Consider the following 458897-nt stretch of genomic DNA (forward strand, 5'->3'; position numbering starts at 1 on the left):
TGCGGCCCCTGCTTGTGGCAGGAGGTACAGGTGACGCCGACCGTCTTGTGCATGGAGCGGTCGTAGCCCGAGAAGATCGAATCGCTGTGGCAGGCCTCGCAGTAGTACCCCCCCACCGGCCCCGCGCTGGGGAGCTGGTTCACGAAGGTGCTGGAGTTGACGCTCGAGGTGTTGACCGGGGTCGGCATCGCCCCGGTGGTGTGGCAGGAAACGCAGGAGACGCCCAGCTCCTTGTGGTTCGAGGAGGACCACAGGGTGAACGCCAGCGGGGTCGGGTAGACCCCCGAGGCGGAGTGGCAGCCGTTGCAGTCGGTTCTCATGGAGCTGATCAGCGACTCGACCACCCTCACCTGCACGGTGGAGGTCGCCACCGCCACGCCGCTTAAGTACTGGGTGAGCCGGAACACGTAGGTGCCAAGTTGCATCGGCACGAAGCTCGGGTTGAGCGTGTTGATGTCCTGCAGGGTGACCACCGGGCCGCTATCCTGGCTCCAGGTGAAGGTGCCGCTCCCCTGCATGGAGCCCCTCAGGGTCGCCTTGGTGATGATCATGCCGGTCTGGTCCTCGCCGGCGTTGACGCCGACCGTGGCGAAGGAGGCCGAGACGCCGGTCGGGGCGGTCACGTTGCTGACGGTGATGGTGACCGGGCTCGTGTAGGGGTAGCTGACCGCGCCGCCGGAAGCGTTGGTGACCGTGCCGCCGGTGACGCCGGTCAAGACCGCGCCGGTGCTCGGGCTCGCGGTGAACACGGCGGTGCCGCCGTAGGCCACCTGGGTACTGGCCGGGGTGATGATGCCCGGGCCGTAGACGACGCCGGTGACGGTGTATTTCTGCGCGGTGAAGCCCGCCACCAGGGACTGCGTCGAGCCGTCAACCTTCCTGAAGGTGGTGGAGTAGTGAGTCGTGTAGTTGCCGATCACCTGGGCCACGCCGGTCTTGGTCAGGCTGGTGATCTTGTAGCCGGGGTTGGCGGTCACCTTCACCGGAACCGGGTCGGCCGTGGTGAAGTTGCTGTAGACGACCGTGCCGGCCACTGTCTGGACGGGGTTGTTGCGAACCTGCAGGCTGCCGCCGGCACTGCTCAGCTTCGTTTGCAGCTGAAACGATGTCGCGGCCCATGACCAGAGCGCTCCCGATATGATGGCCGTAGCAGCCAGAACAGCCAGTGTTTTTTTCAGCATAGCCTTCCCCTGTCCCTGATCCTCACGTGCGGTAATGGACGATGTAGAGGTACGAAATAGTCCTACAGGCGCGCCAGGACGCAAGAAATGTGCCCCTTGCATCCCGGCAAAGACAGCCGCGTCCCCGTGAAGCAAAGTTAAAGAATGTAAAACCGGGATGTTGAAGATTTGTTTTTTTTTGTAAAGGAATGTAGATTAGAGATTTGGGACCGTTGCCCGAGGAGCAAAAGTACGTTACTTCGCGAGGAAATGAGGTGGTTTCCCGTGAAAACACCGGCCTTTACCCGGCCTTTACCCGGCACGTCCCACAACGAAAAGCGACGAAAAGCAGCGATCTGGTAACGATTGAATTAAAAATCGCGTCGAGCGGGGGAGTAAATTCTCTCCGCTGCGTGTTTTCCTCCCTTGACGTGGGACTTACAGACCCTTCATGAACTATGAGTGGGGATCCGGGAAATCCGCGATTACGTCAAATAGCCGGTCGTTGGTGCTCGCGGGGTCGGTGCTCGCGCCGCGCAACTCCACCCGCGGTGGAGGCCCTGGGAACTCTAAAATGACATTGACTGAGGTGGGAATTTACGGTAAAAGGTTAACCTCGCTAACAGATAGGCCGGAGTAACTCAGTTGGTAGAGTAGCTGATTCGTAATCAGCAAGTCGGCGGTTCGAGTCCGCTCTTCGGCTCCAAAAAGCAAAAGGGTCACAGACGAAAGTCTACGACCCTTTTTAATTGTTGGCGGCCACATCGTTTCGTGAGCCGGTACAGTGAAAAGGCCCGCCTTGATGGCGGGCCTTCTTTGTTGCGTCTACTTGGGTACCCTTTTCAAGGGTGGTTGCCAGTGCCCGTGGGCACCGGGAGGCTACAGCTTCAGGTTGTGAGATTCCGAATCGGTGGAGTTTCTTTGATGCTGATTACCTCCTTTTTTCCGAGATCCCTCTTAGCTAGCTAGCTGAGTCAAACATAGCATCGCCCAACCGAAAGAAACAGTCTGTCAAAAACTTTTTTTTCCAGTTATACTGTTCGAGTTGCCTCCTGATAAGTGTGAAACACTTAACGTTGCCATCCCTCTTTCCACCTCTGAGTATCAGCCCCCCTACTTGTAGACAGCCGCCACCTGCCGACCGAGATTGAACGCGCCGGAACCGGAGCTGGTCACCTGCACGCCGTCCCTGCCGCGCATCGCCTGGAACCGGGTCACGTTGTCCCCCTCCCGCAGCGCCGCGACCGAGTTGCCGCTCTTCACGTTCCAGTCGATGGTGAGGGTGTCGACATAGGTATCACCATGGTAACGGTTGAAGGTGTAGCGCAGGATGTCGCCGCTCTTCTTTGCGTGGACCTTGAAGGTGTCGCCGTTTTCGCTGTACTGGAACTCCTTCTCCCCTTGGGCCACGGGGTTATGCCCGCTCCAGAACTCGATGGTGTTGAACAGCACGAAGTCGACCAGTGCCGCAATGCCATAGACCGGAACGATGATGAATACCCAGGTCACCAGGCTGCGCAGGAATTTGTCCCCTACCTCGCCGTTCACCTGGTAGACCTTTCTCGTGAGCGCCATCTTGCCGTAGCAACCTTGCAGGGAAACCATGGCCATCACCATGGCAAGCAGTGCCGCTGTTATCCTCTTCATAGCTATTCCTCCTTTGGTATGGATGAAATGCGGGAATTACGCTATCCCGATTCCCCTAATATAGCAGAAGACGCATGCAACTTGCTTATATTCTTTCAGCTGTGCCAGTACGGTGACCAACTGTGACTGTGACAATAAAAAAGAGGCCCGCTGTCGCTACGCAAGGCCTCTTTTATTTACTCGATCCCCTCGTTACAGGAGTCATTCCGATGCTTTGGGCATCGGAGCTGGTACAGCTGCCTGGTAATTAGAATCCTCTTCAGTGGAGTTTACCTCGATACCGCTACCTCCTTTTCCGAGACATTCTGTTACAGCTAGCTAGCTGATATTCAATATACCACCTGTCTGATTTTTTTACAGAGAGCTACAATATTTTTTAGTGACGGTCATCGCACCTGTGCCAGTCCCCTGCCCCGCCCAGGCTGGACTTCGAGGGGGTGGGTGCTAAAATCCGATGGTGCCTTAACCCGGATTAACTATGCTCGACAGCACGGGCGCCGGAACGGGGGGAACGTCCTCCGCCGTGCCCGCCGCTGGGAGGAGAGCCATGAAAACGACAGCTGTGGCGGCCATCCTGATCATCCTGCTTCTTCTCGGCCTCGGTGTGTATTACTTTCTTGACACTTCGGGCCCCGCCCTGTCGCTCTCCCGGCAAAACGGCCCTATATCGTCGAAGCTCGACGTGGCGCTGCGGCTGCGCGACAAGTCGGGGCTCAAGTCGTTGAGCGTCAACCTGGTGCAGGGGCAGAAGAGCTTTCCCGTCCTCGCCAGGGATTATCCCGCGGGCACCACGCAGGCGACCGAGACCTTCAGGCTTCCCGCGCAGCCTGGGCTCAAGGAAGGGCCGGTCCGGCTGGAGGTCCGGGCAGCGGACCGCTCCATATACGGGTTCGGCTCCGGCAACCGCACCGAGCAGTCGTTCACCTTCGATTACCAGAACAAGCCTCCCGCGGTAGCCATCCTCAGCACCGCCCACAACGTCTCCCGGGGCGGCGCCGGATTGGTGCTCTACACGGTGAACCGGGAGGTGGCCAGGACCGGCGTCGTCTTCGCCGACCGCTTCTACCCCGCCTATCTCCAGCCCGGCGGCTTCTACGCCTGCCTGTTCCCCTTCCCCAGCGACCTGCCGCAGGAGCGCTTTGTCCCCAAGGTGCTGGCCGTGGACCGGGCCGGCAACGAGCGGCTCACCGGCATCTACTACCACGTGCTGGAAAAATCCTTCCCGAGGGACCGGATCGAACTGACCGACTCCTTCCTGGAGAAGGTCTCAGGCGAATTCAAGGACCGCTACCCGAAGGCGGCCTCGCCGCTGGAGATCTTTCTCAAGGTGAACGGCGAGGGGCGCCAGGCCGACCGGAAAACCCTGTACCAGGTGGGGCTCAAGACCTCCCCCACTCCGCTTTGGCAGGGCGAGTTCCTGCGCCTCCCCAACTCGGCGCCGCGGGGCAGCTTCAGCCAACTGCGCAGCTACTTCTACAAGGGGAAACAGGTGGACGAGCAGTACCACCTGGGGATCGACCTCGCCTCCCTGGCGCACTCGAAGGTCCCGGCCGCCAACGCCGGGCGCGTGGTATGGGCCGACGACCTCGGCATCTACGGCCAGTGCGTCATCATCGACCACGGCATGGGGCTGCAGACGCTCTACGGTCATTTGAGCCGGATCGGCGTGAAGGAAGGGGACCAGGTGAAAAAGGGGGACATCATCGGCGACACCGGCGACACCGGGCTTGCCGGCGGCGACCACCTCCACTTCGGCGTGGCCATTTCGGGGCAGGAAGTGAACCCGATCGAGTGGTGGGACCCGTCCTGGATCAAGAACAACGTCACCGACAAGCTGGAAGAGGCGAAACAGGCGACGGGCGCCAAGTAGCGCCGCGGCGGGTTGCAAAGGAGGCGGGCTCATGCAGCAACTGGTACTGATTCGACATGGAGAGAGCGTCTGGAACAGGGAAAACCTGTTCACCGGCTGGACCGACGTGGAGCTTTCCCCACAGGGCGAGGAGGAGAGCAGGAGCGCGGGGCGTCTCTTGAAGGAGAAGGGATTCGTCTTCGACGTCGCCTTCACCTCGGTGCTGCGCCGGGCCATCGAGACGCTCTGGATGATCCTGCGCGAGATGGACCTGGTGTGGATCGAGGAACACAAGGACTGGCGTTTGAACGAGCGGCATTACGGCGCTTTGCAGGGGCTGAACAAGGCGCAGACGGCGGAGAAGTACGGAGAGGAGCAGGTGCAGCTGTGGCGGCGCAGCTACCACGTCCGCCCCCCCGCGCTCGCCGAGGGCGACCAGCGCTATCCCGGCCGCGACCCGCGCTACGCCTTTCTGCCGCGGCACCTGATCCCGAGGACCGAGTGCCTGCAGGACACGGTGGAGCGGGTGCTCCCCTGCTGGCAGCAGGTGATCGCCCCGGCCCTGCGCGAGTGCCGTCGGCCGCTCATCGTCGCCCACGGCAACAGCCTGCGAGCCCTCATCAAGTACCTGGACCGGGTCTCGGACTCGGACATCGTCCACCTGGAGATCCCGACCGGGACGCCGCTGGTGTACGAGTTGGACGACGACCTCAAACCGATCCGCCACTACTACGCCACCGAAACCGGCGGCCCCGCCTAGCGCAGTACGTCCCCCTCGCGACCGGCAGCGCCGTCGGCGCCTTCATCCCCACCCTCCTCGGCAGGTTCCTTGGCCGGAGTCCCTTCCCCCGGAGCGGTGACGCCCGGCTGTCCCGGCTGTCCCGGCTGTCCCGCCTGTCCCGGCTGTCCCGGCTGCGCCGGCGGCATGGCGTCGCCGCCGTGCCTGGAGCAGTACGTGGTCGGCTCGGTCCCGGCGATGAAGTCCTCATCCTTGGTGGTCGGGCACTCCGGCGTGGCGAGCTGGCCGGTGCTGGGGTCGATGTTGACGGTGACCACGCCTTCGGGCTTCGCGAAGTCGACCGCCGGCTTGCCGGCGCTGGCGACCCGCATGAATTTCTCCCAGATCGGCGCGGAAACCGCGCCGCCGGTGAAGCCCCTGCCACCCGGCTTGGGCTTGTCGTATCCCACCCAGACGCCGGTGATCAGCTGCGGGGTGTACCCCACGAACCAGGCGTCGCGGTAGTCGTCGGTGGTGCCGGTCTTGCCGGCGGCGGGGCGCTGGCGGGTGAAGTTCCTGAGCCCCTTGGCGGTCCCGTAGGTCAGGACGTCCTTCATCATCGAGGTGGTGACGAAGGCGGTGGCCGGAGAGAGCACCGGCGCCACCTGGGACGGGTTCTCGTTCCAGCTCTTGCGGTTGCGGTCATAGACCCGGATGATGGTGCGCCCCTCGCTGCGCATGCCGCCGTTGGCCAGCGGCGAGTAGGCCGAGACCAGGTCGTTCAGGGTCACCTCGTCGGTGCCCAGGGCGAGCGATAGGTCGTTGGGGGTGCGCAGGGTGAGGCCCAGGCGCCCGGCGAAGGTGACGAAGTTGTTCACCCCGAGCGATTCGAGCAGCTTCACCGTGATCACGTTGTTGGAGTGGGCGAGCGCCTGCCTAAGCGACAGATCCCCGTAGCTCTTCTTCTCGTAGTTCTGCGGTTTCCACACCTGCCCATTGCCCTTGTTGTAGCTGGCCGGCTTGTCGTCCAGGATGCTCGCCGGCGTGTACCCCTGCTCCAGAGCGGCGGCGAAGATGAGCGGCTTGATGGAAGAGCCGGGCTGGCGCTTGGCCGAGAACGCGCGGTTGAAGCCCCCCTTGCCGTTGTCCACCCCACCCACCGCGGCCAGCACGTCGCCGGTCTTCAGGTCCATGCAGATGAGCGCCCCCTGCAGGTTCGGGTTCACCTTCTTCACCCCGTCGCGCAGCACCTGTTCCGCCTGTTTCTGCAGGTTCACGTCCATGGCCGAGATCACGTCCAGCCCGCCCTGCTCCACGATATGCGCCCCGTAACGCTCCACGAGCTGTTTGCGCACCAGGTCGAGGTACCCCTGCGCCTGCCCCGGCTTGATCACCGTGGCCGGGTGCGCCTCGATGGCCCTCTTCTGCTGCGGCGTGATCATCTTGACCGCGACCATGCGGGAGAGCACCACGCTGCGGCGCGCGCTCACCTTGCCCTGGTCTCCCAGCGGGTTGTAGCGGCCGGGATTCTTGGGCACCCCGGCCAGAAGGGAGCACTCCGCCTCGGTCAACTCCTCCGGGTTCTTGTCGAAGTACTGTCGCGCCGCCTGCGCGATGCCCCAGGCGCCGTTGCCGAAGTAGATCTCGTTGAAGTACATCTCCAGGATCTGGTCCTTGGTGTACTTCTTCTCGAAATCCATGGCGAGCTGCACTTCCTTCACCTTGCGGTCGAGCGACTTCTCGCCGGTCAGGAACTTGTTCTTGATCAGCTGCTGGGTGATGGTGGAGCCACCCTCGGCGAGCCTTCCCTTGACCACGTCCTTCACGAGGGCCCGGGCGATGCCGCGCACGTCGATGCCGCCGTGCTCGTAGAAGCGGGAGTCCTCGGTGGCGACCAGGGCCTTGCGCAGGAAAACCGGGATCCTGTCGATGGAGACCCAGTAGCGCTGGGTAGGGAGGATGCGCCCGACGTAACGCTGCTGCCCGTCGAAGACCCGGATCGAGGTGTAGCCGGTCGGGAGTTCCGGATAGGTCGCGATGGAGGCGTGGGCGGAAACGGCGCAGGTGAGCGCCAGGAGGATGACGAGAAAAACGGGGGAGAAGAGCTTCTTGAGTGAAGCGTACCGACGGGAAAGCAAGGTTGCTACTCCTTTTGTTGACGACGGCGATGCTGCGGCTTTCGTGGTGGCTACCAACAGTAGGTGAGGCGAGAGCGCTGGGCGAATGATTATTCGCCCCTACAGCGGGAATGTCTCGTCCGGGTGCCAGTGCTTAATGGCATCAGGCAATGATGCCGATGGTGAGTAGCTGATTCGTAATCAGCAAGTCCTGTAGGGGCGAATAATCATTCGCCCGCCTGTGTCCATCGCGATCGAGGCTACCTGACCGGCCTACCTGATCCCCTCGAGGTACCTGGTCACCTGCGCCGCCAGCTCCGGCGCGTCCAGCAGCACCGACAGCTCCCGGTTCCGGGTCAGCGCCGCGTGGGAGAGGTTGTGGCTCCCGATCAACACGTACCGGTCGTCGATGACCACGGCCTTGGCGTGCGTGGTGCGCCTGCCGGGCGGAAAGATAACCCGCACCCCCTTGCGCGCCAGGTACGCGGCCGCGGCGCGGTTGTCGCGTCCTACCGAATCGCCCGGTTCCAGGATCACGGTGACATCCACCCCGCGCCCCCTGGCCTGGGCCAAGTCCTGCGCGATCTGTGCCGGGAGATTCCCCCTGCGCCCGCTGGCCTTGAAAAGGTAAAAGGCACAGATGATGCGCCTTTTCGCCCCGCGGATGCGTTCCCTGACCGCGCCGGAGTAGGCGCCGTCAGCCAGCAGCGTCGCCTGGGCGGGGGCACTCAGGGCCGGCACGGGACGGGCGGCGAGCAAAAGAACCGCCAGAAAACCGACCACGCACCGGGTGAGCGTTTTTGTCACGTGAGGATGTCCATGACCTTGGCGAAGAAGTTCTTGCGCATCGGGTTTACATCCTCGCCGCTGATGCGCGCCAGCTCCTCCAGGAGCTCGCGCTGCTGCTTGTTGAGGTTGGTCGGGGTCTCCACCTTGGCGATGACCAGGTGGTCGCCGCGCCCGTACCCCTGCAGCGCCGGAACCCCCTTGCCGCGCATCCTGAAGATGGCGCCGGACTGGGTCCCTTCCGGGATCTTCATGTTCACCTTGCCGTCCAGGGTGGGCACCTCGATCTCGCAGCCGAGCGCCGCCTGGGTGAAGCTGATCGGGATCTCGCACAGGACGTCGTTGTCCTCGCGCCGGAAGATGGAGTGCTCGCGCACCGTGAGCGCCACGTAAAGGTCGCCGTTGCCCCCCCCCTTGATCCCCTGCCCACCCTCGCCGGAGAGCTTCAAGCGGATGCCGGTCTCGACGCCGGCGGGAACCTTCACCGAGATGGTCTTCTTGTCCCGCACCGTGCCGGTACCGCGGCAGCTCGGGCAGGGATGCTCCACCACGCGCCCTTCGCCGTTGCAGTGCGAGCAGGTCTTGGAAACGCTGAAGAAGCCCTGCTGGAAGCGCATCTGCCCGGCACCCTGGCAGGTGGGGCAGGTCTTGGGCTGGGTGCCGGCCTTGGCGCCGGAACCGCCGCACGTCTCGCAACGCTTGGCGTAGGGGATGTCGATCTTCTTCTCGACCCCGAAGGCCGCCTCCTCGAAGGTGATCTCCAGGTTGTACTGCAGATCGTCGCCGCGCTTGCCGCGCGAACTCTTCTGGCGGCCGCCGAACACCTCCCCGAAGATGTCCCCGAAGATGTCCCCGAACGGGGAGCCGCTGAAACCGCCGAAGGGGGAGCCGTTGAAGCCGCCGCCCCCCATGCCGGCGTGGCCGAACTGGTCGTAGCGGGCACGCTTCTCGGGGTCGGAAAGCACCTCGTAGGCCTCGGAGATCTCCTTGAACTTGTCCTCGGCGCTCTTGTCGCCGGGGTTCTTGTCCGGGTGGTACTTGATGGCCAGACGCCGGTACGCCTTCTTGATCTCGGTCTCGGAGGCGTTCTTGTTCACCTCGAGCAGTTCGTAGTAATCCTGTTTGTCACCGTTTGCCAATGTAAGCCCTCGTAACACAAAGAGCAGCGTCCCATCTCATGAGACGCTGCCCGTTGCGGTTGTCATTTCTAAGATGCAGCGCCATCTTCCACTAAAGCGGCACCGGTTTGCAACCTTTTACTTACTTCTTGTCGTCCTTCACTTCCTCGAAGTCGGCGTCGACGACCTTCTCGCCCTTGGCGGCTCCGCCGGCTTCCGGCTCGGCGTGCGCCTCGGCACCCTCGGCGCCGGCGGCCTGTGCCTTGGCGTAGACCGCCTCGGCCAGCTTGTGGGACGCCTGCATCAGGGTCTCGCTCGCCTTCTTGATCTCATCGGCGTCGCTCCCCTCCAGGGCCTTCTTGAGGGCCGCGATCCCTTCCTCGATCTTCTGCTTCTCGGAGGCGTCGATCTTGTCGCCGAACTCGCTCAGCGACTTCTCGGTGGAGTAGATCAGGTTGTCGCCCTGGTTCTTGGCCTCGATCAGCTCGCGCTTCTTCTTGTCCTCGGCGGCATGCGCCTCGGCGTCGCGCACCATCTTCTCGACTTCCTCCTTGGAGAGGCCGGAGGAGGCGGTGATGCGGATGGACTGCTCCTTGCCGGTACCGAGGTCCTTCGCGGAGACGTGAACGATGCCGTTGGCGTCGATGTCGAAGGTGACCTCGATCTGCGGCACGCCGCGCGGCGCGGCCGGGATGCCGGAGAGCTCGAAGTTGCCCAGGGTCTTGTTGTCGGACGCCATCTCGCGCTCGCCCTGCAGGACGTGGATGGAAACCGCCGGCTGGTTGTCGGCCGCGGTGGAGAACACCTGGCTCTTCCGGCACGGGATGGTGGAGTTCTTGTCGATCAGCTTGGTCATGACGCCGCCCAGGGTCTCGATGCCCAGGGAGAGCGGGGTGACGTCGAGCAGCAGCACGTCCTTCACGTCGCCGCGCAGAACGCCCCCCTGGATGGCCGCGCCGATGGCGACCACCTCGTCCGGGTTGACGCCGCGGTTGGGGACCTTGCCGAAGATGTCCTGCACCTTCTTCTGCACGATCGGCATGCGGGTCATGCCGCCCACGAGGATCACCTCGTCGATGTCGGAAGCGGAGAGGCCGGCGTCCTTGAGCGCGGTGCGGCAGGGGCCTTCCAGCTTGGCGATCAGGTCGGCGCAGATGGACTCCAGCTTGGCGCGGGAGAGCTTCATGGTCAGGTGCTTGGGACCGGAAGCGTCGGCGGTGATGAACGGAAGGTTGATGTCGGTCTCCAGCGAGGTGGAGAGTTCGCACTTCGCCTTCTCGCCCGCCTCTTTGAGCCTCTGCAGCGCCATCTTGTCGCCCCTGAGGTCGATCCCCTGGTCCTTCTTGAACTCGTCGGCGATGTAGTCGATGATCTTCTGGTCGAAGTCCTCGCCCCCCAGGAAGGTGTCGCCGTTGGTGGACTTCACCTCGAAGACCCCTTCGCCCAGTTCCAGGATGGAGACGTCGAAGGTGCCGCCGCCCAGGTCGAACACGGCGATCTTCTCGTCCTTCTTCTTGTCCAGGCCGTAGGCGAGCGCCGCCGCGGTCGGCTCGTTGATGATGCGCAGGACGTTGAGGCCCGCGATCTTGCCGGCGTCCTTGGTGGCCTGGCGCTGGGAGTCGTCGAAGTACGCCGGGACGGTGATGACCGCGTCGGTGACGGTCTCACCGAGGTAGTCCTCGGCGGTCTTCTTCATCTTCATCAGCACCATCGCCGAAATCTCCGGCGGAGAATACTTCTGACCGCGCACCTCGACCCACGCGTCGGCGTTGTCGGCCTTGACGATCTTGAACGGGGAGATGGCGATGTCCTTCTTGACCGCCTCGGTATCGTACTTGCGCCCGATCAGGCGCTTGATGGCGTACAGGGTGTTCTCGGGGTTGGTGACCGCCTGGCGCTTGGCCTGCTGGCCCACCAGCCGCTCGCCGTTCTCAGCGAAAGCGATCATGGAAGGGGTGGTGCGGCTTCCCTCTGCGTTCGCTATGACAACCGGCTCCCCACCTTCCATCACTGCCACGCAGGAGTTGGTGGTCCCGAGGTCTATTCCTATTACTCTACTCATGTGATTGCCTCCTCATATGGTAACTGTCACTCAGCAAGCTAGTCATGCCCCCGGTAAAAAACAAGGGGCGGGGTAAAAAAAACTGCGGGGCTGGGGGCTGGGGGCTAGGGGCTGGCAAACCCAAGGTTTTTACTCGCCCTAGTCCGTAGTCCCCAGTCCCTGCGGTTAAGGTTTTACGGCGACCGTGACCATGGCGGGGCGGAGCAGTCGCTCGTTCAGCATGTACCCCTTCTGGAACACGTTGACGACGGTGTTGGGCTCCTGGTCCGCGCTCGGTACCTGGGTCATGGCCTGGTGGAAGGCGGGATCGAACGGGGTCCCGGCCGGGGTCTCCAGCGGGGTGACGCCGAACTTCTTCAGGGTGGAAAGGAGCATGTTCAGGGTGAGCTTCACCCCCTCGACGATGGGGTCGTCCTCGCTGGCGTGGTCGATGGCACGCTCCAGGTTGTCCACCGAGGGAAGGAGCTCCATGATGATCTGCTCGTTGCCGTACTTAAGGATCTCCTCCTTCTCCTTCTGCACCCGCTTCCGGTAGTTCTCAAGGTCGGCGCGCTCGCGCAGGTACTTGTCCCAGTTGCTCGCCGACTCAAGCCCCTTGGCGGCCAGGGCCTCTTCGAGTTCCTTGATCCGATCCGCATCCGACAGCGGCTGCGCCAGTTCGACGTGGTCCTGCGACGCCGCCTCCGCTTTCTTGTCGTGCTGGTGCGCATCGTGTTTTTTCTTGTCCATCCCTTTGTACTCTCCTTTTCTCTCGCCCTACTCGCTCTCGAGCAGGCGGCTTATCAATTTGGCCGTATAGTCGACGATCGGTATCACCCGGCCGTAACCCATCCGGGTCGGGCCGATGACCCCCAGCACCCCGACCGTGTCCTTCCCGGTGAGGTAGGTGGAGGTGACCAGGCTCATCCCCTCCATCTTGAGCAGGGGCGATTCCGACCCGATGAAGATCTGGACCCCCTCGGCCTGCATGGAGCGGTCCAGCAGGTCCAAAAGGAGGCTCTTCTTCTCGAATGCCCTGAAGATCTCCCGCATCTTGGCGGCGTCGGCGAATTCCGGCTGGTCCAGGATGTTCGCCTGCCCCTCGAGGAAGATCTCGGTGCTGTCGGTCCTGATGGTCTGCTCGGAAAGCGCCAGCGCCCTGGCCATCAGCGAGTCGTAACGGACCTTCTCGCTCTGCATCTCGGCCAGAAGCCGTTCACGCACCTGCGCTATGGTCAACCCCTGCAGCATCCCGTTCAGGTAGTTGGCCATGCGGACCAGGTCCTCCTGCGGGATCTCCTCCTCGGTCTCCAAAAGCCGGTTCTGCACCGTGCCGTTTTGCGAGACCAGGATGGCCAGGATGCGGTGGCTGGAGAGCTTGACGAATTCCATCTGGTGGAAGACGTTGGCGGCCATGCGCGGCGCCATCACCACCCCCATGTAGCTCGAGGTGGTTGAGAGAAGCCGGCTCGCTTCCTTGAGCATCTCGGCCGGGTCCTTGCCCGCCATGCGACAGCGCCTGCGGATCTCGTCGCGCTTGCCCGGCATGAGGTTCTGCTTCGCCTCCAGGATCGAATTGACGTAGAGACGGTAAGCCTTGTCGGTGGGGATGCGGCCGGCGGAGGTATGCGGCGAGGCGAGCAGCCCCATCTCCTCCAGGTCGGCCATGACATTTCGTACCGTGGCCGGTGACAGCGCCAGCGCGTGGCTGCGGGTGATGGTCCTGCTCCCCACCGGTTCTGCGGTCGCTATGTAGTCCTCGATGACCGCTTCGAGGATCCGTTTGCCGCGTTCAGAAAGTTGCTCTTCCATAGCCTTGACCCTCAAAAGCGTTTAGCACTCAAAAAGTTCGAGTGCTAAACGAGCTTCAAGTTAGCAACGCACCTGTGCTTTGTCAAGGGGTTCTCTGGCAGGATAATGGCGGATTTACAGAAAGCGGGAAAAGATGCTGTTGGCGATGATTACCGAGCTGTCGGCAAGACGGATGCGCTCCCCCTCGGCGACCAGCAGACCGGCCCGCAGCAGCCCCCGCACCTCCGCCAGCTGGCCCGCCAGCGCCTGCTCGCCGAAGCGCGCCTTGAGGGGGGCGAGGTCCATCCCGGTCAACACCCTGAGGCCGAGAAAAAAGCTCTCGGCCACCGCGTCCTCGAGGGAGAGCCGCACCTCGTCCCGCTCGGGAAGAAGCCGGGCGCCGATGGCGGCGCGGTAGCCGTCGAGGTCGGCGGCGTTGTTCCAGCGGCGCCCCAGCCCGTCGGGGTTCCAGAAGGAATGGGCGCCGGAGCCGAAACCGAGGTAGCTCTGCCGGCTCCAGTACGATTGGTTGTGGCGGGAAAAGCGGCCGGGGAGGCCGAAGTTGGAGATCTCGTAATGGAGGTAGCCGGCGCCGGTGAGCATCTCGGCGGTGGTCTCGAACATGCGCGCGGCCTCTTCCTCAGCCGGCAACTGGAGTTCCCCACGCTGGTACAACCCTTCGAAGGGGGTCCCCTCCTCGATGGAGAGCGCGTAGGCGGAGACGTGTTCGGGAGCGAGCGCGATACCCCGCGCCAGCGCGGCGCGCCAGTCGTCCAGGGTCTGCCCGGGGAGGGAGTGCATGAGGTCGATGCTCACGTTGTCGAAGCCGGCGCGGCGCGCCTGCTCGAAGGCCGCCAGCGCCTCATCCACCGTATGCACCCGCCCGAGACGCTCGAGGAGGCGTTCTTCGAAAGACTGGATGCCGAGCGACAGGCGGTTCACCCCCGCCGCCCGGTAGCCGGCCAGCCGCTCCGGGGTGAGCGTGCCCGGGTTCGCCTCCAGGGTGACCTCCGCCCCCTGTTCCAGGCCAAACCGGAGCGCCGCCTGATCGATCAGGCGCCCCACCAGTTCCGGCGCGATGAGCGACGGCGTGCCGCCGCCAAGGTACAGGGTCGACGCCTGCACCGTTTCCGGGAGTACCTTCTGGCGCAGCTCCATCTCGCAAAGCAACAGCTCGACGTAGCCGTCCAATTCGTCGCCGGACCAGGCGGTGGAGTTGAAGTCGCAGTACAGGCATTTTTTGAGGCAGAAGGGGAAATGAATATAGAGACCGGCTCTCATGGCTCTCGCGCTCCTTTACACGCCAGCTATGGTTCTAGCAGATCCCCCCTCTCCTTGTCACGCGAAAGCGCCGCAACTGCACGAAGACGCTTGAAATTGGCGGGGAGTAATATTACACTCCGAGCGCCGTCGGATCGCCTGCCCGTGATGGCAAGGTTTCGGGCGGCGCTCCCGAAGGGGAGGGCGAATTACTATCCACCCCGACAGGCACAGGGCCGACATGTCCACCAAAGGCACCAGGCTGTCCACGGTAGGGGCAAATACTATTTGCCCAGCCGTCGGGGCCTTGTGCGCCGATGATGGCCAAAGAGGCAAAGACGCGACAGAGGCGGGCGAATGATTATGCGCCCCCACAGATTTTTGTGCCACGTGGTCAATGAGGAGGGAACATGCAGAAGAGCATCAAAGCCGCCGCGTTGCAGTTCAACATAGCGCTGGGAGACATCGACAAGAACCTCGCCTACGTGACCGACAAGCTGCGCCAGCTCGCCCAGGACGGCGTGGAGCTCGTGGTGCTGCCGGAATTGTGGAGCTGCGGCTTCGACTACCGTCAGCTGAACCAGCTGGCCCTGCGAACCCCGGCCCTGGTGGAGCGGATACTGGCGCTTTCGGGGGAACTCGGCATGACCATCGTCGGCAGCCTCCCCGAACCGCACGGCGAGAAGGTCTACAACACGGCCTACGTCGCCGACCGCGGCAAGCTGGCCGGGAGCTACCGGAAGATGCACCTCTTCGGCCTGATGCACGAGGACCGGCACCTGGACCGCGGCGACGCCGTCTGCCTGCTCGACACCAGCGTCGGCAGGATCGGCGTCATCATCTGCTACGACCTGCGTTTTCCCGAGCTCACCCGCAGGCTCGCCGTGGACGGCGCCGAGATCATCATCGTCTCCGGCGAGTGGCCCAAGCCGCGCGAGGAGCACTGGCGCACCCTGATCCGCGCCCGCGCCATCGAGAACCAGCTCTTCGTGGTCGCCACCAACACCTGCGGCATGATCGGCAAGCTCGACTTCTTCGGCTCCTCGATGATCGTCAACCCCAAGGGGGAACTTTTGGCCGAAGGGGGTTACGAGAACTGCGAGCCGACCGCGCTCCTCGACCCCGCCGAGATCACCTCCTGGCGCGCGAGCATCGGCTGTTTTCAAGACAGACGGCCGGAGTGCTACTAGGGAAACCCGAAAGGCCTAACGCAAAGGCGCAAAGGCGCCAAGCCGCGAAGAAAAGACTTTGACAAAAGACTCTAGGTTTTAAGTGCTTAAAGTCTTGGCGCCTTCGCGGCTCCGCGTCTTTGCGTTGAGGCTTTTGGATGTGCCTTGCCCGAGCGCCGCGCGGCACGTGTTTCCTGTTGACTTCCCAATGGGTTCAGCATATTTTTCCAGTTTGGTTTCCATCTAACCGCGGAGGGTTGCTACGTGGGCATGCTTGCTTCGACCGGCCTGGTCGTAAAACTGGTACTTTTACTGTTGCTCTATTTCTCGGTGGTCTCCTGGGGCATCATCTTCTACAAGCTGCTGCAGGTGTACCGCGCCAACGGCGCCTCCGAGCGTTTCCTGGAATTCTTCTGGAAAGCCAAGCGCTTCGACGCCATCAACTCGCAACTGGACCGTTTCGAGCACTCCCCCCTCACCGTCCTGTTCCAGGAGGGGTACGGCGAGCTGAGGAAACTGCAGGAGAAGGTCGAGGAGAAGGCTGACCCGAACATCGTCAGCACCGACCTCGGCGGGGTCGACAACATCGCCCGTGCCCTGCGCCGCGCCACCACCATCGAGATCACCCGGCTGGAGAAATACCTGACCTTCCTCGCCACCACCGGCGCCACCGCGCCGTTTGTCGGCCTCTTCGGCACCGTCTGGGGCATCATGACCGCCTTCGAGAAGATCGGCCAGAGCGGCTCCGCTTCCCTGGCGGTCGTCGCCCCGGGCATCGCCGAGGCGCTCATCGCCACCGCGATCGGCCTGGTCGCCGCGATCCCGGCGGTCATGGGCTACAACCACTTCCAGCACAAAATCAAGGTGCTCATCTCGGAGATGGACAGCTTCTCCACCGAATTTCTCAACATCGTGCAGCGCAACTTCGCGGGGAGATAAGCCATGGAGTTCGGCAACAGGGATAACGGCGATCGCGGCACCATGTCGCAGATAAACGTCACGCCTCTGGTCGACGTCATGCTGGTGCTCTTGATCATCTTCATGGTCACCGCGCCGATGATGCAGCAGGGGGTCCAGGTCAACCTTCCCAAGGCGGACACCAAGTCGCTGGCGCCCAAGGAAGACACCCTGGTGGTCTCCGTCGAGCAGTCCGGCAAGACCTTCATCAATTCCACCGAGGTCGCGGGCGACCAGCTGAAGGACAAGCTGACCACGATGCTGGCCGGCCGCGAGAAGCGCGAGGTGTTCCTCAAGGCTGACCAGGCCGTTCCCTACGGCGACGTGGTGCGGGTCATGGCCCAGATCAAGGGGGCCGGCGTGGAGCGCCTGGGCATGGTGACGGAGTCCCCGCAACGCCGATGAAAACCGCGTTCACGCGCAACTACCCGGGGCCGGGGGGGATGCTGGCGGTCTCCCTCGTCTGCCACCTGGTCGTGTTCCTGATCATCGCCAACTGGCACGCCCTCCCTGAGTTCCGCAGGGACGAAACCCCGGTCACCTACGTCGACATGGTCACGCTACCGGTCGCTTCGCCGCAAAGCGGCATGCCCGCCGCGCCTGCTCCGGCCGAAGCCAAGGCTCCCGCTGCGCCGCCCCCACCCCCCGCGGCGCCCAAGCCGGCCATGGCCCTGCCGACCAAGCCCGCGCCGAAGGCGCCCGCGAAACCCCAGGCCAAAACCGAACAGCAGCAAAAGGAGGCCGAGGACAAGGCCTTCAACGAACGGATGGCCAAGCTGCAGCAAAAGGCCGAGGACCGCCGCCAGGCCGCGGTGCTGGATGCCCTGAAGAAACGAGGGAGCAGCCGCATCGGCATGCCGGGAGCAACCGGGAACCAGGCGGGGAGCGACTACTCTTCGTACCTGCAGTCCCGGCTCAGGGACGCCCTCAAGCAGGTCATCGCCACCCAGACCAGGGCGCCGCAGGTGATCGCCACCATCACGGTCTCTCCCGACGGCAGCATCGATTACCGCGTGGAAAAGGGATCGGGCGACCCCTTCTTCGACGACGCCGTGCAACGCGCGGTGGCGCTGGCCGGCAAGACGCTGGTGCCCCCGCCCAACCACACACAATACAAACGCGTGTTCCGCTTCATGCCTGAAGGGGTGAAATAGAAATGATGAGAATTCTTCTGCTACTGCTGTTACTGGTTCTGGGGCCGCAGGGCTTCGCGGCGGAGAGTTACCTCGACGTCACCGCCCCGACCTCCGGGAAGATGAAGCTGGCCATCGCCCCCACCACGGCGCTCTCCGGCACGCTTCCCGCCGAGGCGGCGCGCGAGCTCCCCGAACTGTTCGGCTTCGACCTCGGCATCGCCGGCCCCTTCGAGATCTCCCCCGCTGCGGAAGGGAGCGCGCTCCTCTTGAAGAGCGCCTACGGGGTCCAGGGTGACACCGCCATCATCGAGTGCCGCCTCGTCGACCAGGTGCTGAACCGGGAGGTGGTCGCCAAGCGCTACAGCGGCAGGCTGAAGGACCTGCGCCGCATGGGACACGCCTTCTCCGACGAGGTGCTGCGCGTGCTGACCGGCTCGAAGGGCCCCTTCACCGGCAAGATAGCCTACGTCTCCAAGATCTCCGGCAACAAGGAGATCTTCATCATGGATTACGACGGCCGCAACCCGCAGCGGCTCACCAACAACGGCTCGATCAACCTCTACCCCGACTTCGCCCCCTCCGGCAAGGAGCTCATCTACACCTCCTACAAGAAGGGGAACCCCGACCTGTACCGGCGCGAGCTCTTCACCGGCCAGGAGGCGCGCGTCTCGTCCAGAAGCGGCTTGAACGCCATGGGGGTGTTCTCCCCGGACGGGAACAAGATCGCCCTGGTCCTCTCCAAGGACGGCAACTCCGAGATCTACCAGATCGGCCGGGACGGCAAGGAACTGGCGCGGCTCACCAACAACCACGCCATCGACGTCTCCCCCGCCTGGTCTCCCGACGGCGCCCGGATCGCCTTCGTCTCCGACCGTCTGGGCAAGCCGCAGCTCTTCGTGATGGACGCCAACGGCGGCAACGTGAAACGTCTCACCAGCAACGGCGCCTACAACGTGACGCCGCGCTGGTCCCCCAAGGGCGACCGCATCGTCTACGCGCGCAAGGAAGGGGGCTTCCAGATCTACGCCATCAACCCGGACGGCTCCGGGAACACCCAGCTGACCAGCGTGGGGAGCAACGAGCACCCGCGCTACTCTCCGGACGGCCGTTTCATCGTCTTCAGCTCCACCCGCGACGGCGGCGAGGGGCTGTACCTGATGCGCGCCGACGGCAGCGGCCAGACCAGGATCTCGCCCGACCGGGCGCTGAACACGCATCCGACCTGGTCGGTGAACTGGTAGCGCGAACAAATCATGACCGTTGCTTAACCTCGAAAACGTGGGTATACTTTCAGTCGTTTTTTTCAAGGGCATCGGCAGCCACGATGTCAATATTCCATAGATCAAAAGGAGTGGGGAATGCGCAAGAATATCGCCGGATGCCTTGTTGTTCTTTGCATGGGAGCTTTGGTAGCGGGAGGCTGCGCCAAAAAGGATCTGGTCAAGCCCGAGGAGACGGCTCCGTCGGTCACGGCCCCCGCCCCCGAAACAGCCAAACCGGCCCAGGAGGCCAGGCCGCAGACGAAGGCCCCGGTCACCGAGCCGACCCCGGTGCGCGAGCCGGTGGTGGCGCAGGAGCCGACCCGTGAGGCCTCCAAGGCGCCGGCAGGTGACCTGCAGGGGCAGTTGCAGAAGATCTACTTCAACTTCGACTCTTCCGACCTTTCCGAGGACTCCCGCAACATCCTCACCAGGAACGCCGAGTACCTGAGCCGTCAGGCGTCGGTCAAGATCCGCATCGAGGGGAATTGCGACGAGCGCGGCTCCGACGACTACAACATGGCCCTGGGCGAAAGAAGGGCCAAGGCCGCCAAGGATTACCTGGTGAACCTGGGCATCGCCTCGGAGCGCATCGCCACCATCAGCTACGGCGAAGAGAAACCGGTCGACGCCGGCCACGACGAGGCGGCCTGGGCCAAGAACAGAAGGGACGAATTCGTCGTCGTCAAGTGACGCTCGCCACGCAGCCCAAAGGAGCCTTCGGGCTCCTTTTTTTATCGACCGGCCTTAAAGGAGGTTTTGTCATGACGTTTACGAGGGGGGCGCTGGGAGCGCTGGTTCTTCTTACCATTTTCGGCTGCGCCAGCCAGAGCGATCTGGAATCGGTGCGCCGGGACAACGACGAGATCAAGAACCGCCTCTTCACGCTGGACCGGGGACTCAACGAGGTCCGCGGCGAGGTGAAGGAAGGGGTGGAGAAGTCACTGGCCGGTTACCGGCAGAGCCTCGAGGCGCTGCAGGCCGACATGGCGGGGTACCAGAAGGAAATGGCCTCCATCCGCAAGGGTGGGGCCGACCTGCAGGCGACCCTGGAGAGCGCCAGGGTGGACATGCAGCTTCTGACCGGCAAGGTGGACGACGTGCGCATCCTGGCGCAGAAACCTGCCGACGACATCGCGCTTTTGAAGGAAGACCTGAACAAGAGGCTGACCGCGCTCGAGGCGCGCATGACCAAGCTGGAGAAGGGGATCGAGGAGCAGCAGGCCAAGGCGCAGGCGGCGCTCAAGTCCCCAGAGTTGCTCTACCAGCAGGGGCAGGACGCCCTCAAGGCGGGCCAGGGGGCCAAGGCCCGCGAGTACTTCGCGAGCTTCCTGGTGCAGTACCCAAAGCACAACCTGGCCGCCAACGCCCAGTACTGGATCGGCGAGAGCTACTACCAGGAGAAGAACTACGAGCAGGCGGTGCTGGAGTTCCAGGAAGTGATCAAGAACTACCCGGACAAGGAGAAGGCCCCGGCCGCCATGCTGAAGCAGGGAATGGCATTCAGGGAGTTGGGGGACAGCAAGAGCGCGGCCTACATCCTGAAGAAGCTGGTGGATGAGCACCCGAAATCGGAAGAGGCGAAGATCGCCAGGGACAAGTTCAAGATCAAGTAGCTATAAACCAGACACTGACTACCGAAAGGCCCTCCTGCCAGAGCGGGAGGGCCTTCCCGTTTGCGGCCGCGGCCGCCACGGAAAAAGGAGATACCATGTTCCTCGCCAGAGACAAGAACAACGACCTGTACCTTTTCGACAAGCTCCCGGTGAAGGGGAACGAATGCTGGTGGGCTGAGACGGGGGTGGACGGCACCTACCTGAAGCTGGACAAGTCCCTCTACCCGGAGATCACCTGGGAGAGCGAGCCGGTCCCGGCCGAACTCGTGGTGCAGGGGCGCAGGGGCGAATAACCATCCGCCCGACCCTTGCCTACATCGGGCGAAAATCCGGCTTGATGTTTTCGGGGGTGTAGCTCTGTGCCACGGCCCACCCCTTCCCCGGCACCAGCCTCGGTTCCAGCCGGCAGGCGATGTAGCCGATCAGGTTGGCAGGCTCGGGGAGGTCCGAGGCGATGGTGACCACCCGGAAGCCGACGAACTCCCCCTCTTCCGGGTATCCCGGCGCGCCCTTCAAGGTGCAGCTCCAGAGCTGCAACGGCCGTTCGGGGGCGGCCAGGCTGACCAGGAAGGTGCGCTCGCCGTCGCGGTTCAAGCCTCCCGACTCCTCGACCAGCGCCGGGACCAACCCGCCGATGAGCGGGGTGTAGCCGATGGAGCAGGCGTGCGCGAAGGCGGCGGCGCTGTCGGGAAACTGCTGTTCCTCTTTCTTTTTCCTGAACCAGTTGAACATGGCGTCACCTGTGCCCGCCCCGCGACGGGTGCCGGATCATAGCGGCTGAGCATAAGAAAAAAGGCGGGGATGTCCCCGCCTTTTTCGCGTACTGATGTTTGGGCGGCCCCTAGGCCTTCTTCTCCGTTTCCACGGCGGCCGCGGCGGCCGGTGCCGGCTCGGCGGCAACGGTCCCCTCGACCTTCGCCTTGAGTTCCTCCGCCTCGCGCACCTTCTCCTCCTCGGCCTTCTTCTTGGCCTCGGCGAGCTTCGCCAGGTGCTCCTTCTCCTCTTCGGTCCTGCTGTCGGCCTCGATGGTCTGCTTGAAGTCGTCGGTGGCCTTCTTGAACTCGGCCAGCCCCTTCCCCAGCGACTTGGCCAGGTCCGGCAGCTTCTGGGGACCGATGACGATGAGTGCTATGACCAAAATGATGACCAGTTCAGGCATCCCGATTCCGAACATACTATTTACCTCGCTTGGTATGCGTCAAACGCGCGTTTGTCATACAAAAAGTCCAAAAAATAATAGAGGTTTTACCGACGGGTGTCAAGCTTGCAAAGGTAGGACCTTAATTGGTTTGACATGATCCCGAACATTGTCTAAGATCGGTCCTGTTTACCATATATTTCAAATGAGAAAGACAGATTTTGGTGGTGACAAACATGACGCAGGATTCTTTAAAAGCCGATATTAAGGCGCTGCTCAAGGAGCGCAAAGCCGTGCTCCTGGCGCACAACTACATGCGCGACGAAGTGCAGGAGATCGCTGACATAACCGGGGACTCGCTGGCCCTTTCCATGGAGGCGGCCAAGACCGACGCCGAGGTGATCGTCTTCTGCGGCGTCCATTTCATGGCCGAATCGGCCTCCATCCTGGCTCCGGAAAAGACGGTACTGCTCCCCCGCCTGGACGCCGGCTGCCCCATGGCCGACATGGTGTCCGCCGAGGAGCTGAAAAAACTCAAGGCGAAGCTCCCCGGCGTGCCGGTGGTGACCTACGTTAACTCCTCCGCCGCGGTCAAGGCCGAGAGCGACATCTGCTGCACCTCCGCCAACGCCCTGAAAGTGGTCCAGTCCATGAGCGAGCAGGAGATCATTTTCGCGCCGGACAAGAACCTGGGGAGCTACGTGGCGCGCTTCACCGACAAGAAGTTCCACCTCTGGGAGGGGTACTGTCCCACCCACGAGCGGCTTCGCCCCGAAGTGGTCAAGGAGTTGAAGCAACAGAATCCCGGTGCGCCCTTCGTCTGTCACCCTGAGTGCAATCCGGCGGTGGTGGCGCTCGCCGACCACGTCTGCTCGACCACGGGGATGTACGACTACTGCAAGAAAAGCGACGCCAAGCGCTTCATCATCGGCACCGAGGCGGGCATCCTCTGGAGGCTCAAGCGCGAGAACCCGGACAAGGAGTTCATCCTCGCCTCCCCGGCCCTCATCTGCCCCAACATGAAACTCACCTCCCTGGAGGACGTGCACGAGGCGCTGGTCAGCATGAGCCCCGTGGTCAAGGTCCCCGAGGAGGTCCGTGTCCCCGCCAAGCGCGCCCTGGACCGGATGCTGGCCATCCCGAGGGACTAAGGCGGACTCCCCTCGCCCTGCGGGAGAGTGGCTTGGGGTAAGGGCGGCGCCAGGCACCCAAAAGCAACAACATGAAAAGACTCCCTCACCCCACCCCTCCTCCGGGGGGAAAGGGAGAGTGGACGTCCCCCCGCTCACAGAGAAGGGAGCGGACGAACCACAGGAGAAGACACATGATCCGATCCTTCAAAGGGATGCATCCCAAGATCGACCCGTCCGCCTTCATCGCGGAGGGGGCGGTGGTCATCGGCGAGGTGACCATCGGCAAGGAAGCGAGCATCTGGTACAACTGCGTGGTGCGCGGTGACGTGAACTCGATCAGCATCGGGGACCGCACCAACATCCAGGACCTCTCCATGCTGCACGTGACCCACAAGAAACACGCCGAAGACCCCGGCGCCCCGCTGGTCATCGGCAACGACGTCACCGTTGGGCACAGCGTCACCCTGCACGGCTGCACCATCGAGGACGGCGCCTTCATCGGCATGCAGGCCATGATCATGGACAAGGCCGTGGTCGGCAAGGGGGCCCTGGTCGGCGCCCGCGCCCTGGTCACGGAGGGGACCGTGATCCCCCCCGGCACCCTCTGGGTCGGGGCTCCCGCCAAGTACAAGAGGGACCTCACCGAAAACGAGATCGCCTGGCTCGGACGCTCCGCCGGGAACTACGTCAGGTACTCCAGGGAATTCCTCGAAGACGCCGCCGAACAGGCGCGCAGCCTCAGCGACGCTCCGGAAAACCGCGGCGACCTGGCGAAGTAACCACAGCGACGCCTTTGGCAGCCGTAACGACACCCCCAGCGCCCCCGGCGACGTACATCAACGTCGCCCCTGGCGACCGCGCCACTTGACGGGGCCGGCTCATCGAGCCGGCCTTTTGTTTTGCCCTCGGCGGCGCGGGAGCACGGCGACGGGCTAAATGGCGGAGATCGCTACGCCATTTGACAAGTTTCAGGAAAAACCTCTCACGTCTCTCCCGCGTCGCTCATCCCCGCAGACCCGCCCATCGGACGTTTACGCAAAAGCTCGCCATTCCCGCGCCGCTCGCACAGTATTTGCATAATTTCATTGGGTATTTTTGCCCCCAAACGCCTAACCCTATACGGAAAAGTTCACAGTTCATTCCACTGCGAGGTCTGTACTCATGAAGATGAACCGATGCCTGCTGCTCCTGCTCTCCTTGCTCATGCTGCTGCTCCTCCCCTGCGGGGTCCAGGCGGCTCCCGGCTCCCCCGGCGAAAGCCACGCGGGAATCAACCCGGCCCCGAAACAGCGCGACGATGCCATCATCGTCAAGTTCAAGCAGGGCGTAACCGCACATGCCAAGGAGAAGCTGCACCAACGCCACGGCACCGCCGCCGGCAAGGACTTCCCCCGCCTGAACATGCAGCAGGTCAAGGTGAAAAAGGGGATGACCGTCGAGGAGACCCTGGCCGCGATCAAGGCGGATCCGGACGTCGAGTACGCCGAGCCCGACTACGCCGTCGAGGCGAGCGCCGTTCCCAACGACGAGTACTGGCGCAGCGGCCACCTATGGGGGCTCGACCGGATCAACGCCCCCGCCGCCTGGGACATCACGACCGGCTCCAGCGAGACCGTGGTCGCCGTCATAGACACCGGCATCGACTACAACCATCCCGACCTCGCCGACAACGTCTGGACCAACCCCGGCATCGACACCGGCTACGTCGGCGACGTGCACGGCATCGACACCTACAACCACGACTCCGACCCCTTCGACGACAATTACCACGGCACCCACATCGCCGGCACCATCGGCGCACTGGGCAACAACAACGTCGGGGTGGTTGGGCTCAACTGGAACGTGAAGCTCCTGGCTTGCAAGTGCCTGGGCACCACCACTCCCAGTTCCCCTCCCGTCCTCATGCCGTTGGCCACCACCGACACCGCCACCGGGTACATCTCCTCCGCGATCGAATGTCTCAACTACGTCAAGACCTTGAAGGACAAGGGCGTGAACGTCGTCGCCACCAACAACAGCTGGGGGACCCGGACCTACTCGCAGGCGCTCTACGATGCCATCGCCGCCCAGCCCGACATACTGTTCGTCGGCGCGGCGGGGAACTACGGCGCTGACAACGACAAGTCCCCCTTCTACCCCGCGAGCTACCCCCTCACCAACGTCATCGCGGTGGCGGCTTCCGGACAGAACCCGAACTCCCCGTTCGAGGAGACCCGTCCTTCCTGGACCAACTACAGCCGCAACACGATCCACATCGCCGCCCCCGGCGACAACATCCTGAGCACGGTCCCCTACTTCTCCAATTACAACATCGGCTACCAGAGCGGTTACGGAATGCAGAGCGGCACCTCGATGGCCGCCCCGCACGTCACCGGCCTGGCCGCCCTTTTGCGTTCGACCGGCAAGGACTGGAAACAGACCAGGAACCTGATCCTCTCCGGCGGCGATGCCGTCCCCGCCCTGGCCGATGTCAGCATCACCGGCAGAAGGCTCAACGCCTACAACTCGCTCGCCTGCACCGACCGGCCGCTGTTCGCGCCGCTGTACCAGTCGCGGACCTTGACCGCCGGGGTGCCGGTAACCCTGAGCGTCCTCAGCATCAACTGCGGTTCCGCGGTGGGCCCGGTCATCGCCACCCTGCCGGGAGGCGCCACCATCGAGTTGCTGGATAACGGCGTCGCCCCCGACCAGACCGCCGGCGACGGCATTTTCACCGCCACCTGGACCCCCAATACCGACAGCGGCACGGTGAATTTCAGCTACCCCGGCGGCAGCATGTCGGTTGGGTATCCCCAGGTCTCCCTGCTCGATGCGACCTCGGTCGATCTTCCGGCCAGCTACATAGGCCACATCGTCTCCGCGAAACTTCCGCTCAGGTTCGCGATGCGCCTGGGTGCCGTGGGCGGCCTCCCCCCCTACACCTGGTCCATCGCCTCCGGCACCCTCCCCGCCGGCCTCAGCATGAACCCCGCCACCGGCGAGATCTCCGGGATCCCGACGGAGACCGGCAACCCGCAAATCACCGTCCGCGTCACCGACAGCGCCGGCTACTACGACACCGCGACCTGGCAGATCATGCTGACCAAGGACGAGATGTCCGCGTGGCCCTTCGTCTACAGCAATCCCCCGGCCGGCGCCGACGGCAATTCATCGCCGGTATTCGCCGACGTCAACGGTGACGGCAAGCAGGAGCTGATCGTCAGCATGTGGAATTCGCTCCTGGTCCTCAAATCGGATAACACCGTCTACGCCCGCTACGACTTCCCCGCCGGCACCACGATCTCCACCCCGGCCGTGAGCGATCTCTTCCGGAACGGCTCCAACAAGATCATCGTCAGCGTGAACACCCCCGGCCAGCCCGGCGGGATCGTGGTTTTCACCGGGGGGCTGCAGACCGTGTCCAACTCCACGACGGGCATTTCCGGATCCTGCGGTGCCCCGGTCATCGCCGACCTCAACAGCGACGGCAACAAAACCATCACGGTGGAGTGCTCGCCGGACAGCCCCGCCGATCCCAATTTCGGTAAATCCATCCTGGCCACCGTGACTGCGCAAGGGACGATGCTCCCGGGCTGGCCGGTGCTGAACGGCCCCGCCGTGGGCTCCAGGGCCACCAGCGAGCAGATGCCGGTGGTGGGAGACCTCCTCGGCGACGGCAGGAAGGAAGTGGTGTCCATCACCAGCGACGGCGTGCTGCATGCCTACGCCAAGGAAGGAAACGAGGTCAAGCAGTGGCAGGCGGCGACCAACCTGGGCGACTGGAACAACGCCAAGACCAGGATCTGGACCCCGGTCCTCGCCGACGTGAACGGCGACAACGCCCTCGAGGTACTGGTCAAGCAGAACTACTTCGCCGACGCCACCACCCAGGCGCACCGCATCTCGGTCTTCGACAAAAACGGCACGCAGCTGCCGGGGTGGCCGCTGCAGTTCCCGGTCCCCGTCGCGGAAGGGGGCATCATCGCCGCCGACCTGACCAAGGACGCCATTCCGGAAATCATCACCAACATCAGCTCCACGCCGTCCAGCTACCAGTGGCGCGCCTTCAAGGGGGACGGCTCGGTGCATCCCGGCTGGACCCTGTTCAACGAGAGCCAGGCCGTCCAGAAGAAGGCCCTCCCCATCGTTGGAGGCTACGGCGGCAACACGCTCCCCGACATCTTCTTCGCCAGCAGCGATACCGACGCCTACCTCCAGGGGTACAACGCCTCCGGTGTCACCCTCGCCTCCTACCCGGAACGCGTCGCGCTCAACACCTACGCCGCCAGCTCTCCCGCCATGGGCGACTTTGACGGTGACGGCAAGCTCGAACTTGCGCTGAAGACCGCGGACGGCAACGTTCACGTCTGGAAGTCCGGACAGTACCTCTCCCCGTTCAGCCACCAATGGACCGTGTTCGCCCACGACCTCGAGCACACCGGCACGCTGCCGGTCCTCGATCCTTCGCAGCTCCCGGGCAGCGACCTCGTGGTGAGCGCGGTGAGCGGCAGCGTGGCGGCCGGAAAGCTCAGCTACTCGGTCACCGTCACCAACAGCGGAACCATCACCGCCGGCTCCTCCAGCACCGACATCTACCTCTCCACCGACAATGTCATCTCCAGCTCGGACGTCAGGATGATACGGCTGGCCACACCGTCGATCGCCGCCGGCGCCAGCGTCACCCTGGTCAGCAGCATCGCCCTCCCCACCTCGCTTGCCAACGGCAGCTACTTCGTCGGCGCCATCGCCGACGCCACGGGAATCGTCGTCGAGCGGGACGAGAGCAACAACGCGGCCACCGGCGACCAGTTCACGGTGCACAACGATCTCACCGTCAGCGACCTCTCCGGCACCCTCTCCGCCGGAGTACTCACCTACACGGTGACCTTGAACAATACCGGCAACGGCAACGCCAACGCCCCGGTCGCCCTTTACTTCTCGGACGACGCCAGCGCCGCGACCACCGACCGCCTCATCACGACCCTGAGCGCCACCGCCATCCCCGGCGGAACCAGCAAGACCTTGACCGGGATGGCCAGCATCCCGGGCACGATGCCCGCCGGCACCTTCTACCTGGCGGCCCTCGCCGACCCGGCCAACATCGTCGCCGAGGACAGCGAGACCAACAACGGAACCTCCGCCGAGCAGTTCACCGTCGGCAACGACCTGCAAATCACCGCCGTCTCCGGGAGCATCTCCGGCGGCAAGCTCGACTACTCGATCACCGTGCTCAATACCGGCAACATCGCCGCGGCCGCGAGCAGCACCGGCCTGTACCTGAGCCGCGACACGTTCGCGGCACCGGGCGACTACCAGGTCGGCAAGATCAGCACTCCGGTGCTCGCGCCGGGTGCGCAGGTCGTCCTCACCGGCAGCGTGACACTCTCCGCCTCGGCCCCGACCGGCTCCTTCAACCTCACCGCCAGGGCGGATGTGGCGGAGCAGCTCACTGAAACCGACGAGGGGAACAACAGCGCCCTGGGCAACCCGGTCGTTTTGAACAACGACCTCACCGTCACCGCGGTCTCCGCCACCCTCTCCGGCGGCGTGCTCACCTATTCCGTCACCGTTGAAAACAACGGCAACGGCAACCCCAACGTGCCGGCGAGCCTCTACTTCTCCACCGACCCGACCGTCACCACCGCCGATTACCTGGTAACCGCGCTCTACACGAGCGTGGTCCCCGGCGGTTCCAGCAAGACCTTCAACGGCAGCGTCACCGTGCCCGGCACCATCCCCAGCGGCACCTTCTACCTCGGCGCCTTGGCCGACCCGGCCAACATCGTCTCCGAGGACAACGAGAACAACAACGGTGCCACCGGCCCGCAGTTCGCCATCGGCAGCGACCTCAGGGTGACCGCCGTCTCCGGCGCCATCGCCGGCGGCATGCTCACCTACTCGGTCACCGTCAAAAACGACGGCAACATCACCTCGGGGGGGTCCAGCACCGGCATCTACCTCTCCACCGACGCCACCGCCACGACGGCGGACTTCCTGGTGACCAAGGTCGCCACCGCCCAGATCCCGGCCGGCGCCGACCTCACCCTCACCGGCAGCGTCCCCCTGGCCGCGCCGACCCCGATCGGCACCTTCTACCTGGCCGCCGTGGCCGACATGGCCGGCATAGTGGCCGAGGCCAACGAGGACAACAACGGGGCCGTCGGCAACCAGGTCCAGGTGAAGAACGACCTCACCGTGAGCTCCGTCTCGGGGAACCTCTCGGCCGGGGTGCTCAACTACTCCGTCACCGTGTCCAACAGCGGCAACGGCAACCCCAACGTCCCGGTCGCCCTCTACTTCTCCGCTGACAACAGCGTGACCACCTCCGATTACCTCATCACGCAGATCCCCGGCTCCCCGCTGCCGGGTGGCTCCAGCAAGACCATCAGCGGCACCGTGACCATCCCGTCCACGGTCCCCGCCGGCACCTTCTACCTCGCCGCGCTGGCCGATCCCAACGGCATCGTCGCCGAGGATGCCAAGAGCAACAACGGCTCCACCGGCACCCAGTTCACCATCGGCAGCGACCTCAGGGTCACCGCCGTCTCCGGCAGCGTCTCCGGCGGCATGCTCACCTACTCGGTCACCGTCAGAAACGACGGCAACACCACCTCCGGCGTATCCAACACCGGCATCTACCTCTCAACCGACGCCATCGCCTCGACGAGCGACTACCTGGTGCTCAAGGCGAGCACCCCGCCGCTGCAGCCCGGCACCGAGGTGGTGCTGACCGGCAGCTTCTCGCTCCTGGCCGCCGCCCCCTCCGGGAGCTACCAACTGGCAGCCATCACCGACGTGGCGGGTGTGGTGACCGAAAGCGACGAGACCAACAACGGCGCCATCGGCAACGCGGTCACCGTCAACAACGACCTCACCGTGAGCGCCGTCTCCGGCACCATCGTCAACGGCGTCCTCACCTACTCCGTCACCGTCAACAACAGCGGCAACGCCAACCCGACGGTGCCGGTCAACCTCTACTTCTCCGCCGACACCAGCGTGACCACCACCGATTACCTGGTCACCCAGATTCCCGGCTTCCCGCTGCCGGGCGGCACCAGCAAGACCATCACCGGCACCGTGACCATCCCGTCCACGGTCCCCGCCGGCACCTTCTACCTCGGCGCCCTGGCGGATCCCAACAACATCGTCACCGAGGACGACAACGGCAACAACGGCGCGGTCGGGGCGCAGGTCACCATCGGCAGCGACCTCAAGGTGACCGCCGTCAGCGGCAGCATCGCCGGCGGCATGCTCACCTACTCGGTCACCGTCAGAAACGACGGCAGCATCACCTCCGGGGTCTCCAACACCGGCATCTACCTCTCAACCGACGCCATCGCCTCGACGAGCGACTACCTGGTGCTGAAGGCGAGCACCCAGCCGCTGGCACCGGGCACCGAGGTGGTGCTCACGGGGAGCTACCAGCTCGTGGCCACCACCCCCTCCGGGAACTACCAGCTGGCGTCCATCGCCGACGTGGCGGGCGTCATCACCGAAAGCGACGAGACCAACAACGGCGCCGTCGGCAACGCGGTCACCGTCAACAACGACCTCACCGTGAGCGCCGTCTCCGGCACCATCGTTAACGGCGTCCTCACCTACTCCGTCACCGTCAACAACAGCGGCAACGCCAACCCGACGGTCCCGGTCAACCTCTACTTCTCCGCCGACACCAGCGTGACCACCACCGATTACCTGGTCACCCAGATCCCCGGCTTCCCGCTGCCGGGCGGCACCAGCAAGACCATCACCGGCACCGTGACCATCCCCTCCACGGTCCCCGCCGGCACCTTCTCCCTGGGGGCACTGGCGGATCCCAACAACATCGTCACCGAGGACGACAACGCCAACAACGGCGCCGTCGGGGCGCAGGTCACCATCGGCAGCGACCTCAGGGTGACCGCCGTCACCGGCAGCATCGCCGGCGGCATGCTCACCTACTCGGTCACCGTCAGAAACGACGGCAGCATCACCTCCGGGGTCTCCAACACCGGCATCTACCTCTCCACGGACGCCGTCGCCGCGACGACCGATTACCTGGTGCTGAAGGTCAGCACACAGCCGCTGCAGGCAGGCGGCGAGGTGGTCCTGACCGGCAGCTACCTGCTCCTCGCCACCACCCCCTCCGGGAGCTACCAGCTGGCCGCCATCGCCGACGTGGCGGGGGTGGTCACCGAAAGCGACGAGACCAACAACGGCGCCGTCGGCAACGCCGTCACGGTCAACAACGACCTCACCGTGAGCGCCGTCTCCGGCACCATCGTTAACGGCGTCCTCACCTACTCCGTCACCGTCAACAACAGCGGCAACGCCAACCCCACGGTCCCGGTCACCCTCTACTTCTCCGCCGACACCAGCGTGACCACCTCGGATTACCTGGTCACCCAGATCCCCGGCTTCCCGCTGCCGGGCGGCACCAGCAAGACCATCACCGGCACCGTGACCATCCCGTCCACGGTCCCCGCCGGCACCTTCTACCTCGGCGCACTGGCGGATCCCAACAACATCGTCACCGAGGACGACAACGCCAACAACGGCGCGGTCGGGGCGCAGTTCGCCATGGGGAGCGACCTCCAGGTCAGCGCCGTCACCGGCAGCATCTCCGGCGGCGTGCTCACCTACTCGTTGACCGTGAAGAACGCTGGCAGCACCGCGGCGGCCTACTCCAACACCGGCCTGTACCTCTCCACCGACACCACCGCCTCCAGCGCGGACTACCTGGTGGTCAAGGTCGCCACCCCGCCGCTGGCGGCCGGCGCCGCGACGGTCCTCACCGGCAGCGTCGTCCTCACCTCGTCCACCCCGGTCGGGAGCTTCTACCTGGCCGCTCTCGCCGACGTGATGGGCGTGGTCACCGAGAGCGACGAGAGCAACAACGGCACCATCGGCAGCCCGGTGCAGGTGAGAAACGATCTCACCGTCACCGCCGTCTCTGGAACCCTCGCCAACGGCGTACTCAGCTACTCGGTCACCGTCAACAACAGCGGCAACGGCAACCCCAACGTGCCGGTCACCCTCTACTTCTCGGCCGACGCCACCGCGTCCACCTCCGACTACGTCATCACCATCGCCACACCGTCCAGCGTCGCCGGCGGCACCAGCAAGACCTTCACCGGCACGGTGAACGTCCCCTCCTCCATCCCCGCCGGGACCTACTACCTGGCCGCCCTGGCCGACCCCGCCAACGTGGTCGCCGAGGACAACGACGCCAACAACGGCGCCGTGGGGGCACCGTTCGGCGTCGGCAGCGACCTCCAGGTCACCGCGGTCACCGGGAGCGTCTCGGCCGGAAAACTCACCTACTCGGTGACGGTCAAGAACATCGGCAGCACCTACTCCGGCCTTTCCTACACCGGCGTCTACCTGAGCCGGCTCACCTTCACCGGAACCGGCGAGTACCTGGTCACCAAGGTCAGCACCGCCCAGCTCGCGCCGGGAGCCCAGACCGTCCTGACCGGCACCGTCACCATCCCGACCACCGTCCCGACCGGGACCTACATGGTCTCCGGCATCGCCGACACCAACGCCCAGTTGGCGGAGAGCGACGAGGGGAACAACGCGTTGTTCGGCAACCAGGTGGTGCGCTAACCAGGAAGCTCTGGACAGGGAGGGCGCAATGCTGCTACCGTAGCTAGTCGGCCGCCGGCGAGGGAATTCCCCCCGCCGGCGGCACTCCCCGGCCCGGAGAAGAGAAGTTGGCAGCAAAGGAACGGCGAACCCGCCTGCTGGAAATATACGACGCGCTGTACCAACGCTACGGCGCCCTCAACTGGTGGCCCGCGGACACCCCCTTCGAGGTCTGCGTCGGGGCCATCCTCACCCAGAACACCAACTGGCTCAACGTAGAAAAAGCGATAGCGAACCTGAAACGGGAGGGGCTCCTCTCGGCGGAGGCGATCCGGGAGGTACACCTGGAGCGGCTCGCCGAGTCGATACGCCCCTCCGGTTTTTTCAACGTGAAGAGTGTGCGGCTGAAGGGGTTCGTGCGCTGGCTTTTCGAGCGGCACGGGAGCCTGGAGGCGATGTTCGCCGGAGCGTGGCAGCCGCTGCGCGACGAGCTGATCGCGGTCCCCGGCATCGGCCCGGAGACCTGCGACTCCATCCTCCTCTACGCCGGCGGCAAGCCCTCCTTCGTGGTCGACGCCTACACCCGGCGCCTGTTTTCCCGGCTGGGCCTGGTCAGCGAGAAAGACGACTACCACCGGGTACGCTCCCTGTTCATGGAACACCTGCCGCACGAGGTCCCGCTCTTCAACGAGTACCACGCCCTGATCGTCGAGCAGTGCAAGCGCCACTGCCGCAAGAAACCTTCCTGCGACGGCTGCCCGCTCGGGCCCGCCTGCTGCCACGCCACCCATACTCCCGGGAAACCATGAGAAACCTCGCCAACGTCTTCCTGATCCTGTTCTTCGCCGACGGCTTCCTTTCCGTGCTGGACGAGCTCTCCTCGCTGGTCGCCCCGGTGGCGCCGCTCGCCATGTTCAGGTTCCAGGTCGCCAACTCGGTCCTGCTCCTCGCCATCCCCCTCTACCTCTGCCTGGGGATCGACCGGCGGCTCCCCAAGAAGCTCTTCATCCCGCTGATCGCGTTCCTGTTCGTTTCTCCCCTGGCGGCCTGGGCGTTCCCGGTGCTGAGCGACTCCAGGCTCTACGCCGTCGCCATGTCGCTCGTACAACTATGCGTCCCGCCGCTTATGATCGCGCGCTACCGCGATGCCAAGGACCCGGGGCTGACGCTGCCGGACTGGCGCTTCGAAGGCCCCTACTTCGGTGTCAGAAACACGCTGGTCTTCGCCGGTGTCAACCTGGTGTTCCTTCCCGTGCTGCTGGCGACGCTGACCCTGTTCCTGGCCGACGGCTGGGCGCAGGGCAACACGGCCGGCTTCATCAGGGTGACGCCGCGCGGGCTCTACCTGGCCGAGCGGGTGTACCGCCGCGGCGACCAGACTCTGCGGCTCACCGGCATGGTGCATGTTGGGGAGAAGGGGTATTACGAGGACGTGGCACGGGTACCGGCCCAGGGGCGGACTGTGGTGCTGGCGGAAGGGGTGACCGACAAGAAGGGGGCGCTGCAGCACCACTTCGATTACCGCGGCGTTGCGAGCTTCCTCGGGCTCGCCTCGCAGCAGAAGCTGTTGTTTCCGGGGAGGGTGATCGACGAGAAGGGGCTGCGGACGCCGGCCAAACCGGCCGACAACCAGCCCGACATCCTGGTGGCGGACACCGACCTGAGCGCCTTTCGACCCGAGACGCTGCGCTTTCTGGACCAGGTCGGGAAGGAACTGGGGAGGACTCCCTCCTTCGCCGAGGCGGCCCTCAACCTGAACCGCTGGGCGGAGCGAAACGTCACCCCGGAAATGCAGGAGGTGATCATGGACGACATCCTGACCCGCCGCAACGAGGTGCTGCTCGGCTACCTCGACGAGGGGCTCAAGAAGTACGACACCATCCTGATTCCGTGGGGTGCACTGCACATGAAAGGGATCGAGGCGGGGGTGCTGAAACGGGGCTTCGTGCTGCAAAAGGAGCAGAGGCGTCTGGCCATCGACCTGAAAAGAATGCTACTCGAGCAGGCGCGCTAAAACTGCTCCGACTCCTCGCCCGCCTGCTCCACCCCCCAGAACACGTCCAGGAAGTTCTTCAGGATGCGGGCGGTCAGCCCCCAGATCTCGTCGTCGCCGTAGAGGTAGAAGTACATCGGATAGTTCTTGAACCCCTTGTGGTCCCAGTACTCGACCCGGTAGACGCCGGGCCTGGAGAAGTGCGCCAGCGGCACCTCGATGAGCCGTTCGATCTCCGCGTCGTTGACGGTGAGGACGTAGTTTTCGGGAAAGATGCCGACCACGGGGGTGACCAGGTAGTTGTGGATGGAGTGGCAGTCGTCCAGCTCGCCGAGGATCTCGACGTCGGCGGGATCGATGCCGACCTCCTCCCAGGCCTCGCGGGTCGCGGTGTCGGCGCTGTCGCGGTCGCTTTCTTCGCAGCGCCCGCCGGGGAAGGAGATCTCGCCGCTGTGGTGGGTGAGGTGGGTGGTCCGCTTGGTGAAGAGGATGTGGTATTCGCCGTTTTTCAGGAACAGGGGAAGCAGGACGGCGGCGGGGATCGGCCCCGCCTCCATGGGAACGCGGCGACGGGCGGCAAGAGAGGCCTTCAGCCGCTCCCTGATCGCGGCCGGAGCCCCCGGCCGTTCCTGTCCGTCTTTCGCTATCAGAGCACCGGCTCCTTGGCCCGCCGCTTCAGCTCGGCGATGGTGGCCGCGTAGTCGGGCGAGTTGAAGACGGCGCTGCCGGCCACGAAGACGTCGGCGCCGGCGTGGGCGATGCGGGCGATGTTGTCGGTTTTCACCCCGCCGTCCACCTCGAGCTCCGCCTCCACCCCCCTGCGGTCCATGGTGGCGCGCAGCGCCTGGATCTTGGGGATGCAGGCCTCGATGAAGGACTGGCCGCCGAAGCCCGGGTTTACCGTCATCAGGAGGATCAGGTCCAGCTCCTCCATGACGTAGTCGAGCACGTTGAGCGGGGTGGCCGGGTTCAGCGAGACGCCCGCCTTCTTGCCGAAGGACTTGATCAGCTGGACGGTGCGATGCAGGTGGTTGGTCGCCTCGGCGTGCACCACGATGATGTCGCTCCCCGCCTTGGCGAAGTCCGGGATGTAGCGGTCCGGGTCCACGATCATCAGGTGCACGTCGAGCGGCAGCGTGGTCACGCGGCGCGCGGCCTCGACGATGAGCGGGCCGATGGTGATGTTGGGGACGAACTGGCCGTCCATCACGTCGATGTGGACGTAGTCGGCGCCCGCGGTCTCGATGGCCTTGATCTCCTCGCCCAGACGTGCGAAGTCGGCGGACAGTATGGAAGGTGCGATCTTTTTCATGGCTTCTCCTACTTGATTTTCTTGAGGCGGGCGGCGAAGAAGCCGTCCATGCCGTCGCGGTGCGGCCAGCTCCTGAAGAAGCCGCGCTCGGTGAAGAGCGGCGCGAACTCGGGGAAGAGCGTGCGCAGGTCCTCGGCGACGAATTCGGGGTGCTCGCGCAGGAAGGTGTCGATGACGTACTCGTTCTCCTGCACGCTGGTGGAGCAGGTGGCGTAGAGGAGTATCCCCTCCTTCTCCAGGTACTTGCAGAGGTTCTCCAGGATGGTGCCCTGGGTGCGCGCCTGCGGCAGGAGGTCATCCGGCGACTTGCTCCACTTCCCCTCCGGGTTGCGCCGGATCACGCCGAGCCCCGAGCAGGGGGCATCGACCAGGATGCGCTGGAAGGTGACCTCCTTGATGGCCGGGGAGGGCGCCATGGCGTCCATGGTGAAGGTGCGCACCGAGGTGATGCCGAGGCGGTCGCAGGTCTCCTTGATCAGCCGGAGCTTTTTGTGGTTGACGTCGCAGGCGTAGATCTCGCCGGTGTTGCCCATGAGCTGCGCGATCTGGGTGGTCTTTCCCCCGGGGGCCGCGCAGGCGTCGAGCACCCGGTCCCCCTTCTCCGGCGCGAGGAACAGGGGCGCCAGTTGCGACGACTCGTCCTGCACGGTGAAGAGGCCGTCGCGGAACGAGGGGAGCCGCGAGATGAGCCCGGACTGGTTCAGCCTGACGCCGTCGGGGGACCAGCGGGTCTCGCTGCAGTTGACCCCCTCCTCGGCCAGGCGGGCCATGAGCGACTCCCGGGAGGCGCGCAGGGTGTTGACCCGGATGGTGAAGGGAGGCGGCTCCGACATGGCGGCGGCCAGTTCCTCGGCCCCGTCCACCCCCAGCTGGTCGCACCACTGCCTGGTGAGCCAGGCGGGGTGGGAGTAGCGCACCGCCAGGTAGGCGGCCGGGTTCTCGGCGCGGTCGGGATAGCTGATGTTGTCGCGGTTGCGGTCGGCGTTCCTCAGGATGGCGTTGATGAAGCCCGACGCCCGCGGCGCGAGCTCCTTGGCGAGCTTCACCGTCTCGTTCACCGCCGCCGAGACCGGGACGCGGTCCAGGAAGAAGCACTGGTACAGCCCGAGGCGTAACAAGAGCAGCACGTAGAGCTCGAGCTTGTCGGTTCTCTGCTTGGAGAACTGCCCGATGATGTGGTCCAGGGTCCCCTGCCGACGCAAGACGCCGTACACCAGTTCGGTGAGAAGGCCGCGGTCGGCCCCCTTGATCATGTCCTTGGACAGTTCATGGTCTATCAGGATGTCTGCGAAGGACTTCTCTTTTTCGATGCGAAGCAGGATCTCAAAGGCGGCGCGGCGCGGGTTTTTGCTGGACAAAATACTTCCTTTCAGGCGTGAGTGTCTGGGCTGGGCCGGATTCATTATATGCATTTCGCCCAAAACTGCAAGCGGTTAGGGGACTTGACACAGGAAATCCAAGGGCTACCCTTTAGCGTGGGTTTAATGATAACCGGGAGGAGGGTTTACCATGCTACCTTGGGAAACGGACATGGGGAAAGCGCTGGCTCGGGCGAAGGCTGAACAGAAGACCGTTCTGCTTGAATTCTTCAGCCCGCAATGTATCGGCTGCAAGCAGATGGAAGAGGTCACCTTCGCCGACGAGGACGTGGTGAACTTCATCGCGGACCGCGTCATCCCGGTCAGGATCCCGGTTTCCGCCACCACCCAGACCGGCGACTTCCGCATCTCCTGGACCCCGACCCTGATCACCCTCGACCTGTACGGGCGCGAGCACCAGCGCACGGTTGGCTTCCTCCCTCCCGAGGAGATGATCGGCTCGGTGCTCTTGGGGATGGGGAAGGCGAGCCTTGATAACGGCCAGTTCAACGAGGCGGTGATCCAGTTCACCACCCTCTTGAACGGCTGCCCCGACTGCGCCGCGGCGCCCGAGGCGGTGTACCTGCGCGGCGTGGCCCGGTTCAGTTCGAGCCACGATCCCGCCGCGCTCAAGGAAATCCACCAGCAGCTCTCCAAAGAGTATCCCGAGAGCGACTGGACCAAGCGGGCCCAGCCGTTCACGCTGCTTTGAGCTCCGCTTCACGCCGCAGTTGCCAATTTCACCGGAGGGCGGCAGCCATGCCGCCCTTTTTTTAACTGCTATGACGGCCCCGCGCCAGATGCTTCACTGACAACAGGCTCATCCTTATGGCACACGTGCTGGACCACATCTTCACCACGCTCCTCCTGGTCTCCCTGATCTCGCTCGCCATCCTTTCGGCCGGGCACGCGCTGATCAACAAGCGCGACCCCCGCTCGGCGCTCGGGTGGATCATCACCTGCCTCGCCATCCCGTTCTTCGGCCCCATCTTCTACTGGGGCATGGGGGTGAACCGGATCTACAGCCGCGCCAAGCGCTGGCACCGCGAAGCGGGCCCCGCGCCCATCCTCCCGCAGGCCCCGGCCGACCTCCCCCCCACCAAGCTCCCCGGCGAGCTCTCCTACCTGAGGGAGTTGCGCAACCTCTCCGAGCGCGTGGTGAGCACGCGGCTTTTGCCGGGGAACCACCTGGTCCCGCTGGAAAACGGCGAGGAAGCCTACCCCGCCATGCTCGCCGCCATCGACGCGGCGCAATCCTCGGTGCACCTCTCCACCTACATCTTCGACGGGGACGAGACCGGGAAGCGCTTCATCAGGTCCTTGACGCGGGCGGCCAACCGGGGCGTGGAAGTGCGGGTCATCGTGGACAGCCTGGGGGAGAAATACTCGGTTCCCACGGCGGGGGAACTCCTGAAGGGTTCCAAGGTGGAGTTCAGGAGGTTCCTCCCCCTGAGGCCCGGGGGATACCTGAACCTGCGCAACCACCGCAAGATCATCGTGGTGGACGGGGCGATCGGCTTCACCGGCGGGATGAACATCGGCAGCAGGCACATGGTGACGGGCCCGTCCCCGGTGGTCAAGGACCTGCACTTCCAGGTGACCGGACCGGTGGTCGCCGACCTGCAGCGCACCTTCCTCGAGGATTGGCATTTCGCCAAGGGAAAACAGCTGACCGACCCGCGCTACTTCCCCGACCTCCAGGAGACCGGGACGGCCCTGGTGCGGGCGGTAAGCGACGGGCCGGACAAGGAGTTCAGGAAGCTCAACTGGATCATCCTGGGGGCGCTCTCCTGCGCCAGGCGCACGGTCACCATCGTGACCCCCTACTTCATCCCGGACCGGGCGCTGATCTCGGCCCTGATCACGGCGGCCCTGCGCGGCGTCGAGATCACCCTGGTGCTCCCCGAGTTCAACAACCTCCCCTACCTGCAGTGGGCCAGCAACTCCTACCTGTGGGAGCTCTTGCAGCAGGGGGTGCGCATCTACGCCCAGCCAGCCCCCTTCGTGCATACCAAGTTCATGGTGGTGGACCGGAGCTGGAGCCTGATCGGCAGCGCCAACCTCGACCCGAGAAGCCTGAGGCTCAACTTCGAGTTCAACCTCGAGGTCTACGACCTCAACTTCGCCGCGCAGCTCGAGGACCGCTGCCTGGCCACCCTGCTCCTATCCCGGGAGATCACCCTTGCCGAGATGGACGCCCGCCCGCTTCCCGTCAAGCTGCGGGACGCGGCCGCGAAGCTGTTCTCCCCGTACCTGTAGCTTCTCCCGCTCCTCCCCCGGTCCCCGCTCCGATTCCGCCAACGAAACCCGGTTCTTCCCCAGCCGCTTGCTGCGGTACATGGCCAGGTCCGCCTGCTTCACCACGCTCTTCAAGTCGTCCCCGTCCCACGGGAACGAGGCGATGCCCGCCGAGAGGGTGCATTCCATGAGGTTGCCGTCATAGCTGAACGGGCAGCTGCTCATGGCGCGCACGATCCTCTCCACCGCCGGGCGGATCTGCTCCTTGTCGTGGTCGGGGTACATGATGATGAACTCGTCCCCGCCAAAGCGCGCCGCGATGTCGCTCTCCCGGATGTTCGACCTGATCACCCGGGCCGTCCACTTGATCAGTTCCGTCCCCGCCAGGTGGCCGTAGCGGTCGTTGATCTGCTTTAGGTTGTCGGCGTCCAGCATGCAGATCGCGTAGGGTGACTGGTAGCGGCGGGAAACCTTCTCCTGCTGCAGGGCGAGGGCCTCGAAGCTGCGCATGTTGTTCAGCTCGGTGAGGTCGTCGGTAAGCGAGAGGCGCTCCACCTCGGAGCGGGCCGCCTCGGTCTCGCCGGCGAGGATGGCGCCCACGTGCGCGATCAGGATGAACGGGAAGACGCGGATCAGGTAGCCGGGCAGCTGGCTCCACAGCGGAGGGGAGTCGCCGGCGGCCAAAAGCGAGTAGGAGGCGACGGCGAGCCCCGCCATCAGGTAGGTGATGCGCCTCCCCAGCGTGAGCGAGGTGGCCATCAGGACCAGGTAGATGGCCGAGATGAAAGGGCTGTCGGTCCTGCCGGTGAACCAGCAGACGGCAAGGAGGTAGAGGAGGAGGAGCACCAGTTCCAGCGAGGCCTTGAGCTGGCCGTTGCGGAGAAGGCGCCGCGTGAGGAGCAGGGATACCACCAGGGCGAGGGACGCGAGCGCCGCGCGCACGGCACAGGAAGGCGGCAGGGGGACCAGGTAGATGTCGAGCAGCACCAGCCCGACCAGGAGCGACGCGATCACCCCCAGCACCCGGTTGTGGCCGGCGTACCTCTCGCCAGCCTGCGCAGTTACCCATCCCTTTGCCTCTATCATCCCAGCCGCCTCGTCAGTTCCGGCGCAATGCCCGCCAATTGAGCTTATCGGCGGCCCTGCTGGAAAGTTAACCGGGCGGGAAAAAAATTGCGGCTAGGGATGGCGCAGCAGGGTGCGGGCGGCAAAGGCGCAGAGAAAGACGGCGAAGTTGATCAGCACGATGGTGGCGCCGGTGGGGAGGTTCATGACGAAGGAGAAGGAGATGCCGCAGATGACGGTGACGACGCCGATGGCCGCCGCCGAAACGATGGCGGTCTTGAACCCCTTGGCGATCTGCAGGGCGGAAACGGCGGGGAGGATGAGGAGCGCCGAGATCAGCATGATCCCCACCACCTTCATGGCAAGCACCACGGTCAGCGCGGTCAACAGCACCAGGACCATGTTGATGCGGTCGGTGTCGAGCCCGGAACTCTTGGCCAGTTCCTCGTCGAAGGTGCTGGCGAAGAGCTCGTTGTAGAACATGACCACGCCCGCGATAACGATGACGAAGAGCGCCGCCGCGATGGCGAGCTCGCTTGAGCTGATGGAAAGGATGTTGCCGAACAGGTAGCTGAAGAGGTCGACATTGAAGCCGCCTGCGACGCTGGCGAGGAGCACGCCGGTCGCGATGCCGATGGCGGAGACCATGCCGATGGCGGCGTCGCCGTAGATCCTCGCCTTCTGGGCGAGCTTCAGTATCCCCAGGGCCGAGGCGAGCACCACCGGGATGATGGAGAGGGTCATGTAGACCGAGTGCAGCCGGAAAAAAAGTGCGAGCGCCACGCTGCCGAAGGTTACGTGGGCCAAACCGTCGCCGATCAGCGAGAGCCGGCGCAGCACGAGGAACACCCCGAGCACCGAGCAGAGGATGGCGATCAGCGACCCGCCGATAAGCGCCCGCTGCATGAAGCCGTAGCTGAGCATCTCGTTCAGATTCATTTCAAAACCTCGAAAGGCGGGCAATGATGCTTCGCCCCTACAGGAAACAGTCATTTGTGCACGTAGGGGCGAAGAATCATTCGCCCAGCGCTGCCGGCATCAGGACGCAGCGGCCTAATGCCTATGACAAACCAGGTGCTGTCCGTGCTCGCCGAAGAAACCGGTCATTTCCGCGGAGTTGCAGAAGTCGTCGAAGCTGCCGTAGAAGACCACCTTCTTGTCCAGGTACAAAAGGTGCGAGGCGTACTTGCCGATGGTTGCCGTGTCGTGGGTGACGAGGAGCACGGTGCACTGCTTCTCCCGGTTCATCTCGAAGATGAGCTTGTAGAAGCTCTCCCTGGTTTCCGGGTCGAGCGCCGTGGTCGGCTCGTCCATGACCAGCAGCGCCGGGTCGTTCACCAGCGCCCGGGCCAGGAGCACCCGCTGCCTAAGCCCCCCCGACAGCTCGCCGATCATGGCGCCCCTGATGTGGGAGATCCCCATCCATTCCATGGTCCGGTCCACGGCGAAGGCGTCATCGCGGTTGAAGCGCTTCGGGAATTTCTTCGCCGAGAGCCGACCCAGGCGGATCACCTCGTCCACCGTCGCGGGGAAGTGCGGGTTGAAGAACTGCAGCCCCTGCGGCAGGTAGCCGATCCGGTGCCAGTCGCGGAAGGAAGCCTGCGGGGTCCCCAAAACGGATACCTCGCCCGAGGTCGGCGCCAGGAGTTGCAGGATGATCTTGATCAGGGTGCTCTTGCCCGACCCGTTGGGACCGCAGATCCCGACGTAGTCACCGGCGTTCACGCTGAAGCTGATGTCCTGCAGCACCTCGCTGCCGTGATAGCCGGCGCAGAGGTTGCGCACGCTGAGAGCCTTGTCGTTCATTGCAGTCCCGTCCTCAGGTTTCGGAGATTTTCTTCCATGAGGGAGACGAAGGTGACGCCGCGCTGCAGGTCGTCCCTGGTGACGTTGTGCCCGGCGCGCAGCATGAGCACCTTGGCACCGGTCTCGCGGGCGATGGTCTCGGCGATCCGGGGGCTCAGGAGCTCCTCGGTGTAGACGTAGCTCAGGTGCTCGCGGCGCATCACCTGCACCAGTTCGGCCAGCTTCGTCGGGGTGGGCTCGGCATCCGCGTTCACCGCGGAGGCGGAGATGTATTTCAGGCCGTAACGCCTGGCGAGATACCCGAAAGCGTAGTGGCCGCCATGCAGCAGCACCTTCTTCGGGCACTGGGCCAGGGTCTGCTTGAAACGCTGGTCCAGCGCGGCCAGTTGCTGGTCCAGCTTGGCCGCGTTTTGCTCGTAGAACGCCTTGTTGGCCGGGTCACGGGCCACGTAGGCTGCCAGGATGTTCTTCGCGATGGCGCGGGCGTTGTCGAAGTCGAGCCAGATGTGGGGATCCACCCCCGTCCCTTGGTGGACGTCGTGCTCTCCGCGGTGCTGGTCCGACACCGGCCCCTGCATCAGCGGGATCCCCTTCCCCCCCTCGACCACCTCGACCTTGCCACGGTCCAGTCCGGAGATGATGTTGGCGCCCCACGGCTCCATGGCCGCGTTGGTATAGATGAAGAGGTCGGCTCGGTTCACCCGGACCACGTCCTCCGGGCGCGGCTCGAAAGAGTGCGGCTCGACGCCCGGCGGGAGCAGCAGGCTCACCTTGGCGCGATCACCGCCGATGGTCTTGGCGAAATCGTAGAGCGGGAACAGGGTGGTCACCACCTGGAGCTTGCCGTCGCTTTGCCGCTCTTCCCTGCTGCACCCCGGCGCCACCAGGAGCAGCGCCAGAAGTAAGGCCATCAGCCATTTCATCGTATTTCCCCGTTGTCAGCACAGCCGCCGCACAGCCCGTTCAGCTGCAGGATATGCGAGAGCACCTTGCCGCCGTTACGCCTGGTCACCTCCTGCTCCAACGCCTCGATGCCGCACGCGGGGATATCCTCGACCTTGCGGCAGGAGAGGCAGACGAAGTGGTGATGGTGCTCGCGGTTGCTGCAAAAGTAGTAGTAAAGTTGGCGGTTAGGGTGGATCACCTTGGAGAGGACGCCGCTTGCGGAGAGTTCCTCCAGGTTGCGGTACACCGTGGGCAGGCCCAGCCGGTCGAAACGATCCTTCAACCTCTTCCAGAGCTCCTCGGGGCTCGCGTACCCAGGTTCGGCCTCGAGCATCTCGAGGATGGCCAGCCTCTTCGGCGTCGCCTTCATGCCGGCGGCCTTCAAGGCCGTTGCGTGACACTGCTCCATACCACCCTCTAAATAGAAATGATTTCGTTTTAGAATAGCCAGCACGCGGTTGTTGTCAAGAAAAATATTGTAATAAAAAGACACTTTGCGTTAAGATTCCAGCGCTTCCGGTCATATGGCCCAACGTTTACGGTCTTTGGCGGACACCGCCGCTGCAGGATTAAAAGTCCTGAAGCCGGTACCCCAGTGAGATCAGCGAGTTGACTCCCCCGGCAGTACCGGGGACACGGTTGGCGTCTGTATTGCAGTACCTAACCAGCTGTAGCTATTTGTTATTTAATTTCGGTGGGCGGCGTCATGCAAAACGGGACCTACAACTATAAGGACTACTTCCAACCCGGACAGAAAGCCCGGGTCGAGGTGGCGTTATCCGGGGATACGATTTTCAATGATGGCGCGGTGGTCACCGAGATCAACGACGCCGAGGTCCGCCTGAGGCTGTCCCGGGAGAAACTCCCCGAAGGGGTACTGCTGCGGCGTGAAGCTCCGCTGGTGGTCCGGGTCGGCATGGGGGGCAACAGCTACCGCTGCAAGGGCGTCGTCGTGGACGACCATGGCGACGAGGACCTGCGGGTCGCTTTCACCGACCGGGTCACCCCCGAGGACCAGAGGGAATATTTCCGCCTTGCCACCGACATACCGGTGATCCTGTTCAACGTGACCGCGGGCACCGCCGAGGAGAGCGGCACCGCCGGATTGCGAGTGGCGACGCAGAGCAGCCTCCCCAGGATCGTCAACATCAGCGGCGGCGGGTTGCGCACCGAGACCGAGATGGAGATGACGCGGGACGACATCGTCTACGCCACCTTCCATCTGCCGCTGCCCGAGCCGAAAGTGGTACCGGTGGTCGCCCAGGTGATGCACAGTGAGAAGATCACCAGTGGTGACGCGGTGGTCCACAGCGCCGGGCTTCGCTTCATGCACATCAACGAGAGGGATCGCGACGCCATAGTCCGCTACGTCTGCAACGAGGAGATCAAGCGTATCAGGCTGTGCCGCAAGGACTTCTACTCCATGCCCAACAGTTAGAGACGGCCGTAGCAAGGCCGACCGGCACCATACTGCAATGCAATAGCCAGAGCCAACCGGACACCCGGTTGGCCTCTTTTTTGTTCTCTACGGGATTCCGGCGATGGCAGCCCGCGCATCAACCATGTGCAGCCCCGCATCATCCGTGTGCCACGCGCAACGCTTCACATGTGCCACAAAGCGTTGCGCGCGCCCCACGTCCTCCCCTTTGCCAAGGGGAGACAGCAGGGGATTTGCCTTTCCATGCCCACCCGCCCTTATGCCTAGGCCAGTGCCGCCGCCAGTGCTCGCACCAGCAGATCGTTTTCCTCCTCGAGTCGCACCGCCACCCTGAAGAAGCCCGCGTCCAGTCCCTGGAAGTTACTGCAATCCCTGATCAGTATCCCCTTCGGGAGCAACGCCTCGCGCAAATGCCCCGCCGTCACCTCCTGGCGCAGTATCCGCACCAGCAGGTAATTGGCCCGTCCCGGGAACACCTGCAATCCGGGGATGCCCGCAAGGGCGCTGGCGAGCCTTGCGCGCTGCTCGTCGACGTAACTCCTGGTGCGTTGGCAGTAACCATCATCCGCCAGCGAGGCGACGCCGGCGATCTGCGCCGCGGTGTTCACGTTCCAGGGATCCTGTTGCGCGACGATTTCCGCTACCGTCTCCGCCGCCGCGACGGCGTAGCCCAGGCGCAAACCGGGAATACCGAAGAATTTGGTCATGGAGCGGAGCAGCACCGCGCGCGGGTTGCCGAGTACCAGCAGCTTAGCCGACTCCCCCTCGCAGAAATCGATGAACGCCTCGTCGAGGACCAGGAAGGTGCCGCTTTCCCGGCACAGGTCGATGACCCCGGCGATCTCCCGCCGCGGCAGGAGAGTGCCGGCCGGGTTGCCGGGGTTGCAGAGAAAGAGCATGTCGTAACCGGCGCCCAGGCTTCGCGCGAGATCCGGCAGAGACAGGGCGAAGTCGGCGGTGGGAGAGAGGGTGAAATAGTCGATCTGCCACTCCGCCCGCTCCAGGGCCAGGGCGTACTCGGCGAAGGCGGGCGCCACGATCAGCGCCTTGCGCCCGGGGAAGGTGCGCGGCAACAGGTGGATCAGCTCGGTCGAGCCGTTGGCGACCGCGATCTCGGCCGGTTCGACCCCGTGGTAGGCGGCCAGGGCCTGCTTCAGCTCGGCAGCCCCCTTGTCCGGGTAATGGAGCAGGCGGTCCAGGCTCGCCGTCAGCGCCTCGCGCACCCCCGGCGCCATCCCCAGCGGATTGATGCTGGCGGAGAAGTCGATGATCCGCTCCGGCGCGAGCCCGAGGTTCCTGGCCACGGCGAAGACGTTGCCGCCATGTTCATGTGGGATTGCCATACATCACCTTTCCGCCTCAAGCGGTACTCCAAGAGAACCTACGGCTGTCGACGCGACCAGTTGGAACCGCGTCCGACCGTAGGGGCAAATTATCATTTGCCCAGCCGCGCGTGCCCAATTTTCTGCAGCGGCATGAGGAGCGCGAACCCTGCCTGCTGAAAATCAGGGCAATGATTATTCGCCCCTACAGGTGAAACGGCGCAACCAGCACGCCCCATCCAACCACCAGCAACGCCTCGCTGCCGTACATAAGCCGCACCACCCCTGCGTAACTCTCCTGGGAAAGCGGCAGCAGCGGGTCGCCGATGGTCGGCTTCTCCACGATCTTGCCGAAGTAGCGGTTCGCCCCGCCCAGCCTGACACCGAGCGCTCCTGCTGCCGCCGCCTCGGGAAAGCCGCTGTTCGGGGAGGAATGGTTCCTGCCGTCCCGGCGCAGGATCCGCCAGGCGCCGCCGCCGTTCAGACCGCACAGCGGGGCCACCAGCACCATGAGCACGCCGGTCAACCGCGCCGGAAGGTAGTTGGCCACGTCGTCGAAGCGGGCCGACGCCCAGCCGAACTCGAGGTAGCGTTCATTCTTGTAACCGACCATCGAATCCAGCGTGTTGACCGCCTTGTAGGCGATGGCCAGCGCGGGGCCGCCCAGCACGAGGTAGAAAAGCGGCGCGATCACGCCGTCGCCGGTGTTCTCGGCCACGGTCTCCACCGCTCCCCGGATGATCTCCGGCTCGTCCAGCTCAGCGGTCTCGCGCCCCACGATGTACGACAAGGCCACCCTCGCGGCGGGAAGGTCGCCTTCTTGCAGCGCCCGCACCACCCTGGCGGATTCCAGGTGCAGCGAGCGCGCAGCCAGCGACACCCAGGCGAGGTACAGGGATACGAGCAAGCCCGCCGCCGGAGCGAGCAGGTACGCCGCATAGATGAGCGACGCGGCCAAGGCATAACTGGCGCCAACGGTGATAACCAGCAGCAGAATACCAGCCGCCCGCGCGTTGGGGATCAGGCGGCGCAGCGGTCCTTCCAGCGACGAGATCAGCTCGCCGATGCCGACCACCGGGTGAGGCAAGGCGCGCGGATCGCCCAGGACCAGGTCCAGCAGCACCGCGCCGAGCACGACCGCGATGGGTGACTCGGCGATCGTCATCTGCCGGGAGAAATGCCGCAGATCTGGAAGATCCGCTCCAGGTCAAGGTGCTTTTCCATGTGCGCGGCGAGCTCATCGAACGGGTCGGGCGCAAGCGCCGCTTCCGCCCGCTCCGGGATTCCCTTCTGGCGCCTGATGCGGTTGAGGAAGGCGGTCCGGAAACCATGGTTGTCGAAGATCCCGTGCAGGTAGGTGCCGAAAACCCTGCCGTCCGCAGAGACCGCGCCCTCCTCCAAATCGGTGCCCCCCCCGGAACGGCTGCTGATCCGCGCGAACGGGCTCGCGCCGCTGCCGAGCACGCTTTCGCCCATGTGGATCTCGTAGCCGGCGATGGCGGGGTTGCATCCCGGCGCCACCCCCTGCCCTGCCGGCAGTAACTCTCCCTCGGCCTGGTGGGTTTGCTTATCCTTGAGCATGGTGGTCACCACGTCCAGAAGCCCCAACCCTTCCGTCCCTTCCAGGCTGGATTCCACCCGGTCAGGATCGTTCACCGCGGCGCCGAGCATCTGGTAGCCGCCGCAGATGCCGACCACCGGTCCCTGGTAGCGGCGCAGGGCATCGGCGATCCCCTGCTCCCTGATGGCGACGAGGTCGGCGATGGTCGACTTGGTCCCCGGGACGATCACGAGGTCCATGGTCTCGACCAGCCACGGGGAATGGATGTAGTACAGGTCGACATCCGGCTCGGCCTCGAGGATGGAGAAATCGGTGTAGTTGGAGATGCGCGGCAGCCTCACCACGCCCACGCGCAGCTTCTCACCCGACGGCAGCTCTTTGGGGGGCGCCGGTTTCCTCTGCAGGGCGACGCTGTCCTCTTCGGGGATGGCAAGCCCCTTGAACCAGGGGAGCACCCCCAGCACCGGTACGCCGGTCCTTTTTTCCACGTACTCGATCCCCGAGGTGAGCAGCGAAGCGTCGCCCCGGAACTTGTTGATGATGACCCCCTGCACCAGCGCCTTCTCCTCCGGCGTGAGCAGTTCCAAGGTCCCCACTATCTGGGCGAAGACGCCGCCGCGGTCGATGTCCGCGACCAGGATCACAGGCGCACCCGCCATGGCGGCTACCTTGAGGTTGGCGATGTCGTGCTCGCGCAGGTTGATCTCCGCGATGCTCCCCGCCCCTTCCATGACGATGAAGGAGTAACGCTCGCGCAGGCGCTGGAAGCTCTCCCGCACCTTCAGGAAGGCCTCTGGCTTATAGGCGTTGTACTCCTTGACGCCCATGTTGCGCACCACCTTGCCCTGAACGATCACCTGGCTGCCGGTGTCGGAGTTGGGCTTCAAGAGGATCGGGTTCATGTCGGTATGGGGCGGGATGCCGCACGCTTCGGCCTGCACGCCCTGGGCGCGGCCGATCTCGCCCCCCTCGGGGGTCACCGCCGAATTGAGCGCCATGTTCTGGGATTTGAAGGGAGCGACCGAGAGCCCGTGACGCTTGAGGATGCGGCAGAAGCCGGCGGTCAGCACGGACTTGCCCACGTCCGAGCCGGTGCCGCAGAACATGAGCGCGTGCGGATCGGCGTTGGGGGCATTCGTGGCCGCTGCGGCGCTGCGCTTCCTGCGGTTGGGATTCTGGCTGTCGCCGCGCGTGGCGTAACCGCGCGGGGTGACGATCCTGCCGTCGCCGCAGAGGCGGGTCGAGGCGTTGCCGATGATGACGATGGAAAACATGTCGATGGGGTGGTCCAGCATCTCCCCCAGCGTGGTGATGATGCGCTCCTCACCGTCCCGGCAGGCGTTACGGACGATGCCGACCGGCACCTGCGGGCCGCGCGCGGCGATGAGGATGGCCGCGGCCTCCTCGATCTGGGTGGTGCGCCCCTTGCTGCGCGGGTTGTACAGTGCGACCACGAAATCCGCCTCGGCGGCGGCCTTCAGCCGTTGGCGGATCTTGTCCAGCGGGGTCAGCAGGTCGGAGAGGGAGATGACGGCGAAATCGTGCATGAGCGGCGCACCGAGCACCGACGCGGCGGCCTGCACCGCCGACACGCCGGGAACCACCACGACCTCGACATCCCGGTACGGCGCGTCCGGTTCGTCCGCAAGCTCCAGGGCGAGTCCCGCCATGCCGTAGATACCCGCGTCACCGCTGGAAACCAGGGCCACGGTCTTGCCCGATGCGGCGATGGTGAGAGCCTGCGAACAACGCTCCACCTCGCGCATCATCCCGGAGGAGTAAAGGATCTTGCCGGCAAGAAGCGGCTGGATGAAATCAAGATAGGCCTGGTAGCCGACGATGACGTCGGCATTCTCGATCGCCTGGCGTGCCTCGAAGGTCATGTGGTTCAGCCCGCCGGGGCCGATGCCTACTACGTAAAGCTTGGACATTAAGCAGGAACCTCTGGTGATTCGATTTTGTAGGGGCGAATAATCATTCGCCCGCCTGCGCGACGGCGAGGGTGACGTTGCCATCCTTCACCTTGTGCAGCAGCAGTTTGCCTCCCGCCGCGGCCAGAAGCGCGGCCGGCTCGGCGACCCCGCGCGCCCCGATGGCGGCGAAGGCATGCTCGGACGGCGGCGAGGGAACACTGACGCCGTTCAACTCGGCGCTGCTGAAGAAAACCAGTGGGATACCCTTCTGTCCCGCGTAGTTCAAAAGCCCCTCTTCGTCAGCCTTCGCCTCGGCGCTCGCCAGGCACTTGATGCTCCCCTCGGAGAGGGAGAGCCGGGCCAGGTGCCGGGAGATGACCGACTCTATCTCGTCGGCGCCAGTGCCCCGGTTGCAGCCGATGCCGAGGCAGAGGTCGACGGGGCGCAACACCAGCGTCCTTGCCAGGTCGACTCCCGGCGGCAGCAGCCCGCTGGTCACCAGCACCACGCCGTCCGCGCCGCTTTCCGCCGCCTGCTCCATGTCGTCCACGAAGAGAAGGTTCCCCTTGCCTGCGCAGTACCGCGCCACCCGCCCGGTCGGGTCGACCACCGCGATCTCCTTCCCCTCGAGGAGCAGCGCGTTCAGCACCTTGACCCGGGACAGGTCCTCGATGCGCCAGCCGTTGTCCTGGGCCAGCATGTCGAAGGAAGGGAGGTTGTTGACGTCGGTCGCCGTGGTGATCACGGGCGTCGCGCCGGCAAGGTCGGCGCATCGCGCGGCAAGCTCGTTGGCGCCCCCAAGATGGCCGGAGAGGAGGGAGATGGCGAAGCGGCCGGCATCGTCCATGACCACGACGGCCGGGTCACGTTCTTTGCCCTGCAACAGCGGCGCGAAAGAGCGGACCACGATGCCGGTGGCCATGATGCAGACGAAGCCGTCGAAATCCGGCCAAAGGCGCGCCAGCAGTGCCGGCACCCGTTCCGAGAACGCCACCGCGTCGGCCGCCGCGTGCTTCTCGAGGACGAAGAGCGTGCCCTGCGGCAGGTCACGCTTGAGCGTCGCCCCCAGCTTGGCGCCGTTGGCGGTTATGGCGATGATGGCGACACGCATAAAGTTCTTGTTGTCCCCGTGGAGGGGACGTCATTTTCCTGTAGGGGCGAATAATTATTCGCCCAGCCGCGGTCGGCGGCACCAATGCCGCAGCGCGAAGCCCGGATTCCGTGGGGGCACCTGTGCAGGGCGAATGATTATTCGCCCCTACAGATGCTGTCGAATCAAGGTTTTAACGTAGAACCTAGAACGTCTTCTAGGTGACGATTCCTTCCCTGCACCCGTGGCTGAATCCCTTGTCGTAGAGCAGGGACTTGGCCTTCATCCCCTCGCTGCGTGCCCGCAGCACGTCCCCCACCACGATGAGCGCCTGCTTGGCGATACCCGCGTCCCGCACCTTGGCGGCGATATCCGCCAGCGTCCCGGTCAGCACCTGCTCGTCCGCCCAGGAAGCCTTGGCCACCACGGCGACCGGCGTGTCCTCCCGGTAGGCGCCGGAGAGGAGTTCCTCCACCACCTTCTCGATCATGGAGACGGAGAGGTAGATCACCAGGGTGGCGCCGATCTGCGCGATGTTGCCCAGCTGTTCCCGCTCCGGCACCGGCGTCCTTCCCGCCAGCCGCGTGATCACCACGGTCTGCGACACCTCGGGAAGGGTCAATTCCTGCTTGAGGGTGGCCGCCGCAGCGAAGGCGCTGGTGACACCGGGAACGACCTCGTAGCCGATACCGAGCCGGTCCAACTCCTCCATCTGCTCCTGGATGGCGCCGTAGATGGATGGATCGCCGGTATGCAGGCGCACCACCCGTTCACCCGCGAATACCGCCTCGGCGAGGACCTTGGTGGTCTGCTCCAGGTCCATGCCGGCGGAATCGTAGACCCGCGCATCCGGCGCATAGGTGAGCACCACTTCGCGGTCGACGAGGCTGCCGGCATACACCACCACATCCGCCTCGCCCAAAAGGCGCGCCCCCTTCACCGTGATCAGCTCGACGTCGCCGGGCCCGGCACCGACAAAATGGACTATGTTCTCATGGGACATGAATCAACCTTTCACAGGCTTAAAAGCATTAACGCAAAGACGCCAAGCCGCGGAGACGCCAAGAAAAACGGAAACGGGGAAAGGCAAAGAAACCCTGACGCTTTACCCTTACGCCTCTGCGCCTTTGCGCCTTTGCGTTGAGGTTTAAGGGCCTTAGCCTATCAGATTTACAGCGGGTTCTTCCTCACGATCAGCATGGAGAGGTAATCGAGCTTTTGGCCCACCAGGGACTCCAGGTCGTGATGCACCTCTTCTTCGGAGGAACCGACCCGGCGCACGAAGACGCCCCCCTTGTCCCGCCCCAGTTCCTTGAGCGCGGCATAGACGGAGTCGAAGACCCGGTTCACCTTCATGAGCACCACGGTGTCGAACTCCTCCAGTGTGCGCTTCAGCTCGTCCTTTTCGTAGGTGGCGGGGAGGATCGCGATGCGCTCGGCCCCGAGGCCAAGCGGCAGTCCGGAGACTGCGGAGGAGGCGAGAATGCTGGAGATGCCCGGCACCACTTCTATCTTGATTTCGGGATACTTGGCGAGGAAGATCCTGTGGATGTAGAGGTAGGTGGAATAGAGAAACGGGTCGCCGATGGTGACGAAGGCGACGTCCTTGCCGGCGGCGATCCGCTGCGCCACCTGGTCGGCGGCTTCCTCCCAGAACGGGTCCAGCCCCTGCTGGTCTTTCACCATGGGGAACAGCTGGATCAGCACTTCCTGGCGGCTGCGGTCGATGAATTCCTCGACGATGGAAAGGGCGTAGCTCCCCCCTTCGGCCGCACCGGTGGGGGCGCAGATGACATCCACGCTCCGCAAGATCCGCTCCGCCTTCCTGGTCAACAGTTCCGGATCGCCCGGCCCCACACCTACCGCGTAGACAACCGCCACTACTCCTCCCCTTTCCAGGCGGCGATCACGTACACCGGGTTGTGAGCGGCGAACATCTTGTAGTCGGTGAGGCTGCGGGTCTTGGAGATGTTGACGCAGGTGACCTCGACGGTATAGCCGTGATCCTCCAGGAATTCCACCGACTTGGTCAGGGTATCCAGGGTAACCGCGTTGAGGACGATGAAGCCGTCGGGTTTGAGGCGCTTGTCCACCGCCTCGATGATCTCCTCCAGCATCCCGCCGGAACCGCCGATGAAGACGCGGTCCGGATCGGGCAGATCCTCCAGCCCTTCGGGAGCGAAGGTCTCGGCCACGGTGACATTGCGGGCCACGAACTTCTTGAGGTTTTCCTTGAGGTAGGTGAGGTACTGGGGATTCTTCTCCAGGGCGAAGATGCGGCCGTTGGGCATCAGGTTCCCGGCCTCGATGGAAACGGAACCGCTGCCGGCGCCGATATCCCACATCACCAGGTCATCCTGCAGTTGCAGCTTGCCCAGGGTGATGGCGCGCACCTCCTCCTTGGTGATCAGCTTCTTGACCGTGGCGAATTCCTCGTCGCGGATGCCGATCACCGGGTAGTTCTCCAGGTTCGGCTCCCAGGTCTTGATCAGGATCAGGATGTTGAGCGGCGAGCACGTGACGTCGACCAGGCCGCGGATGTCGGTCTTGGTGAATTTCTCGGTGGGAAGACCGAGGTCCTCACAGACCCAGGCCTCGTACCCCTCGGCGCCACGGTGGATCAACTCCCGGGCCAAGACCGCTGGGGTGTTGACGCTATCGGTGAGGATGGCGATCTTCTCGGCGGCGATGATACGGTCCAGCGCGGGCTTGATTCCCCTGCCGTGCACGGAGACGAAGGTGGCGTCGTCCCACGGCTCCTTGATCCGGGCGAAGGCATACTGCACGCTGGTGACGTTGGGGTAGATCTCGATGCGCTCTTTAGGGAGGTTCCTGAGCAGGAACCGGGCGACACCGAAGAAGTTGGGATCGCCGGAACCGAGGACCACCGTTTTCTTCTCGGTGTTCTTCAGGTGTTCCAGCATGATGGAGAGGTCCTCGAGGAGGCGTTTCTCTCCCTTGAAGTCGGGGAAGATGTCCAGCAGACGTTTGTGGCCGATCAGGACCTCGGCGCTGTCGATCACCTCGAGTGCCTGTTTGCCGAAGCCTTCCCAACCCTCGATACCCGCGCCGACGAGGTAAATCTTTTGTTCCGCCATGACCCCCTCCTTTCCATCAAAACATGATCAACTGTTATCTCCCTCCCCCTCTCCCTCCGGGAGAGGGCTGGGGTGAGGGTGCGCTACCTGTCGAAGTAAAGCGTCTCCCCCTGGTACCCGGCCAGGAACACCCGCACCTTCAGATAGGGCGCAAGTTCAGCGCAGGCCTCGGCCACCTTGCCGCAAACCAGCTTGATCAGCGCCTTGTCGAAGCCGGACTCCTCCAGCAGTTGGCGCGCCGTGTTGGCTTCCCGCGCCAGCTTTGCCAGGTGCGCCGTCGCCGGGTTCTCCCCGAGCCAGGATGCAACCGTCACCAGGTCCAACTCCGACGAGGCGACGTGGGTCTGCTCGTGGCCGCAGGCGATCTTCACCAGCTTGGCGAACTGCCCCGCCACTACCACCTCGGGAACGCCCTTCCTGGCGCAGCTCTGCAGGGAGTAGCCGAAGTGGTCCCCCATCATGACGAAGGATTCCTCGGTCAGCTTGAGGACCCGCTGCACCGCCAGCTCCGAACTGCGCCCCGTGGAGAGGACCACGGTTCGGGAGCCGCAGGCGAGCGCGACATCGACGGCGGTGTCCACGGTATCGGTCCAGGCCCTGGTCGATATCGGCTTCACGATCCCGGTGGTCCCCAGGATGGAGAGCCCGCCGATGATCCCCAGCCGCTCGTTCAGCGTTTTCTTGGCCAGCTCCTCGCCGTTGGGGATGCTGATGGTGAAGGTGAGGGTGGCCGGCACGCACCGGACCGCGAAAACTTCCTTCACCACCTCGAGGATCATGCTGCGCGGCACCGGGTTGATGGCCCATTCGCCAACGGGAACCGCCAGCCCCGGCTTGGTCACCTTGCCGATGCCGACGCCCCCCTGGATCACGATGCGGTTCTTGGTGAACATGTCGACCTGGGCGGTGACGTGGATCTGGGCGCCGTTGGTCACGTCCGGGTCGTCACCGGCGTCCTTGACCACGTAGCAGGAAGCCGTGTTATCGCGCAGTACGCCACCCTCGATGCGGAACCTGGCCCCCTTGCCGCAGGGGAGCGTCAGTTGCACCTCGTCGACCAGAACCTGGTCCCGCAGCATCTGGGCGGCGCCTTTAACGGCGGCAGCGGCACAGGCTCCGGTGGTAAAGCCGTATCTGAGTTCTTTCCCGCTCATACTTCATCCCATGTGAAGAACGAAACTTCAAAAATTACATGATAAATAGAAGCCGGTGATGGGTTCCCGGCCTTAAAAACGGATTGGTCCTCTACTGGGCCCCGACAGCCTGGATGAGTATCGCATTCATCACCGCGGCCGCAACGTTTGAGCCCCCCTTGCGCCCGATATTGGTGACAAACTGCAGTTCCGGGTATTCCCGCGCCAGTTCCCGGAGGGCATCCTTGCTCTCGGCGGCGCCGACGAAACCGACCGGCAGCGCCACGATGAGCCTGGGGCGCACCCCTTCCTCGCGAATCAGCCTGATCAATTCAAAAAGGGCGGTGGGCGCGTTGCCGATGACGAAGATGCCGTTAGCCGCGTCCCGTGCCGCTTTACGCATGGCCAGGATGGAGCGGGTCACCCCCTGTTCCTTGGCCTCCCTGGCCACCTGCGGGTCCGCGACGAAACAGGAGAGCTGGGCCCCGAACCCGTTGAGCCGCTCCTTGTTCATGCCGGAGATGATCATGGTGGTGTCGGTCACGACACCCAATCCGGCCCGGAGCGCCTCGATGCCGCCGGCCACCGCGTGCTGCGTGATCACCATGCTGCGGGCGTAATCGAAGTCGGCGCTGGTGTGGATGGCGCGGCGGACCAGCGGCCACTGTTGCGCGTTCCAGTCATGCGGCCCCAGTTCCTCCTCGATGATGCGGAACGACTCCGCCTCGATCTCCTCGGGGCGCAGGTGCACCGACATCAGTGCCACCTCTGCTCGGTGAGGCTTTCGGCGACGCGCTCCACCACGACCTCGGCCAGCTTGTCGTGCACGCCCAGGTGTTTGCCGAGCACCATCTCCACGCCCGGGTGGCGTTTCCTCGCCTCCTCCAGTTCCTCCGGGAGGTCCTCAAGGACGTGCGCCCCCATGTAGAGGAAGTAAGGGACCAGTAGGATGCGCTCCGCCCCCTGTGCCACGCAGGCGTCCACCCCCTGCTGGATATTGGGAAGGTGCTGTTCGCGGAAGGAGACCTCGACGATCTCGAACTGCGTCATTTTCTGCACCCGTTTAGCGATCTCGTGCACCGCGTCATTTGCCTCGGCGATCCTGCTGCCGTGGGCCATCAAGAGTAATGCTGTTTTCATATCAAAACCTTTCGTTCTATGTTCTACGTTCTATGTTCTACGTTAAAAGCAGAGGGAGCCTGCGGTCGCTACGCTCGGGGTTCAACGTAGAACGTAGAACTTAGAACGTAGAACTTGTTTCAGCTCCACCCCTTCTGGTATTCGCGCACCAGCTTCTCCACCGCGCGCCTGGCGGGCGCCTTCCAGGGGCCTACCGCGGCGATGACCAGGTTCTTCGGGGCAAACAGGGCGTGCGCCATGTGCTTCAGCTCTTCGGCGCCGACCGCGGCCGCCTCGACCCGGTCCTCGTCGATAGTCCTCACCAGGGACATCAACTCGCCCCAGCCGTAACGGACCTGCATCTCGTAGGTGGAATCGGCGCTGTACTCGAGATCGTAGAAGTACCCTTCCTTGACCCGCGCCAGCTCCGCCTCGCCGACCTCCTCGAAGGCCAGACTCTTCACCTCGCGCAGCACCTCGGACACGGCCAGCACCAGATTCTCCGGCGCAGTGGAGAGCTCGATGGCGAAGGCACCGGTCTCCTCGTAGGCCGACAGGGACGCATCAACGGAGTAGACGATACCGAGCTTCTCCCGCAGCGACAGGTGCAGTCTCGAGCTGCCGCCGCCGGAAAGGATGCGCCGCATCAGCCGCAGCCCCATGAGACGCTTGTCCTGACGGGCGAAACCGCGGAAGGCGATCTGTAGGTTCACCTGGCTGTCCGAGTCCTTCACGAAGAGGGCGCGGGGTTCCTGCTGGACCTGGTTGGCCGGGATGGGCGGAATGGCGCTGCCGCCCTTCCAGTCGGCGAAGAACTGCTCGCAGGCCGCGAAGAACTGGGCCGAGTCATGCCTTCCCGCGGCGACGATGAGCGCATTGCCGGGAACGTAGTGATCGGCGAGATAGCAGCGCAGGTCCTCCTCGGTGATCCCCTTGATGCTGTCCAGGTAACCGATGGTGGGCGTGCCAAGGGGGTGGTCCGGCCACAGGAGCTTGCTGCAGAGGTTACTGGTGTTGGTCTCCTCGCCGCGCTCGTTGATGTCCTCCAGCGCCTCCTCGGTGATGATCCGTTTCTCTATCTCCAAACCTTCCAGGGTCGGGGACAACAGCATCGAGGAGAAAAGACGGATCCCCTCGCCGATCTGGTCCGGATGGACGCGGGAGAAGTAGCAGGTGGTCTCCTCGTCGGTGGCCGCGTTGACGCTGCCGCCGATGGCCTCGAAGGCGATCTCAAGTTCCAGGTTGGAAGCGAATTCGCTGGAGCCTCGGAAGAGCATGTGCTCCAGGAAATGGGAGATGCCGGCCTTGCCGGGGGTATCGTTGCGGCCTCCCGCCTTTATGTAGATGGCAATCTCCGCGCTGTGCAGGTGCGGCATCTCGACCGAAACGAGGCGCAGTCCGTTGGGGAGAACCTTCTTGGTACAACTGAGCATCAAACCTCCGTACTTCAGAGTGCCGCCCCCTTCACGGTGAGCCAGGCCACCGCCGCGTAACGCGCCAGCTTGCCGGTCAGGACCAGAAGGGAAAAGCGGATGAAACCGACCTGCAGCACGCCGCCGACCAGGCAGAGCGGGTCGCCGATCACTGGCAGGAAGCTGAACAGAAGCGACAGCGATCCGAAGCGCTCATAGAACCGCTCCGCCTTCCGCGTCGTCTCCTCGTCCATGCGCAGCACCCGGCGCCGTAAAAAATCGCCTCCGTAGAGGCCGATCCAGTAGGTGCTGAGCGCTCCCAGGTAGTTGCCGGCGGTGGCGACGAGGACCACGGCGACAGCGTTTTGCCCCCCGATCAACAGCGCCACGACCAGCCACTCCGAGCCGAGCGGCAGCAGGGTGGCGGCCAGGAAACTCAGCAGAAACAGGGAGTAAAACCCGTAATTGACCAGCCACTCGTGCATTCCGGTCAAATTAGCGGAAAGGGTGCTGATTGTCAAACAACATTGAATTAAATCGGGGCTAAGTAGCGTCCATGGAAACGGGATGTCGCGGGGAATCAGCAGGCGAGGTTTTTTTTGTTGACATTAGAGCCTTCGAGTGGCATTAACGCTGTCATGATCAACACCGGCTACTTTACCTTTACTAACTTTTACTTTTGGTACGGCTTTTATTTTAGGCCGTCGCCCCGGGTAGAGGTGTAATTTAGGTAGCAGGTACTAAATTCCGAACCGAAGCCGGGGTGGCAGGATTCTCCTCCCCCTTACGGTTCGGATAGCAGATTACCAGAACATCATACTAAGGGCCGGGGGAGCAATCCTCCGGCCCTTTCGCTTTGGGGACCAACAAGGAGCGTGAGTATGATCGTGGTAATGAAGGCAGGAGCGGCAAAGAAGGAACGGGACGCAGTCACCAAGAGGATCAAGGAACTCGGCTACACCCCGCACATCATCCGCGGCACCACCCGCGACGTCATCGGCGCGGTCGGCGACGAGCGGGGCAAGAGCGTGCTGCAGACGCTCGAGTCGATGCAGGGCGTGGAGAGCGTGGTTCCCATCCTGCAACCGTACAAGCTGGCCTCCAAGGAAGTGAAGAAAGAGCCGAGTGTCGTGCGCATCTCGGACACCCTCGCCATCGGCGGCAAGGAACTGGTGGTCATGGCCGGCCCCTGTTCGGTGGAGAACGAGGAGCAGATCATCGAATCGGCCAGGGCCGTCAAGGCGGCGGGCGCCCAGATGCTCAGGGGGGGCGCCTTCAAACCCCGCACCTCCCCCTACTCCTTCCAGGGCCTTGAAGAAGAAGGCCTGAAACTCCTCGCCAAGGCCCGCGACCTGACCGGCCTCCCCTTCGTCACCGAGGTCATCGATCCTGAATCCGTCGACCTGGTCGCCTCGTACTCCGACATGCTCCAGATCGGGGCCCGCAACGCGCAGAACTTCGCCCTGTTGAAGAAAGTTGGCCAGATCAACAAGCCGATCCTGTTGAAGCGCGGCATGTCCATGACCATCCAGGAATTCCTGATGAGCGCCGAGTACATCATGAGCGAGGGGAACCAGTCGGTGATCCTGTGCGAGCGCGGCATCAGGACCTTCGAGACCGCCACCAGGAACACCCTCGACCTCTCCGCGATTCCGGTCTTGAAGAACAAGACCCACCTCCCCATCGTCATCGATCCCTCCCACGGCACCGGCAACTACCATTACATCGCGCCGATGTCCTACGCCGCGGTTGCCGCAGGCGCGGATGGCCTGATCATCGAGGTCCATCCCGATCCCGAGAAGGCCTCCTCCGACGGTCCGCAGTCGCTCAAGCCGAAGAAGTTCCAGGCACTGATGGACCGCCTGAAGCTGTTCGCGGAAGCGGCGGAGAAGACGCTGTAAAGGCAGGAGCAAAGGCAGGGGCTAGGGACTGGGGGCTAGGGGATGGCAAATCCTCTCGCCCACGGTTCCCCGCCACCTGTGGGGGCGAATGATTATTCGCCCGGCGCTCTTGCCCCACGGACGCTGCACGTCTACAGGGCGATGGCGGAATAACGGCAGGGGCTAGGGGCTGGAGGCTGGCAAAAATCGCTCTCGCCCGCGTTCCCCGCCACCTGTAGGGGCGAATAATCATTCGCCCGGCGCTCTTGCCTCACGGACGCTGCACATCCACAGGGCGATGGCGGAATAACGGCAGGGGCTAGGGGCTAGAGGCTGGCAAAACACCTCTCGCCCGCGTTCCCCGCCACCTGTAGGGGCGAATAATTATTTGCCCCGACGCTCTTGCCTCACGGACGCTGCACGTCTACAGGGCGATGGCGGAATAACGGCAGGTGCTGGGGGCTGGCAAAATCCTCTCGCCCGCGTTCCCCGCCACCTGTAGGGGCGAATAATTATTCGCCCAACGCTGTTGCCTCACGGAGGCGGCACGTCTACAGGGCGATGGCGGAATCAGGGCGAATGATTATTCGCCCCTACAGTGGACGGATGCCTCCGCGAGGCGACCGAACCTCCCTCCACTGGCGCCACAGCCGTTTTAAGATATCCTCTCCGGGTACCCGCATCTGAGGAGGTGCCCCATGTCCGTCCTGCGCCACGTGCTGATCCTGACGTTCGTCTTTGCCATCGCCGCCCCCTCCGCAGGTGCCCGGCGCGGCGGCCCCGCGCACGCCACCACCTCCGCCAGCGAACAGGAGGTGCTCAAGGACTTCGAATCCATCCTCGACCTCTGGCGCGACGGCAGGTATGAGGATCTCTACCTGCACACCAGCGGCGGCAAGGACGGCAAAGAGAAATTCGCCAGCCGGCTCGCCTCCGCGCCGCGCAAGCCCGCCTGCTGCTGGGAGAAGATGCAGGAGGCCAGGGTATCGCTGAAGAGCGGCACGAGCGCGGTGGTGCAGGCGCGGCTCGGCTTCGAGGCCAGCACCCCCGGTACCGAATTCGTCACCAAGACGATTCACCTGAAGAAGGAAGGGGCGACCTGGACTGTCTCGCAGTCGGACCTTTACTCACTGGCCGACCTTTCCTCCCACAAACGCAGGTACAAGTACCTCCCCATCCAGCCCAAGAAGTAGCAGCCCCCCCCGATCCACATCACCCCCTATTCATAGATAGCGCCCTCTCCCCCTGGGCGAGGGCAGGGGTGAGGGCGCTGCAACCGGCAAATCCCGTCTTCGTGGCGCGCCCCTCACCCGGCCTTCGCCCCCCCCTCCGGGAGAGCGAGGGATTAGCCCGGCGTTACGTTCTCCCCCGGAGGGCGAGGGCAGCATGGATCGACCTTGCCGCTTGACCCGTGTCACCCCTTCCGGTACTCTAGGCGAATGTCATTAAAACTAAACGGTACTGTCACCAATAAACCCGAATTGCTGTCCCCCGCCGGTTCGCTGGAAGCCTTTTTCGCCGCCATGGAGAAAGGCGCCGACGCGGTCTACGCCGGCTTGCGCGATTTCTCAGCCCGCGCCAAGGCCAAGAACTTCACCCTCTCCCAAATGGAGCGCATGACCGGCTACGCCCATGCCCACGGCAAGAAGGTCTACGTCACCCTCAACACGCTGGTGAAGGAAAACGAACTGCCGCTGCTGATCGACAACCTTGCCGCCCTGGAAGCGATGCGGGTGGACGGCGTGATCCTGCAGGACATGGCCGTGGCGCGCCTGGCGCGGGAGTTCTTTCCTGGCATCCCGCTGCACGCTTCCACGCAGATGACCATCCACAACTCGCTGGGCGTGCGCCAGCTCGAGGAGCTCGGCTTCGAGCGCGTGGTGCTGGCCCGCGAACTGCACATCGACGAGATCAAGACCATCGTGGCGGCGAGCCGCGCCGAGATCGAGTGCTTCATCCACGGCGCCCTCTGCTTCTCCATCTCCGGCCAGTGCTTCTTTTCCTCGTTCCTAGGGGGGCACAGCGGCAACCGCGGACGCTGCGCGCAGCCCTGCCGCCGCCAGTACAAGCACAAGGGGAAGGAAGGGTACTACCTCTCCACCAACGACTTCTCCAGCATCGAGATGATCCCGCAGCTCATCGAGGCGGGGGTCCATTCCCTCAAGATCGAGGGAAGGATGAAATCCGCGGAGTACGTGGCCAGCGTCATCGGCGCCTACCGCATGGTGCTGGACGCCGCACCTGGGCAGCACGCGGCCAAGGTGGCCGAGGCCAAGGAGCTCTTGAAGCTTTCCTTCGGGCGGGTGCCGACCAAAGGCTTCCTTGCCTCGCACAACCCGACCGACATCGCCACCCCCTCCATAAAAGGAGCGACGGGACGCTACCTCGGCGACATCAGGGAGATCCGCGGCAACCGGATCAGCTTCGACACCAAGGACGCACTGCACGTCGGCGACCGCATCCGCGTCCAGCCCAAGAGCGACATGGCCGGCCGCGCCTTCACCATCAAGGAGCTTTACCTGGGCGGCAAGAAGGTGATGAACGCCAAGGAAAACACCCTGGTCTCGACGCCGTCCCCCTTCCCGTTCAAGCTGGGCGACTCGGTCTTCAAGGTCTCCTCCGAGACCGCCTTCACCATGAGCGAGAACGCCTGCCTCAGGCGGCTGGAAGGGGTGAAGGGGGGGAGCATCCCCTGCCGGCTCACCCTCTCCTACCAGGACCAGAAGCTGAAGATCGACGCCAAGGTGCTCGGCAGCGACCTGTGCACCGAGTTCGAGCTGGGCGAACTGGAACCTTCCCGCACCAGCGACATGGAAGGGGTGCTGCGCGCTCAGTTCGCCAAGAGCGGCGACACCCAGTTTACCCTGGCCTCGCTTTCAGCCCCCGGTTTTCCGGCGCTGATGATCCCTCCCCCCGTCCTCAAGGACATCCGGCGCCGCTTCTACGCCTGGTTATCCGAGCAGTCGCTGGGCGCGCTCAAGGACAGGAGCGCGCAGAACCGGGAAAAGGCGCTGGCTAGCCTGGTCGGTAAGCGGCCGGTGCCGGCTCGCGGCAAGGAAGAGCTGGCGGTAAAACTTGAGCATGTCAAGGAGTGGCACGAGCTGCACCGCGATCTGGTCGACACGGTGGTGCTGCCGGTCTCCAAGGCGAACCTGCACCAGTTCGGCCCCTTCGCCCGTAAGTTGAAGGGAAGCGAGCACAAGGTGATCTGGCAGCTCCCCTTCATCATCTTCGAGGCGGACCTCCCCTTCTACCTGGACGCTGTCCAGGGTATCCTGCGTGCCGGCTTCAAGCGTTTCGAGCTCACCAACCTGTCCCACTTCCAGTTCTTCAAGGGAACCGACGCGGAGCTGAACACCGACTACCGGCTCTTCTCGCTGAACAGCCAGGCGCTCCTCTGCTGGCAGGAGCTGGGAGTGTCGCGCGCCACGCTCTACATCGAGGACGACCGCGCCAACCTGGCGCAACTCCTCTCCTGCGACCTGAAGATCAACCGCGGCGTGCTTCTCTTCGCGCCGGTCCCGGTGATCACCTCGAAGATCGCCATCAAGGATATGAAGGGGGACGCGCCGCTCGCCTCCGACCGCGGCGATCTCTACTCGGTCAAGGTGAAGGACCACCTCACCGTGGTGAGCGCGCAGACGCCGTTCGCCCTGACCCAGTACCGAAACGACCTGCGTGGGCTCGGCTGCGGCAGGTTCCTGCTCGACCTCTCCGCGCTGCAGCAGCAGGAACGCGAGCGGGTGCTGGAGGCGTACCGCAAGGGGGTCGCCGTACCGGGCGCATCCGAATTCAACTTCAACACCGGACTGGTGTAAGCAATGGGGATCATCGACACGATCAAGGGGAGGATCCAGGATCGGCTCAACGATCCCGCCTTCATGGGGCTGGTGCAGGAGCAGAGCCTCAAGGATCTCCTGCTGCGCCGGGAATTCCGCATCACGCAGGAATACCTGCAGCGCGAGTTCCTGGACAAGGCGCTGGACGACGAGCTGGTGGAATTCAGGCTCGGCATCGAAAACGGTTACTGCGAGCTGTCCGGGAGACTGAAGAAGCGGCTGGTTCCCTTCGCCATCCCCTTTTCCGCCAGCTTCACCATAGAGGGGATCGAGTTCAGCGCCGCGCGCAAGTGCGTGTTCCTGAAGCTCGGGCCGGTCTCGCCGCTTGACCTAGACTGGCTCACCAGGAAGGTGGTGCAGAGGATACCGTCATTGAGCATGATGGGAGAGCTGCTGGTGTGCGACCTGAACCAGGTGCCGCGCCTGGCCGAGCTGTTCGCCCACCGGGTGAAGGGGATCAGCATCTGGGATTACATTACGTTGAAAGAGCTCTGGCTTAAGCGGGGCGAACTAGGAGGAAGGGTGGGGGTGGTTCTATGACAGATTATCTGGTGCGCGCGATTGCCAAGTCCGGGGCGGTGAGGGCCCTCACCTGCGTCACCACCGGCACGGTCAGCGAAGTCTGCCGGCGCCACGGCACGCTCCCAACGGCTACCGCCGCGCTGGGACGCTCCCTTACCGCCGGGGCCCTGATGGGGGCCATGCTGAAGACCGGCCAGCGGGTCGCGCTGCGCTTCGAGGGGAACGGTCCGCTGAAGAAGATCGTCATCGAGGCCGACAGCGACGGTAGCGTGCGCGGCTACGTGGGCGATACCAAGGTGCACCTGCTTCGTCCCGACGGCGCCCTCGACGTCCCCAACGCCCTGGGGCGCGCTGGCTTTCTCACCGTCGCCAAGGACCTTGGACTGAAGGAACCGTACCGCGGCACCGTCCAGCTTTACACCAGCGGCATCGCCGAGGATCTCGCGCTGTACCTGGTGGAGTCCGAGCAGATCCCTTCCGCCGTCGGCATCGCCGAGTTCATCGAGCAGGACGGCGCGGTCGGCGCGTGCGGCGGTTTCATGATCCAGGCCATACCGCCGATCGATCCCCTGGTGATCGAAGAGCTGATGGACCACATCGAGAAGCTCCCCCCCTTGAGCGAGTTGCTGCGCGGCGGCAAGACGCCCGAGGAGATCATGGAGATGCTCCTGTCCGGCATGGAGTACAACATCCTGGAGAAGCGCGCCATCGGGTTCGCCTGCAGTTGCGGCAGGGAGCGTATCGAGCGGGTGCTCTTGTCGATGGGGAAGAAGGAACTCACCTCCATGCTCAACGAGCAGCACGGCGCCGAGGTCACCTGCGAGTTCTGCGGCGAGCGCTACCACTTCAGCGCAGCCGACCTCGAGCGGCTGATAGCGGAAGTAGAGCCGGCCTAAGGCCCACCCCTCAAATGCATTAACGCAAAGGCGCCAAGACGCTAAGCAGCAAAGGGAAAACACATAATACTTTGTAGGTTCTCTTGGCGCCTTTGCGGCTCTGCGCCTTTGCGTTAAGCCGTTTCTTTCATCTGCGTTATACTTGCCGGTGCCGCTTTCACATTAAGCCGGAGGTATCCTATGAGAATCCACGATATCAGCGTCGCGCTGTCACCCGATCTCCCCTCCTACCCGGGGGACCCCTCCGTTACCGTCGAGCCCTGGCACCGCATCGCCAAGGGGGACTCCGCGAACCTTTCCCGCATCACGCTCGGCACCCACTCCGGCACTCACATAGATCCCCCTCGCCATTTCAACGACGCGGGCATCACCGTTGACGAGATCCCGCTCGACCTCCTCATCGGCCAGGCACGGGTCGTGGAGATCCCCAACGCCAAAAAGATCGGCCGCGACCAACTGGAACCGCTCGAGTTGAAGGGAGTGGAAAGGCTGCTGATCAAGACCGGCAACTCGGAGTTTTGGGGCGAGAAGGAGTTTCGCAGCGACTTCGCCGCGCTGACAGTGGAGGGGGCGCACTACCTGCACCACCTGAAGGTGAAACTGGTCGCCGTCGACTACCTGTCGGTGGAACCGATGGACGGGGACGGCGAAGTGCACCGCATTCTTTTGAATGGTGGCATCCCCGTCATCGAGGGGATCAACCTGGCCGGCGTTCCGGCCGGATATTACCAGTTGATCTGCCTGCCGTTGAAACTGAAGGACGGCGACGGCGCGCCGGTCCGGGCGCTTTTAGTCGAGAGTGCCGATGCTGCCGCGCAGCAACCTTTCGATCCGCACACAAGCAGATGGCCGCTTTCGTAACAGGTCACCGTCAGCGATAAAAAAAGGGAGCGGTTCCTCAGGAGCCACTCCCCTTTTTTCGTTAAGGCCGGCGGGTCCCGAACGATTTACAGAGCCTTCTTCTTGCAGCACTCTTTCTGGACCGGCTGGTCCGCGGGCGCCTGGTCCTGCTGCAGCTTCGCGCACTTGGCGCACCCCGCAACCGGAGCAGCCTGCGCACCTTTCATCTTCTGGCACTTGTCACATGCAGGCTGCGCGGCGGCACCGGCTGCGCCCTTCGCGCACTTGTCACAAGCCGGCTGAGCAGCGCCCCCCTGCTTTGGGCAATTGGCGCAAGGAGCGGCACCCTTTTCGGCGGCAGCCGCTTTCGGGCAGTTGGCGCACGGGGCGGCACCCTGCTCGATGGCAGCCGCCTTCGGGCAGTTGGCGCACGGCGCCTGCTGCTGGACCTGCTGGGCCTGCTGCATCTTGGCGCAGTTGCCGCAGCCGGGTTTAACCGCTTGCTGCTCGTCACCCCACACCGCCAGGGCTCCCGCCACCAGCAATACCACCGGAAACAGCGCAATCAACAACGTCTTCTTCATAAAACCCTCCCTTGTATAAATCCCTGCCCTCATGTGGGGCTGTTGTTGCAACGCATGACCTTCCTGTAGGGGCGAATAATTATTCGCCCGCCTCTGTCGCACCGGAACCTCTCTCGCAACGTCCATCGGTTGGGCACCGACGGCTGGGCAAATGATTATTTGCCCCTACAGCACGAGCCGGTCAAAACTGCCACGTTATTCCGCCGGCTGCTCCTGCTGCTCGAACGCCCCAACTTTCGGCGCTGCCTCCAGGAACTCCGCGTCGGGCGCCGCCACCGCCTCGATGATCTTGCCGCGCGGGCCTGTGAAGCGCATGGCCCGGCAATGCAACATCATCCTGCTGGCGGGAATCCCCCCGTAGCTCTCGTCGCCGATGATGGGGAACCCGGAATGGGCCAGGTGCACGCGGATCTGGTGAGTACGCCCGGTGAGCGGCTTCGCCTCGATGGCGGTCACGCCGCCCCCCTCGCCCATGACATTGAACACGGTGCGTGCCGGTTTTCCCCTCATCGACACGCCGTAGCGGAACTTGCTGACCTTGTCCAGCGGCGCATCCACCTTCCAGCTCTGCTGGTCCGGCGAACCCGACACCAGCGCCCAGTAAGTCTTCTGGACCTTCCCCTCCTTGAGGAGGTTGGAGATCAGGGTCGCGGCCTGCTTGTGCTTCGGAAAGAACATCACGCCGCTGGTGCCGCGGTCCAGCCGGTGCACCACGCGGGAGGGATCCCGCAGCCCGATGCTCTTCATGTAGCACTCGACCGCGTACTCGACCGTCCCCTTCAGCTGGTACGGGGTGCGCTGGCTGTTCACGCCAACCGCCTTGTACACGGCCAGGAAATCCTTGTCCTCGTACAGGAGCTCGTGTTTCTGGTACACCAGGTCGATGCAGCGCTCCGCTTCCATCAGCCCCAGAGCGACCTCGTCACCCTCCTTCACCTGGCGCGACGCCACCCGGACCAGCACCTGGTTGATGTTGCACCCCCCCCAGTCGATGACCCGGCGGATCTCCCCCTTGGAGAGCTGGGGAAACAGCAGCTTCGCCGCATCGTCCAGCCTGAGTCCCGCCTGTTCCGCGTCTATCCGTGCCGTGAGTATCATGCCAGGTGCCTCCGGGCGCGCAACAGCGCAACGATGGTCTTGCCATCGGTGATGCCGCCGTCCACCGCCATCGCCAGCGCCTGCTCGAACGGTATCTTCTGGCAGGAGATTTCCTCGTATGCTTCCGGTGCCGCCTCTCCCTGGGAAAGGCCGGTGGCGAGGTAGAGATGCACCACCTCGTCGAATACCCCGGGGGAGGGATGAACGACGCCAAGGGAAACGATGCTCCGAGCGATCAGTCCGGTTTCCTCCATCAACTCGCGTGATGCGCACAGTTGCGGATCTTCACCCGGCGCGAGCCGCCCGGCCGGGATTTCCAGCAGGAAGTCCTCCACCGCTGGACGCAGTTGCCGGATCAGCGTCACACAGCCGTCGTCGTGCAGCGCGAGCACCCCGGCGCCGCCGGGATGACGGACCACCTGGTAGGTGTACCACCCCTGGTCGCCGATGAGCACATCCATCTGCTCGATGCCGACCACGAGGCCGTTGAAAAGCGTTGCCCTGTTCTTCGTCTCCATTAATCCCCCAAGGCTAGATACATACCATTTCCGTGATGGATTTGACAAAAGATAAATTCCATGGCAACCAAAGCAGCCGAAACGGCAAGGCGTGAGGGTCCCCGGCAGAACTCAGAAGCAATTAAACGGTGGATTAAGTTGCGGTCATCTGGTACCCTCTGAAGCTTATGTTCAAAATAATGCGAGGTGAACAAAAATGGCACAAGCTAAAGACGGGGACCGCGTAAAGGTTCATTATACAGGGAGACTGGACGACGGCACCGTGTTCGACTCCTCCGAGTGCGGCGAGGATGATTGCGGTTGCGGCCACGGTCCGTTGGAATTCATCATCGGCTCCGGTCAGGTCATTCCGGGTTTTGATGCGGGGGTCAAAGGGCTTTCCGTCGGCGAATCCAAGACCATCCACATTCCCGTGGACGAGGCCTATGGCGAGCGGATGGACGAGATGGTGGCGGTTGTACCCCGCGGCGACCTCCCCCCGGAGATGAACCCGGAAATCGGGCAGCAGCTGGAAGTGACCCAGGAAGACGGGCAGGTGTTCAACGTGATGGTGACCGAGGTGACCGACGCAACCATCACCATCGACGCCAACCACCCGCTGGCCGGCCAGGCGCTCAACTTCGACCTCAAACTGGTCGAGATCCTTTAAAAGCCGCCGAACCCAATAGCAGCAGAAGCAATAAAAAATCCCCTCCCGGAAAGGAGGGGATTTTTTGTATCCCGGTGCGGCTTGAAGCGGCCGGACCTAGTTCTCGGTCATGAAGTGCTGCTCGTACAGGTCTTCCAGTTCCTGGAGGTGCCGGGACTCGTCCGCCAGCATCTTTTTGAAGAGGACCGCCATGGGCGCGCCCTCGCAGCCGCGGGACATCCGGTCGTAGAAGTCGATGGAACCCTTCTCGAGGTGGATGGCGTAGGCCATGGCGTCGCGTGCCGTGGAGTCCGGGCGGAGTTCCTTCTTCGGCAGGACGTAGTCGAGGTTCATGGTCGGCACCGGCCGGTGCAGTCCCTCGCCTCCCTTCATCTCCCCTTCAACCAGCGCCTTCTCCAACTGGTGCTTGTGCTCCAGCTCGTCGAACGCGGCCTCCTTGATGATCTGACGGGCAGCCTTGTCCTTAACGATGCGAAGCGCGGCAAGATAGGCGCGGAATCCCTCGTTCTCCATCTGGGCGGCCATTTCGATCGCAGCTTCAAATGTGTAACAGACATCACCTTGCTCAGCCATGGCGGGTCTCCTCTAGTCTTTGTTGTGAAAGGCTTTTTAACACAAGAAACGCCTGAGCACAAGATTTTGTATACACCTTGTGACCTAAATGGAGATTCCCATAACACCTGCTACACTATCGGCTGTTGTTATGAGTTCTGGGAACTGGTACTAGAGGGGACGGAGGCGAGCATGTTGATCTTTTTGGCTGGCGGCACGGGTTTTGTGGGAGGACATGTAAGAGAGGCGCTGCTGGCGCGTGGGCACAGCTTGAGGCTGCTCGTGCACCGCAGAAGCCTCGGCACCAGGGAACCCGACGTCGAGGAAATCGTGGGCGACGTCACCAAGCCGGAAACGTTCGAGGAAGCCGTGCGCGGCTGCGATGCCACCATCAACCTGGTGGGGATCATCAGGGAGTTTTCCGGGCGCGGGATCACCTTCCAGCGTCTGCACGTCGAGGCCACCGGGAGCATCCTGGCCGCCGCCAAGAAGAGCAACGTGCGGCGCCACCTGCAGATGTCCGCGCTGGGCACCCGCCCCGACAGCACCGCCCGCTACTTCAAAAGCAAGTACCAGGCGGAAGAACTGGTGCGCCAATCGGGACTCGATTACACCATCTTCCGCCCCTCCATCATCTTCGGACCCAAGGATGAGTTCATCAACCTGCTGGCGGGCTACATGCGCACCTTCCCGGCCATGCCCGTGATCGGCGATGGGGAGTACCAGCTGCAGCCGATTTCCGCCGACGACGTCGCCCGCTGCTTTGCCGATTCCCTGGAGAAACCCGAAACCATAGGGGAACAGTACGAGCTGTGTGGGCCCGACCGTTACAGCTACAACGAACTCCTCGACACCATCGGCCGTGTTATCGGCAAGAGCCACGTCACCAAGATAAAGAATCCGCTGTCACTCATGCGGCTGGTCGTGCCCTTGTTCGAGGGCTTCTCCTTCTTCCCCATCACATCCGATCAGATAGCCATGCTGGTGCAAGGCAATGCCTGCGACGGCAGTTGGCGCAAGACCTTCCATTTTGAGCCGGTCAACTTCGAGCCCGGCATCCGCAGCTACCTCAAATAAGTCAAAGGCCGCTTTCACGCAAAGCCGCAAAGGCGCAAGGACTAGATACCACGCAAGGTCTTGGCGTCTTCGCGGCTTTGCGTCTTTGCGTTCAGGTTTTGAAGCCCGCCTTGCCTCTCTGCTCCAATTCACGTATAGTAAGGCACTTTTTTGAAGGAGGGTCATGCATGGGCGAGACAGTGAGATTCGGCATTTCCATGGACGACCAGTTGCTGGAGAGCTTCGACCGGCTCATCGAACAGAAAGGGTACGCCAACCGTTCCGAGGCGATCCGGGACCTGATCCGTGCCGCCCAGGTCGAACTCGACTGGGAGGAAGGAGAAAAGGAAGGCGTCGGCACGGTGACCCTGGTCTACAACCACCACGTGCGCGACCTCTCCGACAAGCTCACCGAGCACCAGCACGCCCACCACGACCAGATCATCTCCGCGCTGCACGTCCATCTCGATGCCCACAACTGCCTCGAGGTCCTGGTGGTGCGTGGCAAGGCCCGCGACGTTCGCCGCATCGCCGATGAACTGATCGGCGTGAAAGGTGTCAAGCACGGCAAACTCGTCATGACCACCACCGGCGAAGGACTGCATTAACCGCGCGTTCTACGTTCTACGTTCTAGGTTCTACGATCAGCCCCCGTCGCCGTCCCCCTTTTATGTCGGTACCGCGTCCCCGCCCCCGGAGGGGGAGGGTCAGGGAGGGGGAAACAAGGTCACCATTTAGAGAAGAAGACCGCATGACAAAAGACGACCACTACTGGATGGGCAAGGCCATCGACCAGGCCAGAAAGGCCGAAGCCATCGGCGAGGTGCCGATCGGTGCCGTGATAGTCAAAGACGGCGCCGTGATCGCGCGGGGGTATAACCTGCGCGAGAGCAAACAGGACCCCTCTGCTCACGCCGAGATGATCGCCATACGCAAGGCGGCGAGGAAACTCGCCAGTTGGCGCCTCACCGGCGCCACCCTTTACGTCACCCTCGAACCCTGCACCATGTGCATGGGAGCCATCATCCTCTCGCGCCTGGACCGGGTGGTCTTCGGAAGCTACGACCCCAAAGGGGGCGCGGCCGGTTCCCTGTACGACTTCTCCGACGACAAAAGGCTCAACCACAGCGTCGTTCTCACCCCCGGCGTGCGCGGTGAGGAAACCTCCAGCATGCTCTCCGCTTTCTTCGTGAAGTTGCGCGCCCAGAAGAAGCGGGAACGGTTGTCCTCCAATAGCTGAAAAAAAAGAGAAAAAAGCCCTAAACCTTTTTCGCCCCCAAGCCGAAAGTTTAAGACATCCAATCTCTTTTTCGGCTTTGAGAGGGGCCTATGCAAATAGAAGAAATCACCCCCAATTCCATCATGGCCACGCACCATGAGATAACCCGGCTGGCGGCCTACACCGAGGAGCTGCTGCAGGGGACCATAGCGTCGGAAGATCATTCGCGTCACAAGCTCACCGCCGTGCTCAGGGTTTTCAGCGAGCTTGGGCTGATCTGGCGCGTTCTCTCGGAGATAGACACCCGCGGCGTCCTGACCAAGACGCAGCGGCAATTTTTGCAGGATTTCTATGCCGGGCTCACCTACTGAAGTGGCGGTGCCACAACAGGGTTGAATTTCTCTCTGGAATGAGGTATATCTTTCTGCTCTGAGGAGTCTGCTTCCTCTGACAACAGCAAATCCGGAGAGATGTCCGAGTGGTCGATGGTGCCTGACTCGAAATCAGGTGTACCGAAAGGTACCTAGGGTTCGAATCCCTATCTCTCCGCCAGTAAAAACAAGAGGTTACAGATTTTATCTGTAACCTCTTGTCCATTGCGGATAGTTTATGTGGTCTCTGGTGTGGCCTCTGATGGCTCGGCTAGACGTCAAAAACGATTCAATTTCACTTTTTAAAAATGTAGGGTCTTTTCAAACCTCAATCCCATCCCCGTGCTCGTCAACCTAACCACCTTCGCATTTATGCCGACGGTGGGAGTGTCGTTGATTGTAAGTGCCACCATGTCGTTTATGTGCATCTTGGTAGCCGCCGACACAAAGGCACCATCAACGCTGACATTCTCCACTTGCCCCTCGATGTCGTGATTATTCCAACGAATGTATGCCTTCGCACGAAAGTCAAGTCTGGCAGAAGTTCTTTTCTCCATGTGGCGGCCTCCTTCATTTGAGAGGTACCCTGTCTCGCAATGGGTGAACAATGTCAAGAACGATTCGGCTGATATGGTCATGTTAATCGAAAGGCAGGGGATCATGACTCTCCGCCCCCCCTGCCTTCAAACCTGAATGTTAATCTCCTGCGGTTTATGAGGTTGGGGTGTTCATTGAATTCACTAGCACCAACTGTGCTGGCATGGGGGCAGGGAACCCGGCTGTAGCAAGGCTTTCACGGATGGTTCGGTTGCCGTCGAAATAAACCTGCCAGTAGTTATCGTTATGACAGAATGGACGAACAGCCAACACAGGTCCAACCAGCGTGAATTCCAGAATTTCTACCTCCACTGGCGGTTGGGATAACACGTTGGGTACGGTTGCCAGTTTGCCCCGTAGTAGTTCCATCGCAGCAACATGATCGGCACTACCGGCCAGTTGGCATTTCAATTCAACCCTCCTAAATGGATTCGCAGTGTAGTTCTGGATATTGTCGCTGAAAACCTTGCCGTTACCAACCATTGTTAATACATTGTCTGGGGTGTTTATTGAGGTGACGAAGAGCCCGATTTCTCTAACAGTGCCGGTCACCCCACCTACTGTCACGAAATCACCGACCTTAAAAGGATGCAGCACTACGAGAAAGATCCCTGCTGCAAGATTCGAGAGCAGCCCACCCCAAGCAGCGCCGATGGCAATACCTATACCAGCCACCAACGCAGCAAAGGTGGTGGTTTGGATTCCGCAGTAACCAAGTATGGCGACGACTAAAATTATGTTCAGCGTGACGGCTACGAAATTTCCGATGTAGCGCATCAGAGTGGCGTCGACTTTTTGCTTTTCCAAAACACCTTGAAGCATGCGCCCCACCAGTCCAATCAACCAGCGCCCCACCAACCAGAAAATAATTACTGCAATGATCTTGGTCCCGAATTCTGTGGCGTAAGTGACCGCAAGCTGTTGGTACTGACCCATGCTTTCCATAAGGACCTCCGTTAGGTGATGTTCGTGTGCCGTCAATAGGTTGCCAGTTCCTCAACCTGAGCTAACACAAAGTCTCACAAGCTGCGATTTAACGCAGGTAAGTGTACGGCGGGGAAGAAATTTTACAAGGTTCCATCATTGTGACCATTTGCGCTGCCAGTCCAGTCGGGCAAGTGACTCTACTTTAATAGCCCCAGCGGATTGAGGGATGTGCATTATGAGACAATTTCAATCTCTACTCGTTTTCTGATAGTTTCTCACGATATGTTTCATGCAGAAGTGGTCTGCGATGAACCTGATCCTTGTTGTTGCACTTGTTGTCCTTTTAGTGGGCTTCTTAGCGGTACTGAAGGCTAAGTCGCCTCCAGGTGACTGGGCAATTAGCAGCGCAGTCGTACAGGAGTTCTAGCAAGTATGGAAGAAGGCCAGACCGAAAAATCAGTAAGGGAGCAGGGGGAAAGAATGGAAGGGGCAGGATAGGTTAGCTTTGGTTGGCTTGATTGCTATCACTCGTTTCTAGCGTAACCTGAGACAACAGGATGCCGCAGTGCTTTAGGACCTCACTGTACAGCTCTTGGGAGTGGCAGTCTACGGCAAGACCATGTATTAGGCACTTGTCCTTGAGGTTCTCTGTGCACAAGTTTCAACTGAGTCAAGTCATGTAGCACTACTCATTTAACCTAAATCCGAAGCGTTGTTTTGGTATAATGAAGGAAGCTGTGCCAGTGCGAAACCTTGTGCGTGAGACGAGTAGAGAGGGAGTCTCGCAACGCCCCCAAGAGAGGAGAGAACGATGAAACGGAAAATAGCAGCTGCTGTAGCCGTAATCCTCGCCTGCATGTGGACCCTGACCGGGTGCCACACGGTCAAAGGCTTTGGCGAGGACCTTCAGAGCGGTGGTAGAGCAATTGAGAAGTCCTCAGGGAGATGATCCCCAAAGGCCGGTCCATATGACCGGCCTTTCTTTGCGACCTTCCCTGCCCAAACCGTCAACCCCGTCTCGCACTTTAGCGGGTCCCCCCTTCCCACTCTCCATTGCGCATCAACTGTTCAAGCCTTGCCCCCGTGTTCAAAATTAGATTTTTTAAATTTTTTAGCTATTTACCCGCGGCGTGGGGTGGAGGCGTGTGCACGCGGAGTACATCCAAAGATGAAAACAACGTTCAAAAGACCAGACCGCACAACGAAGATGAACAGTTAAAATCAATAAATTGGCATTCATTCACAGAAAAGCCCCGAACTTGGCACGACGGGTGAAATGATCTCGTACAGGAGTTCAACCACACCAAGACACGGAGGTAAGCCATGGACGAGTACATTTTCAAATCAACCGGTCCGGATGCCACCTACATGGCAAATGTCAACATCTTCTTCCCCGTCCTGTTCAACCTGGACATCTTCAAGAGCGCATGGCCCGAGCACAAGTTCGGTTCGCAGAGCGTGCTGCTAAACGAAATGGACTGGTACCGGCAGATGTTCGAGGGCGGGCGCACAGGGAACCGGCTGCACATAGCGGCTCGGAAGTCCGCGCGTGAGAACCTCAGTGGGCGCATCCAAAAAATCTTGCGGTACGCATCGGTTATGGCAGATGAAAACGATTTGAATGCGCTGCTCAATTCGGGCGTCGTCATCTACAAGACCAGAAAGAAAGCCCGCAGAACTGCAAAGCCGGTTCAATCGTAAACGTCCAGGAGGTTGTGCAGTCGCTTCAGCCCCGACCGCCGCTCTAACATCCTTTATTGCTCCAAACCACCCCGACGGAACCCGGGCCTATTTCAGGTCGGCATTCCCGTCGGGGTCTTTTCGTTCCTAGCCCGGCCTCCAATGCTCATCCAGACCTTCTCGCCTCTCTCAAGCCATCGAAAAAACCGACAACTGCTGCTTTTACTAATGTAAGGGTGCGTTCAAAATAAAGGAGGTCTGTTGCCTCTAATGTAAGAGTGTTATCAAATTAAAGCAGGTCTGTTATTTCCAACGTAAGACGTGATCAAATAAAGCAGGCCCGCGGATGCCAAACGCGAAGGTATAAATCATCAAGACGCCCCGTCACCCACACCTTCCTATCGCCGCCGAAAATGATATTCCCACCTGCAAATCTCTCATCTACCCGAATTTTTCTTGAAATGGGTCCTGGCGTAGTCCATGACACACGCGTACAGGCTAGTGAGCAGGGATAGCCGTTAATGAGATGCTTCGCTCAAATCAACCAGGACCATGTTTAAATTCCTAACGACCTGCTTTATTTCAACGACGGTCTTACGTATCTTAGCTGCCACCTCGTTCATTTGGCCGCTGACTACCATCCGTCCCTCACGAGGTCGCCTCCCGTATAACCGCACGGCTATCGGGGTGACAACACCCTCGACTATTTTTACGGGAAGGACTTCCGCAGTAGACTCTCTCGATAAAATTTAACCGTGCGATCGTGTGCAGTTACCTGCGCAGGCGCTAAATTTGCGATCTTTGCGCGGCCGTGATAACATTAACTGTCACCAATCCAGCTACGGTTACTTCTGCTAAAACAGAAAGGAGGCGGACATCATGAAACGCAAAATTGCTACTGCAGTCATGCTTACTCTGACCAGCATCTGGGCTCTCGCCGGGTGCCACACCGTCAAGGGGGTCGGCCAGGACATGCAAAGCGGTGGGAAGGCCATCGAGAATTCCTCCGGCCGATAGTTTCGTCGCGCGCCGAAACGAAAAGGCCAGTCTCTTGGGACTGGCCTTTTTCTATTGGTGTGCCGCTGTTCGCTGCAGGGTTACTTTTGCACCGCACGCGCCACTCGCCCGCGTATGGCAAAGGCGAGCCGGGCCAGACGGCGGTGCGGGTAACTCGGATCGATAATCGGTATCCCTTCCCGGCAGGTAACCAGCCCCTCCGCCTGCGCCCTCTCGAAACAGTCGTGTGCCGCATTCCTGAGCGTGTCGAAAAAGAAGATCGCGGAGATCATGGCGTTGTAACAGGTGACGCCGAGCACCTCGTGGGACATGAGGCCGCCCAAGTATCCCCCCAGCGCCACCAGGGCGACATAGGGCGCACTCACCAACGCCGTGTAGAAGAGCAGCGTCGCCCGCGCCCGGATTGCTTCCTTGGTGAGCCGCACTCCTTCCCAGGGATCTTCTTCTTCGAAGGTATAGTACTCTCGTTCGCGCACAACGTCCTCCTGCGGCTCCGGAAACGGGTAAGTCCGCCCCGGTAGGTTTACGAATTATCTCCAAAGTAAAATCCCCTGTCAATGGGTGTCGAGTAACCAGCGTTGGGCGCGGTTATCCCCAGAAAACCGATTGTTACAATCTCGACAAGCCTCTTCCTTGCCCGCCGCCAGCATCCCAATTCCCTCGCCGGAGAGCCCCACCAGTTCCCTATTCACAGGCCGGGTGCCCAATCCACGCGCCGCGTCCGCGCCATCAGGCATGTTACGCCTGGGTAACGAATCCACAGCGACATCCACGTTATCAACAGGTGAAAACGACACCCCGCAGACCTCTGTTTCTTCAGGTGGATTTTCACCTGTCTGCAACACGACTGCAACATCGGCGCGCTAGCATGGGCGCACTAAAAAAGAGAGAAGAAAAGGAGAATGACCATGGAACTTTTGGCGGTAGGAGACAGCTATATCTGGTACTGCGACTGGTGCGACACCAAGAACGTGACCCCTTGGGTAAGAGCCAAGGGAAATGAAGTCTGCTGTGCCGCGTGTCACAAAAATTACGCGGCCGACGGGAAGGAAAGGCCGACGCGGGGGCTGTAAGTTCTGCCGTGGTGACCTTGACCATTTGTGAATTCACAGATATAGTCGCAGCCGTGAAAAATGAAGTTGCAGGAGAAGCCACATGCCTAAAAAGAAGATCCTGTTCCTTTGCACCCACAACTCCTGCCGCTCCCAGATGGCGGAGGGACTGGCCAACCACCTCCTGGGCGACCGGTTCGAAGCCCGCTCGGCGGGAACCGAGGCGACCCGCGTCAACCCCTTGGCCATCAAGGTCCTGGCCGAAATCGGGATCGACATCTCCGGGCACCGATCCAAGACCCTGGATGAGTTCGACGGCGAGAGCTTCGACTACGTGGTGACCTTGTGCGGGGACGCCAACGACAAATGCCCACTGTACATCGGCGGCACGCAACGCGACCACCGCGGCTTCGACGATCCCTCGCGCTGCGTCGGCAGCGAGCAAGAGGTGCTGTCGGAGTTCCGCCGCGTGCGCGATGAAATCAAATCATGGATCCTGGAATACTTCGGAGGAGGCTCATGAGCGAACATCTTTCCCGCAAACTGTCCTTCCTGGACCGCTGGCTGACCCTCTGGATCTTCACAGCCATGGCCGTCGGCGTCGCCATCGGCTACTTCGTCCCCGGGGTGGAATCCTTCATCAACCGCTTCCAGGTCGGCACCACCAACATCCCCATCGCCTGCGGCCTGATCCTCATGATGTACCCTCCCTTCGCCAAGGTTCGCTACGAGGAGATGCCCGAGGTATTCAAGAACAAGAAGGTGCTCGGCCTCTCCCTGGTACAGAACTGGGTCATCGGGCCGGTACTGATGTTCGTGCTCGCCATCGTCTTTCTCCCGGACAAGCCGGAGTACCTGGTCGGACTCATCATGATCGGCCTCGCGCGCTGCATCGCCATGGTGATCGTTTGGAACGAATTGGCCAAGGGGAACACGGAGTACGCGGCGGGGCTGGTGGCGTTCAACAGCATCTTCCAGGTTCTCTTTTACAGCGTCTATGCCTGGTTTTTCATTACCGTCCTCCCCCCTTATTTCGGCCTCGCCGGCAGCACGGTCGAGGTCAGCATCAGGCAGATCGCCGAGAGCGTCTTCATCTACCTCGGCATTCCCTGCATCGCCGGCGCGGTCACCAGGCTGATCGGCGTCAAGGCTCTTGGGGTGGAGCGCTACCACCGGGAAGTCGTGCCGCGCATCGGCCCGATCACCCTGGTCGCACTTCTTTTCACCATCGTGGTGATGTTCAGCTTGAAAGGAAGCCTGATCGTACAGCTCCCCCTCGACGTGGTCCGGATCGCCATCCCCATGCTGATCTACTTCGTGGTCATGTTCCTGGTCTCGTTCTACCTCGGCAAGAAGCTGGGGGCCGACTACTCCAAGACCACCACGCTCGCCTTCACCGCCGCCAGCAACAACTTCGAACTGGCCATCGCGGTGGCCGTGGCGGTCTTCGGCCTCAATTCCGGCGCGGCCTTCGCGGCGGTGATCGGGCCGCTGGTCGAGGTGCCGGTGATGATCGCTCTGGTCAACGTAGCCTTCTGGCTCCAGCGGCGGCATTTTGCAGACGAGGCACAGGTTAGCTGAGGCAAATCCAACAAGGAGGAGAAGCGGCATGGAACAGTGTCAGATGAAACAGGAAAGTTGTGGGGCGGTCGAAGCGCGGGTACTGGAACTGGTTGCCATAGGAGCCTCCATCGGCTCCGGCTGCGACGAGTGACTGGACTACCATCTTAAAGCCGCCCGTGAGGCAGGCGCCACAACTGCGGAGATAAGCAGCGCGATAAAGATGGCCCAAAAGGTGCGCCAGGTGCAGGTCCGCAGCGCCGAGAAGTTCAACCGGAGGATCGACGGTTTGGTAGCGGAACTGTCCGGCACGTAGGGATTCCCGGGACAGCAGGGAGTGTACGATCCGCTAGCATTGTGCAATTCTACCGGTGGCTCCGTAAAGACCGAACACACTTTAACAGGAGTGGTAATGAAGAGAGTGACATGGGCGCTCATCGCCATAATACTCGTGTGTGGTAGTTACTCGGCGTGGGACAAATACGAAACGTCTATCGCTGTTGATTTTTACCAAATGTGGGGGATTGGCAGTGCTATGAAAGCAAGCGACCACTCCTTGCCCGCCCCTTATTTTGCAAAAAGCCAGTACGGAAAGATTCTTGATGCAATAAGCGAAGCAACTCCCGACGAACGGCTGCAGGTTGCCAATAAAACAAATCACCAACTTTACGACTATGGGTTGGAACCGACGGCCACACCGCTACTCTTTACGCTTTTCGCCCTTTTCCCGCAAAATTATTCCCAGTCCTACGGTACATTTCTGGCTTGCGACCTTTCTTTGTTTGCTTTTTCCATAGTCCTTTTATTCAAGCGGTTTGATTCGTTGTCGACGTTTTTGGTCCTGCTATTTGCCATTATTCTATATGAGCCTTTTCGCTCCGACTTAAACCTTGGCAACCTCAACCTGTTTCAGTTTAGTGCTGTTTCCATCGGGCTTTACTACTTCGAAAAGGTCAGATCTCATGAGGCGAGTTTTGCATCCCGTTGCATTTTCCTGGCTTTAATCGCATTTGGCACACTCATCAAGCCGAACCTCGCACTGATTGCCACTACCTTTGCGGCACCCCTTTTATTACTCAACCGACGAGAGGAAATCATCAGATTACTGGCCACACTCGTCACTTCAGTTATTTTATTGTTGGCAATACCCTGTATCTATTTTAAATCCTTTACCGTATGGAGCCAATGGCTGCAATACATCACAACTGCAGGTAAGCTTAACTTCGGTTTATTCAGCGGCAATTTGTCCACTACTGCAGTTATCGCTTTCGTTTCAGGGCAACCCTCCGACAGCATTAAAATTGTTGTCCTGGTGCTGTGTGCGATATTCGGCATTGTTGCAATGTTTTGCTCCACACGCCGGTCACTCAGGTGTCTGCTGGGCGGTTCCGATTCGAGCATCGCAGTTGCGATGATAGTGACGTTAGCTATCTCGCCTCTGGTCTGGTGGCATTATTACCTGATACTGTTGGTCCCGATCATTTGGCTCGTTAACGTCAGGCCAAGATTCTCAGTACACTCCGCTTTGGCTGTACTGTCGCTGCTGCTGGCTTCTAACATGGTATCGCTCTTCGACAGGAACCTGTACTTGTACAACGTCTACATAGTCCCTAGCTGCTGGATCCCCCTAATCATCGGCGTACTTCTGACATGTCGAGCACAAGCTCGAGGCATATAATCTCCGGCCTCCCGGAATTTCCTGATGAACCAGTAAAAAAGGGGGCATCCGGTGGGATGCCCCCTCTCTGCTCTGCCAGAAGAGAGCCTATTTGCCGCCCAGCGCCGTCTTCACCTTCTTCAGGGTGTCGATGTTCTTCTGCAGGCCGCTTACGTTTTTCTCCATTTCGGTGATGGTGGTGCCCAACTGGGCCACGCTGCCGATCACGCCCCCGCTGCCGGCCGCGCGCTGCAGCAGTTCGCTCCCCAAGTCTCCCATCTGGGCGCTGGCCCGGTGCTCGGTGATCGAGCCGCTGAGATACCCTGCCACAAAGACCACGGCGAAGGCCGCGACCCGCAAGCTGTAGACGACGCTTTTCTCTTTCATGTCGGTTCCTCCCCTATGGCCCAGTCACTGCCCGTTGTCGGCTACTTTTTCTTCTCTTTCTTCTCCGGCTTGGCTGCACCGTCCTTGGCCTCGATGCTGGCGGCTTTCATGGTGTACATGATGGTTACCTTGCTGCCGACTTTCACATCGCCGGTCACCTTGGTGTCCTTGTCCTTCGCGATCTGCCACTTTTCGCTTCCCTTCTGAACTACGATCATGTCGTCCTTGACTTCGAGTACCGGACCGGTCACCTGGTAGCTCTTGGGAGCGGCATAGACGGTGCTGGCGGCAAGCAGAGTGATTCCCGTTAAGGCTGCGATGAGTTTCATCAGTGGTTCCTCCTTGAGTGTTGTGACTATGCAAACGGTAAATTGATAGCACCTTGGCGACGCAAGTCAAACGCCGGCAAGGACATCGCGCCCGTGCTGCCGACCCAGCCCTCTCTTAGGATTTCACCTCATTTGCGGTACCGAGAGCAGCAAATCAGGTACGTTATGGTGCACCGCGCTGAGTCACCAAGTCACGTCACCTAATCAAATCAAGTTGTTACATAATTTTTCAAAACTGGCACGACTGATGCTATAAGAGGGAAGAAGTTCAACTCATCCTTTTAGGAGATTCTCAAATGAAAAAGATCGTATCTTCCGTAGTTGCTGCTCTCGTTGCTGTTGCTTTCGCTGGTGTTGTTTTCGCTGCTGACGCTGCTCCGGCTGCTGCCCCGGCTGCAGAAGTGAAGAAAGAAGAAAAAGCTCCGGTTAAGAAAGCTGCCAAGAAGAAAAAAGCAAAGAAAGCTGCTAAGAAAGCCGAGAAGAAAGAAGCTGCTCCGGCTGCTGCTCCGGCTGCTGCCCCGGCTGCGAAGTAATTCAGGTTTCACCTGTAGCATCAAAAAGCCGCCCGTTGATCGACATCGGGCGGCTTTTTTAGTATCACACCGTAGAGCAGCGACTTGGCCCCACATCGGGGGCGACTCAGGGGTGTAGCATGCGCAAGGTCCTCAATGCCGGGCAGGGATGGGTAACTGCGGGATATGTGCTGGTCGCGGTGCTCGGGTATGTCGACTACCTGACCGGCGACTACTCTCTGCTGATCTTTTACCTCGCCCCGGTGTCCCTGGTCGCCTGGCAGGGAGGGAGGCGCGGGGCGATCCTGGTTTCGCTGCTCGCCGGCCTGGCGCGCTACATCTCCGACTACTACAGCCACTCCGCCTTGACCTTCAAACCGTGGCAGTCGCTGGAGGACACCGCGCTCATCGTCGCGGTTGCCTTCCTGGTGCTGGTGATGAAGAAGCTGATGACCGAGAGCCGCGCCTGATCAGCCGGTGATGAGAATGGCCCTGAAATCGTTCACGTTGGTGAGCGTGGGGCCGGTCACCAACGTCTCGCCCAGCGCCTCGAAGAAGCCGTGACCATCGTTGTCGTCGAGGCTTCGCTTGGGGTTGATCCCCATCTCCCACGCCCGCCGCAGCAACTCCGGCCCCACAAAGGCACCAGCCACCTCTTCCTGGCCGTCCACCCCGTCGGTATCCCCCGAGAACGCGTAGATTCCCTGTTCACCCTCGAGCGCGAGCGCGAGCGCCAGCAGAAATTCCACATTGCGTCCGCCGCGCCCACCGCCGCGCACGGTCACCGTGGTCTCCCCTCCCGACAACAGGACGCAGGGTGGGCCGAACGGTTGCCGGCGCCGCGCCACCTGCAGCGCCACGGCGGCAAGCGCCTTGGCCACCTCCCTTGCTTCCCCTTCGATCCGATCACTCAGGATGTGCGGCGTGACACCCCGCCCGTGCGCGACACGCGCCGCGGCTTCCAGGGCGGCCTGCGGCGTGGCGATCAGCCGGAACTGCGCGCCCCGCAGGCGCGGGTCATCCGGCTTTACCGACTCCCCGGCTCCCGAGGCGAGGCAGTCGCGCAACGGTTCGGGCAAGGAGATGCGGTAACGCTCCAGTATGGCGAGCGCGTCGTGGCAGGTGGTGGCGTCGCCTACCGTGGGGCCGGAGGCGATGTCGGCGGGATTGTCGCCGGGAACGTCGGAGATGGCGAGGGTTAGGACGCGCGCGGGGTGACAGGCGGCGGCGAGCCTCCCCCCCTTGATGGCCGACAGGTGACGCCGAACGCAGTTGATCTCGGAGATGGTGGCCCCGCACCTTAAAAGTTCCCGGCTGAGCGCCTGCTTTTGCTCCAGGGTCACTCCCGGCAGAGGAAGGGGCGTCAGCGCGGAGCCGCCGCCGGAAATCAGGCAGAGAACCAGGTCGTCGCCGCCAAGCCCCCGCACCAGTTCGAGCATCCGCGCCGCCGCCGCACAACCCGCCTGGTCGGGGACGGGATGGGCCGCGCTCACCACCTCGATGCGGCGGCAGGGGACCTCGTAACCGTAGCGCGTCACCACGAGCCCGGCATGGATCTCGCCGCCCCAGGCATCTTCGAAGGCGCGCGCCATGGCGGCCGACGCCTTCCCCGCCCCGATTACCACCAGCTTTCCTTTCGGGGGCTCCGGAAGGTGGCACGGCACGCAGCACTCGGGACGCGCCGACTGGACGGCGGCTTCAAACATCTGCTGCAACAGTTCGCGCGGCTCCATCATTCCTCCGTTGGGCGTCAAGTTCCTCGATAGATACAACATCGCGGCGCGCGACGCAACGACAACCCTTGGAAACGACGAGGGCCCGCGGGATATCCCGCGGGCCCTCGCGCCGTGTCACGCTTGGGTTCCTAATACTGCTCTCTCTTGATCCAGCCGTACTTCTCCCCGGCGTAGAAATGTCCGTGGCAGGAATACGGTCCGCTGTTGTAGATGTCCACGACCAGCACCTCGCCGCACACCGGGCAGGGAGGGGTCGTTGTCTCCCTGTTCTTCGCCTCCTCCCTGAGATCCTCGAGCTGGCTTTCCAGCATCTCGATGCGGGCGACCAACTCACGGTCCAACAGGTGCTCCAGGCAGCCCTGCACGCCGCAGCGCTCCTCCCTGCCGTCCACCAGCACCGGGTGCTGGCACTCGGTACAGCTGCAGTCCACCTGGAAATTGCCACAAAGGGCGCAGCGGTTCTCCTTGATCTCCGGCAACGCGAAGCACCCCGGAGGGTAAATGTAGCTCAAAATCGACCTGGCCATGACTCCTCCTCCCCCTCGGCGGCCATCCGCCGCGATAACTGCTTGTCCCCAGGAAACGGCAACGACACAATGATTAAAATCCTGCCATAAAAAATTCACAATGCAAAATTCGTCACCCCGGCGTCTCCCACCGCCGACGTGACGGGGCATTCCCGACACGGGCGACAGGGGGGGGGGAATCGAAGGAGCCCCTTCGAAATGACTGATTTGGCAGCGGGAAAGGGATCCGAAGAGGGACGGTATCGACCTGATACCCACGAGGAGGACCAGGATGCTGTCAAGACTCAAGGTTGGAACCAAAATGCTTTCCGCTTTTCTGTTGGTCGCGGTGATAAGTGCGGTGGTCGGCGGCATAGGTGTGCTGAAGATCCACCAGATCGACGACGCCGACACCCGTCTCTACGAGGGGATCACCGCCCCGTTGGCGGATGTCGCCCAGATGTCCATCTCTTTCCAGCGAGTCCGCATCAACCTGCGCGATTTCGTGGAGGCGAAGGAGGAGGGCGGCCGGCAGGAAGCGCTCGCCATGGTCAACAAGCTGCGCAAGGAGATCGGGGATCGGTCAGCTGTTTTCGAGAAAGCCCTCGATACCGTCGAGGAGCGCCAGCGCTTCGCCGAGTTCAAGGAATCCCGCAAGATCTATGGCGGCTACATCGACCAGGTCACCGGGCTCGTGCACGCGGGCAAGGTCGAGGAGGCTATGGCTCTCATGCACGGGGACGCCAAGAAGGCCGCCCTGCACGAACAGGAACAGCTCAACAAGCTGATGGAGCTGATGGAAAAGCAAGGCAAAATCGCGTCCGATGACAACACGAGGACCGCCAACGCCGCCGTCCTGGTCATGTATATCCTGGTGATCGCCGCCATGGTGGTGGCCGTCGCGTGCGGCCTCGTCATCACCAGGATGATCACGCGGCCGCTGCATGCCGCCGTGGCCGCGGCCAGCGCCATCGGTGCCGGCGACCTCACCGTCTCCATCGAGGCGACCTCGGCCGACGAGACGGGGCAGCTCATGGACGCGCTGAAGGCGATGGCGGAGAACCTGCGCCACACCATCGGCAAGGTCGCCGACACCTCAGCCCAGGTCGCCTCGGCCTCGACCCAGTTGCACGCGACCTCCGAGCAGATCGCCACCGGCGCCGAGGAGGTGGCGGCCCAGGCCGGCACCGTGGCCACGGCGGGGGAGCAGATGTCGGCAACCTCCTCGGACATCGCCAGCAACTGCCAGATGGCTGCCGAGGGGGCGAAACGCGCCTCGCGGACCGCCCAAAACGGTGCGGAGGTGGTCGAAAGAACGGTCACCGTGATGGGCCAGATCGCCGCCAAGGTGCGAGACACCTCCAAGACCGTCGAGAGCCTCGGCGAGCGCAGCGACCAGATCGGGGCCATCATCGGCACCATCGAGGACATAGCGGACCAGACCAACCTGCTGGCCCTCAACGCTGCCATAGAAGCGGCGCGCGCCGGCGAACAGGGGCGTGGTTTCGCCGTGGTCGCCGACGAGGTGCGCGCCCTGGCCGAAAGGACCACGAGGGCCACCAGGGAAATCGGCGAGATGATCAAGGCGATCCAGAACGAGACCAAGGGGGCCGTCATCGCCATGGAGGAGGGTGTGCACCAGGTCGAGGCCGGCACAACCGAGGCGGCCAGGTCCGGCGGCGCGCTGAAGGAGATCCTGGAGCAGATCAACGACGTGGCCATGCAGATCCACCAGGTGGCGACCGCGGCCGAGGAGCAGACCGCCACCACCAGCGAGATTTCCAGCAACATCGTGCAGATAACCCAGGTCGTGCAGCAGACCTCGCAGGGGGCGCAGGAATCGGCCACGGCCGCCGCGCGGTTGCACACCAACTCCGAGGAACTGCAGCAGTTGGTGAAGCAGTTCCGGCTTTAGCACGCGAAAAGAGGAGCCGGGGAATTCTCCGGCTCCTCTTTTCGCTTTCAACGGAGACCGCACCGTCTCAGTAAAGATCATTTCCCGATCACAGTCCCTCCCCCTTCTCCCTTCTTTTAGTTTTCAAGTTTTCATAGTCAATGTCGAATAGACAACATGCCTCCGCTGAGAGGAGGGGTAACCCGTTTCTGTTTCCATACAACAAGCAGGAGGAACAACTATGAGAGTGATGCGCGTCGCGGCAGCCATTGTCGTGTCTTTGCTGGCAGGTCTCACCGCCCATGCCGGCGCCGAGGAGCTTAAAATCGGGGCGGGGGGCGCTCCCACCGAGAACATCCTCAAACCGATCCGTACCGCGTTCGAGACGGCGACCGGGCTGAAGCTCTACATCGTCGCCTCGGGGCCGAAAAACGCCTTCGCGGACCTGCAAAAGGGAGAGGTCGACGCCGCCGCGGCGGGCCTCAGCTACCAGGACTGGTTGGCGCTCATGAAGAAGGAGGGGGCCGAGGTGAGCCAGCCTGCCGCCTTCGTCCCGACCCTGATCGGCAAGGACAAGGTCAAGGTGCTGGTGCACAAGGAGAACAAGGTGAACCAGCTGAGCGCCGAGCAGTTGCGGGGAATCTTCTCCGGCGAGATCTCCTCCTGGAAGGAGGTCGGCGGAGACGATGCGCCGATCCTGGTGGTGCTCGGCAAGCTGACGCCCGGCACCAACAGCATGTTCTTCAAGAAGTTCCTGGGGGACAAGCCTGTCGCCAAGGACGTGATCGACGCCACCACCGCCGAGGACGTGAGGCTGAACGTCGCCTCGAACCCGTCCGCCGTCGGCTTCGGCCCGCTCTCCCTGATCGACGACTCCGTCAAGGCGGTGCTGACACCGGAACTGGCGCGCGACATCACCCTGCTCACCAAGGGGAAGCCCTCGGCCAAGGTGCAAAAGCTCCTCGATTTCATCAACGGCGAGGGGAAAAAGTACATCAAGCAGTAACGACGCCGGTCGCATGGAAGCGCATATTCCAGTCTCGCCAAAGAGACCTACCAAACCAGGAGGGGACGTACGTATGAAAAGAGGGATGATCTGTCTGGCACTTGTCGCATCGATGGTTCTCGGTGGCACCGCCATGGGTGAAGAGATCAAGGCGGGGGGCGGCGGCGCTCCCATCGATGGCTATCTGAAACCGGTGAAGGAGCCCTTCGAAAAAAGCACCGGCATCACCCTGAACCTCAACTTCAGCAGCGCCACCCTCGCCTTCAAGCAACTGGTGGCGGGCGAACTCGACCTCTCCACCGCCGGGCTGGCCTACGCCGACCTTTTGAAGACCGCCAAGAAAGAGAACATCGAGGTCGCCGACCCGTCCACCTACGTCGCCACCGAGATCGGCGCCAGCAAGATCTACACGGTGACCCACAAGGACAACCCGGTCTCCGCGCTCACCCTGGACCAGTTGAAGGGGATCTTCACCGGCAAGATCACCAACTGGAAAGAGGTGGGAGGCAACGACGCCCCGATCCTGATCGTGCTTTCCTCGATCAACCCCGCGACCAACGCCGCTTTCAAGAAGCTCGCCCTTGGCGACGCCCCGTTCGCCGCCGACGTGGTCGACGCGGGACGGTTCGAGGACGTGCGCGAGAAAGTCGCCGCCAACCCGGAGGCCATCGCCTTCGGCCCGGTGACCATGCTCGACGCCACCATCAAGACCGTGAAGACCCCGGACGTCGCGCGGCCGGTCATCGTGATCACCAAGGGGGCTCCCTCTCCCAAGGTGCAGAAGCTGATCTCCTTCATCAAGGGAGAGGGGCAACACTACATCAGGCAGTAAACCGACCGCCGTTTTCCCAGCGCCCACAGATCGGAGCAATCGCATGACCATCAAGACCAAGCTGACCCTGAACGTTGTCACCGTCATCCTGATCGTCGCCGGAGTCGCCATCGCCAGCATCGTCGGCATGCGCTTTGTCGACAGCAAGCTCCAGGACCTCACCCAGCGCAGCACCCCCTTCCAGATGAGGACGGTGGAGTTCCAACGTCAGATCCAGGAGGCGACGGCCGACCTGATCAAGGCGAGCGCATCCCGAAACCGCAACGAGTTCGAGGCGAGCAGGACCGAGGCCGAAAAGTCGCTCGCCCTGGTCGAGAAGGGCCAGGGGGCGCTGCAGGCGCTCTCGGGCGACATGAAGCTCGAGGCGCACCAGGCGCTGACCGGCATAGCGGGCGAGATCTTCACGGTCACCAGGGGCAAGCTCAAGGCCGAGGAGGACGCGGCGGCGGCCAACAAGGCCATCACCGACCGGATGCGGGAGGCCACGGCGCGACTGAAGGAGCTTGACGGCAAGATCAAGGGGCTGCAGTCGACCAGCTCCACCTCCTACAGCCGATCGGTGGTCGAAACCAAGGGGGTGTCGGACCGGGTGCGCAACGTGGAGGCGCTCAAGCTGACCCTGAAGGACTTCCACCTGGGGCTCATGGAGGTGAGCAAGGCGCAGAGCAAGAAGGGCGTCCTCATCTCGCAGGCCAAGTGCAACTCGGCCATGAACAAGGCGATGCAAAACGAGCTGGCTAAAAGCTCCGGCAGCATCCTGGCCGACCTCAAGTACCTAAACGGCAAGATAGCCCCCTTCGTCAAGGCGCAAGGGGCCGCGGTCGAGCCCGGCGCCACCGACATCTCGGCGCGCGACCAGCTCTTCTCGGAAATCACCCAGAAGATGAACGCGGTGAACCTCGTGCTGGAGCAGGAGGCCGCCATGGCGGCGGACACCCTCTCCTCGGAAAGCCGCAAGCAATCCACCTACTTCAGCAATTCCACCGTGGCCACCGGGGTCATGGCCAGCAATTCCGAGCTCCTTTCGCTCGGGCTCAAGGTGGACGGGCTAGCCTCGCGCCTCTTCACCGCGGGGAGCGCGAAGGACGTCGACGCCGTCGAAGCGGAGTTGAACGGGATCTTCGCACGCATAGGCCAGGTGGACGCGCAGCTTGCCAAGTCCCTGACCAAGCTCAACGCGCGCGGCGAAACGGCCCTGCTGCGCCAGGCGGAGGGGGGGCTCGCCACCATCAGGGGGCTCCTCTTCGTCAAGGACGGGGTGCTCTCCAAGATACGCAACCGGCTCGACATGGAGGCCAAGGCGGCCACGGCCATGGGCAAGCTGCGCGAGATCGTCAAGCAGCAGGCCGAGAGTGGGGAGAAAACCGTGAGCGTCGCCCAGGTTGACCAGGAAAAGGCGATCACCACGGTGAACCGGATGGTCCGCTTCTCAACCCTGCTGATCGGCGCCATCAGCCTCGCCGCCGTCCTGTTCGGCATCATCTTCGGCATCTGGGTGTACCGCTCCATCTCCCGCCCGCTGGCCCAACTGCTCTCCGTATCGCAGGCGGTGGCCAAGGGGGACCTCGGGGTCAACATCGAGAACAACAACGCCGACGAGGTCGGCAAGGTACAGTCGGCCATGGCCGAGATGGTGGACAACCTCAGGGGGATGGTGGGCAAGATCAAGGACGCCACCCAGAGCCTCGCCAGCAGTTCCGAGGAGCTCTCTGCGACGGCGGTCGCGCTGGAGAAAGGGGCCGAGGAGCAGACGGCGCGCATCGACCAGTCGGCCACCGCCATGACCGAGATGACCCAGACCACCATGGAGGTGGCCCGAAATTCCAGCGACACCTCGGACGCCGCCACCCAGATGAAGGGGATCGCGGAGCGGGGCAAGCAGGCGATGCAGGAAACCGCCCAGGAACTGGACCGCTTCGCCGATTCCGTGAAACAGGCGGCCGAGAAGGTGGAGTCGCTTGGGAAACAATCCGAGGAGATCAGCGACGTGGTCACCCTGATCAACGACATCGCCAACCAGACCAACCTGCTGGCGCTGAACGCGGCCATCGAGGCGGCGCGCGCCGGCGAGCAGGGGCGCGGCTTCGCGGTCGTCGCCGACAACGTGCGGGAGCTTGCCGAGCGCACCAGCACCGCGACCCAGGAGATCTCCCAGACCGTCAAGACCATGCAAAGCAGCGTCAGGTCCTCGGTGGACTACATGCACGAGGAGCGGGAATCGGTGCAGAAGGTCCAGGGGCAGGTGCAGCAGACCCTGGTGGCGATCGGCGAGATCGTGACTTACGTCGAGCGGGTGGCGGACATGGTGCAGAGGATCGCCGTCGCCGCCGAGGAGCAGTCCTCAACCAGCGAGGAGGTATCCACGAACATGGAGGGGGTGCACGAGATCGCCAAGGAGCTCAGGAGTTCCTTCACCGACATCAGGCACTCCTCCGGGGGGCTGTCGCAGCTGGCCACGGAGCTCAACGGCATGGTCGGGTGGTTCAGGGTGTAGGCGCTCTTTTTTATTATAGTTATCGCGTCCCGCACTCTGATGATATATACTCGTCCGGGTAATTCATGAGGGGACCGGAGTCGGATGCGCATCCTGATCATCGAAGACGAGCAAAAGGCCGCCAATTACCTGAAGAAGGGGCTCACGGAAAACGGGTTCAGTGTCGACATCGCCAACGACGGCGAGGACGGCCTGCACCTGGCCATGACCGAGCGCTACGACCTGATCATCCTGGACGTGATGCTCCCGGTGAAGGGCGGCTGGGCCATCATCCAGGAACTGCGGGAGGGGGGCAACGACGTCCCGGTCATCTTCCTGTCGGCGCGCGACGCGGTGCACGACCGGGTGCACGGCCTGGAACTGGGCGCCGACGACTACCTGGTGAAGCCCTACGCCTTCTCGGAGCTCTTGGCCCGGATCAGGATCATCCTGCGCCGCCACCCCCTGCAGCAGTCCGAGGTCATGAAGCTTGCCGACCTGGAGCTGGACCTGGTCCGGCACAAGGCCCGACGCGGCGGACAATCCCTCGACCTCACCGTGAAGGAGTTCCAGCTGCTGGCCCTCATGCTCAGGCGCCGCGGCGAGGTCCTCTCCCGCACCACCATCTCCGAGCAGGTCTGGGGCATCAATTTCGACAGCGACACCAACGTGGTCGACGTGGCCATCAGGAGGTTGAGAAAGAAGGTGGACGACCCCTTCCCCTTGAAGCTCATCCACACCATCAGGGGGGTCGGCTATGTCCTCGACGAGACGGCCTGACCTCCCGCGTTCCACCTCCATCACGGCCCGCCTGCTCGGCTTCTACCTGGTCACCACCCTGCTGATCCTTCTGTGCACCAACTGGTTCCAGTTCAAGGCCCTTTCCAAGGACCTCGACTTCGAGGACAACGACTTCCTGGTGGAGCGCATCGTGACGCTGCGCGCCATCGTCGCCCGCCACCCGGACGCCCTGAGGGACCAGATCCCGGTGAACCGGCCGGGGCAGCCGAAACGGCACCTGGTGCGGGTCCAGGACGCCGAGGGGCGCACCCTGATGCAGTCCCCGGAGATGGCGGGGCTGGCGGTGGAGCTGTTTCCCCCCGCGGTGACCAGCGCCGAGAAGGTCGGGCGCGGGCGCAAGTACCGTGCGCCGGACCGCAAGCGCTACCTCCTGAACGCCGGCTGGGCCGGGCGCGGCGACGATCCGCACCACCGCCTGATCCAGGTCGCCCTGGACATCACCGACGAGGACGCGCTGATGTCCAAGTACCTGGTGCGGACCGGCCTGTCCGTGGTGACCGGGCTGTTCCTGGCGGCGCTTCTGGGGGTGACCATAACCCGGCGGGGCCTGCGCCCCCTGCAGGAGATGGCGGACAAGGTGGCGCAGATCACCGAGGCCGACCTGCACCAGCGCATCCGGACGGCGAACTGGCCGCGCGAACTGGACCAGCTCACCGTGGCGCTGGACGCCATGCTCGGGAGGCTCGAGGAATCCTTCGCCCGCCTCTCCGAGTTCTCCGCCAACCTGGCCCACGAGCTGCGCACCCCGATCAACAACCTGCGCGGCGAGGCCGAGGTGGCGCTGTCGCGGGCCCGCTCCGAGGACGAGTACCGCCGCATCATCGAGTCGGCCATCGAGGAGTACGAGCGGCTCTCCCGCATGGTGGGAGACATCCTGTTCCTGGCGCGGCCGGACCGGGCCTACCAGCCGGTCCTCGTCGACGCGCGGATCGAGGTGGAGCGGCTGGCGGAGTACTACGGCAACCTGGCCGACGAGCAGCACACCGCGATCGTGGTCGAGGGGGACGGGAAGGTGAGCGTCGACCCCAACCTGTTCCAGCGCGCCGTGGGCAACCTGATCTCCAACGCCCTGCACTACGGTTCGCAATTCGGCCGGATCACGGTGAAGCTGCGCCAGACCGAGGAGGGGGGGCTGAACCTCGCCGTCGAGGACAGCGGCATGGGGGTTGACCCCGCCGAACTCCCCCGCGTCTTCGACCGGTTCTACCGCTCGCCGCAGGCGCGCCAGATCTACAACCAGGGGAGCGGCCTCGGCCTGGCGATCGTGCGATCCATCATGAACCTGCACGGCGGCAGCGCCTCGGTGGCGAGCCAACCCGGCGAGGGGACCGTGGTTACGTTGCGTTTCCCGCCACCCGCGCGGGGGGAGACAGGAGCATCCGTTGTCCAAAGCTGAGAAAACGACATCGCGGGACATCCCGCCGGAGGTAAACCGCCCCGACGCGCAGCCGTTCAGGATCCAGGCCGCGCGCATCGTGGCCATCTACGCGCTGTTCGGCCTGGCCTGGATCTACGGCTCGGACCTGGTCATCGACCTGCTCATCGACGACAAGGCGACCCTGGTGCGGATCGCGGTGGCCAAGGGCTTCGCCTTCATCATCTGCACGGCGACCCTGCTCTACTTCCTGATCAACCGCCTGCTGGGCCAGCTCGCCGCCGTGGACGCCAAACGCCTGGAGAGCCTGGCGGGCCTCGAACAGAAAAACGCCCACCTGAGACTGTTCTTCGAGGCGGCGCCGGCATCGCTGGCCATGTTCGACCGCGACATGCGCTATCTCCAGGTGAGCCGCCGCTGGCTCTCCATGTACGGCCTGGGCGAGCGCGACCTGGTGGGGCTGTCGCACTACGAGGTCTTCCCCGAGGTCCCCGAGCGCTGGAAAGAGTTCCACCGCCGCGGCCTCGCCGGTGAGACCTTGCGGGAAGAGGCGGATCTCTTCGTGCGCGCCGACGGCTCGCAGCAGTACGTCAGGTGGGAGATCCGCCCCTGGTATGACGCCGCCGGCGCGGTGGGCGGCATCGTCATCTTCACCGAGGACATCACCGAGCGGATGATGTTCGAAAGCGCGCTGAGCGCCAACGAACGCTTCCTGCGCCTGTTGACCGACGAATTGCCGGGCCTGGTCGGCTACTGGAACAGCGACCTCACCTGCGGCTTCGCCAACAGGACCTACCGGGAGTGGTTCGGAAAGAACTCCGAGGAGATCATCGGGACGGGGATGCGCGAACTGCTGGGGGAACAGCTCTTCACCCAGAACGAGGCGCAGGTGCTCGGGGCCCTGGCGGGAGAGCCGCAGCATTTCCAGAGGACCCTGGTGAAAAGGGACGGCGAGGTGGCCCACGTCTGGTCCCACTACATACCCGACGTGGTGGACGGGCACACCCGCGGCTTCTACGTCCTGGTCTCCGACGTCACGGAACTGAAGCGGGGCGAGGAGCAACGGCAGCGCCTGGAGAACCAGCTGCAGCAGGCCCAGAAGATGGAATCGGTGGGGAGGCTCGCCGGGGGCGTCGCGCACGACTTCAACAACCTGCTCACCGTCATCCTCGGGCTGGCGCAACTTGCCATGCGGGAACTGGGACCCGGGCACCCAACCCTGGTGAGGCTGGAGGGGATCCGGCAGGCGGCGGAGAAATCGGCGGCGCTGACCAGCCAGCTGCTCGGCTTCGCCAGGAAGCAGACCATCGCCCCGAAGGTCCTGGACCTCAACTCATGCGTCGAGGAGATGCTGAAGATGCTGAAGCGACTGGTGGGAGAGGATATCGATCTCGCCTGGAGCCCGGGACGTGAGCTTTGGAAGGTGCGCATGGATCCCTCGCAGCTGGACCAGATCCTGGCCAACCTCTGCGTCAACGCCCGCGACGCCATCGCCGACGTCGGCAAGATCACCATCGAGACCGGCAACGTCAGCTTCGACGCCCGGTATTGCAACGCGCACTTCGACTTCGTCCCCGGCGACTACGTCCTCTTGGCGGTGAGCGACGACGGCTGCGGCATGGACCAGGAGACCCTGGCCCAGATCTTCGAGCCGTTCTTCTCCACCAAGGAGGTGGGGAGGGGCACCGGGCTGGGGCTCGCCACCATCTACGGCATCGTGAAGCAGAACAACGGCTTCATCAACACCTACAGCGAGCCCGGCGAAGGGAGCACCTTCAAGATCTACCTGCCACGGCACGCCGAGGAGGGGGTGCGGGCGCTGCCCGAGCCGGTCGCGGCGCCGGTTCAAGGGGGGAGCGAGACCATCCTGCTGGTCGAGGACGAGCCGAGTATCCTCAGCGTCGCGGTGTCGCTTTTGACCCTGCAGGGCTACCACGTGCTGCCGGCTTCCAAGCCGGCGGACGCGCTGGACATCGCGCGGCGGCACCGCGACCGGATCGACCTGGTGGTGACCGACGTGGTGATGCCGGAGATGAACGGCAGGGACCTGGTGCGCCGGCTGCTCCCCTTCTGCCCGAAGGTGAAGTGCCTCTACATGTCGGGCTACACCGCCAACGTCATCGCCCACCACGGCGTGCTGGACCAGGGGGTCAACTTCATCTCCAAACCCTTCACCATGAACGACCTGGCGGCGAAGGTGCGCTCGGTGCTGGACTCCGGGGAAGCGGGGCTGGCCGCCGCTCCCCCCCCGCTTCCGGAAGCGTAGTGTTTCCGCCGCGCGGAGATGACAAAAATGTCATCTTCCTGCAATGCAACCGCAAGGGGCGCCGCTGTAGTATGGTGGGCGCTTTACCATCAGAACGTTAAGAGGTTTGTCTATGCCGCAACGCCGACTGGGCCTGGTTGCCTTCGTCTCCTGTACCTTCCTCGCAGTTTCCACAGCCGTCCGCTTCATGCTGATGGCCATGACTCCCAAAGGAGCCGGACTCAAGCTCTCGCTGATCCTGAAGGCGGCCGCGACCGGGTTCTACTTCGACCTGGCCACGCTCGCCTACGCCATCGTGCCGCTGGCGCTCTACCTGATCCTGGTCCCGCGCCGGATGGCCACGCACCGCTGGCACCTGTGGCTGGTGCGGATCCTCTTCGCCCTGTTGGTCGCAGTGCTCATCTTCGACGTCTGCGCTGAGTTCATCTTCTTCGACGAGTTCGGCACCCGCTTCAACTTCATCGCCATCGACTACCTGGTCTACACCCAGGAGGTGGTGGGCAACATCCGCGAGTCGTACCCGCTGACGGCGATCTTCTCCGGCATCGGCGCGGTCGCCGCCGCGATTTCCTGGGCGCTCAGAAAACCGCTGGCCCGCGGGGCGGAGCTGACCTTCAACGGCGCCTACCACCGCACCGGGTTCCTGCTCCTGCTGCCGGTCGTGCTCTCCTACGGCGTGGTCAACATCTCCCAGTCCGCCATCTCGAAGAACAACTACGCCAACGAGATCGCCGGCAACGGGGTCTACAACCTGTTCGCCGCCTTCATCAACAACGAGCTCCCCTTCACCAGGTTCTACCGCACGCTGCCGCAGAACCAGGTCAACGCGCGACTGCGGACCCTGGTCGCCGAGAGGAACAACAGCTTCGTCGATCCCAAGTCCGAGCGCTTCACCCGCACCATCCACGGCGAGGGGCCGGAAAAGCACCTGAACGTGGTGGTGGTGATCGAGGAGAGCCTTTCGGCCGAGTACCTGGGCGCCTTCGGCAACACCAAGGGGCTGACCCCGAACCTGGACCGCCTGGCCTCCCAGTCGTTGTTCTTCACCAACCTCTACGCCAACGGCACCCGTACCGTGCGCGGCCTCGAGGCGCTCACCCTCTCGGTCCCCCCGCTCCCCGGCACCTCCATCGTGAAGCGCCCGAACAACGGCGGCTTCCGCTCCTGGGGCGAGATCATGAACGCGAAGGGGTACCAGTCCAAGTACATCTACGCCGGGCACGGCTACTTCGACAACATGAACGCCTTCTTCTCGGCCAACGGCTACTCCATCGTGGACCGCACCGACTTCACCAAGGACGAGATCTCCTTCGCCAACGTCTGGGGGGTGTGCGACGAGGACCTGTTCCGCAAGGTGATCAAGGAGGGGACCAAGTCCTACGAGGCTGGCAAGCCCTTCTTCTCCATGGTGATGACCACCTCCAACCACCGCCCCTTCACCTATCCCGCCGGAAGGATCGACATCCCGGCCAAGAAGGGTCGTAACGGCGGGGTGAAATACGCCGACTACGCCATCGGGCGGCTGATCGCCGAGTCGAGCGGCAAGCCGTGGTTCAAGGACACCATCTTCGTCATCGTCGCCGACCACTGCGCCGGCAGCGCCGGCAAGGCCGACATCCCGATCAAGAAGTACGAGATCCCGCTGCTGGTCTACTCCCCGGCGCACATCAAGCCGGCCCGGATCGACAGGATGATGAGCCAGATCGACGTCGCCCCCACCGTGCTCGGCCTGATGAACATGAGCTACCAGAGCGACTTCCTGGGGCGCGACGCCCTCAAGGATTCCGGCCAGCCGCCGCGCGCGTTCATCTCGACCTACCAGAAACTGGGCTACCTGACCGAGAACGAGCTCCTGGTCCTGGGGCCGCGCCAATACGCGGCACAGTACAAGGTGGACCGCAAGACCGGCGACGCCAAGAACGAGCCCGTCAGCGACGGGATGCTGGCCGACATGCTGGCCTACTACCAGGGTGCGGACTACCTGTACCAGCACAGGCTGAACCGGATCCGCTAGGACCGGGACGGCAACAGCCGGAACAACAGTACTCCGGAACAACAAACGGGACGCAGCCACATCGGCCGCGTCCCGTTTTGTTTATGGGGGTGTCCGTCCCAATTCCCTCTCCGGAGGGAGAGGGAAAAACCATGGCTAGTCCTCGTAGATCATCTTCCTGGTCATGCCGCCGTCGACCACGAAATTCTGGCCGGTGATGAACCCGGCGCGCGGCGACGCGAGATAGAGCACCATCTCGGCGACGTCCTCGGCGCGGCCGACCCGTCCCGCGGGGTGTTGCCGGTGGTCCGCCGGGCGCAGTTCGGCCTCGTCGCCGTTGTGGATCCACCCGGGGCTCACGCAGTTGACCCGGATCTCGGGCCCGAGGCTCATGGCGAGGGCGTGGGTGAGGGCCACGACGCCCCCCTTGCTGGCGGAGTAGGCCTCGGTGTCGGGCTCTGACTGGAGCGCGCGGGTGGAGGCGATGTTGACGATGCTGCCGCGGCTCTGTTTTAGATGCGGGACCGCGTGCTTGCCGCAGAGAAAGACGCCGGTCAGGTTGGTGCCGATGACGCGGTTCCACGCTGAGAGCGAAAGCTCGTGTACGGGCGCGGCGTGGGCCCGGGCCAGCGCCGCGTTGTTCACCAGCAGGTCCAGCCGCCCGAAGCGCGCCAGCACCCGGGCAATCATCTGCTGTACCGAGGGCTCGTCCGCGACATCCGCCTCAAGCGCCAGGACCGCGTCCGGGGCGCCGAGCGCTGTCGCCGCTTCGGCAACCGCCGCGCCGTCTATGTCCGCCAGCGCCACCGCATACCCTTCCGCCAGCAGCCGCTGCGCGATCCCCCTGCCGATCCCCCGCGCCGCACCCGTCACCAGCGCCACCAGCCTCTGCTCAGCCTGTGCCATGTCGATCTCCATCCAAAGTTCCTGCAACAGGCTCAGAATTTACAACAGCGCTGGCATCTTAGCAAAGGGAAACAAGGTATAATCAGCGCTATTACCCGCGCAGCCGACTTGACCGTGCATTGGTAAAGGATATCAGACGAGGGCGAACAGGATCCTGCGTTCCGTGATGGAAGCACAGCGCAAGAGGGGAAACAGCACCGTAGCCGCCCCTAAGGGATCCGGGACACACTAACTTCCCTTAAAGGCCTCCGTCCCCGGAGGCTTTTCCTTTCTACGTCAGCACCTTGCGCCCCAGAGACACAATAGCTGCGCCCTTCTCTCAGAAAATTCCCAGCTCCTGCCAAAAAACGTTTTTTTTAGCAGCGAATCCGAAGTTTGTATGTTAGCCTTAATCGCATTTTCCAACCTCCGGAGGCAGCTTCACATTCATGCAAAACAACGAAATTGAAAAAGTTCTCCAGGAAGTGAGCCAGGGGGCGCTCGACGTCTCCCAGGCGCTGGAGAAATTGAAGCACCTCCCCTTCGAGGACGTCGGCTGCGCCACCGTGGACCACCACCGCACACTGCGCCAGGGTTTCCCGGAAGTCATCTTCGGGCAGGGCAAGAGCGTCGCCCAGATGCGCACCATCATCACCGCGCTCCTGGAGAAAGGGGGCAACGTCCTGGCGACGCGGGTGAACCGCGCCAAGGGGGCGAAGCTCAGGGAGTTTTTCCCGCAGGCGATCTACCATGCCGACGCCCGCGCGCTCACCATCGAACAGCATCCGGTGCAATTGCGCGGCCGGGGCAAGGTCCTGGTGGTCTGCGCCGGCACCTCGGACATCCCGGTGGCGGCCGAGGCGGTCCTCACCGCGCAGATGATGGGCAACGAGGTGGAGAAGGTCTACGACGTGGGAGTAGCGGGATTGCACCGCCTGCTGGCGCGGCGCGGGACCCTCGCGGAAGCATCGGTGATCATCGTCGTGGCCGGGATGGAGGGGGCGCTCCCTTCGGTCGTCGGCGGCCTGGTGGACAAGCCGGTGATCGCGGTGCCGACCTCGGTGGGGTACGGTGCCTCCTTCGGCGGCGTGGCGGCCCTCCTGGGGATGCTCAACTCATGCGCCGCCGGGGTAACGGTGGTGAACATCGACAACGGCTTCGGGGCGGCCTACGCGGCGAGCCTCATGAACAGGATTCACGGATGAAGGTACTGTATTTCGACTGTTTCGCCGGGATCGCAGGCGACATGACCGTGGCCGCCCTGATCGAACTCGGGCTCCCGCTGGAGACGCTGCAACAGGAACTTTCCTCGCTCCCCTTGTGCGGCTACACGCTGGCAAGCGGCAAGGTCGAGCGCCACGGCGTCTCCGGCACCTCCTTCAAGGTCGCCTTGACCGAAGAGGACCAGCCGCACCGCCACTACTCCGGCATCTCCGCCATGATCGAGAAGTCGGCTCTCAAGCCGCGCGTCAAGGAGCTCGCCCAGCGCATCTTCTTGAAGCTGGCGCAGGCCGAGGCGAGCGTGCACGGCGTGCCGCTGGAGCGGGTGCACTTCCACGAGGTGGGCGCCGTCGACTCCATCGTCGACATCGTCGGCACCGCGATCGGCCTCGACCACCTGGGCATCGACCGGGTCTGCGCCTCCGGCCTTCCCTACGGCCACGGCTTCGTGAAAACCGCCCACGGCCTCCTTCCCGTCCCGGCGCCCGCCACTGCGAAGCTCATGGAGGGGATCCCCCTTTCAGCCGACATCGGCCCCGGCGAACGGGTCACCCCGACCGGCGCCGCCATCGTCGCCGCACTCGCGGAGAGCTTCGGCCCCCCTCCGGTCATGACCGTGACGGGTACGGGCTACGGCGCCGGCGAGAAGGACTTCCCGGAACTCCCCAACCTGCTCCGGCTGGTGCTCGGGGAGAGCGCCGACCGCAAGGAGGCCCAGGAGGTGCTGGTCCTCGAGACCCACATCGACGACATGCCCGCCGAGATCTTCGGCTTCGTCATGGAGCGGCTCATGGAGGCGGGGGCGCTGGACGTCGCCTTCTCGCCGCTGCAGATGAAGAAGAACCGCCCCGGCACGAGGCTCACCGTGATCGCGCAGCCGGACGACCTGCAAAAGCTCTCCGCAATCATCCTGGCCGAATCGAGCGCCATCGGCCTGCGCTACTACCCGGCCGGGCGAATCACCCTCCCCCGCAGCTGCCAAACGCGCGCGACGTCTCTGGGCGAGGTGCGGGTCAAGGTGCTGGGCGACGGGCGCGTGACGCCGGAGTACGAGTCGTGCCGCGAGATCGCCCTGGAGAAGGGGATGCCCCTTTTCGAGGTGTACCGGACGGTGGAGCGGGAGTGCGGCAAGGGATGAAAAAGTTCGTAATCGTTTCCGCCACCTGGTTCGGCACCGGTTTTTCCCCTTTCGCCTCCGGAACGGTCGGGACGCTCGGCGCGATCCCGTTTTTCCTGCTCCTCTCGGGCATGCCGCTGTGGCTCTACCTCATCACCACGGCCGCCTTCACCCTGTTCGCCTGCTGGAGCGCTGGTTTTGGCGAGGAGCTCTGGGGCGAGCACGACTCGGGCAAGATCGTCATCGACGAGGTGGCCGGCTACCTGGTGACCATGACCGCCGTCCCGGCAACGTGGCAGGGGATCCTGGCGGGCTTCATCATGTTCCGCTTCTTCGACATCCTGAAACCCCAGCCGGCGCGCTGGTTCGACCGCTCGCTGAAAAACGGCTACGGCGTGGTGCTGGACGACATCGTGGCCGGGATCTACGCCTGCGCCGCCACGCACCTGGCGCTGAGGTTCCTGTGAGAGTCGCCATCCTGTCCATAGGGGACGAGCTCCTCTCCGGCGAGGTGACCGACACCAACGCGAGCCACATCGCCGGGCGGCTCTACGACTGCGGCGCGCGCGTCTTCAGACACCTCACCGTCCCCGACGAGGAGGAGGCGATCGCGCAAGCCCTGACCGAATTGGCTGCGGCGAGCGACGCCGTCATCGTCACCGGCGGGCTCGGCCCTACCCCGGACGACTACACCGCGCAGGCGGCGGCACGGGCGGCGGGAGTCGAACTGGAGCTCTCCCAGGAAGCGCTCGACCACCTGGCCGAATTCGAAAAGAGGATCGCGCGACCGCTGCACCCGGCCAACCGGCGCCAGGCGCTCATTCCCAAGGGGTGCCGGCTGATCCCGAACCCGCTGGGGACCGCCTGCGGCTTCGTGGTCCCCCTCGGCGGCGCCCAGCTCTTCTTCCTCCCGGGCGTCCCCTACGAGATGGAGCGGATGCTGGCGGAGACGGTGCTCCCGGAGCTTGCGGGGCGGCTCCCGGCGCCATGGCGGCGCATCACGTTGAAGGTATTCGGCATCCCCGAGGCGGCGATCTCCGAACGATTGGAAGGGGCCATCGAGGCGGACGCGCCCCTGCAGCTCGCCTACTGCGTTAAGTATCCCGAGATTCACGTCATCCTGCGGGCGGCGACGGCGGACGCGGCGCACCTGGAGCGGGCGGCGACCGAGGTGAGGAAGCGTCTGGCCGAGTTCCTGTTCGCCGAGGACGACGACACCATGGACCTGGTGCTGGCGCGCCAGTTCCGGGAGAGCGGGCTCACCCTGGCCCTGGCCGAGTCCTGCACCGGCGGCATGATCGCCGCGCGCATCACCGCCGTGGCAGGCTCCTCCGCCTACTTCCTGGGGGGAAACGTGACCTACAGCAACGCCGCCAAGAGCCGGATGATCGGCGTACCGCCCGAACTGATCGAGCGGCACGGAGCGGTGAGCGCCGAGGTCGCCCGCGCCATGGCCGAAGGGGCCCGCGCCGCCGAGGGGAGCGACCTTGCGGTATCGGTGACCGGCATCGCCGGACCCGACGGCGGCACCCCGGAGAAGCCGGTGGGCACGGTCTACATCGCGCTGGCCGACGCCGGGTCGTGCCGGGTCGAACGCTGCAACTTCCAGGGGGACCGGGACCGGGTCCGCTCCATCACCTGCTTTACCGCGCTCAACATGCTGCGCGAACACCTCCTCATCCGCCACGGAGCAGCGGTCCGCAACTGACGGGGCCATAACAACAAAGCTGGTACAGGGGAAACGACCTTGCACTTCGCGCCGCTGTTACTGATAGTCGCCTGCGAGCTGCTGCTCCTTCTGATCGAGCAGTACACGCCGCTGCCCGGCTGGCTGCACTTCGCGGTATCCGTCTCGCTGGCGACCGTGCTTTTGTGCTTCGTCGCGCTCTTCAAGCAGCGCGAGGCCACCGTGGTGAGCGGCCTGCGCCGCGAGATCGGGGAGATGCAGCAGGAGGCGGCCAGGAGCGCGCGCCGCTACAAGAGCCTCCTGGAGGGTGCCGGCAACGCCATCTTCATCTTCAACGTGGAAACGGCCGAGCTCGAGGAGGAGAACCGGCTGGGACGCGAGCTTTTCGGCTTCAGCAAGGAGGAGCTCGGCACCATGGCGGTGCGCGACCTGCTCGACCCCTGCGAGCAGGACCGTCTCCGGGGCTTTCTGTACCAGCTGGTGCGGCAGGGCGAAGCCGACTGGGACGAGGTGCGGCTGGTCCGAAAGGACGGCTCCCCCTTCCTGGGCGAGATCAACGCCCGGCTCATCGACCTCGGCGACGGACAGGTGGCGCATTGCCTGTTGCGCGACATCACGGAGAAGCGGCGCACCGAGCGGGAGATCTGGCAGAGAAACCGCGAGCTCTCCATCCTCAACAACATGCTGACCGGCATGAACCAGGGGACCGAGCTGAAGACGGTGCCCGAAGCGACGCTGCTGGAGCTGATGGAACTGTTCCGGGCCGAAGGCGGCACCCTGCACCTCTCCACCCCCGAGACCCCCTCCCCCACCCTGTGCGCCTCCAGGCACGCGTCACCCGAACTGGCGCAGGTGCTCGGGGAGAGCCTGAACAACCCGGACGGCTTCGGCGAGGTCCGCATCGTGCCGCTTGGGGATGCCGGCGCAGGATGGGGGAGCCTCACCTCGATCCCGATCTGTTCTCAGGAGCGCCTGACCGGGGTGATCCACCTCATCCACCGCGAGTCCCACAGCTACGCCCCCGAGGAGTTGCGCTTCCTGGAGACGGTCGGCAGGCAGATGGGGAGCATCATCGACCAGATCCGGCTCTTCACCGAGCTCACGTGGAAGAGCGAGGAACTGCTGCGCTCGCACCGGCTCCTTGAGAAGAGCAGCCACAACCTCTCCGTTTCCGAAAGCAAACTGAAGCAGAACCTGGCCCTGGTGGAGCGGGCGCACCTGGAGCAGGTCCGGCTGGACCGGATGAAGAACCAGTTCCTGGGCATGGTCTCGCACGAGTTCAACACGCCGCTCACCAGCATCATCTCCGGCGTCGACCACCTGCTGCAGCAGGGGTGGAGTTCGCAGGAGGACGCCTGCCAGGTACTGGAGATGGTGCGCGACGGCGGGCTCAGGTTGAAGGCGCTGGTCGCCGACCTGTTGAAGCTGATCCGGCTGGAGTCGCGCCGGGAAGGCCTGGAGACCTCCGCCATCCACCTGAGGATGCTGCTCGAGAACCTCCTGGACCAGCTCCAGCCCCTGTTCGAGGAGCGCAGCCAGGTGGTGACGCTGCGCGACCTGGACCACCTCCCCTTTTTCCAGGGGGACTGCGGCTACCTGGAGCGGGTCTTCTACGAGCTCCTTTTGAACGCCATCCGCTTCAGCCCCGAAGGGGGCGAGATCGTGGTCAACGGCCGGGTGGTCGAGCGGGAGGACCTGCACCAGCGCGCCCACACGCTGCAGCGCTTCAACCCCGATTTCCTCAGGCGCTGCGGCGAGCGCTGCTACCTGGAAGTGGAGGTGCGCGACTGCGGCATCGGCATTCCGCTACACGAACAGCAGGGGATCTTCGAGATCTTCTACGAGGTGGGGGAGATCAGGCACCACTCCAGCGGCAGGCGCCAGGGAAAGGGCGCGGGTCTCGGGCTCGCCATCGTGAAGGGGATGGTCGAGGCGCACGGCGGCATGGTCTGGGTGGAAAGCAACGACGGCAGTTCCTTCTTCCTGGTGCTGCCGCTCGAGCAGGAGCTGATCCAGCCGGCGCTTTTCTAGAACACGTTCTAGGTTCTACGTTCCATGTTCTACGTTAACTGCTTTGGGCGGCGGTGCCGAAAAAAGGGCGACCGCGCCGGCGGGCAAGTCGTTTTTTGAGGTTTTAACGTAGAACTTAGAACATAGAACCTAGAACTGATGCTTTCGGTCGCCTTTGCATTTGCCTTTGCGGTTTTAATTGTGTTATGTGTGATTGGTTCCGGAACCAGACCCAAAACAGCGCCTGACAAGGCTAAGGAGATATAAAACGATGCTCGACAAGGAAAAAGCGGAAAAGGCCCTCGACCTGGCCATGAGCCAGATCGAGAAACAGTTCGGCAAAGGGGCCATCATGAGGCTGGGCAACGAGGAGGCGCTCCCCGACGTGGCGGCGATCCCGACCGGCTCCCTCTCCCTGGACCTTGCCCTTGGGGTCGGGGGCGTCCCCCGCGGCCGCGTCATCGAGATCTTCGGACCGGAATCCTCCGGTAAAACCACCCTCGCCCTGCACGTGATCGCCGAGGCCCAGAAACTGGGCGGCATCGCCGCCTTCGTCGACGCCGAGCACGCCCTCGACATCGGCTACGCGAGGAAACTTGGCGTCAAGACCGACGACCTCCTGGTCTCCCAGCCGGACACCGGCGAGCAGGCACTCGAGATCGCGGAAACCCTGGTCCGTTCCGGCGCCATCGACGTCCTCGTGGTCGACTCCGTCGCCGCCCTGGTCCCCAAAGCGGAGATCGAGGGTGACATGGGCGACTCCCACATGGGCCTGCAGGCGCGCCTGATGTCCCAGGCCCTCAGGAAACTGACCGGCATCATTTCCAAGTCCAACTGCTGCGTCATCTTCATCAACCAGATCAGGATGAAGATCGGCGTCATGTTCGGCAACCCGGAAACCACCACCGGCGGCAACGCGCTCAAGTTCTACGCCTCGGTGCGCATGGATATCAGGAAGATCGCGGCCCTGAAGCAGGGCAACGACATGATCGGCTCCCGGACCCGCGTCAAGGTGGTCAAGAACAAGGTGGCGCCGCCGTTCAAGGAAGTGGAATTCGACATCCTCTACGGCGAGGGTATCTCCAAGGAAGGGGACGTCCTCGACCTGGCCGTCGAGCGCAACGTGGTCGAGAAGAGCGGCGCCTGGTTCTCCTACGGCAAGGAGCGCATCGGCCAGGGACGCGAAAACTCCCGGCTGTTCCTCAAGGAGCACCCGGAGATCACCGAAGAGATCAGGGCAAAACTCACCGCTCCAGAACAAGACGCCCAAGCACCCGGCGCAGCCTAAACCATGCAACTGAACGAGATCCTCGGCGTAGCCATGAAGGCGAAGGGGTCCGACATCCACCTGAAGGCGGGGCTTCCCCCCATCGTCAGGATAGACGGCTCCCTGCGTGCCATCCCCAACGCGGACCGGCTCTCAAGCGAGGCGGTCCGGAACATGGCTTTCTCCATCATGAACGACCGCCAGAAGCGGATCTTCGATGAGAATTACGAAGTCGACCTCTCCTACGGGGTCCCCGGCCTGGGGCGCTTCCGTGTCAACGCCTTCGCCCAGCGCGGCACGGTGGCGATGGTGTTGCGCGCGATTCCCATCGCCATCCCGACCCTTGAGACGCTGAACCTCCCGCCGGTATTGAAGAAGCTCGCCCTGGAGCAGCGCGGCCTGATCCTCGTCACCGGGACCACCGGTTCCGGCAAGTCGACCACGCTCGCCTCCATCATCGACTACATTAACGAGCACCGGACCTGCAACATCATCACCATCGAGGACCCGGTCGAGTACCTGCACAAGGACAAGAAGAGCCTGATCAGCCAGCGCGAAGTCGGCTTCGACACGCTCACCTTCGGCAAGGCGCTCACCTCGGCGCTGCGCCAGGACCCCGACGTCATCCTGGTGGGCGAGATGCGCGATTACGAGACCATCGAGACCGCGCTCACCGCCGCCGAGACCGGACACCTGGTGCTCTCCACCCTGCATACCCTGGACGCCGCCGAGACGGTGAACAGGGTCATCTCGGTCTTCCCCCCCTTCCACCAGAGGCAGGTAAGGATGCAGCTGGCCGGCATCCTGAGGGGCGTCATCTCGCAACGCCTGGTGCCCCGCATCGACGGCAAGGGACGCGTTCCCGCGGTCGAGGTCATGATCGGCACGGCGCGCATCAGGGACTGCATCGACGACAAAGAGAAGACCAAGCAGATCCCGGAGGCCATCGCCCAGGGACACACCACCTACGGCATGCAGACCTTCGACCAGTCGCTCATGCAGCTTCTGAGCAGGAAACTGATCACCTACGATGAGGCCCTGCGCCAGTCCAGCAATCCCGACGACTTCGCCCTCAAGGTCTCCGGCATCTCCTCCACCTCGGATTCGAGCTGGGACAACTTCACCGAGGACGCGGAAGCACCGGCCAAGGACGGCGGCGGGGAGCTGGTCATCGAGAAGTACTAGGTGCAGCGCGGAACAGCCCTGGAGTGCTCCCTGCGGGTGCTCACCCTGCGCGACCACTCCGAGGGGGAACTGCGGAAGAAGCTTGCCGGCAAGGGGTACGAAGAGGGCGAGATCGAGGCGGCGGTCGGGCGGATGAAGGAACTTGGCTACCTCGACGACCTGCGCTTCGCCCGCAGTTTCGCCTCCTCGGCGCTCAGAAACGGCAAGGGGGTCGGGCCACGGCTGAAGCTGGAACTCTCCCGCCGCGGCGTGGCCGGGTCCATCGTGGGCCAGGTGCTTGAGGAGTTGGCCCACGAGTACAGCGAGTCTGACCTCCTGGCGCAGTTGATGGAGCGCCGTTACCCCGGCTTCGATGCCGCCACGGCTTCCGACAAGGACAAGCGGCGCATCGTCGGGTACCTGCAGAGGAAGGGGTTCTCGCTGTCCGCCATCTTCAAGGAGCTGAAGGCACACGAGGATTAGCTTCCCACAACGCACAACCGTTTCAGGTTCAGATATTCCATTTACTGAGGTTTTTTTATGACAGGCAAAGAGATCCGGGCGCAGTTCTTCAACTTCTTTCAGAAAAAGGGTCACACCCTGGTGGAGAGCTCGAACCTCATCCCGAAGAACGACCCCACCCTCTTGTTCACCAACGCGGGTATGAACCAGTTCAAGGACGTGTTCCTGGGCCTTGAGAAGCGCGACTACATCCGTGCCGTCTCCTCGCAGAAATGCGTGCGCGCCGGCGGCAAGCACAACGACCTCGAGAACGTCGGGCGCACCGCGCGCCACCACACCTTCTTCGAGATGCTCGGCAACTTCTCCTTCGGCGACTACTTCAAGAAGGAAGCGATCGCCTACGCCTGGGAATTCCTCACCGTCGAGCTCGGCCTCTCCAAGGACCGCCTCTACGTCACGGTCTACAACGACGACGACGAAGCCGCCGACATCTGGCACAACCAGGAAGGGGTGCCGCGCGAGCGGATCTACCGTTTCGGCGAGAAGGACAACTTCTGGGCCATGGGCGACACCGGCCCCTGCGGCCCCTGCTCCGAGATCTTCTGGGACAACGGCCCCGGCACCGGTTGCGGCTCGCCTGACTGCGCCGTCGGCTGCGACTGCGACCGCTACATGGAGATCTGGAACAACGTCTTCATGCAGTTCAACCGCGACAAGGACGGCACCCTGACCCCGCTCCCGAAACCGTCGGTCGACACCGGCATGGGCCTCGAGCGCATCTCCGCCGTCATGCAGGGAGTCACCTCCAACTACGACACCGACCTGATCCAGGGGATCATCCGCCACATCGAGGCGATCAGCGGCAAGAAGTACCGCGCCGACGAGAAGGACGACGTCTCCATGCGCGTCATCGCCGACCATTCCCGCGCCACCACTTTCCTGATCTGCGACGGCGTGCTCCCCTCCAACGAGGGGCGCGGCTACGTGCTCAGGCGCATCATGCGCCGCGCCGCCCGCCACGCCAAGATGCTGGGCGTTTCCGAGCCGATGCTCTACCGCGTGGTCGACGCCGTCAACATGATGATGGGCGATGCCTACCCGGAGCTGCTCGAGCGCGAGCACTACGTGAAAAAGGTGATCAAGGCCGAGGAGGAGCGCTTCATCGAGACCCTCGACCGCGGCCTCGCCATCCTCAACGAGGAGACCGCCGCCCTGAAAGCCAAGGGTGAGACGGTGCTCTCGGGCGAAGTGATCTTCAAGCTCTACGACACCTTCGGCTTCCCGGTCGACTTGACCGCCGACATCGTCGAGGCGGAAGGGCTCACCCTCGACGAGGACGGCTTCGCCCTCTGCATGGAGAAGCAGCGCGTCAAAGCCAGGGAGAACTGGAAAGGCTCCGGCGAGCAGGGCCTTGCCGCCATCTACAAGGAGCTGCACGGCTCCGGCATCACCAGCGAGTTCGTGGGGTACGCCGAGCAGACCGCCTACTCCACCGTGAGCGCCATCGTCAAGGCGGGCGTCCTGGTCGAAGAGGCCAACGCCGGGGACGAGGTCGAAATCGTCACCGCCAAGACCCCCTTCTACGGCGAGTCCGGCGGCCAGGCCGGCGACACCGGCACCATCTCCACCGGCTCGGCCCACGTCGAGGTTGAGAGCACCAGCCGCCCCTTCACCGATCTCATCGTGCATCGCGGCAAGGTGGTATCGGGCAACATCCGTAACGGCGAGGCAGTCGACCTGAAGGTCGCCTCGGCGAACCGCTGCGCGACCGCCAGGAACCACACCGCCACCCACCTCCTGCAGGCGGCGCTGCGCGAGGTGCTGGGCGACCACGTCAAGCAGGCCGGCTCCCTGGTCACCCCGGACCGTCTGCGCTTCGACTTCACCCACTTCAGCCCGATGACCGCCGAGGAGATCCGCAGGGTCGAGATCCTGGTCAACGGCCACATCATGGCCAACGACGCCGTCGACGCCCGCGAGATGCCGGCCGCCGAGGCCCTCGCCGCGGGCGCCACCGCCCTCTTCGGCGAGAAGTACGGCGACGTGGTGCGGGTGGTGCGCGTGGGCGACGTTTCTTCGGAGCTGTGCGGCGGCACCCACGTGCACGGCGCCGGCGAAATCGGCTTCTTCAAGATCATCTCCGAGGCGGGCATCGCCGCAGGTGTCAGGCGTATCGAGGCCCAGACCGGGCACGGCGCCCTGGCCGTGGTGCACCAGATGGAAGACGAGCAGAGAAGCATCGCGACCCTGTTGAAGGCCGAAGGGGTCAGCACGCTGGACCGCGTCGAGAAACTCTTGGCCGGCCAGCGCGAACTGCAGAAGGAACTCGACGCGCTGCAGGCGAAACTGAACGCCTCCAAGTCCGCCGACCTGATCCAGCAGGTGCGCGAGCAAAACGGCATCAAGATCCTGGCGGTGAAGGTGGACGGCGACGCCAAGGGGCTGCGCGAGCTCTCCGACACCCTGAAGGAGCGCATCGGTTCCGGCATCATCGTGCTGGGCGCCGGCGACGCCGCCAAGGCGAACCTCCTGGTGGCGGTCACTTCCGACCTCACCTCGCGCTGGAAGGCGGGCGACATCATCAAGGCGATCGCGCCGATCGTCGGCGGCAACGGCGGCGGCAAGCCGGAGCTGGCCCAGGCCGGCGGCACCAAGCCGGAGAACCTCGCCGAGGCGCTCGAGGCGGTGTACCGCATCGTAGGGTAGGGCAAAAACTTCCTCCCTCCCGGCCTCCCCCCTCCGGGGGGAGGAGCTCTGGGAACCGCCTCCGAAGCCCCCTCCCCAGAGAGGGTGGAGGGATGAGCACCCCGTGTCCCCTCCCCCGGAGGGGGAGGGTTAGGGAGGGGGAAGAAGTTAGCTCAACTTGCAACAGGCAGATATTTCAGCACAACCGGGACATGCCTATGCTCGAACTGACCGCCGATTACACCCAGGAACTCCTGCAGGACAGGGAGAAGAAGACCATCCTCATCGTCGATGACGAAGGGGTGATCCGCGACCTGTGCAAGCGGGTGCTCAACGATTACCACATCGTCGAGGCTGGGGACGGGCAGGAGGCGTACGAGATCTTCCTGCGCGGCGGCATCGACGTCATCCTCACCGACGTGATGATGCCCCGGATGGACGGCATCGAACTCCTGAAAAAACTGAAGGAACGCGAGCCGACCATGGTGGTCATCATCATGACCGGCTTCGCCGACAAGGACCTGATCCTGAAGGCGTTGAAGGCCGACGCCGACGACTTCATCACCAAGCCGCTCAACCTTCTGCAATTGAAAAGCGCCATCAGCAAGGCGCTCGTGAAAAAGGCGCTCAAGGAGGAGATCGCCAACCTCAGGAACCTGGACCGCTTCAAGACGGTCTTCCTGTCGCTCATCTCCCACAAGTTCCGCACCCCCATCACCTCCATTTCCCTGTTCCTGCAAAACCTCGCCGCGGGGATCATCGACCCGTCCGACGAGGGGGCCAAGGACCACATCAAGCTGATCTACAACGAGGCGTGCTACCTGGGCAACCTGGTCAGCGACCTGCTCACCTTCTCCTCGGTCATGGACAGCGGCGCCGGCCTGCACCTGGAGCCGTGCACCCTCAACCTGCTGCTGCCCAAACTTCTGCAGGAGGCCCAGGAGGTGGCCGACCGTCCCGGCGTCACCACCCATATCACCCAGGACACGGTGCCGGAACTGCTGCTGGACCGCGACAAGGTGAGCTTCGCCGTGCGCCAGGTAATCGACAACGCCATCAAGTTCTCCAAGGAGACCGGCGTGGTCTGCGTCACGCTGCGAAACCTGGAGAACCAGTGCGAGATCATCGTCCAGGACAACGGCATCGGCATCTCGCCCGAGCAGCTCCCCAAGCTGTTCGAGAAGTTCTACCAGGTCGACGCCGAGCATACCGGGCAGGTGCGCGGCTTCGGGCTCGGCCTGTTCTACGTGCGCGAGTTCATCCGGATGCACGGCGGCACCGTCAGCATCGACAGCGAGGAAAACGTCGGCACCCGCGTCGTCATCACACTCCCCAACAAAGCCAGCCAAAGCCCCTGATAACTCTGGGCTTCATCCCTCTTTGAAGTTGATTATTTCCCCCTATCTGCTATATTACGTCTTTCTATGCCCTAATTAACGCTATAAGAGGCACTTATGCAGCATCTCATAGAAAAAGCCAGCACTCTCATGGAGGCCCTTCCCTATATCAGACGCTTCTCGGGGAAGACCATCGTCATCAAGTACGGCGGGCACGCCATGGCGGATGAGAAGCTGAGAAAGTCATTCGCCCTCGACATCATCCTGCTCAAGTACATCGGCATCAACACCGTGGTAGTGCACGGCGGCGGTCCCCAGATCAACGAGACACTGAAGCGTTACGGCATAGTGTCAGAGTTCGTGAAAGGGATGCGTGTCACCGACGCGGAAACCATGGGCGTGGTCGAGATGGTGCTGACCGGCCAGGTGAACCGCGAGGTGGTCGGCTACATCAACCAGCATGGCGGCCGCGCGGCCGGTCTTTCCGGCAAGGACGGGAGTCTCTTGCTCTGCGAGAAGCTGCTCCAGGAAGTGCGACGAGAGGACGGTGGGGTCGAGATGGTCGACATCGGCTTTGTGGGCGACGTCGTCGAAGTGAACCCCGCCATTTTGCAGGCATTGGAGAAGGGTGGCTTCATCCCGGTGATCGCGCCGGTGGGGGTGGGACGTGACGGGCAGAGCTACAACATCAACGCGGACGTGGTGGCCGGCAAGGTAGCCGCCGCCCTGGGCGCGGAGAAGCTGATCCTCCTGACCGACGTCTCCGGCGTCAAGGACAAGCAGGGGGAGCTTCTTTCCAGCATCCCGCTGGCCGACGTCCCCGCGTTGATCGACAACGGCACCGTCACCGGCGGCATGATCCCGAAAGTGACCTGCTGCACCGACGCGCTCGCCGCGGGCGTGAAGAAGGCGCACATCGTGGACGGCCGCATCGAGCACGCCATCCTTCTGGAGATCTTCACCAACGTCGGGATAGGGACGGAGATACAGGCGTAAAAGCAGTTCTACGTTCTACGTTCTACGTTCTACGTTGACGGCGTCGTGGCGCCGGCGGTGGAGGTATTGGGACATTAGATTCAGTGACTGCCTGTTCGGTTCCGTTTCAGGGTTCTAACGTAGAACCGAGAACGTAGAACGTAGAACGGCTTCTGGAGGTTTTATGAATTCATCTGCCTGGATAGAAAAGGCTGACAAATACATCATGAAGACGTACGGGCGCTACCCGCTGGTACCGGTGAAGGGCGAGGGATGCTACCTCTGGGACGCGGACGGCAAACGCTACCTCGACTTCCTGGCCGGCGTCGCCGTCAACAACCTGGGGCACTGCCACCCGAAGGTCACCGCCGCACTTGCCAAGCAGGCGGCGGAACTGATCCACTGCTCGAACTACTACCACATCCCGACGCAGATCGAACTGGCCGAACTCTTGTGCAACCTCTCCTTCGCCAACAAGGCTTTCTTCTGCAACTCCGGCGCCGAGGCGAACGAGGCCGCCATCAAGCTGGCCAGGAAGTACAGCCGCGAGAAGTACGGGCTCGACCGCTACGAGATCATCACCGCCATCTCCTCCTTCCACGGCCGCACCATGGCCACGGTCTCGGCCACCGGCCAGGAGAAGGTGCAGAAGTTCTTCGATCCGCTCCTGCACGGCTTCCGCCACATCCCCTTCAACGACGCCCAGGCGCTCAGGGAGGCCATCGGCCCCGGCACCTGCGCCGTGATGCTCGAGCCGATCCAGGGCGAGGGGGGCGTGGTGGTTCCCGACGCCGCCTACTTCCAGGAAGTGCGCAAGATCTGCGACGAGAACAACCTGATCCTCATCTTCGACGAGGTCCAGGTGGGGATGGGACGCACCGGCAAGATGTTCGCCCACGAGCACTTCGGCATCACCCCGGACATCATGACCCTCGCCAAGGCGCTGGCCGGCGGGGCCCCGATCGGGACCATGCTCGCCACCGACAAGCTGGCGGAATCCTTCACCCCGGGCACCCACGGTTCCACCTTCGGCGGCAATCCGCTGGTGACCGCGGCAGCGGTTGCCACCGTGCGCGCCATCCAGGAAGAAGGGATCCTGAACCACACCGAGGAGATCGGCGAGTACCTGATGGGCGAACTGGAGGCGCTGGGCAAGAAGTTCCCGAGCCTGATCACCGAGGTGCGCGGCATCGGCCTCATGATCGGCGTGGAGCTCGCCATCCCCGGTGCAGGCATCGTCAAGATCGCGCTCTCCCGCGGGCTCCTCTTGAACTGCGCCCAGGAAAAGGTGCTCCGTTTCGTCCCGCCGCTCATCGTCGGGAAGAAAGAGGTGGACGAGATGATCGCCACACTCGCGGAGATTTTGCAGGAGCTGTAGGCGCTGCGCCCTGCGCCGTCCCCCCTCCCCGCCCCTCCCCCTCCGGGGGCGGGAGACGCTGCGGGAAGGGAATCAAAGTTAGCATCTTTACCGGCGCGGCCGGCACTATCACACAAAGAAGCGAGAACCAGCGATATGAAAAAAGACTTCCTGGCGCTGAGCCAGTTCACCAAAGCCGAACTGGACGCCATGTTTGCCCTGTGCAAGGACCTCAAAGCAAAGACCAAGAACCGCGAGGAGCACCACATCCTCAAGGGGAAGACGCTGGCCATGATCTTCGAAAAGTCCTCGACCCGCACCAGGATATCTTTCGAGGTCGGCATGTACCAGCTGGGGGGGCATCCGCTCTTCATCTCCAGCAAGGACTCGCAGATGGGTCGCGGCGAGCCGATCAAGGACACCGCCCGCGTCATGGCGCGCTACTGCGACGGCGTCATGATCCGCACCTTCGCCCAGGAGACCGTGGAAGAGTTCGCGAAATACGCCTCGATCCCGGTCATCAACGGCCTCACCGACCTGCACCACCCCTGCCAGATCATGGCCGACGTGTTCACCGTCATCGAGCACAAGGGTAGCTACGACGGGCTCAAGTTCGCCTGGATCGGCGACGGCAACAACATGGCCAACTCCTGGATCGAGGCCGCCGCCATCTTCGGCTTCGACCTGACGCTCGCCTGCCCGGAAGGGTACGACCCGAACCCGCAGGTGCTGGCTTGGGCCAAGGAGCACGGTTGCTCCAAGATCGTGATCACCCGCGACCCGAAGGAAGCCGCCAAGGACGCCGACGTCCTGAACACCGACGTCTGGGCCAGCATGGGGCAGGAAGAGGAGCAGAAGATCCGCGAGAAGGCCTTCGCCGGTTACCAGCTGAACGAGGAACTGCTCGATCTCGCCAAGGGGAACGCCATGGTGCTGCACTGCCTGCCGGCGCACCGCGGCGAGGAGATCAGCGACGGCGTCATCGAGGGGCCTCACTCCGCCGTCTGGGACGAAGCCGAGAACCGCCTGCACGTGCAGAAGGCCATCATGGCCACACTGATGAAATAATCCGACCGGCCGCCCTTCGGGACGGTCAGAGCGATCAACGACCAAAGGAGAACCCATGGCAAAGAAAGAAGTGAAAAAGATCGTCCTCGCCTACTCGGGCGGGCTTGACACCTCCATCATCCTCAAGTGGCTCAAAAACGAGTACGGCTGCGAGGTGGTGACGTTCTCCGCAGACCTCGGCCAGGGCGACGAGCTCGAGCCGGTGCGCGAGAAGGCATTCAAGACCGGCGCCGACAAGGTGTACATCGACGACCTGCGCGAAGAGTTCGTGCGCGACTTCGTGTACCCGATGTTCCGCGCCAACGCGATCTACGAGGGCTCCTACCTCCTGGGCACCTCCATCGCGCGCCCGCTGATCGCCAAGCGCCAGATGGAAATCGCCAAGATCGAGGGGTGCGACGCCGTCTCCCACGGCGCCACCGGCAAGGGGAACGACCAGGTCCGCTTCGAGCTGGCCTACTACCACTTCAACCCGGCCATCACCGTGGTCGCCCCGTGGAGGGAGTGGAAGCTCAACTCCCGCCAGGCGCTGATCAACTACGCCAAGCGCAACGACATCCCGATCCCGATCACCAAGAAGCGCCCCTGGTCTTCCGACCGCAACCTTTTGCACATCTCCTTCGAAGGGGGCATCCTGGAGGATACCTGGCTCGAGCCGCCCGAGAACATGTTCGTGCTCACCAAGGCTCCGGAGAAGGCGCCCAACAAGCCGCAGTACATCGAGATCGAGTTCGAGAAGGGTAACGCGGTCGCCGTCGACGGCGTGCGCATGACCCCGGCGCAGCTGCTCGCGCACCTGAACACCATCGGCGGCGAGCACGGCATCGGCCGCGTCGACCTCCTCGAGAACCGTTCGGTCGGCATGAAGTCCCGCGGCGTGTACGAGACCCCGGGCGGCACCATCCTGCGCGAGGCGCACATGGCGGTCGAGCAGATCACCATGGACCGCGAAGTCATGCACCTGCGTGACTCCCTGATCCCGCGCTACGCCGAGATGATCTACAACGGCTACTGGTTCTCCCCGGAGCGCGAGATGATGCAGTGCATGATCGACGACTCCCAGAAGACCGTGAACGGCGTGGCGCGCCTGAAGCTCTACAAAGGGCACGTGCGCACCGTTGGTAGGAAGTCCGAGAGCGACTCCCTGTTCAACCTCGACTTCGCGACCTTCGAGAAGGACCAGGTCTACAACCAGGCGGACGCCGAAGGCTTCATCAAGCTGAACTCGCTGAGGCTCAGGATCCGTTCCCTGATGATGGCCAACAAGAACAAGTAGTTGAGCTGGCAGTAAAGGAGGGTCATAGGGGCACGAGGCTTTCGTGCCCCTATCCGCTTATATGGAGCAAAACGGTTTCAAGGCCAGCCACATAGTGACCTCCGTGGTCGCCGTCATCATCGACGGTGATGGCCGGGTGCTCCTCACCAAGAGAAACATCCCTCCCTTCCAGGGGGAGTGGGTGATGCCGGGGGGGAAGATCGACCTCGGCGAACCGATCGTGGCGGCGCTCAAGCGCGAGGTCTGGGAAGAGGTGGGCCTCGAGGTGGAAGTGGGCGACCTCATCGACGTCTTCGAGCACGTGACGCCGGGTGAGGCCAACTACCACTTCATCATCATCTACTACCGCTGCACGCCGCTTTACTGCGACGTGAACCACAACAAGGACGAAGTGGCCGAGGCCCGCTGGGTCGAGCCGGACGAGTTGCCCAGCTACAAGATGCCCGCCGGCGCCCGCTTTATCCTGAGCAAGATCTTTACGTCAATTGACAATGGATAATTGACAATTGACAACGGCTGGTGACTGATACGGCGTCGCAAAACCTTTTATTTAACGCAAAGCCGCAAAGGCGCAGAGAAACAAACCGATAAACCAAAAGCGGTCAATTTAACGCAAAGGCGCAAGGGGGAAAGCCGCCCAATTCGCCTTCACGTTTTTCCTGATGTTCTTAGCGCCTCTGCGCCTTTGCGTTAACTAGTTGTTTTGATGTGCAGTCCGCTGTTCATTGTCAATTGTGCATTGTCCATCGTCAATCGGGGTTCCCTGCCCATGGTCAAGATCGTCGAGAAACATGTCCAGCTCGATTTCCCTCTGGGTCATCACCTGCACTGCCTCATCGCGCAGATCCCGAACCGGCTGCAGCGCCGCGAGCACCTGTTCTCGCCGGTCAACCCGGAAGAGCAGTGGCACATGGTGCGCAGCGTCCTGGACCTGGTTGCCGACGGCGCGGGGAACCTGAAGCGGCTGCATTTCCTGATGTTCCCGGAAACGTCGGTCCCGGTCTCCCGCTTCGACGACCTGCTCGACGTGATCTCGGAGCGCTTCCGTGCCAACACGGTGACCATGTTCGGCATGGAACAGATCACGCTGGAGCAGTACCGGGCGCTGCTGACCCGCTTCCAGGACGACAACGCCGAAGCGCTGGAGTGCGTGGAGCGCGACATCGACTCCGGCGACATCCTCGGCATGCCGGTCAACTGGTGCTGCATCGCCATCAAGGAAAGCAGCGGGCGCCTGCGGGTCTTTCTGGAGGCCAAGACGCATCCCTTCCGCGGCGAGGAGTTCCTGGACAAGGACCACGACCTGTACCGCGGTCGCCACTTCTACCTGTTCCGCGGCGAGCCGGCCTGCTTCAACTTCATGACGATCATCTGCCTTGATTACCTCTACCGGGACCTCTACTCCTCCAACATCAAGCAGATCATCGATCACGCCGACCGGCTCTTCTTCACCATGCGGCAGTCGCTGGACGCCCTCTTCGTGATCCAGTGCAACCCAAAGCCCGAGCACAGCGCCTACCGCGACGTCTTGACCGGCTTCTACGGGGAGCACCTGGAGGACACCCCGGGGGTGCGCGAGACGGTGACCGTCTTCGGCAACTGCTCCGACGAGAGCGAGATCGAGGGGGTACGCTGCGAGGGTTGCTACGGCGTCTCCTTCGTGGCCATCAGCGCGCGCCACAAGATGTCTCCAGTCCAGGAGCGGGAGTTTTCCAGCGACGACTTCGGCGGCGCGCCGGTATGCCGCTTGAGGTTCGGCACCGGGACCAGGCTTTTCTACTTCAACCTGCCGCTCTACCACGAGCTCGACCCGAGGAGTTCACGGATGCCGTTGAAGGTGCACACGGTGCTGCGCTGGACCGATAGCGGCTGGATCAAGGCGGGCGGCGAGACGGAGCTAGGACTTTAGTAGCGAAGAATTTAGCTCCCTCCCCCGGAGGGGGAGGGGTGGGGAGGGGGACGCTGGAATGCCCCCCTCCCGTCCTCCCCCCTCCGGGGGGAGGAGTGATGAAATCACCATTGAACGTAGGGAGATCGAAAAACATGTCCAAAGACAAACTGTGGGGTGGCCGCTTCACCCAGCCCACCGACAAGTTCGTAGAAGAGTTCACCGCCTCCATCAACTTCGACAAGCGCCTGTACCACCAGGACATCCGCGGCTCCATCGCCCACGCCACCATGCTGGGCAAACAGGGGATCATCCCGATGAAGGACGTCGAGGAGATCGTGCACGGCCTGCGGGAGATCCTGGACAAGATCGAGGCGGGCGAATTCGACTTCTCGGTCTCCCTGGAAGACATCCACATGAACATCGAGGCGCGCCTCTCCGAGAAGATCGGCGACGCCGGCAAGAGGCTCCACACCGGCCGCTCCAGGAACGACCAGGTGGCGCTGGACATCCGCCTCTACCTCCGGGACGAACTGGTGGAGATCTCCGCCTACATCGACCTGTTGATCGACGCGCTCATCTACCAGGCGGAGCAGAACCTGGGCGTCATCATGCCGGGCTTCACCCACCTGCAGACCGCGCAGCCGATCCTCTTCTCGCACCACATGATGGCCTACCACGAGATGCTCAAGCGCGACAAGGGGCGCATGGAGGATTGCCTGAAGCGCACCAACGTGCTGCCGCTGGGCGCCGGCGCGCTGGCCGGAACCACTTTCCCCATCGACCGCGAGTACGTGGCCGAACTGCTCGACTTCCCCGAGGTGACCAGGAACTCGCTCGACTCGGTCTCCGACCGCGACTTCGCCATCGAGTTCTGCGCCGCCTCCTCGATCCTGATGATGCACCTCTCCCGCTTCGCCGAGGAGCTGATCCTCTGGTCCACCAGCGAGTTCAAGTTCGTCGACCTCTCCGACTCCTTCTGCACCGGCTCCTCGATCATGCCGCAGAAGAAGAACCCCGACGTCCCGGAACTGGTGCGCGGCAAGACCGGCCGGGTCTACGGCAACCTCATGGCGCTGCTCACCCTGATGAAGTCGCTCCCCCTGGCCTACAACAAGGACATGCAGGAGGACAAGGAGCCGCTGTTCGACACCATCGACACGGTGAAAGGGTCGCTCAAGATATTCGCGGACATGGTGCGCGAGATGAAGGTGAACGAGGCGCGCATGAAAATCGCTGCGGCCGCCGGCTTCTCCACCGCGACCGACGTGGCCGATTACCTGGTCCGGAAGGGGATCCCGTTCCGCGACGCCCACGAGATCGTCGGCAAGGCGGTGCGCTACTGCATCGAGAACGAGATGGACATCCCGGAACTGTCGCTGGCCGAGTGGCAGATCTTCTCCAACCGCATCGAGGATGACATCTTCGGCTCCATCACCCTGGAGGCTTCCGTCAACGCACGCCGCGCGACCGGCGGCACCGCGCTGGAGCGGGTCAAGGCAGAGATCGCCCGCGCCAAGGAAGGGCGTTAAGTGGCGGCCGCGCGTCGATTCCTGCCGGCCCTGTTCCTGGCCGCCGCGCTCTCGCTGCTTTCCGGCTGCGGCAAGAAAGGCGCGCTGATCCCCCCCGAGGCGCTGGTGCCGGCACCGATCGGCACGCTGGCCGTGGCGCAGAAGGGGGCCGAGTTCCAGGTGAGCTGGACCGGACCGGGCAAGCAGGAAAAGGGGGGCAAGCTTGAGGATCTTTCCGGCTTCCTGCTTTTCCGGCGCAACGTGCTCCCTCCCGGAGAGGACTGCGAGGAGTGCCCGAACGCCTACAGGCAGCTGGCGCTGGTCGATCTCGATCTCCCCGAAGGGGCGCGCCAGGTCGGGAGCCTCTGGATCTACGACGACTTCGACCTGAGAAAGGGGCAGGCCTACCAGTACAAGGTGCGCTCCTTCACGCGGAAAGGCGCGCAGAGCAAGGACTCCAACAAGGTGCGGCGCACGGCGGTTACCCCTCCCCTCCCTCCGGTCTTGGAGGCGGCAGGTTCGCCCAACGAGGTGACGCTGAACTTCGTCGCGCTCCCTCCGGAGCAGGGGACGGCTGCCGGGTACAACGTGTACCGGAGCAAGAAGGGTGAGCCGATGCCGCTCACCCCGCTCAACAAGGCGCCGCTGACCGGCAACAGCTACCAGGACAAGGAAGTGATCCTCGGGCTGACCTACGACTACGCAGTGACCAGCGTTGCCACCGTTGACGGCCAGACCGTCGAGAGCGCGCCCTCCAACGTCGCCGAAGCCGGGCTGGTGCTTCCGGATTAGGTCCCGTTGCCTTTTCAGCCCTTTCATGATAATAACCGGGAACATCTTTTAACATCACGACGCCCCGCCAGGGGCGCATTTGGAGCAGGTATGAAGATCACGAGAAGTGAGGTGGAGCACGTAGCCAGGCTCGCGCGGCTGGAGCTTACCGACAGCGAGCTGGACACCTTCACCGGACAGATGGACGGCATCCTCGCCTACGTGGAGAAGCTGAACGCACTGGACACCGAGGGGATCGTACCGACCTCGCATGCGGTACCGATGGAAAACGCCTTCCGCCCCGACCAACCCGCCGAATCCATCGGCGTGGAAGCCGCCCTCGCCAACGCGCCCTTGCGCGCCGAGAGCTTTTTCAGGGTGCCCAAGGTCATAGAATAGCAACCGAGCATCTCCCAACTGTTCCCTCCCCCGGAGGGGGAGGGTCAGGGAGGGGGCATCGCTTTTCAAAGACTTCCCCCACCCCGGCCCTCCCCCTCCGGGGGAGGGAGTTATCACCGATCGGAGTATTTAATGGAAATTTACGACCTTACCATACACGAGCTGCACGAGAAGCTTAAGGCGAAGGAGGTCTCCTCGGTCGAGGCGACCCGCGCCATGCTGGAGCGCATCGAGGCGGTGGACGGCCAGGTGAACGCCTACATCACCGTCACCCCGGAGCAGGCGCTCGTCGAGGCGGAAGCGGCCGACAAGCGCATCGCCGCCGGCGACGTGGCGCCCTTGACCGGCATCCCGGTCGGGCTCAAGGACATCTTCATCACCAAGGGCATCCGCACCACCTGCGGTTCCCGCATCCTGGAAAACTTCGTCCCCCCCTACGACGGCACCGCGGTCGCCAAGCTGAAGGAACAGGGCGCGGTCATCGTGGGCAAGCTGAACCAGGACGAGTTCGCCATGGGAAGCTCCAACGAGTCCTCCTACTTCGGGCCGGTGAAGAACCCGTGGAACCTCGAGTGCACCCCGGGCGGTTCCTCCGGCGGTTCCGCCGCCGCCATCGCCGCGCGCACCGCGACCGCGACCCTGGGCACCGACACCGGCGGCTCCATCCGCCAGCCCGCTTCGCACTGCTCCTGCGTGGGCCTAAAACCCACCTACGGCAGGGTCTCCCGCTACGGCGTCATCGCCTACGCCTCGTCGCTGGACCAGGTCGGGCCGCTCACCCGCGACGTAACCGACGCGGCGCTTCTTCTGGGTGCGGTCGCCGGGTATGACCCCAAGGACTCCACCTCGGTCAACACGCCGGTCCCCGACTACGTCGCCGGTCTCCAGGCGGGGGTCAAGGGGCTGAAGATCGGTCTTCCCAAGCAGTACTTCATCGAGGGTCTCGACCCGGACGTGAAGCGCGCCATGGACGAGGCCATCGCCCTGTACAAGAGCCTGGGCGCCGAACTGCGCGAAGTGAGCCTGCCGCACACCGAGTACGCCGTCGCCACCTACTACCTGATCGCCACCGCGGAGGCCTCCTCCAACCTGGCCCGTTACGACGGCGTCCGTTTCGGGCACCGTGCCGAGGATGTCCGGGGGCTCAAGGAGATGTTCGCCAAGACCCGCGCCGAAGGCTTCGGGTCCGAGGTGAAGAGAAGGATCATGCTCGGCACCTATGCCCTTTCCTCCGGCTACTACGACGCCTACTACGTCAAGGCCCAGAAGGTCAGGACCCTGATCATGCAGGACTTCCTGAACGCCTTCAACGAGGTGGACGTGCTCTTGACCCCGATCGCGCCGACGCCCCCCTTCAAGATCGGGGAGAAGCTGGCCGACCCGCTGCAGATGTACCTGTCCGACATCTTCACCATTCCGGTGAACCTGGCCGGGACCTGCGGCATCAGCATCCCCGCCGGATTCAGCGCCGACGGTCTTCCCATCGGCCTGCAGCTGATCGGCAAGCCCTTCGGTGAAGCCGCCATCCTCTCCACCGCCTATGCGTTCGAGAAGGAGACCCAGTGGCACCTGAAGAAGGCGCCGCTGTAACCTTTTCCCCCTCCCCTGCCCTCCCCCTCCGGGGGAGGGAGTAGCAACTCCCATGTCGGACGATGGTCCACTCCTCCCCCTGGAGGGGGGAGGTCGGGAGGGGGGAAGCATTACCGAGAAAAATAACTCGTCGGAGCTATCTATGAAATATCAGGTTGTCATCGGGCTTGAGGTGCACACCCAGCTCACCACCAACACCAAGATCTTCTGCGGCTGCTCGACCCGCTTCGGCGCGGAGCCGAACTCCCAGACCTGCCCGGTCTGCCTCGGCTTCCCCGGCGCGCTCCCGGTCCTCAACAAGCAGGTGGTGGAAAACGCGATCCTCGCGGGACTCGCCACCAACTGCTCCATCACGCAGCGAAACGTGTTCGCCCGCAAGAACTACTTCTACCCGGACCTCCCCAAGGGGTACCAGATCAGCCAGTTCGACCTCCCCATCTGCCAGCACGGCCACCTGGACATCGAGGTGGACGGCGAAACGAAGCGGATCGGCATCACCCGCATCCACATGGAGGAGGACGCCGGCAAGCTGGTGCACGCCGACATCCCGGGAGTGGACGATTCCTGCGTCGACCTGAACCGCGCCTGCACGCCGCTTCTGGAGATCGTCTCCGAGCCGGACATGCGCTCGCCGGACGAGGCCATCGCCTACCTGAAGAAGCTGCACCAGATCGTCATGTACCTGGGCATCTGCGACGGCAACCTCGAGGAGGGGAGCTTCCGCTGCGACGCCAACGTCTCGCTGATGCCGGTCGGCTCGACCGTCTTCGGCACCCGCGCGGAGCTTAAGAACATCAACTCCTTCAAGTTCATCAAGCAGGCCATCGAGTACGAGATCGAGCGCCAGGCCGAGATCCTCGACGACGGCGGCAAGGTGATCCAGGAAACCCGCCTCTTCGACCCGAACACCGGCACCACCCGCTCCATGCGCGGCAAGGAAGAGGCGCACGACTACCGCTACTTCCCGGACCCGGACCTGGTTCCGGTCCTGATTCCGGACCAGTGGATCGAGGACGTGCGCGCCACCCTCCCCGAACTGCCGGAGGCGAAGCGCGCCCGCTACGTCGCGGAACTGGGCCTTCCCGAGTACGATGCCGAGGTGCTGGTGTCGAGCCGCGAGCTGGCCGCCTACTACGAGGAGACCGTCGCCCTGTTCCCGCAGGCGAAGACGGTGTCGAACTGGGTCATGGGCGAGGTTTCCCGCGCGCTCAACGAGGACAACAACCGCTCCATCACCGACTGCCCGGTGACGCCGCCCCTCTTGGCCGACCTCTTGAAGCTGATGGAGAAAGGAACCATCTCCGGCAAGATCGCCAAGACCGTGTTCGACGAGATGTACAAGACCGGGAAGGCGCCGGAGAAGATCGTCGAGGAGAAGGGCCTCGTGCAGGTTTCCGACACCGGTGCCATCGAGGCGATGGTCGACGAAGTATTAAAGAACAACCCGGCCCAGGTCGAGCAGTACCGGGGCGGCAAGGAAACCGTCTTCGGCTTCTTCGTCGGCCAGGTCATGCGCGCCTCCAAAGGCAAGGCCAACCCCGCATTGGTAAACGAGCTGCTCCTGAAAAAGCTCCAGTCCTAAAGGCTGGAATTAACGCAAAGACGCAAAGTCGCAGAGAAAACAAATCAGGTGAAGTCTTTAAACCTGTTTTCCGGTTTACCTTTGCGTCTCTGCGCCTTTGCGTTAAAAATAGGCCTTTGAATTAACGAAGTAGAAGTTTAAAGAGGTGGACGATGTCCTTCAGAACCATAGAGTGGCGCGACAACAAGGTGATCATGATAGACCAGACCCGGCTCCCGGCCGAGGAGGTCTACAACGAGTACACGGACTTCCAGGGGGTCGCCGAGGCGATCCGCGGCATGGTGGTCCGCGGAGCCCCCGCCATCGGCATCGCCGCCGCCATGGGCGTCGCCCTGGGCGCCCGCGAGATCATCGCGGACAGCTTCGACACCTTCTACCGCCAGCTCGAGAACGTCTGCGACGTGCTCGGCCGCACCCGCCCCACCGCGGTCAACCTCTTCTGGGGACTGGAGCGCATGAAACGGGTGGCGCTGCAACACAAGGAGCTCGACCTCAACTCGATCCGCGAAATCCTCAAGGCGGAGGCGATCAGCATTGAGGCCGAAGACCTCGCCATCTGCAAGGAGATAGGCCGCCACGGCGCCGCCCTGGTCAAGGAGGGCGCCTCCATCCTCACCCACTGCAACGCCGGGGGGCTCGCCACCGCCGGCTACGGCACCGCGCTGGGCGTCATCCGCGGCGCGCACGAGGCGGGCAAGAACATCCGCGTCTTCGCCGACGAAACCCGCCCCTGGCTCCAGGGCGCCCGCCTCACCGCCTGGGAACTGATGAAAGACTCCATCCCGGTCACCCTCATCTCCGACAACATGGCCGGGTGGCTCATGAAGAGCGGGCAGATCGACTTCTGCGTGGTCGGCGCCGACCGCATCGCCGCCAACGGCGACACCGCCAACAAGATCGGCACCTACTCGGTCGCCGTCCTGGCCAAGGAGAACCGCATCCCGTTCTACGTGGCCGCACCGATCTCGACCCTGGACCTGAAACTCGCCAACGGCGACCAGATCCCCATCGAGGAGCGCAGCTCCGAAGAGGTCACCAAGGTCCAGGGTGTCAGCATCGCGCCCGAGGGGGTGAAGGTGAGAAACCCCGCCTTCGACGTGACCCCCGCCCGCTACATCACCGGCATCATCACCGAAAAAGGGGTGGTGCGCGGCGACTACGAGAGGGAGTTGAAGGCACTGGTCGGGCTATGAGGCGCCTCGCCGACCTGGCCGCGCTGCTTCTTTCCGCGCTCTCCGAGCCGGAAAAGGGGGACCTGTCCCACCAGCTGGAACAGGTCGGCTTCAGCTACGGCGCGCGCACGGTGGAAAACCTGAGGCTTCTTTCCGAAATGCTGCCGGGCGAGCGCCTGGTCGAACTGGCGCTCGCCGCACTCGCCACGCCGCTTCCGGACATGGCGCTGAACGGCTTCGAACGCATCAGCACCGTGGTGCCGCGCGACATCCTGCTGGAGATCTGCTCCCGCCGGGCGCTCAACATCCAGTTGATGAACATCTGCGGTTCCTCCCCCTTTCTCACCAACATCATCTGCCGCGACCCCTCGTACCTGCAGCGCCTCTTTATCGAGCGCGAGATCATGCAGCGCCGCGACGAGGCCGAGATGCTGCAGGCCCTGCGCGAGCGCGTCCCGCAGGGAACCGGCTACGCCGACCTCTTCTCCCATCTGCGCCGTTTCAAGTACGCCGAGATGCTGCGCATCGCCGCCCGCGACCTCAACGGCCTCGCCACCCTGGAGGAGGTCACCGGAGAACTTTCGTCGCTCGCCGCGGCCACCCTTCAGATTGCCTACGAGGCGGCCTTCGCCCAACTGGTGCAGGAACATGGCACACCGATGGAGCAGAGCGCCGACGGTCCGGTACAGGCGGAGTTCACCATCATCGGCATGGGCAAATTCGGCGGCCGGGAACTAAACTTCTCCTCCGACATCGACCTGATCTACTTCTACTCCTCCGACAAGGGGGAGAGTACCGGCATCCCGGACGGGCGCGGCGGGTTCAAGAGCAAGCTCTCCCTGCACGCCTTCTTCGTGAAGCTTGCGGAGATGGTGAGCCGCGCCATCTCCCAGGTGACCGAGGACGGCTTCGTGTTCCGCGTCGACATGGGGCTCCGGCCCGACGGCAAGGCCGGGGACCTCGCCAGCTCCATGCGCTCCGCCGAGGTCTACTACGAGGCGTGGGGCCAGTCCTGGGAGCGCGCCGCCATGATGAAGGCGCGCCCGGTCGCCGGTTCCATCGATCTGGGCGAGAGGATCCTGGCCGCGCTCACCCCGTTTATCTACCGCCGCTACCTCGATTACAACCTGATCGAGGACATGATGGCGATGAAAAAGAAGATCGACGCCTCCCTCGCCCGCAACCAGGAAGGGGAGGTCAACATCAAGCTCGGGCGCGGCGGCATCCGGGAGATCGAGTTCTTCATCCAGGCGCTGCAACTGGTCTATGCCGGCAAGAACCCACACCTGCGCGAGCGCAACTCCCTCAAAGCCCTGCAGACACTCCACCAGGCACGCATCATCAAGGAAGCCGACTGCTCCGCCCTCGCCGACGCCTACCGCTTCCTGCGCACCGTCGAGCACCGGATCCAGGTGGTGCAGGAGCGGCAGACGCATGCCCTCCCCCGTAAGGACGAGGAACTGCACGCGCTGGCCAGGCGCTGCGGCTACCTGAGAAAGGACGGCCTGCAGCGCTTCAGGGAGACCCTGGAAGGGCACCGGCGCGCCGTCTCCGCCATCTACGGCGACCTGTTCCTGTCCCGCGACGAGAAGATCAAGGAAGAGGTGCTTCCCGAGGTGCACTTCTTCTTCGACCACAACGCCGATCCCGATCTCATCAAGGACATGCTCGAGGAGCGCCATTTCGAGCACCCCGATGCCGCCTACGAGAACCTCCTGGTGCTGCGCGACGGCCCGGCCAAGGTGAACCTGACCGAACAGGGACGGCGCACCCTGGAGAAGATCGCCCCGCTCTTTCTGCAGGAGGTCTTCCACAGCCCCGACCCCGACCTGGCGCTGGCGAACCTGGAACGCTTCCTCTCCTCGCAGAGGACCCGTTCCTCGATCTACGCCCTTTTGGCCGAGAACCGCGACATCCTTAAACTCCTCACCTCCATGTTCGGCATGTCCGAGTTCCTCTCCAAGATCTTCATCGGCCACCCGGAACTGTTGGACAGCATGACCACGCGCGGCTACGCCTACCTGCAGAAGGAGCGCGCCACCATGGCCGAGGAACTAAATGGTTTCATCTCCCAGGCCGACGGCTTCGAAGAAGAGTTGGACGCCATGCGGGGCTATCGCCACGAGGAGTTCCTGCGCATCGGCATGAACGACATCTACGGCAAGATGAAACAGCCCGAGGTGGCGCAGCAGTTGACCGATCTCGCCGACGTGACCCTCGCCGCGGCCTGCTGCATTGCGACCGGCGAACTGGCCCGCTTCGGCCGCCCCATGGTGGCCGACGAGGACGGCAGCAAACACCAGGCCGCCTTCGCCATCGTGGCCATGGGAAAGTTGGGCGGCTTCGAGCTGAACTACCATTCCGACCTGGACGTCATCTACATCTACGACGGTCAGGGGTTCACCGACGGCGAGAAGAGCATCACCAACCGCGAGTACTTCGCGAAGCTCGGGCAGAAGATCATCCTGGTGCTGACCACCCAGACCCGCGAGGGGTACGCCTACAAGATCGACACCCGGCTGCGCCCCTCCGGCAACGCCGGGCCGCTGGTAACCTCCATCGAGGCCTTCGAGGCCTACCATGCCACCGAGGCGCAGATCTGGGAGCGCCAGGCGCTCACCAAAGCGCGGGTCACCTACGGCGATCCACGGCTCAAGGAAAAGGTGGAACAGGTCATCGAGCGGACGGTGTACGGCTCCAGCGCCGACGATAACGTGCGTAAGGAGATCCACCGGCTCAGGATGCGCATGGAGAACGAGCTCGCCAAGGAATCGACCGGCAGCTACAACATCAAGACCGGCCGCGGCGGCATGGTCGACGTCGAGTTCATCATCCAGTTCCTGCAGTTGAAGTACGGCTGCGAGCACCGCGAGATCCGCAATTCCAATTCCCTTGAGGCGATGGATGCCATGCGCATGGTCGGCATCATTTCCGAGCCCGATTTCCAGTCGCTCGCCGAAGGGTACCGTTTCCTGCGCCGCCTGGAGAACCGGTTGCGCATCATCCACGATTACTCGATGAACGACCTCGGCGGGCCGCTCAAGTACCTGAACAAGCTCGCCAGGCGGCTCGGCTACGACCCGATGCTGAAGAACCCGGGACAGGCGCTCATGGCCGATTACGAGCGGGTCACCGAGGCGGTGCGCGAGGTGTACGGCAGGATTTTGGGAGAGGCGGTCGGAGAGCAGGCGCTCACGGACCCGCAGCCAGGCGAAAAGGTCAAAGGCGGTTAACAGGGATACAGGGGATACAGGGGATATCTAAACCAGTCTTTTGGTTTTAGACCAAAATCCTTTATGCCTTAAAGCCTTTATCCCAGTTATCCCCTTTATCCCTGTAAATGACGTTTTTTGGAGGTTGCATTGGAAGTACGGATTTACTACGAAGACACCGACGCGGGCGGGGTGGTGTACCACTCCAACTACATAAGCTACATGGAAAGGGCGAGGACGGAATTCTTGAGGGGGCACGGCCTGTCGGTTCGCGAGATGCACGACATGGGGATCATCTTCCCCGTTGTCGCCATCGAGGCGAATTTCCGCGCACCGGCCCGTTTGGACGACCTCCTGGTGGTGCGCACCCAGATTGCGACGCTGAAGAACAGTTCGTTCACGGTGGCGCAGCAGGTGGTCAGGAAGGAGGACGGCAAGTTGCTGGTTGAGGCGAAGGTGACCCTGGCCTGCGTCAGCCCTGAGATGAAGGCGCGGCGCCTGCCCAACGAGATCAGGGAGTTGTTCACGAGGTTGTTGGAGGAGAGCCAGCAGGAAGGTTGATGAAGGAGGGGACTGGCTCCGTCAGGTGCCTGTCCCTTTAGCGGAACGCTTCTTCCAGCTCAGCCAGCTTCACCAAAAACAAAGGGGACAGGCACCTAGTGGAGCCAGTCCCCTTTTATCAAAGGAAACGTTCAGTGTGCGTCCTGAGTGGGCGGGTTCTTCTTTTCCCTGCGCTCCTCGAGCACCATGTCCACCGCCAGGATGAAGACACCGACGCAGATGGCGGAGTCGGCGATGTTGAAGGCGGGCCAGTGGTGCCCTTTCCAATGGACGTCGAGGAAGTCGATGACCTCGCCCAGGCGCACCCGGTCGATCATGTTGCCCAGGGCGCCGGAAAAGATCAGCGACAGGGAGGCGACGTTCCAGGTCTGGTCGTCCCGCATCTTGCTCACCGCCACCAGGATCACGATGACCGCGATGCTCGAGACCAGCAGGAAGAAGGGAAGCCGATAGCTCGAAGAGGCCAGGATACCGAAGGCGGCGCCCTTGTTGCGCAGATAGGTGATGTTGAAGAACCCCTCGATGACGGGATAGGAGCTGTGCAGGGTCATGCTCTTGTCGATGTAGACCTTGCTCCACTGGTCCAGGACCAGCACCAGCGCCGAGACCGCCGCGAGGATGGAGTATTTTGGTTTCATAGGGTCCCTGAAGTAGTTTATTTCACCGCAGCGAGGCATTTCGGGCAGATGCCGGGGTGCCCGGCGTCTTCACCCAGCTTCTCGCTGTAGCACCAGCAGCGCTCGCACTTCTCGCCGGGAGCCGCGCTGACCCCCACCTCGAGCCCGTCCACCCCTTCCGCGACGTAGACCTCGCCGGAAACCTCGCCGGCAAGCCCCGCCTTCGAGACGATGAAGATCTCGGCGAGCTGATCCGCATAATCCTTCAGGAGCGCCTCGGTCTCGCCGGACGCCTTGATGGCAACGGCGGCGTCGAGGGAGTGCCCGATCACCTTCTTGACGCGGGCGAGTTCGAGCGCCTTGGAAACCTCGGAGCGGATCTTGATGATCTTCTCCCAGCGCACGGCCAGCGCGTCGTCCTTGACCTCGGGGGTGAGGGCCGGGAAGAGCGCCAGGTGCACGCTCGTCTCGCGGGTGCCGGGCATCTCGGCCCAGACTTCCTCGGCGGTGAAGGAAAGTACCGGCGCCACCATGCGCACCAGGGCGTCGAGCACCTTGTACATCACGGTCTGCCCGCTTCTCCTGGCCAGAGAATCCTTTCTGGAGGTGTAGACGCGGTCCTTCAGGATATCGAGGTAGAAGGCGCTCATCTCGACGGTGCAGAAGCCGTTGACGGCGTGGTAGAGGATGTGGAACTCGCTGTCGGTGTAGGAGGCGAGCACCTTCTCCTTTAAAAGCTCCAGCTGGTGCATGGCCCAGCGGTCAAGCTCCGGCATCTCATTGAACGGGACACAGTCGGTGTCCGGGTTGAAGTCGTGGATGTTGCCCAGGATGTAGCGGCAGGTGTTCCTGATGCGGCGGTAGCTCTCGGAGAGCCTGGTCAGGATCTCCTGGGAGATGCGCAGGTCGTCGCGGTAGTCCTGCGCCGCCACCCAGAGGCGGAGCACGTCCCCGCCGAACTTCTTGATGACGTCCTCGGGAGCCACCACGTTGCCCACGGACTTGCTCATCTTGCGGCCGGCGCCGTCCATGACGAAGCCGTGGGTGAGCACGTTCTTGTACGGGGCGCGGCCGCGGGTGCCGACGCTGGCCAGAAGCGACGAGTGGAACCAGCCGCGGTGCTGGTCGCTCCCTTCCAGGTACATGTCGGCCGGCGAGCCCAGGTTGTCGCGCAGCTCGAGGACGGCGGCGTGCGAGGTGCCGGAGTCGAACCAGACGTCGAGGATGTCGCCTTCCTTCTCGAACTCGTTCTTGCCGCAGGAGGGGCAGGTGGTCCCTTCCGGCAGGAACCTGGCGGCATCCCAGTCGTACCAGATGTCGGAGGTGTGCTCGGCGAAGAGGTCGGCGACCTGGTGCATGATCTTGCCGTCGGCCATGACGTGGCCGCAGCTCTTGCAGTAGAAGGCGGCGATGGGCACGCCCCAGGAGCGCTGACGGGACACGCACCAGTCGGGGCGGTTCTCGATCATGCCGTAGATGCGCTCGCGGCCCCACTTAGGGATCCAGTTCACGTTGTTGATTTCGGTGAGAGCCTTGCCGCGCAGGTCGTTCTTCTCCATGGAGATGAACCACTGCTCGGTGGCGCGGAAGATGACCGGCTTCTTGCAGCGCCAGCAGTGCGGGTAGGAGTGGGAAATCTCCCTGGAGCCCAGGAGCGCGCCGACCTCGGTCAGCTTTTCGATCACGTTCTTGTTGGCGTCGAAGACGAACTGGCCGCCGAAGAACTCGATGTTCTCGTAGAAGCGGCCGCGGTTGTCGACCGGGTTGTAGATGTCGAGACCGGCCGCGAGGCCCAGCTCGTAGTCCTCCTGGCCGTGGCCGGGCGCGGTGTGGACGCAGCCGGTACCGGCTTCCAGGGTGACGTGCTCGCCCAGGAGGATGATGGAATCCTGGTCGTAGAACGGGTGGCGGGCCAGCTTCTTCTCGAGGATCTTGGAGGGGAACTTGGCCAGCACGGTCCCCTCGGCGCCGATCTCCTTGAGGAAGCTCTCCTTGAGGCCGTCGGCCACGATGACCACGTCGTCGCTATTGAGCGCGAGCGCCACGTAGTCGAGCTCAGGGTGCAGCGCGATGGCGAGGTTCGCCGGGAGGGTCCACGGGGTGGTGGTCCAGATCACCATGGACGGCTTCTTGCCGGCAAGTTCCGGTACCGCTCCGCCGAGCTCTTCCTTGAGCGGGAACTTCACGAACACGGACGGGGACTTGTGGTCGGCGTACTCGACCTCGGCCTCGGCCAGCGCCGTGCCGCAGGAGGAGCACCAGTGTACCGGCTTCTTACCCTTGTAGAGGCCGCCGTTCTCGGCGAAGCGGGCCAGTTCGCGGGCGGTAGCCCCCTCGTAGCTCGCATTCATGGTCAGGTACGGCTCGTCCCAGTCGCCGAAGATGCCCAGGCGCTCGAACTCGGCGCGCTGGATGGCGACGAACTTCGCTGCGTACTCGCGGCAGAGCTTGCGCATCTCCAGCTTCGAGATCTCGTGCTTCTTGGAACCGAGGTTCTTCTCCACCTGCAGCTCGATGGGGAGACCGTGGCAGTCCCACCCCGGCACGTAGGGGGCGGCGAAGCCTTCCATGCGCTTGCTCTTCAGCACGATGTCCTTGAGGATCTTGTTCAGCGCGTGACCGATATGGATGTGACCGTTGGCATAGGGAGGGCCGTCGTGCAGCACGTAGCGCGGCTTGTCCTTGCCGGCCTCCTCGATCTTTTTGTGTATGTCAACCTCTGCCCACCGCTTGAGCATCTCGGGCTCGCGCTGGGGGAGATTTCCCTTCATCGGGAAGTTGGTGATGGGGAGATTGAGAGTATCCTTGTAATCCATGTAAACGGCCTCCGCGCTGTCAGTTCAAGCCATGAGAGAAACGACTTAAGCTACAAGCAATAAGGAGGAATGTCAAGCGCAAACAAGGATTTCCGCCAGTTACAGGGCGAGTGGCGCTCGCGTGCCCGGACGCTCCTGGCACGCGCACGGAACAAAACGAGAGCTGACACTGTACCAAGCCGCGGCGGCGCAGTTCTTTATGTCAGTACACGCCGCGCTTGACCATGAGCGCTCCGAAACGGAGCGAGCCCAGACTTAGATACGCCAGCACATTGCGCGGTTTTTCTTGTCAGTGGTGCAGAGCGGTGATATAAGTTGCGCGCTGTTACCATCTGGAGGCGTACTCCATGCAGAAACACGAACAATCATATTGGGCTGGGGTAGTGAAATCGATGGGCCTGGTTTTCGGCGACATCGGCACGAGCCCCATCTATACCCTTACCGTCATCTTCGCCCTCACCAAGCCGACACCGGACAACATCTTCGGCATCCTGTCGTTGATCGTGTGGACCCTGTTCATCCTGGTCACCGTCGAGTACGCCTGGCTCGCCATGAGCCTCGGGCGCAAGGGGGAAGGGGGCACCATCGTCTTGAAGGAGATCCTGGTCCGCCTGCTCAAGGGGGGACGCTCCATGGGATTCATCGGCCTGCTCTCCTTCATCGGGGTCTCCCTGCTTTTGGGCGACGGCGTCATCACGCCGGCCATCTCCATACTCTCCGCCGTCGAGGGTCTTGAGCTGATACCGGCCACGGCGAACCTGTCGCAGGCAGGGGTGATCGCCATCGCAGCCACCATCGCCATCATCCTCTTCATCTTCCAATCCAAGGGAACCGACAAGGTGGCAGGCGCCTTCGGCCCTCTGATGGTGCTCTGGTTCTCGGCACTTACCGTCTCCGGCCTGATCGCCATCTCGGGCCACCCCGAGGTGCTCAAGTCGATCTCGCCCTGGTACGCCATCAAGTTCTTCCTCGACAACGGCATGTCCGCCTTCTTCGTCCTGTCCGAGGTCATCCTGTGCGCCACCGGGGGCGAGGCGCTCTACGCCGACATGGGACACCTGGGGAGAAAGCCGATCGTGCGGGCGTGGTACTTCGTCTTCGTCGCCCTGGTGATCAACTACCTGGGGCAGGGCGCCTTCCTGCTGGAGCACCAGCACGAGAAGAACACCCTATTCGGCATGATCCACGGGCAGGCCCCATACCTGTACATCCCCTTCCTGCTGCTCACCATCCTGGCCACCGTGATCGCCTCCCAGGCCCTGATCAGCGGCGTCTTCTCCATCATCTACCAGGGGATCACCACCAGGATCATGCCGCTCATGAAGGTGGACTACACCTCGAGCCACTTGAAATCCCAGATCTACATCGGCTCCGTGAACTGGACCCTCATGGTGGCGGTCATCTTCATCATGCTGCTCTTCGGCAAGTCGGAGAACCTGGCCGCCGCCTACGGCCTCGCCGTCACCGGCAGCATGACCATCACCGGGATCATGATGACCATGATCTTCGCCAACACCACCAAGAAGTGGAAGGTCCCCGTCGCCATCGCCGTGACCGTGGTCGACTTCGTGTTCCTGATCGCCAACCTGAACAAGCTGCCGCACGGCGGCTACTGGTCGCTCATCCTCGCGTCGATTCCCTTCCTGACCATCCTGCTCTGGACCAAGGGGCAGCGCGCCCTGTACCGGGCCCTCAAGCCGCTGGACGTGGAGACCTTCCTCCTCTCCTACGAGCAGATCTTCGCCAAGCAGCGCACCATTCCCGGGACGGGTCTCTTCTTCACCCGCGAGTGGGCGGTCGTGCCCCCCTACGTCGTGCACTGCATCATCCGCAGCAACATCATCTACGAGCGCAACGTCTTCATCTCCATCATCAGGACCGACGAGCCGTTCGGGGTCTCCTACAAGCTGACCGAGAACCGGGGCAGCGGCCTGGACTCCTTCGAGATCTTCGCCGGCTACATGGAAGTGATCGACATCGAGACGCTCCTGAACAAGAACAACATCCACGAGAAGGTCATCTTCTACGGCGTCGAGGACATCACCACCAACAACCCGATCTGGAAGGTGTTCAACGCCATCAAGAAGCTGAGCCCGAACTTCGTCCAGTTCAACCAGCTCCCCGCCAGCAAGCTGCAAGGGGTCTTGACCCGGGTGGAGATGTAGAGGACCGAACTGCAGAAAGGAAAAGGGCCGCCCCCACGATGGGAGCGGCCCTTTTTGGTAGGAGGGGGACTGGCTCCGCAAGGTGCCTGTCCCCTTTTGCTTGTGTAGGGTAGCTGGGCGGAATGGAGCGTTCGGCTAAAGGGACAGGCACCTTACGGAGCCAGTCCCTTCCGCTCATTGGCGCTAGACCGTATCCAGCAGGTGTCCCCATTCATCCTTCATCTGGATCCGGTGCAGGGCGTTCAAGCCGTTCACCTCGTAGAAGATCTTGTCCGCCTCCTCCTGCGAAAGCCCGACCTTGGGACGCACCCCCATCCAGTGACTGTAGTTGCCGGAGGGGCTCTCCAACGGGCGCGGCAGCGGCGGTCCCGGCTTGTACTTCTTCTCCACGAAGATCGCCGCCTCGTACTGGCGGCCGTGCTTCACCAGGCAGATTTCCAGCAAAGAACCCGTGTTCTGCAGCACGCGCTCGATGATAACTTCCTGAACTTCCATATCGTCCGGCATCTCCGTGTATTCGCTCATGGCTTCTCTCCGTTTTCCCCTCCGCGGGGCATCTGTTTGATCCTTCCCTCTCTTCGGCCGGGCCGGCCATGGACTTTAGGTTTTTTAGAAATTTTCGGTGCTACTTCACTGACGCCCCTTCTTGCTCGACGCAAGCCAGGCGCAGCTTTACGACCAGGGGCAGGTGGTCCGAGGCCACCTGGGTCAGCTTGGTGCGGGGAATCAGTTCGCTCTCCACCGCGAGGTCGGGCGAGATGAAGATATGGTCGAACCTGACTATGGGCATGTTGCTGGGAAAGGTGAACTGGGTATGCCCGAACTTGAGCCGATCCTGCTCGTCCTGCAAGGCGTTTCGCAGGCGTTTGTGGATGCTCCAACTGGGGAGGGCGTTGAAGTCGCCGCAAAGGACCACCGGCGGGCGGCAATCAGGATGGGCGAGCCACTCGGCGCCGGTCAGCACCTTGGCCTGGTAGTTGCGCTCCCGCGGGGTAAGCCCCAGGTGGGTGTTCACCAGTTGCAGTTTCGTCCCGTACACGTCGATCTCCACCCACATGACACCCCGCGGCACCATGGTCCGGTAACGGTTCTCCGGGTGCAGCCCCCCGGCCCGGACCAGCCGCATCGGGAACCGGCTGAAGACCACGTTGCCCCAGCGCTCCCGCTCCAGGTTGTAGTGCACGTCCCTTCGCACCACCAGCGCCAGTTCACGGGCGAGGTCCTGGCAGGCGCCGCCGATCTCGGGGCGAAAGCGCGCGCCGGGAAGCTCCTGGAGCGCCACGATGTCGGGCTGGTAGGTTTCGATGACCTGGGCTATGCGCGCGGCCGAGGTATGGCGGTCGCTGCCGGTCAGCCGGTGCACGTTGTAGGTCATGACGGTGAAGGTGCCATCGTTTTCGGACATGAAAGCCGCCCTTTCTGGTGCCGAGGGTGCCGGGAGGAAAAAACAACGACAGGAATTATACCGGGTTTTACCACCACTGCCGGATCGGAGTTGGCCGGAGGCACCGAAGGAGGGGACTGGCTCCGCCAGGTGCCTGTCCCCTTAGGGTTGCGGAGCGGAAATGGAGCGTTGCACTAGAGGGACTGGCACCTACACGGAGCCAGCCCTTCTGCTACGAGAGCAAAAAAAGGGGCGAATGATTATTCGCCCCTACGGGTGGAAACGGGATTGTGGTGCAGCAGCGGGAGCCTTACTCCTTGAAGGACGAGACGTCGAAGCGGTCGATCTCGTTTTGCAGGACCGTGATCTGGCCGGCCAGCGCCGAGGTGCTTTCGCCGAGCACCTTGACCGCACCCAGGTTGCTCTCGGTGGCGGACTTGATGCTCTCCACCGCCGGAAGGACCTGGTCGGCGCCCTTGCTCTGCTCGTCGCACGCCCTCTGGATGTGGCGGATCATCTCGGTGATGTTTTCGGTGGACTTGGCGATGAAGTTGCCGACGTTGCTCTGCTCGCGGGTGGAATTCTTCACCTGCTCGGTGAGCATCTTCATCTTCTCCACCGCGTTCAGAACCAGACTGCTCCCCTCACCCTGCTCGCGGGTGGAGATGGCGATCTGGCGCACCATGGTGGTCACCTTGTCGGTGGTTTCCCTGATCATGAGGCTGCCGCGCGCCTGCTCCGCGGTGGCGCGGGCGATGCCGTTGACCTGCTCGGTCGCCATCTGCACGCCCGCGACGATCTTCTCCAGGGCCTCGCCCGATTTCCGGGACAGTTCCTCGCCCTGGGCGATGTTCTGCTCCGCCTGGCTGATGGCGGCCACGGCGCGGTCGGTCTCGGCGAGGACGCCGTTGATCACGTCGGAGATCTTCCTGGTGGAGGCGCTGGTGCGTTCGGCGAGCTGCTTGATCTCGCCGGCCACGACCGCGAATCCCTTGCCGTGCTCGCCGGCCTGCGCGGCGATGATGGCGGCGTTCAGGGCCAGGAGGTTGGTCTGCTCGGCGACGTCGTCGATGACCGAGAGGATGGTGCCGATGTCGCCGGCGCGCTGCGACAGGGTGGCGATGACCTCGGAGGTGATGCGCGAGGAGTCCTTGATGGCGCTGATCCCGACGATGGTTGAGTCGACCGCGCTCTTGCCCACCTCCGCGTCCTGCTTGACCGCTTCGGAAATCCGCACCGTGTTCAGCGCGTTCTTCTCCACTTCCTTGATCGAGCTGTCCATCTCCACTATGGAGGAGGAGTTGATGCTGGCTTCCTCGAGGAGCAGGTCGGCGTTTCTCCCCACCTGCTTGATGGAGGCGGACATCTCGATGATGGCGGAGCCGACCTCGTCCACCTGCTGGGCCAGCGCCTCTGCGTTGAGCGCCACCTCCTCGACGCTGGAAGCCATCTCCAGTACCGACGAGGAGCTCTCCGACGCCGACTGCGACAGCCCCTCCACCGCCCGTGCCACCCCCTTGATCGAGGTGGTGATCTGGGTCATGGCGCTGGACGCCTCGTTGACCGAGGTGGATTGCTGCTCGGCGGCCCACATGACCGTGCTGGAAACCTGCACCAGGTTCTCCGAGACCGCGCCCAGCTCGTTGCTTGAGTGGCTCACCTGGCGCACCATCACGGCGAGCTTGTCCGTCATGTCGTTGAAGTCGGCGGCCATGGCCCCGACCTCGTCGCGGGTTTCCACCTCGAGGCGGCGGTTCAGGTCCCAGGTCGAGGTGACCGAGACGATATGCTCCTTGAGGGTGTGGAAGAGGTCGAGGCTCGGCTTGAGCGACAGGTAGAGGATGGTGACGGCGGCCAAAACGATGGAGATGAAGATCGCCATCTGGGCGGCCACCCCTTTCCACATGGTCATGAACAGCGGGCTGATCTCCTTGTGGGAGAACAGGATGCCCACGGTTTCGCCCGAGGCGTCCTTGACCGGGCTGATACCGACCAAGTACTTGCCGCCGTTATAGGAGACGATGGCGATGCGGGGCTCCTTGAGCCCCTCGGTCATCTCGGGACCGACCTTGGCGGCGAGGCCAAGGGCGACCGCCTTCTGGGTCGGGTAGAGGATCCGGAACGAATGCGCCGCCTCGCTCTTCAGGTCGGTGGACTTGCTCTTCAGGAATTCGTCGCTGAGAAAGAGGGTGACGTCGTTGCCGGTTATCTGCTTCATCTGCTGGAAGACGTGGTCGATCTCCTCGGCCACCTCCATGTAACCCAGCGCGTTGCCACGGTAGCTGACCGGCTTGACGCAGCGCAGCGAAAAGAAGTTCTTACCCATCTCCAGCCCCCAGGACACCTGCTTGGTGGACTGGGCCTTCAGGAAGGTCTCCCGCTTGAGGATGTCGCCATCCTGCTCCGGCTTGTGCGCCCGCAGCAGCACCTTGCCGTCAGGCTGGATGAAGTACATGTGGGTTATGTTGTTGTTCTGCTTGATCTCGCTGAAGATGGGCTTGGCGGCGGCGAGCAGCGCGTCCTTGTTGCCGGCGGCGAAGGGCGCCAGCAGCACGTCGAGCTTGTCCAGGCCGGCATGGGCACGGGCGAGCCCCTCGGCGTCGCCTTTCAGGATCGCCTCGAACAGCCGGCCGCTGTTGGCGGCTTCGTCCTTCAACCCCTCCCGCATCTGGTGCATCTGGTACTGGTAGGCGAACAGCCCCAGTATGGTGATGCTGGCGACACACAAGGCGACAACTGAAGCAACTATCCTCTTCTTGATGGACCAGTTTGCGAACATCTTCGTACTCCCCGCAATGGCATTACATGGCATAATAATACTTGCAAATGTTTTTATATAACCTATTTACCGAATTGAGAAAAGATATAAAGAACGGTGATAATGTGATTTAGATCCCATTATTCTAATTTATCGTAACATTGAAAGGGAAGGTCGCGACGTTTCACCTTCACAAGCTCTTTTCGGATCCCGAACAATTGACTTAACCGGCTCTAACATTATTATTGTGACTTGCATGAAGACTGATCCCGAGAACGGCCCAAGGGATCGGCAAGGAGCTCGCGATGAATACCAAGAGGATCACCTTCGTCAACGACAGCGGTTATCGGTTGGCGGCCCGGCTTGAGCTTCCCGACGACGAGCGGCCGGTCGCCTATGCCATCTTCGCCCACTGCTTCACCTGCTCGAAGAACATCAAGGCCGCCGTCAACATCACGCGTGCCATGAGCACCCGGCGCATCGCCGTGCTTCGCTTCGACTTCACGGGGCTTGGCGAGAGCGAGGGTGATTTCGCCGATACCACCTTCTCCTCCCAGGTGAGCGACCTGGTGGCGGCGGCGCGCTTCCTCGAGCGCGAGTACGAGGCGCCGCGGCTTTTGGTGGGGCACTCGCTGGGGGGCTCGGCGGTACTGGTCGCGGCCGGCGAGATCCCGTCGGCCACGGCGGTGGCCACCATCGCGGCTCCCTACAGCCCCTCCCACCTGCGCCGCCTGCTGGGGGAGTCGGCCGAGCAGGTCGAGCGGCAGGGAGAGGCGACGGTCAACCTCGGCGGCAGCGATTTCACCATCAGGAAAAACCTGCTCGATGACCTGGAAGCGCAGCGCCCGGCCGAGACGCTGGCCCACCTGCAGGGGGCGCTCCTGGTCCTGCATTCTCCCGCGGACACCATAGTGGAGATCGACAACGCGACCCAGATCTTCCAGGCGGCCCACCACCCCAAGAGCTTCATTTCCCTCGGGAGCGCCGACCATCTGCTGTCCGAGGCCGCCGACTCGCGCTACGCGGGAGAGGTGATCGCGGCCTGGGCCGCGCGCTACCTCGACATCGCCGAGCCCGAGCCCGCCGAGCCGCCGCGACTCGACGCCTCCGACAACCGGGTCACCGCCCGCACCGGCGCCGAAGGCTTCCGTACCGAGATCTTCGCCAACGGCTTCAGCCTGACGGCGGACGAGCCGGTCAGTTACGGCGGCAGCAACGAGGGGCCGTCCCCCTACGAGTTCCTCATGGCGGGACTTGCGGCCTGCACCTCCATGACCGTGCAGATGTACGCCCGGCGCAAGGGATGGCCGCTCGTGGACGCGCTGGTCCGACTCTCCCATCACAAGATCCACGCCGAGGACTGCCGCGACTGCGAGGCCCAGGACCGCCGCATCGACAGGTTCGTGCGGGAGCTGGAACTGATCGGCGAGCTCGACCAGGAACAGCGTGGGAAGCTCCTGGAGATCGCCGAAAAATGCCCGGTGCACCGCACCCTCACCAGCGAAATCCGGGTGGAAACCACGCTGAAGGAATAGCGGGCGGCCCAGTTTCCCCTCAAGGTGACGCGCTCTCCAACCGATAAGAGCCGGGTGCCCGAGGTAAAAGCCAGCAGGAGGTATCAGTCATGGATGTCGCAGCCATAGCAGCCAGCCAGGTAGCAGGCGCCGCGGCCCTCACCCAGCAGGCCGTCGCCATGCAACTGGTCAAAACCGCGGCCGAGGCCCAGATGCAGATGGCCAATATCCTGGCCCAGCAGGCGACGGCGATCAACCCGCCGCAGGGATTCTCCGTCTACGCCTGACCACGCGGTTGCCAGCAAAAAAATGGGCCGGGGGAAAACGCCCCCGGCCCTCTTCTTTGGCCTCTTATTTCTTGCAGCAACTCCCCCCCTCGCAGCCGCAGCACCCCTTCTTCCTCCAGAGCGTGGCGTACAGGATGTAGCAGGCTCCCGCAACGATGACAGCGGCGATGATCACGTCGGCAATTCCCATTTTCAACCTCCCAAGCCCAGGAGCTTCCCCCCCTGGTAGATGATGAGCGCGGCGGTCCAGGCCAGCGCCGTCTGGTACAGCAGGCCCACCCCGGCCCACTTCCAGGTGCCGAACTCCTGCCGCATCGCCGCGATGGCCACCACGCAGGGCATGTAGAGCAGCACGAAGGCCATGAAGGCGTAAGCGGTGAGCGGCGTGAAGGCTCCCTGGATGGCGAGGTTCAAGCCTCCCCGGTCCTCCTCCTTCTCTTCCGCCTGGGGCAGGTAGAGCAGGGTCTTCACCGCCTTGACGCAGGCCTCGCCAAAGGTGGTGGCCACCTCCTTGAGGTCTTCACGCAGGCTCGGAACTCCCTTCTTCTCATCCTTCTTGGGCGCGTAGATTTCGCCCATGGTCCCGACCACGATTTCCTTGGCGATAACCCCGGTGATCAGCGAGGAGGCGGCCTCCCAGTTCCCGAAGCCGACGGGCTCGAACACCGGCGCGATGGCGGCGCCGGCCTGCCCCAGGTAGGAATCGCGCTTGTGCTCGACGCCCCAGGGGAGGTTCAACATGAACCAGACCAGGACCGACACGGCGAAGATGTAGGTTCCGGCCTTGAACAGGAAGTGCTTCCCCTTCTCCCAGGTGTGCACGCAGAGGCTGTGCAGGCTCGGCATGCGATAAGGGGGAAGTTCCATGATGAACATGGGCGCCTCGCCGCGGAACAGCGTCCTCTTGAAGACGAGCCCCATCACCACGGCGAGCAGGATTCCCATCACGTACAGCGACCAGATCACGGTGCTGGAGTTCTTGGGGAAGAAGATGCCGACGAAGAGCACGTACACCGGCAGGCGCGCGCCGCACGACATGAGCGGCACGAGCAGCGCGGTCAGCACCTTGTCCTTCGGGTTCTCCAGCGTCCTCGTCGCGTAGATGCCGGGGACGTTGCAGCCGAAACCGAGCAGCATCGGGATGAACGACTTGCCGTGCAGGCCGATGGAGTGCATGGTGCGGTCCATGACGAAGGCGGCGCGGGCCATGTAGCCGCTCCCCTCCAGGAAGGTGATGAAGAACATCATGGCGAAGATCACCGGCACGAAGACCAGTACCGATCCCACCCCGGCGATCACCCCGTCGTTCACCAGAGACACGGTCCAGTCCGGTGCCCCGAGCGGGGTCAGGATGGCCGAGGCCCAGCGCTTGAAGGGGCCGTCGGTCATGGCGCCGATCCACTTGCCGAAGGGGGCGGAGAGGTCGAAGGTGAGCTTGAACAACAGCCACATGGCCGCCATGAAGATCGGGATCCCCAGGAAACGGTTCAGCACGATCTTGTCGATCTTCTCGGTGAGCTCGGTCTGACGCAGTTCCGGCTTTTGCAGCACCTCGCGCGTGAGACCGGAGGCGAGCGAGTAGCGGGCGTCGGCCATGATGGACTCCACGTCCTCGCCGTGCGCCCTCCTCAGGTGGTGCAGCGCCTGGTCCAGGAAGGCGAGGTTGTCCAGGCCCAGCTCCTTCATCACGTGGCTGTCCTGCTCCATCAGCTTCAGGAGCAGCCAGCGCTGCGGGTAGCGCTGCAACAACGCGGGGTAGCTGATCTGGAAGGTCTTGGCCAGGTAGTCGGAGGCGAGCTCGATGTCCTCGCCGTAATTGAGCCTCTTGGGAACCCGCAGGTTCGGCGCATCCACCACGTGCAGCACCGTTCCCAGGAGTTCGTCAAGGCCGGTCTTCTTGGTGGCCGAGGTGGGCACCACGGCTATGCCCAGCATCTGCTGAATGCCGGCCGTGTCGATCCGGTATCCCTTCTCCTGGGCCTCGTCGTAGATGTTGAGCGCCATCACCACCGGGATGCCCAGCTCCATGACCTGGACGGTGAGGTAGAGGTTGCGCTCCAGGTTGGTGGCGTCGACCACGTTGATGATCAGGTCCGGGCGCTGGTGCACCAGGTAATCCCGCGCCACGATCTCCTCCTGCGAGTAGGGAGAGAGCGAGTAGGTGCCGGGAAGGTCCACCAGCCGGATCTTCCTGCCGCCGAAGTCGAAGAGGGCCTCTTTCTTTTCCACCGTCACCCCGGCCCAGTTGCCCACGTGGAGCCTGGTACCGGCGATGGCGTTGATCAGGGTCGATTTGCCGGAGTTGGGATTGCCCGCCACCGCCACCGTGATGACGCGCGCCTCGGCGCTCTGCCCGGACACCTCGCCTTGCACTTCCTCGTCCTTCAATTTCAGCTGCGTACTCATCCTGCCACCTCCACCGCGATACCTTCGGCTTCCTTCTTCCTGAGCGAGAGGTTGTAGCTCTTGATGCTCACCTCGATGGGATCGCCCAACGGCGCCACCTTGAGCACCTTGACGTCCTCGCCCACCAGCACCCCCATATCCATGAGGCGCCTTTTCAGCGGTCCGATCGATCCGATGGAGGTGATCTTCCCCTGCTGCCCCGGTTTAAGCTTTGCCAGATTCATCATTATCTCCTCACCATGATTTTCATCGCCATGCGGCGGGCCAGGGCGATCCTCGCCTCGTCCACCCTGAGCAGGATGGTGCTGCCGCCGTTGGTCAGCATTTCAACGTGTTTGCCGATGCGCAGTCCCATCTCCTCGACCCGGACCAGGCTCTTTTCCTGTTCGGCGCTGCCGGCGCCGCCCGCCTCCCCCTTGGCGAACGCGATCTCGACGATCTCGCCATTTTCTCCCGCACTTAAAAGTCCCAGAGGTATCATTTGTGCTCCTTTACGTGTTTTCGTACCATCCCGCGGCGCATCGTCGGCGCCACCCTCTTGGTTTCGCCTCTCTAGAAGCTGATCTTCGCGCGCAGGGCGAGCGCCAGCACGTTTTCGTTGCCGCGCAGGCCGGCGGGGTTGACCAGGTACTGCGCCACCGGCGAGATCTCGATCTGGTCGCTCACCTTGTACTTGTAGTAGACCTCGGCAAGCTTCTCCTGGGCGTCGGCCACGGCCCGGGCCGCCTGCACCTGCCCGTAGGCGAAGCCCGCGACGTCGTCCTTGCGACCGGCGATGAGCCCTTGGTACTGGCCGCCGGCACTCCAGGCGCGCGTTGCCGCGTAGACATCCTTGTCACGTTGGCCGTAGCGTGCGAAGAGGGTGAGCTTGTCGGTGATCTGTTGATCGAAGCTGACGCCCAGGGTGTACGCGTTTTTGGCGACCAGCTTGCCGGTCCCGTCTGCCGGTGCGCCGTCGAAGGCGCCGTAGATCCGGTAGTTCCCCTCCAGTTCGCCGACTTTGTGCTTGTAGTCCAGCTCGGCGATGCCGAAGCCGTGGTCGAAGATATTGGCGCTGTCCGAGCTGTCCGAGCTGTTGGCGTCGCCGCTGCCGTAACCGATGCCGAAGGTGAGCGGCTCCGCGAGTTTCGCCTGGATGCGCGCGCCCGGGCCGTTGGCCGGGAAGGGAAGGACGGCGGAATGAACGAAGGCGCCGGAGAGGAACTGGCTGTTCTCGTCACCCGCTACTGCGTTGCTGTCGAAGTAGTTGGAGAGATCGACCTTGCCGGCGGTAAAGAGCAGGCGGTCGTTCAGGGCGGAGTGTTCGATCCACGCCTCGCGGAAGCGGACCCGGTCCCCGGTGGAGCCGGCCACGCCGTTCAGCCCGGAAAAGGAGGTGCGTTTGGCGTCGATGCCGTCGCCACCGGTTGCCTCGACGTCGATGACCGCTATGGTGTTGTCACCCACCTTGAAGTTGAACACGAGGTCGGCCCGCCCGACGACGTCGGTGGAATCCTTGGGCTTGTTACCGCTTGTGCCCTGCAGGACACCCACCATGCCGCCGGAAAGGGAGATGTTCTTGGTCAGGGCGGTGAACCTGGTACCGAGATCCTCGTGACGCGACTGAAAAGTCCTCGTCCCCACCAGGAGCATCTCCGCACGCAGTTCCTCCTTGAGGTCACTCAAGAGCACCAGGTCCTCCTTGTCCACCGCCTGGTTCCCTTCCTTGACCACCTTCTCCGCCATCTTCTCGGTGAGAAGATGCACCGCCAGCGCCACGTCCATGCGGGAGCACTGCGCCTTTCCTTCCCTGAACTCCTTGGAGAAGAGCCCCTCCACCTGGTACTTGTTGCCCAACCGCATGATCTCCTGGCAAGCCTTGACCTTGCACTCGACCTGCTCCGGCACCACCAGTTCGGGATGCAGAGCGAACGCCGCTCCGGAAGACAGGAAAAGGTTCCCCAACAGGAACATTCCGGTGACGGTAATCTTCTTCACTTTGAACATACGATCTCCTCTTTTTCTCTACGGTGATTGCGCCAGCCGTTGTAAGTAATCTGGGTAAGTTGCTGTTTCTGCGACTGGGTGTTTGGACCGTGTGGGCTTTCTGTCGCCATCAAGCAAAATTGAATACCAATTTCATTGAGTGAAGAAAAAAAACACTACTCCCTTGAGCGGCCGCAGAGTCTGACCGACACTGTTGCGCCGCGACTTTTGTCAGAAGATATGGTGTTGGAGATGTCAGCCTTGCTGTGCCTTGCAGTGGTTGCACACGCCGCGCAACTCGATCTTCAGCGATTGAATGCTGAATCCCATGCTGCCTGCAACTTCAGCCTGGAACTGTTCGACGGTGCTGTTGTCGAATTCAGTGACGGTGCCGCAGTCGATGCATACCAGGTAGTCGCGGCGCTTCCCCCCACTGGCAACTTCATAGCGGGTGAGCCCGTCTCCCCGGTTGATTTCCCGGGCTACTCCGGCGGCGGCAAAGAGCCGTAGCGCACGGTAGACGGTGGCATGACCGATAGTGGGATGCTTGCCCCGCAGGAGCAGGTACAACTCGTCGATATGGGTGGAGCGGTCAAGGTCGAGAAACGCGTCCAGGATAAGGTTGCGTTGCAGCGTCCCCTTGAGCCCTTTCTTGGAGAGAAAATGGTTAAACTGCTCTTTCACCTTCTGATTCGCTTGGGTCACACATGCCTCTGTGGTACCGGAGGGAGCCCTCCTGAATTTACATACAATGACATTCACTTTCAGGCCATCAACATGGCAATACACATACAGAAGCGCGATGGGTATAGAGTTCCCCCCGGCGGCACTTCTCCGGCTAAGCACTTGATTGACTGAGGTGTTGAGGCGGTCAACTGGATAATGCTGTGGCTGGTTTTGAAAGTTGATTTCGTTTATAGAGAAGGGGACGCGGATTGTCAATATTTTTATTTTTAGAATTTACCTAGCCAATGCTTTCACAGCAGAACGAGTTTGGTGCCGCAGTCTGAGCAAAGCCGCTCCAGGCTCCCTCCTGGGGAGACATGCGCTATGACAATGCTGTCGGCAAGGTCAATCATCATCTTGTTGCGCTGATAGCACTTCGACTCGCAGGGATGGCTCACACTCTTGGCGTAGCGCGAGATCACCAGCAGGCGTCCTGCCGTCAGGTGCCGCTCCCAAGCCGGGTCCAGCCGGTTGAGCCCCTGGGCCAAGGCGATGATGACGGGCTGGTTTCCCTGCAATAGTCGGCACAGCACCTCTTTCTCGATGGGAGAGTGATAGCCCGAGATGACGCAATTGCCAGCCAGCCGCTGCGCGTCGGCCCAGTGGTACGCCTTTTCCGCCGCCTCCTGGGGAAACTTGCGGGAACACAGAAACGCCACCTTGCGCAGGTCGAGTAAAGCCTCGTTGCCGATCGAATGCATGCGTCACCCCCTTGGCATGATGGCAAAGTATATCCGGCCACTTCCATCCGGCCAGAGGCGTGGTACACTTCTGCGTTTATTAAAATAAACAAATGCAAACAGCGCTACCGCCAGGGAGGATGACATGGGTATATTGGACGATGTCGCCGGCAAGGCGCGCGGCATGGCCGGCGGCCACCTGCCGCCGGTCGACAGTGAGCACCCCGCCTCAACCAGCCGTAAAATCCCCCTTTTTTCTTGTTGCCCCCCCTTGACAGCGCGAAAACGATGATTACCTTACGCTCAGGAAATGACTCACCGAAAGGAGGTACATGACATGGCAAGTTGGGATGTTTTCAGAGAATTGGACAACCTGAGAAGAGAGATCGACGAAGCCTTCCGCGGTGCGGGAGTTAGCCGCCCCTTCGGACCGACGTTCCTCTCGCCGGTGACCACCCGCCGTTTCCCGATGGTCAACTTCAGCGAGGACGAAGGCAACGTCTACGTCGAAGCCCTGATCCCCGGGGTGGACCCCAAGGACGTCGACCTCTCGGTGCTCAGGAACACCCTGACCATCAGCGGCGAACGCAAGCCCTTCCCCGAGATGAAGGGGATCGTGCACCGCACCGAGCTCGGCTCCGGAAAATTCAGCCGCACCCTCGAGCTCCCGGTCGACATCGATGCCAACAGGATCACCGCCCAGTGCAAGGACGGCATCATGACCATAACCATGGCCAAGGCGGAACACGCCAAGCCGAAACGGATCGAAATCAAGCTTTCCTAAGCGAATCCATGGAGAGAGGAGGTTATCGATATGGCACCCAACAGCTTGACCGAAAGAAACGACGAGATGAACGTTCAGCCCCGTGAAGAGACACGGTCGAACGAGAGGTTCATACGCCCGGCAGTGAACATCATTGAAACCGAGGAAGGTCTTTTCGTGACCGCGGACCTCCCGGGCGCAGGCAAAGAGAGCATCGACGTCAACGTGGAGAAGGGGGTGCTGACCATCAGCGCGCCCGCCTCCCACAGCATCGCCGGCACCCCGGTCTACCGCGAATTCGAACTGGGCAGCTACTTCCGCCAGTTCACCATTCCGGAGAGCCTCGACCACGACAAGGCCAAGGCCGATTTCGCCAACGGCATCCTCACCCTGCGCATCCCGAAGGCCGAGATCGCGAAACCGCGGCGTATCGAGGTACAGGTGAGCTGAGGACGTTTCGACAGGAGGTGAGTGAGGGATGGCAACCCTGGTACCTGAGAAGTGGCGTGAAGCCCTTGAACATGTACAGGACAAGGTGGGCACCCTGCTGAACAACCTGGTGCCCGCAAAGAGAGAGGAACGGACGCTGGAGAACCTCACCGCAGACGCCATTCCGGCGTTCATGCAGCGCGGCGGTCCGCTGGTCGACATGCACGAAACGGCAGAGGAACTGGTGATCCGGGCGGAAGTCCCCGGGATGAATAAGGAAGACTTCAAGGTGGAGTTGGTCGACCGGCGCCTGACCATCCGGGGCGAAAAGAAGATCGTGCGCGAGGAGAAGGGAAGCGCGGGAGGGTTCCTCTCCGAGTGCCGCTACGGCAGCTTCTCCCGCAGCGTGACGCTGCCGTATCCGGTGGATGAAGAAAAGATCAAGGCGGACCTGAAGCACGGGGTCCTCACCATCCGGCTCCCCAAGCCGGAACAGCATCGCGGCACCGGGCACCGCATCCCGATTTCCTGAGCCGCCCCCGCCGCGCCCCCAGATAAAAAGGCCGGTCCATAACGGACTGGCCTTTTCTTTTCATCGCTTTGCCACCCCACGAGGCCAGCTCACAACTGCACCAGGACCCTCCCCCGGATCCCCCCCTGCAGGATGCGGCCGATCCTCTCCTCCAGCCCCTCCAGTGTCACCTCGGTCGCCATCCGGTCCAGAAGTGCGGGGCGCCAGGGGCCCGCGAGCCGCTGCCATACCTCCAGCCGGGTGGCGCTCGGGCAGCGCGAGGAGTCTATACCGACCAGGGTCACGGCGCGCAGGATGAAGGGATGGACGTTAACCGGGAGATCAGCCGACCCCACCAGACCGCAGCAGGTGACGGTCCCACCGTAACGGGTTGATTTCAGCACGGCGGCGAGGGTCTCGCCGCCGACCACGTCGACCGCCCCCGCCCAACGCTCCTTCATCAGGGCCCGCTCCCCTCCCGCGGTAACCTCCTCCCGGGAAATCACCTCCGCCGCCCCCATCTCCGTCAGGAAGGGAGCGTCCCCCATCTTCCCCGTGGCGGCGACCACCCGGTAGCCCGCTTTGGCCAGGATGCTGACGGCCAGGGTCCCGACGCCGCCGGTTGCGCCGGTGACCAGGATATCGCCGCTTTCCGGCCTTACCCCCGCCCGCTCCAGCTTCAACACCGAGAGCCCGGCGGTGAAACCGGCCGTCCCCAGGATCATGCTCTCCCGCAAGGAGAGCCCGGCCGGAAGCGGTACCCCCCATGACGAGGGGACGCGGATGTACTCGCCCCACCCTCCGTCGGTTTCCATGCCGAGGTCGTGTCCGGTAACCACCACCTGGTCGCCCGGCGCGAAGCTGCCGTCGCTGCAGGAAACGACCTCTCCGGCGGCATCGATGCCCGGTGTATGCGGAAACTGCCTGGTTACGCCGGGATGCCCGGTGGCGGAGAGGGCGTCCTTGTAGTTGAGCGAGGAATAGCGCACCCGCACTAAAAGCTCACCCGCATCCAGTTCGTCGATGGCGCGCTCTTTAATGCTCCTGGTGAAGGTCTGGTCCTCCCCCTTCTCCACGACCAGTGCCTTGAAGCTGGTTCTCGTTTCCATGACATTCTCCGTGCAGTTTGTCTGTGTGTGATTGAACCGACACAAGGATGATAGCGGTTGGCAAAGAGAGGTCAAGCACAGCAGGATACTTGTGACCGCCACGGTTGCCATCAACCGGACAGCAGCTAAACTGTATGCCTGCGTCAAAGATTAAACTTTTCACACTTTCCACAGGAGGCGGGCATGGAAAAGACGGAGATGATCGACAGACTGAACGACCTGATCCAGTTGGACGTCGATGCGGTCGAGGCTTACGAGCAGGCCATCAAGCACATCGGGTACAAGGATATCGCCAAGAGGTTTAGGGAGTACCAGGATGACCATCGCGCCCACATCACCAACCTCACCGCCTTGGTGCAGCAGATAGGGGGCACGCCGCTCAAACCGACCCCGGACCTGAAGGGCTACCTGATCGAAGGCTTCACCGCCCTCATGAGTCTCACCGGCGCCAAGCAGGCACTGGAGGCGATGAAAAGCAACGAAAAGCTGACCAACCGCAAGTACCAGGAAGCCGTCGATCAGCCGTTTCCCGAGGAGGTGATGAACCTTCTGCGCACCAACCTGTCACAGGAGCGATGGCACCTGTCCTACATCGAGGAAATCCTCTCGATCCCGCGCCGAGAACTCTGATTCCCGCTCCAGTCCGAAGGGACTGGCTCCGCTAGGTGCCTGTCCCTCTAGCGGAACGCTCCATTCCGCTGCGCGCCCCCCATACAACAAAGGGCCGGCACCTCTATCGGTTCCGGCCCTTTGTTCCCGATATTCCAAACACCCTCGACCACGAAGCGGCGCAGGAGCCCAAGCGTCCCCTTTTGCGAAGGGGGGACAGGATTGCTCTCTGCCGGCGCCTCCGAAATCTCTCTTCCAGAATGAAGCCGAGAAGCTTTCGCCCCCCACCTTCAGTTGACTGCCTGGGGGTATACCTGCCGGGCTCTCCCGTCCGTCTGGCGGCTGGAAGCGACCACGGTGTTGCGACCTTTGAGCTTGGCACGGTAGAGCGCTTTGTCCGCCGTCTCGACCAGTTGCTGCCTGTCCGCGTCCAGGCCGGGAATCATGCCGGCAACACCCGCGCTTACCGTGACCACCCCGGCAACCGGTGAATGGCTGTGCTGGATCTGAAGCGCCTCCACGGCCTTGCGGCAGGACTTGGCGATGGTCGCCGCATCGGCCAGGCCGATGCCGGATAGCAGCAGAACGAACTCCTCGCCGCCGTAGCGCGCCGCGGTATCCCCCGGCCGCCTGGCGAAGCGCCCGAGTTCATGCGCCACGAGTTTCAGGCAGTTGTCGCCGGCCTGGTGTCCGTAGTTGTCGTTGAAGTTCTTGAAGAAATCGATGTCGAAGAAGATCAGCGCGATAGGAGATTCGGACCGGACCGCACGCTGCCACTCCTGGTCGAGCATGACCTCGAAGTGACGCCGGTTGCCCAGACCGGTCAGCGGGTCGGAGATGGAAAGCCGGCGCAATTCCAGGGTGGCGTTCTGGAGCTGCCTGTTTTCGTGTTCGAGGAGGTTCGTGTTCAGGAAGTCGCGGCGCAGATAGTTTTCCATCAGGGAGTTGGAGAAGGCCCCGATGATGATGGTGGCGACGATGCTGAAGGTGTTCTGGATCAGGATGGTCGCGTCGGTATGGTTGACGTAGATCGCGACCGCCTCGTACGCCAGCGTGGTGACCACCGCCCAATAGATCGCGTAGCGCAGCCTCAGGCTCACGAAGGTGAAGGCCCCCATGATGAGGAGCAACAAACCGGAGTAGTAGTAATTCTTGGTGGGGGTCGGGTCGTAGTAGACCATGGAGACGATGCCGAGACTCCCCACCAGCATCACCAGCGAGACCACCGGCTGCATGAAGCGCCTGAGCTGCGGGCAGTAGGTGAAAGCAAGGCCCGCGATGACCGTGGGACAGACCACCGCGTACCGGATGAACCACATGTGGGCCCGGTCCGCGGGGAGGAGCAGGCCGTCCACCAGCCCGAAAACGGCGTAAAGGATGAGACCGGTCAACAGCGCGACCCGAACGTGTTTCAGGGTCTTGTCGCGATAGTACTCGTTGAAGGCGGACTCCAGCGGTTCCGGAAACCGGATGGACTTAAGCCCTCCTTCCCCCAAGGTCTCCCTGGCCTTTTGCACCATCTCCATCTCAGGCCCGGGGGCGATCACATTCACATTTATGTCCAAGTTGTGCATATCTCACTCATAGGCGCCGCACGGCATACTAGCGGGAGTTATTCAAACTGACATAAAGCATGGTAGACATTATATCAGTCTTCATGAATGCACAACTAAATACTGACCCTAATCCAGTGAGTTAAGTCACCAAAAATACATAAATTGCATTAAACGGAATTCCAACCGCTATGACAGCCGGCGCTGTTCCCTTTATCCCGCTTCATTACCGCACTGTCATCGACAAGGACAACAACTCATTCTGATAGATTTTTGACCGCCTCTTCACACATTCCGGCGTCTCGGGCGACTCCTTCGCTGCCGGGGAACAGCTCCTTCGCCCGCCGCACGGCCTTAACCGCCTCCCGGTACGATTGCAGCGCCTCGTCCTTCCGGCCCGCCCGCAGAAGCAGTTGTCCCGCACCGTAATAGCCAACATAGACGAACCTGATAGGCCCTAGAGCCTTCGGGTCGACCTCGATGGCTTTCATCGCCACAGCCGGCATCGCCTGGTAGGTCTCCAGGGCATCCTCCAGTTTGCCCGCAGCCACCTGGGCCCGGGCCAGGTCGTAATACCCCCGGCACAAGCTGTCGAGCATCTGAAAGTTCTTGGGCTCCAGCTTCAGTCCGTCACGGGCCGCTGCCAGGACGCTGCGGTAGGCCTCGATAGCTGCAGCCATGTCACCTCGTTTTTCATGTAAGGTGGCGACGTCGTTATGCAGGATGACGAGGTTGCTACGGTAGCGCATCGTTTTCGGAGCTTTGGCGATGGCTCTGCGTAGCGCCGACAATGACTTCCCGTATCGGTTGAAGGCCTGCTCCGGGTCTGACTCCCGCACTGCGGTCCCCATCTTGTGCTGTGTGTTTCCACAATAGTTCCAGCGGTCGGGGTTGTCCCTGGAAAGAGTTGCCGCCGACTCCGCCGCCCCGGCCATCGCGGCATAGGCCTTCAACGCTCCCGCCGCGTCACGGCGATCCTTGCAGGTGTCTCCGATGTACTCATACAGTACGGCGCGTCGGTACAGCAGATCAGCATTATTTGGCTCGCGGGACAATGATGCGTCGACGACCGCCAGCCCATCCTTATAGGCGCCGAGGGCGCCGGCGGCATCTTTTGCCCCCTTGCAGGCGGCGCCGATACCAAGGTAGCCGCGCACCACGGCATCCGCCAACGCCGCGGAGCCCGACTTACGGGCTGCGGCGCGCCTCCCCGTCGCAACCATCTCCTGATAGCTCTTCTTCGCAGGTCCCCACTCCTGGAGCTGCACCTGCGCCATCCCTATCCGCTCATACAGGTAGACGAGGTTGACCAGGAACACCGCGTCGCTTGGCTTCATTGCCAGGGCCTTCTTCCTTATTGGCAGCGCCTGCAGGTATAGCATGAGTGCGGCCTGCCTCCCCTCCCCTTGCTTGGCAGCGTCACCTGTGACCGATGAGAAAACGTCACCACGGTTCTCAAGCAGGTTTGCGTGGACGTTGAAGTAATTGGCCTCCTTCGTTGAAGCCGCCAGGGCTGCCTGGATATGCGGCTCGGCCAGGCGGTACTGCGCCAACGCCTCGGCAGCTTTCCCGCTCGCGGCGTACTGTCTGCCCAGGGCGCAATAGGCGTTGCAGATGCGGCTGTGGAGGGAGGCCAAGGCGGTACGGTAATCGGCGTTGCGTGGGGCGAGCCGTACCGCCTCCTCCTGCGCGGCGATGGCATTGCCGTATTCCGTGATCGCAGCGGTGTTGTCGCCGTGGGACGAATAGGCTTCCGCGAGGGAAAGGTACGCGCGCTGCATCTCGTGGCGGTAGGCGGCCTGTTCCGGGTAGAGCTCGGCGGTCTTTTTTGCCGCGCCCCCTGCGCGATGGTACGCGTCTATGGCAAGGGACATCCGCTTTTCCTCCAGGTAGATGTCGCCAAGCCTCCTGTACCCATCCCGCAACAATTCCTGGACCGACGCGAAACGCGGTCGGGCCTCCGCGAACTTCTCCAATCCGGATATGCTCTTCAGGCAGGCAGCGGCAGCCTCAGCCGGCTTCTTCTCCTGGGCGGCGATGTCCGCGCGATCATTCCAAAGCAGCGACATTTCCTTCTGGACAACGATGCTGCCAGGCCAGTTGGCCAAGGCGGCTTTCACCATCCGCTCGTGGACCGCCAGCAAGGCGACAGCGCCGCTTTTGTCCCCGCTCCGAATCAATGATTCAGCCTCGGCCCGACGCGCCGACAGTTGGAGCAACCGGTAGGAAAGGGCTTCTGGGTGCCGGTTGGCCAGACCATCAGCGATTTCCCGGGCACGCCGATAACTGCGCACCGCTTCGCGGGGAGCGGCCATGCCGCCCACACTCTGCAGAGACGACGCGAGATCGGACCAGAACCTCGTGTTCGTCGGGTCGACCGTAACCACCTTCTCCAGGTATGATGTCCCGGCGGCGAAGGCCGCGGCGGCGTCGGCGCGCCGCCCGCCACGGGCCAGGATATCCCCGCGGGAAAGGTAGACATTGGCGAGGTCGCCCTGCCACCAGACATTGCTCGGATCGGTGCGGATCAATTCCTCCATCTTCGCCTGAGAGGAGTCAAGAGCTGCCAGGGCTTCGTCCTGCCGCCCCAAGACCGATATGGCGCCCGCGATGAGCGACTGCGTGATGGCCCACTCCCGCGCGATCAGTACATTGCTCTCATCCCAAATGACCAGCTGTTGAAAGCGCCGCTCCATCTGCCGGTACTCCTTCATCGCGCCCTGCCATCCCTCCCACCCCGTATCGTCCAGCCGCATGGTTACGCCCCGCCAGATTGCATAGGCCTGCAGTTTCCGCGCGTCGGCCGCCAACGGGTTGTACGTTACCAGCAGCTTTACGATGTCGCTCGACTGGGAGAAGTACTGTCGTGCACCGGCTTCATCCCCCAAGTCCTGGAGCACCCTTGATTTTCCGTCAAGGCCACCGTAGTAAGTCTTCAGCGCCTCCGCGTTGCGACTCTCGTCCTTTATCCTCATGAGCGGCTCGACCTTGGCCAGAACCTCATCATAGTGCTTCAGGGCCTGCTTCAGTTCCCCCTGGTCTGCCAGCACCACGGCGATGTTGTTGTGACATTCTGCCAACTCCCTGGTGTTCCTGTTGCGGTGGGCGGGATCCAACGAAACCGCCCGCTCCCAAAGCTGCAGGGCGCTTCGATACACCCGTATCGCCTCGGTCAGCTGCCCCTGGCTGTAGCCGGCTTCTCCGAGTTTTCCCAAGCTGCGTGCCAGTTCCACCATCCATACCGGGTTGTCCCGCTCTTTCTCATGGAGATGTTGGAACGTGGCGACGGATTCACGGTACTGTTCCTTCGCCCCGGCGAGGTCGCCGCGGTCGGCAAGGATGTTGCCGTGGTTGCGGCTGGAGAGACCGTGGTTGCGCAGATGGGCATCGCTGTCGAGGTCCATCCGGTTGCGCTCATTCAAGTACAGATCCACCTGGCGCTGGACGTCTCTATTGACCTCGCTCCTTCCGAAGGGGCGCAGCCTGCCGAGGAAGTCCTCCCCGATCAGGAAACCGACCAGTTCCTCAGTGCGTTCCTGTGCGTTTTTGCGGGTTGCCAACCCCATGAACAACACGGAGATGATGACCGACACGATGCCGGCCGCGGCCATGAGCCGCCACGCCAGACGACGTTTCTTGTCGCGTTTGAGGATGCCGTCACACCACGGCGAGATGATGCGGATGAAGCTGTCGTGCCAGAGCTCGTAGAGGACGCTGCCTCCCTCGTACTCCCTGCTGCGCAGCACCCGGACCTCGGACCCGCTCAGACGCTCCAACTCAGCCGTCACCCGTTGCTGGGGAAAGTTGCACAGGGACGCCAGATGCCTTGCGGAGTACGAGACCTTGTGACCATCCGGCGGGGCGAGGTGCCGCATCAGCAAAGCGGTCAACCGCGCATCGCTCCATCGTTGCGGCATGACCCGGCGCAGGTACCGTTCCACTATCCCCTGCCTCCCATCGAGCCTCTGGTAAAGCTCCAGCGGCAATGTCTCGGCCCTCCCCCGCTCGCTCCACAACTCGTCGCAGACCAGTTGCAGCACCGGGAGGTCAACCGGGGTGTCGGGCGAGGGGAAGGCGTCCGTGGCGCTACCGCGCGGCCCCTCCTGGAGCAGGTCCACGACCAATCGCTCGACCAGTTCCGTCTCGTACTTCACCCCGAAGAGGCCGGCGGGGCGTTCTATAAGCTCGCGGATATCCCTGCCGGCCAGGGGCTCGAGCCGGTACGTCGACTGGAACAGGTTGAGCACCTCCGGCCTGAAAGGTTCCAGCGAGGCGAGGTGCTCCTCCCGCAGCGACAGCAGCACGCGGACGTCTATCTTCGAGGTGCGCACGAGTGCCCCAACTTCCTTGCGCAGCGGATCGAGCTCCCGACCGTGTGAGGTGAAGAATTCCTCGAACTGGTCCAGGATGAGCACCAGTGTCTTGTCGTCCACGCTGATGAGGAGCCGCGCCAACTCGGCGAGAGTCGGCGCTCCCGCCTCCGGCGACGGGACCTGCAGCCTCCTCGCCTCCTCGACCAGTCTCCCTTTCAAGGTCGCGCAGGGATCTTCGGCGCGCCAGTCCTCGAAGTAGATGACCCGGGCATCCTGCTCCTCGATACTCGGCACCAGCAAGGTCCGCAGGATCGACGACTTGCCGATGCCGGACGGCCCGTAAAGCACGGTGAGGTTCGAAGAGAATACCTTGTCCCTGATCACCGCCGCATCGCGGTCGCGCCCAAGAAAGACCATCTTTTCGTTCTTCTCATAAGGGCGCATCCCCACGTACGGCTTTTCGGGCAGCTTCTGTTCCTGGAAGGCTCCGTTCGTCTCGCTCATAACCCCTCGCATACCTTCACGGCAAAGTCGTTGGGAGTCATCCGTACCAGGTCGATATCGAGCCCCCGCCAGGCCCGCTCCTCGGTGACCGAGGCCGGTACCCGCACGGAGAGGCCGCTGCCTTTCTTCTGCTTTCCTGAGGACCTGAAGACGTGGAGCACCAGGCGGTACTGCCAAACGTCCATGGCGTACCCCAGGAACAACAGGGGCTGTTTTCGAAAGTACGTGGTGAGGGCGGTGGGAATACCCGTGCTCTGGCTCTCCAGCCGGGCCAGGAAGGTCAGGTGGTCGGTTTCGGTGATCACGACGGTGTCGATACCCTTGTCGGGATCGAGGCATTGGTGCAGCAGGGGGCTGCCCAGCGGCTTGTAGATGACGAAGGTTCCTTCATCCGGTTTGAGGGTGAAGCCGTCGGCGATCGAGATCTCGGGAGCGGGATCCTTGAGCCCCCTGAACACGACCACTTTTCCGGCATCGACATCATCCTCGGACCTGATTACATGACAGATGAGGAGGACCGGCTTCCCTTCCGCCTCCAGGCGCTCCTCTATGGCGAGATCGTGGGATGTGCTGACGATCAGCGGCGGCTTCATTTTCACGATCAGGTCATAGATGGCCGGCTTGGCTGCGCCGACGGTCTGCTCCCGGATGGTCTTCGCCAGGACCCGCAGGAAGGTCTCCCTTGACCGCAGGAACTGCTCCTGGTCCGCCGCCGCGGTAGCAAGACAGTTCTCGTGGCAGTCAGCGTCGGTGAGCGCCTTGATGATGGCGCCGTCGGAGAGAGGGCCGTCACCAAAAATGCCGTGTCCGAGGAAGGGGATACATGGCCCGGCGCAGATGGTGGCCTTGGCGCTGGCAAAAAGATCGTCGTCCTCGGCATGTTCCTGATGAGACCCCTGCGCCGCGAGGAAGCGTTCGCGCATGTCCAGCAGGGCCTCGCGGAGCTTCGCCCTGAAGGCGGGGAGGCTTTTGCCCCCTTCAGGGGCAGCGGCCTCGCGGTCGAAGAAAACTGCCGGCTGGTTCAGCCTTGCCCTGAACGTCTTGATCCACTTCCGGGCATCATCCTCGTCTTCGCAGAGGCTGACGGGCCAGGAATCCTCCGCCGCCAGCATCATTACTACCGGGATGTTGTTCTTGTGAGCAAAAGCCAGTTCGAGCGCCGTCACTGAATCCTTGTCGTTGCCACCCTGCTCCGCCGTGGGGACCCAGCCCCGCCGGAAGGCGAGGATGAGTACCATGAGGTCGCACCCCCCGAGCTTGTTGCAGCACGCCTCCACGGTCTGTTCCGGCATCGCACCAAAGTGCTCCATCATCTCCGGCTTCCAGTCCATGTCGAGGATCACCTGGCTCGCCACCGCGCGGTAATCCAGAAGGTCCTGCGATGTCGAAGATAGGAATACCTTGATGACTTTCTCGACTCTTGATGTCAGCATGGCGCCTCCGTAGGCGGATTCTTCGCGAACGGCCTGCAGGCTCTTCACAGCCCCCCGTTCGCGCCGCGACCATTATGCCCTTCTCACCCCCTCATCCCGCCGACGGCTCCGCCCGTCGTTCATGTTTCTTTTTCCGGTTCGAGGAACCGATTCCTCCCGGCCCCTCCTTACCCGGCTCAAACTCCTTCATGCTCCTCGCCTTTTCGTTCACCCAGTTCGCATGCTCGGTCGAAACATGCTCTTCGACCCGCTCGGCCAGGGTGGTGAGGCGCTCCGGCATCGCAAGTCCCCTGTATGGCCCCGCTGCCGACAAAAACAGAAACCTCTCGTGCTTAAGATGCTCCGCAGTGGAGCGATAGGTGACCCACAGGGTAGAAAATTGGTACATGTGCTGGACCGCTTCGAGTACCGCAATCAGGGCGCCGGAGATCGCGGTAGCCCATTTCGCGGTCCCCGCGTCGAGGAGGCTTGCCACCGGTATCCATACTGCGAGGAGTACCTGTAACACCTTTAACCGCTTATACCAGTTCTGGTTGTAACTGCTTTTGCCGTCATACCAGTTGAGTTGGTCTTCCAGGCGCACCCACGCCGGTTGATGCGCCGCCTCGTGGGGCGGCCGTATCTTCTCAGGTGCGGCATGGACTTTCACGGGAGCCGGTTTCGCCATACGAAAGGTTCCTTCGCTCTATCTCGCCGGATTACGCCGCAGGCGTTGACACCAAGGCAAGCGGCCGTCATTCATCCCGCTGAGGGCGACCGTCCGTCACCCGCTAAGGGTGTTGCTCCTGCGGCGGCTGCCTTGTGGCATTCCGCTACGTCCTCCTGTCCAGACTCCGGTACTGGATCGCTTCGGAGATGTTATGTTCGGCTATGGTCGGAGCACCTTCGAGGTCGGCGATGGTCCTCGGCACCTTGAGGATCCTCGCGCAGGTCCCGGACCGCCCGGCGCAGCGGAGGCAGCAGGTCCCCCCATGCCATGGCGTGCGCCTCCTGGCGCGGATAGAACCGGTATGCTCCTTCACTCATGGGGGGCCTCCTTTGACAGGATCGAGCGAACCGGCCGCCTTGCAAACACATAAAGATTAGAAATGCCTAAGAAATGTACCAACAAAGGTGAAGGATTTCAACCCTCCCACCACCCGAAGTCCTTTACGCGCCCTTGTGAAGGAAGATTGCCTGTGATGTAACCGAACGGGCGTTTACACAGAATTCTTTACACGCCCTAAATCGCAGGATCTGCACGTCACCACCTGAAATAAGCCCGCGGTAGCTTGTCATGCGTCCGGGGGAACTTGCAACATCTCCATTGGAACTTGCAATATACCCACGACAAGTTGCTGAGCGTCCACGACAAGTTGCTGTGCGTCCACGACAAGTTGCTGTGCGTCCACAACCAGTTGCTGTGCGTCCACAACCAGTTGCTGTGCGTCCACAACCAGTTGCTGTGCGTCCACAACAAGTTGCTGTGCGTCCACAACAAGTTGCTGTGCGTCCACAACAAGTTGCTGTGTGCCCACGACAAGTTACTGTGTACCCGTGACAAGTTGCAATGCGTCCACGACAAGTTACTGTGTGCCCACGACAAGTTACTGTGTGCCCACGACAAGTTGCTGTGTGCCCACGACAAGTTGCTGTGTACCCGTGACAAGTTGCAATGCGGCCGTAGGAAGTTACAACGGGTCGGTGGGAAGTTATAAGGCGTCCGTGGGAAGTTGAAACTCCCAGGCCTGGGGGATGGGATGGTCCTGACGTGATCGGTGGGAGAGCCGGGAGGATAAATAGAGGGGGATACCTGAGCGGCACCCCCCAAAGCTTGCTTTGTTGGTGATCGCTAGTACTCGCGACGGAGGATCAACGGATTGTTTCCTCCGCTTGCAACGTCTTTAGGATTGAGTTTGCTCACCCGGCACCTTACCATCTTCAGACGAAGCCTGCGGTGCGCTCCCCCTGGCGATGCTTCTCCGTTCCTTGGCGAGATCAAAGCCAGACGTGATGAGCACCTCGGGATTACGCACAGCAGCCGCCTCCAAAACGGACGCGATCTCATCCATGTACGCGATCAATTGCGCCTGGATAACCTCTCGCTCGGCGATATCAAGCTTGCTGGCGTAGCTGGCGGCTCTTTGGTACACCTCGTGGTACTTTGCCGCCAGGGCCAAAAACAACGGCAGCAGTTCCGGATTGGCTGCCCATACCGACACCGGGATGAGCGGGTTGTCAGTCAGGCACTTCCACACCCTCAGCAAGATGGTGTAGAACTGGCTCGGAGTCTTGAATCGATAGTTCCTCAGAATTCTACTCTGCAGTGCCCGTACCATCATGTCGCTACCTCCTTCCCCAGGTTGGCTGGGTTCCCGTTTGCGCGCCCCGAACATTAACAAAAACACATGCGAAAGTGTAATGGTGCAATATTTTTTTGCAAGGGGCGGGAGGACCGGAAATTATTTGTGCGGGGGTGCCGTACGAACTAAAGCAAAGGGGAGTGGCGCCTGCGGAGCTGTACTGCGAAGGGGTCATACTGCGAAGGGGTCAGGCACCATCTAATCTTCGAAGGGAAAGGGCGGGTTCAGGGCAAGGGGCACCATCTAACCTGCCAAGGCGAGGGGGACAGGCACCTGACGGAGCCAGTCCCCTGGTACTTCGAAGGGGTCAGGCACATTCTAATCTTCAAAAGGGCAAAGGGGACAGGCACCTGGCGGAGCCAGTCCCCGTCATGGCACCACGACGTGCTTCGGCTGCTTCTTGTTCCGCACCTTCGCCAGTTCGGATGGTGTCAATGGAGTATCGACATACGCTGTCCAATCGCCCACCCACGGAACCGGGAGCGGCTCGAACAGCACATCCTTTTGAAGCCTACATCGACCTCGATGCGATGACCATACCCAATTGACTGCAGTTTCAACGAGACCTGCTCGTACGGGATTTCCTTCTATATACCGTGCTACTGTAAGAAAATACTCGTCACCTTGAACATCAAAGCTCTTGAAACGCCCCTGCCAGAGATGGCCGCTGCTGTGGTAATGCTGGTGGTACCGGCGGACATGCGTTGTCTGGAACCATTGCATGGCCGGGCTCAGCTCCTCTCCCTGCCTTGCCTTCAACAGCAGGTGGAAATGGTTCGGCATCAGACAGTAAGCGTATAGCGTTATCCCGTATTGCTCCTTCGTTTCGGCAAGCAGTTTGAGGAAGGCCAGGTAGTCGCCATCTTTCTGAAACACACGTTGGCGACCGTTTCCTCTGTTGAGAACATGATAAATGCCATCGTCTTGAAACTCCCTCGTTGGACGGGGCATGGGTTTCTCCATGGGCTAAGGGATAAGGTCGCGTGCAAAAGGCAAGGGGGACAGGCACCATCTAATCCAAGGCAAGGGGGACAGGCACTGGCGGAGCCAGTCCCCTTTTACGTCTTCCGGTCCAGGCTGCGGTACTGGATGGCTTCGGAGATGTGATGTTCGGCTATCGCCTGCGCGCCTTCGAGGTCGGCGATGGTGCGGGCCACTTTGAGGATCCTGGTGTAGCTCCGGGCACTGAGACCGAGACGGTCAGTCACCACTTCCAGCATCCGACTCCCCGCCTCGTCGGGTTCGCAGAACTTGCGGATCATCCGGGCGGTCATCTGGGAGTTGCTCCTCACCTTGGTCCCTTTGAAACGCTCCTTCTGCACTTCCCGCGACTGCGCCACGCGCGCGGCTATGGCCGCGGAGCTCTCACTCTCGCCCCGGTCGGCGAGGTCGCGGTACTTGACGGCGGGCACCTCGATGTGGATGTCGATACGATCCAGCAAAGGACCGGAAACACGGGAACGGTAGCGGTGGATCATGAGGGGGGTGCAGGAGCACTGGTGCACCGGGTCGGAGAGGTAGCCACACGGGCAGGGATTCATGGCGGCGACCAGCATGATGCGGGATGGGTAGGTGACGGAGGAGAGCGCACGGGAGATGGTGACCCGGCCGTCCTCCATGGGCTGGCGCAGTACCTCCAGGACGTGCTGCTTGAACTCGGGGAGCTCGTCCAAAAAGAGGACCCCGTTGTGGGACAGGGAGACCTCGCCCGGCTTGGGGGTGTTGCTGCCGCCGATAAGCCCGACGTCGGAGATGGTGTGGTGCGGCGAGCGGAAAGGGCGGGTGGAGATGAGTGCGTGTTCCCGCTCCAATAGCCCCATCACGCTGTAGACCTTCGTGGTCTCGATCGCCTCCTCGAAGAGCATGGGGGGAAGGATGGAGGGGATGCGCCGGGCCAGCATGGTCTTTCCGGATCCAGGGGGGCCGATCATCAATATATTATGGCTGCCGGCGGCGGCGACCTCGAGGGCGCGCTTGGCGTGCTCCTGTCCTTTCACCTCAGAAAAGTCGTCGCCGGCCTCGCACCCCTGGCAGAAGAGGGCCTCGACGTCGGCGCGGTAGGGGGCGATGACGAGGTTGCCGTTTAGGAACTCCACCACCTGGGAGAGCTCGCTGACACCGATCACCTCGACTCCCTCGACTACACCGCCCTCGCAGACGTTCTCCGCCGGGATGATGATGCCGGCGAGCCCCGCCTCGCGTGCGGCGACCGCGACCGACAGGCAACCGCGCACGGGCTTGACGCCGCCGTCCAGGGACAGCTCTCCCAGCAGGATGTAGCGCTTGAGCAGATCTTCCTTGACGACGCCGGTGGCGGCGAGGATACCGATTGAGATGGGAAGGTCGAAGGAAGCCCCCTCCTTCTTGACGTCGGCAGGGGCGAGGTTGACGGTGATCTTGCGGTTGGGGAAATCGTAGCCGGAGTTTTTCAGCGCCGCCTTGACCCGGTCCTTGCTCTCCTTCACGGCGCCGTCGGGGAGACCGACCGTTGCCAGTTGGGGGAGCCCCTGGGTGATGTCGACTTCCACGTCGACCAGGATGGCGTCGATGCCTAAGAGCGCGCTGGCGAGAACCTTGGCAAGCATGAGAACCCCCAACTAGCGGTGAAGGGTGAGTTCCTGCGGTGGCTGCGGTGGTGCGCTGCTTCTGGTTTAGCGGCCCTCTTGCCTTCGCTCACCCGAGAGGGGGCAAAGGGGGACTGGGGGCAAGGGGGACAGGGGACAAAGGGGACAGGGGGCAAAGGGGACAGGCACCTGACGGAGCCAGTCCCCTCAATCAGTCCCCTCAATCAGACTTTCAGCATCTCCAGGTAACGGTCGGCATCGAGGGCCGCCATGCAGCCGGTGCCGGCGGAGGTGATGGCCTGCTTGTAGTTACGGTCCTGCACGTCGCCTGCTGCGAAAACGCCGGGGGTGCTGGTGGCGGTGGAGTTACCCTCGTAGCCGCAGTTGGTGCGGATGTACCCCTCGTCCATCTCGAGTTGCCCTTCGAAAATGTGGGTGTTGGGCTGGTGCCCGATGGCGATGAAGCAGCCGTGCACGTCGATGTGCTTGTCCGACCCGCTCTTGTGGCGCAGCCTGATGCCGGTGACGCCGGACTCGTCCCCGATCACCTCTTCCAATTGGTGGTTCCACTCGATGGTGACGTTGCCGTTCTTGGTCTTCTCGATCAGCCTGTCGGCCAGGATCTTCTCGGCGCGGAACTTGTCCCTTCTGTGCACGACGGTAACGTGGCTCGCGATGTTGGAGAGGTAGAGCGCTTCCTCGACCGCCGTGCTGCCGCCGCCAATGACGGCGACCGGCTTGTTACGGTAGAAAAAGCCGTCACAGGTGGCGCAGGCTGAGACGCCCTTCCCCTTGAAGGCGTGCTCGGAGGGGAGCCCCAGGTATTTGGCCGAAGCGCCGGTGGCGATGATGAGGGCGTCGCAGCTGTAGCTGCCGCTGTCGCCTTCCAGGACAAAGGGAGGCTTCATCACCTGCGCTTTGTTGATGTGGTCGAAGATGAACTGGGTGCCGAAGTGCTCGGCGTGCTGGCGCATGCGCTCCATCAGTTCGGGGCCCATCACCCCCGCGGGGTCGCCCGGCCAGTTATCCACCTCGGTCGTCGTCATCAACTGCCCCCCCTGCTGCAGCCCGGTAATGAGGACAGGGTTCAGGTTGGCGCGCGCCGCATAGATCGCGGCTGTGTACCCCGCGGGACCTGAGCCTAATATGATGAGACGATGGTGAATCGGTTCCATTTGTACAGACCTCCGACAGAATTTTGCCGGAAAGATAACAGTATATAGTTAAAATTGCAAGGCGCCAGGCCGGTAACGCATTGACCCAAATAGGGAGCTCTGCTAAGATTCAAACCGTCCTGCCGTATAATGAAAAGGAGGGAAACATGAAAAAGCTCGCGGTATTACTCACCTTGTCGGTCACCCTTTTGGGCGCCGCGCAGGCCATGGCCAGGGACATAAGCTTCACCACCCCGCTGACGCAGAAGGATTTCAGGGACCTGACGAGGGAGGCGGGCGCCGCCATCTCTTACAAGAACGTCGCCCCCGCCGAACCGCTCGGGATCACCGGCTTCGACGTAGGTGTTGAGCTCTCGGCGATCGACATCAGCAACAGCAGCTACTGGAAGGATGCGTACCGCAACGACGCCCCTTCCTTCCTTGCGATTCCGAAACTGCGCGCCAGGAAAGGGCTTCCTATGGGGATCGACGTGGGCGCCATGTACTCGTATGTCCCCGATTCCAACATCAAGCTTTGGGGTGTCGAGGTCAGCAAGGCGATCCTCGAAGGAACCGCCGCGACGCCAGCCCTTGGGGTGCGAGCCACCTACAGCAGGCTTTCCGGCGTCAACGACCTCGACCTGCAGACCGCCGGTATCGATGCCTCCATCAGCAAAGGGTTCCTGATCCTGACACCGTACGCCGGGGTGGGCGGCGTCTGGGTAAACAGCGAGGCAAAGGGGCACCTGAAAGCACTCGCACCCAACTTGGACTCCGAAAACGTTTTCCAGCCGCGCGTCTTCGGCGGTGTGAAGTTCTCTCCGCTCCCCCTTGTCGGCGTGACCGCCGAGGTGGAATATCAGCAGCGCCCGATCTATTCCCTGAAGGCCGGGCTCAGCTTCTAACTAAGAGGGAGGGGGCCTCGCCCCCTCCCATCGGGACACGCCATGCACGCTCATGCCGACAGCCACCTGGACCAGAGCATAACCGGACGCTTCAAGTACGCCATCGTGCTGACCTCGCTGACCCTGGTCGCGGAGTTGGTCGGCGGCATCTGGACCAACTCACTGGCCCTTCTGTCCGACGCGGCACACGTATTCCTCGACCTGTTCGCCCTGCTCCTCTCCCTGGGAGCCATCAAGCTCGCCTCCTATCCGGTCAGCGAAACCCGCACCTTCGGCTGGCACCGCGCCGAGGTCTTCGCCTCCTTCATCAACGGCAGCACCGTCTTTGTGATCGCCGGCATCATCTGCTATGAGGCTTTCGAGAGACTGCTGCAACCTCAAGCGGTAAAGAGCCTCGAAATGCTGATCATCGCCGCCGTCGGCCTGGCCATGAACCTCCTCTCCGCCGGCGCGCTGCACTCCCACTCGCACGACGACCTGAACGTCCACAGCGCCTTCTTGCATGTCATCGGCGACGCCGCCGCCTCGGTCGGCGTCATTGTGGGCGGCATCATCATGTACTTCACCAACTGGTACCTGCTGGACGCCATCATCTCGGTCGGCATCGGCTTCATCATCTTCTGGGGGTCGTGGCGGGTCATGCGCGAGTCGGTGCACATCCTCCTGGAGGGTGTGCCGCGCGGCATCGACATCAACCAGGTCGCCTTCGCCATGCGGGAGGTTGAAGGGGTGGCGGAGGTGCACCACCTGAACATCTGGACCATCTGCTCCCACATCATCGCCCTCTCGGCGCACGTGGTCGTCCCCGACTGCTCCGCCAGCAAGCAAGGAGAGATCCTGCGCAAGATCGAGGAGAAGCTGTTCCAGCATTTCCACATCTCCCATACCACCCTGCAGCTGGAGAACACCGGTTGCACCGATGTTGCGGGCGCCCCGAAGCAGTTCCGGCACCGTCCCCGCGCCGCCTCGCTGGCGCACGCCCACGCGCACCCGCACACTCACCCCCATGGCACCTGCCAGGGGCATCACTGCCACGACCACGATCACACCCATTAACCTGCGAATGGAAGAATAGATGCTCGATTACAACCTGATCCTCGACGCGGCCCAGCGGCTGAAAAAAAGGGTGCGTCGCACGGAGCTGATCCAGGCCCACCACTTCAGCGAACGACTCGGCCTCCCCCTCTATTTCAAGTGCGAGAACCTGCAGCGCACCGGTGCCTTCAAGATCCGCGGCGCGCTCAACTTCATGACCGCACAATCCCGGGATGACCTGGCCGGCGGCGTGATCACCGCCTCGGCGGGGAACCATGCCCAAGGGGTCGCCTTTTCCGCCGATCTCCTCGGCGTCAAGGCGGTGGTCTACATGCCGGAAAGCACGCCGCCGCAAAAGGTATTCGCGACCCGCGACCTGGGGGCTGAGGTGGTCCTGGAAGGGAAGAATTTCGACGAGGCCTGCGCCGCCGCCCTGAGGCAGGCGGAGCAGACAGGCGCCCTGTTCGTGCACCCCTTCAACGACCCGCTGGTGATGGCAGGCCAGGGGACCATCGGGCTCGAACTGTTGGAGGACATCCCCGATCTCGCCAACGTACTGGTGCCGATCGGCGGCGGCGGGCTGATAGCCGGGATCGCGCGGGCCATCAAGGAAACCCATCCCCATGTGCGCATCATCGGCGTCGAATCGGCCGCTGCCCCCTCCATGCGCCAGGCCGTGAAAGCGGGCGAGGTCGTCACCGTCCCGATCCGCGCCAGCCTTGCCGACGGCATCGCGGTCAAGACCGCCGGGAGCAACACCTTCCCGGTGGTTAAGGATTACGTCGACGAGATCGTGCTGGTGGATGAGGAAGAGATCGCACTTGCCATCGTTTCGCTGATGGAGCGCAACAAGCTCATGGTGGAAGGCGCCGGGGCCGTCGGCCTGGCGGCGTTGTTGAACGGCAAGGTGAAGAAGATTACCGGCAAGACCGTGGCGGTGCTATCGGGCGGGAATATCGACGTGAAGACCATCGCGGTGGTCGTGGAGCGAGGCCTGCTGGCGGCGGGGCGCTACCTGAAGCTGAAGGTGGAGTTGGACGACGTGCCGGGAGCGCTGGCGCGGCTCGCCACCGAGATCGCGGAAGCCAGGGCCAATATCTCCATCATCACCCATGACCGTCGTTCCGAGTCGCTGCCGATAGGAAAGACCGAGGTATTGGTCGAACTGGAGACCCGCGGCGCCGAGCACATCCAGGAAGTCATCCGTCACCTCGGCAAGTGCGGGTACCAGATCGAGGTGATTAAGTAAAAACCGAGCAGCAAAACCATTGGCCACGGAGAAAATCTGAGGACATCTGAGAAAAACAAAGAAAAGGGGACAGGCTACTTTTCCAACAAGTAGCCTGTCCCCTTTTCTTTGTCTTAGATGCCTCGGATTTTCTCAGATTTTCTCCGTGGCTAACGGTTTTCGGTTTTCGCCTCATGCCCCTTTATGACGCGCAGGAAGGCATCCCCGTAGCGCGCCAGCTTGTGCTGCCCGACGCCGGTGATCTTCAGGAGCTCCCACTTGTCCTTGGGCATCTGCGCCGCCATCTCGGCCAGCGTCGCGTCGGGGAAGACGACATACGGCGGCACCTGCTGCTCGTCCGCGATCTGCTTGCGCAACTCCCGCAACTCGCCAAAGAGCTCGCCGTCGTAACTCGGCTTCTTCGCCGCGGTCTTCTTCTCGACCACCCTGGTATCCCTTGGCTTCGCCAACTCCAGCGCCATCTCCCCCCGCAACAGCGGCCGCGCCTTTTCCGTCAGCTTGAGCACCGAGAAATTGGCCAGATCCTGCTCCAGGTACCCGAGGTGTATCAACTGGCGCAAGAGGTTGCCCCACACCTCCTGTGAGTGGTGCTTGCCAATGCCGAAGGTGGAAAGCTGGTCATGCTTCAGTTCGTGGATCCTCTGGTTCTGCGAGCCGCGCAACACGTCGATGACGTGCCCCACCCCGAAACGCTGGCCCACCCGATAGACGCAGGAGAGCGCCTTCCTGGCATCGTCGGTGGCGTCGAAACGCTCCGGCGGACTCTCGCAGATGTCGCAGTTGCCGCACCCGGCGGCGAGGCTGTCGCCGAAGTACCCCAGAAGCACCTGGCGCCGACAGGTCTGCGCCTCGGCGAACCCCACCATGCAGTTCAGCTTGTGCAGCTCGATCCGGTTCTGCTCCTCGTTGCCGCCGTTGCCGATCAGCCCGCGCGCCACCGCGATGTCGCCGTAACCAAAGAGCAGCAGCGCGTCGGCGGGAAGCCCGTCGCGACCGGCGCGCCCCGTCTCCTGGTAGTAGCTCTCGATGCTCTTGGGCATGTCGTAGTGCACCACGAAGCGGACGTTGGACTTGTCGATCCCCATTCCGAAGGCGACTGTCGCGACCACGACCTTCACGTCGTCGCGCAGGAACGCTTCCTGGACCTGATGGCGCTCCTTGTCCGGCAGCCCCGCGTGGTAGGCGGCCGCGTTGACACCCGCCTCGCACAGCTTCCTCGCCACTTCCTCCACCCTTTTCCGGGACAGGGCGTAGACGATGCCCGCCTCGTCCTTTCTGGTCGACAGAAAGGCCATGAGCTGGTTGAACGGCTTGTTCTTCTCCATGACGCTGTAGCGGATGTTGGGGCGGTCGAAACCGGTGCAGAAGCAGGTAGCATCCTGGAGCCCGAGCCGGGAGAGGATGTCGCCTCGGGTCTGCGTGTCGGCGGTGGCGGTGAGCGCAATCATCGGGATCTGCGGGAAGATCTCGCGCAGCATGCCCAGTTGCGCGTACTCGGGACGGAAGTCGTGCCCCCATTGCGAGACGCAGTGCGCCTCGTCGACGGCGAACAAGGAAATGGGAAGGGTCTTGATGCGGTCGATGAAACCGTCGGAGAGGAGACGCTCGGGCGCCACGTAGAGGAGCTTCAGCTCGCCCGCGTGCAGTTCCGCCAGCACCCGGCGCGCCTCGGCCTCGCCCAGGGCGGAGTTGTAGCAGGCAGCGGCGACGCCGTTCTCGCGCAGCGCGTCGACCTGGTCCTTCATCAGCGAGATCAGCGGCGAGACGATGAGCGCGGTGCCCGGAAGGCAGAGCGCTGGCACCTGGTAGCACAGGGATTTGCCGCCGCCCGTCGGCATCAGCACGAAAGCGTCCTTGCCGGAGAGCACCGTCTCCACGATCTCCTGCTGGCGCGGCCGGAAGGACTTGAAGCCGAAGACCTCGTTTAAGATCTGGATGTGGGAAAGCGACATGTAAATCCTTTTGGGTAAGAGCTTGCAGCTTGGCGGTTTTCGCCTTTGCCAGCCCCCAGCCCCTGGTCCCCAGCCCCGCCTTTGAGGCTGGGCTGGTGGGAAAACGAAAGGCGCGGCCTGAGCCACGCCATAGATAAAAACAGGTCTGGGAACCTTGTCAACTCCGCGCCGTCAGACAGCGTCGGCGGCAAGCGAAGCGGCAAGGTCCAGTGCCGCGATGAAAGCGCGGGTGCGCGGCGCGTCGTTGGACGGCTCCAGGAGGCTCGGGCGCAGCAAGTCATCCCAGCTGTCCACATCGTGCCAGGAAGGGAGCAGCGCGGCGGCCAGGGCCGATGCTTGCGCCCGCCTGAGGCTCGTCTCCAGCACGGAGTCGCTGGACCAGGGAATGTCCTGGAAGAGGGCGCCGTGGCCGTCCCTCACCCCGACCAGGTAGTAACCGCCGTCCTCGGCGGGTCCGAAAACGGCATCGCTCCCCTGCTCCAGTTTTTGGAAAGCCTCCTCGATGAAAGCCAAAGGGAGGTCGGGGGAATCCGTTCCGATCACCACGCGGGTGCCATAGCCGCGCCCGGAGAGCTCCTGAAAAGCGTGCTCCAGTCGCTCACCCAGACCGCCCGTGCTCTGGTGCACGAGGAGCGCGTCCGGGGCCGCTTTCCTGAAGAACGCCGCGCTCCCCTCGTGGAAGATAACCATATCCGCCCTGAGCCCAGCCGCACGCTCGATGATGTCGAGCAGCATGCAGCGGTAAAGCTCGGCGGCCTGCCCCGGCGACAGGGGAGGCGAAAGACGGGTCTTCACCCGTCCCGGCAGAGGTGTCTTGGCGAAGATGGCGAGCGCGCGTTTCATTAGAGAGGCAAACCTTAAGGGAGTTAAATGAAGGGGTAAAAGCTAGACTTGTCCACAATTTTGCTACTTTTCAACAAAGTTATCCACAGATGGAGCCAGTCAAGCTGTTGACTTCGCGGTGCCGGCTACCCCTTTTTTCGCTCGATCGCGGCGTAGGCGGAGTGCTTGTGGATCGACTCGAAGTTCTCGGCTTCCACGGAAAACCACGTGATATTTTCAATAGATAGCAGACGCACCGTCGCCTCGCGCACCATATCCTCGACAAAGCGGGGATTCTCGTAGGCGCGTTCGGTGACGAATTTCTCGTCCTCGCGCTTCAAAAGTGAATAAACCGGCGAGGAACCGCACTCCTCGATGATGTCGATGAGGTCCTCGATCCAGATGAATTCGCTGTAGCGGACCTGGACGGTCATGATGGAGCGCTGGTTGTGGGCGCCGTAGCTGGAGAGTTCCTTGCTGCAGGGGCAAAGCGAGGTGACCGGCACCTTGATGCCCAGCACAAAGTCGAAATGGTCGGAAAGCGACGCGCTGAAGGTGCAGGTGTACTCCATGAGGCTCTTCGCCTTGGAAACCGGCGCCTTCTTCTCCACGAAGTAGGGGAATTCCATTTCGAGGTGCGCGTTGGACGCCCCGAGCTTCTCCTTCATGGTGGAGAGGATCACTTCCAGCTTGTCGAGGGCGATATCCTCCCGGTACTTGTTCAGGATCTCCACGAAACGGCTCATGTGGGTCCCCTTGAAGTGGTGCGGGAGGTCGACGTACATGTTGATGCGCGCGATGGTGTTCTGGAATTTCTTGTTCTTGTCCATCACCACGATCGGATACGAGACGTCCTTGACCCCGACTTTGCCAATGGCGATGTTGCGCGTGTCGCGGGTGAGCTGCACGTCGGTGAGTGCCTTGCCTTCTTTCTTCTGCTCCATATCTTTGCTCTACCTCTTGACGTAGCGGACCGGGTCGGTGACGCCGAGTTCGGCGAACCCTTTGAGACGGAGGCGGCAGGAGTCGCACAGACCGCAGGCGGCGCCGTCTTCGGTCGGATCGTAGCAGGAATGGGTCTTGCCGTAGTCCACACCAAGGGTCAGGCCGGTCTTGATGATCTCCGCCTTGGTGAGGCTGATCAGCGGCGTGTGGATGGTCATTTTCTTCCCCTCCACGCCGGCCTTGGTGGCGAGATTGGCCATGGTCTCGTAGGCCGCGATGTACTCCGGCCGGCAATCCGGATAGCCGGAATAGTCCAGCGCGTTCACGCCGATGAAGATGTCGAAGGCGCCCAGCGTCTCCGCCCACCCCAGGGCGAAGGAGAGGAAGATGGTGTTCCTGGCGGGAACGTAGGTGACCGGGATCTCCTCGCCCACCCCTTCCTTGGGGACCGCGATGTCGGAGGTGAGCGCGCTGCCGCCCATCATCCTCAGGTCGAACTCGACCAGCATGTGGTCCACCGCCCCCATCGGGCGCGCGTTCTGCTTGGCGAGGGCCACTTCGTGCTGGTGGCGCTGTCCGTAGCTGAAGCTCATGGCGTACGGCTCGAAGCCCTGGTGCTTGGCGATCGCCATGCAGGTGGTCGAATCGAGCCCGCCGCTGTACAGGATTACCGCTTTCTTCTTCATCGCTTACCTCTGTCTCACGCGCTCCTCCCGCCGGAGGGGGGAGGTCGGGAGGGGGGAATATGTTGATTGCCCCCTCCCTAACCCTCCCCCTCCGGGGGAGGGGATGCAAGGCAGGTCGGGGGGGGACTGGGTTTAGACCTGAAGTGGGTTTTGCTCTCTGCCGCTCCGGCCTTTCCTCTGCGTCCTCGGTGTTCCGGGTGTGTTTTTTCCCAAAGAAAAAGGCCGCGCCGGCGATTCCGGTGCGGCCTTGGTGACTACTCTACGAAGCTCTTCAGCTTCTTCGCCCGGCTCGGGTGCCGCAGCTTCCTGAGCGCCTTGGCCTCGATCTGCCGGATCCTCTCGCGGGTTACCTCGAAGTCCTGGCCGACCTCTTCCAGGGTGTGGTCGCTCTTCTCGCCGATGCCGAAGCGCATCCTGAGCACCTTCTCCTCACGCGGGGTGAGGGTGGAGAGCACGCGGGAGGTCTGCTCGGAGAGGTTGGCCTTGATGACCGCCTCGAGCGGGGATACCACGCCCTTGTCCTCGATGAAGTCGCCAAGATGCGAATCTTCTTCCTCGCCGATCGGGGTCTCCAGGGAGATCGGCTCCTTGGCGATCTTGAGGACTTTCCTCACCTTGTCCAGCGGCAGCGCCATGCGCTCGGCGATCTCCTCCGGGGAGGGCTCGCGGCCGATCTCCTGCACCAACTGGCGGCTGGTACGGATCAGCTTGTTGATGGTCTCGATCATGTGTACCGGGATACGGATGGTGCGGGCCTGGTCCGCGATGGCGCGGGTGATGGCCTGACGGATCCACCAGGTGGCGTAGGTGGAGAACTTGTAGCCGCGCTGGTACTCGAACTTGTCCACCGCCTTCATCAGGCCGATATTCCCTTCCTGGATCAGGTCGAGGAACTGCAGGCCGCGGTTGGTGTACTTCTTGGCGATGGAGACGACCAGGCGGAGGTTGGCTTCGACCAGCTCGCTCTTGGCCAGCTTGGCCTTGTGCTCACCTTCCTCGATGGCGAGGAGGGCGTTGGCGAGTTCGCTCGCCTTGAAGCCGGACTCCTGCTCGATCTTCTTCAGTTTCGCCTCGCTGGACCGGTAGCGCTTCTCGAGCTTCTGCCCTTCCTCGAGCGACATGTTCATCTTCTTGGAGAAGTCGGCGTCGGATGCGTTCTTGAGCCCCTCGAAAGCGGCCAGGAACACGTCCTTCACGGTGCTGGTTTCCTTCTCCAGTTCCGCGATTTCCTGCATGACCGTGTCGACCTTGCAGGAGAGCTCCTTCAGGCGCTGGGCGATCTTCTCGATGTGGCGGTCCTTGAGGCGCAGCGACTTGAGCGTCTCGGCCATCTTGACCTTCAGCTCGCCGTGCTCGGTGTTGAGCGCCTCGCCTTCCTTGGCGGAAACCTTTCCATCCAGCGCGGTCTGGATCTGCTCCATGCGCTGGGACATCTCGTTGATCTCGTCGATGATGCCGAGAACGCGCAGGGCCTGCAGGTCCTCCTCGCCCTCCTCGAGAACCTCTTCCTCGACGTCCTTGGAGATTTCGATGGCACCGATCTGCTGCTTGCGCAGACGCTCGCCCAGGGAGACGACCTCGCGCACGGTGATCGGGGTGTTCAGGATGACGCTGGCAACGTCGCGCTCGCCGACTTCGATGCGCTTGGCGATTTCGACCTCGCCCTCGCGGGTCAGCAGGGATACCGAACCCATCTCGCGCAGGTACATGCGCACGGGATCGCTGGTGCGGCCGAGGGTGCCGGGCTCGAACTCGACCTCTTCACCCTCGCTACCTTCGTGCTCTTCCTCTTCCTCGAGGTCCATCTTGATCTTGGGGATCTTCACCTTCTGGGCGGAGTCCACGATCTCGATGTCCATATCGCCAAACATGCTCATCACATCGTCGATCTGGTCGGAGGAGACGATGTCAGGGGGGAGCAGGTCGTTCACCTCTTCATAGGTGAGGAAACCTTTCTCCTTGCCCAGGTCGATAAGCTGCTTCACTTCGTCCATGCTTTTCTTGGCCATTTACCACGCTCCGCTACAGCTTGAATCCAGCACAGCAACCGCTTGAATCCTACTATAGTAATTTCGATTTTTTATTACGCAACCGCTCAAGTTCAGACAGGATCTCCAGGTAGCGCGGAGAATCCGGGTCGACCGTGGCCAATTCCCGCGCCAGGGTCTTGCCGCCCCCCTTGAGCGCCCGCCGTTCCAGGGCTTGGCAGCACTGTTCGAAGGCCTTGACCGGATCAAGGTCCTCCAGGTGCGCGTCCTCCACGAACAGCGAATAGAGACGGCTTCTTTCCTCGTGCGATTCGATCTGTTCCAACACCAGGGGGAGATCGAGATCCCCCGTTTCCGACTGTGCCACGATGGCCTGCGCCAGCTTCAGGTGGCTGGCGCTGAAGAGCTTATCGGCACCGTGATCCCGAACCCTTAGCACCACGTCCGGATACTTCACCATGAGGGTCAACAGCACCTCTTCTGTGCCGGCCTGCTGCGGCGCCCCCTTGGGCTGCGGGCGCGGCGCCTGGGGTCGTGCCGGGATGCCCACTTTCTGGAGCAGCATGGCGCGGTCGATGCCCACCGCCCGGCAGATCTCCTTCTCGTAGAGCCCGCGCTCCACCGGGTCGGCGATCTTCAATAGCCGCGGCGACACCTCGTTCACGAAGGCGACCTTCCCTTCCACGCCCCTCACGTCCATGCGTTTGAGCAGTCCCTTGTAGAACGACTCGAAGATGGGGAGCGCCTTGTCCAGAAGCGGCTGAAAGGCCGCGCCCCCTTCCCGGTTGATGAAGGTGTCGGGGTCGTCCTCCGCCGGGACTTCGACCACCCGCGCCGGGAACCCCTCTTCGAGGAACAGTTCCATGGAGCGGACCGTCGCCTTGCGGCCGGCCTCGTCGCCGTCAAAGAGCATGAAAGCCCGGTCGGCGTAGCGGCGCAGCAGCTTCACGTGCGGCTGGGTCAGCGCCGTGCCGCAGGTGGCCACCACGTTGGTGAAACCGGCCCGGTACAGTGCCAGGTGATCGAAGTACCCCTCGACCACGATGGCGCTCCCCTTCTCCCGCATCCCCTTCTTGGCCAGGTCGATGCCGAACAGGACCTCGCTCTTGCGGTAAACGATGGACTCCGGGGAGTTTATGTACTTTGGGAGCGAGTCGTCCATGACCCGCCCGCCGAAACCTATGGCGCGGCCGTGCAGGTCCGCGATGGTGAAGAGGAGACGGTTCCGGAAGGTGTCGTAGTAGCCGTCCTTCCCCTCGCGTTTTCTCAAAAGGCCAAGCTTCTCCGCCGCGTCGAGCGGGATGCCCTTGCGCCGCAGAAAGCCGGTCAGGTTGTCCCATCCCGCCGGCGCGAAGCCCATGCGGTAGGTGGCGGCGGTGTCGCGATCAACCCCGCGTTTCTCGAGGTAGGCCCTTCCGGCGGCACCCGCCTCGTCCGATTCCAGCACACGCCGGTAAAACTCGCAGGCCAGCTCGTTGATCTGGTAGGCCTGCTCCTGCTCGTCCACCTTGCGCTTCTCTTCGCGGGTCAGTTCCCGCTCGGGGATTTCCACCCCCACCTTCTTGGCCAGGAACTTGACCGCCTGCGGGAAGGCAAGCCCTTCCATGCGCATGACGAAATCGATGGAGTTCCCTCCCACGCCGCAACCAAAGCAATGGAAGATGCCGCGCGCCGGGTTCACGTTGAACGACGCGGTCTTCTCGCCGTGAAAGGGGCAGACCCCCTGGTAGTTGGCCCCGGACTTCTTGAGGCTCATGTAGTCGGAGACAACCTGCAGGATCGGGGCCCTCTCGCGTACTTCCCTGATCTTCTCGTCCGGTATCGTCGACACTGCGGTTGATCCTTATTTCTTATGCGCTCCGTGTGGAGTCGGCGCCTTTACTTCTTTTTTTTCCACGGGTTCCGCGGCGTCCCTGGTTTCCCTGTGCTGGGCTATGGCGCCTTCCCAGCCGGCAGCTATATCCCCTCCCGTCGAGGCGAACGCGGCCGCGGTCTTGGAACCGTGGATCCAGACCTTCACCTTCTCCGGCATCGGCTTGGTGGTGGCCAGATAGAGGAGCACGCAGAGGATGAAGCCCCCCTGGAGGAAACCGAAGACGATCCCGCCGGCGCGGTTGATCCCGCCCAGGAGCATGACTTTCAAAACGACGGTGAGCAGATGACCGAGGAAATAGAAAAGCATGCCGAGCAGCATGAAGATAAGGAGGAACGCCAGCGGCTGCGCGACCTGCGGGGGGAGGTTGATGAAGTGCCTGATCCCCAGACTGAGAGTGGAATAGTATCGGAAAGCGGCCCAGCCGCCCGTGACGAGGCCAAGCAGGGAGCAAGCCTCACGCACCAACCCCTTCGAGAAACCCTTCGCCACAAAGAAAAGCAATACGACCCAGATAAGGATGTCAAGAAGGATCATGCAAACACCTGGTCACTAGCCACAAAGCAAAAGAAGGGGGAATCGCTGCGATTCGCCCCTACTCATGACACCCAAAACCCGCAAGGTCCCCCGGGAGTTGGTCCCGGGGGCATTGATCATGCGAGTTTTTCCTTCACAACTTCGCTCACCAGTTTGCCATCTGCACGGCCGGCGACTTGGGGCTGGATGGCCTTCATGACCTTGCCCATATCCTTGCCGCCGGTAGCGCCGACTTCCGCGATGACTTTCGCCACCAGTTCGGCCAGCTCTTCCCGTGTCAGCTGCTGGGGGAGGTAGCCCATCAGGAGCGCGAGCTCCGCTTCCTCCTTATCCACCAACTCCTGCCTGCCTGCTTCCTTAAAGAGTCGGATGGATTCCCTGCGCTGCTTGCAGAGGGTAACGATGGTTTCGGTGATCTCGCTATCGTTCAGTTCACGCCTGAGTTCGATATCGCGGTTTTTCACCGAGGAGAGTACCATGCGGATGGTAGATAAGCGCAAGGTATCGCGACTTTTCATCGCCTCCTTCAGTTCCGCGTTGAGTCTCTCCCTCAGTTGCATGAAACCCTCTTTCTTAGTCGACCATCTTGCGCTGTTTTTTCAGAGCGCGCTTGCGAGCGGCAATGGCCTTTTTCTTCTTCTTGATGCTCGGCTTCTCGTAGTGCTCTCTTTTGCGGACCTCAGAAAGGATTCCGGCTTTCTCGCACTGCTTCTTGAACTTCTTGAGCGCAAGCTCAAACGGTTCAGTTTCTTTTACCTTTACTCCCGGCATTCATATTCCCCCCCCTTCTCTAGCTAGATTTACGACTTGTGTGGGTACGGGCCGGCAGACATTATTCAAGGAACCAGCAATATACCATCGCGGTCTTTTTTGTCAAGGCATTTGTAACATTGTGGAACGAGCCCTAGCCGACGCGGGAGTTCTTCTCCTCGATGCCGGACATGCCGAAGCGGCGTCTGAGTTCCGCGTAGACCTCTTCAGGGTCGATGTCGTAGAAGCCGAGCAGGACCAGGCTGTGGAAGAAAAGGTCGGCGGTCTCGTAGACGATCTCCTCGCGCTTGCCCCCCTTGCCGGCGATGACGACCTCGGTCGCCTCCTCGCCCAGCTTCTTGAGGATCTTGTCGATTCCCTTGGCCATGAGGCTCGCGGTGTAGGAGTTTTCGCTCGGGTTGGCCTTGCGTTCCTGGATCACGCGGTAGACCGCGGCGATGATGTCGTCTTTGGGGGTTTCCATCGTGAGCTCCTCTGGAAGAATGAAATCCTCTTCGTGGCGAGAGCGAGAAGGGCGAATGATTATTCGCCCCTACAGGTTCGACCGCAGGGAGAGGAAGGTTCGTGCATTCGTTGTAGGGGCAAATAATTATTTGCCCAGCCGCAGCGGCCCCGGCCACAGCCCCCGCCAACTGAAACGGTGAGGCGGCAAAGGGGGGCGAATGATTATTCGCCCCTACAGGTACGGCGACAGGAGGTGGCTACAGCCTGACCGGCACGCCGCGCTCGCGGAGATAGGTCTTGGCTTCCTCGATGGTGTACTCGCGGTAGTGGAAGATGGATGCGGCGAGGCAGGCGCTGGCGCCGGCCTGGGTGAAGCCGTCGTAGAGGTGCGAGAGGCCGCCGACCCCGCCCGAGGCGATGACCGGGATGCTGACCGCGTCGACCACGGCGCGGGTGAGCGGCAGGTCGTAGCCGTCCTTGGTGCCGTCACGGTCCATGCTGGTGAGCAGGATCTCGCCGGCGCCCAGTTCTTCCATGCGCTGCGCCCACTCGACCGCGTCGATGCCGGTTGGGTTGCGGCCGCCGTGGGTGTAGACTTCCCAGCCGCCGGTGGCGCGGGAGCGGGCGTCGATGGCGACCACGGTGCACTGCGAACCGAACCGCTCCGCCGCCTCGTTCACGAACTCGGGACGATGCACCGCCGCCGTGTTGATGGAGACCTTGTCGGCACCGGCGTTCAACAGGCGCCGGATGTCGTCGACGGTGCGGACGCCGCCGCCGACGGTGAGCGGCATGAAGACGCGCTCGGCGGTCCTGCGCACCACGTCGATGATGATGTCGCGCTCGTCGGAGGATGCGGTGATATCGAGGAAGGTCAACTCGTCCGCGCCCTGCTGGTCGTACAGCTCGGCGATCTCGACCGGGTCGCCCGCATCGCGCAGGCCCAGGAACTGGACACCTTTTACTACCCGTCCCCCTTTAACGTCGAGGCAGGGGATGATTCTTTTAGTAAGCATCTGAAAACTCCGGACAACTTATTCCCCCTCCCCTCGCGGGAGGGGTCAGGGGTGGGGTAGGTGCTACCGCCGGGACTCCCGCTACTGCTTCTTGGTCAGTGCGATGGCTTCGGCGAGGTTGATGGCGCCGGAGTAGATGGCCTTGCCGGTGATGACACCGGTGACACCGGAGGACTCGATCGCGATCAGGTTCTCGATGTCCTTCAAGGAGGAGAGGCCGCCGGAGGCGATCACCGGGATGTTGATGGCTTCGGCCAGCGCCTTGGTCGCCTCGATGTTCGGCCCCTGCATCATGCCGTCGCGGCTGATGTCGGTGTAGATGATGGCGGAGACGCCGTCCCCCTCGAACTGCCTGGCGAGCTCGGTGGCCGTGATGCCGGTCACCTCGGCCCACCCCTGGACCGCGACCATGCCGTTCTTGGCGTCGATGCCGACCACGATCTTGCCGGGGAACTTGGCGCAGGCTTCCTTCACGAAAGCGGGATTTCTCTGCGCGGCGGTGCCGATGATGACACGGCCGATGCCCAGCGACAGATACGCTTCAATGGTGGCGATGTCGCGGATGCCGCCACCCAACTGGGTCGGGATGGTGACGGATTTGACGATGGACTCGATGGCGGAGCGGTTCTTGGGCTCGCCGGCGAAGGCGCCGTCCAGGTCGACGATGTGCAGGATCTCGCCACCCTGGCGCTGCCACTCGGCAGCCTGGGCGCCCGGATCATCGTTGAAAACGGTGTCCTTCTCCATCAGCCCCTGCTCCAGGCGGACGCAGCAGCCGTTCTTCAGATCTATTGCCGGAATAATGATCATTTTAATCCTCAGTCATTCATATCTCCTCCCCCCGGAGGGGGGAGGCCGGGTGGGGGGAAGCTATAAAAGCTCGAACAGCCCCCTCCCTGACCCTCCCCCTCCGGGGGAGGGAAGTAGGCACCCAGGCGGGCGGGGATTATTTCATCTGCGAAAAGTTCTTCAGCATGGCAAGCCCCTTGTCCTGGGACTTCTCCGGGTGGAACTGGGCGGCCACCACGTTGTCGCGCCAGATGGCGGCGCAGAAGTCGATGCCGTAATTGGTGGTCGCCGCCACCACGCTCTCGTCGTTGGGCTTCACGTAGTAGGAGTGCACGAAGTAGACGTTGGAGCCGTTGTCGACGCCGTTGAACAGCGGCGAGGGGCGCTTGATGTCGAGCTGGTTCCAACCCATGTGCGGCACCTTCAGTGCTTCGCCCGCCTGCTCCATCCCTTCCGGGAAACGGAGCACCTTGCCGGGGATCACGTCCAGCCCCTTGTGGATGCCGAACTCCTCGCTCTCGGTGAAGAGAAGCTGCAGCCCGAGGCAGATGCCGAGAAACGGCTTGCCTTCCTTGATCACCTTGAGGATCGGCTCCACGAAGCCGCCTTCCTCGAGGTTCCTGATGCAGTCGCGGAAGGCCCCGACCCCGGGGAGCACGACGCGCTCGGCGTCCAGAAGCACCTTGGGATCGGAGGTGACGACCGCCTCGCAGCCGACCTTCTCGAACCCTTTCTGCACGGAGCGGAGATTCCCCATGCCGTAATCTATGATCGCGATCATCTATCTATCCTTCCGGCACCCTGTCCGGTGCCCGCTGCTGATCTTGTATGTTCTCTACAGCTTGCCCTTGGTGGACATGACCCCTTCGATGCGCGCATCCATCTGCGTCGCCATGTCCAGCGCGCGGGCGGCGGCCTTGAAGCAGGCTTCCACGATATGGTGCACGTTGTCGCCGTACATCACGTTCATGTGGAGGTTCGCGCCGCAGTGGTTGACGAAGCCCTGGAAGAACTCGCGCACCAGCTCGACGTCGAAATCGCCGATCTTCACCTTGGGGAGCTGGACGTTGTAGACCAGGTAGGGACGGCCGGAGAGGTCGGTGGCGACGCTGGCGAGCGTCTCGTCCATCGGCACGGTGGCCTGGCCGTAGCGGCGGATGCCGCACTTGTCGCCCAGCGCTTCCTTGAACGCGGTCCCAAGGACGATGCCGATATCCTCGACGGTGTGGTGGAAGTCGATGTCGATGTCGCCGTGCGCCTCGACCTTGAGGTTGAAGAGGCCGTGCCTTGCGAAAAGGTCCAGCATGTGGTCCAGGAAAGGAACGGAGGTGCAGATCTGCGCCTCGCCTTTGCCGTCGATTTCGAGGGAGAGCTTGATCTGCGTCTCTTTGGTGATGCGTTCGATGTTTGCCGACCGGGCCATGCCGCCTCCTTGAATTAGATGATCAAGCCGCAATGAATTTCAAACTAGCTTTCCAGCCTGAAGCTGACCGACTTGCCGTGCGCCTCCAGCCCTTCCAGCGTTGCGATCCGGACGATGTCCTTACCGACCCGCTGCAGGCCGCCCTTGGTGAAGTAGATGAGGGAGCTTTTCTTGACGAAGTCGTCCACCGACAGCGGCGAGAAGAAGCGCGCCGTGCCGCCGGTCGGGAGCGTGTGGTTGGGGCCGGCCAGGTAGTCGCCGGAGGCCTCCGGGGTGTAGTGCCCCATGAAGATCGCGCCGGCATTGGTGATGAGCGGCATGATCTCGAAGGGATTCTCCACGGCAAGTTCCAGGTGCTCCGGCGCGATGCGGTTGGAGAAGGCGATCGCCTCTTCCAGGTTGCCGGCCACGATGATGACACCGAAGGACTCCCAGGACTTGCGGGCGATCGCCTCACGGGAGAGCTCCTTCAACTGGCGCTCCACCTCGGCCGCCACCTTCTCGCCGAAAGCCCGGTCGGTGGTGATCAGGACCGAGGAGGCAAGCTCGTCGTGCTCGGCCTGGGAGAGGAGATCGGCCGCAATGTGGGTGGGGTTGCCGCTGCCGTCGTTGATGACCAGGATCTCGCTCGGGCCGGCGATCATGTCGATGCCGACCTGGCCGAAGACCAGCTTCTTCGCGGTGGCGACGTAGATGTTGCCCGGACCGGTGATCTTGTCGACCTTGGGGACGGTGGCGGTGCCGTAGGCGAGTGCCGCAACGGCCTGCGCGCCACCGATCCTGAAGACGCGGTCCACGCCGGAAAGCCTGGCGGCCACCAGCACGTGGGCGTTGGTCTCGCCGCCCGGGGTCGGAACGACCATGACGATCTCGCCGACGCCGGCAACCTTGGCCGGAACGGCGTTCATGATGACGCTGGAGGGGTAGCAGGCCTTGCCACCGGGAACGTAGATGCCCACCTTGGCGAGCGGGGTCACTTTCTGGCCCAGCATGATGTCGGCTTCCTCGGTGGAAAGCCAGGTCTGCTGCTTCTGCTTCTCGTGGTAGCGGGCGACGCGCTCGACGGCGTGCTTCAGCGCCGCGAGGTCCTTCTCGTTCACCTGGGCGAACGCCTTGGCGAACTCTTGCTCCGTGATCTCCAGGCCGGCCGCGTCGCACTCCACCCTGTCGAAACGGCGGGTGTACTCCAGAAGCGCCTCGTCGCCGCGCTTGCGCACGTCAGAGATGATGCCGAGCACCACCTCTTCGACCTCGCGTCCCGACTCCTCGCCCCGCTCTACAATGGCATCGAACTTCGCCTGAAAATCTGCTTCCCTAATGTCGAGGAACTGCATCTTTAACCTCGCGATTCATGACAATAAAATTCAAAGATTGCTGCGTCCCCCCTTTTGCAAAGGGGGCAGTGGGAGGGGGACTGGCTCCGCCAGGTGCCTGTCCCCTTAGAGCTTGGGTAACATGGCTGCAGCGGAATGGAGCGTTCCGCTAGAGGGACAGGCACCTGACGGAGCCTGTCCCTTCTGCTACTAAATATGCTGCTCGAGCCCTTCGATGATCTTGGAGATGCGCTCGTGCTTGGTCTTGAGGCTCGCCCGGTTGACGATCAGGCGGCAGGTGATCTCCGCGATGGTCTCGACCTCCACCAGCCCATTCTGCTTCAGCGTCTCGCCGGTGGAGACGAGGTCGACGATGCGCTCGGAGAGGCCGACCAGCGGGGCGAGCTCGATGGAGCCGTAGAGCTTGATCAGCTCGACCTGGATTCCCTTGGCCGCGAAATACTTTTCGGTGACGTTGGGGTACTTGGTGGCGATGCGGATGTTGTTCCAGGCGGAGGGATCGTCCTTGCTGGAGAGCTCGACCGGCTCGGCAACCATGAGGCGGCAGTAGCCGAACTTCAGGTCCAGCGGCTCGTAGAGGTCCTTCTCCGCCTCCATCAGGGTGTCCTTGCCGACAATGCCGAGGTCGGCGCAGCCGTACTCCACGTAGGTGGGGACGTCGGTGGCACGCACGATCATGTAGCGCATCTTCTGCTCGTGGTTCTCAAAGACCAGCTTCCGCGTGTCGGAGAGGAGTTCTTCGCAGTCGATACCGATCTTCTTGAACAGGGCGACGGAGTCCTGCAGGATGCGGCCTTTAGGGATGGCGATGGTAACGTAGTCGGTCATTTTAAAAACTCCGTGGGAGTATGGCATTTACTGATTGCGATGGGCCCCTCCCCCCGGAGGGGGGAGGATGGGAGGGGGGAAGCTTGCGGTGCCCCCCTCCCTAGCCCTCCCCCTCCGGGGGAGGGGACGCCTGTGCTGTTTCCCTCTCATCAGGGGAGAGGTGATCAACTTGAATTACGAAAGCTACGGCGCATCAACATCCGGGACGCGGACGATATCGGCGCCGAGACCGGCGAGTTTCTTCTCGATGTTCTCGTAGCCGCGGTCCAGGTGATAGATCCTGGAGATCTCACTGGTATTGTCGGCGGCGAGGGCAGCAAGGATCAGCGAGGCGGAGGCCCTGAGGTCGGTCGCCATCACCGGCGCGCCGGAGAGCTTCTTGACGCCCTTCACGGTGGCGCTGTTCCCTTCGCAGATGATGTCCGCGCCGAAACGCAGCAGCTCGGAGACGTGCATGAAGCGGTTCTCGAAGATGTTCTCGGAGATCACGCTGGCACCTTCCGCGATGCACATGAGCGCCATGAACTGCGCCTGCATGTCGGTCGGGAAGCCCGGGTAGGGACGGGTCTTGATGTTGACGTTGCGGATCTTTTTCGGGCCCTTGACGCGGACCACGTTGTCCTTGTTGATGATCTCCACGCCTGCATCCTGCAGCTTGAAGGTCAGGGCGTCCAGATGCTCAAGGCGCATGTTCTTGATCTTGATGTCGCCGCCGGTGATGGCCGAGGCGATCATGAAGGTGCCGGCCTCGATGCGGTCCGGCATGACGGCGTGCTCGGCGGCGGTCAACTGCTCGACGCCCTTGATCCTGATGGTGTCGGTGCCAGCACCTTCGATGTTGGCGCCCATCTTGGTGAGGATGTCGGCCAGGTCGACGATCTCCGGCTCGCGGGCGGCGTTCTCGAGGATGGTCTCACCCTGCGCGGTGGCAGCCGCCATGAGGAGCTGTTCGGTGCCGCCGACGGTCGAGATGTCGAAGTTGATGCGCGCGCCCTTCAGTTTCTTGGCTTTCGCCTCGACGTAGCCGTGCTCCAGGGTGATCTCGGCGCCCAGGGCGGCAAGACCCTTGAGGTGCAGGTTGATGGGACGTGCGCCGATAGCGCAGCCGCCGGGGAGCGATACACGGGCCTGTCCGAAACGGGCCAATAGCGGGCCGAGGACCAGTACTGAGGCGCGCATGGTGCGCACCAGGTCGTAGGTCGCTTCCCAGCTGTTTAGGTCGGTGGTGTCGATCTTGACCACGTTGCCGCGGCCGTCGACCTTGGCACCCAGCTTCTCCAGCACCTTGATGGTGGTGTTGATGTCCCTCAGGAAGGGAACGTTGCTGATGGTGTGGCACCCGGGTGCCAGGATGGTCGAGATGAATATGGGGAGGGCGGCGTTCTTCGACCCGCTGACGGTCACTTCTCCGGAGAGCTTGTTGCCACCTTTGATTACCAGTTTTTCCACTGTTACCTCTGTGCTCTGTTCTTTTGTTCAAGGCCCCGAAGGGCGGATGGAAATGTCTCAGCCCCTAAGGGGACAGGCACCTGGCGGAGCCAGTCACCCTCCGAGCCTGCCGCCGACCACGCGCTCGATGCCTGCGGAATCGGTCTGGGTGAAGGTTTCCCCGAGGAAGCCGCCGGATCTCAAAAGCCCCAGCACCCGGGGGGCCTGGCCGGCACCGACCTCGAAGATCAGCCAGCCGCCGGGGTTCAGGTAGCCGGGGGCGTCGCTCACGATGCGCCGGTAGAAGTCGAGGCCGTCGGCCCCGCCGTCGAGCGCGCCCATCGGTTCATAGCCGCGCACTTCGGCCTGCAATGTCGCCAGTTCGGAATTGGGAATATAGGGCGGGTTGGATACTACCATGTCGAAGCGTCGTCCCGCAAACGGTTCGAACAGGGAGCCGTGGAAAAATTGCACGGCGGCCTCGTTGCGCTCGGCATTGCCGCGGGCGACATCGAGGGCTTCGGCAGAGACATCCACGCTGCAGATCTCGGACTGCGGCAGTGCCTTGGCCAGCGCGATGGCCACGCAGCCGCTGCCGGTGCCGATGTCGAGGATGCTCCGCGCGGTGGTTCCGCGCTTGGCCGCCTCGGTCACCAGCACCTCGGTATCGTGGCGCGGGATCAGGACCGCCGGGGTGACCCGGAACTCGAGCCCCATGAACTCCTGGGTCCCAAGGATGTACTGCAGGGGCTCGCGCTTGCCGCGCCGCGCAACCAGGGCGCGGTAGGCGGCCAGTTCGGCGTCCGAAAGGGGCTTGTCGAAGTTGAGGTAAAGCCCGACCCGGTCCAGGGAGAGTGCCTCGCACAGCATCCACTCCGCCTCAAGGCGCGGGTTTTCCACGCCTTTCTCGGCAAGGTAGCCTTTGGTCCAATTCAGGACTTTGAGAACGTCCCACTTTTCGGGATTGGTGGTCATGGCAACCTACTTGGACTTAGTGGACCCAATGGACCCAATGGACCCAATGGACCCAATGGACCCGGTGGACCCGGTGGACCCGGTGGACCCGGTGGACCCGGTGGACCCGGTGGACCCGGTGGACCCGGTGGACCCAGTGGACCCGGTGGACCCGGTGGACCCGGTGGAGCCAGTGGACACGGGACAGCCTGATTACATACCTTCGCTTTGGGCCTGCAGGGCTTCCATCTGGTAGTGGGCGCGCAGGGAATCCGCGATCTCGGCGATGTCGCCGGCCATGATGGAGTCGAGACGGTACAGGGTGAGCCCGATACGGTGATCGGTCATGCGCCCCTGCGGGAAGTTGTAGGTCCTGATGCGCTCGCTGCGGTCGCCGCTGCCCACCTGGCTCTTGCGGTCGGCGGCCATCTTGGCGTTCTGCTCCATCACGATGTTGTCCAGGATCCTGGACTTCAAGACCTTCATGGCCTTCGCGCGGTTCTTGATCTGGCTGCGCTCTTCCTGGCAGGCAACGACGGTGCCGGTCGGGAGGTGGGTGATCCTGACCGCGGAGTCGGTGGTGTTGACATGCTGGCCGCCCGCGCCGGAGGAGCGGTACACGTCGATCTTGAGATCCGCCGGGTTGATGTCGATGTCGACGTCCTCAGCCTCGGGCATGACCGCCACGGTGCAGGCGGAGGTGTGAATACGACCCTGCGCCTCGGTCTCGGGAACGCGCTGCACGCGGTGGGTGCCTGATTCGTACTTCAGCTTCGCAAAGACGCCGTCACCTTCGACCAGGGCGATCACCTCTTTGAAGCCACCACGCTCGGACTCGGAGGCGGAGATCACCTCGACCTTCCAGCGGTTGGTCTCGGCGAAGCGGCTGTACATGCGGAACAGGTCCCCCGCGAAGAGGGCGGACTCGTCGCCGCCGGTGCCGGCGCGGATCTCGAGCACGACGCTCTTGTCGTCGTTGGGGTCCTTGGGGAGCAGGAGCACCTTGATCTCGGCTTCGAGCTGCTCGCGGCGCTCCTCCAGGGTCTCGAGCTCTGCCTGTGCCATCTCGCGCATCTCCTGGTCCGGCTCCTTCAGGAGTTCCTTATTTCCCTCGATGTCGGAGAGCACCTTCTTGTATTCGCGGTAGGCCGCGATCAGCTCGGTGAGGCCGGCGTGCTCCTTGGAGAGCTTGCGGAACTCGACCTGGTTCGCCAGCACCTCGGGATCGGAAAGGAGCGATTCAAGCTCGCCGAAACGGGTTTCAAGATCTGCTATTTTGTCGAACATGGACATGCAAAACACCTCAGAAGGCCCTGGGGCCTGATTCAATCGAAAAGATTTGGCTCCACCGCACGGCGGGCGAATGATTATTCGCCCCTACAGGTACGGGAACCGCGCGTGGCCACTATCCCGCGCCCTCCGGGAGAGGGCTGGGTGAGGGCGTCCCTGCCCCGCGTCCCGGCTAAACAACCAGCCGGTCGTCCTTGAAGCCGCCGTTCAGCTCGAGGGCCACCTGCATCGACTTGATGGCGACCTCGATCTGGGAATCGTCCGGCTCGCGGGTGGTGAGCCGCTGCAGGGCGAGGCCCGGGGCGATCACCATCCTTACCAGCGCGTGGCTGTCGTGCTTCGCGGTCCACTTGAGGACCTCATAGGAAAGACCGGCGATCATCGGCAGCAGGATCACCCTGGAGCCGGCCTTGAAGTAGAAGGGCCACAGCTTCGGGATCAGGGAGAACACCACGATGCTCACCAGCATGACGATCAACAGGAAGCTCGTGCCGCAACGGGGGTGCAGACAGCTGTACTTCCTGACATTGTCGACGGTGAGCTCCTCGCCCGCCTCGAAGGTGAAGATCGACTTGTGCTCGGCGCCGTGGTACTGGAACACCCGCTGGATGTCCTTCATGCGCGAGATTCCGATGATGTAGATCAGGAACACCGCGACCCGGATCACGCCGTCAACCAGGTTGAAGACGATGTTGGAGTCGCCGATGATCGGGACGAGCAGCTTGGTCAGGTAAAGCGGCAGGATGAAGAAAAGCAGGATGCCGAAGCCAAAAGCCGCCGCCATGGTGCCGGCGATGGCCCAGCTGTTGATCTCTTCCTTCTCCTCGCCCTCGGCAAGCGCCTCGTTGGCGGAGAAGTTGAGCGCCTTGATGCCGACGATGAGCGACGAGAAAAGCGCCACCGCTCCACGGACGATGGGGAGCTTGGTGATGGGGAAACGCTCGGAAAGCGGAATCACCGTCTCACTCTTCACCGAGATGTCGCCGTCGGGCCTTCTCACCGCGATGGCCATCGAGCGCGGAGCCCGCATCATGACGCCTTCCAGAACCGCCTGTCCGCCTATGTTTATCTTTGACACTTATTACCTCGTGTGTTGAGGGTCAAAAAGCCTTCCCCCCTCCCGACCTCCCCCCTCCAGGGGGAGGAGCATGGGCGGCGCTCCTCGAAAAGAGTGAGCCGCGCGTCCACTACCAGATGAAGGTGAGCTAGGTCCCCGCCCCCGGAGGGGGAGGGACAGGGAGGGGGATGTTTTACATCTCCCGGAAATACTCCCGAACCTCGGCCATCTTGCCGCAGCACATGGCACCTTCGGGGCAGGGGCCGGCCAGACAGCCGGGGCCGGCCTTGTCGAAAACGGTCGGCGCCACCGGCTTCACCAGACGGAGCATCTCGATGGCCATGGCACGGATCTCCCACTGGGCCCGCTCGCAGCAGCGCACGGCGAAGAAGTGCAGAAGCTCCCGGGCGTTCATGGTGATGATGATCTTGGTCTCGGTGGCGTTGGGGAGCAGGTAGCGCGCATCCTCGGCCGGGACACCCGCCTCGACCAGCGCGGCATAGGCCGCGTGCAGCGAGGCAACCTGGGCCTCGAACAGTTCCAGGTGCTTAGGATTGTCGGCGATGGACTGCGGCGTCACCACCGCGAAACGTTCCTTGTGCGAAACATAGCGCTGGGACTGCTGGGAAAAGGAGGCGACCCGGTGCCGCACCAGCTGATGACTGGTGACGCGCGAGATCCCGTCCACACCGAAGGTGAAGGAGGCGTGCTCCAGCACCGACTGGTGCCCAAGCGACATGATCTTGTCCAGGAATTTTTTGACGTCAGCGCCGGAGAGCTTGTCCTTGAGCGCCTCGATGTCAGCCGACGAATAGCAGAGCCGGGCGGCCAGGGCGATGGTCAACTCGGGATCGGGGGTGTGCTGCAGAAGGGCAACCTTCATGAAGATCCTTCACATGCTGCGTTGTTTTGCAATCGGGCCATAGAAAACGAAACAAGGGGATTTCGCCATAGACAAAATCCCCTCCGAACGGATTCGCAACCGCGAAAGCCTACTTCTCCAGGTTGTATCTCTTGCGGAAGCGCTCGACGCGGCCTGCGGTGTCGATGAGCTTCTGCTTGCCGGTGTAGAACGGGTGGCACTGCGAGCAGATCTCGGTGGAGATCTCCGCTTTGGTGGAACGGGTCTGGAACTGGTTACCGCACAGGCACTTTACGGTAATTTCTTCGTACTTGGGGTGGATCCCTTCTTTCATATCTTCCTCCTGGCGGGGCGCACCCCGTTATCTGACTTTGATGTTCTTGCCGGAAAGTAGCCATAAATAGCACCTTCACTGCAAGATTTCAACACTTTTTTACTTGCTCATGGAATCGAGGAAGGCCTGGTTGGTCTTGGTCCCCTGCAGCTTGGAGATCAGGAACTCCATGGAATCAACCACGTTCATGGGATGGAGCACCTTCCTGAGGATCCAGATGCGGTTCAAAGAGGCCTGCGGGATGAGCAGTTCTTCCTTCCTGGTGCCCGACTTGTTGATGTCGATGGCGGGGAAGGTTCTCTTCTCGACCAGCTTGCGGTCCAGGTGGAGTTCCATGTTGCCGGTGCCCTTGAACTCCTCGAAGATGACCTCGTCCATCTTGGAGCCGGTATCGACCAGGGCGGTGGCGATGATGGTGAGCGAGCCCCCCTCCTCGATGTTACGCGCGGCGCCGAAGAAGCGCTTGGGCTTGTGCAGGGCGTTGGAGTCGACACCACCGGAGAGGATCTTGCCGGAAGGCGGGATCACGGTGTTGTAGGCGCGGGCCAGACGGGTGATGGAGTCGAGCAGGATGACGACGTCGCGCTTGTGCTCGACGAGACGCTTGGCCTTCTCGATGACCATCTCGGCCACCTGGATATGGCGGGAGGCCGGCTCGTCGAAGGTGGAGGAGATGACCTCGCCCTTCACCGAGCGCTGCATGTCGGTAACCTCTTCCGGGCGCTCGTCGATCAGAAGGACGATCAGGAACACCTCGGGATGGTTCAGCGCGATGGAGTTCGCGATGTTCTGGATCAGCATGGTCTTGCCGGTGCGCGGCGGAGCGACGATCAGGCCCCTCTGCCCCTTGCCGATCGGTGCGACCAGTTCCATGACGCGGCTCGACATGTTGTCCGGGGTGGTCTCGAGGATGAGCTTCTCTTCCGGGTAGAGCGGGGTCAGGTTGTCGAAGAGGATCTTGTCGCGGGCGACCTCGGGAGACTCGTGGTTGACGGTCTCGACCTTCAGGAGGGCGAAGTAGCGCTCCCCTTCCTTGGGGGGCCGGATCTGGCCGGCAACGGTGTCGCCGGTGTGCAGGTTGAAGCGGCGGATCTGGGACGGCGACACGTAGATGTCGTCGGGGCCCGGCAGGTAGTTGTAATCCGGCGCCCTCAGGAAGCCGAACCCGTCAGGCAGGGTCTCGAGGACCCCCTCGCCGAAGATCATGCCGTTCTTCTCGGTCTGGGCGTTGAGGATGGCGAAGATCAGGTCCTGCTTCCTGAGACTGGACGCCCCCTCGATGTTCAACGCCTTGGCAATGGCCGTGAGATCGTTGATTTTCTTTTCTTTAAGTTCCTGTAGGTTCATCTGTTCTCCTGATATGGCGCAAATATAGATCTAACGGCAAATTGCCTGATTGGGAATATGGGAATGTCTCACCGATGCGGCATGGGTAACATGCGAGGCGTGCCTGACGAGCGCTATCGTGTAAAGGATCTGTGAGTAAGTGACCTTGAGTTTATTCTTGAGGTGTCGGTACCGGTTCGGTATGAGAAAAAATTCGGGGTATTTAAAGGTGTCTGCAAAAGGTCTTATTGAGGATATTGGGAATTTATACCCTTCCCCTCGTTACCTTGTCAACTTTATTTTTTCGGCCCTTTATGGTGCGGGCGGCGCCCGAGCACCTGAATCCTCAAGGGATTCCACGGCGGAGAGCGGTCAAATTATTGGCTCTCATTCCGAATAGTTGACGCCACAGGCCCCGTTTCCGGGCCCTGTCCGGCATCAGTTGCAGCATCGGTGCCATATTTCGCGCCGCTGCGCCGTTTTCTGCGAGCCTTCTGCCTTTTCAGCTTTTCCGCTGCCAATTCCTTCTTGGTCATGCCACCGCCGGCGCCCTCGATCTTCTCCAGCAGCAGCCGTCGCGCCAGAAACCGGTTCAGCGACTGGCTGCGCGATTCCATGCATTTCACCTCGAGGCCGCTGGGAATGTGTTTCAGGTAAACGCAGGAAGAGCTCTTGTTGACGTGCTGCCCGCCGCGCCCGGAAGCGTGCACGAAACGCTCCTCCAGGTCCTTCTCCGCGACCCCGAGTTGTTCCATCTTCGCCTTAAGCCAGCGGTTCTTTTCCTCGCTCACCGCGAAATCAGCCATCGCCCCTCCCTTTTTCAAGCCGGGCCATGATAACGTCCGGCAATGGGGATGTCAAAAGGTGTCGGCGAGAGGAGGGGGGCGGCGCGCCGCGACCTTCGCCGGGATCAGCCTGCCGCTGTAGGGGCAAATAATATTTGCCCAGCCAAAGCGTCCCCCGCCGACGCCGATGGCGAGCAGGGTCAGGGGCGTAAAAGGCGGGCGAATAATTATTCGCCCCTACAGGGTGTATGGCAGCCTGGAGGCACCTTGGGTATAATCTCCGGCTGATTTCGGAGGTGCGGTCATGGCAGCTATCAGCAGACGCGCATTCCTGGCCGGCGGAATCGCCTTCTTCCCCTACCTCTACTACCAGAGGGTTTCGGTGGCGGTACGGCGTTACCGGGTGCCGGTGCAAAACCTCCCGTCAGGATTCCACGGCTTCACCATCCTGCATATCACCGACCTGCATGACAAGGAGTTCGGCGAGCGCGGCGAGGGTCTGCTGGCGATCCTGCGTGGTTTGTCCTTCGACCTCGTGGCCGTCACTGGAGACCTGGTGTTGAGGACTTCGCCGAGCATAACCCCGGCCCTCGAGCTGATCCGGGGGATTGGCCTCTTTTCCAAGAGCCCGGTGTTCTCGGTGAGCGGCAACCACGAGTGGGGGGCGCAACTGGCGCCGCACGTCAACGCGAACCTCGTGCAGGCGGGGGTCCGGGTTTTGATCAACGAAGCGGAGACGCTGCGCAGGGGGGAGGACCGGCTCTGGGTGGTAGGGGTGGACGACCCGGTGACCGGAAGGGCCAGATTGGCGCAGGCGCTAAGCCGAACCGATGCCCGGCAGCCACGCCTGCTGTTGGCCCATGCGCCGCATCCCTTCCCGCAGGCGGTCCAGGCCGGCGTGGACCTGATGCTGGTCGGTCACACCCACGGAGGGCAGATCCGTCTCCCCTTGATCGGCGCCCCCTACATCCCCTCCATGGGTTACCTGCCAAGGTGGGATCACGGCCTGTTCCGCCAAGGAAAGAGCACCATGATCGTCAACGGCGGCCTCGGGGAGAGTTGGTTCCCTATCCGCATCAACAACCCTCCCGAAGTGGCGCTGGTGACCCTGCTTCCCTCGGAAACGGCCGGGAGCACAGCAAAGCAAGGCTTGGACTAGTCCCGCTTCGGCGGCGGCATGACCACGTCGGCCATGATTTCCGCGATCCGCTGCGCCGAAAGGCGAGCGTTGTTGAAGACCAGGTGGTACAGAGTCGGGTCGGTGATTTCGCGCCCCAGGAAATCCTTCAGGAAGGCATCGCGCTGGTGCTGCTTCTCCATGACCATATCCTGCGCCTGGTCCGCGGAGAGCCCGCAGCGGGCCGCCACCGCCTTCACCTTGAAGGTCATGGGCGCGATGATGCGGAAGTGGTAGCAGTTGCCGGTGTTCTGGGTCAGGATGGAAGCGCCCCTCCCCACCAGGATCACGTTCCCTTCGATGGCCAACGCCACGATCTGGCGGCAGAGCAGGCGGTAGTAGTCCTTGTCGCTTTTCCAGCGCGGCGAGAAGGTGGAGAGCATGTCGTCGAGGAAACGGTTCTTGGCGCCCAGGTTGCGCAAAATCCCTTCGGTGAGGTTATGGTCCTTGGCCACGGCGTCGAGCAGGGCCCGGTCCATCACCACCCAGGGCTTGCCGCTGCGCTTCTCCAGGATGCCCTGCAGCCTTTCGGCCACCGGATACCCCTCGCAGCCAAATTCCCGGGTCAGCGTCACCGTAGGGTTGGCCCGCTCCAGATCGGAGAAGCCGTGTTCGTGCAGGTTCCTGCGACCAACCTCCATCAAGCCGCGCAACCTCTGTTCAATCGACGGGATCAAAACGTTCTTGCCCATGATGCCCTCCCCTGAACGGTTAACTGCCTCGGTTCACGTCTTTAATTAGGCCCCCGATTCCGGCTGCAGTCAACAGAAGTGACGAAAATTATGCTCTTTCGGACCATCAAAAGGGGATGATGGGAGAATTCCGGGGATGGATTAAATGCCCCCCCGGAATTGCCAGAAGAACCTTCGCAAAGGGGGGAACGTTAGGGCACGTGTCGCGCTAATGGCCAGCATACTCCGCGGTCTCCACATGCTCGAAGTGAAGGGACGGGTACATTAAAGCTGCGTCCCGCTTCTTTTCCGTTATCATTAACGCCATGACGCCGCTATGGTTCCCGCTCACAGTTCTGTCCGCCTTCTTCCTCGCCACCAGCGACGCGACCACCAAGCGCGCGCTGACCGGCAGGAACGAGTACCTGGTCACCTGGCTGCGCATTGCCCCCACCCTGCCGCTGTTCCTGGCCGCGCTCCCCTTCATACCCATCCCGGAAATCGGTGACGACTTCTACTTCTGCATCTTCACGGGACTGCCGCTGGAGGCGGTGGCCATCATCCTCTACACCAAGGCACTCAAGCTCTCGCCGCTCTCGCTCACCCTGCCGCTGCTCTCGCTCACGCCGCTTTTGCTGCTGGTGGTGCCGTACCTCCTCCTGGGCGAACGGATTTCACCCACCGGAGCAATCGGGATCCTGCTGATCGCCCTGGGAGGCTACCTGCTCAACACCGGCAGGGGCGAAACCGGCATCCTCGCGCCCCTGAAGGCGCTGGCCCGGGAGAAGGGGGCGCTCTGCATGCTCGGCGTCGCCACCATCTACAGCGTCACCTCCACCCTGGGCAAGCGCGCCATAGCCGCGTCCTCCCCCCTCTTTTTCGCGGGGATCTACCTTCCCCTCCTGGTGCTCGTCCTCACTCCGTTGGCCCTGTACAAGTCCCGCGGCGAACTGGGCCCCGCGCTGCGCAACGGCACGGCCAAGGCGGTCGTGCTCCCCGCCGTCTGCTACGCCCTCCAGGCCCTCACCCACGTTTTTGCCGTCAACCTCACCAACGTCGCCTACATGATCGCGGTCAAGCGCCTGAGCCTTCTCTTCGGCGTCCTCTACGGCCACTACCTGTTCAAGGAGAAGGGCGGCATCGTCTCCACCATCATCATGCTCCTTGGCGTCTTCCTGATCGTGGTCGGAGGATAAAAGCTAAACCGTTCTACGTTCAAAGGCTCAAAGACTCAAAGGTCGAGGCGGTTCCACATCGGTGGCAGGCATCGCCGCGACCGGAACGGATTTTGCTCCCGGGATGATCGGCTTATCGTTTCCCGGAGGCAACTGAATGTACCAGGTATTCAACGGCTGTAGTATCCCCCAGGGTCCGCTGCTGTTCAAAGACGTGTTCCTGTTCGGGGAGGAAGGTATCCCGCTCCAGGGAAACCGCGTCATCAACAGGTTCTTGAACTTTGCCGACGACCAACTCCTCATCTGGCTGCTGCATCACGAAAACCGGCCGCTGGTGGCGCTCGACGGCGTGGTCCTCCCCCTGTTCGGCGACTGGAGCGGCAACTTCTGGCACTGGTGCATGGAGATGCTCCCCATGGCGCTCAGCGCTCACGAGCAGGGCTTCACCGGGACCTACCTGGTCCCGCCTGCCCCCTTCGCCGCCGACTCCCTGCTGCTGCTGGGGATCCGGCCGGAACAGATCAGGCGGGTGGAGGCGTGCGACTACCATCTACAGTGCCTGTGCCTCTTCCCGAGGCAAACGGGTCACGACGATGCCGGCACCGCGGCACGGACCCGCATCCGGACCGTCTTCCGCTCCCTTTTCGCCAACGGGAAAAGCAGCGGCCACCTCTACATCTCCCGCAACGGCGGAGCCCCGGAAACGATGAGGAAGGTGGTGGACGAAGAGCGGCTGCTGGAGCTCCTGCAGCGCTTCGGCTTCACCATGCTGCGCCTGGAGGAACTGTCGCTTTCCGAACAGCTCTCCTATACCTGCAACGCGGAGACCCTGCTCGGGCCGCACGGCGCCGGGATGATGCACTGTGCCTTCATGCCGGAGCGCTCCCTCGTGATCGAACTGTTCGCCCCCACCTACATCAACCCCTGCATCCTGCTCCCGTGCAGGCAGCTCCGGCACCGGTATTTCCCGCTCACCAGCGCCTGCCACTACAACGGCTACCCGTACGGATACGACATCGATCCGCACCTGACGACCCTCGAAATGACCCTGGAACGGGAACTGTCGGATAATTGACCTTTCCCCCCTGCGGCCCCCTTTCAAAAAGTTGACGGCATGACGGCGCCCCTCACGGCGCTGTCACATTCCCGGGCGCGGCCCCCTTGCCAGAGGCGCGCCCGGCGCCTCCCTGCCGCCTCCCTGCCGCCTCCCCGGTGCGGCCGCCGCGCCGCTTCGACCGGGGCCGGCGCCTCTGGCATGCCAGTTGCTTCTCCCAACCCGATCGGCCTCGGTTCGACCACGGACCGTCACGGGAGCGACCAAAGCCGTCACACCACCCGCACAATGGAGAATTCAATGAGCCTGATAGTTACCCGCCCCAGCGTCGGCGCCATCGCCGTCGTGGACAATGGACCGCTCGTCTCAGCCATCGTTGTCACCCGGAACCGGGAGTCCCACGTGAGGGAGTGCCTGACCGCCCTGATGGAGCAGACCATCGCCGACCGGATGGAAGTGATCCTGGTGGACCAGGGGTCGGATGAGTGCGAATGGGCGGTGGCGGCGGACCTGCAGAAGCGCTACGGCAACATCTCGCTGCTGCGCGTGCCCTCCGGGGCGGCGCGGCGGGCGGTCAACATGGCGCTCAGGATGGCCGGGGGGAGATACCTCACCATCGTGGACGCCACCGACCGCATGCGGCGCGACGCCTACCAGCAGCTGGCGGCCGCCCTGGAGGCGGCCCCGACGGCCATGCTGGCCTACGGCGACACCTGCTTTACCGCGATTCCCCACGAAAGCTTCGCCAGCCACACGAGCTACGGCAAGGTGATCTGGCCGGACTATACCCCCCAGCAACTCGACCAGCTCTCCGAGGTGGCGCCGCACCCGCTCTGGCGCAGGGAGCTGCACGACAGCATCGGCTTCCTCCCCGAGGGGTATCCAAACCACGGCATGCGCGAGTTCCTGCTCAAGGCGGCGGAGCGTTTCCGCCTCCTGCACCTCCAGGAATTCACCGGGCTCAAACTTATCGCCACCAACGCGACGGGCGTCCAGGCCCAGCCGCAGCCGGACCCCGCGCCGGTGCAGGGGCCGGTGCCGGAGCCGGTCGCCGTGGAGGCCGTCCCGGTGCAACGACCCGCTCCGGTCGCCACCCCGGCCGCGCTCCCCAGTGCGGAAGAGGCGTACGCGGCGCTTGCTCCCCTCCTCTCCGGTGACGACGCGGACGGGGCGGCGGCAGCCTTGCTGGAGCACCTGCTGCGCTACCCGCAGCACGCCGTGGCGCACAACGATCTCGCCGCCGTCAGCTACCGCCTGGGCGACTGCAGCCGCGCACTCGAGGAGTACCGCGAGGCGGTGCGCCTGGAGCCTAACGAGGCCGTCTATCGCAAGAACCTGGCCGACCTCCTCTACGTGGAGCTCGGGCAGGTCGACGAGGCGATCGACATCTACCTGAAGCTCCTGGAAAAGAACCCGCGCGACGTGGAGACCCTGCTGAACCTTGGCATCATCTGCGCGGGAGTCGGGCAGCCCGGCGAGGCCGAGACCTTCCTGCAGAGGGCCCTGGAGATCGAGCCCTGGAACCAGGTGGTGCGCGAGCAACTCTCGCAGCTGAGGCAGGACCAGCAAGCCGGTCCCGCGGTGGCGTCGACGGATCCGGAACAGGACGAGAAGACCGTCGAGGATCGCTACCAGAGATCGCAGGAACTGGTGCAGCAGGGGGACCTGACCGGGGCGGAGGCGGAGCTTGTCGCCATCCTCGCCGACTACCCCGATTTCGCTCCGGCGCACAACGACCTGGCGGTGCTCGCCTACGACAAGGGAGACAACGAGGCCGCCCGCACCCACTACGAGAAGGCGGCGCAACTGGCGCCGGGCAACAGCACCTTCCAGAAGAACCTGGCCGACTTCTACTTCGTGGAGGGGTACGACGTCGACGGCGCCATCAACATCTACCTCGACCAGCTGAGAAAAGAGCCCAAGAACGTCGAGACGCTGATGAGCCTCGGCAAGATCTGCACCATCCTGGACCGCCCGCAGGAGGCCGAGACCTTCTACGGCAAGGTGATCCACCTGGAGCCCTGGAACCGCGACGCCCGCGAGTGCCTGGACACCCTGAAGCAGGCGGCCAACTCCTAGGGAGGCAGGCGCGCCAACGAAGCGACGACAACGCCCGGTCGGCCTGCCAGCGCAACCGGGCGTTATCATAGGTCAATACAGATTTCCCTAAAGTTTCCAGCGCCGGATGCCGATACGCGACAGGCGGCTAATGAGTATCTAGCGCGGAGGATGTTATGGCACCCCAGAAGACAGCCTGGGACTACCTGGGCGACATGTTCGACACGCTGACCTCGCAGGACAGCATGAAGGCTCAGGCGGCGACCAGCGCCATGGCCACCGGCGCGGGGTTCTTCCAGAAGAAGGACTACGCCCGGGCGGCGAGCGAGTTCAAGCGCGCCATCTCCATGGATCCGACTAACGCGCAGTCGTACAACTACCTGGCCAACGCCTACCTTGCCCAGAAGAAGTACGACGACGCCATCAAGACCTACAAGACCTCCCTCACCATCGACCCGACCCAGGACTCGGTGCACACCAACCTGGGCAACATCTACCTGCAGCAGAAGAAATACAACCTGGCCGAGAAGGAGTTCAAGGACGCCGCCCGCCTCAACCCGACCGACACCCTGGCGCCCTACACGTTGGGACAGCTCTACGTCCAGACCGGGCGCTACGGCGAAGCGGAGGCGCAGTTCAAGAAGGTCATGAAGATGGCGCCCACCGATCCCAACCCCTACTACAGCCTCGGGGCGACCTATAACAAGGAAGGGAAATTCCAGGACGCCGTGAAGCAGCTCACCCAGGCCATCAAACTGAGGCCCAAGATGGCCGCGGCCCACTTCGAGCTTGGCGTAGCCTACGCGGGGCTCGGGGAGACAACCCGCGCGCAGTACGAAGTCGACACGCTCACCAGGCTCGATGCGACACAGGGAGCACTGCTGGAGAGGACCATAGCGAAACCCAAGATGGTCGCTGGTGGCGGAGGCGAACTCGACACCTTTTTCCCGATCTTCCAGAAACCGCAAGACCCGCCCGTGGTCGGTTACGACCCCTATCAGCTCATGTTGCTGGATGTCGTCAACCTCTCGACCCCGAACGCGTCCAAGACGTTCAGCATGACCTTCTACTTCGACTCGAAAATGGACCGCGAATCGGTGCAGGACGTGAACAACTGGACCATCTCCAGGGCAAGCGGCGGTGCGGCGGGATACTACAACAACCTGCAGCCGGTGCTCCCCACCGAAGCGTATATCCCGCAAAACCCCATGACGGTGAGCTACGATGCTGATGCACAGAGCGCGACGGTCACCTTCATGCTCAGCCAGAACGACACGAACAACGCCACCATCGACGCCGCCCACATGGTCTTCAAATTTTCAGGAAAGGACGTGACGGGAAAGACGATCGACCCGACTGCCGACGAGTGGGATTACGAGGCCTCGACCCCCTTCTAAGGGGCAATACACTGCAACCGGCCAAGAGGCGTCCGTCCCGGACGGGCGCCTTTTCATTTTTCTGCCCCTTACCTTCCCCCCTCAAAAGGAACCCTTCCCTTCACTCCCGCATTTCATCTGTCACGGGCCGCGATCGCTGGCTCCTCCTGCGCGTTACCTGAACAATCCCCCCGAACTCCTGCCGCGGGGACGCTGCGTTCAATTTTTTGACCCATCCCGATTCGCCCGGCGTATCGAGGTTGCGGCTCCCTGCGCCCCAGGGGCTAAAGGGCGCCCCTGTAACGCTAAATTGCCCGCGTACCGCGGCGGGAGCTGCGGAAACCAGTTGGCGTCATATTTGCATCAACTGGGAGCCGGCCGCGGCATCACCGGCTCTACCGCAGCGGAAAGGGGTTTAGGATGAGGATAATGATCGGAGTCACCGAGATCTGCGGCAACATCCCAGTGGTTGCCGGCGCCCTGCGCCAGTTGGGGCACCAGGTAACCACGGTGGTGAGACAGAAGAACAGCTGGTGGCCCATCGAGTACGACGTAGACTTCAGCGACCGGGACATGACCATCGAGGACGTACTCAATATCGGCTACCTGGTCGGTACCCACGACGTCTTCTTCTTCCAGTGGGCCCGCACCAGCCTGCTCCCCAACCATGCCGACTACCCCTTCATAAAGAAAGCAGGCAAGAAGATCATCTCCTGCTTCGTGGGCAGCGACGTGAGGGACACCGCGGCCTACAAGCAGTGGTATGCCGACGGGCGCAGGTTCCTGGAAAGGCTCCCCTTTCCCGAAGATCCCTTGGTCAACCCGCTCTTCGCCATGAGGATGGCCGAACTGCACAGCGACCTCGTCCTGTCCCAGCCCAACCAGTCGGTGCTCGGGGTACGTCCCTACCACCACGCGTTCCTCCCCATGGAACTCTCCCTGTACCGTCAGCACATCCCGGCGCGGGAGGTGCCGGTGGTGGTGCACGCCCCTTCCAAGAGCTGGCTCAAGGGGACCGACGTGATCATGGCCGCCCTGGAGACTCTCAAACAGCAGGGGGTGCGCTTCGAACTCCGCTTCCTGGAGGGTCTCACCAACGACGTGGTGATCAAGGAGTTGATGAACGCCGACGTCCTGATCGACGAACTGTACTTCCCGCTGCACGGCAAGCTGAGCCTGGAAGGGCTCGCCTGCGGCTGCGCTGTGGTGAACGGGGACCGCACCGACTACGAGCCGTTCCCCGCCGACCGCCCCTTCTGGTACGTCAATCCCGACAACATCGTGGAGCGGCTGCGCCAGCTCTTGACCGACCGTGACCTGCGCATCGGCCTCGCCCTGGAGGGGGTACCCTACCTCAAGATGCACCACGACCACGTGCGGGTCATGCAGCGGGTCATGGACACGCTGGAGCAGGGGGAAGCCGGCCGCTGCGACCACTTCCCGGACTTTTTCAGCACCGGCTACCGGCTCCCCCGGGGGGAAACCATCCCCCCCGAACTGCAGGGCGCGACCGCACAGCTGATCCGGAAATGGGGCCTCCCCGCCGAAGCGGACCTGGCGGAGCTAGTGGCACGTGGGCTGGTTTCCACCGAGATCCTGGCCGGCGCGGAACGTATCCCCCGCTGGGGCGCCCCCACTGCCGGTCAAAGTTTTGACCAGAACGCCATGCACGCCTGAGCGCAACCATGCCAACCCGCCCCGACCGGGCGCATCCGAGAGAGCTTAAACCTATGAAATTCCTGCAAATTCTGACTTTCTACCCGAGCTACCTGAACACCTTCTACGCCGACCGTCCCGGTCTCGCCGACCAGCCCTACCAGGTGCAGCTGGAAGCCCTGTTCCACGACGGTTTCGGCGCCTCGCACGTCTTCGCCCCCTACCTCGGGGCCTTCGGCTACGACAGCAGGATGGTGATCGCCAACTGCAGCCAGCTGCAGCGGCGCTGGCTGGCGGAGCAGGGCTCCCCGCTGGCAGTGAAACCCGACCTCGCTATCCACGAGGTGGTGCTGAAACAGGTGGAGAGCTTCCGCCCCGACATCTTCTACACCAGCGACCCAATCCTCTTCGACAGCCGGTTCGTGAGGTCCTTTTCCTACCGCCCGGCAATGGTCTTCGGCTGGCGCGCCGCGAGCGTCCCCGCCGAGACCGACTGGTCCGATTTCGACCTGATCGTCTCCAACTTCCAGTTCTCACTGGATTTGGCTAAAAAACACGGGGCGCGCGGCACGCAGTTCTTCATGCCCGGCTTTCCGCCGCACGTGGCACAGGCAGTGGCGGGTGAAGAGAAACAGTACGACGTGGTCTTCTCCGGGCAGGTCTCCGGCGACCACCACATGCGCCGCGCCGTGTTGAATGAGCTTTCCGCCGCCGCCGAGAAGGGTGATTTCTCCCTGCAGTGCTTCATTCCCGAGCCGGTCCCGGGGCTCGCCCCCGCTATCCTGCAGCAGAACCGGGGCGCGGTCTGGGGGCTCGAGATGTTCCGCACCCTGCGCCGGGGTCGGATCGCCTTCAACGTGCAGTGCGACATAGGCAATGAGCAGGCCGGCAACATGCGCCTCTTCGAGACCACCGGCAGCGGCGCCTTCCTGCTCACCGACTTCCAGACCAACATCGACCGCTACTTCGAGCCGGGGCGGGAGCTGGAGACCTACCGGACCTTGGGCGAGCTGCAGGAGAAGGTGCGCTACTATCTCGATCACCCGCAGGAGCGGGAGGAGGTCGCCCGGCGCGGGCAACAGCGCTGCCTCAGGGACTATTCCATGGGGAAAATGGCCGGGGAGATGGACCGGATCGTCCGGCGGGTCCTGGCGGAAAAGGGGCACTCTCCCGGCCCGGCCCGCGAGCCGGAGCAGGATACCGCCGCAGCTTCCCAGCAGATGCAACGGCAGGAGATGGCGCCTGGCGCCGCTTTGCCCACCGAACCGGCGCACGCCAAGGTCGCCGAGGACAAAGGAAACGACACCATGACACAGGGAGCCGCACAGCAGGGCGTGGCACAGCAGGTGGAGAGCTGCATCAAGGAGGCGGTGGATCACCTCCACGCGGGAAGGGCGGTGAAGGCCATGCGCCTGGCGGAAGAGGCGCTGGGCTTCGGGCTCACGGTCACGGGGCTCAACTACCTGTACGCCCTGACCCTGGACCAGGTGGGGCGGCACGCCGAGGCGCTCGAGGCCCTGACCAAGGAGCTGGCCGTGAACCCCGGCTACCAGGAGGCCGCCGCCCTGGCGCAGAAACTGACCCAGGCTCTGGCCAAGCCCCCTCGCCCGGAAATACCGACGGCGCAGAGGGACTACCGCACCTCGCTGCCGCGCGAAACGCTGCTGCAGATCCAGAACAGCAGCCACAACTACAGCTACCGCGGCGTCCCGATGATCAAAAATCCCTTTGATTTCGCCATCTACCCGATCCTGATCTGGGACCAGAAGCCGCGCACCATCATCGAGATCGGCTCCAAGGACGGCGGCAGCGCCCTGTGGTTCGGCGACATGCTGGACAACTACGGCATCGACGGCCACGTCTACTCGCTGGACATCGTCGGGGTGAAGAAGGTGTCCCACCCGAGGGTGACCTTCCTGGAGGGGGACGGGCGGGAACTCTCGGATACCTTCTCCCCCGAGTTCATGCTCACCCTCCCCCGCCCGCTCCTGGTGATCGAGGACGCCGACCACTCCTATGAGACCAGCGGCCACGCCCTCTCCTTCTTCCACCGCTACCTGGCGCAGGGGGAGATCATCGTCGTCGAGGACGGCATCATCTCCGACCTCTCCGAGGAGCCGGGCTACGTCAGCGGTCCGCACCGGGCCATCAGGGAATTCCTGGGGGAGCACGCCGGCCAGTACGAGATCGACGGGCGCTACTGCGACTTCTTCGGCTACAACCTCACCTGGTGCACCAACGGCTTCCTGCGGCGCAGCGCCCCCAACGCCGAACTCGCCGCGCATCCCGAGGGAAGCCTGGTGTTCCCGACCCGCAGCACCCCCTACCCGGAGAGCCACCTGGTCGACAAGGCCCTGATCCGCGAGTTCAAGGAGGACGACCCGGTGCGCAAGGGGGTGGAGAGCCAGATGTCCCCCAACGAGCGCTTCCAGATCTACCACCTGGTCCGGGTGGCCCTGCAGGGCGAGCACAAGAGACAGCCACTGCGCTTCGTGGAGATCGGCTCCTACAGCGGCGCTTCGCTGCTGCTCATCCATCAGGCCCTGTGCCGGCTGGGGGTCTCGTTCCAGGGAGTCTCGGTGGAGCCGGGGGGCACCCCGCAGTTCCACGAGGTGCTCAGGGTGCTCAACCGCGACGTGGTGCACCTCCCCATGTTCTCGCACGAGGCGGCGACGCAGTTGGGCCGGATGTTCCAGCCCGAGCATCTCCCGGAGTTCATCTTCGTCGACGGCGACCACAGCTACGCCGGGGTGCGCCAGGACATCCTGGACTACTTCCCCCTGCTCGCCCCGGGAGGGATCATGGTCTTCCACGACTACCTTCCCCCGCTGGACGACCGGACCCGCGCGGCGATCCACCACCACCACGCCGGCAACGAGCCGGGGATCCGCCAGGCGGTGGAGGAGCTCATGGTGGAGACCTACCGCTGCCAGCCGATCGAGCTACCGCTGCTCTACCCGACCGACCCGACCCAGACCCAGCCGCAGCTCCCGATCATACCGGGGGTGTTCTCCACGGTGCGCGCCTACCGAAAACCCCGGCAGTAGCCGCACCCGCCCCGGGGGGCGGCGCCGCCAGCCGCCCCAGCCGCCCCAGCCGCCACTTTCGCACGCCCCGGCCACGCGTCGGGGCAGGAGTACCCGTGAGCAACCAGTACCAGGACCCGACCGACAAAAAGCTCAAAGTCGTCCACCTCTCCCACACCAACTACGGCGGCGCCGGCAAGGCCGCCTATCGGCTGCACCAGGGGCTCAGGAGGAGCGGGGTGGACTCCACCATGCTGGTCCTGAACCGCAAGGGGGACGACCCGAGCGTGCGAGCCATCCCGAGCGGGGAGGTCGGAGGGGTGATCGACTGCCCCCTGGAGTACCCGGCCAACGAGGCCTACTGGCAGAGGGTCTGGACCCGCTGGTGCCGCAGGATCTACGACTACCCCAACCGCCAGGAGTGCATCGAGATCTTCAGCGACGACTATTCGGAGCTGGAGCTCTCCTGCTCGCGCGAGATCCGCGAGGCGGATATCGTCAACCTGCACTGGGTGCCGGGCATGGTGAACTGGGAGCAGGCCGCGGCCGCGTTCCAGGGGAAGCAGGTGGTCTGGACCATGCACGACATGAACCCCTTCACCGGCGGCTGCCACTACGCGGGGAGCTGCCGCAACTACCTCACCGGGTGCGGCAGCTGCCCGATGCTCGGGTCCAAGGACCCGCAGGACATGTCGCGCGCCGGCTTCCTCGCCAAGGAGGCCGCCTACCGCCGGCTCCAGCTGCACCCGGTGGCCCCGAGCCGGTGGCTCGCCGCGACCGCCTCCGAGAGCGCGCTCCTCTCCCCCTTCCCGGCCCGGGTCATCCCCAACGGCTTCCCCACCGAGGTGTTCCGCCCCTTCGCCAGGCGCGAGGAGGTGCGCCGGGGGTACGGCGTCCCCGAGGGGGCCAAGGTGGTGCTGTTCGGCGCCGAGAACCTCGCCAACGAGCGCAAGGGGTTCATCTACCTGCTGCAGGCCCTGCGCGGGCTCTCCGACTACAACCTGGTGCTCGCCGTCTTCGGCACCCTGCAGGAGGAGCTGCGCAACACACTGAACCTCCCCATCATCAACCTGGGCTACGTCGAGGAGGAGGAGACGCTGGCCGCCCTCTACTCGATGGCGGACGTGTTCGCCATCCCCTCCATCGAGGACAACCTCCCCAACACGGTGGTTGAGGCGATGCTCTGCGGCGTGCCGGTGGTCGGCTTCGACGTGGGGGGGATCCCGGACATGGTGCTGCACCGCGAGACCGGCTTCGTCGCCCCCGCGCGCGACGTGAAGGCGCTGGCGGAGGGAATCTGGTGGACGCTGTTCCACCCCGAGGCGCAGGGCATGGGGGAAAAGGCCCGGCAGCGCGCCCTCGCCACCTACAGCCTGGAAGCCCAGGCGGCGAGCTACGGCGAACTCTACCGCGAGATCGTGTCCCGGACGGAGACCCCTTCGGGGCGCGCCGCCGTCCCCCCCGTCACATCGGGCCCCTCCGGCAGGGACGGCTCCGAACCCGTTTCCGGCACCTGCCCCAAGATCTCCATCGTGGTCCCCTCCTACAACCAGGGGGACTACCTGGGGGCCTGCCTGGAATCGATCGTGTCCCAGGGGTACCCAAACCTGGAGCTGATCGTTATGGACGGCGGTAGCAGCGACGGCTCCGTCGAGGTGATCAGGCAGTACGAAAAGCAGATCTCCTACTGGCAGAGCCAGCCCGACGGCGGCCAGTACCGGGCCATCGACGAGGGGTTCCGGCGCTCGACCGGCGACATCATGGGGTGGCTCAACTCGGACGACATGCTCCACCCCGGCGGCCTGAAGGTGCTGGCCGAGGTGTTCGGGGAGCGCCCCGAAGTGGAGTTCGTCACCGGCAAGAGGATCGGCTTCGACGGGGACGGGAAACTCAACTCCTACGGGTTCGAGACCAAGGCCTGGAGCCGCGCCGAGCTGTTGCGCAAGGACCTGATCCACGAGGTCTCCCTGTTCGTGATGCAGGAGGCGACCTACTGGCGCAGGAGCCTGTGGGAGAAGGCGGGGGGGAGCCTCGACCTCTCCTTCAAGATCGCCGCCGACTTCGAGCTCTGGCTCCGCTTCAGCCGCTACGCCAAGCTGCACACGGTGGCGGCCCTGATCGGCGGTTTCCGGTACTACAGCGGCGGGCAGCGCTGCAACCAGTTCCGGGCAGAGTACCTTACCGAGTGCGATGCGGTGATCGACCGGGAGCGGCAGCTTCCCCCCACCCCGCTCGACTTCGCGGCCGCTCCCCCCCCGATCCCGTATCCGCTGTGCGCGGAGCCCAAGCCCTCCATCGCCATCAGCGTGCCGGAGCTCCCCACCATCTCCATCGTCACCCCGAGCTTCAACCAGGCCGGGTTCCTCGAGGAGTGCCTGGACTCCGTGCTCTCCCAGAACTACGGCCGGCTCGAGTACATCGTCATGGACGGCGGGAGCACGGACGGCTCGGCGGACATCATCAGGAAGTATGAACGGCACCTCCACTACTGGCAGAGCCGCCCGGACGGCGGGCACTACCCGGCGGTGAACCAGGGCTTCGCCCGCTCTACCGGCCAGGTGATGGCCTGGCTCAACTCCGATGACAAGTACCATCCCGGCGCCCTGCGCCTGGTCGCCGACACCTTCCGCCACTTTCCGGAGACCGCCTGGATCACCGGGAGCCCCACCGGCTGGGACGTCTCGGGCGCGGTGCAGTACATGGCGGCCGAGATCCCGCTCTGGTCCCGGGCCAAGTACCTGCGCGGCGAGATCGGCCCGCCGCACATCCAGCAGGAATCGACCTTCTGGCGCCGCGAACTGTGGCAGCAGGCGGGAGGGAACCTCGACACAGCCTTCGAGCTGGCGGCCGACCTGGAGCTGTGGGCGCGCTTTTTCCGCCACGCGGAGCTGAGGACCCTGCACGCGCCCCTGGGCGGTTTCCGCAGTCACCCCGACCAGAAGACGGCGAGCCTCTTGGAGCGCTACAACGCCGAGGCGGCCCGGGTCATCGAGCGGGAGCGCCGCTTCTACCTGGCCTCGGGATCCCCCGGCCTCACCCCCGCCCCGCCGGCATTGCAGGTGAGCGAGGTGGAGGGACGCGCCCGCACCTCGGTGATCCCGGAAAACTTCGGGGCCTTCACCTACTCCCGCGCCTATCATTTCGCCTACTTCGCCGGGATGGACCTCGAGCTGTACGGCGCCCCGGTCGATCCCGCCGACTGCGACCTCAAGGTGTACCAGGACCTCCTCGCCTATTCCTTCATCAGGAAGAACGTCCCAGAGGGGGCCAGGATCCTCGAGGTGGGAGGGGGCGCCTCGCGGGTACTGAGGGCGCTCAGGGAGCGCTACGAGTGCTGGAACCTGGACAAGCTGGAAGGGGTGGGCAACGGCCCGGTGGCCGTGGCCGCCGACGGCTACCGCCTGGTGCGCGATTACCTCGGCTCCTTCTCCCCCGAGCTTCCCGCCGGCTACTTCGACGTCGTCTTCAGCATCTCGGTGCTGGAGCACGTGGAACAGGGCGAGGAGCAGTTCGAGAAGATCCGCGCCGACCTGGACCGGGTGCTCAAGCCGGGAGGGTGGTCCCTGCACTGCTTCGACGTGGTGGCCCGGGGGCCGGGCAAAGGGGTCTGGAGCAACCCCCTGCTCCCCTACCTGTTCGAAAAGGTCGCCACCGTGAACCGTTTCGTCCCCCTGGAGCAGGTCTACCAGGATCCCTTCGTCTACCACATGAGCGAGGCGGCCTATGACCGGCACTGGAGGCCGATGACCGGCGTCCCCATCGGCGAACACGGCTTCCCGCTCTCCTATAACGTCCTGTGGCAAAAACCCGCCGCCGAGGCGGTGCTCCCCGGGCCCTCCGCCCCCTCCCGCGCCGGCGGGGAGGAGGGCTACCTGGTCTCCGCCATCGTATCCACGTACAATGCCGGGCGTTTCTTCCGCGGCTGCCTGGAAAACCTGCTGCGCCAGACCCTGTACCAGCGGGGCGAACTGGAGATCGTCATCATCGACAGCGGGTCGCAGCAAAACGAGGGGGAGATTGCCCGGGAGTTCATGGCCCGCCATCCCCACATCGAGTACCGGCGCACCGAGCGCGAGACCCTTTACACCGCCTGGAACCGGGGCATCGCCCTGGCCCACGGACGTTTCCTCACCCACGCCAACACCGACGACCGGCACCGCGCCGACGCCTTCGAGATGATGGCGCGCGAACTGGGGCGAAGCGGGGCGGGGCTCGCCTACATCGACGCCCTGATGACCTGCGGCGCCAACGAAACCTTCGAGGAGAACGGCGCCACCAAGAAATGGCTGTTACCCGACTTCGACCTGCGCCAGGCGCTCTTCGACTGCCCCTTCGGCTGCCAGGTGATGTGGCGCGCCGACGCGCACGCGGAGGTCGGCAGCTTCGACGGCAGCTTCAAGCGGGCCGGCGACTACGAGTTCTTCTTCCGGCTGGCCCTCAAGAAGGGGGCGCTGCACATCCCCGAGATCGCCGCGCTCTACCACGAATCGATCTACAACCTCTCCTACCAGGCCCCGCAGGAGGTGATCCGCGAGGTGCACGGCTTCATCGACGCGCTGCGCACCACCTTCCCGCTGGAGAAGATCTACCCGTACCTGGAGCAGGACGGCTCCCCCGCCGCACGGGTGGCCGCCCTGGTCGATTTCGGCAACCTGCTCATGGGCGCCAGCGGCTCGCTCTTCACCGATCTTCCGCTGGCCGAGTCCTTTTACCGCAAGGCGCTGGAGCTCCAGCCCGGGCGCTCCGAGCTGGCCGACAACCTGGCGGTGGCCGCGATGGCGCAGGGGAAACGGGAGGCCGCCCTCGCCGCCATCGCGCTCAGTTCCTCCGAGACGCCCCGGCTGGCGCGGTACCGGCAGGAGCTGCTCCGGGGGCGCATCCCCGCCCAGCTCGACCTGGTCCGCATCCCGCACCCGGGACTGGACGCCATGGCGCCGGTGAAGGTACTGGAACAGATCAGGGTACCGCTCACGCCGCAGGAGCTGGCGGCGCGCAAGCCGGCCCGGCCCGCGTCCACCTCCCCGGGGGAGGGGAACCCGTCCTCTCCGACCGTGGTGGTGGACGGCGTCTTCTTCATGACCCCCAGGACCGGCATCACCCGGGTCTGGGAGGCGCTCCTCAACGAGTGGGCGGCAACCGAGTTCGGCAGATCCGTGCTGGTGCTGGACCGGATCGGCACCGCGCCCAAGATCCCGGGGCTGCGCTACCGGACCGTTCCCGGCTACGACGTCCGCCCCGCCGGGTGGGACCGCGCCATGCTGCAGCAGGTCTGCGACGAGGAGGGGGCCGACCTGTTCATCTCCACCTATTACTCCAGCCCGCTCACCACGCCGTCGCTTTTTTTGAGCCACGACATGATCCCCGAGATGAGCGGGATGTACGACCTGCGCGACCCGCAGTGGCAGGAGAAGCGCCACGCCATCGCGCACGCCCGGGCCTTCGTGGCCGTCTCGCACAGTACCGCCCGGCACATGGAAAAGTTGTATCCCGAGCTTGCCGGGCGCATCGAGGTGGCCCACTGCGGCATCGACCGCGAGCTGTTCCATCCCGCATCCGAGGCGGAAAAGGCGGCCTTCCGTGAGGCTCACGGCATGGCCAGGCCTTACTACCTGTTCGTGGGCAAGCGGACCGAGCACAAAAATGGCCGGCTGTTGTTCCAGGGCTTCGCGCGTCTCCCCGAGCGCGGCGGGCTCGCCCTCGTCTGCGTCGGGGGCGCCCCCGAGCTAGAGCCGGAGCTGGCGGCGCTGGCCGCGGGGAGCGAGGTGCACCTGGCGCAGTTCGGTGACGACGAGCTGCGTGTCGCCTACTCCTGCGCCGAGGCGCTGGTCTACCCCTCCACCCACGAAGGATTCGGTTTGCCGCTTCTGGAGGCCATGGCCTGCGGCTGCCCCGTGATCACCTGCCGCAACAGTTCCATTCCGGAGGTGGCCGGCGAGGCCGCCCTGTACGTCGGTCCCGAGGATGCCGGGGAGATGGCCGCGGCCCTGGCGCGGGTGCGGGTGCCGCACGAGCGCCGTCGCCTGGTCGAACTGGGCGCCCGGCAGGCCGAGCAGTTCTCCTGGCGGAAGATGGCCCGCACCATCCAGGACGTCATCTGCCGCAGCTTGGCGGCCGACGCCCGCCCCGCCGATGCTGCGCCGCCCCTCTCGGCGCCGCCCACCGCGCCCACCGCGCCCACCGCGTCCACCGCGTCCACCGCGCCCACCGCGTCCACCGGGTCCACCGGGTCCACCGGGTCCACCGGGTCCACGTCCACAAAAGCGCCCGCGCCGTCCGCCCCGCGCCTCTCGGTGGTCATTCCCAGCTACAACTACGGCCGCTACCTGGAGTCCTGCCTGGACTCCATCCTCTCCCAGGGGTACCCCAACCTGGAGCTGCTGGTCCTCGACGGCGGCTCCACCGACGACACCGTGGAGATCCTCAAGCGCTACCAAAAGCACATCTCCTTCTGGCGCAGCCGCAAGGACGACGGTCAGTACGCCGCCATCGAGGAAGGGCTGAACCGCTCGACCGGCGAGATCATGACCTGGCTCAACGCGGACGACATGTTTCACCCCGGCGCCTTCGACGCGGTCTCCCGCATCTTCGCGCGCACCCCCCAAGTGGAGTGGCTCATGGGACGCCCGAACAGCTTCGACGAGAACGGGCGGCAAAAACACGTGCTCACCTTCCTCCCCATGAACTCGCGCGCCAAGTACCTGGCCGACGAGGAGTTCATCCAGCAGGAAGGGGTGTTCTGGCGCCGTTCCCTGTGGCAACGCAGCGGCGCCTACATCGACAAGACCCTGCCGCTCGCCGCCGACCTGGAGCTGTGGGCCCGTTTCTTCAGGAGCGCGCGGCTCTTCTCGGTGGACCTGCTGCTCGCGGGCTTCCGTGACCACCCCTTGCAGAAGTCCAAGGACAAGGCGGGCTACACGGCGGAGGCCAACCGGGTGCTCGCCCGCGAGCGGGAGCTGTTCGCCGCCGAGGCGACCCCCTTCAACCCGCCGGCGCCGCTTCCCGTCCTGATCCAGGGCAACGAGGTGATCCTGTGAGCGGCGCAGTCAAACGGTTCCTGGTCTCGGCGATCGTCTCCACCTACAACGCCGACCGCTTCCTGGCCGGCAAGCTCGAGGACCTGGAGGCGCAGACCATTGCCCCCGAGCTGGAGATCATCGTCATCGACTCCGCCTCCCCGGGCAACGAGCGCGCCATCGTGGAGCAGTTCCAGAAACGCTTCGACAACATCCGCTACCTGCGCACCGACAAGCGCGAAACCGTGTACCAGGCCTGGAACCGCGGCATCAGGATGGCCACGGGGGAGTTCGTCACCAACGCCAACACCGACGACCGGTTGCGGCACGACGCCTACGAGGTCCTGGTGCGGACGCTTAAGGAGCACCCGGAGTGCGTGCTCGCCTACCCGGACATGCGCATCACCAAACAGGAGAACGCCACCTTCGAGCGGCACGAGCCCTTCGGCTTTCGCGACTGGCCCGAATTCGACCGGCTGAACCTCCTGGAACTCTGCTGCGTCGGCCCCTTCCCGCTCTGGAGAAAATCGCTGCACGACGACATCGGCTACTTCGACGAGCGTTTCAAGAGCGCCGCCGATTACGAGCTCTGGCTGCGCGCAGCACTCAGGCACGACTTCGTCCACGTACCGCAGTTCCTCGGGCTCTACTGGCTTTCCGAGGAGACCGTCTCCAGGAAGGGGGATCTCCCCACCCTGGAATACCTGGAGGTGCAGAAGGAGTACCGCCCCCGCTTTGCCCCGATCACCCCGGCGCCGGTGGAACTGGAGCCGGAACAGTGGCGGGAGTTCCAGGCCATGGCGGCGCGGCTGGACGCCGGCGACGGCGGGGTCCTCCCCGAGCTGGAGCGCTTCAGTGCGCGGCACCCGCGCGCCCCCCGCTTCCACCTGGAGCTGGCCCGCATCTTCTACAAGAAGGGGGAGATCGGCTACGCCAAGAAGTACTTCGAGAAGGCCGCCATCATCGACCCCGGCAGCGACAGTTACCGCGACGCCCTCCTTTCCTTCCTGAAGAGCGAGCTCTACCAGGCGCTGCAGCACCAGACCGCCTTCGTGGCCGTCAACCCGGACGACCTGGAGGCGCACCTCTGCGCGGGCATGATCCTGATCCTCATGGAGCGCTACCAGGCGGCCCTGCCCCACTACCGGCGCGCGCTGGAGATCGCCCCGGACAGCGCGCTCGCCCGCGAAAACATCGCCTTCCTGGAGCGGGAGCTGCGCCCCAAGGTGCACCCGCTCACCTCCATCGTGGTGGCGGCCGGCGACAACGCCGCCTGCGCCCGCGAATGCCTGGAGGGAATCGAGCGGCACACCCCGGAGCCGCACGAGGTGATCGTCGTGTTCAGCGGCGGCGACGAGGCGGCACTCGCGGACCTGCAGGAATTCTGCGCCGGGCGCGCCGGCCACCTGCTCATCGACTGCGGCGGGCGCTCCCCCGCCGCCGCCTTCGGCGCCGGGCTGCGCGAGGCGGTCGGCAGGGAGCTGGTCCTGTTGCACGGGGACGTGGTGGTGACCCGGGGCTGGCTGTCGCGCATGCTGGACACCCTGGCCCGTGAGGGAAGGGCCGGCCTGTGCGGTCCCATGACCAACCGGGCGGACGGGCTGCAGGGGAAAGTCGCCTGCAGCTACCGCAACCTCTCCGAACTGGAGCGCTGCGCCGAAACCTTCGCCGGCACAAACTACGGCCGCCGCATCGACGTGCCGCGTCTGTCGGGCTTTTGCCTCTTGTTCTCACGTGAGCTTTTGAACGAGGTCGGTGAGCCGGACGGCAGCTTCGCCTCGGACGCCTGGGCGGAGGACTTCTCGCTGGCCGCCGCCCTCAAGGGATACGGCTGCGTCGTCGCCGGGGACGTCTTCGTGCACCGCTACGGCACCCCGGACGAGGATTTCCTGCTGCACCGGGAGCGCCCGCTCCTGGAGCGGAAGTGGGAGCTGGCGGCCCAGGAGCCGAAACTCGCCGCGCGCCTCTTGCGGCACCGGTCCGAAATCGAGGCAAACCGGCTGGCGCGGGCCGGGAGGCTCAGGGAGGCCGTGGACCTGTTGATCGAGCAAGGGGTGCGGCTCGCCAGCGGCGACCCCGCCCCCTACCTCGCCCTGGCACGGACACTGGCCGAGGCGGGGGAGAGCCGCGAGGCGCTGGCAGTACTGGCCCACGTCCCGCCGGGAGCGGCGCAGGCGACGCATCTCTTGCGGGCGCGCTGCCACGAGGCCGGCGGCGAGACCGACCAGGCGCTCGCCGAACTGGAGCGGGCCGCCGCCCTGGACGACGCCGCGCCCGAGCTCATCGCGCTGCAAGGGACGCTGGCGCTGCGGACGGGCGAGCGGGACCGGGCCGAGGACCTCGCGCGCCGCGCCCTGGTGGCCGACCCCGGCTGTGCCCGGGCCTGCGGCACCCTGGCCGCCATCGTCTGGGAGGGTGGGGACAGGGAACAGGGGCTGCAGTTGGCCGAGCGCGCCTTCATCCTCGCCCCGCTGGAGCTCGCCTCGCTCGGGCGCTACCACGACTACGCCACCGCGCTGGAGCGGCTGCCGCGCGAGGAGGAGCACCTGCGCGAGGCGATCGCCCTCTACCCGGAGCACAAGGGGCTTTGCTACGGCTTGATCGAGCTCCTGATCCGGAGCGCCCGCTACGGCGACGCGATCGGCGAGATCGAGCACGCCGCGGCCCGCTTCGGGCTGGACGACGCCGGCATCGACGCCGCGCTGCAGGTGAGGGGGCTCGCCGGCCACCCCCCCGCGGTAGCGCGAGGGACCGGCAGCATCTCGGTCTGCATGATCGTCAAGGACGAGGCGCAAAACCTTGCCGCCGCGCTCGACTCGGTGCGCACCCTGGCCGACGAGCTGGTCGTGGTGGATACCGGCTCCATCGACCGAACCCGCGACATCGCCCGCATCTTCGGCGCGCGCCTCTTCGACTTCCCCTGGACCGGGAGTTTCGCGGCCGCGAGGAATTTCTCGCTGGCGCAGGCCACCGGGGACTGGATCCTGGTGCTGGACGCCGACGAGGTGCTGGCCCCAACCGACCTCGGCCCGCTCGCCGACCTGGCCCGGAAGGGGGGGCGCATCGCCTACTCCTTCACCACCAGGAACTACACCCACGAACTGGCCCGGCGCGGCTGGGTCGCCAACGGCGGCGAGTACCCCGAACAGGAGCGGGGGTGCGGCTGGACCGGCAGCGACAAGGTGCGGCTGTTCCCGAACCTGCCGCCCCTGCGCTTCGAGGGGGCGGTGCACGAGCTGTTGGAACCCTCCCTGCTGCGCGAGGAGATACCGATCCACGCCTGCGACGTGCCGGTGCACCACTACGGCAAGCTGGACCAGGCGGCGAACCGGGCCAAGCAGGAATTCTACTATCGCCTGGGGGTCCAAAAGCTGGAGGAGACCGGCGCGAGCCACGAGGCGCTGGCGGAACTGGCGCGGCAGGCGACCGAACTGGGGCTCCTCGACGAGGCGGAACAGCTCTGGCAGCGGCTCTTGCGGGAAAAGCCGGAGCAAGCGGAGGCCTATTTCAACCTGGGCTACCTCCACCTCGCCTCGGGCGATTACCGGCAGGCGCGGTCCTACGCCCTCAGGGGGGTGGAGCTTGCCCCGGACCTCAAGGAGGCCGCCTTCAACCTGGCCAAGTGCGAGCTCTACCTGGGTCAGGTCGCGGCGGCGCTGACACGCTGCCGCGGCATGCTGCACCAGTGGCCCGGCTACCCGGCGGCCCGCTCGCTCTACGCGGTCTGCCTGCTGCTGGAGGGGGACCGAGCCGGCGGCGAGGCCGAGGTGGCGCGCCTGGCGGCGCACGGCTTTGACTGCGGCGATTTCCTGAACGAGTACGCGGGCGGGTTGCGGCGAGGCGGCTTCGAGCAGTTGGCCGCACCGCTTGCCGACCTGGCGGCGCGGCTCCCGGCGGGGGTGCGGTCATGACCGAGTCCCAGAGCCTGAAGGAGCTTTTCGCGGCGGCCAACGCCCTCTTCGCCTCCGGGGACCTCTCCGGCGCCGCCGAGCGCTACCGGCGCGTGCTGCAGCTCGACCCCTATTTCGCCCAGGCGAGCTTCAACCTCGGCTGCACCCTGGACCGTCTCTGCGGGCCGGGCGAGGCGCTCCCCCACTTCGAGCGGGCGGCGCAGCTCGTGCCGCAGTGGAGCGAGGCGCACGGCAACCTGGGCCTCGCGCTGGCGCGGGTGGGACGCATGGAGCAAGCCGCCGGCGAGCTCGCCGAGGCGTGCCGCCTGGCGCCGGAGCACGCCGGCTACCGCAACAACCTCGGGCTCGCCCTGAGCGCGCTCGGGCGGGGCGAAGAGGCGCAGGCGAGCTTCAAGGAGGCGATCCGCCTCGATCCCGGCTACCCGGAACCGCACAGCAACCTCGCCATCCTCTACGAGCGTTTCGGCAACGGCGCCGCCGCCATCGAAGCGCTGCGCCAGGCGCTGAGACTCCGCCCCGATTACCCCGAGGCGCACCACAACCTGGCCAACGCGCTCAAGTCACAGGGAAGGCACGAGGAGGCGATCGCCCATTACCGCGAGGCGCTCCGGCTCAAGCCCGACTACCTGGAGGCGCGCAGCTCGCTGCTGTTCGCCCTCCTCTACGGCACCCATACCGCCGAGGAGACCATTTTCGCCGAGCATGCCGCCTTCGGGGCTTCGCTGCGCCGCGCCGTCAAGCCCCACGACAACGGACCCGACCCGGACCGGGTGCTCACCATCGGCTACGTCTCGGGCGACTTCAGGGAGCACGCCGTGGCCCGCTTCATCGCCCCGGTTCTCTCCCACCACGACCGGAGTCGCTTCCGGGTCTTTTGCTACTCCAACGTCGAGGTACCGGACGCCGCGAGCTGCGAGCTGGCCGGGCTGTGCGACCGCTTCGTCAACATCGCGGGGCTCCCGGACGACCAGGCGGAAGAGCTTTTGCGCGAGGACGGCGTCGACATCCTGGTCGACCTTTCCGGGCACTCCGCGGGGAACCGCCTGCCGCTCTTCGCGCGCAAGCCGGCGCCGGTGCAGGTCACCTGGATCGGCTATCCCTTCAGCACCGGTCTGGACAGCATCGACTACCGCATCAGCGACGCCATCTGCGACCCTCCCGGCGACTCCGAGCGCTACCACAGCGAGGAGCTGATCAGGCTGCCGGGGACCTTCTCCTGCTTCGCTCCCCCCGAGGACGCCCCCGCCGTCGCCCCGCTCCCCTGCCTCGCCACCGGTGAGATCACCTTCGGCTCGTTCAACAATCCGGCCAAGATCACCGGCGAAGCCCTGACCATGTGGGCCGACGTGCTGCGCGCGGTCCCCGGCTCACGGCTCCTGCTCAAGGGGTATTCGCTCGCCTGCCCGCAGGGTCGGCAGCGCTTCCTGGACGCCTTCGCCGCCGCCGGGATCGACGCCGGCCGGCTGGAACTCATCGGCAACACCCCGTCCTACCGGGATCACCTGGCGCTCTACGCCAGGGTCGACATCGCCCTGGACACCTTCCCCTACCATGGCACCACCACCACCTGCGAGGCGCTCTGGATGGGGGTCCCGGTGGTGACGCTGGCCGGTTCCTCGCACCGCTCCCGCGTCGGCGCCTCGCTTTTGCACAGCGTCGGCCTGGACGGGCTCGTCGCCCACGACGGCCGCGGCTTCGCCCAGCTCGCCCACGCCCTGGCGCTGGACCGGCCCCGGCTGCAAGGGCTCAGGGAGACGCTGCGCGCCACCATGGCCTCGGCCACGCTCACCGACGGCGCCGGTTTCACCAGGGGACTGGAAAAGGAACTGATTGCGGCCTGGGGACGGTGGTGCCGCCGCCACGTCCCCCCCCCCGCGGATCCGAAACAGGAGGGGCGCGAACTGTTGCGCGAGGGGAGGCTCGACCCCGCTCTGCGGCGCTTCCTGGAGCCGCTGCGCGCGGGCGACAAGTCCACCCTCACCGACATCCAGGACACCCTAAACGCCCAGACCGCCGCCGACCAGGCGCGCGCCCTGGCGCGCGAAGAGGGGCGCACAGCGGAAGTCGCCCCGGAAGAGATCGCCAGCGAGACCCTCGCCGAGTGCGCCGAGCTTCTCTGCAGCGCGGGGCTCGTCACCCCCGCCGACCTCGTCTGCCGTTACCTCGGCGACCGCGGCTACCAGAGTCCCCGCGTGAGCCGCACCCTGGGCGCGGTGGCCCTGGCCATCGGCCAGCCGGGCGCGGCGGTGGCCGCGCTCTCCCGCGCCCTGGAGCAGGGTGACGCCTCGCGCGCCACCCGCATCCTGCTGGTGAAGGCCCAGCAGGCGGCCGAGTTCCCCCCCTCCGGTGAGCGGGGGGAGCGCCTGTTGCTCGTCAAGGCCTGGGGCTACGGCTTCTGGAGCGACGTGAACCACGTGCTTGGGCAGTTCCTGGTGGCGGAGATCACCGGACGCACGCCGGTGGTGCACTGGGGGGCCAATTCGCTCTTCAGCGACGACCCGTTCGAGAACGCCTTCACTAGTTTCTTCGAGCCGGTGTCACCGGTCACCATCAACGACGTCATCTCGCGCCGGCGCAGCTTCTACCCACCCAAGTGGCAGCGCGACAACGTGCGCCACGAGAACCTGGCCAAGTTCGACGGCCCCTGGTCGCGCTGCTCCGCGCTCTGGACCCTGGAGCGCAACGAGGAGGTCGTGGTGAGCGACTTCCATTACGCCGTCAACGATCTCGCCCCGTGGATTCCCGCCGGGCACCCGCTGCACGGGCTCTCGACGGAGGAGCTCTACCGCTACCTGTTCGAGCGCTACCTGAAGGTGCGGCCCCGCATACTGGAGCGGGTGGAGGCGTTTTACCGCGAGCATCTGGCGGGCGCCCCGGTGATCGGGCTGCACGTACGGGGGGGAGACAAGGTCGGTGAGGACCCCGGGCTCGCCAGGCTGAACGCCCTCTACCTCCCGGAACTGGAGCGGTTGCTGCGGGAAAAGCCGGAAGCGCGCATCTTCCTGAGCACCGACGACGACCGCATCCTGGCCCGCTACCGCGAGCGCTTCGGCGACCGGCTGGCCTATACCGTCTCGACCCGCACCGCCAACCTGCAGGGGGTACACTACCAGAAGCAGGCGAGCCGCCGCGCGCTGGGGGAGGAGGTGCTCATCGATGCACTCCTCGCCGCCCGCTGCGACCATTTCCTGGGCAACGGCCTCTCCAACGTGTCGCTGGCCGTGGCGCAGATGAGGCGCTGGGCGCCCGGGACCTGCCGGCTCTTCGGCACCCGGCTCGACTACCTGCGCCAGCTCACGCTGTTCCGGAGCTGACATGGGCCAGGAGCACGCGGCACAGGGGCAGGCACAGCTCAAATACGTGGAGCTTCTCCTGCGCAAGGGGATGCAGGAGGAGGCGCGCGCCCGTCTCGAGGAGCTGGTCCGGCAGGAGCCGCCGGTCGCGGCTGCCTGTTACCTGTTGGCGGTGCTCAAAGGGGAGGACGGTGAGGCGCGGGAGGCGGCCGAGTTGCTGGTGAAAACCCTCGCGCTGGAACCGGAGAACACCAAGGCGCTCAACGCCCTGGGGGCCGTGCTGCGGCAGATGGGACAGCTCGAGCGGGCGGCGGCGGCCTTCACCGAGACGCTGCGTATCGAGCCGGGCTTCGAGGAGGCGCGCATCAACCTCGCCCTCCTCCTGAAGGAGGGGGTGCGCTTGACCGAGGCCGAGGCGCTGCTGCGGTTAGGGGTGGAACTGGCGCCCGGTTCGGTGCGCCTCAACTACAACCTCGCCAACGTGCTGCATGCGCAGGGGAGGAGCCTGGAAGCGGTGGCGGCCTACCGGGAGACACTGCGCCTGGACCCGGACCACCTGGACGCCCGGCAGAACCTCCTTTTCGCCCTGCACTACTCGCCGCGGTTCGGCCGGCGCGAGATCTACGCCGAGCACCTCAAGGCGGCCCGCAGCCGCCCCTTCCGCCCGGCCCGCCAGGAACCGGCCGCGCGCCCCCATCCCGGCGACCGCATCAGGGTCGGCTACCTCTCCCCCGACTTTAGGGGCCACGCGGTGGCGAGCTTCATCGAGCCGGTGCTGCGCGCGCACGACCGTGACCGCTTCGAGATCTTCTGTTACGCCAACGTCGCCGCTCCCGACGCGACCACCGAGCGCCTCAAGGGGCTTTGCGACGAGTGGCGCGACATCCACGGCATGGGCGACCACAACGCCGCGACCCTCATCGCCGGCGACGGCATCGACATCCTGTTCGACCTGGCCGGCCACACCTCCGGCAGCCGGCTCCCAGTCTTCTGCCATCGTCCCGCCCCGATCCAGGTCACCTGGATCGGCTATCCCGACAGCACCGGGCTCAAAGAGGTGGACTACCGCATCACCGATGCGCTGGCCGATCCCCCCGGCGCCGACGACCGCCTGCACAGCGAATGGCTGCTGCGCCTTCCCCGCACCTTCTGCTGCTACCTCCCCCCCGCCGAGGCGCCGGAGTTGGCCCCGCCCCCCTGCGGCGTCAACGGTCACATCACCTTCGGCTCGTTCAACAACCTGGCGAAAGTGACACCCGAGGTGATCGCGCTCTGGAGCCGCGTGCTGCGCGCCATCCCCGACTCGCGCCTGCTCCTGAAGGCCAAGCCCCTGGTGGACCATGGGGTGCGCGGCCGCATCCTGGCCGGGTTCACTGAGCACGGGGTTGCGGCGGAGCGCATCGAGCTGGACCAGGGGCAGCCCGGCACCCGGGAGCACCTGGAGCAGTACCAGCGCGTCGACATCGCACTCGACACCTTCCCCTACAACGGCACCACCACGACCTGCGAGGCGCTCTGGATGGGGGTCCCGGTGATCTCCCTTTCCGGCGACCGCCACTGTTCGCGCACCGGCGCGAGCCTGCTCACCAACTGCGGCCTGGCCGACCTGGTGACGACGAGCGAGGCGCAGTTTCTCGACATGGCGCGCCAGGTGGCCAGGGACCACGTCACCCTGCGTGAATTCCGGGCGGGCGCACGGGAGCGACTGCGGCGCTCGCCGCTTCTGGATGCGGCAGGGGTGACGCGGGAACTGGAGGCGGTGCTGACCGGGCTTTGGGCGACGTCGCGCAGGCCATGAAAAGCTAGCCACGGAGGAAATCTGAGAACTTCTGAGGGAACCTAACGTCTTTTGGGTTTACCCCAAAGTCTCGTGCTTGTGTTTTCAGGCTTTCTCAGATTTCCTCAGATCTTCTCCGTGGCTAATGGTTTTGGTTTCGAGGTTTTGATGTTCTGCTTGGGCGGGATGATGCGGGCTCGCGGCGAGGACGCGGCGGGGCGAGCGTCATCGAGGGGGACCACGGCGTGGCGATCCCCCCCGAAGAGCAGCTGCTGCGACTACCCCGCGTTCTCGGGGTTGGTCCTCAACCCCGCGGCGATGTTGAAGTTGATGTCGATGACGATGGAGAGTTTTTCCGCGGTCGGAAAAGCCATCACCTCGAAGAACCGCTTGTCCACGAACAGGCTCAGGTTCAAGAGGTCCTCCCGCAGCTGCTTGGGCATCGGGTGCCCCGGCTCGGTCAGCTCCGCCTGGAAGAAGCTCCAGACCTTCTGGTTGTACTTTATCGCCTCCAGCATCTTGGCTTCGCGGTCCGGGGCGTCCCAGTTTTCCTGGACGGCCTTGAGCATCAGCCCCGCCTTGGTCAGCACGGAGGCTTCGAGCTCGCGTCCCGACATGCTCTCCTTCTGGATACCGACGTACTCCTTGATCGCGTTGTTAGTTTGCATTTTTCAGTAGCTCCTCTTCGTACTCGATGAGATTCTTCGCAAGTTTGAGTGCCTGGTAGTAGTTCCCGGCCTCGATCCGTTCGTTCAACTGCTCGATGTAGGTCCTGGTGCTCGGGGCGGCCTTCAGTATCTCGGTAGCCAGTTCCGAGTACGCCTTGACGTAGTTCGGGACGTTGGGCTCGTCGATGTACATGAGCTGTATGGTGAAGTAGACCCTCTTGCAGGGCGTGGTGGTGTCCTTCTCGCCCAGGATGTCCTTCTCGCGCAGTATGGGGACCGTGTTCTCGATAAAGAGAACCGTCCCCTTGCCGCCGTTTCTGACCACAGCGCCGCCTACGATTAGCCGCTCGTTGCTCTTCAAGGTAATTTTCAGGGACATGTCGGTTAGCTCAACCCTTTCAGGAATTGAGGGTGCTGTTGCGCCACCCCCTGAGTAACCGATTCTGCAAATTGCTGGCCAATCTCGGCGCTTTTTTCCGCCGCGCGCGAATCACTGGCGATTGGCTCCGAAACCAGTGTTTCCGCACCCTTGGGAGCCGAGAAGATGCGGGCGAAACGCCCGTCGGCCACAAAGGAGCTGGTACCGGCGGCAATGTCGCCGCGCAGCGCCGTCAGCGACTGCGCCGCCGCGTCAAGTTTGGCTACGTGGTCAGCAATTTGACTGTCATCCGCATTCATTCCGAGCGGCTCTGGAAGCGCCACCTGCTTGCGGGCCTCGATAACGGATGGAGGGGGAGGGAGGGTAAGCTGGTCGATCTCCTTGCGGAGCGCCGTGTAGCTCCTGAGGAGTCTGACCCGTTCCTTGTCTTGCGGAGCGAAGGGAGGAAAATTTTTCACTATCGTTTCCAGAGGTTCCTTCAGCTTGTCAATCTTTTGACCCAACTCCTGGGCCGCCTTGTCGGTCTCCCTGATGGCGGCCGCGGCGCTGTTTTGCCGCTCGTTTTGCAGGCGGATGTCCGCCAGCTTGCGATCTCCCTTCCCGGAGAAGAGCACCTGGTCTGCGATTACGGGGTCTTGTGCGTTCTGTTTTTCGGGCTGGGAATTTTGGACAGAGCTGGAGAGGGAGGTGAGTTGGGGCGAGGAAGTGGTGACTGGAACGCTCTCTGGTTGCAGTCGGTCTATCAGCATACGCTACCCCCATTGAAGAGGGATTGCGGAGCGGGTTACCCCGCTCCGCAAAGCTAGGGCTAGAACAGCCTGAGGACTGCCTGGGCTGCCTGGGAAGACATCGAGAGCGAGGTGGTGCCCAAGCTCTGACGAGTCTGCAGCATCAGCATGTTGGCACCTTCCTGGTTCATGTCGGCCAGGGTCAGGTTGTCAGCACCGGTCTGCAAGGTGTTGATCATGGAGTCGGTGAAGTTCTGACGGGTGGTGATGATGTTCAGGTTCGCCGCCAGGGTCTGGGTGTTGGACCTCAGGGTAGAGATCGCGGTATCCATCTTCGCCGTATCGGTGGTGATGTCGGAGTTGGTGGCCCAGTTGCTGCTGGCGCCGGAGAGGCTGAGGCCGCTCGAGTTGGCCAGGAAGCCGACGACGTTGAGGCTGGAGCTCGCATCCTCGTTGAAGTTGACGGTCAGGGTGTTGGTGGAGCTCAGCAGGTTGAGGCCGCGGTAACCGGAGTCGGAGGAGATGTTGTCGACCTGGCTCCTAATGGTGTCGTACTGGGTCGCCAGCTTGGACCTGGTGGAGGTGTCGCTGGTGGAAAGAGCCGACTGTGCGATACCTTTGGCCGCGTTGATCAGGCCGGTGACAGCGGTGATACCTGCGTTGGCTGCCGAAACGGTCTGAACCGCCTCGGACATGCCGTCCTTGCGGTCAGCGAGGTCGCTGGCGCGCTGGTTGGCGTTCTGGGCTGCGAAGTAGTTGGTCGGGTTGTCCAGGGCGCTGTTGACCTGCTTGCCGGAAGAGAGCCTTTCCTGGGTCCTGTTCAGGAGCTTGCTGGTGCCTTGGAGGTTGAGAAGGTTGGTCCTCATGCCTGCGGTGAGAGAGATGTCGCTAGTTGCCATGGTACTTCTCCTTTTCTGGGTGTTTGCCGGCATTCTTGCCGGGTTGAAAACCGTGTCGAATCGCTATCTTCTTTACTGTCTGGCATCCTGCCCTACGGCGAATAACTGATGAAGTTCACCCCCTCATCGCCGGCGCGTCCTGCGCTTTTGTAAAGAATATCGACACGGCGGGCCCAAAACTTTAACGGAAAAGCACCACCTTACGATTATTTTTGTCAAATTATTGGCTCTTCAACTCCTCCAGGGAGGCGCGGATCCGGCGCATCACGCCGGGCCAGTCGCCGGGGCGCTCCTGCCGGAAGATGGTCATGGTCGGGTACCAGGGCGAGTCCTGCCGTTGTGCGAACCAGCGCCAGTCGCAGGAGTAGGGCAAGAGGAGCCACACCGGCACCCCCATGCCCCCCGCCAGGTGGGCCGCCGCCGTGTCCACCGTCACCAGGAGGTCCAGGCCGGCGAGGATGGCGGACGTATCGCCGAAGTCGTTGATCTGCGCCGCGAGGTCGACGGCGGGGAGGATCCCGGGGTCCGGGGCCTCCCCCAGCTGCAGGGAGTAAAAGAGCACCCCGGACATATCGGCGAGAGGGGCGAACTCCTTGAACGGGCAGGCGCGGTTCCTGGGGAGCGGCCCGCCGCGCCAGACCAGCCCCACCTTGAGCGTGTCCCCCTGCTCCAGCATGAGCCTCCAGAGCGCGGCGCGCCGCTCCTCCGGGAAGAGGTAGGGGCGCCAGGGGGGCATCTGTTCCAGGGTGGTGCCAAAGAGGTGCGGCAGGGAGAGGAGCTGTACCTGGCAGTCGCACGGCGGCAGTTCATCGCCAGGAGCGCAGACCGCCGCCACGCCGGGAACGCGCGCCAGCAGGGGCTTAAGCCCGGCAATCTGGCAGCGCACCACCACCGTTCCCCCTCGCCGCGCCACCAGGGGAGCGTAGCGGATGAACTGCAGCGTGTCGCCCAGCCCCTGCTCGCACTGGAGCAGGATGGTGCGCCCGGCGAGCTCCTCCCCGCGCCAGACCGGGATGGGGAGATCCGGTTCGCAGCCGGCCAGGCGCCACTGGTATTCGCGCCACCCGCGCTGGAACTCCCCCACGGAGAGGAGGCTCAGGGCCAGGTTCCAGTGCGCCTCGGGGTGCTCCGGCGCCAGGCGCAGCAGTTCCTCATAGGTCTCTATGGCGCGTTTGGGTTGCATCAGGTCCTGGTAGGCGGTCCCCAGGTTGATGCGCGCCTCGAAGTAGCCCGGGTCGAGACCGATGGCGCGGCGGTACAGCTCGACGGCCTGCGCCGGCTCTTCCAGCACCTGCAGGCAGGAACCGAGGTTCACGTAGGCGGGAAGGTACTCCGGGTCGAGCTCGACGGCGCGCCGGAACAGCGGCTCGGCCTCGTCGTGCTCCGCGCGACCGACCAGCAGCGTGCCGAGGTTGTTGTAGGCGTCGGCAAGGTGGGGCTTCAGCTCCAGGGCGCGCCGGTAGCTCGCCTCGGCCTCCGCCGGCAGCCCCTGGTCCTGCAGGGCGAGCCCCAGGTTGTTGTAGACCTCGGCGCAATCCGGAAGCCGGGCCAGCAGGGCGCGGTACAGGTTCACGGCGCCGTCCAGGTCACCCACTTCCCGGAGGCGGTTCGCCTCACGGAACAACAGGTTCGGGTCCTGGCGGGACACCCCGGGGAGCGGGGCGATCCGCCTCGCCACCGCCTCGACCACCGGTTGCCACTGTCCGGGATCCTCCTGGCGGTGGAGGGTGACGCTGGGGTACCAGGGGGAGTCGGAGCGGCCGTTAAGCCAGCGCCAGTCGCAGGAGAAGGGGAGCATGAGGTGCACCGGCTTCCCCATCGCCGCGGCGAGGTGCGCCACGGCCGTGTCCACCGAGACCACCAGGTCGAGGTTGTCGATCAGGGCGGCGGTGTCGGCGAAGTCCGCGATCGCCCCGGTTAGGTCGACGAGCGCCCCCTCCCCGCGCAGCGCGGCCAGGTCCTCGTCGCTGGCCCCCAGCTGCAGGTTGTACAGGGTTATCCCCGGCAGGGAGGCCAGCGGGGCCAGCACCCCCGCCGGGAGCGAGCGGTAGCGGTCCCGCTTGTAGCCGGTGCTGCCGGCCCAGACCACCCCGACTTTTACCTCCTCCCCGGCGGAAACCAGGGCGCGCCACCTGGCGCTGCGGGCCGGGTCGGCCTTGAGCGGGGGACTCTGGGGCGGGATGTTCTCCAGCGTCGTCCCGAGGAGGTGCGGCAGGCTCATCAGGTAGGCGAAGGTATCAAAGGGGGGAGGCTCGTCCCCCGCGGCGCACAGGGCCAGGTCATCCCCCTGCGCGGCGAAGAGGGGCAGCAGTTCGCGGCGGCACTCGAGCACCACCCGCTCCCCGCGGCGCGCCAGGAGTCGCGCGTAGCGGAAGAACTGGATGGCGTCGCCGAACCCCTGCTCGGCGCGCACCAGGAGGGTCCGCCCGGCAAGGGGCGCCCCGTCCCACATGCGCCGCCCGAGGAACTCGGCGGGGAAAGTCCCCGCTGCATCCTTCAGGCGCCACTGGTACTCGCGCCACCCCTCCCGGTAATCCCCGAGGGCAAGGAGGGTGAGGGCGAGGTTCCAGTGGGCGTCGACGCTCTCCGGCTCGAGGGCGAGGGCCTCGCGCTGGGCGGAGAGCGCCTCGTCGAAACGGTTGAGAGCGAGCAGCGAGCCCCCAAGGTTCACCCACCCCTTCAGGTGGTCCGGCTGCAGCTCGACCACCTTCTGGTAGCAGCGCGCCGCCCCCTCCCACTCCCCCTGTGCGCGCAGGGCGTGCCCCAGGTGGTAGTAGGCGCTGGTGTAGCCGGGGTCGAGGGCAATGGCGTCGCAGAAACGGGCCACGGCCTCGTCGTAGCGCTCCAGCTTGAGGAGCGCGTTCCCCAGGTTGCCCAGGGCCTCCGGGTACGCCGCTTTCAGTTCCAGGGCCCGGCGGTAATGCCCGGCCGCCTCCTGGTAGCGCCCGAGGTCTTCCAGGACCACCCCGAGGTTGTTGCTCAGCTCCGCCTGCGCGGGGTCGAGGAGGGCCGCCCGGGTGAAGCACTCCAGCGCCTGCGCGGTATCCCCGCCAAGGCGCGCCAGCGCGCCGGAGAGGGTGAGCAGGTCGACGTTGTCCGGCTCGTCGCGCAACAGCCCCCGGCACAGTTCCCGGGCCCGGTCCACGCGGTTTTCCGACAGCGCCCGGTTCAGTTCGTCAAAGCGATGCATCGGCTAACGTTCTCCTTTTTGGTGCACGAGCAGCTCCAGTTGCCGCGCCGCCCGCTCCAGCACCTCGCCCCAGTCGCCGCGGCGCCGCTGGCGGAAGAGCCGTGCGCTCGGGTACCAGGGGGAATCCTCGCGCTCCATGAGCCAGCGCCAGTCGCACGCCATGGGAAGGAGCACCCAGACCGGCACGCCCAGCCCCCCGGCCAGGTGCGCGACGGCGGTGTCGGCCGAGATGACCAGGTCGAGCTGGGTGAGGATGGCGGCGCTGTCGGCGAAGCTCTTGATCCCGGCGCCCAGGTCGGTGAGCTCCATTCCCGGCGGCGGGGTGGCGGCCTGCTCCGCCCCGTCCCCCACCTGCAGCGCGCAGAAACGGACACCGCGGACCCGCGCCAGCGGCGCGAAGAGCGAGAGGGTAAGCGAGCGCTTCAGGTCGTCCTTGTAGCTCTTCCTCCCGGCCCACACCAGCCCGACCCGGAAGCCGTCCGGCGGGAGCGCGGGGCGCCAGCGCTCCACGAGGGCCGGGTCAGCGGCGAGGTAGGGGATCTGCGCCGGGATCGTTTCCAGGAGGGTGCCGCACAGGTGCGGCAGGCTCATCAGTGGCGCGTGGCAGTCGAACTCCGGGAGCGCCTCGCCGCGCACCACGACCCAGGAGACCCCGGGCACCGTGGCGAGCACGGGCGCGATCGGCCTGGCCTGGCACTGCACCAGGACGGTCGCCCCCTGCGCCGCCAGAAGCGGCGCGTAGCGCACGAACTGGAAGGTGTCGCCGAAACCCTGCTCGGCGTGGAGCAGGATGGTCCTGCCATTTAAGGGGGAGCCGTCCCAGAGCGGGCGCGGCAGCTCCAGGCGCGGGATGGGGTCGACCTTGGCGAAGCGCCACTCGTACCCCTGCCACCCCTCGCGATAGTGTCCCAGCTGCAGCTGCACGAGCGCCAGATTCCAGTGTGCATCCGCGTAATCGGGATCAAGCGCCAGGACCTTCCGGTAGCAGCGCATTGCCTCATCCACCTCGCCCAGGGCGCGGCTCGCGGAGCCCAGGTTGTTGAGCGCGTGCAGGTAGTCCGGGTTCAACGCCAGCGCCCTGCGGTAGCACTCTGCCGCCTCCTCCAGTCGCTCCTGCGCCTGCAGGGCGATCCCGAGCGCGTTCCAGGAGGGAAGGTAGCCGGGGTCGGCGGCCAGGATGTCCCGGAAGGTCGACTGGGCCAGGTCGAGATCCCCCAGGGCGTGGTACAGCTCCCCCAGGTTGTGCCGGGCCTCCAGGTAGTCCGGAGCGACCGAGACCGCGCGCTTCAGGGCGTGCAGCGCCGCCTCGAGGTCACCCTGCTCCTTGAGCGCCAGCGCCAGGTTGTGCCACCCCTGCGCCAGGGTCGGATCGACGGCCAGGGCGCGCCGGTAGCAGTCGACCGCCTCCGCAAACCGCCCGAGGGTGTAGAGGCTGTTCCCCATGTTGTAGTGCGGCGCCGCGTAGTCGGGATGCAGCGCGATCGCCAGGCGGTAGCGCTCGATGGCCTCGGCCTGCCTGCCGCTGCCGTCCAGGGTGCACCCCTCGTCGTTGTAGCGCTCGGCCTGCCGCACCGGGTCGCCGGCCGCCGGCCGCGTGTCGCCGCCCCGGGATGCAACCAGCTCGACCAGCGCCTGGACCACCCGCTCCAGCACGGCGTCCCACCCGCCGGGAGCGCTCTGCCTAAACAGGCGCATGGTGGGGTACCAGGGGGAGTCGTCGCGGTCCAGGAGCCAGCGCCAGTCGGGGACGAAGGGAACCAGGAGCCAGACCGGGAGCCCCAGCGCGCCGGCCAGGTGCGCCACCGAGGTGTCCACCGAGAGCACCAGGTCGAGGTGGCTGACCAGGGCCGCGGTATCCGCGTAGTCGCCGATGGCGGGGGCGAGGTCGGTCATGGCAAGGGGCACGTCGAGGTCGCCCCGGGCGCCCAGCTGCAGCGAGTAGAAGCGGACCCCGGCGATCCCGGCCAGCCGCGCCAGTTGCTCCGGGGGGAGGGAGCGGTTCAGGTCGTTGGGGTGCGCCGGGTTCCCCTGCCAGGCGAGGCCGACCCTGAGGGTCCCATCGGCGGGGAAGAGCGTGGCACAGGCTTCCCGGCGTCCAGGCTCCGGCTCCAGGTACGGCACCCGCGCCGGGATGCCCGCCAGGTCGGTGCCGAAGATGCCGGGGAGGTCCATGAGCGAGGCCTGCAGTTCGAAGGGGGGGATGCTGTCGCCGAAGGCGAAGACGGCGTCGATCCCTGCCACGCTGCGCACCAGCGCCACGAGCCCCGCGGACTGCACCTCGACCAGCACGCGCCCCCCGCGCTCGGCCACGAGCGGCGCGTAACGCACGAACTGCAGCGTATCCCCCGCTCCCTGCTCCGCGTAGAGCAGGATGGTCCGGCCGCACAGCGGCGCCCCGTCCCAGGCGGGGTGCTCCTGCCACCGGCGCAGCGGCGCCTGGCTGCTCTTTTTGAAACGCCAGGAAAATTCGCGCCACCCCTCCGGAAGCTCTCCGGTCATGAGCAGGAGCACCGCCAGGTTCCAGTGGGCGTCGCCATACGTCGGGAAGCGGCGCGCCACCTCCCGGAACTCGGCGAGCGCCTCGTGGAAGCGCCCCAGGTCCTTGCAGGCGGTGGCGAGGTTGTAGCGCGCCTTCCGCAGGGCGGGGTCGAGCTCCAGGGCCCTGCGGTAGGGAGGCAGCACCCCTGCCAGGTTGCCGCGTACCTGTTTCACGATCCCCAGCGCCTCGTGCAGGTGGGGAAGGCCGTCCGCCAGGGCGAGGGCCGCCTCGATGCTCGCCTCCGCCTCGGGGAAGCGCCCCATCTGCTGCAGCGCCTGGGCCAGGGCGTAGTGGGGCTCCCAACACCCGGGGAGGAGCTGCACCGCCTTGGTGAAGCGGACCGTCGCCTCGCCCGGCTTCCCCGCGGCGGCGAGGAAGGCGCCCATGAGATAGTGATTGCCGCCGTCGAAGGGATTCACGGCCAGCCGCCGCTCCAGGAAGTCCGCCACGGCATCGGTGAGGGATCGCCGCAGACGCTCGACCACCTCGCCCCACTCCCCCTGGCGCTCTTGCCGGAACAGGCGCATGGTCGGGTACCAGGGCGAATCGTCGCGCCCGCACAGCCAGCGGTAGTCGCCCGCCATGGGGAGCATGAGCCAGACCGGCTTGCCCAGCGCCCCGGCCAGGTGCGCCACCGAGGTGTCGATGGAGATGACCAGGTCGAGCTGGGCGATGAGGGCGGCGGTGTCGCCGAAATCGCGGATGGCAGAGGTGAAGTCGATGAGGCCGGGGCACTCCCCCGGGCCGGCGCCCGCCTCGCCGACCTGCAGCGAATAGAGGGTCGCCCCGGGGATGCCGCTCAAAGGCGCCAGCGCCGCCAGCGAGCAGGAGCGGAAGGGATCGGGGACCGGCTTGCCCGCCCACACGAGGCCAACCCTGAAGCCGGGGTCGGCGGAGAGCTTGGCCTGCCAGAGCCCGAGCCGCTGCGGCGGGGGTGAGAGGTAGGGGACCCGGTTGGGAACGGTCTCCAGGGTGGTATGGAAGAGGTGCGGCAGGGACAGCAGGGGGACCTCGACGTCGAAGGAGGGGAGCGGATCGCCCATGACGTAGACCTCCGCGACGCCGGGCATGCCGCGCAGCAGCGGCGCCAGCGCGGCCGACTGGCACTCAGCGATGACGGTGCCGCCGGCTTGCGCCACCATGGGGAGGTAGCGGGCGAACTGGATGGTATCCCCAAACCCCTGCTCGCCGTGCACCAGGATGCGCCTGCCCTGGAGCGGGGCGCCGTCCCAGGCGGGTGCGTGGAAGCTGCGCCTGGGGGAGGTGAATTCGTCCCTTTTCCAACGCCACTGGTACTCGGCCCACCCCTCGCGGAACTCGCCCGACATGAGCAGGGCAAGGGAGAGATTCCAATGCGCGTCGGCGCAGTCGGGGCGGCGCCGCACCAGGTCGCGGAAAACGGCGATGGCGCCGTCGACGTCGCCCGCACGCTGCAGTGCACCGCCGAGGGCGATGGCCGGTTCCGGGGCTTCGGGCACCTGGGCCAGCGCCAGGCGGAACAGCTGCGCGGCCTCGGCGAAGCGACCGAGCTTGAAGAGCGAGGAGCCCATGTTATTCAGGGCCAGCGGATCCCCCTCCCTCAAGGCGAGCGCCGCGCGGTACTCCTCGAGCGCCTCCTCGTGGCGTCCCGTGTCATCCAGGAGCGCACCGAGGTTGATACGAACGTCCGGCAGGAGCGCCCCTCCCGCCGCGACCAGGCTGCGGTAGATCGGCTCCGCCTCGGCCAGACGGCCGGCGCGCTGCAGTTCCAGGGCGCGGGCGAATTCCTGTGCCTGGTCGGACTGTCGCATGATGGGGCTAGCCATTGCGCATGCGGGCGAGCTCCGCCTGGTTGGCGAGCTTGGTTGCGAGGTAGTGGAACTGGCGTGCGGCGCCGCCCCAGCTGAGGCTCTTCATCTCCTCCGCGGCCAGCGCCCCCTTCCCCGGGAGCTCGTGCCGGTTGCGGTAGACGTGTTCCAGCATCTCGATGATCTCTTCCAGGGCCGGCTCTTCCCAGACCCCGGTCTGCACGCCGCCGCTGGTGACCACCATGGGACGGTAGCGGGTGAGCGGGTAGGCGATGGCGGGGTTGATCACGTCGGCGTGGCCGCTGGTGTCCGAGGCGATCACCGACCTGCCGCAGGCCATGTACTCGCACATCACCATGTTGTTCCCCCCCTCGCAGCGGTTCGGGAACAACCCGACGTGCGTGCCGGCGAAGACGTCCCTGATGGCGTTGTTGTGCACCAGCGGGTGCACCACGGTGCGCGCCGGGTCGAGCCCGTTGTCCAGGGCGCAGCGCCCCGGGACGCCCAGGAAGTCGACCTCGTCGTGGCGGTAGGTGATGAAGGGGGAGCTTTCCATGGTGAGGAGCGAGAAGGGCCACTGGTTGGCCCAGCTGCAGGAGAGGTAGACGTCGTTGTGGCGCTCCATCAGCACCTTCATCGCGGCGATGACCAGGTCCTGGCCTTTCCTCAGTTCGAATTTCCCGCCCGAGAAGACCACGAAGCGGTCGTCCGGGGGAAGCGGAACCGGGTAGAAGCGTTCCGGGTCGACACCCTGGAGGATGGTGCCGCAGTTTTTCACCCCGCCGATGCGCAGCAGGTACTCGCACCACTTGGAGCCGGCGACGATGAAGTCCCACTTGCGCGCGGCGGCGCGGGTGAAGTTGAGGATCTCGATGCTGTTTTCGAAGAAGCAGTAGCCGATGTTGATGGCGTCCCAGGCCTCGGGGTTCAGCGGCGCGAGGTTCTGCGACATGCAGTGCAGGGTCACCCCGGGCACCGGGGGGAGTTGGGCAATCTCGCGCTCAAGGTAGGTCCCGGCGATGCCCCAGCCGTGCATGGAGCCGCTGGGCATGGAAACTTTCATGGATGAAAACCTCTCTGTGGTGATGGGTCGACCACTACATGTCAGCAACTACCGTACCAGCGCGGCAAGGCGGGGGCTAAGCTGTTGGAAAAGCGGGGCTTGTGTCGGCGAGGCGGTGGCGGGTCATTTCTTTGACAGCCCCAGTCGGACCAGTCGGACCAGTCGGACCAGTCGGACCAGTCGGACCAGTCGGACGCTGGTCGGCGCTGGTCGCTACGGCTCGTTGCGCTCGCTCTGTTCGGAGAGGAGGACGATGTCGACGCGGCGGTTCTTGCTGCGCCCTTCTTCGTCGCTGTTGTCGGCTACCGGGCGGTACTCGCCGTAGCCGGCTGCGGAGATCCGGGCGGGGTCGAAATCTTCCTGCTTGGTGAGGTACTGCAGCACGTTGGTGGCACGCGCGGTGGAGAGCTCCCAGTTGGACGGGAAGGCGGCGGTGCTGATGGGGTTGTTGTCGGTGTGCCCCTCGACCCGCACCGAGTTGGAATAGCTCGCCAGGGAGGCGACCACGTCCTTCAAGAGGGTCAGGGAACTCTGCTTCAAGGTGGCGCTGCCGCTGTCGAAGAAACCGGCTTCCTTCAGACTCACCACCAGGCCGCGCTGGGTCACCGACACGGAGACCTTGTTCTGCGCCCCCGCCTTCATCAGGTAGGCCTCGATGGAGGCCTTGGTGGCCCGGAAATCCTGCTCGCTGCCGCGGGTCCTGGTGCTGCTCATCCGCTTGGGGGCCTGGGTGATCTTGTGGATGGAGGGGATGACGCTCATGGAACCGGCGTCGATGACGGTCGGCTTCTGCCCGGCCGAGGTGGTGCTGTAGCCGAAGGACTCGCGCATGGAGGCAAGCACCTCCTCGGCCTTCTTCTTGTCGGTCTGGCTCATGGCGTAGAGCGTCACGAACACGGCGAACAACAGCGTGATGAAGTCGGCGTAGGATACCAGCCAGCGCTCGTGGTTTGGCTCTTTCTCGTGCTGGGCCTTTTTCTTAGCCATTTACTTCCCCTTCTTCTCTCCACCGTCATGCAGGTAGGCCCTGAGCTTCTGCTCGATGAAGTGGGGGTTCTCGCCGTTTTGGATGGCGATCAGCCCCTCGATGACCATCTCCTTCTGCAACAGCTCCTCCTTGAGACGGATCTTCAGCTTGGTGCCGAAGGGGATGCAGAAGATGTTGGCGGTCATCAGGCCGTAGATGGTCGCGACGAAGGCGACGGCGATCCCCCCCCCGAGCTTGGAGGGGTCGGAAAGGTTGCTCATGACGTGGATCAGGCCGAGCACGGCGCCGATGATACCGATGGTGGGGGCGAAGCCGCCGGCGGACTCGAAGACCTCGGCGCTGTGCTTGCCGTGCGCCTCGAAGGAGCTGAGCTCGATCTCCATGGTTTCCCTGAGCTTCTGCGGGTCGATGCCGTCGACCACCAGCGAGATCCCCTTCTTGGTGAAGGAATCCTTGACCGTCTGCGCTTCCTGCTCCAGTGAGATCAGGCCGTTTCTGCGGGCCTTGGCGGCGTAGTTGATGATGTTCTTGATCACCGACTCGGGGTCTTCCTTCGGGGGCATGAAGACCTTCTTAAGGTCCTTCACCGCGGTCATCAGGATCGGCAGCGGGAAGCTGACGATGGTCGCCGCCGCGGTGCCGCCGAGGACGATGATGGCCGCCGTCGGCTGTATCAGCGCCGACATGTGCAGCCCTTCCAGGGCCGCGCCGCCGAAGACGGCGAACAGCCCAAGGACGATTCCGATTATGGTCGATAAATCCATATATTTTCCTGGATCCTGGAGACGCTCCCTTGCGAGCGGTTAGATCCTGCAGTTGGGGTGGTAGCTTTCCGCATCCCTTTTGCGCAGGTAGCGCCGGGCCACGCTCGACGAGGCGTGCCGGAACACGTGCGCCTTGAAGTTGACGATCCGGCTGATCACCACCCGCGCCGGCTCCAGCACCAGGTACCGGTTGCCGTTGGAAAGGGTGATGTGCGTGTCCGGGGTCTCCGTGATGAGCTCAATCAGGTCCGGGTTCAGGTACATCTCCGTGCCGTCTCGTGTTGTCACCTTGACCATTTCTTCCCCCTCGGGACTGCGGCAGATAGTTTGTTTTTCGGATGCAGCACCGAAAGCTTTAGCGCTATCACCGCCCTGCGTCAAAAAAGAAATTGAAAAGGCCGTGCGAGCCTGGCCAGCTCACACGGCCCTGAGTGGCGCGGGGGTACGCGGCAACACTACTTCATGTAGTCCAAAAGCGAGAGCTGGCTCAGCTTCGAGGTGGCCGACAAGGCCGCGTTGAAGGCGGTGGTCTGCTGCGAGAGCACCACGCCCGCCTTGGCGTAATCCACGTTCTGGATGTCCCCGAAGACCGTCTTCAGCGTGTTCTGGTTGTTGGCGATCATGCTCTTCATGTTGTCCAGGCGCACCAGGCGCCCGGCGACGTCGCTCTGGGCCACGGTGATCTGGTCCGCGCCCGCCTTGACGTTCTTGACCCCGTCCAGGATGCCGGCGCTGTCCTTGTTGTTGATGGCGAGGATCAGGGCGTCGATGGAGCCGAGGATGTTGACCGGCCCCTGCCCCGCGGTGGCCCCGCTCCCCACCGTCGCCGCCGGTTTGCCGCCGTACAGCAGGTCGGCGCCCGACACCGTGGTGCCCACGGTGCTGTTCGGGGCGATCTCCACCTGCGGAATGTCGGTGGTGCCGCTGAAAACGCCGGTGGAGCTGAAGGGCTGGCTGGTGGAGAAGCCGCCGAAAACGTACTGGTCGCCCAGGCGGGTGTTGCCCATGTCCATCAGCTGGCTCTTCAACTGGGTCAGGTTGGTCACCGCGCTGGCGGTGCCGGCGGCGTCCAGGGTACCGGCCACCATGTCGCCGGCGATCTTCTTCACCTGCTGCATCAGGTCGGCCATGCTGGTCAGCGACGTGTTGGTCACGTTCAAAAGCGTCTCGGCCTTGGTGATGTTGGAGCTGTACTGGTCCCCCGAGGCGATCTGCTCCTGCAGGTCCAGAAGCTGCCTGGTGGAAAGCGGATCGTCGCTGGGGCGGTTGATGTTGTAGCCCGAGGCGATCTGTTCCTGGAGCTGGTCGATCGCGGTGCGCCCCTGCTGCAGGTTGTAGATGGCGTTGTCGGCGCTCATGCCGGGGGTAATTCTCATGATGACGTCTCCTATCGGATCATGCTCAGGATGGTATCCAACATGTCGCTCCCCGCGTTGACCACCTTGGCGGAGCCCTGGAAGGCGCGCTGGTACTTGGTCAGGTTCAACAGTTCCTCGTCCAGGGAAACCTCGGAATTTGAGGACCTGAGCGCGTTCAGCTGCTTCAGGAACGCGGCGTTCTGGGTGGTGACGTTCTGGGTCCCCTCCGTGTCGACGCCGACCTGGGAGACCACGGAGTTATAGAAGTTGCCGAAGGTGGCGCTCCCGGTGCTGAAGGCGAAGCTGGTGCTGCCGAGGTTGGCGAGCTTGACCGCGTTCACGTTGTTGCCGCTGCTGGTCGGTATCAGGTCGTTCGCGGTCGGAAGCCCCGCCGCGATCTTCACCGCCGAGATCCCGGAGTCGAGCGCGATGCTCCCCGCGGTCACGCCGGCCGGGTCGAAGAAGTTGTTGTTGGTGGTGCCGTCCAGGGCGTACCCCGCCTTGTGCACCGTGTTCACCTGGGTGGCCACCTGGTTGGCCATCTCGTCCAACAGGGCGCGGTACTTGGGCACGATGCTGTCGCGCACCTCCATGGTGCCGCCGAGCTTGCCGCCGACGGTGGCGCCGTCCCCGACGGTACCCACCAGGGTGTCGGTGCCGGGGGCGTTGGCCGGGGGCGGGTTGCCAAGCCCCGAGAGCATGATGTCGTTGGTCGCCGGCGAGCCGGTCGCGTTGGTGTAGAGCGTCGCGTACCTGGTGCTGGAGACCAGCTGCCCCCCGCCGGGCAGGGTGACCGAGGCGGTGTTGTCGCTGGCGATGCTGTAGCTGATGCCGCTCTGCTCCGAGAGCTTCCTGAGCAGGAGGTCGCGCTGGTCCAAAAGTTCGTTGGGGCTTCCCCCCACCGCGCTGGTGGCCATGATCTGCTGGTTCACCAGGGCGAGGTTCCTCGCGTTATCGGTCACCTCGGCGGTGATGCCGACCAGGTTGCTGTCCGCGGTTGAGGCGACCGAGGTGAGCGTGGTGTCGGCCTGGTGGAAGCTGTCCACCATGATCTGGGACCGGGTCAGCACGGCCTGCCTCTCGGCGGCGCCGGAGGGGTTGACCGAGAGGTCCTGGAAGGCGCCGAACAGGTTGGCGACCGCGGTCCCCAGCCCGTCCGAGGTGAGCGAGTTGAAGGTGGGCTCGATCTGCTCCAGCGCCGACTGCTGCGCCAGCCCCTCCTGATAGGTGCTGTTGGCGTTGACCAGCTGCAGCTGCAGCATGTTGTCGTAGCTGCGCTGCACCGCCGCGATCTGCACCCCGGTCCCCAGGGCGAAGCCGTTGGCGGTCCCCACCGGCTTGTTCTCCATGATCACCCGCTGCCGGGAATATCCCTCGGTGTTGACGTTGGAGATGTTCTCGCCGGTGACCTCGATGGCCAGCCGCTGCGCGGTGATGCCGGAGGAGGCTATGTCGAAGAGGGTGTTGATGCCCATGCTAGATCTCCTTGCTGACGAAGCCGCTGTTACCGCGCCCGGCGTTCACGAAGGCCCCCGCCCCGCCGTAGGTCTGCCCGGGGTTGAAAAGACGGTTGAAGAAGTTAACCGAGCGCCCCACCACGTTCAGGGAATCCTCGATGAGCCTCCGGTGCAAGGCGAGCGCCCCCTGCAGCGCCTGGGCGTTGCCGGTCACCGACTGCTGCGCCTCCTTGAGCGCCTGCTTTTCCGGCGCGGACAGCCGCTCGATGATGGGCGACAGCGTGGTGTTGCCCGGCATGCCGAGATCGGTGCCGATGGCGGCGATCATCTGCTGGCACTGCTCGGAGAGCTTGGCCAGTCGCTCCATCCCCGCGCCGATCTCCTGCTGGTTCTCCTCGAGCCTCGCCATGTCCAAGGAGGACATGCACTCCTGCTCCTCCTGCAAAAGGGCCTGCATCTGGTCCAGGAGCACCCCCTTCTCGCACAGGGCCGCTATCAGTTCAACTATGCTACGATCCATCGAATCCCCCTTAACGCGACTTGTACGCGTCCATCATCTTTTGCGCCAGGACCGACGCCTCGACGCGGTAGGCGCCGTTTTGCAGGTTCTGCTTGGCCAGCGCCACCCGGTCCATCCTCACGTCGGGCATGTCCGCCACCTCGGCCTTGAGCCTTTGCAGCTCCTTCGCCTGGGACGAGATCTCCACCCGGTCGAAGGGTATGACCCGCCCGGCCGGACGGCTCCCCTGGACCGCCTGCGTCTGCTGCGCATCGTTCCGGACCTGCTGCGAGCGGTTCAGATCGACTACGTAGGCTGAACCTTCAATCCGCATCCCGCACCCCCTTAGCCGGAGCCGGCGTGCCGTAGGCCCGCGAGAGCTCCCTTTCTATGGTCTGTGCCAGTCCTATGCCGCCTCCCTGCACCGCGGCGTTGGCGTACTCCTGGTCCAGCAGGGAGCGGAAGGTCTCTTCGCCCTTCCCCCCGCCGGTCAGGGTGTCCTTCCCCACCGTGTCCCGCATCGACTTCAACATCATGGCGACGAACATCGCCTCGAACTCGCGCGCCACCTTCTTGATCTGCTCAGGATTGCGTTCCTGGGCGCTCTTTTGCGCCCGCAGGTCGGTGACCGGCAGCGCGTTGTCCGGTATCGGCTTCACGTCCATGACCGCTCCGTCCCTACATCACGCTGAGTTCGGCGTTGAGCGCGCCGGCGGCCTTGATGGCCTGCATGATGCCGAGGAGGTCCCTGGGGGTGACCCCGAGGGTGTTGAGCCCGCGCACCACCTCGCCCAGGTTGGCCCCCTCCCGCACCAGCGAAAGGTTCACCTTCTCCTCGGCGATCTTCAGGTCGGTCCTCGGTACCACGGTGGTGGTTCCGGTCCTGGCGAAGGGGGCGGGCTGGGAAACCTTCGGGGTCTCCTTGACCACCACGGTCAGGTTGCCGTGGGAGACCGCCACCGTCGAGATGCGCACGTTCTCGCCCATGACGATGGTGCCGGTGCGCTCGTTCATGACCACCTTGGCCATCACGTCCGGGTTCACCTCGAGCCGCTCCAGGTCGGCCACGAATTCCACCACGCGGTTCTGGTACTCGCCCGGGATGCTGATCTGCACGCTCCCCGGGTCGGTGAGCGACGCCGAGCCCTGGAAGCGGCCGTTGATGGCGGCGGCGACGCGGGCGGCGGTGGTGAAGTCGGACTGGTGCAGGTTGAGTTTCAGGACCGGCCGGTTGGCCAGCACGTTGGGGAGCTCGCGTTCGACCAGCGCCCCTTCCGGCACGGTGCCGGCGGTGGGATGGTTCTTCACCGCCGTGGTGGCCTGGCCGCCGTAGGAGAACGAGTTGGTCAAGACCGGTCCCTGCGCCACCGCGTAGACCTGACCGTCGGCACCCTTTAGGGGAGCCAGCATCAGCGTGCCGCCGGCGAGGCTCTTGGCGTCGCCCATCGAGGAGACCAGGACGTCGAGCTTGTTCCCCTGCTTGGCGAAGGGGGGGAGCTGCGCGGTCACCATGACGGCGGCCACGTTCTTCACCGTGATGTCGCCGCGGTTCACCGTGAGTCCCAGCCGCTCCAGGGCGCCCACCAGTGACTGCACCGGGAACTTGGTCTGGTCCGAGTCGCCGGAGCCGTTCAGGCCGACCACGAGGCCGTAGCCGATCAGCTGGTTCTCCCGCACGCCGTCGAACGCCGCGATGTCCTTGATGCGCGCCCCCAGTGCGAACTGGGGAACGAGCAGCAGGATCAGGACCGCGAGGCAGCATTTTGAAATATGGTTAATTTTCAAGCCTTTTCACCTAACCCTTTTCGGCCGCCGTGTCGGGATATTGACACCAAACTGTCAATTCCGGAACTGGCGGGCCGCCTAGAACGGCCAGATCTTGTCCAGCGCGTTCAAGAGCCACCCCGGTTTCTGGCGGTCGGAGATGACCCCCTTGCCCGAGTACGAGATCCTGGCGTCGGCGATGAGCGCCGAGTTGATGGTGTTGTCGGCGCTGACGTCGCGTCCGCGCACCGTCCCGGTCAAGACGATGATCTGGTCCTCGTTGTTCACCTTGACGTTGCGCCTCCCCTCGATGAGCATGTTGCCGTTGGGGATCACGTCCACCACCTTGGCGGAGATGGTGGCCTGCAGGGTCTCCTGGCGCGAGGTGGAGCCGGCGCCGTCGAACTTGGAGCCGTAGCTCGCGCTCAGCATGTTGGCGAGGTCGGCCCAGCTCTTGATCGGCGTCTTCTCAAGTCCCAAAAGCTTCGGAATGCCGCCGCTGATCGAGGAGTCGCGCGAGGTCCCGGTGGCGGCCTTCTTGCTGGCGCTGGCGTTCTCGGAGATCACCACGGTGATGATGTCGCCCCGTCTTCTCGCCTTCATGTCCTCGGCGAGCCCGGTCGAGGAGGCCTGCCAGAGCGAGCCGTTGTTGTAGTTCACCTGCGGCGCCGGGATCTGCTCGTCGAAGGTCGGGGTCACCACCTCGGCGCTTTGGTGCGCGCAGGCCGAAAGCCATAACAGCGGCAGGCACAGTGCCGCCGCCTTCACCATCTTCAAGCTGTCGCTTCTTTCGCGGTCCATCAAAAATCCACCTTTACCGTGGTCGCGTCCACCACCCGCGCCGCGATCTCCTTCTGCGAGGAGAGGTTCTGCACCGTGATCAGGTCGCCCGAGGCACCGGACCCCTTGGCCCGCCCGGTCGCGGTGATGCGCACCACGTCGTTCTCGGCCACGATGGTCACCACCTGGCCGCTCTTGACGATGGGCACCTTCTCCAGATTGTCCTTTCTGATCGGGGCGTTGGCGCGCAGGGTGCTCTTGACCCTCAGCCCGACCGCCTCGTCGATGTTGTTGAAATAACGCCCCTGCACCTGGGCCAGGTCACGCTTGACGATGGCGAGGTCGGAGGAGGTCAGCACCTCGCCCCGCTCCAGGGTGCGCGCGGCCACCACCATCTCGGCCAGCGCCTCGACCTCGACCAGCACGGTCTGGTTCTTCTTCACCTGGTCGTCGACCCGCACCACGAGGGCCACCGACGCCGGCCCGTACCCTTCCCAGCGGTCCGGGGCCACCACGTCGAAGGTCACCCTGCCGGCGGGGAGCTTCAAGTCCCCCTGGTAGTTGATCTTCTTCACGGTGATGTCGGCGTTCAAGGGAGCCGCCTTCTGGACCAGGTACTCCTTGATGGCCGCCTTGACGGTCGCTTCGCTCACCACGTTGACCGCGGCGGGGCCCGCCGCCCGGGCGAAGCCGGAGAGGGGCAGGACCAGGAGCGCGACAGCCAGCAAAAACGCTCGCATCAGGAGTTACCTCTTGAGCGCAGCGGCTTGCTGCAGCATGTCGTCCGAGGCCTGGATCGCCTTGGAGTTGATCTCGTAGGCGCGCTGGGAGACGATCATGCTCACCATCTCCTCCATGACGCTCACGTTGCTCTGCTCGATGTACCCCTGCTCCAGGGTCCCCAGGCCGTTCTGGCCGGCGGTGCCGGTCGTGGCGTTGCCCGAGGAATCGGTGGGGAGGAAGAGGTTCTTGCCGATGGCGTTCAGGCCGGCGGGGTTGGTGAAGGAGGCGAGTTGGATGGTCCCGACCGTGGTCGCCGCGGTCTGTCCCGCCTGCTGCACCGACACGGTGCCGTCGGAGCCGATGTTGATGCTGGTGGCGTTGCTGGGAATCACGATTTCCGGCAGGATCGGCTGGCCGTCCGAGGTTACCACCCTCCCCTGGCCGTCCTTCTTGAGCGATCCGGCGCGGGTGTAGGCGGTGGTGCCGTCGGACTGCTGCACCTGGAGGAAGCCGTCCCCCTCGATCGCCATGTCGAGTTCGTTGCCGGTGTGCACCATGGTCCCGGTGGTGAAGATCTTGCTCACCGCGCCCGGGCGGACGCCGAGGCCGACCTGGATGCCGGTCGGGATGGTGGTGGTGTTGGTGGCCGGGGCGCCGGTGGTCTTCTCGGTCTGGTACATGAGGTCCTGGAAGTCGGCGCGGCTTTTCTTGAAGCCGGTGGTGCTGGAGTTGGCCAGGTTGTTGGCCACCACGTCTATGTTGAGCTGCTGAGCCTGCATCCCGGATGCGGCGGTCCAAAGTGCTCTGATCATGTGAATCTCCTCAACGGCTTGACTGCCGTTCCATGTTCTAAGGGGGCTAGATTTTACCCAAGTCGTTGGCGGCGCGGGAGGTCAGGTCGTCGTAGGTCTTGACCGCCTTGGCGCAGATCTCGAAGTACCGGCTCGCCTCGATCAGGCGCGACATCTCCACCACCGCCTTGACGTTGGAGGTCTCCAGGTACCCCTGCTTGATGCCGGCCGTGGAGGCGGTGGTCGCGGCGTTGGGGTCGGCCGGCTGGAACAGCCCGTTGCCCAGCTTGTTCATGGCGTACGGCTTGGCGAAGTCCACCGCGCTGATGGTCCCCACCGCGTTGCCGTTCACGCTCACCTGCCCGCCGGAGCCGATCTCGACCTTGCCGCTGGCGGGAACCGTGATGGGGCCGCCGCTTCCCTGCACCTCGTAGCCGTCCGCGGTGACCAGGCGGCCGTTCCCGGTCAGGTGGAAGTTCCCCTGGCGGGTGTAGGCGGTCCCCTGCGGGGTGCTCACCGCGAAGAAGCCGTCACCTTCCAGCGCCAGGTCGAGGCTGTTGTCGGTGCGCTGCAAGGCTCCCGCCGAGAAGTCGGTCGAGTAGCGGTCGTTGCTGAACACCGGCCCCTGTGTCGAGTTTTTGACATTGGCCAGCACGCTCTCGAACTGGATCTGGTCCGCCTTGAAGCCGGTGGTGCTGGCGTTGGCCAGGTTGTTGGAGATCACGTCCAGCCTGCGCTGCGCGGAAAGGTTGCCGGTCAAGGCCGCGTACATCCCTGCGTTCATGCTTGTCCCCCTAGGCCACGCGCTTCATCTTGCCGCGCAGCCTGACGATGGCCTGGCTGTGCAGCTGCGAGATGCGCGACTCGGTGAGATCGAGCACGGCGCCGATCTCCTTCAGGTTCAGTTCCTCGTAGTAGTAGAGCGTGATCACGATGCGCTCCTTCTCGGGGAGGGAATCGATCGCCTCGGCGAGCCGCTCCACGGTCTGGCGCGCGATCAGCTGGCTCTGCGGGCTCTCGGTCCCCTTGTCCTCCAGGACGTCGAGGAGACCGAAGGGGGCGCCGTCCTCGTCGTGCCAGGCGTCGTCCAGGGAGACGAAGGAGAGGAGGTGGATCTCCTCCAGGAGCCGGAAGTAGTCCTTCAGTTCGAGCCCCATGGCGGTGGCCACCTCGTCCGAGGAGGGGTTCCTCCCCAGGCGCTGCTCGAGCTGGGAGAACTCCTTCTCCAGCTTCTTGAACTTGTCCCTGAGGCTCCTGGTGAGCCAGTCCTGGGCCCTCAGCTCATCCATGATGGTGCCCCGGATGCGCTGCTCCGCGAAGGTCTTGAACTGTACCCCGCGGCTGGGATCGAATCGTTCCGCGGCGGAAATCAGGCCGATCACCGCGGCGCTTCTCAGGTCGTCCCGGTCGAGGTGCGGGGGGAGTGACGAGGCGATCCGGTCGACAATGAACTTAACCAGCGGGAGATGGCTGACCACCAGTTCGTCCCTGCTCATCGGGACCCCGCGCTGCGCCTCATGCTCATACGCCTTAAGAAGACAATTCATGGTTCCTCCACATCGTGCTAGATGCCACCGAAGCCGCCGGCATGGCCCCTGCGCCGGCCGGCCGCTCCGCATTGATTTTGTGTGCCAATTTTTTGAATCCCGCCGACGCCTTGGCATCCGGGAAGAGACGGCATAAAGCCCCGCGACGCCTCACACTTTCCACCAGGAGCTCGTCATGCAGTATCGTTCCCGCGTGGTCAAACTCTACTTGCAAAAACCGGCCCGTAATCGCGGCCAACTTGGAAAAGAGTGTTTCCCCTTCCTGGTTGTCGCGGCACATGTTGATCAGGAGCCGGAACCGGAACGAGCTGTCGCGACCGGAAAGCATCTTGATCAAGGCGTAGGCGTCGGTGATGGAGGTCGGCTCGGGGGTCACCACCAGCATGATCTCGCGGGCGAGGGCGGCGAAGCCGGTCAGGTTGGCCGCCATGCCGGAGCCGGTATCGATGAGGAAGCAGTCGAAATCGTTCTGCAGCCGGAGCATCGCCTTCAAGAGGGCGCTGCGCTCCCAGGGGGAGAGGGCGCTGTACTGCTGCATCTCCATCCCGGCCGGAAGGACGCTCACGCCCCCCCCAAGCTCCACCACCGTGTCCCGCAAGGTGATGTCGCCGGCGAGCACCTGCCCCATGCGGAAGGGGGCGTCCTTGCCCAGGCGCAGGCAGATGTCGCCTATGCCGGGGTTGCAGTCCACGATCAGCACCCGCTGACCGCTGGCGGCAAGCGAGGCGGCGAGGTTCACCACCACCGAGGTCTTGCCGACCCCCCCCTTGCCGCTGGTGACCGAGATCACCCTGAGCCCCTCGCGCACCTGGAACTGCTCCGGTGCTTCGGTCGTCTTGGCGCGTCCCGCCAGTTTCCTGAGCGATTCGGCCTGGTCTGTTGCTAGGCAAGACATTGTCATCAGTTGGACTCCTGCACCACCATGGCGGCGAGCTTTCTGGAGGTCGCCACCTCGATGTCCTCGGGCACCTTCTGCCCGGTGCTGAAATAGGAAAGGGGGATCCTGTGCTTCAAACAGGTGTCGACGATGCAGCCGAAGGTGCGGCTCTCGTCGAGCTTGGTGAAGAGGAGCTTGGTCACCGGCAGCGTGCCGAAGGTGGCGATGATCTCGTCGATCTCGCGGCTCCTCGTGGTGGCCGACAGGCAGAGGTAGACGTCGATGCCGGTCTGGCTCTCGAGGTACCCCTTGAGCTCGTCGAGCCGGTCGGCGTCCTTGGGGCTCCTGCCGGCGGTGTCGATGAGGATCAGGTCCTTGTCGGAGTGCACGGCGAGCGCCCTGGAGAGTTCCTGCGAGTTGCCGGCGACCTCCAGCGGCAGGTCCATGATCTTCGCGTAGGTCTTCAGCTGCTCCACCGCGCCGACCCTGAAGTTGTCCATGGTGACCATGGCGACGGAGACGCGGCGGTTGAGCGCGTACATGGCGGCGATCTTGGCGATGGTGGTGGTCTTGCCGACGCCGGTCGGCCCCACCACGGCCACGATGCGCGGGCCGTTCTTCTTGATGCGCAGCGAGCCGGAGCACTTCACCATGCCGGCCAGGTTCTCGGCCATCAGCGAGCGGAGCTCATCCAGGGAGACCCCCTCCTCGGCGGCCGCACGGACCGACTCGGTCAGGGTCTGCACCGCCACCGGGCCGACATCCTCGCCCCTGAGCTCCTCGGCGAGCCGCTCCAGCAGCAGGTCCTCGTCGCTCGCCTTGCCGGCCGCCTTGACCAGCTTGAGCGCGGGGGCGGGGTGGGACGGCTCGGCCAGGGGGGAGACGGCCATGGGCTCGGGCTGCGGCGCGGCCGTGGGGACGGCCTGCTCCAGCGCCTGCCCGGCCAGCTGGAAGGTCACCGGCTTGGGCCCCTTCTCCTTGCCGCCGGATACGGCGTTGTAGAGGAGCTGCTTGATCTCCTCGAGCTCCTCCTTGCCGAAGGTCCTTGGTACCGTCGGGGTTTCCGCCTGGGGCTCCTGGACCGGGGCTGCCTGCTGCGCCGGCTCCTGGGCCGCCTGCGCCTCCTTCCTGGTGAGCGCCTCGATGCGCTGCTTCAGCTCGCGCACCTCGCGCGCCAAGGGCCCCAGCATGGAGTTCTGGAACTCCTCGCGGGTGGAGAGCTCGCGCTCCGGTGCCGGCGGCTCCTCCCGGTACGGGTTCGGGCGCTGGGCCGGCCTGGGCTCCAGGGCCGCGGTCACCTCGTAGTAGGGCTTGGAGAAGAAGCCGAGGATACCCTTCTTGCGCTCCTTCTTCGAAGAGAGGATCATCGCGTCCAGACCCATCTCCGCCTTAACCATCCTGAGAGCTTCCGACATCTCGCCTGCTTGGAATGTTTTAACTAGCATTGATCACCACCACGCCTAAGGATTGGATTTTTATGTTGGGCGGGATCTCGTTGTGCGAGATAACCGCCAGGTTGGGCATGAATCGTTCCGTCAGTTTCTTCACGTGACGGCGGATGGAGGGGGATGCCATCAGGACCGGGAGCGCGCCGATGGCGTCGAACTGCTCGGCGTTCCTGCGGATGGCGGCCAGGACGCGCTGCGCCACGTGCGGGTCGATGGCCAGGTAGCTTCCCTGCTCCGAGAGCTGGACCGAATCGACGATGGCCTCCTCGATGTCGTGGTCCAGGGTGAGCACGCAGAGGGTGTCGTCCTCGCGCTTGTACTGCTCCACGATGTAGCGCCCCAGGCTCTGCCGCACGAACTCGGTGAGCATCTCCGGGTCCTTGGTCACCCCGCCGTAGTCGGCCAGGGTCTCCAGGATGGAACGCAGGTCGCGGATGGAAACGTTCTCCTTCAGGAGGTTCTTCACCACGCGCAGCACGGTACCCAGGGAGAGCAGCGACGGGACCAGTTCCTCGACCACCTTGGGCAGGGTCGCGGCGATGCTGTCCAGAAGCTGCTGCAGTTCCTGGCGCCCCACCAGCTCGTGGGCGTGCTTCTTGATGGTCTCGGAGATGTGGGTGGCGAGGATGGTGGTGTTGTCCACCACGGTGTAGCCGGAAACCTGCGCCTTCTCCCGCTCCTTCCCCTTGATCCAGACCGCGGGGAGGCCGAACACCGGCTCGGTGGTCTTGATCCCTTCCAGCGCCCCGACCGCGCCGCCCGAGTCCATGGCCAGGTACTGGCCGGAGAGCTCGCCGCCGCCGACCTTGGCGCCGTTGATGAGGATGTTGTACTCGTAGGGTTTCAGCTGCAGGTTGTCGTGGATGTGGATCGGGGGAACGATGAAGCCCATGCGGTCCGCCACCTGCCTCCTGATGGAGCGGATCCGGTCCAGGAGCTCGCCCTGCTGGCTCGCGTCCACCATGGGGACCAGGCCGTAGCCCACTTCCAGCTCCAGCATGTCCAGCGGGCGGATGGTGCTGATCTGGTCGCTCTCCTCGGCGCCGCCGGCCGTGGTCTCCACCACGTCCTCGATCTCGGCCTTCTTTTCCACGGCCATCTTGCTGACCATGTAGGAGACGCCGGAGAGGAGGAAGAAGGCAAAGTGGGGCAGCCCCGGGATCATGGCGAACAGGAACAGGACCCCCGAGGCAACCTGGAAGGCCTTGGGGTAGTTCAAAAGCTGCCCGGCGATCTCGTGGCCGAAGTTGTTCTCGTCGGCGGAGCGGGTCACGATGATGCCCGCCGCGGTGGAGATGATCAGGGCCGGGATCTGGGCCACCAGCCCCTCGCCGATGGTGAGCAGGGTGTAGTTCTGCAGCGCCTGGTCAAGCGGCATCCCCTTCTGCCAGACACCGATCACGAAGCCGCCGATTATGTTGACCAGGACGATCATGATGCCGGCGACGGCGTCCCCGCGCACGAACTTGGAGGCACCGTCCATGGAGCCGTAGAAGTCCGCCTCGCGGGCGATCTTCTTGCGCCTCACCTTGGCTTCCTTGTCGGTCAGGATGCCGTTGGAGAGGTCGGCGTCGATGGCCATCTGCTTGCCGGGCATGGCGTCCAGGGTGAAGCGGGCGGCCACCTCGGCCACGCGCCCGGCACCCTTGGTGATGACCACGAAGTTGATGATGACGAGGATCAGGAAGATGACGGCGCCGACCACGTAGTTGCCGCCGACCACGAACTGCCCGAAGGCCTTGATGACGCCGCCGGCCGCCTCGACCCCCTCGCTGCCATGCATCAGGATGAGTCGCGTCGAGGCGATGTTCAGGGCCAGTCGAAACAGCGTCGTGACCAGGAGGATGGAAGGGAAGACCGAGAAATCGAGCGGCTGCACCGTGTACAGGCAGACCAGGAGGATGACCAGAGCCACCGTGATGTTGGTCGCCAGGAAGATGTCGAGCATGAACGCAGGCAGGGGGACCACCATCAGGGCCAGCACCCCGATCAGGGCGATGGCCGTGTAGATGTCCGAATTGCTTTTGGGTCCCGGGAGCGCCAGGGCGTCCGTCGAGGGGTTTGCCATGCGTCAGTTTCCTTTGCCTTACCTGGGGTTTTCTCTGCAGAGGGACCTTGTGCAACCGGTGTGCCATTCTCCGAAAGGGAGCGCAGCGGTGGCGTCATGGGCGAAAAGCGGAGTGAAAACAGCGGTCGGTGGGAGGGGGGGATGGGGAGGAGGGGTGGGGACGGCGGGGACGCCAACGTCATTTTTGAAGTGCGGCGCCAGTCATTTTTTTGACCGGCACGGAGCGTTCCTGGTTAAAGCGCCCTTTTTTTCTTGTCAAAACGGCGGGGAGCCGCTATGTTTTTCCCGCCCGAAGGAGGCTCCCGCAGCTCTCCCAGGAGTTCCCCTTGAAACGGACCACAATGCGCGCGCTATCGCTGTTATTACTGATCCTATTTTCCCTTCTGGCCGGCTGCACCAGCTACATCCCCTCCACGGTACTCCCGGCGCCCTCCCCGGCCCAGCCCTACGTGAAGCTGGTCACCATACCGCTTCCCGTCATCGCCTCCAGCCCCAACGAGGGGGTGACCTGGGGCGCCCTGACCGCGTTTCTTTTGCACAACGACAAGGACGAGGTTTCCGCCCTGTTCGCCCCCCAGGTAAACCGGAACGAGAACTTCGGCACCACGGGCACCCTCTACGGCGCCATGTATCCCTCCCCCCTGCGCAGCATCGAGTTCAACCTCTCCAAGTCCAGCAAGGTGAACGCCGACTACGAGGTGAGGGTCAGGGACCAAAGCCTCATGGAGCGCCAGCTGGAGCTGAACGGCTTTCTCTACAACTTCACCGACGGCTCGGCCCGCTTCTTCGGCTTTGGTCCCGGCAGCAGCGCCGATGACGAGACCAACTTCGCCGACCGCGAGTTCGGCTACACCGCGTCGGCGGGTTACCCGCTCTCCACCAATACCATGCTTTTCGTGGGGGATCGCCTGAGAAGGGTCGAGATCGACGAGGGGGCCGTCAAGAGGCTCCCCGACCTGCAGCGACGTTTCAGCGCAGCGGAGGTCCCCGGCATCGACGGCTTCAGCACCCACGCCCAGTCCGTCTCGCTGGTCTACAGCACCCTCGACGCCCCCATCATGGCCAGTTCCGGCATCCGGGCGCGGGCCACGGTGGAGGGGAGCCTGGCCGGCTTGGGAAGCAGCGCGCGCTTCGTCCGCTACGAGGCCGAGGTGAAGGGATTGTTCCCCGTGTCCGACAGCCGTTTCATCAGCGCCGGCAGGATGGCCGTGGGACAGGCGCGCGGCAGTTCCATCCCGTTCCTGGAGCGGAGCATTCTCGGTGGCGAGACCACGCTCAGGGGGTACGGCAGGAACCGCTTCATCGACAACAGTTACGTGGTCTGCAACCTGGAGGAGCGCATCAGGCTGTTCCGGTGGGAAGTTTTCGACGTGCGGGCGGACTGGGAGCTGGCGCCGTTCGTGGACATCGGCGGCGTGGCCGACACGGTTGGAGACCTGCGGGCGGGCAACATCGAGGTGAACCCGGGGTTCGGCTTCCGCGCCGTGGTGCGCCCCAACATCCTCGGCCGCATCGACGTCGGCTTCGGCAAGGACGGGCCAGCCGTGTTCGTGGGCTTAGGCTACCCGTTTTAATGGCAGGCGCTCAAAAGTCCCCTCTCCCGCAGGGAGAGGGCTCAAATCGAAGGGGACCGGCTGCGCAGGCGCCGGTCCCCTTTCGCATTGCCGGCCCCTAGCCCCTGCCTTTCTAGGTATGCCGGTGCGCCAGGGATTGCTGCGGATCGATCTTGTCGGACACCTTCTCCTGGATGTAGCGCGCCAACCCGTCGAGGTCGGCGAAGACGAAGGCGTGGTTGATCCCCAAGAGCTTCAGCTCCTGGGCCAGGAAGCCCCGGTTCTCGAAGGGGATGCGGTACTTGCGGATGTGCTCCCTCGGGGAGAGCTGCTGCTCCAACGGCCGCCACGGGTTCCGCAACAGCGAGAAAACGCCGCTTTGGGCCTTGATGCGGGAGGCAATCACCGGCGCCATGAAGAAGCAGGTGTCGGCGTCGAAGGGGTTGGCCCTCTCGTCGATCTCGGAGAGCCCGTACATGGTGTGGGCGATGTAGAGCGCGGCGCCGCCGCAGTAGTCGGGATTGTTGAGCCGGTCCCGGCGCAGGTCGAGGTCGCCGTAGGGCTGGGCCACCGCGAAGTACAGGGCGATCAGGGGATTGACCGACCAGTCGAGCAACCGGGTCGGGAGGCCATGGTGCTGCGCCAGCGCCAGCCACTCCCATTCCGTGGCGGGCTGCACCTCGACCATGTGGCGCCCCGACTTCTTGAACTCCTGCAGCGCCTGGTACTCGCCGTAGATGTCCGCCGGCATCACCTCGCTGGCGGGACGCCTTCCCGCCCTCCCCGGGTCCCGGGTGAGCCGCCCGATCTTGGGAATGAGGGTGTAGAAGTCGCGGCTCTCGCCCCGGAAGAAGTTCCAGGAACCGGGCGCGGTCTTGATGATCAGCCTGCGAAAGTCCTCAAAGGACGTGATCTCACCGGAAATTTCCATGTCCCCCTCCCTCGCCGCCGCGACCTCCACCGGCGCCACCACAAGAGTTAACCATAAATAATCTCCCCGGCACACCCCTTCCCGCCCTGCGACCTGCACTCCTCGCGATCGGTGTTACATTAAAGAAGCGGGTACCGTCAGCTCATTGGAGGGTCGATCATGACGCGTGTCAATCGTTGGCTCCGCACCACCTTCCGGTTCGCCTCGTCCCTGCTGGTCTCCTCCCTGCTACTCTCCTGCGCCTACTACGGTTCGACCTCGAGGGAGGGAGTCTCGGTGAGGAAACCGCCTGACTCGATGCCTTTGCGCCCGGTCACGGTCGCCAACGTCACTCTCCACTTCACCGGCGTGAGGTTAATCACCCTCCCCTTCACGCCGCTGGCCAGGTTCACCGAGGAGGACCGGGGCAATTTCGCGGGCTCCCTGGACAAGACGCTCAACGCGGCCATGAAGTGGCACCAACTGAACGGGGACGAGGTAAGGGTCCACGTGATCATCAGAAGGCACATCGTAGGCTGGTCCAGCGAATATAACGCCGCCTTCGCCGGGTTCGCCTGGTGCGCCGCCGACCCGGCCGGCAACATCCTGTTCCAGGAGCAGTTCTACGCGACGGACCGGTGCGGGACCCTGTGCAACCTGGGAGATTTGAAGGACAGCGTCAATCGCGCAGCGATCAAACGGATAGCCACCAAGGCGCTGGCCGTGGCCACGGGTGATGGCGGAAACGCTCAGGTAAAGTTCGCCGGCACCTACGACACCTTCGACGCGGCCACCGGTTCCATCGCCGGCGCCGTGCGCTACTGGAGAACCGTACGGGATGTCAGGAACTTCGATCTGGACTGGATGGAAATGAGTCAGCCCATCGACTGGGCCACCGTTTTTAGGACGGGGAAAGCGCAGATCGAGCCGTGAGGACCATCCTCAACCAAACCACGCCTGCCTCAGCAGCTTGATCCCCTCGGCGATCTCCTCCGCGGAGAGACCGCCGAAACCGATCATGATCAGGTTCTCCGGCGCGGCCTCCGGGTTTTGCCAGAACTGGCGGGTCGGCGACACCTTGACCTGGTACGCCGCCGCCCGCTGCACCATCGCCTCCTGGCTCTCACCCGTGAAATACTCGAGCAGGACGTGCAGCCCAGCGTTCTGCCCCGAGATACGCACCCGGTCCCCCATCTCCCGCTGGATCGACTGCACCAGCACCTCGTGCTTCTTCTTGTTCACCAGGCAGACCTTGCGCAGGTGCCGGTCCCAGTGCCCCCCCGACAGGAGGCTCGCCGCGACGTACTGCTGCAGCCTCGGCACGGCGCACTTGTAGCGCTCGAACACCGCGTGGTAGCGGGCCAGAAGCCATAGCGGCAACACCATGTATCCCATGCGCAGCCCCGGCGCGAACGCCTTGGAGAAGGTCCCCAGGTAGATCACGCGCTCCTGGCAATCGATCGACTGCAGGGCGGGGATGGGCCGGGTGCGGTAGCGGAATTCGCTGTCGTAATCGTCCTCGATGATGACCCCTCCGCTTTGCTCCGCCCACTGCAAGAGCCTCATGCGGTGCTGGATCGGCATCACCACGCCGGTGGGGAGCTGGTGCGAAGGGGTCACGTAGGCCAGCCGCGCCCCGCTTTTCCTCAGTTCCGCCGGGTCGATGCCCCATTCCCCCACCGGGATCGGGAGCACCTGGTAGCCGTGGTTTCCGAAGATGACCCTGGTGAAGTCGTACCCCGGCTCCTCCATCCCCAGGATGCGCTCCTCCCGTGCAAACAGCAGGCAGATCATCATGGCGAGGTCCTGGAGCCCCGCGCCCACCACGATCTGCTCCGGCGAGCATTTCACCCCCCGGGACTGGCGCAGGTATTTCGCCAGTTCCCGCCGCAGCTGCAGTTCCCCCTGCTTGTCCCCGTAGTAGGCGATGGAATCCACCTTGAGCGAGGTGAGCACCTCGTTGTTCAGACGCCGCCACAGCGCGTGGGGGAAGGAGTGCGGGTCGAAGTCGCCGTAGGAGAAGTTGTACTTCACCGGCTTGACCAGCGCGGACGCCGGCTCATCCGGGTCCGCGACGTTCCCGCCCGGCGGCGGGAACTCCAACTCCCCCCCGTCCCCGGTTATGCAGGGGAAATGCAGCAGGTCTTCCTGGAGGTCCTGCACCACGTACCCCGAGCCATGCCTCCCCTCCACGTACCCCTCGATGCAGAGCTGGTCGTAGGCCGCCTCCACCGTGTTGCGCGCGATGGAAAGATTTTTCGCCAGGTCCCTGGTCGATGTCAGCCGGCTCCCCTTCTCGTATTCCCCGGTAATGATGTTCTGTTTCAGCTGCTCATAAAGCTGCTGATACAAAGGCTTTTTCGACTCCGGATTCAGATAGATCATGGCGGCCCTCTCTCATTTCGCTCAGCCGAAAGAATACGCTGTAAACGAAGTGTATCCACAAAATTTATGAAATGTGGCCCTTCACAGGGATACTGTTTGAGTCCTATCCTTACACCAGAAACAAAGCGGTGTAAATACTCACCCACCCCAGGAGGACATTATGAAAAGTCTCAAAGCCAATCTCCTCACCGTCATGACCATGATCGCAACCGCGCTTTTAGCAGCGTCTCCCCTGACAGCTACTGCAGCGGAATCCGGCGCAGCAGGCAAGCCGACCCATAGAACGACAACCGAACAGGCGGAACGGATTGAGCTGAAGATAGGCTGGGTGGAAGTGGCCAACGACGGTTCACTGCACGTCGAGTTCACCGTCAGGGACGGCAACGGCAAGGCCGTCACGGGACTGACCCGCGACGACATCGCCGCGGTCTCATTCGGGCGTCTGGGTTACGAGGACGAGGTCGGCCTGAGGACGGTGGTCGGTCAACCGGGCAAGATCTGGCTGAGCTACCTGGAGAAGCGCCGCGATGGGCAGGGCGTTGAGCGGAACCGGGGCGTGGTCGGACTTGGGGCGAAGGACCGCCTGACCGAGGTGGGGGACGGCGGTTACAGCCTCGAGGTCAAAAGGCCGGCGCGGCTGCTGACCAAGTTCAGCTACCAGCCCGCGGCCGAAACCGGCGTGCTGCTGAGGATAACGAGGGAGGGGGGCGCGGAAGGGCGCGACTCCTATTTCTGGCGCCCGGCGCTGGCGAAGAGGATTGAAGTTCCCAAGATGCTGGCGCGTGAAGAAGGCGGCCGCCCCCTAAGCAGCAAGCCGCGCGCCTGGAACTAGGCGCTTTCCACTTGCGGGAGGTTCATAAGTCCCCCCTCTCCTCAAGGGAGGGGTGGACTGAGGTCGGAGTTATTCGAGCCTCGCAAAGGGCAAAAGGGGACAGTCCCCTTACGGAGCCAGTCCCCTTCCGGACCCCTGCCTGCTCTTTCTCCGCTCCAGCTCGTGATCGATGCAGTTCAGCACCTCGAACTTGGCGAGCGACCAAAGCGGCGCTACCAGGTCCTTCCTGTTGCCGTCTCCGGTCAACCGCTGCACCACGATCCTCGGGTCCAGCCGCTCGAGGAAGTCGCAGACCAGCCCGACGTAGCTGTCGCGGTCCAATAGGGGCACCTCCCCGGCCTGGTACAGCTCGGCCAGGCGGGTGCCGCGCATCACGTGCAGGAGATGAACCTTCACCCCGTCCACGCCGGCCCGGTTCAGAAAATCCGCGCCGGAAAGCATCTCCTCGCGGCTTTCCCCCGGCAAGCCCAGGATGATGTGGGCGCAGACCCGGATGCCGCGCTTTTGACACTCCCTGACGGCGGCGCTGAACGACGCGAGGTCGTGGCCGCGGTTGATGGCGGAGAGGGTGCGGTCCAGCGGCGACTGCAGGCCGAGTTCCAGCCAGAAGTAGCAGCGCCGCGCGTACTCGGCGAGGAGGTCGAGGGTTTCGGTCGGGAGGCAGTCGGGGCGGGTGCCGACGATGAGGCCGACGACGTCCGGCACCGAGAGTGCCTCGTCGTAGAGCCGGCGCAACTGTTGCACCGGGGCGTAGGTGTTGGAATAGGACTGGAAGTAGGCGATGAAGCGGGAGGCCTTGTACTTTCTTACCATGACCTCCTTGGCGTGCTCCAGCTGCTCGGCAACGCCCACCCCCTGCAGGATGCCGTAGGAACCCGATCCCTTGCCGCCGCAGAAGATGCACCCATCCGTCCCGACGCTGCCGTCGCGGTTCGGGCAGGTGAACCCCGCGTCCACCGAGAGCCGCTGCACCTTGCAGCCGAACACCCGCTTCAGCTCCTCAGAAAATGCGTTGTAGCGCTGCATGAAATCTCCTCGGCTTCTCTTCTAACATAGAGGGGCAGGATGGATCAATGACGCTGCCACGGTTATCCAAATCTTGTTGGTGCCTGGACGATCGCATGCTGTAGGGGCGAATAATCATTCGCCCGCCTCCGACGGTTGCCGGATTGCCAAAGGCGCCCTCCCCCCCGCCCCTGCTTTTGTGTTGCCTCCCCCACCCAAACCCTGTATCTTCAACCGGGTCATGCAAAAGTACTTTTCAGCTCTCGCCATCGAGCAGCTCCGCAACGCAATCACCGAAGCAAACGGCAACGAAGTCTTCTTTTTGGGTCGCACCGACGAGGCGCGCATCGTCGTGACGGTGGAGCCGCTCGCCCGCGGCAACAAGGACGCCGTCCCCGCCATCATGATCGCCTGCTCCTTCGGCGACGTGGTCATCCACAACCACCCTTCCGGCAACCTCACCCCTTCGCAACCGGACATCGAGATCGCCTCGCTCCTGGGGAACCAGGGGGTCGGCTTCTACATCGTCAACAACGACGCCTCCCGCGCCAACCAGGTGGTCGCCCCCTTCGCCCGCAAGGTGGTGGAACGCCTCTCCTATCCCGAAGTCGAGCATTTCTACGCGCCCGACGGCGTACTGGCCCAGGCCCTCCCCGGCTACGAGCACCGCCCCGAGCAGAGCCGGATGGCGCTCAACCTCGCCGAAGCCTTCAACGAGGAGAAGGTCGCCATCGTCGAGGCCGGCACCGGCACCGGCAAGTCGCTCGCCTACCTCCTTCCCGCCGCCCTCTGGTCGGTGCGCAACAAGGAGCGGGTGGTGGTCTCCACCAACACCATCAACCTGCAGGAGCAGCTGATCCAGAAGGACATCCCGTTTCTGCAGCAGCACGCCGGGGTGCAGTTCCGGGCGGTGCTGGTCAAGGGACGGGGCAACTACCTCTGCCTGAGAAAGCTCCGGGTGAACGCCGCCGACGCCTCGCTCTTCAAGGACGAAACCGCCCAGGAACTGGACGCCATCGTGGCATGGAGCAAGAAGACCGACGACGGCTGCCGCGGCGACCTGGCCTTCATACCCAAGGACGAGGTCTGGGAGGAGCTCTGCTGCGAGTCGGACCAGTGCGGCCGGGTAAAGTGCCCGGAATACCCGCGCTGCTTCTTCTATAAGGCCCGGCGCGAGGCGGCCGGCGCGGACCTCCTCGTGGTCAACCACGCCCTGCTTTTGGCCGACCTTTCGGTGCGCCAGGAAACCGGCTACGACGCCACCGCCATCCTCCCCCCCTTCACCCGGCTTATCTTCGACGAGGGGCATCACCTCGAGGATGTCGCCACCAACTTCCTCTCCAGCCAGGTCAGCCGGCTGGGGCTGGTCAAGCTTCTGGGCAAACTGCAGCACCCCAGGAAAGCGCACCGCGGCGTGCTGCCGCAGCTTTCCACCCAGCTCTCCGCCGCCGTGCCGGAATCGCAGGACGACCTCTACCTGGAGATCGCGGAAGTCCTGGAAGGGCGCCTGATCCCGAGGAGGGTCGCGGTGCTGGAGGCGGTGACCCGAGGCATGGACCAGATCGGCGAGGCGCTGTTCAGGAAGCTGAAGAAGGATGGAGTCGAACAGAAGCTGCGGGTGACGCCGGCCATTTACAACACTCCGCTCTGGCAGGAGGTGACGCCGCACATCGAGCACATGGCCAAGGAACTCTCGGACTACGCCCTTGCCATGCAGGCGTTCCTGAAGGGGTGCGAGAAGCTTTCCGACAAGGTGCTGGAGAAGCTGTCCGGGCCGCTCACCGACCTTAGGGGGGTGAAAGGGAGGATCGAGTGCGCGGTCGACGCACTGAGGTTCTTCATGGCCCGCGAGGACGAGTTCTGCCGCTGGTTCGAGTTGAGAAAGGGCCCCCTGGTGAAGCTCTGCTGCTCACCGCTGGAGGTGGCGGAGTCGATCAAGAAGGCGATTCTCGATCGCTTCAAGACCGTGGTGCTCACCTCGGCCACGCTGGCCATCGGGGAAAAGTTCGACTTTTTGAAGCACCGCACCGGAATAGAGCTGCTCGCCAAGGATCGGGTCAGCGAGCTTTTGCTCCCCTCTCCCTTCGACTACGCGCACCAGGCGCTGGTGGCGGTCCCCGCCGACATGCCCGAGCCGACCTCTCCCATGTTCGAGGCCCGGCTGTGCAGCCACCTCTTGGACGCGCTCAAGATTTCCCAGGGGCGCGCCTTCGTGCTCTTCACTTCCTACGACCTGCTGGTCCGGGTCTTCAACCGCCTGGCCGAGCCGCTCAAGGCCGCCGGCCTCACCCCGATGCGCCAGGGGGAGACCAATCGCCACATGCTCCTCTCCAAGTTCCGCAACTCGCTCAACCCGGTGCTGTTCGGTACCGATTCCTTCTGGGAGGGGGTGGACGTGCAGGGGCGGGGACTGGAACTGGTCGTGATCACCCGCCTCCCCTTCCGGGTCCCAACCGAGCCTATCCTGGAGGCGAGGAGCGAGCACATCACCGCCAAGGGGGGCGATCCCTTCATGAGCTACACGGTGCCCCAGGCGGTGATCAAGTTCAAGCAGGGCTTCGGGAGGCTGATCCGGAGCAAGGAGGACCGCGGGGCAGTATTGATCCTGGACTCGAGGGTACTGACCAAGAACTACGGCAAGATATTCCTCACCGCGCTCCACGGGGTCACCGTCCTGAAAGCGCCGGAAGAAGAAATCTGTCGCCGGCTCGAATCCTTCTTCGCACCGAACTAGGAAGTCCACTCCCTATCTGCAGTTCACGCAGCGGAACTGCGAGACCTCACGTCCCCCCCTTTACGCAGAGGATACCAAGGGGTTTTGCGCTGAGGACCATGCTTCCAAATCCCCCCTGTCCCCCCTTCGCGAAGGGGGGACAGGGGGGATTTTGCCCCACGTACCATCTCCAAAAAAATGGGGCCGACTTCCCGGTCGGCCCCTTTATCACAACCTCCGCGTTGACCCATTCACAACGCGTCGAATAACAAATCCGCCAGGCGGAACTACACCTTTTCGATCTTAGCCTTGCCACGCAACTCTTCGACGTAAGCCGCCAGCATGCCCCGGATCTTCTCGCGCTTTATGTTCCCGGCGATGGTGTTTTTGACATCTTCGTAGCGCTCCGTCGCCGGCGGCAGCTTCTGCTCCACCTTGATCACGTGATACCCGAGCGGAGTCTCCACCACGTCGCTAATCTCGCCGGCCTTGAGTGCAAAAGCCGCCTTCTCGAAAGGAGGCAGGCTTTGTCCCTTGCCGATAATGCCGAGGCTCCCCCCCTGCTCCTTGGTGGGCGAAGTCGACTCCTTCTTGGCCACCAAGGCGAAGGCTTCGCCCCCCTTGACCCGCTTCAACACTGCCAGCGCCTTATCCTTAGCCTGCTGCTTGGCTTCCGCGTTGGCGCCCTTGGCAACCCCGATCAGGATGTGACTCACCTTGATCCGGTCCCCCTGGGTGAACTGTTTCAGCTTGTTGTCCTCGTAGTACTTGCGCACCTCTGCCTCAGACACATCCGTCTTGCCGGCAAATCGCTGCACAATCAGGTTGTTGATCACGATATCCTTGCGCGCCGCCTCCTCCAGTTCCTTTTGGGTCATCCCCACCGATTGCAGCGCCTTGTCGAACTCTGCCTGGGAAGGGTACTGGTACTTGCTCTGGACGATGCGGGTGGTCACCTGCTTGTCGAGGTCCTTGATCTCCAGCTTCATCCCCGCCTGGTAGAGCAACTCGGCAGCGGTCAACTGGTTCAGTGCCGCGTCGGTCGCCTTCTTGAGCTGGTCCGGCGGCAACTGTTTGGGATCGGCCTGCCCGACGAGGGCTTTGACGGTACGGTCCAGTTCCGCGCGGGTGATGGGGGCGCCGTTCACCTTCTCCACGGCGGCCTGGGGAGAGTTCTTGGCAGGCCCGCCGGTGCAGGCTGCCAGCGCCAGCAGCGACAGGGCTGCCGCCGAACGGGTCATCTTATGTAAAGAAAGCATGTCAACTCCTTTAAAAGCGAGGCTAAGATCGAGGTTAAGGTCAAGTGGAAAGCGTTTCCGTTCTCAACCTCACCCTTGACCTAACCTGCTTCTCAACTGTTTCTTTATCGCTTCGCCACCTGCACCTGCACACCCTTCACCTTGCCGATCTCGCTCAGGATACGGAGCGCGGTCGTGGTGGAGTCGGGAGTGGAACCGTACCCTTCCAGGGGGCCAAACCCGCCGTTCACCTTGATGTACAGCCGCTTCATGAAGTTGAAGGCCAGCGCCTTGTCGACGCGGTTACCTGCATTGATCTCCTTCAAGGCGCGGATGGTGTAGAGTTGCTCGTCGAGGTCCGGACGCTCCTTGCTCTTCTTGTCGAGATACGGTGTGCTCTCCAGGTACTGCAGCGCACTTTTGGCGGTCGGGGCATCCATGCCCGACAAGGCGTTGAGGATGTACGCGGCCATGTAGGTGCTGCGTGCGTTGGGGCGGCCGGGACCCTTTTCCGGGCCGAAGCCTCCCTCCTTCTTGGCGAATCCTTTTACGTATTCAAGGGTCTTGCCCCGATCCACCGCATCCAGCCCGTTCACAGCCTTCAGCACGTGTAACGCGTAGTAGGTTGTCGCAAGCGAGGATTTCCTGGCATCAGTGGAAAAACCGAAGCCGCCGTCATGGTTTTTCAAGGAAGCGGCAAAGGCCTTGACCTTGTTGCGGTCGATGGCGTTGCCGGCGTCAAGCAGCGCCAGGGTTTCCAGGGCGATGTCGGTGTAGAGGATGGAGGAGGTCTTGCTGGACTTGTCCGGCGTGAAGCCGCCGTCTTTTTGCTGGGCAAGCTTGGCTGCCAGGATGATGGCATTCTGCCTGCCGGTATCTATCTTCTCTCCCATGGCAAGGAGCGTGTAGACGTAATCGTTGGCGATCACAGTGGCGACCGGGAAATCCGGGCGTCCCTCCATCTCGCGGATGAAGGCGTTGGTTTTCTTGAAGTCAAACTCGGCGCTTTTCGCTTTGGGCTGCCTCGCTTTTTCCTTGGCCAGGGCGGGAGCTGCCAAAGCGGCGACCACGGTAAGCGCGGCCGCTATGCGTAGGATGTTGTTGGCAATGTACATGGTCGTACTCCGTATGGATATGAATGGGCTTTTTGGGGAAAGGGGGGAGGATTTCCTCCCCCCCGGAATTGCAATTACGTTGTCTTACTGATGCGGCGGAACGCCCCAGGTCGAGGTTTTGCCCGAGTGGCAGAAGACGCAGACGCCAAGAGCGTAGGTCTTGTCTTTGCCGGCGGGGAAGCTGTAGCTGGTGCTACCCTGCAGGGTGGACAGCTGGGTGTTGTCCAGGGTCATGGTCGACGGAGCCTCGGCATGAGCGGAGCCGTGGCAGGTCTGGCACTTGATGCTCCCTTTGTGACCCCGGCCGTTGATGAACTTGCCGAACAGGGTCGGGCTGGTCGGGTACACGGTGCCACCCACGATGTTGGTGGCGTGGCAGGCGAAGGCCGGGGTGGCCCCGGCACTTGCCGAGGTGCAGGACGGCAGGGTGGAGGCTTTCCACGGTTGGGTCAGCTGGCCGGCAGCGGTACGCTGGTTCAGGTTGCCATGGCAGTCGACACACCAGAGGGTTGTCTTGGCCTTGTGGGAACCGCGGTAGCAGTTGACGTTGTTGCCCGGGTGGCAGTCGTAGCAGTTGGTGGCAACGTTGGCGTCGTACTGGGTCAGAACCTTGCTGCTCTGGCTGTGGAAGCGGTGCAGAACGTCGGAGAAGGAATACTGGGAAACCTTGACGTCAGCCTTGGTGAAGGTGGCGCCCGCCATGATCACGTAGTTGGGCCATACGTTGGCGAGGCCCGGTGCTGCGCTCTCGCCCATCGCCGGATCCCAGTGGCACCAGGAGCAGCGGATCGGGCCAGAAGTGCCGTCGCCGGTCGGGTCAAGGTAGTTGAAGTCGATCTTGCTGGAGTTCATGCCGTGCATCTTGCCGAGATAGGCGAAGGAGCCGGTCGGGGTTGCCGGGTAGCCGTTGGCGGAAGCAAGCGACAGGTGGCAGGAGCAGCAGCCGCCGAAGGCAACCGGGGTCACGGTGCTGGTCTGTGCCAGGATGGTGCCGGAGCTGTTCTTCACGTACACGTTGGTCATCGGGTACGGGTTGCGGTTCGCGCCGCCAAGAGGGTCGGTCATGACATTTTTCGCGGAGTTGGCGTCAACCAGCGGGTACGCCGGAATGCCGACCGCGGTCCAGTCCTTCAGGTTGCTGTCGTAGGCCATGTTGCCGGAGATGCCGTTGCCGGCGATGCCCTGAACTTTGCCGCCGACGACCGGCACAAAGCCCGGGAACAGCTTCGGCGAATAGGTGATCCACTGCTGGAAGTAGGAGTCAGCCTGCAGGGTGGACTCGGTATTGTCGGCCATGCCGTAGCTTACCGTGACACCGTAGGTGCCGGCGTTGGTCGAATCGATGATGACGGGGTCATTGCCGCCGTACCCCAGGACCTGGGCCCTTACCGTGTTGAACGGGGGGAGGAGCAGGAACCCGGCAAAAGTCGGGCAGGCGCAATGCATACCAAGATCATTCCACGCAACGACCTTGTAGGAGCTAGGGGCTCCGGTCTTGCCTGCAAATGCCGGAGCGACGACAACCGTCAGGGCTGCTGCGGTAAGGGCCAGCGCGGGTACAAGTTTTTTCAATCTCATGCCTTGTGTTACCTCCTTTTTCGTGTAAAACCATTTTTCCCTCTAGGGGGAACTCCCGGCTTGGCCTAGGGTGGGTACCTCACTCGGCGTAACCGGTTGCTTCCGTTGTCCGCACCCGGTATGCGGACGGCGCTGATATTAGCAGGGAGCATGCCAGCATCAAAAAGGCTTCTAACCCCGTGTATAATTGACCACCGAGCGTTTCGGGTATCGTTCATTAATGTGGGGCATAGCACCCATTCCCCACGCCCCCGCACCCATCCAGAGCCATTTCTCCCAGAGCATAACCACCCAGCCCGGTGAGGCTTTACCCCTAACAGCCTGTACCGGCACCCTCAAAGCGAGGGGTACCGCCAGAGGGCGGGTGATGACATAAAGGTTTGATTACGAGGGAAGATCTCATGCAAATGGCCGGGCAGGCGATTTGCTGGTGGTTCTTTGGCACCCCTTGTGCTACTAGATGGCGGCGATGATAGTCCGGAGGTGATGGTTCAGGAGTGAAAATGCTTGGTTCGGCAGGGTTGAAGCTTTGGGTCGTAGTGGCGACCCTGGGGGTGTGCTCATCGTTCACCGTGCCTGCTCATGGGGCGGCTTGCAGAGAGGAGGTCGTAATCGGTCAGCCGATGGCCGAGGTTGCGGCCCAGTGTCCGCAGCCGACACTGAAGGAGCACCGCGACCTTTTGGAAGAGCGGTTTGAGGGGAAAAAGACGACGCGCAGTACCACGTCCTACGACGAGTGGATTTTCGATACCGGGCCGCAGGAGTTCATGCTGAGCCTGGTCTTTCTGAACGGGATACTGACGGAGGTACGCAACCTGGGCTACGGCAGCATGCGCGACCCGATGATGCCGGAATGCCGTAACGGCGAAGGATTGGCGCTGGGCGACACCATCGTCGATGCATACTTAAAGTGCGGGGAGCCCCTGGCGCGCGAAAAGCGCGGGGAGAAAGTGGCTGTTTCGGTGGATGGGGAGGTGACCACGCGCACCTCGGTCGCCGTTGAGGAATGGACCTACCGCTACGGTCCCGACCTTCCCGGCTATACCCTCCGCTTCGAAAACGGTGTCGCCAAGGAGATCCGCCCGAGGGAGTTCGGCAAGTAGCGGCCGATGGGGGATCGGTTCACCGCTGGATCCCCCGCGCCACCGTCACCGCCGCCACCCTGGCGACTTCCGCCTCGCGCAGCGCATCGACACAGGCCCCCAGCGTGCTCCCCGTGGTGAAGACGTCGTCCACCAACAGCACCCGCTTTCCCGCCAGCACCTTCGGGTCCCGCACCCCGAACGCCCCCTTCACGTTGGTCACCCTGTCCCCCGCGTCCAGTCCCGTCTGGGGCTCCGTCCAGCGCAGCCGGCGCAGATTTCCCACCACTTGCGGTACCCGCAATTTCTTACCGAGCACCTCACCAATCAGCTGCGACTGGTTGTAGCCGCGCTGCCTGAGCCTTTTGCGATGCAGCGGTACCGGCACGACGCAGTCGGGCGCCGCCTCGCAAAGAAAGTCTTCCAGCCGTTGAAAAGCCAGCAGCGCCAGGGGCTCGCCCAGGTGCGTCTTGCCGCCGTACTTGAAGCGGTGGATCAGCTCCTGGAGCGGGCCACCGAGAACAGCCGCCGAGCGGCTGGTGTGAAAAGGCGGATGGGACAGGCAGGTGCCGCAGATGTGGTCGCTGCCATTTTCGGTGGCGAAGGGGGCCCCGCAGAGGGTGCACAAGGGAGAAGCGAGGAAGGCGATCTTGCCGAGGCAATCGGTGCAAATGAAGGGCTGGGGCGGAGTCTCCTCCGTCCCAGTTACGGGTATGGTCCCCTTGCAGGCGTGGCACAAAGGGGGAAACAGCAGATCGATCAGAGGGCGCAAGAGCATGTCAACCCCCGTAAAACCTGTTCTACGTTCTATGTTCTACGTTCCAAGGTAGACTCAAACTTCCCCGACAGGGGTCTTCCATGTCTGGTTAACACGCAAGGCCTCAGGGTGAGGTTGCAACGCAGAACATAGAACGTAGAACGTTGAGCGGGTTTTGCTTCTTTACAGTCCCATGTCCTCGTTGACGACCAGCACCCGGATGTCCGTGTTTCTCGGCTTCTTCTCGATGATGGTGGTCACGCGGCAGATGCGCTGCGGCGAGTTGCAGTCGGAGCAAAAACCGGTCGTCGTGCAGGGGGTGGAGAGGTTGAGCCTCTTGGCGTTAGGGGGCGAGGCGTAGGTCCTGATGCGCTGCACCGCGTCCTCGATGCTGCCGTCCACCAGCTTGTTGCGACCCACCACCACGATCACCTTCTGCGGCCCGAAGAACATGGCGGCGGCACGGTTGCCGTTGCCGTCGATGTTGACCAGGACACCGGAGAGGGTCACCGCGTTGCTGCCAGTCAGGAAAAGGTCGCAGGTAAGCTGCCGCCTGGTGATCGCCAACTTCTCCTCAGGGGAAAGGCCGGGCAGTCCGTGGTTCAGGATCTCCTTCCCCATCCCCTTCAGCTTCTCCGAAAGCTTCAGGTCCGCGATGGAAAGGGAGCCGCCGAAGCCGACGCTCTGTGCCTGGGTCGCTTCGTTGACGATGTAGTGGAACACCTCTTCGCCGTCATGGCAGTAGAGCGCGTCGAAGCCGTTCTTCTTCAGGTTCTCCACCGCTTTTTGGCATTTGTGCGCATAGGCCCAGTTGTTCAACTCTTCGGTATTGCTCATGACGTCTCCTATGGACAGTTGAGAATGGATACTTGCCAACGCTCCAGCTTACGCTTCAGAGTAACGAATCCGAGCCTGCAACAGCGCAGCCTTCATCCGCCCCTGCGGGGCACCTTCTCCCGGGGGGAGAAGGCGGTTACCCCCCGCCCCACGGGAGAGGGGCAGGCGTGCACGCCGCGCCACACACCTACGTCCTGTAGGGGCGAATAATTATTCGCCCGACCGCCGGTGCCCCGCCCGCGCCCTTGTCACCAGAGGGGAGGCGCGATTACGGGGGGCGAATGATTATTCGCCCCTACAGGTGGAACGCTTTTACCAGGTGCATTCGTCGTAGGGGCGCCCAGTTCCCCTCGCCCTTCGGGCCAGGGGTGAGGGCCTGCCGAAGCTGGCCCGACTACCTTTTCGCCAGGTACTCCTTCTCGTAGGGCCAGCACTCGCCCATGAAGCCGATCAGGTGGCTCATGCGCTCTTTGAAACCGAGGCGGAAGCCGTCCTGCTCCGGGAAGGAGCGCTTCTCGCGCACGCTGTCGCAAAGATCCTTGCCCAAGGCCCGCGCCTTCGCGAACAGCGCCTCCTGGTCCGGGAAGACGCGATGGCCGGCGCCGGGAGAGCCGATGCTGCCGACATTCTGGGCGCCCATGGCGTTCACAATGCGCTGCATGTACTCCAGCGGCTCCTCGTCGCCGCCACCGCCGGAGGTCTCGACCAGCGCCGAGTACTTCCCTTCCAGCGCGGTGAGGTGGATCAGGCCGTTGAGGCGATCCAGCAACGCCTTCAGTTGGGCGGTGATGCTCAAGAGATAGTTGGGGGTCGCCAGGATGAAGGCGTCGGCGGCCAGGAGCTTCTCCTTTATGGTCTCGTAGTCGTCCTTTACCGGGCAGATCCCCACCTTGTGGCAGGCGTCACAGGCGAGGCACGGCTTGATCGGGGTCTCGGAAAGCGAGACGATCTCGATGTCGGCGCCCGCCTGTACCGCTCCGGCCAGCACCTCTTCCAAAAGCCGTCCCGTGGTGCCGTTCATGCCGCGGGGGCTGCCGTTGATTGCAAGAATCTTCATGGTTTTTCTCCTTCTCGTCCGACTAGTCAGACGGGTCAGGCGGTTACAAACTATGCCAGCAAACTCTTCCCGGTCATCTCCGGCGGCTGCGGCAGGCCCAGCAGCTCCAGCATGGTCGGGGCAAGGTCGGCGAGGACACCGGTCCTCAGCTTGACGCCCTTCCTGGAGTCATCCACCAGCACCACCGGAGCCATGTCGCAGGTATGCGCCGTGTGCGGTCCACCCTGGTCGTCCTGCATCATCTCGGCGTTGCCGTGGTCGGCGGTGATGATGGTGGTGCCCCCCTTGGCGCGCACCGTCTCCACCAACTTCCCCACGCACTCGTCCACCGCCTCGACCGCCTTCACCGCTGCAGAGAAAATGCCGGTATGGCCGACCATGTCGGCATTGGCGAAGTTGAGGATGATGACGTCGTACTTGTCCTCGTCCAGCCGCTTCATGAGTTCCTCGGTGACCAGGTAGGCGCTCATCTCCGGCTTCTGGTCGTAGGTAGCGACCTCCTTGGGAGACGGGATCATGGCACGGTCCTCACCCGGGAACGCCTCCTCCCTGCCGCCGTTGAAGAAGAAGGTGACGTGGGCGTACTTCTCGGTCTCCGCGATCCTCAGCTGGGTCAGGCCGGCGTTGCTGATCACTTCGGGGAAGATGTTGACCAGGTCCTCGGGACCGAAGGCGATTGGGAGGCCGAAGGTTTCGTCATACGAGGTCATGCAGACGTAGGCGGCGAGCTTGGGCCAGATTTCGCGCGGGAAGCCGTTGAACTGCGGATCGGTGAAGGCGCGGGTGATCTCGCGGGCGCGGTCGGAGCGGAAGTTGAAGAAGATGAAGCCGTCGCCGTCGGAAACCCTCCCGACGGGTTCGCCTCCCGCCATGATCACGCTCGGGAGCACGAATTCGTCGGTGACCCCGTCGGCATAGCTCTGCTTCATGGCGGCTTCCGCGCTGGCGTAGGGATTCCCCTCGCCGAGCACCATGGCGCGGTACGCCTTCTCCACGCGATCCCAGCGGTTGTCACGGTCCATGGCGTAGTAGCGCCCGATCACGGTGGCGACCTTGCCGAAACCGATCCGCGCGATCTCATTCTCCAGGTGCTGGATGTAGTCGGCGCCGCTCTGGGGCGGGGTGTCCCGACCGTCCATGAGGCAGTGGACGAAGACCTGCGAGACGCCCTGCTGCTTGGCCATCTCGATCAGTGCGTAGAGGTGGGTGTCGTGCGAGTGCACGCCGCCGTCGGAGAGAAGGCCCGCCAAGTGCAGCCTGCCGCTTCCTGCCTTCGCCTTGGCCATGCAGTCGAGCAGCGCCGGGTTGGTGAAGAAATCGCCGTCGTCGATCGACTTGCTGATCCTGGTCAGGTCCTGGTAGACCACGCGACCAGCGCCGATGTTGGTGTGGCCGACCTCGGAGTTGCCCATCTGCCCGGAGGGGAGACCGACCGCGAGGCCGGACCCGTCGATCTGGCCGGAGGGGTATTCGGCGGAAAGCCGGTTCATGTTGGGTGTCTTTGCCTGGGCGACGGCGTTGGCTTCCTGTTCGGGGTTGATTCCCCAGCCGTCGAGGATCATCAAGAGCAGAGGCTTTTTCGGCATGGCATTCTCCCTCATTAGAGTTATTAGATCCAATTAAAAAAGGTGAAGCGTAGCGTCTTCACCTTTAAAACAAGCAGTTACCTTACTCATGATGGTATGGCTCACCGTTAATGATGGTGAAGCCGCGGTAGATCTGTTCCAGCAGGAAGACCCGCACCATCTGGTGGGTGAGCGTCATGCGGGAGAGCGAAACGGTCTTGAATGCCTGGGCCCGGAAGCTGTCGGTGAAGCCGTAGGCCCCGCCGATGGCGAAGACCAGGTCCTGGGTCCCCTGGTCGCGGTTCCTGGACAGGAAGGTGGCGAGTTCAGGGGAACTCATCTGCTCCCCCCTCTCGTCCAGGAGCACCAGCTTCCCCCCCTTGGGGATCAGCTTGGCGAGGCGCTCGCATTCACGCTCCCGCATGGTGGCGGCTTGCGCCCCTTTTTCCTCGCGGGCCTCGAGGATCTCCAGCGGCGCGTAGCGCCTGACCCTCCCCGCGTACTCTTCGATGCCGGTGCGGACCCAGCTCTCCTGGGTCTTGCCGACCCAAAGGAGCTTCAGTCTCATTTCTCTTTATGCTCCCAGAGGTATTCCTCTGGGATCTCGATCCGCGGCGCCCGGCTCCAGAGCTCGTCCAGGTTATAGATCTTGCGCACCTCTTCCTGGAACAGGTGCACGATCACGTCGCCGTAGTCGACCACGACCCAGCGCCCCTCGTCGTACCCCTCGGTGTCGATAGCCTTGTCGATCGGCTTGAGCCCCTGCTTGACCGAATCGGCCATGGCCTGCACCTGGCGGTCGGAGCGCCCGGTGGCGAGCACCAGGTAATCGGCGATGCTGGAGATGTTCTTGATCTCGAGCACCTTGACGTCGAGGCCCTTCTTGTCCAGGGCGAAAGCCGCACACTTCACGGCGCGTTCAACGGCCGGAATCATTACTTCATTATCTTGCATCAACGTATAACCCTTGTTCCTTTATGTAGTGCTCGACCGCCTCCGGAAGGAGGTACCGGATCGAGCGACCGGCTTTCACGAGCTGCCGGATATGGCTTGATGAGATGTCGAGCAGCACCCCATCCAGCGCGTAGACACAATGGCCCGAGCTGTGGCTCAGGCGTTTAGCCGCCGAATCATAGCAGAACTCCCCACTTATGGCAACAGGGAGGGCCTGGGCGAGACTGGCGATGGTGGAACCGGGACGCTGCACGCTGACGATGTTGCACAGGCCGAAAATGGCCTGGTACTGGTGCCAGGTGGAGATGTCGTTGAAGGAGTCCGCCCCGACGATGAAGAAGAGCTCGTCCTCCGGCCGCTCTGCGTGCAACTGGCGCAGCGTATCCACCGAATAGGAGCGCCCGCCGCGCACCGCCTCCATGTCGGAAACCTCGAAGCAGGGGTTGCCGGCGACCGCCAGGCGCACCATTTCCAAGCGGCTGGCGAAGGAGAGTTCCCCCACCTGCGGCTTGTGCGGCGGCGTGGCGGCCGGGATGAAGACGACCCGGTCCAGTTGGAACAGGTCGCGCGCCTCCTCGGCGATGCGCAGGTGCGCGTTATGGATGGGGTTGAAGGTTCCCCCCAGAATCCCCGTTTTCATTGACGCTCCGGTTGTGACGAAAACCAACGGCCTAACGCAAAGCCGCCAAGGCGCAGAGGCGCAAGGATTTAAACCCGACTTCTTTTGGTTCTCTTCGCGCCTTCGCGGCTTTGCGCCTTTGCGTTAAGGCTTTTGCCTTAAGGCCTTACCTGCCCGGCACCGTACACGATGAACTTGGTCGTGGTCAGGTCGGTGAGCCCCATCGGGCCGAAGGAGTGCAGTTTGGTGGTGGAGATGCCGATCTCGGCGCCCAGCCCCAGTTGGTTCCCGTCGGAGAAGCGGGTCGACGCGTTCACCATGACCACGCCGGAGTTGACCTCACGGATGAAGCGCTGCGCGTTGCCGTAGTCGCCGGTGATGATCGACTCGGTGTGCAGCGAGCAGTAGCGGTTGATGTGATCGATGGCCGCATCCAAGCCGTCCACCACGCGCGCGGCCAGGATCAGCTCCAGGTACTCGGCGTACCAGTCCTCCTCGGTGGCCGGCGCGGCCTTGGGAGCGAAGCGGCGGAAGGTCTCGTCGCCGCGCACTTCCACCTTCTGCTCGTCCAGGGCCTGATAGATGAAGGGGACGAAGCGCTCGGCGACGTCCTTGTGGATCAGCAGCGTCTCCAGGGCGTTGCAGACGCCGGGGCGCTGCACCTTGGCGTTGATGATGATGTCGCGCGCCATCTCGAAGTCGGCGGAGGCGTCCACGAAGATGTGGCAGACCCCCTTGTAGTGCTTGATGACCGGGATCTTAGAGTTCTCGACCACGAAGCGGATCAGGCTCTCGCCCCCCCTCGGGATGATCACGTCGATGAACTCTTCCTGCTTGAGCATCTCGGTGACCCCCTCGCGCTCGGTGAACGGGATCAGGGAGAGTGCCGCCGCCGGGATGTTGCGCTTGGCGAGTTCAGCCTTGAGGACGGTGGCGATGGCCAGGTTGGAGTGGATCGCTTCGGAACCGCCCCGCAGCACCACCGCGTTGCCGCTCTTAAGGCACAGGGCCGCCGCGTCGGAGGTGACGTTGGGGCGGGACTCGTAGATGATGCCGATAACGCCAAGCGGGATGCGCATCTTGCCCACCATGAGGTCGTTGGGGCGCTTCCACATGCCGGTCACCTCGCCTACCGGGTCCGGCAGCGCGGCGACCTCGCGGATGGCGTCGGCCATCCCCTTGATGCGCGCCTCGTTCAGCATGAGGCGGTCCAGCATCGCGGAGGAAAGCCCCCGCTCCTTGCCGGCCGCGAGGTCCTTCTTGTTCTCGGCGACGATCTCCTCGGCGTTATTGACCAGCCCCTGCGCCATGTCCAGGAGGAGCTCGTTCTTCACGGCGGAAGAGAGTTTCGCCATGGCGAAGGACGCCTGCCTGGCCTCGGCTGCGATGTTGCGGATCTGTTCGGCGACTGACATAGGTACCTCCGATAAGGCAATTCAAACAGGGATAAAGGGGATAAAAGGGATAAAGGAGTAAAAGCGGCGAAGGACGAGAGAACCCGTCGTTAACCGTTTTAGGGGTTTTATCCCCTGGATCCCCTTTATCCCTGTAAAAACGTCTTGTTTTACAACAGAACGAGATTGTCCCGGTGGATGACGTCGTCGCCGTAGCGGAAACCGAGGATCTGCTCGATCTCGTTGCTCTTGTGGCGGCTGATCTTCTCGATCTCCTGGCTCGAGTAGTCCACGATGCCGCGTGCGAACTCGACCCCCTCCGGATCGAGGACCCTGACGCAGGCGCCGCGGTCGAAGCGCCCCTCCACCTTCGCGATCCCCGAGGGGAGCAGGCTCTTGCCATGGGTGGCAAGAGCGCCGCGGGCGCCGGCATCGACGACGAGGCTCCCGGCGGGCTTGATGGTGAAGGCGATCCAGTGCTTGCGCCGGTTCAGCGACTCGCCGGCGGGCAGGAACAGGGTGCCGAGCAGCTCGCCGTTCATGACCCGGGACAGGTTACCCTCCCCCTTGCCGGCGAAGATGATGGCGGCCACGCCGGACTTCACCACCTTCTTGGCGGCGGCGAGTTTGGTCGCCATCCCCCCCGTGCCGACGTTGGTGCCGCTCCCACCGGCGCCGCGCTCCATCTCGCGGGTCACCGCTCCCACCTGGTGGATCAGCGTGGCGCTCGGGTCGGTGCGCGGGTCGGCGGTGTAGAGGCCGTCGATGTCGGTCATGATCAAAAGAAGCTGCGCCTCGACCAGGTTGGTGACCAGGGCGGAGAGGTTGTCGTTGTCCCCGAACTTCAGCTCGTCGACCACGACGGTGTCGTTCTCGTTGATGACCGGGACGATGCCGCAGGAGAGCAGGGTGTCCAGGGTGCCGCGGGCGTTCTGGAAACGGCGCCGGTTGGCGAGGTCGTCGCGGGTCAGCAGGATCTGGGCGACCTTGAGGTCATAGTCGGAGAAGGCTTCCTCGTAGGCGCGCATCAGGCGCGACTGGCCGATAGCCGCCGCCGCCTGCTTCTGCGGCAGGGTCCGCGGCCGGTCCGGCAGGCCGAGCGCCTGGCGCCCGGCGGCCACGGCGCCCGAGGAGACCACGACCACCTCGATGTCCCGACCGCGCAGCCCAGCGATCTGCGAGGCGAGCCCGTCGAGGAACGTCGGGTCGATGCCGTTCTCCTCGCTGGTCAGGACGCCGGAGCCGATCTTCACCACGATTCTCTTTACCTTCTTGAGCAGTTCCTTACGCATGCCGCTTTCCGCCGATAATGTTTAGTAAAGGCAAGGATACTAACACGTTTCCCCACCCGTGGCAATTTTCTTAAGAAACAGCCGGGCTCAAACTCATTGACAAAGGCTGGTGCGGACTTTAGACTGAGCCCCAATTTCGAGGTGACTGTTGCTGAACAAAGAGCTCTGGAAAAAAAGGATCTACGGCATCCTATCGCTGGACAGCCATCCCGGGCACATCGCCGCCGGATTCGCGGTCGGCGTCTTCATCAGTTTCACCCCGTTCTTCGGCCTCCACACTCCTCTCGCCATCGCGGCAGCCTTTCTCCTGAGACTCAACAAACTGACCTGCATCACCGGAGCCTGGGTCAACACCCCCATCACCGTGGTCCCCATCCTCGGCGTGAGCTACAAGCTCGGGGCCTTCCTGCGCGGGCGCCCCATCAAGGACCTTCCCCTCGCCGGTGGGCTCGAGTGGCACAACCTCGAGCGCTACGCCAAGTCACTGATCCTCGGCTCCTCGATTCTCGGCTTCTTCGCCGCCATCATCGCCTACTTCCTCTGCTACTACCTCGTCATCCGCTTCCGCGCAAAGGACGCCGCCCAGGCCGAACTCGCCAAGGAGATGACCGAGGTGGGCGAAGAACTGGAGTAGCCAAAAAAAATCGGGGGCAGTCCGCAGACCGCCCCCGACCTATTCCCGATGTCTCCCCCCCGTCACTTACCCAGGAATGGCGACAACACGATGTAACTGACGAAGCCCACGAAGCCCGAAGCGGGGATGGTGATCACCCATGCCATGACGATGCGGTAGGCGACGCCCCAGTTGACCGCCGAGATCCTCTTGGTCAGGCCGACCCCGAGGATGGACGAGGTGATCACGTGGGTGGTACTGGTGGGAAGCCCCATGGCCGAAGCGCCCAGGATGACCGCGGCCGACGCGGTCTCCACGCAGAAGCCGTGCACCGGCTGCAGTTTGACGAAGTCGTGCCCGACGGTCTTGATGATCCTCCAGCCGCCCGCCGCGGTGCCAAGACCCATGGCGATGGCGCAGGACATCTTGACCCAGTTGGGCACCTCGAAGGTGGCGATGGAGCCGTAGCTGACCAGGGCCATCGTGATGACGCCCATCGACTTCTGGGCGTCGGCGGTGCCGTGGGAGAAGGCCATGACTGCGGCGGAAAGGATCTGCAGCTTACGGAACGCCTTGTTCAGGTTGTAGGGGGCCCTGTTCCTGAACGCCCACATCAAGCCGACCATGAACATGAATCCGAAGAAGGCGCCCACCACCGGAGAGATGACCAACACGGTGATGATCTTCTTGAGACCGGCCCAGTGCAGCGCTCCGCTGCCGGCGTGGGCCACCACCGACCCTACCAGGCCGCCGATGATGGCGTGCGAGGAGGACGAGGGAAGGCCGTAGTACCAGGTGACCAGGTTCCAGATGATGGCACCCAGGATACCGGCCAGCACCACCATCTGGGTGATGTTGTTGGCGTCGACGATCCCCTTGCCGATGGTCGCCGCGACCTTGGTGGAGATCATCGCACCAAGGAAGTTCAGGCCGGCGGCCATGAAGATCGCCGTCCTGACGGTGAGCGCGCGGGTGGAGACACAGGTGGCAATGGCGTTCGCGGTATCGTGGAAGCCGTTGATGTAGTCGAACAGCAGGGCCGCGCCGATGACGGCCACCAGCAGGACCAGTGTGACCTCAGGCATTTTTAACCACCACGCTTTCCAGGATGTTCGCGGCATCCTCGCACTTGTCGGTTGCGGTCTCCAGTGTCTCGTAGATCTCTTTCCACTTGATCAGCTGGATCGGGTCCTTCTCTTCGGCGAAGAGACGGCTGATCGCCTCGCGGCAGACGCGGTCCGCCTCGTTCTCCAGGGCGTTCACCTCGATGCAGTAGGCGCTGATCGGCTCGAGCTTGCCGCCCAGGACGGCGACGGTCTTGTCGATGGTCTGGCAGGATTTCAGGATCAGGAAGGCCAGTTCCTTGGATTCCGGCGTCGGCTTCTGCACGTTGTACATGACGAAGCGCTGCGCGGAGGCGTCGATCAGGTCGAGAATGTCGTCCAGCGCGGCGGAGAGGGCGTAGATGTCCTCGCGGTCGAAGGGGGTGATGAAGCTCTTGTTCAGCTTCTTGATGATGTCGTGGGTGATGGTATCGCCCTTGTGCTCGACGTCCTTTATCTTGCGCTGGCTGGCCACAGGGTCGTCAAAGTTGTCCAGCATGTCCTTCAGGAGCTGGGCCCCTTCGATAATGTTGTGGGACATTTCCCTGAACATGGCGAAAAACTTTTCATCTTTTGGCATCAACCCAAACATTTAGTCCCTCCAAAGTCCCGGCCGCGGGCCGGCATCTAGTTGCAAACTGTGGAGATATAACATATCCCCGTGGAATATAAAACCATGAAATGAGTAATTCGTCCAAACTAATTAGGGAGATGCCGTTTACCACGAGGCCCCGTTTCCCTCTGGCCAAGCAGGCGCCCTCATGTATTATTTAGATTTAATTTTTTCACCACGACACCTCCAGGACCGGGAGGCTTTCATGAGCGGTGGAATCAAATGCTGGCCGGAAGCGGAACGTCCCCGTGAGAAGCTGATGCAGCGGGGCGCCTCGGCGCTCACCGAGGCGGAACTGCTGGCCCTCATTCTCGGCAGCGGTAACGGCGCCAGCGGCCGCAGCGCCCTCGACCTGGGGCGAGAGCTGATGCTCCGGTTCAAGTCCCTGCGCCGTCTGGCCGACGCCTCCTGGCGCGAGATCCAGCAGGTGAAGGGAATCGGGCCGGCCAAGGCCATCTGCATCCTGGCGGCGCTCGACCTGTCCCGGCGCATCCGGGAGAAGGAGCGGCGCCCCATCGAGTCCTTCGATCGTTTCACCTCCGCCGCCCAGGTCTTCGAACACCTGAATCACGAATACCGGGACCGGCACACCGAGCAGTTCGTGGCGCTGCTTTTGGACGGCAAGAACCGGATCATCAGCCGGGCCCTCATCTCGGAGGGGTCGCTGAACCAAAGCATCGTGCACCCGCGCGAGGTGTTCAACGCGGCGGTGCGCCAGTCGGCGGCGGCCATGATCCTGTTGCACAACCATCCTACCGGCGACCCGACTCCCAGCCCGGAGGACCTCGAGGTGACGCGTCGCCTGTGCGACGCCGGGCACATCATGGGGATCAGGGTGCTGGACCACATCATCATCGGCGAGGACGAGTTTTACAGTTTCGCCGACCACGGCCAACTCTAGCCGGGCCCGGGGCATCATGACAACGACCGTTGCCCTGGTATAGTGGGCCTACTTCCTGGTAACCGGCATCTGGCCCATCTTCAGCGTCAGAACCTTCATGATGGTCACCGGCCCGAAGACCGACCTGTGGCTGGTGCAGACGGTCGGCGCGGTCCTGATTTAAACACATCACCTCTACAGCCCTCCCCCCGGATCAGCCGGCAGGGGCGCCGCCACGGCGGAACAGGAGAACCAGATGCGGAAAACGGTCGTCAAAAGCCAGATCCACCAGTACCACGACAGCAGCGCGGAGTGGCTGGACCTCGACAGCATCGCGAAGGTCGAGATATCCTCGGAGGACCCCTCCCAGCCCATCGAATCGGCCCTGCAGCCGGTCGGCGCCCCAGGATGGCGGGCGGCGGAACCAGGACCGCAGATAATCCGCCTGCTGTTCGACACGCCGCAAAGCCTGAGGCGGATCTACCTGCTGATCAACGAGGAGGAGGTGGCGCGGACCCAGGAGTTCGTACTGCGCTACGCCCAGAACCACGGCCGGAACTTCCGGGAGATCGTGCGCCAGCAGTTCACCTTCGCCCCTCCCGGCACCACCACCGAACAGGAGGAGTACCAGGTGGACCTGGACGGGGTGACCACGCTGGAACTGGAGATCATGCCCGACGTCTCCGGCTCGGCGGCAAAGGCGTCGCTGGGAAGACTACTGCTGGCTTGACCAGGACAAAAAAAAGCGCCGAGAGGAAAGGAGGATCCATCATCGGCGCAAAAGTTGGTTTTCTGGCTAGCGGCATCTGCTGTGCCGCTTTGTCTTTCATTATTACAAGAGCGGTGCCAAACTCATGGATTGCTCAAAAAATTTTCAAGCTGCTGTTTTGACGCTGTTTTTCCACACGCCCGATGACCGGTCCTGACATGTCGGCGCTCCAGCAACTGAACAGCCACGTCAGCCACCACACCTTGAAGACACCAAAAAGCCTTTACCTTCAAGCACTTTCACAAATTGAACAGCAGTTCAAACTTTGCACAGGCGTCAAAATCCCGTTATGCCTGTGTCAGCACGTCCCCCTCTCCCAGGGGGAGGGGGGACCACCTACAAAAGAAAAGGCCGCGGGCGACCAGCCCCGCGGCCTTCATGTTCAGATATCCTCTGGCCCGCCAGGTTATTTCTGCACCCACCGGTCGTTCGGCAATTGCACCCACCACCCCGGCTGGGCAGCTTCCCGCTTGGTCTCGGCGTAGGTGGCCGCCGCTTTACCCATCACCTGGTTGAGCACCTCCTTGCTCTCTTTTTGCTTCTGCAGCTTCAGGATAGCCTTGGCCATGCTGAGCACGACGGTCTTGCGGCTCTGGTTCTCGGCGGCCAGCAGGGCTTCATCCTGTGCCCCGAGTTTCCCCTTGGCGGAAGGAGGCGCGACCACGAGCCCCTGCTTCGAGAGCCCGACCGCACCGCTGGCGAAGAGCGCGTTCAGCCTGGGGAGCCGCTTGCTCATGTCGTCGTAGGCCTTCAAGACCTCCGGCATGCTGGAGAGCTCGACGGCCAGGGCGTCCGCGTCGGCATCGGTATCCGCGGCGTAGGCCTCCGAGACCAGGGAGAACCGAGGCAGGCTGTCAAAAAGCCGACTCTGCGGTTTGTCCTGGGGCGCGGCCGGCGGCAGGCCGGGGGGAGGCGCCGGAGCGGCCGGTTTGTCGCCGCTCTTCAGGAGCATGTCGTCCAGCGACTTGTACGCCTCCTTGGCGGCCTTCTCGGGGAAGTAGACGTTGACCGTGATCACCGCGCAGGCGGCAAGGGAGAAACAGGCAAGGGCCAGCAGCAACTTGATCAATCTTCTGTTCATGGGATACCCCCGTCTCTATCGTTGGTCTTTTCCGGATATGGCACTTCACGAATATAACACAGCGGGATCACTCTTCCCACTTGAACTCCGGCACCGGCTCCGATTTCGCCGGCACCTTTCCGGCGGGCGGCTCACCGGTCGCGGGCTTGCCGCGCACGGCGGCCTCCTTGATCGACTCCAGCAGATGGTCCAGGGCGATCCGGTTCTGGGTCGGCGCGATGTTGACGTTCAGGTCCTTCACCCCGAAAAAGTTCGTGTTGACGATCTTCAGCGTGTTGAAGGTCAGGTCGCCCTCCTGCAGGGTCGCCTTGATCTCCGCCTCGTCGTAATCGCGGTCCCGGCTCAGGAAAAAGCCGCTCAGTTTCTGCTTGGCCAGGCGCTGCAGGAACTCCTTGCTGACCAGCATCTTCTCCCCTCCCCCCTCGCGGGCCCAGAGGTCGACGAACCCGGTCGTGCCCGCGACGCCGCCTCCCACGCCTTTGAAACTGATCACGCCGTCCACCCGCCCCGAGATGTACCCCTGAACGCCGGGGATGCTGCGGCAGAGCTGCTTCAGGCTGAGCCCGTTCACCAAGAGGTCGACGCGGTAGGTCGGCTTTTCCCTGACCGCCAGGTACCCGGTCCCGATAACTGCCCCGTCGTAGAGGGTCGTGCGCAGGGGAGCGATCTCCATGAGCCCCTGCGAGGCGCGCAATTGCAGGGTGAGTTTGCCGAGCTCCAGCGTCCCGAAGACGATTTTCCCCACCGTCAGCTGCTCACCTGCCGTCGGAACGGTGCGCAACTGGCCCAGCAGACGCGGGTAATTGGCCCTGCTGAACTCCCTGCTCTCCGTGGGCTGCGGCGCGCTCTTGCCGGAGAGGTCGAGGGAGACCGGGATCCTCCCCTCGACGCCGGTAACCGTCAGCTTCTGGGGCGCCGACTCCACGCTCCCCCCCTGCACGTCGATCCTTCCTTCCAGGAGTTGCCGGCCATCCCGAAACTCAAGGTTGCCGCTCGCGGTGATGGCCCCTTTCAGCGTCGCCTCCTGGATAGCCGTGGGCATCAGGTTGACGGTGGCGTCGACCAGGGCATCGATGGGGGTGTCGGGGAGGGAAAGGCTGATGGTGCCACGACGTTTCGGGGAGAAGGCGGCCGCCACCTGGCCCCGCGCCCTCAGCGCGACCCCTTTGCCCGGCGAGAACAGCCCCTCACCGATGGAAAGGGTCCCCGCCGAGTAGCTCCCGGACAGGAACGACGAAGCGCCCGAGAGGGTGTTCTTGCCGTTTTTGGCCAAGGCCATGCTGCGCCCCTTGGTATCGAAGCGGCACTCGAGCCCCTTCTTTCCTGAATAGGTTCCGGAGCAGCGCAGCTCCAGATATCCTCCGGTGGGGCGAATGGTCGCGGTCTGGGGCAGGAAGGGCGCCAGTTGCCCCGCGCTTCCTTCCTGGAGCGAAGCCTTGAAACTGACCGCGGCATCAGGAGCAAAGGGACGCAAGGAGGCCTCCGCCGCCAGCTTCCCACCCAGCAACGAGCCGGTGAGTTCGGCGCGGCCGCCCGCCTTGGCGAAGTTGGCCTGGAGCACCGCTCCCCCTACCGGCCTACTCTTCATGGTGACGGCGCGGCAGGACAGCTCAGCGGCCCCCTCCAGCCATTTTTCCGTTCCCGCCGTGACCACGCTTCCCCGGACCCGCCCCGACAGACCGGACAACTCGAGGTCGCCCTGGCGCAAGGCGCCCCCCTCCAGTTCCAGGAGGAGCGGGGTGCGCCCTGCCGCGGTCCCCGGAGGCGGCAGGCGACCGGCGATCCGGTTGGCAACAAGCCTTGCCGTCCCCAGCCGGGCCTGGACCCCATCGAGGGTGACCTTGTCGTCTTCAACGCGATAGCCGAAGCGGGCGTCGCCGTGCTGCGAGGCCAGGGTCAGCCCAGTTAGACGCGCCTCGCCAGAAGCCTGCCGGTGTCCCCCCTGCTGCCACGCCTCGATGCTGACAGCGCCATCCTTGATGGCGATCGGCTCCTTGCCTCGCGTTCCCGAAAAATCGACGACGGCGATGCGGCCAGATAGCTTCAGGTCCTGCGCCCGCTTTCCGGTCAGCGCCACCGTCCCGGCCCCGGTGCCGGTGCTCGCCTGCAGGTTGTAGCGTTTCAGGAACGGGTTCAGCGAGGCGAGCTTTGTCTGCGCGATCCTCAGTGTGGCCGATAGCGGCTCCGGGCGTTGCAGATCGTAGGAGAGATCGCCGTCGACGGGGATGCCGAAAGCGCGGACGCTGAAGCCGCGGCTGTGCATCATCACCGGCTTCAAACGGGAGGAAAGGGCCACGTCGAACGGCAGGCGAAGGGCGTCGATGGCCGCCCCGCCCGCCCCGTGAGCGGCCGAGAGGGTCCCGACGGCGGCGACCCCGGTCCCTTTCCTGGACAGCGCGGCCTGTCCGGAGAGCCCTGCCACCAGCAGCTCACCCTTCCTGGAGAGCGAGCCATCCTGGAGCAGCAGATTCCCGGCGGCGCTTTCCACCCCGCCGGCACCGGTACCTTCCAGCCGCAGGGACTCGCAGCGCAGCTTCCCGGCAAGCAGCAGGCTGCGCCGGGCCTCGTCGGTGAGCAGCACGTTCAGCAGGGCGAGGTCCACCTGGTCCACCCCGAAGAGCAATGCGTAGCGCCGCTCCTTTCTCACCCCGGTCAGGCTCCCCTCGGCATGCAGCTGCGCCACGTTCTCGATCGCCAGGGTCGCTTCGTTCAGGTCCGCACGATCCTCGCCAAGGATGTAAGAGCCGTTGAACTGCAGCGTTCCAGCGATGGGATAGCTGCCCCGGGCAGCCGGCAGCAGCACATCCCTGAACCGGAAGGTGCCCGAACTGCGCAGTTCCCCCTTGGCCAGCACCGCGTTCACGGTCAGCGATCCGCCGGCCTTATCCAGCGGCTGCGGGTTCTTCAGCTTCAGCAAAGCGGCGACCTTCCCTAGCGACAGGATGGGGGCGCTCAGGGTGAGGTCCACGGCGGCCTGGTCGCCCGGCCTGGCGGTCCCTTGCAACTGGTAGCGGTTTTGTCCCGCATCCTCGAAGGCAAGCTCCACCTGCGCGTTGCGCGAGCCGCCGCTGGTCAGGTTATAGAGCTTGAGATCGAGCCCGTGCACCCCCTCCCCCTGCACCGTCAGCGCGCCCTTTCGCACCAGCAACTTGGCGATGACCGTCTCGGGGGCGGGCTTGGCCGGCTTCCTTGCGGCCAGCCTGCGCTGCAGTTCGCTGAAATTCCAGGCACTCGACCCGTTTTTCAAAAGGTTGATGCTGCCGCCGTCGATGCCGATGAGGTCGAAGCGCCGCCTCCCCCGCAAGAGGGCGAGCCAGTGCGGCTTGACCGCCACGGTGTCGGCCGCGACGAGGTCTGGTCCGGCAAAGCCCTTTGGGTTCATCAGCCTGACCCGTCTGAGCACGAGGGTTCGGCCCGAAAGCGAGACGGACTGCACGGTGAATGGCTGGTTGAGCGCGGAGGTTACCAGGCGGGAGATTTGTCGGGCGGGGAGCGGCGTGGCGAGGTAGATCTCCAGGAGAACATAGACGAGCAGGCAGACGCCAAGCAGGCCGGCGCCAACGAACGCCAGGATCCTGACCGGCCCCTCCGGAATTAAGTTTCTGCCGCCGACCTCTCTCATGTGCCCCCTTCCTTCGCAGCGTGAACTTTACCCTGCTTCGCCGCTGCGGGCAAGGGAAGCATCCGGAAGTGCCGCGCCTTGGTTGCCCCGAAACGAAAAGGGGCACCCTCGCGGATGCCCCTTTTCCTGTCCTTCTTATTTTTACCTGCGGGAAACTAGGCCGGCAGCGCCGGGAGTTCCAGGCCCGCCATCTTCTGGACCATGCGCACGACCTGACAGCTGTAGCCGAACTCGTTGTCGTACCAGACGTAGAGCACGCAGCGGTTCCCCTGGACGATGGTGGCCAGGGAATCGACTACGCCGGCGTGGCGCGAACCGACGAAGTCGCTGGAGACGACGTCCGGGGAGTTGGTGTAGTCGATCTGGTTCTGCAGCGGCGAATCGAGGGAGATGGCGCGCAGGTAGCTGTTCAGCGTTGCCACGTCGGTCTCGGTGCCAAGCTGCAGGTTCAGGATCGCCAGCGAGACGTTCGGAGTCGGCACGCGGATGGCGTTACCGGTCAGCTTGCCGGTCAGCTCCGGAAGCACCTTGGCCACGGCCTTGGCGGCGCCGGTCTCGGTGATAACCATGTTGAGCGGGGCGCTCCGCCCGCGGCGGTCGGCCTTGTGGTAGTTGTCGATCAGGTTCTGGTCGTTGGTGTAGGAGTGGCAGGTCTCGACGTGACCGCTCACGATGCCGAACTTGTCGCTGACCGCCTTCAGCACCGGGACGATGGCGTTGGTGGTGCAGCTCGCCGCGGAGAAGATGGTCTCTTCCGGGACGATCAGCTCGTTGTTGATGCCGGATACCACGTTGGGGATGTCACCCTTGCCGGGAGCGGTGAGGAGCACCTGGGAGACGCCGGGGGACTTCAGGTGGCGGCCGAGCCCTTCACGGTCGCGCCACTTGCCGGTGTTGTCGATGACGATGGCGTTGTTGATGCCGTACTGGGTGTAGTCGACGTTTTCCGGGGCGTCCGAGTAGATGATGCGGATCATGTTGCCGTTGGCGATGATCGCGTTCTCTTCCTCGTCGATGGTGATGATGCCGTTGAAGGGGCCGTGCACGGAATCGCGGCGCAGCAGGCTCGCCCTCTTGACCAGGTCATCGGGGCCGCCCTTGCGCACGACGGCGGCGCGCAGACGGAGCTTCTCGCCGCTGCCTGACTTCTCGACCAGGATGCGGGCGAGCAGGCGGCCGATGCGGCCGAAACCGTAGAGGACGATGTCCTGCGGCTCGTCGAGCAGCGAGGTGCGGCCGGTGTTGACCGAAGCGAGTTCGCTGGCGACGAAGTCGTCGATGGAGACCTTGTCCCGCACCGCGTCATAGCGGACCGCGAGCTTGCCCAGGTCGATACGCGCCGGCGCCAGGTCCAGCTTGGCGAGGGCTTCCAGGACCGGGAACGTCTCCTGGACGGTCAGCTCGCCGTCGAGGATCAGACGAGCGAAACGATGCGCCTTGAGGATCTCGATGGTCGGGCTGTTTACCAGGGAGCGGCCGTACACCGTGGTGACGATGTTGTTGTCGCGGTAAAGATGGCCGATGATCGCGAGCATGCGCTCGGCAAGCTCCTCATGGCCCTGCCATTCCTTCAAATAAGCTTCCTGTTTCTCAATCTTCATAGTTCCGTCCCTTCGCAGAAAATAACACCGGACACTTCGAGGCGCCTCCGGCGCAAAACCCAGCGTACAAAACGGCCGACGCGCCACTGTCAATTGCACACCAAGGCATCGCCTAAGTACACCGAATCATTTCGCGATTGACAGAACGACAGCAGCAGGAACGGCCAAAACGCCCGCATACTACAGTATTTTTGTGATGTAAACAATTGAAACTTCAAAGAGATGCACAAGTAATGTTTTTGTTAATTATTACTGGCCAATAATACTCCAGCACATGCCGCGCTGGCATTTTGTGCGACCACAACCTTTGCGCCGGACGCCGTTATCGTGTTATCCTTGCCAGTCGCCGCTGCCGCCGCCGGTGCGCCCCCCATCCCGGCCCAGGTCCGCGGCGGGCACGACACCCCGGCGCAACGGGGTAAAATCCTTACTCGGAACCGCCATGAGAACCATCGTACTGTTGATCCTTTCCAACGTCTTCATGACCTTTGCCTGGTATGCCCACCTGAAGGACCTGCGCGGCGCGCCGGTCTACGTCGCCATCCTGGCGAGCTGGGGCATCGCCCTCTTCGAGTACATGCTCCAGGTGCCGGCGAACCGCGCCGGCTTCGGAACCTTTAGCCTGGGACAATTAAAGATCATGCAGGAAGTGATCACCCTCTCGGTCTTCGTCCCCTTCGCCGTCTTTTACATGGGACAACCGCTCAAGCTGGACTATCTCTGGGCGGGCCTCTGCATGGCGGGGGCCGTCTTCTTCATCTTTCGCGGGTAACGGAGGCGCTGCGGATGGCGACAAGGGGAAAGACGAAGCGGGGAGGGCTGCACGTGGTGGCGCTCTTCGAGGCCTTGAAGGGGGCTGTGGTCCTTCTGGCCGGCTGCGGTGTGCTGACGCTGGTGCACAAGGACCTGCACGAGATCGCGGTGCGGCTGGTGCGGGTGCTGCACATGAACCCCGCACGGCGCTACCCGGGTATCTTCATCGACGCCGCCAACCGCGTCACCGATCTGCAGCTCTGGATGCTGGCGCTGTCCGCGTTGGCCTACGCGACGGTGCGCCTGGTGGAGGCGTACGGGCTGTGGCAGGGAAGAACGTGGGCCGAATGGTTCGGCTTTCTCTCCGGGGCGGTCTACCTGCCGCTGGAGCTGTTCGAGATCTGGCGCAAACCCGATTGGGCCCGCACCGTGGTGTTCCTGGTCAACCTGGGCGTGGTCAGCTACCTTGGCTACGTTCTGAAGCGCTCCGGCCGATCCCGCCGCGGCTAGGCAAGGTAGGGCCCAAGGACCTGCAGCGAGCTCTCCAGGTGCGGCCTGCTGTGCGACTCGATGGTGTAGGCGGCGTCCGGCGCGTATTTCTCCATCAGCTTGAAGAACCGCGCGAAGTCGATGGCGCCTTCTCCCGGGGGTGCGTGGTCGTCCTTGGTGCCGCTGTTGTCATGGATATGCACCTCCCGGATCCACCCCCCCAGCGCCTCGAACCACTCTTCCATCCCCACCTGCTTGAACAGGTTCCAGTGTCCCACGTCGAAACAGTGCCCGAAAGACTGATCCTGCACCGCCTCGAACAACGCCTTCAGGGTCGACGGCTCCTCCTCGAAGATGTTCTCCACCGCGACCACCGTCCCGATCGACCGGGTCCGCTGCAAGACCTCGCGCCACGCGGCGACGCTCAGCTCGAGCCACTGTCCCTGCGCCTCGCCGTAGCGCCAGCGATCGAAACCGGGGTGGAACACCATGACCTCCGGGCGCAGGATCGCGGCGGCGTCCAGCACCTGCCCGAAGCGATGCATGGTCGCGTCGCGCAGCATCCGCTCCAGCGAACCGGGGTTCAGGTCCATGAACGGGGCGTGGATGGTGCAGGAAAGCCCCTCCCCGTTGAGCGCCCGGGCGGTTTCCGCCAACAGCGCCGGTGTGGCGGCGTCGAGCGCATCCGCGGAGAGATAGATCTCGGGGTTCAGCTTGCGCTCCAGGATGAACGGGAGATGCTCCTCGATCTGGCTGTACGGGACGTGAACGAAAACTCTTTTACTCATCTTTTTTCCTGTGCTTTTTGATCAGTTCCTCGGCGCAGCTGTCGCAGCGGACCAGCTGGTCCAGCTTCTCTATCGCCGCCGGTTCTCCCAGCACGATCAGCGTGTCATGCCCCTCGATCTTGGTGTGGGATTCCGGATTGAAGACCATCTTGCCGCTCTGCTTTTTCACCCCGACGATGATCACGCCGGTCTCCTTACGGAAGCCGGAGCTGGCCAGGGTCTCACCGATGAAACCGGTATGCGGAGGAATCAGGATCTCCTCCATCTGTAGTTCCATGTGCTCCCGGCCGGTGGCGATCTCGATGAAATCCACGACAGTGGGGCGCAGGATCGCCTGGGCCATCCTGGAGCCGCCGATCAGGTAGGGCGACACCACCTTGTTGGCACCGGCCCGCTTCAGCTTGATCTCGCTCCCCTCCTCCCCGGCGCGCGCCAGTATGAAGAGGTCGGGGTTGAGCCCCCGCGCCGTCAGGGTGATGTAGACGTTCTCGGTATCGGAGGTGACCACCGAGATGAGACCCTTGGCCTTCTTGATGCCCGCCCTCAGGAGCACGTCGTCGATGGTGGCGTCCCCCGGCAGGAACAGGTAGCCGTGACCGTCCTGCTCCATCTGGGCGATCATCTCGATGTCCTTCTCCACCACCACGAAGGGAAGCGGTTTGGCCGCGAATTCCTTGCAGATCAGCGAGCCGATGCGCCCGAAACCGCAGATGATGTAGTGCCCGTCCAGGGCGGCAATCGCCTTTTCCACCTTTTTCCTCCCGATGATGCGCTGGAACTGCCCCTCGAACATGATCTGGGCCAGGCTGCCGACGATGTAGCCGATGACGCCGACCCCGAAGAAGATCAGCATCATGGTGAAGACCTTACCGACATGGCTCAAGTCATGGACTTCGCGGAATCCCACGGTGCCCAGGGTGATCACCGTCATGTACAGGGCGTCGAGCAGGCTCCACCCCTCGAGCGTCATGTACCCGCAGGTCCCGACGGTGAGCAGTAGCAGCAGCACACAAATTGAGATCTTGAAATGGCGTACCGGGTCCATAGCTAAACTCCCTCAGCGTCGCAACATACAGACCACAAAGGGAGATTACAAGCTTTTTCATGTGCAATCCCAGAATTTCAAAGAGGGAAGTTCTTGACAATCTTTGGATACTGTATACAATACGGCGATCATTGAAGGGGGCCGCATGAAGAAGAACGTTGAGAAGCACCTTACCCTTAGGGAACGGATACTTGAGACGATCCGTGACGCCATCATGTCGGGAGCCCTCAAGCCGGGAGAGAAGGTAGCTGAGCCCGAACTTGCAGCCCGCTTCGGCATCAGCCGCACCCCGATCCGGGAAGCATTCCGGCAGTTGGAATCCGAAGGGTACCTCTCCGTCATACCGCGCAAGGGAGCGCTGGTCGCCAGTTTCTCCGCGAAAGACGTTGAAGAGTTCTACGCCATCAAGAGCATCCTCGAAGGATACGCCGCCCGCAAGGCGTGCAGCCTGCTCAGCACCAGGGAAATCAACAAGCTGGAAGCGATCAACGAGAAGCTGCGCGAGATCGCGGCGGAAGGGGATGTGCGCCACTTCTTCAAGGTGCACAACAGCTTTCACGACCTGTTCATCAAGGGGGCCGGCAACGACAAGCTGCACGACATGATCGCCCAGTTGCTCAAGAAGTTCCAGCGGCTGCGCCTGGCCTCCCTCATGAAGCCGGGCCGGATGCAGCTTTCGGTGGAGGAGCACGAGAAGATCATCGAGGCGTTCCGCAAGCGCGATCCGGTCATGGCCGAAATGCTGGTGCAGAAAAACGCCGAGTACGGCGGCAAGGTCCTCATCGAGGAAGACACCGCCGCTGCCGACGCCTGGACCAGCAAAGGTCTCGATCTCTGAAAGTAAAAGAAGGCCTCGCGCCCCTCAGGGTGCGGGGCCTTTCATTTCGGCCTCCTCCGGCTCGGACCCGCGCCGGCTTCGCCGCGCCGCTTCTGTTTTCACGCCTGCCCTCTCCTGCTCCCCCAGCCGTGCCCGCCATCCATCGTCAACTTGATGCAACCCGTTGCAGCGCCTTTCGTTGTCCATTGTCAATTGTCCATGGGCAACAGCCTCTTCATTCCCCCCTCAACCTGTGGTTTTTCTTTGCCTCATGGCTCACTTTGCGTTAAATTAGCCCGTTGCCATTTCATTGGACAGGGAGGCGCCGTGCAGCAGTTGAAAATGATCCCGAAAGTGGACCGGGTACTGGAATGGGAGGCGGTGCGTGCGCTCCTGGCCGGCCATCCGAGGGAGCTGGTCCTCAAGGCGGTCCGCCTGGTCCTCGATCAGCTTCGCGCTGGCGCTCGTGCCGGCGGCCTGAGCGACGCCGCCTTCGCCGAAACCGCGGTCTGCGCCGAGGTGGCGCGCGAGCTGCGGCTGTTGACCCAGCCGAGCCTGAAACGGGTGATCAACGGTTCCGGCATCGTGATTCACACCAACCTCGGGCGCTCCATCCTCCCCGAGGCGGCGCGCGAGGCGCTGAACACGATCGCCTTTTCCTACTCGAACCTTGAATTCAACCTCGACGAAGGAGTGCGCGGCAGCCGTTACAGCCATGTCGAGGACCTCTTGTGCGAACTGACCGGCGCCGAGGCCGCCATCGTGGTGAACAACAACGCCGCCGCGGTCCTCCTCACCCTGAGCGCCATGGCGGCCGGGCGCGAGGCCGTGGTGTCGCGCGGCGAACTGGTGGAGATCGGCGGTTCCTTCCGCATCCCCGAGGTCATGAAACTTTCCGGCGTGACCCTGAAGGAGGTCGGCACCACCAACCGTACCCATGCCAAGGATTACCTCGGCGCGGTCAACGAAAACACCGCCGTCTTCCTCAAGGTGCACTGCAGCAACTTCGCCGTGCTCGGCTTCACCAAGGAGGTCACCGCCGAGGAGATGGTCGAACTCGGCAAGCAGGCGGGCGTGCCGGTGCTGGCCGACATGGGGAGCGGCAACCTGGTCGATCTTTCCAACCGCCTCCCCTGCCCCGAGCCCACGGTCCAGGATTTCGTCCGCGCCGGCGTCGACGTGATCACCTTCAGCGGCGACAAGCTCCTGGGCGGCCCGCAGGCGGGCATCATCGTGGGCAAGAAGCCGTTCATCGAGGCGATGAAGAAGCACCAGTTGCTGCGCGCGCTCAGGATGGACAAGCTCACCCTGGCCAGCCTGGAGGCGACGCTCGCCCTGTACCGCGACGAGATGGTGGCGCTCAAGGAAGTGCCGACGCTGCGCATGCTGACCGCGACCCTTCCCGAGCTCACCGCGCGGGCCAGGAAGATCGCCGGCAGGCTGCGGCGCCGCACGCCCGACGCCGTCAGCTTCAAACTGAGCGAGGGGTTCTCGCAGGCCGGCGGCGGGACGCTGCCGCTTTTGAACCTCCCCACCATGCTGATCGAGGTCGCGGTCGAGGGTCTCAGCCCCAACGACATCGAGGCGAGGCTGCGCGGCATGGAGATTCCCGTCATCGGGCGCATCAACAAGAACGCTTTCCTGCTCGACCCGAGGACCCTGCAGGACGCCGACCTCGACGACCTGGCCGCCGCACTGAGCGCCCTGGCCGCCTGACGCCTCCTTCTGTCTGACCGCCGAGCACATCGCGACAGCGCCAACTTTGGTGATATTTAACTGGTTTTTTCACAGCCAAACTGTATAATTCGGCGATTTCCCCCTTGGGGACGCCCGTTCTTTTAGAGGTGACTTTGGCCAGAACAATCGCGCTCATCCCCGCCGCCGGCATGGGCAAGAGGATGGGGGCAGGCTCCAACAAGCAGTACCTCATGCTCGACGGCATGCCGATCCTCGCCCGCACCGTGCAGACCTTCCAGGAAGCCGACTGCATAGACGCGATCTATCTCGTTTCGCCTGAGCAGGAGATTCCCTTCTGCCGCAGCGAGGTGGTCGAGCGCTATGGCTTTTCCAAGGTGCGCGCCATCGTGCCGGGCGGCAGCGAGCGCCAGCACTCGGTGTACAACGGTCTGCGCGCCATCGAAGGGATCGAACCGGACGACATCGTCCTGATCCACGACGGGGTGCGCCCCTTCGTCTCGGTGCGGATGCTCGAGGACGCCGCCGCGGCAGCCCGGGAGGGCGGCGCCTGCGTAGTCGCCGTTCCGGTGAAGGACACGGTCAAAGTGGTACGGGAAGGTGTGGTTACCGCAACGCCGCCGCGGGAAACGCTCTGGCTCGCCCAGACGCCGCAGGGCTTCCGCTACGAACTGATCCGCGCCGCCCACGACCAGGCCGCCGCCGCTGGCTTTCTGGGGACCGACGACGCCTCGCTCATGGAGTGGCAGGGGCAGCCGGTCCGGGTAGTGCAGGGCGACTACCGCAACATAAAGATCACCACGCCCGAGGACATGATCCTCGCCGAGGCGTTTTTGAAGGAGAACAGCTGACATGATGCGCATCGGACACGGCTACGACGTACACCGGCTTGTGGAGGGGCGCAAGCTGATCCTGGGAGGCGTGGAGGTCCCGTACGTGAAGGGGCTTCTGGGACACTCCGACGCGGACGTGCTTCTGCACGCCATCTCCGACGCCATCCTGGGCGCCATCGGCGAGGGGGACATAGGCAAGCACTTCCCCGACACCGATCCTGCCTACAAGGGCGCGGACAGCCGGAAGCTCCTGCGCCACGTGATGGATCTCGCGGAGCGCAAGGGGTACCGGATCGGCAACGTCGACGCCACCATCGTGGCGCAGCGCCCCAAGCTCGCACCCTTCATCCAGCAGATGAGGCAGAACATCGCCGAGACGCTGGGCACCGACGAGGATCGCGTCAACGTCAAGGCGACCACCACCGAAGAGCTCGGTTTCGCCGGCCGGGGCGAGGGGATCGCCGCGTATTCCGTGGCGCTTTTGGTTAAAAACGCGTAAAGGCAACGGCAGGGCGAATAATTATTCGCCCCTACAGTTCCACCCAAACGCACCGTTTTCCTGTAGGGGCGAATAAACATTCGCCCCCCACATCCGCCTCCGCGAGACAGGTGCCATTTACCAATTACTCTACGCACGCCGACCTCACACCGGCTGCGGACAGGACATCCATATGACCACAGAAGAAACCCCGGTCGTCGAAAAGGCGGCCAACTTCATCCGGAACATCGTCACCGACGACCTGAAAAGCGGCAAGCACGACACCATCGTCACCCGCTTCCCGCCCGAGCCCAACGGTTACCTGCACATCGGGCACGCGAAGTCGATCTGCCTCAACTTCGGCCTGGCCCGCGATTTCGGCGGACGCTGCCATCTCCGTTTCGACGACACCAACCCCACCAAGGAAGACATCGAGTACGAGGACTCCATCAAGGAGAACGTCAAGTGGCTCGGCTTCGAGTGGGGCCAGCACATGTACTACGCCTCGGACTACTTCGAGAAGTTCTACCAGTACGCGCTGATCCTCATCGAGAAGGGACTCGCCTACGTCGACAGCAGCTCCGCCGACGAGATCCGCGCCATGCGCGGCACGCTGAGCGAGCCGGGCAAGGAGAGCCCGTACCGCAACCGCAGCGTCGCCGAGAACGTCGACCTCTTCGCGCGCATGCGCGCCGGCGAGTTCGAGGACGGCAGCCAGGTGCTCCGCCTGAAGATCGACATGGCGTCGCCCAACATCAACCTGCGCGACCCGGTCATCTACCGCATCAAGAAGGTCGATCACCACCGAACCGGCGATGCCTGGTGCATCTACCCGATGTACGACTACGCGCACTGCATCTCCGACGCGATCGAAGGGATCACCCACTCCATCTGCACCCTTGAGTTCGAGGATCACCGCCCGCTCTACGACTGGGTGCTGGACCAACTCCCGGTCCCCTGCCATCCGCGCCAGATCGAGTTCGCGCGCCTGAACCTGAACTACACGGTGATGAGCAAAAGGAAGCTCCTGGAACTGGTCCAGGAGAAGCTGGTGGATGGCTGGGACGACCCGCGCATGCCGACCCTGGTCGGGATCAGACGCCGCGGCTTCACCCCCGAATCGATCCGCGCCTTCTGCGAGACCATCGGCGTGGGCAAGAGCGACAGCCTGATCGACATGAGCATCCTCGAGGACGCGGTGCGGGAGGACCTGAACCTGCGTGCCCCGCGCGCCATGGCGGTGCTGCGCCCCCTCAAGGTGGTCATCGAGGGATACCCGGAAGGACAGACCGAGGAGTTCGAGGCGGCCAACCACCCCAACAACCCGGAGATGGGGAGCCGCATGGTCCCCTTCGGCAAGACGGTCTACATCGAGCGCGACGATTTCCAGGAGGAGCCGGCCAAGGGGTTCTTCCGCATGGCGCCGGGCAAGGAAGTGCGCCTGCGTTACGCCTACATCGTGAAGTGCGAGTCGGTGGTGAAGGACGAGAACGGCGAGGTGGTGGAGGTACGCTGCAGCTACGATCCCGGCTCCCGCGGCGGCAGCGCCCCGGACGGCCGCAAGATCAAGGGGACCATCCACTGGGTCAGCGCCGAGCACGCCGTCAGCGCCGAGGTGCGCCTCTACGACCGGCTCTTCAGCACGCCTAACCCCGGCGGCAAGAATGAGCCCGACTACCGCACCTCGCTCAACCCCAATTCCATCGAGGTGCTCACCGACTGCAAGCTGGAGCCCTCGCTCGCCGCCGCGACGCAGGAGCATCGCTTCCAGTTCGAGCGCCTGGGCTACTTCTGCCCCGACATGAAGGATTCCCGCCCCGACGCGCTGGTCTTCAACCGGACCGCCACCCTGCGCGACTCCTGGAACGAAGGGAAGCGCTGATCGTCCACGCTCCCCTTTCCCCGAGGAGAGGGGGCTGCAACTGCGAACATGAATCCGGCCGAAGGCCTTAACACTTTTTACAAAGAGGATCTGACATGGCTTTACGCGTCTACAACACCCTTACCGGCAGCAAGGAAGAATTCGTACCGATCAACCCGGGCAAAGTCGGCATGTATGTCTGCGGCGTAACGGTTTACGACCACTGCCACATCGGGCACGCCCGCGCCAACGTCGTCTTCGACATGATCTACCGCTACCTGCAGGCCAAGGGGCTCGACGTCACCTACGTGCGCAACTACACCGACATCGACGACAAGATCATCAACCGCGCCAACCGCGACGGCGTCCCCTACAACGAGATCTCCGAGCGCTTCATCGAGGAGTTCGACAAGGACATGGCGCGCCTCATGCTGCAGCTCCCCACCTTCCAGCCCAAGGCGACCGAGCACATCGGCGAGATCATCGCGCTGGTGGAGCGCCTGATCGAAAAGGGTTACGCCTACCAGTCCGGCTCCGACGTCTTCTTCCGGGTGGACCGCTTCGAGGGATACCTGAAGCTCTCCAAGAGGAACCTCGATGACATGCAGGCCGGCGCCCGCATCGAGGTCGACGAGAAAAAAGAGCACCCGATGGACTTCGCCCTCTGGAAGGGCGCCAAGCCGGGCGAGCCGTACTGGGAATCCCCGTGGGGCCAGGGGAGGCCGGGCTGGCACATCGAGTGCTCCGCGATGAGCTCCAAGTTCCTTGGGGAAACCTTCGACATCCACGGCGGCGGCAAGGACCTCATCTTCCCGCACCACGAAAACGAGATCGCCCAGTCCGAGGCCGCGTCGGGCAAGCCCTTCGTCAAGTACTGGCTGCATAACGGCTTCGTCAACATCAACTCCGAGAAGATGTCCAAGTCGCTGGGCAACTTCTTCACCATCAAGGAAGTGCTGGAGCGTTACGACGCCGAGGTGCTCCGCTTCTTCCTGCTCTCGGCCCACTACCGCTCCCCGATCGACTTCTCGGACCAGAATCTGAAGGAATCCGAGCTCGGTCTGGAAAGGATCTACAAGGCGCTGGCCGGCATCGACGAGCGCCTGGCGGCCGGAACCGACCACGCCCCGACCGAGGAGAGCGCCGAGATGGAAGAGAAGTGCGCCAGCATCGCGACCCGCTTCAGCGAGGCCATGGACGACGACTTCAACACCGCCATGGCGCTCGGGCACGTCTTCGACCTGGTGCGCAGCATCAACCGCGCGCTGCCGGTCGCCCCGCTGGAGCTGCTCAAGCGGGTGAAGCAGGAAGTGGCCAGCATCGCCGCGACCCTCGGGGTGTGCGATTCCGTGCCCGCCGAATACCTGCAGCGCATGAAGGATCGCAAGACCTCGGAGATGGAGATCCCGGTCGAGGAGATCGAGGCGCTCATCGCCGAGCGTGCCGAGGCCCGCAAGGCCAAGAACTTCAAACGCAGCGACGAGATCAGGGACCTGCTCCTGGAGAAGAACATCGTGCTCCTCGACAGCGCGCAGGGAACAACCTGGAAGGTGAAATAGGAAAGAAGGTATTAGGGAAACCGGAAACTGCAGCAGGAATAAAAAAAGGCCGCTTAACGCGGCCGTTTTTTATGTTTCGGCGGGGTGATGCGAGGCGGCCTAGGCCGCCTTCTGGTTCAGTTCGGCGCTCCTTGCCTTCACGAGTTCCATCGCTTCCCTCATGATGTCGGAAACGCTCTTCTTGGTGGAGTCCATGATTGCTTCGAGGGTCTCACGCTCTGCGTCGCTGATCCTCATGGAAATGACATTGTACCTGGGGTTCTCTCTCATTCTGCCCATCTGCTTCTTCTCCTTGTACTGCTCAAGATTGGTGACACGATGTCTACAATATTGCTATATGCGTGCCAACCTCAAAAAAGAGCAGCCCTGTTGCGTAACCCACTGTTTTCACGTATACCCTTAATTTTACGTTAGATATTTATAATCAAACTGTGTATACAAAGTGCGCCACTTTTGGCACACGGTGCGTAATTGTGCCCATTTGTATCATTTTGGCCACGGCAGCGTAGCGCCCCGTGTGGCAAATCACTCATCTTCATCCTCGCGAGCTCGAATTGTGCGTCCTTTCAACCCGTGCTTGGCCAAAAGACGATAAAACGTCCTTCTGGGGATGTTGGCAAGTTGTGCCGCTTTTGACACATTGCCCCCGGCGTCGGCCAGGTAGCGCTGGATCAGCTTCTTCTCGACCCGCAGCACGTGCGGCTCCCGCTCCTTTTTGAAGGAGCGCAGGTCGATGACATCCTCCCCCTCGTCGGCATAGCTTTCGGCGAAGGCCAGCGGCAGGTTGCCCAGCTTGATGATGTCGTCATGGGTGAGGACCGCGGCGCGCTCGATGACGTTCTGCATCTCCCTGATGTTGCCCGGCCAGGGATACTTCACCATGGCGTTGATGGCGCGCTCCTCGATGCCGGTGATGTGCTTGTTCAGCTTGTTGCGGGCCTTCTCCAGGAAGTAGTGCGCGAGCTGCGGGATGGACTCGACCCGCTCCCGCAGCGGCGGCATGGTGATGGAGAAGACGTTGAGGCGGTAATAGAGGTCTTCGCGGAACCAGCCGTCGCGCACGCCGTCTTCCAGGGACTTGTTGGTGGCCGCGATGAGACGGACGTCGACGCGGTGCGCCACGGTGCCCCCCACCGGCCGCACCTCGCCCAGGTCGAGCACACGCAACAACTCGGCCTGCAGCTTGGGGGTGATGTCACCGATCTCGTCCAGGAAGATGGTGCCGCCGTCGGCAGCCTCGAAAAGGCCTTTCTTCTCGGTGATGGCGCCGGTGAAGGAGCCCTTCTTGTGGCCGAACAGTTCGCTCTCCAGCAGCGAATCGGTGATAGTGGTGCAGTTCACCGTTACCAGCGGCTTGTCGTTTCTCTTGCTGTAGCGGTGGATGGCGCGCGCCGCCAGCTCCTTGCCGGTACCGGATTCGCCGCGGATCAGGACCGTGGTCGGCGTCGGACCGACCTGCTTGATCTGGTCCAGGGCCTCGAGGGTGTTGCCGTCGCTCCCCACGATGAACTCGTCGCCGTACTCGCGGTCCAACTCCCTCTTGGCCAGCTCGTACTTCTGGATCAGGCGCCCGCGCTCTTCTTCCAGCTGCTGCAGGTTGTGCGGCAGGCACATCTCCAGGTCAGCGAGCCCCTGGAACACGGCGACGGCGTACTCGCGGCAGGTGCGGTAGCCGCAGGTGCGGCAGTTGAGCTCGTCCTTCTGGGTGAACTTGTTGGTGGCTTGCAGGATCTTCTTGACGTCCCCACCCTTGGGCGTCGGGAGCTTGGCGTACTTGTCCGAGAAGGTGCGCGACAGGTTGATGTCCCAGTCCTTCTGGTAGTGCGGCGCCACGCGGTACGGGGTCTCGCCGCGGAAGTGGTTGATCACCATGTTGCGCCGGGAGAACTCGGTCAGTTCCTTGTTGCGACCGGGGCCGCCGATGCAGCCGTCGTAGCAGAAGCGGAGATCGACGAGCTTCGGGCTGATGCGACCGGCGGCGAGGTCCTTGATGATCCCCATCACGTTCACCTCACCCTCGGCGGTGACGATCTCGGTGTCGAGCGGGTTGGGGGTGATGCCGAAGGCCTGGAAGGAGCCCTGGGAGAGCGAGAAGACCCGCCCCATGTGGGGGGCCCTGCCGTCGAAGGGCTCCTCCTGCAGGGTCGCGAGGTCGATGCCGCGCTCCTTGAAGATCGATTCCAGCTCCCGGTAGGTGAGCAGCACGTCCACGGCGCCCTTGGTCTGTTCGGCCTGCACCTCGAACTTCCCGGCGATGCAGGAGCTTATGTAGATGACCTTGACCTGCTCGCCCAGCACCTGCTTCAGGTAGCGCCCCATGGCGACCATGTGGGTGACCACGCCGACCAGGTTCTCGATCAACTGCGGGTAGTGCCGCTCCACGAGATCGACCACGGCCGGACAGTGGGAAGAGATCAGCGGCAGCTGCGCCTTCTCGATGGCGTTTCGGTACTCGCCGGCGATCAGTTCCACGCCGCGGGCCCCCTCGTGCACCTCTGCGAAACCGAGTTGGTGCAGACCGGCGGAAAGCTGACCGGGGGAGCAGTTGTGGAAGAAGGCGGGAAAGGAGCAGCCCAGGACGGCGACCACGGGGTCACCGGAGGTGAGCAGCGCCTCGGTCACCACCACGTTGTCCGAGATGACCTTGGCGTGCTGGGGGCAGTTGCTCAGGCAGTTGCCGCAGCCGATGCAGCGCTCGAAGATGATCTCGGTGTAGCTCTTCTCCACCTTGATCGCCTTGACCGGGCAACTGCGCACGCAGGAATAGCATTTTCGGCATTGGTCGGTAATGGTTACGATAGGATACATCGGTCCTCGCTGGCACAGCCGGATGAAATTGCAGATCAGGTGGGATTGTATAGGAATCGGAAAAAGTGTGCAACAGTTGGCACACTTCAGATGCGGTAGGCACAAAAAAAACCCTAGCGACTAGGAGGGCAAGTCGGCTAGGGGAAGGAGGATCCTACGATCCTCCGCAACTCTTATCTATGAACACATTATACTGAGGCGTTCAAAAGACTGCAAGAACTTAACTGCAATTAATCAAAGAACTCTTTTTACGAGCAACCTCATGAGCTCGCCAGGCGCTGACTTTCATAAGAAAAAGAGGCGTTTGGCGCATTGCACCCGGAGCAATTCATGTGGTATAAGTTACCGCGAACTCAGCCCAGGAGGATGGCATGACAACCACGGCACGCTTTCATTTCACACTACGGCTCATGGCGGTACTGGCCCTGGTCCTGCTGCCGCTGCAGCTCCTCGCGGCCACCCCTCTTCCCAAGCTGGCCGCCCCGCCCGAGGGGGAGCGCTGGTTCAGCATCCTCATGGGTGACGAGCAGGTCGGCTTCGGCCAGACCACCGTCACCCGCACCGCAAACGGCTACCAGATCTCCTCGCGCGGCAGCGTCAAGATGAAGGTCATGGGGTTTTCCCGGGAGGCCAGCTCCACCGAGTCGTACCAAGTGGCTCCCGACCTGACCCTGCGCTCGTTCCAGGTTCAAAACCGCATCGACGGCAGCCCTGTCGATATCGACGGTGAAGTCACGCCCAAAGGCGTTACCGTGCACACCCATTCCGCCAACGGCAACAAGGACCGAACCCTGAAGGTGAAAGGAGCGGTATATCCGCCGCACGCCCTGAACCTGTACCCGCTCATGCAGGGGGCCGTGCCGGGCAAAACCTACAAGATCCAGTACCTCGATCCGGAAGCGGTGAAGGTGAAGCAGGCCAAGGTCGAGGTAGTAGGCACGGAAACGCTGGACGGCAAGCAGGTGGTGCACCTGAAAAACGATCTCTACACCATGGTGGACAACGACATTTGGGTCGATCTCTCTGGAAATACCCTGAAGGAGTCGGTGCGGGACGGGCTGGTGGTCACGGTTGCGCGGGACGAGGCGACCGCGAGGGCCGAGCTCGCGGAAGCGGCCATGGACAAGAAAGACCTCGTCTACGATTTCAGTATGATCCGAGTGACGCCGCCCCTGGAGCACCCCGAGCGGCTGCAGAAACTGGTAGTGCAGATAACCGGAATACCGGCGCAACAGCGCCTGCTGCAGGGGACGTGGCAGAGTGCGGAGCGCCAGGCTGACGGAAGCGTGATCTTCGTACTCCCCCCCCCCGGCCTCCCCGCGGAAGAAGCGCCCACCCAGGCGGACCTGCAGCCCGGCGAGCGCACCCCCAGCGACAATCCCGAAATCCTGTCGCGCATGAAGGTGATCGTCGGGGACGAAAAGGATCCCGCCAAAAAGGTCGCCCGGCTGGCGGCGTGGGTTGCCGACAACATCAAGGCCGATGTGACCGATTCCCAGTCGCCGCTGGAGACGTTGCAGAGAGGACGCGGCAACTGCCAGAGCCACGCCCGCCTCTACGTCTCCTTGGCTCGCGCCGCCGGCATACCGACCCGATTCGTGTCCGGCCTGGTGTACCAGGGCAACGGGTTCCTGTACCACAGTTGGGCGGAAAGTTACCTGGAAGGGAAATGGGTCTCCGTCGATCCGACCTTCAACCAGGTCCCCGCCGATGTCACCCACATCAAGCTGGTGGAGGGAGAGTCGCTGGACGAGATGGGGAGCATCGCCGGCATGATCGGCCGGGCGCGGGCCAAGGTGGTCGAGAAGCGTTAGCCAGCAGCCATGTCATCTACAAATGCAAAGCGGGGCGGATCAGTTGGATCCGCCCCGCTTTTTTTGTGCTGCCGGTCGTCCATCTAGTGACAGGCTTGCGCCGCCACCACACCGACTCCGTGTTCTCTCGTCCCCTTTTTCAAGCTATTCCGGTAGCAGGCGATCTGCACCAGGATTGCCACTGCGTACACCACCCCAACCGCAATAAAGAAACCACCCATCTGTCACCCCATATCATTTGTATTCGCCGCGGAAGAGGTACGTCCTCGACTGCGGGTGCACCCTGTGATGAGCACGATGCATGCCGCTTTGGGTCTAGCATGCGGGATGCATGGGGAAAGGTGGAGTTACGGCCTCGGGGGCGGATTGTCGGACCGAAAGATGTGCTAAAGTGGGACGGCAACTTGTCTCAATAGCTAACACCACCTGTGGAGTGTGTTCGAGGAGGGCTCATCGTTACAGGCCGCGGCCACGAAGCATCCGCGGCTTAAAGTCGGGGAGAGATAAAATCCGATGGGGCTCGGATAAGCAAATCCCCCTGTCCCCCCTTCGCAAAAAAAGGGGGGGGACGTGAGGGCTTGCGCAATGGTTTAATAGCAATATTTTTCTGGCTTCTGGGGACTGGCGCGGCTAGCGCTTCATGGCTTCTACCATTTCGCGGCGGGCTTCGCCGATGGTCAAGGGGAGACGGGTGAAGGGAAGTCCCTCCTCGTGCTTCAACTGGTAGATCAGTTCCGCGATGTGGGGGAGGCGCAGTTTGACGTTGGCCAACTCCTCGGGGGCGGTGAAGACATCTTCGGGGGCGCCGCCGCGCACCAGGCGCCCCTTGCTCAGGATATGGAGCTGGTGCAGGAAGATGGGGACCAGGTCCACGCTGTGGGTGGCCATGACGATGGTGACGCCGTGATCCCGGTTCAACCGGGTCAGAAGTTCCATCATCCGGTACTCGCCCATCGGGTCCAGCCCGGCGGTCGGCTCGTCCAGGAGCAGGATCTCGTGCCCCATGGCCAACAGGCCGGCGATGCAGACCCGCTTCTTCTGGCCGTAGCTCAGGTTGTGGATCCCCTTGGCGGCGAACTCGGACATATCGACGCTCGCCAGCGCCGCTTCGACGCGACTTTTCACCTCGGGCTCGGCACACCCCATGTTGCGCGGACCGAAGGCGGCGTCCTCGAAGACGTTGCTGGCGAAGAGCTGGTCGTCCGGATTCTGGAACACGAGCCCGACCTTGCGGTAGATGTCGCGCGGGTGCAGGCGGAGCACGTTGTCGCCGTCCAGGAGTACCTCGCCGCGATACCCCTTGATCAGGCCGTCCATGATCTTGAGCAGCGTCGTCTTACCGGAACCGTTGGAACCGAGGATGCCGGCGAACTCGCCCCGGGCGATCTTGAGGTCGAGGTCCGCCAGCGCGACGGTACCGTCGGGATACTGGTAACTTTCCAGCTTTACCGAAATTCTGCTCTGATCCACGCAGGCTTCCTTTGTTCTCATAATGCCCTGATGGCGGCCATGGCGCCGACGAAGAGGAGCGCCGAGCCGACCTCAACCGCCCGCAGCGGCCGGTGCACGGAGGCGGGCATGACGCCGTCATAGCCGCGCTGCACCATCGCGGTGGTGATGCTCTGGCTGTTGTCGAAGGCCTTTATCACCAGTACGCCCGCCAGGGTTCCGAGCGAGGAGAGCGCACGCCGGCAACCGACGTAGCCGAGGCGGTTCTTCTGGGCGTTATAGACCACCTGGGCATCCTCAAGGAGCAGGAACAGGTAACGCCAGGCGAAGAGCGCGACGTCCACCAGCACTTGCGGCACCCTGAGCCAGGAGAGCGCGGCCATCAGTTCGGTGAAGGGGGTGGAGAAGCCGACCACGGCGAGCAGGGAGACCCCGCCCAGGATGCGCCCGGCGATAAGGAGCCCCGCCGCGAGACCATCACGGTGCCCGATCAACTCCCATCCGCCCAGGCCGATGCTGAACAGGGGAATGCTTCCGGAGAAGAAGGTTTTCAGCGCCAGCACCATGACCGCGATGAAGACTGGCTCGGAGAAACGCAGCGCGAGGATGCGCACCGGCGTACCGAGGTGCCGACAGAGGGCGAGCCCGAGCGCCGCAACTGCCAGGGGAAAGGCGATCCCCTGCGAGCTCAGCACCATGACCAGAAGGGCGAGTGCACTCACCAGCTTCACCCGCGCATCGACCGAGGCGAGAGGATGAGCCGCATGGTGGCGGTATGCGTTGAAGTGATGGTGCATCAACCTTCCTTGTGGTCCTTCCCGGTCAACTGGCGCCAATAATACCCGGCGAGGAAGCCGCCGATGACGCCGGCACCCAGGAAAGCGAACAGGAGCAGATCGCCGGAACCGAGATCGATAATCGGCGCCTTGGCCTCCCGCCCGTGCTCCTTGGCGATCTTCTCCACCACGGCCTCGTCCACCCCCTGGTATGACTTCGGGGCCAGGGAGAAGAAGTAAAAGGCGAACAGCAGCGTCGGCAGCATTACCGTGTGTAGCAGCAGTACTTTCCACCTGCGTTTTCTATCAGGCATTGCCGGCAGCCTCCTTTTCCGTGATGACCCTCATCTTCACGAGCAGGTCCGGACGCTTGCGGTACAAGAGCGTGACCATTCCCGCGGTGATGACCCCTTCCAGGATGCCCAAGGGCAGCTGGGTTGGAAGAAACGCCAGCACTATTTTCACGAACAGCGGCCACAGCGGCGACTCCCCCCGGATGCCGAGGGCAAGCAGCAGCGACGTGGTGGCGTAGGTGGCCCAGTCTGCCACAAGCCCGGCGATAAATCCAGCAACCGCCAAGCTCCCGCCTACTTTTCGCAACGCGCGGAAGGCGAACCAGCCGGCGAAGGAGCCGACCACCCCCATGGAGAGGGTGTTGGCACCCAGCGTCGATAGGCCGCCGTGGGCCAGGAACAGCGCCTGGATCAGGAGCGAGACCGCCGCGATGATCACGCTGACCAGCGGCCCCACCAGTATGGCGGACACCCCGGTGCCGCAGGGATGCGAGCAGGTCCCGGCGGTCGGCACCGGGATCGGCATGCAGGAGATAATGAAGACCACGGCGGTGAGCAGCCCGACCAGCGGCTTCATGGAGAGGTCCTCCCGCGCCAGGGCGTTCAACTGCCGGATGCCCATGGCCAAAAACGGCACCAGCACCAGGAACCAGGCGAGCGCCCACGGGAAGGGAAGGATCCCTTCGGAGATGTGCATGGCGAAGGCGGGGGAGGCGGAAAACAGACAGACAAGCGCGACCAAAGGCACCATCCCTGCTCCCACGATCCCTCTCCCTACCCCTCCCCCTCCGGGGGCGGGGACTCGAATCTTTTGCAACCTGCAGAGCTTCAAATCTTGTCCCCGCGCAGGTATTCGGCGAAGATCTTGCCGGCGCCGCGGGAGGCGCAGAAGTCGCCGCACATGGTGCAGGTCTGCTCGTCCTCGGGAACGCGGCTCTTCCTGATGGCGGCGGCGTCCTCGGGGAACAGCGCCAGCTCGAACTGGCGCTGCCAATTCAGATCGCGGCGCGCCTTGCTCATCTCCTTGTCGCGCTCCCGCCCGCGCTCGGGGTACTTATTCATGTCGCCGATGTAGGCGGCGATCTTGGCCGCCTTCACCCCCATCTTGACGTCCTCCTCGTTGGGAAGCGCCAGGTGCTCGGCCGGGGTGATGTAGCAGATCAGGTCGGCGCCGTAGCGCGAGGACTGGGCGGCGCCGATGGCCGCGGTGATGTGGTCGAAGCCAGGGGCGACATCGGTGGCGATGGGGCCTAGCATATAATACGGGGCGCCGCCGCTCATCCTTTTTTGCAGCTTGATGTTCCCCTCGATCTCGTCCAGCGGCACGTGCCCAGGACCTTCCACCAGCATCTGGCATCCCATGTCGCGGCCGATCTCGGCCAGCTCGCAGTTGATCAAGAGTTCCTGGATCTGGGCGCGGTCGCTGGAGTCGTGGATGGCGCCGGCCCGGAGACCGTTACCGAGGGAGAGCACGGTGTCGTAGCGTTTCAGGATCTCCACGACGCGGTCGAATTTCTCGTAGAGCGGGTTCTCGCGCTTGTTGGCGATCATCCAGGCCGCCATGCTGACGCCCCCCTTGGAGACCAGGCCGCCGTAGCGGTATCCCTGCTTTCTCAGGCGCTCCAGGGTATAGAGGTTGATGCCGCAGTGCACCGCCATGAACGCCATGCCGTCGGCGCACTGGCGCTCGATGATGTCGAAAAGCATCTCCTCGTCCAGCTTGTTCGGGTCGCCGTACTTGCGCGCGGCCTCGCAGAAGGCCTGGTACAGCGGCACGTTCCCCACCGGCAGGTCGACCGCGGCGATCACCTCGCGCCGCACCCGGTCCAGGTCGCCGCCGACGGAAAGCTCCATCAGGGTATCCGCCCCCGCCTCCTGCGCCGCCTGCGCCTTGCGCACCTCGGCCGCGTAGTCGATGATGTCCGACGAGGTACCGATGGAGGCGTTCACCTTGGTGCGCAGCCCGGTGCCGATGCCGGCGACTTTGGGCTTCCTGACGTGGTTCCAGGGAATAACGATCTGCCCCGCCGCCACCTTGTCCCGGACGTACTCCGGCGTTACCTCTTCGTCAAAGGCCACCTGCTCCATCTGCGCGGTGATGATCCCCGCGCGTGCCGATTCGATCTGTGTTTTCATGTGAGACTCCTGGTCCGGTATGCCCTGCAGTGCCCCACGAAGTCCCGTGCGATACCCGGCGAGCTGCCGAAGTGTAAATGGATGTAGGAGGCCAGACAGTTCCGGTAGCGGAAACCTTCCGGCCCCAGGTCGGCGCCTTTCCTGCTGACCCGGTAGAGCCGCTCGATCCCTTCCGGCATCTCCTCCATCTCGGAATAATGAAATTCGTGTCCCCGGGCGATGACGCCCCTGGTGCCGATGACGGCGTCGGACGCCAGTTCGACCTCCCGGTACCCGAGCGCCTTGCGGCGCGGCAGCATCCGGGTCCGCACCGGGAAGACGCCGACAAACGGGGTCGTCCCCCCATCTTCGACAACCCCTTCGGTGAGGTAGATGAAGCCGCCGCACTCGGCGTAGACCGGCATGCCCGCCTCGACCGCCTGGCGGATCGCCCGCCGCATCGGCTCGTTGGCGGCAAGCTTGTCGGCGAAGAGCTCCGGATAGCCGCCGGGAAGGTAGATGCCGCCGATGGCATCCGGCAAGCCGGCGTGCTCCAACGGGGAGAAGCAGCAGATCTCGGCGCCCTGTTCGGCAAGGAGGCGCAGGTTGTCCGGATAGGCGAAGCAAAAGGCGGCATCGCGAGCCACGGCGATACGCACCGGCTCGGCACCAGCCCCAGCGCTGCCAGCCCCGGCATCCGCTGCCGGAAACGGCGACGGCGCCGGCGCCAGGAGCTCCCGCGGATCCAATTCCAGGAGAGCGTCCAGGTCGAGGTGCCGCTCGACGACATCGACCAGGTGATCCAGAAACTCAGCCGAAAGCGGGTTGTCCTCCGCCGTGGTCAGCCCAAGGTGACGCGACGGGATCGCGAGCGCCGCGTCCCGCGGCATGCACCCCAGCACCTTGACATCGGGAAGGTGAGCCGCCAGGGCCTCGCGCAGTATCCGCTCATGGTTCGCGCTCGCCACGTTGTTGAAGACGACCGCCGCGACCTTCACCCCGGGGTCGAAACCGGCGAAGCCGCTCACCAAGGCCGCCGCGCTACGGGCCTGGCTTTTGGCATCGACGACCAGGACGACCGGCGCCGCGAGCTCCTTGGCGATCTGGGCGGTGCTCCCGGCGTCGGAACTGCCGTCGATGCCGTCGAAGAGCCCCATCACCCCCTCGATCACCGCGACATCGGCGGCGGCCGCATGCAGGGCGAAGGTGTCCCTGACGAACTCCAGCGGGCACATCCAGCCGTCCAGGTTGATGGACGGGGCACCGGTCACCAGGGCGTGGTAGCCGGGATCAATGAAGTCAGGCCCGACCTTGAACGGCGCCACCTCGAGTCCGCGACGCTTGAGCGCGGCCATGATGCCGAGGGTCACGGTGGTTTTCCCGGAGCCGCTGTGCGGCGCTGCGATGACCATGCGCTTCATGCCTTGTGAGTCTCCGTCAGCCATTGACCAATTGGACCACGGTGTTGCCGTCGGCCCAGTAGTCGATGATGTTCACCGCGCAGTACTGCTGGTCGATGCAGAAAAAGGAGCCCAGCGGCGCCTTGATCGCGTCCAGGAGGACGATGCGGTTCACGCCGCCGTGGGCCACCACCAGGACATCCTCGCCCCGGTGCCGCTCCACGATCTCCCTCAGGGCCGGCAGCACGCGCCCCGCCAACTCCCCCAGGCTCTCGCCGCCGGGGGCGCAGAAGTTCTCCAAGTCAGCCATGCGCGCCGCCCACTCGTCGGGGCGCTGCTCCTGGATCTGGGCCACGGAGAGCCCTTCCCACACGCCGCAGTTCAGCTCGCGCAGGGCGGGCACCGTGACCGGCTCGACGCCGAGGTAGGGGCCCAGGATCTCGCCGCCGCGCACGGTGCGCTGCAGGTCACTGGTGTAGATGGCGCTGATCCGGTCCGGGTCCAGGCGCGGTTTCAGCTGGTGGTACATCTCCTCGCCGCGCGGGGTGAGACGGACGTCGTAGTGACCGTTGTAGCAGTAGGTGCGCTCCACCTCGCCGTGGCGGATCAGGTGGATCCTGGTTCTTTCAATCATGCGTTCTCCTAAATGCAGGCCCGGGAGAGGGGGGGACCGGCACCTTGCGGAGCCAATCCCCTACCCCATCTGGCGTAAAACGGCCAGCAGGAAGATTAGGCAAAAGATCTCGTTCAATTCGCTGGCGCAGCCGATGACGTCGCCGGTGACCCCGCCGAGCTTCCCGTGCGCCCACCCCTTGATGCCCCAAGTCAAAAAGAACAGGAGCAGCAGGGTGATGAGGCCTGCGAGGTGGAGCAGCGCCGCGCCGACCGCGACCGTGCAGACGCCGGCTAGGACCAGCTGCAGCGCCCCGGCCCCGCCGACGAAGGCGTGCCCCAAGCCGTCTTTCCTGGCCCGTTTGGCGCCGACGGTCATCTGCACCTGGGCGAAACGGGCGGCCATCGGGAAGAACAGCAGCGCTTCCCGCTTGTACTCGACAGGGAGCGCCAGGAGCGCCTGGTACTTGAGCATGAGCCCCAGCACCAGCCCCACCGCCCCCACCGCGCCGACCCGGGAGTCCTTCATGATCTCCAGGAAGCGCTCGCGAGAACCGCGCGCGGCGAGCCCGTCGCAGACGTCCGACAGGCCGTCCAGGTGCAGGGCGCCGGTGACCACGCTCAGGATGGCGACCAGCACCAGGTCGGCCACGGAGCGGGACAGAAGCGGCGCCAGCAGGAAGTCCGTCCCGGCCAGCAGCGCGCCAAGGGCCAACCCCACCAGCGGGAACAGCGCCATGGAGCGCCCCAGGTCCTTCTCCTCGCAGCGCACCGAGACCGGCAGCGGCACGATGGTCAGGAACTGGAACGCAATGATGAATAACCTCATGCGGTCACCTCGGCACCGGCTAGGAGGAGGCCACCCCGGCCTCTTCGAAGGTTGCCATTTCCTTGAGTATCTTGACGCCGGCCTCGATGAGCCCCATGGCCAGCGCGGCGCCGGTCCCCTCGCCCAGGCGCAGCTGCAGGTCGAGCAGCGGCTTGACGCCGATGCGCTCCAGCATCATCTGGTGGCCGATCTCGACCGAAGTGTGAGCGGTGAAGATGTAGTCGCGCACGGCGGGGTGCATCTCGGAGGCGATCAGCGCGCCGGCGGTGGAGATGAAGCCGTCGACCACCACGGGGATCCGGTTGGCCGCGGCGCCGAGCACCAGCCCGGCGATGCCGGCGATCTCCAGCCCGCCGACCTTGGTGAGGACGTCCAGCGGATCCTGGGGCTCGGGGCGGTTCAGGTCGAGACCGGCCTGGATCACCTTGATCTTTTTTTCCAGGGCGTCGTCGCCGATGCCGGTGCCGCGGTGGGTCACCTCGCGTACGGTGCAGCCGGCAATAGCCGCGATGATGGCGGAAGAGGGGCTGGTGTTGCCGATCCCCATCTCTCCGGTGCCGACCATGGCGACCCCTTCCTTCTTGGCCTCGTCGGCCAGCGCGATACCGACCTCGATGGCGGCGACCGCCTCCTCGCGGGTCATGGCGCTACCCTTGGCGAAGTTGCGGGTTCCCTTGGCCACCTTGCGGATGATGAGTCCCGGCGCCGGCTCGAAGTCGTAGTCGACGCCCACGTCCACCACGCGCACCTCGGCGCCGCTGTGGCGGGCGAGCACGTTGACCCCGGCGCCGCCGCGCAGGAAGTTGAGCACCATCTGCGGGGTGACTTCCTTGGGGAACAGGGAGACACCTTCCTCGACGATGCCGTGGTCGCCGGCGAAGGTGAAGATGACCTTCTTGGCGGTGTCGGGGGCGAGGTCGCCGGTGATGGCAGCGAAGCGGCGGCCGACCTCCTCCAGGCGTCCCAGCGAGCCGAGCGGCTTGGTCTTGTTATCGAGTTTGGCCTGGGCCTTGGCGAGCATCGCCTCGTCCACGGGCTGGATCTTGGCGAGGGTTGTTTCCAGAAGTTGCATCGGTTCCTCCTTGAATTTCATGGCATTTCACATGTCATGGCATTATCACTTCAGCCTGAGCGGCAATCCTGAAATGGTGACGTAGACCTCGTCGGCGGCGGCGGCGATCAACTCGTTGGCTTCGCCGGCGAGATCCCGGAAGCTGCGGGAGAGAGGATGCTCGGGGACGATCCCCATCCCGACCTCGTTGGTGACGATGATGAGCGGGGTTTGGAGCGAGGCGAAGCTCCCGGCGAAACTTGCCACTTGGGCCAGGGCCTCGCCGGCCCCGCCCGGACACCGGAAGAGGAGGTTGGAGATCCAGAGGGTGACGCAGTCGAGCAGCATCACGTTAAAGCGCCCCTCGTGGCTGCGGATCGCCTCCGCCACCTCGAGCGGTTCCTCGACGGTCTGCCACTCCGGGCCGCGCCGCCCCTGGTGCCGGGCAATGCGGTCCGCCATCTCGGCGTCGCCAGGCTCGCCGGTGGCGAGGTAGCCCCGCAGCGGGGCGTATGCATCGGCCAGCCCCTCGGCGAAACGGCTCTTACCGCTGCGGGCACCACCGGTGACCAGGACCACTTTGGACATAAAAAAACCCCCCTTCCCATGACGGAAGGCGGGTCAAAAACGCACTACAGGTGCGGTTCCGGCTTTAGCCCCTCTGCCACGGAGGTTCCAACAAGCTTCTCATCCTGGCAGGTTTCCTGACTCACGGGTCGTCTTACTCGCCGCGCCTTCCCGATGCGATCAGTGGCGTTGTTGCGGCTTTCATCTCCGTTCACAGTTGCGGGACAGCGAGGGATTCACACCCTCTTCCCTTTTAACCCCTCTCGGGGCACCAAGACGAACGTCTATATATTTTTTACAGCGACGTGTTTACTAACAGACGCCGCGGTGAAAGTCAATCACTAACGGGCGCCGCTTCCTCCGCAAATTCGCCGCTTTCCCCCTCCGCGGGGGCGAGGGCCGCGTCGATACGGGCCCAGACGGCGTCCTTTCCTTCCTTGTTGAGGGCGGAGAAAAAGGTGAGGTCCTGCTTGTCGACGGCCAGGGTGGCGCAGATCACGGCGGTCTGCCGGGCGCGCTCGTTCTTGGAGAGCTTGTCGCACTTGGTGACCACGATGATGGGGGCGATGGAATAGGCACGCAGCCAGGCGAGCATCTGCAGGTCGTCGTCGTTGGGGACCCGGCGGATATCCAGGATCAGCACCACCCCGCGCAGGTTCTTCCTCTTGGCGAGGTAGGTCTCCATCATGGGGCGCCAGTCCTTCTTCACCGCCAGCGGCACCTTGGCGTAGCCGTAACCGGGGAGGTCGACCAGCATGAAGTCGTCGTTTACCTGGAAGAAGTTGATCAGCTGCGTGCGGCCGGGGGTGGAACTGGTGCGCACCAGGTTCTTCCGGTTCACCAGCACGTTGACCAATGAAGACTTGCCGACGTTTGAGCGCCCGGCGAAGGCGATCTCGGGGAGGTTCCCCTCCGGGTAGTGCGCCGGACGGGTCGCGCTTTTAATGAATTCCGTGTTCTTTACGATCAAAGTGAAACCTTATTCCTTTTTTTCCGGGCAGTATAGACCGCGGCGAGCCCCCTTTCAATCATTAAATCCGAGCTTGCTTAAAGCTAACGTTTTGGTATATTTTTGAACCTGACCAGAACCGGCCTCAGCCAACGGAAGGATTCAAGGCATGAATAAAGAACTCGAGACTGCGATCATGACCGCAGCGGACCTGCCCACCATTCCCATCGTTGCCATCAAGGTGATGCAGCTTATCGAAAGCGAGAATGCCACGGCCGAAGAACTGGCCAAGATCGTATCATCGGACCCGGCCGTCGCGGCGCGGGTGCTCAAGATATCCAACTCCTCCTTTTACGGCTGCCGCAGGCAGATCCAGACCCTCTCCAGCGCCATCGTCATCCTCGGTTTCAGCACCCTGAGAAGCCTCGTCGTCGCCGCATCGGTGAAGCAGGTGTACAAGCCCTACGGCCTCACGGAGAAGATGCTCTGGGAACACTCCTTCGCCGCCGGGCTCGCCGCCCGGATCATCGCCAGCCGCACCCGGGTCGCCAACGAGGAAGAGGCCTTCCTGGCCGGACTGTTCCACGACATCGGCAAGATCATCATGAACACCCTGGACCGGGACAAGTTCCAGGAGGTGATGCAGCACTGTTATAACGAGGGGATTTCATTCGGGCAGGCGGAGAAGGGGGTCTATCCCTTCACCCATGACGAGGTGGGAGCGTACGTGATCAGGAAGTGGAACTTCCCGGAGATCCTTACCACAGCGATCCTGCAGCACCACCAGCTTGACTTCAGCGAGCTGGACGACCCCGCCCTGATCAACCTGACCGCGGTGACCTCGCTGGCCGACCAGTTCTGCTTGAAGCTCGGCATCGGGATCAGGGAGCCCCAGGAAGAGATAGACCTCGTCGCTTCCAAGGCGGGGCAGTTGCTGAAGCTCACCGAAGAGAACGCGGCCGAGATGCTGGAGGTCTTTGACAAGGCCTTCGCCGAGGACAAGGCCCTCTTCACCAGCTAAAGGCTACTCGGAGGAGTCTTCGACCCCGGCCTTCTCGAGCAGTTTTTTGGCCTCATCAGAGATACTGACGCTGTCGGCCGGTTCCGACTTCTGGGCCGGCTTTCCCCGCCTGCGCTGATGCTCCTGCCCCCCGGCGTCCGGGTCGATCCTGAGCCCACCCGAAATCCTGTCGACGCTGTAGCTCATGCCTCCTCCCATCGCTCCTGGTCCTGGCGCGTATCAACGCCAGGCATCTTAACAGCAAGTCCAAGCTAATGGAAGCCAATTAATTCATCCGCCCGGCGCCCTTTAATCGGCCTTGTCTAGCCAGGGGCGCTGCTGTATACTTGCGAGCTTAGTGAAAACTCATACATCGGAAAGAACGTCATGAAACTGAACACGAAGCTGGTGATGATCATGCTCACCATGCTGGTAGTCGCCACGCTGATCCTCTTCGTCTTGAACCAGTTCAGCCAGAACGACCTGGTGCAGGAGATCCAGGAGAGTTCCACCGTTGTTTCCAAGGCCATCCAGCTGAGCGTCGAGGACCTGACCTCGGAAGAGGAATCCACCCGACTCTCGGAATACCTCAGCCAGGCCAAGAACAAGGGCGTCAACGAGATCAACATCATCAACAACGAAGGGGAGATCATCAACTCCTCCGACCCGGCACAGGTCGGCAAGAAGCGCGAGATCAAGAAACTGGAGAAGGGGCTCAAGCGCCGCGGCAGCGGCAGCGGCAGCTCGCTCAAGCCCTACGACCTGGTGGTGCCGGTCATCGTGGGCGACGAGCAGCTCGGGTACGTGCAGATCAACCTCCTTCTGGACAACATCCGCGATATCCAGCACGCCAACTTCGTCCGCCGCCTCTCGGCCACGGTGCTGGTGTTCATGGGTGGCATGATACTGATCATCTTCCTCGCGCGCCGCTACACCAGCCCGATCCACCGCCTGGCCACCGGGGTCAACAACGTCTCCGCCGGCGACCTGAGCGTCACCTTCGAGGTGGAAAGCGGCGACGAGATCGGCGAGCTCGCCGAGAACCTGAACGAGATGGTGAAGAAACTGAAGGAAAAAGAGCAGTTGGAGAAGCGGCTCTACGAGGCGGAACACCTCTCCAAGGTGGGACAGCTGGCGGCGGGGATCGCCCACGAGATCAGGAACCCGCTCAACTACATAAGCCTCGCCATCGACCACCTGAAAAGCGAGCTGCTCCCCTCCTGCCCCGAGAAGGGGGGCGAGCTCGAGTCCATCGCGGACAACATCAAGGAAGAGGTGCGCAAGGCCAACTACATGGTGCTCAACTTCATGAACTACGGCCGGCCGCTCAAGCTCAAACTGCAGCGGGTGAACTACGCCGACCTCCTCGACAAGGCGATCCACATCATGCAGGACCGGCTCACCGAGAGGAACATGAAGGTGGTGCGCGAGATCCCGGCCGACCTGCCGGCCATGCAGATCGACCCGGAGCTTATGCGCAACTGCCTGTGCAACTTCATCAGCAACAGCATGCAGGCGATGTCCGACGGCGGCACCATCACCCTCGGTGCAGCGGTCGACCCGGAAACCGGGGAGTGCCGGCTGAGCTTCAGCGACTGCGGCGTGGGCATCGACGAGCAGGACCTGGAAAAGGTGTTCCAGCCCTACTTCACCACCCGCGAGGCGGGAATCGGGCTGGGACTGGCCATCACCGAGCGCATCGTCAAGGAGCACGGCGGGCGCATCTGCGTGGAAAGCCGCAAGGGGGAAGGAACCACCTTCATCGTGATTCTCCCCGCGGGCGCGATCGCGGCCGCGGCCGGCGAAGCCGACGGACGGCAGTTGGCGCTGTAAACCACGGCAAGCAACGAAACAGCTAGACATTAAGGAACCTGGAGTGGCAATGAGCGGCAGCATCCTGATAGTAGATGACGAGAAAGGGCAGCGCGACATCCTGAGCGCCATCCTGTCCAAGAAGGGGTACCGGATCACCTCGGTCCCCAGCGGAGAGGAAGCGCTGCAGGAGCTGGAGCAGGCCGAGTACGACCTCCTGCTCACCGACCTTAAGATGCAGGGGATCTCGGGGATGGAGCTTATGGAGCGTGTGCTCTCCGACAACCCGTCCCAGTGCGTGGTCATGATGACCGCCCACGGCACCATCGACTCCGCAGTCGAGGCGATGAAAAAGGGGGCCTTCGATTACCTGGAGAAACCGCTGGAGCGCGAGGACCTGATCCTCACCGTGCAGCGCGCCTTCGAGCGGATCATGCTGATGAAGGAAAACCGGGTGCTGCACAAGAAGCTGGCCGAAACCAGGACCCTCCCCAACATGATCGGGGAACACCCGAAGATGATGGAGGTCGCCCGCATCATCCACAAGATCGCGCCCACCTCCACCACGGTGCTCATCTACGGGGAATCGGGGACCGGCAAGGAGCTGGTGGCCCGGGCCATCCACGACGGCAGCCCGCGCAAGGACCGGGCCTTCTTCGCCATCAACTGCGCCGCCATCCCCGACGCGCTGATCGAGAGCGAGCTCTTCGGCCACGAGAAAGGGTCCTTCACCGGCGCGGGAACCCGCGAAATCGGGATCTTCGAGGCGGCCGAGGGTGGAACCGTCTTCCTGGACGAGATCGGCGAGATGAACGTCGCCATGCAGGCAAAGCTGTTGCGCGCCATCCAGGAGAAGGAGATCCGCCGGGTCGGGGGGAAGGTGAACATCCCGGTCGACGTCAGGATCATCTCCGCAACCAACAAGGACCTGGAGCAGGAAACCAAGCGCGGCAACTTCCGCGAGGACCTCTTCTACCGGCTCAACGTGATCCGCATCACCCTGCCGCCGCTCAGGGAGCGGGGCAACGACATCGTCACCCTGGCCAACTTCTTCCTGAAGAAGTACAGCCAGGTCTCGGGGATCTCGGTCAAGGGGATCGGCAAGCCCGCCCTCAAGATCCTCCTGGACTACAACTGGCCCGGCAACGTGCGCCAGCTCGAAAGCGTGATCGAGCGCGGCGTGCTCATGGCCGAAAGCGACTACATTCAACCCGAGGACCTGCCCGCCGAGGTGCATCACGACGCCTCCCTGGCCGGGTCCCTCCCCTTCGACTTCCCGGCCGAGGGGATCTCGATCGACAATCTGGAGCGCGACCTGATCACGAAGGCAATGCAACGGGCCGACTGGGTCATCGCCAAGGCGGCACCACTTCTAGGCATGAGTTACAAGACGCTACAATACCGGCTCGAGAAGTTCGGTATAGGGAGGCCGGAGTAAGTAGCGAGGAGGCGGTATGAACCTCTTCTCGACGCTGCACCGCTTCACCGTTGTCCCCTCGCTCCCCAGGGAGCTCTCCGGGCTGCAACGGATCGCATACAACCTCTGGTGGACGTGGGAACCGGAGGCCATCGGACTTTTCAAGCGCCTCGACCCGGAACTCTGGCGGGCGACGCGCCACAACCCTCTGGAGATGCTGGGGTGCCTGCAACAGGCGACCTACGAGAGCCTGATGCTCGACGAGGGGTTCATGTCGCATCTCGCCCAGGTGGAGGAGCGGCTCAACGAGTACCTCTCGTCGCGCACCTGGTACGAGCGGCACGGCAATCCCCGAGCCCGGATCGCCTACTTCTCCATGGAATTCGGCCTGCACGAGTCGCTCCCCATCTACTCCGGGGGCCTGGGCATCCTGGCGGGCGATCACCTGAAATCCGCCAGCGACCTCGGGCTGCCGCTGGTCGGGTTGGGGCTCCTGTACCGCCAGGGGTACTTCCGGCAGCACCTGAACTTCGAGGGGTGGCAGCAGGAGATCTACCCGGAGAACGATTTCTACAACCTGCCGCTGCACCTGGAGCGCGACACCAACGGCGACCCGCTCACCCTGGAGCTGGAGTACCCCGGCAGGAACGTGCGGGTGCAGATCTGGCGGGTCCAGGTGGGACGGGTGCGCCTCTACCTGCTCGACAGCAACCTCGAGGATAACGCCCCGGCCGACCGCGAGATCACCACGAGGCTCTACGGCGGCGACCAGGAGATGCGCATCAGGCAGGAGATCCTGCTCGGGATCGGTGGCATCAGGGCGCTGCGCCTTTTGGGGGTCGAGCCCAACGTCTGCCACATGAACGAGGGGCACGCCGCCTTCCTCGCCCTGGAACGGGTCCGGGTCCTCATGGAGGAGCGCTCGCTCTCCTTCCAGGAGGCGATGGAGGCGGTCCGCGGCGGCAACGTCTTCACCACCCACACCCCGGTCGAGGCCGGTATCGACCACTTCCCGGCGGAGCTCATGGAGCGCTACCTGGGCTACTACTACCGCCACCTGGGGCTCTCCCGCGACCAGTTCCTCGCCCTGGGGATGCAGAACCACGGCCGCAGCAACGAGAGCTTCTGCATGGCGGTTCTGGCCATGAAGCTGTCGCTGCACTCAAACGGCGTCAGCGAGCTGCACGGCATGGTGTCGCGCCGCATGTGGGCCGACGTCTGGCCCGACCTTCCCGAAGAACAACTCCCCCTCACCTACGTCACCAACGGCGTGCACCAGAAGAGCTGGCTATCCGAGGAGATGAGCGGCCTTTTGATCCGCTACCTCGGCACGCGCTGGCTGGAGCAGAGCGACGAAGCGCTCTGGCGCAAGGTGTCCCGGATTCCCGACGCGGAGCTGTGGCGCACGCACCGCCGCGGCACCGAGCGCCTGGTGGACTACGCCCGACTGAGCCTCAGGGCGCAACTGCAAAAGCTCGACGCCGGCGCCAAGGAGATCGACCGCGCCACCGACGTGCTCGACCCGGAGATCCTCACCATCGGCTTCGCGCGCCGCTTCGCGACCTATAAGCGCGGCACCCTCCTGCTGCAGGACAAGGAGCGGCTGGAGCGGATCCTGAACCACCCAGAGCGTCCGGTGCAGATCGTCTTCGCCGGCAAGGCGCACCCCGCCGACCACCAGGGCAAGGAGCTGATCCGGCAGATCGTGCAGCTCGCGCAGCAGGAGAAGTTCCGGCGCCGCATCATCTTCCTCGAGGACTACGACATCTCCGTGGCTCGGCGCCTGGTGCAGGGGGTGGACGTCTGGCTCAACACGCCGCTGAGACCCCAGGAAGCCAGCGGCACCAGCGGCATGAAGGTCGCTTTCAACGGCGGGCTGAACCTGAGCATCCTGGACGGCTGGTGGTGCGAGGGGTACCGTGGCAATAACGGCTGGGCCATCGGCAGGGGGGAGGTCTACGACGACCTCGCCTACCAGAACGAGGTGGAGAGCAGGGCCATCTACGACCTTTTGGAGAAGGAGATCGTCCCCCTGTTCTACAACCGCGGCAGCGACGGCGTGCCGCGCGGGTGGACCGCTTTCATGAAGACGTCGATGCAGACCCTCTGCCCGGTCTTCTCCACCGACCGCATGGTGCAGGAATACGCCCGGCGCTGCTACCTCCCCGCCTTCGAGAACTGGGAGCGGCTGACCCGTGACGACCTGAGGCTCGCGGTGGAACTTGCGCGCTGGAAGGAGCGGTTGCACGGCGTGTGGGGGGGGCTGGCCATCGTGGCGGTCCAGGCCCAATGCGAGCGGGAGGTGACCGTGGGGCAGAAGGTCCCCATCTCGGTGCAGATCACGCCGGGCGACGTGCCGCTCTCCGAGATCGCGGTCGAGGTCTACTTCGGGGTGCTCGATTCGCGCGGTTCCATCGTGGGTGGGGAGGTGGTGCCGCTGGACCCGGCCCCGGACCCCGACAAGGTGGGGCACTTCGGCGGCGAGCTGGAATGCCGCTTCTGCGGGCGGCACGGCTTTCTCTTGCGGGTCATGCCGCGGCACCCGGAGCTGGGCACGGTGTACGATCCGGGCCTGATCCTATGGGGATGAGCCGTTAGAAGTGAAGGAGGGAGGTTGTAATCACGGGAGGTGAGGCGAAAGCCTCACCTCTTTTTCAGGCTGTACACGTAGGCAAGGATCTCGGCGACGGCGGCGAAGAGCCCCTCCGGGATCTCGTACCCCTCTTCCACCTGGGCGTAGAGCTCGCGGGCCAGGAAGCGGTTCTCCACCAGGGTCACGTTGTTTTCCCGCGCCACGATCTTCATCTGCAGCGCCATCTGGTCCACCCCCTTGAAGAGCACCACCGGAGCGGACATCTTGAAGCGGTCGTACTTGAGCGCCACGGCGTAGTGGGTCGGGTTGGTCACCACCACGTCCGCGGTAGGGATGATCTGGCGCATGCGCCGGCGCGCCATCTGGAAGGCCTTCTGGCGCTGCTTCCCCTTGATGGCCGGGTCCCCCTCGCTGTTCTTGTGCTCGTCCTTCACCTCCTGCTTGGTCATCTTCAGGTTGTCCAGGAAGCGCCACTTGACGAAGGCCAGGTCGAGCACCGCCAGGATGATCAGCACCCCGCAGGTATGCAGCACGATCTTGAAGGCGATGTGGCCGATGAACTGCAGGATCCCCTGCAGGTCCTGGTCCACCAGGAAGATGATCCCCTCCATCTCCTCGGCGAGGACCTTGTAAGCCATGTACCCCACAATCGCCATCTTGATGAAGGACTTGGCCACCTCGAAGAGGGAATCCTTGTTGAAGAGCCTCCCCACCCCCTGCACCGGGTTCAGGCGCCCCAGGTCGAACTTGAGCTTCTCGGAGCTGAGGTTGATCCCCCCCTGGCTGATCTCGACGCCGAGCCCCGCGATCAGGCAGACCAGCATGAACGGCGTCAGCATGATGCCCAGGTTGGCGAATTCCCTGGTCATCAGGTGGTGCACGCCGGCCGGGGTGATCTCGATGGTGGCCAGCCCGCCGAAGATGTCCCGCATGGTCCCCTGCAGGGTCTTCAGCATGATGCCGGAGCTGGCGTAGAGGGCCACCATGGCCGCGATCAGGGTCACCGCCGAGGTCATCTCGCGGCTGCGCGCTACGTTCCCCTTGCTCTTGGCATCGGAGATCTTTTTTCCGGTAGGTTTCTCTGTTTTTGAGTGTTTGTCGTCGGACATGGCGAAGGCCTAGGCGAGCAGCCTGAACAGGGCGTGCATCTGCTGCACGAAAGCGGCGAAGCTCCCGTTGAGGACGCGCAGGAACACCGGCAGCGTGAGGCCGAGGATCAGGAAGCCGATGCCGATGTTGAGCGGCATGCTGACCATGAAGACGTTCATGGCCGGGAAGCTGCGCGCCACGATGCCGAGCGCCACCGTGGTGGCCAGAAGCGCCACCGAGACCGGGGCCGCCAGTTTGAGCGCGACGACGAAGATGCCGGTGCTGGTCTGAACCAGGAACTTCAAAAGGCCGCCGCTGACGTGCCAGGCCCCCAGCGGAATGAGCTGGTAGCTCTCCACGATCCCCTTGATGAAGAAGTGGTGCACGTCGAGCGCGAGGAAGATGAGGGTTGCCAGCACCCCCTCGAAGATGGCCATGGTGGGGACGTTGTTCTGGGTGGTCGGGTCGAACTGGGCGGCGATGGAGATCCCCATCTGGGTCCCCACCAGCTGGCCGCTGAACTCGACCGCGGCGAAGACGAACTGGGAGATCGCCCCGAGCGTCAGGCCCACCAGCGTTTCGCGCAGCACCAGGAGCATCAGGGAGAGCGAGTCGGTCTCGACGGGGACGGCTTTCAGCCGGATGATGGGGAAGATGACCAGCGCCATGGCGAAGATGAGGACCACCTTGATGCGGTTGGGGACCAGGCGGGCGCCGAACATCGGGATGGCCATGAACAGCGCCGCGACCCGGGCCAGGACCAGGGCGAAGGGGATCAGGTCGGCCAGGGCCTTGAGCGGGAGGGCGTCGAGCACCTAGTGCCTCATGTTGGCGATCATGCCGTAGATCTCGTGGGTGAAGTCGCTCATGTACATCATCATCCAGGGGAAGAAGACGACCATGGCCACCATGACCGCGATGATCTTGGGAGCGAAGGCGAGGGTCGCCTCGTTGATCGAGGTGACCGCCTGGAAAATGCTGATGAGCAGGCCCACCACCAGGGCGGTGATGAGCAAGGGAGCCGAGAGGAGGATTACCGCCTCGAAGCTTCTCCTGCCGAGTTGGACTACCATTTCCGGGGTCATGCTAACTCCTTATCCGAAGCTCTTCACCAGCGACCCGATCACCAGCCCCCACCCGTCCACCAGCACGAACAAAAGGATCTTGAAGGGGAGCGAGATCATGACTGGCGGCAGCATCATCATACCCATGGACATGAGCACCGAGGCGACCACCATGTCCAGCACCAGGAACGGGATGAAGATCAAGAAGCCGATCTGGAACGCGGTCTTCAGCTCGCTCACCATGTAGGCCGGGATCAGCGTCATGGTCGGGATGTCGTCGGCGTTGCGCGGCCTGGGGAGCTTGGAGAGGTTGATGAAGAGGGCCAGGTCCTTCTCGCGCACCTGCGAGAGCATGAACTTTCGCAGCGGCGCCACGCCGCGCTTGAGCGCCTCCTCCTGGGTGATGGTCTGCGCCTTGTACGGCTGCAGCGCCTGGGTGTTCACCTGCTGCCAGACCGGCGCCATGATGAAGAAGGTGAGAAACAGCGACAGCCCCACCACGATCTGGTTCGAGGGGGCCTGCTGGGTTCCCAGCGCCGACCGGAGAAAGGAGAGCACCACGACGATACGGGTGAAGGAGGTGGTCATCATCAAGAGGCTCGGCGCCAGCGAGATGATGGTCATCACGAAGAAGATCTGCAGCACCACGGAGACGTCGGCCGGCTTGCTCACCTTGCCGACTCCAAGGCTCACCGTGGGAAGGGAAAGCGGTTCCGCGCCCGCGGTCGCCGCCAGTATCAGGGACAGAGCCACCAGGAGCAGCGCCCCCAGCATCTTTTTATGTTTCACGCGAACCCACCGCTTTTGCCGAGTTGCCCAAGCGGCGCCTCCTTACGGGGGAGCCCGCCGGCCAGGGCCTCCAGCTTCTTCCTGAGCTGGCCCGGGATCAGCGCCGCGGCGCTTTTCTCCTCGACCACCTCGATCTCTTCCAGCATCTCCACCTGCTTGATCAGGCTCACCCCCTCGCCGCTGTTGGACAAAAGCAGGTACTCTCCCCCCACCTCCACCAGCATCAGCGACTTCTTGGGGGCCAGGTGCCTGGTCTCCACCACGCGGATGTACCCCGCCGACTTTCCCTGCGGGATCTTCATGAGCTTGTTGGCAAGGTAGTAGAGGATCAGGATGATGCCGATCACCAGGATCAGCGAACCGACCATCTGCGCCAGGCTCCCCAACAGGTCGGGGCCGCCGCTGTCGGCATGCGCCGCCGCCGGGAGGAGCAACGCCGCCGTTGTCACCGCCGCGAGCTTTCTCATAGCACCTTGTCCACCCTCTCATTGGGGCTCACGATGTCGAGGAGCCGGATGCCGAACTTGTCGTTCACCACCACCGCCTCGCCGCGCGCCACCAGCTTGGAGTTCACGAAGACATCCAGCGGCTCGCCCGCGAGCTTGGTCAGCTCCACCACCGAGCCCTGGTTCAGCTGCAAGACGTCCCGCACCAGGAGCTTGGTCCGCCCCAGCTCCACGGTGAGCTGCAGCGGGATGTCCATGATGAAGTCCAGGTTCTTCGGCTGCGGAACGTCCTTCTGTTCGTCTAAAGCGAGTTTTTCGCTCAATCTTCACCTCCTGTCAGGGTGCGGGTGATCTGTACCGCCTTGTTGCCGCCGCTTACCCCGGCAATGCCCATAAACTTCTTGGTCCCCCCCACCTTCACCACCAGTTCGTCCTTGCCGCTGGAGTCGAGCATGATCACGTCGCCCGGGGTGAGCCCCGTCAGGTCCGCCAGCGATATGGTCGCTCCCCCCATCTCCACCGACATGTCCATGGGCGCGCCCATGAGCTCCTCGGAGAGGCGGTAGGACCAGAGGGGATCCACCACCATCATGTCCATCTGCACGCCGCGCTTCAGCTTGTCGCGGATCGGCTCGATGGTCAAAAACGGGATGGCGAGGATCATGCTCCCCACGGTCTCCTCGATCTGGATCTTCATGCTCATGGTGACCACCTGGTACTCGGGGGGGACGATGTTGACCAGGCGAGGGTTCATCTCCAGGCGCAAAAGGTTCATGCTGGCCGGGCAAAGCGGCGCCCAGGCGCGCTCCAGGTCGGCCAGCGCGTCCTTGACGATCTTCTCCACCAGGCGCAGTTCGATGGAGGTGAAGAGCCGGTTCATCCCCTGCCCCGACGGCACCCCCGAGCCACCCAGGATGCTGTCCACGATGGTGAACACCAGGGTGCTGTCGAAGGCGATCAGCGCCGCCCCCTTCAACGGGTCCATCTTGTAGATGGCCATACAGACCGGCGACGGGAGCACGCTCAGGAAGTCGCCGAACTTGTAGGGGACCGCCTCTTCCTTCTTGATGTCCACCATGCGCCCCAGCCGGTTGGACATGGTGACCCGGTTGTAGCGGATGAAACCGTCGTAGACGATGTCCAGGTTCGGGATGGCGCGGTGGGCCTCGATGTCGAGCAGGTCGAACTGCTCCGCCTGAGGCCCGGCCTTGGCCAGCTCGTTGTCGGGGATCAGGGTCCCGTCGAAAACGGCCGCCACGAGGGCGTCGATCTCTTCCTTGGTAAGGAGCTTTTCCATCGAAGGCACCTTTTACTGCACCACGAAGTCGGTGAAATAAACCTTGGTCACCTTGCTGGGGGGGACCACCTTGGAGACTGCGGCCAGGATCTGTTCGCGCAGCTGGTTTTTCCCCTGCAGGTCCTGGATCTCCTGCATGGTCTTGGTGGTCAAAAGGATCAGGATGGCGTCACGCAGCGGGGCGAGCTTCGCGTCGAGCTCCGTCTTCGCCTGCGGGTTGGCCATCTCGAACTCGACCTTGATCTTCAGGTAGCGCAGCTCCTGGCCGTCGTAGATGTTGACGATGAAGGGCTCCAGGGGATAGATGGTGCCGCCGCCGGCGGCCGCCCCCTCGCCTCCCTTGGCAGGCGCGCCGTGCTCCCCGCCCCCTTCGGCCTTGGCTTCGACCTTGGCGCCTTCGGGCGCCTTTTCCTTCTTGCTTCCCCCCATGAAGAAGGCCGCCGCCCCCCCGATGGCAAGGACCGCTACCACGGCGCCGATGATGATGAAGAGCTTCTTGTTGTTCTTTTCCGGGGTCTCTTGCGGCTTCGCCGGTTCGGCCATGCTGGGTTCTCCTTTTGGAAACAGCTCAAGCTGGTGTATTCGATTTGAACACCTTGCAACCCAAGTGCCAGATCCGTAGCGCCGCTCCAGATATGCCTTGAGGAACCGTCGCCGGGGGGTGGAAAGGGGCGGGCAAATCGTTATGTTACGGAATGTTGCGGGGCAAACGAAGATATTGGCGAGGTTGGGGAGAGAAGGGTAAAAAAGAGGGCGGGTCAACTTTTTGACCCCTGACTGCGGAGGCGGGGACGTCGGTCGGCCCCGGACAGAGGGCGCACGGGGGCCATTGGGATGGCAAAAAAGGGGGGAACCGGACGTACCGGTGCCGTGGCGCCCGGAACCGGCGCTTTTGCCGCTGCGCGTCAGAGATCCGGCCGCAAGGGCCGGTGTCAGACCTCCGACGCCGGGGGCGCCTTTGACACGGCAGGCATGGGGGGCGCGGCGCGAGCCGCACCCCCTGCTTGTCCTAGCGGATCAGCTGCAGGACTTCCTGCGTCATCTGGTCCGTGGTGGTGATGGTCTTGGAGTTGGCGGAGTAGGCGCGCTGGGTGATGATCATCTTCACGAATTCGCTCGCCATGTCGACGTTACTCTGCTCGAGGGTGTTGGAGAGGATCTTCTCGCTGACGCCGTTGGGCTTGTTGGCGGCCAGGGAGAAGGCGGCCCCGGAGACGCCGGCATCCGCGGTCGCCTGGTACAGGGAGCCCCCCATCTTGCTGAGCGCGGTAGGGTCGGATGCGGTGATCACGGCGAGACGCTGCACGGTAGCGGCGTTGGCGGGGGTGGCCGCGACACCCACGGCGGCGGAGGTGTTGTAGTAGTTTTGGGTGATGCCGTCCGTGGCGAGGTAGGTGATCAGGCCGGAGTTGTCGATGCTGATGATCTTGCCGAAGTCGGTGGTCGGCGCCGCGCCGCTGTTCACGAACTTGATCGGGTTACCCTGGGTGTCGAGCACCTGGTAGCCGTCCGGGTTCACCAGGGTCAGGTTGTTGTCTACCTGGAAGGCGCCGGCGCGGGAGAGGAAGGCGGAATTCTGGGTCGCCACCGGGGAGGCGGCGGTCGGCGGCTTAAGGGCGAAGAAGCTGGTCCCTTGTATGGCGAGGTCGGTCACGTTCTCCGAGCTCTGGGTCGAGCCCTGGCTGAACACGTTCTGCACCGCCTGCATCTGCACGCCCTTGCCGATCTGGGAACCGCCGCCGACGTTCTGGGACAACATGTCGGAAAAGAGGGTTCTTGCCCCCTTGAAACCTACCGTGTTGACGTTGGAGATGTTGTTGCCGATGACGTTCATCGCTTCGCCGTTTTGGATCAGGCCGGTAACGCCGGTAAACAATGCGGAAGTAACACTCATTTTTTTGCCTCCTTAGGCTTGGTTGTGGGACTCCTCAGTCGGTCGGTGTCCCGCGGGCTTTCCTTCTGGAGGGCCAGCCCGTTTCGGTTGTCGTTTGCGGTTAGAAAAATACCGCCGAGTCGATGTTGGTGAAGACGTTCCCTTTCATCCCCTGGCGATCCATGGCGGTCACCACTGTCCGGTTTTTGACGCTCACCACCAGGGCCGCGTCTCCCATCAGGATCAGCGATTCCTTACCACCCTTTTGCGCCACGCTGTCCACCGCCCCTTCCAGCTGCTTCATGTCGGCGTCGGAGAGGGTGATGCCGCGGGACTTGAGCCGTTCCTGGGCGTGCTGGGAGAGCTTGACCGGCTGCCCCGGCAGTTTCTGGTCCAGCACCTGGGCGAAGGCCGTGCCGCTGCCGGTGTTCTTGGCGGCCGGCTTGGCGCCATTCTGGTTCGGCTTGACCGGCGCCTGGATCGGTTGGGGAAACAAGATGCTGTTGTCGATCATCTTAGGCTCCCTTAGGCTGCCTCGTTCACGGAGGTGACGTCGGTCAGGTTGATCTTCAGCCCGCCCATCGAGAGCACCGGGGTGCTGCCGGACATGTCGACGCCGCTCACCTTGCCCCGCACGATACCTGTGGCGGTGACGGCAGTGCCGGCGGCGTCCTTGGCGGAGACGCTGAAGCTGTAAGTGCCGGGGGTGAGTTGCGCCCCGGAGTTGTCGGTCCCATCCCAGGCCAGCGTGTTGCTGCCCGAGCTCTGGGCGCCGCCGTCGATGGTCTTGACCACCTTGCCGTTGGCATCGAGCACCGAAACGGTGACCGTCTGCGCGCTCCTCCCCAGGTTGTAGTTGATGGTGCTGCTGCTCCCCGAGGCAAGCTCCACCTGGGATCCGGTGGCCTCCACCTGCTTGCCGATCAGCGAGACCGCCGCCATGGTACCGGCGTTGCTCCCCTGCCCCAGCAGGTTCTGCAGGTTGGTGTTGGTGTTGTAGGCCTGCTCGACCTGGGTGAGTTGGGCGAGCTGCGAGATGAACTGGGTGCCGTCCTGGGGATTCAGGGGGTCCTGGTTCTGCAGCTGGGTCACGAACAGCTTCAGGAAGTCGTCCTTGTTCATACCCGTCGACTTCTTCATCGCGGCCGCGGCCGAGGCCGTGGTCGCTGCGGATGTTGCGTCGGTTATCATCCTTACCTCCTTGCTAGAATCGTACGTCGAGCAGGGTGTTGACCTCGGCTGTCAGATAATTGACCCGGGGTGCATCCTGTCCGTCGTACCCTGCCCCTCTGGTAAAGCGTTGGGGCTGTTGCTGCTGCTGGTTGCCCCTCTCCTCGTTGAGGGGGCCGTTGAACCCGCCACCGCCGGTAGAAACGTTGAACCCTTCCATGGTGAGATTCTTCCCGGAGAGGGCCTCGCGCAGCGCGTCGAGGTTGCTCATCAGGAGATCCTTGACCATGCGGTTGTCCGCCTGGACCTCCACGTTGAGCCGGTTGTTGTCCATGCGAAGCTGGATCTTCAGCTCTCCCAGCTCGCCCGGGTTCAGCCTGATGCTCATCTGGCCGTTCCCCTTGCCGTCGTGGCTCACCACCCCTTGCCGTACCTGGGAAAGGATGTTTTCGTGCAGCTGGCTTTTGGCGCCGGAGAGCTTGGCTTCGCCCGGTACCGCTTCCGCCGGGGTCCCCTGTGCCGTCAGTCCCACGCCAAGCATCTGGTCGTTCTGGTTTTCCTGCCCTTTCTGGTGCGACTGTCCCTGCTCGCCCTGGGTGCCCGACGTATCCCGCCCCGCCTCCAGCCCGGAGACAGAGTTGGCTGTTGCCGTCGCTGCACTCTTGGTGCCGGAAATGTCATCCGCCGAAGCTTTGGCTACGTTTACCTGCTGGGCCTGCACCGCTTCGTGTACCTGCTTCCCGGTGACGGCTTCCGCCTGGTGCGCGTCCTTGCGCTGCGGTTGCACCGCCTGCTCGGCCTGGGCACCCTGCTCTTGGGAGACCGCTGCCGGCTCCCCCTTTTGTTCCGGCTCCCCCTTTTGTTCCAGCTGCACCTTTACTTGGGGCGCCGCCGCCTCGGGCTTGGCCTCGCGAACCGTGGCCTTGCTGTCGGCGCTCGCCATGGCGGCCGTCTCCGCTGCCGGAGTCTGCAGCTGAGGGGTCGCGTCCTGCTGCGCTGCTGCATCCTGCGCTACTGCCTGGTCCTGCTGGACCGATACATCATCCTGCCCCGCCGCGGCCGTCGTTGCGCCGGGGTCCGTTACCGTCGCGGGCTCGGCCTGCTTCCTGACCGGCATGGCCACGAAGCGCCCGGCACCGGTTTCCTTGGCCGCCAGGTGGCTGGCTGCCACGGTCTGATCGGCAGTTACGGCGTTTTTTGCGGCTTCCGGCAGAGCCGGGGCTTGCTGCCGCTCGCCCGCTGCCGGCGCAACCTGCACCTGGGGCTGGTCAACCTGCGCTCCTTCTGTCGCGCCCGTCGAAGGGACCACCTGGGCTTTCCCCTGTGCGGGGGAGAGCTGCGCCGACTCGACCTTCTGGCCGGGCTGGCTGCCGGCCGTGCCGGCGGTGGCCTGTTGCTGCTGGTGCGTTGCCTGCTGCTGGTGCGTTGCCTGCTGCTGTTGCGCTGCCTGCTGCGGCAGCTCCGGCTGTACCTCGCCTGCTGCCGGTTCCGGTGTCGTCACCGGAGCCGCTTCCGGCTGCATGCGTTGCTGCAGGGTGGCGAGCCTCTCCAGCGCGGTGGTGCCTGCTGCCGCGTTGGCCTCCTCGCTCCTTGCCGCCACGTTGGACTCGACCGCGGCCATCGCCACGACCAGTCCGGGGTTCGGGCCCGACTTCGCTTCCGGCACCGTCCCGGTTGCTGCCTGTGCGGCCTGAGCGTCAGCCGCGGTTTCCGGCGTTGCGGGCACCGCCTGCTCCGCCCCCGCGCCTGTCGCCGCGTTCCCGGCCGCGCCTTTTGCCGCCGTTTCCTGAGCCGGTTGTGCCGCGTCCTGGTCCGCATCGTCCTTGTCGGCCTGGTGTCTGCCGGCTACCGCCGCCTTGGCAGTCGCCGATGCCTGCGCCGCAGGGGTCGCCTGCTCCGCGTGAGAGGAGCCGTTTTCCCGCGCCTGTGCCGGGCGTGCCTGGTCGTCGTTCTTTTTGGCACGGACGGAGGGCCTCGCCGGATGCTCCGTCGGGCGGGCCGGCGTCGCGGCGGGTTGCTCCGGGGTCTGCCTCCCCTGCAGCAGTTGCTGGAACACCCCCGCGCCGGGGGCCGCCGCTGCGTTTGCCATCCCGCTTTGCGCCGCTGGGGCCGGGATGGCGTCTGGAATGAATGCTGCGTTTTGAACCATCATGTGTATGTCACCTCCTTTTCCTGAAATACGGCTGCGCCGATACACAGCCGGTCGAAATCCGCCGCGTCAAGCGGCGCTTCGCACCGAGGTCAGCCGGTCATTGCCCGGCGAGGTTCAGCCTGGTCCACTCGAGGACCCGGGGCTGGTTGATGAAGGGGATCAGCTTGACGGCGGTCTTCTGGTCCATCTGGTTCAACATCTGGATCACCATCTTCTCGTCCAGCTTGTTGAGCAGGTTCCCCGCCTCCTCCGGCTTCAGCCCCTTGTAGATCTTGATCATCTTCTTGTAGCGCTCGTCATCCTGCTTCTTCTTGGCGGTGAGCGACTCCTCGATCCCCTTCTTGGCCGCGTTCAGCTCGGCCACCCGCGCGTCGAGCTTGGCGGAGAGCTGGTTCAGGGCCGCTTCCTTGGCGGCGAGCGCCGCCTCCTTCTGCGCCAACTGCTGCCGCTTGGCCTCCAGGGCCGCGCTCTCGCTGGAGAGCGAGCGGGGCGGGTTCTTCACCTCGGCCGCTTGGGCGGAAAAGATGTCACGTTCAGTCCATAACAGCGGCAGGGCCACGAGGAGCAGCACCAGCACGCCGATCAGCTTTTTCACTTATGCCCCCTCCCCTGGATGGCTATCTCGTCCAGGAAGGCCCGTTCGCGGTTCAACTGCTCCATTCTCAGGTCCCGCATCTTCTTCTCCTTGAATACCTCCAGCGCCTTCTTCTCCTTGGCGGCGGCCAAAAGCGCCTCGCGTTTTTCCTGGACCGCCTTCTCAAGGACCACCAGGCTCTCCCGCAACTGCTGGATCTCCTGGGCCTTTCTGCGCGAGAAGTCGCCGTAGAGCTGCAGGTCCTTGGCCTCGATCCCGTTCATCTGCCGCTGGGCGCATTCCTGCTCCAGCTGTTCCATCATGGCCTTCTCGTTCTTCAGCCGCTCCCTGGCGCTCTCGTGCTGCTGCTTGGCCGCCGCGAGTTCCAGCTGGTGCATCTTCTCCACTTCCTTGCGGAACTTGAGCACCTGTTCGAGCCTGAATTCCTGTCCTGCCATGGTGTGCCTCCTGCTGCTAATCGTTCAGGCTGCCCGTTCCGAAGATCCGGGCCAGTGCCTCGATCGACTCCTCGAAGGTGACCTGGTCCGCCACGTCCTGCTTCAGGTAGGCGATCATCTGGTCCATCCGGGAGATGGCCAGGTCGATCTTCGGGTTGCTGCCGGCCTTGTAGGCGCCGATGTTGATCATGTCCTCGGCCTGCCGGTAGGTGGCCAGGGTCTCCTTGAACTGCCCCGCCAGCGCCCGGTGCTCGCGGCTGGTCACGTCGCCCATGACGCGGCTGGCGCTGTTCAAGAGGTCGATCGGGGGGTAGATGTTCCGGGCCGCCAGCTCGCGGGTCAGGATGATGTGCCCGTCCAGGATGCTGCGCATGGCGTCCGAGATCGGCTCGTTGAAGTCATCCCCCTCGACGAGGACCGTGTAGAGACCGGTGATGCTCCCCCCCTGGAAGTTGCCGGTCCGCTCCAAAAGCCTCGGCAGCGCCGCGAACACGCTCGGGGTGTACCCCTTGGTGGTGGGGGGCTCGCCGATCGCCAGCCCCACCTCGCGCATCGCCATGGCGAAACGGGTGGCGGAGTCCATCATCAGCAGCACCTTCTTCCCCTGGGCCTGGAAGTACTCGGCGATGGTGGTCGCGATATAGGCGCCGCGCATCCGCACCAGCGGGGGCTGGTCGGAGGTCGCCACCACCACGACCGATTTCCTGAGCCCTTCCGCCTGCAGGTCCTTCTCGATGAATTCCCGCAGTTCCCGGCCGCGCTCGCCGATCAGGGCGATCACGTTGACGTCGGCCTCGGTATAGCGGGCGATCATGCCCAAAAGGGTCGACTTGCCCACCCCCGAACCGGCCATGATGCCGACCCGCTGCCCCTCGCCGCAGGTCAAAAGACCGTTGATGGGGCGGATGCCCAGGTTCAAGGGCTTCCGGATCGGCCGCCTTTTCATCGGGTTCACCGGCAGGGCGTAGATCGGGTACTCGTCCACGGTCTCGATGGGGCCCTTGTCGTCGATGGGCTCGCCCAGGCCGTCGATGACCCGCCCCAAGAGCGCCGGGCCGACCCCCATGGCCGCCTTCTCGCGCCGGACCGAGATCACGCTCCCCAGCCCCACGCCGCGCAACTCTCCAAGCGGCATGAGCAGGGTCTTGTTGTCGCGGAACCCCACAACCTCGGCGGGTATGGAGGGATGCCCCTCGGAGTGCACCTCGCACACGCTCCCCACCGCGGTCTCGGGGCAGTACCCCTCGATGACCAGGCCGACCACCTGGGTCACCTTGCCGTGAAAGCGCACCGGCTTGGCCGCCTCGACCACCGGCAGGTAGCGTGCCAGGTCAATCCTCACTTTCTTCTTCCTCCCGCCGCGCGTTCCTCTCCTCGGAGAGCCGGCGCATGATCTCGTCGAGCTGGGCGTCGAGTCCGGCGTCGATGTTGCCCCGCACCGTCTCCACCAGGCAGCTCGCCGGCCCGAGCGCCGGGTCCTCGCGCAGCGCGATCTTCTTGCGGTCCCGGGTGAGCGCCTGGAACTGCGGCGAGTAGGCCACCACCTGGTACTCTTCCGGGTTCAAGCGCACCACGATCTCGCCCTCTTCCGCGGCCAGTTCCACCGCGCCGTGCACCAGCCCGGCGATCAGCCCCGGGTCCAGGGAGAGCTCGCGCATCATCACCTTGCGGGCGATCAGCACCGAGAGCTTCAGGAGGTCCTCCTCGGCGTCGTGCATGAGCTGGGCCCGCAGCGCGCCGGTGGAGAGGAGCGCCTGGGCCAGCGCCTCGCTCACCTTGGCGAGGTCCTCCTCGGCCTGCTGCCTTCCCTTCCTGATCCCCTCGGCGTGCGACTGCTGGATCCTTTTCAGGGCCTCCTCCTCCGCGATCACGGCGGGGGGGACCTCGGGTTCCTCCTCTTCCTCGACCGGGGGGGCTTCCTCACCCCCCAGCTGGATGGGGCGGAACACCTCCTGCCCGGCCGGCGGAACCAACACGCCCCCCAAGGGCTCGAGGGTGTAGGCCGCTGAGTCGACCCCCTTCCTGATGATCTTAGACGAGGACATCTTCCGCCCCGCGTCCCGCGATGACCACCTTCCCTTCCTCCTCCATCTTGCGGACGATCTTGATGATCTCGCTCTGGGCCTTCTCCACGTCGGAGAGACGCACCGGACCCATGACCTCCAGGTCCTCCTTGATCATCTCCGCCGCGCGGCTGGAGATGTTGCGGAAGATCTTGTCCTTGACCTCGTCCACCGAGGTCTTCATGGCCAGGGTCAGGGTGTCGTTGGAGACCTCGCGCATGATGGACTGGATGGCGCGGTCGTCCAGCTTGAAGATGTCCTCGAAGGTGAACAGGTGCTTCCTGATCACCTCGGCCAGCGGCGGGTTCATGGTGTCGAGCTTGTCCAGGATCTTCTTCTCGCGGCTTCTGTCGAGGTGCGCGAACATGTCCACCACCTTCTCCACCCCGCCGACCTTGAAGCGCTGCACCCCGCCCAGGGCGGTCAGCTCGACCCGGATCACCTCGTCGATCTCGGCGAGGATCTCCGGCGAGACCTGGTCCACCTCGGCGATCCTGATCACCACCTCGGCCTGCAGCTCCTGCGGTAAAAGGGCTATGATCTCGCTGGTCTGCTTGGGTTTCAGCTTGGCCAGCACCACGGCGATGGTCTGCGGGTGCTCCTGGGAGAAGAAGTTGGCGATGGTGCGCGGGTCCATGGTGGAGAGGATGTCGGCCATGTCGCCGATGCCGGAGGTGCGGATCTCCTGCAACAGGGTCTCCGCCCTAAGCGGCCCCAGGGCCTTCTCCAGGATCTTCTTGACGAACTCCTCCCCCTGGGAGAAGAAGCCGGTCTCCGGGTTGGTGATGTCGGTGAACTCCTCCACCACCGAGGCGATCTCCTCGCGGGGGACGTGGCCGAGCTTGGACATGCTCTGGCTGATCCGCTTGATATCGCCGTCGTCCATATGCCCGAAAACCTTGGCGGTCGCCTCGGGGCCCAGGTACAAAAGGAGTATGGCGGCCTTTTCGGCTCCGGTCATGCTGCACCTCTAAAGGTCGTGGATTTCATCTATTCCTTGCGCGACAGCCAGTTCTGCAGGATCTGGGCGGCCTGGTAGGGGTCCTGCTTCACCTTCTCCACCAGCTCGATCTGGGTCACCCGCATCTTCTCCTGGGCGATCTTCTGCATCTCCAGCATGTGGGCGTTCTCGACCTCGTCCTGCATCGGCATGAACGAGGTAGCCGGCTTCTCGCTCTTCAGCGTCTTCAACAGCGGCCGGATCACGAACAGGATCAGGGCCAGGAAACCAAGGCCGATCAGGCCGTTCTTGATCAGCGTCTGCACGATGGGGGCGTCGTACCACTTGGGCGCCTCGCTGCCGGTGTCGCCGGTCTCCTGGAACGGGATGTTGGCGACGGTGACCTGGTCGCCGCGCTCGGCGTTGAAGCCGACCGCGCTCTTCACCAGGGCCTCGATCTTCTGCATCTCGTCCGGGGTGCGGGGCTGGTACTTGGGCGTGGCACCCGGCTTCGCCCCCACCGGGAGGTCGTACTTGCCGTCCACCAGGACCGCCACGGAGACCTTGGAGAGGGCCCCCACCGGTTCGATGATGCGGGCGGTGGAACGGCTCACCTCGTAGTTCAGTGTCTCGTCGGTCTTGGAGCCGCCGCCGCTCTGCCCCCCCGGTGCTGCCGGGGCGCGGCCGAGGTTGGTCTGCGCGCCGGGGACGCCGGAGGCGGTGGTGGTGGTGCCCCCCTTCTCCTCGCTTCTCTGCTCGCTCCTCACCGCGGCGGACTCGGGGTCGTAGCGCTCCTCGTACTTCTCCACCTGCTTGAAGTCGAAGTTCGCGGTGACCCGGGCCACGCACTTGCCCGAACCGACCACGCGGTCCAAGAGCGTCTGCAGCTTGTCCTCCTGGGTCTTCTCGAAGTTGCGCTGGGTCTCCTGGCGCGACCCGGTCAGCTTGCTGGCCGGGTCGGAGGCGGTGTTGCCGGAGAGCATCTTGCCCCGGCTGTCAAGCACGGTGATCTGCTCCGGGTCCATCCCCTCGATGGACGAGGCGACCAGGTGCACGATCCCCTGCACCTCGGCCTCCCTGAGCATCCGGTTCGATTTCATCTTGAGCACGACCGAGGCGGTGGCCGGCTTCTCGGACTCCTTGAACAGGGTCTTCTCGGGGATGGCCAGGTGCACCCGGGCCGATTCGACGCCGGCGATCTGGGAAATGGTGCGGGAGAGCTCGCCCTGCAGGGCGCGCTGGTAGTTCAGCTTCTGGACGAACTCGGTCATGCCGAAGTTCTTGCGGTCGAAGATCTCGTAGCCGACGCCGCCCCCCTGGGGGAGGCCGTCGCTCGCCATGGAGAGTCTCAGGTCGTACACCTTGTCCGATGGGACCAAAATCGCCTTGCCGTCGGCGGCGATCTGGTAGGGGACCTTCTGCTCCTTCAATTTTTTGACGATCTCGCCGGCGTCGTCGCTGTTCAGGTTGGCGAACAGCGGGCGGTAGTCGGTCTTGTTCGCCACGGTGATCAGCGCGGCGAAGGCGAGCAGCGACGCGAGCGCGACCCCCGCGACGACCATCCGCTTCCCGGTGGACATGGCGAGAAAAGGTTCCAGCAGTTTTTTAAGCCCTTCCGGCATGGTATCCCCTTACCCTGTTAAACCGGCATCCTCATGATCTCCTGGTACGCCTCGACCGCCTTGTTGCGCACCTGGGTCAGCATCTGGAAGGAGATGCTCGCTTTTTCCACCGCCAGCATCACCTCGTGCAGCCCCTTGCTCTCGCCGGTCGCGAGCCCCTGGATGGAACGGTCGGCAGCACCCTGCTGCTCGTTCACCTTGGAGACCATTTCCTCCAGGAACTTGCCGAAACCGGCGGCGGGGTTGCCCTGCGTCCCCTGGATGCCCTGCGACTCCTGGGCGGGAAAAGCCTGGGAGAGTCCGCCTACCTTGGTAAGTGCCGATATTTCCATGTATAACCTCCGTTACCTAGCGCAGCAGGTCGAGCGTCTTCAAAGCCATGCTCTTGGCTGCATTGGTCGCCGTGATGTTCGCCTCGTAGCTGCGGCTGGCCGTGATCATGTCGGCCATCTCCTCGACCACGTTGACGTTGGGATAGGCCACGTAGCCGTTGGCGTCCGCGTCGGGGTGCCCCGGCTCGTACTGCAGCCTAGGCGGCCTCTGGTCCTCGTTGATCTGGGTCACCTGGACGCTCCTGGCCTCGTTGGCGCGGGAAAGCGCGGCGCCGAAGGAGTTCCCCTCCTTGACCGGGGTGGCGGTGAACACCGCGTCCTTGCGCCGGTACGGTCCCCCCTCCGCGGTCCTGGTGGAGTTGACGTTGGCCAGGTTGGAGGAGATCAGGTTCATCCGGGTGCGCTCGGCGGCGAGGGCCGAGGCGCTGATGTCCATGGAGGTGAAAAAGTCCATTTACAAGGTCCCCCTTATGGCCTGCTTCAGTTCCTCGAACTTCTTGGTGAGGATCTGCACGCTGGCGTTGTACATGATCTGGTTCTCGGCCAGGCGTCCCATCTCGGTCTCCATCTCCACGCCGTTGCCGTCGGGAGCCATGTTGCGGGAGCTCACCTCGACCACGTCACCCTGCACCTTCTCCAGCGAGGCGGCCGAGGCCCCCTTGAGCGGGATGTGGCGCGGGTGGGTCACCGAACCGGCCCTGGGTCCACCCTTCAGGGCGCTCTTCAGCTGCCCTTCGAAGGAGATGTCGGTGCTGGTATAGCCCGGCGTCTCCACGTTGGCGAGGTTGGCCGAGATCATGGTCTGGCGCTTCGCCCTCAGGTCCAGGGTCTTGCCCAGAAGTTCCACGGTTGTCCCGAATAATCCTTGTACTGGCATTTCTTCCTCCTTGGTCGCCAAGCTGCAACAGCAAAAGGCGTACCACCCACGGCCGCCCCCTGTTATCGGCAAGTTACGCCGCGGGAACTCGGCCGGGTCATCTTTTTGACACCGTCAAGGGAGCTGTCCGGCGATCTTCATGCGCCAGTTCAGGTCGTTGAGCGCCTCGCCGGCGAGCTTGCCCCAGGTCCCCCCGAGCCCGGCCGCCTTGTCCCAGCTCGCCCTGGCCTGGCGCACCTCGCCCAGTTGCAGCTGCAGCTCGCCGGTCTTGTAGAGGAACTGGCCGCTCATCTCGCCGGAGGCGATGCTGCCCCCCACCTGGCAGGCCGCCAGGGCCCGCTGGTAATCGTGGCCGGCGGCAAGCGCCGTGGCCAGGGTGAAGTAGCCGTCGGGGAGGAACGGGTCATCCTGTTTCGCCGCCGCGGTGTATCGGGACAGGCTGCGCACCGCGCCGCCGTGGTTCTTGGCCGCCACGAGCGCCTTGCCGAGGTAATATTCGCTCTCCGGCAGCTGCGCCTTGGCCCCTTTGGCGCCCAGGAAGGCGAGCTGCGCCGCCGCGCCGGGGAGATCGCCCCGCTCGAAGGCAAGCCGCCCCAGCTGCTCGCGCACCCGCCCTAGATGGGCATCACGGGGAAAGCGGGCCAGGAAGTCGCGGGCGGTCGCCTCGGCCAGCGCCACGTTGCCCAAGGCGACGGCGTCGTCCACCATGCGTGACAGGAGGAAGGGGGCGCTGCCGGCTGCCCAGTTCTTCTGCTGCAGGTAACCGAAGAGTTCCAGTTCCTTGGCGGTGGCGCCGGTCTTCTGGAAGGCCTGCGCGATCCTCTCGGCGAAGCCGGGATCGCCGAAGCAGCGGGCCAGGTATTCCCGGTTGTCCAGGGCGAGCTGCACCAGCCCCTGCTCGTCGCCGGCGGCGGCGGTCTCCTGGTACACCGGGAGGAGGATCTCCTCGCGCATCTTCTTGATGATGGTGCTGAAGATGCCGCGCGGGTAGCGCCGATCGTAGGTGACCACGGTCTCCAGCGCCTCTTTCGGGGAGGCGTAGAGCGAGAGGAGCAGCGTCATCTTGAAGAGGGCCTCGTCGCGCGAGGCGGGATCGCCCGGCTCCTGGTAGACCGCCCGGTACTTGGCCAGCAGCTCCTGGTAGCGGTCGCGGGAGAGGGTGAACAGTTCGCGGTCGGCGAGCTTCAGGCGTGCCCTGCCGGCCGCCGGGCTCCCGGCCGAGTAGACCACCACGCTGCGGTACATGGCCAGGGCCGCCTCTTTCTGGCCGTTACGCTCGAGGAGGTCCGCCAGGCGGTTCAAGAGCTCCGCCTGGTAGGGGGTGCCCACGTACCGGTCCATGAGGCGCAGCAGCATGGCGCGGGCGGCGGGGAAGTTGCCGGTCCCGGCCAGCGCGTCGGAGTATGGTTGCAAGAGTTCCGGCGCCTGCTCCAGGTACTGGGGCCAGAGCCCCTCACCCTGCCGGAAATAGGACAGGGCATCCTGGTGCCGCCCCAGCCGCTCCAGCGCCTCGCCGAGCCGGTAGCAGGCCAGCGCCTTGGGGCCGGCGGCCTTGTTGGTGAACATGGAGAAGACGTTGACCGCCTCCTCGGCGCGGTCCCGGTACAGGAGGCTTTCCCCCTGCTGGAACAGGAGCGCTTCCCCCTCGGGGAGGAGCCCTTTCAGGACCTTGCCGTCGGTGGGGGCGAAGGGAACGCCGCCGGGATCGGCGTCGAAATCGCGCACGAAGCGCTCGGTGCCGGAGAGGATCGGCTCACGCCCCGGCGCGATGTCCACCCGCGCCGCCCGCTTGACGCCCGGCCCTATGTCCAGCGAGAGCACGCTCGGGTTGGCGCAGGAGACCACCTGGACCCCGGGTTCCGCCTCGCGCACCGGGATGGAGACGCTCAGCACGCCGCGCAGTTGCGAGGTGGTGACCCCGGCGAGCTGCCTGTCGTTCAGGGCACGCAGTTTCTTGAAGCTGGGGGAATCGGCCCCGCGCACCTCGAGTCTGACCCGCCCGGACAGGACCCGGAGCGTGTAGTCGGGGGGGGACTGGAAAGAGAGGTTGACCCTGGTGTACCCCTGGTGGGGGTGCACCGCGATGCGCAACAGGCGGTTCTCCCGCTGCGCCAGGGCGCTTTGCGGCAGGGCGCAGGCGAGCAGTATCGTGACGAGCCCCAGGAGAAGCCCGGGGCCGGGTATGCGCGGCGTGAAGGTCATGAGGGATTGCAAGGCAAAAGCCATGCCGTAGGGGCGCGCGGAAGCGCCGGCGCGCTAACCAGTTGTCACTACGGCACTTTATCTCGGGAAGATTTTTCCGGGGCGCCGGGAAGGCGTCGTGGGGGGCCGGCCAGTCAAAAAATCGGAGGCAGGGGATGTTTTTTTGACTCGCCTGTCAGTGGTGCAGGATCTTCTCCAGCTTGTCGGCGAGCTCGTGCGGAGCGAAGGGGGGCATCACCACCCCCTTAACCCCCGCCTTGAGCGCCTTCAGCACCGCGGTCCGGGTCCATTCCGGGGCGGAGAGGAGCACGGCGCCGCCGCTGCGGTCCACCATCGGCACCACCCGCTTGCAGATGGCCAGGTCGCGGTCGGAGGTCTGCTTGAGGCAGATGACGGCGGCGCGGACGTCACCCTGGGCGAAGAGCCCGGGGAGGTCGGCCCCCAGCGGAGCGTCGATGAGGTTGAGACCGCTGTCGGCCAGTTCCTGGACCAGTTCCTGGCGCACCTGGTCGTCGCCGAGGACCAGGATTGAGGGAAGCGGAGCGGCGCCCTCCTCGGCCACCGCCTCGGCCTCGGGCGCGGCCTCGACCGCAGCCTCCTCCGGCTGCGGGTCGAAGAGGTTGGCCAGGGGGTGGGGGATCAGGATGTCCACCATGTTCATCTCGTGCCCCTCGATCTGCAGGGGGGCACGGTACATCAGGTACTCGCCGTCCGGGAAGGGTAGTTCGTCGGTGAGCGGGTCGGTCCCCGGCACGTACTTCTGCGGCGGGAGGAGCTTCAGGTGCACCTTGTCCGGCAGGTTGGGCTGGAACACGGAGTTGAAGGAGCCGATGATCTGGTTGGCGATCTCGCCGAAGGCGTCCACGTCGTCCGGTTCCTGGATGGAAAGCCGGCGCTTCTCCTGGATCCTCGGCCCGGGGATCCCCAAGAGGATGGAGCTCATGACGATGGTGTCGCCCAGCGCGAAGAGGAGGTAGAAGAAGCCGGGATACGCCTCGCGCGACTCCACGCCCACCACGTAGATGGGGTTGTCCTCGTCACCCAGGTAGCTCTTGCGGTTGGTGTTGAGGACGTCGGAGGCGGCCACGGACATGCTCTGGCCCAGGAGCATGCTGCTCTCCTCCCCGGCCTGCCTCATGGCGGCGTCCAACATGGATTGTAGTTTTTCGAATGCAGCCATTACCGTACCGCCTAGACTTCCTTCCTGAGCTTCAGCCCGACCAGGAAGCGGTCACCCTCGTTGGTGAAGGGGATGATGACGCAGTCGCTGTCGGCCATCGAGTTGACCGTGTAGTCCTCACCGGAGATCACGGTCGGGATGGAGAGGTTGATGTCCAGCCCCCCCTTGGAGAGGATCTGCTTGACGTAGCCGCCCAGCATGTTGGCGATCTCGCCCAGGGCGTCGTTGACGTCCTCCCCCACCTCGTCCACGTCCATCCCCAGCATGTTGGAGGTAATCCTGAGTGCCAGGTGCCGGGGGCAGTGGATGGAGAGGATCCCGGTGTAGGTCCCCGCCAGGCCGACCATGCCGGTGACCGAGCAGTGGAAGGAGGTGACCGGCTCCTTGAGGGGATAGCTGTCCTCGAGGGCCATCATGACCATGGTCTCGAACACCTCCTTGGTGGCGTTGATGACGTAGCTGGCCAGGTCCGCCTCCTCGAGGTGTGTCGCGGCTGCGATTTCCTGATTCAGGGACATCATAAAAGTCCTCCAAGCTTCTCGTTCAACTGGTCCGGCGTGAACGGCTTCTTGATGCTGTCGCTGGCGCCGTTGTTGATCGCCTCCTTGAGTATGTCCTCGCCCCCCTCGGTGGTGATCATGACGATCGGGGTGTTGACCCCCTTGCCGCGGACGCACTTGATGAATTCGAGCCCGTCCATGTTGGGCATGTTGATGTCCGAGAGGATCAGGTCGATGGTTTTCCCCTCCATGGTGGAGAGGGCCTCGATACCGTCGCCGGCCTCGTAGATGTCGTCGATGGCGAGCCCCGCCTGGCGCAGGCTGCGGGAAATGATCTTTCTCATGGTCGAGGAATCGTCCACTATCAATACGTTGCCCATGCTGTTCTCCTCCTTGGATGTTATCTGTGCGCGCACAGGGCGGCTTCTTTCGGTTCGGGCGCGGCGGGCGGGCCCGATGACTGCCTAATCGGCGCCCAATGCCGGGAACTTTAACCCTTAAATCATGACTTGAAGGTGCACCGTTCGTTATGCAGCGGCAAAAGGACCGAGAAGCAGCTCCCCTTGCCGGCGCTGCTCTCGACGCGGATACTGCCGCCGTGCGCCTCCACGATCGCCTTGCTGATGGTGAGCCCGAGCCCGGTCCCCTTGAACCCCTGGGCGCCGGAGGCGCGGAAGTACTTGTTGAAGATGCGCGGCAGCTCGGTCTCGGGGATGCCTATGCCGGTATCGCTGACCCGGACCAGCAGGCAATCGCCCTCGAGCGTGCTGGTGACGCTGATGGTGCCGCGCCTGGGGGTGAACTTCACCGCGTTGCCGATCAGGTTGGCGAAAACGCGGGTGATCTGCTTGGCGTCCAGCTCCAGTGGCGGAATCCCGTCGCAGATATCGCTTAAGAAGTAGGAGCCGTGCACCGCCGCCTCCTGTTCACCGTCGCGGCAGCACCCCTCGAGGAGGGCCTGGGCATCGCAGGGCTGGCGGTCGATCTGCAAAAGCCCCGCCTCCAGCCGGTAGGCGTCCAGCACGTCGTCGATCATGGAGAGCATCTTGACCGCGCTCTTGTCCATCTCCTTGACGAAGAGGTGCAGCGAGGGGTCCATCTTGGCGGGCATCTCCCCCATGAGCGCCTGCATGTACCCCATGATCACGGTGAGCGGCGACTTGAGGTCGTGGGTCATCATGGCCACGAACTCCTCGCGCTGGCGCTTTTCCTTCTTGTCCTGGCTGATGTCGCGCAGCTGGAAGAGCTCCCCTTCCAGGGAGGCCCCTCCCAGCGCACTTGAACGGACCTGGATCACGGCACCGTCGATGCTCACCTCCACCGGCTCGTCCTGCGCGTTCTCGCTCAGCACGCGGTAGATCGGCGTCCGCAGCGGCAGCATGTCCACCCGCTTGCCGAGGACGTTGGCGCGCTCGACGTGCAGGATCTCCTCCGCCTTCCGGTTGATGAAGAGCACCTTGCCGCCGGCGTCGAGGTAGACCGTCCCGCAGTCGACCTCCTCCAGCAGACGCGCCGCCAGGTTTTCGCGTTCCTCCTGCATGCCACCTCCAGCTTCAAAGCGCTGTTTTGCTTATCGGAACCTGTTTGCATAGCTTGAGCCAAAAGAACGGCAAAAGTTTACCAGAGTGGGCGTGGATGGGAATTATGGGAGTGATGGCAATTTTTGGGAATTACGGGAACAGTGGAAAATTCGGAGGGGGAGAGACCCGGGGCTCCCTCCCCCGGAGGGGGAGGGATGGGGAGGGGGAAAAGCGGCTAGCGACCCATCTGCAGCGGCAGGCCGTTCTTGTACCAGCCAACGATGCCGTCGGTCATGTTGTACACGTCGCGGTACCCCTTGGACGCCAGGAAGCTGGCGGCGGTGGAGGAACGGGCACCCACGGCGCAGTAAACCAGCACCGGCCGGTCACGGGGGATCTCCTGCACCCGACGGTTCAGCTCGCCCAACGGAATCAGCTGCGCCCCCTTCAGGTGCGCCTGCCGGTACTCGTCCGGGGTGCGCACATCCAGAAGCACCAACTTGGCGTTCTTGGCCAGCAACGCCTGGGCCTGCTTGGAGGAGACGTTGGCGGGGCCCACGGCCTGCGAAAGGGAAGCGGTCAGCATCAATACGGAAAACAGTACGGCGATGAATCTCATGAAATGAACCTCTCTTGTCGTGTGAACTAATCTACTTCCAGTACGTATCCCACCTGCATCTGCTTGAAGCCGCCGGGGAACGCGGTGGCGAGCCGCGCGGCGGCATGGAAGCCCGTGCAATGGCCGGGACAGATCTTCTTCAACCCGTAACGCTTCAGGGCCTTGATGGTGGCGTCGATCTGGGGCTGCGGAGAAAAGGCGAGATGACAGCCTCCGACGACCCCGTAGACCCGCTCCACGCCGGTCTTCTCCCGCGCGAATTCCAGGGTGTTCACCACCCCGGCATGACAGCACCCCAAAAGCAGCAAGAGCCCCTTTTCCGTCACGATGACCAGGGATTGATCGTCCGTCACCAGGTCCCTTTGGCAGCCGGCCTCGTCGCAGAAAAGTCCGGCGTCCCCCTCCTCGAAACTGGTGCCGCGCGGGACCTCCCCGGTCAGGAAAACACCTGGCAGCACCTCGCGGAAGGCGTCGCTGTAGGAAAAGCTCGCCCCGAGCCCGGCGAGAAACTCCTCGGAGTACGGGATCCCGACGGAACGGGTGCTCCCCTCGCGCAGCACGTAGCGCCGGGTGAAGATCTCCGGGTGCGCCAGGATCCGCTTGGGACCGGCCGCCTGCAACAAGGGCCACAGTCCGCCGGCATGGTCGTAGTGCCCGTGGGAGAGGACCACCTGCTCCACGCTCTTCAGGTCCACGTTCATGCGCTGGGCGTTATGCAAAAGCGTGTGCCCGCCGCCGGTGTCGAAGAGGAGCGCCTGGTCCCCCGCCTGCACCAGGGCGGCGAAGCCGTGCTCGCCGAGCGTTCCGGAAATCGCCCCGGCGGTGTTGTCGCAGAGGACCTTGATGCGGCAGATCATTTACGGCACTCCGCCGGCGGGAGCTTGGGCACCCCCAGCTTGTCCAGAATGGTCATCATCGGGCACCAGTTGGTGAAACCCGACTGGAGCAGGTTCAACCCGATGAAGGCGGTGAACCAGAGCCAGCGCGGATCGTGGTAGTGGGCCAGCGCCAGGGAGATCAGGGTGAAGGTGCCGGCGATGAGCCTCAACAGTCTGTCGATGTACATACGAACCTCCCTTTTGGCTACTGTTTCTGCTGCAGCAGCTCGGCGACCTTGCCCGCCGTGTTGGCGGTGAACTCGACGCAGCGCTTCTTGCCGTCGGCGGTGAGCGCCTTGCAGCAGGTGACGCGGTACTGCTCCTTGAACCAGTGGTGCAGTTCCTTGGTAAGGGCGGCGGAAAGTTTGCGGTCCTTGACCACGAGGCCTATGGCCATGGTGCCGCCGGCCACCGCGCCGCAGATGCAGCCTGCACCGGAGCCGCCCCCGAACCCCGAAGCCAGATGCACCAGTTCGTCTCCCGCCTCGGGCAGGAACTCGTTTTTCACAGCGGCGAGCACCGCCTCCGCGCAGTGCATCTTGCCGGAGCGGTAGAACCCCTCCGCCTCGTTGGCCACCTTCTCGGCCACCGACTCGCCGTTCACTTTTTCAGCAACATTCTTTCGCAACCAGAACACTAAAACCTCCTAAAGGCAGGTTAAGGCTGAGGTTTAGGTTAAGAAGACCTCTACCGACCTTACCCGTCGCACACATGCTAGCTTATTCTCAACCTAAACCTCAACCTCGACCTGCTTTTTATGCTTCTCCTTCCAGGACTGCACCATGAAATACAGGATCGGGATGGTGATCCGGGAAAGCGTGGTGGAGGCGATCTCGCCGCACATCATGGCCAGCGCGAGCCCCTGGAAGATCGGGTCGAACAGGATCACGAAACTCCCCACCACGACCGCAGCGGCGGTGAGGAGCATGGGGCGGAAGCGGACCGCGCCGGCGTCGATGATCGCCTCGTCCAGCGCCATCCCCTCCCGTCGCCGCAGCTCGGCGAAGTCGATCAGGATGATGGAGTTCCTGACGATGATCCCGGCCAGGGCGATGAAGCCTATCATACTGGTCGCCGTGAAGAAAGCCCCCATGATGGCGTGACCCGGCAGGATGCCGATCAGGGTGAGCGGGATGGGCGCCATGATCACCAGCGGCGTGGTGAAGTCGCGGAACCAGGCCACCACCAGCACGTAGATGAGCACCATGACCGCCGCGAAGGCGGCGCCCAGGTCGCGGAAGACCTCGTAGGTGATGTGCCACTCGCCGTCCCACTTGATGCCGGGACGCTCCTCGCTCCAGGGCTGGGAAGCGGCGCGCTGCTCGATGTGGTAGCCGCCGGGAAGCGGTATATTGTCGATATCCTTGTGCATCTTCAGGATGGCGTAGACCGGCGCCTCGATCACCCCGGCGACGTCCCCGATCACGTACACCACGCTCTTCATGTTCTTCCGGTAGAGGGATTTTTCCTCCACCCCGCGCACCACGCGCACCAGCTCGGAAAGCGGCACGTTCCCCTTGCTCCCGGCGACGTAGATCGAGGAGAGGGAGGAGACGTCGCTTCGGGAGCCGACCGGCAGGCGCAGGTTGATCCGGACCGGCTCCTTCTCCTGCGGCACGTGCATGAGCCCGACGTCCGTCCCCCCCACCGCGAGTTTCAGGGTCTGCACCACCTGGGCCGCATCGACGCCCGACAGCGCCGCCTTCTCGCGGTCCACCTCGAAGCGCAGGGTAGGCTGGTCGTCCTCCTGGTACCAGTCGACGTCGACCACGCCCGGCGTCTGCTTGAAGATGTCGCGTATCTTCCTGGCGATATCGACGCGGCTTTGCTGGTTCGGGCCGTAGACCTCGGCCACCAAGGTGGAGAGGACCGGCGGTCCCGGCGGGATCTCGGCGACCTTCAGCCGCGCGCCGTAACGGTCGGTGATCGCCTTCAGCGTGGGGCGGATCCTCTTCGCGATGTCGTGCGACTGGCTGCTTCTCTCGTCCTTGCTCTCCAGGTTGACCTGGATCTCGGCGACACTCGGCCCCTGGCGCAGGTAGTAGTGGCGCACCAGCCCGTTGAAGTTGAAGGGGGAACTGGTGCCGACGTAACTCTGGAAATCGGTCACCTCGGGCACCTTCCTGAGTGCGTCGCCGAGCTCGGCCACCATGCGCGCGTTCTCCTCCAGCGTGGTCCCCTCCGGCGCGTCGACGATCAGCTGCAGCTCGCTCTTGTTGTCGAAGGGAAGCATCTTGACCGTGACGGCCTTGAAGTAGATGAGCGAACAGGAGAGGAGCAGCAGGATGACGACCATGGCGAGGAAGCCGTGGCGCACCTTGGTGTCGTGTAAGAGCCGCCCCATCATGCGCCGGTAGAAACGGGTCATCCACGTTTCTTCGGGAGCGGCCTCGCTACCGTAGTGCGACTCCCCCTTCATGAACCGGTAGGCGAAGTAGGGGGTGACGGTCAGGGCGATCAAAAGCGAGAACACCATGGCCATGGAAGCGCCGACCGGTATCGGCCGCATGTACGGCCCCATGAGCCCCCCCACGAACCCCATCGGGAGGATCGAGGCGATCACCGCCAGGGTGGCCAGCATGGTCGGGTTGCCGATCTCGTCCACCGCCCGGACCGCCGCCTCCAGCGGCTTGAAGTTGGTCGTGGTGAAGTAGCGGTGAATGTTCTCCACCACCACGATGGCGTCGTCCACCAGGATGCCGATGGAGAAGATCAGCGCGAACAGGGTGATCCGGTTCAGCGTGTAGCCGATCCGGTTGAAGATGAACATGGTGAGCGCGAGCGTCACCGGGATCGCGATGGCCGCCACCGCGCCGGCGCGCCACCCCATGAAGACCGCGATCAGGATGGTGACCGAGATGGCGGCCAGGAACATGTGGAACAACAGTTCGTCGTTCTTGTCCTTGGCGGTCTCGCCGTAGTTCCTGGTAACGGTGACCTGCATCTCGGAGGGGATCAGCTTACCCTTCTGGAATTCGACCCGTTTCAGGAGGTCCTCGGCCACCCAGGTGGCGTTAGCCCCCTTCCTCTTGGCGATGGCGATGGTGACCGCCGGGTAGTCCGCGGCGCCCCCTTTCAGCTCCTTGTGGGCCGCCGCCGGGCCGAGGCCGAAGAAGACGTAGTCCTTGGGTTCCTGCACCCCGTCGGTCACCGTGGCGACGTCGGAGAGGTAGACCGGGCGGCCGTCCTTGACGCTCACCACGAGGCGACCGGCATCGGCGGGATCGGCGATGAAGCCGCCGGCCTCCAGGCTGTACTCCCGGTTGCCCGAGGCGAAGGTGCCGGCACGCTGCGATACGTTCCCCTTCTCCAGCGCTCCCATCACCGCCAACGGGGTCAGGCCGTACGACGCAAGTCGGGCCGGATCGAGCTGCACCTTCAGTTCGCGCGACAGTCCCCCCTTGATCTCGGAGTGGGCGACGTTGTCCACCTTCTGCAGGTCGTCGCACAGTTCGCGCGCCACGCGGCGCAGGGCGTTGTGATCGTAGCGGTCCGACCAGAGGGTGAGCGAGAGGATCGGGACGTCGTCGATCGACTTAGAGACAACCAGCGGCTCCCCGGCGCCGGGAGGGAGGAGGTTACGGTTGCTCATCACCTTGTTGTAGAGCTTGACCAGGGAGTCTTCCATGCTTTCGCCCACCAGGAAGCGGACCGTGATGATCCCCATCCCCTGGCGGCTGGCGGAGTAGATGTACTCGACGCCGTTGATCTCCCAGATCTTCTTCTCGAAGGTGGTCACCACCCGTTCCTCGACCTCCTTCGGGGAGGAGCCGGGCATGGGGAGGTAGATGTCCACCATGGGGACCACGATCTGCGGCTCCTCCTCGCGCGGCGTCGCGATAACCGAGTAGAGCCCGATCAGGAGCGAAGCCGCCACGATGAGCGGCGTCAGCTTGGAATCTATGAAAGCGCGGGCAATCTTCCCCGCGAAGCCGAGGTTGTTCATGCGTTCTCCAATGATGCCTTTTGTGACCGGATGTGACGCTGGAGCTACCGCCCCCTCCCCTTGCGGGCGGGGGGCGGGGGGTGGGGGAAGCTGCGTTAGGGAATGCGCCGGAACCAGAGGTCCAGCCGCCTACTGTACCTTGGCGCCGTCCACCATCTTGTCGAGGCCTGCCGTGACCACTTTCTCGCCGGGGGCGAGACCGGAGAGGATCTCCACGCGTCCGCCCTGGGCGCGCCCCGGCTTGACCAGGCGCAGGCGGGCCACCCCCTCGGGGGAGACCACCCACACCGAGGTGAGCGAGGAGCGCTGCACGACGGCGGCCGCGGGAACCGCGACCCCCTTGCGGGAACCGGTCTTGAAGAACGCCTTGCCGTAACTGCCGGAACGAAGCCCACGGGAGGGGAGATCGACCTTTACGGTGAAGGTGCGGGTGGCGGGATCCACCACCGGGACCACCTCGGAGACACGGCCGGACGCCGGCGCCCCCTCCACCGCGATGCCGATCTGGTCACCGGCCTTCACCTTGCCCAGAAGCGTCTCCGGAGCGGCCACTTCCAGGCGGAACCCTTCGTCTCCCTCGACGGTCACAAGCGGCGTCCCCGGGAACACGGTCTGCCCCGCCTCGACCTGCTTGGCGACCACCACGCCGGCGATCGGTGATACCACCCTGCCGTACCCGGCGACGGCGCCGGCGGCCTTGGCACCCTGCCGTGCCTGGGCCAGGCGCGCCTCGGCCCTCGCCACACCCTGCGTCGCCACTTCCTGCTCGGTCTTCCTGGTGTCGTATTCCTGGCGGGTCACCGCCTGCTCCGCGAAGAGCCGGGAGTAGCGGTCGAAGGTGACGTCGGCCAACCTCTTCTGCGCCTGCGCCTCGGAGAGGGCGCGCGCCGCCTCCTCGGCACCGGATGCCGCGCCGGCGGCGGCGGCGCCGCTTTCCACCGCCTCGATGGCAACCAGCAACGTGCCCCGCCCGACCCGGTCACCTTCGCGCACGAAGACCCGGCTCACGCTCCCGGGAATCCTCGCCGCGACCTGCGCGCTGTTGCGTGCCCGCACCGTCCCCACCGCCTCCTGGACGTCCGGCAGATCCTCCGCCGCGATGGTCTGCACCGTGACGCCCCTCACCACCGGCGGCGGTGCCGGTGCGACACTGTGCCCTTCCTTCTTGCCGCAGCCAAAGCCGCTCGCTATCACGAGGGCGACCAATGCCGCCCGGTATGTTCTCATCGCAGAACCTCCTTCACAAATACGCCGGCGCGGAAGTAGATCTCTCCCGTCGCCGCCTCGAGCCCGTTCTCGACCTCCACCAGGTTGGCGCGGGCCTGGGTGAGCGCGCTCTCCGCGTCCATCACCTCCACCAGGGAGGACAGCCCGTTGCCGAAACGCAGCGTCACCAGGCGCCGGCCCTCCTCTGCGTCACGCACCGCGGACTGCGCGCTCTCCAGCTTCAGGCGCGCCTCCTGGCGGTGCAGCACGCTTTCGGTCACCTGCAGCGCCACCTCCCTGCGCTCGTTTTCCAGCACTTCTGCCGCGCTCTGGCGCACGAGCTCCGCCTTCTCCTTGTCATGAGAACGCTTGCCGCCATCGAAAAGGTCCCAGCGCAGGTTGACGCCGACGGTCCATGAATCCTTGTCCATCCCCAAGGGGACGTCCCGGTCGTTGATCTGGTAGCTCCCCCGCGCGTACAGGGTGGGGAGATAGGCGTTTCGGGCCTGCCTGACCGCCAGCTCGCCGCGCTGCTCCGAGTTCTCGGCCAACTTCAGGTCCGGGCGGTTCTGCCGAGCCAGGGCGATCAGTTGCTCGGCATCCTGGGCCGGCTCGGCCAGCCTGGGGAGTTCCGCCACGTCCAGCGGCTCCCCCTGCGGCCCGCCGACCACCAGGTTGAGCCTCAGGCGAGCGAGCAGCAGGTCGTTTTTCGCCGAGATCACCCGCTGCTCCGCCTGGGCCACCAAGGTCGCGGTTCTGAGCCGATCCGACTTGAGGCCGATGCCGTCCTTCTCGCGCACCGCCGCCAGACGGTCATGCTCCCGGGCGTTCAGAAGCGCCTGGTCGGCCACCTCGCGGTAGGCCAGCGCCTTGCGTACCCCCAGGTACGCCAGGTAGACGCGGAAGGCGATCTCCTCGCGCTTCGCCTCCTCGGAGAACGCTGCCGCCTCGGACCCTTTCCCGGCCAGGGCCACGCCGGTGGTGATGCCAAAATCGAGCAGCGGCTGTTCCAAGGTCACCGCGGTCTTGAAATCGCCGCGCGGCGAGGGGTTATTGAGGGTGTCACGGGCGAAATCCCTGGCGGGACTGATGCGCCCCTCGTCCAGCTTCATCATGAAGACCGCGCTTGGCGTGTTGGAGAGGACCGCGCCGCTTTCCAGCGCCACGCGGGGCAGGTAACGGCTCCGGCTGGACGCCACGTCCTGCTCCGCCGCGCCACGCTCAAGGGAGGCAGCCTTGAGCAGGTGGTTGCTCTGCAGGGCGCGCTTCACCGCCTCCGGCAGCGAGACCACCTCGCCGAAGGCGGGCACCGCGTACGACGCGACCAGCAGAGCAATGAGCGCTAGCAACCTATGATTCACCCGGAACACCTCCTTGCCGGCATAGTCAGAATATGAAATCAAGATATATTCGAATTGTTATATATATGCAGAACTGCCAATTGTCAAGGTAATAACGGTATAAGCATCCGTGCGATGCACCTTTACAGAAAATGGAATTTTAACACCTTAGAACCGACGGTTCCCGCCGCACATGAAAAAAAAAGTTCTTCCAGCGAGCCGTCAGGTTTGTGCACCCCTTCCACCAACGATCATCGCGGAGTTGCGGGAAAGGGTGCGCTCGGGACTCCCTTTCCGTAACGGGGCCTACACGCCCGTAGTTGCGGCCAACGAAGGCGGGGATGCGGCCTTTACCAGATTTATTGAAGAAACAAAAAAAGCGCGCCCCCGATGGGAGCGCGCCGTGTTTACAACGAGCGGGTTGAGCGCGATCAGGCGCCGGCTTGGTTGAGCAGGTAGCGCCCCACCCAGTTTTTGGAGAACTGCATCGCGGTGCGGCCGCACCGTTTGGTCTTGTCGTGCGACCACTGGATCGCGTCCAGCTCCAGTTCCTTGCTCCAGGGGATGCTCACGTTGCGGGCCTTCGCCTCGCGCTCCACGCACTGGCGCACCGCGTCGAGGTACCGGTCCTGGGTGAAGACGTGGAAGGCGACCCAGAGGCCGAAGCGGTCGGAGAGGGAAACTTTCTCCTCCATAGCCTCGCTCTCCTGCAGTTCCCCGTTCACATACTTGCCGCCCAAGAGGTCGGTGTTGTACTGGGGCAGCAGGTGACGCCGGTTGGAGGTGACGTAGATGAGCACGTTCTCCGGGGCCGAGTACACCGAGCCGTCCAGGGCGCTTTTCAGCATCTTGTAGGAGAGCTCGCCGATCTCGAAGGTGAGGTCGTCGCACAAAAGGATGAAGCGGTAGGGCTGGTCTTCGACCGCGCTGAAGATCTCGGAGAGGTAGATCAGGTCTTCCTTCTCCACCTGGATGACACGCAGCCCCTCGGAGGCGTACTCGTTCAGAAGCGCCTTCACCATGGAGGATTTGCCGGTGCCGCGCGAACCCCACAGGAGCGCATTGTTGGCCGGGAGCCCCTTCAGGAACTGGCGCGTGTTGTGCACCATGATCTCTTTCTGCTTCTCGCACCCCAACAGGTCGTCGAGCCTGGTCTGGTCGGTAACCTTGACCGCCTCCAGGTATCCCGAGAAAGAATGACGACGCCAGTTGGCGGCGGGGCAGGTGGCCCAGTTGACGGCCCTGACCGCCCTGGGAAGCAACATTTCGACTGAGCTGAGCACGCGCTCGAGCTGGGCTACAACCTCCGGTTTCAGATTCAGCATGTACTTTTCCGTCCTCTGTGTGGTGGGCTCCGAACCGGCAGTTTGTTCTGATGAAACACCCATGCCCAAGTAACCCCCGGTAATTTTGTTAAATCTGTATACGTTATCAGCAAGCCTGCTGTCAAATTAAAACAATGTGTCAATTGCCGCTACGCCGGTTCTCGCACAAGGCCCACGCGGTGGCTCCCGGCACGAGGATGCCCACCCGCGCCAGCGCGATCATCACCGCGTTGTCCCATTCCAGCACCCTGCCGACCGCGCAGGCGAGGAGCCGCCCCCACCGCCAGCGGCCGCGGTCCCGCACCCTGCCCCAATGGTAAAGCCGGGAGGACAGGAACTTCGGAATGAGCAACGAGCCGAACAGGTACCCGGAGCTCACCACGACCAGCCCCGCGCTCCAGGCGAGCTGTTCCACCTGCCTCAGCCGGTAGCGCCGGTAGTTGCCCCGAAACCAGTCCTGTCCGCTGTAGAGGGCGTCAAAGGCGGGAACGGTGACCAAGACTCGCCCCTTGGCGGCGACGTGCTGGCGCACCACCCGCTTCAGATAGCCCCGGTCATCCTCGACCCGCTCCAGCACGTCCACGATCAGGGTCAGGTCGTAGCTGTTGCGCCCGGGGGGAAACTCGCGGCCGTAGCTGACACCCGGCTCGGACTCCAGTTCCCTTAGGCGCGCCTCGGCAAGATCCGGGTCGACCGCCGCCACCTCCTTGTGCCGCAGCCCGCCGAAAATGGTGCGGCAAAGGTCGCCGTCGCCGCAACCGACGCCGAGCACCTTTACCCCCTCGTGGAGCGTGGTGCCCAGTAGCGCGGCCAGCGCCCCGGCCCGTGCCCTCTCCCAGGGATGCCAACCGGGTCCCGCGTGCCTTTTGCTTGCGTCCATGGCTAGTACCTCATATCGCAGGCGAGACCCGCGCTGCCGGGGGAAAGCACCGGTCGGAAGGTGAAGCCCTTGATGACGGAGTTGCTCGTTCGTTGTTCAGGTTTTGGCTTGTCGAGACGGTTGTAGTGCAGCAGGCGGGGGAGTAGAAGGCCCGAGAAGAGGCCGATGGCGGCGCCTGCCACCACATCGGTGGCGTAGTGGCGGTCGGCCATGATGCGGGCGATGCCATCGGCAGCCGCGAGCCCCATCCCGGCCCAGCAGGCGGCTCGGTCGGCGTCGGAGTCGCGATAGAGCCCCTGGTACTGGTGGTGGTTGCAGACCAGGCCTGCGCCGGTAAAGGCGAAGGCGACGTGGCCGCTGGGCATGCTTCGATTGGGCTGGTCCCCTTCGCAGACGCCGTTACGACAGTTGCGCACGAAGGGCTTCTCCCGCGCCACCAGGTTCTGCACAAGGGAGGAGACGAAGGAGGTGAAGGCGAAGGACTCGAGATTGACCATCTCGGTCTGCCAAAGTGTGTCCCAGGCACCGTCGCGGATTCCGAGGGTGGCGAAGGAGTCGAGCACAGGCGCTGCGATCAGGCCGTACATGAGCGCGTCCCCCACGTCGTGTGCCACCTCGCGTGCCCCCTGCGAGCGCAGGCGCAGGGCATCGCGCACCGACTCGTCAAAGCCGTTGGTCCCCTTCCACTTGGGATCCGGATCGCCATGCGCGCTCTCGACATAGATGGCGCCCGCGCCGAGCGCGGCCACACCCAGGTAGTTCAGGGCACCGGCCCTGCGCCAATGCCAGGTCGGTAGGGGGACGTCGGCGCTGATGCGCGGGGCACCGGCGGCCTCCGCCACGGAATTTTCGCAATGCTGGGGTGCGGGTGCGGTGGAGTAGTCGGCAGCGGCTGCCGCGGGTGCGGCGCTGCAGAGGAAAACGAAGAGGGCGATCACGCTATGGGTCACGCTGTAATGAGCCATAGGCGAAATTAAAGATCATTAACCGGCCATTGTCAAACAGCGGCGCGAGCGCGGGGCAGGCTCCAGTTCGCCGGTGTGGCTCAGCCAGGCAAAGGAGAGGGCCAGGAGGTCGGCCACTCCCCCCATGGTGAGGTTGCGGCTCACGTAGTGCTCGTTGCGCTCGGACAGAAAACTCATGAAGTCATCGCGCTGCTCGACCAACCGTTCCAGGGCCCGGCCATCTTCCTTGACCGTGGCCAGCCCGTCCCTGCCGCAGCGGTGCAACGCCGTGGTGTCCTCGACGGTAGCCATGAGGCGCCCCAGCATGGCGTACACCGCGCTCCCCCTGTTGCCGACGGCGAGCTCGCGGCGAAAAGCGGGGAGCGCTTCCCTAAACAGCGCCGGGAGTCCGTCCAGGGCCTCCCCCCGGATGCCGCGGGCGTGGTAGCTGTTGCAGGCGCGGCTGCCGTTACTGTCGCCTTGCTGCGTCCGGTCGAAAATGCACGCTGCGACGTCGGTGACCGCTGCGCTGAGCGCCGCCTCCCCTGCCCCATGCGACCGGGCGGCCGCCGCCAGCAACAGCCCGCTCAAGAAGATGTACCCCTTGTGGCAGTTGGTGCCGGCACGCTCCAGCATCGCCTGCTCGGCCTCGACTCCTAAACGCACCTGGGCCGAAAGTTCCTCGCCCCGCGCCAGCGATTCGGCCAGGCGGCAAAGATATCCGGAGAGGACTTCCAGGGATGCTTCCATGCGGCTGATGGAGAGATCGTGGTGGGAGCCGGCATCGTTTAGGTCGACGAGCCCCGGCTTGGGGGTCAGGTAGAGCTCCAGGAAGGCGCCGCGCACCAGGTTATCTGCCAGTCTCCTCAGCTCAGATGGCATCGATCACCGCCCGTGCCTTCAGCACCAGTTCCTCGCTGCTGTGACGCTTGGCATGGATGCAGGCGAGCGCAGGCTCGCGGCAGATCAGGCAGCTGCGCGGGGCGATATCGAGCTCGGCGCGCCCGACCTGGCGGCCAGCATGGTCGTAGACGTCGAGATCCAGAAGCCGTCCGGCCGGGTGCATCGCCTCCAGCGCCATCCCCAGCCGTTTCACCTGGGTGGCCTGGAGCCGGGTGCGGTACAGGGCGAACGGCCCCAGGGCGTCCGCGCCGGAGAACGCGGGCGTCACCTTCAGGGCTGAGAGGAGTTCCCGTTCCCCCCAGGCGAAGAGCCGCTCCGCGTACGGGCCGGTCTTCTCCGCCCCCGGCAGGTTCAGCGACAGCATCACCGTGGCCGGGAACGGGGTCGGGAAGAGCCCGTCCAAAAGCGCCTGGCGCCCGTCGCGCGCAGCGAGGAGGCTATTCCTTAACGCGTCTGACGACATCGATGATGCTCCCGTCCCGGTACTCGATCACCGCCACCACCTCGTCCTCGAACTCCAGCGGGCGCGGCGTTCCGGTCACCCGGCAGATTTCGCGCTGCAATTCCCCGATCTCCTTGACCGGGAGCTTCCTCCTGATCAGCTCCTCCTTCAGTTCGGTGTGTTTGTCATTCACCGCGATGCCGCGCTCGGTGACCACGACGCCGATGGTCTCGCCCGGCGTGGTGATGGTGGTGACCCGGTCCCTGACGATGGGGAGCCGCCCCCGGATTGAGGGAGCCACGATGATGGAGAGCTTGGCGCCGGCAGCGGTGTCGGAGTGCCCGCCGGTGTTGTGCAGCAGGTAGCCGTTGGACTCGGTGTTCACGTTGACGTTGAAGGAGGTGTCGACCTCGGTGGCGCCGAGGATGACGCAGTCGAGCCGGTTGACCACGGCCCCGGCGTTGAAGGGGTTGGCGTACATGTCGGCGCTGATCTCCTGGTGGGCGCGGTTACGGCCGATGGACTGCACCGCCTCCTGGTCGAAGCACTGCACGTCCATGAGCGCCGAGAAGAGCCCCTCTTCCAGCATGTCCACGAAGTAGCCGGTGATGCCGCCGCAGCCGAAACTCCCCTTGATGGAGCCCTTGCGCATGGCGCTACGCACCTTTTCGGCCACGGCCAGCGAGATGCCGCCCGAGCCGGTCTGGAAGGAGAAGCCGTCCCGCAACAGGCCCGCCGCCTCGATCACCTGCGCGGCGTAGCTCGCGATCTGCAGCCCGACCGGGTCGGTGGTGACACGGGTGGTGGTGGAGACGATCTTCGCCGGGTCGCCGAGCCGGTCCACGACCACCACGTAGTCCACCAGGGTCTGCGGGATGCTGACCGGGACCACCGGGAAGGGGACCAGGTTGTCGGTGACCGCTACCACGCGGGAGGCGTAGGTGGCGTCGATCTGGGCGTAGCCCAGGCTGCCGCAGGCGGAGGGGCCGTAGTAGCCGTTCATGTTGCCGTACTCGTCGCAGCACGGCGCCGCGATGAAGGCGACGTCGATGGGCACGCTCCCCTCGATGACCGAGCGGGCACGGCCGCCGTGGGTCCTGACCACGATGGGGCAGGAGATCTCCCCCTTGGTGGCCATCTCTCCGATCAGGCCGTTCACGCCGCACTGGAAACCGGCGATGACGCCGCTTTTTATGTGCGGGATGATCTCGGCGTGCACCGGGTGCACCGAGGACGAGGCGATCCAGATCCCCCTGAGCCCCATGGCCGCGATCTCCGCGACGATCCGGTTCAAGAGGAAATCCCCGTTGCGCAGGGAATGGTGCGTGGCGATGGTCATGCCGTCCTTGAGCCCGCTCGCCTCGATCGCCTCCCGCAAAGAGGAGAGGAGCTTCTTTTCGCCCGGGTTCATGCGCTTCAGCGGGCGGGCCGCCACTGTTCCCCGCGGCCGGATGGCGAAAGGGTCGCCGTAAGGGATGAGCGGTTTTCCCGCGTAGTTTTCCGGGATCTCCCGTCCCAGGCTATTGAGCGCCATGTATCGCCTCCTCGTCGATCAGGGTGTCCACCATGCCATGGGCGTAGGCGGTGCGCAGCACGCGGGCGGCGCGCTTCACCACCGGGGCGTCCACCATCTTGCCCCCCAGCGCGATGACGCCGGTCCCGAGCTGACGCGCCCGCTGGATCGCCTCGATGACCTGCAGGGCGTACTCCACCTCGTGCTGCTTGGGGGCGAAGACGTCGTGCACCACCTCGATCTGGCGCGGGTTGACCAGGCACTTGCCGGTGTAGCCGAGCCTCTTGGCAAGCTCGGTTTCGTTCCGGAGCCCCTCCATGTCGGAGACGTCGGCGAAGATGGTGTCCACCGCCTGGATCCCCTTGGCCTTGGCGGCCCAGAGCACCCGGGTCCGGGCGTTGAAGAGCTCCTCGCCGCCGCGGCTTCTTTCGATCTCCATGCTGGCGGTGTAGTCCTCGGCGCCGAAGGCGAGCGCGAAGATGCGCTCGGAGCTGTTGGCGATGCCGACGGCGTTGATGACGCCGAGCGCGCTCTCCAAGGACGGCAGGATGCCGAAGCGGCCGATCTCCACCTCCAGTTCCTCCTCGAACTCGGTCAAGAGCGTGTCCAGGCGCTCCACGATCTCGGGGGTGTCCGCCTTGGGGAGCCGGATGCCGTCGGGCATGGCCGGGAGCACCACCTTCAGGTCCTCGTAGCCCCACTTGGTGTCGAGCGGGTTGATGCGGACCAGGAGCTCCTTGTTGCGGTCGGTGTAGTTCAACAGGAAGTGCCGCACCAGGTGGCGCGCCGCGTCCTTCTCGGAGAGGGGGACCGCGTCCTCGAGGTCGATGATGACGCTATCGCAGTTGAAGATGGGGATGTTCTGGAGCATGGAGGGCATGTTGCCCGGGACGTAGAGCAGGGAGCGTCGCAGTTTGAAGCCGGCCATCAGGGCGCCTCCTCGTCGATGTAGATGGTGGGGATCCCCCCGACCTTGGAAACGTGACGCTCGACGCCGGAGACGTCGAGCTCGGTGAGGACGATCTCGCAGGTGGCGAAGACCTCCGCGTCGTAGAGGTGACCGCCGACCACCTCACCGGATGACTTGGACATCATGATGTGGAAGTGGCAGTCCAGGAGGTCCTGCTCGCCGGGAACGATGTTCCCCTGCAGCCCCAACAGCTCGCACGGCCCCTCGATGTCGTGGATGGTGACCCGCGGCGCGGTGATGGGAAGCTTGGCGCCGGTCTTGATCCCCCTCAGGCGCACGTTCTTCACGCTCCCAAGCGCGGAGACGATCATGGCGTAGCGCACGTCGGTCAGGTGGGCGAACTGCAAAAGCCGGGTGGTGAGACTCTCCCCCGGCGTGATCTTGATGATGAAGCGCCTGCCGTTGGTGCACTCCTTGTACCAGAGACCTTCCATTTACCCCTCCGTTGCCCGCATGATCGCCGTCTCCAGGCGCGCCTCGATGGCGTAGTCGAGCGCCCCGCGGTCGGTGATGCGCACCTCTCCCGCGTCGACGCCGTGCTTTGCCAGTACCTCGTCCACCTTGGCCCGGATCAGCGCCCCGAACTGCTTCAGGACCGTCGACTCTATGGTCACGTTCAGCGTCTCGGCCGGCTCCAGGAACACCATCAGGTCGCTGGACTGCATGGTCCCGGCCTGCGCCTTCTTCACGATCTTCATCTAGCTCCTCCCTTGTCCCAGATCTTGATCCCCTCGCTGGAAAGGAGAAAATCCAGGGTGCTCATCGGCACCAGCTCCGCGATCCCCTCCAGCTCGCCGCGCAGGAGCATCTCGCGCACCCGGGAGGCGGATATCGGTTGCTGGTCCGCGTTCGTTCTCTCTATCTCACGCACGTCGACCCCCAGGGGGGGGAGGACCCGGTGCATGGTCTCGTTGTAGGCGGCGGTGGTGCCGCACAGGGGCTCGCTCCCCACGAAACGGGTCTTCACGAGGAAGTGCGGCGCGATGCGCTGCGCGAAGAGCATGAGGTCGAGCTCCATCTGGATGGCCCCGCCGGGGTCCCCGTCTTTGAGGAAGTAGGTCGGGAAGGTGATGCTGGAGATGGCGTACCACGAGGTGTCGACCACGGTGACGTTGGCCAGGTCGCTGGTGCCGTCCTGCACCATGCGCATGCGCGCCCCGAAGGGAAACAGGGAGCGCTCCTCGCGCACCACGAAGAGAAAGAGCTGGTCCACCGCGGCCGCGGCCTTTTCCACCAGGTAACGGTGCCCCAGCGTGAACGGGTTGCAGTTGGCGACGATGGCGCCGTTGTTGCCGGGGCGGATGAGGCGGGTGAAGCGGGCGAGGTAGCGCTTGAGGCCGTCGCCGTACTCGAGAAGCGCGGTCTTGCCGGAAGCGGCGAGAAGGTTGAAGTTGAGGGTCTCGAAGTTGGGGGCCAGGGCGGGCGAGGTGAAGACGAAAAAGGAATCGACCCCCTCCTGGTAGCCGCGCCCGACCAGCTCGGTCACCACCTCGTCCAGGAGGGTCCCCCCCTGGTGCGACGGCGCCACCGCCAGCATTTTCAGGGTGCGCCCCTGCCTCGCGCCGACGGCGACCAGCCGGCCGGCCTCGAAGATGCCGACCAGGTCGTCATAGGGTGTCTCGAACTGCAGGCCGGTTGCTTCGAGCAGCGCCCGGGCCTGTGTGAGATCGTCAGTGGAGAGCAGTGAAGTAACCATTGGCAAAGACTAGCACCAAACAGTTGTAAACGTAACCGCGTATACCAAATTTTCCGCACTCCGTTGTGTGCTGGAACTGATGCTGAAAACCCGCTACAGCCGCGGAAGATGACAGTTTTGTCATTCAAAAAAAGCTATGATTCACCAGTGACGTTGTGATATGTTGTCGAATTGTCCGTTCCTGCCAATCGCGGCAGCATCCAATTGAAAAAACAGAGAAAATATGAACACTATCTCAGTCGTGATCCCCGCCCACAACGAGGCGGACAACATAGGGAACCTGGTACAGGAAATCGTCGACACCGGCCTTGAGTGTGAGATCGTCGTCGTCGACGACGGCAGCACCGACGACACCCATGCCCGGCTGCTCGCCTTGAAGAACTCGGTCCCCTCCCTCAAGGTGGTCCAGCACGACCGCGCCTACGGCCAGAGCGCCGCGGTGGCCACCGGCATCAGGGAGGCCGGCGGCACCATCATCGCCACCATGGACGGCGACGGCCAGAACAACCCCGCCGACGTTCCGAAGATGGTCGAGGCGATCCTGAAAAGCGACAACCCGAACCTGAAGATGGTGGCGGGATACCGCAAGAAGCGGGACGATCCCCCCTGGCGCATCATCTCGTCCAAGCTGGCCAACGCCTACCGCCGCTCCTTCCTGCGCGACGAGACCCCCGACACCGGTTGCGGCCTCAAGGTCTTCTACCGCGCCGCGTTCCTGGAGCTCCCCTTCTTCGACCACATGCACCGTTTCCTCCCCGCGCTGATCAAGATGAAGGGTGGCGACGTCATCTCCGTCGAGGTGCATCACCGCCCCCGCACCGCCGGGGTCTCCAAGTACGGAACATTGAACCGCCTCTGGGTCGGCATCGTCGACATCTTCGGGGTGTGCTGGCTGCGCATGCGCGCGAAGAACGTCAAGATCACGAGGTGCGACTAGATGGTTTTATCAGAAAAGGCCTGGGTTGCCATCGGCCTGGCCGGGCAATTCTTCTTCACCATGCGTTTCGTGGTGCAGTGGATCGCCACCGAGAAAAAGAGAAAGAGCGTCATCCCTGAATCGTTCTGGTACTTCAGCATCTTCGGGTCGCTGATCCTGCTGGTCTACTCGCTGTACCGCAAGGACCCGGTCTTCATCCTGGGGCAGGCCTTCGGCACCACCGTCTACCTCAGGAACCTCTTCTTCATCCACAAGGAAAAGAAAGATGCCGCAAGCGATCCGGCTGCTGATTAAGGAGCTGCGTCTCCCCGTCGCGATCCTGGTCATCCCCGGGATCGTGCTTGCCCTGCTGCTCCCCTACTTCCCGGTGGACGAGACCCGCTACCTCGGCGTGGCGTGGGAGATGTGGAACAACCACTCCTTCATCGTGCCGCTGCAAAACGGGCTCCCCTACTCACACAAGCCGCCGCTGCTCTTCTGGCTTTTGAACCTGGACTGGGCGCTCTTCGGAATCAACGAGGGGACGCTGCGCTTCATCCCGCTCATCTTCAGCCTTTGCAACCTCGTCCTGGTGTACCGGATCGCCCTGAAGCTGTGGGACGACCGTCAGGTGGCGCGCTACGCGGCCGTGATCCTCGCCTCGATGCTCTCCTACCTGCTCTGGTCCAGCGTGATCATGTTCGACGTGATCCTGGCCTTCTGGGTGCTCCTCGCCGTGCTGGCGGTGATCTCGGCGGCCCGCGAGCACCGTCTCGCCTGGTACCTGCAACTGGGCGTCGCCATCGGCGGCGGCATCCTCACCAAGGGGCCGGTGGTGCTGGTCTACGTCCTGCCGGTCGCCCTCTTGGGCTTTCTCTGGATCCCCAGGGAACGGTTTTCCGGCAAGTGGTACGCCTGGCTCGGGCTTTCTATCCTGATCGGGATCGGCGTGGTGCTCTTCTGGCTGGTTCCGGCCGCGCTCACCGGCGGCGAAACCTACCGGCGCGCCATCCTGTGGGGGCAGACGGTGCACCGGATGACCAACTCCTTCGCGCACAAACGCCCCATCTGGTGGTACCTCCCCTGGATTCCGACCCTGTTGATGCCCTGGGCGCTGTTTCCTCCCGCCTGGCGGGCCTGGAAACGCCTCTCCGCCGACCCCGGGTTCAAGACGGTGCTGATCTGGGGCGCGGGGAGCGTGGTCATCTTCTCTTTGTTGAGCGGCAAGCAGGTGCATTACCTGGTCCCGGTGCTGCCGACTTTCAGCCTGCTCATGGCCCGGAGCGTCGCCGACGAGCGGGGGGAGGTCTCCCGCTTCCGGTTGCCCATCGCCGGCCTTTACCTCTTCCTCGGCGCGGGCCTCATCACCGCGTCACTCATCAAGCACGGCAAACTTTTGAAGCACTTCGACCTCATGGAGATCAGGATCGCCGCGGCGGGGCTGATCGTGCTCGGCGCCGTGCTTTTCCTGCTGCGCCCGCGCACCATGCCCGCCCTCGTCAACCAGGTAGCCACCGCCTCGCTGGCCTGCTGCCTCCTGGTCCTGGTCGGGGGGAACAGCATGTTCCAGCGCTACGAACTGCACCCGATGGCCCAGGCGGTGCGCCAGAAACAGGCGGAGGGGTACCAGGTGCTGCACGCCGGCAAGTACCACGGCCAGTTCCATTTCCTGGGGAGGCTGAGCCAGCCCCTGGTGGAGCTCCCCAGCCGGGACGAGATCCGCGCCTACGCCGCGACCCACGACAAGATCGCGCTGATCACCTACGTGAAGGACACCCAGCGCATCGACCCCAAGGATTACTACTTCCTGCAGCCCTTCCGGAGCAGGCAGGCGGTGATGTGGACCCGGGACGGCATCGCCACCTTCCTGGGGGAAGCGTCCGACAAGAAGGAGCCGGCGGAAACGCCCGACACCGAATAATCAAAAAGAAAAGGGCCCTCCGACAACCGCCGGAGGGCCCTTTTGCGTCGATGAATCTCCCTTTACTTGTACCCCGCCTCTTTCCAGGCGTTCACCCCGCCCTGCAGCGCCCAGACCTTGGTGAATCCCTTCTCTGCGAATTCAGCTGCCCGACCGGCAGACGTATGTTCCTGCGGTCAATTGCAGTAGAAGATGATCTCCTGGTCCTTTTTCACCTCGGGGAGCCTGGCGTTGAACTCACCGAGCGTCCAGGCCTTCTCCAGCCGGATGCCGCCGCACATCTCCTCGCTGTCGTATGCGCAGACGAAGAGCGCCTCACCCGCCTGCACCTTCCTGCGCGCCTCCTGAATCTGGATCCTTCTTGCCTCGGCCATGTCTTCCTCCTTCCATCCCGGTGAGGGATGTCCTGAGCCTTCTGCCACTAGCGAATGATGAGCCGATACCAATTCGGCCGTAAAAGGGTAGCAGAGAAACCTTCTCGTGCTAGCCCAAGTGACGATAACAGAACTCCCCCAGGTAGCTGAGCGCCGTGTCCGGCGCCTTGTTGCAGACGAACTGCAGCAACTTCTTGGCGATGGTCTCGTCCCCCGCCGGAGTGGAGTGCGCCGGGTCGTTGGGGTAGAGGAAATGGGGGAGGTCCGAGACCTCGGCCCCCCAGTGCGATTTGAATTCCATCAGGCTCTTGTTGCGCTCGGAGGTCTGGCCGAAATCGAGCACGCGGTATCCCGCCAGGCAGGCATCCCTGATGGCGTTCCAGAACAGGAAATGCACCGGGCTGGAGTCGTTGTGCAGGGCGTTGACCGCCGAATACTCGATGGAGACGCGGCTTTTGTACTTGAAGAGGAGCAGGCCCGCCACCGTCTCGTTCCCCTTGCGGCACAGTAACAGCTCCACCAGCCCCTGCGGGGCGAAGGTCTGCCAGAGCGTCTTCACCAGCTGGTACGGGTGGGGCGGCAGCCCTTTCCGCTTCCTGGTGACGCGGTGCAGCAGGTAGAACTCCCTGAGGTCGGTCTCACGCTTCCCCCTGATCAGGCTGAGGTCGCACCGCTCGGCCCGGGCGATGCGCTGCCGCACGCAACTGCGGTGGAAGCGCCGCCGGACCTGCTCCGGATCGTCGCATAGCGCCAGGGAGTGGTGCTTGCGCAGGCAGTCGGCGTGGAACCGGTCCCGGTCCAGCAGGTGGGAAGCGGCGGAAGTCCTGATCTCGACGCGGGAGATGGCGAGCCGTTCCGCCAGCCGGAGCACCGCCCCGCTCAGGATCTCCATGTCCGCCGGGTCGGTCACCAGCGGGTCGGACAATGTGGCGAAGGGGATGCTTACCAGGCGCCGTCCCGTGAGCCAGCTCTCCACCGCGTACACCGGGAGCGCCGCCCGGATGGCCTCGCAACGATCCTTGAGGACGAGGTAGTAACCGGTCATGTGGGGGAAATTCTTGTCCAGCACCCGCTTCCACCCCGACAGGTGCGTGATCCAGCCGTACGGGTGCTGGTGGACGAAACGGTCCCAGCGGTGGTTTCGCAGCGGGTCGATGATGCTGACACAGGTGCCGAGGTCCCCCTCCCCCAGGTTCCTGCTATGGTTGACAGCCATGACGATTCCCCCACGCGGCCATGATGAATTAACAAAAACTCACTTTAGCCATCATGGTACGGAAGTCAAGGTGCCGCCCCGCGCCCCGCCATCGCGCCGAAAAAACGACCCCGGATATTGAGGAACTGCGCGGCGCTGTTAAGATAAGCTGCGTCGTAATCTCCGACAAAAGGAGCGAACCCATGAACGGCGACAAACTGGCACGACTGGCGGATCTCCCCCTCAACTACCGGGAGGACCAGCGGGGCAACCTGGACCCGCAGGTCAGACAGTTGAACCTGAAGCTTGGGCTCCAATCGGCCCTTGATCTGCTGGGCGACCCGAGCGCCGCGCTGCTGATTGGGGGTGCGCTCGGCCTGCTCTACAAGCGGAAGTACCTTTTCGCCTCACTGCTGGTGGGGGGGGTGGCGCTGCGGCGGGCCCTGTCGCGCTCCGGCGCCGGGACCGGCGACCAGGGGGAGGCCGCGCGCAGAAGAAGGGAGATCGAGTTCGAGCGGCGCGCCCTCAAGGCACAACGGGGAGACTACGGACAACTGGAAGTGATCGCCTTCAAGTAACGGCGACAAAAACAACTGCAGTTTTAAACGGTTTCTGCCGATGAATGTGAGTGAGCGGTTTATTCATGACAGTTGCAGCTGGAGTAACCAATGATGCTGGTAGAGTGGGACGATACGCTGATCCTGGGAATGGCGCAAATAGATGAACATCATCACAAGCTGGTCGACATCCTGAACCGCTGTTACCGGGCGCTGATGCTGCATGACCACAGCCACGAGCTCGAGGGGGTGGTGGCGGAGCTGCTCGACTACACCCAGTACCATTTCCGTACCGAGGAGGAGCTGATGGCGCAGTCTCATTACGCCGCAGCGCCCTCGCACGCCGCCGCCCACCGCAAGTTCATCAACTCCGTCACCAACTTCAAGGACCGCTCCGACGCCGGCGAATCCTTCGTGGCCATCGATGTCCTGGTGTTCCTCAAGGACTGGCTGGTCGGGCACATCCAGAACACCGACCGGGCCTTCGCGAACTTCCTCAACGATCGGGCCGGATCGTGAACCAAAAAAGGCACCCGGCCCTGTGACAGCGGCCGGGCGCCCACGTCCCTTCTCTTCCTCTGCCCCTACCCCCCGCCGTAGAGCCCGGTAAGCGACGCCTCCGCCAGGATGTGGTCCTGCATGGCCACGTCCAGCTGCCCTTTGCTTGCGGTCCCCGCCAGGTCGAGGGTGGTGTCCAGCGCGTAGAGCCGGAAGATATAGCGGTGGCTCCCCGAGGGAGGGCAGGGCCCGCCGTACTGGTTATGCCCCCAGCTGTTCTTGCCGATCACCACCTCGCGGGGCTCGGCCTGTTCCACAAGCGACGTCACCCTGGGACCGATGTTCCAGAGAATCCAGTGCACCCACAGCCCGTTCGGCGCGTCCGGGTCCTCCATGACCAGCGCCAGCGACTTGGTGCCGGCCGGGACGTTCTCGAACCTCAGCTCGGGGTTCATGTTGTCGCCATCGCAGGTGTACCTGGCGGGAATGCGCCCGTTGTCCTTGAAGGCCGGGCTGGTCAACCGCATCTTTTCCATGAGTTACCCCCTTGTCCTAGGTGCCGGCGCCTGGCGCGCCGGCACGCCTCGTCATCGCTCCATCGTCCGCGTCATCGCGGCGACCTTCACCTCGATCACCAGGTCGTCCACCAGGGCGAACTGCTCGGATGCCGCGCCCACCGGCCGCAACAGCTCCACGGACCATTGCCCCTCGTTCACCGGCCTTCCCACCGGGCTCGCGTTCAGGTGGGTCGCCATGCCGCAAAACTCGGAGCGGCGCACGGAGCGGCGATTCTCCACCCGCCCCAACAGGATCGGGGGCAGCTCCCGCTGGTCGACCTCAACCCGTTGTCCCCCCCGGAGATAGTAGGCCGCCTCGGGGAGCCTCACCAACGCAGACCAGGGGACCCCGCCCGCCTCGCCCAGCAGCGATGCGCTCACCCCCCGGAAGCGGCAGTTCTCGACACCCTGGAACAGTTCGGCCGGGATCTGTAGCCGCACCGAGAAGCTGTCCCGGGCGTGGCGCAACTGCCCCCAAGCGTTGCGGTTCATCAGCGCGCGAACCGAAAAGGCGCGGGTGAAGGACTGCTCCCCCTGCTGGTAGAGCGCGAGCCATTCCAGCGCGTTCCTGGTCCAGATTATGTTGCTGGCCAGGGAGGCGCCCAGGGTCTCCGACCAGGAACTGAGCGGCGAGGCGACCTCGTAGCCGAAGATGCGCCGCAATCCCTCCTCCGCCACCGCGACCCGGTTCAGCCCTTCCTCGTAGTCCCGGCACAGGTGCCGAAGCACCAGGTCGCGCTGCTCGTCGAGCGCCAGAGGTCCTCCCGGGGCGGTCAGGTCCCTGCGACGCCGGATCGACTCCCCGCGCAGTTCGAGCATGCTCGTTACGGCGACCGGTTCCGCCGCCACGGCCGCCGGCTGGGGAGCGTTCTCTTCGGTTGCGGCCCGCGCCGCTCCGTCGCCCTCCTCCTGCGCTGTTTCCTCCTGGGGCTGCTCCCGCGTCTCGGGAGGCTCCGGTTCCGGGGCTGGCTCCTCCTCCGCCGGTTCCTCTCCTGCCACCCGTCGCCGGTCCAGTTCCAGCTCCTGCTCCAGGATCTCCAGGTCGTGGCTCAATTCCTGCCAGGCCCGGTCCAGCGCGGCATATTCCCTGAATTCGGCCACGGCGCGCGCCAGCAGCCCCTCCGCCTGCTCCAGCAGCACCTCGACATGGCGCGGCTCGAAACGTGCGGCCAGCATTTCCGGATCAGGTCGATAGGCAACGACGTTACAGGCCAGCTTGCTCATGTGCAGCCTCCTGGTCTTGGCCCCGGTTACCAACGGGGGCGGCCCGAGCCGCCCCCGCCTCCCGTTACAGGAACGTGGTCCTGGTCCCCTCGGACAGACGCGAGATCAGGTCCTGGCAGATCTTCTCGCAGTTCTGGCAGGTGGCCCGGCAGATACGGCAGTGCTGGTGCATTTCGGAATGGACCTCGCACTCCTGCATGCACAGGCGGCAGGCGACGGCGCAGCTCTCGAGCTGGGTCCTGAACAGTTGGGGGACGGGATCGGTCTGGCGGGAGAGGATGCGGGCGGTGGTCTGGCAGATATCGGCGCAATCGAGGTTGAGCCGAATGCACTTGGTGAGGTTCTGCACCGACTGTTCGCCCAGGCAGGCATCGGCGCAGCTGGTGCAGACGTCGGCGCATTCTACGAGCGAGCTGATGCACTCGGTGATGGCGGTGACATCCATGGTGAGTTTCCTGGGATGGGCGGCGAACATTTCCGAAGTCTTCATGTCGTGTCTCCTTTGTTGTTGGTGGCCGGAAAAACAACTAGCACATTCTAACCACCAGCATGGAGATTTCAACGCGCAGCGGGCGGAAGTTGCTATCCCTCCCGGACCGCCCCCTCCTTTCCGCCGGCCGCCGACCACGCCCTGATGGCCTGCGCCTCCTGCTCCCCGATCCCCAGGCTGAGGAGGAAGGAGTGGTGCGCCTGGGGAGCCCGCCGCTCGAACTCGGCGTGCCACGTTTCCATGGCCTCGTCGTCCATGCCCGCGGCACGAAGCATCGCCACCCAGGTCTCCTTGTCCACGCTCTCCGGAAGTTCCCCCCCCGACTGCACGCGAAGCATCCGGGCCAGGAGGTGCTGCTGGGCCTGGAGGGCGCGGATCTGGTCGCCGATGACGGCAAGCCGCTTCCTGAGCACCGACTGTTCCCCCTCACCCGACGCCAGGAGCACCCGGGTCTCCTCGATGGAGAGCCCCGCCTTGCGGAAGGAGACGATGGCGGCCAGGCGCTCGAGGTCCCTCTCGGAATAGAGGCGGTAACCCGCGCCGCTGCGGCCGGACGGGGAGAGGAGCCCCTCCTGGTCATAGTAGATGAGCGTGCTGCGGGAGAGGCCGAACTTCGCGGCCAGTTGACTTACGCGGTACATGAATCCTCCTGCGAAGGAAGCGGCCCCGGGCGGACCCGGGGCCGCGAGGTCAGGCGTGATGCTTGCGGATGGCGGCGATGCGCTCGGCGGGAAGCCCCAGCCACTCAAGGAACTCCTGGTGTCCCTCCGGGTTCTCCCGCTCGAACAGACGGTGCCACTGTTCCATGGCCGCGTCGTCCAGTCCTATCGCCCGGAACCGGGCCGTCCACTCCTCTACTGTCACCTTGCTCATAGTCGTCTCCTTGTGCTGTTAGTGGGTCATGGCCATGACAGCAGGAATACTAAACCGTGAAGCTGTAGACGGGTCAATAGAAAATCACGAGATAACAGATGAAGCCGATGTCTTAACGATTAAAGGCGCCCTCTCCCTGTCAAAGAACTGGAAAAACCATGAAATCTCTGGTATCTTTCAACGATTTCTAACAAAGCGTCGAGCGTTTGAGGGGCATTTGAATCACCAGGGGGGACGGCAAAAAATCATGCCTAATGACAACCTCCATTGTGGCCATAGGATACGACTGAGAAAGCGTTTTGTCGAAGAAGGCCTTGACGGTTTTGATGACCATCAGGTTCTCGAACTCCTCTTGTCTTATGCCATACCCCGTGGAGATACCAACCCTACAGCTCATCGGCTGATCAGTCGTTTTGGGTCCTTATCGGCAGCTTTGGAGGCAGATCCTAAAGATGTTGCCAGGGTCGAAGGGATTGGAGAGAATGCAGCTGTTCTTCTTTCGATGATTCCACAGGTGACCCGCCGCTACTTCCACGACCGGGTTCACAGCAATCATCCCAAACTCAGCACTCCCGAGGTCGTGGCTGAGTACCTCATCCCCCTTATGGCCGGTCGACGCGAGGAGGTCTTTTATGTCCTCTGTCTTGACACCCAATGCCGCGTCGAATATGCGGCAATCGTCAGCGAAGGCACGCTGAAAGAAGCGGCGGTTTACCCGCGGCATGTGGTGGAACAAGCTATCAGGCACCAGGCCGCGTCCGTGATCCTTGCGCATAATCATCCTGCGGGCACGACAAAGCCGTCGCAGCAGGACCACCAACTCACTCGTTTGCTGGTTCAAGCACTTGGTCCGCTGGATATCAAGGTGCTGGACCACATTATTGTCGCTGGTGAAGAAACATTCAGCTTTGCTAGGGAAGGAGTGCTTCCCGACTATGAACCATAACAGCTATACCTAAAGAAGCAGCCTTAGAAGAGGACTGAAAACGAATAAAGGAATGGATCTTTAATGACCACCGCAGACCTGAAACAACTGGAAGCAGACCTCTGGCGCAGTGCCGATACATTGCGCGCGAACTCCGATTTGAAAGCATCCGAATATTCCACCCCCGTACTGGGGTTAATATTTCTCAAGTTTGCAGACAGCAAGTTCCGCAACCACGAAAAAGAAATCTTGGCGGAGTACGCCAAAGTCAAGGGGACGAGGCGGGAGAAGCCCATATCAGAAATCGCCATTGAGAAGTGCGGCTTTTACCTACCGGACCATGCTCGTTACGAGTATCTGCTGCGCCTGCCCGAGGAACAGGACATTGCCAAGGCGATCAAAAAGGCAATGGAGGCGATTGAGGAGTACAAGCCGGAGCTGAAGGGTGTCCTACCGATGGACGAATACTTTCGGCTGACCCGCACAGACAAGAGCATCCCAAAGCAACTCCTTAAAAACTTTGCCGATATCCCGCGGAACGCCAGCGGCGACATGTTCGGCCAAATCTACGAATACTTCCTGGGCAACTTCGCGATGTCCGAGGGACAGGGTGGGGGGGAGTTCTTTACCCCGAGATCTGTGGTACGGCTGATGGTGGAGATCATCGAGCCGCACCAAGGCACCGTCTACGATCCAGCCTGCGGTTCCGGCGGCATGTTCGTCCAGTCCGCCAATTTCATCGAGCGGCATCGCCATGAGATGAAAAAGGGCGACGGCGACATCTTCGTCTATGGCCAGGAAAAGACCCTCGAAACGGTCAAACTGGCCCGGATGAACCTTGCAGTCAACGGCCTGCGTGGCGAGGTCAAGCAGGCTAACACCTACTACGAAGACCCCTTCAACAGCTTCGGCAAATTTGACTATGTTCTTGCCAATCCTCCCTTCAACGTGGATGACGTGAGCCTCTCCAGCATAGAGAAGGACAAGCGCTTCAACACGTACGGCATACCGCGCAACAAATCGAAGGCGAAAAAGAGTGAACAAGGGAAGGAGACGGTACCCAACGGGAACTACCTGTGGATCAATCTCTTTGCAACTTCTCTCAAGCCGGGTGGCCGGGCGGCTCTCGTCATGGCTAACTCCGCCTCGGACGCCCGCCACTCAGAGGCCGACATTCGCCAGACGCTGATCGAGAAGAACTTGATCTACGGCATGCTGACCCTGCCGTCGAACATGTTTTATACCGTTACGCTGCCGGCCACCCTCTGGTTCTTCGACAAGGCAAAGAAGGACAAGAACATCCTTTTTATCGATGCTCGCAACATATTTACGCAGATAGACCGGGCACACCGGGAGTTTTCCGAGGAACAGATTCAGAACATCGCCATGATCAGCCACCTGCACCGGGGCGAACGCCACAAGTTCGTCAGCCTGATCGACGACTATTTCATCCTCGGGATCCAGAAGCTGGCAGAGAACAAGGCCAGTGTAGAGCCGGTTTCCGCCCAGATCCTGCAGGTTCTTGATGACGCGGCGGGCAAGCAGGCCGTGGGGGGACTGGTTAAACAGTGGGCCGGATTGAAGGAGCTGAAGGCAAAGCACGACCAATATGCAAAAGCCTTCGCCAAAGAAGCGGACATCAAGAAGAAAAACAAGGCCCAGCATCAGTTGCGCGAAGCATTCGACCCGTTCTTTGTCGCGTTGCATGAAGGATTGAAGAAACTGGACAAGGTTGTTCGCCAACATGAGAAACAACAGGCTGACGATGCCAAGGCCGAAGGCAAGCGGGGGACTGCCGATCGCAAACTAAAAGCGCTGAAGGACGCGCTGGGGGCGCTACATGAGGAGGTAAAAAATGCGGAGAGCTTCTTCCGTCACATACACTGGCTGCAAGAGCGCTTTCCCAAAGCAGAATATGAAGATGTCACCGGTCTATGCAAGCTGGCCTCCCTGGCAGAAGTGAAAGAACAGGATTACTCCCTCAATCCCGGGCGGTATGTGGGAGTGGTAATCGAGGAGGATGGAAAGACCGAGGAAGAATTCACCAACGAGTTAGTTGCTATGCAGGAAGAACTGGCAGAGTTGAATGAGGCCGCGCGGTGTATTGAGAAACTGATGGCCCAGAATGTGCGGCTGTTGGTGGGGGACGTATGAGTATTTGGCCTATACTTCCCCTTGGATCTAAAGTTAAATTTCTTTCAGGTGGTACTCCGCGTAAAGATGAACCCAAGTACTGGAACGGAAATATCCCATGGGTTAGTTCTGCTGAGATGGTTCAGCGGCGAATCAATAGTACTCAATTGCATGTTACGGAAGATGGCGCCACAAATGGAAGCAGGCTAATAGCGGCCAATACGGTCCTCGTTGTGGTAAGAGGAATGTCGTTAGCGAATGAATTCCGGGTCGCTATTTGTAGACGAGACTTGACGTTCAATCAAGACTTAAAAGCGTTAGTCCCTCTGAAAGGGTTAGATCCGACCTTTCTGTTTTATTACCTATTGTCGCAGAACAATGCGATACGGGATTCTGCTTCAGAGGCTGCACACGGAACTAAAAAACTGGATATGCCCGTCTTGGAGCAATGGCCTCTGCCATTTCCACCACAGCCAATCCAGAAAAAAATCTCCGCTGTTCTCTCTGCATACGATGACCTGATCGAGAACAACAAGCGCCGCATTGCCCTGCTGGAAAAGATGGCCGAGGAGATATATCGCGAATGGTTTGTGCGTTTGCGGTTTCCGGGGCATGAGGCGGTTAAGGTCGTCAAGGGGGTGCCGGAGGGGTGGGATCAGAAGCGCTTTGACGAGTTCTGCACACTCCAGCGTGGTTATGATCTTCCTGATTCGCAAGTAGAGCCTGGCCCTTACCCGGTTGTGGCTTCAACCTCGATCAAAGCCTTCCATAATCAGTTCAAGGTCAGGCCCCCCGTTGTCACAACAGGTAGATCGGGCAGCCTGGGAACGGTGCTGTTTTTGGCAGAAAATGCATGGCCATTGAATACGTGCCTGTATGTTAAGAACTTCCATGGCAATTCTCCATATCTGGTTTATTACACCCTGAAGAACATGGGGCTGGAGAACTTTAATGCAGGGGCGGGAGTGCCCTCTTTGAATCGAAATCATCTTGGCGGCATAAGGTTGGCTGTTCCTGCAGAACCGCTGCAAAACCAATTTGACAAGATCATTGCGCCGATTTTTCAACAAAAAAGACTGCTGCAGCAAGCAATCTTGACTTTGGAGAAAACACGAGATTCCTTGTTGCCCCGTCTCATCTCCGGCAAGGTATCGGTCGAGAACCTAAACATCCAATTTCCACCCAGCATGAAGGACGAAGCCACCATCTAAAGGAACCGCCTATGCCCAACTTCATCTCCGAAGACGCAATCGAAAAGGCCATTCTGAAACTGCTGCATGAGCAATTCGGCTACGATTTGCTCAATTGTTACACGAGCGATGCGAATGACCTGAACGACCGATCGGGGCGGCGCGACAAGCGTGAGGTGATCTTAGGGGAAAGGCTGAAGGAGGCTGCGCTCCGGCTCAATCCAGAAATTCCTGTAAGTGCAATTGAAGAGGCGCTTGCAAAGCTGACAAACAAACGCCAAGCCATGTCACCTATCGCTGCCAATCGTGAGATCGACAGCCTGATCCGCGACGGCATCCCGGTGGAGTTCGAGAACGCCAAAGGGAAAAAAGAACAGGAACGGGTCCGGGTGATCGACTTTGGCACCCCGAAAAACAACAGGTTCCTGGCGGTCTCCCAGCTTTGGATCAAAGGGGACCGTGGCTTCCGGCGAACGGACATCCTTTTGTACATTAACGGCATTCCGCTGGTCTTCATCGAACTGAAAAACTCCAATGTCAAACTGAAAACTGCCTACGATGACAATCTCACCACCTATCGTCACGAGATCCCCCAACTCTTCCTCTTCAACGCCTTCTGCGTCCTCTCAAATGCCATTGAGACGAAAGTGGGGAGCATCACCGCTGGGTGGGAATTCTTTTTCAAGTGGTTGCGCGTTAAGGATGAAAAGGAAAAGGTCGACCGGAAGAAGATAGAGCAGGAAGGCACCAGCCTGGAACTCGCCATGGCGGGACTGTGCGCACCGATAAAGCTTCTGGACTACCTGGAAAACTTTATCCTCTATCACAAGGAAACACAGAAGGTCATCGCCCAGAACCATCAGTTCATCGGCGTCAACAACGCCTTTGATGCGTTCACTAAGCGCGAAGGAAAGCAGGGCAAGCTAGGCGTCTTCTGGCATACCCAGGGGTCCGGCAAGAGCTTTTCCATGATCTTCTACGCCAGAAAGATCTTCAGGAAGGTTCCCGGCAACTTCACCTTTGCCGTCATTACGGACCGGGATGACCTCGATGGTCAGATCTATCGTAACTTTCTCAACACCAACACCGTGCAGCAACACGAGGCCGCTCGCCCAAAAAACAGTGAAGAGATGCGCAAGTTCTTGGGGCAGAACAAGCGGCTGATTTTCACCCTCATCCAGAAGTTCCGATACGACAAAGGCAAAGAGTATCCGGTCCTTTCCGCCAGTCCCGACATCATCGTCATCGTCGACGAGGCCCACCGTTCCCAGTACCGCACCTTTGCCGAAAACATGCGCAAGGGCCTTCCCAACGCCCAATACCTTGCTTTCACAGGTACGCCGCTCCTGGGACGTGAACGCAAGACCAACGCATGGTTCGGAAATTACGTCAGCGAGTACAATTTCCAACAATCCATGGAGGAAGGAGCTACCGTCCCGCTCTTTTATGAGAAACGGGTGCCGGAGGTGCTGATCCAGAATGAGTCGCTGAGCGATGAGTTTTACGAGATCCTGGAGGACGAGAACCTCGATGAGGCCCAGCAGGCCAAGTTGGAGAAAAAGTTCGCCCAAGAAATAGAGGTCATAAAGCGGGATGACCGGTTGGAGAAAATCGCGCAGGACATTGTCTTCCACTTCCCGCGGCGCGGCTATCTCGGCAAGGCAATGGTTATCTCTTTGGACAAATTCACCGCCGTGAAGATGTTTGACAAGGTGCAGCATTACTGGAAGGAGGAGTTGAGGCGCCTGGTAGGAGAGATCAAAAGAACACCCGACGACATCAAAAAGGCACGCCTCAAGCGCATGGTGGATTACATGCGAGCCGTGGAAATGGCGGTGATTATCAGCGAGGAAGCCGGCGAGGAGGAAAAATTCAAGGCCGCCAAGCTTGATGTTAAGCCGCATCGTGATCGGATGAACGCGCTGGACCAGCATGGTCATGATGTCGAGTACAACTTCAAAGACCCGTCCCACCCGCTGCAACTGGTCTTTGTCTGCGCCATGTGGCTAACCGGTTTCGATGCCCCGACCGTCTCCACGCTGTACCTCGACAAGCCGATGAAGGATCATACCCTGATGCAGACCATCGCTCGCGCCAACCGGGTCACTTCTTGCCAAATCAACGGGGTAAGCAAGACCAATGGCGAGATCATCGATTACTACAACGTTTTCCGCAACATGAAGAAGGCGCTCAAGGACTATGCTCAGGGAGAGGAAGGACTCGACAAGCCGCCTGTCATGGAAAAGAAAGAGCTGTTTCTGCTCCTGGACCAGGCGATTGAACACGGTATGGCCTTTTGCCGCGAAAAGGAAATAGACCTTGCCGAAGTCATGGGGCGGAAGGAGATATTTAAAAACATCGGCCACTTCAACAGCTTTGCCGACACCCTTCTGGGAAATGATGAATGGCGCAAGGCATTTAACGTGTATGAAAACACTATCACCTCGCTCTACGAGGCCTCCAAACCTGAGATTCTTGGGCAACCGGCTGTACGTTCTGTTGCCGTGTTCCAGTATCTGCGGGGAGTGATCGACAGCATCATTCAGCAAGGGGACATCGACAACATAAGTCTTCGCATAGGAGAATTACTCGATGAAAGCGTAGTGGTGGAAAACGCCAAGAAGTTCGGCGTAGAGCAAGACGTGTCGGAATATCAGATCGTGCAGAAGGGAAAAGTCTGGGATCTCAGCAAGATCAACTTTCAAAAGCTACAAGAAGATTTCCGGAAGACACCATACAAAAACATCGAGATCGCTGACATGCTGGCCTTCGTACAGCACAAGTTGGAACTGATGCTCCAGCAGAACGCAACCCGTACCGACTTCGCCCAACGCCTCCAGCAGATCATCGACACCTACAATGCCGGTGGGACGTCGAATGAGAACTACTTTGAAGAGCTTATGAGATTCACGCAGGAAATGAAGGAAGAGGACGAGCGGGCCACAAGGGAAGGCCTGACCGAGGATGAACTGGAGTTGTTCGACCTCATCAAGAAGGACTCCATGACTAAAGCCGAAGAACAAAAAGTCAAACTTGCTGCCAAGGCCCTGTTGCATCGCTTACTTGAAGAGCAGCCGAAGGTTCTGGTGCAGGACTGGTTCAAGGACTCGCAGACGCAAAAACAGGTCCGTGGCGCGGTGGAGCAGGTGTTGGACAACAAGCTCCCCGACAGCTACGATCGCGTTCTGTTCAAGGTGAAGTGCGACGCCGTCTTCGAGACGATGCTGACCTATGCGACCAGCGGAATGAAGTGGGCCGCGTAACGATGCTTAGTGTTACCGAGGAGAATGAAGTATGACGACCGACCGCAGACCGGAATACCTTGTCAGCCTGGCACAGGAACTGCGCAAGCTTCCCAGGGAAACCGAGTGGATCGAGTTCAAGGTAAACAACGACGACCCGCAAATGATCGGGGAGTACATCTCTGCCTTGGCTAACTCTGCCGCGCTTTGCGGCAAAGCATTAGCCTATCTGGTGTGGGGTATAGAAGATGGCACCCATGAGGTAACAGGAACATCTTTCGTCCCGGCAACATCCAAGGTCGGCAACGAAGAACTTGAAAATTGGCTGCTGCGGCTACTCGCCCCCAAGATACACTTCCGATTCTATGACGTTTCTATCGATGACAAGACTGTCGTGGTACTGGAAATCGAACGTGCCTTCCGCCACCCTGTACAGTTTCAGGGTAACGAGTTCATCCGGATTGGCTCGTACAAGAAAAGATTGAAGGAGTATCCGGAAAAGGAGCGGGCGCTTTGGCGGATATTCGACCATACCCCCTTCGAGGACGGTATCGCTGTTGAACGAGTTTCCAGCGAAGACGTGTTGCGGCTGCTGGATTATCCCTCCTATTTCGACCTTATGAAACGCCCTTTGCCGGAGGCCCGGGATGGCATTTTAAATGCCTTGGCCGACGAGGAGTTGATTGTGAAGGCGGAAGCGGGGGGCTGGAACATCAACAATCTGGGGGCCATTCTCTTTGCCAAGCGGCTGTCCGATTTCAGATCGCTGAAACGCAAGGCCATGCGCGTTATCATCTACCGCGGGAACAGTCGGGTAGAAACCATAAAGGAGCAGACGGGTGGCAAAGGGTACGCCAGCGGGTTTGAGGGACTCATTGATTACATCAACGGCTTGCTCCCATCCAATGAGGTGATTGAACAGGCGTTACGAAAATCAGTCCCTATGTATCCGGAGCTTGCTGTGCGAGAGTTGGTGGCAAATGCACTGATCCATCAAGATCTCTTTGCCACAGGTGCTGGTCCCATGGTTGAGATATTTGACGATCGCATGGAAATCAGCAACCCCGGCATACCGTTGGTTGACCCTAACCGCTTCCTGGATACACCTCCCAAATCCAGGAACGAATCTTTGGCATCCATTCTGCGGCGGATCGGAATATGCGAAGAACGCGGAAGCGGAGTGGACAAGGTGGTATCCCAAATGGAATATTACCAGCTACCTGCTCCTATCTTCGAAGTAACTGGCGATACCACCAGGGTCGTCTTGTTTGCGCATCGCCCTCTCACCAAGATGGACCAAGCAGACAGAATACGTGCTTGCTATCAGCACGCATGCCTCAAATATGTAAACCGTGAATACTTAACCAACACTTCTGTGCGCCAGCGGTTCGGCATTGAACCTCATAATACGGCGACAGCATCACGACTAATCAAGGAAGCTGTTGATGCAGGAGCCATCTTTCCATATGACACTGCTGCTGCGCCGAAATTGATGAAATATATGCCTTGGTGGGCGGTGCCTGAGAAGAAGGAAGACCGTTCGGTTACTTGATACGCCTACCATCTTCAGCGCCCACCTTATGCCCCACAGATTATTACCCATGCGGATACGGGCACTTATACATCTGGAGCCTACTTGATGGGTACTTGATTAAATCTTTCACACCTAAAGAAAAGTTTGGGTCAATCACCAGTAATAAAATGCCGCCTGCCTCCAATACTGACGCATCTGAGTTCCGAGAACGGGGGCCTCTTCGCGATTTTACGCAACCGCCGTTGCATTACCGGCACCCGTTCCTATAATGAGACCTGGCGCTGCAGCGCTCACATCTTTGCCGGGAGGTATCCATGGAAAGACGGCAGTTCATCAAGATACTGGGCATGTCATCTCTATTCCTGCATGGCTGGCTGCGCAACCTCTCCGCGGCGCAAGGGCCCGTGGTGGCGGTGGCACAGGGGACCGACCACGCCGGCATCACCCGCAAGGCGCTCCTGGCACTGGGGGGCATGCAACGCTTCGTGAAACCGGGCCAGACCGTGGTGGTGAAGCCGAACATCGGCTGGGACCGCACCCCCGAGTATGCGGCCACCACCAATCCCGTGGTGGTAAAGACTTTGGTGGAGGAGTGCCTGAAGGCGGGCGCGAAAAAGGTGAAGGTATTCGACCGCACCTGCAACGACCCGCGGCGCTGCTACGCCTCCAGCGGCATCGAAGCGGCCCTCAAGGGGATGAAGAACGTCGAGGTGAAGCACATCGAGGAGGAGCGCTTCAAGAAGGTCGCCCTGAACGGCAAGGTGCTCAAGGAGTGGGAACTCTACGGCGAGGCGGTCTCCGCCGACGTCTACATCAACGTCCCGGTCGCAAAACACCACGGCCTGAGCCGCCTGACCCTCGGCATGAAGAACGTGATGGGGATCATGGGGGGCAACCGCGGCTCCATACACAAGAACATCGACCAGGCGCTCGCCGACGTGAACGCCTCCTTCCGCCCCCAGCTCACCCTGATCGACGCCACCAGGATCCTCACCGCGCACGGCCCGCAAGGGGGGAACCTCGCCGACGTGAAGGTCCTGAACCAGGTGATCGCCTCCACCGACATCGTCGCCGCCGATGCCTATGCCACCACGCTCTTCGGCCTCAAACCCGCCGATATCGCCGTGACCCGTGCCGCCTACCAGCGCGGGCTGGGCGAGATGGACCTCGACAAAATGAGGATCGTCCGGGTGTGAAAAAGGTAACCTCCGCCCGCATCTCTCAGCTTTTATTCCTCGCACTGTTCCTGGTCCTGTTCCTGATGACCGAGTACCGGGGGAGCGACCGCATCGTGGCCGCGGTGAACGGCTTTTTCCGCGCCAACCCGCTCACCGCCGCCAGCACCATGCTGGCGACGAAAGCGTACCTGCCGCTGCTCCTGCCCGGCCTGCTCGTTCTCGTCGGCGCCCTGTTCCTCGGGCGCTTCTTCTGCGGCTGGATCTGCCCGCTGGGCACCGTCCTCGACCTCGTCACCGGCAGGATCCGCAAGGTTGGCGCCATCCGCGCCCTCACCGGGCGCGCCAAGTATTGGCTGCTCCTGCCGCTTTTGACGGCCTCACTGCTCGGGGTGAACCTGGCCGGCCTGCTGGACCCGATCGCGCTCCTGCTGCGCGCCCTCACTTTCTTCTTTCACCCGTTGTTCGGGGACACCGTGCGCGGCGGCTGGCGCTCGCTGTACGGCCTCATGGGGGATCGGCGCGATCTCCTCGACCCCGGCTACCGCCTGCTGCGCGACTACCTGCTTCCTTTCCGCGAGAGCCTCTACCCGCTCGCCTTTCTCTCCGCCGTTCTGTTCATGCTGATCCTTTTCCTGGAACGCTACGAACGGCGCGCCTGGTGCCGCCGCCTCTGCCCCCTGGGGACGCTGCTCGGGGTGGTTTCCCGTTTCGGTCCGCTGCGTCGCGTGCCCGGCAAGATCTGCGCCGACTGCCAGGCCTGCCGCGAGCACTGCCCAACCTCCTTCGATCAGGAACTCCTGCAAACGGAGGAGTGCATCCTCTGCATGGAGTGCTCCCTGCGTTGCCCGTCGCGGCGGGTCCGCTTCCGGTTTGCCGGGCCGCGCCCACAGGTCGGTCCGGCAATGGAGCGGCGCGTGTTTCTCGGGGGGCTCTTCGGAGGCGTGATGCTGGCCAAGGGGTTCCGCTTTCGGGAACCGGCCGCGCAGGCGAAGCTCTTGCGTCCACCCGGGGTGCGAGACGAGGACGAGTTCCTGAAAAAGTGCGTGCGCTGCGGCGAGTGCATGAAGGTCTGCCTGAGAAGCGCCCTTTATCCCGCCTTCTTCCAGGCCGGTGCGGAAGGGCTCTACACGCCGCTACTGGTGCCGCGCCTTGGCTACTGCGAGTACAACTGCACCCTCTGCGGCCAGGTCTGCCCCACCGGGGCCATTCCCGATCTCCCCAAAGAGGAGAAGCAGCGCCAGGTGATCGGCAAGGCGGTCTTCGACAAGAACCACTGCCTCCCCTTCGCCAAGAGGATCGACTGCATCGTCTGCGAGGAGCATTGCCCCATCCCGGGGAAGGCGATCCGCTCCGAGCGGGTCGGGCTGACCGGCTTCGACGGGGTGAAGAGAACCGTGCAGCAGCCCTACGTCGTGGATGAACTCTGCAACGGCTGCGGCATCTGCGAGAACGTCTGCCCGTTGGAAGGAAAGGCCGCCATCGAGGTGTTCCGGGTCAAGGACCGGACGCCGCTCAAGGCTCCCGCCGGCGGCGCGCCCGCTCCGGGCGGTCCCGATGCCGACCCGTATGCGGGAGGAGGCGCGTAACCCTTGGATGCTGCCGATCAGGCGGCGGGACCGTCGAGCACCTCGCGCACCTTGCCGGCCAGATCCGCGAGGGAGAACGGCTTCTGCAGGAAATTGATGCCCGGATCCAGGACGCCCCGCTCCGCTATGACCTCGGCGGTGTACCCGGAGACGAAGATCACCTTCAGAGCCGGGCAACGGGACTTCATCTTTTCCGACAGGTCGCGTCCGTTCATCTCCGGCATGACCAGGTCCGTGATCAGGAGTTGCAACCGGCCGCTATGCTCATCGGCGAGGGCGAGGGCAGCCCCGGGGCTGCTGGCATCGAGCACCCGGTATCCCAGCCCTCTGAGCATCGAACTGGCGAGGGCAAGGATTTCCGGTTCGTCCTCCACCAGCAGGATCGTCTCATCCCCACCCCGCACCTCCTGCCGCACCGCCTCCTGGCGGGGTTCCTCCTGCTCGAAGTGGCGCGGCAGACAGATTGAGAATGTGCTCCCCTTCCCCGGCTCGCTATAGACGTTGATGAATCCGTTGTTCTGCCTGACGATGCCGTAGACCGTGGAAAGGCCGAGGCCGGTCCCCTCGCCGACCGCCTTGGTGGTGAAGAAGGGCTCGAAGATGTGGCTCACGGTCTCCTTGTCCATGCCGCTGCCGTCGTCGCTCACCGAGAGCACCACGTACTCCCCCGGTACGGCATCGACGTGGGTCCCCGCGTATCCGGCGGCGACGGTCCGGTTGGCGGTCTCGATGGTGATGGTTCCGACCCCGCCGATGGCGTCGCGCGCGTTCACGCAGAGGTTGGCCAGAACCTGGTCCAACTGGCTCGGGTCCATCTTGATGTGCCAAAGCTGGGGCGCCGGATGCCAGGCCAGGTGCACCTCCTCGGTGATCAGGCGTTGCAGCATCTTCAGGGTCCCGGCAATGGCGTCGTTCAGGTCGAGCGCTTTCGGGGCGATGGTCTGCTTCCTGGCGAAGCCGAGCAGCTGCTTGGTGAGGTTGGCGGAGCGGTTTCCGGCGTTGCGGATCTGCTCCAGGTTGCCGTAAATCTCGTGGGCAGGCGACAGCTTCATCAGGGCCATCTCCGCGTGCCCGAGGATCACCGTGAGCATGTTGTTGAAGTCATGGGCCACACCCCCGGCCAGCCTGCCGATCGATTCCATCTTCTGCGCCTGGTGCAGCTGCTCCTCAAGCCTATCCTTCTCCTCCTCGGCCCGCCTTTGCTCGGTAATGTCCTCGCCTGCGCTCAACAGGCCGACGATCTCCCCCCGCTCGTCCCTGAGCAGGGCGTTGTGCCAGGCGATCAGCGCCACCGCGCCTGCCTTGGTCAGTACGGGATCGACCTGGTACTCGATATTATCCACCTCCCCGGCCATGACCCGGCCATAGGTCTCCCGGGCATAGCGCCCCTCCTCCCGGGGGTTGCAGGTCTCGAACCAGGGCCGTCCGATCAGCTCCTCCTCCCGGTACCCCAAAAGCTGGCACGCCTTGCGGTTCACCGTGGTGATCCTTCCCTGCCGGTCCAGCGCCACGATCAGGGCCTCCACCGTGTCCAGGTACCTCTGCGCCCGGTCGCGCTCGTGGCGCAGTTCGTCTTCCATCTTCCTGCGCTCGGTGACGTCGTGCCCGACGCCGAGCACCCCGACCAGCCGTCCCTCCATGTCGTACATGGGGGTCTTGATCGTGTCCACCAGGAGCCTCTCACCATCCGCCAGGTGCAGGGTCTCGTCGTATCTGGTGGGGCCTCCCGCCTCGATGGCCCTGCGATCGTAGGTGCGGAAGAAGTCGGCGGTCTCCCGGTCGACGAAGTCGTAGTCGGTCTTCCCCACGATGTCGCGCTCGGCCGCCCCGAAGAAACGCTCGAACATCTTGTTGCAGGAAAGGTAGACCCCCTCGGCATCCTTCAGCCAGAGCAGGTCGGGGAGGGTGTCGATCACGGTCCTAAACCGCTTCTCGCTCTCGCTGTAGCGGCGCGCCTCCTGTTGCAGTTCCCGGAAGCGCCCGTCCAGCATCGATACCATCTTGGCCATGGAAGCGCGCAGCACCTCCATCTCCCCCCCGAAGGTAAGACCGGAGAGGGTGGTGGACGATGCCGCTCCGGCGCCGCTTACCTCGACCGCGTACGACTGCAGAAGCCGCAGCGGGTTCAGCACGATCCGTTTGAGGATCCAGTAAAGCCCCAGTACCAGCACCAGGTCCAGCAGCAGGATGCTGGCGGCGAAGTAAAAGGTCGCGGTCCGCAGTTCCTGCTCCAGAAAGCGGGTGGTGGCGGAGATGGTCATGGTGCCCACCGGGGCGTCTCCGTAGTAGATCTGCTCCTGCAGCACGATGTCGGTATCCTTTTGTACCGGCGGCCAGTTCACCGCCTCCCACCGCTCACCGCGACTGCGCGCCGCCAAAACCGGCCCCGCCTGCACCACGATGCCGGAGAGGTAACCGTTTTTCATCCCGCCGTCCAGCACCTTGTCGAGCTGGGCGTTGTCGAAGTTCCACAGTGCCGAGGCGATTGCCGGCGCCAGTTGCTCGGCATCCGTCTTCACCCCCTGCCGCAGCTTCCCCATCTCCCGGTCGCGAAAGATCATCATCGCGGAGGCCGCGAAGATGGTCAGGAGGACCGTGGCCACGGCCACCAGGGTGGCCGTGATCCGGAAGGAAAGGGACGTACTGCGTGGCATCGTGAACCTCCGGGGGCTAGGGTACGGGATGGGACTGCATGTACTTCTCCAGGAGCTTGTCGGCGGTGCCGTCCCGCTCCAGCTCTTCCAGCCGCCTGCTCACCTCGTCCACCAGCGAGGCGCAGGGGGATTTCCTGCTGAAGGCGAAATAGATACTCCTGCTGGTCACCGGGGTGTCGAGGCTCACGATCCTGCCGTTTCCGATCCGGTCCAGGTAGTAGGCGCCCGGGTACTTCCCGGTTATGAAGTAATCCACGTGCCCCGCGTCGAGGCGCCTCAGGTTCTCCACCACGGTGTTGGCTTCCTTGATGTCGAGCTCCTTGCGCCGGTAGCGGTCGAACTCCGCCCCGAAACTGTCACCCAGGCTGATGGCCCCCTTGTGCCCCTTGAGGTCCTGCCAGGAGCGGACCGGGAATATCCTGTCCTTGCGCACGAACACCACGGCGGGGTTTGGGAAGGAACGGTGCCCGGTGAAGACCAGGTACTTCTCGCGCTCCGGCGTCTTGCGCAGGCTCACCACCAGATCGATCCTACCCTGCCCGGCCAGGTAAAGCACCCGCTTCCAGGGGTACACCACCGGGCGCGCCGTCACCCCCTTGGGGAGTGCCAGGGACAGCAGTTCGATGCTCGCCCCCTGGAACCCCTCCTTCCCCGCAGCCCAGTGGAAGGGAGGGTACTGGGGGTTGGCGGAGTAGACGAGGCTCGTGCAGGCGGCGGGGCCCGCCCAAGCCAGGGCGGGCTGGAGCAGTCCGGTCAGGACCAGGCAGCCCTTCAGCATTGACATCATGGCTCCCTCCTCGCGGATGTGGTCAGCTCCCCTCCATGTAGCGCTTCAGGTGCTTTTTCAAAAGTTTCTGGGGCACCCCTTTGGCATCGAGTTCGCGCAGCCTTTTGCTCACGTGCTCCGCCAGCGGCGCGCAGGGTGACTTTCTGCTGAAACCGAAATGGATGTCCTGGTTCGAGATGGCGGGGAGGACCGGAACTATCTCGTGGCTGGTCGGATGTTTGGATAGGAAGGCCTGACCGGCGTAGAGGCTCGTGACGAAGTAGTCGATCCTCCCGCTGTCCAGCTTCTGGTAGTTCTCCTGCATGCTCGGGGCCTCCTCCATGTGCAGGTTGCCGCGCCAGTACTGGTCGAAACCGCCCCCGAAGGTGTCCCCCGCGCTCATCCCCCCCTTGAGGCCGGCGAGGTCCTTCCACTGGCTGTAGGGAAAATTGCGGTCCTTGCGCTTGAAGAGCACGATCGGGTTGGGAAAGGCGCGATGCGAGGTGAAGACGAGGTAGCGCTCCCGCTCCGGCGTGATGCGCAGGCTGACCAGGAGGTCGATCTGTCCGCTTTCGGCAAGGAACATGGAACGTTTCCACGGGAAGAGCGCCGGCTTGGCCGACACCCCCGGCGGCAGCACCATGTTCAGCAGTTCGATGCTGGCACCGTCGAAGCTCCTGCCGTCGGTACTCCAGTCGTAAGGGGGATACTGCGGGTTGGTGGAGTAGACCACGGTCCGGCAGGCGGCCGGGACCGCAGGCTTTTCGGCCGCGCCGGATGCAACGGCTGGCGCGAGAAGAAGCGCGAGAGCTGCCAGAATTTTTTTGCTCCTTGCCGTCATACGACCCTTTCAATGGCAGAGAAACACTCTGCAGTGTGCGGCTGCACTGTTTTTCTAAGAAGTTACGCGATATAACATATCACATTTATGTAGCAGGCGATTGTCGGCACAAGCCTTTCTACCATAAGGATTATCGAATCGTGACGAGACAATGATCCTACGTCCAGGGAAGGGACTAAACGGTCAGGAAGCAAGTCCCTCCGATCCCGCCGTAGATACACAGGCGACACTTTTTTGCAGCACCTCTCCTTTTCTTTGTGAACCTGTGGCATGGGCGCGTGCCGCGGTTGCCATAACGATCCGGTCGCGGCAGGTCCGCTTACTGGTGCGGGAGTTGCAATTCCTTTCCCGCTCCTGCTGCCGTGCCCGGCGGGGGACACCGAAAACGACCGGACAAGGAGAAACAATCATGGCCACAGCCAGGATGGGAGACACCATCACCATCAGCTACATCGGGACCCTTGATGACGGCACCATCTTCCACAGCACCGAGGCGGCAGGCCCGCTGACGGTCACCTTAGGGGGGGGAGAACTCTTTCCCGCGCTCGAGAAGGCCATCGTCGGCATGCGGCAAACCGAGACCCGAAACATCTCGGTGAGTGCCGACGAGGCCTACGGCGCACGCCTCAAAGAGAACATCATCCGGGTCGCCCGGGGCAGTTTCCCTGCCGAAAAAGAGATCAAGCCCGGCCAAAAACTGGGCATCGAATTCTCCGGCGGGGCCGCCCGGGTGATGCTGGTGACCGAAGTGAGCGAGGAGGCGGTGACGCTGGACGGCAATCACCCCCTGGCCGGCTGCAACCTGACCTTCGCCCTGCGTCTGGACCTGATCCAGTAGGGACCCCTTCGAGGAGACTTTTCCATGCAGAAGCAGGACAAACCCGACCGCTACGTCTCTTTCGTCGGGATCGATGGTGACAAAAACTCGCAGGAGCTGATCGGGCTGCTGCGCCGGCACATCGACGATCCGACGAAAAGCAACCCGTTCTGGGAGCAGTTCAAGGAGAAGCTGGCGCGGGTCGGGCAGCCGGACCAAAACGGCGGCCGAAGCCTGGACGAGCTGTTCCTGGTGCACTCCTACATCAACAACATCCGTGAGCTGTTCGAGGAGTACGACGACGAGGGCGCCTTGGAGCTACTGGAGCAGGTAGAGAGGGAGAGCTGCTGAAGCTGGCGCGGCAGCCGGTTGCAGGCTGCCGCGCTATCGTTCGGACTAGAAGGACTCGAACTGCTGGTCAAGATCGTTGAGGCTGATGTCCACGCCAGGCCCGCCAGGAAGGAAGCCCCGGTGAAGACCAAAGGGTTGACTGAAGGCGGGCGCCCATGGCGGCATAGCCACCCGGGGCGCCCGGGGAGGTGGGCTACAGTTTGAAGTGACCGACCAGGCGCTGCAACTTCTCGGCGCTGCCGTAGAGCTCGTGCGCGGCGGCGGCCGACTCGTGGGCGCCGGAGGCGGTCTGGCGCACGGTCCCGGTGATCTGCTGCATGCTGCGGGAAATCTCCCCGGTGGTGGCGGTCTGTTCCTCGGCTGCCGTCGCCACCTGGTTCACCTGCATGGCCACCCCCTGCACCTGCTCCAGGATCTCCCGCAGCGCCTCTCCGGAACGGGCGGCCTCCGCCGTCCCGGCCGTCACCTGCTCCACCCCCTGTTCCATGACCGCCACGGCGGTCCTGGTCTCCTTCTGGATCGCCTTGATCATCTCGTCGATTTCGTGGGTGGCGCGGGTGGTGCGCTCCGCCAGGGCCCGCACCTCATCGGCAACGACCGCGAACCCCCTCCCCTGTTCGCCCGCGCGCGCCGCCTCGATGGCGGCGTTCAAGGCAAGGAGGTTGGTCTGGTCGGCGATGTCCTCGATGGTGACGATGATGGCCCCGATCTGGTCCGAGCGTTCCCCGAGCTTTTCCACCGTCCTCGACGACTCCTGCACTTTCGCGGCTATCTGTCCCATCACCGAAACGGTGGCCTCCACCACCTGGGCACCGTCGTGGGCTGAGCGGCTGGCCACGGTGGCTCCTTCCGAGGCCCGCTGGCAGCTCTGGGCGATGTCGCCGGAGGTGGCGGACATCTCCTCCCCGGCGGTGGCTACCGTGGCGGATTGCTGCGCCACCTCCTCAGCCGCACCGGCAATCTTTTCCGCGCCGGAACTGAGCCGCTCCGACGAAGCCACGACCACATCCGCCGTTGCCGCGATCTGCCGCACCATGTCCTGCAGATGCAGCACGAAACCGTTGAACTCCCTGGCCGTCTCGGCAAGCTCGTCCCTCGTTGCGATCTCCGCCTGCCGGGTGAGGTCCCCAGCGCTCACGGCGGTCAACAGCGCACGCATGGCGTTCACCGACGCCATGATCCCCTTCAGCAGCATTATCCCCAGTCCGGTCTGCAACAGGATCCCGACCAGGCCGATCACGCCACCCTCGACCAGGGCCTTGCGGCGCTCCGCGTCGAAGGCCTGGTCCGCCTGCCGCATCTCCCTGACCAGCGAATCGGTCATCTTGTCCATCTGGGACTCTATGTTTTGCACCTGCAACTCGATCTGCCGGTCCAGAGCGCGGACCTCTTGAACTGTGCTGTCGCCTTCGCGCAAGAGCGGCACCATCTTTTGCTCGAAGGTTCCGATCACCGCGGCCACGGCGTCCTTCACCCCTGCGACAAGGCTCTTTTCCTCGGCGGTATCGGCGCTGGCGGCGGTCGCCTCCAGGTTCTTCAGCACCTCTTCCTTTTTGGTCCGCCACGTCTTGAGAGTACGCTCCAGATCCTTGTTGACCTCCGCATCGGCTATCACCCGGTACAGAGCGAGCCCCCCCATGGAGGTTTCCTTGGCCAGCACCGCAGCGTCCGAGCGCTGGGCGCCTTCATCCTGCATCCTGCCGAGGGTGGCTATGGTGCGGAACTCAAGGGTAGCGATGACAGCGATGGTGATCAGCATGACCGCCATGTTCATGATGATCTTGGCCCGGAAGGTTGCCATTTTTGCCTCCTGTCCTCCTGCAGTCGCGTTCAGCATCAACAGTTATCTATCGGCCCGCAACGCTTGGCGATGAATGAGTCGAATCGCAATAAAAGCTGCGCATTTTCCCAAACGGCGGCTGCTGTCACAGCCGCCTTGGTGCCCGCGCTCGAATCTGACGAGCCTCTTTCAGCGCTACCGGTTTTTCTTAAAGTTTTCCGCCGATCGACCGATTAGGCACCCCTAAGAGTACGCCAGCTTCTCGTGGCAAAAAACGAGAAATACTGCTACACTACACAAGCTGCTCATCCATTGATTGTTCTTAACATCTGTTATGGCAGAGCGATCTGTTCGATCGGGGAGACGGGAGATGGCGGAAGGTTTGCAGCTAAGAAAATTTCTTGCCCCGGAATTCATCTTCGGCGCGGGGGCCAGGGAACTGGCCGGGCGCTACGCCAAGAACCTCGGCGGCCGCAAGGTCCTGGTGGTCTCGGACCCGGGCGTGGTAAAGGCGGGATGGACCAAGGATGTCACCGACAGCCTGGACGCCGCCGGCGTATCCTGGGTACTCTTCACCGCGCTGACGCCCAACCCCAAGGCGGAAGAGGTCATGGCCGGCGTCGCCCTGTACCAGGCGGAGCACTGCGACGCGCTGGTGGCGGTGGGTGGCGGCAGCCCCATCGACTGCGCCAAGGGGATCGGCATCGTCACCTCAAACCACAAGCACATCCTCGACTTCGAGGGGGTCGACATGGTGAAGGCCCCCATGCCTCCCCTCATCTGCATCCCGACCACCGGCGGCACCTCCGCCGACGTCTCCCAGTTCGCCATCATCAGCAATCCCCGCGAAAGGGTGAAGATCGCCATCATCAGCAAGTCCGTGGTCCCCGACATCGCGCTCATCGACCCGGTCACCCTGATCACCATGGATCCCTACCTGACCGCCTGCACCGGGCTCGATGCCATGACCCACGCCATCGAGGCCTTCGTTTCCACCGCCAGATCGTCGATGACCGACCTGCACGCGCTGGAGGCCATGAAGCTCCTGTCGACCAACCTGATCCCGAGCATCCGCGAGCTCGACAACGAGGAACTGCGCAGCAACGTGATGATGGGGAGCCTGCAGGCGGGCCTCGCCTTCTCCAACGCCATCCTCGGCGCCAACCACGCCATGGCCCACAGCCTCGGCGGCGCGCTGGACCTCGCCCACGGCGAATGCAACGCCATCCTCCTCGACCACGTCATCGAGTTCAACTTCGACGCGGCCCCCGAGCGCTTCGAGCAGATCGCGGTCGCCTTCGGCCTCGACCTGCGCGGCCTCACCCTGCCGCAGAAGAAACAGCGCCTCCTCGACCATGTGCGCAAACTCAAGGCGGACGCCGGGGTGGGACGCACCCTGGCCGAGGTCGGCGTGGGGCGCGACGACCTCGCGCTCTACAGCGAGCACGCCCTAAAGGACCCCTGCATGGCGACCAACCCGCGTCGCGCCTCCAAGAGGGATATCGAGGTAGTGTATGAAGAATCCCTCTGATCCCCGCCCCCCCGGCGACTCCGCCCCCCGTGACGAGTCCGCCGACACCGGAGATCCCGCTGGTTCTCCCCCCCCGCAGGATGCGCTGGAAGCGTTGCAGCGCAAGCTGGCGGGGCTGGGCGAAACCTCCATGCGCAAGACCTACTACCCAGAACTGCAGCAGCGCATGGAGGAACTCGAGCGCCTCAAGGCCTTCCTGGACCACAGTAACGACGCCATCTTCCTGGTCGAGGTGTTGACCGGCAGGATCGTCGACCTCAACGAATCCGCCAGCCGCCAGCTGGGCTGGAGCCGGGCCGACCTGCTGGAAAAATCCCTCTTCGACCTCTCCGACCTGCAGGACAATCCCGCCGCCGTCTCGCTGATCCGCTCCACCGAGGAGGATGCGGAGGTGCGCGACCTGATCGTGACCGAACTGTACCGGCAGGACGGCGGGAGCTTCTGGGCCGAGCTGACGCTGAACCGGATGCACTTCCGGGACCGCGCCTACGTCCTGGCCGTCGCCCGCGACATCACGCAAAGGCGCGCGGTGGAGGAGGCGCTGCGGCAAAGCGAGGAGTTTCTCAAGAACATCGTCGACCACATCCCGGCCATGATCTTCGCCAAGGACGCCCAGCAGCTGCGCTTCATCACCATCAACAAGTACGGCGAGGAGCTGCTCGGTTATTCCCGCAGGGAAATCCTGGGCAAGGGGAACGAGGACCTCTTCCCCCCCGCGCAGGCGCGATTCTTCAGCTGCAAGGACCGCGAGACCCTGGAAAACGGCGAGCTGGTGGAGATCCCTGAGGAGGTGGTGACCACGCCGGTCGGGGACCGGGTGCTGCGCACCAAGAAGATCCCGCTGCTGGACGACCAGGGCAAGGCGCGCTACCTGCTGGGGATCGCCGAGGACATCACCGAGCGCAAGCAGCTCGAGGAAAAACTGGTGCAATCCCAGAAGATGGAGGCGATCGGCCAGCTCGCGGGGGGCGTCGCCCACGATTTCAACAACATCCTCATGGTGATCCTGGGCTACGGCAGCATGCTCAGAAACGACGCCTCGCTCTCCTCCGCGCACCGCGAACAGGTCGACCGGATCATGGACGCGGCGGACAAGGCGGCGCAGCTCACCTCGGGGCTGCTCACCTTCAGCCGCAAGCAGGTGATCAAGACCCAGACCGCCGACCTCAACGAGGTGATCCGGCGCGTGGAGAAGTTCCTTTCCCGCATCATCGGCGAGGACGTGCAGCTCAAGGCGGTGTTCGCCCGGCACCCCCTGCCGGTGGACATCGACGCCAACCAGATCGAGCAGGTCCTGGTCAACCTCTCCACCAACGCGCGCGACGCCATGCCGCACGGCGGTCTCCTCACCGTCGAGACCGCGCTGCAGCGCCTCGACGCTGCCTTCGTGCAGGCCAACGGCATCGGCGAGCCCGGTCCCTACGCGGTGATCTCCATCTCGGACACCGGCATCGGCATGGATGACGCGACCAGGAAGAGGATCTTCGAGCCCTTCTTCACCACCAAGGAGGTGGGCAAGGGGACCGGCCTCGGCATGTCCATCGTCTACGGGATCATCAAGCAGCACTCCGGCTTCGTCAACGTCTACAGCGAACCGGGCATCGGCACCACGTTCAGGATCTACCTGCCGCTCAGCGTGACCAGCCCCTTGGCCGAGGAAGCCCTGAGGGATTTGGAACAGCCCAGGGGGGGGAGCGAGACCATCATGGTGGTCGAGGACGAGGCCGACCTGCGTGTCCTTTTGGAGCAGATTCTTACCGGCGCGGGATATCGCGTCATCATGGCCGAAAACGGCGCGGTCGCCGTGCAGCAGTACGCCAAGTCCGGCAGGGAGATCGCGCTCGTGCTCATGGACATGATCATGCCCGGCATGAGCGGCAAGGACACCTGCAAGGCGATCAGGGCACTCGACCCGAACGCGCGCGTGCTCTACACCAGCGGCTATACCATGGACATCATCAAGAGCCGCGACCTGCTCGAGGAGGGGACGGAACTGCTCATGAAGCCGGTGCGTCCGCGGGAGCTCTTGCAGAAGGTTCGGGAGATGCTGGACGCCTAGCGTTTCAGGCGCGGCTGTGCATGAGGAAAAGGCGGTCGGCGTAGGAGCCGGCCCGGGCAAGTTCGGTGGGGGTGAGATCAGCCGCCGGGACGGGGTTGCGGAAGCGGCGCAGGAAGCGGCGCTCGGCACCGTCCAGGGCGGCATTTTCGTGCCCGAGCCGCCCGGGCAGGTCCAGCGTCCCCGGGCGCCAGGGGGCGAGCGCCGGCGCCAGGCAGGGGTTCAGCCGGAACACCCCCTCGCGGCCGGGGCAGGGCCCCTTGCAGTCGCGCCCCAGGTAGAGGACGAAGTTCCCCGGCGCGCGCTTTTCCCGTTCCAGGGCCCGGATCCTGGCGATCTCCGGCTCCGGCTCCGGCAGCGCGCCGCGGTGGGCGAAGCGCAGGGGGGTGAGGCCGCTCCCCGCTACCAGTTCGAGCAAACCGTCGATGCGGTAGCTGGTCACCTGCGGGTGCAGCAGCGCGTCGGCCAGGCCCGACCGGGTCGCCACCTCGTCGGAGCTCTCGAAGAACCCCCTCAGCCGGGAGTCCTTCCCGCTTTGGCGCACCATGCTCCGCACCTGTTCCGGGTCCCGCACCTTCAATAGCCTGAGCGCCCGCCTGATGGAGTCCTCCTCCCGGCGCGTGTAGTGGCTGTAAACCATGATCCTCAGGATGCCCCCCTCGCCCAGCCTTGCCGCCAGCGCGCGCAGCCCCGCCTGCGGCTCCTCCAGGTGGTGCAGCACCCCATAGGCATCGATGAAGCCGTAGGGGCCGGGAGCGAGGGAGGGGTCGCAGAGGTCCCCGGGCACGAAGTCGACGCCGGAGATGCCGTGCAGCAGGCAGTGCAGGCGTGCCCGCTTCAGGCTTTTCTCGGACAGGTCGAGCGCGGTGATAGGGACACCGGGATTGGCCAGGGCGAAGGGATAGGGTGCGAAGCTGCCGCAGCCGGCAATGAGGATGCGCGAGGCGGAGGGGGCGAGTTCCCCGTTGAAGAGGGACCAGAGCGCGTCCAGGTTGTTGGCGAAGGTATCGCGCCGGCGCACCGAGGCGAAGAGGGGGTAGTCCGGGTAGGGGTAGAGCTCGTAATGGCGGCGGACGCTTTCGGGCATGGTGCGCAGGATAGCAAGGTTATGGCGTCGGGGCAAACCTTAATCCCGGTTCCCGCGTCGGCGTCCGGGAACCGGTCCAAGGGCAAAGGGGGCAACGCTAGAAGGTGAAGCGGTTCACCATGCTGGAAAGTTTCTCCACCTGGCTCTCCAGTTCCTTCGCGGCCACCAGGGATTCCGCCGCGCCGGCCGCGTTCTTTTCGGTGACCCCCGTTATCTGCGCCGCGCGCCGGTTGAGCTGCTCCAGGCCGCTTGTCTGTTCCTGGATCCCCGCCGCGATGTCGTCGGCAAAAATCGCGATCTCACGGGCGCCGTCCGCCGCCCCTTCCAGGTGCCGGTCGATCTCGCGGGAAAGCCCCACCCCCTCGCGGGAGAGTTCCGCGGAGGTCCTGGTGAGCGATCCGGTGGTCCTCGCCGCGTCGGCGGACTTGGCGGCCAGGGTATGGATCTCGTCCGTCATCACCTTGAACTCCTCCCCCGCCCCCTCCACGTGCGCCGCCTCGACCGCGGCGTTCACCCCCAGGAGGTTCGAGAAGCGCGCGATCTTCAAGAGGCCCTCCACCAGGGGATCGAACTCCGCCTGCTGCCCGGCGTTCAGCTTCGCCCCGAACTCCTTCATGGCCGCCGCGGTCTGCGAGCATTGGCGCGACAGCTTCCGGATCTCCTGGGCCACCACGCCGAAGCCGCCGGCCGAAATGCGCATCCTGGCCGCCTTGACGATGGTGCTCCCGGCCAGCGTTCCGGTCTCCCGGGCGATCCCGTCGATGTCGACGGCGATGTTCGCCGTGCTTTCGGCCGCCCCGCTGATCTCGTCCATCGAGCAAAGCATCCGCACCATGGATTCCTTGGCGGTAAGCACCGCCTCGGCCGCGCGCTTCGCGTTCGCCTGCGCCTCCTTGGAGCGCTGCGCGCTGCGCACCGCCGCGTCGGAGAGGGCGGCCAGGCTGAGCGTGGTCTCCTGGAGCTCCCGGCTCTGCTCGTTGGCGCCGTGCGCGAACGAGGAACTGATGTCGGTTATCTGTGAGCCGACCTTCGACACCAGCCCCGTCGCCTCGGACACCTGGGCGATGGCGTCGCGCAGCGCCTCGGCGGTCTGGTTCATCGCCTTTCTGATCGCGGCGTGCTCGCCGCGGTACTTCCCCTTCATCCTGCTCCTGAGGTCGTAGCGCGCCAGGCTTTCCAGCACCTCTCCGGCCTCCGTGATCGGCTCAATCACCGCATCGAGCGTCCCGTTGAACCCTTCGATCAGCTCCTTCCAGATGCCGTTGTAGTCCCAGTCGTTGCCCCGGGTGTTCAGCTTCCCCTCGCGGATGCTGTCGGTGAGGTGCACCGCCTCGGCGTGCATCCCGTACAGGATGGCGAGCAGGGTGTTGATGCTCTGCTTGATCCGGTGGTACTCACCCTGGTACTCCTCGATCACGAAGGGAGGGAGTTTGCCGTGGGCGATCTCGTCGAGGGCGCCCCCGGCGAGCCTCATCGGGGCGACCATGGCGTCGATCATGACGTTTATCAGCCCGACCGTCTCCGCGTCGGCGGCCGAAAGCCCCTTCGCCTCGCCCCGCACGTCGAGCCGCCCCGCGATCATCGCCTCGGACAGCTCCCGGACCACCTGGTTAACACTCCTGGCCATGCCGACCTCCCCGCACCAGTTCCCGCACCGCTGCCGCCGCCCGGTCGATCGCCCCGGCTACCTCGGCGGTCATGTGCTCCCGCGTTTGGTTGAAGCAGCGCCCCTCGATCCCCACCAGGGTGACCCGCTCGGGAACCCGTTCGGGAAAGAGGAACCTGCCGATCTCAATGCTTTCACGAAGCCCTACCCCGTGCCCGGATATCTCGCCGCCGCATGAGGGGAGGTCCCCCCAGTCGAGCACGTGCACGGTCCCCAGCGCAGCCCCGAGCTGCACCGCATCCACGATGACCAGGTCGGTCTCCCCCTCCAGCAGGTCGAGAAGGTCGATCCCCGCCACCCCGAGGTACTCGAGGCGCGCCCCGATCCCCGCGAGCCGCCCGTGCACCTCGAACCCCGCGGCGTCGTCCGCCACGAGCTCGTTGCCGATGCAGACGACTACTGCACTTCGGTCGCGAGGCTGCATGTCTCTCCCACCTCTTCCAGGCGCGACTTCACCGGCCGGCAGATGAGCCCGTTCACGATGCCGTCGAAATAGGAATGGAACAGGCGGCAGAGCGCGCCCCCGCTCTCGATCTTTCTCAAGGCGCACATCTCGCGCAGGATGCACTTCCCGAAGGTGAGGCGCCCGCCTGAGAGCTCGAATTCGAAGCCGCTCCCCATGCGCCGCGACAAAAGCGCCACCGCCTCATCCAGGGTCGCCCCGGGAAGCTCGACCGGGAGCTTCCTGGCGGTGTCCCTGCCGGCGATCCTCCCGACCGGGGCCGTGTTCCCCCCCATGATGTTGTCGATCGTGCTCGCGAAGGCGTCCAGGAGAAAAGCGACCTCGACGTACGCCTTCTGGTAGTCCTCGCTGCCAAGCTCCGCGTTGTACCCCGTGTCCGCCCGGTTCATAGGAACCTCCCCATCTTCCGGCAGAACTCCTCGTCCCGGTAGAAGTTCTTCACCAGGTGGATGTCGCGGTGCTCGATCGCCCCCGAGGGGCAGATGTAGGTGCAGGAGAGGCAGGCGATGCAGTCCTCGGCATGCGCCACGGTGCAGAGCCTCTTCTCTTCATCGCGCGTGAAGACCTTGGTGGGGCAGATGTCGATGCAGAGCTCGCACCCCCGGCAGGACTGTTCGTGTACGGTGATCTCGAGTGCCATGCTACCTCCGGATGGTCCTTAGCGTCTCGCCCTCGTGCCGGAACTCCACCTCGAGCGGCATCCGCCCGAGGGCGTGGGTCGCGCAGGAGAGACAGGGATCGTAGCAGCGGATGCTGAACTCCACCGCGTTCATGAGCGCCTTGTCGTTCGCGCGCCCCAGGACGTGCGAGCGGACCGACTGCTCGATGGAGCGGTTGATGAGGGAGTAATTCTGCTGGGTGGCGACGATCAGGTTCGCCTCCCGCACGATCCCCCTGTCGTCGATCAGGTAGTCGTGGATCAGCGTCCCCCGCGGGGCCTCGACGTGCCCCACCCCCCGGGACCCCGTGAAGCGGACCGGCACCCTGGTTTCGCCGCGGGCCTTCTTGTCGGCGAGGATGGCAGCCGCGCGCTCGACCGCCCAGATGATCTCCACGAGCTTCGCGTAGGTCTGGAAGACCGTTCCGTGGCAGGGGGAGCCGGCAAGCTTGGCGAATTCGGCACGCTCGGCGTCGGCCAAGGGGGTCCCGTACGCCCCCGCCACGTTCATGCGGGCCATCGGCCCCACGCGGTACTCCACGGGCTCGCCGTCCAGCCGTACCCGCACCTTCTTCATGTAGGAATAATCCACCACCGATTCCACGAGGAGCCGGTCGTACTCCGTCACGCCGAACTCGGCGCGGGTCGCTCCCGCCTCGTCGACCACCCTCAGGTCTCCGGCCAGAAGCGAGGCCTTGCCGTCCTGGACGGTCCCCATGGAGCAGACGGGAACCACCCACTCCGAGGCGATCGCCGGATGGGCATCGATCGACGTGTGCAAAAGCCCCTTCACCGTCGCCGCGACCTCGGGAAGCATGCGCCGCGCCTCGTCCACCCATTCGGACATGATCTTCGTTTTTTCCGCATCGAGCTCAAAGGCGATCCCCCCGGCCACGGAGGTTACCGGGTGGGTGCCGCGCCCCCCGACCATCTCGTTGATCTTCTGGCCGATGGTCCTCAGCCCGAGCGCCTTCTTGGCGAATTCCGGGTTCGCCTTCACGATGCCGACGATGTTCCGCTCCGCGGGGTCCGCGTCGAGGCCGAGCACGAGGTCCGGCCCCTGCAGCACGAAGATGGAGAGCGCGTGTGAATGGATGAGGTGCCCCGCGTACATGAGCTCCCGCAGCAGCTTGGCCGCCGGCGGCGCCGTGACCCCGGCAGCGTTGTCGAGGGCGTTGCAGGCGGCCAGGTGGTGCGCGGTCGGACAGACGCCGCAGATTCGCGCCGTCACGTGCGGCATGCGGTCCGCCTCCATCCCCACCAGGATCTTCTCGAACCCCCTGAGCTCGTTCACCACGAGCACCGCGCTCACGAGTTCCCCCCCCTGGTCCAGCTCGATAGAGACCTTGGCATGCCCCTCGATCCTCGTGACCGGGTCGATCTTCAACGACTTCTTCATTACCTGCCTCCCGCCTCGTAGTCGGCCTCTTCGTCCTCGATCCACCTCTTTATCAGGAAGGTGGGCTTCTCCCCGATCATCGAGGTCGCCATGGTGTAGGAGTAATGCGACTTGGCCGAACGCTCCAGCGAGCGGACGATCTCTTCGCGGTCGATTCTGGTGAGCCGCGACATGCGCTCCGCGATCTCGGTCCTGATGTCGCGGTTGGGCTCGGTCAGGACCTGCATGGTTGCTCCGGCGCAACCGGTGCAGGGGACGCCGTTGGACGGGCAAGGGGCAAGGCAGCGGTCGATGGTGACCGAACCGAGGCAGGTGTACCCCTGGCTCAGGAAGCAGCGCTCCGGATCCGGTATCCCCTCGAAGTTCGACTTAAGCTCAGCCACCTCGGTCTTCTCCATCTTCCGCTTGCACTTGGCGCAGACGCTTCTCTTTGCCGTCTCCGGCTCGCGCCCCTCGACCAGCGCCGAAAGGGCCTCGAAGACGAAGAGCGGATGCGGCGGGCACCCCGGGAGGTAGAAGTCCACGTAGATCACGGTGTCGAGCGGGGTAACCTTCGATTCGAGGGGGGAGACCTGGCGGCTGGGAGGGGGGGCGGGGGTCGTGGTCTTGTTCTCCAGGTAGACCGCGGTCGCGATCTCCTCGGGGGTGTGGATGTTCCCGGCCCCGGCGGGGCCGCCGAAGACGGCGCAGGAGCCCCAGGCGATGACGATGTCGCAGCTCTCCCGCATCTTCAGGGCCGCCTCGCGGTCGTGGACGTTCCTGATTGCACCGGAGACGAGTCCCACCCGCGCCTTCGGGTAGTCCTTCACGTCGGTCAGGACCGGGCAGCGCTGGATCTTCACGGCGGCAAGGACGTTCAGGATCTTCTCGTGCAGGTCCACGATCGCCACGTGGCAGCCGGAGCAGTCGGAAAGCCACTCCGTATTGACGGTTACTTCGCCCATAGTTCCTCCATCATCTACCGGACGTCCTCTCCCCCCGCGGGAGTGGGCCAGGGGGTGGTGACGGTCCCTTGTTGCGCGCGCCGTCCGTCAGGAATTCCTTACCACGAGCTTCTTGTAGCAGGCGTTCTCTCCGGCGTGGACGATCTCCAGCGAGGACTCGCGTCCCATGATGTTCTGCAGCGCACCGGCGAAAAAGCCGTACATCATGTTGCACAGCGACCCCTTCTGGCTGTGGCCGAAGCGGAAGAGCGACTGCCGGATCATGCAGTCCCTGAACACCAGCATCACCTCGGTTCCCTCTTCCACCTCCCGGTACAGCGCCTCCTGGTCGTGGGTCTTGAAAGGCTCGAAGAGCCAGAGGTAGTCGTTCTTCTCCAACACGTCGCGGGTGGCCTGGAGCGCGGCGGCGATGTCCAGGGTGCGCGGCACCCCGCTCGACAGCTTCTTGCCGAGGTTCACCCCGGCCAGGTACGAGATGCTGTTCGCGCTGGCCCCTATGGCCTGCTCGGTCCCCGACGCGATGGCGCCCAGAAATACCATGGCGTCCTGCAGGGCGAGCCTCTTATCACTTGTCGCTTCCATGGGCGCTCCTATGCGAAATGCTTTAAATCCATCACCACCACGAGCCGGTTTTCCAGCGATACGATCCCCTCGATCCAGGGCTGCGCAGCCACCTCGATCGGCGGCAGGATGTCCCGGCGCGCCACGCGGATCACGTCCGAGACTTCGTCGATCATGAACCCGGTGAGTGTCCCCGCGTAATCCATTATCGCGACGCAACCGGGGGAGAGTCCGTCCCCGGTGCTCATGCCGAAACTCCTCCTGAGCGAGACGATGGGGACCACGCTCCCCCTGAGGTCGATGACCCCTTCCACGTGGGGAGGCGCGGTGGCGAGCCTCGTCACCTCTTCCACCTCGACGATCTCCCGGACGTCCATTACGTCGACGGCATACTCCTCCCGGCCGAGCCGGAAGGTGACCATCTGGATCAGTTCGCGTTCAGGTGTGGACGACACGGCTTTTCCCCCTGGCCAAAACAGTCGGCGGTCAAGACGGGATTCGGGCTGATCGATCCGGGTCTTGGCCGCCGGCATGGATAAAAGATAGGGGTCTTATCGGGATCGCCCCGGTTAACTTAAATTTCATTTTTTAAAATTTGGAAGTAACGTGAGGTCAATAAACCGCAAAATGCGGGAAATGGCGCGGCCTCCCGCAAGGAAAAAACGTAGTAACGACTGCGAATTCACCCGAGAAGAGGCTGGGGGGCAGCGGGTAGCGACGAAAGAGAGGGGAGCCGTGAGGTTCTGCAAAATGTGAAATCGAACATTTGTTCGACTTAACAGGTGGGGCCTGGCAAGGATGTCGGGAGTCCGGGAACCGCAGCGCCGCCTGCCGCCTCTACCCACCCGTGGCACGGGAAACGAAAAAGCCCCGCGGGACGAAGTCCGCGGGGCGTTGGGAAACGGCGAATGCGGGAGGGCTACATCACGAACTTCAGCATCGCCTGCGGCGCGAACTCGTTCACGCCCGATACGCCGAACTTGTTGTGCCAGTAGATCACCTCGGTGCCGACGAAGACGCTGCCCGGGGCATCCCAGAACTTGCCCAGGTCGAGGAGCAGGCGGGGCTGCGCGTCGATGTTGAAGGCGAGGTTCCCTTCGCTGCCGGCGATATCGGTGAACCCTTCGAAGATCATGTTGGCCTTGCCCACGGTGAAGGGAAGCTGCCAGCAGGGGGTCACCTGGTAGGTGCTGCCGGGCTGCTTGGGGTCGTTGCGCACGTAGACGTTAAGGTCGGCAAAGTTGAACTTGGGGAGGTTGAGGCTGAGGCCGACGCCGTACAGGTAGTTGCGGAACCCCTGCCCCACTTCGACCGTACCGGCCAGGAGCACGTCCTTCACGAAGGGAGCGGAGAGGTCGCGGCCGGTGATCTTGCCCAGCGAAAGCCTCGGGGAGAGCTCGCCGTAGATGCCGGTTTTGTCCTTTTCGGCGTCGGTAACGTCGAAGAACAGGAAGTTGTCACCGTATTTCCAGGCGTTGGCATGCTCGATGGTGATGGTGGACTGGGTCCCCTTGGTCCCGGTGAAGGGGTTCTTGAACTGCCCGCCCCACAGGGTCTGGATGTTGGTCTCGTTCCAGAGTGTCATGCCCGCTTGCGCCTCCTGGGCGGCGAACGGTGCCAGCAGCAGGGCGGCGAGGGCCAGGGCTTTGAATCCGGTGGACAGGGCGCTACGGATCGATCTCTTCTTCAAGGTACTCTCCTTTTGTGGTACATGCTGACTACCTGGCGGTAGCTGAAAAACGCACTTCAGGGGATTCACAGGCGTGGAAACGGGCGCAGCGCCGCGGACGGGCAGCGGGGAGCCGTAGCCATCGGGTCGACAGGGCACTCTTCAGGGGAAAGTTGCAGGCTGGGGGTGGTTTCTCTGCTGAAGGGGGATACAGCGCAGGAGATGAACCGCGGCACCCTCGCGGGCGCTACTCACCGTGTCAAACGTTCCGCTTCAAAAGCGGCGTAAAACTAGCACGTTTTTCGGCGCAGTTCACCTTTTTTTGATCTAATTAAACAACGCATAAAAATTGGTCATACCAGCTCGCGCCATCTCATCAGCGCTTCCATAAGCTTGTTGGAAACCTGCTGGAACTCGCCGTCGTACTCCATCATCTTCTGGGCCTCCTCGGCCTTCCCCTCGACCGCGAGCCCCGCCACCCTGCAGGCGATCTGGTGGAAGTCGCCGTGGAGCTGCTTGACCTGCTTGTAGAAGTACGAGGAACGGTGCCGGGACGAAACGGAGGTGTCGTAGAACCACTTGCCGAACTGGCAATCGGTCTCGGTGCAGGGACCTTTGTGGTCTTCCAGCTGTCCCTTGCTGATCAAGTCGTTGAGCTTGAACTTGTACATGGCATGTTCAGTGATCGCGTTGTTTATCTCTTGCTTTTCCATTACCATACCCTCTCAGACTGGTTTGGTTTGCTATGAAACGCGTTCGCCGCACCGATCGTGCCGATGTCTTGTCGCGGTCGCGCCCCTCCTCTCGTTTTGCGAGCATCCGAAGGGAACAGCAACATCTATTCCAAAAAGATACTATTTGTGCCGGCGCGACTCCATCCGGCGGCCCCGATGACTTTTCCTGCTGAAATCATTAGCAAAAACGAAACGCCCTCCCCTTACGCCCACACCTTAAAATTAATCGAGTCTAAACAACAGGTTAGAACCTCTGGGTTATTTGGCGCAGCGGCGCCCTCCCCTCGCCACGGCTCCCCCACCTGCAGCGACATTCACCTTGCAAAGACCGTTCTGCTATGGCAATTTTGGGCACTCAGGAGATGACCCCCATGAATGCAAACAAACCGAGGCTCGTCGCCGCCGGCGATATCAACGCCTTTTTCGGACTCATGCTGGACAACATGTCCGGTCTGGTGATCATGGCCGGCATCTTGACCGGCGTCTTCGGCATGCCGCGTGACCTGGTCCTGTCCCGGATGCTCCCCGGCAGCGCGGTTGGGGTTCTCTTGGGCGACCTGCTCTACTCGTGGCTCGCCTACCGCCTGGCCCGCCGCACCGGGCGCAGCGACGTGACCGCCATGCCCCTGGGGCTCGACACCCCCTCGACCTTCGGCATGGCCTTCGGGGTACTCGGCCCCTGCTTTTTGGCCACCAAGGACGCGCACCTGACCTGGCAAGTGGGGATGGCGACCATCGTCCTCATGGGGGCGTTCAAGATCGCCGTATCCTTCTGCGGCCCCGCCCTGAGAAGGAACATCCCGCGCGCGGGGCTCCTGGGGAGCATCGCCGCCGTCGCCCTCCTCCTGATCGCCTACCTCCCCTTCCTGAAGCTCTTCTCCTCGCCGGTGGTCGGCTTTCTCTCGCTGGGCATCGTCTTCATCTCGCTTTTGGCCCGCTTCCGGCTTCCGCTGCACCTTCCCGGCGCCCTCGCCGGGATCATGAGCGGCACCGTCGCCTATTACCTGCTGGGAAACCTGGGGCTGCTGCCGGGAGGCGCCCACGCCCTGCTCCCCGTCCCGCAGCCCGCCCTCTACCTCCCCCTCCCCACCCTGGAATTCCTCCCGGGCATACCGCGGGCGCTCGCGTACCTGCCGCTCGCCATCCCCTTCGCCCTGGCCACGGTGGTGGGCGGGGTCGACGTCACCGAGAGCGCCGCGGTGGCGGGAGACGACTACGACACCCGTGACATCCTGCTCGTGGAGGGGTTCGCCACGCTGGTGGCCGGGATGTGCGGCGGCGTGATGCAGTCCTGCCCCTACATCGGCCATCCCGCCTACAAGGACATGGGGGGACGCGCCGGCTACACCGTCGCCACCGCGCTCTTCATCGGCTTCGCCGCCGTCTCCGGCTACCTCTCCTTTTTCGTGGGACTCCTCCCGGAAGCCGCCGTCGCGCCGATCCTGATCTTCATCGGCATCGAGATCACGGCGCAGGCCTTCGAGGCGACACAAAAGCGGCACTACCGGGCCGTGGCGGTCTCCTTCATCCCGGTGATCGCCTGCCTCACCACCATCGAGTTCGGCCAGATGCTGGCCGGCCTGGGCAAGAGTGCCGCGGATCTCACCGGGGACCTCCTCGCCACCTGGCAGGCCACCATCATCCTCGGCAACGGCTTCATCGTCACGTCGCTCCTTTGGGGCGCCGCCTTCGCCAACGTGCTGGACCACCGCCCCGGCAAGGCCGCCGTCTACCTCCTGTGCTGCTCGGCGCTTTCGCTGTGCGGCATCATCCACTCACCCCTCCCCTCGGGCGCCATGTTCTCCCCGCTCGCCCCGCCCCATCCCATCGTGTGGCACCTTGCCGCGGGCTACGCCGTCATGGCCCTGGTCTTTCTTCTGCTCGCCATCGCGCCCCGCAGAGACAGGATCAGACACAAGTAAACCAGCTTCCTGCACTGGATTCAGTCCATCCGCTACTGTGTGATCCGCGTATACGCCTTAGACAGTGGCAATCCCTGTGCTAGACTATGCTGATTATTCGAATGGCGTTGCCTGTTTTCAGCAGCAGGTACATTGAATGCCGGCACAGGAGATGAACGAAATGCTTACCATGCAGGAAATAAAGAATCACTATTACTTCACCGAGACAGATGCCGAACTGCTCAAAGAACTCTATCCCCTCGCCCAAAACAACAGCGAGGCGATGGTCGAGGAGTTTTATACCTACCTTCTGAAGATTCCCGAGACTGCCGTGTTCCTGCGCGACCCCAAGGACCTGGCGCGCCTGAAGCGGACCCACACCGAGTGGTTCCTCACCCTCTTCTGCGGGCGCTACGACAACGAGTACATGCTCACCCTGCAGTCCATCGGGCAGGCGCACGTCCGCATCAAGGTGAGCGCCCACTACGTGAACGCCGCGATGAACGTGGTGCGCCGCTTCCTGATCGAGATGCTGCAGGCCAACTTCCCCGACATCTCGGTGCGCCGCAAGTACCGGATCGCCGTGGAGAAGATCCTCGACATCAACCTGGACATCATGAGCACCTCCTACCAGGAGGAGGAGCTGCGCAAGGTCTTCGTCTCGCACAAGATCGAGTCCAAGCTGATCCACGCCGCCGAGCGCTTCACCTACGGCCTCAACCTGGTCCTGGTGATCGCCCTCACCGGCGTGTCGCTCTCCGTGGTGACCCTCTTTTTCTGGGACCTGGTCCACATCTTCCAGGGCGACTTCGAGAAGGGGATCCTCTCCGCCCTCGGCTCCCTCCTGATCCTGTGGATGATGATCGAGCTCATGGACAACGAGATCAAGACACTCAAAGGGGGCAAGTTCAACATCCTCATCTTCATCGGCGTGATCATCGTGGCACTGATCCGCGAGATCCTCATCTCCACCCTGCGCCACGACGCCCTGGAGACCCAGGCCTTTCTGGCCGGCACGCTCCTCATCCTCGGCATCGTCTACTACCTCGTGGCGAAAAGCCAGCAAAACGGCGCCCACTCCTGACCAGGCTGTCACCGCTTTGCCCTCGATACAACCCGGCACGCCCGTAACGAGGAAGGGCCTCCCATTGGTGGAGGCCCTTCTTTTGTATCGGCGGCGTAATTAATTTCCGAAGTTTGCCGATGAGGTGATACAGAAGCACGATCACCTGGAGTCCTTGATGCACATCTACCGCCTCATCGATTTGCGTGAAATCTACCCGCCGGCGCTCACCCCGCATTTTTACGGCCGTTACCTCGCCGAGGTGCGCCAGGACGGCACCCTCTTTTGCGACAACCACCAGTTCGCCATCGACAGCGCCACCCCGCCCACCCCCGGCACCAAGGTCATGATCTGGTGCAGCAGGGACTACTACTGCTGCCCCACCGAGGAGTTCAAGCCCAGCTAGCTCCGTCCGTCACGGCCGCGCGTACGATTCCTCAAGCCCGCCCGGGCCCGTTCCCGGCGCACCCCCGGACCGTCGAACCAGGAGCCCGGTCAACCCTGCTGCTGCCCCTTGCCCGCTCCCGCCCCGAGTACCGCGAGAAAGCCGAGCGTGCCGCACAGCGCCATGGTACCGGTCATGGGGAGCGCAGTCCCGTTGTGGAAGGCGCCGACCAGCGCGCCCCCCGAGGCCCCCAGAAGGTACTGGATGGTCCCCAGGAGCGCCGACGCGCTCCCGGCCGCCTTGTCGAAGGGGGCCAGGGCCAGCGCGGTGATGTTGGGGTAGAGCAGCCCGGTCATGCAGAGGCAGACGAAGATGAAGAGCATCTGCAGCGGAAAGCCGCCGAAGCCGGTCGCGGTCGCGGCGATGAGCAGGATACCGGCCACGCCGGCCACCAGGAAGGCGCTGCGGGCGATGGCACCCGGGGAGAAGCGGCGCAACAGGCGCCGGTTCAGCTGCGAGGCGCCGATCAGCCCGCAGGCGTTCACCCCGAAGAAGACGCCGAAGAACTGGGGCGAGAGGCCGTGCAGCTCGATGAAGACGAAGGGAGCGCCCGAGATGTAGGAGAAGTTGACGCCGGCCACGCACCCGAGTGCCAGGGCGTAGCGCAGGTAGTGACGGTTTTTCAGCAGGTGCCAGTACACCTTTCCCATGTCCGTCGCGCTGCGCCGGATGCGCCGCTCCGCCGGGAGCGACTCGGGGAGCGCCAGCGCCGCCGCGAGCAGCGAAGCCAGGCCGAAGACGCCGAGAAAGATGAAGATCCCCCTCCAGCCGCTGACCAGCAGCAGCTGCCCCCCCGCCACCGGCGCCAGGATCGGTGCCAGCCCCATGACCAGCATGAGCAGCGAGAACATCCTGGCCGCCTCGGCGGTGTCGTAGAGGTCCCGCACCACCGCGCGGGAGATGACCATGCCCGCTCCCCCGCCCAGCGCCATCACCACCCGCCAGGCCAATAGCCCGCTCCCGGTGTGCACCATGGCGCAGCCGATGGTCGAGGCGACGTAGAGGGAGAGCCCCAAAAGCAGCGGCCGGCGTCTCCCCCAGCGGTCCGCCAGCGGCCCGTAGAAAAGCTGCCCCGCCGCCGATCCGAACAGGAAGGCGGATACCGAGAGCTGCACCGTGCTGAGCGGCACCTTGAGGTCCCGGGCCATCTGCGGGAAGGCCGGGAGGTACATGTCGATGGACATGGCGCTGAACGCGGTCAACGCGCCCAGGATCAGGACGAAAACGGTCAGCTGACGCCGGCTCATGTCGGTGGGGTGAATGCTCGTTGCGGCTTTGGCGAAACTCATGCTTGAAAAACCTCGCTACCGCCGGAAAGTTGCCAGATACAACTATCCGGGCAAAAAAACTACTTCGACAGGTTGGCGCAGGCGCGGCGCAGGACATCGCGGCAGCTCTCGAGTTCCGCCGCGTCGATCCCCCGCTGCGCCTCTTCCAGGATCCCCCGCGCCAGGGCGGTGGCCCGGTCAATCAGCTCCTTGCCCCGGTCGGTCAGGTACAGGAGCCGCTCCCGCGCATCGCTTGGGCTGGGGAGCCTGACGATCAGCCCGCGCTCCTCGAGGCCGGCCGCGAGCCGCGCCATGGTGGTCTTGTCCTTGGCGGTCTTCTCCGCCAGCATCCCCTGGGGCAGGCCGTTGCTGTCCCAAAGCTGCACCAGGAGCGAGTACTGCTCCGAGGTGATGGGCATGGCGTTTTGCTGCAGCACCGCGTTGAAGCGTCTGAGCACCATCCGGGAGAACCGGGAGGCGAGGTGTCCCAGCGACTTGTCGAGTTTGTATTCGGTCATGGCGTCCATATGGTTGCACCATACAACTTTATCGCGCGGCACGTCAAGCCGGTTTTCACCGCCCCGGCGACACGAGGCCGCCGCGCCTTCCCCCACCGCCGCTTGGCGCGGTTTCAAGGGAGGCGGCGGACGAAAAAAAAAGCCGGCCGCGAACGGTGTCGCGGCCGGCCCTGTTTTTTCCACCGCGGGAAGCGCGGCGCCTAGTAGTTGGTGAACAAAAGGAGGTTGGGGGATTTCTTGCCCGCGTTCCCCACGACGCCCGTGGTCGCGTTGCCGGTCAGGGCGGCGGCGACCCCGGCAGGGGTGGCGGTCGGGTTCAGCTGCAGGTACTGCGCGGCGACGCCGGTCACGTTGGGGGTGGCCATGGAGGTGCCGCTCAGGGTGGCGGTTGCCGTGTCGCTGCTGTACCAGGAGGAGGTGACGTTGGAGCCCGGGGCGAAGAGGTCGAGGCAGGCGCCGTAGTTGGAGTAGGAGGCGCGCGCGTCGGTGGAGGTGGTGGCACCCACGGTGAGGGCGGCGGGGACCCGCGCCGGCGAGTAACGGCAGGCGTCCTGCTTGCTGTTGCCGGCGGCGATGGCGTAGGTCACCCCGCTGCTGATCGAGTTGGCCACCGCGTTGTCGAGCGCGGTGGAGGCGCCCCCACCGAGGCTCATGTTGGCCACGGCGGGAAGCTTCTTGTTCGCGGTCACCCAATCCACGCCGGCAGCGACGCCGGAGACGGTACCGGAACCGGAGCAGTCCAGCACCCGCACGCCGACCAGGGTCACGTCCTTGGCGACGCCGTAGTGAGAGCCGCCGATGGTGCCCGAGACGTGGGTGCCATGCCCGTTGCAGTCCTGGCCGTTCCCCCCCAGAGCGTCGTAGCCTATCGAGGCACGACCGCCGAACTCGGTGTGGGTGGTGCGGATGCCGGTGTCGATGACGTAGGCGGTCACGCCGACGCCGCTGTCGACATAGTTGAAAAACCCATCCAAGGGAAGGGCGCGCTGGTCGATCCGGTCCAGGTTCCAGGTCGAGACGCTCTGGGAGACCTCGATGCCGATGGAGACCGCCTGGTCCTGCTCGATGTATTCCACGTTGGGGTTATGGCGCAGCCCCTGCAGCGCCTGGTCGGGGAGCGTCGCCGCGAACCCCTGCAGCGCGTCGGTGTAGACGTAGTGCACCTTCCCTCCCTGCCGCCCCGCCGCCTGCGCCGCGGCGCTCACCTCGTGTCCCGCGCTGCCGGGACGGAAGACGACGATGTACCGTCCCGGGATGGCCCGCTCGGCGCCCGCGCCGTAGATGGGAGCCCCCCCGTCGGGAGCGGCCGCGGCCACCTGCGCCAGGGAAATGGTGCAAAGGAGTGCTAATCCAAATACCGTCTTAGTCATGGGGACCTCCTGCAAAACCGTCGTTGTCTGGCGCGCCTTCCCGGCGCCGTCAGGTCAGATAAATATAAAACCTCGTATGACTTTCCTCAATAGGTCTTTTCGACCCTCGTCTACGCGCTTCCCCTTCACCCGTCCAGCATCTCGCGCACCTTGCGCAAAAGCTGCACCGGCTGCACCGGCTTCATGATCAGCTGGATCCCCTGGTCCAGGATCCCGCGCTGCTCCATGAAATCGGAGGTGTAACCGCTGGAATAGAGGATCCTGGTCCCCGGCTTCATCTGCACGATCTCCACCCCCGCCTCCATGCCGTTCTTCCTGGGCATGATCAGGTCCATCACCACCAGGGCGATGCTCTCCTGGTGCGCGGCGAAAAGCTCCACCGCCTGCTGGCCGTCCGCGGCCTCGATGACCCGGTAGCCGAACCTGGTGAGGATGTTCACCAGCAGCCTGCGCACCTCGGCGTCGTCCTCGGCCAGCAGCAGGGTTTCGGTCCCCCCGCGTGGCGGCGGCAGCTCCGTCGGCCCCGTCGCCTCGGCGTCGGCGACCTTTGCCAGCGGCAGGAAAACCCTGAAGGTCGTGCCCCGCCCCGGCTCGCTGTAGACGTTGATGAATCCGCCGTGCTGCTTCACGATGCCGTAGACGATGGCCATCCCCAGCCCGGTCCCCTTGCCGACTTCCTTGGTGGTGAAGAAAGGTTCGAAGATCCTGGTCCGGGTCTCCTCGTCCATGCCGCTGCCGGTATCGCTCATGACGACGCAGGCGTAGGGACCCGGCTCGCTGTGCCCGAACTCGGTCTCGGTCGGTTCCTCGATCTCCACCAGCTCAGTCCCGACGCTCAGCACGCCTCCCTTGGCCATCGCGTCGCGAGCGTTGGTGGCGAGGTTGATGAGCACCTGCTCGATGTGGCCACTGTCCGCGACCACCGGCAGGTCCCGCCTCGGGGAGGGCGCCACCTTGAGGGTGATGTCCTCCCCGATGATGCGCACCAGGAACTTCTGCACGTGCAGCACGATGTCGCACAGGTTGACCCGCCTGGGCTCCATGACCTGCTTGCGGCTGAAGGCCAAGAGCCCCTTGGTGAGCTGCGCCGCCCGCTCGGCCGAGACCAGGATCTGCTCCACCTCCCCTTTTTGCGGGTCGTCCAGCTTGGGATCGGCGGCGAGCAGCGAGCAGTACCCCATGATCACCTGCAGCACGTTGTTGAAATCGTGCGCCACCCCGCCCGCCAGGAGCCCCACCGCCTCCATCTTCTGGGCCTGGCGGAGCTGCTCTTCCAGGCGGCGCTCCGCGGTGATGTCACGCACCGTGGTGATGACGCCGATGATCTCCCCCCGCACGTCCTTGAGCGGCGCGCGCGTGTCGGTCACCCAGCCGGAGCGCCCGGTCCGTTCCACGGAGAAGCGGAAGTCGACGGGAGTTGATTCCTCCCCCTCCAGCGACTTGGCGAGCAGCGCCATCACGCCGCTCTCCTGGAAGGACGGGATCACCTCCTGCGTCCGCCTTCCCAGCATCTCCTTGGCACCGATGCCGGTGAGCTGCTCCATGTACGGGTTCCAGACCTGGCAGCGCAGCTCGCGGTCGTAGACGATGATCCCTTCCTGCGCCCCCGCTATGATCTGCTGGTTGTACTGGCTCGCCTCGATCAGGGCCTGGTCCGCCCTCAACTTGGAGAAGGAGATGGCGATGTAGTCGACCAGGTCCTCGTAGAGGGTGACCTTCTCCGCGGACATGAGCCCCGGCGCCGGGTCGCAGAACTGGAACAGGCCGATCATCTCGCCGTGGGACCGCAGCGGGATCAGGGCCAGCGACTGGAACACCTCGGCGCGGCAGCGCATGGCGGCTCCCCCCTCCCCGGACGCTGTCCCGGTCGAGGTCCAGTAGCTGCCGCGCCCCGTCCCCTTCCCCGCCCCCCCGGGGTTCCCGGAGATCACGTCGGCGCACAGGCACCCAAGGGACGCCCCCCCCACCGCGTCGGGGAGCGGTACCCCGTGGGAGACCCGGTCGCACAGGCTGTCGCTCGCGCGCACGAACTCCTCGGGGAGGCCGATGGTCTGGCAGTAGGGGTAGCCGTCGCCCGAGCGCAGGCGGATGCCGATGCCCCGGCACCCGGTCAGGTCACGGAAAAACCGCGCGGTGCGCGACATCAGCTCGTCCAGGTCACGGGCCTCGTTGCAGATGCGCAACAACTCCACCGTCGCGTTGCGGCGCATCTCCTCGCGTTTTCGCGCCGTGATGTTGTCGCACAGGGCGACGAAATAACCCCGCTCCACGCTGTACAGCGATACCGCCCACCACTGCTCCAGCGGTGCGATGAAGCTCTCCAGGTGCTCAGGAAATCCCGTGTCCGCCACCCGTCCGCAGGCGGCGAGGACGTCGGCATTGGTCTCGCTCACCCGGGGGATCACCTGCGAAGCCCGCCTGCCGGCCAGGTCCTCGAGTCCGCTCAGCTGCAGCAGGGCGCGGTTCACGTTCAGGAAGACGAAATCCTCCACCGCTCCGGCGGCGTCCCGGACCAGGCGGCAGGAGGCGAACCCCTCCAGCATGTTCTGAAAGAGCTGCTGGTAGTCCTGCTTGCTTTTTTGCAGCGCCCGCTCCGCCTGTTTCTGGACCGTGACGTCGCTCAGCATGACCAACAGGCACGGGGTCCCCTCGAGGACCACGACGTCGGCGGCGTACAGGACGTCGATCACCTCACCCGACTTGCGTTTCAGTTGCAGTTCCTGGCTGAAGCCGTTCCCCTGCCTGATGGCCGCGACGATCTCGTCGCGGGTCCTGTCGTCGAGGTAGATGCCGAGCTCCTGCGCCCTCCGGCCGAGCACCTCCTCGCGCTGGAAGCCCAAAAGGCGCAGCCAGGCCGGGTTCACGTCCATGAGCCCGCCGTCGTCGACCGCGCCGATGCCGATCGCCACCGGCGCGTGATCGAAGATGGTCCTGAACCGGTTTTCACTGTCCCTGAGCGCCGCCTCCGTCTGCTTCAACTGGGTGATGTCCACCAGCGTCGACAGGATGACCTGCTCCCCGCCCACCGCCAGCAGCTGCGACGAGAGCTGGGCGATGAACCTCTCACCGTTCTTGCGATAGAAATCCTGTTCCCACCCCCGCAGGGTGCCGGTATCGTGCAGCTGCGCCAGGAAGCGCTGCACCGCTTCCGGATCGGGCCAGAGGTGGCGCCCCGACCTGCCGATCGCCTCATCCCTGCTGTAGCCGGTCAAGGCCTCCCAGGTCTCGTTCACCTCGAGGAAGACGCCGTCCTCCAAGCGGGTCAGGGCGATGGCGGCCGGGTTACCGGAAAAGGCGCGGGAGAATTTCTCCTCCGACTTCAGCAGGGCCTCTTCCGCCTGGCGCCGGGCGGATACGTCCTGGAGCACCGCGAGGATCGACTTCGTCCCCCCACCGGCGCCGGGCAGAAGGTTGAGCGTGGCCTGGCAGTAGATCGACGCGCCGTCGCGCCGCCGCAGGCCGAGTTCCGCCTGCACCGCCTTGCGGCCGTCCCCTCCAAGGCTCCCGAGGCTCTCCCGGCACGCGTCCCGGTCCTCCGGGTGGGTCACGGCGACCAGGTCCATCTCCAGCAGTTCGGCCTCCGCATAGCCGGTCATGCGGCAGAAGGCGGGGTTGACCTTGAGGAACCGGCCGCTGGCAGGGTCAAGGCGCGCCTCGCCGACGCTCGACTCCATGAACATGATGCGGAACTCTTCCTCAGTCTCCCTGAGCCGTTCCTGGGCCATGCGCCGCTCCAGCTCCAGGAGCTCGATGCGCGCCTCGCGCAGTTCCGCCCCGGAGCTTATCGCCTCGGCGCGGGCGTCCGTCTCTCCGTTCAGCGCCATCTGCAGGCGTTTTTGCGAGTAGCCGAACAGGAGCCCCATGATGACGAAGACGAGGACCGAGACAAGGTGACTCCACCGGTACAGCGACAGCGAGAACGGCGGCGGCATGAAAACATAGACGATGAGGAGCGCTGAGATGACGGTGGCGGCGACGGCGGCGCGTTTCCCCCCCAGGCGGGAGCTGAGATAGACGGCGGGGTAGAAGAGCAGGTAGGCGAAGGGTTGCAGGTAATCCCAGAGCAGCAACTGGAGCGCGCAAGCCAGGAATGGGAGGAGAAGTGCCAACACAACCTTGACCTTCCTTGTCGGCGCTTCGTCCAAACGTTCCTCCTTCAGTGCACACCCTGGAGCTGATCATGAGGCGGGTGTGACTGGCAATGCGATTTTTTAAAGTGTAGCGACGAGGACAAAACGGGAGTTTTCGTAGTCATTGAACCGTTTAGGAGCATCCGCGGCAAAGAGTAGTCTACCTTTGGGGGACTCTTTTGCAACCGGCACGCTTCGCTCTCGTCAGCGCCAAAGCGCTTCCTTGGTCAGCGGATCCAGAATCTGCCACTGTCCTTGCGGATGAATCCCTCCCGTTCGAGCTGTTCGAGGTTGCGCGCAAGCGACGCCGCCTCCAGGGCGACCCTCGCCTCGAGCCGACTCAGGGCCACCCCCGGCTCGGCCAGTATGGCTCTCAGGATCATGCCGCGCTGCTCGCGGTTGGAGCCCCGAAACGGCGACTGGCGCGCGTGGTGGGCGCTCTTGCGGCTCGGGTTCGCCATGCCGCGCTTGAGCGTGGCGCCGTAATCCATCAGCGCGTAGTACCAGTCGCGCGGGTTGTCCCGGTCCAGGGCGAGCTCGACCAGGGGGAGGATCTCTGCATCGCGCACCGACTCCCGGTCCGCGAAGAAGTGGTGGATGAAGACGGAGCGGATGTTGGTCTCGATGAAGGGGGTGGCGACGCCGAAGGCGAATGCGGCGACGGCGCGTGCGGTGTAGGGGCCGATGCCGGGAAGCGACTCCAGTTCCCCCACCTCGCAGGGCAGCGTTCCCCCGAAGCGCTCCAGCACCGCCCGGGCGCACCGTTGCAGCGACACCGCGCGCCGGTTGTAGCCAAGCCCCTGCCAAAGCGACAGCACGCGCGACAGTTCCGCCCCGGCCAGGTCCCGCCAGGTGGGGAACACCGCCAGGAACTCGAGGTACTTCTCGCGCACCCGGTCCACCTGGGTCTGCTGCAGCATGATCTCGGAAACCAGGATGGCGTACGGGTCGCGGGTCTCCCGCCACGGGAGGCGCCGCCCCTCCCTGCGGTAATGGTCGAGGACCGTGTTGCGGAACTGGTTCACCGCCTCGATCGTAACTGTTCTATGCATCTGCCGCCTCCACGGCGCCGCCGGCATTCTGCCGCTCGGCACGGCAGCGATTGTAGCCGCTTTGCTCCGCGCGACCAATATAAATCGCCCCCCCAGCATCGTCTGTCGCCGGATACATTGAGACATTATAATCATTGTCACCAGTCTGGCGCGGAGTACTATTTAAAATGTATTGTCTCTCATAACAAGCTGGAAAAGGAGGCGCTATGAAAAGGCTGGGGGCGGTAGTACTGGTACTGGCTGGTCTGTGCGGCTGTCTTCCTACCCACGACCTCGCAAAAACCCTGCGTTATGCAGACAACACTCCGGTTGGAGTCGAAAACATCAAGTTCCTCGACTTGAACCAGATGAAACGAGGAGAGGCCTGCACCTTCAACATCTTCTATGTCATCCCGCTCTTCGGCGACGGTTCCATCCTGACGGCTGCCCGCAAGGGTGGCATCAACAACGTCGAACTGATCGGTCAGACCGGCACCTGGTACTTCCCCTTCAGCACCGACTGCACCGTGGTCTACGGCGACAAGAGCGCCATCATCCAGAGGCCGAAGGACCCTGCCAAGTAACGAAGTGGTTCCGTCAGGCTCCGCAGTTCTTACTGCGTCCCGGAGCCGGCAAGGATGTCAAAAGGGGCATGCGGGATTTCGCTCGTTGCCTGCATGCCCCTTCTGCCGCCGCTCTCATTAGCAGCCAACCCTATTTACCCTTTGACATCCCCCCACCAGTACCTTAACCTGTCGCCTCACCTCAACCGCGGCAAGGTCAAGACATGCGAAGCAGCTTTTCACCCCCCCTCACCGGCGCCCTGGCCATGGTCATCTGCGGCTTTTTGTGGAGCCTCGCCGGCCTCTTCATCAAGATCCTGGACTGGAACCCTTTTCTCATCGCCGGGCTGAGGAGCCTCATCGCCTTCCTGTTCCTGTTCGCCCTGGTGGGCACCGTGCGTCTCAAGTGGTCCGGTGCGCTCCTTGGCGCCGCCCTCGCCAACGCGGCGACCATGCTCCTCTTCGTCGCCGCCAACAAGACCACCACCGCGGCCAACGCCATCCTGCTGCAGTACCTGGCGCCCGTCTTCACCGCCGTTTTCAGCGTCATCTTCCTAAAGGAGCACCTGTACCGCGAGCAGGTCATCGCCCTGTTCATGACCATCGTCGGCATGGTGATCCTGTTTCTCGACCGTCTCTCCCCCGGGCAGCTTTTGGGCAACCTCATGGCCCTCACCTCGGCCTTCACCTTCTCCCTCATGTTCATCTTCACCCGGATGCAGAAGGAGGGAGACCCGCTGCACTCCTTCATGGCCTCCCACGCCGTGGCCGCCCTGGTCGCCTTGAGCGTCGCCGCCTTCCTCCCCCTGCCCGTTTTCACCACCACGGCGGTCGGCAGCATCCTGGTCCTCGGGGTGGTGCAGATCGGCCTCGCCGCTTTCTTCTTTTCCTACGGCATCAAACGCATCTCGGCCGTCACCGCCAACCTCTTGGCCGTCATCGAGCCGGTCTTCAACCCGGTCTGGGTCTTCCTGGTGCTCGGCGAAGCACCCTCGGCCAACACCCTCGTCGGCGGGGCGCTCATCCTTGGCTCAGTCACCCTCGCCAGCCTGATCAGCGCCCGCAGGGTTCCCAAATACACCTGAGCCGCTCTTAAAATCCTATTGCAGCGAAAACGGGGCCGATATATATTCCCACCTGTCTTGTGCGGCTTCACCCTGCGCCATTGGCACACGGCTTCCCGTTCAAGCCGAACCCGTCAGCCACGATAGGAGGAGAAGTAATGCCTGATTGCGAGCTTTTGTCCGGATGTATTTTCTTCAACGACAAGATGGCCAACATGCCGTCCACCAGCAACGTGTTCAAGATGATGTACTGCAACGACAATTTCGAAGGATGTGCGCGCTACGCGGTGCGCAGGGAAATGGGAAAGGATGCCGTGCCTGAGGACCTCTTCCCCAACCAGGCCGATCGGGCCAAGCAGATCCTTGGCAAGGGTTGACATCGCACGGGGGGAGTTGTATAGAAGCGTGTTGGTGAGACAGTGCTAAGCACAGATAAAAGGCCGCGGGAATCCGAGGCCTTTTTTAGTGCCGCACGAAATTCGCAGCTGCAAAGGGAAAGGGAAATGGTTTCAGCAGAACACGATGCCTTGAAAAGGCGGGCGGCGCGGCTGTCGGTCGCGTCCAACACGACCCTGGTCATCGCCAAGGTCGCGGTCGGCATGATCACCGGTTCGGTATCGGTGCTCTCCGAGGCGGTGCATTCCGGCGTCGACCTCGTGGCGGCGGGAATCGCCTGGTACTCCGTGCGCGAATCCGGCAAGCCCGCCGACGAGGACCATCACTACGGACACGGCAAGATCGAGAACGTCGCCGGCACCATCGAGGCCGTGCTCATTTTCGGCGCCGCCTTCTACATCATCTGGGAGGCCGTGCAAAAGCTTCGGACCGGAGTGGTGGAAATCGAGGGACTCGGTCTCGGCGCGGCGGTCATGGCCGTGTCGGCGGTCGCCAATTACCTCGTTTCCCGGCACCTGCTGAACGTCGCCGCCGCCACGGACTCGGTCGCGCTGGAAGCCGATGCCATGCACCTGCGCACCGACGTCTACACCTCGGCCGGCGTTCTGGGCGGGCTGGTCGCCATCAAGTTCACCGGCGTCCCCATCCTCGATCCCATCGTGGCCATCGTGGTCGCCCTCATGATCATCAAGGCGGCCTGGGACCTGACCAAGAGCGCCTTCTTCCACATCCTCGACGTGAAACTGCCGGAAGAAGAGGAGGCGGTGATCCACGACGTCCTGGAGGACTACCGCGAGCACCTGATCGAGTACCACAAGCTGCGCACCCGCAAGTCCGGGCATCTGCGCTACGTCGACATGCACCTCGTGGTTCCCAGGCAGATGACCGTGGAGGCGGCGCATGCCTTAAGCCACGAGATCACCGCCGAGATCGAGCGCCGGCTCCCCTACAGCCACATCCTGGTGCACCTCGAGCCCTGCCCCGGCGGCTGCGACCGCTGCACCGTCGACTGCCACAAGCTCCCGGCGCAGCGGTGACCTGATAACCTATTGATACATTGTAGATACCTTGCTAAACTCCCTTTTGGTGGGATTAGAAGGCAAAGGAGAGCTACATGGTGGCAAAAGCTCAAAAATGGGGCAACAGCTTAGCGGTGCGCTTGCCAAAGTCAATGGCGGCTGAGTGCGGTATTGAAGCGGATTCACCGGTAGAAATCACCAGGCAGGAGGGGTGCATCGTCATCAAGCCGATCCTTAACAAGGCCCTTTCACTGGACACCCTCCTTGATGGAATCAACGAGGAAAACCTGCATGCAGAGGTTGCTAGCGGCAAACCTGTCGGAAGGGAGTTGCTATGACCGCGGTGTGCTACGTTCCCGACAGAGGAGAGGTGGTGTGGCTAGATTTCGACCCTCAGGCTGGGCACGAGCATGCAGGCCGGCGCCCCGCTTTCGTCCTGTCGCCGCGTAGCTACAACAAGAAAACGAGCCTCATGCTCTGCTGCCCAATCACTTCACAGGTAAAGGGTTACCCCTTCGAAGTGGCAGTTGCAGGGGTTACCACTGTCCGGGGCGTGATATTGGCCGACCAGGTGAAGTCGTTGGACTGGCAGGTAAGACGAGTTGAGAAAGGTGGCAGGGCAAGCAGGGAAGTGCTCGAAGAAGTAGTCCTGAAGATCCGCGCCATCCTGGAAGGATAACTCCCCCCTACTTTGCACCGACCCCGGAAGTGAAGATCTTCAGGTACTGCTGCACCAGGTCCTCGTCCCGCTCCGGCGAATGGCTGATCAGGTTCTCGGTGGCCAGGCTGCTCAGGAAGAAGTAGTTCACCATCCCCGCCAGCGCCAGCGCCGCGTTGGTAGGATCCACATCCTCGCGGAACCGCCCCTGCCGTTGCCCCTCCTCGATCGCCTTGGCCATGATCACGATCACCTCGTCGATCACCGGCATCACCAGCGTGCTGAAAAAAGCGGTGGGGTTGGTGAGTTCGCTGGTGTAAAAGCGCAGCAGGTACGGGTTGTCCCGGTGCCTGCGGAAGGTCCAGCGCAGGTAACTCTCCACCATCTCCACCGGGTCGCTGACCCGCTCCCTAATTTCGTGGATCTCGGCAAAGCAGGCGAACTGCCGCTGCAGCACCGCGGAGTAAAGCCCCTCCTTCCCCCCGAAATGATACGAGATCATCGAGATGCTGGCCCCCGCCGCCTGGGAAAGTTCCCGGATACTTACCCCATGCAGACCCCGCTCCGAGAAGAGCTGCGTCGCCACATCCAATAACTTCTTGTTGCACTCAGATTTTTCCATTGCCTACCCCGGCCAAGTGATTCGCGCGCGCCAACATTAGCAAAAAAGCCCGCCAAATACCAATTCTATATTGCAAATAAAACAGCGTACTGTTATGTTGTATTCGCCCGAACGATCGTTCGATAACGACAGTTAATCTTCCCGCCGGCAGAGCGGGATGACATCAGCTAAGGAGGATGCAGAGTAATGTCTGAATTGCACAACAGGATCAGAAAGTCCAGCCTTCACTCCCGGATCACCACCGTCGACCAGGTAATACCCATGTTCAAAAACGGCATGAGCCTCGGCTGGTCCGGCTTCACCCCCGCCGGCTACCCGAAGGCGGTGCCCATCGCCCTCGCCGACCACGTCGAGAAGAACCAGCTGCAGGGGAAACTGAGGTTCAACCTCTTCATCGGCGCCTCCGTCGGTGTCGAGACCGAGGACCGCTGGGCCTCGCTTGACATGATCGACCGCCGCTGGCCCTACCAGACCGGCAAGAACATCCAGGCCGGCATCAACGAGGGGCGCATCCGCATGGGTGACAAGCACCTCTCCATGTTCGCCCAGGACCTGGGCTACGGCTTCTACACCAAGGACAACGGCGGCCGTCTCGACCTCGCCATCATCGAGTGCTCCGCCATCACCGAGAACGGCGACCTCGTCCTCACCGCCTCCTGCGGCGCCGTCCCCGAGATCGTCCAGATCGCCGACAAGATCATCATCGAGATCAACACCTCGATCCCCAACTTCGAGGGGCTGCACGACATCGTGGAACCGATCGCGCCGCCCAACCGCCTCCCCTACCTGATCTGCCGCGTCGACGACCGCGCCGGTTCCCCCTACGTCCGCGTCGACAACGACAAGATCGTCGCCATCGTCGAGTCGGACAAGCCGGACAACGGCCGCGCCTTCAGCGAACAGGACGACACCTCGGAAGCGATCGCCGCGCACATCATCGACTTCTTCTCCGCCGAGGTGAAGGCGGGGCGCCTGCCGAAAAACCTCCTGCCGCTGCAGTCCGGCGTCGGCTCCATCGCCAATGCCGTCATCGGCGGCCTGGCCAACGGCCCCTTCACCGGGTTGAAGGTCTGGACCGAGGTGCTGCAGGACACCATGCTCGACTTCTTCGACTCCGGCAAGCTCGACTTCGCCTCCACCGTGTCGCTCTCCTTCTCGGTGGACGGCTTCAAGCGCTTCTACGGCAACTGGGACAAGTACTCGAACAAGGTGATGATGCGCCCGCTCTCCATCGCCAACCACCCCGAGCCGATCCGCCGTCTCGGCTGCATCGCCATGAACACCCCGGTCGAGTTCGACATCTACGCCCACGCCAACTCGACCCTGGTCGGCGGCACGAGGATGATCAACGGCATCGGCGGCTCCGGCGACTTCCTGAGAAACGCCTACCTCTCCATCATGCACACACCGTCGGCGCGCCCGACCAAGACCGACCCGACCGGCATCACCTGCGTCGTTCCGCACGTGCCGCACGTGGACCACACCGAGCACGACCTCGACGTCCTGGTCACCGAGCAGGGTCTCGCCGACCTGCGCGGGCTCGATCCCAAAAGCCGCGCCAAGCTCATCATCCAGAAGTGCGCGCACCCCGACTACAGGCCGCTTTTGGCGGACTACTTCGAGCGCGCCGCGCACGACTGCCTGGGCCGGAAGGCCGGCCACGAGCCGCAGCTTCTTGACCGCGTCTTCAAGATGCAGGTGAACCTGGCCAAGAAGGGGACCATGAAGATCGACAACTGGGACATCTAGTCACCCCACCGCACCGGAAGTCAGCAAAGCGGCAGGACGCCAAAGAGGCTCCTGCCGCTTTCTATTTGAGCGACCGGACACCAAGGATCTATGGCAGCCGATACTTCCTTCTGCGCCGTCACCGATCCTCAGCAAAAGATTTTTCTCATAGAGTCATTTTTTTCGCCGAAATGATGCAATGACGGTACAACACTGTACTCTTATTGCCATTGAGGAGGTGATCTATGAGAATAACCATGAGCGACTATGTCGGCAGCAGTTGCGAAGCTTCAAGCAACTCCCACCAATTCGTCTACCTCTGGTTTCGAACCGGGGGCAACCCTTGCCTTCAGTGCGGCGTCAAAACGGAAACCTGCGACTGGTATCGCCAGTTGGCCCGCACCAACCGCCGGGCCGCCGAAGCCTGAACATACCTTGTTAAAAAATTCACCTATTGCTGTACCCTCTAGGGATGGCAAAGCTCCCCATCCTGATATGCCCCATCCTCGCCCTTGTTCTCATGGCCGCACCGGCATCGGCCTTTCCCGTACCCGAGCGCCTGGTCTACGAAGCGACCTGGTCCGGCATCAAGGCCGGCTCGGCCATCCTGGAAGTGACCGCCCAGGATGACGAACTGCGCCTTACCAACACCATCCGCTCGACCGGGGTCGTCTCCGCCTTCTTCAAGATCGACGACCGGACCGAATCGGTCACCACCCGCGCCGGCAAGCCGAAATTTTTCCGGGAGAACAAGCGCGAGGGGAGTTACCGGGCCGCGCGGGAGGCGACCTTCAACTTCTCCACCCTCAAGGCCAACAGCGTCGACCTCGTCAAAAAGGTCGAGCAGACCGACACCATCACCCCCAGGACCTACGACAACCTCTCCAGCATCTACTTCATACGCGGCGCCGAATTGATCCCGGGGCGCTCCATCTCCTTCGACATCTACGACACCAAGCGCTTGTGGAACACCGAAGTCCGGGTGGTGAAGCTGCAGGAATTGACGACGCCGCTGGGCAAATTCAGGACCGTGATGGTGACCTCCCGCCTGAGGCATGACGGCGAGGAGGCCAAGGTCGGCAACGCCACCTTCTGGTTCACCGATGACAGCCGCAGGATCCCGGTGCGGATCACCACGACCATGAAGGTGGGCGAGGTCACCCTGACCCTGGTGGGTGGCATCTAGCGTTTAGCCGTTTAAAAGCCGCTGCACTCCCCCTCTTTTCCAGCCTCTCCACGACTCCTCCCCCCCCTGCGCGTTCCCCCCTCGCCCTGCTCCGGACTCCCCACGCACCGCATCTGAATTTTTTGTAGTGGTTACGGCGTTCCGTCCCGGCGCGGGCGTTCCTTCCCCCGGCCAGGCCTTTTCCCGTCATGTCCGTTCTCCATTGCCGTGCGCGCGCAAGCGCTCATCACGCCACAATGTCGGTGCTAAAAAACACCTTGACTTTTAAAAGACCAGATATTAATTTGATATTAAATCATATGACATCAAAAAAACGCCACGCAACAGGGGAGACACGGCCATGAAAAAGAACTTAGCGGACGCCATCAAAGACAGGAGAACCTACTATGCACTGACCAAAGAGCAAGTGGCGAGCGACGAGCGCATCCACGAGCTCGTAGGTCAGGCGGTACAGCACGTGCCGTCCTCCTTCAACTCGCAGAGCAGCCGGGTGCTCATCCTCCTCGGCGCTCAACACGACCGGCTCTGGGACCTCACCAAGCAGGAGCTGAAAAAGATCGTCCCCGCCGAGAGCTTTGCCGCCACCGGGCACAAGGTCGATACATCGTTTCGCAGCGGCTACGGTTCCATCCTCTACTTCGAGGATACCGCCGTGGTCCGGGGGCTCCAGGAGCAGTTTCCCGCGTACAGCGAGAACTTCCCGGTCTGGTCCCAGCAGTCCTCCGGGATGCTGCAGTTCGCCGTCTGGACCGCCCTGGAAGCGGAAGGGTGGGGCGCCTCCCTGCAGCACTACAACCCGGTCATCGACGATGCGGTGCAACGGGAATGGAACGTCCCGGCGAGTTGGAAGCTGGTCGCCCAGATGCCTTTCGGAAAACCTGCCACCCTGCCGCCCCCCAAGGAATTCCAGCCCGTCGAGGCGCGCGTGAAACTGTACAAGTAGCCGGGCGGCACGGGAGACCGGGCCCCCTGCAAGAGGAGAACAATCATGTCAGCCAGATTTCCTGCAGTATTCGTTTCCCACGGCTCCCCCAGCATGGTTTTGGAGCAGTGCCCGACGCGGGATTTTTTGCTAGGGCTTGGCCGGGACCTTGGCAGGCCAAAGGGTATCGTGGCGGTTACCGCCCACTGGAATACGGCCACAGCGCGGGTGTCCGGTCACCTGCAGCCGCCGACCATCCATGACTTCGGCGGTTTTGCCGAGGAACTGTACCAGCTGGGCTACCCCGCTCCCGGAGACCCGGTGCTCGCCAAGCGCGTCCTGTCCCTGCTGCACGCCTCGGGAATCGAGGGGGAGCGCGACCTCTCCCGCGGTTTCGACCACGGCACCTGGGCGCCTCTCATGCTCATCTATCCGGATGCCGACATCCCGGTGGTCCAGCTCTCGGTCCAGCCGCAGCTTGGCGCGCGGCATCACCTTGCCCTGGGGGAAGCCCTGCGCCCTCTCAGGGACGAGGGTGTCCTCATCCTGGCCAGCGGGTCGGCGACCCATAACCTGAGGGATTTTTTCGGCCGGGCTTTGGATGACGAGCCGCTTCCCTACGCCAAGGAATTCGCCTCGTGGCTCAGGGAGGCGGTGGTTCAGGGGCGCGTCGACGACCTTTTGGCCTGGCAAGAGCGCGCGCCGCACGCCCTGCGCAACCACCCCACACCCGAGCATTTCCTCCCCCTGCTGGTTGCCCTTGGAACCGGCGGCCCTGGCTCCATGCTCCACGACGGGTTCACCTACGGCGCGCTCTCCATGGCGGCCTTCAGGTGGGACTGACCCCGGAAAAACGAAGAGGCGCCGAAACCTGTTGCGGGTCGAGCGCCTCTTCATATACCATGCACCACGGCCCACGTCGTCGTCCGGGCCTTCCGGCCAGGCCCGGGAACTCAGTAGCGTGATACAAGCGAGCCATGACAGAACCTTCGTTGTACTCTGCGCCGACAGAAGCGCTTTTTTCCGTCTTGCAGCTCTTCCTGATACCAGTGGGAGGCGGCATCCCCGCCGGCGTCCTTCTCGCCAAATCAAAGGGGCTCGCCTGGCCGGTCACCACGCTCCTCTACCTCGTCTCTGATGTCATCCTGGCCGTCCTTTTCGAACCCGTACTGCGGGTGCTCGCCTTCGTCTGCGGCAAGATCTCGTTCCTGCGCCGGATCAGCGCGATCATGCGGGCCGCCAACGCCCGCAGCGCCGCGCAGTTCCAGGGCACCGCCACCGGTCCCGTAGCGCTCGTCATGATCGCCTTCGGCGTCGACCCCATGACCGGGCGGGCCTCGGCGCTCGCCGCCGGACACGGCTTTCTTGCGGGATGGGCCTTCGCCATCGCCGGCGACATGCTCTACTTCGCGGTGATCGCCTTCTCAACCCTGCGCCTCAACAAGTACATAAAGGACCCGGACACCACCATGTGGATCATCCTAGCGCTCATGCTCCTGGTGCCGATGGTGGTGCGCCGCTTGAGGTCGGGACGAACGCCGTACCAGGCACAGGAGAACGGCGCCTGAGGCGAGCGGAACCAATTTCCACATTTCTGCCACATTGCTTCCCTATTTCGTGGCTATGGTAAGGGCGTGTGATGGGGGATGTGCCGCTGGAGGCTGGCAGCGGCCGGCAGGTAGAGCCACACGGAAGGGGGTATCAATGAAAAGACGGATCACATCGCTTTTTGCGCTGCTGGCCCTGGGAGGGTGCGTGACGGTGCCGACCGGCCCGAGCGTCAAGGTCCTCCCCACCAGGGGCAAGTCCTTCGAGACCTTCATGAAGGAGGACGCGACCTGCAGACAGTGGGCGAATTCCCAGGTGGGTTCGCCGGTGCAGGAAACCTATGACAAGAACGTGGCGACCAGCGCGGTGGTGGGCACGGCGGTCGGCACCGGCGTCGGGGCCGTGCTCGGTTCCGCCTCGGGCAACACCGGGGCCGGCGCCGCCATCGGTGCCGCGACCGGGCTTTTGTTCGGGGCCGCGGCGGGTTCCGGTTCGGCCCAGGTCTACGGCGCGCAGGCGCAGCGGCAGTACGACAACGCCTACGTCCAGTGCATGTACACCTACAACAACCAGGTTCCCGGAACCGCCACCGTCGCGGCGCGACCGGTCGCACCGCCGCCGGCCCGGGTGGTAACTCCCCCTCCGCCGGAGGCCGCCCCGCCGGTCATGGCGCCTCCCCCGCCTCCGCCGCCGGAGAGAATCGTCCCGCCTCCTCCCGAAGAGTACGAGGCGGAACCGCCCGAATTCGTCTACTCGCCGCGGCTGGATGCCTACGTCGCCGTCGGCGTCCCGTACGAACTGGTCTACACCGGCAACGAATACTACTACTTCAGCGGCGGCAACTGGTACCGCGGCGCCTACTACAACGGCCCCTGGAGCTACGTCCCACGCAGCGCGTACCCTCCCGTCTTCGTGCGCTACGAGGTGGTCAACATCCGGCACTACCGCGACGTCGAATACCGGCGCTACGTGCGCGACCGGGGCCACTACGACGGCCGGGTCTACCGCCCCCAGTACCGCCGCGTGGTGAGGCATCGCCCCGGGTACTGATGTCGCTGTTTTTTCCTCCTGGCCACCAAGGGCACCCGGCGCTAACCGGGTGCCTTTTTTCATTCCGCGCGCGCTCTCCCCAGTTTTCAGCCACCGCCCCCCTTCAGGCTCCCTTGCCGCATTGACAAACCTCCACGTTAAGTTATTTTCATTTAGCTTGGGATGACGCGGATCTTTTCAGCACCAGAAGCCGCAGCGGCAACCTTGCCGGCATGACCATGACGCCATCCTACGCGGGATGCCGCAACCGAGGAGGTACTGCATGAAAGGCAAAGCGATAGGGGCTGCCCTGGGCGTCGCGGGAATGGTGCTGTGGTTCATGCCGCTGGTGAAGGTGGGCTTCAACGTCTACGTGGCGGGGAGACAGATCGGCAATATCAGTTACATTCTGGTGGTTTGCTCCCTCGCCTACACCATTGCTTCATTCTTCGAACTGCACCGGCTGCGGGTCATCGCGGCGACCATATCGACCGCCATCAGCATGCTTTTCCTTTCCGAGGCGTGGAGCAACGCGGCCTGGGGCCTGTACGGCCTCAACATCGTCTCCATAGCCAGCTGGCTCGCGGCGGTATTCGATTGGGACACGGGCAAGCAATCAGCGGAGGACCTGCAAAGCTAAGCCAACCGGAGCGGAGCAAGGAGGCGATATGGACCACAAGACGAAAGGCGTGGTACTCGGTCTGGCCGGCGTGATCCTGTGGTTCATGCCGCTGGCCAACTTCGGCTTCATGGGACTGGACATCTACCAGGCCGGCTCGCACATCGGCGGCATCAGTTACCTGCTGCTGGCCGCATCGGCGGCGTACGCCGTGCTCTCCTGGTTCGAGCAGCATCAACTGAGGATCATCGCCGCCAGCATCGCCACCGCCATCGGACTGATGTTCCTGGTCCAGTTCGGCGAGCGCGCGGCCTGGGGGTTGTACCTGCTCATCGTCGTTTCCGGCGTCGGCTGGATCGTTGGGTACTGCGACGAGCAAAAGCGCAAGAAGGCACCGCAAGAGCCCCAAGGCGCCGGCGGCCAGTGACCGTCATCCCTCAAACGAAAAGGCACTCCGCCTGACGGAGTGCCTTCCCCTTACCTCTACTTTGTACCTTCCACCGGGTAGCTCCTGTTTTCGGTCATGCTCAGCATGAACGCCTTCATCTTTCCCAGCCCGTCCGTATCGTCGTTCCACCCCAGCGTCCCGAAGCGGAGGTCATAGGCCTCGTACCCCAACTGGCTCAGCAGGAGCGTGGCGGAGGCCGCCATGTGGCCGATGTAGCAGACCACCACGATCTTCCGGTCCCGCGGCAGCTTGCCGAGGCTCTCCTTGCTGGCGATCTGGTTGAAGGGGATGTTGATCGCCCCCGGCACGTGCCCCGCGGCATAGTCCTCGGGGCGCTGGATGCTGACCACGAACACCCCCTTGCCCCCGTCTTTGCCCTCCTCCCGGAACAGCTCGCTTCGGTCCATGAACAGGTTCCTGCCGGAAGTCAGCACGGCGCGGGTTCGCTCGGTAATCAGCTCGTTTCCGTCAGCCGCCTTGGCGGCAACCTCGGGAAGCCTCTGCCCCGGCGCGGCTTCCTGCTTTTTCGCGCTCACCGGGTATTTCGGTGAAGGCGTATAGGGCGCGGCGGATTGGGCGCTGTTCCAGTGGTTGAGCCCCATCGGCATCGCGGTGGCGCTGTAGCCGAGCTGGTTGAAGTACAGCGACGCCACCATGGAGCGGTGCCCGTCGTCACAGGTCAAGACGATCTTTTTGTCGCGCGGCAGGAGATCGAGGGACTTCCGCTCGGTGATCTGGTCGAACGGGATGTTGACCGCGCCCGGCACGTGCCCCTTGGCGAAGTCGGCGCGGGACTGCAGGCTCACGATGAAGTATCCCAGCTCGCCGCCTTTCACGACCTCTTCATACACGTTCTCGGCCGTCATGAACGGGGGAGCCGCGAAGAACGTCGTGCTCCTCTTCAGGATCTCCTCGGACAGTTGCGCCGACCCCTTTGCCTCAGCGGACGTGGAGGCGGCGCCGGCCCATACCGGGAGCGCGAGGCAGATCAGCATGATTGCGACTCGTAGGATGAAATTGCGGCTGGTGCGGATGTTCATCGATATTCTCCTTCGCATTGAAATCCCCATGCGGGGGCGGTGTCGTGGTGGGCACTATCCCACTACGACCGGCAACGCTCAAGGGGAATTTGATGAACGGGTCAATCCCGTGGATGAACGGTGCCGGTTGAGGCAAGGGCTTTCTTGACGGCAGGCACCAGGCGCCGGGAAACCGGGACGGCGGGAATGGCAGGTTCGTGGAAGGAGACCATCATGCGGCTGTCGTCGGCGGGGCCGATGGCCTGCACGTGGCGAAGGTTCACCACGAAGCTCTTGTGGACCTTGAGAAAATCGGAGGTGGGGAAGCGCTGCAGGACCGCCTTCAGGCTCATCAGAAGGTAGAACTTTTTGGTGCGGGTATGGATGCGGCAGTAGTTGCCGTCGGCCTCGATCAAGTGCACCTGGTCAGCCGAGAGGAAATGAAAAGCGCCCTTTTCGTAGATCGGCATCTTCTTCAGTTCCAGGTGTCCGCTCATCGGATTGGTGCGGGCGCCGGTCTGCTCCGACAGGTCCATGAAGGAGACCGCCCAGGCCAGGGGGCTGTTGGGAACCACCAGGCGCGACAGGCTGATCATGAGCACCTTGCCGAGAAAATCGATCACCATCGACTTCGGCATCGCCCCCTGCTGCCCCGACAGCTCATCGAGGATGCCGCGCACCTTTTCGCGGCTCTTCGCGGGGTGCATCTGAAAAAGGTTCTGCCCGATGGGTCCAATATCCGGGTCCGCAATGCGCAAGGCATGTTCATTCATGCCGAGCACCTGCCACTCCTCCGACAGGAGGACCAGACCGATCTCGACGCTATTTCCTTGCTCGTTCAGGTACTGTTCCAGTGACATGAACTGGACTTTAGCCCACTTCCAATAATTGATGCAAGCAAAACGCAGCCGCCCCCATCTCATCCCTTGGGGAACTCCCCGGCAACTCCCCTCACCCCCGGCGCGCAGCCTCTATGGCGGCGATGTCTATCTTCACCATCTGCATCATCGCATCAAACGCGCGCTTCGCCGCAGCAGGATCCGGATCCGTTATCGCCTCCGTCAGCGCCACCGGCGTGATCTGCCAGGAGATGCCCCATTTGTCCCGGCACCAACCGCACACGATCTCCTGCCCTCCGTTGCCGACGATCGCGTTCCAGTACCGGTCGGTTTCCTCCTGATCGGTGGTCGCGACCTGGAACGAGAACGCCTCGTTGTGCTTCACCTCGGGTCCCCCGTTGAGCCCGAGGCAAGGGATTCCCATCACGGTGAACTCGACCGTCAGTACGTCACCTTTCTTCCCCGACGGGTAATCACCCGGTGCGAGGTGGACCGCGTCGACGGAGGAATCCGGAAACACCTCCGCGTAAAAGCGCGCCGCCTCTTCCGCGTCGCCGTCGTACCAAAGGCATATGGTGTTTTTTGCCTGCTTTTTCATGTCATTTCTCCTTTGCAATAGCCACTGATGCCGAAGCAGGACCAAACTCTATCAGCGGCTACCCGATTGTCAAAATCTCCGTGCCCCTCCTGCAATCACATTCATCCTGTCCATCTACAACGAACACGGGCGCACCCCGAATGGGATGCGCCCGTGATGAAGCAACGACAATTCCTGCGTTCTGCCGGACTACCAGTAGATAAAAGTCCCGATGGCGCCGATGTTGGCATCCTGAGTTGCCCCGTTGAACCAACGGTCCTGCGCCCAGGTGTACTCGCCGATCACCTGGACGAACTTGTTCACGTTGTAGGTCACCGCGACCACCGCCGCCTGCTGTTTCTGGATGTTCAGGTCGGTATCGTTACCCGCCAGCTCCGCCCTGCTCTGGCCGTAGTTGAGCCCCAGTTTCCACGCGGGGTTGACCTGGTAGGTCGCCTGGTTCAGGAAGCCCCAGTTGGTCCTTTCCTTGCCGTCCGCGGAAAGCGCGTCCGCGCCCTGCATCCCCAGCATGCCGAGAGCCTTGCCGCCGTAGCAGGAGGTAAGCAACTGGAGACCGTGAATATCGACCTGCACGCCGCCCGCGCCGCCAAGAGACGTCACGTGCCCGCCCGGGCGAACCGCCGGGACCACGTGCTCAGGAGTGATGCTTCCGTCGGGATTCAGCGTTACCGGAACAGTGACGAACGTAGCGTCCGAGAAACTCGCCTGCTGGTACAAGCCGGAGACCCAGGTCTGGAACTTTCCGCCGGTGAAGGTCGTCGCGTAGGAAATTTCGGTTTCCAGGCGCGGGACGTTGCGGATCGTCGCCGCCCCGATGTTGTTGGTATCGTTCACGCTGACTGCCACCTTCAGGCCATTGAGGTCAGGAGTGGTGTACCTGATCTGCGCCCCGAAGTTCGGGTAAAGGTAGCCGTAACCGATGTGTCCCATGGTCGGCCCGTTGTCCACCGGCCCGATCACCCCCGCCCCGAAGAGCGTCATGTCGGTCAGGATGTTCTTGGCCTGGTACAGGTTGATCGCGCGGCCGGCGAGGATCTGGCCGAAACTCCCCGTCGCCGTCATGTTGATCTCGCGGAAGTCGATGTTGGGCGAGAGGTCGGTGCGGCTGCCGCCGTTGTTCTGGACCTGCGGGTACAGTCCCAGGCGCACCGCGTAGTCCACGCCGTTGGTGGTCGGAGCCTGGATATTGAGCCCCACGCCCACCGGCAGCAGGCCGGTCCTCACCCTGAACTGCTGCTGGCTCTCGCCCGTCCCGGTCTGGTCGCCGCCGATCTCCCCGCCGATGACGCCCGCCGGGCGCCGCCCCACCGACTCGTAGGTAGCGAACACGTTGAGGAAGCCGTCGGTGGAGAACTTCCACCCGTTGGTCCCGCCTATCTCGAAAGCCTGCACTGACTGTGCGCTCGCTGCGACAGCCAGTACCGCTGCCAGCATCGTTATTTTCCGTTTCTGCATTTACCCTCCTGGTTTTATTGATTCATTACACTAGCGAAAGTATGTAAAAGCGGTGTCTCTGTCACAACCGCTGTTGGTTGATCTACTAGAAATTCGTTTTTGTATTACATTATCAGGAGCGATTTTGTTGAGACCTATCTCTTCCGGGCATCACTATTGGCCCAGTAACGCTCTCACAATATGGCGCATACAGTTTAATAGAATGCCTTTATAGCAACTGCCGTACCTACATCGGGTTGGCTGTTACTATTCAAGTGCTGAAGTGCCGTTACCCTGTGTAAACAAAGGGGAGTTGGTGAGGGAGGTGCATCAGGAAAGGAAAGGAACATCTTGTGTGGTGGAATAAAACGGAACAGCGAGGGCGGTCCATGCTGGAACATGTACCGTTTTTGGAACACTTAGCGGCAAAAGCGGTTGACAGGGATGAAGGGGATGAAAGGGATGACGGCAGATGATGTGATGGCATGCGCCAGGGGGGATTACGTCCCCCCGGCAGGACATGGAATGGCCCAATTTCATGGGCCTCTTGCTGCTTGCGTCGACATCTTAAGGGTGATTACGCGGTAGGGCATGCTCGTTCTCCTTTTGAAGCGCACCGGCTATCCTTTGCCGGGCTCCCGCACCTCGCGATTGCGGTTCGCGAACATCCGGACCGCCAGGTAGACCACGGGGAGGATCCCCACCAGGAAGAGTATGTCCCCCGGCAGCCGCAGCCACTCGAATAATCGCACCAGCGGGAGCAGGAAGAATTCTGGCTGGCGACCTTCCCAGTACGACGTCGCCAGAATCTGGTTCAGCTGCAGCATGCCCACGGGGAAGAGGTTGATGAACAGCATCAAGGCCAGTCCGATGTTGGTGCACCAGAAGGCGATGCCCATGGCACGGTCACTCGCCCGGTCCATCGGGAGGAAATACCTCGCCACGAACATGAAAAACCCGAGCGACAGCATCCCGTAGACACCCATCATGGCTCCGTGCCCGTGGTTGGCCGTCCACTGGGTCCCGATCTCGTAGTAGCTCACGATCGGGAGGTTGATCAGGAACCCGAACACCCCTGCCCCGAGGAAGTTCCAGAAACCGACCGCGATCAGGAACATCACCGCCCACTTGTGGGGGAACACGTTTGCCTGCGTGCTCAGCATCGAGCTTCCGGCCGGAGCCCCCAGCCGCATGAATTTCCACGCCTCGTAGGTGAGAAGGAGCAGCGGGATGACCTCCATCGCCGAAAAGAACGCCCCGAGGGCCATGTGGATCTCAGGCGTGCCGCTGAAGTAGAGATGGTGCATGGTGCCGATCACGCCCCCTATGGAATAGAGGATGATGTCCAGGTAGATGATGGTGGTCGCCACCCGGGCGCGGACCACACCCAGCAGCAGGAAGACGTAGGCGACCATGATGGTGGTGAAGAGTTCCAAAAAGTCCTCCACCCAAAGATGCACCACCCAGAATCTCCAGAACTCGATCTGGCTGAAGTGGGTCGTTTTGCCGAACAGCATCCCGGCTGCGTAGAAGAGCGGAATGGAAATCGCGCTGTAGATGAAAAGCCACGGCATGTTGCCCGGGTGCTCCCCCTTCAGCCGGTCGGCCATGCCCCGGATCAGGATCACGAGCCAGATGAGCATCCCCGCGGTCAGAAGTATCTGCCAGAGGCGCCCCAGGTCGAGGTATTCCCACCCCTGCGTTCCGACCCAGAACCAGGGGCCGGAGGTGGCAAGCTTCCCGAGCAGGCTCATCGCCTCGCCGGAAAGGCTGCCGAGCACCACGACCACCAGCGCGCCCAGGAGGATGAGGGCGAGCTTGTCCTGGTGGCGCGGCTCCTTCCCCGCGATCATCGGCGTCAGGAAGATCCCCATGGCGAGGAAGCTGGAGGCAACGAAGAAGAGGGCCAGTTGCACATGCCACATCCTGGAGAGGTTGTAGGGGAGAAAGTCGCCCAGCGACAACCCGTAAAATCCGGCGCGCTCCACGTGGTAGTGAGCGTTAATCCCCCCCAGGAGACCCTGAAGCAGAAACAGCCCGGCCACGACCAGAAAATACCAGGCCACGGTGCGCTGCGACGGCGTCAAGCGCGTGTCCTGGGGAGCCGGATACTTCCCCTGAGGGGCTTCTTCCGAACCGTGCCAACCCAGCGTCTCGTAGCGGCCGAAGAGGAAGAAGATCAGGCCGGCGCCGCACAAAAGGGCGACAAGGCTGATCACGCTCCACATGAGGACCCCCGGGGTGGGCCGGTTTCCCGCCAGGTCGTCCGGAGGCCAGTTGTTGGTATAGGAATGGTTGGTCCCGGGGCGCGTGGCCGCGCTCACCCAGGCAGCCCAGGAGAAGTAGGCGGTGAGTTTTTTCACTTCCTCCTGGTCCTGCAGGTACGGGCGCCGCAATCCCTTTTGCGTCTCGACCGGCCCGAACATCTGGCCGAAGTAGGCGATGAGATCGGTGTGGGCGCTGGCCTGCGCCGGGGTGAAGGTGAGTGTACCGGTCCCCGGATCGTAGTTGTTCGCCTTCAACTCGGCGCGCACCTTCTCGGCCGCCTCAGCCTGCGGAAGCCCTTGGGTCAGGTAGTAGGCGTGTGCCTTGAGGCCGCTTGTGTGCAGGTACTCCGCGGTGAAGTCGGGCCCGAGGTACGCGCCATGACCGAAGAGCGTGCCGTACTGCATCAGGCCATACTTCTGGAAAAGTTGTTGCCCGGCAAGAACGTCCTGCTTGCTGTAGAGCACCGCGCCGTCTGCCGACCGCACCTCGCGCGGAATCGGAGGCTGGCCGGTTCCGGTCCGGTATGCCAGGTAGCCCAGCACCGTGAACCCGAAAATAAAGGTGACAATGGCAGTCACCAGCCAAGCGGGTGAGAGGATCATGTTCTTCTCGCGAACCACGTCCATGGCAGCCTCCTTTTCCGGCGAAGTAGCTTTATAAGTATGGTAACGACCGGTGGTGTGAAACCGGCCATGCCTACAGGGGAGATCGTGAGCAGAAACGGGAAATGTACAGCGGGGCAGCAGGTGCAGTTTAGGAGGTAAAGGGGGGGGCTACAGTCCCTGTTCTCCCCCCCAGGTGTCGGCTCCCCTCAAAGGGGGGCCGAAAGAATAAATAGTGCCAACAGTAGGTGCGGTGTCAAGGCCTCGTTCCAGCAGGTAGTGGAGATGCACGAGAGTTCCCAGACGCCGTTCTTCAATATCCGCCGAAGGTCGGTCCCGCATCGAATCTGCGTTTCCACTCGTCATACCCGACGGTGTAGTTATAGCCGCATACCGTAGATAGCTGCCGGCCGTCGAGGTAAGCCCGGATACGGTCTCCTCCCGCGATGGTCTGGTCTGCCGGCCCAAAGGGGTTGTACTTCATGGCGCCGCCATGGAAAAAGACGTAGTCGCAGATGAAAAGGACGTCCTCGAAGATGTAGAGGGTGAAGCCCGGGGTGTGGCCACCGATGTGGAAGGCTTCTATGCCGTTGTGGACGAAGTTTTCTTCGAAGGTGACGTCGAATGGGAAGGGAAGGCAGATATCGTGGAGTGAGTCGTTATGGTGGATATGGATTTGGGCGGAGAAAAGGTCGCGGTAGAGATTGGAGGCGCCCAGGAAATGGTGGTGGGTGAAGAGTATGGCATCGGCCCGGCCCAGGGAACGGTCGAAGGACGAAGGGCAGTCGATCCAGCATGGTCCGTGCGGCGTCTCGATGCGATAGGCTGCGTGTTCAAGGCCAAGCGGCGGGTCGGAGTTCAGCCTGGTCACCTTCTCGTTCACCGGTGTGCTCGTCACTCTGAAGCGCGCAGAACACTCGTCCGCGGTGATGAAATGACTGCTCGTTGCGCCGCAGAAAGGGCAGCGTGCGGGATGAAATCCGATCATGTTGAAGCCGCAGACCAGGCACACGTGCTGTTCGACGTTCATGCGAGCACCTCCCGTTCCAAGCTCTGACAGCTAAGTCACGTCCTGACCGCTACTTGCCGAGCATCCCCTTCTTTAGGGTTGCGTCGGCCGGCTTGTCGCCGACGTAGATGGCGAGGATGGCTGTGGCGAAGGGGCGGGAGGCCAGGGTGCCGAGGGGTTTGCCATTGTGCTTCACCATCACCGTGCCGTCGCCGCCGAGAAAGATATCGACCTGGTCGCCGCGCTTGAAATCGTCGGTGATCAAGGACAGGAATTTCTTCGCCTCCGCGCTATCGACGAGGTCAGGCGCGTTATTGCGGAGCCCCTCCTGGAATGCGTCCACTATCTTATCCTTCTCCACCGAATGCAGGAAGTCCATGCGGACCAACTTGTCGCCGGAGTCGTGGAGCGCTTCGGGGCCGCTGGCCAGACGTTTCTTCGCATACAGCGACCCCACGTAGACCTTGATGAAGAATTTTTTCCTGATGCCGCTGCCGTTAAGTTGCAACGTTTCGGAATTCACCGTCACCTGCGGTTCGACCTTCACCCCTTCGATTTCCTTCGCCGGCGCCGTCCCGGCAACCAACACCACTAAAATCAACGCAAGCAGCAGCCTCATAAGCTCACGCCTCCTTTCGTCGAAAAGATGGACCACGTTATGATACCACGGCACAACCAAAAGTAAGGGCAAAGGCTGGGGTCAGGCTTGCAAAGTTGCAAAGTCCGAAAGGTTTCTTTTCAACTGTGCCATCCGTTCAGCAAGATCATCATCGATCTTGGATTTAGTGGTGAGCCTTGTTATGGATGAGCTCAGACTCGTGACATCGCGACCCAGGATATGGCCAAGATCTGTAAGGGTGTCGTCACTCATTTCCCTCACCGCCCAAGCAGCCATGCTGCGTGCTTCCGCCATCTTAAAGCTCCTGTCTGCGTTAACCAGACCGTCTTCAGGCAGCCCGTACAAGCTTTCCACTGCCTTTATAACATCCGCTATACATGGTTTCCGCAAATGTTCCGGCCCCATCTTCTCAACGACCATGTCAATAAATTCATCTGGACCTAGAAGCCGCGAGTCAGCGGTATCTCCTCTACTGAAAGCCTCGCAATGCCCACTCCGTATGTTCTGCTTGACGAAATCAAGAAAGGAGAGCTGCGCACGTTGTCTGTTGTTACCGAAGTAGCCAAGGACAGGTTCCGAGTTTAACCACGGGAGGATTTCTTTGCCAGCATAGGCACGATGGCTGCTCCAGGGGTAGTCAACAGGGTCTTTGACGAGGTTTGCACGGACTGGATTGAGGTGAATGTACGAGGTTAGCTGCAGGAGGTATTCGTCCGCGTCCACAAGGATCGCCTTATACCGTCCCTGGAAGAGGTGACCAACTCTGTTCTGTCGCCAGTTAATCCAACGGGTATACCTGAAAGCCAAGTTCTGAATGATCCTTGCCAGCGGGGCCTCCGATACTTGGCAGAGGAGGTGGACGTGGTTTGTCATCAGACAAAAGGAGAGGATCGAATAGCCAAACCTTTCGATCCCCTCCTGGAGAAGCAGATAAAACTTGTAGCGGTCCACCTTGTCGTAGAAAATGTCCTGCCGGTCGTTACCCCTCAGGATCACATGATAGAAAGCACCAGGGAAATGTATCCGCTGTCGGCGTGCCATTAGCTAAAGCTAACTCAACTTTGCAACTTTGCAAGCCTGACCCCAGATTCTCCCTGCCTCCCCTGCCTCCCTTCTTCCTGCCTCCCCTTTTCTGTCTCTTTCTCAAGGGCCTTCTGATTACAACTCAGAAATAGCAAAACGATAAAGGAACTGACTACTTACATAACTTGCATATTTTTGGTATTTGTCATTCTTTTTGGAATCCCCGAAATCGCAGACAGATTTGATCGCGAAGGGTAAAGGCCTTGGTAAAGTACAATTAGTAGCAGCGTAAAAAAGGCCGTATATTTCCATCTCTATTCCTATAAGCTTACGATTGTGTAGCATTATTTCCTTTATCAATTCGGGGTCTTCAAGGACAGCAGCGCCTGAAGCAACAGGCCCTAACACCACATTGAAAGGGCGTTTTGCAACGGGTTCTTCGGTACCGGCTACAATATCCTCAACATAACACTTCTCCCTGATCACCGCGGAGAACTTTTCCTTAAGATCAGGTGAGAGTGTGAGAGGTTTAGGATCAGGCTCGAAGGTAACACTGCTTGGCGTCCTACGGATCTTGCCGCTACCATAATCCCAAGAAATATCAGTTATAAGAACATCTCCGAGTTCGCATTTCCCCTTTACTCCAGCAGCAATACCAACCATAGCTAAATAACGGGGCCTATAGTGTTCAATGACCTTAAGGGACAATGCAGTTGATGCAGGCATCCCCATCTGCGGAGCTGCAGCTGCCACCACTTTCAATTTTTTTTGGCCTGCAACAAATTCACCTTCGTAATATACCGTACTATCGTGAACATGCTTCCTTTTTTGCCAATTTGCATCAAGCTTTAACAAATAGCGAAACTCAGGGTCATGTAAGGCAGTGATTATACCAAGATCAAAATTGTATTCACCTACCACAGTAGGTTTTATTTTTGCCTCGTATGCATAGTCCACGTACGACAAGATTTGCTTACGCCAATTGTCATCATTATCAACATACTGGAGAAGGAAGACCATGTCGTTGTAGAACTTAGAGGTGTACTCGTCGATAAGATGAGCATATTCTGTCAAGGCAACAACATAGGTGGGTTTTTTAACCACTTTGCTGTGTCTTATCAAGTTAATTAGAACGAAACCATTATTGGGCTTAGGCGTCTCGTGGGGCCTAGTTGGTAGGTTGAGATCAATAATGGCCACGTCATATAAATTTTCAGACAACAAAACTTTGGCGCTCATCACGTCGTAAGCAATATCGACGTTATCATCTTGTACAGAGTCAATATCAGAAAAAATAGATCGAATATCGGCTAACTTGTCTATGTTGTCATCTACTATGAGAACCCTAAGCATGAAGCGTCTCCTGTATTGTCAAAACATACGCCTTTAATTCATCCGCCCAGTTAGTCTCCGAAGCATTATAAAAAATAGACCCTAGATATACGGATGGGAACAGCACAGATAACTTTTTATCCATTTCCTGTAAAGTTATGAAAGTTGCGCCTTCGCCGAAAGTATCGAAACCGGTGACAAGTAAGACCCTTGCATCAACCTTCTCTCTGCGGATTTCAGCAAGAATCTCTTTGCCGGCAAATTTCCTAAAGCGACCACCTGGTTCGGATGACGATTTGTCATAGGTCGGCATTGACATGTCTAGAACTATCAAGTCATATCTCGAATCAAGTATTTCTCGCAAACCGCTCTGATACGAACGTTTTGAGGTTAGACTTAAATTCGGAATTAACCGGAGTATCTCAGAAATTTGGTCTAGTTTATTTTCATCGTCTTCAACTACTAAAATTTTCATACTTACCTCTCGTTACAGTTCTGCGGACAAGACAACCTTGAAAATTTTATCAGGCGATATAGTAATTTTTATATTTGAATACGAACATTTTAGAGCGGTGTTTAAGATGTTATGCATCTTATAAAAACCTGTCCGTCCCTCTTTTCGGAGGGCATCAGCAACATTATTGTTATCAATATTATGTTGAATGTTTGCAATAATCGATTTTAATTCCTCGATATCCACATCATCTTGTATCTTGTTCTGAATTATAAATGTTCGAACGTTTTTATCTGTACTTATTGTCAGTTCGGCATTAACCCTATCTGAAAAATTTGCATATTTACACGCATTATCCAAAAGGTTAAGCAGAACCATAACGAGTGCTTCAAAGACGTGACCTGGATAAATATATTCGTCATTTATCTCACAGTTCATTTTAATATTCACATTCGGATAAATCTTTTTAACGATCTGCAGACACGTATCAACTAATTCGGTCATGCTAAAATCTATGATAGACTTGTTGTCAGAGATACTAAACCACTTGATCACGTTGTTTATGTCACTTTGCATATTAGTTCTGCAAGTCGAAATACAGTTTATAAGACTTTTTAGAAAATAGTCATTGGTAACCCCAGCTAATTGTCGGATGCTTTTCTCCAAGTTGTTAAGATAATAGATTAGCGTCTCCTTGAGTTCCCCATTCATCTTACCTCGTATGTTTTGTAAATTTTCTTCTGTCCTCCGCCACAACTCTTTCAAAACCATGCCAAGGAGGTCCTCTAATGAGTCCAGTTCATTGGCAGTCAAATACAGTGGTGCAAGGTCATAGTCTTTGTAGGTGTAGTCGAATACGCCGTACAAACCTTTACTCTCTGTTTTGACTTGAATCCATTTGCTTGGAACGTCAGAAATTATTTCATCGATCTCCGCAGAGAATTCTGTTAGCAGCTGCATAATCCCTTCTAAGACTGTTGCATCAAGCGTTTGCAGCCTTTCTTTCCAAAAGGCATTCTCGTAGTATACACCTGACTCTTTATTTTTAGTTGTCAATAGCCTGCATTCACTGAAGGGACGTCTTAGTTCACCTTTTAATGTCCCATGCCTTATCCTGACACTCAAATTAGAGTCAAGGCCATATTCGTTGTTGAATACAAAACGATCTCGAATGTCATAGAACAATTCTTTAAACAATTTGTATTTGGGGTCCCTAACAAACACCACCTTTGGTTTTTCCTGTTTTGCTGCATCCATGTTAGATAGCAATGACGCTATATAGGCGTTATCGACTAATTTTATTGCGTCGTTACTAATGCTATCAAGGGATCTATACCTGCTATAGAGTTGTGCTACAGTGTCGTTGGAAGTTGAAATTATCCCTGCTGTATCTACCGTTATTTTGCCTTCGTCGACTTGCTGTATGCGTTTACGAATTGTTATCTGTTGAGTAAGAGCACTAATCTCTTCATCATATTTCTTTTTACTTTCAGGGTCTATGACCCTTAGCATCTGGAATATACTAATCCTTTCATTCTCAAGTTCTTCAGTGCCACTAAAACAAGACAAATAGTCGAGGACATCTAACTGGCACACCTGATACAAAAAGTAAACAACAAGGACTGTATCCACATGAAACCCTCGTTGCAGCAACTCACTCGGCTTTTTAACATCTAACGCATTTAGATAATTTGCAAAAGCAACGTGCAGGAAACCTTCATCTTTGACTAACAATTTCTCCTTTTCTAGAATAGAAATGAGAATGACTGTGTAGATGTCTTCTTTGCTACTTATAAAATCAATAGCATCAGAGTCTAATATTTCTTTTCTGAGTCCACCCAGCTTCAATGTCTTAATATAGTTGTTATTAACAACAAAACTGTCAACCACAAGTCGGGTGGCGTCCTTTACATCACCAGTAGAAATATAAAGATCAAAAAGTAATGTTATTGTTTCGGTCAATAAATAGATTGGTATTTCCACCAATATTAACTTTTTCAACAGTTCAGTTGCTTCTTCTATTTCACCTGTTGATATCAAATATCTAGCTCTTAATATTGAACATTCTATAAGGTATGGCTCGTTTAAGTGGCGTATATTTTCTTGATAATGGTTTTTAATAGCATAATTTATAAAAGCCACCCCCCCCGGGCTGAAATCCCTGACTAGCGATTGAATAATGGCTACTGACTGGTCATTAATATGCAATAATTCTAAGAAGGCAAGTTGGTATCTTGAAGAAGCAACAGCTGATACTATGTAATGATCACAGTTCTTCATTTTTATATATCTACTGAGATATCCAACTATCTGGTGAGCAAAATTGGAATTACCCAACGTTATATATATTTTAATTAACTTACCCAAAGACTCGCTTGTGTCTGCGTCGAACATATAGACGCTATCAATGGCACACATAACGTCATGCCCTATTGAGTCTTCTGAAAAAGGTACTACCAGTTCCCTTCCTATGTTAATATGTGATTTTATATAATATTGGTAAATTTCAAAAACTGTTGCATCGGCTTTGAGAATATTTCCTGCCTGATCAATACATCCTATGTAGTCTCCCGATTTATAAGTGTCTATACACATGCATATTTCATCGCGTCTAAAGGAACTGCTGCAATCCTTAAACTTATTTTTTTTTAGATTTGATACGTTGGTTATTGCTTTAAGACTGGGATCAGGAAATTCCTTAAAATTATCCTTGATGCAATTGACCAATGTACTTGCCTCCGGCAAGTTACGTGAGATGCTGTACTTAGTTATCTCAATCAACATTAGATATCTATCTACTACTGAGCTTATACTTTCTAGGTATATAGAAAAGGCGACATCTATATCTTTTAAACGCGCATGGTTTAGCTTAAAGTAAAAATAATTTGTTAAGTCCGCGCTGGCGGAATGTAAAATTTGATGATAGTACTCGTTAAGTTTACCTACAGTTATGTTCTTTTCACACTTTCTGCTGTAAAAATCAGACAATAACAATAATATTACGTCAGTTCCATCTGTACATAACTCAGTGAGAAACTCTAGATTCTTAGTAATCCCGCCGGTGAATTCGTTTAAGATAAATTTTGATTCTAATGACCATATGGAGTGGCCGACATTTGAATTTATATAGTCTAACGTACTTTGGGCTTGCCCATAGTCTCCTGAAATAAGCGCATGTTCAAAGATACTCTTCAGCTTCAAGAACTGAATTAATTCTTCCTTGTGTTGCAAAATTGAAAAAACGCACCAATCTAGCTCGACTTTTAAAGATGCGGAGTAGGGAAGAATTTCGGAACTTCTGATATCCAAATAGGTTTTAGGGAGGGGATTAGCAAATAGTCGCTCTTTGTTGGCGTTAAGCACCTTTATATCTTGCATTGCCTTTTCATAGGACTTTAGGTCAAAGTCATACTTGAAGGTGAAAATTAGGTTACGTAAGTCATGCTTCCCAGACTCACACATCTTCATCAAACGAGCTTTGTTCCGTACAAACGCATTGTTCTTTGTGAATTTCATAATTCTCCTGTCTCAAGCTTGAAGCCCCGACTCCTGCTGGCAGAGACGCAGAGGGACGCCCATGAAATTATGCGTTTCTCTCTAATCTCTCAGCTGCCAACCGTTCCAGGCAGCTAAAGCCCCTCCGCGAACGGTCGACCTACTCACTGATGACTGCGTAATACCCAGTCGGGCAGCTACCTCAGTTTCGGTCATCCCTAGTTCAAAGGGTTGCCCAATAGCATAATAGGGTTCTTGCCTTCACCTTATGTAACTTATGTAACGTATTGCGCCTCAAACCGAGCAGCATAGTCATGAAGAAGGGACGGTGAATGGCGTCAGGTCTTGGACGACACACATGTAATTGATGCCCGACCACACCCTCAAACAGCTCCTCACATTTCTTTTAAAGCTACTTGCCTTCTGCCGCACAATCATTGCATCCTATTCGAGCGCCTTTACATCCACGATGAAATATTCTGACTCACCGAACAAGGTGGTCGGAATGCCTTTGTGTTGTTCGTAGGAGAGGGACACTTTCTTGCCGAGGGCTGCATTGATTTTGGAGACCACCGCCTTGTCCCGCACTGAAAACGGGAAGCGTTCCGGAACGGCTCCGGGTACAGGGAGCATCTGCAGCTCGCCTTCCCAAGTCTTGCTCACCCACCCCTTTTCGGAAAACTTCTGTACGTAGCCCACCCTGTCGCCTTTGGAGAAACTCCAGTTGAGGACGGCGTACATGTAACCCACGGCGAGAAGGACACTTGCTACCAGCCCTGCAGCCAAGGCCTTGATTGCTTTGGTTTTGATTTCAGAAGCGATCATCCGTTCCTCCTCCTACGTTGCGGGCCATGCCTTTTTACAGGGGAGGCAGCCGTAAAAACTTTGGCCCTCTTTCGGCCCACTCTGGAACTTCCTCAGGACTAGTTCGCTGCCACAATCCGGGCAGTTCCTCTTCTTTTCTTCTTTCGGCTGGACCGCTGTCGCATCCGGCAATGTGGGTGTCGGACCTGCAACCGTGACGATCTGGGTGCCGTTGCATTTGGGATAGATACTGCAGCCCCAGAACTTCTGGCCCGCATTGGCACCTTTGCGTGCGACTCGGATTTGCATCACTGCTCCGCATTTCGGGCAGGGCGGCGCAACTGTGGGGTCAACACTCGGAGAAGAGGACGCCGGAGCTACCTTGACAACTTGCACGATCATGGACTTCAGCTTCTGGCCGTCGATCAGCTCAAGGTTTAGCCCCCTTACAAAGGCCTTGGCATCTTCGGTAAAGGTGCCGGAGGTGACGAAATAGCCAGCGGCTGCTCCGGCGGCGGCCATTACTCCGTAAAATTCCCGCACCGGCTGAACGCTGACCTTGTACGCCTTCCATTGCTTGCACTGCACCAGGTGCTTCTCTCTCCCCTTCCTCAGGACAAGATCGATGCCGCCGTCCGGGCCGTTTCCACCCTCTCGGGCGACCTCAAACCCCTTCCGCTTGAAATGCTCCGCCACCAAGGTTTCGAACTCACCCCAGCTCATTTCGTTCAACGCTCCAACATCCGCACGCGACTTGACCGTTTCGTAGAGCTTGCGCTGCTTTAGGGATTGGAAAAATGACATGACTGCTGCAAAGAGGAAAGCGACAGGGAGGATTATTTGCCCGAACATCGCAAGGACAACGTAAAGCCCTTTGACGGCCGCATCACCCATTTGTCCAGGCGCTGCGGTGGCCGGCATTATTGGTCGAGCTGCCATTGCGTGGAGAGTTAGATAGGAAACAATTGCAAGGACTACTGAGACCCACCAGGGGAATTTGCTGGCGACGGCAACGAGGTCTTCGATGGGGCTGGTGCGCTGTTTTCGTGCCATGTGACTTTACGGAACTCCTAAAGGGGAAATCGTAAACACACAATTAGCACATAGATCGGTTTTAATAAAGCTGAATCAACATCCAACCTTGGGCACGCAAAGCCGCAAAGACGCAAAGAATAGTCGATTAACAGGGATGAAGGGGATTGAAGGGATAACAGCAAAGACTGGAGGCTTACCCTTTTGCGTTTTGGAATTACTCCCGACTCCGGAGATTTAGCCTCTGGCATCTTCAATTTACTCCCGGCGTCAGAGGCTCAGCCTTTTGTGTTTTGAATTTACTGACGGGGCTGGAGGCTCAGCCTTTTGCTTTTATGAATTATCCGGCGTGACCGGAGGCTCAGCCTTTTCAGTCGCGAATTTACAAGCAAGGCCGAAGACTCCGCCTTTTTTGTTCTGGATTGACAAGCAAGGCCGAAGGCTCCGCCTTTTTTGTTCTGGATTCACGGGCCAAGCGGGAGGCTCAGCCTTTTCAGTTCGGAATTCACTGACGACGCCTAATACCAAGTCTTTTGGGTTTGGGATCTACCCGCGAAGCTCCGGCCTCCCCGTTTTTGGTTGTGGATTTACTGGCACGGTCGGAGGCTCAGCCTTTTCCGGGTTGGATTTATCGGTGAGGCTGGAGGCTGAAAGATTCGGTGAGAAGTTGGCTCTTTTGGAGGAAGAAGTTTTTGGTGGGAGTGCGGCTGCAGTTCAACGTCTGCAGCCGCACAGGTATAGGTCAGCTAAGCACTATGTCGACTACCGAGGACCACGGCCCGTACCCGGCGTTATTGTGGTACCTCGCCCTGATGTAATACCGCTTCACGAGGTCTAGCTTCAGTTCGATCTTGCACTTGTAGGACCTCTCCGCGCTTGTCCAGGAGGATTCATCGTTTGGGCTGTCTGTGTACTGGACCTCGACGCTGCCCATGCCGGGAACCCGGTTCACCAGTACGTAGAAGATCCCGGACCCCTTGGGCCCGAATTTCAACTCCACTTTGCTGGGCTGCCCCGGTAGGGAGGCGGTGGCGGGTTTTGTTGTATAAACCCTGTGGCTCAAGTCGAAACCGACATCCATCAGAGTGGGGTCTTTCCGATGCGTCGCCACCATAACGGAGTGCTGGCAGGCGAAGGTGAGCTTTGTGAAAATCTCTTCGCGCGCCTTGTCCCTCTCTTCGGCCATGAGCTTGTCGCCATACTTCGCCGCATTCGATTTTTGCCCCAGGACATCCGCCAGCGATTCAAACGTATCGGCCACCGGCACATGCTCCGGGACGTCCTGGAAGGCAGCGTGCCCCCTTATCCTTCCAGCAAAGCTTCTGGTTTCGTGCATGAGATCACCGTCGGATAACTTCCAGAGACTTGACAGGTCGTGCTTTGGAATTTGCACCATAACGGCCTCCGTAAATGAGGTTGGGTCGACGCCAAACATTATTAGCCATTCATAAAACATGTCAAGGGACAGATCGGAATTTCTCGGAGTCCACCTTCAGGTTTTGGAGGAAGGCCTGAAGGCGTCTCACGCAAAGCCGCTAAGACGCAAAGCGAAGCGATCTACAGGGATAAAAGGGATAAAAGGGATAAAAGGGATAGCTGCCGGCTACGAGCGGATACCCACTGAGGCAACAGAGATTCTCTGGAGGATAGATTAGACAGGGCGCAGTTCGGCTAGGAGGGTTTCGGGGGCTATGTCCTGGTCGTTGGGCCATGTTACCGCTCCGAAAAGGATGCCCACTTGGTTGAAGTACGCGGGGTTCTTCAGTTCGCGAAAGACGCCGTGGTTCAGGTACGGCTTCAGGTCGAAGATACCTTTGCGGCCATCTTCGATTTCGACGTAGATGCAGTAGTCCGGCAGCGGTTTTACGACTTTTACATCCCAGTACATCTTTTCCTCACAGTGGGTCGATTTTGTAAGGGTTCTCGCCTGCCACAACGAGATCCCAGTCCGCTTGCAGTTCGTCACGATGCAGTTCCAACCAAGCTGGAACCAGCCTAATTTGTTTTCTAGGCAGTTGTCCAGCTAAAATTTCGCCTTCTTCAATGCTTATAGATGCCTCTAATTCTGCGTATTTGGCGTGAAAGTGCGGCCGGTTATGATGATGGTTGTCGAGCAGGTACATCCTGATGATTATGCCGTAGAACATCGATATTATAGGCATACGGCCTCCAGTCGACGCCCCTGGCTCATCGCACACAGTGTAGGCGCCTTATTGCTGCCGCTTCAGCAAAAGGACCGTGTTATCGTACCAGCGAGTAACGGTCATCCGCCAATCACTCGGTGCTCGGTCTTTCATAAATTCCTGCGTAGTTGCTTCCGAATCTATAGTGCTGACTAGAGTAGTCTTTCCCCCTAAAACCAAACCATTTCATACTGATCCTTCCCTTCTGGACCTCAGACACATCCAGCTCAGCCAAAGGCTTCTTCTTGTCGAACCTCTCCCAAGGCAAGGCTCCCCCCCCTGTTCCGACCTCCAGCACGTCATCGAACAGTAGGTACACCTTTCTTAGCTTGTAATCGAGCTTGTAGCGGACCTTCAGGTATATCTGGTTGGATTCTACGCAAAATGGCTGGGCCTTGCCTTCGAGCTGAATGTCTATGCAATCGCCGCAACCACAGTCTGAAGGGTCTGCTCCTTTCTTGACCCACTTTCCTGTGATTTCCTTGTGATCATCAGGGCTCGCATACGCTGAATTAAACCAACAGAACAGCAGTACGAAGACCAGAAGCCTTGGCAGAAAATTCATCTTTTGCTCCATTTTAGAAGGGACGGTCGGCGTGTATCTGCCCGAAGCAGTGCAGGATAGAGTGCGAGTTAAACAGCAGGAGTGCCAGCAAGGGGCTGATCTTCATTGCTTTATAAGGGACAGCAACTTCCGACGCAGGGCCGCCCATCTTGCTACCGTCTTTTTGGTAGCCGGCGGTACTTTGTAGCCATCGTCTCTGGTTACCTGCAAAGATGTGCCTGATTCGTCTACGTAGTAGATGCGGTAGCAGTAAGGACTGGCTCCCGAGATGCTGGGTACCTTCTCCACAATAAGAAATGTAGCAGGGCGCGGTGCTTTGTTGGGCCTACAAAGGGGAACATTCCCAAACCTATCAGGTACCCCATGAGCAGACAGACCTTCCGCCCTAAAAAACCTACCTTCTTCTACTTCGTATTGGCTAGCCGCTCTCACGCGGTCAAAAACCAGCGCTCTTCTCTCGTTAGAAACGGGGTCAGAGCACTGTATCAATGTCGCCCCGGTCGACTGACTGTACACCACAAGACCAGAAAGCCCGCTGCAGGGGGAGATCATCTCAGTTGCCGTGACATGAAACGAACACACCCCTGACCTGCAAACAGGGGCTTCGTCTGCCTCCACCTTGGTAGTAATCAAAAGCAGGCTGAATATCACTGCTATCGCTTTATAGGCGGACATAAGCCCCCCGGTAAGTTGCCAGCAAAGCTAGTTTCGGGTTTTTCCGTCTAACCCTGTGTCCCTGCTGGGTTGCCGTAAATTCTTCACCCGTCAAGATTCCCATTCTTCGGCTGATGCAATCAGCTCGGTATTCCTGTTTTGCCAGCAATCCTCTCTCAGTGATTACTATCCTCATGATTTCCTGCTGTGATGCCGGTTTCCTCACGCCGATTTCGTTAACTATCCGGGCTTTTGACTGCTCTATTCCGTGTTGCTGAACACACAGGTCGAACAATGCAACATAAGTGTTGATCTCTATGCGTTGAAAGTCTGACGGACGGATTGTCCTCAGGCAAGTGATTGCTTTCATCACCAGATGGTGGTAATTCGCTATTGCCTCCTGTTTTTGAATTTCATTGAACTGCGCAACTCTTGCGATATTTTTAAAAGAGGTCTGCCATCCACTGCGATTGGTTCTCAACAATTCTCGAGCCCATTTTCTTTGCTCTGATGCATCCCCCGCCATTAGTGACGCCTTCAACTTCTCGTAGTTCGTCCCCTTGGGGAAGCATGTTTCAAACAGAAGTGGGTCAGCCTTTAGCATTTTCTTGAGGAGTGGGCCGAGTGTATTCTGACCGAAATTCCACTGCAGTAGGCCGAAAGACGTGGCCTGATCGTCATCATCACCGGCAAGAGTCCCGTACTTTGCCTCTCCGCCTTCGAAGTATGTTGTGACGTCTAACGCTAAAGCTTGAACATCTGCCAGGGCAATCCAACGTACGGCCGTCGTTGCTCGGGGCAACCGCTTCTGGAACCGGTGGTTTGCTAGGAGGGCGGCACCGTCGTTAACCCCAAGTGGCCCTGGAGTGTCTCCGATAAGACCTTTCGGTGTGTTGGGTGACGATGCATCGTTATGCCCTAAGGGGCCTGGGGTGAGGGTGGGGCGCTGGAAAGGGTCGCGGCGGAGGTGCAACTGACGGGAACCGGCCATCTTGGAACCTCCTGATGGAGAGGTCGTGAAGATGGAAATTTACCAGGGGCTAGGCGGGTGTCAAATTCAGGAGGACAGCGTTCATCTGACGACGTAGAGGTACACGGTAGGCACGGCGGAAAACTATGGATGAATCTCTTACTGCAAGGAATTCGCGGCAAGAACGGCAGAAGGAGAAACTGTCTTTGTCTTTCTACAGGAATACGCGGTAATCAATATTGAGGGCGTCGGCCAGCCTTCTTGCGGTTTCCTTGCCGATGGGGCGCTTGCCATTCTCCATCTCGCTGATATGGTGCTGCGCTATACCGGTCAGTTCGGCTAACTGTCTCTGCGTCAACCCCTCTTTGCCGCGGGCGCCACGGATGGCCACTCCGCCGCAGTTCCATGCCAGCTCCGGCGACACTTCCTCAGGAGTGTAGAGCTCTTTTTCTTCCAATGCCCACTCGGTGAGATCCTTCACCCTCAGAGTCTGCGCCATCCTGCGCAGTTTCACCATCTCGGCATAGCTTCCTTCGAAGCGTGCTTCAATCTTCTTTTCAGTACGGGGCTTGTTCGTGAGTGCCCGCATATATCACCTCGACCAATCGGACTTCGCGTTTATCCTCTCGCCATACAGCCACATATGTCGGCCTCCCCCTTCCACGTGACAGTGATGCTCCGTGCCGGACAGCTTCGAGTAGTGCGGCCAGTTCCCTCGTACAGGTCCGCCTATTCGTATTTCCATCATCAAGGCATCAATACCGTCCCGGACAACCTGGGGGAGGAGGGGTAATCACCGTATCCCATTGGCTGGGATATTGTCAAGAGGAGTAGGGGTAGGTGTTATTTTCGCTCGCGGAATGAATGAGGTCGCCATTAAGCACCTCGTTGAGGGGTATGGGGTGGAAAGCAAGATGAATATTTACCAAGACGGGGGTGGGTGTCAAACTGGGCGTGGCGTGGACCAAAGGCAAATCCGCCCTGTGCCCCCTTCATTGAAGGGGGGGCTCAGCGCTTCGTGGACAGGGTTTCGCAGGGGCGGGCGTTATGTTTTTGTTGGTTATGCGGTGTGAGGGCAGGTGGACGGGCGAATGATTATTCGCCCCTACAGGGTCACGTACGGTCTACAAACGCAAAGAGGGCACCCGGATTCGGGTGCCCTCTTTGATGCTGCTATTTACGCTTGCCTTAGAACTGAACTGCTTTCTGCGCCAGCTCGAGAACGGTGCCCGGGACTACGCCGAGGACCAGGGTGGCACCTACGGCAAGCACGAGGCAGAGGGCGATGGCCGGGGTGGCACCTGCCCACTCGAAGTCTTCGGTCGGGTCTTTCATGTACATGAAGACCATGACACGCAGGTAGTAGTACAGGGACGCGGCGGAGTTCAGTACGCCGATGATGGCGAGCCAGACGTAACCGGCCTTGATGGCGGCAGAGAAGAGATAGAACTTCCCGATGAAACCGGCGGTCGGCGGCATGCCGGCCAGGGAGAACAGGAAGATGCTGAGCACCATGGCCAGAAGCGGCTTCTTGTGACCGAAACCTGCCAGATCCTGCACGTTGCCGTTGACCTCGCCCTTCTTGGTGATCAGGACGATGACGGCGAAGGCGCCGATGTTCATGAAGGCGTAGGAGAGCATGTAGAACAGGATGCCCGCAGCACCCTCGGCGTTGACGGCGGCGAAACCTACCAGCGCGTAACCGGCGTGGGCGATGGAGGAGTACGCCAGCATCCTCTTCACGTTGTCCTGGGAGAGGGCGATGATGTTACCGACGGTCATGGTCAAGACGGCCAGCACCCAGAGCAGATCGCTCCACTCGGCCCTCAGCATCGGGAAGGCGAAGATCATGACACGGATGAAGGCCGCGAAACCGGCGGCCTTGGGGCCGGCGGACATGAACGCGGTCATCGGGGTCGGCGCACCCTGGTAGACGTCCGGGGTCCACATGTGGAACGGTGCGGCGGCAATCTTGAAGCTGAAGCCGACGGCGATCAGCAGCATGCCCACTACAAAGAGCGGGTTGCTGGCAACGCCGGGGTTGCTCATCACGTAGGAGGAGATGGCCTGGATCTTGGTGCTGCCGGTCGCGCCGTAGGTGAGCGCCATGCCGTAGAGCAGGAAGCCGGTGGAGAAGGCGCCAAGCAGGAAGTACTTGAGACCGGCCTCGTTGGACGCCAGGCTGTCACGGTTCCAGCCTGCCAGGATGTACAGCGGGATGGAAAGGAGCTCGAGGCCCAGGAAGATGACCATCAGGTCGGTCCCGGAAGCCATCAGCATCATGCCGACGGTGGCGAAGAGAACCATCGGGTAGAGCTCGCCCTGGTTGCAATCCTCCTGGACCATGTAGCGGTCCGCGATCAGGATGGCAAGGCCGGCGGAAACGATGAAGATGATCTTGAAGAAGATTGCGTAGTTGTCCTGCACTACCGATCCGTTGAACGCTGATACCGACGGCCCCCAGCCGCCCACCGCGCTCGCCGCGGTCACTGCAAGGCCGATGATGCTCAGGTAACCGAGGTAGGCCTTGTTCTTGCCCGGCACGAAGACGTTGACGAGCAGCAGCACCATGGCGATGCATGAGAGTAGGATCTCAGGCATGATCACTGCCAGGTTTATGGCCGGCATAGCAATTGTTTCCATCTATAATCCTCCGTCAGTAGTTCTAAGCGGTCTATTTTGCTTCGTTGTTTGCGGGGATGGCCGGGTGTCCTGCGGGCATGCCTGCGGGCGCCGCGCCTGCCTCCGGCATGGCCGGGTGACCTGCGGGCATACCTGCGGGAGCCGCACCTGCTTCGGGTACTGCCATGTGGCCCGGGGGAAGCGCCATCGCGGCCGGTGCCGCTACCTGTGCTACCTGCTTCTGAACCTTGGTCTGCGCGATCAGCCTGTCGATGGACGGCGCCATGGTGTCGATGATCGGGCGCGGGTAGATGCCCAGGAAGAAGATCAGCGCGATGAGCGGCAGCATGATGATGACTTCGCGGGCGTTCAGGTCCTTCAGGGTCTGGTTCTTCGGGTTGCTCAGTTCGCCGAACATCACCCTCTGGAACATCCAGAGCATGTAGACGGCGGAAAGGATGACGCCGGAGGTGGCGATAATCGCGTACCAGCGCAGGTTGCTCTCGAAGGAGCCCAGGAGCACCAGGAACTCACCGACGAAGCCGTTGGTGCCCGGCAGGCCGATGGAGGAGAAGGTCACGATCATGAACATGGTGGCGAAGACCGGCATCTGCTTGGCCAGGCCGCCGAAGTCGGTGATGAGACGGGTGTGACGACGCTCGTAGATGAAGCCGACGATAAGGAACAATGCGCCGGTGGAAACGCCGTGGTTGAGCATCTGCAGCATGCCGCCGGTGACGCCCTGCTGGTTCAGCGCGTAGACGCCCAGCATGACGAAGCCCAGGTGGGCCACCGAGGAGTAAGCAACCAGTTTCTTGACGTCCTGCTGCACCATGGCGACCAGCGACGCGTAGATGATGCCGATCACGGAGAGGGTGGCGATGAGCGGGGTGAACTGCGCGTTGGCATCCGGGAACAGCGGCATGGCGAAACGAACGTAACCGTAGGTACCGCACTTCAGCATGACGGCGGCCAGGATCACGGAACCGGCGGTCGGCGCCTCGGTATGGGCGTCCGGCAACCAGGTGTGCAGCGGGAACATCGGGACCTTGATGGCGAAGGCCAGGGCGAAGGCCAGGAACATCCACATCTGGGTGGTCGGGTCGAGGTGCAGCTGGTAGAAGCGCAGGATGCTGAAGTCGCCGCCGCCCGCCTTGAAGTAGAGCGAGATCAATGCGACCAGCATGAGGAGCGAACCGACCGCGGTGTAGATGAAGAACTTGACTGCCGCATAGATCCTGTTCTTGCCGCCCCAGATACCGATCATGAAGTACATCGGGATCAGCATGATCTCCCAGAAGATGTAGAAGAGGAACAGGTCGAGCGAGATAAAGGTGCCGACCATGCCGACTTCGAGGAGCAGGAGGCAGATCATGTATTCCTTCACCTTCTCCTCAACCGCCGTGTAGGTGGAGAGGATGGCGATGGGCATGATGAAGGTGGTCAGGATGACGAGCCAGAGGCTGATGCCGTCGATGCCCAGATGGTAGCTCATCTGGAAGGGACCGGCCGCGATCCAGGGCACATTCTCGAGGAACTGGAAACCGCCGATGTCGCTCCCCGGCGCGTTGTACCCGGTGATCAGGGGCAACGAGAGGACGAACGTCACCACCGTAACCGCCATGGCGATGGTACGGAGCACGCCGTGGCTGTTCTTGTTCACAAAGAGGAGCAGTATCGCCCCGATCAGCGGTGTGAAGGTTAATATGCTCAGTAACGGTAGCTGGTTCATTTACTCTGCTCCTTTTACTTACAGGTCAAAATTATCTCAAGTCTCGTGTCTTAGCGGAAGATGTACACCGCGACGATCAGGGCCACGCCGAACACCATGGTGAAGGCGTAGTTGTGAACGAAGCCGGTCTGCACGTAGCGCAGGATACCGGAGAAGCCGCGAACCACGGCGGCCACGCCGTTCACGATGCCGTCGACAACCAGCACGTCGAACCCTTTCCACAGGAAGTTGCCCAGGGCCTTGCAGGGGTTGACGAAGGCGAAGTCGTAGATCTCGTCGACGTACCACTTGTTGTAGACCGCGCGGTGCAGCGCCGGGAAGGTGGAGGTGAACTTCTCCGGGAAGCCCGGTGCGACGATGTACAACGCGTAGGCGAGACCGATCCCGCCGCAGGCGATCAGGACGGAGGTGCCCATGAGGCCCCACTCGAGAGCCACGGAGTGGAGGCCGTGCGCGCCATGCGCCTCGGTGTAATGAGTGGAGTAAGCAAAGACAGGCTCAAGCCAGTGCTCGAAGTAGTTCGGCATTTCGCCGAGCACTTCGCCGAGCACCTTCGGCACGCCGATCCAGCCGCCGAACACGGAGAGGGTCGCCAGGCAGACCAGCGGCACGGTGATGACCCACGGGGACTCGTGCAGGTGGTGGAAGGCTTTCTCGGAGAGACGGGTCTGGCCGAAGAAGGTCATGAACACCAGGCGGAACATGTAGAAGGCGGTGAGGCCTGCTGCGATGGCGCCCGCGCCCCAGAGGACGTAGTTGACGGCATGGTGGTGCGGGTTGGCGAACGCCTGCCAGAGGATCTCGTCCTTGGAGAAGAAGCCGGCGAAGCCCGGGATACCGGCGATGGCGATGGTCGCCAGGAGGAAGGTGATGAAGGTGATCGGCATCTTCTTCCTCAGTCCGCCCATGTTCCTCATGTCCTGCGGGTCAGCTTCGGAGTGCTCGTGGTGCAGCGCATGGTGCATGCCGTGGATGACGGAGCCGGAACCGAGGAACAGGCAGGCCTTGAAGAAGGCGTGGGTCATCAGGTGGAACACGCCGGCGGTGAAGGCGCCGACCCCCATGGCCAGGAACATGTAGCCGAGCTGGGAAACGGTGGAGTACGCGAGGACGCGCTTGATGTCGTTCTGGGCGGTGCCGATGGTCGCCGCGAAGAGCGCGGTGGCGGCGCCGACGCAGGCGATCACGAGGAGCGCGGTCGGGCTCTTGATGAAGATGAAGTTCATGCGGGCGATCATGTAGACGCCGGCGGTGACCATGGTGGCGGCGTGGATGAGCGCGGAGACCGGAGTCGGGCCTTCCATCGCGTCCGGCAACCAGGTGTAGAGCGGGATCTGGGCGGACTTACCGGTGGCGCCCAGGAAGAAGCAGAGACAGACGGTGGTGACCACGGCGCCCGGGACCAGGAGGTCGGCGTTCTTCGCGAGCTCCACGAAGTTGATGGTCCAGACGTTGTGGTTGGTGCCTAGGTAGTAGAAGAGGGTGAAGAGACCGAGGAGGAAACCGAAGTCGCCGACCCTGTTCATCACGAATGCCTTCTTGCCTGCGTCGCCGGCGCTCTTCTTGTGGAAGTAGTAGCCGATCAAGAGGTAGGAGCACAGACCCACGCCTTCCCAACCGATGAACATGAGGAGCAGGTTGTTGCCCGACACCAGGCAGAGCATGGAGAAGGTAAAGAGGTTCAGGTAGCAGAAATAGCGGTAGAACCCTTCCTCACCGTGCATGTAGCCGATGGAGTAGAGGTGGATCAGGAAACCGATCCCCGTCACGATCATCAGCATGGTTGCGGACAGCGGGTCGATCAGGAAGCCGATATCGGCCTTGAAGGTACCCGACTGGATCCAGGTGAAGATGGTCTTCTGGATTACCCGTTCCTCGCCCGGCAGACTCAGGAGCTGGAACAGGATCCCGCAGGCGACCATGAAGGAGGCGAACACGCTACCGGCGGCGATACCGCCGATGACCGTCTCGTTCTTTATCTTCTTGCCGAGTAGGCCGTTGATGACCGAGCCGATGAGAGGGCACAGTGGGATCAACCATACTAAATCAAACATCCCTGACTCCTTTGTTCTGTATTCTTATAAGTCGTATCTTGGCAAGCGGCACGTCGCCGCCCATTCGCTTGTGACTGTCGCGGATTGCTCCGCCCGCAGCTGAGCGCGTCCAGTGGCGGCGGCCTGAAGCCCCGCTTCTAGAGCTTCAGCAGGTTGACGTCCTCGACGTCGATGGACTCGCGATTCTTGAAGAAGGCGATCATCAGCGCGAGACCGACGGCTGCCTCGGCGGCGGCCACGGTCATGACGAAGAAGACGAAGATCTGTCCGTCGATGTTGCCCAGGTGCCTGGAGAAGGCGATGAAGGTCAGGTTCACCGCGTTCAGCATCATCTCGATGCACATGAAGATGACGATGGCGTTTCTCTTGGTCAGGACCCCGATGGTCCCGATGGCGAAGAGTATGGCCGAAACAATCAGGTAATTTTCGATCGCTAGCATGTCTGTTCCCCTCGTAGCGTTAGATTTTCTTTTTGGCCAGGATGACGGCGCCGACGATCGCGGCTAAAAGCAGCACCGAGGTGACCTCGAACGGCAGCAGGAAGTCGGTGAAGAGCGCCTTGCCGATCAGCTCGACGTGGCCGACACTCACGATCTGCTCCTTGGTCATGTCGCCCACCTTGCCGGTCATGGAGCCCTTCATCAGGAACCAGACGGTCTGGAAGAGAACGAACAGGCCAATGGCGCTTCCGGCGACCACCGCGTGGGTGCCGCGCTTCACGGTCTCAACCCTCACGTTCAGGAGCATGATCACGAAGATGATCAATACCATGATGGCTCCGGCGTAGACGATCACCTGGGTGGCCGCCATGAACGGGGCGTCCAGCATGACGTAGAAGGTCGCCAGGCAGAAGAAGGTCATCACCAGCGACAGCGCGCTGTTGATCGGGTTTTTGCAGGTGACCACGAGTATGCTGGAAATAACGGCCACCGCAGCCACGACGAGAAAGAAGATCGATTCCATTGCTGCTCCTTTATTTCTTTTCTAAGAGTCTGTCTTTGGTGTAGGTGAAGTCTGCGCGCGAGTAGTTGGCGAGTTCGAACTGTTCCGTCATCCGGATCGCGTCAACCGGGCACGCTTCCACACAGTAGCCGCAGAAGATGCAGCGCAGCATGTCGATTTCGTATTTGGCAGCGTACTTGTCGTGGTTCTGGTCCTCGCCCGCCTCGACCGTGATGCACTTGGCCGGGCAGACGGTGGGGCAAAGGTAGCACGCAACGCACTTGGCCTTGTCATGGGACACGTTGAGCGCGTGCAGTCCACGGAAGCCAGGCTTGACGTCAGGACGCTCGGTCGGGTACTGCAGCGTGACCGGCTTCTTGAACATATGTGAAATGGTGATCTGAAGACCTTTGATGAGCGGCATTATCATTTGCGGCACCTCGCCTAGAAGTTGTGTAGCTTGACTCTCTCTCTACTTGCTGATGAACATGACCCAGAGGCCGGTCGCCATCACGTTGACCAGGGTGAGCGGCAGGAACACCTTCCACCCAAGACGCATCAACTGGTCGTAACGGTAACGCGGGTAGGTGGCCCTGATCCACATGCAGAGGAAGATCAGGAAGTACACCTTGGCGATGAACCAGAACCAGCCGGGGAGGAAGGCCGGGCCGTGCCAGCCGCCCAGGAACAGGGTGGTGGTGACGGCGCAGACGGTGATCATGTTGGCGTATTCTGCCATGAAGAACATCGCGTACTTCATGGAGGAGTATTCGGTGCAGAAGCCGGAGACCAGCTCCGTCTCGGCCTCGGGAAGGTCGAACGGGGTCCTGTTGATCTCGGCCAGGGAGCAGATGAAGAAGATCACGAAGGCCAGCGGCTGCTTGAAGGCGTACCATGCGCCGCCCGCCTGATCGGCGACGATCTTGTGCAGGGAGAGGCTCTCGGAGAGCATGAACACCGAGATGATGGCAAGACCAGCGGCGAGCTCGTAGGAGATCATCTGTGCCGCGGAGCGCAGGCCGCCAAGAAGCGAGTACTTGGAGTTGGAGGCCCAGCCGGCGAGCACGATGCCGTAGACGCCCAGGGACGCCATGGCCAGGATGTAGAGGACGCCGACGTTGACGTCGAAGACCTGCTTGCCGGCCTGGTCGTAGTAGGCCGCGATCTGCAGCGGTACCGTGTACCCCCCGATGGTCACGGTGTCACCGAAGGGGATGACCGCGAAGGAGATGAACGCCGGGATCAGGGCGACGAGGGGAGCGATCAGGAAGGCAAACTTGCTCGCCTGCGACGGAACGATCTCCTCTTTGAAGAACAGCTTGACGCCGTCCGCGATCGGCTGCAGCAGCCCGTGCCAGCCGGTCCTCATGGGACCCAGACGCACCTGCATGTGCCCGATGATCTTGCGCTCCGCGTAGGTGGCGTAGGCCACGGTAAGGAGCACGAAGACGAAAGCTACGAGCACTTTGGCAACCATGGCTATGTAGTACGCGACCGGCAGTCCTAAGATTAGCGTATCCATCTGATAGTCTTCCCCTCTTGTATAGATTTTCTAGCTGTCAGTTATTGCTTCGCGACGGTGACGTAGGTGACTTCCGAACCGTCGGTGATGGTGTTGACGCTCCCCTCACCGAAGTGGTACGGAGAGAAGACCACGCCCTGGGGCACCCTCTTGCCGACCTTGGCGGCAACCTTCACCGCGCCGGTGCCGGAGGTCACGGTGACCTGGTCGCCCTCGGCGATCTTGAGCGCCGCCGCGTCGGCGACGTTCAGTTCGGCGTAGGCGTCCGGGCAGACGTACATGGGGCCTTCCCCGAAGCGGCTCATGGTGCCGCAGTGGTAGAGCGCGCTGCCGGTAACGAGGGCCAGCTTGCCGGGGGCCTGCACCGCGGCCTTGGCAGCCGCCGGGACCAGCTTGGCGGAGAGGGTCACCGGGTAGACGGCGCCTTCGTCCTTGAGGCCTGCCTGGGTAAGCCCCTTGTAGGCCGGGACGGATGCCGCGATCTCGGTGAAGACCTCGCCCTGGTTGTTGTAGCGTGCGCCGCCCAAGGCCTGGGAGAGCGCGTTCAGGATCTCGAAGTCGCTCTTGGCGAGGCCGATGGCGGGGATCGCCTTCCTGACGTTCTGGACCCTGCGGCCGAGGCTCGTGAAGGTGCCGCTCTTCTCGGCGAAGGAGCAGGCCGGGAGCACGACGTCGGCCATGGCAGCGGTCTCGGTCAGGAACAGATCGGAGACCACCATGAACTCGACGTTCTCGAGCGCCTTCTCCACCTTCTTGCGGTTCGGGTAGGAGACCACCGGGTTCTCGCCGGCGACGAAGAGCGTCTTCACGTTGCCGTTGGCGCAGCCGTCGATGATCGCGGCGGCGTTGAGGCCGGTCCCTTTCGGGTAGATGCCCATGTCGACGGCACCCTGGCTGTTGTTCTTCTCGCCCATGATCAACAGGCCCGCGCCTTCCTTGCCGTACTGGCCGGTGAGGATGGCAAGGTTCGCGGCCGCGTTGGCGAGCGCCGCGTTGTGGCCGGGGTAGCCCTGGCCGATGGGGAGGATGATGAGCGCCTTCTCGGCGGAGGCGAACTCCTTGGCGATGGCGGCGACCTCTTCCGCGGTTACCCCCGCCTTCTCGGCGGAAGCGTCGGCCACGGCGGCCTTCAGTGCATCGAGACCGGCGACGCCTTCAGCGGCGAGGCCCTGGTCGATGACCGACTTGCAGAGGGCGTTGAAGAGGGCGACTTCGTTACCCGGCGCGTGGACGGTGGTCTTGGCGCCCGGCAGGCGGGTCAGTTTCCCTTTCTTGTCGGAGACGATCCTGAGTGCGATCCCTTTCCTCTTCACGCCGAGGTTGATCTCGAAGCCGATGACCGGGTGGGTCTCGTAGGCGTCGCTTTTCACCACGAGGAGGAGGTTGGACTTCTGCACGTCGGCGATCTCGGCCGGGGAGGCGGCCACGCCGAAGGAGGCGACGGCGCCCTTGGTCAGCGCCTCGTGGGCGTAGCCGGCGGAGTGGTCGATGTTGTCGGTGCCGACGGTGCCGCGGAAGAGCTTCTCGAACAGGAAGAGCTCCTCGTTGGTCAGGCGCGGCGTGGCGAGGGCGGCGACCGAAGCCGGGTCGCTCTTGCCGGCGGAGAGCCTGGAGGTGACTTCAGCCAGGGCCTCTTCCCAGGTCGCTTCCTGGAGCTTGCCGTTTTTGCGGACGAGCGGCGCGGTGAGGCGCTTGTCGGAGTTGACGAACTGGTAGCCGAAGCGGCCGCGGGTGCAGAGCTGGCCGTTATGGAAGCCCTGGTTCTCGTCGTAGATGGTGGTGAGCACCTTGCCGTCCTTGGAGCCCAGGGTCAGCTGGCAGCCGGTGCCGCAGTAGGAGCAGACGCTCTTGGTCTTCTGCAGCGCCCACCAGCGGGCCTTGAACTTGAAGGGGCGGGAGTTGAGCGCGCCGACCGGGCAGACCGAGACGCAGGAACCGCAGAACTCGCAGTTCAGGGGACCGTCGAACTCGGTACCCATCTTGGCCTCGATGCCGCGGTTGATGAAGGTGTAGGCACCGTAGGACACGATCTCGTCGCAGATCCTCGCGCACTTGCCGCAGTGGATGCAGCGGTTCATGTCGCGCTCGATGAGCGGGTTCTCGTAGTCGATCTCGTGGTTGAACTTCTCGTCCACGAAACGGTTCATGTTCACCTTGTACTCGTAGGTGAGGTTCTGCAGGTCGCAGTCGCCGGCGGCATCGCAGACCGGGCAGTCGATCGGGTGTTTGAGGAGCAGGAGCTCCAGCACCAGCTTCCTGGCCTTGACGATCTCGTCGGTGGTGGTCTGCACGATCATCCCCTCGGTGACCGGGGTGGTGCAGGCCGGGATGAGGCGGCCTTTCATCTGCTCGACCTCGACCAGGCACATGCGGCAGCCGCCGAACGGATGCAGTTTCTTGTCATGGCAAAGGATCGGTATCTTGATGCCACAAGCCTTGGCGGCGTCGTAAATGGTGGCGTCCTTTTCTACCGCAACCTGTTTTCCGTCTATCGTAAGATTTACCATCTCGACCTCTGTCTCCCTGAAATCGGTTCAACGTTCAATATTCAACGTAGGCGTTCGGCTCGTTCCGGGTCGGAAAACCCGGAACGTTGAACCGTTTTATTCAATGGCCATGAAGCGGCAGGCGTCGTAGCAGGACTTGCACTTGGTGCAGTTTTCCTTGATCAGCTCGGCGACCTCGCCCTTCTCCCACTTGATCGCGTTGGACGGGCAGGCCCTGAGACACGCGCCGCACTTGACGCACTTCTCGGGGACCACCTGCCACAGGAGCAGCTCCTTGCAGGAGTTGGAGGGGCAACGCTTGTCCTGGATGTGCGCCTCGTACTCGTGACGGAAGTACTTCACGGTGGAGAGGATCGGGTTCGGGGCCGTCTGGCCCAGACCGCACAGGGACGCTTTCTTGATGGTGGCGCCCATTTCCAGCAGGGTATCGATGTCGGCCATCTCGCCGCGACCCTCGGTGATGCGCTCGAGGATGTCGAGCATCGCCTTCAGGCCGATACGGCAGGGAACGCACTTGCCGCAGGACTCCATCTTGGTAAAGGTCAGGAAGAAGCGGGCCACGTCGACCATGCAGGTGGTCTCGTCCATGACGACCAGACCGCCGGAACCCATCATGGCGCCCGCCTTGATCAGCGAGTCGTAGTCGACCGGGGTGTCGAGCACCTCGGCCGGGATGCAGCCGCCGGAGGGGCCGCCCGCCTGAACCGCCTTGAACTTGCGGTTGTTGGCGATGCCGCCGCAGACCTGGTAGATAACGTCGCGCACGGACATACCGGCGGGAACCTCGACGAGGCCGGTGTGCTTCACCTTGCCGGTGACCGCGAAGATCTTGGTCCCCTTGGTGGTGTCGGTGCCGAGACTTGCGTACCAGGCCGAGCCCTTGTTGATGATGTGGCGTACGTTGGCGAAGGTCTCAACGTTGTTGATGTTGGTCGGGAAACCCCAGAGACCCTTGACCGCCGGGAACGGCGGACGGGGACGCGGCATGCCGCGCTCGCCCTCGATGGAGGCCATGAGTGCCGTTTCCTCGCCGCAGACGAAGGCGCCGGCGCCCTTCTTGATCCTCATGTCGAAGTCGAAGCCCCAACCCTGGATGTTCTTGCCCAGGTACCCCTTCTCGTAGCAGGTGTCGAGCGCCTTCTGGAGACGGTCGATGGCGAGCGGGTACTCGGCGCGGACGTAGACATAGCCTGCGTCACAGCCGATGGCGTAGGCCGCGATCATCATCCCCTCGATGACGCAGTACGGGTCGCCTTCGAGGATGGAACGGTCCATGAACGCGCCCGGGTCGCCCTCGTCCGCGTTGCAGATGAGGTACTTGTGGTTGCCCGGGGAAGCGGCGCAGAAGCTCCACTTCATGCCGGTCGGGAAGCCCCCGCCCCCACGGCCACGAAGCCCTGATTTCTTTACTTCGTCGATGACCTCGGCCGGCTTCATCTCCTTGACGCACTTCTCGATGGCCTTGAAGCCGTCCTCCTCGAGGTAGGCGTCCAGGCGCTCCGGGTCGATCTGGCCGCAGCCGGTCATGACCACGCGCATCTGCTGGTCGACGAAGGTGTTGTAGTAGGCCTTGGCCTTTTTCTTCTCGATGACCTCGTTGGCCACGATGTGCTGGTCGAGGATCGCCGCGACGTCCTCGGGTACCACGAAGTCGTAGGTGATCCGGCCCAGCTCAGGGGTGATGACGTCAACCAACACGTCGTTGGCGCACAGGCCACGGCAGCCGGTCTTGACGACGTCGCAGCGCTTGCCGACCTGGGCCACGATCCCCTTCTCGGCGATCAGCCTGGTGAACTCGGCCTCGACCTGCTTGGCGCCGGCCGAGATGCCGCCGGTACCCTGACAGATAAGTATTTTGATTCCTGCGTTATCGCTCATGACAAAAGGTCCCCTGCTGAGAAATTGACGTCTCGGCTACTTCATCGGCCGCGCGTTGTAGGTTTCAATGATCTCGTCCACCTTCTGGACCGTCATCTTGCCGTAGGTGTCGTCGTTCACCATGGCCAAAGGAGCCATGCCACAGGCACCCAGGCACGCCACCTTCTCGAAGGTGTAGCGCAGGTCCTCGGTGGTCTCCGCGTGCCCGATGCCGAGACGCCCGAAGAAGGTCTCGGTGATGCGCTCGGCCCCCTGCACGTGGCAGGCGGTACCGACGCAGACCCTGATGATGAACTTGCCACGCGGCTTCAGGTGGAACTGGGCGTAGAAGGTGAGCACGCCGTAGATCTGGCTCGGGTAGACGTTCAGCCGCTCGGCGACCAGGTCAATGGTCGGCTTCGGGACGAACCCGTAAGCGTCCTGAATCCCCTGCAGAACCGGCATGAGGTTGCCCGGCAGCGTGAGGTACTTGTCGATGATTTCGTTGGCCTCGGTCAGATCGATTTCTTCGGCCGGAATTTCTTCGGCTGGAGCGTTAGACATTTACCCCATCTCCTTTACTTGTTGATTAAACTAACGGTCGATTTCGCCAAGTACGATGTCCAGCGTTCCGATGATGGCAACCAGGTCGGCCAGCATGGAGCCCTTGGCCATCTTCTCGATGGCGCCCAGGTTCACGAATGACGGCGGGCGGACCCTCATGCGGTACGGCATGTTGCCGCCGTCCGACACGATGTAGTAGCCGAGCTCCCCTTTCGGATTCTCGACTGCCATGTAAACCTCGCCCTCGGGGACGGGGAAGCCCTCGGAAGCGATCTTGAAGTGGTGGATGAGACCCTCGATGGAGTTGTACACGCTCTCCTTCGGCGGGTAGCAGACCTGCGGCGCGTCGGCCAGGATCGGTCCGGGCTTCAGCCGCTTGAGGGCCTGGTCGATGATCTTCACCGACTCGCGCATCTCGACCAGACGGACCTTGTAGCGGTCGAAGGTATCGCAGTTCTCGCCGACCGGTACCTTGAACTCGAAGTTCTCGTAGCCGGAGTAGGGGAGGTCGCGTCTGAGGTCGAAGTCGACGCCGGAGCCCCTGAGGGCCGGGCCGGAGATGCCGAAGTCGATGGCGTCCTCGGCGGAGATGACGCCGTTACCGATGGTCCTCTGCAGCCAGATGGTGTTCTTGGTGAGGAGCCCCTCGTAGGTGTCGAAGTGACCCGGGAAGGTGTCGACGATCTCCTGGACCTTCTGCTCGAAGCCGGCCGGGAGGTCGCGGGACAGGCCGCCAACGCGGAAGTAGTTGGAGGTCATCCTGGCGCCGGAAACCATCTCGTAGAGGTCCATCACCAGCTCGCGCTCGCGGAAGGCGTAGAGGAACACGGTCATGGCGCCGATGTCGAGGGCGTGGCAGGCGATCCAGACCAGGTGGCTCTTAAGACGGGTGAGCTCGGCCATGATCACGCGCACGAGCTTCGCGCGCTCGGGGACGTCGAGTCCCAGGAGCTTCTCGACCGCCAGCACGTAGCCCAGGTTGTTGTGCATCGGGGCCAGGTAGTCCATGCGGTCCGTGAGGGGCAGGGTCTGGTGGTAGGTGCGGTGCTCGGAGAGCTTCTCGATGCCCCGGTGCAGGTAACCGATGTGAGGGGTGATCTTCTGAATCACCTCGCCGTCCAGCTCCACTACGAGCCTGAGAACGCCGTGGGTACTGGGGTGCTGGGGCCCCATGTTCAAAGTCATTATTTCACTAGCCATTGATCGCCTCTATTTTTTGGAAATGGAAATCGTCCCTGGTTTCGAACTGGATCCGTCTTACGACAGACGCCCCTTGTACGGCTCGCGGTCGGGTCCCTGGAGCGGGTAGTCCTTCCTGAGCGGGTGCCCGACCCAGTCGTCGGTCATCAAGATGCGCACCAGGTTCGGGTGGTTCTTGAAGTTGATGCCGAACAGGTCGTACGCCTCGCGCTCCAGCCAGTTGGCGGAGTTCCAGAGGGGGGTGACGGAGTCGATGGAGCAGTCCGCCTCGGTCACCGGCGCCTTTACCCTGACGCGGTCCTTGTTGGGGATGGAGAGGAGGTGGTAGACCACCATGAAACGCGGCTCCTGACCCAGATAGTCGACGGCGGTGACGTCGGACAAGAAGTTGTAGCGCAGGTCGTCTCTCAGGTACTTCAGTACCTCGAGGATGCTCTCCTTCTTCACGGTCACCGTCACCTCGCCGCGATGCTCCTTGTATTCGAGCAGGGCATCCGCGAAACGCTCCTTCAGCTTCACTACAGCGCGATTATTTTCTGCCATGTCAGCCTTACCTTTCCCTTTGGTCGTTGTAGATTACGCGGCGGGTTCGAGTCTTTCGCCCAAGCCGATGGAAGAACCGAAGGAGTTCTTCTCGTTGGCGATCTTGTCCTGGAGCTTCATGAGGCCGTAGAGAAGGGCCTCAGGACGCGGCGGGCACCCCGGGATGTAGACATCCACCGGCAGGGCCTCGTCGATACCCTGCACGACGGAGTAGGTGTCGAAGATGCCGCCCGAGCAGGCGCAGGCGCCCATGGCGACCACCCACTTCGGTTCCGGCATCTGCTCGTATACGGTCTTGATGACCGGGAGCATCTTCTTGGTCACGGTGCCGGCGATGATGATGCAGTCGGACTGACGCGGGGAGGCGCGGAAGATGATACCGAAACGGTCCAGGTCGTGCTTGGCCGCACCGGTCGCCATCATCTCGATCGCGCAGCAGGCAAGACCAAAGGTCATCGGCCAGATGGAGGACTTCCGAGCCCAGTTAACCAGGCTGTCCAGGGAAGTCGTGATGATGTTGTCGCCCAGCGGCTGAGTTACTCCCATTCCAGTGCTCCTTTTTTCCAAACGTAGATGTAGCCTACGAAGAGTATGACGATGAACAGACCCATCTCGACCAGGCCGAACATGCCCAGGCGCTTGAACAGGACGGCCCAGGGGTACATGAACACGGCCTCGATATCGAACAGGATGAAGAGCATCGCGATCAGGTAGAACTTGATCGAGAAGCGCTCGCGTGCGCTGCCTACCGGCTCGCAACCGCACTCGTAAGGTGCAAGCTTTACCTGAGACGGCTTCTTCTGGCCGATGAGCGATGAAAAGACCACCGACCCCAGACCGAACAAGCACGCTATGACGACCAGCACCAAGATTGGCAGATATGCACCAAGCATCCCTTATCCTCCCGTACCACCAGGTTTGTTGTTAATTTCTTTCCAAACACGCGCAAATGCCGTATACTGCACGCTTCTCGACCAACAAGCCCCGCTGCTTCCGACAGTTAGCAAGCGCTGCGCCTTCGAAAAAGTATACTGTATACAACATTGCGACCGAAAATTATTTCATTTCACCATCTTTGTCAAGCAGAAATTATCCAATTATCCTCGAACCGTTTACAGAACCACGTATACTTTTTTTCAAATTGTATTACACCCTTAGGCCTTCCCCCCGCTTGCGCCTCCGTCACCCCCTCCGGCCGTATACGAGAAAACTTTTTAATTCTTGACAGAATATCCGCCGCTATGCTACCAGAGACCCCGATAGTTAATAATTTCCAGCCAGTTAGGAGAACCCAGTCATGCAAAACAGCCGTTCGTCGCAACTCTTTCAGCAGGCGCTCAAATCCATCCCCGGCGGGGTCAACTCCCCCGTGCGTGCCTTCCGCTCGGTAGGCTCCGATCCGCTGTTCATAAAGAGCGCTGCCGGCCCCATGATTTTCGACGAGGACGGCAACGGCTACATCGACTACGTCGGTTCCTGGGGGCCGATGATCGTCGGACACTGCCACCCGAAGGTGGTCGAGGCGATCAAGAAGGCCGCCGAGAGCGGCGCCTCCTTCGGCGCGCCGACCGAACTGGAGATCACCCTGGCCGAGATGGTGATCAAGGCGGTCCCCTCCATCGAGATGGTGCGCATGGTGAGCTCCGGGACCGAGGCGACCATGAGCGCCATCCGCCTTTCCCGCGGCTACACCGGGCGTGACAACATCCTGAAGTTCTCCGGCTGCTACCACGGCCACTCCGACTCCTTGCTGGTGAAAGCGGGCTCGGGCCTCGCCACCTTCGGCGTGCCCGACTCCCCGGGCGTCCCGGCGGACCTCGCCAAGCACACCCTGACCGCGACCTACAACGACCTCGACTCCGTGCGCGCCCTGGTGGCCGCCAACAAGGGGACCATCGCCTGCGTCATCGTCGAGCCGGTGGCGGGCAACATGGGTACCGTGCCGCCGCAGGAAGGGTTCCTCGAGGGACTGCGCGAGATCTGCACCGAGGAAGGGATCGTGCTCATCTTCGACGAGGTCATGTCCGGCTTCAGGGTCGCCTACGGCGGGGCCCAGGAGCGCTTCGGCATCACCCCGGACCTCACCACCCTGGGCAAGATCATCGGCGGCGGTCTGCCGGTGGGCGCCTTCGGCGGCAAGAAGGAAATCATGTCCCAGCTCTCCCCTGCGGGCGGCGTCTACCAGGCGGGCACCCTCTCCGGCAACCCGCTGGCCATGACCGCCGGCATCGAGACACTGAAGCTTCTGCAGGAGCCGGGCTTCTACGAGAAGCTCGAGGAGAAGAGCAAGTTCGTCGCCGAGGGTATCGCCAAGGCCGCCAAGGACGCCGGCTTCCCGCTCTACTCCACCCGCGTCGGCTCCATGTTCTGCGGCTTCTTCTCCAAGGAGCCGGTGTACAACTGGGACAGCGCCGCCAAGTGCGACACCAAGGCCTTCGCCACCTACTTCCGCGGCATGCTCGAGGAGGGGATCTACCTGGCCTGCTCGCAGTTCGAGACCGCCTTCGTGGGCGCGTCCCACACCGAGAAGGACCTGGAGAAGACCATCGCCGCCGCGGCCAAGTGCTTCAAGGCCCTCTAGCCTGACCTTTTCGGCTTCGCGCAAACAAAAAGGCGCCCGCGTTCACCGCGGGCGCCTTTTTTCATGGCGGCCTTGACCCTATCCCCTTTTTTTCTGGTGAGTTGAAGCCGGCGAGGGACTACGCCCTCTTCAGCCGGAGACGATCCTCTTGCGCAGCGTGATCATCTCCAGGCTCAGTTCCGCCATCACCGCCACGCGCTGCAGTTCGAAGGCGCCGCCGCCGAGGCGCCCGTGGCTGTCGTGGGCGCAGATCACCCCGGCGACCTGCCCCCCAAGCGTGAGGGGCACCAGGAGCGCCGCCCCGGGAAGCTCTCCCCCCATGGCCCGCAGCAGGGCGCCCTCCGCTCCGGCGGAAACTTCCCCGAGAAACACGTTGCGCTCCCGCACCACGCGCTGTAATTGCGGCGCCTCCCGCAGGGAGAGGGCACAGCCGCAGAAACCGGGTACCGGGACCCCCGCCGCCACCGCCTGGACACCCACGAGGTTGTCGTTCTTCAGCTTCACCAGGGCGCCACGGTCGAACTCCCCGGCGACGTAGCAAAGCAGCGCCTGGACCGCTTCCTGTTCGGCCGAGGCCGCCGCGAGCCGATCGGCCAGGTCGGCAAGGGAGATCCGCTCCGGTTGGGCGGTCCCCTCCGGATCGTCTTCCAGCACGGCCGGCTGAAGGTCGGCAGGAGCGAACCTGGAGCGGACGCCTCCCTGCACGGGGATGAACCGCATCGGGCGCTTGATCCCGTAGAAGCGCTCCAGCGCTATGCTCAGGCGAAGCTCGGAACAGACGCGCGGAAGGATCACCAATCCGGTGATGAAGCCGATCTCGTCGAGGGCCTTGAAATCAGACGGGTCGGCCATGGCCACCACCAAGCGCTTGCCGTCCAGGGAGACGGGCAGTACCCGGTAGCGCGCCACCAGTTCCAGCGGCAACAGCTCCAGCAGGCTGTGTGGAATCGCCACCAGCAGATCGTTATCCATGCAGGGGACGCCGAGCTGCTCGCTCAGGACCCGCGCCAGCTGATCCTCTTCCACGAGCCCCATCTCCACGAGGTTGGTCCCCAGCCTGCCGCCGTAGATCGCCTGGGCGTTCAGCACCTGTTCCAACTGGGACGCGTCCAGCGCTCCTATCCGCAACAACATCTCACCGAGTCGTGCCGCCATGTCGCACCTCCTCCGTCCGGCGCCGCACCAGGGGTGCGGCGACTGGGGCCAGCAGGATGACGTCCGGAAACTCGCATTAAACAACGCCAATTATTCTACCGGGTCGGCCCGTGGCTGCAACGGGAATGGGCTGCTTGTGGGCGGCAAAGAGCAAATCCCCCTGTCCCCCCCTTCGCAAAGGGGGGAACGCTGCTGCACGGGCAGCGCTTGGCGGGCGACACGCATCAACGCCACCACTTTGCAGAAGGAGGAATGAAAAGGGGCGTCACCTGTTGGTGACGCCCCGCGTTGTAGCACATGTGTTTCCGGATCCCGCCCGGACGGCATGACCTGCCTTAAGCGCTCTGGATCTTTCGGCGCAGCGAGAGCATTTCCAGGCTGAGCTCGGCCATGACACCCACCCGCTGCAGTTCGAAGGCGCCGCCGCCGAGCCTTCCCTTGCTGTCGCTTGCGCAAATGGCGCCAACCACGTGCCCCCCGAGCGAAACGGGAAGGAGCAGGGCCGGCGCGGGGAGCTTGCCGCCCATGGCGCGGACCAGGTTACCCTCGGCGTCGCCGGCCGCGAACTCGCACAGTACCAGCCCCTTTTCCTCAACCATGCGCTGCAGATGGGCCATCTTCCCGATTTCCACTTCAAAACCGGCGAAACTTTCCACGGCGACGCCCTCGGCGACCGCCTGGACGCCCACCGCCGTTCCCGATTTGAGGCGCAGGAATCCGCCACGGTCGAACTCCCCGGATATGTAGGTGATCAGCGCCTGCACCACCTCCTTCTCGTTCCCCGCGCCGGACATCATGTCGGCCAGTTCCTTGACGCTGACACGGTCGGCGAAGACCGACTCGCCCACGGGCATGAGGTCGGGGTCTTCCGCGGTCCCTGCGAAACCGACCTCGTGTTTGCCGATGGCTTCAAAACGGTTCTGGTACCCGCCGTCCACCTGGATGAAACGGGTGGGACGGGTGATCCGGTAGTATCTCTCCAGGGCGAGGTTCAACCTGATCTCGGGGCAGATCCTGGGCTTGATCACCATCCCGGTAACGAAGCCGATCTCCTCGAGCGCCTGGAAGTCGTGGGGATTGGCCATGGCGAGGGAGAGCCGCTTCCCCTCGCTGCTGATGGGAACCACGCGGTAGCGTCGCACCAGCTCAAGCGGAACCAGGCGCAACACCTGGTCCGGGATGGTGCTCAACTCGGCCGGCTCCACGCAAGGGGCGCCCATCTGTTCGCTCAGCACGTGGGCCAGTTCCTCTTCCGGGACCAGCCCCATCTCCACCAGGTTGGTGCCGAGCCTGCCACCATAGACCGCCTGGGCCCGCAGCACCTGGTCCAGTTGCGCCTTGGTCAACGCTCCCACCTTGAGCAACATCTCGCCAAGCTTCGCCGACATCCGTTACCTCCTTGAGCCGTTCGACTCTGGTTCAGAAAACGTTTCAGCTGGGACAACAAAATTGGCTCATTCTACTTAACGCTAACTGATGACGCAACGAACTTTTACACGGCCGGGACAGAAAAGTGCGGCCGCGCCCCCGCGTCAAACTGCCCACGAAGCTTGTTGGCAGCGGCAGCACGCTACTGTTACAATGATCGGGACGGGTATGGCAAAGCCGGCCCGGCGACGGGATGCCGCGATAAATCGTTATTTTTGTTAAGGCGCGTCTTGGAAATTAATTGACATTAGCACCGTTGGCGTGCTATTTAGCCTTGGTTTTCTACCCGTGATTTGTATACGGGAAAGAGGACACACCATCATGGATGAGGAAAAAAAGAACCTGCTCAGGACACTGGGCATGATCTCCACCATGGGGATCTCCTTCGCGGTGGCCATTGCCATCGGCGTGTTTGTCGGGTTGAAACTGGACCACTGGCTCGGGACCGACCCCTGGTTTTTCTTCATCTTCTTGTTCTTCGGCATTGCGGCAGGTTTCCGCAACATCTTCATATTAGCGGGCAAAGAACTGCGCGATGGCGGAGACAAGGATAAACGAGAGTAACATCTTCTCCTGGCTGGTCCGGGGGAGCCTGCTGCTGAGCGCCGTACTCGGCGCGGCGGGCGCGCTGCTGTTCTCCCCGAGGTTCGGCGCATCGCTGTTCGTTGGGGGGATGCTGGCCCTGGCCAACTTCTTCTGGATCCGGGCCGGGCTGGAAGCGGCGCTCAGGCTGCAGCCGCGCAACGCATCGCGCTTCGCGATCATGCGCTACGTGTTACGGCTGGCCATCATGGCGGCTTTTTTGTACCTCTTGATCGTAGTCCTCAAGGCCGACATCTTCGGCCTGGTGATCGGGCTCTCGGTCCTCGTTCTCAACATAATTGCTTTTTCGATATATCTGTCGACCCGCAAAGGAGGCTAGTTGCATGGTTCATCCCTTTTTGTTCCTTCAGTTTTTCCGTGAGTTGCTGCACCCCCTCGGTTTCTCCGAGGCCAGCGCTGACGCCGTCGTTTATACCTGGCTGATCATGATCGGCCTGGTGCTCTTCTCCATCGTGGCCACCAAGAGGCTGCAGGCCGTTCCGTCCGGCGCGCAGAACTTCATGGAAGTCATCGTGGGCGGCATCGAGAACATGCTGGTTGAGACCATGGGCGAGCACGGCCGTCCGTTCTTCCCGCTGGTCGCGACCCTGGCGCTGTTCATCCTGGTTTCCAACCTGATCGGCCTGATCCCGGGCTTCTTCCCGCCGACCGCGAACATCAACACCACCGCGGCCTGCGCGGTCGTCGTCTTCATCACCACCCACATCGTGGGGGTGAAGGAGCACGGCGCCGGCTACATCAAGCACTTCCTGGGCCCCATCGCCTGGCTCGCTCCGATGATGTTCTTCATCGAGGTGATCGGCCACCTGAGCCGCGTGATCTCCCTGACCCTGCGTCTCTTCGGCAACATGAACGGCCACGAGCTGGTCCTGATCATCTTCTTCGGCCTGGCCCCCTTCATGGTGCCGCTGCCGATGATGCTGATGGGCGTGCTCGTTTCCTTCATCCAGGCCTTCGTGTTCATGCTCCTGGCCATGATCTACATCCAGGGCTCGCTGGAGCACGCGCACTAAAACCAGAAGCCGTTGAGAACCGGTTCTATGTTCTACGTTCTACGTTAGAGCCAGACCGACGCCTCTCAACGTAGAACTCAGAACGTAGAAAACACTTTAATTCCTATACTATTTAGGAAAAATACGCAGCAAAGGAGAAACAAATGGAATTCTTTACTATGTGTGTACTCGCAGCAGGCATCGGCATGGCTCTCGGCACCCTCGGCACCGGCATCGGTCAGGGTCTGGCAGTCAAGAGCGCAGTTGAAGGCGTTTCCCGTAACCCGGGCGCTTCCGGCAAAATCCTCACCACCATGATGATCGGTCTGGCGATGATCGAGTCCCTGGCAATCTACGCCCTCGTTGTTTGCCTCATCATCCTCTTCGCTAACCCGTACAAAGAAGTTGCAATGAGCGCTATCAAGGCTGTTGCGAAGTAATTAGTTTCTTCAAGAAACGCGAAAAGGGCGTGCCGCAAGGTACGCCCTTTTTTGTGCCTGCAGCAAAAGGCAAAGCGTAACCACAGAGGGCACAGAGGGCAACTGAGGTCCCGGAGGCACGCCTTTTCAAAGTTAGAACCAAATGGTCCTGCCCCACGCCCTCCGGGAGAGGGTTCGGGAGATGCACGGCTGCCGTCGCCTTGACATTTACTTTCCGCTATGAAATAGTCCAGGCCATGAAAATCATAGCCGACATGCACACTCACACCCTCGCCTCGGGGCACGCTTACTCCACCATCAACGAACTGGCCAATGCCGCCGCCCAAGCGGGATTGCGCGGGCTCGGCATCACCGACCACGGCCCGGGACTTCCCGGCGGTCCGCACCGCTACCACTTCTGCGCCATGCGCTTCGTCCCCGCGACCATCGCCGGCGTCAGGATCTTCCGCGGCGTCGAGGCCAATATCCTCGACCACGCCGGACGGCTCGACCTGGAGCAGGATGTCCTGGAAAGCCTCGACTACGTCATGGCTGGCTTCCACGAGGACTGCGGCATCTGCGGCCAGGACCGGGACCGCAACACCAGGACCCTGCTGGCCGTCATGGAAAACCCACTTGTCAAATGCATTTCCCACCCGGGAAACCCGATCTTCCCGCTCCACTACGAAGAGGTGGTCATGGGTGCGCTCGCCACCGACACCGCGCTGGAGCTGAACAACTCCTCGCTCGCCGCGGTGAGCCGCAAGGGGAGCAACGACAACTGCGCCGAGATCGCCCGCCTGTGCGCCAGGATCGGGGCGCGGGTCATGATCGGAAGCGACGCGCACATCTGCCAGGGGGTCGGGATGTTCGACCAGGCGCTGCAACTGGCGGCTGAGGCGGGGATCGCGGAGACGCAGGTGGTGAATGCTTCCTGGGAGAGGCTGCTGGATTTTCTGGGGATCTGCGAGTAGCAAGGGTGCCGGCGGGAGGAGACGCGGAAACGACGGGCGAATGATTATTCGCCCCTACAGGGCCTGCCGGACCACGGCATCGATAGAGACGGGATGAACAAACAACAAGGGGCGCCGGTGACGGCGCCCCTTATTGTTTATACGGCTCTCTTGCCGGACATGGAGTAGGCAAGGACGGCGAGGCCGGCGAAGAGGAGGGGGATACCGGCAAGGGCCGCCGGGGTCAGGCGCTCGCCCAGAAAGAGGATCCCCAACAGGGCGGCGACCAGAGGCTCGGCCAGCGAAAGGGTGACGGCCGAGGCCACCGGGATGCTGCGCAGCCCCATGGCGAAAAGGCAGTACGACAGGGCGGTGATGACAACGCCGAGGTACAACACCACCATGGTGCCGCGGGGAGTGGCCACCCAGGTAATGTCGGTCAGGAAAAGTACCGGCAGGAGCAGGAAGGCACCCAGGCAAAAGACGACGGCCATGACCGCTTCCGAGCTTCGCCCGGGAAGGAGCACCTTGATGGCCATGGTGTAGCAGGCATAGGAGGTGCCTGCGCCAAGGGCCAGCAGGATGCCAAGAACATCAACAGCGATGCCACCGCCACCGGTCACGAGCAGGCTGCAGCCGGCCAAGGCAAGCACGGTGGCGATCCCCCAGGCTCGTCCGGGGCGTTCTCCCCTTACGACGAACCCGAGGACACCGGCGATAACGGGGGAACTGCCGATGGCGACCAGGGTGCCGACGGCGACGCCGGTCCGGTGCACGGCGGTGAAGAAGGTCAATTGGTAGATGGCGACGAAACCGCCGGCGGCGAGGGTGCCCCAAAAGGGCCAGCGCCCTTTGCCGAGGCCGCCCTTCAACAAGGCGAGGACCATGAGGGCTGCGCCTCCCACCAGGAGGCGAAAGGCACCGACGCTCCAGGGGCTGACGCCGCCGGGAGCAAGGGCCTGGGCGGTGCCGGATGAGCCCCAGAGGGTGGCGGCGGCAAGGACGAGCAGGGCGCCGCCTGCGGCGCTCGTGTTTCCCGGGACGGCGGCGGTGGATTCGGATGTGGTGGGCATGGTCGGGCTTTCTGTTAAGTCTGGCCGGCAGGAGTGGTCCGACCGGTCAGACGGTGGACGGGATCGACGGCTACTCTAGCTGTGTTCGCGGGTGGCGTGGAAGCTTAACTCCTTCCAGTTCTCCATGGTGTTGTCCAGGCGCCACTGGCTCCCCGCCAGGTAGGCGAGGTTCCCTTCACCGTCCAGGTAGAGGTTCATCGCCTCTTTCTTCTGGAACTCGTCCAGCTTCTTGCGGTCGCCGGTGACCCAGCGCGCGGTGACGTAGGAAACGGGCTCGTAGGCGGCCTTGACGCCGTACTCGTGCTCCAGGCGGTGCATGACCACGTCGAACTGCAGCATGCCGACCGCTCCTACGATCCAGTCCGCCCCCATGAGCGGGCGGAATACCTGGGTGGTCCCCTCCTCGGCGAGCTGCACCAGACCCTTCTCCAGCGACTTGGACTTGAGCGGGTTGAGGATGCGCACCTTGCGAAAGTGCTCCGGCGCGAAGTTCGGGATGCCGGTATATTTAAGATCTTCGCCCTGGGTGAAGGTATCGCCGATCTTGATGGTGCCGTGGTTGTGGATGCCGATGATGTCGCCCGCGTAGGCCTCGTCAACGTTGGTGCGGTCCTGGGCCATGAAGATGGTGGCGTTGGAGATCTGCATCTCGCGGCCAAGCCTCAGGTGTTTCACCTTCATGCCGCGCACGAACTTGCCGGAGCAGATGCGGAAGAAGGCGATGCGGTCGCGGTGCGCGGGATCCATGTTCGCCTGGATCTTGAAGGTGAAGCCGGTGAAGGGCTCCTCGTAGGGATCCACCGTGCGGCTGACGGTCTCGCGCGGCAGCGGCGACGGTGCGTTCTCCACGAAGGAGTCCAAGAGCTGCTGCACCCCGAAGGTGTTGATGGCGGAACCGAAGAAGACCGGGGTCTGCTTGCCGGCAAGGTAGGCCTCGGCGTCGAACGGATGTGCCGCGCCTTCCAGGAGCTCGACGTCGTTACGCAGCTCTTCGACCTGGCTGCCGAGGAGTTCGTCCAGGAGGGGATCGTCGAGTCCCTTGACCGTGACGACCTGCCCTACCCCGCGATCCGCCTCGGGATCGTAGAAGGTGATCTCCTTGGTGTAGAGGTGGTAGGTGCCGCGGAAACGCTTGCCCATGCCGATGGGCCAGGTCATGGGGGCGCACTGGATGTTGAGGGTGCTCTCGATGTCGTCGAGGAGGTCAAGCGGCTCGCGACCCTCACGGTCCAGCTTGTTGATGAAGGTCATGATCGGCGTGTGGCGCAGCCGGCAGACCTCCAGGAGCTTCTTGGTCTGGCTCTCGACACCCTTGACCGAGTCGATAACCATCAGGACAGAGTCGACCGCGGTTAAGGTTCTGTAGGTATCTTCCGAAAAGTCATTATGACCGGGGGTATCGAGGAGGTTGATCTCGAAGTCGCGATAGGTGAACTTCATCACGGAGGAGGTGACCGAGATGCCGCGCTGTTTCTCCATCTCCATCCAGTCGCTGGTGGCATGGCGCGCCGACTTCCTGGCCCTGACCTCGCCCGCCTGCTGGATCGCGCCGCCGAAGAGCAGCAGCTTCTCGGTTATGGTAGTCTTACCGGCGTCGGGGTGACTGATGATGGCGAAGGTGCGACGTTTCTCTATTTCTTCTTCGTTGAACCGCATCAACTGGAACTCCCGTTAAAATTGTCTGGACAAAAGAAAGGCGAAGAGGGTATCTTCGCCGGATCACGACAGAAGAGCATAATTGCACAGCAACCCCCTAAAGGGCAATAATTTTTTTCCGGTGGGCCGTCCATGAACGACATCTATCAGCGCCTTCAAGTTGCCGGCGAAGCACAGGATCAGACCGAGATCATCGCGACCCTGGCTGCGATAAAAACCGGGAAGCTGAAAAACGACCTGAGGCTGCTCAACTTCTACCGTGAGGTCCCCGTAAGCTACGGCGCCGAGGTGCTCACCGTGGAGGAACACGACGCCGAGCTGCAGGTGAACCAGATCCAGGCCGTCGTGATCGCCCACGAAAAGGTGACGGTCCTGAAAAGCAGCCATTTCCGCAGGGATGTAGCCGCGACGGCGACCTACGTCAACGTGGAGAAGTCGCGGGTGGTGCTGTCGAACCTGGGCTACGCCCTGGTGCGCGCCGACCGGCGCATGTCGGTGCGGGTCCAGCTCGGATCCGCCATCGATGCCACCTTCGCCGCCCCGGAACTGGACCAGGTGCACGGTCGCCTGCACGACATGTCGCTCACCGGCATGTCCATCAACGTGGCGCGGGATCCGGGCCTGCCGGTCAGCCAGAAGGGCGAGCTCAGGATCGCTATCCCCGCCGGATCGATCACGGTCACGGCATCCCTCTTGAAAGTGTTCCATCTCGAGGAGGGCTTCCGGCTGGTCTTCGAGATCGAGCCGTCGCGCGCTGCGGAACTGAGCATTTCTCAATACATCTTTCAGCGCCAGGTGGAAATCATCAAGGAACTCAAGGACCACCCCGGCGTAGCCGCCTAGCACATGCTTTTTGACAGCCACTGTCACCTGGATGACCCGCAGCTCCTGCCCCGACTGGGCACGCTCATCCCGGAGGCGGAGGCGGCCGGTGTCGCCGCCTTCCTGGTACCGGGGGTGCATCCCTCCGCGTGGCAGCGCATCCAGTCGCTTTGCACGAGCCATCCCCGCATCTTTCCCGCCTACGGCGTCCACCCCATGCACGCCGACCTCGTCACCCCCTCGACACTGTCCGCCTTGACCACCCATGCGGCTTCGGCCTGCGCCATAG

411 protein-coding genes, 2 tRNA genes, 1 pseudogene and 1 riboswitch (1 of these 415 running past the window's edge) are annotated in these 458897 nt (G+C 62.9%); of the genes and pseudogenes, 157 read left to right on the forward strand and 257 right to left on the reverse strand.

From position 1 onward, the window contains the following. Positions 1–1181, reverse strand: a 1181-nt coding sequence (locus KOL99_RS00005) for a cytochrome c3 family protein (RefSeq protein ID WP_216508289.1), incomplete at its 3' end; no start/stop codon positions are given. Positions 1182–1790: 609 nt separating this feature from the next. Here KOL99_RS00005 and KOL99_RS00010 point away from each other — a divergent pair. After that, positions 1791–1866 (forward strand) — tRNA-Thr (locus KOL99_RS00010). 407 nt (positions 1867–2273) lie between these two features. Here KOL99_RS00010 and KOL99_RS00015 read toward each other — a convergent pair. Beyond that, positions 2274–2807: a DUF3332 domain-containing protein gene (locus KOL99_RS00015; protein ID WP_216508292.1), complete on the reverse strand. Its 534-nt coding sequence runs from the start codon at positions 2805–2807 to the stop codon at positions 2274–2276. Positions 2808–3354: 547 nt separating this feature from the next. Here KOL99_RS00015 and KOL99_RS00020 point away from each other — a divergent pair. Continuing rightward, positions 3355–4677 carry a M23 family metallopeptidase gene (locus KOL99_RS00020; protein WP_216508293.1) on the forward strand — a complete coding sequence of 441 codons (1323 nt, stop codon included), beginning with the start codon at positions 3355–3357 and terminating at the stop codon, positions 4675–4677. A 31-nt stretch (positions 4678–4708) separates the two neighbouring features. Then, complete coding sequence (gene gpmA, locus KOL99_RS00025; RefSeq protein WP_216508294.1) at positions 4709–5416, forward strand: 2,3-diphosphoglycerate-dependent phosphoglycerate mutase; 708 nt, start codon at positions 4709–4711, stop codon at positions 5414–5416. On the opposite strand, the gene KOL99_RS00030 is transcribed toward gpmA, so the two are convergent. From KOL99_RS00030 to hemW, 7 genes are all read right to left on the reverse strand, one after another. Further along, positions 5413–7512: a penicillin-binding protein 1A gene (locus KOL99_RS00030; RefSeq protein ID WP_216508295.1), complete on the reverse strand. Its 2100-nt coding sequence runs from the start codon at positions 7510–7512 to the stop codon at positions 5413–5415. The two genes, gpmA and KOL99_RS00030, sit on opposite strands and share 4 nt — an antisense overlap. Positions 7513–7764: 252 nt before the next feature. Further along, positions 7765–8298, reverse strand: coding sequence for a phospholipase D-like domain-containing protein (locus KOL99_RS00035; RefSeq protein ID WP_216508296.1), 534 nt, complete (start codon positions 8296–8298; stop codon positions 7765–7767). Next, the gene (gene dnaJ, locus KOL99_RS00040) at positions 8295–9416 is read right to left on the reverse strand and encodes a molecular chaperone DnaJ (protein WP_216508298.1); all 1122 of its coding nucleotides are present in this window, start codon (positions 9414–9416) and stop codon (positions 8295–8297) included. Before dnaJ ends, KOL99_RS00035 begins: the two co-directional genes overlap by 4 nt. 121 nt (positions 9417–9537) lie before the next feature. After that, the gene (gene dnaK, locus KOL99_RS00045; protein ID WP_216508300.1) at positions 9538–11457 is read right to left on the reverse strand and encodes a molecular chaperone DnaK; all 1920 of its coding nucleotides are present in this window, start codon (positions 11455–11457) and stop codon (positions 9538–9540) included. Positions 11458–11622: 165 nt separating this feature from the next. Continuing rightward, on the reverse strand, positions 11623–12186 hold the full coding sequence (grpE, locus tag KOL99_RS00050) for a nucleotide exchange factor GrpE (RefSeq protein WP_216508302.1): 564 nt from the start codon (positions 12184–12186) through the stop codon (positions 11623–11625). Positions 12187–12213: 27 nt separating this feature from the next. Next, complete coding sequence (gene hrcA, locus KOL99_RS00055) at positions 12214–13248, reverse strand: heat-inducible transcriptional repressor HrcA (protein WP_216508304.1); 1035 nt, start codon at positions 13246–13248, stop codon at positions 12214–12216. 114 nt (positions 13249–13362) lie between these two features. Next, positions 13363–14508, reverse strand: a complete 1146-nt coding sequence (hemW, locus tag KOL99_RS00060) for a radical SAM family heme chaperone HemW (protein ID WP_216508306.1) — start codon at positions 14506–14508, stop codon at positions 13363–13365. 389 nt (positions 14509–14897) lie between these two features. Between hemW and KOL99_RS00065 the strand changes: the two genes are divergently transcribed. The 8 genes from KOL99_RS00065 (at position 14898) to KOL99_RS00100 (ending at position 20917) form a co-directional block, all read left to right on the forward strand. Continuing rightward, positions 14898–15677, forward strand: coding sequence for a carbon-nitrogen family hydrolase (locus tag KOL99_RS00065; RefSeq protein ID WP_216508308.1), 780 nt, complete (start codon positions 14898–14900; stop codon positions 15675–15677). 243 nt (positions 15678–15920) lie between these two features. Further along, positions 15921–16595 carry a protein TolQ gene (gene tolQ / locus KOL99_RS00070; RefSeq protein WP_216497616.1) on the forward strand — a complete coding sequence of 225 codons (675 nt, stop codon included), beginning with the start codon at positions 15921–15923 and terminating at the stop codon, positions 16593–16595. 3 nt (positions 16596–16598) lie between these two features. Beyond that, positions 16599–17018, forward strand: a complete 420-nt coding sequence (gene tolR / locus KOL99_RS00075) for a protein TolR (protein ID WP_216508310.1) — start codon at positions 16599–16601, stop codon at positions 17016–17018. After that, positions 17015–17767: an energy transducer TonB gene (locus KOL99_RS00080; protein ID WP_216508312.1), complete on the forward strand. Its 753-nt coding sequence runs from the start codon at positions 17015–17017 to the stop codon at positions 17765–17767. The genes tolR and KOL99_RS00080 overlap by 4 nt, the downstream gene beginning before the upstream one ends. A gap of 5 nt (positions 17768–17772) precedes the next feature. Beyond that, positions 17773–18990, forward strand: a complete 1218-nt coding sequence (gene tolB / locus KOL99_RS00085) for a Tol-Pal system beta propeller repeat protein TolB (RefSeq protein WP_407931846.1) — start codon at positions 17773–17775, stop codon at positions 18988–18990. Between the two features lie 117 nt (positions 18991–19107). Further along, on the forward strand, positions 19108–19701 hold the full coding sequence (pal, locus tag KOL99_RS00090; RefSeq protein ID WP_216508316.1) for a peptidoglycan-associated lipoprotein Pal: 594 nt from the start codon (positions 19108–19110) through the stop codon (positions 19699–19701). Positions 19702–19772: 71 nt separating this feature from the next. Next, entirely contained in the window at positions 19773–20624 is an 852-nt protein-coding gene (ybgF, locus tag KOL99_RS00095; protein WP_216508318.1) for a tol-pal system protein YbgF, read from the forward strand. Between the two features lie 95 nt (positions 20625–20719). Next, positions 20720–20917 carry a hypothetical protein gene (locus KOL99_RS00100; RefSeq protein ID WP_216508320.1) on the forward strand — a complete coding sequence of 66 codons (198 nt, stop codon included), beginning with the start codon at positions 20720–20722 and terminating at the stop codon, positions 20915–20917. Positions 20918–20936: 19 nt separating this feature from the next. Here KOL99_RS00100 and KOL99_RS00105 read toward each other — a convergent pair whose 3' ends face one another. Both KOL99_RS00105 and tatB read right to left on the reverse strand, forming a co-directional pair. Then, positions 20937–21356: a hypothetical protein gene (locus KOL99_RS00105; protein ID WP_216508321.1), complete on the reverse strand. Its 420-nt coding sequence runs from the start codon at positions 21354–21356 to the stop codon at positions 20937–20939. A gap of 109 nt (positions 21357–21465) precedes the next feature. Next, positions 21466–21798, reverse strand: a complete 333-nt coding sequence (tatB, locus tag KOL99_RS00110) for a Sec-independent protein translocase protein TatB (RefSeq protein WP_216508323.1) — start codon at positions 21796–21798, stop codon at positions 21466–21468. A gap of 200 nt (positions 21799–21998) precedes the next feature. Between tatB and nadA the strand changes: the two genes are divergently transcribed. The 5 genes from nadA (at position 21999) to KOL99_RS00135 (ending at position 34455) form a co-directional block, all read left to right on the forward strand. Beyond that, complete coding sequence (gene nadA / locus KOL99_RS00115) at positions 21999–22913, forward strand: quinolinate synthase NadA (RefSeq protein WP_216508325.1); 915 nt, start codon at positions 21999–22001, stop codon at positions 22911–22913. A 173-nt stretch (positions 22914–23086) separates the two neighbouring features. After that, positions 23087–23674 carry a gamma carbonic anhydrase family protein gene (locus KOL99_RS00120; protein ID WP_216508327.1) on the forward strand — a complete coding sequence of 196 codons (588 nt, stop codon included), beginning with the start codon at positions 23087–23089 and terminating at the stop codon, positions 23672–23674. A gap of 382 nt (positions 23675–24056) precedes the next feature. Next, positions 24057–32462, forward strand: coding sequence for a CARDB domain-containing protein (locus KOL99_RS00125; RefSeq protein ID WP_216508329.1), 8406 nt, complete (start codon positions 24057–24059; stop codon positions 32460–32462). A gap of 107 nt (positions 32463–32569) precedes the next feature. Beyond that, positions 32570–33250 (forward strand): endonuclease III domain-containing protein, encoded by a 681-nt coding sequence (locus KOL99_RS00130; RefSeq protein WP_216508331.1) that lies wholly within the window; start codon positions 32570–32572, stop codon positions 33248–33250. Next, positions 33247–34455 (forward strand): hypothetical protein, encoded by a 1209-nt coding sequence (locus tag KOL99_RS00135; RefSeq protein WP_216508333.1) that lies wholly within the window; start codon positions 33247–33249, stop codon positions 34453–34455. Before KOL99_RS00130 ends, KOL99_RS00135 begins: the two co-directional genes overlap by 4 nt. Here KOL99_RS00135 and KOL99_RS00140 read toward each other — a convergent pair. From KOL99_RS00140 to rsmB, 3 genes are all read right to left on the reverse strand, one after another. After that, positions 34452–34991: an NUDIX hydrolase gene (locus tag KOL99_RS00140; protein WP_216508335.1), complete on the reverse strand. Its 540-nt coding sequence runs from the start codon at positions 34989–34991 to the stop codon at positions 34452–34454. The genes KOL99_RS00135 and KOL99_RS00140 overlap by 4 nt on opposite strands. 89 nt (positions 34992–35080) lie before the next feature. Further along, on the reverse strand, positions 35081–35746 hold the full coding sequence (gene rpe, locus KOL99_RS00145) for a ribulose-phosphate 3-epimerase (RefSeq protein WP_216508337.1): 666 nt from the start codon (positions 35744–35746) through the stop codon (positions 35081–35083). A gap of 8 nt (positions 35747–35754) precedes the next feature. Continuing rightward, positions 35755–37104 carry a 16S rRNA (cytosine(967)-C(5))-methyltransferase RsmB gene (gene rsmB, locus KOL99_RS00150; RefSeq protein ID WP_216508339.1) on the reverse strand — a complete coding sequence of 450 codons (1350 nt, stop codon included), beginning with the start codon at positions 37102–37104 and terminating at the stop codon, positions 35755–35757. A 151-nt stretch (positions 37105–37255) separates the two neighbouring features. Here rsmB and KOL99_RS00155 point away from each other — a divergent pair, with 151 nt between their 5' ends. Next, on the forward strand, positions 37256–37816 hold the full coding sequence (locus KOL99_RS00155) for a thioredoxin fold domain-containing protein (RefSeq protein WP_216508341.1): 561 nt from the start codon (positions 37256–37258) through the stop codon (positions 37814–37816). 116 nt (positions 37817–37932) lie between these two features. After that, the gene (cls, locus tag KOL99_RS00160; protein ID WP_216508342.1) at positions 37933–39363 is read left to right on the forward strand and encodes a cardiolipin synthase; all 1431 of its coding nucleotides are present in this window, start codon (positions 37933–37935) and stop codon (positions 39361–39363) included. Here the strand turns inward: cls and KOL99_RS00165 are convergent. The 5 genes from KOL99_RS00165 to KOL99_RS00185 form a co-directional block, all read right to left on the reverse strand. After that, entirely contained in the window at positions 39268–40428 is a 1161-nt protein-coding gene (locus KOL99_RS00165; RefSeq protein ID WP_216508343.1) for a GGDEF domain-containing protein, read from the reverse strand. The genes cls and KOL99_RS00165 overlap by 96 nt on opposite strands. 93 nt (positions 40429–40521) lie before the next feature. Then, entirely contained in the window at positions 40522–41346 is an 825-nt protein-coding gene (locus tag KOL99_RS00170) for a metal ABC transporter permease (protein WP_216508344.1), read from the reverse strand. A 114-nt stretch (positions 41347–41460) separates the two neighbouring features. Beyond that, positions 41461–42213, reverse strand: coding sequence for a metal ABC transporter ATP-binding protein (locus KOL99_RS00175; RefSeq protein ID WP_216508345.1), 753 nt, complete (start codon positions 42211–42213; stop codon positions 41461–41463). Then, complete coding sequence (locus tag KOL99_RS00180; RefSeq protein ID WP_216508346.1) at positions 42210–43136, reverse strand: metal ABC transporter substrate-binding protein; 927 nt, start codon at positions 43134–43136, stop codon at positions 42210–42212. The genes KOL99_RS00175 and KOL99_RS00180 overlap by 4 nt, the downstream gene beginning before the upstream one ends. Continuing rightward, positions 43133–43567, reverse strand: coding sequence for a Fur family transcriptional regulator (locus KOL99_RS00185; protein WP_216508347.1), 435 nt, complete (start codon positions 43565–43567; stop codon positions 43133–43135). Before KOL99_RS00185 ends, KOL99_RS00180 begins: the two co-directional genes overlap by 4 nt. A gap of 297 nt (positions 43568–43864) precedes the next feature. On the opposite strand from KOL99_RS00185, the gene KOL99_RS00190 reads away from it, so the two are divergent. After that, positions 43865–44596: a PilZ-like domain-containing protein gene (locus tag KOL99_RS00190; RefSeq protein WP_216508348.1), complete on the forward strand. Its 732-nt coding sequence runs from the start codon at positions 43865–43867 to the stop codon at positions 44594–44596. Positions 44597–44859: 263 nt separating this feature from the next. Here the strand turns inward: KOL99_RS00190 and cobD are convergent, their stop codons facing one another. From cobD to KOL99_RS00250, 12 genes are all read right to left on the reverse strand, one after another. Next, a complete protein-coding gene (gene cobD / locus KOL99_RS00195) occupies positions 44860–45939 on the reverse strand; it encodes a threonine-phosphate decarboxylase CobD (RefSeq protein WP_216508350.1) in 1080 nt (359 codons plus the stop codon). A gap of 184 nt (positions 45940–46123) precedes the next feature. Continuing rightward, complete coding sequence (gene cbiB, locus KOL99_RS00200; RefSeq protein ID WP_216508352.1) at positions 46124–47083, reverse strand: adenosylcobinamide-phosphate synthase CbiB; 960 nt, start codon at positions 47081–47083, stop codon at positions 46124–46126. Beyond that, complete coding sequence (locus KOL99_RS00205) at positions 47080–49410, reverse strand: cobyric acid synthase (protein WP_216508354.1); 2331 nt, start codon at positions 49408–49410, stop codon at positions 47080–47082. The genes cbiB and KOL99_RS00205 overlap by 4 nt, the downstream gene beginning before the upstream one ends. 43 nt (positions 49411–49453) lie before the next feature. Next, entirely contained in the window at positions 49454–50503 is a 1050-nt protein-coding gene (locus tag KOL99_RS00210) for a cobalt-precorrin 5A hydrolase (protein ID WP_216508356.1), read from the reverse strand. 196 nt (positions 50504–50699) lie between these two features. Continuing rightward, the gene (gene cobM, locus KOL99_RS00215) at positions 50700–51485 is read right to left on the reverse strand and encodes a precorrin-4 C(11)-methyltransferase (RefSeq protein ID WP_216508358.1); all 786 of its coding nucleotides are present in this window, start codon (positions 51483–51485) and stop codon (positions 50700–50702) included. A 167-nt stretch (positions 51486–51652) separates the two neighbouring features. Then, the gene (cobI, locus tag KOL99_RS00220; RefSeq protein WP_216508360.1) at positions 51653–52363 is read right to left on the reverse strand and encodes a precorrin-2 C(20)-methyltransferase; all 711 of its coding nucleotides are present in this window, start codon (positions 52361–52363) and stop codon (positions 51653–51655) included. Continuing rightward, complete coding sequence (gene cbiE, locus KOL99_RS00225; protein ID WP_216508361.1) at positions 52363–53580, reverse strand: precorrin-6y C5,15-methyltransferase (decarboxylating) subunit CbiE; 1218 nt, start codon at positions 53578–53580, stop codon at positions 52363–52365. Before cbiE ends, cobI begins: the two co-directional genes overlap by 1 nt. A gap of 83 nt (positions 53581–53663) precedes the next feature. Then, the gene (locus KOL99_RS00230) at positions 53664–54734 is read right to left on the reverse strand and encodes a cobalt-precorrin-5B (C(1))-methyltransferase (protein ID WP_216508363.1); all 1071 of its coding nucleotides are present in this window, start codon (positions 54732–54734) and stop codon (positions 53664–53666) included. A 91-nt stretch (positions 54735–54825) separates the two neighbouring features. After that, positions 54826–55470 carry a precorrin-8X methylmutase gene (locus tag KOL99_RS00235; RefSeq protein WP_216508365.1) on the reverse strand — a complete coding sequence of 215 codons (645 nt, stop codon included), beginning with the start codon at positions 55468–55470 and terminating at the stop codon, positions 54826–54828. Then, positions 55470–55853, reverse strand: coding sequence for a sirohydrochlorin chelatase (locus tag KOL99_RS00240; protein WP_216508367.1), 384 nt, complete (start codon positions 55851–55853; stop codon positions 55470–55472). The genes KOL99_RS00235 and KOL99_RS00240 overlap by 1 nt, the downstream gene beginning before the upstream one ends. Positions 55854–55972: 119 nt before the next feature. Continuing rightward, positions 55973–57265 (reverse strand): M16 family metallopeptidase, encoded by a 1293-nt coding sequence (locus tag KOL99_RS00245; RefSeq protein WP_216508368.1) that lies wholly within the window; start codon positions 57263–57265, stop codon positions 55973–55975. A 14-nt stretch (positions 57266–57279) separates the two neighbouring features. Beyond that, positions 57280–57729: a YqaA family protein gene (locus tag KOL99_RS00250; RefSeq protein ID WP_216508369.1), complete on the reverse strand. Its 450-nt coding sequence runs from the start codon at positions 57727–57729 to the stop codon at positions 57280–57282. Between the two features lie 396 nt (positions 57730–58125). Here KOL99_RS00250 and aroF point away from each other — a divergent pair, with 396 nt between their 5' ends. From aroF to KOL99_RS00280, 6 genes are all read left to right on the forward strand, one after another. Then, positions 58126–59145: a 3-deoxy-7-phosphoheptulonate synthase gene (aroF, locus tag KOL99_RS00255; protein WP_216508370.1), complete on the forward strand. Its 1020-nt coding sequence runs from the start codon at positions 58126–58128 to the stop codon at positions 59143–59145. A 677-nt stretch (positions 59146–59822) separates the two neighbouring features. Next, complete coding sequence (locus KOL99_RS00260) at positions 59823–60317, forward strand: hypothetical protein (protein WP_216508371.1); 495 nt, start codon at positions 59823–59825, stop codon at positions 60315–60317. Positions 60318–60563: 246 nt separating this feature from the next. Next, complete coding sequence (locus KOL99_RS00265; RefSeq protein ID WP_216508372.1) at positions 60564–62942, forward strand: peptidase U32 family protein; 2379 nt, start codon at positions 60564–60566, stop codon at positions 62940–62942. A gap of 3 nt (positions 62943–62945) precedes the next feature. Continuing rightward, on the forward strand, positions 62946–63503 hold the full coding sequence (locus KOL99_RS00270; RefSeq protein ID WP_216508374.1) for a hypothetical protein: 558 nt from the start codon (positions 62946–62948) through the stop codon (positions 63501–63503). After that, complete coding sequence (gene hslO / locus KOL99_RS00275) at positions 63500–64381, forward strand: Hsp33 family molecular chaperone HslO (protein ID WP_216508376.1); 882 nt, start codon at positions 63500–63502, stop codon at positions 64379–64381. The genes KOL99_RS00270 and hslO overlap by 4 nt, the downstream gene beginning before the upstream one ends. Positions 64382–64561: 180 nt before the next feature. Continuing rightward, positions 64562–65242: a cyclase family protein gene (locus KOL99_RS00280; protein ID WP_216508378.1), complete on the forward strand. Its 681-nt coding sequence runs from the start codon at positions 64562–64564 to the stop codon at positions 65240–65242. 86 nt (positions 65243–65328) lie between these two features. On the opposite strand, the gene KOL99_RS00285 is transcribed toward KOL99_RS00280, so the two are convergent. The 3 genes from KOL99_RS00285 to KOL99_RS00295 form a co-directional block, all read right to left on the reverse strand. Continuing rightward, positions 65329–65805 (reverse strand): gap junction protein, encoded by a 477-nt coding sequence (locus KOL99_RS00285; RefSeq protein ID WP_216508380.1) that lies wholly within the window; start codon positions 65803–65805, stop codon positions 65329–65331. A 195-nt stretch (positions 65806–66000) separates the two neighbouring features. Further along, the gene (locus tag KOL99_RS00290; protein WP_216508382.1) at positions 66001–66903 is read right to left on the reverse strand and encodes an RluA family pseudouridine synthase; all 903 of its coding nucleotides are present in this window, start codon (positions 66901–66903) and stop codon (positions 66001–66003) included. Next, the gene (locus KOL99_RS00295; RefSeq protein ID WP_216508383.1) at positions 66900–67421 is read right to left on the reverse strand and encodes an NUDIX hydrolase; all 522 of its coding nucleotides are present in this window, start codon (positions 67419–67421) and stop codon (positions 66900–66902) included. The genes KOL99_RS00290 and KOL99_RS00295 overlap by 4 nt, the downstream gene beginning before the upstream one ends. 196 nt (positions 67422–67617) lie before the next feature. Here KOL99_RS00295 and KOL99_RS00300 point away from each other — a divergent pair, with 196 nt between their 5' ends. Further along, on the forward strand, positions 67618–68070 hold the full coding sequence (locus KOL99_RS00300; RefSeq protein ID WP_216508385.1) for an FKBP-type peptidyl-prolyl cis-trans isomerase: 453 nt from the start codon (positions 67618–67620) through the stop codon (positions 68068–68070). A 96-nt stretch (positions 68071–68166) separates the two neighbouring features. On the opposite strand, the gene KOL99_RS00305 is transcribed toward KOL99_RS00300, so the two are convergent. Then, positions 68167–68643 (reverse strand): ferritin family protein, encoded by a 477-nt coding sequence (locus tag KOL99_RS00305; protein ID WP_216497573.1) that lies wholly within the window; start codon positions 68641–68643, stop codon positions 68167–68169. Positions 68644–68814: 171 nt separating this feature from the next. Between KOL99_RS00305 and KOL99_RS00310 the strand changes: the two genes are divergently transcribed. The 5 genes from KOL99_RS00310 (at position 68815) to KOL99_RS00330 (ending at position 71449) form a co-directional block, all read left to right on the forward strand. Further along, positions 68815–69699, forward strand: a complete 885-nt coding sequence (locus tag KOL99_RS00310; protein WP_216508387.1) for a complex I NDUFA9 subunit family protein — start codon at positions 68815–68817, stop codon at positions 69697–69699. Between the two features lie 167 nt (positions 69700–69866). Next, positions 69867–70286 (forward strand): nickel-responsive transcriptional regulator NikR, encoded by a 420-nt coding sequence (nikR, locus tag KOL99_RS00315; RefSeq protein WP_012531991.1) that lies wholly within the window; start codon positions 69867–69869, stop codon positions 70284–70286. Positions 70287–70429: 143 nt separating this feature from the next. Next, a complete protein-coding gene (tadA, locus tag KOL99_RS00320) occupies positions 70430–70918 on the forward strand; it encodes a tRNA adenosine(34) deaminase TadA (RefSeq protein ID WP_216508389.1) in 489 nt (162 codons plus the stop codon). A gap of 89 nt (positions 70919–71007) precedes the next feature. After that, entirely contained in the window at positions 71008–71268 is a 261-nt protein-coding gene (locus tag KOL99_RS00325) for a hypothetical protein (RefSeq protein WP_216508391.1), read from the forward strand. A 93-nt stretch (positions 71269–71361) separates the two neighbouring features. Beyond that, positions 71362–71449 (forward strand) — tRNA-Ser (locus KOL99_RS00330). 121 nt (positions 71450–71570) lie between these two features. On the opposite strand, the gene KOL99_RS00335 is transcribed toward KOL99_RS00330, so the two are convergent. Further along, positions 71571–71825, reverse strand: coding sequence for a PilZ domain-containing protein (locus tag KOL99_RS00335; RefSeq protein ID WP_216508393.1), 255 nt, complete (start codon positions 71823–71825; stop codon positions 71571–71573). 154 nt (positions 71826–71979) lie between these two features. Further along, positions 71980–72810 carry a mechanosensitive ion channel family protein gene (locus KOL99_RS00340; protein WP_216508395.1) on the reverse strand — a complete coding sequence of 277 codons (831 nt, stop codon included), beginning with the start codon at positions 72808–72810 and terminating at the stop codon, positions 71980–71982. A 793-nt stretch (positions 72811–73603) separates the two neighbouring features. Here KOL99_RS00340 and KOL99_RS00345 point away from each other — a divergent pair. The 3 genes from KOL99_RS00345 to KOL99_RS00355 all read left to right on the forward strand — a co-directional run bounded on the left by KOL99_RS00345 (position 73604) and on the right by KOL99_RS00355 (position 75489). Further along, the gene (locus KOL99_RS00345) at positions 73604–73741 is read left to right on the forward strand and encodes an entericidin A/B family lipoprotein (protein ID WP_216508397.1); all 138 of its coding nucleotides are present in this window, start codon (positions 73604–73606) and stop codon (positions 73739–73741) included. A gap of 374 nt (positions 73742–74115) precedes the next feature. Then, complete coding sequence (locus tag KOL99_RS00350; RefSeq protein ID WP_216508399.1) at positions 74116–74493, forward strand: hypothetical protein; 378 nt, start codon at positions 74116–74118, stop codon at positions 74491–74493. An 858-nt stretch (positions 74494–75351) separates the two neighbouring features. Continuing rightward, entirely contained in the window at positions 75352–75489 is a 138-nt protein-coding gene (locus tag KOL99_RS00355; protein ID WP_199390744.1) for an entericidin A/B family lipoprotein, read from the forward strand. A gap of 80 nt (positions 75490–75569) precedes the next feature. Here the strand turns inward: KOL99_RS00355 and KOL99_RS00360 are convergent, their stop codons facing one another. Further along, complete coding sequence (locus KOL99_RS00360) at positions 75570–75965, reverse strand: hypothetical protein (RefSeq protein WP_216508401.1); 396 nt, start codon at positions 75963–75965, stop codon at positions 75570–75572. Between the two features lie 432 nt (positions 75966–76397). Here KOL99_RS00360 and KOL99_RS00365 point away from each other — a divergent pair, with 432 nt between their 5' ends. The 4 genes from KOL99_RS00365 (at position 76398) to KOL99_RS00380 (ending at position 79779) form a co-directional block, all read left to right on the forward strand. Then, positions 76398–76562, forward strand: coding sequence for a hypothetical protein (locus KOL99_RS00365; RefSeq protein ID WP_216508403.1), 165 nt, complete (start codon positions 76398–76400; stop codon positions 76560–76562). Positions 76563–76644: 82 nt separating this feature from the next. Next, positions 76645–77064 (forward strand): arsenate reductase ArsC, encoded by a 420-nt coding sequence (locus tag KOL99_RS00370; protein ID WP_216508405.1) that lies wholly within the window; start codon positions 76645–76647, stop codon positions 77062–77064. Beyond that, positions 77061–78122 (forward strand): ACR3 family arsenite efflux transporter, encoded by a 1062-nt coding sequence (gene arsB / locus KOL99_RS00375; protein WP_216508407.1) that lies wholly within the window; start codon positions 77061–77063, stop codon positions 78120–78122. Before KOL99_RS00370 ends, arsB begins: the two co-directional genes overlap by 4 nt. A gap of 391 nt (positions 78123–78513) precedes the next feature. Next, entirely contained in the window at positions 78514–79779 is a 1266-nt protein-coding gene (locus KOL99_RS00380; RefSeq protein WP_216508408.1) for a glycosyltransferase family 87 protein, read from the forward strand. 87 nt (positions 79780–79866) lie between these two features. Here the strand turns inward: KOL99_RS00380 and KOL99_RS00385 are convergent, their stop codons facing one another. Continuing rightward, complete coding sequence (locus KOL99_RS00385) at positions 79867–80145, reverse strand: hypothetical protein (protein ID WP_216508410.1); 279 nt, start codon at positions 80143–80145, stop codon at positions 79867–79869. Positions 80146–80186: 41 nt separating this feature from the next. After that, the gene (locus KOL99_RS00390) at positions 80187–80474 is read right to left on the reverse strand and encodes a hypothetical protein (RefSeq protein WP_199396089.1); all 288 of its coding nucleotides are present in this window, start codon (positions 80472–80474) and stop codon (positions 80187–80189) included. Between the two features lie 296 nt (positions 80475–80770). Between KOL99_RS00390 and KOL99_RS00395 the strand changes: the two genes are divergently transcribed. Then, the gene (locus KOL99_RS00395) at positions 80771–81007 is read left to right on the forward strand and encodes a hypothetical protein (protein WP_216508412.1); all 237 of its coding nucleotides are present in this window, start codon (positions 80771–80773) and stop codon (positions 81005–81007) included. A gap of 119 nt (positions 81008–81126) precedes the next feature. Continuing rightward, complete coding sequence (locus KOL99_RS00400) at positions 81127–81456, forward strand: hypothetical protein (RefSeq protein ID WP_216508414.1); 330 nt, start codon at positions 81127–81129, stop codon at positions 81454–81456. Here KOL99_RS00400 and KOL99_RS00405 read toward each other — a convergent pair whose 3' ends face one another. Further along, the gene (locus KOL99_RS00405; protein ID WP_216508416.1) at positions 81457–82719 is read right to left on the reverse strand and encodes a glycerate kinase type-2 family protein; all 1263 of its coding nucleotides are present in this window, start codon (positions 82717–82719) and stop codon (positions 81457–81459) included. A 131-nt stretch (positions 82720–82850) separates the two neighbouring features. Continuing rightward, positions 82851–83249, reverse strand: a complete 399-nt coding sequence (locus tag KOL99_RS00410) for a hypothetical protein (protein WP_216508418.1) — start codon at positions 83247–83249, stop codon at positions 82851–82853. 271 nt (positions 83250–83520) lie between these two features. Here KOL99_RS00410 and KOL99_RS00415 point away from each other — a divergent pair, with 271 nt between their 5' ends. From KOL99_RS00415 to KOL99_RS00450, 8 genes are all read left to right on the forward strand, one after another. Continuing rightward, positions 83521–85143, forward strand: coding sequence for a methyl-accepting chemotaxis protein (locus tag KOL99_RS00415; RefSeq protein ID WP_216508420.1), 1623 nt, complete (start codon positions 83521–83523; stop codon positions 85141–85143). Between the two features lie 220 nt (positions 85144–85363). Beyond that, positions 85364–86128 (forward strand): substrate-binding domain-containing protein, encoded by a 765-nt coding sequence (locus KOL99_RS00420; protein WP_216508422.1) that lies wholly within the window; start codon positions 85364–85366, stop codon positions 86126–86128. A gap of 73 nt (positions 86129–86201) precedes the next feature. Further along, positions 86202–86960, forward strand: a complete 759-nt coding sequence (locus KOL99_RS00425) for a substrate-binding domain-containing protein (RefSeq protein ID WP_216508424.1) — start codon at positions 86202–86204, stop codon at positions 86958–86960. 43 nt (positions 86961–87003) lie between these two features. After that, the gene (locus KOL99_RS00430) at positions 87004–89454 is read left to right on the forward strand and encodes a methyl-accepting chemotaxis protein (RefSeq protein ID WP_216508426.1); all 2451 of its coding nucleotides are present in this window, start codon (positions 87004–87006) and stop codon (positions 89452–89454) included. Between the two features lie 84 nt (positions 89455–89538). Further along, positions 89539–90213, forward strand: coding sequence for a heavy metal response regulator transcription factor (locus KOL99_RS00435; RefSeq protein ID WP_216508428.1), 675 nt, complete (start codon positions 89539–89541; stop codon positions 90211–90213). After that, positions 90191–91630, forward strand: coding sequence for a heavy metal sensor histidine kinase (locus KOL99_RS00440; protein WP_216508430.1), 1440 nt, complete (start codon positions 90191–90193; stop codon positions 91628–91630). Before KOL99_RS00435 ends, KOL99_RS00440 begins: the two co-directional genes overlap by 23 nt. Further along, complete coding sequence (locus tag KOL99_RS00445; RefSeq protein ID WP_236025730.1) at positions 91617–93875, forward strand: hybrid sensor histidine kinase/response regulator; 2259 nt, start codon at positions 91617–91619, stop codon at positions 93873–93875. The genes KOL99_RS00440 and KOL99_RS00445 overlap by 14 nt, the downstream gene beginning before the upstream one ends. A gap of 112 nt (positions 93876–93987) precedes the next feature. Continuing rightward, positions 93988–95889 carry an LTA synthase family protein gene (locus tag KOL99_RS00450; RefSeq protein WP_216508432.1) on the forward strand — a complete coding sequence of 634 codons (1902 nt, stop codon included), beginning with the start codon at positions 93988–93990 and terminating at the stop codon, positions 95887–95889. 135 nt (positions 95890–96024) lie between these two features. Here the strand turns inward: KOL99_RS00450 and KOL99_RS00455 are convergent, their stop codons facing one another. Continuing rightward, the gene (locus KOL99_RS00455; protein WP_216508434.1) at positions 96025–96774 is read right to left on the reverse strand and encodes an SDR family oxidoreductase; all 750 of its coding nucleotides are present in this window, start codon (positions 96772–96774) and stop codon (positions 96025–96027) included. 428 nt (positions 96775–97202) lie between these two features. On the opposite strand from KOL99_RS00455, the gene larB reads away from it, so the two are divergent. The 24 genes from larB to ybgC all read left to right on the forward strand — a co-directional run bounded on the left by larB (position 97203) and on the right by ybgC (position 127065). Beyond that, positions 97203–97958: a nickel pincer cofactor biosynthesis protein LarB gene (gene larB, locus KOL99_RS00460; protein ID WP_216508436.1), complete on the forward strand. Its 756-nt coding sequence runs from the start codon at positions 97203–97205 to the stop codon at positions 97956–97958. Continuing rightward, entirely contained in the window at positions 97955–99112 is a 1158-nt protein-coding gene (larC, locus tag KOL99_RS00465) for a nickel pincer cofactor biosynthesis protein LarC (RefSeq protein WP_216508438.1), read from the forward strand. Before larB ends, larC begins: the two co-directional genes overlap by 4 nt. Further along, entirely contained in the window at positions 99109–99558 is a 450-nt protein-coding gene (locus KOL99_RS00470) for a phosphatidylglycerophosphatase A family protein (RefSeq protein WP_216508440.1), read from the forward strand. Before larC ends, KOL99_RS00470 begins: the two co-directional genes overlap by 4 nt. Further along, positions 99555–100799, forward strand: a complete 1245-nt coding sequence (locus KOL99_RS00475; protein WP_216508442.1) for a competence/damage-inducible protein A — start codon at positions 99555–99557, stop codon at positions 100797–100799. The genes KOL99_RS00470 and KOL99_RS00475 overlap by 4 nt, the downstream gene beginning before the upstream one ends. A gap of 39 nt (positions 100800–100838) precedes the next feature. Further along, complete coding sequence (locus tag KOL99_RS00480; RefSeq protein WP_216508443.1) at positions 100839–102809, forward strand: sensor histidine kinase; 1971 nt, start codon at positions 100839–100841, stop codon at positions 102807–102809. A gap of 250 nt (positions 102810–103059) precedes the next feature. After that, complete coding sequence (gene recA, locus KOL99_RS00485) at positions 103060–104076, forward strand: recombinase RecA (protein WP_183350278.1); 1017 nt, start codon at positions 103060–103062, stop codon at positions 104074–104076. A gap of 3 nt (positions 104077–104079) precedes the next feature. Then, positions 104080–105240 carry a type IV pilus twitching motility protein PilT gene (locus KOL99_RS00490; protein WP_216508445.1) on the forward strand — a complete coding sequence of 387 codons (1161 nt, stop codon included), beginning with the start codon at positions 104080–104082 and terminating at the stop codon, positions 105238–105240. Further along, positions 105241–105702 carry a regulatory protein RecX gene (locus KOL99_RS00495; protein WP_216508447.1) on the forward strand — a complete coding sequence of 154 codons (462 nt, stop codon included), beginning with the start codon at positions 105241–105243 and terminating at the stop codon, positions 105700–105702. Positions 105703–105759: 57 nt separating this feature from the next. Next, the gene (alaS, locus tag KOL99_RS00500; RefSeq protein WP_216508449.1) at positions 105760–108387 is read left to right on the forward strand and encodes an alanine--tRNA ligase; all 2628 of its coding nucleotides are present in this window, start codon (positions 105760–105762) and stop codon (positions 108385–108387) included. Positions 108388–108584: 197 nt separating this feature from the next. Then, positions 108585–109724, forward strand: coding sequence for a hybrid sensor histidine kinase/response regulator (locus KOL99_RS00505; protein WP_216508452.1), 1140 nt, complete (start codon positions 108585–108587; stop codon positions 109722–109724). A gap of 96 nt (positions 109725–109820) precedes the next feature. Beyond that, positions 109821–110699: an acetylglutamate kinase gene (gene argB, locus KOL99_RS00510; protein WP_216508454.1), complete on the forward strand. Its 879-nt coding sequence runs from the start codon at positions 109821–109823 to the stop codon at positions 110697–110699. A gap of 163 nt (positions 110700–110862) precedes the next feature. Next, positions 110863–112056, forward strand: a complete 1194-nt coding sequence (locus tag KOL99_RS00515) for an acetylornithine transaminase (RefSeq protein ID WP_216508456.1) — start codon at positions 110863–110865, stop codon at positions 112054–112056. 135 nt (positions 112057–112191) lie between these two features. Further along, complete coding sequence (gene argF / locus KOL99_RS00520) at positions 112192–113103, forward strand: ornithine carbamoyltransferase (protein WP_216508458.1); 912 nt, start codon at positions 112192–112194, stop codon at positions 113101–113103. Positions 113104–113158: 55 nt separating this feature from the next. Then, positions 113159–114379, forward strand: coding sequence for an argininosuccinate synthase (locus KOL99_RS00525; RefSeq protein WP_216508460.1), 1221 nt, complete (start codon positions 113159–113161; stop codon positions 114377–114379). Between the two features lie 61 nt (positions 114380–114440). Next, complete coding sequence (locus KOL99_RS00530; RefSeq protein ID WP_216509373.1) at positions 114441–114878, forward strand: NUDIX domain-containing protein; 438 nt, start codon at positions 114441–114443, stop codon at positions 114876–114878. Between the two features lie 270 nt (positions 114879–115148). Continuing rightward, the gene (locus tag KOL99_RS00535; protein WP_216508462.1) at positions 115149–116288 is read left to right on the forward strand and encodes a hypothetical protein; all 1140 of its coding nucleotides are present in this window, start codon (positions 115149–115151) and stop codon (positions 116286–116288) included. Between the two features lie 134 nt (positions 116289–116422). After that, the gene (gene argH, locus KOL99_RS00540) at positions 116423–117799 is read left to right on the forward strand and encodes an argininosuccinate lyase (RefSeq protein WP_216508463.1); all 1377 of its coding nucleotides are present in this window, start codon (positions 116423–116425) and stop codon (positions 117797–117799) included. After that, entirely contained in the window at positions 117800–118570 is a 771-nt protein-coding gene (lptM, locus tag KOL99_RS00545; protein ID WP_216508465.1) for an LPS translocon maturation chaperone LptM, read from the forward strand. Between the two features lie 90 nt (positions 118571–118660). Further along, complete coding sequence (gene gatC, locus KOL99_RS00550) at positions 118661–118948, forward strand: Asp-tRNA(Asn)/Glu-tRNA(Gln) amidotransferase subunit GatC (RefSeq protein ID WP_216508467.1); 288 nt, start codon at positions 118661–118663, stop codon at positions 118946–118948. 132 nt (positions 118949–119080) lie between these two features. Next, complete coding sequence (gene gatA, locus KOL99_RS00555; RefSeq protein ID WP_216508469.1) at positions 119081–120538, forward strand: Asp-tRNA(Asn)/Glu-tRNA(Gln) amidotransferase subunit GatA; 1458 nt, start codon at positions 119081–119083, stop codon at positions 120536–120538. A gap of 142 nt (positions 120539–120680) precedes the next feature. Then, positions 120681–122120, forward strand: coding sequence for an Asp-tRNA(Asn)/Glu-tRNA(Gln) amidotransferase subunit GatB (gene gatB, locus KOL99_RS00560; RefSeq protein ID WP_216508471.1), 1440 nt, complete (start codon positions 120681–120683; stop codon positions 122118–122120). Between the two features lie 152 nt (positions 122121–122272). Then, entirely contained in the window at positions 122273–123313 is a 1041-nt protein-coding gene (gene mtnA, locus KOL99_RS00565; RefSeq protein ID WP_216508473.1) for an S-methyl-5-thioribose-1-phosphate isomerase, read from the forward strand. Further along, positions 123310–126525, forward strand: a complete 3216-nt coding sequence (gene glnE, locus KOL99_RS00570; RefSeq protein ID WP_216508475.1) for a bifunctional [glutamate--ammonia ligase]-adenylyl-L-tyrosine phosphorylase/[glutamate--ammonia-ligase] adenylyltransferase — start codon at positions 123310–123312, stop codon at positions 126523–126525. Before mtnA ends, glnE begins: the two co-directional genes overlap by 4 nt. A gap of 129 nt (positions 126526–126654) precedes the next feature. Beyond that, the gene (gene ybgC, locus KOL99_RS00575) at positions 126655–127065 is read left to right on the forward strand and encodes a tol-pal system-associated acyl-CoA thioesterase (protein WP_216508477.1); all 411 of its coding nucleotides are present in this window, start codon (positions 126655–126657) and stop codon (positions 127063–127065) included. A 131-nt stretch (positions 127066–127196) separates the two neighbouring features. Here the strand turns inward: ybgC and lspA are convergent, their stop codons facing one another. Both lspA and ileS read right to left on the reverse strand, forming a co-directional pair. Beyond that, positions 127197–127703 (reverse strand): signal peptidase II, encoded by a 507-nt coding sequence (lspA, locus tag KOL99_RS00580; RefSeq protein WP_216508479.1) that lies wholly within the window; start codon positions 127701–127703, stop codon positions 127197–127199. Positions 127704–127720: 17 nt separating this feature from the next. Continuing rightward, complete coding sequence (ileS, locus tag KOL99_RS00585; RefSeq protein WP_216508481.1) at positions 127721–130498, reverse strand: isoleucine--tRNA ligase; 2778 nt, start codon at positions 130496–130498, stop codon at positions 127721–127723. A 347-nt stretch (positions 130499–130845) separates the two neighbouring features. On the opposite strand from ileS, the gene KOL99_RS00590 reads away from it, so the two are divergent. Beyond that, on the forward strand, positions 130846–132663 hold the full coding sequence (locus KOL99_RS00590; RefSeq protein ID WP_216508483.1) for a KUP/HAK/KT family potassium transporter: 1818 nt from the start codon (positions 130846–130848) through the stop codon (positions 132661–132663). A 183-nt stretch (positions 132664–132846) separates the two neighbouring features. On the opposite strand, the gene KOL99_RS00595 is transcribed toward KOL99_RS00590, so the two are convergent. From KOL99_RS00595 to KOL99_RS00605, 3 genes are all read right to left on the reverse strand, one after another. Next, positions 132847–133188, reverse strand: coding sequence for a hypothetical protein (locus tag KOL99_RS00595; protein WP_216508485.1), 342 nt, complete (start codon positions 133186–133188; stop codon positions 132847–132849). Positions 133189–133288: 100 nt separating this feature from the next. Further along, entirely contained in the window at positions 133289–134068 is a 780-nt protein-coding gene (locus KOL99_RS00600) for an endonuclease/exonuclease/phosphatase family protein (RefSeq protein WP_216508487.1), read from the reverse strand. Between the two features lie 289 nt (positions 134069–134357). Continuing rightward, positions 134358–136826 carry a methyl-accepting chemotaxis protein gene (locus KOL99_RS00605; protein WP_216508489.1) on the reverse strand — a complete coding sequence of 823 codons (2469 nt, stop codon included), beginning with the start codon at positions 136824–136826 and terminating at the stop codon, positions 134358–134360. 284 nt (positions 136827–137110) lie between these two features. On the opposite strand from KOL99_RS00605, the gene KOL99_RS00610 reads away from it, so the two are divergent. Next, positions 137111–138340, forward strand: a complete 1230-nt coding sequence (locus tag KOL99_RS00610) for a bifunctional alpha/beta hydrolase/OsmC family protein (RefSeq protein WP_216508491.1) — start codon at positions 137111–137113, stop codon at positions 138338–138340. A gap of 89 nt (positions 138341–138429) precedes the next feature. Then, positions 138430–138606 (forward strand): hypothetical protein, encoded by a 177-nt coding sequence (locus tag KOL99_RS00615; protein WP_216508492.1) that lies wholly within the window; start codon positions 138430–138432, stop codon positions 138604–138606. A 64-nt stretch (positions 138607–138670) separates the two neighbouring features. On the opposite strand, the gene KOL99_RS00620 is transcribed toward KOL99_RS00615, so the two are convergent. The 7 genes from KOL99_RS00620 to KOL99_RS00650 all read right to left on the reverse strand — a co-directional run bounded on the left by KOL99_RS00620 (position 138671) and on the right by KOL99_RS00650 (position 144404). Beyond that, the gene (locus KOL99_RS00620) at positions 138671–138796 is read right to left on the reverse strand and encodes a FeoB-associated Cys-rich membrane protein (RefSeq protein WP_216508494.1); all 126 of its coding nucleotides are present in this window, start codon (positions 138794–138796) and stop codon (positions 138671–138673) included. Positions 138797–138798: 2 nt separating this feature from the next. Beyond that, positions 138799–141012 (reverse strand): ferrous iron transport protein B, encoded by a 2214-nt coding sequence (gene feoB / locus KOL99_RS00625; RefSeq protein ID WP_216508496.1) that lies wholly within the window; start codon positions 141010–141012, stop codon positions 138799–138801. Beyond that, complete coding sequence (locus KOL99_RS00630) at positions 141009–141236, reverse strand: FeoA family protein (RefSeq protein WP_216508498.1); 228 nt, start codon at positions 141234–141236, stop codon at positions 141009–141011. The genes feoB and KOL99_RS00630 overlap by 4 nt, the downstream gene beginning before the upstream one ends. Before the next feature lie 2 nt (positions 141237–141238). Next, positions 141239–141493, reverse strand: a complete 255-nt coding sequence (locus KOL99_RS00635; protein WP_216508500.1) for a FeoA family protein — start codon at positions 141491–141493, stop codon at positions 141239–141241. A gap of 71 nt (positions 141494–141564) precedes the next feature. After that, positions 141565–142998 carry a carbohydrate porin gene (locus KOL99_RS00640; protein ID WP_216508502.1) on the reverse strand — a complete coding sequence of 478 codons (1434 nt, stop codon included), beginning with the start codon at positions 142996–142998 and terminating at the stop codon, positions 141565–141567. A 234-nt stretch (positions 142999–143232) separates the two neighbouring features. Further along, entirely contained in the window at positions 143233–143682 is a 450-nt protein-coding gene (locus KOL99_RS00645; protein WP_216508504.1) for a Fur family transcriptional regulator, read from the reverse strand. A 272-nt stretch (positions 143683–143954) separates the two neighbouring features. Next, entirely contained in the window at positions 143955–144404 is a 450-nt protein-coding gene (locus tag KOL99_RS00650) for a DNA-processing protein DprA (protein ID WP_216508506.1), read from the reverse strand. A 316-nt stretch (positions 144405–144720) separates the two neighbouring features. On the opposite strand from KOL99_RS00650, the gene KOL99_RS00655 reads away from it, so the two are divergent. Genes KOL99_RS00655 through KOL99_RS00665 form a run of 3 tightly spaced genes read left to right on the forward strand, consistent with a single transcriptional unit; the run spans position 144721 to position 146107 of the window. Further along, positions 144721–145167, forward strand: coding sequence for an Hsp20/alpha crystallin family protein (locus tag KOL99_RS00655; protein ID WP_216508508.1), 447 nt, complete (start codon positions 144721–144723; stop codon positions 145165–145167). A gap of 30 nt (positions 145168–145197) precedes the next feature. Continuing rightward, positions 145198–145596 (forward strand): Hsp20/alpha crystallin family protein, encoded by a 399-nt coding sequence (locus KOL99_RS00660; RefSeq protein WP_216508509.1) that lies wholly within the window; start codon positions 145198–145200, stop codon positions 145594–145596. Positions 145597–145624: 28 nt separating this feature from the next. Then, positions 145625–146107 (forward strand): Hsp20/alpha crystallin family protein, encoded by a 483-nt coding sequence (locus KOL99_RS00665; protein ID WP_216508511.1) that lies wholly within the window; start codon positions 145625–145627, stop codon positions 146105–146107. An 89-nt stretch (positions 146108–146196) separates the two neighbouring features. Here the strand turns inward: KOL99_RS00665 and KOL99_RS00670 are convergent, their stop codons facing one another. After that, positions 146197–147195: a YhdH/YhfP family quinone oxidoreductase gene (locus KOL99_RS00670; protein WP_216508513.1), complete on the reverse strand. Its 999-nt coding sequence runs from the start codon at positions 147193–147195 to the stop codon at positions 146197–146199. Positions 147196–147378: 183 nt separating this feature from the next. Between KOL99_RS00670 and KOL99_RS00675 the strand changes: the two genes are divergently transcribed. Next, on the forward strand, positions 147379–147825 hold the full coding sequence (locus tag KOL99_RS00675; RefSeq protein WP_216508515.1) for a DUF2383 domain-containing protein: 447 nt from the start codon (positions 147379–147381) through the stop codon (positions 147823–147825). 269 nt (positions 147826–148094) lie between these two features. Here KOL99_RS00675 and KOL99_RS00680 read toward each other — a convergent pair whose 3' ends face one another. The 9 genes from KOL99_RS00680 to trxB all read right to left on the reverse strand — a co-directional run bounded on the left by KOL99_RS00680 (position 148095) and on the right by trxB (position 161688). Beyond that, the gene (locus KOL99_RS00680; protein WP_216508517.1) at positions 148095–149378 is read right to left on the reverse strand and encodes a diguanylate cyclase; all 1284 of its coding nucleotides are present in this window, start codon (positions 149376–149378) and stop codon (positions 148095–148097) included. 236 nt (positions 149379–149614) lie between these two features. Further along, positions 149615–154174, reverse strand: a complete 4560-nt coding sequence (locus tag KOL99_RS00685) for an nSTAND1 domain-containing NTPase (protein ID WP_216508519.1) — start codon at positions 154172–154174, stop codon at positions 149615–149617. Continuing rightward, complete coding sequence (locus tag KOL99_RS00690; protein WP_216508521.1) at positions 154171–155607, reverse strand: DUF4062 domain-containing protein; 1437 nt, start codon at positions 155605–155607, stop codon at positions 154171–154173. Before KOL99_RS00690 ends, KOL99_RS00685 begins: the two co-directional genes overlap by 4 nt. 91 nt (positions 155608–155698) lie before the next feature. Next, complete coding sequence (locus KOL99_RS00695) at positions 155699–156274, reverse strand: DUF4231 domain-containing protein (protein ID WP_216508523.1); 576 nt, start codon at positions 156272–156274, stop codon at positions 155699–155701. A gap of 145 nt (positions 156275–156419) precedes the next feature. Continuing rightward, on the reverse strand, positions 156420–156629 hold the full coding sequence (locus KOL99_RS22030; protein ID WP_216508525.1) for a magnesium chelatase subunit ChlI family protein: 210 nt from the start codon (positions 156627–156629) through the stop codon (positions 156420–156422). Between the two features lie 861 nt (positions 156630–157490). Then, on the reverse strand, positions 157491–157928 hold the full coding sequence (locus KOL99_RS00705) for a hypothetical protein (protein ID WP_236025731.1): 438 nt from the start codon (positions 157926–157928) through the stop codon (positions 157491–157493). 390 nt (positions 157929–158318) lie between these two features. Further along, positions 158319–158900, reverse strand: a complete 582-nt coding sequence (locus KOL99_RS00710; RefSeq protein ID WP_216508527.1) for an REP-associated tyrosine transposase — start codon at positions 158898–158900, stop codon at positions 158319–158321. A 107-nt stretch (positions 158901–159007) separates the two neighbouring features. After that, positions 159008–160534 (reverse strand): YifB family Mg chelatase-like AAA ATPase, encoded by a 1527-nt coding sequence (locus tag KOL99_RS00715; protein WP_216508529.1) that lies wholly within the window; start codon positions 160532–160534, stop codon positions 159008–159010. Positions 160535–160737: 203 nt separating this feature from the next. Beyond that, a complete protein-coding gene (trxB, locus tag KOL99_RS00720) occupies positions 160738–161688 on the reverse strand; it encodes a thioredoxin-disulfide reductase (RefSeq protein WP_216508530.1) in 951 nt (316 codons plus the stop codon). 146 nt (positions 161689–161834) lie between these two features. Here trxB and KOL99_RS00725 point away from each other — a divergent pair, with 146 nt between their 5' ends. Genes KOL99_RS00725 through ilvA form a run of 3 tightly spaced genes read left to right on the forward strand, consistent with a single transcriptional unit; the run spans position 161835 to position 164856 of the window. After that, on the forward strand, positions 161835–162572 hold the full coding sequence (locus tag KOL99_RS00725) for a hypothetical protein (protein ID WP_216508532.1): 738 nt from the start codon (positions 161835–161837) through the stop codon (positions 162570–162572). A 42-nt stretch (positions 162573–162614) separates the two neighbouring features. Then, positions 162615–163628, forward strand: coding sequence for a cation diffusion facilitator family transporter (locus KOL99_RS00730; protein ID WP_216508534.1), 1014 nt, complete (start codon positions 162615–162617; stop codon positions 163626–163628). A gap of 19 nt (positions 163629–163647) precedes the next feature. Next, positions 163648–164856, forward strand: coding sequence for a threonine ammonia-lyase (gene ilvA, locus KOL99_RS00735; RefSeq protein ID WP_216508536.1), 1209 nt, complete (start codon positions 163648–163650; stop codon positions 164854–164856). Positions 164857–165005: 149 nt separating this feature from the next. Here the strand turns inward: ilvA and recQ are convergent, their stop codons facing one another. The 18 genes from recQ to prmC form a co-directional block, all read right to left on the reverse strand. Next, entirely contained in the window at positions 165006–166808 is a 1803-nt protein-coding gene (gene recQ, locus KOL99_RS00740) for a DNA helicase RecQ (RefSeq protein ID WP_216508538.1), read from the reverse strand. Positions 166809–166979: 171 nt separating this feature from the next. Beyond that, positions 166980–167651 carry a TIGR04282 family arsenosugar biosynthesis glycosyltransferase gene (locus KOL99_RS00745; RefSeq protein WP_216508540.1) on the reverse strand — a complete coding sequence of 224 codons (672 nt, stop codon included), beginning with the start codon at positions 167649–167651 and terminating at the stop codon, positions 166980–166982. Positions 167652–167776: 125 nt separating this feature from the next. Further along, a complete protein-coding gene (gene folE2 / locus KOL99_RS00750) occupies positions 167777–168574 on the reverse strand; it encodes a GTP cyclohydrolase FolE2 (RefSeq protein ID WP_216508542.1) in 798 nt (265 codons plus the stop codon). A 9-nt stretch (positions 168575–168583) separates the two neighbouring features. Next, complete coding sequence (gene queC / locus KOL99_RS00755; RefSeq protein ID WP_216508544.1) at positions 168584–169261, reverse strand: 7-cyano-7-deazaguanine synthase QueC; 678 nt, start codon at positions 169259–169261, stop codon at positions 168584–168586. 254 nt (positions 169262–169515) lie between these two features. Beyond that, positions 169516–171270 carry an RNA polymerase sigma factor RpoD gene (gene rpoD, locus KOL99_RS00760; RefSeq protein ID WP_216508546.1) on the reverse strand — a complete coding sequence of 585 codons (1755 nt, stop codon included), beginning with the start codon at positions 171268–171270 and terminating at the stop codon, positions 169516–169518. A gap of 52 nt (positions 171271–171322) precedes the next feature. Continuing rightward, complete coding sequence (gene dnaG / locus KOL99_RS00765; protein ID WP_216508548.1) at positions 171323–173080, reverse strand: DNA primase; 1758 nt, start codon at positions 173078–173080, stop codon at positions 171323–171325. A gap of 12 nt (positions 173081–173092) precedes the next feature. Then, a complete protein-coding gene (locus tag KOL99_RS00770; protein WP_216508550.1) occupies positions 173093–173659 on the reverse strand; it encodes a CvpA family protein in 567 nt (188 codons plus the stop codon). Between the two features lie 116 nt (positions 173660–173775). Next, positions 173776–174219: a GatB/YqeY domain-containing protein gene (locus KOL99_RS00775; RefSeq protein ID WP_216508552.1), complete on the reverse strand. Its 444-nt coding sequence runs from the start codon at positions 174217–174219 to the stop codon at positions 173776–173778. A 13-nt stretch (positions 174220–174232) separates the two neighbouring features. Next, positions 174233–174430: a 30S ribosomal protein S21 gene (rpsU, locus tag KOL99_RS00780; RefSeq protein ID WP_183349251.1), complete on the reverse strand. Its 198-nt coding sequence runs from the start codon at positions 174428–174430 to the stop codon at positions 174233–174235. A 133-nt stretch (positions 174431–174563) separates the two neighbouring features. Then, positions 174564–174893, reverse strand: a complete 330-nt coding sequence (locus KOL99_RS00785) for a phosphoribosyl-ATP diphosphatase (RefSeq protein ID WP_216508553.1) — start codon at positions 174891–174893, stop codon at positions 174564–174566. Positions 174894–175131: 238 nt separating this feature from the next. After that, positions 175132–175890 carry an imidazole glycerol phosphate synthase subunit HisF gene (gene hisF, locus KOL99_RS00790; RefSeq protein ID WP_183349255.1) on the reverse strand — a complete coding sequence of 253 codons (759 nt, stop codon included), beginning with the start codon at positions 175888–175890 and terminating at the stop codon, positions 175132–175134. A gap of 81 nt (positions 175891–175971) precedes the next feature. Next, positions 175972–176700: a 1-(5-phosphoribosyl)-5-[(5-phosphoribosylamino)methylideneamino]imidazole-4-carboxamide isomerase gene (gene hisA, locus KOL99_RS00795; RefSeq protein ID WP_216508554.1), complete on the reverse strand. Its 729-nt coding sequence runs from the start codon at positions 176698–176700 to the stop codon at positions 175972–175974. 136 nt (positions 176701–176836) lie between these two features. Then, complete coding sequence (gene hisH, locus KOL99_RS00800) at positions 176837–177460, reverse strand: imidazole glycerol phosphate synthase subunit HisH (protein WP_216508555.1); 624 nt, start codon at positions 177458–177460, stop codon at positions 176837–176839. A gap of 54 nt (positions 177461–177514) precedes the next feature. Next, a complete protein-coding gene (gene hisB, locus KOL99_RS00805) occupies positions 177515–178102 on the reverse strand; it encodes an imidazoleglycerol-phosphate dehydratase HisB (RefSeq protein WP_216508556.1) in 588 nt (195 codons plus the stop codon). Positions 178103–178146: 44 nt separating this feature from the next. Further along, positions 178147–179436 (reverse strand): histidinol dehydrogenase, encoded by a 1290-nt coding sequence (hisD, locus tag KOL99_RS00810; protein WP_216508557.1) that lies wholly within the window; start codon positions 179434–179436, stop codon positions 178147–178149. Positions 179437–179625: 189 nt separating this feature from the next. Then, positions 179626–180264, reverse strand: a complete 639-nt coding sequence (hisG, locus tag KOL99_RS00815) for an ATP phosphoribosyltransferase (protein ID WP_216508559.1) — start codon at positions 180262–180264, stop codon at positions 179626–179628. Between the two features lie 183 nt (positions 180265–180447). Continuing rightward, positions 180448–181713: a UDP-N-acetylglucosamine 1-carboxyvinyltransferase gene (murA, locus tag KOL99_RS00820; RefSeq protein ID WP_216508561.1), complete on the reverse strand. Its 1266-nt coding sequence runs from the start codon at positions 181711–181713 to the stop codon at positions 180448–180450. A 93-nt stretch (positions 181714–181806) separates the two neighbouring features. Beyond that, a complete protein-coding gene (prmC, locus tag KOL99_RS00825) occupies positions 181807–182667 on the reverse strand; it encodes a peptide chain release factor N(5)-glutamine methyltransferase (protein ID WP_216508563.1) in 861 nt (286 codons plus the stop codon). Between the two features lie 46 nt (positions 182668–182713). Between prmC and KOL99_RS00830 the strand changes: the two genes are divergently transcribed. Then, entirely contained in the window at positions 182714–182902 is a 189-nt protein-coding gene (locus KOL99_RS00830) for a hypothetical protein (protein ID WP_216508565.1), read from the forward strand. Here KOL99_RS00830 and prfA read toward each other — a convergent pair. The 6 genes from prfA to KOL99_RS00860 all read right to left on the reverse strand — a co-directional run bounded on the left by prfA (position 182860) and on the right by KOL99_RS00860 (position 188321). Beyond that, a complete protein-coding gene (gene prfA / locus KOL99_RS00835; protein WP_216509375.1) occupies positions 182860–183933 on the reverse strand; it encodes a peptide chain release factor 1 in 1074 nt (357 codons plus the stop codon). The two genes, KOL99_RS00830 and prfA, sit on opposite strands and share 43 nt — an antisense overlap. A 175-nt stretch (positions 183934–184108) precedes the next feature. Continuing rightward, on the reverse strand, positions 184109–185014 hold the full coding sequence (locus KOL99_RS00840) for a DUF1385 domain-containing protein (protein WP_216508566.1): 906 nt from the start codon (positions 185012–185014) through the stop codon (positions 184109–184111). A gap of 172 nt (positions 185015–185186) precedes the next feature. Further along, positions 185187–185876, reverse strand: a complete 690-nt coding sequence (gene thyX / locus KOL99_RS00845; RefSeq protein ID WP_216508568.1) for an FAD-dependent thymidylate synthase — start codon at positions 185874–185876, stop codon at positions 185187–185189. Positions 185877–185985: 109 nt separating this feature from the next. Beyond that, positions 185986–186189 (reverse strand): 50S ribosomal protein L31, encoded by a 204-nt coding sequence (rpmE, locus tag KOL99_RS00850; RefSeq protein ID WP_183349277.1) that lies wholly within the window; start codon positions 186187–186189, stop codon positions 185986–185988. A 99-nt stretch (positions 186190–186288) separates the two neighbouring features. Next, positions 186289–187536, reverse strand: coding sequence for a transcription termination factor Rho (gene rho, locus KOL99_RS00855; protein ID WP_135869296.1), 1248 nt, complete (start codon positions 187534–187536; stop codon positions 186289–186291). Between the two features lie 356 nt (positions 187537–187892). Next, the gene (locus KOL99_RS00860; protein WP_236025732.1) at positions 187893–188321 is read right to left on the reverse strand and encodes a peptide chain release factor family protein; all 429 of its coding nucleotides are present in this window, start codon (positions 188319–188321) and stop codon (positions 187893–187895) included. Between the two features lie 283 nt (positions 188322–188604). Between KOL99_RS00860 and KOL99_RS00865 the strand changes: the two genes are divergently transcribed. Further along, positions 188605–189459, forward strand: a complete 855-nt coding sequence (locus KOL99_RS00865) for a metallophosphoesterase (protein WP_216508570.1) — start codon at positions 188605–188607, stop codon at positions 189457–189459. Here KOL99_RS00865 and KOL99_RS00870 read toward each other — a convergent pair. Beyond that, positions 189456–190169, reverse strand: coding sequence for a cytidylate kinase-like family protein (locus KOL99_RS00870; protein ID WP_216508572.1), 714 nt, complete (start codon positions 190167–190169; stop codon positions 189456–189458). The two genes, KOL99_RS00865 and KOL99_RS00870, sit on opposite strands and share 4 nt — an antisense overlap. Positions 190170–190474: 305 nt before the next feature. Between KOL99_RS00870 and KOL99_RS00875 the strand changes: the two genes are divergently transcribed. From KOL99_RS00875 to KOL99_RS00920, 10 genes are all read left to right on the forward strand, one after another. Continuing rightward, positions 190475–191344: an EamA family transporter gene (locus KOL99_RS00875; RefSeq protein ID WP_216508574.1), complete on the forward strand. Its 870-nt coding sequence runs from the start codon at positions 190475–190477 to the stop codon at positions 191342–191344. Positions 191345–191480: 136 nt separating this feature from the next. Beyond that, complete coding sequence (locus KOL99_RS00880; protein ID WP_216508576.1) at positions 191481–192398, forward strand: glycosyltransferase family 61 protein; 918 nt, start codon at positions 191481–191483, stop codon at positions 192396–192398. Between the two features lie 279 nt (positions 192399–192677). Then, positions 192678–194456, forward strand: a complete 1779-nt coding sequence (locus tag KOL99_RS00885; RefSeq protein WP_216508577.1) for a tetratricopeptide repeat protein — start codon at positions 192678–192680, stop codon at positions 194454–194456. 155 nt (positions 194457–194611) lie between these two features. Next, a complete protein-coding gene (locus KOL99_RS00890; RefSeq protein ID WP_216508579.1) occupies positions 194612–195832 on the forward strand; it encodes a tetratricopeptide repeat protein in 1221 nt (406 codons plus the stop codon). Positions 195833–196231: 399 nt separating this feature from the next. Continuing rightward, positions 196232–197488 (forward strand): glycosyltransferase family protein, encoded by a 1257-nt coding sequence (locus KOL99_RS00895; protein ID WP_216508581.1) that lies wholly within the window; start codon positions 196232–196234, stop codon positions 197486–197488. Positions 197489–197541: 53 nt separating this feature from the next. Then, positions 197542–200514 carry a CmcI family methyltransferase gene (locus tag KOL99_RS00900; protein ID WP_216508583.1) on the forward strand — a complete coding sequence of 991 codons (2973 nt, stop codon included), beginning with the start codon at positions 197542–197544 and terminating at the stop codon, positions 200512–200514. Between the two features lie 95 nt (positions 200515–200609). After that, on the forward strand, positions 200610–207527 hold the full coding sequence (locus tag KOL99_RS00905; RefSeq protein WP_216508585.1) for a glycosyltransferase: 6918 nt from the start codon (positions 200610–200612) through the stop codon (positions 207525–207527). Further along, positions 207524–211417, forward strand: coding sequence for a glycosyltransferase (locus KOL99_RS00910; RefSeq protein ID WP_216508587.1), 3894 nt, complete (start codon positions 207524–207526; stop codon positions 211415–211417). The genes KOL99_RS00905 and KOL99_RS00910 overlap by 4 nt, the downstream gene beginning before the upstream one ends. Beyond that, on the forward strand, positions 211414–214731 hold the full coding sequence (locus tag KOL99_RS00915) for a nodulation protein NodZ (RefSeq protein WP_216508589.1): 3318 nt from the start codon (positions 211414–211416) through the stop codon (positions 214729–214731). The genes KOL99_RS00910 and KOL99_RS00915 overlap by 4 nt, the downstream gene beginning before the upstream one ends. A 1-nt stretch (position 214732) precedes the next feature. After that, positions 214733–216508, forward strand: a complete 1776-nt coding sequence (locus tag KOL99_RS00920; protein WP_216508591.1) for an O-linked N-acetylglucosamine transferase, SPINDLY family protein — start codon at positions 214733–214735, stop codon at positions 216506–216508. 257 nt (positions 216509–216765) lie between these two features. Here KOL99_RS00920 and flaF read toward each other — a convergent pair whose 3' ends face one another. From flaF to flhA, 24 genes are all read right to left on the reverse strand, one after another. Then, positions 216766–217155 carry a flagellar biosynthesis regulator FlaF gene (gene flaF, locus KOL99_RS00925; RefSeq protein ID WP_216508593.1) on the reverse strand — a complete coding sequence of 130 codons (390 nt, stop codon included), beginning with the start codon at positions 217153–217155 and terminating at the stop codon, positions 216766–216768. After that, positions 217145–217534 carry a flagellar biosynthesis repressor FlbT gene (locus KOL99_RS00930; RefSeq protein WP_216508595.1) on the reverse strand — a complete coding sequence of 130 codons (390 nt, stop codon included), beginning with the start codon at positions 217532–217534 and terminating at the stop codon, positions 217145–217147. The genes flaF and KOL99_RS00930 overlap by 11 nt, the downstream gene beginning before the upstream one ends. A gap of 5 nt (positions 217535–217539) precedes the next feature. After that, a complete protein-coding gene (locus tag KOL99_RS00935; RefSeq protein WP_216508597.1) occupies positions 217540–218283 on the reverse strand; it encodes a hypothetical protein in 744 nt (247 codons plus the stop codon). A 59-nt stretch (positions 218284–218342) separates the two neighbouring features. Continuing rightward, positions 218343–219161 (reverse strand): flagellin, encoded by an 819-nt coding sequence (locus KOL99_RS00940; protein WP_216508600.1) that lies wholly within the window; start codon positions 219159–219161, stop codon positions 218343–218345. Positions 219162–219381: 220 nt separating this feature from the next. After that, positions 219382–222351, reverse strand: a complete 2970-nt coding sequence (locus KOL99_RS00945) for a tetratricopeptide repeat protein (RefSeq protein ID WP_216508602.1) — start codon at positions 222349–222351, stop codon at positions 219382–219384. Between the two features lie 3 nt (positions 222352–222354). Beyond that, positions 222355–226695, reverse strand: coding sequence for a tetratricopeptide repeat protein (locus KOL99_RS00950; protein WP_236025733.1), 4341 nt, complete (start codon positions 226693–226695; stop codon positions 222355–222357). Continuing rightward, on the reverse strand, positions 226688–227740 hold the full coding sequence (locus KOL99_RS00955; protein WP_216508604.1) for a glycosyltransferase family 4 protein: 1053 nt from the start codon (positions 227738–227740) through the stop codon (positions 226688–226690). The genes KOL99_RS00950 and KOL99_RS00955 overlap by 8 nt, the downstream gene beginning before the upstream one ends. Before the next feature lie 213 nt (positions 227741–227953). Then, complete coding sequence (locus KOL99_RS00960) at positions 227954–228727, reverse strand: OmpA/MotB family protein (RefSeq protein WP_216508606.1); 774 nt, start codon at positions 228725–228727, stop codon at positions 227954–227956. After that, positions 228728–229492 (reverse strand): flagellar motor protein, encoded by a 765-nt coding sequence (locus KOL99_RS00965; RefSeq protein WP_216508608.1) that lies wholly within the window; start codon positions 229490–229492, stop codon positions 228728–228730. It lies immediately after the preceding gene. Between the two features lie 39 nt (positions 229493–229531). Next, positions 229532–229789: a flagellar FlbD family protein gene (locus tag KOL99_RS00970; protein WP_216508610.1), complete on the reverse strand. Its 258-nt coding sequence runs from the start codon at positions 229787–229789 to the stop codon at positions 229532–229534. Positions 229790–229947: 158 nt separating this feature from the next. Continuing rightward, entirely contained in the window at positions 229948–230868 is a 921-nt protein-coding gene (flgL, locus tag KOL99_RS00975) for a flagellar hook-associated protein FlgL (RefSeq protein ID WP_216508612.1), read from the reverse strand. 11 nt (positions 230869–230879) lie between these two features. Next, positions 230880–232325: a flagellar hook-associated protein FlgK gene (flgK, locus tag KOL99_RS00980; RefSeq protein WP_216508614.1), complete on the reverse strand. Its 1446-nt coding sequence runs from the start codon at positions 232323–232325 to the stop codon at positions 230880–230882. A 1-nt stretch (position 232326) separates the two neighbouring features. Then, positions 232327–232827: a flagellar protein FlgN gene (locus KOL99_RS00985; RefSeq protein ID WP_216508616.1), complete on the reverse strand. Its 501-nt coding sequence runs from the start codon at positions 232825–232827 to the stop codon at positions 232327–232329. A gap of 10 nt (positions 232828–232837) precedes the next feature. After that, positions 232838–233140 (reverse strand): flagellar biosynthesis anti-sigma factor FlgM, encoded by a 303-nt coding sequence (gene flgM, locus KOL99_RS00990; RefSeq protein WP_216508618.1) that lies wholly within the window; start codon positions 233138–233140, stop codon positions 232838–232840. Continuing rightward, positions 233130–233471: a rod-binding protein gene (locus KOL99_RS00995; protein WP_216508620.1), complete on the reverse strand. Its 342-nt coding sequence runs from the start codon at positions 233469–233471 to the stop codon at positions 233130–233132. The genes flgM and KOL99_RS00995 overlap by 11 nt, the downstream gene beginning before the upstream one ends. Positions 233472–233484: 13 nt before the next feature. Next, positions 233485–234576, reverse strand: coding sequence for a flagellar basal body P-ring protein FlgI (locus KOL99_RS01000; RefSeq protein ID WP_216509377.1), 1092 nt, complete (start codon positions 234574–234576; stop codon positions 233485–233487). A gap of 93 nt (positions 234577–234669) precedes the next feature. After that, positions 234670–235338: a flagellar basal body L-ring protein FlgH gene (locus KOL99_RS01005; RefSeq protein WP_407931847.1), complete on the reverse strand. Its 669-nt coding sequence runs from the start codon at positions 235336–235338 to the stop codon at positions 234670–234672. 32 nt (positions 235339–235370) lie between these two features. Next, positions 235371–236090 (reverse strand): flagellar basal body P-ring formation chaperone FlgA, encoded by a 720-nt coding sequence (flgA, locus tag KOL99_RS01010; RefSeq protein WP_216508622.1) that lies wholly within the window; start codon positions 236088–236090, stop codon positions 235371–235373. Between the two features lie 6 nt (positions 236091–236096). Further along, on the reverse strand, positions 236097–236885 hold the full coding sequence (flgG, locus tag KOL99_RS01015) for a flagellar basal-body rod protein FlgG (RefSeq protein WP_216508624.1): 789 nt from the start codon (positions 236883–236885) through the stop codon (positions 236097–236099). Positions 236886–236931: 46 nt separating this feature from the next. After that, positions 236932–237648 carry a flagellar basal-body rod protein FlgF gene (flgF, locus tag KOL99_RS01020; RefSeq protein ID WP_216508626.1) on the reverse strand — a complete coding sequence of 239 codons (717 nt, stop codon included), beginning with the start codon at positions 237646–237648 and terminating at the stop codon, positions 236932–236934. Positions 237649–237658: 10 nt separating this feature from the next. Next, entirely contained in the window at positions 237659–238411 is a 753-nt protein-coding gene (locus KOL99_RS01025; RefSeq protein ID WP_199390181.1) for a FliA/WhiG family RNA polymerase sigma factor, read from the reverse strand. After that, complete coding sequence (locus KOL99_RS01030) at positions 238395–239306, reverse strand: MinD/ParA family protein (RefSeq protein ID WP_236025735.1); 912 nt, start codon at positions 239304–239306, stop codon at positions 238395–238397. The genes KOL99_RS01025 and KOL99_RS01030 overlap by 17 nt, the downstream gene beginning before the upstream one ends. A gap of 5 nt (positions 239307–239311) precedes the next feature. Continuing rightward, entirely contained in the window at positions 239312–240733 is a 1422-nt protein-coding gene (flhF, locus tag KOL99_RS01035) for a flagellar biosynthesis protein FlhF (RefSeq protein ID WP_216508630.1), read from the reverse strand. Continuing rightward, on the reverse strand, positions 240723–242804 hold the full coding sequence (gene flhA, locus KOL99_RS01040) for a flagellar biosynthesis protein FlhA (RefSeq protein WP_216508632.1): 2082 nt from the start codon (positions 242802–242804) through the stop codon (positions 240723–240725). The genes flhF and flhA overlap by 11 nt, the downstream gene beginning before the upstream one ends. Before the next feature lie 326 nt (positions 242805–243130). Between flhA and KOL99_RS01045 the strand changes: the two genes are divergently transcribed. Then, positions 243131–244378 (forward strand): BamA/TamA family outer membrane protein, encoded by a 1248-nt coding sequence (locus tag KOL99_RS01045; protein WP_328759373.1) that lies wholly within the window; start codon positions 243131–243133, stop codon positions 244376–244378. A gap of 112 nt (positions 244379–244490) precedes the next feature. Here the strand turns inward: KOL99_RS01045 and KOL99_RS01050 are convergent, their stop codons facing one another. Beyond that, complete coding sequence (locus KOL99_RS01050; protein WP_216508633.1) at positions 244491–245288, reverse strand: FRG domain-containing protein; 798 nt, start codon at positions 245286–245288, stop codon at positions 244491–244493. A gap of 159 nt (positions 245289–245447) precedes the next feature. On the opposite strand from KOL99_RS01050, the gene KOL99_RS01055 reads away from it, so the two are divergent. Then, positions 245448–246200, forward strand: coding sequence for a hypothetical protein (locus KOL99_RS01055; protein WP_216508636.1), 753 nt, complete (start codon positions 245448–245450; stop codon positions 246198–246200). Positions 246201–246209: 9 nt separating this feature from the next. On the opposite strand, the gene pdxR is transcribed toward KOL99_RS01055, so the two are convergent. Further along, positions 246210–247652: a MocR-like pyridoxine biosynthesis transcription factor PdxR gene (pdxR, locus tag KOL99_RS01060; protein ID WP_216508638.1), complete on the reverse strand. Its 1443-nt coding sequence runs from the start codon at positions 247650–247652 to the stop codon at positions 246210–246212. 160 nt (positions 247653–247812) lie between these two features. Between pdxR and KOL99_RS01065 the strand changes: the two genes are divergently transcribed. Beyond that, positions 247813–248484, forward strand: coding sequence for a hypothetical protein (locus KOL99_RS01065; RefSeq protein WP_216508640.1), 672 nt, complete (start codon positions 247813–247815; stop codon positions 248482–248484). 108 nt (positions 248485–248592) lie between these two features. On the opposite strand, the gene KOL99_RS01070 is transcribed toward KOL99_RS01065, so the two are convergent. Next, a complete protein-coding gene (locus KOL99_RS01070) occupies positions 248593–249510 on the reverse strand; it encodes a TIGR01212 family radical SAM protein (RefSeq protein ID WP_216508642.1) in 918 nt (305 codons plus the stop codon). Between the two features lie 220 nt (positions 249511–249730). Here KOL99_RS01070 and KOL99_RS01075 point away from each other — a divergent pair, with 220 nt between their 5' ends. After that, entirely contained in the window at positions 249731–252223 is a 2493-nt protein-coding gene (locus KOL99_RS01075) for a helicase C-terminal domain-containing protein (RefSeq protein WP_216508644.1), read from the forward strand. Positions 252224–252489: 266 nt separating this feature from the next. Here KOL99_RS01075 and KOL99_RS01080 read toward each other — a convergent pair whose 3' ends face one another. The 3 genes from KOL99_RS01080 to KOL99_RS01090 form a co-directional block, all read right to left on the reverse strand. Then, positions 252490–253461, reverse strand: coding sequence for a peptidylprolyl isomerase (locus KOL99_RS01080; RefSeq protein WP_199390191.1), 972 nt, complete (start codon positions 253459–253461; stop codon positions 252490–252492). 104 nt (positions 253462–253565) lie between these two features. Next, positions 253566–254555: a prenyltransferase/squalene oxidase repeat-containing protein gene (locus KOL99_RS01085; protein WP_199390192.1), complete on the reverse strand. Its 990-nt coding sequence runs from the start codon at positions 254553–254555 to the stop codon at positions 253566–253568. A gap of 84 nt (positions 254556–254639) precedes the next feature. Next, a complete protein-coding gene (locus KOL99_RS01090; protein ID WP_216508646.1) occupies positions 254640–256133 on the reverse strand; it encodes a hypothetical protein in 1494 nt (497 codons plus the stop codon). 503 nt (positions 256134–256636) lie between these two features. Between KOL99_RS01090 and KOL99_RS01095 the strand changes: the two genes are divergently transcribed. Next, positions 256637–257236, forward strand: coding sequence for a DUF2845 domain-containing protein (locus tag KOL99_RS01095; protein WP_216508648.1), 600 nt, complete (start codon positions 256637–256639; stop codon positions 257234–257236). A gap of 19 nt (positions 257237–257255) precedes the next feature. On the opposite strand, the gene KOL99_RS01100 is transcribed toward KOL99_RS01095, so the two are convergent. From KOL99_RS01100 to proB, 9 genes are all read right to left on the reverse strand, one after another. Then, complete coding sequence (locus KOL99_RS01100) at positions 257256–257993, reverse strand: ComF family protein (RefSeq protein ID WP_216508650.1); 738 nt, start codon at positions 257991–257993, stop codon at positions 257256–257258. 162 nt (positions 257994–258155) lie between these two features. Beyond that, entirely contained in the window at positions 258156–258809 is a 654-nt protein-coding gene (locus tag KOL99_RS01105; RefSeq protein ID WP_216508652.1) for a lactate utilization protein, read from the reverse strand. Between the two features lie 394 nt (positions 258810–259203). After that, positions 259204–259866 (reverse strand): flavodoxin family protein, encoded by a 663-nt coding sequence (locus tag KOL99_RS01110; protein WP_216508654.1) that lies wholly within the window; start codon positions 259864–259866, stop codon positions 259204–259206. 50 nt (positions 259867–259916) lie between these two features. Continuing rightward, a complete protein-coding gene (gene gpmI, locus KOL99_RS01115; RefSeq protein ID WP_216508656.1) occupies positions 259917–261452 on the reverse strand; it encodes a 2,3-bisphosphoglycerate-independent phosphoglycerate mutase in 1536 nt (511 codons plus the stop codon). Between the two features lie 82 nt (positions 261453–261534). Beyond that, positions 261535–261999 carry a 23S rRNA (pseudouridine(1915)-N(3))-methyltransferase RlmH gene (locus tag KOL99_RS01120; RefSeq protein WP_216508658.1) on the reverse strand — a complete coding sequence of 155 codons (465 nt, stop codon included), beginning with the start codon at positions 261997–261999 and terminating at the stop codon, positions 261535–261537. Further along, entirely contained in the window at positions 261996–262385 is a 390-nt protein-coding gene (rsfS, locus tag KOL99_RS01125; RefSeq protein ID WP_216508660.1) for a ribosome silencing factor, read from the reverse strand. Before rsfS ends, KOL99_RS01120 begins: the two co-directional genes overlap by 4 nt. Further along, positions 262375–263025: a nicotinate-nucleotide adenylyltransferase gene (gene nadD / locus KOL99_RS01130; RefSeq protein ID WP_216508662.1), complete on the reverse strand. Its 651-nt coding sequence runs from the start codon at positions 263023–263025 to the stop codon at positions 262375–262377. Before nadD ends, rsfS begins: the two co-directional genes overlap by 11 nt. Before the next feature lie 137 nt (positions 263026–263162). Further along, positions 263163–264419, reverse strand: coding sequence for a glutamate-5-semialdehyde dehydrogenase (locus KOL99_RS01135; protein ID WP_216508664.1), 1257 nt, complete (start codon positions 264417–264419; stop codon positions 263163–263165). Positions 264420–264568: 149 nt separating this feature from the next. After that, a complete protein-coding gene (gene proB, locus KOL99_RS01140; protein WP_216508666.1) occupies positions 264569–265690 on the reverse strand; it encodes a glutamate 5-kinase in 1122 nt (373 codons plus the stop codon). A gap of 148 nt (positions 265691–265838) precedes the next feature. Here proB and KOL99_RS01145 point away from each other — a divergent pair, with 148 nt between their 5' ends. Beyond that, the gene (locus KOL99_RS01145) at positions 265839–266324 is read left to right on the forward strand and encodes a DUF2062 domain-containing protein (protein ID WP_216508667.1); all 486 of its coding nucleotides are present in this window, start codon (positions 265839–265841) and stop codon (positions 266322–266324) included. A gap of 62 nt (positions 266325–266386) precedes the next feature. Here KOL99_RS01145 and KOL99_RS01150 read toward each other — a convergent pair whose 3' ends face one another. Both KOL99_RS01150 and KOL99_RS01155 read right to left on the reverse strand, forming a co-directional pair. Further along, positions 266387–267388 carry an inorganic phosphate transporter gene (locus KOL99_RS01150; RefSeq protein ID WP_216508669.1) on the reverse strand — a complete coding sequence of 334 codons (1002 nt, stop codon included), beginning with the start codon at positions 267386–267388 and terminating at the stop codon, positions 266387–266389. Continuing rightward, positions 267381–267998, reverse strand: coding sequence for a DUF47 domain-containing protein (locus tag KOL99_RS01155; protein WP_199390205.1), 618 nt, complete (start codon positions 267996–267998; stop codon positions 267381–267383). Before KOL99_RS01155 ends, KOL99_RS01150 begins: the two co-directional genes overlap by 8 nt. A gap of 226 nt (positions 267999–268224) precedes the next feature. Between KOL99_RS01155 and radC (KOL99_RS01160) the strand changes: the two genes are divergently transcribed. Next, a complete protein-coding gene (gene radC, locus KOL99_RS01160) occupies positions 268225–268920 on the forward strand; it encodes a RadC family protein (RefSeq protein WP_216508670.1) in 696 nt (231 codons plus the stop codon). 235 nt (positions 268921–269155) lie between these two features. Continuing rightward, complete coding sequence (locus KOL99_RS01165) at positions 269156–269629, forward strand: hypothetical protein (protein WP_216508671.1); 474 nt, start codon at positions 269156–269158, stop codon at positions 269627–269629. 445 nt (positions 269630–270074) lie between these two features. On the opposite strand, the gene KOL99_RS01170 is transcribed toward KOL99_RS01165, so the two are convergent. The 3 genes from KOL99_RS01170 to KOL99_RS01180 all read right to left on the reverse strand — a co-directional run bounded on the left by KOL99_RS01170 (position 270075) and on the right by KOL99_RS01180 (position 275972). Continuing rightward, on the reverse strand, positions 270075–270749 hold the full coding sequence (locus KOL99_RS01170) for a DUF1318 domain-containing protein (protein ID WP_216508672.1): 675 nt from the start codon (positions 270747–270749) through the stop codon (positions 270075–270077). A gap of 67 nt (positions 270750–270816) precedes the next feature. Further along, a complete protein-coding gene (locus KOL99_RS01175) occupies positions 270817–274371 on the reverse strand; it encodes an AsmA family protein (protein WP_216508673.1) in 3555 nt (1184 codons plus the stop codon). Positions 274372–274526: 155 nt separating this feature from the next. Then, the gene (locus KOL99_RS01180) at positions 274527–275972 is read right to left on the reverse strand and encodes a glyceraldehyde-3-phosphate dehydrogenase (protein ID WP_216508674.1); all 1446 of its coding nucleotides are present in this window, start codon (positions 275970–275972) and stop codon (positions 274527–274529) included. Between the two features lie 442 nt (positions 275973–276414). On the opposite strand from KOL99_RS01180, the gene KOL99_RS01185 reads away from it, so the two are divergent. Both KOL99_RS01185 and KOL99_RS01190 read left to right on the forward strand, forming a co-directional pair. Continuing rightward, a complete protein-coding gene (locus tag KOL99_RS01185; RefSeq protein ID WP_136524454.1) occupies positions 276415–276744 on the forward strand; it encodes a DMT family protein in 330 nt (109 codons plus the stop codon). 14 nt (positions 276745–276758) lie between these two features. Continuing rightward, complete coding sequence (locus tag KOL99_RS01190; RefSeq protein WP_216508675.1) at positions 276759–277235, forward strand: DUF2127 domain-containing protein; 477 nt, start codon at positions 276759–276761, stop codon at positions 277233–277235. On the opposite strand, the gene KOL99_RS01195 is transcribed toward KOL99_RS01190, so the two are convergent. Further along, the gene (locus KOL99_RS01195) at positions 277232–278002 is read right to left on the reverse strand and encodes a sugar phosphate isomerase/epimerase family protein (protein ID WP_216508676.1); all 771 of its coding nucleotides are present in this window, start codon (positions 278000–278002) and stop codon (positions 277232–277234) included. The two genes, KOL99_RS01190 and KOL99_RS01195, sit on opposite strands and share 4 nt — an antisense overlap. Further along, on the reverse strand, positions 277995–279047 hold the full coding sequence (locus KOL99_RS01200) for a potassium channel family protein (protein WP_216508677.1): 1053 nt from the start codon (positions 279045–279047) through the stop codon (positions 277995–277997). Before KOL99_RS01200 ends, KOL99_RS01195 begins: the two co-directional genes overlap by 8 nt. Before the next feature lie 145 nt (positions 279048–279192). On the opposite strand from KOL99_RS01200, the gene KOL99_RS01205 reads away from it, so the two are divergent. From KOL99_RS01205 to cysS, 6 genes are all read left to right on the forward strand, one after another. Continuing rightward, a complete protein-coding gene (locus KOL99_RS01205) occupies positions 279193–279885 on the forward strand; it encodes a GntR family transcriptional regulator (protein WP_216508678.1) in 693 nt (230 codons plus the stop codon). Positions 279886–280206: 321 nt separating this feature from the next. Continuing rightward, positions 280207–281580: an L-seryl-tRNA(Sec) selenium transferase gene (selA, locus tag KOL99_RS01210; RefSeq protein WP_216509380.1), complete on the forward strand. Its 1374-nt coding sequence runs from the start codon at positions 280207–280209 to the stop codon at positions 281578–281580. A 134-nt stretch (positions 281581–281714) separates the two neighbouring features. Continuing rightward, positions 281715–282410 carry a 2-C-methyl-D-erythritol 4-phosphate cytidylyltransferase gene (gene ispD / locus KOL99_RS01215; protein ID WP_216508679.1) on the forward strand — a complete coding sequence of 232 codons (696 nt, stop codon included), beginning with the start codon at positions 281715–281717 and terminating at the stop codon, positions 282408–282410. A 4-nt stretch (positions 282411–282414) separates the two neighbouring features. Continuing rightward, on the forward strand, positions 282415–282891 hold the full coding sequence (gene ispF / locus KOL99_RS01220) for a 2-C-methyl-D-erythritol 2,4-cyclodiphosphate synthase (RefSeq protein ID WP_216509381.1): 477 nt from the start codon (positions 282415–282417) through the stop codon (positions 282889–282891). A 172-nt stretch (positions 282892–283063) separates the two neighbouring features. Beyond that, entirely contained in the window at positions 283064–284752 is a 1689-nt protein-coding gene (locus KOL99_RS01225; protein ID WP_216508680.1) for a glutamine--tRNA ligase/YqeY domain fusion protein, read from the forward strand. A gap of 95 nt (positions 284753–284847) precedes the next feature. Beyond that, positions 284848–286290, forward strand: coding sequence for a cysteine--tRNA ligase (cysS, locus tag KOL99_RS01230; protein ID WP_216508681.1), 1443 nt, complete (start codon positions 284848–284850; stop codon positions 286288–286290). Between the two features lie 99 nt (positions 286291–286389). On the opposite strand, the gene KOL99_RS01235 is transcribed toward cysS, so the two are convergent. Next, entirely contained in the window at positions 286390–286569 is a 180-nt protein-coding gene (locus KOL99_RS01235; protein WP_216508682.1) for a ribbon-helix-helix protein, CopG family, read from the reverse strand. A 246-nt stretch (positions 286570–286815) separates the two neighbouring features. Beyond that, positions 286816–289098 carry a sigma 54-interacting transcriptional regulator gene (locus tag KOL99_RS01240; RefSeq protein WP_216508683.1) on the reverse strand — a complete coding sequence of 761 codons (2283 nt, stop codon included), beginning with the start codon at positions 289096–289098 and terminating at the stop codon, positions 286816–286818. A gap of 371 nt (positions 289099–289469) precedes the next feature. On the opposite strand from KOL99_RS01240, the gene KOL99_RS01245 reads away from it, so the two are divergent. Next, positions 289470–290912, forward strand: coding sequence for a transglutaminase-like domain-containing protein (locus KOL99_RS01245; RefSeq protein WP_216508684.1), 1443 nt, complete (start codon positions 289470–289472; stop codon positions 290910–290912). A gap of 630 nt (positions 290913–291542) precedes the next feature. On the opposite strand, the gene KOL99_RS01250 is transcribed toward KOL99_RS01245, so the two are convergent. The 10 genes and pseudogenes from KOL99_RS01250 to yihA form a co-directional block, all read right to left on the reverse strand. Next, positions 291543–292403 (reverse strand): energy-coupling factor ABC transporter ATP-binding protein, encoded by an 861-nt coding sequence (locus tag KOL99_RS01250; protein WP_216508685.1) that lies wholly within the window; start codon positions 292401–292403, stop codon positions 291543–291545. Beyond that, complete coding sequence (cbiQ, locus tag KOL99_RS01255) at positions 292400–293158, reverse strand: cobalt ECF transporter T component CbiQ (RefSeq protein WP_216508686.1); 759 nt, start codon at positions 293156–293158, stop codon at positions 292400–292402. Before cbiQ ends, KOL99_RS01250 begins: the two co-directional genes overlap by 4 nt. Next, a pseudogene (locus KOL99_RS01265) lies at positions 293158–294181 on the reverse strand (energy-coupling factor ABC transporter permease). Before KOL99_RS01265 ends, cbiQ begins: the two are co-directional and overlap by 1 nt. 77 nt (positions 294182–294258) lie before the next feature. Then, positions 294259–295566: a phosphomethylpyrimidine synthase ThiC gene (gene thiC, locus KOL99_RS01270; RefSeq protein WP_216508689.1), complete on the reverse strand. Its 1308-nt coding sequence runs from the start codon at positions 295564–295566 to the stop codon at positions 294259–294261. Continuing rightward, positions 295563–296966 carry a cobyrinate a,c-diamide synthase gene (locus KOL99_RS01275; protein WP_216508690.1) on the reverse strand — a complete coding sequence of 468 codons (1404 nt, stop codon included), beginning with the start codon at positions 296964–296966 and terminating at the stop codon, positions 295563–295565. The genes thiC and KOL99_RS01275 overlap by 4 nt, the downstream gene beginning before the upstream one ends. Positions 296967–296982: 16 nt before the next feature. Continuing rightward, a complete protein-coding gene (locus tag KOL99_RS01280) occupies positions 296983–297579 on the reverse strand; it encodes a histidine phosphatase family protein (RefSeq protein ID WP_216508691.1) in 597 nt (198 codons plus the stop codon). Between the two features lie 60 nt (positions 297580–297639). Next, positions 297640–298386: an adenosylcobinamide-GDP ribazoletransferase gene (gene cobS, locus KOL99_RS01285; RefSeq protein ID WP_216508692.1), complete on the reverse strand. Its 747-nt coding sequence runs from the start codon at positions 298384–298386 to the stop codon at positions 297640–297642. Between the two features lie 19 nt (positions 298387–298405). Further along, positions 298406–299458, reverse strand: a complete 1053-nt coding sequence (gene cobT / locus KOL99_RS01290) for a nicotinate-nucleotide--dimethylbenzimidazole phosphoribosyltransferase (protein WP_216508693.1) — start codon at positions 299456–299458, stop codon at positions 298406–298408. 45 nt (positions 299459–299503) lie between these two features. Continuing rightward, positions 299504–300025 (reverse strand): bifunctional adenosylcobinamide kinase/adenosylcobinamide-phosphate guanylyltransferase, encoded by a 522-nt coding sequence (gene cobU / locus KOL99_RS01295; protein ID WP_216508694.1) that lies wholly within the window; start codon positions 300023–300025, stop codon positions 299504–299506. An 89-nt stretch (positions 300026–300114) separates the two neighbouring features. After that, a riboswitch (cobalamin riboswitch) is annotated at positions 300115–300295 on the reverse strand. Between the two features lie 43 nt (positions 300296–300338). Then, positions 300339–300974 (reverse strand): ribosome biogenesis GTP-binding protein YihA/YsxC, encoded by a 636-nt coding sequence (yihA, locus tag KOL99_RS01300; RefSeq protein ID WP_216508695.1) that lies wholly within the window; start codon positions 300972–300974, stop codon positions 300339–300341. A gap of 148 nt (positions 300975–301122) precedes the next feature. Between yihA and KOL99_RS01305 the strand changes: the two genes are divergently transcribed. After that, positions 301123–301974: an HDOD domain-containing protein gene (locus tag KOL99_RS01305; protein ID WP_216508696.1), complete on the forward strand. Its 852-nt coding sequence runs from the start codon at positions 301123–301125 to the stop codon at positions 301972–301974. A gap of 3 nt (positions 301975–301977) precedes the next feature. Here KOL99_RS01305 and KOL99_RS01310 read toward each other — a convergent pair whose 3' ends face one another. Continuing rightward, the gene (locus KOL99_RS01310) at positions 301978–302160 is read right to left on the reverse strand and encodes a hypothetical protein (RefSeq protein ID WP_216508697.1); all 183 of its coding nucleotides are present in this window, start codon (positions 302158–302160) and stop codon (positions 301978–301980) included. A 180-nt stretch (positions 302161–302340) separates the two neighbouring features. On the opposite strand from KOL99_RS01310, the gene KOL99_RS01315 reads away from it, so the two are divergent. From KOL99_RS01315 to glgP, 3 genes are read left to right on the forward strand one after another with little or no spacing between them, the layout of a single operon-like run. Beyond that, positions 302341–303786, forward strand: coding sequence for a HAMP domain-containing sensor histidine kinase (locus KOL99_RS01315; protein WP_216508698.1), 1446 nt, complete (start codon positions 302341–302343; stop codon positions 303784–303786). Between the two features lie 49 nt (positions 303787–303835). Continuing rightward, the gene (locus tag KOL99_RS01320; protein ID WP_216508699.1) at positions 303836–305203 is read left to right on the forward strand and encodes a sigma-54-dependent transcriptional regulator; all 1368 of its coding nucleotides are present in this window, start codon (positions 303836–303838) and stop codon (positions 305201–305203) included. Between the two features lie 16 nt (positions 305204–305219). Then, entirely contained in the window at positions 305220–307772 is a 2553-nt protein-coding gene (glgP, locus tag KOL99_RS01325; RefSeq protein WP_216508700.1) for an alpha-glucan family phosphorylase, read from the forward strand. A gap of 53 nt (positions 307773–307825) precedes the next feature. Here glgP and flhB read toward each other — a convergent pair whose 3' ends face one another. From flhB to citC, 43 genes are all read right to left on the reverse strand, one after another. Then, a complete protein-coding gene (gene flhB, locus KOL99_RS01330) occupies positions 307826–308884 on the reverse strand; it encodes a flagellar biosynthesis protein FlhB (protein ID WP_216508701.1) in 1059 nt (352 codons plus the stop codon). A 9-nt stretch (positions 308885–308893) separates the two neighbouring features. Next, complete coding sequence (gene fliR, locus KOL99_RS01335) at positions 308894–309679, reverse strand: flagellar biosynthetic protein FliR (protein ID WP_216508702.1); 786 nt, start codon at positions 309677–309679, stop codon at positions 308894–308896. Continuing rightward, positions 309680–309949, reverse strand: coding sequence for a flagellar biosynthesis protein FliQ (gene fliQ, locus KOL99_RS01340; protein ID WP_216508703.1), 270 nt, complete (start codon positions 309947–309949; stop codon positions 309680–309682). Between the two features lie 9 nt (positions 309950–309958). Further along, a complete protein-coding gene (gene fliP, locus KOL99_RS01345; protein WP_216509382.1) occupies positions 309959–310702 on the reverse strand; it encodes a flagellar type III secretion system pore protein FliP in 744 nt (247 codons plus the stop codon). Between the two features lie 11 nt (positions 310703–310713). Next, positions 310714–311184, reverse strand: coding sequence for a flagellar biosynthetic protein FliO (gene fliO, locus KOL99_RS01350; RefSeq protein ID WP_216508704.1), 471 nt, complete (start codon positions 311182–311184; stop codon positions 310714–310716). Next, positions 311181–311486 (reverse strand): flagellar motor switch protein FliN, encoded by a 306-nt coding sequence (gene fliN / locus KOL99_RS01355; protein ID WP_199395764.1) that lies wholly within the window; start codon positions 311484–311486, stop codon positions 311181–311183. The genes fliO and fliN overlap by 4 nt, the downstream gene beginning before the upstream one ends. Continuing rightward, a complete protein-coding gene (gene fliM, locus KOL99_RS01360; RefSeq protein WP_216508705.1) occupies positions 311483–312460 on the reverse strand; it encodes a flagellar motor switch protein FliM in 978 nt (325 codons plus the stop codon). Before fliM ends, fliN begins: the two co-directional genes overlap by 4 nt. A 12-nt stretch (positions 312461–312472) precedes the next feature. Next, entirely contained in the window at positions 312473–313003 is a 531-nt protein-coding gene (locus tag KOL99_RS01365; protein ID WP_216508706.1) for a flagellar basal body-associated FliL family protein, read from the reverse strand. A gap of 466 nt (positions 313004–313469) precedes the next feature. Next, complete coding sequence (locus KOL99_RS01370; protein WP_216508707.1) at positions 313470–314354, reverse strand: flagellar hook-basal body protein; 885 nt, start codon at positions 314352–314354, stop codon at positions 313470–313472. Positions 314355–314454: 100 nt separating this feature from the next. Beyond that, positions 314455–314847, reverse strand: coding sequence for a TIGR02530 family flagellar biosynthesis protein (locus KOL99_RS01375; RefSeq protein ID WP_216508708.1), 393 nt, complete (start codon positions 314845–314847; stop codon positions 314455–314457). Positions 314848–314858: 11 nt separating this feature from the next. After that, a complete protein-coding gene (locus KOL99_RS01380; RefSeq protein WP_216508709.1) occupies positions 314859–315524 on the reverse strand; it encodes a flagellar hook assembly protein FlgD in 666 nt (221 codons plus the stop codon). Between the two features lie 13 nt (positions 315525–315537). Beyond that, positions 315538–317655 (reverse strand): flagellar hook-length control protein FliK, encoded by a 2118-nt coding sequence (locus tag KOL99_RS21730; protein WP_216508710.1) that lies wholly within the window; start codon positions 317653–317655, stop codon positions 315538–315540. Positions 317656–317752: 97 nt separating this feature from the next. Next, positions 317753–318250: a MotE family protein gene (locus KOL99_RS01390; RefSeq protein ID WP_216508711.1), complete on the reverse strand. Its 498-nt coding sequence runs from the start codon at positions 318248–318250 to the stop codon at positions 317753–317755. Then, positions 318247–318687, reverse strand: a complete 441-nt coding sequence (gene fliJ, locus KOL99_RS01395; protein ID WP_216508712.1) for a flagellar export protein FliJ — start codon at positions 318685–318687, stop codon at positions 318247–318249. Before fliJ ends, KOL99_RS01390 begins: the two co-directional genes overlap by 4 nt. A 16-nt stretch (positions 318688–318703) precedes the next feature. Next, the gene (fliI, locus tag KOL99_RS01400; RefSeq protein ID WP_216508713.1) at positions 318704–320029 is read right to left on the reverse strand and encodes a flagellar protein export ATPase FliI; all 1326 of its coding nucleotides are present in this window, start codon (positions 320027–320029) and stop codon (positions 318704–318706) included. After that, the gene (locus tag KOL99_RS01405; RefSeq protein WP_216508714.1) at positions 320019–320732 is read right to left on the reverse strand and encodes a FliH/SctL family protein; all 714 of its coding nucleotides are present in this window, start codon (positions 320730–320732) and stop codon (positions 320019–320021) included. The genes fliI and KOL99_RS01405 overlap by 11 nt, the downstream gene beginning before the upstream one ends. Continuing rightward, positions 320719–321711 (reverse strand): flagellar motor switch protein FliG, encoded by a 993-nt coding sequence (fliG, locus tag KOL99_RS01410; protein ID WP_199395774.1) that lies wholly within the window; start codon positions 321709–321711, stop codon positions 320719–320721. The genes KOL99_RS01405 and fliG overlap by 14 nt, the downstream gene beginning before the upstream one ends. Positions 321712–321740: 29 nt before the next feature. Then, complete coding sequence (fliF, locus tag KOL99_RS01415) at positions 321741–323312, reverse strand: flagellar basal-body MS-ring/collar protein FliF (RefSeq protein ID WP_216508715.1); 1572 nt, start codon at positions 323310–323312, stop codon at positions 321741–321743. A gap of 17 nt (positions 323313–323329) precedes the next feature. Beyond that, positions 323330–323644, reverse strand: a complete 315-nt coding sequence (fliE, locus tag KOL99_RS01420) for a flagellar hook-basal body complex protein FliE (protein WP_216508716.1) — start codon at positions 323642–323644, stop codon at positions 323330–323332. Between the two features lie 16 nt (positions 323645–323660). Then, entirely contained in the window at positions 323661–324098 is a 438-nt protein-coding gene (gene flgC, locus KOL99_RS01425) for a flagellar basal body rod protein FlgC (protein ID WP_216508717.1), read from the reverse strand. Continuing rightward, positions 324099–324521, reverse strand: coding sequence for a flagellar basal body rod protein FlgB (gene flgB / locus KOL99_RS01430; RefSeq protein ID WP_216508718.1), 423 nt, complete (start codon positions 324519–324521; stop codon positions 324099–324101). It abuts the gene before it with no gap. Between the two features lie 114 nt (positions 324522–324635). Further along, complete coding sequence (locus KOL99_RS01435; protein ID WP_216508719.1) at positions 324636–326723, reverse strand: tetratricopeptide repeat protein; 2088 nt, start codon at positions 326721–326723, stop codon at positions 324636–324638. 175 nt (positions 326724–326898) lie between these two features. Beyond that, entirely contained in the window at positions 326899–327903 is a 1005-nt protein-coding gene (locus tag KOL99_RS01440; RefSeq protein WP_216508720.1) for a response regulator, read from the reverse strand. Between the two features lie 11 nt (positions 327904–327914). Then, entirely contained in the window at positions 327915–328424 is a 510-nt protein-coding gene (locus KOL99_RS01445) for a chemotaxis protein CheX (protein ID WP_407931841.1), read from the reverse strand. Next, positions 328421–328783 carry a response regulator gene (locus KOL99_RS01450; RefSeq protein WP_216508722.1) on the reverse strand — a complete coding sequence of 121 codons (363 nt, stop codon included), beginning with the start codon at positions 328781–328783 and terminating at the stop codon, positions 328421–328423. The genes KOL99_RS01445 and KOL99_RS01450 overlap by 4 nt, the downstream gene beginning before the upstream one ends. A 122-nt stretch (positions 328784–328905) precedes the next feature. Next, complete coding sequence (locus KOL99_RS01455) at positions 328906–329943, reverse strand: sensor histidine kinase (RefSeq protein ID WP_216508723.1); 1038 nt, start codon at positions 329941–329943, stop codon at positions 328906–328908. Positions 329944–330158: 215 nt separating this feature from the next. Further along, positions 330159–330542, reverse strand: a complete 384-nt coding sequence (locus tag KOL99_RS01460; protein WP_216508724.1) for a rhodanese-like domain-containing protein — start codon at positions 330540–330542, stop codon at positions 330159–330161. A gap of 26 nt (positions 330543–330568) precedes the next feature. Beyond that, a complete protein-coding gene (locus tag KOL99_RS01465; RefSeq protein ID WP_216508725.1) occupies positions 330569–331399 on the reverse strand; it encodes an MBL fold metallo-hydrolase in 831 nt (276 codons plus the stop codon). Next, the gene (locus KOL99_RS01470; protein ID WP_199390260.1) at positions 331396–331608 is read right to left on the reverse strand and encodes a YgaP family membrane protein; all 213 of its coding nucleotides are present in this window, start codon (positions 331606–331608) and stop codon (positions 331396–331398) included. The genes KOL99_RS01465 and KOL99_RS01470 overlap by 4 nt, the downstream gene beginning before the upstream one ends. Positions 331609–331625: 17 nt before the next feature. Beyond that, positions 331626–332057 (reverse strand): C-GCAxxG-C-C family protein, encoded by a 432-nt coding sequence (locus KOL99_RS01475; RefSeq protein WP_216508726.1) that lies wholly within the window; start codon positions 332055–332057, stop codon positions 331626–331628. 93 nt (positions 332058–332150) lie between these two features. Beyond that, positions 332151–335366: an efflux RND transporter permease subunit gene (locus KOL99_RS01480; RefSeq protein WP_216508727.1), complete on the reverse strand. Its 3216-nt coding sequence runs from the start codon at positions 335364–335366 to the stop codon at positions 332151–332153. A 129-nt stretch (positions 335367–335495) separates the two neighbouring features. Then, positions 335496–336593: an efflux RND transporter periplasmic adaptor subunit gene (locus KOL99_RS01485; protein WP_216508728.1), complete on the reverse strand. Its 1098-nt coding sequence runs from the start codon at positions 336591–336593 to the stop codon at positions 335496–335498. Further along, on the reverse strand, positions 336590–337933 hold the full coding sequence (locus tag KOL99_RS01490) for a TolC family protein (protein WP_216508729.1): 1344 nt from the start codon (positions 337931–337933) through the stop codon (positions 336590–336592). Before KOL99_RS01490 ends, KOL99_RS01485 begins: the two co-directional genes overlap by 4 nt. Before the next feature lie 410 nt (positions 337934–338343). After that, the gene (locus KOL99_RS01495; RefSeq protein ID WP_216508730.1) at positions 338344–339237 is read right to left on the reverse strand and encodes an ATP-binding protein; all 894 of its coding nucleotides are present in this window, start codon (positions 339235–339237) and stop codon (positions 338344–338346) included. A gap of 139 nt (positions 339238–339376) precedes the next feature. Further along, a complete protein-coding gene (locus KOL99_RS01500) occupies positions 339377–340117 on the reverse strand; it encodes a class I SAM-dependent methyltransferase (protein WP_216508731.1) in 741 nt (246 codons plus the stop codon). Positions 340118–340119: 2 nt separating this feature from the next. Further along, a complete protein-coding gene (locus KOL99_RS01505) occupies positions 340120–341082 on the reverse strand; it encodes a phosphatase PAP2 family protein (RefSeq protein ID WP_216508732.1) in 963 nt (320 codons plus the stop codon). Positions 341083–341100: 18 nt separating this feature from the next. Further along, positions 341101–341943, reverse strand: a complete 843-nt coding sequence (locus tag KOL99_RS01510; RefSeq protein WP_216508733.1) for a triphosphoribosyl-dephospho-CoA synthase — start codon at positions 341941–341943, stop codon at positions 341101–341103. Further along, positions 341933–342427, reverse strand: coding sequence for a citrate lyase holo-[acyl-carrier protein] synthase (locus KOL99_RS01515; RefSeq protein ID WP_216508734.1), 495 nt, complete (start codon positions 342425–342427; stop codon positions 341933–341935). The genes KOL99_RS01510 and KOL99_RS01515 overlap by 11 nt, the downstream gene beginning before the upstream one ends. Then, positions 342402–343940, reverse strand: coding sequence for a citrate lyase subunit alpha (gene citF, locus KOL99_RS01520; protein ID WP_216508735.1), 1539 nt, complete (start codon positions 343938–343940; stop codon positions 342402–342404). Before citF ends, KOL99_RS01515 begins: the two co-directional genes overlap by 26 nt. Continuing rightward, the gene (locus KOL99_RS01525) at positions 343927–344847 is read right to left on the reverse strand and encodes an HpcH/HpaI aldolase/citrate lyase family protein (protein WP_199395796.1); all 921 of its coding nucleotides are present in this window, start codon (positions 344845–344847) and stop codon (positions 343927–343929) included. The genes citF and KOL99_RS01525 overlap by 14 nt, the downstream gene beginning before the upstream one ends. Further along, positions 344847–345323 carry a PPC domain-containing DNA-binding protein gene (locus KOL99_RS01530; protein ID WP_216508736.1) on the reverse strand — a complete coding sequence of 159 codons (477 nt, stop codon included), beginning with the start codon at positions 345321–345323 and terminating at the stop codon, positions 344847–344849. Before KOL99_RS01530 ends, KOL99_RS01525 begins: the two co-directional genes overlap by 1 nt. Continuing rightward, positions 345324–345587, reverse strand: a complete 264-nt coding sequence (gene citD, locus KOL99_RS01535) for a citrate lyase acyl carrier protein (protein ID WP_216508737.1) — start codon at positions 345585–345587, stop codon at positions 345324–345326. Further along, positions 345584–346585 carry a [citrate (pro-3S)-lyase] ligase gene (citC, locus tag KOL99_RS01540; RefSeq protein WP_216508738.1) on the reverse strand — a complete coding sequence of 334 codons (1002 nt, stop codon included), beginning with the start codon at positions 346583–346585 and terminating at the stop codon, positions 345584–345586. Before citC ends, citD begins: the two co-directional genes overlap by 4 nt. A 223-nt stretch (positions 346586–346808) precedes the next feature. Here citC and KOL99_RS01545 point away from each other — a divergent pair, with 223 nt between their 5' ends. The 3 genes from KOL99_RS01545 to KOL99_RS01555 are packed head-to-tail and all read left to right on the forward strand — an operon-like array spanning position 346809 to position 349422. Then, positions 346809–347522 (forward strand): glycosyltransferase family 2 protein, encoded by a 714-nt coding sequence (locus KOL99_RS01545; RefSeq protein ID WP_216508739.1) that lies wholly within the window; start codon positions 346809–346811, stop codon positions 347520–347522. Then, on the forward strand, positions 347523–347816 hold the full coding sequence (locus KOL99_RS01550; protein ID WP_216508740.1) for a lipid-A-disaccharide synthase N-terminal domain-containing protein: 294 nt from the start codon (positions 347523–347525) through the stop codon (positions 347814–347816). Continuing rightward, positions 347788–349422 carry an ArnT family glycosyltransferase gene (locus KOL99_RS01555; RefSeq protein ID WP_216508741.1) on the forward strand — a complete coding sequence of 545 codons (1635 nt, stop codon included), beginning with the start codon at positions 347788–347790 and terminating at the stop codon, positions 349420–349422. Before KOL99_RS01550 ends, KOL99_RS01555 begins: the two co-directional genes overlap by 29 nt. A 176-nt stretch (positions 349423–349598) precedes the next feature. On the opposite strand, the gene KOL99_RS01560 is transcribed toward KOL99_RS01555, so the two are convergent. Beyond that, on the reverse strand, positions 349599–349796 hold the full coding sequence (locus KOL99_RS01560; protein ID WP_183350219.1) for an ArsR family transcriptional regulator: 198 nt from the start codon (positions 349794–349796) through the stop codon (positions 349599–349601). Between the two features lie 109 nt (positions 349797–349905). Next, the gene (locus tag KOL99_RS01565; protein WP_216508742.1) at positions 349906–351012 is read right to left on the reverse strand and encodes a lipid II:glycine glycyltransferase FemX; all 1107 of its coding nucleotides are present in this window, start codon (positions 351010–351012) and stop codon (positions 349906–349908) included. A 182-nt stretch (positions 351013–351194) separates the two neighbouring features. On the opposite strand from KOL99_RS01565, the gene KOL99_RS01570 reads away from it, so the two are divergent. Both KOL99_RS01570 and KOL99_RS01575 read left to right on the forward strand, forming a co-directional pair. After that, positions 351195–351569: a hypothetical protein gene (locus tag KOL99_RS01570; RefSeq protein ID WP_216508743.1), complete on the forward strand. Its 375-nt coding sequence runs from the start codon at positions 351195–351197 to the stop codon at positions 351567–351569. Between the two features lie 90 nt (positions 351570–351659). Further along, on the forward strand, positions 351660–352067 hold the full coding sequence (locus KOL99_RS01575) for a bacteriohemerythrin (protein WP_216508744.1): 408 nt from the start codon (positions 351660–351662) through the stop codon (positions 352065–352067). A 65-nt stretch (positions 352068–352132) separates the two neighbouring features. On the opposite strand, the gene KOL99_RS01580 is transcribed toward KOL99_RS01575, so the two are convergent. The 5 genes from KOL99_RS01580 to KOL99_RS01600 form a co-directional block, all read right to left on the reverse strand. Beyond that, positions 352133–352582, reverse strand: a complete 450-nt coding sequence (locus tag KOL99_RS01580) for a YbhB/YbcL family Raf kinase inhibitor-like protein (protein ID WP_216508745.1) — start codon at positions 352580–352582, stop codon at positions 352133–352135. 51 nt (positions 352583–352633) lie between these two features. After that, the gene (locus KOL99_RS01585) at positions 352634–353827 is read right to left on the reverse strand and encodes a hypothetical protein (RefSeq protein ID WP_216508746.1); all 1194 of its coding nucleotides are present in this window, start codon (positions 353825–353827) and stop codon (positions 352634–352636) included. 64 nt (positions 353828–353891) lie between these two features. Continuing rightward, on the reverse strand, positions 353892–354317 hold the full coding sequence (locus KOL99_RS01590) for a four-helix bundle copper-binding protein (RefSeq protein WP_216508747.1): 426 nt from the start codon (positions 354315–354317) through the stop codon (positions 353892–353894). Positions 354318–354409: 92 nt separating this feature from the next. Next, a complete protein-coding gene (locus tag KOL99_RS01595; protein ID WP_216508748.1) occupies positions 354410–354958 on the reverse strand; it encodes a MerR family transcriptional regulator in 549 nt (182 codons plus the stop codon). A gap of 49 nt (positions 354959–355007) precedes the next feature. After that, positions 355008–355190 (reverse strand): MerR family transcriptional regulator, encoded by a 183-nt coding sequence (locus tag KOL99_RS01600; RefSeq protein WP_216508749.1) that lies wholly within the window; start codon positions 355188–355190, stop codon positions 355008–355010. A 34-nt stretch (positions 355191–355224) separates the two neighbouring features. On the opposite strand from KOL99_RS01600, the gene radC (KOL99_RS01605) reads away from it, so the two are divergent. The 7 genes from radC (KOL99_RS01605) (at position 355225) to KOL99_RS01635 (ending at position 366978) form a co-directional block, all read left to right on the forward strand. Next, positions 355225–356136 (forward strand): RadC family protein, encoded by a 912-nt coding sequence (gene radC / locus KOL99_RS01605; RefSeq protein WP_216508750.1) that lies wholly within the window; start codon positions 355225–355227, stop codon positions 356134–356136. Between the two features lie 63 nt (positions 356137–356199). Then, the gene (locus KOL99_RS01610; protein ID WP_216508751.1) at positions 356200–358269 is read left to right on the forward strand and encodes a type I restriction-modification system subunit M; all 2070 of its coding nucleotides are present in this window, start codon (positions 356200–356202) and stop codon (positions 358267–358269) included. After that, positions 358266–359459: a restriction endonuclease subunit S gene (locus KOL99_RS01615; RefSeq protein ID WP_216508752.1), complete on the forward strand. Its 1194-nt coding sequence runs from the start codon at positions 358266–358268 to the stop codon at positions 359457–359459. The genes KOL99_RS01610 and KOL99_RS01615 overlap by 4 nt, the downstream gene beginning before the upstream one ends. Before the next feature lie 11 nt (positions 359460–359470). After that, a complete protein-coding gene (locus KOL99_RS01620; protein ID WP_216508753.1) occupies positions 359471–362701 on the forward strand; it encodes a type I restriction endonuclease subunit R in 3231 nt (1076 codons plus the stop codon). 31 nt (positions 362702–362732) lie between these two features. Further along, the gene (locus KOL99_RS01625) at positions 362733–364232 is read left to right on the forward strand and encodes an ATP-binding protein (RefSeq protein WP_216508754.1); all 1500 of its coding nucleotides are present in this window, start codon (positions 362733–362735) and stop codon (positions 364230–364232) included. A gap of 296 nt (positions 364233–364528) precedes the next feature. Continuing rightward, positions 364529–365410: a DUF362 domain-containing protein gene (locus KOL99_RS01630; RefSeq protein WP_216508755.1), complete on the forward strand. Its 882-nt coding sequence runs from the start codon at positions 364529–364531 to the stop codon at positions 365408–365410. Next, on the forward strand, positions 365407–366978 hold the full coding sequence (locus tag KOL99_RS01635) for a 4Fe-4S binding protein (protein WP_216508756.1): 1572 nt from the start codon (positions 365407–365409) through the stop codon (positions 366976–366978). Before KOL99_RS01630 ends, KOL99_RS01635 begins: the two co-directional genes overlap by 4 nt. 17 nt (positions 366979–366995) lie before the next feature. On the opposite strand, the gene KOL99_RS01640 is transcribed toward KOL99_RS01635, so the two are convergent. From KOL99_RS01640 to KOL99_RS01650, 3 genes are read right to left on the reverse strand one after another with little or no spacing between them, the layout of a single operon-like run. Next, the gene (locus tag KOL99_RS01640; RefSeq protein ID WP_216508757.1) at positions 366996–369632 is read right to left on the reverse strand and encodes a hybrid sensor histidine kinase/response regulator; all 2637 of its coding nucleotides are present in this window, start codon (positions 369630–369632) and stop codon (positions 366996–366998) included. Positions 369633–369648: 16 nt separating this feature from the next. Next, positions 369649–370416, reverse strand: coding sequence for a substrate-binding periplasmic protein (locus KOL99_RS01645; protein ID WP_216508758.1), 768 nt, complete (start codon positions 370414–370416; stop codon positions 369649–369651). 25 nt (positions 370417–370441) lie between these two features. Next, a complete protein-coding gene (locus KOL99_RS01650; RefSeq protein ID WP_216508759.1) occupies positions 370442–371239 on the reverse strand; it encodes a substrate-binding periplasmic protein in 798 nt (265 codons plus the stop codon). Positions 371240–371648: 409 nt separating this feature from the next. Between KOL99_RS01650 and KOL99_RS01655 the strand changes: the two genes are divergently transcribed. Both KOL99_RS01655 and cowN read left to right on the forward strand, forming a co-directional pair. Beyond that, positions 371649–372077, forward strand: a complete 429-nt coding sequence (locus KOL99_RS01655; RefSeq protein ID WP_216508760.1) for an FKBP-type peptidyl-prolyl cis-trans isomerase — start codon at positions 371649–371651, stop codon at positions 372075–372077. A 24-nt stretch (positions 372078–372101) separates the two neighbouring features. Next, positions 372102–372407, forward strand: a complete 306-nt coding sequence (cowN, locus tag KOL99_RS01660; RefSeq protein ID WP_216508761.1) for a N(2)-fixation sustaining protein CowN — start codon at positions 372102–372104, stop codon at positions 372405–372407. A gap of 193 nt (positions 372408–372600) precedes the next feature. Here the strand turns inward: cowN and KOL99_RS01665 are convergent, their stop codons facing one another. After that, positions 372601–374208 carry a methyl-accepting chemotaxis protein gene (locus KOL99_RS01665; protein ID WP_216508762.1) on the reverse strand — a complete coding sequence of 536 codons (1608 nt, stop codon included), beginning with the start codon at positions 374206–374208 and terminating at the stop codon, positions 372601–372603. A 349-nt stretch (positions 374209–374557) separates the two neighbouring features. On the opposite strand from KOL99_RS01665, the gene ercA reads away from it, so the two are divergent. After that, on the forward strand, positions 374558–375718 hold the full coding sequence (gene ercA / locus KOL99_RS01670; RefSeq protein WP_216508763.1) for an alcohol dehydrogenase-like regulatory protein ErcA: 1161 nt from the start codon (positions 374558–374560) through the stop codon (positions 375716–375718). Next, on the forward strand, positions 375702–377777 hold the full coding sequence (locus tag KOL99_RS01675; protein WP_216508764.1) for a hybrid sensor histidine kinase/response regulator: 2076 nt from the start codon (positions 375702–375704) through the stop codon (positions 377775–377777). The genes ercA and KOL99_RS01675 overlap by 17 nt, the downstream gene beginning before the upstream one ends. Positions 377778–377781: 4 nt before the next feature. On the opposite strand, the gene KOL99_RS01680 is transcribed toward KOL99_RS01675, so the two are convergent. The 11 genes from KOL99_RS01680 to KOL99_RS01730 form a co-directional block, all read right to left on the reverse strand. Further along, positions 377782–378897 (reverse strand): class I SAM-dependent methyltransferase, encoded by a 1116-nt coding sequence (locus KOL99_RS01680; RefSeq protein WP_236025736.1) that lies wholly within the window; start codon positions 378895–378897, stop codon positions 377782–377784. A gap of 61 nt (positions 378898–378958) precedes the next feature. After that, a complete protein-coding gene (locus KOL99_RS01685; RefSeq protein ID WP_216508765.1) occupies positions 378959–380488 on the reverse strand; it encodes a methyl-accepting chemotaxis protein in 1530 nt (509 codons plus the stop codon). Then, positions 380472–380951: a hydrogenase maturation protease gene (locus KOL99_RS01690; protein ID WP_216508766.1), complete on the reverse strand. Its 480-nt coding sequence runs from the start codon at positions 380949–380951 to the stop codon at positions 380472–380474. The genes KOL99_RS01685 and KOL99_RS01690 overlap by 17 nt, the downstream gene beginning before the upstream one ends. Further along, positions 380924–381379: a hypothetical protein gene (locus KOL99_RS01695; RefSeq protein WP_216508767.1), complete on the reverse strand. Its 456-nt coding sequence runs from the start codon at positions 381377–381379 to the stop codon at positions 380924–380926. The genes KOL99_RS01690 and KOL99_RS01695 overlap by 28 nt, the downstream gene beginning before the upstream one ends. Further along, positions 381376–381630 carry a 4Fe-4S dicluster domain-containing protein gene (locus KOL99_RS01700; protein ID WP_216508768.1) on the reverse strand — a complete coding sequence of 85 codons (255 nt, stop codon included), beginning with the start codon at positions 381628–381630 and terminating at the stop codon, positions 381376–381378. Before KOL99_RS01700 ends, KOL99_RS01695 begins: the two co-directional genes overlap by 4 nt. Before the next feature lies 1 nt (position 381631). Further along, a complete protein-coding gene (locus KOL99_RS01705) occupies positions 381632–383047 on the reverse strand; it encodes a Ni/Fe hydrogenase subunit alpha (protein ID WP_216508769.1) in 1416 nt (471 codons plus the stop codon). Beyond that, positions 383047–383991 (reverse strand): NADH-quinone oxidoreductase subunit B family protein, encoded by a 945-nt coding sequence (locus tag KOL99_RS01710; RefSeq protein ID WP_216508770.1) that lies wholly within the window; start codon positions 383989–383991, stop codon positions 383047–383049. Before KOL99_RS01710 ends, KOL99_RS01705 begins: the two co-directional genes overlap by 1 nt. A gap of 87 nt (positions 383992–384078) precedes the next feature. Continuing rightward, complete coding sequence (locus KOL99_RS01715; RefSeq protein ID WP_216508771.1) at positions 384079–384573, reverse strand: hypothetical protein; 495 nt, start codon at positions 384571–384573, stop codon at positions 384079–384081. Positions 384574–384581: 8 nt separating this feature from the next. Continuing rightward, entirely contained in the window at positions 384582–385007 is a 426-nt protein-coding gene (locus tag KOL99_RS01720) for a chemotaxis protein CheW (protein WP_328759423.1), read from the reverse strand. 464 nt (positions 385008–385471) lie between these two features. Then, the gene (locus tag KOL99_RS01725) at positions 385472–386242 is read right to left on the reverse strand and encodes an outer membrane protein OmpK (protein WP_216508773.1); all 771 of its coding nucleotides are present in this window, start codon (positions 386240–386242) and stop codon (positions 385472–385474) included. Between the two features lie 332 nt (positions 386243–386574). Then, positions 386575–386934 carry a CZB domain-containing protein gene (locus KOL99_RS01730; RefSeq protein ID WP_216508774.1) on the reverse strand — a complete coding sequence of 120 codons (360 nt, stop codon included), beginning with the start codon at positions 386932–386934 and terminating at the stop codon, positions 386575–386577. Positions 386935–387326: 392 nt separating this feature from the next. Here KOL99_RS01730 and KOL99_RS01735 point away from each other — a divergent pair, with 392 nt between their 5' ends. The 3 genes from KOL99_RS01735 (at position 387327) to KOL99_RS01745 (ending at position 390325) form a co-directional block, all read left to right on the forward strand. Further along, entirely contained in the window at positions 387327–388877 is a 1551-nt protein-coding gene (locus KOL99_RS01735) for an MFS transporter (RefSeq protein WP_216508775.1), read from the forward strand. Positions 388878–389037: 160 nt separating this feature from the next. After that, positions 389038–389940: a protoglobin domain-containing protein gene (locus KOL99_RS01740; RefSeq protein WP_216508776.1), complete on the forward strand. Its 903-nt coding sequence runs from the start codon at positions 389038–389040 to the stop codon at positions 389938–389940. 157 nt (positions 389941–390097) lie between these two features. Then, on the forward strand, positions 390098–390325 hold the full coding sequence (locus KOL99_RS01745) for a hypothetical protein (protein WP_216508777.1): 228 nt from the start codon (positions 390098–390100) through the stop codon (positions 390323–390325). Positions 390326–390414: 89 nt separating this feature from the next. Here the strand turns inward: KOL99_RS01745 and KOL99_RS01750 are convergent, their stop codons facing one another. The 5 genes from KOL99_RS01750 to KOL99_RS01770 all read right to left on the reverse strand — a co-directional run bounded on the left by KOL99_RS01750 (position 390415) and on the right by KOL99_RS01770 (position 398702). Continuing rightward, a complete protein-coding gene (locus KOL99_RS01750; protein WP_216508778.1) occupies positions 390415–391653 on the reverse strand; it encodes a multidrug effflux MFS transporter in 1239 nt (412 codons plus the stop codon). A gap of 59 nt (positions 391654–391712) precedes the next feature. After that, positions 391713–392150 (reverse strand): MarR family winged helix-turn-helix transcriptional regulator, encoded by a 438-nt coding sequence (locus KOL99_RS01755; RefSeq protein WP_216508779.1) that lies wholly within the window; start codon positions 392148–392150, stop codon positions 391713–391715. A gap of 200 nt (positions 392151–392350) precedes the next feature. Next, positions 392351–393520 carry a S8 family peptidase gene (locus tag KOL99_RS01760; RefSeq protein ID WP_216508780.1) on the reverse strand — a complete coding sequence of 390 codons (1170 nt, stop codon included), beginning with the start codon at positions 393518–393520 and terminating at the stop codon, positions 392351–392353. A 125-nt stretch (positions 393521–393645) separates the two neighbouring features. Continuing rightward, positions 393646–397665 carry a PAS domain S-box protein gene (locus KOL99_RS01765; protein WP_216508781.1) on the reverse strand — a complete coding sequence of 1340 codons (4020 nt, stop codon included), beginning with the start codon at positions 397663–397665 and terminating at the stop codon, positions 393646–393648. Positions 397666–397877: 212 nt separating this feature from the next. Beyond that, on the reverse strand, positions 397878–398702 hold the full coding sequence (locus tag KOL99_RS01770; protein ID WP_236025737.1) for an HhH-GPD family protein: 825 nt from the start codon (positions 398700–398702) through the stop codon (positions 397878–397880). 206 nt (positions 398703–398908) lie between these two features. Between KOL99_RS01770 and KOL99_RS01775 the strand changes: the two genes are divergently transcribed. From KOL99_RS01775 to mazF, 6 genes are all read left to right on the forward strand, one after another. Further along, complete coding sequence (locus KOL99_RS01775; RefSeq protein WP_216508783.1) at positions 398909–399265, forward strand: TRL-like family protein; 357 nt, start codon at positions 398909–398911, stop codon at positions 399263–399265. A gap of 203 nt (positions 399266–399468) precedes the next feature. Further along, positions 399469–400329, forward strand: coding sequence for a DMT family transporter (locus KOL99_RS01780; RefSeq protein WP_216508784.1), 861 nt, complete (start codon positions 399469–399471; stop codon positions 400327–400329). 137 nt (positions 400330–400466) lie between these two features. Further along, positions 400467–400685: a hypothetical protein gene (locus KOL99_RS01785; protein WP_216508785.1), complete on the forward strand. Its 219-nt coding sequence runs from the start codon at positions 400467–400469 to the stop codon at positions 400683–400685. Positions 400686–400811: 126 nt separating this feature from the next. Next, a complete protein-coding gene (locus tag KOL99_RS01790) occupies positions 400812–401741 on the forward strand; it encodes a cation diffusion facilitator family transporter (protein WP_216508786.1) in 930 nt (309 codons plus the stop codon). 77 nt (positions 401742–401818) lie between these two features. Then, entirely contained in the window at positions 401819–402061 is a 243-nt protein-coding gene (locus KOL99_RS01795) for an AbrB/MazE/SpoVT family DNA-binding domain-containing protein (protein ID WP_216508787.1), read from the forward strand. Continuing rightward, positions 402058–402402 (forward strand): endoribonuclease MazF, encoded by a 345-nt coding sequence (mazF, locus tag KOL99_RS01800; RefSeq protein ID WP_216508788.1) that lies wholly within the window; start codon positions 402058–402060, stop codon positions 402400–402402. Before KOL99_RS01795 ends, mazF begins: the two co-directional genes overlap by 4 nt. A 7-nt stretch (positions 402403–402409) precedes the next feature. On the opposite strand, the gene KOL99_RS01805 is transcribed toward mazF, so the two are convergent. Further along, positions 402410–403003: a TetR/AcrR family transcriptional regulator gene (locus KOL99_RS01805; protein WP_216508789.1), complete on the reverse strand. Its 594-nt coding sequence runs from the start codon at positions 403001–403003 to the stop codon at positions 402410–402412. Positions 403004–403189: 186 nt separating this feature from the next. Between KOL99_RS01805 and KOL99_RS01810 the strand changes: the two genes are divergently transcribed. The 9 genes from KOL99_RS01810 to KOL99_RS01850 all read left to right on the forward strand — a co-directional run bounded on the left by KOL99_RS01810 (position 403190) and on the right by KOL99_RS01850 (position 410462). Beyond that, positions 403190–404752 (forward strand): acetyl-CoA hydrolase/transferase C-terminal domain-containing protein, encoded by a 1563-nt coding sequence (locus KOL99_RS01810; RefSeq protein WP_216508790.1) that lies wholly within the window; start codon positions 403190–403192, stop codon positions 404750–404752. Between the two features lie 224 nt (positions 404753–404976). Then, the gene (locus KOL99_RS01815) at positions 404977–405159 is read left to right on the forward strand and encodes a hypothetical protein (protein ID WP_216508791.1); all 183 of its coding nucleotides are present in this window, start codon (positions 404977–404979) and stop codon (positions 405157–405159) included. Between the two features lie 44 nt (positions 405160–405203). Further along, positions 405204–405917 carry a DUF3108 domain-containing protein gene (locus KOL99_RS01820; protein ID WP_216508792.1) on the forward strand — a complete coding sequence of 238 codons (714 nt, stop codon included), beginning with the start codon at positions 405204–405206 and terminating at the stop codon, positions 405915–405917. A 340-nt stretch (positions 405918–406257) separates the two neighbouring features. Further along, positions 406258–406860 (forward strand): nitroreductase family protein, encoded by a 603-nt coding sequence (locus KOL99_RS01825; protein WP_216508793.1) that lies wholly within the window; start codon positions 406258–406260, stop codon positions 406858–406860. Between the two features lie 45 nt (positions 406861–406905). Next, on the forward strand, positions 406906–407682 hold the full coding sequence (locus tag KOL99_RS01830; RefSeq protein ID WP_216508794.1) for a DODA-type extradiol aromatic ring-opening family dioxygenase: 777 nt from the start codon (positions 406906–406908) through the stop codon (positions 407680–407682). Positions 407683–407816: 134 nt separating this feature from the next. After that, positions 407817–408407, forward strand: coding sequence for a hypothetical protein (locus KOL99_RS01835; protein ID WP_216508795.1), 591 nt, complete (start codon positions 407817–407819; stop codon positions 408405–408407). A 136-nt stretch (positions 408408–408543) separates the two neighbouring features. Further along, positions 408544–409437 (forward strand): YMGG-like glycine zipper-containing protein, encoded by an 894-nt coding sequence (locus KOL99_RS01840; RefSeq protein ID WP_216508796.1) that lies wholly within the window; start codon positions 408544–408546, stop codon positions 409435–409437. A gap of 262 nt (positions 409438–409699) precedes the next feature. Next, entirely contained in the window at positions 409700–410056 is a 357-nt protein-coding gene (locus KOL99_RS01845; protein ID WP_216508797.1) for a hypothetical protein, read from the forward strand. Between the two features lie 28 nt (positions 410057–410084). Beyond that, a complete protein-coding gene (locus tag KOL99_RS01850; RefSeq protein WP_216508798.1) occupies positions 410085–410462 on the forward strand; it encodes a hypothetical protein in 378 nt (125 codons plus the stop codon). 56 nt (positions 410463–410518) lie between these two features. Here the strand turns inward: KOL99_RS01850 and KOL99_RS01855 are convergent, their stop codons facing one another. The 33 genes from KOL99_RS01855 to KOL99_RS02015 form a co-directional block, all read right to left on the reverse strand. Beyond that, complete coding sequence (locus KOL99_RS01855; RefSeq protein WP_216508799.1) at positions 410519–411523, reverse strand: rhodanese-like domain-containing protein; 1005 nt, start codon at positions 411521–411523, stop codon at positions 410519–410521. 101 nt (positions 411524–411624) lie between these two features. Then, positions 411625–412362 carry a LytTR family DNA-binding domain-containing protein gene (locus tag KOL99_RS01860; RefSeq protein WP_216508800.1) on the reverse strand — a complete coding sequence of 246 codons (738 nt, stop codon included), beginning with the start codon at positions 412360–412362 and terminating at the stop codon, positions 411625–411627. 91 nt (positions 412363–412453) lie between these two features. Beyond that, positions 412454–412939 carry a VOC family protein gene (locus KOL99_RS01865; RefSeq protein ID WP_216508801.1) on the reverse strand — a complete coding sequence of 162 codons (486 nt, stop codon included), beginning with the start codon at positions 412937–412939 and terminating at the stop codon, positions 412454–412456. Positions 412940–413128: 189 nt separating this feature from the next. Then, positions 413129–414394, reverse strand: a complete 1266-nt coding sequence (locus KOL99_RS01870; RefSeq protein ID WP_216508802.1) for a porin — start codon at positions 414392–414394, stop codon at positions 413129–413131. Between the two features lie 599 nt (positions 414395–414993). Continuing rightward, positions 414994–417267 carry a nitric-oxide reductase large subunit gene (locus KOL99_RS01875; RefSeq protein WP_216508803.1) on the reverse strand — a complete coding sequence of 758 codons (2274 nt, stop codon included), beginning with the start codon at positions 417265–417267 and terminating at the stop codon, positions 414994–414996. Between the two features lie 289 nt (positions 417268–417556). After that, on the reverse strand, positions 417557–418273 hold the full coding sequence (locus tag KOL99_RS01880; protein ID WP_216508804.1) for an MBL fold metallo-hydrolase: 717 nt from the start codon (positions 418271–418273) through the stop codon (positions 417557–417559). A gap of 49 nt (positions 418274–418322) precedes the next feature. Continuing rightward, a complete protein-coding gene (locus KOL99_RS01885; RefSeq protein WP_216508805.1) occupies positions 418323–418871 on the reverse strand; it encodes a chalcone isomerase family protein in 549 nt (182 codons plus the stop codon). Between the two features lie 81 nt (positions 418872–418952). Further along, positions 418953–419867, reverse strand: a complete 915-nt coding sequence (locus tag KOL99_RS01890; protein ID WP_328759436.1) for a transposase — start codon at positions 419865–419867, stop codon at positions 418953–418955. Between the two features lie 162 nt (positions 419868–420029). After that, positions 420030–421247, reverse strand: a complete 1218-nt coding sequence (locus KOL99_RS01895; protein ID WP_216508807.1) for a phosphorylase family protein — start codon at positions 421245–421247, stop codon at positions 420030–420032. After that, positions 421240–421701 (reverse strand): response regulator, encoded by a 462-nt coding sequence (locus KOL99_RS01900; RefSeq protein ID WP_216508808.1) that lies wholly within the window; start codon positions 421699–421701, stop codon positions 421240–421242. The genes KOL99_RS01895 and KOL99_RS01900 overlap by 8 nt, the downstream gene beginning before the upstream one ends. A gap of 12 nt (positions 421702–421713) precedes the next feature. Beyond that, positions 421714–425196 carry an ATP-binding protein gene (locus KOL99_RS01905; RefSeq protein ID WP_216508809.1) on the reverse strand — a complete coding sequence of 1161 codons (3483 nt, stop codon included), beginning with the start codon at positions 425194–425196 and terminating at the stop codon, positions 421714–421716. A 423-nt stretch (positions 425197–425619) separates the two neighbouring features. Beyond that, a complete protein-coding gene (locus KOL99_RS01910; RefSeq protein ID WP_216508810.1) occupies positions 425620–426000 on the reverse strand; it encodes a hypothetical protein in 381 nt (126 codons plus the stop codon). A 12-nt stretch (positions 426001–426012) separates the two neighbouring features. Continuing rightward, a complete protein-coding gene (locus KOL99_RS01915; RefSeq protein WP_216508811.1) occupies positions 426013–427032 on the reverse strand; it encodes a restriction endonuclease in 1020 nt (339 codons plus the stop codon). 721 nt (positions 427033–427753) lie between these two features. After that, complete coding sequence (locus tag KOL99_RS01920; RefSeq protein ID WP_216508812.1) at positions 427754–428347, reverse strand: hypothetical protein; 594 nt, start codon at positions 428345–428347, stop codon at positions 427754–427756. A gap of 315 nt (positions 428348–428662) precedes the next feature. After that, positions 428663–428899, reverse strand: a complete 237-nt coding sequence (locus KOL99_RS01925) for a DUF2442 domain-containing protein (RefSeq protein WP_216508813.1) — start codon at positions 428897–428899, stop codon at positions 428663–428665. 7 nt (positions 428900–428906) lie between these two features. Next, positions 428907–429173 carry a DUF4160 domain-containing protein gene (locus KOL99_RS01930; protein ID WP_216508814.1) on the reverse strand — a complete coding sequence of 89 codons (267 nt, stop codon included), beginning with the start codon at positions 429171–429173 and terminating at the stop codon, positions 428907–428909. Positions 429174–429285: 112 nt separating this feature from the next. Then, the gene (locus tag KOL99_RS01935; RefSeq protein WP_216508815.1) at positions 429286–429759 is read right to left on the reverse strand and encodes a hypothetical protein; all 474 of its coding nucleotides are present in this window, start codon (positions 429757–429759) and stop codon (positions 429286–429288) included. A gap of 661 nt (positions 429760–430420) precedes the next feature. After that, on the reverse strand, positions 430421–431404 hold the full coding sequence (locus tag KOL99_RS01940; RefSeq protein ID WP_216508816.1) for a hypothetical protein: 984 nt from the start codon (positions 431402–431404) through the stop codon (positions 430421–430423). Positions 431405–431597: 193 nt separating this feature from the next. Further along, a complete protein-coding gene (locus KOL99_RS01945) occupies positions 431598–431972 on the reverse strand; it encodes a helix-turn-helix domain-containing protein (RefSeq protein WP_216508817.1) in 375 nt (124 codons plus the stop codon). 599 nt (positions 431973–432571) lie between these two features. After that, positions 432572–434026: an NADH-quinone oxidoreductase subunit N gene (locus KOL99_RS01950; RefSeq protein WP_216508818.1), complete on the reverse strand. Its 1455-nt coding sequence runs from the start codon at positions 434024–434026 to the stop codon at positions 432572–432574. A 31-nt stretch (positions 434027–434057) separates the two neighbouring features. Next, positions 434058–435737 carry an NADH-quinone oxidoreductase subunit M gene (locus KOL99_RS01955; RefSeq protein ID WP_216508819.1) on the reverse strand — a complete coding sequence of 560 codons (1680 nt, stop codon included), beginning with the start codon at positions 435735–435737 and terminating at the stop codon, positions 434058–434060. Between the two features lie 50 nt (positions 435738–435787). Further along, on the reverse strand, positions 435788–437791 hold the full coding sequence (gene nuoL, locus KOL99_RS01960; protein ID WP_216508820.1) for an NADH-quinone oxidoreductase subunit L: 2004 nt from the start codon (positions 437789–437791) through the stop codon (positions 435788–435790). Between the two features lie 137 nt (positions 437792–437928). Then, a complete protein-coding gene (gene nuoK, locus KOL99_RS01965) occupies positions 437929–438231 on the reverse strand; it encodes an NADH-quinone oxidoreductase subunit NuoK (protein ID WP_216508821.1) in 303 nt (100 codons plus the stop codon). Between the two features lie 19 nt (positions 438232–438250). After that, positions 438251–438754 (reverse strand): NADH-quinone oxidoreductase subunit J, encoded by a 504-nt coding sequence (locus tag KOL99_RS01970; RefSeq protein WP_216508822.1) that lies wholly within the window; start codon positions 438752–438754, stop codon positions 438251–438253. Between the two features lie 10 nt (positions 438755–438764). Beyond that, the gene (gene nuoI, locus KOL99_RS01975; protein ID WP_216500200.1) at positions 438765–439163 is read right to left on the reverse strand and encodes an NADH-quinone oxidoreductase subunit NuoI; all 399 of its coding nucleotides are present in this window, start codon (positions 439161–439163) and stop codon (positions 438765–438767) included. A 42-nt stretch (positions 439164–439205) separates the two neighbouring features. Beyond that, positions 439206–440255 (reverse strand): NADH-quinone oxidoreductase subunit NuoH, encoded by a 1050-nt coding sequence (gene nuoH, locus KOL99_RS01980; protein ID WP_216508823.1) that lies wholly within the window; start codon positions 440253–440255, stop codon positions 439206–439208. 41 nt (positions 440256–440296) lie between these two features. Beyond that, on the reverse strand, positions 440297–442762 hold the full coding sequence (locus KOL99_RS01985; protein WP_216508824.1) for a molybdopterin-dependent oxidoreductase: 2466 nt from the start codon (positions 442760–442762) through the stop codon (positions 440297–440299). A gap of 96 nt (positions 442763–442858) precedes the next feature. Next, positions 442859–444640, reverse strand: a complete 1782-nt coding sequence (nuoF, locus tag KOL99_RS01990) for an NADH-quinone oxidoreductase subunit NuoF (protein ID WP_216508825.1) — start codon at positions 444638–444640, stop codon at positions 442859–442861. 36 nt (positions 444641–444676) lie between these two features. Further along, positions 444677–445183: an NADH-quinone oxidoreductase subunit NuoE gene (gene nuoE / locus KOL99_RS01995; protein ID WP_216508826.1), complete on the reverse strand. Its 507-nt coding sequence runs from the start codon at positions 445181–445183 to the stop codon at positions 444677–444679. 30 nt (positions 445184–445213) lie between these two features. Next, positions 445214–446383 (reverse strand): NADH dehydrogenase (quinone) subunit D, encoded by a 1170-nt coding sequence (nuoD, locus tag KOL99_RS02000; protein ID WP_216508827.1) that lies wholly within the window; start codon positions 446381–446383, stop codon positions 445214–445216. A 57-nt stretch (positions 446384–446440) separates the two neighbouring features. Then, the gene (locus KOL99_RS02005; protein ID WP_216508828.1) at positions 446441–446926 is read right to left on the reverse strand and encodes an NADH-quinone oxidoreductase subunit C; all 486 of its coding nucleotides are present in this window, start codon (positions 446924–446926) and stop codon (positions 446441–446443) included. A 33-nt stretch (positions 446927–446959) separates the two neighbouring features. Further along, positions 446960–447472, reverse strand: a complete 513-nt coding sequence (locus KOL99_RS02010; protein WP_216508829.1) for an NADH-quinone oxidoreductase subunit B — start codon at positions 447470–447472, stop codon at positions 446960–446962. Continuing rightward, the gene (locus KOL99_RS02015; RefSeq protein ID WP_216508830.1) at positions 447463–447819 is read right to left on the reverse strand and encodes an NADH-quinone oxidoreductase subunit A; all 357 of its coding nucleotides are present in this window, start codon (positions 447817–447819) and stop codon (positions 447463–447465) included. Before KOL99_RS02015 ends, KOL99_RS02010 begins: the two co-directional genes overlap by 10 nt. A gap of 404 nt (positions 447820–448223) precedes the next feature. On the opposite strand from KOL99_RS02015, the gene hemL reads away from it, so the two are divergent. After that, positions 448224–449507 (forward strand): glutamate-1-semialdehyde 2,1-aminomutase, encoded by a 1284-nt coding sequence (hemL, locus tag KOL99_RS02020; protein ID WP_216508831.1) that lies wholly within the window; start codon positions 448224–448226, stop codon positions 449505–449507. 129 nt (positions 449508–449636) lie between these two features. Here hemL and KOL99_RS02025 read toward each other — a convergent pair whose 3' ends face one another. Both KOL99_RS02025 and KOL99_RS02030 read right to left on the reverse strand, forming a co-directional pair. Beyond that, positions 449637–450662 carry a GspE/PulE/PilB domain-containing protein gene (locus tag KOL99_RS02025; RefSeq protein ID WP_216508832.1) on the reverse strand — a complete coding sequence of 342 codons (1026 nt, stop codon included), beginning with the start codon at positions 450660–450662 and terminating at the stop codon, positions 449637–449639. Positions 450663–450997: 335 nt separating this feature from the next. Beyond that, a complete protein-coding gene (locus tag KOL99_RS02030) occupies positions 450998–452050 on the reverse strand; it encodes a GspE/PulE/PilB domain-containing protein (protein ID WP_216508833.1) in 1053 nt (350 codons plus the stop codon). Between the two features lie 361 nt (positions 452051–452411). Here KOL99_RS02030 and KOL99_RS02035 point away from each other — a divergent pair, with 361 nt between their 5' ends. The 5 genes from KOL99_RS02035 to KOL99_RS02055 all read left to right on the forward strand — a co-directional run bounded on the left by KOL99_RS02035 (position 452412) and on the right by KOL99_RS02055 (position 455078). Then, complete coding sequence (locus KOL99_RS02035) at positions 452412–452654, forward strand: AtpZ/AtpI family protein (protein ID WP_216508834.1); 243 nt, start codon at positions 452412–452414, stop codon at positions 452652–452654. Beyond that, on the forward strand, positions 452626–453012 hold the full coding sequence (locus KOL99_RS02040; protein WP_216508835.1) for an ATP synthase subunit I: 387 nt from the start codon (positions 452626–452628) through the stop codon (positions 453010–453012). The genes KOL99_RS02035 and KOL99_RS02040 overlap by 29 nt, the downstream gene beginning before the upstream one ends. A gap of 4 nt (positions 453013–453016) precedes the next feature. Beyond that, positions 453017–453706, forward strand: a complete 690-nt coding sequence (atpB, locus tag KOL99_RS02045; protein WP_199391133.1) for a F0F1 ATP synthase subunit A — start codon at positions 453017–453019, stop codon at positions 453704–453706. A gap of 143 nt (positions 453707–453849) precedes the next feature. Next, positions 453850–454125, forward strand: coding sequence for an ATP synthase F0 subunit C (gene atpE / locus KOL99_RS02050; RefSeq protein WP_199391134.1), 276 nt, complete (start codon positions 453850–453852; stop codon positions 454123–454125). A gap of 236 nt (positions 454126–454361) precedes the next feature. Continuing rightward, the gene (locus tag KOL99_RS02055; RefSeq protein WP_216508836.1) at positions 454362–455078 is read left to right on the forward strand and encodes a phosphatase; all 717 of its coding nucleotides are present in this window, start codon (positions 454362–454364) and stop codon (positions 455076–455078) included. Positions 455079–455215: 137 nt separating this feature from the next. Here KOL99_RS02055 and KOL99_RS02060 read toward each other — a convergent pair whose 3' ends face one another. Both KOL99_RS02060 and KOL99_RS02065 read right to left on the reverse strand, forming a co-directional pair. Beyond that, a complete protein-coding gene (locus KOL99_RS02060; RefSeq protein ID WP_216508837.1) occupies positions 455216–456130 on the reverse strand; it encodes an EamA family transporter in 915 nt (304 codons plus the stop codon). 75 nt (positions 456131–456205) lie between these two features. After that, positions 456206–457786 (reverse strand): peptide chain release factor 3, encoded by a 1581-nt coding sequence (locus tag KOL99_RS02065; RefSeq protein WP_407931842.1) that lies wholly within the window; start codon positions 457784–457786, stop codon positions 456206–456208. A gap of 132 nt (positions 457787–457918) precedes the next feature. Here KOL99_RS02065 and KOL99_RS02070 point away from each other — a divergent pair, with 132 nt between their 5' ends. Both KOL99_RS02070 and KOL99_RS02075 read left to right on the forward strand, forming a co-directional pair. Beyond that, on the forward strand, positions 457919–458629 hold the full coding sequence (locus KOL99_RS02070; protein WP_216508839.1) for a PilZ domain-containing protein: 711 nt from the start codon (positions 457919–457921) through the stop codon (positions 458627–458629). A 3-nt stretch (positions 458630–458632) separates the two neighbouring features. Continuing rightward, positions 458633–458897, forward strand: the 5' end (the start) of a protein-coding gene (locus KOL99_RS02075) for a TatD family hydrolase (RefSeq protein WP_216508840.1). The gene runs 524 nt beyond the window's last position; the window shows 265 of its 789 coding nt (coding positions 1–265); the start codon lies at positions 458633–458635; the stop codon falls past the right edge of the window.

Source organism: Geomonas azotofigens (assembly GCF_018919395.1).
Lineage (GTDB): Bacteria > Desulfobacterota > Desulfuromonadia > Geobacterales > Geobacteraceae > Geomonas > Geomonas azotofigens.

Excerpts from the sequence above, each read along its gene's own strand:
- cysS (WP_216508681.1), top strand. The coding sequence starts at position 284,848 with ATGGCTTTACGCGTCTACAACACCCTTACCGGCAGCAAGGAAGAATTC.
- KOL99_RS01275 (WP_216508690.1), bottom strand. The coding sequence starts at position 296,966 with ATGAAGCGCATGGTCATCGCAGCGCCGCACAGCGGCTCCGGGAAAACC.
- hisD (WP_216508557.1), bottom strand. The coding sequence starts at position 179,436 with ATGCAGTTCCTCGACATTAGGGAAGCAGATTTTCAGGCGAAGTTCGAT.
- KOL99_RS00390 (WP_199396089.1), bottom strand. The coding sequence starts at position 80,474 with ATGAAACTCATCGCAGCCTTAACGGGAATCACTCTGCTTGCCGCCAGC.
- KOL99_RS00295 (WP_216508383.1), bottom strand. The coding sequence starts at position 67,421 with ATGGAGACGAAGAACAGGGCAACGCTTTTCAACGGCCTCGTGGTCGGC.
- KOL99_RS00535 (WP_216508462.1), top strand. The coding sequence starts at position 115,149 with ATGGTCAAGATCGTCGAGAAACATGTCCAGCTCGATTTCCCTCTGGGT.
- KOL99_RS01055 (WP_216508636.1), top strand. The coding sequence starts at position 245,448 with ATGACGCGTGTCAATCGTTGGCTCCGCACCACCTTCCGGTTCGCCTCG.
- cowN (WP_216508761.1), top strand. The coding sequence starts at position 372,102 with ATGCAGAAGCAGGACAAACCCGACCGCTACGTCTCTTTCGTCGGGATC.
- KOL99_RS00680 (WP_216508517.1), bottom strand. The coding sequence starts at position 149,378 with ATGCACAACTTGGACATAAATGTGAATGTGATCGCCCCCGGGCCTGAG.
- KOL99_RS01505 (WP_216508732.1), bottom strand. The coding sequence starts at position 341,082 with ATGGCTCATTACAGCGTGACCCATAGCGTGATCGCCCTCTTCGTTTTC.
- KOL99_RS00250 (WP_216508369.1), bottom strand. The coding sequence starts at position 57,729 with ATGCACGAGTGGCTGGTCAATTACGGGTTTTACTCCCTGTTTCTGCTG.
- glnE (WP_216508475.1), top strand. The coding sequence starts at position 123,310 with ATGAGGCGCCTCGCCGACCTGGCCGCGCTGCTTCTTTCCGCGCTCTCC.
- KOL99_RS01815 (WP_216508791.1), top strand. The coding sequence starts at position 404,977 with ATGAGAATAACCATGAGCGACTATGTCGGCAGCAGTTGCGAAGCTTCA.
- nuoL (WP_216508820.1), bottom strand. The coding sequence starts at position 437,791 with ATGTTTGATTTAGTATGGTTGATCCCACTGTGCCCTCTCATCGGCTCG.
- KOL99_RS01090 (WP_216508646.1), bottom strand. The coding sequence starts at position 256,133 with ATGAGATTGAAAAAACTTGTACCCGCGCTGGCCCTTACCGCAGCAGCC.
- KOL99_RS00415 (WP_216508420.1), top strand. The coding sequence starts at position 83,521 with ATGCTGTCAAGACTCAAGGTTGGAACCAAAATGCTTTCCGCTTTTCTG.
- KOL99_RS01190 (WP_216508675.1), top strand. The coding sequence starts at position 276,759 with ATGGCGACAAGGGGAAAGACGAAGCGGGGAGGGCTGCACGTGGTGGCG.
- KOL99_RS01675 (WP_216508764.1), top strand. The coding sequence starts at position 375,702 with ATGAAGAATCCCTCTGATCCCCGCCCCCCCGGCGACTCCGCCCCCCGT.
- KOL99_RS00340 (WP_216508395.1), bottom strand. The coding sequence starts at position 72,810 with ATGGAAAGCATGGGTCAGTACCAACAGCTTGCGGTCACTTACGCCACA.
- flhB (WP_216508701.1), bottom strand. The coding sequence starts at position 308,884 with ATGTCCGACGACAAACACTCAAAAACAGAGAAACCTACCGGAAAAAAG.
- KOL99_RS00690 (WP_216508521.1), bottom strand. The coding sequence starts at position 155,607 with ATGCTGACATCAAGAGTCGAGAAAGTCATCAAGGTATTCCTATCTTCG.
- KOL99_RS01615 (WP_216508752.1), top strand. The coding sequence starts at position 358,266 with ATGAGTATTTGGCCTATACTTCCCCTTGGATCTAAAGTTAAATTTCTT.
- KOL99_RS02070 (WP_216508839.1), top strand. The coding sequence starts at position 457,919 with ATGAACGACATCTATCAGCGCCTTCAAGTTGCCGGCGAAGCACAGGAT.
- KOL99_RS01080 (WP_199390191.1), bottom strand. The coding sequence starts at position 253,461 with ATGCTTTCTTTACATAAGATGACCCGTTCGGCGGCAGCCCTGTCGCTG.
- nuoI (WP_216500200.1), bottom strand. The coding sequence starts at position 439,163 with ATGATAATGCCGCTCATCAAAGGTCTTCAGATCACCATTTCACATATG.
- KOL99_RS01480 (WP_216508727.1), bottom strand. The coding sequence starts at position 335,366 with ATGAACAACCTCGGCTTCGCGGGGAAGATTGCCCGCGCTTTCATAGAT.
- grpE (WP_216508302.1), bottom strand. The coding sequence starts at position 12,186 with ATGGACAAGAAAAAACACGATGCGCACCAGCACGACAAGAAAGCGGAG.
- KOL99_RS00960 (WP_216508606.1), bottom strand. The coding sequence starts at position 228,727 with ATGGCTAAGAAAAAGGCCCAGCACGAGAAAGAGCCAAACCACGAGCGC.
- KOL99_RS00235 (WP_216508365.1), bottom strand. The coding sequence starts at position 55,470 with ATGTCGGTGCACCTGCGCCCCGAGGAGATCGAGGCGGAGTCGTTCCGC.
- KOL99_RS01895 (WP_216508807.1), bottom strand. The coding sequence starts at position 421,247 with ATGCTTAGGGTTCTCATAGTAGATGACAACATAGACAAGTTAGCCGAT.
- hemW (WP_216508306.1), bottom strand. The coding sequence starts at position 14,508 with ATGAGAGCCGGTCTCTATATTCATTTCCCCTTCTGCCTCAAAAAATGC.
- flhA (WP_216508632.1), bottom strand. The coding sequence starts at position 242,804 with ATGGCAAACCCCTCGACGGACGCCCTGGCGCTCCCGGGACCCAAAAGC.
- radC (WP_216508670.1), top strand. The coding sequence starts at position 268,225 with ATGAGCGGTGGAATCAAATGCTGGCCGGAAGCGGAACGTCCCCGTGAG.
- KOL99_RS01575 (WP_216508744.1), top strand. The coding sequence starts at position 351,660 with ATGATGCTGGTAGAGTGGGACGATACGCTGATCCTGGGAATGGCGCAA.
- trxB (WP_216508530.1), bottom strand. The coding sequence starts at position 161,688 with ATGGAACCGATTCACCATCGTCTCATCATATTAGGCTCAGGTCCCGCG.
- KOL99_RS01650 (WP_216508759.1), bottom strand. The coding sequence starts at position 371,239 with ATGACGGCAAGGAGCAAAAAAATTCTGGCAGCTCTCGCGCTTCTTCTC.
- KOL99_RS02065 (WP_407931842.1), bottom strand. The coding sequence starts at position 457,786 with ATGCGGTTCAACGAAGAAGAAATAGAGAAACGTCGCACCTTCGCCATC.
- nuoK (WP_216508821.1), bottom strand. The coding sequence starts at position 438,231 with ATGCTAGCGATCGAAAATTACCTGATTGTTTCGGCCATACTCTTCGCC.
- larC (WP_216508438.1), top strand. The coding sequence starts at position 97,955 with ATGAAGGTACTGTATTTCGACTGTTTCGCCGGGATCGCAGGCGACATG.
- flgF (WP_216508626.1), bottom strand. The coding sequence starts at position 237,648 with ATGAACGCAGGGATGTACGCGGCCTTGACCGGCAACCTTTCCGCGCAG.
- KOL99_RS00745 (WP_216508540.1), bottom strand. The coding sequence starts at position 167,651 with ATGAAACGCGCGCTCGCCATCTTCGCCAAGACACCTCTGCCGGGACGG.
- KOL99_RS01135 (WP_216508664.1), bottom strand. The coding sequence starts at position 264,419 with ATGTCAGTCGCCGAACAGATCCGCAACATCGCAGCCGAGGCCAGGCAG.
- KOL99_RS00435 (WP_216508428.1), top strand. The coding sequence starts at position 89,539 with ATGCGCATCCTGATCATCGAAGACGAGCAAAAGGCCGCCAATTACCTG.
- KOL99_RS00260 (WP_216508371.1), top strand. The coding sequence starts at position 59,823 with ATGTCCGTCCTGCGCCACGTGCTGATCCTGACGTTCGTCTTTGCCATC.
- KOL99_RS01025 (WP_199390181.1), bottom strand. The coding sequence starts at position 238,411 with ATGAATTGTCTTCTTAAGGCGTATGAGCATGAGGCGCAGCGCGGGGTC.
- KOL99_RS01905 (WP_216508809.1), bottom strand. The coding sequence starts at position 425,196 with ATGAAATTCACAAAGAACAATGCGTTTGTACGGAACAAAGCTCGTTTG.
- flgA (WP_216508622.1), bottom strand. The coding sequence starts at position 236,090 with ATGCGAGCGTTTTTGCTGGCTGTCGCGCTCCTGGTCCTGCCCCTCTCC.
- KOL99_RS00410 (WP_216508418.1), bottom strand. The coding sequence starts at position 83,249 with ATGGCCAGGTCGATTTTGAGCTACATTTACCCTCCGGGGTGCTTCGCG.
- gatB (WP_216508471.1), top strand. The coding sequence starts at position 120,681 with ATGAAATATCAGGTTGTCATCGGGCTTGAGGTGCACACCCAGCTCACC.
- KOL99_RS01820 (WP_216508792.1), top strand. The coding sequence starts at position 405,204 with ATGGCAAAGCTCCCCATCCTGATATGCCCCATCCTCGCCCTTGTTCTC.
- KOL99_RS00080 (WP_216508312.1), top strand. The coding sequence starts at position 17,015 with ATGAAAACCGCGTTCACGCGCAACTACCCGGGGCCGGGGGGGATGCTG.
- fliF (WP_216508715.1), bottom strand. The coding sequence starts at position 323,312 with ATGCCGGAAGGGCTTAAAAAACTGCTGGAACCTTTTCTCGCCATGTCC.
- KOL99_RS01470 (WP_199390260.1), bottom strand. The coding sequence starts at position 331,608 with ATGTACATCGACAGACTGTTGAGGCTCATCGCCGGCACCTTCACCCTG.
- KOL99_RS01095 (WP_216508648.1), top strand. The coding sequence starts at position 256,637 with ATGCTTGGTTCGGCAGGGTTGAAGCTTTGGGTCGTAGTGGCGACCCTG.
- KOL99_RS00635 (WP_216508500.1), bottom strand. The coding sequence starts at position 141,493 with ATGATACCTCTGGGACTTTTAAGTGCGGGAGAAAATGGCGAGATCGTC.
- KOL99_RS00605 (WP_216508489.1), bottom strand. The coding sequence starts at position 136,826 with ATGTTCGCAAACTGGTCCATCAAGAAGAGGATAGTTGCTTCAGTTGTC.
- KOL99_RS00615 (WP_216508492.1), top strand. The coding sequence starts at position 138,430 with ATGGATGTCGCAGCCATAGCAGCCAGCCAGGTAGCAGGCGCCGCGGCC.
- KOL99_RS01530 (WP_216508736.1), bottom strand. The coding sequence starts at position 345,323 with ATGGAAGGTCTCTGGTACAAGGAGTGCACCAACGGCAGGCGCTTCATC.
- KOL99_RS00365 (WP_216508403.1), top strand. The coding sequence starts at position 76,398 with ATGGAACTTTTGGCGGTAGGAGACAGCTATATCTGGTACTGCGACTGG.
- KOL99_RS01880 (WP_216508804.1), bottom strand. The coding sequence starts at position 418,273 with ATGAACGTCGAACAGCACGTGTGCCTGGTCTGCGGCTTCAACATGATC.
- KOL99_RS01595 (WP_216508748.1), bottom strand. The coding sequence starts at position 354,958 with ATGTACCGCGTAAGTCAACTGGCCGCGAAGTTCGGCCTCTCCCGCAGC.
- KOL99_RS01365 (WP_216508706.1), bottom strand. The coding sequence starts at position 313,003 with ATGGCCGAACCGGCGAAGCCGCAAGAGACCCCGGAAAAGAACAACAAG.
- tolR (WP_216508310.1), top strand. The coding sequence starts at position 16,599 with ATGGAGTTCGGCAACAGGGATAACGGCGATCGCGGCACCATGTCGCAG.
- gatC (WP_216508467.1), top strand. The coding sequence starts at position 118,661 with ATGAAGATCACGAGAAGTGAGGTGGAGCACGTAGCCAGGCTCGCGCGG.
- recQ (WP_216508538.1), bottom strand. The coding sequence starts at position 166,808 with ATGTCGCTTTCCCACATCCAGATCTTAAACGAGGTCTTCGGCTTCAAG.
- KOL99_RS01170 (WP_216508672.1), bottom strand. The coding sequence starts at position 270,749 with ATGAACAGAAGATTGATCAAGTTGCTGCTGGCCCTTGCCTGTTTCTCC.
- KOL99_RS01200 (WP_216508677.1), bottom strand. The coding sequence starts at position 279,047 with ATGGACCCGGTACGCCATTTCAAGATCTCAATTTGTGTGCTGCTGCTA.
- KOL99_RS01500 (WP_216508731.1), bottom strand. The coding sequence starts at position 340,117 with ATGGACGCAAGCAAAAGGCACGCGGGACCCGGTTGGCATCCCTGGGAG.
- argH (WP_216508463.1), top strand. The coding sequence starts at position 116,423 with ATGTCCAAAGACAAACTGTGGGGTGGCCGCTTCACCCAGCCCACCGAC.
- hisB (WP_216508556.1), bottom strand. The coding sequence starts at position 178,102 with ATGGCCCGGTCGGCAAACATCGAACGCATCACCAAAGAGACGCAGATC.
- KOL99_RS01875 (WP_216508803.1), bottom strand. The coding sequence starts at position 417,267 with ATGGACGTGGTTCGCGAGAAGAACATGATCCTCTCACCCGCTTGGCTG.
- fliJ (WP_216508712.1), bottom strand. The coding sequence starts at position 318,687 with ATGGCAGGACAGGAATTCAGGCTCGAACAGGTGCTCAAGTTCCGCAAG.
- KOL99_RS01315 (WP_216508698.1), top strand. The coding sequence starts at position 302,341 with ATGAAACTGAACACGAAGCTGGTGATGATCATGCTCACCATGCTGGTA.
- KOL99_RS00970 (WP_216508610.1), bottom strand. The coding sequence starts at position 229,789 with ATGGTCAAGGTGACAACACGAGACGGCACGGAGATGTACCTGAACCCG.
- KOL99_RS01235 (WP_216508682.1), bottom strand. The coding sequence starts at position 286,569 with ATGGGCAGAATGAGAGAGAACCCCAGGTACAATGTCATTTCCATGAGG.
- KOL99_RS00880 (WP_216508576.1), top strand. The coding sequence starts at position 191,481 with ATGTACCAGGTATTCAACGGCTGTAGTATCCCCCAGGGTCCGCTGCTG.
- KOL99_RS01580 (WP_216508745.1), bottom strand. The coding sequence starts at position 352,582 with ATGGAAAAGATGCGGTTGACCAGCCCGGCCTTCAAGGACAACGGGCGC.
- KOL99_RS02010 (WP_216508829.1), bottom strand. The coding sequence starts at position 447,472 with ATGGGAGTAACTCAGCCGCTGGGCGACAACATCATCACGACTTCCCTG.
- KOL99_RS00655 (WP_216508508.1), top strand. The coding sequence starts at position 144,721 with ATGGCAAGTTGGGATGTTTTCAGAGAATTGGACAACCTGAGAAGAGAG.
- rpmE (WP_183349277.1), bottom strand. The coding sequence starts at position 186,189 with ATGAAAGAAGGGATCCACCCCAAGTACGAAGAAATTACCGTAAAGTGC.
- KOL99_RS00875 (WP_216508574.1), top strand. The coding sequence starts at position 190,475 with ATGACGCCGCTATGGTTCCCGCTCACAGTTCTGTCCGCCTTCTTCCTC.
- KOL99_RS01515 (WP_216508734.1), bottom strand. The coding sequence starts at position 342,427 with ATGTCGTCAGACGCGTTAAGGAATAGCCTCCTCGCTGCGCGCGACGGG.
- citD (WP_216508737.1), bottom strand. The coding sequence starts at position 345,587 with ATGAAGATCGTGAAGAAGGCGCAGGCCGGGACCATGCAGTCCAGCGAC.
- KOL99_RS01435 (WP_216508719.1), bottom strand. The coding sequence starts at position 326,723 with ATGACCTTCACGCCGCGCATACCCGGCCCCGGGCTTCTCCTGGGGCTC.
- hisA (WP_216508554.1), bottom strand. The coding sequence starts at position 176,700 with ATGATCATTATTCCGGCAATAGATCTGAAGAACGGCTGCTGCGTCCGC.
- KOL99_RS01625 (WP_216508754.1), top strand. The coding sequence starts at position 362,733 with ATGACGACCGACCGCAGACCGGAATACCTTGTCAGCCTGGCACAGGAA.
- KOL99_RS00670 (WP_216508513.1), bottom strand. The coding sequence starts at position 147,195 with ATGGAAACGAGAACCAGCTTCAAGGCACTGGTCGTGGAGAAGGGGGAG.
- KOL99_RS01695 (WP_216508767.1), bottom strand. The coding sequence starts at position 381,379 with ATGAACCGGGCGGACACGGGGTACAACGCGGAGCTTGGCAGCGAGGAC.
- fliM (WP_216508705.1), bottom strand. The coding sequence starts at position 312,460 with ATGGAAAAGCTCCTTACCAAGGAAGAGATCGACGCCCTCGTGGCGGCC.
- KOL99_RS01950 (WP_216508818.1), bottom strand. The coding sequence starts at position 434,026 with ATGGAAACAATTGCTATGCCGGCCATAAACCTGGCAGTGATCATGCCT.
- KOL99_RS01050 (WP_216508633.1), bottom strand. The coding sequence starts at position 245,288 with ATGGAAATTTCCGGTGAGATCACGTCCTTTGAGGACTTTCGCAGGCTG.
- KOL99_RS01600 (WP_216508749.1), bottom strand. The coding sequence starts at position 355,190 with ATGAGCAAGGTGACAGTAGAGGAGTGGACGGCCCGGTTCCGGGCGATA.
- KOL99_RS00425 (WP_216508424.1), top strand. The coding sequence starts at position 86,202 with ATGAAAAGAGGGATGATCTGTCTGGCACTTGTCGCATCGATGGTTCTC.
- KOL99_RS01110 (WP_216508654.1), bottom strand. The coding sequence starts at position 259,866 with ATGAAGATTCTTGCAATCAACGGCAGCCCCCGCGGCATGAACGGCACC.
- KOL99_RS01075 (WP_216508644.1), top strand. The coding sequence starts at position 249,731 with ATGCAAAAGTACTTTTCAGCTCTCGCCATCGAGCAGCTCCGCAACGCA.
- KOL99_RS01795 (WP_216508787.1), top strand. The coding sequence starts at position 401,819 with ATGGTGGCAAAAGCTCAAAAATGGGGCAACAGCTTAGCGGTGCGCTTG.
- flaF (WP_216508593.1), bottom strand. The coding sequence starts at position 217,155 with ATGCAAACTAACAACGCGATCAAGGAGTACGTCGGTATCCAGAAGGAG.
- KOL99_RS00240 (WP_216508367.1), bottom strand. The coding sequence starts at position 55,853 with ATGAAAACAGCATTACTCTTGATGGCCCACGGCAGCAGGATCGCCGAG.
- KOL99_RS00715 (WP_216508529.1), bottom strand. The coding sequence starts at position 160,534 with ATGCTTGCCAAGGTTCTCGCCAGCGCGCTCTTAGGCATCGACGCCATC.
- KOL99_RS01565 (WP_216508742.1), bottom strand. The coding sequence starts at position 351,012 with ATGGCTGTCAACCATAGCAGGAACCTGGGGGAGGGGGACCTCGGCACC.
- KOL99_RS02040 (WP_216508835.1), top strand. The coding sequence starts at position 452,626 with ATGGCGGAGACAAGGATAAACGAGAGTAACATCTTCTCCTGGCTGGTC.
- KOL99_RS01105 (WP_216508652.1), bottom strand. The coding sequence starts at position 258,809 with ATGAGCAATACCGAAGAGTTGAACAACTGGGCCTATGCGCACAAATGC.
- flgC (WP_216508717.1), bottom strand. The coding sequence starts at position 324,098 with ATGGACTTTTTCACCTCCATGGACATCAGCGCCTCGGCCCTCGCCGCC.
- KOL99_RS01685 (WP_216508765.1), bottom strand. The coding sequence starts at position 380,488 with ATGGCCAGGAGTGTTAACCAGGTGGTCCGGGAGCTGTCCGAGGCGATG.
- KOL99_RS01485 (WP_216508728.1), bottom strand. The coding sequence starts at position 336,593 with ATGAGAACATACCGGGCGGCATTGGTCGCCCTCGTGATAGCGAGCGGC.
- KOL99_RS00370 (WP_216508405.1), top strand. The coding sequence starts at position 76,645 with ATGCCTAAAAAGAAGATCCTGTTCCTTTGCACCCACAACTCCTGCCGC.
- KOL99_RS01985 (WP_216508824.1), bottom strand. The coding sequence starts at position 442,762 with ATGGTAAATCTTACGATAGACGGAAAACAGGTTGCGGTAGAAAAGGAC.
- cobS (WP_216508692.1), bottom strand. The coding sequence starts at position 298,386 with ATGAGGTTATTCATCATTGCGTTCCAGTTCCTGACCATCGTGCCGCTG.
- dnaK (WP_216508300.1), bottom strand. The coding sequence starts at position 11,457 with ATGAGTAGAGTAATAGGAATAGACCTCGGGACCACCAACTCCTGCGTG.
- KOL99_RS01445 (WP_407931841.1), bottom strand. The coding sequence starts at position 328,424 with ATGATGTCCCTGAATCAGGAAATCGCAGCCGCGACACACCTCGAGGAG.
- KOL99_RS00945 (WP_216508602.1), bottom strand. The coding sequence starts at position 222,351 with ATGCATCGCTTTGACGAACTGAACCGGGCGCTGTCGGAAAACCGCGTG.
- KOL99_RS01185 (WP_136524454.1), top strand. The coding sequence starts at position 276,415 with ATGAGAACCATCGTACTGTTGATCCTTTCCAACGTCTTCATGACCTTT.
- KOL99_RS00135 (WP_216508333.1), top strand. The coding sequence starts at position 33,247 with ATGAGAAACCTCGCCAACGTCTTCCTGATCCTGTTCTTCGCCGACGGC.
- KOL99_RS01745 (WP_216508777.1), top strand. The coding sequence starts at position 390,098 with ATGCACATCTACCGCCTCATCGATTTGCGTGAAATCTACCCGCCGGCG.
- KOL99_RS01955 (WP_216508819.1), bottom strand. The coding sequence starts at position 435,737 with ATGAACCAGCTACCGTTACTGAGCATATTAACCTTCACACCGCTGATC.
- KOL99_RS02030 (WP_216508833.1), bottom strand. The coding sequence starts at position 452,050 with ATGTCGGCGAAGCTTGGCGAGATGTTGCTCAAGGTGGGAGCGTTGACC.
- KOL99_RS00610 (WP_216508491.1), top strand. The coding sequence starts at position 137,111 with ATGAATACCAAGAGGATCACCTTCGTCAACGACAGCGGTTATCGGTTG.
- cobT (WP_216508693.1), bottom strand. The coding sequence starts at position 299,458 with ATGCAACTTCTGGAAACAACCCTCGCCAAGATCCAGCCCGTGGACGAG.
- KOL99_RS01465 (WP_216508725.1), bottom strand. The coding sequence starts at position 331,399 with ATGATCTGCCGCATCAAGGTCCTCTGCGACAACACCGCCGGGGCGATT.
- gpmA (WP_216508294.1), top strand. The coding sequence starts at position 4,709 with ATGCAGCAACTGGTACTGATTCGACATGGAGAGAGCGTCTGGAACAGG.
- glgP (WP_216508700.1), top strand. The coding sequence starts at position 305,220 with ATGAACCTCTTCTCGACGCTGCACCGCTTCACCGTTGTCCCCTCGCTC.
- KOL99_RS01150 (WP_216508669.1), bottom strand. The coding sequence starts at position 267,388 with ATGCCTGAGGTCACACTGGTCCTGCTGGTGGCCGTCATCGGCGCGGCC.
- KOL99_RS00305 (WP_216497573.1), bottom strand. The coding sequence starts at position 68,643 with ATGGCTGAGCAAGGTGATGTCTGTTACACATTTGAAGCTGCGATCGAA.
- KOL99_RS01455 (WP_216508723.1), bottom strand. The coding sequence starts at position 329,943 with ATGCAGGAGGAACGCGAAAACCTGGCGGCGCGTCTGCTGGAGGAGGTC.
- KOL99_RS01310 (WP_216508697.1), bottom strand. The coding sequence starts at position 302,160 with ATGAGCTACAGCGTCGACAGGATTTCGGGTGGGCTCAGGATCGACCCG.
- KOL99_RS00155 (WP_216508341.1), top strand. The coding sequence starts at position 37,256 with ATGCTACCTTGGGAAACGGACATGGGGAAAGCGCTGGCTCGGGCGAAG.
- KOL99_RS01850 (WP_216508798.1), top strand. The coding sequence starts at position 410,085 with ATGGACCACAAGACGAAAGGCGTGGTACTCGGTCTGGCCGGCGTGATC.
- KOL99_RS01690 (WP_216508766.1), bottom strand. The coding sequence starts at position 380,951 with ATGCAGCCTCGCGACCGAAGTGCAGTAGTCGTCTGCATCGGCAACGAG.
- flgM (WP_216508618.1), bottom strand. The coding sequence starts at position 233,140 with ATGCGGATTGAAGGTTCAGCCTACGTAGTCGATCTGAACCGCTCGCAG.
- KOL99_RS01555 (WP_216508741.1), top strand. The coding sequence starts at position 347,788 with ATGCCGCAAGCGATCCGGCTGCTGATTAAGGAGCTGCGTCTCCCCGTC.
- KOL99_RS00345 (WP_216508397.1), top strand. The coding sequence starts at position 73,604 with ATGAAACGGAAAATAGCAGCTGCTGTAGCCGTAATCCTCGCCTGCATG.
- KOL99_RS00775 (WP_216508552.1), bottom strand. The coding sequence starts at position 174,219 with ATGCAACTGAGGGAGAGACTCAACGCGGAACTGAAGGAGGCGATGAAA.
- KOL99_RS01825 (WP_216508793.1), top strand. The coding sequence starts at position 406,258 with ATGAAAAAGAACTTAGCGGACGCCATCAAAGACAGGAGAACCTACTAT.
- KOL99_RS00265 (WP_216508372.1), top strand. The coding sequence starts at position 60,564 with ATGTCATTAAAACTAAACGGTACTGTCACCAATAAACCCGAATTGCTG.
- KOL99_RS00895 (WP_216508581.1), top strand. The coding sequence starts at position 196,232 with ATGAGGATAATGATCGGAGTCACCGAGATCTGCGGCAACATCCCAGTG.
- KOL99_RS01370 (WP_216508707.1), bottom strand. The coding sequence starts at position 314,354 with ATGAGTGTTACTTCCGCATTGTTTACCGGCGTTACCGGCCTGATCCAA.
- KOL99_RS00015 (WP_216508292.1), bottom strand. The coding sequence starts at position 2,807 with ATGAAGAGGATAACAGCGGCACTGCTTGCCATGGTGATGGCCATGGTT.
- KOL99_RS00640 (WP_216508502.1), bottom strand. The coding sequence starts at position 142,998 with ATGTTCAAAGTGAAGAAGATTACCGTCACCGGAATGTTCCTGTTGGGG.
- KOL99_RS01855 (WP_216508799.1), bottom strand. The coding sequence starts at position 411,523 with ATGAACATCCGCACCAGCCGCAATTTCATCCTACGAGTCGCAATCATG.
- flgB (WP_216508718.1), bottom strand. The coding sequence starts at position 324,521 with ATGCCAGTACAAGGATTATTCGGGACAACCGTGGAACTTCTGGGCAAG.
- rho (WP_135869296.1), bottom strand. The coding sequence starts at position 187,536 with ATGAACCTACAGGAACTTAAAGAAAAGAAAATCAACGATCTCACGGCC.
- prfA (WP_216509375.1), bottom strand. The coding sequence starts at position 183,933 with ATGTTCGACAAAATAGCAGATCTTGAAACCCGTTTCGGCGAGCTTGAA.
- aroF (WP_216508370.1), top strand. The coding sequence starts at position 58,126 with ATGATCGTGGTAATGAAGGCAGGAGCGGCAAAGAAGGAACGGGACGCA.
- KOL99_RS01225 (WP_216508680.1), top strand. The coding sequence starts at position 283,064 with ATGACCACAGAAGAAACCCCGGTCGTCGAAAAGGCGGCCAACTTCATC.
- ybgF (WP_216508318.1), top strand. The coding sequence starts at position 19,773 with ATGACGTTTACGAGGGGGGCGCTGGGAGCGCTGGTTCTTCTTACCATT.
- atpB (WP_199391133.1), top strand. The coding sequence starts at position 453,017 with ATGGTTCATCCCTTTTTGTTCCTTCAGTTTTTCCGTGAGTTGCTGCAC.
- KOL99_RS01945 (WP_216508817.1), bottom strand. The coding sequence starts at position 431,972 with ATGCGGGCACTCACGAACAAGCCCCGTACTGAAAAGAAGATTGAAGCA.
- proB (WP_216508666.1), bottom strand. The coding sequence starts at position 265,690 with ATGCGTAAGGAACTGCTCAAGAAGGTAAAGAGAATCGTGGTGAAGATC.
- KOL99_RS01935 (WP_216508815.1), bottom strand. The coding sequence starts at position 429,759 with ATGAATTTTCTGCCAAGGCTTCTGGTCTTCGTACTGCTGTTCTGTTGG.
- KOL99_RS00900 (WP_216508583.1), top strand. The coding sequence starts at position 197,542 with ATGAAATTCCTGCAAATTCTGACTTTCTACCCGAGCTACCTGAACACC.
- KOL99_RS00530 (WP_216509373.1), top strand. The coding sequence starts at position 114,441 with ATGGAGCAAAACGGTTTCAAGGCCAGCCACATAGTGACCTCCGTGGTC.
- mtnA (WP_216508473.1), top strand. The coding sequence starts at position 122,273 with ATGTCCTTCAGAACCATAGAGTGGCGCGACAACAAGGTGATCATGATA.
- KOL99_RS01280 (WP_216508691.1), bottom strand. The coding sequence starts at position 297,579 with ATGATTGAAAGAACCAGGATCCACCTGATCCGCCACGGCGAGGTGGAG.
- KOL99_RS00300 (WP_216508385.1), top strand. The coding sequence starts at position 67,618 with ATGGCACAAGCTAAAGACGGGGACCGCGTAAAGGTTCATTATACAGGG.
- KOL99_RS01925 (WP_216508813.1), bottom strand. The coding sequence starts at position 428,899 with ATGTACTGGGATGTAAAAGTCGTAAAACCGCTGCCGGACTACTGCATC.
- KOL99_RS02035 (WP_216508834.1), top strand. The coding sequence starts at position 452,412 with ATGGATGAGGAAAAAAAGAACCTGCTCAGGACACTGGGCATGATCTCC.
- nuoH (WP_216508823.1), bottom strand. The coding sequence starts at position 440,255 with ATGGATACGCTAATCTTAGGACTGCCGGTCGCGTACTACATAGCCATG.
- KOL99_RS01570 (WP_216508743.1), top strand. The coding sequence starts at position 351,195 with ATGAACGGCGACAAACTGGCACGACTGGCGGATCTCCCCCTCAACTAC.
- KOL99_RS00995 (WP_216508620.1), bottom strand. The coding sequence starts at position 233,471 with ATGGACGTGAAGCCGATACCGGACAACGCGCTGCCGGTCACCGACCTG.
- rpe (WP_216508337.1), bottom strand. The coding sequence starts at position 35,746 with ATGAAAAAGATCGCACCTTCCATACTGTCCGCCGACTTCGCACGTCTG.
- flgL (WP_216508612.1), bottom strand. The coding sequence starts at position 230,868 with ATGAGAATTACCCCCGGCATGAGCGCCGACAACGCCATCTACAACCTG.
- ercA (WP_216508763.1), top strand. The coding sequence starts at position 374,558 with ATGGCGGAAGGTTTGCAGCTAAGAAAATTTCTTGCCCCGGAATTCATC.
- KOL99_RS00405 (WP_216508416.1), bottom strand. The coding sequence starts at position 82,719 with ATGGAGCCGCGCGAACTGTTGCAGCAGATGTTTGAAGCCGCCGTCCAG.
- cbiB (WP_216508352.1), bottom strand. The coding sequence starts at position 47,083 with ATGACGATCGCCGAGTCACCCATCGCGGTCGTGCTCGGCGCGGTGCTG.
- KOL99_RS01440 (WP_216508720.1), bottom strand. The coding sequence starts at position 327,903 with ATGGCTGCATTCGAAAAACTACAATCCATGTTGGACGCCGCCATGAGG.
- KOL99_RS01845 (WP_216508797.1), top strand. The coding sequence starts at position 409,700 with ATGAAAGGCAAAGCGATAGGGGCTGCCCTGGGCGTCGCGGGAATGGTG.
- KOL99_RS01405 (WP_216508714.1), bottom strand. The coding sequence starts at position 320,732 with ATGTCCTCGTCTAAGATCATCAGGAAGGGGGTCGACTCAGCGGCCTAC.
- KOL99_RS00165 (WP_216508343.1), bottom strand. The coding sequence starts at position 40,428 with ATGATAGAGGCAAAGGGATGGGTAACTGCGCAGGCTGGCGAGAGGTAC.
- cobU (WP_216508694.1), bottom strand. The coding sequence starts at position 300,025 with ATGTCCAAAGTGGTCCTGGTCACCGGTGGTGCCCGCAGCGGTAAGAGC.
- KOL99_RS01305 (WP_216508696.1), top strand. The coding sequence starts at position 301,123 with ATGAATAAAGAACTCGAGACTGCGATCATGACCGCAGCGGACCTGCCC.
- folE2 (WP_216508542.1), bottom strand. The coding sequence starts at position 168,574 with ATGGAGCAGAAGAAAGAAGGCAAGGCACTCACCGACGTGCAGCTCACC.
- KOL99_RS00955 (WP_216508604.1), bottom strand. The coding sequence starts at position 227,740 with ATGAAAGTTTCCATGCCCAGCGGCTCCATGCACGGCTGGGGCATCGCC.
- KOL99_RS01740 (WP_216508776.1), top strand. The coding sequence starts at position 389,038 with ATGCTTACCATGCAGGAAATAAAGAATCACTATTACTTCACCGAGACA.
- KOL99_RS00385 (WP_216508410.1), bottom strand. The coding sequence starts at position 80,145 with ATGAAAGAGAAAAGCGTCGTCTACAGCTTGCGGGTCGCGGCCTTCGCC.
- fliO (WP_216508704.1), bottom strand. The coding sequence starts at position 311,184 with ATGAGAAAGCTCGCGGCGGTGACAACGGCGGCGTTGCTCCTCCCGGCG.
- KOL99_RS00490 (WP_216508445.1), top strand. The coding sequence starts at position 104,080 with ATGCAACTGAACGAGATCCTCGGCGTAGCCATGAAGGCGAAGGGGTCC.
- flhF (WP_216508630.1), bottom strand. The coding sequence starts at position 240,733 with ATGCTAGTTAAAACATTCCAAGCAGGCGAGATGTCGGAAGCTCTCAGG.
- KOL99_RS00205 (WP_216508354.1), bottom strand. The coding sequence starts at position 49,410 with ATGTCCAAGCTTTACGTAGTAGGCATCGGCCCCGGCGGGCTGAACCAC.
- thyX (WP_216508568.1), bottom strand. The coding sequence starts at position 185,876 with ATGAAGGTTGCCCTTCTGCAGCACACCCCCGATCCCGAGTTGACCATC.
- nuoF (WP_216508825.1), bottom strand. The coding sequence starts at position 444,640 with ATGAGCGATAACGCAGGAATCAAAATACTTATCTGTCAGGGTACCGGC.
- cbiE (WP_216508361.1), bottom strand. The coding sequence starts at position 53,580 with ATGGCGGAACAAAAGATTTACCTCGTCGGCGCGGGTATCGAGGGTTGG.
- KOL99_RS02015 (WP_216508830.1), bottom strand. The coding sequence starts at position 447,819 with ATGCTTGGTGCATATCTGCCAATCTTGGTGCTGGTCGTCATAGCGTGC.
- KOL99_RS00890 (WP_216508579.1), top strand. The coding sequence starts at position 194,612 with ATGGCACCCCAGAAGACAGCCTGGGACTACCTGGGCGACATGTTCGAC.
- KOL99_RS00620 (WP_216508494.1), bottom strand. The coding sequence starts at position 138,796 with ATGGGAATTGCCGACGTGATCATCGCCGCTGTCATCGTTGCGGGAGCC.
- KOL99_RS00230 (WP_216508363.1), bottom strand. The coding sequence starts at position 54,734 with ATGAGCGGGAAAGAACTCAGATACGGCTTTACCACCGGAGCCTGTGCC.
- KOL99_RS00395 (WP_216508412.1), top strand. The coding sequence starts at position 80,771 with ATGAAAAAGATCGTATCTTCCGTAGTTGCTGCTCTCGTTGCTGTTGCT.
- selA (WP_216509380.1), top strand. The coding sequence starts at position 280,207 with ATGATCCCGAAAGTGGACCGGGTACTGGAATGGGAGGCGGTGCGTGCG.
- KOL99_RS00355 (WP_199390744.1), top strand. The coding sequence starts at position 75,352 with ATGAAACGCAAAATTGCTACTGCAGTCATGCTTACTCTGACCAGCATC.
- prmC (WP_216508563.1), bottom strand. The coding sequence starts at position 182,667 with ATGACCACCAATCCCGAAAAGTGGGACGTTCTCAAAGTCCTGAATTGG.
- KOL99_RS01070 (WP_216508642.1), bottom strand. The coding sequence starts at position 249,510 with ATGCAGCGCTACAACGCATTTTCTGAGGAGCTGAAGCGGGTGTTCGGC.
- KOL99_RS01790 (WP_216508786.1), top strand. The coding sequence starts at position 400,812 with ATGGTTTCAGCAGAACACGATGCCTTGAAAAGGCGGGCGGCGCGGCTG.
- KOL99_RS00020 (WP_216508293.1), top strand. The coding sequence starts at position 3,355 with ATGAAAACGACAGCTGTGGCGGCCATCCTGATCATCCTGCTTCTTCTC.
- KOL99_RS01450 (WP_216508722.1), bottom strand. The coding sequence starts at position 328,783 with ATGGGCAACGTATTGATAGTGGACGATTCCTCGACCATGAGAAAGATC.
- KOL99_RS00665 (WP_216508511.1), top strand. The coding sequence starts at position 145,625 with ATGGCAACCCTGGTACCTGAGAAGTGGCGTGAAGCCCTTGAACATGTA.
- KOL99_RS00705 (WP_236025731.1), bottom strand. The coding sequence starts at position 157,928 with ATGATGGTACGGGCACTGCAGAGTAGAATTCTGAGGAACTATCGATTC.
- KOL99_RS01510 (WP_216508733.1), bottom strand. The coding sequence starts at position 341,943 with ATGCCATCTGAGCTGAGGAGACTGGCAGATAACCTGGTGCGCGGCGCC.
- nadD (WP_216508662.1), bottom strand. The coding sequence starts at position 263,025 with ATGAAAACGGGGATTCTGGGGGGAACCTTCAACCCCATCCATAACGCG.
- KOL99_RS01380 (WP_216508709.1), bottom strand. The coding sequence starts at position 315,524 with ATGATAACCGACGCAACATCCGCAGCGACCACGGCCTCGGCCGCGGCC.
- KOL99_RS02055 (WP_216508836.1), top strand. The coding sequence starts at position 454,362 with ATGAAAATCATAGCCGACATGCACACTCACACCCTCGCCTCGGGGCAC.
- hisG (WP_216508559.1), bottom strand. The coding sequence starts at position 180,264 with ATGACCGACTACGTTACCATCGCCATCCCTAAAGGCCGCATCCTGCAG.
- KOL99_RS01655 (WP_216508760.1), top strand. The coding sequence starts at position 371,649 with ATGGCCACAGCCAGGATGGGAGACACCATCACCATCAGCTACATCGGG.
- KOL99_RS01320 (WP_216508699.1), top strand. The coding sequence starts at position 303,836 with ATGAGCGGCAGCATCCTGATAGTAGATGACGAGAAAGGGCAGCGCGAC.
- KOL99_RS01180 (WP_216508674.1), bottom strand. The coding sequence starts at position 275,972 with ATGAAGATTGAGAAACAGGAAGCTTATTTGAAGGAATGGCAGGGCCAT.
- KOL99_RS01750 (WP_216508778.1), bottom strand. The coding sequence starts at position 391,653 with ATGAGTTTCGCCAAAGCCGCAACGAGCATTCACCCCACCGACATGAGC.
- KOL99_RS00725 (WP_216508532.1), top strand. The coding sequence starts at position 161,835 with ATGAAAAAGCTCGCGGTATTACTCACCTTGTCGGTCACCCTTTTGGGC.
- KOL99_RS00440 (WP_216508430.1), top strand. The coding sequence starts at position 90,191 with ATGTCCTCGACGAGACGGCCTGACCTCCCGCGTTCCACCTCCATCACG.
- KOL99_RS00785 (WP_216508553.1), bottom strand. The coding sequence starts at position 174,893 with ATGGAAACCCCCAAAGACGACATCATCGCCGCGGTCTACCGCGTGATC.
- KOL99_RS00420 (WP_216508422.1), top strand. The coding sequence starts at position 85,364 with ATGAGAGTGATGCGCGTCGCGGCAGCCATTGTCGTGTCTTTGCTGGCA.
- recA (WP_183350278.1), top strand. The coding sequence starts at position 103,060 with ATGCTCGACAAGGAAAAAGCGGAAAAGGCCCTCGACCTGGCCATGAGC.
- KOL99_RS01085 (WP_199390192.1), bottom strand. The coding sequence starts at position 254,555 with ATGTACATTGCCAACAACATCCTACGCATAGCGGCCGCGCTTACCGTG.
- KOL99_RS00430 (WP_216508426.1), top strand. The coding sequence starts at position 87,004 with ATGACCATCAAGACCAAGCTGACCCTGAACGTTGTCACCGTCATCCTG.
- tatB (WP_216508323.1), bottom strand. The coding sequence starts at position 21,798 with ATGTTCGGAATCGGGATGCCTGAACTGGTCATCATTTTGGTCATAGCA.
- KOL99_RS01560 (WP_183350219.1), bottom strand. The coding sequence starts at position 349,796 with ATGGCCGAGGCAAGAAGGATCCAGATTCAGGAGGCGCGCAGGAAGGTG.
- KOL99_RS00525 (WP_216508460.1), top strand. The coding sequence starts at position 113,159 with ATGGCAAAGAAAGAAGTGAAAAAGATCGTCCTCGCCTACTCGGGCGGG.
- KOL99_RS01610 (WP_216508751.1), top strand. The coding sequence starts at position 356,200 with ATGACCACCGCAGACCTGAAACAACTGGAAGCAGACCTCTGGCGCAGT.
- fliP (WP_216509382.1), bottom strand. The coding sequence starts at position 310,702 with ATGCTGGGGGCGCTGCTCCTGGTGGCTCTGTCCCTGATACTGGCGGCG.
- tadA (WP_216508389.1), top strand. The coding sequence starts at position 70,430 with ATGACAAAAGACGACCACTACTGGATGGGCAAGGCCATCGACCAGGCC.
- KOL99_RS00515 (WP_216508456.1), top strand. The coding sequence starts at position 110,863 with ATGAATTCATCTGCCTGGATAGAAAAGGCTGACAAATACATCATGAAG.
- KOL99_RS00630 (WP_216508498.1), bottom strand. The coding sequence starts at position 141,236 with ATGAATCTGGCAAAGCTTAAACCGGGGCAGCAGGGGAAGATCACCTCC.
- KOL99_RS01545 (WP_216508739.1), top strand. The coding sequence starts at position 346,809 with ATGAACACTATCTCAGTCGTGATCCCCGCCCACAACGAGGCGGACAAC.
- KOL99_RS01780 (WP_216508784.1), top strand. The coding sequence starts at position 399,469 with ATGCGAAGCAGCTTTTCACCCCCCCTCACCGGCGCCCTGGCCATGGTC.
- KOL99_RS00675 (WP_216508515.1), top strand. The coding sequence starts at position 147,379 with ATGGAAAAGACGGAGATGATCGACAGACTGAACGACCTGATCCAGTTG.
- ispF (WP_216509381.1), top strand. The coding sequence starts at position 282,415 with ATGCGCATCGGACACGGCTACGACGTACACCGGCTTGTGGAGGGGCGC.
- KOL99_RS21730 (WP_216508710.1), bottom strand. The coding sequence starts at position 317,655 with ATGATGGTTCAAAACGCAGCATTCATTCCAGACGCCATCCCGGCCCCA.
- KOL99_RS00830 (WP_216508565.1), top strand. The coding sequence starts at position 182,714 with ATGGACCCAATGGACCCGGTGGACCCGGTGGACCCGGTGGACCCGGTG.
- KOL99_RS00185 (WP_216508347.1), bottom strand. The coding sequence starts at position 43,567 with ATGGAGCAGTGTCACGCAACGGCCTTGAAGGCCGCCGGCATGAAGGCG.
- KOL99_RS00125 (WP_216508329.1), top strand. The coding sequence starts at position 24,057 with ATGAAGATGAACCGATGCCTGCTGCTCCTGCTCTCCTTGCTCATGCTG.
- nuoD (WP_216508827.1), bottom strand. The coding sequence starts at position 446,383 with ATGGCTAGTGAAATAATGACTTTGAACATGGGGCCCCAGCACCCCAGT.
- KOL99_RS01810 (WP_216508790.1), top strand. The coding sequence starts at position 403,190 with ATGTCTGAATTGCACAACAGGATCAGAAAGTCCAGCCTTCACTCCCGG.
- KOL99_RS00920 (WP_216508591.1), top strand. The coding sequence starts at position 214,733 with ATGGGCCAGGAGCACGCGGCACAGGGGCAGGCACAGCTCAAATACGTG.
- hemL (WP_216508831.1), top strand. The coding sequence starts at position 448,224 with ATGCAAAACAGCCGTTCGTCGCAACTCTTTCAGCAGGCGCTCAAATCC.
- KOL99_RS01240 (WP_216508683.1), bottom strand. The coding sequence starts at position 289,098 with ATGTATCCTATCGTAACCATTACCGACCAATGCCGAAAATGCTATTCC.
- nadA (WP_216508325.1), top strand. The coding sequence starts at position 21,999 with ATGACGCAGGATTCTTTAAAAGCCGATATTAAGGCGCTGCTCAAGGAG.
- KOL99_RS00730 (WP_216508534.1), top strand. The coding sequence starts at position 162,615 with ATGCACGCTCATGCCGACAGCCACCTGGACCAGAGCATAACCGGACGC.
- hslO (WP_216508376.1), top strand. The coding sequence starts at position 63,500 with ATGACAGATTATCTGGTGCGCGCGATTGCCAAGTCCGGGGCGGTGAGG.
- KOL99_RS00710 (WP_216508527.1), bottom strand. The coding sequence starts at position 158,900 with ATGCCCCGTCCAACGAGGGAGTTTCAAGACGATGGCATTTATCATGTT.
- KOL99_RS00660 (WP_216508509.1), top strand. The coding sequence starts at position 145,198 with ATGGCACCCAACAGCTTGACCGAAAGAAACGACGAGATGAACGTTCAG.
- KOL99_RS00350 (WP_216508399.1), top strand. The coding sequence starts at position 74,116 with ATGGACGAGTACATTTTCAAATCAACCGGTCCGGATGCCACCTACATG.
- KOL99_RS00190 (WP_216508348.1), top strand. The coding sequence starts at position 43,865 with ATGCAAAACGGGACCTACAACTATAAGGACTACTTCCAACCCGGACAG.
- KOL99_RS00885 (WP_216508577.1), top strand. The coding sequence starts at position 192,678 with ATGAGCCTGATAGTTACCCGCCCCAGCGTCGGCGCCATCGCCGTCGTG.
- KOL99_RS01785 (WP_216508785.1), top strand. The coding sequence starts at position 400,467 with ATGCCTGATTGCGAGCTTTTGTCCGGATGTATTTTCTTCAACGACAAG.
- KOL99_RS00270 (WP_216508374.1), top strand. The coding sequence starts at position 62,946 with ATGGGGATCATCGACACGATCAAGGGGAGGATCCAGGATCGGCTCAAC.
- KOL99_RS01030 (WP_236025735.1), bottom strand. The coding sequence starts at position 239,306 with ATGTCTTGCCTAGCAACAGACCAGGCCGAATCGCTCAGGAAACTGGCG.
- cbiQ (WP_216508686.1), bottom strand. The coding sequence starts at position 293,158 with ATGCACCATCACTTCAACGCATACCGCCACCATGCGGCTCATCCTCTC.
- KOL99_RS01155 (WP_199390205.1), bottom strand. The coding sequence starts at position 267,998 with ATGTTTGGGTTGATGCCAAAAGATGAAAAGTTTTTCGCCATGTTCAGG.
- KOL99_RS01550 (WP_216508740.1), top strand. The coding sequence starts at position 347,523 with ATGGTTTTATCAGAAAAGGCCTGGGTTGCCATCGGCCTGGCCGGGCAA.
- nikR (WP_012531991.1), top strand. The coding sequence starts at position 69,867 with ATGGGCGAGACAGTGAGATTCGGCATTTCCATGGACGACCAGTTGCTG.
- KOL99_RS00455 (WP_216508434.1), bottom strand. The coding sequence starts at position 96,774 with ATGGCACAGGCTGAGCAGAGGCTGGTGGCGCTGGTGACGGGTGCGGCG.
- lspA (WP_216508479.1), bottom strand. The coding sequence starts at position 127,703 with ATGAAACCAAAATACTCCATCCTCGCGGCGGTCTCGGCGCTGGTGCTG.
- KOL99_RS01700 (WP_216508768.1), bottom strand. The coding sequence starts at position 381,630 with ATGGCACTCGAGATCACCGTACACGAACAGTCCTGCCGGGGGTGCGAG.
- KOL99_RS00590 (WP_216508483.1), top strand. The coding sequence starts at position 130,846 with ATGCAGAAACACGAACAATCATATTGGGCTGGGGTAGTGAAATCGATG.
- nuoE (WP_216508826.1), bottom strand. The coding sequence starts at position 445,183 with ATGTCTAACGCTCCAGCCGAAGAAATTCCGGCCGAAGAAATCGATCTG.
- KOL99_RS00310 (WP_216508387.1), top strand. The coding sequence starts at position 68,815 with ATGTTGATCTTTTTGGCTGGCGGCACGGGTTTTGTGGGAGGACATGTA.
- pal (WP_216508316.1), top strand. The coding sequence starts at position 19,108 with ATGCGCAAGAATATCGCCGGATGCCTTGTTGTTCTTTGCATGGGAGCT.
- KOL99_RS01245 (WP_216508684.1), top strand. The coding sequence starts at position 289,470 with ATGACAACCACGGCACGCTTTCATTTCACACTACGGCTCATGGCGGTA.
- KOL99_RS01940 (WP_216508816.1), bottom strand. The coding sequence starts at position 431,404 with ATGGCCGGTTCCCGTCAGTTGCACCTCCGCCGCGACCCTTTCCAGCGC.
- KOL99_RS01915 (WP_216508811.1), bottom strand. The coding sequence starts at position 427,032 with ATGGCACGAAAACAGCGCACCAGCCCCATCGAAGACCTCGTTGCCGTC.
- KOL99_RS01165 (WP_216508671.1), top strand. The coding sequence starts at position 269,156 with ATGCGGAAAACGGTCGTCAAAAGCCAGATCCACCAGTACCACGACAGC.
- argF (WP_216508458.1), top strand. The coding sequence starts at position 112,192 with ATGAAAAAAGACTTCCTGGCGCTGAGCCAGTTCACCAAAGCCGAACTG.
- KOL99_RS02005 (WP_216508828.1), bottom strand. The coding sequence starts at position 446,926 with ATGGCAGAAAATAATCGCGCTGTAGTGAAGCTGAAGGAGCGTTTCGCG.
- KOL99_RS00860 (WP_236025732.1), bottom strand. The coding sequence starts at position 188,321 with ATGGCTGATTTCGCGGTGAGCGAGGAAAAGAACCGCTGGCTTAAGGCG.
- rsfS (WP_216508660.1), bottom strand. The coding sequence starts at position 262,385 with ATGCAAGATAATGAAGTAATGATTCCGGCCGTTGAACGCGCCGTGAAG.
- KOL99_RS00870 (WP_216508572.1), bottom strand. The coding sequence starts at position 190,169 with ATGGGCAAGAACGTTTTGATCCCGTCGATTGAACAGAGGTTGCGCGGC.
- KOL99_RS01920 (WP_216508812.1), bottom strand. The coding sequence starts at position 428,347 with ATGCACGAAACCAGAAGCTTTGCTGGAAGGATAAGGGGGCACGCTGCC.
- mazF (WP_216508788.1), top strand. The coding sequence starts at position 402,058 with ATGACCGCGGTGTGCTACGTTCCCGACAGAGGAGAGGTGGTGTGGCTA.
- KOL99_RS01885 (WP_216508805.1), bottom strand. The coding sequence starts at position 418,871 with ATGAGGCTGCTGCTTGCGTTGATTTTAGTGGTGTTGGTTGCCGGGACG.
- KOL99_RS01585 (WP_216508746.1), bottom strand. The coding sequence starts at position 353,827 with ATGAGCAAGCTGGCCTGTAACGTCGTTGCCTATCGACCTGATCCGGAA.
- arsB (WP_216508407.1), top strand. The coding sequence starts at position 77,061 with ATGAGCGAACATCTTTCCCGCAAACTGTCCTTCCTGGACCGCTGGCTG.
- KOL99_RS01970 (WP_216508822.1), bottom strand. The coding sequence starts at position 438,754 with ATGGAATCGATCTTCTTTCTCGTCGTGGCTGCGGTGGCCGTTATTTCC.
- KOL99_RS00935 (WP_216508597.1), bottom strand. The coding sequence starts at position 218,283 with ATGCTGATAGACCGACTGCAACCAGAGAGCGTTCCAGTCACCACTTCC.
- fliE (WP_216508716.1), bottom strand. The coding sequence starts at position 323,644 with ATGGAAATATCGGCACTTACCAAGGTAGGCGGACTCTCCCAGGCTTTT.
- KOL99_RS01705 (WP_216508769.1), bottom strand. The coding sequence starts at position 383,047 with ATGAAGAAGTCGTTGAAGATCGACCCGGTCACGAGGATCGAGGGGCAT.
- KOL99_RS00965 (WP_216508608.1), bottom strand. The coding sequence starts at position 229,492 with ATGGATTTATCGACCATAATCGGAATCGTCCTTGGGCTGTTCGCCGTC.
- KOL99_RS01715 (WP_216508771.1), bottom strand. The coding sequence starts at position 384,573 with ATGGAAGCGACAAGTGATAAGAGGCTCGCCCTGCAGGACGCCATGGTA.
- queC (WP_216508544.1), bottom strand. The coding sequence starts at position 169,261 with ATGAAGAAGAAAGCGGTAATCCTGTACAGCGGCGGGCTCGATTCGACC.
- KOL99_RS02025 (WP_216508832.1), bottom strand. The coding sequence starts at position 450,662 with ATGGCGGCACGACTCGGTGAGATGTTGTTGCGGATAGGAGCGCTGGAC.
- KOL99_RS01590 (WP_216508747.1), bottom strand. The coding sequence starts at position 354,317 with ATGAAGACTTCGGAAATGTTCGCCGCCCATCCCAGGAAACTCACCATG.
- ilvA (WP_216508536.1), top strand. The coding sequence starts at position 163,648 with ATGCTCGATTACAACCTGATCCTCGACGCGGCCCAGCGGCTGAAAAAA.
- KOL99_RS00695 (WP_216508523.1), bottom strand. The coding sequence starts at position 156,274 with ATGGCGAAACCGGCTCCCGTGAAAGTCCATGCCGCACCTGAGAAGATA.
- feoB (WP_216508496.1), bottom strand. The coding sequence starts at position 141,012 with ATGAGTACGCAGCTGAAATTGAAGGACGAGGAAGTGCAAGGCGAGGTG.
- KOL99_RS00170 (WP_216508344.1), bottom strand. The coding sequence starts at position 41,346 with ATGAATCTGAACGAGATGCTCAGCTACGGCTTCATGCAGCGGGCGCTT.
- KOL99_RS01375 (WP_216508708.1), bottom strand. The coding sequence starts at position 314,847 with ATGATCGACAACAGCATCTTGTTTCCCCAACCGATCCAGGCGCCGGTC.
- citC (WP_216508738.1), bottom strand. The coding sequence starts at position 346,585 with ATGGTTACTTCACTGCTCTCCACTGACGATCTCACACAGGCCCGGGCG.
- KOL99_RS00325 (WP_216508391.1), top strand. The coding sequence starts at position 71,008 with ATGCAAATAGAAGAAATCACCCCCAATTCCATCATGGCCACGCACCAT.
- cobD (WP_216508350.1), bottom strand. The coding sequence starts at position 45,939 with ATGGCAATCCCACATGAACATGGCGGCAACGTCTTCGCCGTGGCCAGG.
- KOL99_RS00930 (WP_216508595.1), bottom strand. The coding sequence starts at position 217,534 with ATGTCCCTGAAAATTACCTTGAAGAGCAACGAGCGGCTAATCGTAGGC.
- hrcA (WP_216508304.1), bottom strand. The coding sequence starts at position 13,248 with ATGGAAGAGCAACTTTCTGAACGCGGCAAACGGATCCTCGAAGCGGTC.
- KOL99_RS00600 (WP_216508487.1), bottom strand. The coding sequence starts at position 134,068 with ATGTCCGAAAACGATGGCACCTTCACCGTCATGACCTACAACGTGCAC.
- KOL99_RS00180 (WP_216508346.1), bottom strand. The coding sequence starts at position 43,136 with ATGAAATGGCTGATGGCCTTACTTCTGGCGCTGCTCCTGGTGGCGCCG.
- KOL99_RS01525 (WP_199395796.1), bottom strand. The coding sequence starts at position 344,847 with ATGGCCGGCTTCAAACTGCGACGCTCCCTGCTCTACGTCCCGGGCAAC.
- gatA (WP_216508469.1), top strand. The coding sequence starts at position 119,081 with ATGGAAATTTACGACCTTACCATACACGAGCTGCACGAGAAGCTTAAG.
- hisH (WP_216508555.1), bottom strand. The coding sequence starts at position 177,460 with ATGATCGCGATCATAGATTACGGCATGGGGAATCTCCGCTCCGTGCAG.
- KOL99_RS01805 (WP_216508789.1), bottom strand. The coding sequence starts at position 403,003 with ATGGAAAAATCTGAGTGCAACAAGAAGTTATTGGATGTGGCGACGCAG.
- KOL99_RS00470 (WP_216508440.1), top strand. The coding sequence starts at position 99,109 with ATGAAAAAGTTCGTAATCGTTTCCGCCACCTGGTTCGGCACCGGTTTT.
- KOL99_RS00380 (WP_216508408.1), top strand. The coding sequence starts at position 78,514 with ATGAAGAGAGTGACATGGGCGCTCATCGCCATAATACTCGTGTGTGGT.
- atpE (WP_199391134.1), top strand. The coding sequence starts at position 453,850 with ATGGAATTCTTTACTATGTGTGTACTCGCAGCAGGCATCGGCATGGCT.
- KOL99_RS00985 (WP_216508616.1), bottom strand. The coding sequence starts at position 232,827 with ATGGATCGTAGCATAGTTGAACTGATAGCGGCCCTGTGCGAGAAGGGG.
- KOL99_RS01195 (WP_216508676.1), bottom strand. The coding sequence starts at position 278,002 with ATGAGTAAAAGAGTTTTCGTTCACGTCCCGTACAGCCAGATCGAGGAG.
- KOL99_RS00450 (WP_216508432.1), top strand. The coding sequence starts at position 93,988 with ATGCCGCAACGCCGACTGGGCCTGGTTGCCTTCGTCTCCTGTACCTTC.
- KOL99_RS01760 (WP_216508780.1), bottom strand. The coding sequence starts at position 393,520 with ATGACTAAGACGGTATTTGGATTAGCACTCCTTTGCACCATTTCCCTG.
- KOL99_RS01735 (WP_216508775.1), top strand. The coding sequence starts at position 387,327 with ATGAATGCAAACAAACCGAGGCTCGTCGCCGCCGGCGATATCAACGCC.
- KOL99_RS01710 (WP_216508770.1), bottom strand. The coding sequence starts at position 383,991 with ATGGGCGAAGTAACCGTCAATACGGAGTGGCTTTCCGACTGCTCCGGC.
- KOL99_RS01860 (WP_216508800.1), bottom strand. The coding sequence starts at position 412,362 with ATGTCACTGGAACAGTACCTGAACGAGCAAGGAAATAGCGTCGAGATC.
- hisF (WP_183349255.1), bottom strand. The coding sequence starts at position 175,890 with ATGCTTACTAAAAGAATCATCCCCTGCCTCGACGTTAAAGGGGGACGG.
- KOL99_RS00175 (WP_216508345.1), bottom strand. The coding sequence starts at position 42,213 with ATGAACGACAAGGCTCTCAGCGTGCGCAACCTCTGCGCCGGCTATCAC.
- ileS (WP_216508481.1), bottom strand. The coding sequence starts at position 130,498 with ATGGATTACAAGGATACTCTCAATCTCCCCATCACCAACTTCCCGATG.
- KOL99_RS02060 (WP_216508837.1), bottom strand. The coding sequence starts at position 456,130 with ATGCCCACCACATCCGAATCCACCGCCGCCGTCCCGGGAAACACGAGC.
- KOL99_RS01900 (WP_216508808.1), bottom strand. The coding sequence starts at position 421,701 with ATGAAAATTTTAGTAGTTGAAGACGATGAAAATAAACTAGACCAAATT.
- KOL99_RS01645 (WP_216508758.1), bottom strand. The coding sequence starts at position 370,416 with ATGTCAATGCTGAAGGGCTGCCTGGTCCTGACCGGACTGCTCCAGCCC.
- KOL99_RS00245 (WP_216508368.1), bottom strand. The coding sequence starts at position 57,265 with ATGCTCAGTTGTACCAAGAAGGTTCTCCCCAACGGACTGCGCCTCGTT.
- KOL99_RS00100 (WP_216508320.1), top strand. The coding sequence starts at position 20,720 with ATGTTCCTCGCCAGAGACAAGAACAACGACCTGTACCTTTTCGACAAG.
- KOL99_RS01775 (WP_216508783.1), top strand. The coding sequence starts at position 398,909 with ATGAAAAGGCTGGGGGCGGTAGTACTGGTACTGGCTGGTCTGTGCGGC.
- KOL99_RS00650 (WP_216508506.1), bottom strand. The coding sequence starts at position 144,404 with ATGCATTCGATCGGCAACGAGGCTTTACTCGACCTGCGCAAGGTGGCG.
- KOL99_RS01840 (WP_216508796.1), top strand. The coding sequence starts at position 408,544 with ATGAAAAGACGGATCACATCGCTTTTTGCGCTGCTGGCCCTGGGAGGG.
- tolB (WP_407931846.1), top strand. The coding sequence starts at position 17,773 with ATGAGAATTCTTCTGCTACTGCTGTTACTGGTTCTGGGGCCGCAGGGC.
- KOL99_RS01250 (WP_216508685.1), bottom strand. The coding sequence starts at position 292,403 with ATGAGAACAAAGGAAGCCTGCGTGGATCAGAGCAGAATTTCGGTAAAG.
- citF (WP_216508735.1), bottom strand. The coding sequence starts at position 343,940 with ATGGCGCTCAATAGCCTGGGACGGGAGATCCCGGAAAACTACGCGGGA.
- KOL99_RS01495 (WP_216508730.1), bottom strand. The coding sequence starts at position 339,237 with ATGCTGAATCTGAAACCGGAGGTTGTAGCCCAGCTCGAGCGCGTGCTC.
- thiC (WP_216508689.1), bottom strand. The coding sequence starts at position 295,566 with ATGAAAACACAGATCGAATCGGCACGCGCGGGGATCATCACCGCGCAG.
- larB (WP_216508436.1), top strand. The coding sequence starts at position 97,203 with ATGCAAAACAACGAAATTGAAAAAGTTCTCCAGGAAGTGAGCCAGGGG.
- KOL99_RS01100 (WP_216508650.1), bottom strand. The coding sequence starts at position 257,993 with ATGCTCTTGCGCCCTCTGATCGATCTGCTGTTTCCCCCTTTGTGCCAC.
- KOL99_RS01730 (WP_216508774.1), bottom strand. The coding sequence starts at position 386,934 with ATGGAAAAGCAAGAGATAAACAACGCGATCACTGAACATGCCATGTAC.
- KOL99_RS00940 (WP_216508600.1), bottom strand. The coding sequence starts at position 219,161 with ATGGCAACTAGCGACATCTCTCTCACCGCAGGCATGAGGACCAACCTT.
- KOL99_RS01835 (WP_216508795.1), top strand. The coding sequence starts at position 407,817 with ATGACAGAACCTTCGTTGTACTCTGCGCCGACAGAAGCGCTTTTTTCC.
- KOL99_RS01120 (WP_216508658.1), bottom strand. The coding sequence starts at position 261,999 with ATGAGACTGAAGCTCCTTTGGGTCGGCAAGACCCAGGAGAGCTGGGTC.
- KOL99_RS01770 (WP_236025737.1), bottom strand. The coding sequence starts at position 398,702 with ATGCATAGAACAGTTACGATCGAGGCGGTGAACCAGTTCCGCAACACG.
- KOL99_RS00280 (WP_216508378.1), top strand. The coding sequence starts at position 64,562 with ATGAGAATCCACGATATCAGCGTCGCGCTGTCACCCGATCTCCCCTCC.
- KOL99_RS00285 (WP_216508380.1), bottom strand. The coding sequence starts at position 65,805 with ATGAAGAAGACGTTGTTGATTGCGCTGTTTCCGGTGGTATTGCTGGTG.
- flgK (WP_216508614.1), bottom strand. The coding sequence starts at position 232,325 with ATGGGCATCAACACCCTCTTCGACATAGCCTCCTCCGGCATCACCGCG.
- KOL99_RS01930 (WP_216508814.1), bottom strand. The coding sequence starts at position 429,173 with ATGCCTATAATATCGATGTTCTACGGCATAATCATCAGGATGTACCTG.
- KOL99_RS00140 (WP_216508335.1), bottom strand. The coding sequence starts at position 34,991 with ATGGAGGCGGGGCCGATCCCCGCCGCCGTCCTGCTTCCCCTGTTCCTG.
- gpmI (WP_216508656.1), bottom strand. The coding sequence starts at position 261,452 with ATGCCGAAAAAGCCTCTGCTCTTGATGATCCTCGACGGCTGGGGAATC.
- KOL99_RS00865 (WP_216508570.1), top strand. The coding sequence starts at position 188,605 with ATGGCAGCTATCAGCAGACGCGCATTCCTGGCCGGCGGAATCGCCTTC.
- KOL99_RS01640 (WP_216508757.1), bottom strand. The coding sequence starts at position 369,632 with ATGCCACGCAGTACGTCCCTTTCCTTCCGGATCACGGCCACCCTGGTG.
- alaS (WP_216508449.1), top strand. The coding sequence starts at position 105,760 with ATGACAGGCAAAGAGATCCGGGCGCAGTTCTTCAACTTCTTTCAGAAA.
- KOL99_RS01460 (WP_216508724.1), bottom strand. The coding sequence starts at position 330,542 with ATGAGATTCATCGCCGTACTGTTTTCCGTATTGATGCTGACCGCTTCC.
- KOL99_RS01910 (WP_216508810.1), bottom strand. The coding sequence starts at position 426,000 with ATGATCGCTTCTGAAATCAAAACCAAAGCAATCAAGGCCTTGGCTGCA.
- KOL99_RS01830 (WP_216508794.1), top strand. The coding sequence starts at position 406,906 with ATGTCAGCCAGATTTCCTGCAGTATTCGTTTCCCACGGCTCCCCCAGC.
- KOL99_RS00950 (WP_236025733.1), bottom strand. The coding sequence starts at position 226,695 with ATGGCTAGCCCCATCATGCGACAGTCCGACCAGGCACAGGAATTCGCC.
- KOL99_RS00065 (WP_216508308.1), top strand. The coding sequence starts at position 14,898 with ATGCAGAAGAGCATCAAAGCCGCCGCGTTGCAGTTCAACATAGCGCTG.
- KOL99_RS01665 (WP_216508762.1), bottom strand. The coding sequence starts at position 374,208 with ATGGCAACCTTCCGGGCCAAGATCATCATGAACATGGCGGTCATGCTG.
- KOL99_RS01065 (WP_216508640.1), top strand. The coding sequence starts at position 247,813 with ATGAAAAGTCTCAAAGCCAATCTCCTCACCGTCATGACCATGATCGCA.
- rpsU (WP_183349251.1), bottom strand. The coding sequence starts at position 174,430 with ATGCCGGGAGTAAAGGTAAAAGAAACTGAACCGTTTGAGCTTGCGCTC.
- fliQ (WP_216508703.1), bottom strand. The coding sequence starts at position 309,949 with ATGACCCCGGAAATGGTAGTCCAACTCGGCAGGAGAAGCTTCGAGGCG.
- KOL99_RS00400 (WP_216508414.1), top strand. The coding sequence starts at position 81,127 with ATGCGCAAGGTCCTCAATGCCGGGCAGGGATGGGTAACTGCGGGATAT.
- KOL99_RS00335 (WP_216508393.1), bottom strand. The coding sequence starts at position 71,825 with ATGGAGAAAAGAACTTCTGCCAGACTTGACTTTCGTGCGAAGGCATAC.
- KOL99_RS00120 (WP_216508327.1), top strand. The coding sequence starts at position 23,087 with ATGATCCGATCCTTCAAAGGGATGCATCCCAAGATCGACCCGTCCGCC.
- KOL99_RS01205 (WP_216508678.1), top strand. The coding sequence starts at position 279,193 with ATGAAGAAGAACGTTGAGAAGCACCTTACCCTTAGGGAACGGATACTT.
- KOL99_RS01175 (WP_216508673.1), bottom strand. The coding sequence starts at position 274,371 with ATGAGAGAGGTCGGCGGCAGAAACTTAATTCCGGAGGGGCCGGTCAGG.
- radC (WP_216508750.1), top strand. The coding sequence starts at position 355,225 with ATGACAGCAGGAATACTAAACCGTGAAGCTGTAGACGGGTCAATAGAA.
- KOL99_RS00685 (WP_216508519.1), bottom strand. The coding sequence starts at position 154,174 with ATGAGCGAGACGAACGGAGCCTTCCAGGAACAGAAGCTGCCCGAAAAG.
- pdxR (WP_216508638.1), bottom strand. The coding sequence starts at position 247,652 with ATGATCTATCTGAATCCGGAGTCGAAAAAGCCTTTGTATCAGCAGCTT.
- KOL99_RS00105 (WP_216508321.1), bottom strand. The coding sequence starts at position 21,356 with ATGTTCAACTGGTTCAGGAAAAAGAAAGAGGAACAGCAGTTTCCCGAC.
- KOL99_RS01755 (WP_216508779.1), bottom strand. The coding sequence starts at position 392,150 with ATGACCGAATACAAACTCGACAAGTCGCTGGGACACCTCGCCTCCCGG.
- KOL99_RS01865 (WP_216508801.1), bottom strand. The coding sequence starts at position 412,939 with ATGAAAAAGCAGGCAAAAAACACCATATGCCTTTGGTACGACGGCGAC.
- KOL99_RS00290 (WP_216508382.1), bottom strand. The coding sequence starts at position 66,903 with ATGATACTCACGGCACGGATAGACGCGGAACAGGCGGGACTCAGGCTG.
- flgG (WP_216508624.1), bottom strand. The coding sequence starts at position 236,885 with ATGATCAGAGCACTTTGGACCGCCGCATCCGGGATGCAGGCTCAGCAG.
- KOL99_RS01870 (WP_216508802.1), bottom strand. The coding sequence starts at position 414,394 with ATGCAGAAACGGAAAATAACGATGCTGGCAGCGGTACTGGCTGTCGCA.
- KOL99_RS00210 (WP_216508356.1), bottom strand. The coding sequence starts at position 50,503 with ATGCGTGTCGCCATCATCGCCATAACCGCCAACGGCGCCAAGCTGGGG.
- KOL99_RS01620 (WP_216508753.1), top strand. The coding sequence starts at position 359,471 with ATGCCCAACTTCATCTCCGAAGACGCAATCGAAAAGGCCATTCTGAAA.
- fliG (WP_199395774.1), bottom strand. The coding sequence starts at position 321,711 with ATGACCGGAGCCGAAAAGGCCGCCATACTCCTTTTGTACCTGGGCCCC.
- KOL99_RS00770 (WP_216508550.1), bottom strand. The coding sequence starts at position 173,659 with ATGATCCTTCTTGACATCCTTATCTGGGTCGTATTGCTTTTCTTTGTG.
- cobM (WP_216508358.1), bottom strand. The coding sequence starts at position 51,485 with ATGTCCCATGAGAACATAGTCCATTTTGTCGGTGCCGGGCCCGGCGAC.
- KOL99_RS00915 (WP_216508589.1), top strand. The coding sequence starts at position 211,414 with ATGACCGAGTCCCAGAGCCTGAAGGAGCTTTTCGCGGCGGCCAACGCC.
- KOL99_RS00505 (WP_216508452.1), top strand. The coding sequence starts at position 108,585 with ATGCTCGAACTGACCGCCGATTACACCCAGGAACTCCTGCAGGACAGG.
- KOL99_RS01630 (WP_216508755.1), top strand. The coding sequence starts at position 364,529 with ATGGAAAGACGGCAGTTCATCAAGATACTGGGCATGTCATCTCTATTC.
- argB (WP_216508454.1), top strand. The coding sequence starts at position 109,821 with ATGCAGCATCTCATAGAAAAAGCCAGCACTCTCATGGAGGCCCTTCCC.
- cls (WP_216508342.1), top strand. The coding sequence starts at position 37,933 with ATGGCACACGTGCTGGACCACATCTTCACCACGCTCCTCCTGGTCTCC.
- rpoD (WP_216508546.1), bottom strand. The coding sequence starts at position 171,270 with ATGGCCAAGAAAAGCATGGACGAAGTGAAGCAGCTTATCGACCTGGGC.
- KOL99_RS00595 (WP_216508485.1), bottom strand. The coding sequence starts at position 133,188 with ATGAGCGAATACACGGAGATGCCGGACGATATGGAAGTTCAGGAAGTT.